The sequence below is a fragment of the Rhizobium sp. LEGMi-198b genome (assembly GCF_054114205.1).
The window spans coordinates 676,850-1,130,236 of record NZ_JBSYVH010000001.1; the positions used below are offsets into that span (position 1 = coordinate 676,850).

The following is a 453,387-nucleotide window of genomic DNA, read 5'->3' on the forward strand; positions in this document are numbered from 1 at the left end:
ATATCGACGACGAGAACGTCAAGCTCGCCCCAGGCGACTTCTCGCAGCATCTGCAGCAGCGCCGACTGTACCATCGGCCCGCGCCAAATCATCGCCGTCTCTTCTTCGACGAGGAAGCCCATGGACATGACCTTGAGGCCGTAATTCTGCATGGGGTTGATGATGCGGCCGTCGATCTGGGTCGGCCGGCCGGAGATTTTCAACAGGCGCGGCATGGAGGGGCCGTAGATGTCGGCATCCAGAATACCGACGCGCAGACCATTGGCGAGCAGACCGAGCGCGAGGTTGACGGCCGTCGTCGACTTGCCGACGCCGCCCTTGCCAGAGGCGACCGCAATGATGGCGCCAATGCCGGGCACGCCGATCTTGCCGGCGCGAGGCGGCTGCTGCGGCGCATGGGCGTGGGAATGGGCATGCGGCTGAGCGGGAGCCGGGCGTGCCGGAGGCGCACCAGCGGCATTGGCCTTCTTGTCCGCCGTCAGCGCGACTAGGGCGCCTTTGACGCCGGGCAATTCCTTGATCACGCGCTCGGCCGCAAGTCGCATCGGTTCCAGCTCCTTGGCGCGCTCTGCCGGAACCGTGATCGAGAAATAGACCTTGTTGTCGGAAATGAAGACATCCGAGACCATGCCGAGCTCAACGATATTGTGCTCCAGGTCGGGGCCGCGAACGGTCCTCAACGTCTCCAGAACCTGTTCCTTGGTGATGTCTGCCATTCCATCCTCACTGCACGATTTCCATCCGGATGGCGGCGCATGGACGCCCACGCAGCAAACGCTCCGGATCTCTTGAGGCTTAAATAGTGGAGTGAGAGAACTTCGCCAAACGAAATTAAAGGGAATATCGACGCAATACTGCCGTTGCGGCCGGCAGGTCCGCCGGGCTTTATAGCCCTACCAGCCGCAACGCTCCCTTGGAGACCAAAATGTCAGCGGCCGCACATAACGCAAAGCTTTGAAAGGAGTAGGGCGAGCGCACGAAAAATCGCTCCTTAAACCCCGTTGATTTTGCGGACGTGCCAAATAAGCAACAGCCGCCACCGATACTGCCGCTGGGAGAAGCAACGACTAAAATATCAGCAGCGGCTGCCCGATCCGCGCGCGTTTATCGGCGCTGTTATCAAAGTCCCCTCTGGACCTCTTCCTATGGAAATGCAGAAAGCGTGCCAGTTTCGCGAAATTAGAAAAATTGTTATTTTTCAGTTCGTTATAGGTTTTCGCAGTCACAGCCTGAAGTCAGTGCGGGATATATCGGCAAATTTTATGTGCAGCGCACAAAATTCACGCAGAAAATTGCCTGGATTTCGCTCGCACTAGCTGCCTGGACTGAACCTCAGCCCGAGGCCGCTGCGGACCGGGATGGTGTCTTATTTTATCAGCCCGACACGCAGCGCCTTGGCGACTGCCTGGGTACGGTTGACGGTATCCAGCTTCTTGGTGGCTCGGTTCAGGTAGTGATTCACCGTATGTTCGGAGAGGCTCAGGATTTCCGCGATTTCGGCGCTGGTCTTGCCGGCCGCCGTCCAGTTCAGGCAATCGATCTCCCGGTCGGTCAGCGCGTCGATGACGCGCACGTCCATATTGCGGATTTCGGCGAGCCTATCGAAGACGTAGATTGCGACATAGCTGAGATCCTTGATCTCTTCCTGGGTAAATGTCTCGCGGTCGCCAGCGAGCGATATCGCGCCACGAAGACCGGATGCGTCATGGGTGGGCAGATAGACGCAGCGCGTCATGCGAAAGCGTTCGAACAGGGCAGCGATGAGTTGCGCCCTGCTATCGTCGCGATTGGTGCCCACCGTTGTCTCGTGAACGAAAGGCAGCGTGGAGCTGCGCAGGCGTCGCAGCACAGGGCTGTTCGCCATCAATCCTTCCTGGTCGTAGGTCGCCAGGAGTTCGGCAGGCCAGTTGTTGATGACCGAATTGCTCTGCAGTTCGAAGGACGTCACCGGCGGCAGGTTCAGAACCATGAAAGCCCGGCAGCGATAGGCTTCAGTCAGCCGCTTCATGAAACGAAAAACATCAAACTGTGTTTTCAGACCGCTAATTTCATTAATGTAATCTTCCCCCCGAGGGGGCTTTCCCGCCTGCACCAATGCTGCCATCATTAGTCTTCTTTACATAAGGGAGGGGCACAACGCGAAAACGCCGCCTCCAGGCCTCCGGGTCACCACATGAACGCCGACAAACCGGCGTTTGATCAATATAATTTTTTAAAATCTCGCCTGCTGCGACACCATCTACTACGGCGCCGGGTGATCGGGCCGCCATTCTCCTCCGGGCATAGCAGCAGGTACCAGGGAGAACGGCAGTTGGTCCGCGATTCTCACAAGCTTCTCAGAATAAACGTGTAAGTTGGCCAAGGTCCAGCGCACGAAAGGCCAAATTGGTGAATTTCACATGACAGCCGAGAAAAACAGGCGCTTTTAGCGTCTTGGACCGAGCCGACTGTGCATGTCCTGCATGATCGCGGCCGCCGCTGCTTTTACCAATGGCGCCCATTCCTGCAATTTTTCCGGCGTAACGCGGTAGGCCGGGCCTGTCACCGAGACGCCGGCCAGCATTTCATTGTCGTCCGAGTGGATCGGCGCGGCGACACAGCATATGCCGCTCTCGTGCTCTTCACGATCAAAAGCACAACCGCACCTCCTGATGGCATCGATATCGGCCCGGAGATCTGCCACGCTGCGATGGGTATGCTCGGTATAGGCGTGAAACGCGAGCCCGGCGACCCGCGCTTCGAAGCTGACATCGTCGAGCGCGGACAAAGCCGCCTTGCCGACGCCGGTGCAATAGGCCGGCGAGGCATTGCCGATCTGCGAATACATCCGCACGGACTGCCGGCCCTCGACCTTGTCGAGATAGATGACTTCGGTGCCGCGCAGGACGCCGAGATGCACCGTTTCCCCGGTCTGCGCCTGCAGCAGACGCAGATGCGGCTCAGCGACGGTCCGAAATTCATTGCGCGCCCAACTGCGTGATGCGAGGCTCAGGAGCCTGATGCCGGGCAGATAGCATCCGTCGCGATCGGTCTCCAGCAGCCCTTCTTCGACGAGGTGAGACAATTGCCTGTGCAGCGTGCCGCGCGGCTGATCGGAGAGAGACAGGATGTCGGTGAAACGCATTGGACGATCGGCCAGCGCCACGAGATCGATGAGCGCCATCAGTTTGCCGAGCGTGCCGGTCTCCCGGCCGCGACGGATTTCCCTCACCTCGCCCTTCTTCGAATTCACGACTGCCTCGCCCGCGTTGATGTACCTCATGTCCTTGACACGACCGCAGGGTAATCGGATAATTCCACATAGTCAAATTGAGTTCCAAATAATGGAACAAACTGTGTTTTTCAATTCCGGGAGGAAAAGAACTTGACCGAGGCACAGGCACAATTTCCCGATCTTAGGGATCGCACCGTTCTCATCACCGGCGGCGGTTCCGGCATCGGCGCTGCACTCGTCGAAGGTTTTGCGCAACAGGGCGCCAAGGTCGCCTTCATCGACATAGCCGAGGAGCCGAGCAAGGCGCTTGCCGACCGGCTTTCGGCGCAATCGGCCCATGCCGTCTCCTTCTATCATGCCGATCTGCGCGACGTCGGCGCCATCAAAAGTGCGGTCGCCGCCGTCGAATCCGATCTCGGCGCCATTCGCGTCCTCGTCAACAACGCTGCCTGGGACGACCGGCACGAGATCGACACCACGACCGAGGAATATTGGGACAACAACCAGGCGATCAACCTCAAGCAGGTTTTCTTCGTCTCGCAGGCGGCAGCGCCGGGCATGCGCGCGGCCGGTGGCGGGGCGATCATCAATTTCTCGTCGATCGTCTTCAAGATGAATCCGCCGCTTCTTTCCGCGTACGCGACCGCAAAGGCAGGTGTCATCGGCCTGACCAAGAGCCTTGCCGGCCGCTTTGGACCGGAAAACATCCGCGTCAACGCCGTTTTGCCGGGCATGGTCGTCACCGAACGGCAGATGGAGCTTTGGCTGACGGAAGAAGGCATCGCCAAAACGGTCGAGCGCCAATGCCTCAAGCATGTTCTGAAGGCTGCCGATCTGGTTGGCCCGACGCTTTTTCTTGCATCCAACTGCTCGGGCAGCATCACCGCGCAGACCATCATTGTAGACGGAGGTATTCTCTAGTGAAAAACCAGGGGTATTTCGATTGAAAAATCAGAGGGATTTTTAAAATGGCGCGGCCCGCATACATAGCAGTCGATTGGGGCACCAGCAGTTTCCGCCTGTGGCTGATCGGCGAAGATGACAGCATTCTCGGCGAGCGCCGCAGCGGCGAAGGCATGACTTCGGCGGCTCAGACGGGCTTTGCCAAGGTGCTGCAGTCGCATCTCGATGCCCTTGCGGCGCCGGAAGACCTTCCGGTCATCGTCTGCGGCATGGCCGGAGCGCGCCAGGGCTGGGTGGAAGCCGGCTATATCGATACGCCGACATCACTCTCCGCCATCCTGACCGGCGCCGTCTCCGTACCCGGTCAATCGCGCGACGTCCGCATTCTGCCGGGCCTTGCGCAACGCGACAGGCAAGCGCCCGACGTCATGCGCGGCGAAGAGACGCAATTGCTCGGCGCGATCGCTGCCGACGTCAAGGGCGAGCAAGTCGTCTGCATGCCCGGCACACATTCGAAATGGGTGCGTGTCGCCGACGGCCAAGTCACCGGTTTTTCGACCTTCATGACCGGCGAGCTCTTCGACGTCATCACCAAACACAGCATCCTGTCCCACGCCGTTGCCGGTGCGGCCGACATGCCCGCGGACAGCGCCGCCTTCGCCTCCGCCATCAAAGCTGCCTTCGACAAGCCGGCCCTCGCCACGAACCTTTTGTTTACCGCCCGCGCCGGCCAGCTTCTGCATGGCCTGACGGCGGCCGGGTCGCAAGCGTTGATCTCGGGCACGCTGATCGGCGCCGAAATCGCCGGCGCTTTGTCGTCTGCTGGGCAAGGGGCCGCGATCACTCTGGTCGCCTCCGGACGCCTGCAGGCGCTTTATGAAGACGCATTCCGCATCCTCTCCCTCACCTATACGACTGTTGATGCCGATGCCGCCGTCCGCCGCGGACTCTCCGCCGCCGCGAAGGCGATCTGGCCGAATGATGAAAGAAAAAGCTGATGACGACCCGCATCCCCTTCCCTGCCATGAAGCGCCCGCTCATCGCCATTCTCCGCGGCATCAAGCCCGAGGAGACGGCTGACATTGTCGGCGCACTGATCGACGCCGGTTTGACGGCGATCGAAATCCCGCTGAACTCGCCGGAACCCTTCCGCTCCATCGAGATCGCCGCCAAGATGGCGCCCGCCGACTGCCTGATCGGCGCCGGCACGGTGCTGACCGTTGAAGATGTCGACCGGCTGGATGCCGCCGGCGGCAAGCTGCTTGTGACGCCGAATGTCGAGCCCGCCGTCATCAGCCGCGCCCGCGACAAGGGCATGGTGACAATGCCGGGCGTGTTCACCGCGACGGAAGCGCTTTCGGCCGCGCGCGCCGGTGCGACGGGGCTTAAATTTTTCCCGGCCGGCGTGCTTGGCGCCTCTGGTATCACCGCCATCCGCGCCGTCTTGCCGCCCGAACTCGTCATCGCGGCGGTCGGCGGCGTTTCGGACAAGAATTTCGCCGATTACATCAAAGCCGGCATCCTGGCTTTCGGTCTCGGCACCAGCCTTTACAAGCCGGGAATGACGACAGCAGAGGTTGCCGAACGCGCCAAGGTGACCATTTACGCCTATGATGCTGCCGTAGGAGCCTGACCATATGACCGACATTCATGATTTCCAGGGCAATATTCTCTGCAACACCGCATCTGTCCTGGGCGAAGGACCGACCTATGATCCCGATACGGATACGGTCTGGTGGTTCAATATCCTCGGCAAGGAGCTGCATGAACTGCATTTGTCGTCGGGCAAGAAGGAAGTTCACCCTCTGCCGATGATGGCGAGCGTGCTCGCCCGCGTCGATGCAGAACGGCAATTGATCGCCACGGAAGAGGGGCTGTTTCTTCGCGATATCAAATCCGGAGAATTGACCTTTTATGCTGCGATCGAGGCGGACAAGCCGGAGAACCGCTCCAATGACGGGCGCACGCATATCTCCGGTTCGTTGTGGATCAGCACGATGGGCAAGCGCGCCGAATTGCAGGCCGGCGCGATCTATCACGTCGCCGGCGGCAAGGTGACGAAGATCTTCGATCAGCTCAGCATTCCGAACTCCATCTGCTTTTCACCCGACGGCACGATCGGCTATTTCACCGATACCCGCCTCAGCCAGTTGATGCGGGTGCTGGTCGATCCGCAGACCGGACTTCCGGTCGGCGAACCGATCGTCATGGTCGACAGCATGGACGACCCAGGCGGTCTCGACGGCTCCGTCTGCGATGCCGACGGCTATATCTGGAACGCCCGCTGGGGCTCCGGTTTCGTCGATCGCTACAGCCCCGACGGCTTGCGCATCGAGCGCTACCGTGTGCCTGCCATGCAGCCCTCTTGCCCGGCCTTCATCGGTCAGAACGGTGATCGCCTCGCCGTGACCACGGCTTGGGAAGGTCTCGACGAAGACGCCCGCTCGATGCAGCCGCAAGCCGGTGCGCTTCTCGAACTCGGTCCCACGGTCAAGGGCGTCTTCGATCCGGTCTACAAGCTTTGATTGTATTTTATTTTCTTCCCGCTCCGAGGGAGATAATGCGGCCGGCAAAACTTTGCCGGCCTGCTTGGGATCACGCCGTCGTCCTGCGTTGAATGCCGCCCGTTCGTCGCTGTAACCGATCTGCAGGATCAATGGCTTCGGTTGCACAAGGCGGCGTCTCCTCCCTTAATTTTTCGCGTTATTTTGGCCCGACCAAAGGCGATTTGCAGCCGTTTCCCGCAACTCTTGCCGGAACTAAACCCTCGTTCGACCATTTTCCTTAACGAACCGGCACGGTGATGGTCAGCCAAAGGAGTGGCGCCGCCCGGGCTGGTGAACATGCCCATCAGAATGGAAGGTAGGTTCACGATGACCGGCAAATTGTTCACTTCCGCTGCTGTTGGCGCAATCTTTGCCACAGCATCGGTTCTTTCGCCGATGGCTTTCGCTCAACAGCAGCCGTCAACCGACAATAATACTGCGCCGATGACGAAGACCGCTCCGGCAACGCCTGACACCACCAAGCCGGCTGTCAAGACGCCGGAAAACGAAGCTAAGGCTCCGGCCCCGGCACCAACGACAAATACGGCTCAGGCCGGATATCTGACCGAGCAGTCGGCCGATCAGATGAGTGCCAAGACCTATATAGGCCAATCGGTCTATAACGGTGAGAATAAAAGCATCGGTAGCATCGACGACCTTATCCTGCAGAAGCAGGGCGGTGTTGTCGCTGCGATCGTTGGCGTGGGCGGTTTCCTTGGCCTCGGCCAGAAGAATGTAGCCGTTCCCTTCGACAAGATCACCGCGACGCAGAACGCCCAGGACGGCAGCATGAAGCTGACGACCACGGAAACGGCTGACTCGCTGAAGGCCGCGCCTGAGTTCAAGACGCTTGCTATGCAGGCTTCTGAGAAGGCCGCAAAGACCCCGGCAACGGCAGCAGTGCCTGGAACGGACACCACGACGACCTCGTCGACGACCAACAAATAACGAAGCTTATCGAGCAACCTTGAAAAAACGGCGGTCTTTACAGGCCGCCGTTTTCGCATCCGTCGCGGCGGTCACGTTCAGACGTGTTCGCGCTCACCGGCAAGTTCATAGTCGTTCTCGTGGAGATATCGCAGCGTCGCGAGACTGTCGGCGGGTTTGCCGTAGTAATAGCCCTGCCCCATGGCGCAACCGAGCGACCGAAGCTTCGCCGCCTCGGCATACTCCTCGATCCCCTCGGCAACCACCTGCAGATCAAGCCCTTCGCACATCGCAAGGATCGCCTTGATGATGTGTTCGGAGGCCCGGTCGGAATTGATGCGCGAGACGAAGGCGCGATCGATCTTCACCTTGTCGAAGATGAAATCGCGCAGGCGGCCGAGGCTGGATTGGCCGGTGCCGAAATCATCCAGCGAGATGCGCACGCCGGCCGCTCTGAGATCGGCGATGATGCGGTTTGCCGTGTCGGCGGAACTCATGACCGCCGTCTCGGTGATTTCCAGTTCCAGGCGATGCGGATCGAAGCCGACGCGGCCGAGAATGGCGAGAATGCTGCTGCTCGTGCCTGGATCCATCAATTGCACGGATGAGAGATTGAAGGAGAGGAAAAGCTCGCGCGGCCACGACAGCGCGGCCTCCGCCGCCTTTCGCAGCAAGGTCTCGGAGAGCGCATCGATGAAACCGCGCTCCTCGGCGAGCGGCACGAAGACCGCGGGCGAGACGAAGCCGAGATCGGCGTCGTTCCAGCGCGCCAACGCTTCGAAACCGACGATCGCATTGCTGGTGAGCGAGACGATCGGCTGGAAATGCACGTCGATGGCATTGGAAATGATGGCATTGCGCAGCGCCTGTTCAAGCTGCGTCGCACGCTTCATCTCCTGGTCGATTTCCTTGGAATAGACGGTGATCTGGCCACGCCCGCGCCGCTTGGAACGATAAAGCGCCGTCTCGGCGCTTTTCAGCAGATCTTCGAATTCCTCGCCGGCGAAGGGATAGATGGCGAAGCCGAAGGAGGCGGAAAGGCGGACGTTGCGGTCGCCGAGATCATAGGGCGCCGACAGCACTTCGCGGATCATCTGCCCGAACTTTTCCGCACCGACGCGCTCAAAGACGAGCGGCAGCACGAAGGCAAATTCGTCACCGTCATGGCGGGTGACGGTGGCGCCGTCGGGGATGCAGGCCTTCAGGCGGTGTGCGACCTGGCAAAGGATCTCGTCGCCGGCTTCGACGCCGAAGAGGTCATTGATTGGCTTGAAGGAATCGAGATTGGCGATACCGATGGTGAAGGGTGCAGGATCGCTCGCGCGCTCGGCGGAAAGCACGCGCGCGCGGTCGCGCATGCGATAGCGGTTCCCCAAGCCGGTCAGCGGATCGGTATAGGCCATCGCCTGCAATTCATTGTGACTGACTGGCGCAAGCGGTATTTCAGCCGATTTCATATTCAGTCCCGACACCTTCCTCCACCCGTGAAAGAGAATGACGGCGAAGTCTTAACAAAGGATGGCGGGACGACAGTCATTCGATGGGAGGAAAATCTATTCATTAGAAGTTATACAAGTATGAAATTTATTTGATTTGAGCTTTGCGGCTGCCGCGCATGTATTTCTGAAACACAGTCTCAAGAATATCCGGGCTGACAGGCTTCATGATGATATCGTCCATACCGGCATCGAAACATTGGTTGCGGTCACGCTCGAAAGCCTGGGTGAGCACGCCGATGATCGGGGTGTGCGATCCGCCCCCTTTCTCCGTGCGGCGGATCAGTCTTGCGGCTTCGAAACCGTTGAGGCCCGGCAGAGAAATATCCATCAGGATCAGTTGCGGGCGGTATTCGCTCCACAGCCGCACCGCCTCGTCGCCGCTGGTGGCGATCATGTAGCGATAACCGAGCCCTTCCAGGATCTGCGAGAAGACGATCTGATTGATATCATTGTCTTCGGCAACAAGGATCTGGAAGCTGCGATCCTCGCCGCCGGTCGCGATCTGCCAATCCTCCGCGCTGCCTTCGAGGGGTTCGCCCGGCTTGCTGAGGATATTGCGGTTGAAGTGCCGTGCGATCAGGAAGGTGAGTTCGGTGGCAAGCTGCGAGCCGTCCAGCGACAGAGCCGGCACATTCTGCCGCTCGGCCAATTCCAGGCCACGGTTTCCAAGCTGGTTGTCGATGATGACAAGATCGATCTTGATGCCCAGTGAGCTTGCGACATCCAGAAATGCCGCCTCCTCGCTTTCATTGTGGACCGAACATGCCTCGAAGCCGTATTTGGCGAGCATCTTCAACGCCGCCGATTCCGCGGCAACATCGCTGGTGACCACGAGAATCTTCCGGCCGGAGAAATTCTCGGGAACGAAGGTCTCCATTGTCGGCGCACGACGCGAGGCGGTCTGAAGTGCTGCCATCGGGACGTAGGCGCGCCGATAGGACCGATTGCTGTTTTCCTTGATCTCCGAGACAAGAGCGAATTCGTCGAAATCCGCGCCGTCTTTCGGCAGGTCCTGGATGGTGGCGACCAGGAAATAGCGGCCGGGCTTACCGATACGCTGTTTCCTGGTGACCACATCGCGCTCTATGCCATCGCGGGCGATCTGCCGCTGGCGCGAGATCGATATTTCGCCGGTTTCAATGACATGCCGGTCGTTCTCCTCGAAGCGGTTGGCAATATCCGTGGGGAAGAGATCGATACCCTTGCGGCCCAGCACTTCATCCGCCGAAGTTTGGTATTTATCGCAGAACGCCTTGTTGACCGCGACGTAAGCCATGTTGCGGTCTTTGACGAAGAGTGGAAACGGCAGGTTATCGAGAATATCCTCGGTGAGTTGCACGCGCTCCATGTCGAGGCGCCATTGCTCCTCCCGCTTCTTCACCTCCGAAATATCCGAGAGGATGCAGACGCCGAGACCCGACGGCAGCCGGCGCTTGACGAAGCGGACCCAACGATCCGCGCCGAAATGTTCCGTCGTCTCAAAACGCTCGCGCCAATGCGAGGCAATCCGCTGCGAGATCCAATCGTCGCGTGTTGATGCCGATTTCGTACGAACATCGTAATGCCGGACGCCACTGTCGAACACAGCGCCGAGAAAATCGCGGAGCCGTGTCGACGGCTGCAGAAATTGCGGCGGAATCGGATAGAAATTCAGGACCTGGCGGCTGGCGAACAGCAGCAGATCGTTCTTGTCATAGATAAGGAAGGCACTGGAGAGCCCATCGCAGACGGCATCGAACAGCGCCGCCTGCAGATTGCCATCAGACGGCACATCTTCGGTCATTGCTGCAAAAGCTGCCTTGTCAATCTCGGCAGTCATTCGTCCGATTCCTACATCTATCCGGTGCTGCGGCACACGGGGCTTGAGAGCGGCGACAGCTCTCGCGGTAAATTTATGGAAATATCATGCTGGCCTGAACACTTGAAACAGGCGGAAGCCGGCTCCTGTACATGACGGCCGCCTGCCTGCCGCCAAAAGCCGAGACGTACGCCGAGCGCGCCACCTGCAATCATTTCAAGTTTTGTGAATGCAACCTGTCATCATTCCCTTAAGCTTTGATTAAATTTCTAAACAAAGTCCTGCTGAATCGGGTGGATGACGAAAGGCAGGCTGCGTTTTCTCTTTCCACCCGGTCACGAATCCACGAAAATGCAGATATGGCCATCAAGCAACTCTCCGAAACCCTGATCAACCAGATCGCCGCCGGCGAAGTCATCGAGCGACCGGCGAGTGCTGCCAAGGAACTGATCGAGAATGCTTTGGACGCCGGCGCGACACGAATTGAGATTGCGACCGCCGGCGGCGGCAAAGCGCTGTTGCGGGTCAGCGACAACGGCGCCGGCATGGAGCAGGCGGATCTGGAGCTGGCAGTCAGGCGGCACTGCACCTCGAAGATATCGGACACGCTGGAGGATATCCGCACGCTCGGTTTCCGCGGCGAGGCCCTGCCCTCTATCGGCTCGGTGGCGAAGTTATCGATCGCCAGCCGGAAGCCCGGCAGCGATGGCGGCGCCGAGATTGCGGTCGCCGGCGGCAGGGTCCTGCACCTGCGTCCGGTAGCGGCCAATCCCGGCACGATCGTCGAGGTGCGCGACCTGTTTTTCGCAACGCCGGCGCGGTTGAAATTCCTGAAGACGGAGAAGGCCGAGGCTGCCGCGATCAGCGAAGTCGTCAAACGTATGGCGATCGCCTTTCCGCAGGTGCGTTTCGTGCTCTCCGGCAGCGACCGCTCGACACTGGAATTTCCGGCCACCGGCGACGATCACCTCGCCCGCATGGCGCAGGTGCTCGGTCACGAGTTCAAGGACAACGCCATCGAGCTCGACGCCCTGCGCGAAGATGTGAGCTTGACCGGCTTTATCGGCGTGCCAACCTTCAATCGCGGCAACTCGGCGCATCAATATGCCTTCGTCAACGGCAGGCCGGTGCAGGACAAGCTGATCCTGTCAGCGATCCGCGGCGCCTATGCCGAGACAATACCTTCCGGGCGCTATCCCGTCGCCGTTCTTTCCATCAGGCTCGACCCGGCTCTGGTCGACGTCAACGTGCATCCGGCGAAATCCGATGTCCGCTTCCGCGATCCGGGCCTGGTGCGCGGCCTGATCGTCGGCGCCATCCGCGAGGCTTTGGCGCGTGAAGGCGATCGGGCCGCAACGACGGGCGCCGACGGCATGCTTCGAGCCTTCAGCCCCGGTCGTTCAGGCTTCCAGCCCGCATGGCGGCCGTCGACACCATCAGCACCATGGACGCCAGAGGCTTCGCCTTCGCGGCCCTATCAGCCCGCGGCAACGAACGGACATGGATTCGGCGAGCGACCTCAGACCGCCTTCGATGGCCTCGCCATGCCGACCGCACGCGCCGAAACCGCCGCACCCATCGAGCCTGCACGGGCGGAGGAGCCGGCTCGGTTCCCCCTCGGTGCGGCCCGGGCGCAATTGCATGAGAACTACATCGTCGCCCAGACCGACGACGGCCTCGTCATTGTCGACCAGCATGCAGCGCATGAGCGGCTGGTGTTCGAGGAAATGCGCAAAGCGCTGCATTCCAAGCGGCTGTCTTCGCAGGTCTTGCTGATCCCGGAGATCGTCGATCTGCCGGAAGAGGATTGCGACCGGCTGATGGTGTTTGCCGACGAGCTTGGCGAACTTGGCCTTGCCATAGAGCGGTTTGGTCCCGGAGCCATTGCGGTGCGTGAGACGCCGGCGATGCTCGGCGAGGTGGATGCTCAAGGGCTGATCCGACAGTTGGCTGATGAGATTGCCGAGTGGGAGACCGCCTCGGGCCTTGCCGCCAAGCTGGAATATGTCGCCGCCACCATGGCCTGCCACGGTTCGGTGCGCTCCGGCCGAAGGCTGAGGCCGGAGGAAATGAACGCGCTGCTCCGTCAAATGGAGGCAACGCCCGGCTCGGGGCAGTGCAATCACGGCCGGCCGACCTATATAGAGTTGAAGCTCTCGGACATCGAACGGTTGTTCGGACGAAGCTGAGAGCAGATACGATCGAAAGAGCTGGAAAAGTCCAGCCTGCCGGGGTATGGCAAACAGATGACAGAGATCGGGGACGGCATCAGATGAATCTTTTTGAGGGACATGGAAACCGCGAGGCGAAGATTCGCTATCTCGACGGCGACTTCCAAATCCTCATGCCCGGCTCCTATGTCGTCTGCGCCATGACCGGCAAGCACATCGCGCTCGATGAGCTGCGCTACTGGAGCGTCGCCCGGCAGGAACCCTATGCCGACGTGATATCTTCGCTGGAAGCCGAAAAGCGCGCTGGCGCGCTTCCGAACCAGAAGCGCTGATCGCTACGATCGCTATTTCAGTTTCCGTCCTTCCCGTAACCGCCGTTCGCGGGCGGCTGCGATCGCGCGGTCGATGATCAAAGCCGGCGCGCGGCGATCGTCGAAGACCATGTCGATCTCGATGACACGGCTCGCCTGTAACAGCTCGTCGGCCCGGCCGTGATGGCCGATCAGGCGGACATAATCCTTGGAGGTGGTGACGATCTCCAGGCCTTCCCGGGCGGCGATATCGAGAATATCGGCTATCTCGTCTTCGCCCAGATGTTCATGATCGCCGAAGGTGCGACTAACGGCGATGCTGCCCCCCAGCGACTCGACCGTGCGGAAAAACTTGGTGGGGTCGGCAATGCCGGCAAAGGCGAGGACATTGCGCCCGCTCAGATCCTCCTGGCCGCGCACCTTGACCGATGCCGCGAAAAACGGCTTTCCAGCCCTCGCCGCCATGCGCACGAGCCGGTCGGCGGCATTGCCTTGGCCGACTTTCAGCAGCGCCGAGGCATAGCGCAACTGTGTCCTCAACGGCGCACGCACCGGCCCACCGGGAACGAGATGGCCATTGCCGATGCCTCTTGTGGCGTCGATGACGACCAGAGCATAGTCGATGGCAAGTTGCGCGCTCTGGAAACCGTCGTCCATGATGATGAGATCGGCGCCTTCGCGCACCAGCCGCTCCGCCCCGTCCGAACGGCGGCGGGAGATCACCGTCAATGCCTCACGGGCAAGCAGCAGCGGCTCGTCGCCGACCGCGGTGGCGTGATGGTGGTCTGGATCGACCACCGTCGTGACATCCAGCGAGCCGCCATAACCACGGCTGAGGAAGCCCGGCTTCAATCCCTTTGCCTTGGCGGCACGGGCTATCGCCAGCGCTGTCGGCGTCTTGCCGGCGCCGCCCACCGTGAAATTGCCAACGCAGATGACGGGTACGGGTACGGAAGCGCGGCGACCATGCGCCATGCGATAGCCGGCGATGCGGCCGTATACAAAGGAAAAGGGCGAAAGCCCCCAAGCGCGCCAATCCGGCTTCCGCCACCAGAACGGCGGTGCTTCCGATACCATAATCTAATCCCGCCTCGCGCCTCTTATGCCCATGCGATATCAGCAAGGCGGCAAGAAAAGGCAGATCGGATGAAAAAGCAAGCCTTCGCCTTGGTTAGACCGGCTGGGCAACGGGCAACAGGCTTTCCAGCTCGGTAATGTCATTGAGGCAATAATCGGAGGCGGCAGCAAGCGATTCACGCGAACCGGTGCCGGTCAACACCCCGATCCTCAAACCCGCACCGGCATTGTGCCCCATGTGCAGATCGTGATTATTGTCGCCGACGACGGCGATTTGCGCGGGGGAAAGCCCCGTCGCCTCGCAGAAACCGAGCACCATGCCGGGCTCTGGCTTGGTTCCGAAACCGCTGTCGTAACCAGCAATATAATCGAGATAATCGAGAAAGCCGAAGCGGCGTGCCGTCTGGCGAATAGAGCGCTCATTGTCGCTGGAGGCAACACCGAGCCTGTAGCCGCGCCCGTGCAGGCGATGGAAGAAACCGGCGAGATCGGTGACCGGCGCGGAGAAGTCGGCGGCGTGCGAAAACAGCGCATCGAGTTTTTCCGTCAGCTCCACCACGTCCATCGCAGAGCCGGCGGCGACAAGGCCTTCCGAAATCTGGCGAGTATTGCCGGCGGCAAGCAGGCTGTCAGGCACGATATGGCCGGTGACCGGGTCCATGCCGCAGGCCAAAAGCAAATGATCGGCAAGTAGGAGGTCACCCTGGGCCGCAATGCTGGCAAGTTCGCGATTAACCGGCAACCAGCTCGCGTCATAGTCGAGCAGCGTGCCGTCCTTGTCAAAGAGAATGCCCTCGATCGCGTCTAGTTTGAGTGACGTCATGTAGTGCCCTTATCCCTGCGCCATCGTCTTCGGCAGCAACCGTGCCTTTACCGTCAGTGGGTTGATGTAGGGTTCCAATCCCTTGATGGTCGCCGCCAGCGCCCCGCGCATCTCGTGCACGGCGGCGTAACCGGCGTCGATCATGCCGCGCCGCGCCGGATCGTTGGTCAGCAGGTAATGCACGCCCCTCGCCAGCATTTCGGTGTCGCGCACCATGCGGGCGCTGCCGCGGCGGGCGAGCAATTGATAGGAGTCGCGGAAATTCTGGACATGACCGCCGGTCAGGATAGCGCAACCCAGCATGGCCGGTTCCAGAGGGTTTTGTCCGCCCTCATTGTACAGCGACTTGCCCATGAAGGCGACTTCGGTCATGCGCAGATAGAGGCCCATTTCGCCGATCGTGTCGCCGAGGAAGACATCGACATCGGGCGACAGCACATCGTTGCGGGTGCGGCGCGCCACTTTCAGTCCCTGCTCGACGAGCATTGCTTCGATCGCGTCGCAACGTTCGGGATGGCGCGGCACTATGATGGTCAATTGGCCGTTATGCTCCTTCAGCGTCTTATGGACGATGGCGGCAGCATTCTCTTCGCCCTCGAAGGTGGAGACGGCAGCCCAGGTCTTGCGCCCGCCGATCTGCTTCATGTAGCGGGCAAGGGTCGGCGCGTCGTAGGGCGGGGCGTCGGTATCCACCTTGAGATTGCCGGACTTGAGCACCTGCCGCGCACCGAGATCGCGATAACGCTCGGCATCAAGATCGGATTGCGCGACGACCAGCGCCAGGTTTTCGAACAGCGCTTCCGAGAGCGACGGATGCTGGCTCCAGCGGGCAAAAGAGCGATCCGACAAGCGGGCATTCACGAGGATCTGCGGGATGCGCCGGCGGCCGAGCTCCATGATGGTCATCGGCCAGATCTCGGATTCGGCGATGATGGTGCAATCAGGCTGCCAATAATCGAGGAAGCGGCTGACGGACGGCTTCAGGTCGAGCGGCACATATTGGTGGATGACCTCGTCGCCAAGGCGCTCCTGGGTCACCTTGGCCGAGGTGATGGTTCCCGTGGTCAGAATAACGTGGATGTCGCGACGGCGAATTTCGCGGATCAGCGGAACGACCGCCGAGGTCTCGCCGACGCTTGCGGCATGAAACCAGACGAGCGGCCCTTGTGGACGATTGGCGCTGGCATAGCCGAAACGCTCCAGCCGACGGGAGCGGTCTTCCTTGCCCTTGGCGGCGCGGACGGTAAGGTAAGTCCCGACAAGGGGATAGACCGCAATCCCGCCAAAGCGGTAGGCACCCAAAGCGAGGCGCGCCCTAGCGCTACTCATCTCGATTGCCTCCGATCCAAGGTGATCGTCATCGATGCCAAATCCCAATTATTTCACGGCCGAATGTTCGGCCGATTCTTCGTTCTGATTGCGTCAAAAATACTACGCCATAGCCGGATTAAAAAACGACGATGCCCGTCCGGACGGGAATATCAAATATTAAATGCGACCTCAGGAGGAAGCCTTGTCCTGCGGATCGAGCAAACGATGCAGATGGACGATGAAATAACGCATGTGAGCGTTGTCGACGGTCTGCTGCGCCTTCGACTTCCAAGCGGTCAGCGCACTCGCATAATCGGGATACATGCCGACAATGTCGAGTTCGTTCAGATTGCGGAATTGTACTTCCTCGAGGTTTTCCAATTCCCCGCCGAAGACGAGGTGCAAGAGCTGCTTTTTGTCGCTGGTATCAGTCATTTTCGTCTCTTTCTGCTGTCGTCCCCCTCCACTCTTCCTGTGCGGGATTTTGACCAAAAGGTCAACCGTTTCGTCTGTGGGAGAGCTGGCGTAGGAATTGCGGCAGCCGTGCCGCCGGAGCGCCGCAGAGTTCGTCATGCGAGACCTCCGCGCGATTGTAGTTGAGCGGATGGCCGAAGAGATCGACCAGCGCCCCGCCTGCCCGCTCCAAAATGAGGTCGGCGGCTGCGAGATCCCAATCATGGGAGTTGCGTTTGACGATCGTCCCTTCCAGCCGGCCGTCGGCCACCATGGCGAGGCGATAGGCGAGCGACGGCACATGCTTTGCCCGTTCGATCGTCTTGCGGAAATCCGGATCGAAGCCGCTCAACATATCCTCACCGGCGGCGAGCCTGTGGATATCGTGTTCCGGCCTGACGGAAACCGCGATCGGTTCGCCGTTCTTCAGCGCCGGGCCATCGGCCGTTGCAACGAACAGCTCCTCCAATGCCGGCGCGTAGAGGACGCCCGCGGTCGGGCGCCCGGCGGTCACCACGGCAACACTGATGCACCAAAGCTCAAGCCCCGACAGAAACCCGCGTGTGCCGTCGATCGGATCGACAACGAAGACGGTCGAATGCGACAGCCGCTCGGCATCGTCGTCGGTCTCTTCCGAAAGCCAGCCATAGTCCGGTCGCGCGGGACGCAGGATGGAGGCAAGCTTCTCGTTGGCCGCGAAATCGGCGGCGCTGACGGGGGAGCGCCCCTCGTTCTTCCACCAGACCTCAGGCGATTGGCGGAAGAAGCTGAGAGCGATATTGCCTGCCTGGCGTGCCGCTTCAACGATCAGATCGAGATCGCTCAATTGGCCGACTGCGTCTCTATCGCTCATTCCGAATTCCAATCTCCGCCTCAGCGCCCAGCCAGCGTCATGCCCTCGATGGCGAGCGTCGGAGCCGCGACGCCGAAATCGCGGTCAATATCGTTTGCCGGCGTCAGGCGCATGAACATGTCCTTGAGGTTGGAGGCGATCGTCACCTCCGACACCGGAAACGTCAATTCGCCATTCTCGATCCAGAAACCGGTAGCGCCCCGGCTGTATTCGCCAGTGATCATATTGACGCCGTGGCCGATCAGTTCGGTGACGTAGAAACCATTGCCGACATTGCGGATCAGCTCTTCCGGCGAAATATCACCAGGCTCCAGCGCCAGATTGGTGGAGGACGGAGAAACGGCCGTGCCGCCACGGGCACCGCGCCCATTCGTTCTGAGACCGCCGATCTCGCGTGCAGCCGACGTGGACAGGAACCAATGCTTCAGCACGCCATCTTCGATCATCACCAGGCGCTTGCCCGAAACGCCTTCGCCATCGAAGGGACGCGAGGCCGGGCCGCGCACGATCAAGGGATCGTCCGTAATCGACAGGCCGGCCTTCAGCACCTGCTCGCCCATCTTGTCGCGCAGGAAACTGGTCTTGCGTGCGACGGATGCGCCGTTGATCGCGCCGGCGATATGACCGACGAAGCCGCGCGCCACGCGCGGATCGAAAACGACCGTCACATCCTTGCCGGTCGGCACCTGGCGCGGATTGATGCGCTTGACCACCCGCTCGCCGGCGCGGCGACCGATATCCTCGGCTGCGTCCAACTCGGCGAAATAAAGGCGGCTGTCGAAATCGTAATCACGCTCCATGCCGGTGCCTTCACCGGCGATGACACTGACGGAGCGGCTGAAGCGCGAACCCATATAATGGCCGGCGAAACCATGGGACGTGGCAAGCACCATGCCGCCCATGCCGGCGGATGCGCCTGCGCCCGAGGAATTGCTCACGCCGGGAACGGCGAGCGCTGCCTCTTCCATCGCAAGGGCTGCCTCGCGCAGTTGAACCGACGAGACCTCGGTCGGATCGAAAAGTTCGAGATCGGGATAGGTCTTGGCAAGATCGGCTTCATCGGCAAGGCAGGCGAACGGATCTTCCGGCGAGACCTTTGCCATGGCGACGGCGCGTTCAGCCAGCGCCTGGAGGTCGAAGCCGGGATTGGCCGAGACGTTGGCGACACGGTTGCCGACAAACACCCTCAGTGAAAAATCGTCGCTTTCGGAGGATTCGGTGCCTTCGACCTTGCCGAGGCGGACGCTGACGGATTGCGCCCGCGAGCGCACGACGACGGCATCGGCCGCATCCGCACCGGCTTTCCGGGCGAGGTCGATCAACTGGCTGGCGCGGGAAAGCAGAGTGGCGGAATCGATTTCTGAAGACATGATTTGGCCTTTCCTTCGCGTTCCATTTATTGTGCACTACATAAAGCATCAAGGGCGGCCACGCCGATTCTTGTCCGAATGTCTTCACGCATGGTTGTTTCTGATGACTATGCGCTGCAACACCGCCTGCCCACAGGAAGAAACAGACGATGTCCGCGCCGAATGCCCTCTTTACCGAAACCCTGATGCTGCTCGGAGGCGCCGTCGTCACGGCGCCGATCTTCAAGAAATTGGGGCTTGGCACCGTACTCGGCTATCTCGCCGCCGGCGTCGTCATCGGGCCAGTGCTGCACGGCATCGGCGATGGCGAATCCGTGTTTGCCGTCGCCGAACTCGGCGTCGTCTTCCTACTGTTCATCATCGGCCTGGAGTTGAAACCATCGCGCCTGTGGCAGATGCGGCGCGACATTTTTGGCCTCGGCACGGCGCAGGTGGTCCTGAGCGGACTGGCGCTGACGCTCGCCGCTTATCTCGCTCACATTGCCGGCTGGCGCGGCAGCATCATCGTCGGCTTCGGCTTGGCGCTCTCCTCCACGGCCTTTGCCATGCAGATCCTCGAGCAGGAAGGCGACGTCAACACCAAATACGGCCAGCGTTCCTTTTCCATGCTGTTGCTGCAGGATCTGGCGATCGTGCCGCTGCTTGCCCTGGTCACGGTTCTTGGCGGGCCGACGCAGGCTTCCAATCCGGTCCTGGACCTTGCTATCGCCGTCGGCGCCGTCGCGGCAATGATCATTGCCGGACGTTACCTGCTGACGCCCCTGTTCCAGGTCATCGCCCGCACCGGCGCGCGCGAGGCGATGATCGCCGCCGCCCTGCTCGTCGTCATGGGATCGGCGACGCTGATGCAGCTTGCCGGCCTCTCCATGGCAATGGGGGCCTTTCTCTCCGGCGTGATGCTCGCCGAATCCTCCTATCGCCATGAGCTGGAGGCCGATATCGAGCCTTTCCGCGGCGTGCTGCTCGCCATCTTCTTCATCGCCGTCGGCCTGTCGCTCAAACTGGATGTCATCGCCGACAATTGGGCGCTGATCGTGCTCGCCGTGCCGGTCGTCATGGTCATCAAGGGCGTGATCATCTATGCGCTCTGCCGTGTGACGGGCTCGTCGCATGACGATGCCATCCGCATCGCCTGCCTGCTTCCCCAGGGGGGTGAATTCGGTTTCGTGCTGTTCAGCGCAGCCAGCGTTGGCGGCGGGCTCTTCTCCGCCAGCACGGCCTCATTGCTGATCGCGATCGTAACGCTCTCCATGGCGTTGACGCCGCTCGGCGCAGCGCTTTCGAAGCGCATGCTGACCGGCGATGGGCATGAGGAGCTGGACGAGGATTTCGATGGTGCCGGCTCCGACGTGCTGATGATCGGCTTCTCGCGTTTCGGCCAAATCGCCGCGCAGATCCTGCTGGCCGGCGGCCGCGATGTCACGGTCATCGACTTTTCCGCCGATCGCATCCGCCAGGCCTCCAACTTCGGCTTCCGCATCTATTTCGGCGACGGCACCCGCAAGGATGTGTTGCGTTCGGCCGGCATCGACCGCGCCAAGCTGGTCGTCGTCAGCACGCATCAGCGCGAAATCACCGACAAGATCGTCGAACTCGTGCAGACGGATTATCCGCATGCCCGCATCTTCGTCCGTTCCTACGACCGTATTCACTCGATTGCGCTGCGCAACAAGGGCGTCGATTTCGAGCTGCGCGAAACGCTGGAATCCGGCCTGCTCTTCGGCCGCCGCACGCTGGAAGCCCTCGGTGTCAGCGAAGCCGACGCCTTCGAGATCGGTGAGGATATCCGCAAGCGTGACGAACAGCGGCTGGTGCTGCAGGTCAGCGAAGGATTGCAAGCCGGGCGCGACATGCTCTATTCACGGCCAGTCAGGCCGGAACCGCTGGTCAAACCAAAACGCAGCGCCGATATTTTCAGCAACGACGACGATCTCTCCGTGCCGGCGGAGGAGCCGGAGCGGGCTTAGTTCTTCGCAGTGATCACCCGGTCGAGGGCGAATTTGAGCTCTTCCTTGACGCTGGCGGACATGGCGAGGATATCGCGGGCCTTCAAAAAATCGAGCACGCCGGTGCGGCCGATTGGCGGGCGCAGGAATATCTGCGGTGAAAGCAGCCGCAGCTTCAGCGCGATATTGGACTGCATCGTCAGTTGTCCAGCACCGAACAGGCTCTCGATACGGTTTGGGATATGGGTGCCGTCGCCATCCGGCCCACCGACAACGTCGATGCCGATGATGATGTCGGCAAGTCCGGCCAGATGCTCGTAGGGAACCGGATTCATAATGCCGCCATCGATCATGACGCGGTCGCCGACCTTGACCGGCATGAAGACGGCGGGGATGGCGGCGGAGGCAGCAAGGACCGGGAAAAGCTCGCCTTTTTCGGTCACCACCTCGGTCTGGTCATAATAGTCCGTCGTCACCACCTTCAGCGGAATATGCAGCTCGGAGAAATCTTCCGGAAAGGTTGAAGGCAAGAATGCGCGCAGGATGCGTTCGAGATTGAACTGGCCGATCCGGAAGCTGCGCATGTTCGGGGGTCGCAGGCTCCACATCTTGTTGAGCACAGCCGGGCGGTTGCCGACCGTGGCGAGCGTATAATCGCGGATTTCCGCGCCGCTCATGCCAGCCGCCATGGCGGCGCCCATGATCGAGCCTATGGAAGCGCCGGCGATCGCGACCGGGCGGATGCCGAGTTCATCTAGCGCCTCGATGATATGGATATGGGCAAGTCCGCGGGCACCGCCGCAGCCGAAGGCGACCGCGACGCTCGGCGTGCTGGATGTCGCGAGCGTATAATCGCTCCCAACAAAATCGGCATAATCGCCCATGATCCTCTCCTTCCGCCACTAGGCCTGTCGAGGCTGATAACGGAAGAAATGCATCTTGCTGTCGCCGAAGGTCCGCTCTTCCAGGAAGAGAAAATCCGGCGCGACGGAAACCGTGACGTCGGCGCGTTCCTCGAGGATTGCCAAGGCTCCCGGCACCAGCCAGCCGCCGGCAGCGGCAGCGGCGAAGGCCTTCTCGCCCAGACCCTTGCCATAGGGCGGATCGGCGAAGAGAAAATCGAAAGGCTCCAGATTGCCGACGCTGCCGAGATCGGTGGCGTCCCGCCGCAGCATGCGCGTGCGGCCGTGCAGGCCAAGCGCGTCGATATTTTCCCAAAGCAGGCCACGGCCTTCGACGCTGCTTTCGACAAAAAGCACATGGCGGCAACCGCGCGAAGCGGCTTCGAGCCCGACCGCGCCGGTGCCGGCAAAGACATCCATCATCCGCGTGCCATCGATGGCCTCGGGATAGGCATGGCTCAAGATATTGAAAAGGCTCTCGCGCGTGCGGTCCGCCGTCGGACGAATGTCGTTCGACTTCGGCACCGCAAGCGACCGACCGCGAAATTCACCGCCGACGATCCGCACCGCGCGTCAACCTCTTCCGCCCTTGGGGCCACCTCTGCCGGGGCCGCCACGACCGGGACCGCCGCGACCCGGGCCGCCAGACGGACGGCCTGCGCCACCGGGTTTACCGCCAAAGCCGCGCGAGCCGCCAGGCTTTCCACCCGGTTTGCCGCCAAAGGACTTGCCGCCGCCCGGCTTCTTGCCGAAGGGCTTGCCGGCCGGCCGGTCCCCGTAGGAACGCTCGCCCTGCGGACGGTCACCCATGGGCCGATCACCGCGCGTGGGCCGATCACCACGCGGCGGGCGATCCCCGAACGGGCGATCGCCGCGAGGACGTTCGGAGCGCTGTTCGCCGCCGAAAGACTTGGCCCGCGGACGCTCGTCTCCCTCAGCACGCGGCCGCCGGTCGCCGCGGGGTTTATCGCCATATGGACGATCGCCACGCGGTTTGTCGCCGAAAGAACGCTCTCCACGGGGCGGACGATCTCCGAAGGAGCGTTCGGAACGGCCTTCTCCCTGGAAGGATTTCGTACGGGGGCGATCACCGCCCTCGGGACGCGAGCCGCGTTCACCGCGCGGACGATCGCTAAACGGGCGCTCGCCGCGAGGACGGTCGCCAAACGAACGATCCCCGCGGGCGGGACGGTCGCCCTGCGGCCGATCACCTCGGGGACGATCACCAAAGGTTCGGTCATCCCGGGAGCGCTTGCGATCAAAGCCCTCGTCGTCGCGCGACTTGCGTGATGCGACCTCGCTCGAACGGATCCACTCGCCATCCCCCTCGTCGACGCGGTTGATCCGAACGCGTGGGCCTTCGTCCGGGCGATCGAAGCCGCTACGCTGCGGGCGTTCCACTTCGCCGCGCTTTGCGGCGGTCCTTGCATTCTTGGCAGCCTTTGCAGCAGCCTTTTCGCCGAGCGGACGGGCACCAGGCGCCATCCAGACATTCGCGCTCCGACGCGGACCCAGCGGCTGGCGCTTCGGCCGGTCGTCGTCCTTGTGGCCGGCTTCGCGGCGCCCCTCATCCCGGCGGTCATCGCGCTTGGTGTCGAGACGGCTCAGGGCGCGCTCGCGCTTATCCTCGGGGCGCTCGCGACGCGGGCGCTCTTCCTTGGCCGCGCGAGCAGGCTTCGCCTCCGGCTCATCCTCGGCGGCAACGGCCGAGCTATTGTAAAGCGGCGCGTCGAAATTCGCCTTGGCGTCTTCCACCAGGCGGGGACCGAGCTGATCGCGCAGCGTGCGCCCACGCACTTCCAACACCCTGCCTTCCGGCAGCTCGCCGAGCTGGAATGGGCCGTAGGAGATACGGATCAGGCGGTTGACCTCGAGGCCGAGCGCGCCGAGCACATTCTTGATTTCGCGGTTCTTGCCTTCGCGCAGGCCCATGGTGATCCAGACGTTGGACCCTTGCGTGCGGTCGAGCGTCGCCTCGATCGAGCCGTAAAGCACGCCGTCGACGGCGATGCCTTCCCGCAGCTTGTCCAGCGCTTCCTGATCGATCTCGCCGTGGGCGCGCACGCGATAGCGACGCAGCCAGCCGGTGGTCGGCAGTTCCAGCACGCGGGCAAGGCCGCCGTCGTTGGTCAGCAGAAGCAGGCCTTCGGTGTTGATGTCGAGGCGGCCGATCGACATGACGCGCGGCAGCTCTTCCGGCAGGTTGTCGAAGACGGTCGGACGTCCTTCCGGATCGGCATTGGTGGTCACGAGGCCCGCCGGCTTGTGATAGAGCCACAGGCGCGTGCGCTCGATGCCGCGGATCGGCACGCCATCCACTTCGATCTTGTCGGCGAGCGTCACGTTGACCACCGGCGTATCCAGCAGCACGCCGTTCAGCTTCACACGGCCGTCCATGATCATGCGCTCGATGTCACGGCGCGACGCCACGCCGGCGCGCGCCATCACCTTGGAAATGCGTTCCGCTTTTCCATCCCCGCCTTCTGCCTCTGCCGCCACTTTGGCGGACACAGCCTTCGTCGGCTTGGCGTCATCGCGCGTCTTCGTCTGCTTGTCGCGGGTAAAGGGTTTGGACCCAGGCCGCTTGGGCTTGTCATTCATTGTCATTTGTTGTTTGCCTGAATTTTTAAGGCGTGTTCCTATCAGGTCACGCCCCCGCGGTTAAGTGGAAAATCTTAAATGGTGAATACAAATCACTTCATGGAGCTGGCGCTCGCCGAAGCGCGAAGCGCCGGCGCGCGCGGTGAAGTGCCTATCGGAGCCGTCCTCGTGGTCGACAATGCCGTTGTCACCAAGGCCGGCAACCGCACCCGAGAGCTCAACGACGTCACCGCGCATGCCGAAATCGCCGTGATCCGCATGGCCTGCGAGGCACTCGGCCAAGAGCGGCTGACGGGTGCAGATCTCTATGTAACGCTGGAGCCGTGTACCATGTGCGCGGCCGCCATCTCGTTTGCCCGCATCCGCCGCCTTTATTACGGCGCGGAAGATCCGAAAGGCGGCGGCGTCGATAACGGCGTGCGCTTCTATCGCCAGCCAACCTGTCATCACGCGCCGGAAGTCTATTCGGGCATGGCCGAGCGGGATGCGGCCGACATTCTCAGGGAATTCTTCCAGCAAAAGCGCCTGGAAGACTAGAAAGCGGCGTTTTGACCGCCGCTTCAGCTAGAAAGGCTTATTGGAAAGGCTTCCACCAACTGCTGTTGCTGGACTGCTGCGCGGCCTCGGCGTCCTTCTTGCGCTGCTTTTCCTTCTTGCTCTCGGGGGTGCCGAGATCGTTGAGAGCAGCCTCGTCGGAGACCTGGCGGTATTGCTGCGGCGGATCGATCAGGTAGCGGCGCTGATCGATATAGGTGCCGTCCTGATCCTGGCGCGCGGCCCGATAGGCGGCGGTCTGCTGCGCTTCGCTCACGCGGTTGCGGCCACTGTCGGCCTGAGCGAGCGGAGAGCGATAGTTAACATTGTTCTTGTTCTGATCGGCTTCCTCCGCCAGGCGCTTGCGCGAATCTTCCGGCGATTCCAGCCAGGCCGGATTATCCTTGCTGGCCAGCGACTGCTGCGGCGAAGTCAGGTTTTCCCTGTCGTTCTGGGCCGGAAGCACCAGGCCCGGGCGGTTCGGATATTTTACGCCCTTGTCCTTCGGCGTGGCCGCCGAAACGGATGCGATGTCGCTGATATCATCGAAGAGCTGTTCGCCGGCGGTCTTGTCCGTGCCGTAGCGCGGGCCGCTCATGCAGCCGGACATCAGACCGCAGCCAATCACGAGTGCCGCCAAGCTGACGCCGACACGAATCCTATGTATCGCTCTCATGAATACCCTTCCCAGCTACGCCGGTGCAACTATCGCAGAACCCCATTTCACGGCAACTGCCGCAAAAATCGGGCCATTTTCAGGCAGCTTTTACCGGATGAATGCCTCAAAGGCAATTCACCCGGTAATTTTCTTCAGTTGACAGCCATCAACTCGCGCAGAGCGGCCGCATCACGCGCAGAGACGTCGGGATATTCCGGATCGGAACCGACATCGGTGGTGATGCGCCAGGAGCGGGCGCACTTGCGGCCTTCGGCCAGCTTCGGCACGACACTTACCTTGGCGGCATCATCCAGGCGGAAGGCATCGGCGGGGCCTTCGCCGCCATTGATGGCGATGTCGGAGGTGATGCAGATTTCCGAGAAGTCCTGTCCTTCCAGCACCTTCAGCAGCTCCGGATCGGCAATATAGACGACGGGCGCGGCTTCCAGCGAGGAGCCGATGCGCTTGTCCTTGCGCTCGATTTCGAGAGCTCCGGTGACGACGCTGCGCACTGCGCGGATCTTTCTCCACTTCTCGGCCAGCGCCTCGTTCTTCCATTCGCCGGGAACGGTGACGAACTGTTCGAGATGCACCGAGACCGCCTGTGGATTACGCGACAGCCACGCTTCTTCCGTCGTGAACGGCAGCATCGGCGCCAGCCAGGTCACCATGCAATCGAAGATCGTGCGGATGACGGCAAGCGCTGCACGGCGGCGCAGACTCGACGGCGCATCGCAATAAAGCGCATCCTTGCGGACATCGAAATAGAAAGCCGAAAGCTCGACATTCGAGAAATCGATGAGGGCGCGGGCGATCCGCTTGAAGTCGAAGGCATCGTAGCTTTCGCGCACGAGCTCATCGAGTTCCGCAAGACGGTGCAGCATGAGCTGCTCGAGCTCCGGCATCTCGGCACGGGCGATCACCTCGCCCTTGTCATGTGCGAGCGTTCCGAGCATCCAGCGGATGGTGTTGCGCAGCTTGCGATAGGCATCAATATTGGTCTGGATGATCGTCTTGCCGACGCGCAGATCCTCGGCATAATCCGACGTCATGACCCATAGGCGCAGGATGTCGGCGCCGGCATCCTTCATCACCTCCTGCGGCGAGGTGACATTGCCCTTGGACTTCGACATCTTCTCGCCCTTCTCGTCCATGGTGAAACCATGGGTGAGAACGGTATCGTAAGGCGCGCGGCCGCGCGTCGCGGCGCTTTCGAGCAGCGACGAATGGAACCAGCCGCGATGCTGGTCCGAGCCTTCCAGATAAAGGTCGGCCGGCCATTTCAGGTCCGGACGGTCTTCCAGCGTGAAGGTATGGGTCGAGCCCGAGTCGAACCAGACGTCGAGGATGTCCATGACCTGCGTCCAGGGCTCGTTGGCCTTTTCGCCGAGGAAGCGCTCGCGCGCGCCTTCGGCGAACCAGGCATCGGCGCCTTCCTTTTCGAAAGCGTCGAGGATGCGGGCATCGACACCCTCATCCTGCAGGATTTGACCCTCGTCATCGACGAAGATGCAGATCGGCACGCCCCAGGCGCGCTGGCGCGACAGAACCCAGTCCGGCCGCTGCTCGATCATGGCGCGCAAGCGGTTCTGGCCGGCGGCGGGCACGAAACGCGTATCGTCGATCGCTTTCAGGGCGCGCGAACGCAGCGTCGTGCCGTCAGCAAGGTCCTTGTCCATATAGACGAACCATTGCGGCGTGTTGCGGAAGATGACCGGCTTCTTCGAGCGCCAGGAATGCGGATAGGAATGCTTCAGCCGTCCGCGCGCAAAGAGCGTGTTCGTCTCGATCAATGCCTTGATGACCAGATCGTTGGCATTGCCCTTCTTGCCGTTGTCGTCCATGACGCGGCCGCCGTCGAAGCCGGGGGCGTCGGCCGTGTAGAAGCCGGCATCATCGACCGGGAACGGGATGCGGGAGGAGATCCCACGCGCTTCAATCTGGCGGGCATGGCTCGTCCAGGCGTCGAAGTCCTCGCGGCCATGGCTTGGGGCGGTGTGCACGAAGCCGGTACCGGCATCGTCGGTCACATGATCGCCATCGAGCAACGGAACCTTGAAGTCGTAGCCGAGCGACGCCAACGGATGGGCGCAGATGCTCGCACCAAGCTCATCAGCGGTCACATCGCGCAGGCGCTTGAACTGCAGCTTCGCCTTGGCGAAGGATTCCTCGGCAAGCTTGTCGGCAAAGATCAGCTTTTCGCCTGGGCGCGGACCGAAATCATTGGCGGCTTCCGTCACCTCGTACAGGCCGTAGGAAACCCGCGACGAATAGGAGATCGCCCGGTTGCCGGGGATCGTCCAGGGCGTCGTGGTCCAGATGACGACGAAGGCATCGGCGAACGCCGCCGGACCTTCGACGACCGGGAACTTCACCCAGATCGTATCGCTCTCGACATCGGCATATTCGACTTCGGCTTCCGCCAGCGCCGTACGCTCGACCACCGACCACATGATCGGCTTGGAGCCGCGATAGAGCTGACCGCTGCGGGCGATCTTCAAGAGCTCGCCGGCGATGCGGGATTCGGCGTGGAAGTTCATCGTCAGATAGGGATTGTCGAAATCACCGACGATACCGAGACGGCGGAATTCCTCGGACTGGATCTTGATCCAGCCTGAGGCGAAGTCACGGCATTCCTGGCGGAATTCGTTGACCGGGACTTCGTCCTTGTTCTTGCCCTTCTCGCGGTATTTTTCCTCGATCTTCCATTCGATCGGCAGACCGTGGCAGTCCCAACCCGGAACATAATTGCTGTCATAGCCGCGCATTTGGAACGAGCGGGTGATAACGTCCTTCAGGATCTTGTTCAGCGCGTGGCCGATATGGATGTTGCCGTTGGCATAGGGCGGGCCGTCATGCAGCACGAATTTTTCGCGGCCGGCGGCGGAAGCGCGCAGCTTCTTGTAGAGGTTCATTTCCTGCCAGCGCTTGACGAGCTCCGGCTCCTTCTGCGGCAGGCCGGCGCGCATCGGGAAGTCGGTCTCAGGCAGGTAAAGGGTTTTCGAATAGTCGATCTTTTCAGCGGTATCGGTCATTGTTCTGACAATTGCCTCGGCGTCTCGGGCGTTTTGCGCCGGAAAGGCGCAGCCATATGGGGATTTTTCGGCGGCGGAAAGCGCCTCGGGAACAGGCGCCCAAAACCCGGACCTTCCGGCCGCTTAAAGCGCGCGGAAGGCCGGGCCAATAATTCGTATCGATGGGCTCAGCCGAAATTGGGTCATGGTTGGCGGTTCATAGGCGTTTTTTGCATGGAAAGAAAGAGGGGTCAGCCGCCGCAGGGCATAGAAACCCGCTGATGCTTCCGCCCGCGGCCAATCGGAGCCCGCCCAATCAGGCCCGTGCCGCGTGACAATCAAGAAAAGGCGATGAACCGGTCGATATCCCCGAGCGGGCGGACGCCGGCGAGCAGCGCCCTCGCCTCCTCTTCATCCTTCCTGATCTGCGCCACCAGCGGGTCGAGGCCGTCGAACTTCAGTTCGGGCCGGAGATAGCCGAAGAAGGAGACCGAACAGATCTGGCCATAGAGATCGCCACTGAAATCGAAAACGAAAGTTTCGAGCAGCGGTGCGCCATTGTCGGTCACCGTCGGGCGCCGGCCATAGCTGGCGACGCCATCGCGAATGACGCCATCGGCGGCGCGAAAGCGCACGGCATAGATACCAGCCTTCAGCTCCGCTTCCGGTGGCAGCCGCATATTGGCGGTTGGGAAGCCCAGCGAGCGGCCGAGTTTTTCGCCGCCAATGACCTCTGCCTCGACCGTATAGCGATAGCCGAGCAGACCCGCAGCCTCCGCGACCTCGCCTTCCACCAGCAATGCCCGAATGCGGCTTGACGAAACCACTTCGGCATTTTCATCGCGAAAGGCGTCGATCAGCGTCACGCCGAAGCCGTTCTTGCTGCCGGCATTCATCAGGAAGGCCGGACCGCCCTGGCGGTCATGGCCGAAATGGAAATCGAAGCCGGTGACCACTTCGGAAGCATGCAGCCAGTCGATCAGAATCGAATGGACGAATTCATCGGCGGAACGCTGCGAAAAGGCCCGATCGAAGGGATATTCGATGACGGCGTTGAAGCCGATCGCCTCGAGGAGCCGCGCCTTCAGCGGCGCCGGCGTCAGGCGGAAAACCGGCTGATCGGGCCTGAAGACGGTCCGCGGATGCGGCTCGAAGGTCAGGACCAGCGCCGGCACGCCGCGCTCCCGGGCGATCTCCAGCGCGCGATCGAGCACGGATTGATGGCCGCGATGCACGCCGTCGAAATTACCGATGGCAATGACGCCGCCTTTCAGATTGTCCGGCAGCGGTTCGCGGGTCTCATTGCGATGGAAGACGGTCATCGGCTACCACTCTCCTCAGACAAGGCGCGGCATCCACCACTTCGGCGACGCCTGTTCGCGCGCCAGGAAGGCGCCAAGCGCTGCCTCGTCGGTGTGACCGTCGACGACATATTCGCGGGCATGGATACCATGGCTTATATAAAGAAGATCGAGGCCGTAATCGAGCGCGCCGCGCACATCGGTCGGCATGCCGTCACCGATGGCGACAACGCGCGACATCGGGAATTCGCCGCGCGCTTCGCGGGCGGCTGCGATCGAGGCATCGTAGATCGGCTGATGCGGCTTGCCGGCAATCCGCGTTTCGCCGCCGAGCCGATCGTAATAAGCGGCCATGGCGCCGGCGCAGGGGATCATGCGGTGGCCACGCTCAACGACGAGATCGGGATTGGCGCAGATCAGCGGCACATTACGGGCCGACCAGGCTTTCAGCATGTCGGTATAATCGTCGGGGGTCTCGGTTTCGTCATCGAAGAAGCCGGTGCAGACGATGCTCTCAGCCTCATCGACCTCGACGCGCTCCACGTCCAGCCCTTCGATGATGGCGATATCGCGCTCAGGACCCAGCAGAAATACCTTCTTCGGACCCTCGGCAATCAGGCGGCGAGTAACGTCGCCGGAGGTAACGATGCGGTCATAGGCGCTGTCGGGAACGCCGATCTGGCGCAATTGCTCGACCACTTTCGGCGCCACGCGGGGAGAATTGGTGATGAGGACGACGGTCAGCCCTTCGCCGCGCGCAGCTTCCAGCGCAACCGGCGCGTCCTCATATACCGACACGCCGTTGTGCAGCACGCCCCAGACATCACAGAGCGCGACATCATAAAGTTTGCCGATCTCGCGGAAGCTTTCGATACGCTTGCCCATGCAGTCCTCGTGGTCAAAGAAATCACGGGCTGACATTGCAAACCGGCCGGCAAATTACAAGAGCGGAGCGCAGGTTTTTGCACCGCACATAGACCGCTTCCGATTCATCCGGCGAAGCGCAGCAGGCAACCGGCCAAGGCAGATATGCCGAGTACGGTTGCCACCCCTGCCCGATGACGGAAGACGAGCACAGTGGCGAGAATGAAAAGCAGCAGCGCGGAAACATCAAGCGTAGTCCAGACCGGCCAGGCAATGCCGGCGATCGGAACGTTGGCATAGTCCCCACCCTGAATCTTGACGCGGTGGCTCAAAAGAACGAGCCGCCCGGTATCGGCGAAGAGCACATGCAGGCCGAACCAAACCGACAGATTGGCCATGACGCCAACGATCGCGGCCGTTATCGCGGCGAGAGCCGCCGACAGACCGGCGTGACCGCGCAGCCGCTCGATGAAAGGGGCGCCGGCGAAAATGAAAAGAAAGCTCGGTGCGAACGTCGCCCACGCCGCGAGGCTGGCGCCGAGGAACCCTGCCGTCAAAGGATCGAAGCCGAAGGGATTGCGGAAGCCGGCCATGAAGCCGACGAAACAGAGGACCAATACTAGCGGTCCTGGCGTCGTCTCCGCCAGCGCCAGACCATCCAGCATCTCGCCCGGCCGCAGCCAGGCGTAATGCTGGACAGCGGTCTGCGCGACATAGGCAAGCACGGCATAGGCGCCGCCAAAGGTAACCACTGCCATGCGGGAGAAGAAGGAGAAGATGGCGCCGAAGACATTTGTGCCGCCACTTAGCGTTTCGGCGACAATATCCTTGGGTCCATTTATGACATGGATCAGCAACAGCGGCGCCTGCCAGATCGCCAGCCAGCATAAGAGCGTGACCGCAGCGGTCCGCAGGCGGCCACTTCGCAGCGCTCCGATGCCGATATCGGTAATGGCAAGCCGAGGCAGTCGCGGCCGCCAGTGATCATCATGATAAGCGCGATAGAGAACCCGACCATAACCCGAGAGGCCGGCCAAAAGCACCACCAGCGGAAATGGCAGATCGAAGACGAAAAGCAGAGTGAAGCTTGCGATCGCAACGGCAATATGAAAGCGGGTTTTCAGCGCCCGGCCGCTCAGCCGGATCAGCGCCTGCAGCACGATCGCCAGCACACCGGCCTTAATGCCAAAAAAGACGGTCGCAAGCAGGGTGGTATCGTGAAACAGGGCGTAGAAGGCCGATAGCGCCAGGATGACGGCGAAGCCCGGCACGATGAACAGAAGCCCCGCGATCAGGCCGCCACGGATGCCATGCAGCAGCCAGCCGATATAGGTGGCGAGCTGCTGCGCCTCCGGTCCCGGCAGCAGCATGCAATAGCTCAGTGCATGCAGAAAGCGCTCTTCATCGATCCAACGCTTCTCATCGACGAGGATGCGATGCATCAACGCGATTTGCCCGGCCGGGCCTCCGAAGCTTAATACGCCAACGCGCGCCCATACACGCGTGGCCTCACTGAGGGATGGGGTCGCGGCGAGATCGTCAACCAAAACGGTTTCACTCACGATTTTTTAGCTCCATGCGATACCCAGTCATGCTTTTCCTGCGTCGCGTCGCGCGCCCAGCGATAAAGCGCGTCATAACACAACATCCCTGCATCCAACTGTTCAATATCGTCAGCATACATGCGCGACAATCCGAGCGAGACGGCAAGCAAGCCGGCCGCCTGCGGTTCGAGGTCGAGCCTGTTGGTATCGGCGCCCCTGACGATGCGGGAAAGATGATGAAGCGCCGGGAGTTCGAGCCGGAATTCCTTTACCATCGTATCGAAAGTGCATTCCTCGTCGCGATGGCTCCAAAATACCCCTTCCACGTCGAAGGGCGTCGCGCCGAAATGTTGGGCGACGCCGTCGACTTCCTGAGGCGTGACAAAGAGAAACGACGCGCCGGGATCGACGAAGCGGCGGATCAGCCAGGGGCAGGCGATGCGATCGATCTTCGGCCGGGCGCGGGTCACCCACACGGTCGCACCCGACGCATTGGCCCCAGGCAGAATCGAAACCGGGATCAGCGGCAATCCCGCCGCCCGCCAGGCATCGAGGCCACCATCGAGGATTTCCGCCGCAGTACCGGCCCGCCGCAGCCAGGCGGCGACACCTTCGCTGAGCTTGCCGCCATGCTGACAGAGGCAGACGACATTGCGGCCGCGAAATTCGTTAGCCCAAGCCTGAACGTTCTCATGATCCCGACGTCGCGAGGCCGGCAGCAGATAAGGATCGGCCTCAAAATCATCGGCGTCTCGAACATCGAGTATTGCGGGCGCTTTCGGCGTACCCAGCAGACGAAGAAGCTTTTCGGGAGTGATGGCGTTGAACGAAGTCATGTTACGTCCCTTCCAAAAGAGATGGACGCGAAACTCCGGCATGACGCCTCGTGGGGTATTCGCAAACCCCATATTGAAGATTTTCCGGCAAAAGCTGCGGCAAGTCAACGAAGAGCTGTCCGAAAAAATTCACGGACACATTCTTGACTCGTTTAGCGCCCAATCCTAAATCACCGTCCGCTAGCACTCGCTGAGGCAGAGTGCTAACAAAGCCCCATACGGATCCCCTGCTGATCCGTGAATGTCATTTGATCGAGGGATTAGACAATGGCAAGCACCAATTTCCGCCCCCTTCATGACCGTGTCGTCGTTCGTCGCGTCGAGTCGGAAGAAAAGACCAAGGGTGGCATCATTATTCCGGACACCGCCAAGGAAAAGCCGCAGGAAGGCGAAATCGTCGCCGTCGGTTCTGGCGCCCGCGATGAATCCGGCAAGGTCGTAGCACTCGACGTCAAGGTTGGCGATCGCGTTCTGTTCGGCAAGTGGTCCGGCACCGAAGTCAAGCTCAACGGCGAAGACCTTCTGATCATGAAGGAAGCCGACATCATGGGCATCATCGGCTAATCCAGCCGGTTTCCCCTTTTCCGATAAAGCTGACGGGCCATAAACCCGGACAACGCGAATTCAGGAGTTTCAAACATGGCAGCTAAAGAAGTAAAATTCGGCCGCAGCGCCCGCGAAAAGATGCTTCGTGGCGTCGACATCCTCGCTGACGCAGTGAAGGTCACGCTCGGCCCGAAGGGTCGTAACGTCGTTATCGACAAGTCCTTCGGCGCTCCGCGCATCACCAAGGACGGCGTCACCGTCGCCAAGGAAATCGAACTCGAAGACAAGTTCGAAAACATGGGCGCACAGATGGTCCGCGAAGTTGCTTCGAAGACCAACGACATCGCCGGCGACGGCACGACGACCGCAACCGTTCTTGCCCAGGCCATCGTTCGCGAAGGCGCCAAGGCCGTTGCAGCCGGCATGAACCCGATGGACCTGAAGCGCGGCATCGACCTCGCCGTTGCCGAAGTCGTCAAGGATCTCCAGGCCAAGGCCAAGAAGATCAACACCTCGGAAGAAGTCGCACAGGTCGGCACGATCTCCGCAAACGGCGAAAAGCAGATCGGTCTCGATATTGCTGAAGCCATGCAGAAGGTCGGCAACGAAGGCGTCATCACGGTTGAAGAAGCCAAGACCGCCGAAACCGAACTCGAAGTCGTCGAAGGCATGCAGTTCGACCGCGGCTACCTCAGCCCCTACTTCGTGACCAACCCGGAAAAGATGATCGCCGACCTCGAAGACGCGTTCATCCTCCTGCACGAGAAGAAGCTTTCGAACCTCCAGGCCATGCTCCCGGTTCTCGAAGCTGTCGTGCAGACCGGCAAGCCGCTCCTCATCATCGCTGAAGACGTCGAAGGCGAAGCTCTTGCTACGCTCGTCGTCAACAAGCTGCGCGGTGGTCTGAAGATCGCTGCCGTCAAGGCTCCGGGCTTCGGCGATCGCCGCAAGGCCATGCTGGAAGACATCGCCATCCTGACGGGCGGCACTGTCATCTCCGAAGACCTCGGCATCAAGCTCGAATCTGTCACCCTCGACATGCTCGGCCGCGCCAAGAAGGTTTCGATCTCCAAGGAAAACACCACGATCGTCGACGGTTCGGGCGCTAAGTCCGACATCGAAGGCCGCGTTGCCCAGATCAAGGCCCAGATCGAAGAAACCACCTCCGACTACGACCGCGAAAAGCTGCAGGAACGTCTTGCCAAGCTCGCTGGCGGCGTTGCCGTCATCCGCGTCGGCGGCTCGACAGAAGTCGAAGTCAAGGAAAAGAAGGACCGCATCGACGACGCTCTGAACGCGACGCGCGCGGCTGTTCAGGAAGGCATCGTACCGGGCGGCGGCACGGCTCTGCTGCGCTCCTCCGTCAAGATCACCGCAAAGGGTGAAAACGACGACCAGGAAGCCGGCATCAACATCATCCGCCGTGCTCTGCAGGCTCCTTGCCGCCAGATCGCTGAAAACGCTGGTGATGAAGCCTCCATCGTTGTCGGCAAGATCCTCGACAAGAACGAAGACAACTGGGGCTACAACGCTCAGACGGGCGTCTATGGCGACATGATCTCCATGGGCATCGTCGACCCGGTCAAGGTCGTTCGCACGGCTCTGCAGGACGCAGCTTCGGTTGCTTCGCTGCTGATCACCACCGAAGCCATGATCGCCGAGCTGCCGAAGAAGGACGCTCCGGCTGGCATGCCAGGCGGCATGGGCGGCATGGGCGGCATGGACATGATGTGATAGGGCGTCAGCCCGATCACAGGAATGTCCATAAAGCTTCGCCCATGCATCTTTGATGCTTCAGGCCGCCAAGCGGCCTGAAGTGGCGGCATGGACATGATGTGATAGGGCGTCAGCCTTATTGCGACTGTTCATTCCGGCATCCGGAATTGACGAAGGGCGGCCCTCGGGTCGCCCTTTTCATTTATGATGAACCCGCTGCCGCGCAAGGTTCGACAGATTTTGTAACTGCGCAAATTTACGCAAATTGCCCCATTGCCGTTTTTATAAAAGCTCCTATAAATCGCAGCGCAATGACGTTCGGGGGGACTGTTGCAGAGCACACAAATTTTACTTGATTTCGGCCCGCCTTATCCGCGAGCAGGCACAGTCATAACCTTTTGGATAGATAGTTCAGGTAGAATCATTACTTGAAGTGACTTGAAGCATTCAATTGACGATCCGGAAGCACGCCCGGGGGGATGGGTTCAGCGAGGATGCCTTCGCGATCCGTAGCTGTGCAATATACGGAGCCACGCTCTGATCAATAAGGCATGGAATTCGATTGAAGCGCGCGCAGGGGAACCCGCGCCTCAAGCTGGGGAATATCTTGTTCAAGATCGCCAAAGCCAATCTTGCTGCACCTTTCGCTCCGGGGTCATTGGAGTTCAGTGGACATGACCCTGATCTTCTGGCGCAGTTCTGTGTCTCCGAGGGATGGACCGGTGATTTATCGAGCGGCATCATCAAGCTCGGTCAATGGGGCACCATGCTGCACGGGTTGACTTCGTCCGAATGCGGCCTGTTGAGCCTGATGCATTGCTACGACGCCCATGACCGTGCCCGCATCCTCGACCTGTTCGAGCAGGCAGCAACCGCCTCGTCCAGCTTCTGCTACTCCACCACCGCACTCGGCGTCGGGGGCCACCGCCAACCGATCTTCTGCGTCGGCGAATCCATCGGCACGGAAGGAAAACACGCCGGCAGCATGGTGGGCGTCTTCCTGTTTCCGCGTTTCAAGCTCGAGCCGGGCAGCCAGTTGGCGAGCCGGCAGTAGATCCTAAACGCAAAAGGCCGATCCTTTCGGACCGGCCTTGCATCTTGCGCGGAAACACTCGCGATCAATCCCGTTTCGGGATGTTCAGCCCGCGTTGGCTCGCCGGGCGAGCGATAGCGCGTTCAAGCCAATCCGTGACCGCCGGGAAACTTGCGAAATCGAGAACTTCCCGGCCGCCGTAAAAGACATCGACGCCCCGGACCCACGGGAAAGTGGCAATGTCGGCGATGGTATATTCGTCGCCCATGATCCACTGGCGGCCCTGCAGGCGGCTTTCCAAGACGCTCAACAGGCGCTTGCTTTCATCACGATATCGCTCGACCGGATAGGCGTTGTTGGCGACCTTGTCGGCGGCGAATTTGAAGAAGTGGCCGAACTGTCCGAACATCGGGCCAATGCCGGCCATCTGGAAGAACACCCACTGCAATGTTTCATAGCGCCCGGCCGCATCCCGGGGCATCAGCTTACCTGTCTTTTCGGCGAGATAGACGAGGATGGCACCCGATTCGAACAGGCCGATCGGCTTACCGTCAGGGCCGTTGGGATCGATGATCGCGGGAATGCGGCCGTTGGGATTGAGCGAGACGAATTCCGGCGACTTCTGGTCGTTGGTGCTAAAGGAAATCAGATGTGGCTCATAGGGAAGCCCAAGTTCTTCGAGCGCAATCGATACTTTGACGCCGTTCGGCGTCGGCAGTGAGTAGAGCTGGATAATATCCGAATTGCTGGCAGGCCAGCGCTTGGTAATTGGAAATGAAGACAGATCGGCCATGGGGCTTCCTTCTGAAAATCATGATTTGGCGAATGAATTCGCGCCAACATAGTCGATATGGAGCATATGGGAAGATGTCGACCGCAGGGAGATTGTTCAACAATTGTGAACTAATCGTGCGCACTTGTTTATCTTTCCAATCGCACTAAAATCGCGAATAACGGGTCTCAGAAATTGTCGCTCGCGGCACTCACCACCTTTACAGGAGACCGTCATGTCCAACACCAATAACATCATCATCCTTGTGGCGCGCATCCTGCTCGCCTTCATGTTTATCTTCGCCGGCTTCGGCAAGCTGGCCGATCCGTCAAGCACCGCAGGCATGATTGCCGGCGCCGGCATGCCTGCCGCCACGCTTCTCACCTATCTCGCTGGTGCCTTCGAATTCGTGACCGGCGTCTGCGTTCTCGTCGGCTTCCAGATCCGCATCGTGGGCTGGCTGCTCGCCCTGTTCTGCGTCTTCACCGGCATTGTCTTCCACCTGCCGACCGTCAACGTTCCGGATTTCCCGGCTGCCGCCAATGGCTGGATCAACGGCCTGAACTTCGTCAACTTCCTGAAGAACGTCACGCTCGCTGGCGCCTACATCATGCTCGCCACCAATGGCCCGGGCGCCTATTCGCTCGATGCACGCCGCGGCGCCTACGCAGCCGCCTGATCGCTCAAGGCCTCCCAAGCATCAAAAACCCGCCGGAACTTCCGGCGGGTTTTTTGTATCGTCAAACAGATCGGGAAATATCAAAGCGCGCCGCGCACGACGGCGATGATGCGCTGAACCAAGGGATCGCTCTCATGGCTTTCCTTGCGCGCCCGGACGAGGCAGGCCTCGGAGCGCAAGATGATCCCATCAGACAGAACCTTCAGATGGTTCGCCCGCAAGGTCGAGCCGGTGGAGGTGATGTCGACGATGATGTCGGCCGAACCGGAAGCGGGTGCTCCTTCGGTGGCGCCGAGGCTTTCGACGATGCGATAGAGCTGGATGCCGTGCTGGCTGGAGAAGAACTGCTGCGTCAGCCGCCAATATTTCGTCGCGACCGTCAGCCTGCGACCATGGCGGGCGCGGAAATCGGCGGCGACGTCGCCGAGATCAGCCATGGTATCGACATCGAGCCAGATATCCGGCACCGCGACGACGACATCGGCATGACCGAAACCAAGCCTTGCGCAGAATTCGACACGGCGATCGGCCTCCGCCATGCCTTCGCGCACGAGATCTTCGCCGGTAATGCCGAAATCGACGCTGCCATTGCCGATCTCGCGCGAGATTTCCGAGGCCGACAGGAAAGCGATCTCGACGCCGTCCCAGCCTTCGACACGGCCGCGATAGGAGCGATCATTGCCGACGGCGACGATGGGCATGCCGGCGCGCTCGAAGACCGCCGAGCAATCGTCCTTCATGCGGCCCTTGGAGGGAAGCGCTATGGTGATGGTCATCAGGCGGCCCTCGCAGTTTCGATGCGGTCGAGCCAGAGCGCGAAGCCGACGGCCGGAATATGATCCTTCGCGCCGAGCAGTGTCAGCAGCCGGTCAAAACGGCCGCCGCCGGCGAGCACTGCCGGCGATCCTTCCACCATCACCTCGAAGACGAGGCCGGTGTAATAGTCGAGCGGACGGCCGAAGGCGGCGCGATACTCGATCTGGGCAGCGTTGACGCCGGCCTTGGCAAGGGCCGCAACGCGGGCATCGAAACGCTCAAGCGCAGTTCCGAGCTTCAGCCCGGCCGCATCGGCAAAGCCGGCCAGCGCGGAAGATGCCTCGGCGAGCGGCAGGCGGAGCGACAGGAATTCCTCCAGGACACCGAAAGCGGCATCATCGAGCCGCGTTTCCGAGAGAACCAGCTTTTCGCGAAGACGGCGGGCGATCTCCTGCGGCGAGCGGCTGGCATTGGTGGAATAGCCGGTCGCCTTCATGGTGCTGTCGATATGCTTGACCAGCCCCTGCTCGTCGCCGCGCGTCAGAAAATCAAACACATGCGGATCAAGGCCAGTGACCGGCTGCGGGCTTGCGAGCCGTGCCAGCAGCGTTTGGAGCTGCGTCATATTGCCGAAGGCATGCACCAGGCGCTTCTGCCAGCCGGAGGGCAGACCGAGCGCCTGCACGACGGCCTCGAAAACGGCTTGATCGCCGAGCGTCACCGATAGCGCCCTGCCCGGCACCAGCCGATTGAGAATGCCGATGGCATCACCGATGAGGCGGGCGTCGGCGCCGGCGATATCGCGGTCGCCAAGATCTTCTATTCCCGCCTGATAGAATTCATTGCCGCCTTCGCGGCGCTGGCGGAAGATCTCGCCAAGATAGGAATAGCGCTTCGGCGTACCGGTCGCGGTCTCGATATGACGCAGGCAGACAGGAATGGTGAATTCGGGACGCAGGCAGAGGCTGGCACCGGTCTCGTTCTCCGTCATGAAGATACGGCGGCGCAGGTCTTCGCCCGCCATGTCGAGAAAGGGCTCGGCCGGCTGGATGATCGGCGTATCCACCCGCTCCGTTCCGCGGGCACCGAACTCGGCTAGGAGATCGCCGGCAAAATCTGGGAGGTTGATCAGGGGCATGGGAGTACCTCCTCCTTCTCCCCGGCGGGGAGAAGGGAATAGACGCATCTTCCATCGCCCTTCAACCTCGTGAAGATCGACAGGGCGCGACACAAGAGGTCGTCCCCTCGCCCCGCTTGCGGGGAGAGGGCTAGGGTGAGGGGCAAGGCCGCACACTCAGACATTGCCGGCCGCCCTCTTGCGGTCTTCCGCCTGCGCCGCCAAAATCTCCTGCACCTTGGTCACCAGATCGGCTTCCGGCGCGGTTTCCTGCGCGACGCGGGCCTCGCGCCAGCTCGCATTGTCCTCGATCTCGCCGGAGAGGCGCTTGCCCTCGATCAGATCCTTGAGTTGCACGACACCTTGCGCGCGCTCGTCGCCGCCCTGAATGATGGCGATCGGGCAGCCGCGGCGATCGGCATATTTGAGCTGATTGCCGAACTTCTTCCAATTGCCCTGGAACATCTCGGCGCGGATACCGGCGGCGCGCAATTGCTGAGTCATCCGCTGATAGCGGCCCATCGCCTCGACATCGCCGTCCATGACGGTGACGAGGACGGGGGCGATCACCTCGTCCTGGCCGAGCTTGCCAAGGTTCTTCAAGGCCGTCATCAGGCGCGAGACGCCGATGGAGAAGCCCGTGGCCGGAACCGGTTGCCCCATGAAACGTGAGACGAGTCCGTCATAACGGCCACCGCCGCCAACCGAGCCGAAGACGACCTTTTCGCCCTTTTCATTGGTAACGTCGAACAGGAGCTCGGCTTCGTAGACCGGGCCGGTATAATATTCGAGGCCGCGCACGACGGACGGATCGATCTTGATGCGATCGGAATGATAGCCGGCGCTGGTGACGAGCGAGCCGATCAGGTTCAGCTCCTCGACGCCTTCGCTGCCGTTGGACGTGCCGGCGACAAGCTCAGCAAGCCGGACGGCACTTTCGGCATAATCCTTGATACCGACGAAGAAGAGCACCTTCTCGATTTGGTCGGCGTTCAGCCCGGCACCCTTGGTGAAATCGCCGGACTCGTCCTTGCGGCCCGGCCCGAGCAGCAGCGCAACACCTTCCGGCCCGAACTTGTCGAGCTTATCGATGGCGCGCAGCACGTTCAGCCGCTGGCCCGCCTTGTCGTCGCCGCCGAGACCGATCGCCTCGAGCACGCCATCCAGAACCTTGCGGTTGTTGACGCGGACGACATAGTCGCCGCGCTTAATGCCAAGCGACTCCAGCGTGTCGGCCATCATCATGCACATTTCGGCATCGGCCTGCACGCCCGGCGCGCCGACCGTATCGGCGTCGAACTGCATGAACTGGCGGAAGCGGCCCGGGCCTGGCTTCTCGTTGCGGAAGACATAGCCGGCACGATAGGTGCGGTAGGGAAGCTGGATTTCGTTGAAATTCTCCGCGACATGACGGGCGAGCGGCGCCGTCAGGTCGTAGCGCAGCGACATCCACTGCTCGTCGTCATCCTGAAGCGAGAATACGCCCTCGTTCGGACGATCGCTATCGGGCAGGAACTTGCCGAGCGCATCGGTATATTCGAACAGCGGCGTTTCGACGGGATCGAAACCATAATGCTCATACACGGCCCGGATCTTGGCGGTCATTTCGTTGACGGCGCGAATATCGCTCGCCGAACGATCGACAAAGCCACGCGGCAAGCGGGCCTTGAGCTTCTGCGGTTTCTTTTGTTTATCGCTCATTTGCAGGATAATCCGGTACGGGAACAGTGGCGGTTAACTAGCGGATAGCGCGGGATGCGGCAAGGATTGTGTATGTTCTCATCTGACAAAACTGACAGTGACAGACGGACCTGAAGCATCTATATTTGGGATACACGCATCCCGACTGTTACAGGGACCAACTTTAATGAGCAAGCAGACAGCTATCCGTTTGCCAGATGAGACCTATGAGCGCCTACAGGCTCTGGCCGAACGCACCGGTCGTACAGCAACCTACTATATCCGGCAGGCGATTGAAGCACATCTGCAGGACCTGGAGGACGTGTATTTGGCTGAGCGGGCCATGGAGCGGATTAAGAAGGGCGAAGACGAGATCGTAAGCTCCGAGGAGTTCTGGCGTGGTCTGGACGATTGAGTACGCCCGATCTGCTCGCAAATTCGTTGAAAAACTCGACCCAAAGACACGCAGGAGAATAAGGGACTTTCTGGAAGAGCGTCTTCCGAGCCTGCACGATCCGCGCCAGGTCGGCGACGCTTTGCAAGGTGCAAAACTCGGAAACTATTGGCGTTATCGGGTTGGCGACTATCGGATCATTTGCGATCTGCAGGATAGCCGGCTGGTCGTGTTAGTCGTCGAAATCGGCAACCGTCGCGACATCTATCGTTGAGCGCCCCTTACTGCGGTGTGCGTGGGAATTTGAGCGGACGACCCGGACGTGGAAACCATGCCCTATGCGATCAGCCTGAAATCCACCAACAATACGGCGTTGCCTGTCCTCGATCTCTGGCGGCAGGCCAGCGCCTTTGAAACCGTGCCGTCGATGCAAGGGCTGAACTATCCTCCGCATCTGACCTTTGCCATCTACGAAGATATCTCGCCAGACCGTCTCTGCGAGGCCGTTCGCAAGGCTTTTCACGAGATTCCGGCAATGTCCGTGGAATTCTCAGGCATCCGGCACTTCAGGCATGACGTGCTGGTACTTTGGGCGCGGCCGGTCGATGATAGCGCCTTGCGACACGCCCACGAGGCTGTTCATCGAGAAATCGATCCTATCCTATGTGATGAGCACTATCGTCCCGACCATTGGCAACCTCATTGCACGATCGCGATGAAAATCCCGACGGCATCGGCCGAAACAGTGCTGACCTGGGCTGCGGAAACGCCGGCAAGATTTACCGTGACATTCGATGTTGCCGATTGCGTGAGATACCCTCCCGTCGAGATCCTGAGCGAGGTCAAACTAACGCCTCGATTTTCCGCCGAGATTCCTTGAGCGCAATCAAGCACGGCAAGTAAGTCAGAGAGTGGAGGCGGCTCTATGCCGCTTCTTTCATTGTTCGAGATGCGTACGGCGGAATACAGTATCCAGCCAATCGGAAACGGCTCGGATGCGAACAAGGTGGCGAAGCTCGGCGTGTATGAGCAGCCATATCCCACGCGTCGGCGGGTTTCTGTCGCCGCTATCGACGCGACAAAGCCCATCGACATTGTCGGCCAGAATTTTCGGCAGGAGCGCGCGCCCTAATCCTGCAACAGCAGCCTGAAGCAGAGCTTCGGCATCGTTGACCGCAAGCGGACTGGAACGGCCGGATTTTTCCGCCTGCACTCAATTCATAATATCAGGCAGGCGTGCCGCCAGGAGGTCTATGACCGCACGCATCTTCAACGAGAGCTGCGGCACCTGCGGCCAAACCGCGTAGACATTGACGGCTCGACTGGAAACATTCTTCAGCGCCGGCGTGAGCGTGCCGGCAGCCACGTAGTCACGCACCAGCCAGCAAGGCAGCCACGCGATCCCCATCCCGGACGCCGCCGCGTCGGCAAGGACCTCCAGATCATCGAAGCGCAGACGCGTTTCGGGAAAATAATCGACGGCCGTGCCGTTCTCCTGCAGGAAGGTCCATTTCTTCGTTCGCCCGATCTCGCATAGACGATGAGGTCATGGCCGGCGAGGTCGTCGATGGCCTGCGGCGCACCTCTTGCGGCAAGATAATCCGGCGACGCGCAGAGCGTCATGCGATGAAGGGCGACCTTGCGGGCGGCAAGGCCGGCTTCATCGCGCAGCACGCCGTTGCGAATGGCCAGATCGAACCCCTCCTCAAAGAGATCGACCACCCGATCACTGAAGGAGAGATCCAGTTCGAGCTTGGGATGCATGCGGGCTAGTTCCAGCAGCAGCGGCGCGGCACAGCGGCGGCCAAAGAGGACGGGCATGGAGATGCGCAGGCGCCCCGTGACCTCGCGCTTTCCCGATTCCAGCATGGCCTCGCCCGACTGTATCTCGTCCAGTGCCCGGCGGCAGCGCTCGTAAAAAGCCTGGCCTTCATCTGTCAGGCTCTGCATGCGCGTGGTGCGATGAAACAGGCGAGTGTTCAGGCGCCTCTCCAGTCTTGCGATCGCCTTGCCGATCGCCGAGCGCGACAGATTCATGCGCGCCGCCGCCGCCGAAAAGCCGCCGGCTTCGACTGCCTCCACGAATTCCGGAATGCCGTTGAGCATGTCATTCATGATGATTGCTTCCTCATAGGAACCAGTTAGCGGAATTTATATCGCCACTGACGATCAAGAGGCAACGATATAGTGGCTCCATTGCTTCCAATTCCTCACAGGAGATCATGATGACGAAGATTATGAAGCGCTGGACCCTCGAGACAATCGCCGTCGGCGCCCCCTTGAACCTCACGGAAACAGCGGTTCCCACGCCTGCCCGCGGCGAAGTCCTCGTGCGGGTCAAGGCGGTTTCGCTGAACTATCGCGACAAGCTCGTTCGCGAGACCGGCATGGGCCTGCCAATCCAATTTCCCTTCGTGCCGGCTTCCGACATGACGGGTGTCGTCGAAGCGGTGGGAGACGATGTCACCAGATTTTCGACCGGCGATCGTGTCATTTCGACCTTCCACCCGGGCTGGATCGACGACAAGCCGCTCGGCGATGCCCGCAATCCTCCTTATAAGACGCTTGGCGGCTTCTATCCCGGCGTTCTCTCCGAATATATCGCCGTGCCGCAGGACTGGCTCGTCTCGGCGCCCAAGAGCCTCGATGACGCCGAGGCAAGCACACTGCCTTGCGCCGGTCTGACGGCATGGTTCGCCTTGGTGGAACGCGGCAAGATCAAGCCTGGCGATCGCGTGCTGGTGCAGGGAACCGGTGGCGTGGCGCTGTTCGGCCTGCAGATCGCCGCCGCCCAGGGAGCCGAGGTGTTCGTGACCTCATCAGGGCCGGAGAAGCTGGCACGGGCAAAGGCGCTCGGTGCCCATCACGGCATCGACCGCAATACCAGCGATTGGGTGGAGGAGGTCTATCGCATTACCGACGATCGCGGCATCGACCATATCATTGAAATCGCCGGCGGACCGAACTTCGCTCAGTCGCTGAAGGCGGTGACGCCTCATGGCCGTATTTCCGTCATAGGTGTTCTGGAGGGCTTCGACATTTCCGGTCCGGCGGCGCCGCTGCTTTTGAAGTCTCCCGTCGTGCAAGGCATCAGCGTCGGCCATCGCCGCTCGCTTGAAGATTTCGTACGTGCGGTGGACAGCATCGGCCTGAAGCCCGTCATCGCCCACCGCTATGCTTTCGGCGAGGTTCCGGAGGCCTTCGATCATCTCGATCGCGGTGCCTTCGGCAAGATCGTCATCGAGCTTTGATAGCAGCCGGGCCGCCGCGAAGGGCGGCACGGCCTTCGCAGGATATCAAGCCTTCGGTTCAAAAGGCTGCGGCCGGCGGGCGGCGCCTTGGCGGGGGATCATCCAGCCGGGATATTCCGCAGCCAGCGCGCTGACCTCGTCCAGCTTGGCGAGATCGTCTGCATCGAGCTTCAGCTTGACCGCTGCCAGATTCTGGTCGAGCTGGTCGAGACGCTTGGCGCCGATGATGATGCTGGTGACGAAGGGTTTCGCCAGGATCCAGGCGAGTGCCACGGTCGCGACGCTAGCGCCGTGTTTTTCGGCCACTTCGCGCATGGCGGCAACACAGGCCCAGGCGCGATCCTTGTCGACGGGCGGGAAGTCGAAGCTGGCGCGGCGTCCTTCGCCGTTGCCGGGTGCACCCGGACCATATTTTCCGGAAAGAAGACCGCCGGCAAGCGGCGACCAGACCATCAGCCCAAGCTTCTCCTCAGCCATCAGCGGCACGATTTCGCGCTCCAGATCGCGGCCGGCGATGGAGTAATAGGCCTGCACCGTTTCGAAGCGGGCAAAGCCGCGACGTTCGGAAATGCCGAGTGCCTTGGCGATGCGCCAGGCCTGCCAGTTGGATACGCCGACATAGCGCACCAGTCCGCGAGAAACGAGATCGTCGAGCGCACGCAGCGTCTCATCGATCGGCGTCACCGAATCCGTGGCATGGATCTGATAGAGATCGATGCGATCGGTCTGCAGCCGCTCCAGGCTGGCTTGGACCGAATCCATGATATGGCCGCGCGACGCGCCGCGATCGTTGGGCTTGTCACCCATGACACCGTAGACCTTGGTGGCGATGATGACGTCCTTGCGCGGCACGCCGACATTCTTCAGGGCCTGGCCGAGCAGCTTTTCCGAATTCCCGACGGAATAGACATCAGCGGTGTCGATGAAGTTGACGCCGGCAGCGAGCGAGCTTTCGACGATCTTATCGGCCGTCGCCTGATCGACATCGGCGATGGCACCCCAGGTGCTGTTAGGATTGGCTTCGCCGAAGGTCATCGTACCCAGGCAAAGTTCTGAGACGAACATGCCGGTATTGCCGAGTTGGTTATAACGCATTTGAAGAAATCCCTTGTGATCCGCCGGAAGGCGGCTTCCGGCCGGTGAATTCTTGTCTCTTGGCTATTGACCTCGGCATGACAGCCGCTCATCCGCGCTGCCTTGGGGAGGTCCGGAGAAGGTCATCGAGGAGCGGTCTTGGCGCCGCCGTCATCAAGACAACATCGACATAATGCACCGGAATCCGATTTCAACGCGATACCCGGCACCGATCACGATGCAGTTACCAGCGCTTCACTCTTGCCTCCGTTTCGACGCGCGATAGACTCTCACATCCATTTAATCGGCAAGAGCAAGAATTTCGATGACGCAACGACCCTTGACCACGATCGGCTTCGATGCCGACGACACGCTCTGGCAAAACGAACAATTCTATCGTCTGACGGAACGGCAGTTCATCGAACTGCTTGCCGACTATGCCGAGAGCGAGAATATTTCCCAAAAACTGCTGGAAGCCGAAAAGCGCAACCTGCACCGTTACGGCTTCGGCATCAAAGGTTTCACGCTGTCGATGATCGAGACGGCGATCGAGATCACCAAGGGCGAAGTGCCGACGGCAGTGATCGCACAAATCCTCGATATCGGCCGCATTCTGCTCGCCCATCCCGTCGAAACGCTTCCCAATGTTCGGGAGACATTGGAAGCCCTGACTGGCAATTACCTGCTGGTGCTGATCACCAAAGGCGATCTTTTTGATCAGGAGCGCAAGCTTGCGCAATCGGGCCTCGGCGATCTCTTCGATGCCATCGAAATTGTCTCCGACAAGAATGCCTCCACCTATCGCCGTATTTTCTCCAAGGTCGGTGACGGGCCGGAGCGGGCGATGATGGTCGGCAATTCGCTGAAGTCAGACATCGTGCCCGCGCTCGCCGCCGGCAGCTACGGCGTCTTCGTGCCGCACGAACTTACCTGGGCCTTCGAACACATCGACGAACCGACCGAGGCGCCGAGATTTCGGAAGATTGGACATCTTGGAGAATTACATGGAGTGATCGAGGGGCTGTCCTAATCATCCTTCACCACCCCTTATTTTGCCTTCGGTGGAAACAACACGGGCGCTTGATCGGCCGGCTTGTTCGTTTGTTGTGTGGCCGGCGGGTTGGGATCGATGAGGATTTCGTAGGGTGCGCCGAGGCCGCGGCGGCGGGTGACGCGGGAGTAATAGGGCTTGATCAACCAGGTCGTGTCCTCGTTGACGGTGACATCGGCGACCATGCCGTCTTCATCGGTGCCGAAGAAGGATTCGTCATCATTCGAGGAGAGATCGAAGATCGCCATATAGGCGTATTTGCTCTTCGAGCTGAAGGTGATGCGGACGTGCTGGCCCTTCTTGAGCGGCAGCGTGTAGACCTTGCCTTTGCCAAACTTCGTCCAGCCCGTCAATTTCTCCACGACGGCAGGGAAACCGAGCTTTTCCACGGTTTCGCCGCGATCGAGTTGCGGAAGCGGTGTCTGCTCAGCGCCCTGGGTGCTGTCATCGTCCTGAGTATCCTGCGCATAAGCGGCTTGACCGCCGAGCAGGGCGAACGCGAGCAAGGAAAAGGCAAGCATCACGCGTTTCATGGCCGTACCAATGCACTGCGCATCGCCTCCACCTCTTTCCGGCAATAGCAGCCTTCGATGTGATCGTTGACAAGGCCCATGGCCTGCATGAAGGCATAGACTGTGGTGGGGCCGACGAAAGTCCAGCCGCGTTTCTTCAGATCCTTCGAGATGCGCACCGACACCGGCGTCGTCGGATTGGCGACGAGGGTCGGATAATCGACGAAGGCCGGCCGCTCTTCGGCTGATGGCTCGTGGCTCCAGAAATATCGGGCGAGCGAGCCGAATTCCTGGCGCAGCTCAATGGCGCGGCGGGCATTGTTGATGGTGGAGACGATCTTGCCGCGATGGCGAATGATGCCGGCATCGCCGAGGCAGCGTTCGATATCGGCCTCACCGAAATCGGCCACCTTCTCGAAATCGAAACCGGCAAATGCGGCGCGGAAATTCTCGCGCTTGCGCAGGATCGTCAGCCAGGACAGGCCGGATTGAAACCCCTCCAGGCAGATCTTTTCGAAAAGCCTGATGTCGTCGATGACCGGCCGGCCCCATTCCTGATCGTGATAGCGCTGATACTCCGGCAGATTGCCGTGCCAGAAGCAGCGGTCCTTGCCATCCTCACCGGTGATGATGCCTGTTCCGGCCATTGTTGCAGTTCGTCCCCTGTTTCAGAACCCGATCCCGAAAACTGGCGGGCAGCTCTCGGATAAGATCATGCCAATCAAATACTTAAGATCGAGAGAACGATTCGAAGGCAAGTCATCCCGATTCACGGTTTACCACTTGCAAACCGTCTTTCCAAACCAAGCGGTAACCCTGACAAAGGTTTATCGGCTTCGCGGCATTTTGATGAATAGATGTTTACCATTCGCTGGCGCGCAAGTGGCACCATGTTCCTGACCGGGCGCAATTACGCCCATCCTCGGCCCGTTTGTAGAGAGTTTGTCCGATGATGAAACAATGCATTTTATTTGCCGCCGGCGCTTTGAGCCTGCTCGCCTCCGGCGCTTTCGCCGACGACCGTTACCAGTCGCGCCCGCCTGTCATCGTCAGCCCCGATCTGACCGCCCCCTGGGTGATGCAGCTCGGCGGCGCCGATGTGCAGCCGGCGGTCTATCCCTCTCGCCGCATGGTGCGCCAGGCCGTCAATCCCATGAACAATCCGGCGGAAGACCAGGCCGTCAATCCGCAGGTACGGCGGGTAATCCAGCCGCGCGGCCTGTTTTCGCATCCCGTCGTGCAGCAAGTCGCGGTCGTGCGGCCGCAATATCCGGCGGTCCGCGGCCAGATCGACCCGCAGTTCCTGCCGCAGATCGTCGACTACCCGACCAAGGAAAGGCCGGGCACCATCGTCATCGACACCAACGATCGCTTCCTCTATCTGGTGATGGACGGCGGCAAGGCGCGGCGCTACGGCGTCGGCGTTGGCAAACCCGGCTTCGAATGGGCCGGTGCCCATACCATCACCCGCAAGCAGGAATGGCCCGATTGGACGCCGCCATCGGAAATGTTGGCGCGCGAAGCCGCAAAGGGCCATTATCTGCCGGCCCATATGGAAGGCGGCGAAGCCAATCCGCTCGGCGCCCGCGCCATGTATCTCGGCTCGACCCTCTATCGCATCCACGGCACCAACGCGCCCTGGACGATCGGCAATGCCGTGTCATCCGGCTGCATCCGTCTGCGCAATGAAGACGTGATCGACCTCTACGATCGTGTAAAAGTCGGGACACGCGTTATAGTGATGTGATTGCTACCAAGATTGCTGCGCACGGCACGATCGGGCGCAGCAACCCTGTTGTAAGCATTGATATAACTCGACAATAGCGCTCTTTCGGATGCTGGAACGGGCAGCCGCTCCATCGGCTCGATCTTTGTCATCCGCGATTTCATCTTGATCCTATCGCAAGTTTCGTTAGTTTCCTGCCGGCTAACTCGAGAGGGGAATGACGGATGAAATCAATACTACCGGTCGTGGCGGCGGCGGGCATGGTTATGTCGTGCCTTATGGCGGCATCGGATGCGGCAGCTTTTAGCGCCTCTGCACCGCATGTCGCACAGGTAACGCGAACCGATGTGGTCCGCGTGGCAATGCAGCCGCAGGGACAGGTCAAGCCGCAATTTCAGCGACGGATCGTGCGGCTTGTGACCAATGAGGCACCGGGCACGATCATCATCGATACCAACAATAAATATCTCTATCTCGTCGAAGGCGACGACCGGGCGCGGCGCTATGGCATCGGTGTCGGTCGCGACGGCTTCGGCTGGTCCGGCGTCGTCAAGATCGGCCGCAAGGCGGAGTGGCCGGGCTGGACTCCGCCGCCGGAGATGATCGTTCGCGAAGCCAAGAAGGGCCATAAGCTGCCCGCCTATCAGGAAGGCGGCGAAGGCAACCCGCTCGGCGCCCGCGCCATGTATCTCTATCGCAACGGCAACGACACCGCCTTCCGCATCCACGGCACCAACCAGCCCTGGAGCATCGGGCTCAACATGTCGTCCGGCTGCATCCGCATGATGAACAAGGATGTGGTGGATCTCTACGACCGCGCTCCCGTCGGCACCAAGGTCATCGTCGTCGGCCCCGGCAACAAGCAGGGCGAGGTCAGCTACGACGATCGCGGCATCGACCTGTTGCGGACGATATTCGGCGGCTGAGCAGCGCGCACTTCCCAATCACGACGTTTCGGCATGGCGGGACGTCTGATCCCCCTCTATCACTATCGTGACATCTCCCCCACCTCGGGGGAGATGGGTGACGTATGTCGCTCCCTTGTGACCGAAGCGTACTCGTCCGACAACACGCACTGTGGCGCAGGTGTAACATCTCCAAACTTATCGCGTCCGGCGCCCGGCAAACTGCCCTTTTGGTTCAGTTTGGTGTCAGCTTTCCCGCCTAAGCCACTCCGATCAGGCGACGTTGCAATAGAACTGTCACATAAGCACGTTTAGATAGCGACACTTTGCCAGTTGGGGATTTTACATGCATCGCGCATTTCGCATCAGACAGCCGGCTGTGGCCGCGCTTGCGATTTCAGCTTTCGTCTTTGCCGCCGGCTCGGCTTCGGCAGAGATGCAGTTTTCGGCTTACGGCGGCTTCCAGGGCGCAACCGGCAACAACGTCAAGACGTCTGACGGGGCTGATTTCGATCCCAACTGGTCCGGCAAATCCTTCAAGATGCCGCCCTATTTCGGTGTCCGCGGCATCTGGTGGCTGGACGAATTCAACCAGTCGAACTGGGGTGTCTCGCTCGACTACACCCATGCCAAGGTCTATGGCGATCTTGGCAATACGCCCGGCTGGTCGCATTTCGAGTTCACCGACGGCCTCAATATGCTGACGCTGAATGCGCTCTATCGCTTCCAGGATCCGAGCCGCAAGTGGACGCCCTATGTCGGCCTCGGCGCCGGCATCAACGTGCCGCATGTCGAAGTGACCCGCGCCTCCGGCCGCACCTTCGATTACGAGTTCGGTGGCGCATCGCTGCAGGCGCAGGCTGGCATCAGCTACCAGCTCAGCCAGCATTGGGCGACCTTCGTCGAATACAAGGGCAACTACAACTTCGTGAACGTCCCGATCGACAGCGGCGCCAACCTGAAGACCGATGTCTTCACCCATGCCATCGATTTCGGTGTGTCATTCAACTTCTAAATAACGTGGCCACTATAGTTGCCGAAACCCCTAAATCTGTTCCGATTTAGGGGTTTTTGTAGTAGACAATAGGGGCATGAGCTTTTCCTATTACCGATGTGACTGGATCCATCCGGAAAGCGCGGAGCCGGTCATTGTCTATTACGAAGTCGACACCGAGGGAGACGTTCCTCGGCTTATCGACGTGTTTGCCGACGGCAGCAGGGAATGTCTCTCCATTGCCGATCTCTCCGGCCGGATGTGCGATAGAGCGGGCGTCAGCAGTCTCGTTGAAGGTTCATTCTATGACGGCGTTGCCGGATTGGTCGACGGTGTCTTTATTGAAGAAGGGCAGGACCGAATAAGCCTGACGCTTATCGGCGCCGACAAATTCGAGATGGAATGGCGAGCATATCGGCCGTCGCCGTCGAGCCGGCTACACTAAGCGCCTCGGCTTTTCACCGATCGATCGGCGGGCCGCTTCCCACTTTTCCTGTTGTTGTCCTAACCGGCCGTCAGCTTGAACCCTTTCAGCTTTGCCGGCATCTCGCCGCCATAGGCCCAATCCAGCAATTCGACCGTGTGCAGGATCGGCATGTCCGTTCCCGTCGCGATCTGCGTGATGCAGCCGATATTGCCGGTGGCGATGATATCAGCCTTTGTCGCCTCGAGGTTCCTGACCTTGCGCGCCTTCAGCTCGCCGGAGATTTCCGGTTGCATGATGTTGTAGGTGCCGGCCGAGCCGCAGCAGAGATGCCCTTCCGCCGGATCGCGCACGGTGAACCCCGCTGCCTTCAGCAGCAGCTTGGGCGCCATGGTGATCCTCTGGCCGTGCTGCATCGAGCAGGCGGAATGATAGGCGACCGTGATGCCGCGCGGCATATGCGAGGGCAGATCGAGGCTTGCGAGATATTCGGTGATGTCCTTTGCGAGCGCGGAGATTTGTGCGGCCTTGTCCGCATAGGCCGGATCGAGCCGCAGCATATGGCCATAGTCCTTGATCGTCGTGCCGCAACCGGACGCTGTGATGATGATCGCATCGAGCCCACCGGCTTCGATCTCGCGCATCCAGACATCGATATTGGCGCGGGCACTGGCGAGCGCCTGTTCTTCCCGGCCCATGTGATGCACCAGCGAACCGCAGCAGACCTCGCCCTCCGGCACCACCACTTCGACACCGAGGCGGGCGAGAAGCCGGATGGTCGCCTCATTGATGGCGGGATCGAGCACCGGCTGGGCGCAACCGGTCAGGATCGCCACCCGCCCACGCCGCTCCGCCTGCGGCTGGTGCCATCCGGGCTTGGCAAGAGGTGACGGCGCCGGGATGGAGCGTGGTGCAAGATCAAGCATGGCAACAAAGGGGTTCAACCCCGGAATACGCTTCATCAACCCCTTGAAGGGTTGACCCATACGAGCAAGCTTGAGCGCCAGGCGGAACCGGCCGGGATACGGCAGGACCGCAGCCAGCACGCTGCGTGTCAACCGGTTCATCACCGGTCGCTTGTAGGTCTTTTCGATATGGATGCGGGCGTGATCGACCAGATGCATATAGTCGACGCCGGAGGGACAGGTGGTCACGCAGGCAAGGCAGGAAAGACAACGGTCGATATGCGTTACGACCTCGGCGTCGGCGGACCTGCCGTTTTCCAGCATGTCCTTGATGAGGTAGATCCGGCCGCGCGGGCTGTCGAGTTCATTGCCAAGCGTCACATAGGTCGGACAGGTGGCGGTGCAGAAGCCGCAATGGACGCATTTGCGCAGGATCGCCTCGGATTCGGCGACATGTGGATCGGCAAGCTGGGCGGGGGTGAAGTTGGTTTGCATCAGGCTCTCCCTACCTTCGCCCCAGCGGGGAGAAGGGGAAACGTGCCTTCCTCCCTCGTTTTTGCCGGCGAGAGAATCGAGGAATCGCTGCAAACAAGGTCATCCCCTCTCCCCCGCGGAGAGAGGGTCAAAGTGAGGCGGTGCCGAGCAAAAGATTCCATCCACATCATCCCATCTTCCCCGGATTGAAAATCCCCGCAGGATCGAACTTCTCCTTCACACGCGCCGACAGCAAGGCCACGGCCTCGGGCTGCGGCTGAAAAGACGGCGTTGTCGCCCGAGCGGCCGGTGTTGCGCGCAGCAGCGTGGCATGGCCGCCGCCGAGCGCATGGATATAGCGACGCACCAATTCACCCTCCGGCTCTGCCTCCATGCGCATCCAGACCAAGCCGCCTTGCCAATCGTAATAGGCGTCGATGCCGGCTTCGAGGCGCAGCGCCGCGACGAGCTGATGGCCGATGCTTGGAGCGACCGAAACGCGCCAGACAGGGCGCATCGTGTCGTCGGCGTAGGGCTTCACATTGCGGATCTCTCGCCACAGACGGTGGCTCTCCGCTTCGGCAAGCCGCGTCACGGGGCCAAGCCGACGCATGGCAGAGGCCAGTTTCTCTGCCCTCACCGAGACGGAGCCAGCCAAACCTTCCACGCGCAATACCGTCGCCGCCCCTTCCGGCAATTGGTTGTCCAGAAACGTCCAGGAGACAGTCAGCGGCAGATGCGCCGCACCGGATACGTCGACCGGCAGCGCCATGGCCGCCGCCATGATGTTTGCGGCCTCGGCATCGTTGAGGCCGGAAACGATGATCGTCTCTTCCGTCTTCGGTCGCGGCGGCACGCGGAAGGTGACTTCCGTCAGCAGGCCAAGCGTGCCGTGCGAGCCGGCCATGAGCTTGACGAGATCGAGGCCGGTGACGTTTTTCATCACCCGCCCGCCGGCCTTGACGATCTCGCCTTTGCCATTGACGAAGCGGACGCCGAGCAGGCTATCGCGTGCGGCTCCGCTTACGAAACGCCGCGGACCTGAGACATTTGCGGCGAAGACGCCGCCGATCGTCGGCTCGCCATCGGTCGCCATCAATGGCCGGTGGTCCATCGGTTCGAAGGCCATCATCTGACCGTTTTGCACCAGCGCTGCCTCGATTTCGGCAACCGGCGTCCCCGCTCGTGCGGTCATCACCATTTCACCCGGATTATAGGCAACTATACCGGTAAGCTCAGACGAACATAGCGTAGCCTCTGCGGCGAAGGCGTTGCCGAAACCGGCACGGGTGTTGCCGCCGACAATGGCCAATGCTGCGCCACGTGCGGCTTGATCGCGGATGATGGCTGCAGCCTCGCCTTCCGTCTTCGGCAGAAATTCTCTCATACGGCGTTGCGCCCATCCAGCGGGAAGACTTTAGAGGGATTGAGGATCCAGCCGGGATCGAACGCGGCGCGCACGGACATCATCTGGGCGAGATCGGCCTCCGCATATTGGTGTCGCATCAGGTCACGCTTCTCGATACCGACGCCATGCTCGCCTGTCAGGCAGCCGCCGGCATCGACGCAGAGCCGGAGAATATCGTTGCCGGCTGCTTCCGCCCTGGCGGCGTCCTCGGGATCATTGGCGTTGAAGAGGATCAGCGGATGCATGTTGCCATCGCCGGCATGGAAGACGTTGGCGACCCGCAGGCCATAGTGATCGATGATTTCAGACGTCTTCTTCAGGACATAAGAGAGCTGGCTGAGCGGCACCGTGCCATCCATGCAGATATAGTCGGCAATGCGGCCGGTGGCGCCGAAGGCGGATTTGCGCCCCTTCCAGATCAGCGCAGCCTCGGTCGCCGACTGGCACTCGCGTACCGTCTTCACCTCATGCGCGCGGGCGATCTCGACGATGCTTTTCAGCATATCGTCCATCTCCGCTTCCGAACCCTCGACCTCGACGATCAGCAGCGCGCCGACATCCAGCGGATAGCCGGCATGGGCGAAAGCTTCGCAGATTTCGATCGCCGGCTTATCCATGAACTCGATGGCGACAGGAATGATGCCGGCAGCAATGACGTCGGCAACGCAGGCGCCCGCCTGCTCCGAGGTGTCGAAACCGAACAGAACCGGCCGCGCGCCTTCCGGCTTGGCAATCAACCGCACCGTGGCTTCGGTGACGATGCCGAGCTGACCTTCCGAGCCGCAGACCAGTCCCAGCAGGTCATAGCCCGCAGCGTCCAGGGCGTTGCCGCCGAGATCGATCACCGTGCCGTCGGTCAATACCAGTTTGACGCCCAATAGATTGTTGGTGGTGACGCCGTATTTCAGGCAGTGGGCCCCACCGGAATTCATTCCGATATTACCGCCGATGGTGCAAGCGAGCTGCGAGCTCGGATCAGGTGCATAGAAGAAACCATCCGCCGAGACGCTTTCGGAAATATGCAAATTGGTAACGCCGGCCTGCACCGTCGCCGTGCGGTTGGCGAGATCCACGTTAAGAATGCGGTTCATCTTGGAAAGGCCGAACACGACGGCATCTTCCTGCGGAATGGCCCCGCCGGAGAGCGATGTGCCGGCACCACGCGGCACCACCGGAATACCATAGCGATGACAATATTTCATCACGGCCGCGACCTCGGCCGTCGAGCGCGGCAGAGCGACGGCGAGCGGCATGCGGCGATAGGAAATGAAAGCGTCCGTTTCGAAGGGCATGAGCTCGCGCGGCTCATGGACCAGACATTCCGGGGGCAGGAGATCAGCGAGGTCTGCGACGATCTCGCGGCGACGGGCAAGGACATCGGCGCGCGGCGCCAGAAATGAAATGGCCTCTGCCATGGCGTTCTCCTCTTGCACCCGAATATGGACGCCCCTCTTTTTAACGCCATATCACGCTTACCACTTACCCGAAATTGGCGTAAATGATAAGCATTTATGCCAAAATAGGAACAAATAGCGCGATGACCAATCTTGGCGATCTTGAAATCTTTGCCAGTGTCGTCACGACCGGCAGCATGTCGCTCGCCGGCCGCGTCCTTGGCTTTTCGCCGGCCGTGATTTCCAAGCGAATCAAACGGCTGGAGGATCGGCTCGGCACACGGCTCTTGCAGCGCACGACGCGGCAGATTTCGCTGACAGAGGCCGGCCAGGGCTTTTACGACCGGGTGCTTGCCATCCTCGCCGGACTGGAGGAAGCCGAGGCCTATATTGCCGGCCGTTCCGCGCAGATGCAGGGCACACTGAAGATTTCCGCCCCCACCTCGTTCGGCCGGCTGCATATCGCTCCGCATCTCAAGGCATTCATGCAGACGCATCCAGATCTCGCGATCAATCTGGTGCTGACCGACGAGTTCACCGATATCGTCGGCGGCGGCTTCGATCTCGCCATCCGCATTGCGGAGCTCACCGATTCCAGTCTCGTGGCACGGCGCCTGGCGCTGGTGCGCCGCGTGCTCTGCGCCTCGCCAGCCTATATCGCTGCCCACGGCATGCCAGAGGATATCGATGATTTGCGGCGCCACACCTGCCTGCCGCCGCACAATAACGATCCCTGGCGGCTGGATGGGCCGAAGGGCGCGCTGACCTTCAGGCCCGAAGGCAAGCTGATCACCAATTCCAGCGAAGTGATCCGCGAAGCCGTCATTGCCGGCCTCGGCATTGCGCTGCGCTCCACCTGGGATGTCGGCCCCGAGCTTAAAGACGGCCGTCTGATACAGGTGCTGCCGGCCTATGAAGGCTCGCACAGCGTCACGCTCTCGGCCGTCTATCCCAGCCGCCAGTTCCTGCCAGCAAAGGTACGCGTCTTTATCGATTTCCTGGCGGAACTTTATGGGCCGGTTCCCTATTGGGAGCGATAGGCAATTACTACCTCATTCTAGGAGAGCGTCATCATGCCCGCTTTTGAAACCATCCGCTCCGATCTTTCCGCGGCTTCGAATACGCGCTTCACCATCATTCTCGGCGACATCACCAAGCTCGACATCGATGCCATCGTCAATGCAGCAAACAGCAGCCTGCTTGGCGGCGGCGGCGTGGATGGCGCGATCCATCGTGCCGCCGGACCGGAATTGCTGGCGGAATGTCGGACGCTGAACGGCTGCAAGACCGGACAGGCAAAGATCACCAGGGGATATCGCCTGCCGGCAAAGCATGTGATCCACACGGTCGGCCCGGTCTGGAACGGCGGCGGGCGCGGCGAAGACGATTTGCTGGCAAGCTGCTATCGCAATAGCCTACGCCTTGCCACCGATCACGGTCTCAAGAGCGTCGCCTTTCCGGCCATCTCGACCGGCGTCTACCGTTTTCCCGCCGAGCCCGCAGCCATGATCGCGACGCGCAGCGCTGTCGCCGAGAGCATGAGCGGCGATTTCGATGAGATTATCTTCTGCTGCTTTGGCGACGAAATGGCTGAGCTCTACGACCGGCTACTGCCTGATGCGCTGGCGAAGACCTAGAGCGGTTCAGCGTTTCATAGAATCGGTTTCCCGCTCTATCCTTTTATTTTACCCATTCCGGACAGGCCCGGCACTCGTCGCGCCAGATCGAGATAGGCCGATGCCACCATGGCGTCGATATCGGTCGGCACGGGAATGACGCAGGCTTCCTTGCCGAGACCGCCCTTTGCCACGCGTTCCAGGCAACGGGCCTGCAGCGCGAAGCCGAGATCCATGGATTCGACTGTATTGCCAAGGGGGCGCGGGCCGGCGAGGTTGGCCATGTGGCCTGCGCCGAGGATGTGGAAGGCGCGCCCGTCCCGCATGCGGACGGTGTCGATATGCTCGGCTTCGTAATGATCGATGCCGGCGACATCGGAACTGGTGCGGAAGGCTTCAACATCGATCTCGTGCGGGAAGTGACCACCGTTCATCAGGATCGCGCCATCCTTGATCAGTGGCAGGTCCGCAGCGGTGACGATGCCGGGATAGCCGGTGACTGTGATGAGGATATCGGCAGAGCGAATGGCTTCGGCGCGCAGGGGCGTGACGAAGCCGTCCAGATGCGCTTCAAGCGTCGTCACCGGATCGATATCGACCACGCTGACGGTGGCATAGGCGTTGCGGAAACAGGCGGCCGTGCCCTTACCGCAGGCGCCATAGCCGAAGACGGTGACACGCTTGCCATTGGTCGAGCGGTTGGTGAAGCGCAGATAGCTTTCAAACAGGCTTTGGCCGACCGCATGCTTGTTTTCGGCGAACTGCTTAATCGGACTATCATTGATGACGAGGATTGGTACGGCCAGCCTGTCGCGCATCGGCAGCAAGCGGGTGCGACCTGACGTCGTCTCCTCCGTTCCGCCCACGAGCTTGGCATAGGGGCGCTCAGCGGCCCGCGCAAAGAGATCGCCGCCATTGTCGAGCAGCAGGTCCGGCTCTTCCGCCAGGATGGCATCAAGGCTGGCGCCGTGCTCGGCGGCATCGGTGGTCTGGGTAGCGAAAACGGTGGTGCCCTGCGCCCGCAGATAATCTACGGTTTCCGGCTGGGTGCTGTTGAGATTGCCGGTGCAGACGAGGCGGGCACCGCCGGCGCGCAGCGTCATCAATAGCGCCACCGTCTTCGGCTCGAGATGGATGCCGGTTCCGATCGTCAGGCTGGCAAAGGGCCTGGTCTCTCGGAATTCCGCCGCCGTCGCTGCAAGCAGGCGGCAGCTTCGGGCAACCCAATCGATACGGGAAAGAGAGGAAGGCTGGTTCATAACGCACTCCTGACGGCGGTCTGTCGTGCCTCGATCTCTCATGGGAAATGGCGGGCTGTCTATGGACATAGGAATGAGCGCTAGGGCAGAAAAAGTGCCATAGGCACGAAGCCTATCTCGCCCCTGCTCCAACCAACCAGTCCGCCAGCCTGACAAAAGCCGTGCCCTTCGCGTCGCTACTGCGGACGCTGAGGCTGTATCCGGCGGGTCTTCGAATGAAGCCATAGGGCGCCACCAGCGTGCGGCGATCGATATCGTCAACAATGGCCGTGCGCGGGGCGATGGCGACACCAACGCCGGAGCGGGCGGCGCCGATCGCCAAAAGCAGATCTTCGAATTCGCGAGTGCGGGCGAAGCGAGCTGGCACATGGCCGCTCTCGGCAAACCAATCGTCCCAAAGGCGGGACGCGGAACGGCTGGTCAGGGCGACGGCTCCGGCGAGAGCTTCCACGCCGACGGCAAGGCCGAGGCGGGCGGCAAGGTCCGGCGTCGCCACCGGGCCGAATTCATCTTCCATGAAGCGGATTGCAGTGATGTCCCGCGCCGGCCGATATTCGCCGCCCATGATCACGGCGTCGAAATCCGGATGGAGCGCCAGCGATTCGACTGTCGCCATGGGGATGATATCGACATCGACGTCGGGAAGAGCGGCTTGCAGGTCGGCAATGCGTGGCATCAACCACCAGACGGCGAAGGCGGAAGGAACGCCGAGGCGAAGGGTCCGGCGCTCACCGGCCGCAAACTCGGCTGACGCTCGCGCCAAAATGCCAAAGGCAATGCCGACGGAGTCGGCAAAGGCCCTGCCCTTCTCCGTCAGCACCAGGCGGCGGCCATCACGCTGGAACAAATCAATACCAAAAAATGTTTGAAGTACGGCAAGTTGCTGGCGTACAGCGCCGCGCGCGACACCGAGTTCGTCAGCGGCCTTCAGAATGCTACCGCGACGAGCAACGGCATCGAAGGCGCGCAGTGCGTTCATCGGCGGGAGACGTTGCGGCGGAGAACGTTCGGACATAACGGAGATTTAGCTTATTTGCCGGTATGATAGGAAGAGTTATAGAGCGATTACGCCATCTGCGGCATGGGAATAGCATTCGATGTCGTTTACAGCATAATCACTGCCGAATATCAGGGACCGATTCCTCATATTTTTATCTATTGAGCACTCAACGAAAGTGTGTGGAAATACCATATAAAGTCATATGGAATGCACAATTTTTCCATGTAATGCTAATATGCAGATGATTCTAAACTCGAACTTTTAAAGGTGACCCGACCCTTGGCCATTCTCGCCCGTATCGCAAATGATGTGCAGCTCATGTTTCGGCGCCCGCCGCGACAGCAATATGCCGCGCTCTGCTATCGAGTGAGAAAAAAGACGGGTGAGTTGGAACTGCTGCTGCTGACCAGCCGCGATACCGGCCGCTGGGTCATTCCCAAGGGCTGGCCGATGCCCGGTAAGCTGTCGCATGAAGTGGCCGCCCGGGAAGCCTTCGAGGAGGCCGGCGTACGCGGCACTGTGGAAACCGAGCCGCTTGGCGCCTTCAGCTATGACAAGGTGCTGAAGGACGGCATCCAGGTGCCCTGCCGGGTTCAGGTCTATGCGCTCGATGTCAGCGATCTCGCCAAGAATTTCAAGGAAAAGGGCGAGCGCACGATCGAGTGGGTTTCCTGCAATGAAGCAGTCAAACGCGTCCGCGAGCCGGAGTTGCGCGACATCATCCTCGCCTTCGAGCGGCGGATGACGGCAAGACTTGTCACAGCAGCGGCCCAATAAGCCGTAACATACTCCCATCACACTATACTGAAATAATTACCAGACATTGCGCGGCCTGCCGGGCAGCGTAAAACTATATATTTCGACTCAGAGAATGGCATGCCCGACCGACCGGCGAAACTGACAAAAAGGACGCTAGACAAGGATCTCGACAAACTCACCTATGTCGAGGATGCGGCCTATCATGTCACGAAACGGCTGGTCGCTCCCGGTATCGGCCTGATCTTCCTCGGTCTCGCCATGATCTTCGCCGGCATTCACGTGCTGAACCAGCCAGGCGCGACGCTGGCCATCGCCGCCGTGGCACTCGCCGGCTACATGGCCATGAATATCGGTGCCAAGGACGTCGCCAACAATGTCGGCGCGGCGGTGGGCGCGCGTGCCATCACCATGACGCAGGCCCTGATCATGGCGGCGATCTTCGAAATTCTCGGCGCCGTCATCGCGGGTGGACCGGTCATCAAGACCATCTCCTCGCATATCATCGATACCGACCGCATCATCACCAGCGGCAAGCTCGCCTGGCTGATGATGGCAGCGCTGCTGGCCGCCGCGCTCTGGATCAACTTCGCCACCTGGCTGAAAGCACCGGTTTCGACCACCCACACGATCGTCGGCGCCGTTGTCGGCGCAGGAGCGGCCGCCGTCGGGCCGGAGATGGTCAATTGGCGCGTGTTGGGAGCCATCTCCGCCGGCTGGGTCGTCACCCCTTTCCTCGGTGGCACGATCGCCGCCGGCATTCTGTTTTTCATCAAGACCTTCATCATCTATCGCGACGACAAGATCGCGGCCGCCAAATACTGGATTCCCATTCTGATCGGCCTGATGGCCGGCGCCTTTACCGCCTATCTGGTGCTGCAGCTCGCGCCTAAAGACACCGTCGCGGGCTTCTCGACCATTACGATCGGCGTCGTGGTCGGTTTGGCGATCTGGTTTGCTGCAAGGCCGCTGGTGGCGGCGCAGTCCGTCGGTTGCGAAAACAAGAATAGCTCGCTGCGCAAACTGTTCCGCCTGCCGCTGATCTGTTCGGCGGCGCTGATGTCCTTTGCGCATGGCGCAAACGATGTCGCCAACGCCATCGGGCCGCTGGCGGCGATCATACGCAGCGTCAGCCTGGGAGGCAGTCTCAGTGTCGTCGGGGGCGCTGCGGGATATACTGCGCCCTATTGGGTCGTGCTGATCGGCGGCTGCGGCATTTCCGTCGGGGTGCTGCTTTACGGTCCGCGTCTGATCCGCCTCGTCGGCGAGCAGATCACCAAGCTCAACCCGATGCGGGCCTATTGCGTCGCGCTGTCGGCGGCTCTCACCGTCATCGTCGCCTCTTGGTTCGGCCTTCCCGTCAGCTCCACCCATATTGCCATCGGCGCGGTCTTCGGCGTCGGCTTCTTTCGCGAATGGTACACCAGCCACTCGAAGCGCCGCCTCGCCTATATGCGAAGGAAGGCGGAAACCTCGGGCATCGCATGGGGCGAGATGGTGGAAGCCGACGAGCATAATCCGGACGAAATCCATCGCCGCCGCCTCGTGCGCCGCTCGCATTTCATGACCATCATCGCCGCCTGGGCCATCACCGTGCCGGTCTCGGCCATGCTTGCAGCCGCGGTATATTGGGCTATGGTCGCGCTCTTCATTTAAGGGATTACCCATGCGCGCCAATTTCCGCATGCAGCGGCTGTACGTGGTTTCGGATATCAAAGCGAATGCCGGCATCGAAGCCGACCGGGATCAATTCAACTATCTCGCCAATGTGCTGCGCATGGAGGACGGCGCCGAGCTGTTGATCTTCAACGGCCGTGACGGCGAATGGAAGGCCGGCGTTTCCTTTCCCTCGCGCAAGCGCATCCTGCTGACGCCGATCGAGGAAACGCGGCCGCAGCCAGCCCCTTCCGACCTCCACTATCTCTTCGCGCCGCTGAAGGTCGGACGGCTCGATTATCTCGTGCAGAAGGCGGTGGAAATGGGCGCCGGCCTGCTGCAGCCGGTGATGACGCAGCATGTGCAGGGCAAGATCACCAATCTCGACAAGCTCAAGGCCAATGTCATCGAGGCGGCCGAGCAATGCGGCATTCTCGGCATTCCCGATGTGGCGGAGCCCGTAAAGCTTGCCGATCTTCTGGCACGCTGGCCCAGGGAGCGCCACATCATCTATTGCGATGAAGGCGATGCCGGGCAGAACCCGCTGCCGCTCCTGGCGGAGATCAAAGAGAAACATCTCGCACTGCTGGTCGGCCCAGAGGGCGGATTTTCGGAAGAGGAGCGCGCGCTGCTGCGCAGCCTCGATTTTGTCACCGCCATTCCCTTGGGCCCGCGGATATTGCGCGCCGATACGGCGGCGGTAGCGGCCATGGCGGTCATTCAGGCGGCGATCGGGGACTGGAACTAGGGCTTCTTCAGGTCCAGATCAGCCTTTCAGCCGACCAGCGCCAGCGCGGTCGTGACGATCAGCGTAGCCGCCAGGAAAATGTTTACGATGCGCGAAATGGTGGGGTTCTGAAGGAACCGCGACAGCGAGGTCCCGACCAGCAGCCAGCACAGATGAATGATGACAATCATCATGCTGAGCAGCGTTATCTTGATCACCACATCGAGGGTGCGCTGGTCCTTAAAAAGGCTGACTCCGGCGAAGACGGCGGCAATCGCCAGATAGGCTTTGGGATTGGCAACCGCCAGCAGAAAGCCGCCGGTGAAAGCGGGCGTGACGGCTTGATCACCGCGGCGTGCGAGCGGCGGAGCCATGGCGATCCTCAAGGCCAAATAGACGATATACAGGGTGGAGACGACGGTTAGCGCCGACGCGCCATACGGCACCGAGAATAGGATTGCGACGACGCCGACCGCGACAGCCAGCAGCACGGCGACCGTGCCGGCAATGAGACCGCTGACGTAACCGATCGACCGGCGGAAACCATAGGCGGCGCCGACTGCCGTGGCGCTGATGGTGGATGGGCCAGGACTGCCCATGATGACCAGGGACGCCAGAAGCAGCGTCAGGATCGGATAAAGGCTGGTCAGCTCGAACATCGGTATGCCCTCAGTCATCAATAGAGGGACAAGACTATTTCCGATGTGGCTAGGCGTCTTGAACGCTTGTGCAAGCGTGTCCGATATCGGCTACCGCTCGAGCTTCACTTCCAGGCCCCAAATCCTATTTTTTTGAACTGCTCTTGAAAGAAATTCACTTGCACCGTACCTCATTCCGCGTCAATCACCCTTCCTATTGGCCTGCGGCTTGCGCAGGCCCCCTTCCGAGATCAAGGTAATACCATGGCGCGCGATACCACCGACCAGACTCCGCTCTCTTCGGTCTCGGACATGACGGCCTATTTGGCGGCCGGCAGCAAGTCGAAGGAGCAATTCCGCATCGGCACGGAACACGAAAAATTCGTGTTCTTCCGTGCCGACAACAGCCCTGTGCCTTATTTCGGCGATGCCAGCATTTCCGCGCTCTTGAAGGGCCTGCAGGAAAAGTCCGGCTGGGACCCGATCATGGATGGCGACAATATTATCGGGCTTGGCGAGCCGACCGGCATGGGTGCGATCTCGATCGAACCCGGCGGCCAGTTCGAACTGTCCGGCGCGCCGCTCGAAACCATCCATCAGACCTGCAAGGAATCGAACCAGCACCTGGCGACATTGCGCGAAATCGCCGAGCCGATGGGCATCCGCTTCCTCGGCATCGGCGGCAGCCCGAAATGGACGTTGGCCGAGACGCCGCGCATGCCGAAATCGCGTTACGACATTATGAGCCGCTACATGCCGAAGGTCGGCACGAAGGGTCTCGACATGATGTACCGCACCTGCACGATCCAGGTGAACCTCGATTTCTCTTCGGAAGAGGACATGCGCCGCAAGATGCGCGTATCGATGAAGCTGCAATCGCTGGCGACAGTGTTGTTTGCCTCCTCGCCCTTCACCGAAGGCAAGCCGAACGGCCTCTCCTCCTGGCGCGGCGACATCTGGCGCGATACCGACAACCGCCGCAGCGGCCTGCTCGACTTCACCTTCCGCGACGATTTCGGCTTTGAAGACTACGTAAAGTGGGCGCTCGACGTTCCTATGTATTTCGTCGTCCGTGACGGACATTATCACGACTGCACCCATGTCACCTTCCGCCAGTTCATGAACGGCGCGCTGAAGGGCGAGATCGCCGCCTGGGAGCCGACGATGGGCGACTGGACCAACCATCTCTCCACCCTTTTCCCCGACGTACGCCTCAAGCGCTTCCTGGAAATGCGCGGCGCGGACGGCGGCCCCTGGCGCCGCATCTGTGCATTGCCGGCCTTCTGGGTCGGCCTGCTCTATGACGATGCAGCCCTTGCCGCCGCCGATGAGCTCACCAAGAACTGGACTTTCGAAGAGGTCAACGCATTGCGCGATGTCGTGCCGGTGCAAGGCCTGAAGGCCGGCATCAAAAGCCAAAGCCTGCTGGATGTGGCACGCGAAGTGGTCGGCATTTCCCGCACCGGCCTGAAGAACCGCGCCCGTGTGAACGGCGATGGCCAGGACGAAACGGTCTTCCTGGCGCCGCTCGACGAGGTGCTCGCCAAGAAGGGCACGCTCGCCGATGATCTTTTGATGCTCTATCACGGCCGCTGGAACGGATCGGTCGAGCCGGTCTTCGAGGAATATCAATACTGACAGCCGGATTCGGCTTGGATTGTTGCGGCGCACACCGGCAGAAACCGGTATGCGCCGTCTTTTTTCCCGCTATACTATCAGGATTGCATGCCTTCTGATTCCGAAGCGGCATGATTGCGAGGAAAGGGACTTCGATGCTGCCACTCTTCGACATGATGATGCAGGCACAGAACGGCGCCGCCACGGAGGCGATGGCCAAGCAGTTCAATCTCGCGCAGGAACAGGCAGCGAAAGCCATGGCGGCGCTGATGCCCGCCTTTTCCTCGGGCTTCAAGCGCAGCGCGACGAACCCCTATAATTTTATGGGTGTGATGCAGGACATCACCTCCGGCAGCTACGCCAAATATTTCGAGGATATGAGCAAGGCCTTCACGCCTGAGGGCGTTGCCGACGGCAACACCGTGCTGGCCCGCCTGTTCGGCTCCAAGGACGTGTCCCGCGCCATCGCCGAGCAGGCTGCGCAGATGACCGGCATCGGCCAGGAAATCTACAAGCGCATGCTCCCCGCCATGGCCGACACGCTGATGGGCGGCCTCTTCAAGGAAACCAGCGGCCAGATGCCTCAGATGGCCAATCCTTTCCTCAATACGGCGATGGGCGATATGATGCAGAACTGGCTGCAGACCATCGGCTTTGCGCCGAAGCAGCAGCCGACGCCGCAGGCGAGCATCTTCGACAACCCGTTCACGCAGGCGATGGAACTGATGTTCGGCGCGCAGCAGGTCGAGCGCGAAAAGCCCGCCGCCGCCAATCCTTTCCTCGACAATCCCTTCGCCAAGGCATTCCAGGATATGATGCGCAACTTCCCGATGCCCGCCGAGCCGCCGAAGGAAGCGCCAAAGGCCAAGCCGGCCAAGCCTGCCACACCCGGCGTCGATATGGCCGCCTATACCGAGATGTTCAACGCCATGTTCGACAGTGGCCTGGAAGTGCAGAAGAGCTATCAGAAGAACATGGAAGCGATCTTCGATCACTATATGCCGGCGGACGATAAGCCCGCGCCGAAACAAGGCTGAAGAGCGAAACCCATTCGTAGGCGATCCGTTCGCCACTGTTCGCAATTCCGCACAACCCGTGCGGATTGCACCCCGTTTTCATACACTCCGAGGGCATCTATTTCTATTTCATCTTGAAAGGAGATAGTCATGTCAAACATCGAACGATCTGGCAGCTTTACCCTCGGCGACCGCCGCGTCAAACGGCTCGGCTATGGCGCCATGCAACTTGCAGGCCCCGGCGTGTTCGGCCCGCCGAAGGATCCCGATACGGCTGTGGCGGTATTGCGGGAAGCGGTTGCTTCCGGCGTCAACCACATCGACACCAGCGACTTCTATGGCCCGCATGTCACCAACCGGCTGATCCGCGAGGCGCTCCATCCTTACCGCGACGATCTCGTTATCGTCACCAAGATCGGTGCCCTGCGCGGCAGCGATGCATCATGGTTTCCGGCCTTTTCCCGCGAAGAAATGACCCAGGCAGTGCACGACAATCTCCGCAATTTGGGGCTGGACGTGCTCGACGTCGTCAACCTTCGCATCATGTTCGATATTCATCACCCAGCCGAAGGATCAATCGAAGCGCCATTGACGATCCTGGCTGACCTGCAGCGGCAGGGCCTGATACGTCATATCGGCCTGAGCCACGTCACGGCCAAACAGGTGGCGGAAGGCCAAGGGATTACCGAGATCGTCTGCGTGCAAAACCAATATAATCTGGCGCATCGGGACGACGACGCCTTCATAGACGAACTTGCCCGCGACGGCATCGCCTATGTACCGTTCTTTCCGCTCGGCGGCTTTACCCCGTTGCAATCCTCCACCCTCTCGGATGTCGCCGCCCGCCTCGGCGCCACACCCATGCAGGTGGCGCTGGCCTGGCTGCTGCAACGCGCGCCAAACATCCTTTTGATCCCCGGCACCTCCTCTCTCGAGCACCTGCGGCAGAACCTTGCCACCGCCGAACTCGTGCTGCCGGATCATGAGATCGCGGAGCTGGACCGGATCGCAAGAGTCGGCGCCGCGTAACGGGCAATTGGAAATGGGAAATGGTTTGGGGACGCCCTCGCTCGTGGCGGAACAAGGGCGTCCCCACGCCAATCCCACTTCCTCATTCTACGACCGAGATCTCCCTCGACAGTCCCGCAGGCAGTTCCAGCCGTCGCGATATCTTAATGCCCTCCAAAAAAACCTCATCGTGACTGACCACAAGAAGCGCGCCGTCATAGGCGCGCAGTCCGGCTTCGACCGCGGCGATCGAATCGATATCGAGATGATTTGTCGGTTCGTCGAGGATCAGCAACGACGGCGGCGCCGGTCCGCCGAGGACGCAGGCAAGCCCGGCGCGTAGCAACTGCCCGCCGCTCAGAGTGGATACGATCTGAAGTGCGGCATCTGCCCTGAACATGAACCGGGCGAGCGCCGCGCGGCAGGCATTTTCATCCGCTTGCGCGTTTATCCGCCGGAAATTGTCGCGGATCGACAACGACGGATCGAGAAGGCTTACCCGCTGGTCGAGCATGAAAACGGAGGTCATGACCCGAATCGTCCCGACCCATGGCTGTAGCTCCCCCGAGATCAGCCCCAGCAATGTCGTCTTGCCCGAACCGTTCTTACCGGTGACGGCGATGCGCTCCGGGCCCGTAATGTCAAAAGAGAGATCGCTGATGATCGGCTGGCCTGGGCGATAGCCGGCGGTCACTCCGTCCATCTTCAGAACGACCTTGTTTGCGGGAAGTCCGGTCGGCGGAAGTCTGACGGACAGAGGTTGGAGGATTTCAATGCGCTCGCGGGCAGCAGCGGCGTCTTCGAGCGCCTGGGTGCGCCGCCGTTCCGCGAGGCGGGCGTTTTCACCACCCGTCATCTCGCTCCGTTCTTTCAGTCCGCCCAGCATGATACGCGGAATGCCACCCTTGGCAGCCTTCCTTTTACCGGCACCGTCCCTTCGCGTCTGCCGTTCCAAGGTTGCCTGCGCGCTGCGGGCAACCTCGGCGACCCGCTTCTCGGCGTCGGCAAGATCATGTTCAGCCGCCGCAAGCTCCAAGGTTTTGCGCTCGTGATATTGGCTCCAGTTGCCGCCATAGCGCGTCGCGCCGAGCGAGGTCAGCTCGACGATGGCATCCACCGTGTCGAGCAATTCCCGATCATGGCTGACGACGATCGCGCCCGCCCGCCAATTTGCGAGCAGCTCGATCACGGCCTTACGGCCGTCGCGATCCAGATTGTTCGTCGGTTCATCCAGAATGAGAAAATCGGGATTGGTGAAGATCAGCGCGGCAAGACCAGCGCGCGTACGCTGGCCGCCTGATAAAGCTTCGAGGCGGGTCTCGGGTGCGGCAGCGAGACCGGCACGATCGAGGGCGGAAGCGATGCGCGTCTCCAGCGTCCAGTCTGCCGCAGCAAGCTCCTCCGCAGTCGCCTCGCCTGCTTCGGCACGGCAAAGAACCGCCAGCGCTTCGGTCGCCCCGAAGAGATCCGCCACCGTTTCGCCGGCCTCGACCTGGACGCTTTGGCGCAGGATGCCGAGACTACCGCTGAAGGATATCGCCCCGGATTGAGGCTGCCATTCCCGGCCAATAAGCTTGAGAAGCGTGGTCTTTCCGACGCCATTGCGGCCGATGAGGCCCGCACGCTCGGCGCCGAAACTCAGATCAAGATTGGAGAAAAGCGGCCGGCCGTCAGGCGTCGACCATGAAAGATTGGACAGAGTGATGGATGCAGGCATGGATAGGATATTCCCCGATGGCAAGGCGAGATGACGTTGCGATCGGGTTGAAATCCATTATGGCACACATCCTGTTGGTATGGCTGACGGGAGATAACCTAAGCAGTAACCGCTTCCGGTTCAAGGTGGAGCGTTAGAGAGCGTCGAGGAAATGAATAACGCGGCTCCATGTAAGGTCGGCCGCCTTGGCATCGTAATCGGGCAGGCTGGCGTCGGTATAAAGGTGGCCTGCGCCGGGATAGGTGAAGACATCGGCCGCGAGTTTTGACCGCGCGGCTGCGGATCGCCACGCGGCAACATCTTCCGCAGGCTCGAAACGATCCGGATCGGCAAGATGGACCTGTATGGGCGAGCCCTCGCGGGCGTTTTCCGGGATTTGGGCGATGCTGTGAAGGAAGAGCACGCCGGCGGTCTGGAGCCGCTTCGGCCAAAGACTTGCCGCAACCGCCGCACCCATGGAGAATCCACCCAGAACCGTTGATGGCGGCAGGCAGGCCATTGCCCATTCTGCCCGCTCGCAGATGGTCGGCCAACCGATCTCATCCTTCAGCTCGAAGCCTTCGTCGATCGAGCTGGCGACCCAGCCGTCATAGAGATCGGGCGCGAACGCTTTGTGCCCTGCCGCCTGTAGGCGCTCGACAGCGTCCAGTTCGAGCGGGCGCAAACCATAAACGGAATGGAAGAGGATCACCGTTGCCATTACCACAGCCTCGCATTTAGCTCGATCGTAACATAAGGCATTTGAAAGACATGGCAATTTCCCCGATCATCTTTCGACGGGGCGAAACAATTCTCCAAAAAGAAAAAACCCGGTGTCGGTTGGGAACCGAACACCGGGTAAGAGGCAGGGCTTATTGGCTATCACCCTGCGGGGAAACGTTTAACCGGCCTCAGCGAGTAAGGCCGAAGAAGCGCGTCCGGCGACGCGCGGAGTTGGTCAGATGGCTGGACGGATCTTCAAAGAAGGTCGACGTGTTGAGCGCCAATGTGACGTCAAGGCGCGTCAAGCCGATGTCCATCAACTGGCTGTCGTTCAGCTCATGCAGATAGTTGATCTCGCGGCGGTTGCGGAGCGCGCGCCAGACGGATGCCATCTTATGGAAAGCAAGCGTCAGGCGTGCCGTCAAAGGCAGCGACGGCCTTGCGTGGCCGAGATGTAATGTCTGATCTGTCGTGCGCATTTCCATGGTCCTTTCGTTCAGGCACACGCTGGCCAAGCCCCTTCCCGGAGACCCGGAGAAGGAGCGAGGTTGGGAGGAATTCGGCAGGAGGTCTGTCGATTGGTATGCTGATTTGCATTAGGAAGATGCCAAACCCCTATTGATCAGTCCAACGAATGTTTCTAATGATAATTATCAAACTCTTTTATAGGTGAGATCATGGCCGCGCCGCTTGATATCGATCAGTTGCAGACCTTCATCGCCATCGTGGATTCCGGCAGCTTCACCAAAGCGGCTGACCGGGTCTTCAAGACGCAGTCGGCGGTCTCCATGCAGATGCGCCGGCTGGAGGAACGCGTCGGCAAGCAGCTTTTCATCAAGGACGGCCGCGGCAACCGGCTAACGGCGGAAGGCGAAAAGCTGCTCAACTATGCGCGCCGCATCATCCGCCTGAACAATGAGGCGATCGCCGCATTCGACGACAACAGGCTCGAAGGCACGCTGCGCATCGGCACGCCGGACGATTATGCCGACCGCTACATGCCCGAGATCATCGGACGCTTCGCCAAGACGCATCCGAATGTCGAGCTCTATATTGTCTGCGAACCTTCGGTCGATCTCGCCGAACGCATGCATCGCGGCGAGCTCGATATTGCGCTGGTGACCCACAATCCGCGCGAGAGAATGTCCGATGTCGTGCGCACCGAGCCGCTCTGCTGGGTCGGCTCGGCCAACCATCCGCTGCGCGACGATGCGCCGATTCCGCTCGCCGTCGGGCGGCGCGACTGTCAATGGCGTCAACTTGCCTGCTCGGCGCTCGATGCCGGCGGCCGCGACTATCAGATCCTGTTCACCAGTTGGTCCTGCACAGTGGTTGCCGCAGCCGTGCTTGCCGGCATGGCGGTCTCGGTCATGCCAGAATCGGCTCTACGCACCGGCATGAAGGTACTGAGCCAGGCGGATGGCTTCCCGCCGCTGCCGCCGGTGCAGATCGGCATCATGAAGCGGCCGGGCCTTTCGGTGTCGCTGATGAACGCCATCACCGCCCACATCTCCGCCTGCCTCGACAACATTACGCCGGCAGCGGTCGATGACGATCTCGAGGGCGACGTGAAGACCTTCACGCGCTACTATCCGCGCCTGCGCGCCGGACATATTCTACCAGGCTGGTGATTTTGGAAGCCGGCCTCGTGCCATGAGCTCAGTCCAGTAAACGGATATCCCGCGCGACCTCGCTCATATCGTCATTGAGCTGGTGATCCCTGCCTTCGAGCGTGCGGACCGTGGCATGGGGAATCGCTTTCGCATAGAGATGAACATGGGCGCTCGGCACGATGTCGTCGTCCGCGCCATGATAGAGATAGACGCGAACGCCGGGCGGGAAGCGTTCTGAAAAGTCCTTGCGATCGTCGATGTCGTCACTCGGCCACCCACCTTCACCGATGAAGGGCGCAGCGATTAGAAACAGCCCGCCGAGCCTGAATCTCGGCGGCTGCTCGGCAAGCACATGGATCAAAATTGTGCCGCCGATCGAGTGGCCCACGAGAATTGCCCCGTCCTCGAGCAAGTCGAACTCGCCTATCAGCGCAGCTCTCCAGGCCGCGTAGTCGGGATCGTCCTCTCCCGGCATTGGGGGGTAGCGGACGGCATAGCTTTCACCGAGTTCGCGCTCAAGACTCGCCACAAGCTTGCCGTCCCAGCAAGCGTGAACGCCTTCGCCGGCTCCTTGAACGAAAAGAATCTGCTTAGCCATGGCGGCATTTTATTCCACGGACGCAGACCGGCGCAACCCGCGCCGTCGCATACCGGAGAACCGCTTGCCTAGTGCCTCTTGCCCATCGGCTCACCACTCGGCTCGGCAAATAGCGTCGCGCGGATCACCTGTTTCCATTCGCTCAGCATGCGGATGGCAAGGCTTCTGTCGCTCATGATCGCGAGGCGAACGGAGGCACCGATCAAGTGGCTGAAGAGTTGGGCGCGAGCCTGCAGGTCGATCTGACTGCCAGCCGGAATGTGGGGTTCGATGCCCTTCAGGAAGATTTCGGCAACGCGGTTGCTGTGCTGAATATTCAGCCTCAAGAGATCCTGGTCCATCTCCGTTCCCAACCACACGCCCATATAGGTCGGATCGCCGCGGAATTCGCGATAGTACCAGTCGATCACGCCGCAGACGAGATCGATGGCGTGATCAAGAGACTTCACGGCGACAAAAACTTCCGCCGTCTTTTGCTGAACGAGATCGGCATGGCGGTCGAACAGCGCGGTGACGATCGCAGCCTTCTCGGGAAAATATTGGTATACGGAACCGATCGGCACGCCGGCGACGGCAGCAAGTTCCGTCATCTTCATGGCGCTCACCCCTTTTTCCGCAATCAGGTGGGCGGCGGCCGACAGGATGACATCTACGCGGTGGATGCTGCGCTCCTGCTGGGGTTCCTTGCGGAATTTGATGCGGTCGGGTTTGTCCGGGCTCATGCATTTCCCATTTTATTGTCATTCGGAACGACGCCGGGTACGTACGCCAGCTTTTATGCCACAGCCATATTCAATGCGCGTAAATGGGAAAAGTTCAATTTTAAGTGTCATGTATTGGTGCGGCCGCGACAGGCGTCAACGGCCGAAGGAATAGCTGCGGCCGCTATCTCGTTCAGTCCTTCGTTACCAGCCGCTAGGCCAGATATTTTTTCAGGAAATCGACCGTCCGGCCCCAGGCAAGATCGGCAGCCTTCTTGTCATAGCGGGCAGCCGAGGTGTCATTGTTGAAGGCGTGGTTGGCACCGTCATAGACGAAGATCTCGAAGGTCTTGCCGCCGGCCTGCAGCTCTTTCCGATAGGCATCGATACCGGCATTGATGCGGTCGTCGAGGCCGGCATAATGCAGCATCAGGGCAGCTTTGATATCGTGTACATCGGCAGCGGCCGGCTGCATGCCGTAATAGGCGACACCGGCCTTCAGTTCCGGCGATTTGGTGGCGAAGCGGTTGATGACGCCACCGCCCCAGCAGAAGCCGATTGCGCCGACCTTGCCGTTGGAGCCGTCGAGCTTGGAGAGGTAGGCCAGGCTCGCTTCGGCATTGGCAACCGTCAGCGCCGCGTCGAGCTTGGCGAACATCTCGCGCGCCTTGTCCTCATCTTCCGGCGTGCCGCCGAGCGGCGACAGGAAGTCCGGCGCCAGGACAATGAAACCTTCCAGCGCCATGCGGCGGGCGACATCGCGGATATGCGGGTTGAGGCCACGATTTTCATGGATGACGATCACGCCACCGAGCTTCTCGCCCTCGCCCTTGGGTCGGGCGAGATAGGCTTTCATGTCACCGCCGCTGCCGGGGTAGGTGACGTCCTTCGTGTCGAGACGGCTGTCATCGGCGGCAATGATCTCGGCGCTCGCCTTGTTGGCGGCAAGCAAGGGCACGATCATGGCGGCAGCCCCGGCCGAGCCTGCGAGCTTCGTCAGCTTTTCCATGAAACCGCGGCGATCGAGCGTCAGATGCGTGTATTCGTCATAGGCATTGATCATCGCCTGCGTCACGACGGGCTTGTCCATGCTCATAATGTGTTCCTCCTTGTCTTTCCCCGGCGGCCAGCATCCCAAGGCAGGGCCGCCCGAGGACAAGATAGGTCAAGCGAGCGCTGAGGGACCGTCAGTCAGGAACACAAATACGTTATCGCAGGTTGCTTTCCGCGAAAATGCAAGTCCCGTTAGGAGAACGTCATCCAGATGGCAAGCCAGACCCACATCCCGGCAAGGGCCACATAGCCGAGCGCGAAAAGCGGGCTGCGGTAGCGCAGGTCGTTGCTGGTGACGTGTACGTAAGCGTGGGCATAGCGCGAGGCGACAAAGATCCACGCCAGAATGACCGCGGCCAGATTGTCTGCCTGGGCGACGAACAGCGCAATGGAGCAAGCATAAAAGAGAATGGGAAGTTCGAACTGATTGGCGAGGCTGTTGCGCACAACCAGGCTTTCCGCCGGCTCATCGGCAGCAAGGTTCTCGCGAAACTGCGATCGTTTGATCTTGCCCGCCTTCACCGCACTTTGGCGGCGCAAGCCTAAAAGCGCGTAGAGAATATAGACAAGCACCGCATGGGCCACCATGGGCCAGAACATTTCATAGCCGGTCACGCCGCCAACTCCTTAGAGCAATTCCAGGAAAAGTGCGAAGCGGTTTTCCGTCCGGAATTGCTTAAAACAAAGGGATAGAGCGGGAAAGCGATTCCGTGAAACGCTGAAACCGCTCTAAGGATTGCTGAACGGCAGAAACGACCGCTCAGGACGGCTTGGAACCGTCCGCAGACAGGTAGCGAAGAATTGCGAAACGGGCCAGTAGAATGATCGTGACGACCAGGGTGAGGAACTTCAGGCGCACCACGACCGGCAGCAGTCCCGAGAGCAGCGTCACGGTCCCGTCCGACGGCGTGGCCGGCGGATAGAGCAACAGGCCGGCGATATTTTCGGCATAGTCCATCACGCCATAGAAGACTGGTAGAGAAAAAATCAGGCTGACCGCACCAGGCGGGATCGGCCGCCCGAAGAAGATGCCGCTCGGCCGAACCAGCCGCAGCAGGCAGAAGAGCAGACCGCCCAGCACCAGCGGAAAGATGAGCTCCGGCCCGAGATACATGGAATGCAGGATCGCGGCCGGATCGGGATGATCCTTGAGATAGCGCAGCATGGCTATGACGTCGTCGCGCTCATAGCCGCCGATGCGGGCGTCCAGCATTTGCTCGCCGGCTGCGGCATCGCTGAATGCTCTGACGAAGCCGGCATAGATCCAGGCAAAAAGTGCCAGGGACAAGGCTGCCAGGATCGCCGTCAGGCCCTGCAAGGACCTGACGTTGCCCTGAACGCGATCTGCCATCGATCAGCCGCCTGCGCCCGGATAGTTCGGGCTTTCGCGGGTGATCGTGACGTCATGGGCGTGGCTTTCGCGCAGGCCGGCGCCGGAGATGCGTACGAAGGTGGCGCGCTCCTGGAACTCCTTGAGGTCGGCGCCGCCGACATAGCCCATGGCCGCCTTGAGGCCGCCGGCGAGCTGGTGCAGCACGCCCGAGACCGAACCCTTGTAGGGCACCTGGCCTTCAATGCCTTCCGGCACGAGCTTCAGCGTGTCGCGTACTTCCGCCTGGAAGTAGCGATCGGCCGAGCCGCGCGCCATGGCGCCGACGGAGCCCATGCCGCGATACGCCTTGAAGGAGCGGCCCTGGTAGAGATAGACCTCGCCCGGGCTTTCATCCGTACCAGCGAGCAGCGAGCCGATCATGGCAGCGGATGCGCCGGCGGCGATCGCCTTGGCGAGATCGCCGGAGAACTTGATGCCGCCATCGGCGATAACAGGGATGTTCTGGTCCTGCGCGGCCTGCACCGCCGACATGATGGCGGCAAGCTGCGGCACGCCGACACCGGCGACGATACGGGTCGTGCAGATGGAACCGGGGCCGATACCGACCTTCACGGCGTCCGCGCCTGCATCGATCAGCGCCCGCGTGCCGTCATAGGTGGCGACATTGCCGGCCATGATGCGAACCGAATTGGAGAGCTTCTTGACCCGGCTGACGGCATCGAGAACGCGCTGCGAATGGCCATGGGCTGTGTCGACGACCAAAAGATCGACGCCTGCATCGATCAGGCGCTCGGCACGCTCGTAGCCATCGTCACCGACACTGATGGCGGCTGCCGCACGCAGGCGGCCCTGCGCATCCTTGGAAGCGTTCGGATTGAGCTGCGACTTCTCGATGTCCTTGACGGTGATCAGGCCGACGAGACGGCTATCGCCATCGACCACCAGGAGCTTTTCGATGCGGTGCTTATGGAGCAGACGCTTGGCTTCCTGCTGCTGAACGCTTTCCGTGACCGTCACGAGATTTTCGCGGGTCATCAGCTCGTAGATCTTCTGCGAGGGGTCGGAAGCGAAGCGTACGTCGCGGTTGGTGAGAATGCCGACGAGGCGGTGCGACTTTTCAACGACCGGAATGCCGGAAATGCCGTGCGCCTTCATGAGGTTGAGTGCTTCGGCGAGCGTTGCGTCGGGGCCGATCGTGACCGGATTGACCACCATGCCGCTTTCGAACTTCTTGACCTGACGGACTTCCTCGGCCTGCTGCACCGGCGTCAGATTGCGGTGGATAACGCCCATGCCACCGGCCTGAGCCATGGCGATGGCGAGACGGCTTTCCGTCACCGTGTCCATGGCGGCGGAGAGGATCGGCAGGTTGAGTTCGATATCCTGGGCGATGCGGGTGGCGATATTCGTCTGGCCCGGCATGACCTCGGAGTGCCCCGGCTGCAGGAGCACATCGTCGAATGTCAGAGCATCCAACCCGGTTGACGTTTCAATGATGCGTGCCATGGCCAATTTCCTTCGTCTGTGAAAAGCAGGATGGCTCCGGAACGAATCGTCCGCCGGGCGATCTTGCAAGTGTTGCTTGGAAGTTGGCGAGGGCTGGTAACACGTCTATGACAGGAAGGGAATAGGGAAAACGCCGACGCCATCCCCTTGCCGCCCGCACGGATGCACAGCCAGCCTCACGGCTCTTCCACGGAGGAGGCAATGACCCCAACCTTCCGCTCGAGCGCTTCGACGATGCGCATCGACAGCGCCGGATCGGAAACAGCGCGCGCCATAGTCACACCGCCGGACAAAAGTGCGAGAAGCGCTATAGCATTTTCTTCTCGCTCCCCGGCCGAATTGCCAGTCAGACCGGAGGCCGCTTCCTCTATGACCCGGCGCAGCTCGATTTCGTAGGCAGACCGCGTATCGGCATCGGCACGCATGACGTCGGGAGACAGACTTGGCAAGGCGCAGCTCTGGCCGAGCGCGCAGGTGCGTTTCGGCCCCAGATAGTAGCTTACGAAGGCCAGGAGCCAACCCTTGCCCTTTTGAGCTTTCAGATTCGATATGCCGAGCCGCAGCTCGTCAAGTCCCGCCTGAACCGCCGCGCGGAACGCTTCGCCCTTTGATTTGAAATGCCCGTAGAAGGCGCCGTTCGTGACGCCTGCAGCCTTGGTCAAGGCATCGATGCCGGAACCGCCATAGCCTTCCTGACGGAAAAGTTCGCCCGCCGCGTAGAGAACGCGCGTGCGAGTTTCGAGCTTGTGTTCTGTACTGTAGCGCATATCAACTTTCTTTAAGAGCGATCACTCTTTATGTTTGCATAGAGAGCGATCGGTGTGTATCAATAGAGAGCGATCAGTATTTATGTAACATCGCCGACCAAGTTTTCAAACGAGAGGAGTTCCCGTTATGCCTATCACACTCACTATACTCGAAGGTTTGCTGTCGAGCGAAGCCGAGGCCCAAACCTTCGCCGAATTGACCGATGTTCTCTTGAAGGTTTCGCAACTCTCGGGCAACGCGTTCATGACCCCGAACGTCGTCGGCACCATCAATGTTCTGCCGCAGGGACGCGTGTTCTCAGGCGGAAAGGCGGCCGCGGCCGCCTTCATAGAGCTGAAACTGCCAGAGATCGCGCTCGCGACGGACGAGGCCAAACGGGCTTTTATCGAGGCGGCCACAACCATAGTCGAACGCGCTTCGAATGGTCGGATATCCCGCGAACATATCTGGACCAACATCGTTTATGCCGCGGAAGGCTCCTGGGGTATCGGCGGCCAAGTCTACGACAATACCCAGCTTGTCAGTGCGATCCAACGAGCGGCCGCGCTGTAAAACGCTTGCCAAGCGATACGGTCAGTTCCCACCCACTCGTAGCCCGTGACCAGAGCGAGTCTCGCTATGCGACTTTCCAATTATCTATTTTTCACGACGCGCTGCGAGCAGGCGCTTAATTTTTACGAGACCTGCGGCCTTGGAAAAATCGTCGAAATCACGCGCTACGGCGTGAATGGAATCCCGACGCCGCCCGGATTTGTCCAGGGCCAGATCATGCACGCGAAGTTCCAAGGTCCCGGCGTCCTTTTCTACGCTTCAGACAATGACGATGCCGAGCCGATGCGCGGATCAGCACATCTGCTTGAGCTCGAAGATACGGAGCGGACAAAAGAGTTATTCGCCCGCTTGGCAAAAGGCGGTACGATCACGACACCGCTCGGCAAACAGCCTTGGAGCAATCTCTACGGGAAGCTCACTGATCAGTTCGGCGTACAGTGGATGCTTAATTGCGTTATCTGAGTCGATTTCGTTTCACTAAATTGATCGAGCCTCCGCCTTACAAATCGAACTGATAGGTTTTCGGCACATAGCGGAACCCCTCGGGCTGCTTTTCGACAAAGCCAACGGCGGGGAACGGCATGTGGAAGCCGAGGAAAGGGATGCGGTCGGTGGCGATCATGTCGAAGACACGGCGGCGAGTCTTGGCGGCCTGCGCCTTATCGGCGTCAAAGCGCACCTCCCAATCCGGGCGCCCGAGAGAGAGGAGATAGTGATTGGCCGTATCGCCGGTCAGGACCAGTTGCTTGCCATCCGATTCGAGATGGAAGACGAGATGACCGGGCGTGTGGCCGGGCGCGAGCATGGCGGTCATGCCGCTGACGATCTGATCGCCCTCCTTGAGGAAGGTCATCTTCTCGGCAAAAGGCGCGACATTGGCGAGCACAGCCTTGTGACCGCCTTCGGCCGGCGTCCCCTCGCGTGACCTGTCGGTCCAGAATGCATACTCGATTTCGCCGGTGACATAGCGGGCGTTCGGAAAGGCCGGAGCGCCATCCTCCATCAACCCATTGATATGGTCGCCGTGCAGATGCGTCAGAGCGACCACGGTCACCTGCTCCGGCGCATAGCCGACAGCCATCAGACCGTCGCGAAAACGGCCCAAGCCGCGGGCGCGGCCGGCGGCGCCGAAGCCGGTGTCGACGACGATCACGTCGGCTCCTGTGTCGATGATAGCGGGCGTATAGCTGTTGAGGAGCTTCTCCGTCGGCAGGAAGTTCTGCGCCAAAAGCTTCCGTACCGTCTCCGGCGACTGGTTCGATCCGAAGGTTTCCCAGGGATTATCCAGAATGCTTGCGCCATCTTTGACGACGGTGACAGTGCAGGACCCCAGCTTGAACCGATGGGTCTCGGGCGACAGAACTGCGACGGTCATAATCTCATTTTCTCCAATGGGTGTCATCGCCCTCGGCAGCGACACAGCGGATATGACCTTTCATGATCGATAATTTCGCCATGACATATCCGTCCAATTCCGCTAATACACCGAGCGACATTTTATGCGTTTAGCATTTCCATGCGTTTAGCACATGTCAAACTTGGTATCCTATGCTGGGCAGCAAGCGGCATCACGAAGACGTGATCCTCGCGAAGCCAAGGGGCGGATTCGGGGATTGGCAGAGGTTGCGCACAGGACTACAGAGCGGGTGCCCGTCTCAGGCGGACCCCCTTCCCCGAAGACACGACCCACCAAGGCATATGCCTATGAACCGCATCGTTCCCCTGATTCTTGCCGTTGCTCTCTTCATGGAGCAGATGGATTCCACCGTGATTGCGACCGCGCTGCCGGCCATCGCGGCGGATCTCCATGTTGGTCCGATCACACTGAAACTGGCGCTGACGTCCTACATGGTGTCGCTTGCGGTCTTCATCCCAATCAGCGGCTGGATGGCGGATCGCTTCGGGGCGAAGAACATCTTCCGGCTTGCCATCTGTGTCTTCGTCATCGGTTCGATCATGTGCGCCGCCTCGGGCGGCCTCTGGGAATTCGTCATTGCCCGTTTCCTGCAAGGTCTCGGCGGCTCGATGATGACGCCCGTCGGCCGCCTTGTGCTGGTGCGCACGACGCAGAAGAGCGATCTGGTCTCGGCCATGGCGCTGCTTACCATTCCGGCCCTCGTCGGCCCGCTTGCCGGACCGCCGCTCGGCGGCTTCATCACCACTTACGCCTCCTGGCACTGGATCTTCCTGATCAACGTGCCCGTCGGTGTTCTCGGCGTCATCCTGTCGACGATCTTTCTGCCGGCGGTCGAAGCAACCAAGCCGCCGAAGCTTGATTTCATCGGCTTCGTGCTGACGTCCGTCGCGGCGGCTGGCGTCGTCTTCGGCATGTCGGTCATCAGCCTGCCGGCCCTGCCGCCGTTCATCGGCATCTCGGCCATCGTCATCGGCTTCATCTGCGGCTTCCTTTATGTCGGCCACGCCCGCCACCATCCGGCGCCCATTCTCGATCTGTCGCTGCTGAAGAATATTACCTTTCGCGCTTCCGTCACCGGCGGCACGCTGTTTCGCATCTGCATCGGCGCCATGCCCTTCCTGACGCCGCTGATGCTGCAGCTCGGCTTCGGCCTCAATCCGTTCCAATCGGGCCTGATCACCTTTGCCGGCGCCATCGGCGCCATTACCACCAAGTTCATCGCCCGCCGCGTCTTCACCGCCATCGGCTTCAAGACGGCACTGCTGTCGGCGGCGGGGGTCACGACGATAACGACGATCTGCACCGGCCTCTTTCAGCCCTGGACGTCGCACCTCATCATCGTCGGCGTGCTCCTGATCGGCGGTTTCTCACGCTCGTTCTTCTTCACCGGCATCAACGCGCTCGCCTATGCCGATATCAGCGACAAGCAGGCGAGCCAGGCCACGTCGATGAGTTCGGTCATGCAGCAGATCAGCCTCGCGCTTGGCGTTGCCGTCGCCGCAATGATCCTGGAAACCTCGACCTACTTCAGCGGTATGGAGCTGCAGGTTCGCGATTTCCATATCGCCTTCTTCTGCATCTCGATACTGACCGTGGTCGCCACCATTCCCTTCATCCGCATGGACCGCAGCGCCGGCGCCATGGTTTCCGGCCATAAGGCCGGCCTGAAGCGCGTGGCCGCGATGCAGCCGCAGGTACCCCAGCATCAGCAGCCGATGGTGAAGTAGGTCGTTCGGGAAACGCCGGAAGGTTTATTCCGGCCGCTCGCAGACGGCGCTGAGTTTGTTGCCGTCGGGATCGCGCACGTAGGCCGCATAGAAATTGGCATGGAAAGAGCGCAGGCCGGGCTTGCCCTCATCCGTGCCGCCATGGGCAAGGGCTGCCGCATGAAAGGCGTCGACATCGGCGCGGCTTTCAGCGTGCAGAGCCACCATGGAGCCATTGCCGATCGTCGCCTTGCGATGATTATAGGGAACCACCACCCAGAAACGGCAGCGCGTGTCGCCATCGGCGGCATAGCCGATTTCCTCATCCGATTCGCGTTGAAGCCGATAGCCGAGGACCGGCAGAACCGCATCATAGAAGCTGCGTGCACGCGGAATATCGTTGGAGCCGAGAGTGACGTAAAGAAGCATGAATGCGCTGCCTGCAATGCCGATGGAACCGTATCATCGGACAAAAGCGACAGCTAAATCAAGCGCTCGTTGCTTCCTCGTCCGTCTTGCGTCCCTTGAAGCCCTTTGCCAGCAGGAACATCTCCACGGATTCTGCCCTGGATGCGCCCGGTTTCACATGAATGACCTGGCGAAAATTCTGCTTCAGCAGCGTCAGCAGGTCGCGCTCCGTGCCACCCTGGAAGGTCTTGGCGAGGAAATGCCCGCCTTCACCCAGGACCTCGACGGCAAAATGTGCGGCAACCTCGCAGAGATGCATGGTTCGCAGATGATCGGTGCGCTGATGGCCGGTCGTCGGCGCGGCCATGTCCGAAATCACCAGATCCGGCGTGCCGCCGACGGCATCGATCAGCCGCTGCGGTGCGTCCGGATCGAGGAAGTCGAGCTGCAGGATGGTGACGCCCGGCAACGGCGCCATTTCCAGGAAGTCGATGGCCGCAACACGGATATCCTCCTCCGTCGATCCTGTCACCTTGGCGGCGATCTGCGACCAGCTTCCCGGCGCGGCGCCGAGATCGATGATGCGGCGAGCGCCCTTGAGGATATGATGCTTCTCGTCGATCTCCAGCAGCTTGAAGGCGGCGCGGGCGCGATAGCCCTCAAGCTGGGCGCGCTGCACATAGGGATCGTTGATGTGCCGTTCCAGCCATTGCCGCGAGGAGGCCTTCAGCTTCTTTTTCTTGACGCGCTGGCCGAGCTTGCGCCCGGTGCGGTTGCCAGCGATCGTTGGCTTGGTCATGCCTGCGGCCCCTTCATATCCTTGGGTCGATGGCCGCGGCGCGAGCGGCCCCGCCGCCATACGCCGTCATCCGCCATCATATCGGTCAGCAGTCCTTCGCGCAGACCGCGATCGGCGACACGCATGCGCGGGCTCGGCCAGCGGCGGCGGATCGCTTCGAGAATGGCGCAGCCCGCCAAAACGAGATCGGCGCGGTCCGGCCCGATGCAGGGATTGGCAGCGCGGCCGGCGAAATCCCAGGAAAGCAGCTTCGATTGCATAGCCGTCACCTCATCGTCGGACAGCCAGACACCATCGACCCGGCGCCGGTCGTAACGCGGCAGATCGAGATGGACGCCGGCAAGCGTCGTCACCGTTCCGGACGTGCCGATCAGATGAAAATCGCCGCTGTCTCGGGCAGCGCCCTGGACCGGCGGGCAATCGAAGCGTTCGAGCATGCCCTCGACCTCGCGCACCATGGTCTCGAACAGTTCCGGCGTGACGTCGCGGCCGCCATGGCGTTCGGAGAGCGTCACGACGCCAACCGGCAGCGAGGTCCAGTGGGTGATATGATTGGCAAGCCGGCTGGAGCGGTTTTCGCCAATGCGGATGACGGCGATTTCCGAGGAGCCACCCCCAATATCGAACAACACGACCGAGCGCGCCTCGGGGCCGACGAGCGACGAGCAGCCGGAGACGGCAAGCCGCGCCTCGGTCTCGCGGTCGATGATTTCGAGCCGCAGGCCGGTTTCTTCGGTAACGCGGGCGAGGAACGCTTCGCCGTTCTCCGCCGCGCGGCACGCCTCGGTGGCGATCAGCCGCATACGCCGGATCTCGCGCGTCTTCAACTTGCCCGCGCAGACGCGCAAAGCCTCGACCGCCCGGTCCATGGCATCGCTCGACAGCCGGCCGCTGGCGCCAAGCCCTTCGCCGAGACGAACGATGCGGGAAAAGGCGTCGACGACGCGGAACTGGCCAGGCCTCGTCGGCTGGGCGATCAGCAGACGGCAATTATTGGTGCCAAGATCGAGCGCCGCGTAGAGATCGACCGGACGGTAATCGCCATCGGCATGATGATGCGGCGCATGGCCGTCACGGCGCTGCGGCGACGCATTCCGGTCGTGATGATCATTGCGGGCAGGCGCGTGTTCGGTGGCGACGGGAGCGGCGGGGGCGACGATCTGCGCCGTCTTTTCGTGCACCAGCGGGCGGCCCTGCAAACCGCGCTTGCTGCGGTGCTTGCGCCTGTTCTTGCCGCTCTTGTGCGACGACGCATGGCCGTGTTCGGCCGCAGCGCGGCGTTCCTGCGCGCCGGAAGCCTGTTGCTGTGTCGGGGAAGTGTGCTGCGCACCATCATGCGCTCCGCCACGGGCACGGCGACGGCGCTTGCGCTTTTTGGCCGGAGAGCCGGCGTCGTTGTCTATTGGGCGTGTCGCCACCGGACTGGACGAGCCGGTCTGGTTGGCCTCCGCAGAATAAGCGTTCGGACGGGCGGGACCGCCACGCTTACGCTTACCACGCCGGGAGGATTTACCCTTCCTGCGCTCTGCTACCGACGCCCCGTTTGCCTGCGGCGCTCTGCCGCTGTCGGGGTCACTCACGTATCTTTTCCACCGCGCCGCGCAAGGCCCCAGGGCATGCTGCAGGCGCTCATTCGATTTTCGTTGGGCGGAGAATATCAGCAGGATGAGTTTTCGCCAAATTCTTTTTGAATCGCGTTATTTGCGGGAGCTAACCCTTCCTGCTCGTTGGAGAAAGCCTCGATCTCAAGCCGCCAAGCTTTGCCGAACACCATCCGCCAGCGCCTTCATCCGGTCGATCGGCGAATGGCCGATCAGCATGAAGGCGTGGGTGGCGTTCGACCAGTAGACGACATTCATGCCGCGGCGGTTTTCCATATCCGGTGCGGAAGCGCCCTTGCTCGAGGGGATGATGCAGAGGGCCATCGGACCGCTTTCGGGATCGAGATAGGCGATCTGCGCCAAAGGCTTGCTGTCATAATTCAAGACTTGGGCGCGCTTGAAATCGACACCCGGCAAGGCAATGGTTTCGGGCGTCAGCGTGAGCCCGAGCTTGGCGCCGACCTCGCTCAATTGCGCGGCCTGTTCCGCCCGATCGCCAGCCGGTGCGCTCAGCGTGTCCGGCGTATAGAGCGACAGATATTCGGCGACGACGGCGCGCCAGTCGCTGCCCTCTTCGGGCTTGGTGAGGCGATGGCTGATGCCGATCGCGGCGCGGTCGATGGCAACGCCCGCGACAAGGCAGGCGGCGATCGCCGACAGGAAGCCACGGCGGCTGACGCCGGAAGCAGCCTTCTTCTGCTCGCTTGTGGAGGGGATGGCAGCGAGCATGGCGTTCAGCCTGGCGCTTGGGGCGGCGGCAAGCACAGGCTCGAATGCCTCACGGAAGGGCAGATCGCTGCGCGACAGGAAATCGAAGCGTTCCGCCACCTGGGCGTCGCTTGCGATCAGTTCTTCTATCCTGTCGCGCTCGGCCGCGCCTAGCTCGCCGTCGATGAAGGCGGTGAGCAGCTCGTCCGAGGGCACTTTGTTGTTGTCCAATTCACTCATTCCCGTTCCCCAGTCGCCCGCCTCCGGAAAGCCGCGCCCCATCCGCCGACCCGGCACCATCGGCAAGCTTCGCACGCGCCGCCGCCAGCCGGCTCATCACCGTTCCGATCGGCACATCCAAAACCTCCGCCACCTCGCGATAGGAAAGTCCTTCGACATAGGCGAGGAACACGGCGGTGCGTTGCGCTTCCGGCAGCGCCTGCACCTGTTTCAGCACCTGACCAGCGAGAATATGCGTCTCCGTCTCGCGCGCACCATCAAAGACCAACGTCTCGTCGGCATCGACAAAACCCTGGCCCATGCGCACCCGGCGCGATCGGATCTCGTTCAGCCAGATCGAATGCAAGATCGAAAACAACCATCGATCGAGCCGCGTACCGGCTGCGAACTGACCCGCCCGCTCCAACGCTCTGACGCAGGTCGCCTGCACCAGGTCATCCGCAACATCGCGTTGGTGCGACAGCACCACTGCATAGCGCCAGAGCCGCGTCAGATGCTGTGACAGACCCGCCCTGATATCGTCTTCGCTGGCTATGGCACCCTCCGCGAGGTTCGCGTTTTTGGGAATCGCCGGTCGTACCGGCGGTTCCGATCTTACCCGACTATAAGCAGAAATTGTGGAATGAGCGACTGACACTCGAATATCCCTTTAAATGCTGACTGCTTATGCCGGCCATCTTAGGTCCGACGCCGAAATCAGAGGCTCGACGGATTCTTGATGGCGTCGTTCAGGTCCTGATATTCCTCGCAGGACGTGTTGCCGCAGAGCGTTTTGATCGTGCTCAACTGGTCCTTGGCGAGGTCGATCTGACCCTTGATGACATAGGCTTCGCCGAGATATTCGCGAACCAACGCGTATTTCGGGTCCATTGCGACCGACTTCAGGTAATAGGAAATGCCCTCATCCGTGCGGCCGAGCTTGCGGGTGGCGTAACCGCGATAATTCAATGCCTCCGCCGTGTTCGGATTCTGCATGGTGTCGAGAACTTCCAGCGCTTCTTCATAGCGGTGGTCCTTCTTGGCGAGCGAATAAGCATAATCGGCGCGATTTTCATCGGTGATATTGGCGCCCTGCTGCTTTACGCACTTCTTCGTCTTCTTGTCGTAGATTTCGCCCTTCTTGCAGGTCGGCGTCGAGCTGCTGTCGTCGCCCATCGCGAAAACCGGAACGGTAAAGGCGCCGAGGGTGAGGCAGGCGCCGAGCGCGACGGAGGCCAGGCGGAAAGCGGTAGTCGTCATGGGATTGCTCCTTGGCAAAAATGAACGTTGCGACGGGAGAACACGCCATCCGTTCATTTTATTCGCGAGCGAGAGATATTTTCTGGCGCTTTGCCCTACGACCGGCCGTCACTCTTTCGTGACCGGCGTCCTGCCGAATAATTCCTGATGCTGGCGTGTTTCTACCTGCGTACCCGCCGAGGGTTACAAGGAGAAACAAGTGTCCGATACCGTCAAGCTTGTCAGTCTGGCCGTCGCCACGCCCGACAACATCATCTATCAATCCGAGGCTGCCGAGACCGCCGGCCGCCTGTTTTCCGATCGCTTCCGCGATTTCAAACATCTCGCCCGCGTGTTCGATAGCGCCGGCATCCGCAAACGCTATGCCGCGCGTCCGCTCTCGTGGTTCGAACAATCGCATGGCTGGCAGGACCGCATGGACGCCTATGCCGAGGTCGCAAGCCAGCTCTTCAGGAAGACTGCTACCGATGCGCTGGAACGCGCCGGTTTGAAGGCAGAAGATGTTGATTGCATCGTTACGGTGTCGTCGACGGGCATTACGACGCCAAGCCTGGAGGCGAGACTTGCGGCTGAGATGGGCTTCCGCTCCGATATTGAGCGCGTGCCTGTCTTCGGTCTTGGTTGCGCGGCCGGTGTTTCCGGCCTTGGCATCGCCGCGCGCATGGCGAAAGCCCGCCCAGGGGCTGTCGTGCTCTTCGTTTCCGTCGAACTCTGCTCGCTGGCCTTCCGGCTGGACGAGCTGACGCGACCGAACATCATCGCGACAGCGCTGTTCGGCGATGGCGCCGCCGCCTGTATCCTGCGCGCCGGCAAGGATGGTCTCGCGGAAATCGAATCGACGGGCGAGCACCTCTTTCCCGATACGCTTGGAATCATGGGCTGGAAGATCGACGATACCGGCTTCGGCATCATCCTGGAGCAATCGCTGCCACCCTTTGCCGAAGCGAATATCAAGCCCGCCGTCGCCGGCATTCTCGAACGCGCCGGCCTGGCCATATCCGATGTCGACCGCTTCATCTGCCATCCCGGCGGCACCAAGGTACTGGTGGCACTGGAGACTGCCTTCGGTCTCGAACCCGGCTCGCTCGATATCGAACGCGAGGTGATCGGCGATTATGGCAATATGTCGTCGCCGACCGTGCTCTTCGTACTGGAGCGAGCGATCAATGCCGGCCTGCCGCGGCGTTCGGCTCTCATCGCCATGGGCCCCGGCTTCGCGGCAAGTTGCGTCACGCTGAAGAGGGCCGCCTGATGCTCTGGCCATCGATCGCACTTCTGACCTTCGTCACCCTGCAGCGGCTGGCCGAACTGCTGCACGCCCGGCGCAACACCGCCGCGCTCCTTGCGCGTGGTGCCCGCGAGATTGCGCCGGAACACTATCCCTATATGGTCGCGATGCACGCGGCCTGGCTCGCCGGTCTGTGGCTTCTCGCCGCCGGCCGGCCGGTCAATCTTCTCTGGCTCGCCATCTTCATGGTGCTGCAGGGCTTGCGCGTCTGGGTGCTGGCGACGCTGAAAGGACGCTGGACAACGCGGATCATCGTGCTGCCGGGTGCAGCCTTGGTGGCAAGCGGACCCTATCGCTTCCTCAGCCATCCGAACTATGCGGTGGTCATCGGCGAGATCGCCGTGCTGCCGCTCGCCTTCGGCCTGCCGCTCTACGCCTTGGTCTTTTCGCTGCTCAATGCCGCCATTCTCACCATACGCATTCGCGCCGAAAATACGGCTTTGAGACAGGCCGTGGCTTGATTGCATTTTTCATTTGCGCCGCAGCATTTTGGCAGGCATTTTCGATGCTTGAGCATGGTTTCCGGACGGGATCGTGCGCAACTAAAAGAAGAATGCGGATAGCAGGGAACATGACAAAAGACGCAATCGTGCTCGGCGCGGGCATCGTCGGCATATCGACGGCCATCCACCTTCAGCGGCGCGGGCGGCAGGTCATCCTCGTCGACCGCAAAGCTCCCGGTAAAGAGACCTCTTTCGGCAATGCCGGGCTGATCCAGCGCGAAGGCGTCGTACCCTACGGCTTTCCGCAGCAGTTCGGCCTGCTACTGCGCTATGCCTTCAACAACCGCATCGACGCGCATTACCATCTGCGCGCCCTGCCAGGCCAGATTGCCTTTCTTGCTCGCTATTGGTGGAATTCCAACACCAAGCGGCATGAGATGATCTCACGCGCCTATGCGCCGCTGATCGAGCATTCGATCAGCGAGCACAACGACCTGATAGAAGCATCGCATGCAGAGGAATTGATCCGCAAGAACGGCTGGATGGAGATTTTCCGCACGAACGAGAAACGCGATGCGGAATTCGCCGAGGCCGAACGTCTCAACCGCGAATTCGGCGTCGCTTACGATGCACTGACCGGCGCCGATATCGCAACATTGGAGCCGCATATCAGAGGCAGCTTCTCCGGCGGCCTGCGCTGGCGCGATCCCTGGTCCGTGCTCGATCCGCATGGTCTGATCGCTGCCTACCGCAACTACTTCGAAAGCATTGGCGGGCGTTTCGCGACCGGCGACGCCCTCTCGCTCGGCCGGTCCGGCGCCCACTGGAAGATGGTGACGTCGGAAGGCTCGATCGAGGCCGAGGATGCCGTCGTCGCCCTCGGCCCCTGGGCCGATCTCGTGACGAAGCGTCTCGGCTATGCTTTTCCTTTGGGCGTCAAGCGCGGCTATCACATGCACTACGCCGCCGAGGGTGACGCCATCCTCAACAACTGGACGCTGGATGCCGAGCGCGGCTATTTTCTGGCGCCGATGAGCCGCGGCATCAGGCTGACGACCGGGGCGGAATTTGCGCTGCGCGATGCGCCGAAAACACCGATCCAGCTCGACCGTGCCGAAGCCGTCGCCCGCACCGTCTTCCCGCTCGGCGAGCGACTCGACCCGGAGCCCTGGATGGGCGCCCGCCCTTGCACGCCGGATATGATGCCGATCATCGGCAAGGCGCCGCGCCACAACGGCCTATGGTTCGCCTTCGGCCACGCCCATCATGGACTGACGCTGGGACCCGTCACCGGGCGCGTGCTTGCCGAGCTGATTACCGGAGAAAAACCGTTCATCGACATCTCGGCTTATGCACCAGACCGGTTCGCGCCCTGATATCCTGGATTTAGCGGATCGCGTCGAGACCCTTGAGTGCAGCTTCGACGATGCCGTCGATCGTGTCGTCGATGCCGACGGTAACGACGCCGGGTTCCCCCGTCGGCACTTCCAGCGTTTGTAGCTGGCTTTCCAGCAGCGACGCGGGCATGAAATGGCCCTTGCGCTCGCCCATGCGCTTGGTTAGCAGCTCCTTCGAGCCGTCGAGATAGACGAGATAGAGGTGCCCGCCAGCGGCGGCGCGCAGACGCTCGCGATAAATACGCTTTAGCGCCGAGCAGGTAACGGCGACCCCCTCGCCTTTCGCAAGGCTCGCCGCAATTTCCTGACCGATCCTTTCCAGCCAGGGCCAACGATCCTCATCCGTCAGGGGAATGCCCTTGCTCATCTTCTCGACATTGGCGGCAGGATGCAGCGCGTCGCCTTCGATGAAACGGATGCCGAGCTTGGCCGCGACACCCTCGCCGATCGAGGATTTGCCGCTGCCGCTGACGCCCATGATAATGACGGCAAGGGGGGATTTCGGTACGTCGCTCATAGTGCTTCCAGCCATCAATCCAGCGGAAAGAAACAGGCGAATTTATGCGTGCCGTCGCCGAGCAATTCCGGCGTCACCTGCCGGCACTTGTCCTGCGCACGCCAGCAACGCGGATTGAAGTGACATCCGGTTGGTGGATTGAGGGGAGACGGCAATTCGCCCTGCAGGCGGATGCGGTTCTTCTCGCGCTCGGGATCGGCGATCGGCGTCGCCGACAGCAGCGCGGCGGTATAGGGATGGCGCGGACGGGTAAAGACTTCCTCCGCCGTGCCGGTCTCGACCGGGCGGCCGAGATACATCACCATCACATCGTCGGCGATATGGCGAACGACCGAAAGACCGTGGGAGATGAAGAGATAGGCGAGACCCATCTCCTTCTGCAGGTCCATCAAAAGGTTCAGCACCTGGGCCTGGATCGACAGGTCGAGCGCGGAGACAGGCTCGTCCAGCACCAGCACCTTCGGCCGCAGCATCAATGCGCGGGCGATGGCGATGCGCTGGCGCTGGCCGCCGGAGAACATGTGCGGATAGCGGTCGTAATGTTCCGGGCGCAGACCGACGCGCGCCATCATCTCCTCGGCCTTGCGGCGGCGCGTGGCGGCATCATCATCGGTGTTGATCTTCAGCGGCTCCTCGAGGATGGAGCCAACCTTCTGGCGCGGATTGAGCGAGCCGTAAGGATTCTGGAAGACGATCTGCACGGCGCTGCGCAGGCTGCTGTCGCCAAGCTTAGCCGGCTTACCATCGATCAGCAATTCGCCCGCCGTCGGGTCTTCGATCATCGTCACCAGGCGGGCGAGCGTCGACTTGCCGCAACCGGATTCACCGACGACGGCGAGCGTGCGGCCGGACTGCAGGCTGAAGCTGACGCCGTTCAACGCCTTGACGGTCGCCTCCGGTTTGAAGGCGCCGCGCCTGACGGTGTAAAAACGGGCGAGATCACGCCCTTCGAGAACAGCACCCGTCATCAACGGCCTCCTGCTGCTTGCGTGGCGGCAACGCCGGGATGGCCTAGCGGCTTGCCGTGTTCCAATGGATAGTTGCAGAGTGCCACGCCGAGCTCCGCGCCCTGCCGCTTTACGCCGCGGTCGCAGGCCGGCGTTGCAAACGAGCAGCGTGGCGCGAAAAGACAGCCGGTGGGGCGGTCATGCTGGCCGGGCACGACGCCGGCAATCGACGGCAGGCGCTCGCCGACCACGGCACGCTCCGGCAGAGCCGAGAGAAGTGCGGCCGTATAGGGATGATGCGGATCGCGGAACAATGCCTTGACCGGCTGCTCCTCGACCTTCTGGCCGGCATATTGCACCTGCACGCGCTCGGCAGTTTCGGCCACCACGCCCATATCGTGGGTGATCAGCACTAGCGCCATGCCCTGTTCTTTCTGCAGGCGCGCGAGAAGATCGAGGATCTGTGCCTGGATGGTCACGTCGAGCGCGGTGGTCGGCTCGTCGGCAATCAGAAGCTTCGGATTGCAGGCGAGCGCCATGGCGATCATGACGCGCTGGCTCATACCACCGGACATCTGGTGCGGGTAGTTCGACAAGCGGTCCGCGGGCGCCGGGATACCGACCAGATTCAAGAGCTCGATCGAGCGCTCACGACGCGCCTTGCGGTCGAGACCCATGTGGATGCGCAGGGTCTCGCCGAGCTGGAAGCCGACCGTGAAGCACGGATTGAGGCTCGACATCGGCTCCTGGAAGATCATCGCCATGTCCTTGCCGATGATCTTCCGGCGCTGGCGGGACGAGATGCCGCGCAGGTCTTTGCCGTCGAATGTCATGCGATCGGCGGTAATCTTCGCCGTCCAAGGCAGAAGCCCCATCATGGCGAGCATGGACACCGACTTGCCGGAGCCGGATTCGCCGACAATCGAGAGGATTTCACCCTTGTCGCAGGTGAGCGATACGCCGTCCACTGCCCGGAACAGGCCCGACGCGGTCTGAAATTCAACGGTGAGATTTTCAATATCGAGAAGCGGCATCACGACCTCTTCAGCTTCGGGTCGAAGGCATCGCGCAGGCCGTCACCCATCAGATTGATGGCGAGAACCGTGATCAGGATGCACAGACCGGGAAAAGTGACGAGCCATGGGTTGCTCTGGAAGAATTCACGCGAATCCGCGAGCATCGTGCCCCATTCTGGTGTCGGCGGCTGCGCGCCCTGGCCGAGAAAGCCGAGGGCGGCGGCATCGAGAATTGCGGCCGAAAAGGCGAGCGTCGCCTGCACGATGAGCGGCCCCAGACAGTTCGGCAGGATGGTCTTGAACATCAGGCGAAGCGGGCCGGCGCCGGAGACGCGCGAGGCGATGACATATTCCTTGTCACGCTCGGCAAGCACCGAGGCACGTGTCAGGCGGACGAAATGCGGCTGGTTGACGATGGAGATCGCGATCATGGCGTTGGTCAGGCCAGGCCCCAGGATCGCCACCAGTACCAAGGCGAGCAGCAGCGAGGGAATGGCAAGGATGATATCCATGATGCGCATGATGATCGTATCGGTGCGGCCACGAACATAGCCGGCAACGAGGCCGATCAGGATGCCGGCGAGCGCCGAAAGCGAGGCAACCACCAGACCGATGAACAGCGAAAACCGCGTGCCGTAGATCAGGCGCGAGAGAAGGTCGCGACCATTGGCATCCGTGCCGAGGAGAAAGCTGCCATTGCCGCCTTCGGCCCAGGCGGGCGGCAGGCGCTGCATGGCGCTGCCATAGGCGGCATCCGGATTATGCGGGGCGACGACGCCGGCGAAGATCGCCAGGAACAGGACGAAGACGAAGATCGCCAGCCCGATGACGGCGCCCTTGTTGCGCGAGAAATAGTACCAGAACTCCGCAAGAGCGGAGGGGCGGTCGGATTTGAGACTTACCGTGCTCATGGGCCGCTCCTAGTGACGAATGCGTGGATTGATGAAGCCGTAGAGCAGGTCGACGGCGAGATTGACGAGCATGACAATGCCCGCGATCAGCAGCAGACCGCCCTGCACCACAGGATAATCGCGCTTGAAGACGGCGTCGATCATCCACTTGCCGATGCCCGGCCAGGAAAAGATGCTTTCCGTCAGGATGGCACCGCCGAGCAGCACGCCGACCTGCAGGCCGATGGTGGTGACGACCGGGATCATGGCGTTGCGCAGGGCATGCACGGAGACGACGCGCAGCGGCGCGAGGCCCTTGGAGCGCGCGGTGCGAACATAATCCTCGCCCAGAACTTCGAGCATGGCCGAGCGCGTTTGCCGCGCGATGACGGCGAGCGGAATGGTGCCGAGCACGATGGTCGGCAGGATCAGCGAATTCAGAGCAGACCAGAAGGCGCCCTTTTGACCGGACAGGAGGCTGTCGATCAGCATGAAGCCGGTGATCGGCTTGAAGAAATAGATGAGCCCGATGCGGCCCGAAACCGGCGTCCAATGCAGATAGCCGTTGAAGACGATGATCAGCAGCAGGCCCCACCAGAAGATCGGCATGGAATAGCCGACAAGGGCGACGCCCATCACGCTCTGATCGAACCACGTGCCGCGCTTGACGGCGGCGAAGACGCCGGCCGGAATGCCAAGACAGATCGCAAGGATCATGGCGCAGATCGACAGTTCCAGCGTTGCCGGGAAGAAGGTCAGGAAGTCGGTCAGCACATCGCGCTTAGTGGTGATCGAAGTGCCGAGATCACCGTGCAAGGCACTCCAGATATAGTGGCCGTATTGCACGACCAGCGGCTGGTCATAGCCGAGATCATGGGAGATCTGGGCGTGACGCTCCGGCGACATGACGCGCTCGCCTGACAACAGCATGACGGGATCGCCGGGAAGCAGGCGGATGAAAGAAAAGGCGACGATCGATACGCCGAGGAATGTCGGGATCAGCACTGCAAGGCGGCTGAAAAGAAATCGCAACATGGCAGATGTCCAAAGTTTTCCGGCGGTCAAGCATGTTGCCTGACCGCCGGTTTCACCCGGCTTTCGACCGGGTATTTCAGAGCGTGTCCGTTATTCGGCGATATCAACGCCATCGAAGCGGTGAACGCCGACCGGATCCTGCACGTAGCCGGAAACCTTGGAGCTCATCGGAATGAACTCTTCGGAATGGTCGATGGTCATCCACGGAGCTTCGCGCTTGAAGACGACCTGCGCCTGTTCGTAGAGCTTGGTGCGCTCCTTGACGTCGGCAGTCTGCTTGGCCTTCTTCACGAGATCGTCGAATTCCTTGTTGCACCACTGGGCACGGTTGTTACCGCCGACTGCATCGCAGCCGAGCAGCGTGTCCAGGAAGTTGTCCGGATCGCCGTTGTCGCCGGTCCAGCCGAGGATGGCCGCGCCATCGCGGTCCTTGGCGGAGGAGAGCTTCAGGTACTGAGCCCAGTCATAGGTGACGATCTCGACCTTGACGCCGATCTTGCCGAGGTCAGCCTGCATCAGCTCGGCAGCGCGGCGAGCATTCAGCATGTAAGGACGCGAAACCGGCATCGCCCAGATCTTCATGCTGAGGTTCTTGACCCCAGCCTTTTCGAGCATCTTCTTGGCTTCTTCTGGGTTGTACGGATCGTCCTTGATGTCCTTGTTGTAGGACCACATGGTCGGCGGGATCGGGTTGGTGGCGACCGAGCCGGAACCCTGGAAGACGGCGTCGACGATCGCCCGCTTGTCGACGGCCATGTTCAGCGCCTTGCGCACTTCGGCCTTATCGAAGGGAGCGACCAGCGTGTTGTAGGCGAGATAGGAGACGTTCAGGCCCGGCTGTTCGAGAACCTTCAGGCTCTTGTCCGTCTGGAGATCCTTGATGTCGGCGGCGTTCGGATAAGGCATGATCTGGCATTCGCCGGACTTCAGCTTCTGCGCGCGAACCGATGCGTCCGGCGTGATCGCGAAGACGAGATCGTCGATCTTTTCCTTGCCCTTGAAGTAGGTTTCATTCGCCTTGTAGCGGATGACGGCGTCGGGCTGATAGGCGACGAAGGTGAACGGACCAGTGCCGAGCGGCTGCTGGTTCATCTGTTCCATCTTCTTGTCGGCCTGCAGCTTGTCGCCGTATTCCTTCGACAGGACCGATGCGAAGTCCATGGCGAGGTCGGCGATGAACGGCGCTTCCGGACGGTTCAGGACGAACTTGACCGTGAGGTCATCAACCTTCTCGATCGACTTGATGAGCTTCGGGAAGCCCATGCCCGCAGCGTATTCATAGGAACCGCCGGCGACGTACTTGGCCCACGGGCTGTCTTCCTTGAGCTGACGCTCGAACGAGAAGACGACGTCGTCGGCATTGAGATCGCGCGTCGGGGTGAAGAAATCGGTGGTCTGGAACTTCACGCCCTTGCGGAGCTTGAAGGTGTATTCCTTACCGTCAGGGGAAACAGTCCAGCTTTCGGCGAGGCCCGGCTCAACCTCGGTGCTGCCGTGCTTGAACTCGACGAGGCGGCTGTAGACCGTACGCGAAGAGGCATCGAAGGTGGTACCGGCGGTATAAATCCCCGGATCGAAACCTTCCGGCGACCCTTCCGAGCAATAGACAAGCGTTTTGGACCAGGCGGACGTCGCCATAACCGAAGTCAGGGCTGTCACTGCCAGCAGGACAGAGATCTTTTTCATGATATCGTTTCCCAGGTTTGTTATTCTTTTGAAGCCGTGGATCCCCATAGGTTCCTATCCGGATCGCGCCGATGGAACGCTATTTAATGTATGAAAGCAACACGCTCCGCCTAAAATTTTTCCAAATTTTGGAGTTTGGAAATTTTAAGCTAAAAATGGTCTGGGATTGGTAATAATCTGACGAAATCGCGCCCCTTTTTGACGCAATCTGGATAATTTTGCGCTTGCCTCTTCGAAAAATATTAAGATTGGCAGCGAATTCCCCGACCCTACAAACGAAAAATCCGCGGACACCTCAAGGTGACCGCGGATTGAAGAATTGCGCAAATTCAGGCGTCAGGCGGCCGGCGCCGCAATCGCCGGCTTCTTGGCGATCGCCCTGTGATCGTTCTCGGTCAGACCGAGCAGGAAATTGATCTGCGGACGAGCCTTGACGAGATCGTCGATCGAATATTCTGTCAGCACGTCAAAGAAGGCGTTGAGCGCCTTGCGCAGCGCCGAATTCAGGCCGCAGCTATCGACCAGCGGGCACTCCACGACACCTTCCTCAAAGCATTCCGCCATCGCGAAACTATCTTCGGTCACCTTGACAACGTCGAACAGGCTGATGTTGGCCGCCAGCTTGCCCAGACGCACGCCGCCATTGCGGCCACGCACGGTCTCGACGAGACCAGCCTTGGTGAGCGGCTGCAAAATCTTGAACAAAAACAGCTCGGAAACACCGTAGGCTTTCGCGATTTCCGGGATGCGGCTCAAGTTGCCTTCATTGGCGGCGCAATACATGAGCATGCGCACTGCGTAGTTGGTCTGCTTGGTCAAGCGCATGCCGATCTCCTAGAATCAAGGCCGTATGGGACGGTTCGACTGGTATATAGTGCCTTTCGTAGTTTTGAACAATTCCAAAATATGAAAATCACATTCACGTTATTCTGATGGGGATATTCGTCGCCAGTCGTCTTACGGCAAACGCGTATCCGTCGCTCCCTGCCCCGCCCGCAGCTCCCTGGCGTAATCGAGGATAGCCTGCTTGCGTTCCGGCGTGCCGGGATGGGTCGACAGCATGCTGGTGCTGGAATGATCGTCGAGTTTGGTCTCCAAAATGTCGAAGAAGCGCGACAACGCTGTCGGGTCCATGCCCGCTTCCTGCATCAGCTCGACCGAACGGCGATCCGCCTGGGCTTCGGCCGAGCGGGAATAGGAAAGCGCCAATAGGCCGCCGCCTTGGGTCAAAATATCCTGCACGCCGGAACCGACATCGCCGGCAATCAGCAAGACCAGACCGGCGACGCCAGCGGCGCGGTAAAGCTGGCGGAGGCTGTGCTTGTATTCGACGTGGCCGATCTCGTGGCCGAGAACGGCGGTAATCATTTCCGTATCGCCGTCCGCAAGGTGCACCAATTCGTCGGTCAGGACCAGATTGCCGTCCGGCAACGCAAAAGCATTCGGGCCGATGACACCGCCGTCGCGAAAATTCAGCTTATATCGCCCGACGCCACCTTCCGCATGGGTAGCGATCTTTTCGAATTGATCGGTGATTTCCTTACGCTTGGCTTCCGGCAGCCTGCTCGCGCTGAGCGTTACCTGATCCAGCGTCTTCAACGTGCCCGCAGACATCATCTCCGGCACAACGGGCGGCGTCACCAGCACGGCGACCTCCACCAGCGCCGGCAAGGCATAGCGATAAATGGTCGATGCCAGCACGATCGTCGCAATGGCGAAGGCGATCATGCGTGGGCGAACGATCTCCAGCCGATGCACGAAACCGCTGCGCCCTTCGCCGCGGCTTTGGAGATAGGCGTCGACGGCATCGTTATCGCGCGTTTCGAACACCGACTCGTTGCCGAAAACGATGCGTCGCGGAATGGAGCCGACACGCGGGCTGATTTCAATATCGGAACGGATGCCCCAGGCGAGGCGCTTGTCCTTCTCGTCATCCTCGTCCGAGAGCACGGTGAGCGAACCGCCGATATCAACCAGCCGGGCGGCAACCGCCCGGCTGGAATGGGGCGGATGCCAGGTGCCCGTGGCAATTGATGCCGGATCAGAAACCAAAGTCGAAACCGTCGACATCGAGATATTCCGCGCTGATGACGCCGCCGGTCGAGCGGATCTGGTCGAAGACGACGCCGATCTCGCCGTCGACATGAATGGCGGTGTGCTCGGCCAGATAGCGTTGCAGGCGCACCGCCGCCCAGGGACGCATCAGGCCGAGGGTTGCAAATGTGACGATCACATTGGATATCGCAATCCACGCATAGCGTCGACGACCGAGATCGCTTTTGAGTTGATGGCGATGATCGACCATTGCGGCCGACCAGATGATGTTGCGCACCGCCGCGCGATAGTAGAGGCCGGCGATTATGTAAATCGGGATAATAAGCACAATCATCCAATGCCACAGGCTGATGCTACCCATTCCCCGACCCATCGAGTTGCCGCCGAAACCGGACGCGACAGCACTAAAAAGCCCCAAGATTACGATGCCCGCGATCACAATCGCGACTACGGTGACGAACGCCTCGTAGAGCGCGCCCAATCGCGGCTCGGTGGAGAACTGTCGATCGCCATAGCGCAGATTGTCGAAGATATATTTGTAGAACCACCGGCTTGCTACCGGAGACAGCAACCCAAGCGAGATTATCGTTACCAGAGCACCTAAAAAGATCGCCTTCAATGCGCCGCCATAGGTCCCGACGAAATCGAAGCGCACGTTGCGATAGCTCGTCACACGCGCATTGAACTTCAGGCCGCGCATGAGAAACCATGGGAATACCACCAGCATCACCGGCCAAATCGCCAGGACCGCCAGCGGTGCTACATGCGAAAGGATATTTAATGCGACGAGAAGGCCGAAGACGATCAGGCGGCCGATAAAGATCTGCTTGCCCTTGGCGTGATATTCGAATGTGTGCCCGAGCAGCGCGGTGTTGCCATAGAAATAACGGTTTCGCCGGACTTTCGCCCAGGCCGAATAGATGCCCAAGGTAATGATCGTCAGCAAAACATTGACGATCCAAATACCGAAATACTCAGCGGCACGGCCGGTGAACGATGCACGCTGGAAAACCCGGCTCTCCCCGATCGGATAGCTCTTTTCAACAACTGCCATGCTGAAATCTCCCTGGCCCATGATTGCCGTATCGTCGGCTGCATCACGAGGCAAAAAATTCGCCTCATAGCTGCATTTGAGAGCAGGAAAATCAGCGGTAGGCAATGAGAAAATAGACGATCAGAACGGACAGCGCCGGCTCGCCGCAACTAGGGCCAGAACTGCGACTTCAATGCCACACCCAACGGCCCGCCTTCAGCTCACCGAAACCCAGACCGCCATCTCGCAGCCGCCAGGCTCGCGGAAGTGAAAGCGCCGGCCGCCGGGGAAGTCGAAGGCGGGCCGGGTGACGACGCCGCCGGCGAGTTCGACGGCGCGCTGTGCCGCTTCCAAATCCGTCGTGCGAACGACAGGGAGCGGCGCGTCGGTGGCCTCTGCCGCGTTGCCCTGAATGCCGGCGTCAATGCCGGCCGCTTCGATGGCGTGATAGGTCGGACCATAGCTGACGAAGCTCCATTCGAAAGCTTCCTCGAAAAAGCGCCGGGTCTTCAGCCCGTCGGTCGATGGAAATTCGAGATAGTCGATCTGATAGGTCACGGACATCGCTCCGTCCTCCGGTTGTTCTCGTTTTGTTCTAAAACAAAACGCACCATCCAGCAAGATGACTCAGCAGAAAATAACCGCAACAAAAAACCGCCGCCCAAATCTGCCTCAAATCGGCAATTGAGCGGCGGTTCGTATCAGGCGAGACCGGAGAAGCTTACTTCATCGTCGGCATGACGAATTCAGCGCCACCCTTGATGCCGGACGGCCAGCGGGCTGTGATCGTCTTAGTGCGGGTCCAGAACTTGATCGAATCCGTGCCGTGCTGGTTGAGGTCGCCGAAGCTGGAAGCCTTCCAGCCGCCGAAGGAGTGATAGGCGAGCGGAACCGGGATCGGCACGTTGATGCCGATCATGCCGATGTTGATGCGCGAGGCGAAATCGCGGGCGGCATCGCCGTCGCGGGTGTAGATCGCGACACCATTGCCATACTCGTGCTTCATCGGCAGATCGAGCGCTTCTTCGTAGTTCTTGGCGCGGACAACGGAGAGGACAGGCCCGAAGATTTCGGTCTTGTAGATATCCATCTCAGGCTTGACGTGGTCGAACAGCGTGCCGCCAACGAAATAGCCATCTTCATAGCCCTGCAGCTTGAAGCCGCGGCCATCGACGACGAGCTTGGCGCCTTCTTCGACACCGCGGTCGATGAGGCCGTTGACGCGGTTATACGCATCCTTAGTAACGAGCGGGCCCATATCGGCCTTGTCATCGGTGTAAGGCCCGATGCGCAGCGACTCAATCTTCGGCACCAGCTTTTCGACCAGGCGGTTGGCGGTCTCCTCGCCCACCGGAACGGCAACGGAGATCGCCATGCAGCGCTCGCCGGCCGAACCGTAACCAGCGCCCATCAGGGCGTTGACGGCCTGATCCATGTCGGCATCGGGCATGATGATCATATGGTTCTTGGCGCCGCCGAAGCATTGCGCGCGCTTGCCGTTCATCGCCGCCGTGCCATAGACGTAGCGGGCGATCGGCGTAGAGCCGACGAAGGAAACGGCAGCAATATCCGGATCGGTCAGGATAGCGTCGACCGCACCCTTGTCGCCATTGACGACGTTGAGGATGCCGGCCGGCAGACCTGCTTCGATCATCAGTTCGGCGAGGCGAAGCGGCACGGACGGATCGCGCTCGGACGGCTTCAGGATGAAGGCGTTGCCGCAGGCGATCGCTGGTGCAAACATCCACATCGGGATCATCGCCGGGAAATTGAACGGCGTGATGCCGGCGCCGATGCCGACCGGCTGGCGGATGGAATACATATCGATTGCCGGGCCGGCGCCTTCGGTGAACTCACTCTTCTGCAGATGCGGAATGCCGCAGACAAATTCGCAAACTTCCAGGCCGCGGAGAACATCGCCCTTGGAGTCCTCGACCGTCTTGCCGTGCTCCTTGGAGAGCAAGGTCGCCAGCTCGTCCATATGCTGGTTCAAAAGTTCGACGAACTTGAAGAAAACGCGGGCGCGGCGCTGCGGATTGGTGGCGGCCCATTTCGGCTGTGCGGCCTTGGCGTTTTCGACGGCGGCGCGCATTTCCTCGACGCTGGCGAGCGCGACCGTCGCCTGAACTTCGCCGGTTGCCGGATTGTAGACATTGCTCGTGCGGCCGCTGGTGCCGGCGACGTGCTTGCCGCCGATGAAATGACCGATCTCTTGCATGGATGTGCCTCCTCGTTTTCTGGAATGATGACAGGATCGCACTTCAATTTGCACAAATCAATGAGCTGTTATAAGCAACCGTTGTGCAGAAATTGAAGTCCTGGATGTGCATATGGATTGGGATGATGTCCGCATGTTCCTCGCGGTTGCTCGCACGGGACAAATCCTTGCGGCCTCGAAAAGGCTTGGGGTCAACCACGCGACGCTATCCCGGCGAGTGACGACACTGGAGGAGCGGCTGAAGACGCGGCTGCTGGTGCGCCGCACCAACGGGTGCGACCTGACCTCCGAGGGCGAAATCTTCCTGCATGCGGCAGAGCGCATGGAAACCGAGATGCTGCGCGCCCAGGCGAGTGTCGGTCATCTCGACAGCGCCATCACCGGCACGGTGCGCATCGGCGCGCCCGACGGTTTCGGCGTCTCCTTCCTCGCACCCCGTCTGGGGCGGCTGATTGCGCGCTATCCGGAACTGCGCATCCAATTGGTGCCGGTGCCCCGCTCCTTTTCGCTGTCGCAGCGCGAGGCGGATATCGCCATCACGCTGGAGCGTCCGGAACAAGGTCGCCTGATCTCGTCCAAGCTGACGGACTATACGCTCGGCCTTTATGCCTCGAAGGCCTATCTCGACCGTGCGGGCCTGCCCGACAGTGTCGAGGCGCTGAAATTGCACCCCCGCATCGGCTATGTCGAAGACCTGATCTTTACCGCATCGCTGAATTTTTCCGGCGAGATCATGCGGAGCTGGGATGCGTCATTCGAGATTTCTACCTCCATCGGCCAGACGGAGGCGGTACGTTCCGGCGCCGGCATCGGCATCCTGCACGACTATATCGCAAAGCAATATCCGGAGCTGACCCGCATCCTTCCCGATGTCTCCATCAAACGCGCCTATTGGACGACCTATCACGAAAGCGCCCGCGATCTGGTGCGGGTACGCACCGTCGCGGACTTTCTGCAGGAGCTGGTGAGCGAGGAAAGGCGTATGTTTTTCTGAAGCCGCGTCGGGCCTCTAAAGCTCGTCGCGATCTTTCAGATTCGCTCCCACGCTTTAGCTCCTTGTTTTTGCATGTCGTTCGCAAAACCGCCGCACACTTTTGCGCGACATGCATTAGGCGTGCTTCGGCGGCTCTTCGTTCTCATCGGGATTGGGAACGGGAAATTCATCCGGCAGCCTATCGGGATCCGGCTCCTCTATCGGCGGCTCCGGTGTCCAGCCGGGACCCGGCATCGGCGGCTTGTCGGGAATCGGCTCGCGTGGCACGGACATGGCCAGTTCCTTCCGTCTTGTTACTGACATGAACAGAACGGCGGCGAGCTGGCACGGTTCCAAAGGAAATCCCGCCACTCATCAGGAAGGACGCGACCGGTCTCTCCGGCTCGGCCTGACTGCCGCTTCATTTGCGCATGGCGCCGGTTCGTGCATAAGTAGAACAGCAGACTTTCGTTTTCATCCAGGCAGAGTCCGAGGGGGCGCTTGATGTTGAAAGCCGGAGTATTCTTCGCGGCGCTTGCCATCGGTCTCAGCGCATGCACGACCATCGATTTTTCTAAGCTCGCTCCGGCAACGCTGACCGGCAGCCTGTTCGTGATGTGGGTCGGAGAGGGAAATTCCAGCGGCGACGGCAAGTTCGTTTTCGTGCCGGATCCCGCCGATCCCCTCACCTTTCGCCGAGCCGACAGCTCCCTGCCGGGCGCCGAGATCCAGCCCGGCCTGATGTATACGGACGGCGGCTCCATCCCGAAGATCGCCCAGGTCTTCAAGGGCTTGTCGCCATGGGGATATGCCCCGGCCTACATGATCCACGACTGGATGTTCACGGCGCACCATTGCATCGTCGATGGCGAGAACGACAAACGGTTCGACCAAGTGCGCAACGTGTCGTTCAAGGATTCCGCGGAGATCCGCGGCGAAGCCATCCAGGGGATGGTGAAAGCGAACAAGGTTCAGCGCAACGATGTGGCCGGCACGGCCATCACCGCGGCGGTCGGCAGCAGCATTGCTGAAAACCTCTGGAAAAAGAAGGGGGCCTGCGCCGCCTCCAAGGTCAGCGCCGAAGATGTTGCGGCAGTCGAAAAAGCCATCCCCGGCGCGGCCCGGCCTGCCGCCAGAAGGACATTCAGGGTTTCCCCCGAAACTCCCGCAATACCACCCCGCGGCCGCGCCACGATCGTATCCCGGATCACGTTCTAGGAACGGGGTGAGGCCGCGCTGGACAAGGGCGAGCCTTGGCCTAGTATTCTTGGAACGTCGAAGGAGCGAAGGTCATGAGCGAGAAGAAGAAGCCGAATCTGACCGAGAAGGAACGCAAGGAACAGGACGATTATCTTGAGGAGGCGCTTGAGGAGACTTTTCCGGCGAGCGATCCGATCTCACCGGGACATGTCGCAAAGAAGCCTCAGGACAAGAAATAGCCTGCGACTAATGCCGGCTTCCTGCTTTCGTCCAATCAATGGGGAGAAATGGTACGGTTGGGGGGTCTCGAACCTCCGACCTCAGGTGCCACAAACCTGCGCTCTAACCAACTGAGCTACAACCGCACATGCTCGCGTCGCCGCGAACGGGGGTGACATACGAGGACTTTGAAATTATTTCAAGTCCTATCTCCCCGCAATATGAAAAAGCTGGGTATGACGTGTTTCCAAAGATCACATCGCATTCGGACGAATGCACCATGATCCTGAAATTAAAACGTCCCGCTTTCAGTGTTTTACCGAAAGCGAGACGTTCTGGTCTTGGGAGGCTTGGAAAGATTAAGCGACCTTGAAGGAGGACATGGCCTTTTCAGCGGCGTCCTTGGCCGGCTTTGCCAGCTTTTCGGCGACCTTCTTGGTGGTTTCCTGAATGGACTTGGCCTGCTCGACGGTTACTTCAGCCTGCTTGCGGATGAAGGAGGTCTGCAGTTCGAAGAGTTCGGCGACCGACTTGACGCGAAGCAGAGCTTCCATGTGCGCCAGCGAGCTTTCGGCATTGGTGCGCAGGACGTCGATGGTCTTGAGGCCGATTTCCACGGAGCCGGCCTGGGCGGTCTGCACAGTGGCTTCGAGGGTCTTACCAGCGTCTTCGGCAGCCGTCTTCATCTTGGCGAAGGCTTCCTTGGACTGGGCAGCGCCTTTTTCCGCGAAGTCGCGGAAGGATTCAGAGAGCTTGGAAGGGTCGAATGCAGCCGTTGAAAAAACGTCGTCTTTCTTTACAGTAGCCATGATAGCGCTCCTATATGGGCCCTCCTCAGAGGCGCCCTTGGTGAATTGATTGAGCCCTATATAATATAAACTATTGTGCAGTGCAACATATTTTTTGCGATGCACAACACGTTAACCCTTCCAGTCAAAAACCTGGGCCTTCGCTGGACCTGAAACCGGGGCGCCGTTATTAATAAAGCGTTAAAGTAAGAGAGGCGATCACGCCCGCAAAACAGGTCGGAACATGCCCGCAATTCAGTACCCATTCATTGACATTGCCGTGCACCCCCGCGTTCGGGAGCGTTTTGCGCGCGGCGAAGCCATGGTGCTGTTTTCGACCGGCATGGATCGCGTGCTCTGGGCCAACGGCGCTGGCGCTAATCTTTTCGGCTACGATATCATCTATGATTTCCTCGACCAGGGACCGAAGGCCGGCGACGTCTCCTTCCGCCAGATCGAGGCGACGGCGCGCGGACTTGGCGCGGTCGGCGACCAGCGCACCTTCCTGATCCGCATGGCCTCCGGCTTCCAGCGCGCGGTCGTTAACGCCGCAGTCGAAATCATCCAGGTTCAGGCGGGCGAAGAGGCGATCCTGTTTTCCTCGCCGGTTTCCTCCAAGCCGCTGGCCGCGGCGGAAAGTGCGAAGCGGATGATCGACGGCTTCGACGACCCCGATACGCATATGGCCGTGATCGGCCGCGACGGGGAAATTATCGCCGCTTCCGCTCGCTTCGATGCGTTGGGCGTGACGCCGCAGACCGCAAGGATGCTGACGACCATGGCGGGCGCCCAGGCGGAACGGCTGATCAAGCGGCCGATCCCGACCGGCCACGGCTATCTACCCGCCGCCGTCGGCAAGCTGTCGGAAATCCCTGCCCTGCATCTGCTCTTCGTCGTCGAGACCGCAGCCGACAATCTCGATCCAACGGCAAGCCTCGTGGCTGACGCATCTGCCGCCTCAGCCACAGGCGGCGCGATCGAGCCGGAAGCGGAAGAGGCGCGGAAGGAACTCGAGACAGCGGCTGACGAAACACCTATTACCGAGGCTGCGCCTGCCGAGCATGTGCCCTCCCCCGATGTCATCGATGCGGTGGCGGATATCGAGGAAGTCGAGCACACGCCGGAAATGTCTGGCGCCGACCATGAAGTGGTGCATGCGCACGCAGATGCCCTCGGTCAGGACATCGACGCGTTGGTGACGATGGACGGCGCGACGCCCGAACAGATCGAGGCGGCTGCGCATGCCGACGAGCTTGTCCCGGAGGCCGATGATGATCTGCTGCGCAGCGCCGGAGAAAGCCAGGCGGAGGACGCGGTGGCAGGCACTGAGCCGGTGGCGGCCGAGGCTGACGTTCCGGAAATCGACCAGTCGGAAGAGTTCACCTTCAAGCGCAGCGGCCGCGCTACGCGTTTCGTCTGGCGGATCGACGCCGAAGGCCGCTTCAGCGAAGTCTCGCGCGAGTTCGCCGAAGCCGTAGGGCCGCATGCCACGAAAGTAACCGGCGTTGCCTTCGCTGACATCGCCAGGCATTTCAATCTCGATCCGGACGGCAAGATCGCCGAGCTTCTGGCGCGGCGCGATACGTGGTCGGGCCGGACGATCTACTGGCCGGTGGAAAATACCAGCCTAGTGGTGCCGGTCGATCTGGCCGCATTGCCGACCTATACGCGCAGCCGCGAATTCGACGGCTTCCGAGGCTTCGGCGTCGTGCGCCTCTCCGATGCCATCGAAGATCCGATGAAGCTCGGCCTGACGCTGGACGGCGACGAAAAGCAGGCAGCGCCGACGCCGGGCTTGGCTGAAGAGCCAGCAGTGAAGACGGCTGCGCCGGCGATTGCCGAGGAAGCGCTGCAGGACGCGATGGAGGAAAATGTTGCCGCAGACGAGGAGACTGCTCGCGAAGCAGGATCCGGGGCAACGGAGGAGTTCTCTCCCCGGGATGAGGAGCCGCCGGCCCTGACGATCGCCGAGACGCCGAACCGCCGGGAATCCGACAAGATCATCCGATTGCACGAGCGCCGCGCACAGACGCCAGGCAGCTTGTCGCTGAGCGAACAGGCGGCCTTCCGCGAAATCGCCCGTCAGCTCGACCCCTTCGGCAAACGTGCCGAGACATCGGGCGGTCAGCCTGAAAGCATGGAACAATCCGAAGAGGTGGTGGACATTTCTCCGCAGCCGAATGCGGCGGATGAGGTTTTGTCCGATGCCGTCGAAGCGCCGGCCGACGACCATGCAGCCGAAAAGCGGCCGCATGCCGAAGATCAGCCGGAAAGCAGTGAAACCGCACAATCCGAAGCGAATATGCCGGCGGCTACGGCCGAGACGAAAGAGGTTACTGGTTCCGACTTGCAGGAATCAAAAGCTGCCGGCGAGCCGAAAGGGGACGTCGATCCGCTGGAAGTCTTGAGCACCGCCATTCCGCCCCGCGTGAAAATGCGCGATGGGCTGTCGGCCGAGATCGTCGATCAACTGCCCCTTGCCATTCTCATCCATGCCGGCGACTGGCTGATCCACGGCACTCCGGAATTCCTGCGGCTGACCGGCTATGAAAGCCTCACGGACCTGGAGCATGTCGGCGGGCTGGATGCGCTGCTGCAGCGCCATGACCTCGAAGGCAAGACCGAACGGCCGGGGACGATGATGGTAGTGCGCGCCGACGACACGCTCGTGCCCGTTACCGCGCGGCTGCAGTCAGTCCGTTGGGAAGACGGCACCGCTTTGATGCTGGCGCTGATGCCGCTCGAAAAGAGCGAAGCCCCGGCGCCCGAGCCCGTGCCGGAAGAAGCGCGGCCGGAACGCATGGTCGAAAAACTCGCAAAGCTGCAGGTCGAAATCGAAGAGCTGCGTTCGACGCTGGAAACGGCAACGGATGGGGTCGTCATCATCGGCCAGGAGGGCGAGATTCGCTCGATGAACCGCTCGGCCAGCGCGCTCTTCAACTATGACGACCAGGAAACCCGCGGCAAACCCTTCGTCATGCTCTTTGCGCATGAGAGCCAGAAGGCTGTGCTGGACTATCTCGGCGGCCTCTCCGGCCATGGCGTGGCAAGCGTGCTGAACGACGGCCGCGAAGTGATCGGCCGCGAGGCATCGGGCGGTTTCGTCCCCTTGTTCATGACCATGGGGCGGCTGAACTCCTCGAACGGTTATTGCGCAGTCATCCGCGACATTACGCAATGGAAGCGCACCGAGGAAGAGTTGCGCAACGCCAAGCGCGCGGCCGAAACCGCCAATGCCCACAAGACCGATTTCCTCGCCCGCGTCAGCCATGAGATCCGCACGCCGCTCAACGCCATCATCGGCTTCTCCGACATGATGGCCGGCGAACGCTTCGGGCCGATCGGTCATTCCCGCTATATCGAATATGCTACCGATATCGGCCGCTCAGGCCGGCATGTGCTCGACATCGTCAACGATCTCCTGGACATCTCCAAGATCGAAGCCGGTGAGATGGACCTGGAATTTTCCGCGGTCGGCCTCAACGAGGCAATTGCCGAAGCCGTATCGCTGGTGCAGCCGCAGGCCAACAGCCAGCGCGTCATCATCCGCACGGCGCTGTCGCAATCCGTACCGAACGTCGTCGCCGACCTGCGCTCGATCAAGCAGATCGCGCTGAATATCCTGTCGAATGCCATCCGCTTCACGCCGTCGGGCGGTCAGATCGTCGTCTCCACGTCTTACGAAGGCAATGGCAGCGTCGTCATGCGCATCCGCGACACCGGCGTCGGCATGACCCGCAGCGAGCTGGAACAGGCGATGAAACCTTTCCGCCAGGTTTCGACCAACGCCCGCAAACGTGGCGACGGCACCGGCCTTGGCCTGCCGCTGACCAAGGCCATGGTCGATGCCAACAGGGCGACCTTCTCGATCAACTCGGCGCCGAATGAGGGCACGCTGGTCGAGATCACCTTCCCATCGCCGAGGGTGCTGGCGAACTGAGAGAGATCGCCCGCCCTCAAAACCAGAGATCGCGCACGCAGCGCCCTTTGGAAGGAAGGTCTTCAAACGTATCGAGCCCATCGAAATGATCGATCGGCAGGTCAGCGACGAGGTCCGGCGGCGCAAGCCGCAGGTTCACGGCGATACGTCGGCGGCCATCCTTTTGCAGCCGTAGGCCACGCCAGCTCAATACGCAGGCGCAGGACGGGCAGAACAATATTTCGAGAGAGGGGTTGTCCCTGCCGGCGCGCGTGTAAGACGAAGTCCGTCCGGTGACGGAAATCCGCTCCCATTCATAGTCATAGGCCCATAGCGCACCATAGCGCCGACAGAGCGTGCAATTGCAGGCCGTGATCGAGCCTGGATCGCCCTTGAGCGTCCAGCCCGCCTCGCCACAGTGACATGAGCCGATCAGCATGTGTACGCCGCTCCATTCCGGTGCCTGTTCGAGGACGGCATTCTGCCTCCAATCAGCTCAACTCGCCAGAGCCAGCCCTCCGTAACGACTGATTTCGCTTTCGATCTCTGCCACAAGGGTATCGAGCGCGGGATTTCTCACCTTGCGTCCGCGGCGCACCACATAGGCCAAGGCAGGGGGTGCCGGCAGGCCGTTGGTGACGATCTCCATGTCGGGCTGCAGATGGCGGCCGTTCAGAAGCGCCACGCCCAAGCCCGAGGTAACGGCCGCAATAATCCCCGCCGCGCTCGCACATTCGAACACGGTTTCGAGAACCACGCCGCCGTCCTGTCCGATGTCGAGCGCCCAGCGGCGATAGAAGCACTCATCGTCGAAGGACAGAAAAGGAACCGGCCCGTCTTGCGGCAGCGATAGATCAGGATGCTTGACCCAATGAAGCTGTTCCCGAAACAGAACGATATCGGTCGGGCGGACTTCATGCGCGAAAACCTGCACGATGGCGGCATCAAGCTCTCCCCGCTCCAGCATTCCCCGCAGGACCAAGCTCATGCGGACCTTGGTGCGAACAGAGACGTTCGGATGCAGGCGGCGAAATCGCCCCAATATGCGCGCGAGATCGGTGCAGGTGGTATCCTCGGTCAAGCCGAGGGCGACGCGGCCGGCGAGCGACGTCTTCGAGAGGCTCAAGAGCGCCTCGTCGTGCAGGCCGAGGATGCGTCCCGCATAGTCCAGCAGATCCTCCCCGGCGGCGGTGAACATCGACGCTCCGGGCTTGCGGCTCAGCAGATCGCAATCGAGGCTCGTCTCGAGCCGCTTGATCTTATGGCTGACGGCGGATTGCGAGAGGCTCAGGGCCTCGGCCGCACGGGTGATGCCCCCGTGATGGCGGATCGCCCACAATGCGCGCAGCGCATCGATTTCCAAACGCCGGCTGGTGAACTCGGTCATGGCAAACTCGGCTTATATGATGATCTTGCAGAGAGAATGCATATTCCGGCGGTATTTGGCAAATATTCATTAGTTTTAAGATTGAGATGTCATGCCATGATCGATATTTGTCATGTGTAATCGGATGGGTCCTGACCTATGGCTGAGGGATAGGTGACATCCAACCGAGAGCCCAATGACCGACCAATCCCTGTCCCGGCCCCTACTGAACAACAGCCGCTTCCTTTGGCCCCTGATGGCTACGCTGCTGATCTTTAGCTGGAGTTCCGGCTTCGTCGGTATCCGCTATGCCAGCCAGGAAGCCAGCGTCATGTTGGTCCTGTTCTGGCGCACGCTTCTGTCGGGATTGGTCCTGCTACCCTTTGCCTTGGCGATCGGGCCGCGCATGCGGCTGCGTGCGATAGCGGAACAGATGCTGTTCGGCGTGATGTCGGTCTTCCTTTATCTGGGCGGCTTTGCACTGGCGATCGAACAGCGGGTGCCGACGGGGCTGGTGGCGCTGATCTCCGACCTCTTGCCGCTGGCGATTGCCGCCCTGTCGCAGCCTGTTTTGGGCGAGCGGCTGAGCGCGCGCCAATGGCTGGGAACGGCGATCGCGGTGGCGGGCGTGCTGATCGTCTCAATAGACAGCCTCAGCTTCGGTGCGGCCCCAATCTGGGCCTATGGATTGACCGTCGGCTCGATGCTGGTCTTTGCCTTCGCATCGGTTCTGCACAAGCGGCGGCGGAGCAGGCACATGCCCGTTCATCAAAGCCTTTGCATTCATACCCTTACGGCCTCGGTGCTCTTCGGCATCTGCGCCATGATGCAAGGCGATCTTGCGCCGCCGCTGACGCGCGGTTTCGCTATCGGCATGATATGGCTGGTGCTGATCGCAACCTTTGCCGCCTATTCAGTCTATTATACCAGCCTGCGCCTCTTCCCGGTCGCGCAGGTCAGCGCAGCCATCTATCTCAGCCCGCCCGTTACCATGTTCTGGGCCTGGGCCCTGTTCTCCGAACCGCTGACGACGGCGATGTTCGTAGGGTTGGCGGTGACGCTGGTGGGAGTCTGGATGACGTCGCGCAGTCCCTTAGCGGAAAAGGTCTGACCTATCATATTGCCGGAGGCAGACATTCTCTGCCTCTGCTCCACGTGCCACTATACTTTAGCAGTAGCAAACTTACTTTTGGTTGCCTTTCGTGGGATAGTTCCTCCGTGGAGATCGGCTATCTTGGTCGGTCGTTGGCGCATGAGGGGGCTCCAATGTCATCGACGGCGGCAGAAGCAGGCACAGGCGAGATTTCGCCCAATCTGATAGTTGATGCGATGTTTGCGTGCCGAAAGACAGCCGCGATCAAGGCCGCCATAGAACTCGATCTTTTTACCTTGATCGGTGACGGCCGCAACGCTGCGTCATTGGCAGCCGCGACGAATGCGGCCGAACGCGGTGTACGCATTCTGTGCGACTATCTCGTTGTAAACGGCTTTCTGACCAAGAAAGGCGATCAATATGTTCTCACGCCATCCAGCCGCGTATTCCTCGACCGGCATTCGCCGGCCTATATGGGCTCAGCCATCGAGTTCATCGCCGCGCCGGAAATCCTCAAGCAGGTGCTGGACGACCCGACCTCCTATGTCCGCAACGGCGGGTCCGTTGGATTGGCAAATATGTCGCCGGACAATCCCGTGTGGGTGAAGTTTGCCCGCGGCATGGGTTCATTCACCGGCAGCAGCGCAGTCAGCCTCGCAGCGGAAATGGCCAACCTGCGGATATCGCCGAAGAAGATTCTGGACATCGCCGCAGGACACGGTCGTTTCGGGATCGAAATGGCGAAGACTTTTCCTTCAGCCCAGATTGTCGCGGTGGATTGGAGCTCGGTTCTGGAGTTGGCTAAATATAATGCGCGACAATTTGGTGTCGCAGAGCGCTACAAGGTCGTTCCCGGCAGCGCATTCGAGGTCGATTGGGGCACGGACTACGATCTGATCCTGCTTCCGAACTTCCTCCATCACTTCGACATAGAAACCTGCGCCGAATTGCTCAGAAAGGTCCGGGCCAGCCTGAGTCGCGACGGCAAGGTGGTCGGGGTGGAATTCGTGCCCAACGACGATCTCGTCTCGCCTCCCTTTCCAGCCGCTTTCTCATGGGAAATGCTCGCCAGCACGCCAAAGGGCGAGGCCTACACGCAGAAGGATCTAGCCGAAATGGCAAGGCGCGCCGGTTTTCAAGACGCCAGGGTCAAACCACTACCGCCATCACCGGCGAGCTTGGTCTTTTCGAGTAACGGCACTCTGAATAGCGATCTCCTCTTGCCGGGAGATGCGGGGATAGCGACAAAGAACCGGTCTGCGACCTAGCTGCACTTTTCCAGAATCTCATCCACGACGCTTTCAATCGGCGCAGTGGCATCGATGACGATACCACCCCTCGGGATATCTTCTTTCGTTGCGTGCAATCGCCTAATAAATTGCCGTTCGGCAGGTCTTCCGCCCCACTCGGTTTCCGGCCTCTCGGCAAGGCGTCGGGTCAGCGTCTCCAGATCGACCTCGAGAATGAAAACCCGGTCGAACAAAGCAATGAAGCTGGAGAAATTCCGAGAGCCGCCGCAGAAGAATGACGCAGCATGGCTTTGATCGGCCACCAGCGCTTTCACCTTATCTACGCTCCAAATATGGTGCTGATGGGCAAGGCCATCCACGGGTTGTCCCGTCTTTGGATCACCCTGATAAGCCAACTCCGTATCACCATTGATGGCATGGAAACCGCGTCGCCGCAGTTCTTGGCAGACGGACGTCTTTCCGGTGCCGGAAACACCTTCGATCAAATAGTTTCTGATGCCCATCCCATTGCTCTTTCGCAGAAAAACCCCTCACCGCGAAGTTGGCGGAACCGTAGGGCAAGTCGGTCGCCTGAGGTGGGACGGCGCGTGCATGGCTGTCGCGGCGACGTACCTTCGGCAGCGACGGGCGCCGCGCTGACCTTGAGCGCGGCGGCGGGATTACTCCCCGCGCGCCTTCGCAGCCTTGCGCTTGGCCCTCGAATTGGGCTTGCCTGCTGCCGGGCCGGCGTCTTTCTTGGCGAAATTCGGCTTGCCCGGCTTCTTAGCCCAGGGCTTCTTGTCCGGACGTTCGGAGACACTGCCCTCGCCGGCCTGTGCCCGTTCCGGCTTGCGGTCGGACTTCCATTTCGGCTTGGCGGCGTCGTTCGGGCGGGCACCCTTGTCCGCGAAGGGCTTCTTCTTGCCGTAGGTTCCTTCCCGCTTGGCCTGCGAAAAATCCGGCACGCCGGCCAGCGGCTTGACGCGGATGCCGCGCTCCAGGGTCTTGTCGGGGCCGATCATCGACAGGAAGCGTTCGGCGCCTTCTTGCGAAAACTCGACGAAGGTTTCTTCCGGCATCATCTTGATCGCGCCGATGTCGCGCTTGGTGAGGCCGCCATTGCGGCAGAGCATCGGGATCAGCCAGCGCGGCTCGGCATTTTGCTTGCGGCCGACCGAAAGCGACACCCAGACGCCGTCGGTGAAGTCGTTGCGTCCCGCAGACGGCCCGTCGTGGTGAGTAACGGGGAAATCGTCGTGGCGTGGCTTTCTGCGCTCGCCTTCGGCAGGCACGTCCTGCAACTCCTCAGGCGCGGAGTGGCCGGTTCGATATTGCCGCAGGAATGCAGCGGCGACCTGCTCGGCGCCATGGCGCTCCAGCAACTGCCGCACGATGGACTGCTCGTCTTCGGCAAGCGGGGCCGTGAATACCGGATCGGCGAGAAGACGTTCATCGTCACGCTGGCTCACTTCGTCAGCCGACGGCGGCTTTGCCCAGGTGGCGCGGATGCGGGCGGCTTCCAGCAGGCGTTCGGTGCGACGGCGGGCGCTCAGCGGCACGATGAGGGCGCTGACGCCCTTGCGGCCGGCGCGGCCGGTGCGACCGCTGCGGTGCAGCAGCGTTTCCGGGTTGGTCGGCAGGTCGGCATGAACCACCAGCTCCAGGCCCGGCAGATCGATGCCACGGGCGGCGACGTCCGTTGCGATGCAGACACGGGCGCGGCCGTCGCGCATGGCCTGCAGCGCATGGGTGCGTTCGCTCTGGCTGAGCTCGCCTGATAGGGCCACAACGGAGAAGCCTCTGTTGTTAAAGCGCGCGGTCAAATGGTTGACGGCCGCACGCGTCGAGCAAAAGACGATAGCGTTCTGCGCCTCATAGTAGCGCAGAACGTTGATGATCGCGTTTTCCCTGTCGCTCGGAACGACGGTCAGGGCGCGATAGTCGATATCGACATGCTGCTTGGCTTCCGAGGCGGTGGCGATGCGCACGGCGTCGCGCTGGTAGTTTTCGGCGAGCTTTGCGATCGAGCGCGGCACGGTTGCCGAAAACATCAATGTCCGCCGCTCGGCCGGCGCCGTTTCCAGGATGAATTCGAGGTCTTCACGAAAGCCGAGATCGAGCATCTCGTCGGCCTCGTCCAGCACCACGGCCTTGAGCTCGGAGATATCAAGCGAATTACGGCGGATATGGTCGCAAAGACGGCCCGGAGTGCCGACGACGATGTGCGCGCCGCGTTCCAGCGCCCGCTTCTCGGTGCGCATATCCATGCCGCCGACGCAGGAGGCAATGGTCGCGCCGGTCAGTTCATACAGCCATTCCAGCTCGCGCTGCACCTGCAGCGCCAGTTCGCGGGTCGGCGCGATCGCCAATGCCAGCGGCGTGTCGGCGGGGCCGAAGCGCTCGGCACCCTCCAGCAGGCTCGGCGCCAGGGCCAGGCCAAAGGCAACCGTCTTGCCGGAGCCCGTCTGGGCCGAAACCAGTGCGTCCTTGCCGGCCAGGCCGGGATCGAGCATGGCCTTCTGTACCGGCGTCAGCGCTTCGTAACCGCGCTTTGCCAAAGCCTGGGCGATCGCAGGAACGATGCCTTCGAATTCAGTCATTATCCGTGTCTTTCGGAATTCTTCGCGCGCCAGCCGGCGCGGATCATCGTGGCCCGCACGTCGCAGGCCTCTTCTTCAGGCGTGCACATACTTGGTCGGCAGGCCATTGTACAGAGCGGGCGCGTATTTGTGCGACGCACAACGAAAAAAAGGCAGCGAATAGCGCTGCCTTGGAAGTTCATGCTGCCTAACGAAGCTCGAGTCGGTCAACTTCATGTTTCGGGAACCTTTCGGCTCCAAGCCGTCCAAAGTTCAAACGAACGGCCCCAAGTTGGATTTTACCTTTGACCAATCTCTCTTAACGCCGAGTTACCGCCGATAGGCCAGCCTTTGCCCCTCAGTTTTAAGAGGGCATCAGTTCTTGAGCTCCTCCAGCCCGGCAAAGAGGTCCAGCGCTTCGGGATTGGCAAGCGCTTCCTTGTTCTTCACCGGCCGGCCATGCACGACGTCGCGGACTGCGAGCTCGACGATTTTGCCGGACTTCGTGCGCGGAATATCGCTGACGGCGATGATCTTGGCCGGTACATGGCGGGGCGAGGCGCCGGTGCGAATGCGGGTCTTCATCGCCTTCATCAGACCTTCCGTCAGTGCCGCGCCGGCCGCGAGGCGAACGAAAAGCACGACGCGCACATCATCATCCCAATCCTGGCCGATGCAGAGCGCTTCGAGAACTTCGGGCATCTGCTCGACCTGATTGTAGATCTCCGCCGTGCCGATGCGGACGCCGCCGGGATTGAGCGTCGCGTCCGAACGGCCATGGATGATCAGGCCACCATGCTCCGTCCACTCGGCAAAATCACCATGGCACCAGACATTGTCGAAACGCTCGAAATAAGCGGCGTGATATTTGACCCGGTCGGGGTCGTTCCAGAACATCACCGGCATCGAGGGAAAGGCTTTGGCACAAACAAGCTCGCCCTTTTCGCCGCGCACGGGCTTGCCCTCCTCGTTCCAGACATCGACGGCAAGGCCGAGCCCGGGTCCCTGGATTTCGCCGCGCCAAACCGGCTGCAAGGGATTGCCGAGCACGAAGCAGGAGACGATATCGGTGCCTCCCGAGATGGAAGCGAGCTGGATGTCGTCCTTGATGCCCTCATAGACGAAGGAGAAGCCTTCCGGCGACAGCGGCGAACCGGTGGAAGTCATCAGCCGCAGGCTGGAGAGATCATGCGAAGTTTTCGGCGTCAGGCCGCTCTTGCGCACGGCGTCGATATATTTGGCCGAGGTGCCGAACAGAGCGAATTTCTCCGCCTGCGCATAGTCGAAAAGGATATTGCCGTCAGGCGCGAAAGGCGAACCGTCGTAGAGGCAGAGAGTGGCGCCGGCGGCAAGCCCCGTCACCAGCCAGTTCCACATCATCCAGCCGCAGGTGGTGAAGTAGAAGACCTTTTCGCCGGGGACCACGCCGCAATGCAGGCGATGCTCCTTCATGAGCTGCAGCAATGCGCCGCCGGTCGAATGGACGATGCATTTCGGCACGCCTGTCGTGCCCGAGGAAAACAGGATGAACAGCGGATGAGAAAACGGCAGCGGCTCGAATTCTACCGCCTTCGCCTCGAAAGGCGCGATGAACGCATCCAAAGTCCTTGCATCCGGCGTTGCCGCCGCGACCGCCTCGGCATCGCCGGCGTAGGGAACGATGACGGCAGGCGCGCCGAGGCGTTGCGCGATGGCGCCGACCTTTGCCGTCACATCCTGCAATTTGCCGCCATACCAATAGCCGCTGCAGGCGATGAAGAGTTTCGGCTCGATCTGGCCGAAGCGATCCAAGACGCCCTGCTCGCCGAAATCCGGGGAGCAGGAGGACCAGATAGCGCCGATCGAGGCGGCCGCCAGCATGCAGGCGATGGTTTCCGGCATGTTCGGCATCATGGCGGCGACACGGTCACCCCGGCCGATGCCGAGAGAGCGATAGGCCTGTTGCAGGCGCGACACCATGGCCGAGAGCCGGTCCCAGGACCAGCGGTCGCGCACCCTGTCTTCGCCCCAGAAGACCAGCGCATCGCCCTCGCCGCTTTTCGACAGCAGGTTCTCGGCGAAATTCAGCTCGGCATCGGGAAAGAAACGCGCCTCCAGCATCTGGTCGCCGTTGATCAGCGCCCTTTCGCCACGTTTTCCCTTGATGTCACAAAAATCCCATACTGCCGTCCAGAAGGTTTCCCGGTCGGCGATTGACCAGGCATGCAGGCTGGCGAAATCGGAAAGCGATAGGCCGAAGCGTCGGTTGCAGTCTTCCATGAAGACAAACATCGGGCTTTGCCGGCGAAATTCATCCGATGGCGTCCAGAGCGGCTGAGTATCTCGCATATTATCTCCTCCGGTTTTCGGCTTATATACCATGCTGCAGCGCATTATAAAGTCACTGAGTTGTCGGCATTCCTGCTGTACAATGTTTGCATCCGCCAATCATTTCCTATATCCGGCAAACGGAGGCATATCAGCGCTATCAGTATGAAAGTCTGAGTTGGATCATGAGAGCGTCGAGGAATAAAAAGTGGTGGTTGACGATGCGATCGGCCTCGCGCTGGCTACCTGCCGTTGCGCGCACCACTGGCATCGTCCTTCTCACCATCATCATCGTCTTCGCCGTTTTCCGGGCAACTGCTCCCTTCCTGATTTCCAGCGGCCTGGTGCGGGCCGGCATCGAGAATGCCCTGTCGGACTGGACGGGATATCGCGCCCAGATCGAGGGCGCGCCGACGCTGGAATTCTGGCCGACGCCGCGCGTGACGCTCAACCAGGTTACCATCCGCGAACCGACGAAAAACGGCAAGGTGCTTGGCCATGTCGACAGCCTTTCGGCGGACTTCTCGCTGTTTGCGGCGCTGCGCGGGCGCGCGCATTTTCATGAATTCCATTTCCTGCGGCCGGTGATCTACATCCGGCGTGACGAGACCGGTCTGATCGACTGGACGAATGAGGGGCTGCTGTCCAAGGCAATCGAGCGGGTGGAGACGTCCTCCAACCAGGGCATGCCGATCAGCAAGGATCAGGATGCCGTCATCGGCATGCTGACGATCGAGGACGGTCGCGTCGAAATGACGGACGATCGCAGCGGCAATCTCTACAAGATGAGCAGCATAAATGCGGACATCTCCTGGCCGCGGCTGTCCGGGGCGATGACTGCCGTCATTCTGGCGCGGCTCAACGGTCAGGACGTCAAGATCGATTTCAATTCTGCCCAGCCTCTGCTGCTCTTTGCCGGCAAGAGCGTCGATGCGAAGACAAGCTTCTCCTCGCCGCTGATCAACTGGACCTATGCAGGCGCCACCAGCATTTCCAATCTCTCCGCGCTCGCCGGAAATCTGGATCTGAGCGTGCCGAATGTGCCGTCTTTCCTGGCCTGGAGCGGAGAACATCTGCCGGCCGCCGATACACTGCGCAACGTCTCTCTCAATGCCGACGTCGCCGCGATCCCGAATGGCCTGCGCTTTAACAATCTGAACTTCAAGGTCAACGAATCCGCGGCGTCCGGCGTCATGGATTTGAGCTATACGACAAGCGGCAAGCCGAAGATTTCCGGAACGCTCGCCTTCGACCAGATGAACCTCAATCCGTTCCTGGCGGCCTTCTCCATGCGGCTGGCCGCGGATACGGCCATCGACGCATTGCTCAACGGCAATCCGCTGCAGCGCCTCGATTTGGATATGCGGCTCTCGTCGAACAAAGCCGTGCTCGGCCCCTTCCAGTTCGATAATATCGGCGCCAGCCTGCTGGTTGCGGGCGGCAAGGCAAAATTCGATATCGGCGACAGCGGCTTCGAGGGTGGAGAGCTCACCTCGCATCTGGAGGTCACGCAAGGCGACTTCGATGGCGGCGGCAAATTGCAGATCTCTATCCACGATGCCGATTTTGGCGGGCTATTCACCCGGCTGAACCTTGCAGGACCTCTACCGCTGACGACCGGTTCTCTGGATCTTTCGCTCAGCACGTCGAAGCCGATCTGGGCTGCCAATCTCAGCGATGTCGCCGGCAAGATGCATTTCACGTCGGCCACCGGCTCCTTCCGGCAATTCAACATCTCAGCCTTCCGTGCGCTTGCGTCCGAAAAGGCCTTTTTCCGGATGAGCGATATCGCCGACACGGCCTTCGATTTCGACAGCCTCAACGTCGATGCTAGCGTTGCCAAGGGATCGGTCGAGGTTCACAGCGCCCAGATCGTCGGGCGCAACGAAACGGTGATGCTGAACGGCGTCGTTCCCTTCCGCAGCAACGCACTGGCGCTGTCGGGCACGATGCAGGCGAGCAATCCGGCCAATGCGACGGAGCTGCCGATGCTGCCGTTCTTCATCGGCGGCACCTGGCCGGACCCGGTGATCTCGCCGGTCACGACGCTGCTGAAGAAGCCTGACCAGCAGACGCAGCAATAACAGGTTCCGTCTGCGGTTGGCTCTGACCTATGCCGCGGCAGCCGCCTGCTCGTCCCTTTGGCGCTGCACTTCGCGGCGCTTGGTGACGACGGAGGCGCAGATGACGCCGATGGTGACGACGCCGATCAGGATGGTGCAGATGGCGTTGATCTCAGGCGTCACGCCGAGCTTCACCTGGCTGTAGATCAGCATCGGCAATGTCTTTGCGCCAGCCCCCGAAGCAAAAGTGGCGATCACCAAGTCGTCTAGCGACAGCGTCAGCGCCAGCACCCAGCCGGAGAACACGGCCGGCGCGATGATCGGCAGCGTGATCTCGAAGAAGGTGCGCACCGGCGGCGCGCCGAGATCGAGCGCCGCCTCCTCGATCGAGCGATCGAAGCTCAGAAGCCTGGACTGCACGACGACGGCGACGAAACACATGGTCAGCGTCGTATGCGCCATGACGATCGTCCAGAAGCCGCGATCGAGGTCGGCGGTGACGAAGAGCAGCAGCAGCGACAGGCCGGTGATGACGTCGGGCATGACCAGCGGCGCATAGATCATGCCGGAAAACAGGATGCGGCCGCGGAAGCGCGTGTAGCGCACGAGCGTGAGCGCCGCCAGCGTGCCAAGGACGGTGGCGATCGTCGCCGAGAGCAAGGCAATGCGCACAGTCAGCCATGCGGCGTTGAGCATGCTGTCGTTGCTGAGCAGATGGCTGTACCACTGGGTCGAGAAGCCGCCCCAGACTGTGACCAGCCGCGAGGCGTTGAAGGAATAAATGACCAGCAGCAGGATCGGCAAATAAAGGAATGCAAGGCCGAGCATTACGGAGACGATGTTGAAGCGGGACCAGCGAATCATGACCTATCTCCCCTTCTCATCGGCTTTTGCCTGTATGTGCTGGAAGAAGACGATGGGTATCACCAGCACAAGCAGCAAGATGGTCGCCACCGCCGATGCCAGCGGCCAGTCTGTATTGCCGTAGAACTCGCTCCACAACACTTTGCCGATCATCAGCGTTTCGGAGCCGCCAAGCAGGTCTGGGATGACGAACTCGCCGACCGCGGGGATGAAAACCAGCATGCAGCCGGCGATCACACCGGGGATCGACAAAGGAAAAGTCACGCGCCAGAAGGCACCGATCGGCGTGCAGCCGAGGTCCTGTGCCGCCTCGATCAGCGTGCCGTCCATCTTTTCCAGCGAGGAATAGAGCGGCAGCACCATGAAGGGCAGATAGGAATAGACCATGCCGATATAGACGGCGGTATTGGTATTCAGGATCACCAGCGGCTCATGGATGATGCCGAGCGTCATCAGCAATTGATTGAGCAAGCCCGTCGTGCTCAGGATCGACATCCAGGAATAGACGCGGATCAGGAAACTCGTCCAAAACGGCAGGATGACCAGCATCAACAGCGTCGGGCGGATGCTGCGCGGCGCCTGCGCCATACCGTAAGCAATGGGATAGGCGATGATCAGAGTCAGGATCGTCGATATGCCGGAAATCTTCAGGCTTTGGAGATAGGCGTTGAAATAGAGGGGATCGCCGGCCAGCCAGGTGTAGTTGTCGAAGGACATGCTCTGCAGCTTGTCCCACCAATCGCTGAAACTGTCCGACCAACTGAAAGCCGGATCATAGGGCGGAACCGAGAGCGCCTTCGTCGACAGCGAAATGCGGAAGACGATCAGGAAGGGCGCGAGAAAGAAAACCAGCAGCCAGGCATAGGGCACGATGATGACGAGGCGCTGGTAGATGGAAGAGCCGAGCGTCCTCATGGTCAATCCTTCAGCAGCACGCCGGCATTTTCATCGAAGGAGACCCAGACGCCCTGATCATAGGAGAAAGGTTCCTCCACGGCGCGCACTGCATTCAGCGACGAAGCCTTGACGACCTGTCCGCTCTTCAGCTTGACGTGGAAGACCGTCATGTCGCCTAGATAGGCAATATCCCAGATCTCGCCCTCGGCGGCATTGACCGAGGCGTTGGCGGGCGGGCGCGGCGTGACACGTAGCTTTTCCGGCCGGATGGCAAAGCCGGCGCGGCTGCCCTCAGTGAGCATTTCGCTAGCTGCCGTGCGCAGGGTGAAGCCATTATCGACGGCAATCTCGACCGTGCCGCCATTTGCGCGCGTGACATTGCCGTCGAGGATGTTCACGTCACCGATGAAGTCTGCGACGAAGCGGGAATTGGGAGCCTCATAGATCTCCGCCGGCGTCGCCACCTGCACGACCCTGCCATGGCTCATCACGGCAATGCGGTCGGCCATGGTCATCGCCTCTTCCTGATCGTGGGTGACGACGACGAAGGTGAGGCCAAGGCTCTGCTGCAGGTCCATGAGCTCGAACTGTGTCTCCTCGCGCAGCTTCTTGTCGAGCGCGCCGAGCGGCTCGTCGAGCAGCAGCACCTTCGGCCGCTTCGCGAGCGATCGGGCGAGCGCCACGCGCTGGCGCTGGCCACCGGAGAGCTGGTTCGGCTTGCGATTGGAAAATTGCTCCAGCTTGACGAGCTTCAGCATCTGCGCAACGCGCTCGGCGATCTCCGCTTTCGGCATGCCATCCTGGCGCAGCCCGAAGGCGATATTCTTTTCCACCGTCATATGCGGGAAGAGCGCGTAGGATTGGAACATCATGTTGACGGGGCGGCGATAGGGCGGCGTGCCGGCAAGATTCTGGCCGTCGAGAACGATCTCGCCCGTCGTCGGCTGTTCAAAGCCCGCCAGCATGCGCAGCAGCGTGGACTTGCCGCAGCCGGACGCGCCGAGCAGAGCGAAGAATTCGCGGTTGTAGATATCCAGCGAAAGATTGTCGACGGCGGTGAAATCGCCGAACTTCTTCGTGACGTTCTTGAAGGAAATATATGGCTTTGCCGAAGGATCCGTCCAAGGAGCAAAGGAACGCCGGATATTACCGAGAGACTTCATCATCTATCCCCGAATTGATTCTGTGTCGCTCCGGCTTTCCCCACCCGGTAGCGCTTCAGAATTCGTATTACCCCGTCCGCGACCGCTCAGCGACCTGGACGCATGGTCTAAGGAAAGGCCCGGACGTTTCCGTCCGGGCCTTTGTCTGACTTATTGACCGGTAACAACCTTGGTCCACAAGCGCGTCGCCAGGCGCTGCGTCTTCGGATCCCACGGCGTCACCGTGAACAGGTGTTTCATGATCTCATCGGTCGGATAGACCGCCGGGTCCTCGAGGACTTCCTTGTTCACGAACTGCTGCGAAGCCTTGTTGCCGTTGGCGTAGGCGACGAAGTTGCTGGCCTTGGCGATGACTTCCGGCTTCATGATGTAATTCAGGAATTCATGCGCCTCGGCCACATGCGGCGCATCGGCCGGGATCGCCATGACGTCGAACCACATCTGCGCCTGCTTCGGCATCGAATAGTCGACATGCACGCCGTTCTTGGCCTCTTCGGCGCGATTGCGCGCCTGCAGCACATCGCCGGAATAGCCGAAAGCGATGCAGATATCGCCGTTGGCCAGCGCATTGATATATTCGGACGAATGGAACTTGCGGACGAAAGGCCGGATCGATGCCAGAAGAGTCTCAGCCTTCTTGAAATCCTCCTGCTTGGTCGAGTTCGGATCGAGGCCGAGATAGGCCAGCACTGTCGGGATGACGTCCTTCGGCGCATCGAGCATATAGATGCCGCAATCCTTGAACTTGGCGGCGACCTTCGGGTCGAAGATCACATCGAGCGTCGGCTTGTCGTCGGTGCCGAGGATCTGCTTCACCTTGTCGACATTGTAGCCGATGCCATTGGTGCCCCACATGTAGTCGATGGCATATTGGTTGCCGGGATCGTAGGTGGAGATGCGCTGCATCACCATGTCCCACATGTTGGAGATGTTCGGCAGCTTCGACTTGTCGAGCTTCTGGAACACACCGGCCTTGATCTGGCGTTGCAGGAAGTCCGCCGTCGGCACGACGATGTCGTAGCCGGTTTTGCCCGCAAGGAGCTTGGTTTCCAGGGTCTCATTGGAATCGAAGGTATCGTAGACAACCTTGATGCCGGTTTCCTTGGTGAAATCGGCCAGGATCGAATCATCGATATAATCCGACCAGTTGTAGATATTGACGACCTTGTCTGCGGCCTGGGCTGCCGTCACCAGCGAAACGGCTGCGAAAGCCGTTGCTGCAAGCCGTGCGAACATGGACTTCATGGTCTCTCCTGTTTTGTTCAAGGGCATCGCGACGATACCCAACCCTCTGTTTTTCCCGTCAGACTAGAAAGGAATTCCGAAGGCCACAAGGGGGAAAAGCAAGGCAGTATGAGCTTTCACGGATTTGCTGAAAATGGATTGGTCCCGCAGCGGAAACCAACGATGGGCGAGCGCACGCGATTGTGAACGCGAGGCCCGCTTCCTGCGTGAATGCCGGGATGGGCTTTGCTAACCTCGCGCCGTATCATCCCACCAATAAACTCCCACCGGTTTTTCACCGCCCTGCCCCAAGGGCAAACGCAACCCGTCTTTCCAAGGGTTTCCACCATGCAGTATAAAAAATTCGGCAATACCGGTCTCAGCGTCTCGCGCCTCTGCCTCGGCACCATGACCTTCGGCCTGCAGATCGAGCAGGAAGACATTGCACATGCCATTCTCGACAAGGCGACCGATGCCGGCGTTAACTTCATCGACACCGCCGACGTCTATCCACTCGGCGGCGGCGAGGAGCTTGCCGGCCGCACCGAGGAAATCGTCGGCCGCTGGCTGAAGGGCAGACGCGACCGCTTCATCGTCGCCACCAAGGCGGTCGGCAAAGTCGGTCCCTCCCCCTGGGATCAGGGCGCGTCGCGCAAGCACCTTCTCGACGCCATCGATGCATCGCTGCGGCGTCTCGGCACCGACTATGTCGACCTTTATCAGCTTCATTCCGACGACCGCGACACACCACTCGACGAGACGCTGGAGGCGCTCGACGTCATCGTGCGCTCGGGCAAGGCGCGCTATGTCGGCGTATCGAATTTCCTCGCTTACCGGCTGGCCCTGGCGCTCGGCCGCGCCGATTTCCTGCGCACCGCCCGCTTCGTCTCCGTGCAGCCGCGCTACAATCTGCTGTTCCGCCAGATCGAGCGCGAACTGCTGCCGCTTGCGGAAGAACAGTGCCTCGCCGTCATTCCCTACAATCCGATCGCCGGCGGCCTTCTGACCGGCAAACACAGGCACGACGTCGCGCCGACCGAAGGCCGCTTCAGCTCGCAACTGCGCAATGCCGGCACGAACTATCTGCAGCGCTACTGGCATGAACGCGAATTCGCGACGATCGAGAAACTGCGCGGTATCGCCGACGAGGCCGGCCATTCGCTTACCAAGCTCGCCGTCGCCTGGGTGGCCGCCAATCCGGTGATCACCTCCGCCATTATCGGCGCCAGCCGTCCGGAGCAACTGACCGACACGCTCGCCGCCATCGATCTCAAGCTCGATCCGGCGCTGAAGGCGAAGCTGGACGACGCGACAGTGGAATATCGCTGGGGCGACGCTGCTCGCTGAACAAGAGATCCAACCGGCAGCCGCTTCGGCCGCCGGTTTTTACGCGTAGGTCGGGCGCTTGCCCGCAAACAGTTCCGCATGGCTTTTCAGCAACTTGGTCATACGATCGATCACGGTGCGGATATCCCGCCGATGACGGTCGGCATCGTTCATGACGATCCACTGTCGATGGCGCAGGGACACGATCTCCTCGCCGACCCGTTCCAGCCTCGGTTCCTGATCGCCGACGAAGCAGGGCAGAACGGCGATACCTGCTCCCGCGAGCACGAGATCGTGAAGCGAGCGCGGGCGGCTGACCGTGAAGGCGATCTCCTCGCGTCTGTTCTGATGCGGCCAGCGCAGATAGGACGATACCGCCTCCTCCTCCGCCACCGCGATCCAACGCTGCTGGCCGGAAAAGCGCATGTTGCGCGCCTGATAGGCGGCATAGGCGACGTCGCCGGTCTTGATGGCGGCGAGATTGATCTCCTCCGGTTCGAAGGCGCGGATGCCGATGTCACTTTGGCGGTGGGCAAGGCTGGCGCGGCGCTCGCCGAGATATAGATCGATGCGGAATCCATCCCGCTCCGAACAGATCGTCGGCATGTTCTGGCTGAGCAGCCAGCCGACCCAGGTTCCGGCGGCAATGCGAACGACGGACATCCCCTGGGCGTCGCGCTGCCAGCTATCCACCTTGCGGGCGGCGGCCTCCATCTCCAGAAGCTGGTCGAAGAGCGCTTGCCCGTCGCCCGTTAGCGCGTAGCCCGTCTGGCTGCGCTGGAAGAGCGTGCGTCCGATCTGGCTCTCCAATTCCAGCATGCGCCGGCCGATCGTTGCCGGGCTCAAACCGCTGGAAGATGCAGCCCCCGTCAACCCGCCGCCGCGGGCGACGTCGAGGAAAAGCTGATAGGAATCCCAGGTCGCATTTTTCATGACTGAAAAACATAGAGCGAAAACGGCTGTTTATAAAGAAGATTTCTCTGCGTAATTGAAGGGATGCTTTTCAATATGGAGACCTCCCATGATCGACTGCATCGCTTTGGCCAGAATTATCGAACTGGAGAACGACGCCCGCCACGCGCTATGGCGTCGCAACGAGGACGCTTTCTACCAAGAATATGGCCGTGACCCCTGGCCGCTGTTTACCTGGCTCGGGAACGCTCTCGATACCGGCTATGCATGGCTCAAAACGAAAAAGGCGGACCGGCCCGATACGGACCGATCCGCCTGTGATAGCGACGATTGCTGTGGTCAGGCGGCATGCGCACGCATATAGCCCGCGCCCTGCCCGCCTTCGATCTTGAACTGCTGGATGAGATAGAGCAACGCATCCGCTTCGGTGGCCAGTTCGCGGCTGGCCGCCGTGGTTTCCTCGACCATGGCCGCATTCTTCTGTGTCATCTGGTCCATCTGGTTGACGGAAGAGTTGACCCCCTGCAGCGCGCTTGCCTGATCGTGGCTGGCGCGCGCGATCATTTCCACATGCTGGCTGATGGTAACGATCTGACCGCTGATCTGGGCGAGCACCGAGCCGGCTTCCTGCACGAACTGCGAGCCGGAATTGACCTCGTGGGTCGATTTGTTGATCAGCCCCTTGATCTCCTGCGCGGCGGCGGCGGAGCGCTGCGCAAGTTCGCGCACCTCCATGGCGACGACCGCAAAGCCCTTGCCAGCCTCGCCGGCGCGGGCAGCTTCGATACCGGCATTCAACGCCAACAGGTTGGTCTGGAAGGCGATCTCGTCGATGACGCCGATGATCTGCTCGATCTGGCGTGAGGCATCTTCGATACGGCCCATCGCATCGATGGCGTTACCTACGACGACGGAGCTGTCGTCGGCGCTGCGCTTGGCTTCGCGCACGATCGCATCCGCCTCCTTGGCGCGCTCGGCGGACGAGCGGACGGTGACGGTGATTTCATCCACGGCGGCGGCGGTTTCTTCCAACGCGGCCGCCTGCTGTTCGGTGCGCTTCGACAAGTCCTCGGCGGAAGCTGCCATCTGGCTGCCGTTGCTCTGGATCATCTCGACATTGTCGCGCACCTGGCTGAGCGTCTGCTGCAGACGCGACAGCGAGCTGTTGAAATCCTGGCGGAGTTGTTCGAGGCGGCCGATGAAAGGCGTCTGGATGCTAGCAGAGATATCGCCTTGAGCCAGGCGCTCGAGGCCGGCGGCAAGTTCGCTGACGGCGAAGTCGATCTGACGGTCTAGCTCGCGCTTTTCGGCATCGTTGCGCTGGCGCTCGTGCTCGGCTGCGGTGCGCTCCTCGTCGCTTTGCTCCTCGATGCGTATCTTCGAAAGCGCGTTTTCCTTGAAGATGCCGAGTGCGCGGGCCATGTCGCCGATTTCGTCGTGGCGCTGCTCGCCGGAGATCGCAGTTTCCAGCATGCCGTCGGCAATGCGGCGCATGGCGGCGGTGATCTGACCGATCGGACGCTGCAGGGTCAGGACCAGGGCGATGCCGCCGGCGACTGAGAGGATGATGCCAAGCGTGGTGGCGAGGATCGAGATGTAGTTCGCCTGGTCGCGCTCCGTGCCGGCGCTCTGCTTCTGGGTTTCGGCAAAGGCGGTGAGCTGACCCCAGACCTGATCGAGCTGCTGGCGGGCGCTGGCATATTCGGCGATGCGCTGGGTGATGGTATCGACCAGCTTGCCGCCGGCTTCATCCATCGACTTGATGGCCGGGCGGATGGCCTTGTCGATATCGCCGGCGAAATCCATGTCCTTGGCACTCTGGTTCAGCGTATTCATGTCGCCACCGAGTTTGGCGATTTCCTGGCGCAGACGGACGAGATTTTCCTTGGTGGTATTGGCGGTGAAGTCGGCAAGCACGAGCTGCAGCGAATAGATCGAACCTTCGAGACGGCGGGTGTCCTGCAGAACGGAATTGGTCTGGACGACACGGGCGTCCAGTTGAACGAAGGTCGTGGTCGCCTGGCGCATCATCTGCGTTGCCGTGAGCTGCGTATAGGTCGACATCTGCCGGAAGCGCGAGAGGAGCCGACCGATGGCGGTGACGGTATCGTCCGTCGGAACATCAGTGCTTTCGGCGAAAGCGCCGAGATCCTTGATGGTGCCGGCCAGCGACTGCACGACGCTTTTCTGGTTTTGCGGCACGGCGAGATCGATCGCCCGTAGCGCCTTGTTGAGATCAGGCAACCGGTCCTTGAGCAGCTTGACCTTATCGGCGGGCGTTGCGGCCTTGTTGAAATCTTCCGCGACGGAGACAAGGGCATCGCCGCCCTTCAGCAGGCGGTCGGCGGCGCGCAGCGTCGCGGTCGCGTCGGCCTGGTCCTTGCGCATCTGATCTTCCAGTTGCTGACCATCGAAATCGACATTGAAGCGAGCGCTGATCAGCGCTCTCTGCGCGTCTTCGATCACCTTGCGAAAGGCGACTTCCTGCTCGTGCAGCGTCCAGAGCTTGGCAACCAGGTTTGCCGTGTCGGCCGTCTTCGTCGTCGCATCCGTCAGATTATCGCGGCCCTCCGCATCCTTACCGAGCTGGTCGAGCGTCGCGTTCAGGACACCCTGCTGCGATTTGATGTCCTGATAGAGCTTGTCGCGCTGCTGTTCGTTGGTGATGCGCAGGAAGTCATCCATCGAAGCGTAGAGGTTCTTGAAGCCCGTCAGCGATTGCAGCACGCTGTTGGAAATTTCCATCCGCCCCTGCAGCAGGCCCGAAGCGTAGAGCCCGGTGAGGCCGACGGCGGAAATGCTGATGACGAAAGGCAGCACGAAGATCAGAACCTTCGTCTTGATCTTGAAACGAGACAGGATCTTGTCAATGAACATGGTGGCTCTGGCCTCTCATACACCGTACTACCCCTGCCGACGCCGCCACGGCGCTGACCGGATGCATAACCATCAAACTTGAGATGTTCGCAGACGGGGTCCCCAACCATGTCGGGAGGCAATCATTGCTTCGGCTCTACGTTGTAGAAGCACGCCCCAGAAAATCTTCGCGGATTGTGAGTCCGATTAATTAATTTTCGGATAAGGCGCCGTGGCAATGACCTACAACGCCATCGATAACTCGGGAAAAGCCTTGAAATGCAGGGAGGTAAGGCCGCGGACGAGAGAATGCCGGGCGTATGCGCACGTGCTGGCCGCCGGCGAACGGCGGCCGAAGCCGATCAGGCCGATGATATCAGAAGCTGCGCACCGCAAGGTAAGCAATGCAGGCCGCCGTGGCGCCGGTTGCCAGCATCAGCAGCCGGATGGCCACCAATTTGGCATTGTCACGGGTTTGAGCAATTGCAATGGCGCGAGCGCGATGTTGTGTTCTATTCATGAGCCTAAATCCCATTTTCGCACTGACACGATAACCGGCAAAAGGTCGTTCCGGCAACTGCCAATGTGGACAATAAAGATGTAGGAAAGGAAAACGCCGGCACCAGAGCCTAGCCACAATTGTCGCACCTGGCGAATATTTATCCAAAAGGCGTAGGACTTTGCGGCTGGCAGTTCCACTTCCATAGCGGCGCGATCAAGGGCTCGGTCGCCATGTGGAAATAAGTGCTTTAAGCCGCTTCGCCGGCGACATGGCCCGAAGCCCAGGCCCATTGAAAATTGTAGCCGCCGAGCCAGCCGGTAACGTCGACGCATTCGCCGATGAAAAAGAGGCCGGGGATGGTTTTCACCTGCATCGTCTTTGAATCGAGGCAGGCGGTATCGACGCCGCCAAGCGTGACTTCCGCCGTGCGGTAACCTTCGGAACCAGACGGCTTGACCGGCCAGGCCTGGACGGCGGCGGCAAGCTGCTGCAGGCGCTTGTCGGCCTGATCGGCCATATTGCCCACTATGCCCTCTCCGTCGGCGAAATGCTGCGCCAGTCGCTTCGGCAATATCTCCGCCAGAGCCGTCTGTGCCGATTGCCGGCCATTGGCTTGCCGGGCCGTCTTGAGCGTGATGAAAATGTCGATATCGGGCTCGATCGCCACCGTGATCTCGTCGCCTTCCCGCCAGTAGGAAGAGATCTGCAGGATCGCCGGGCCGCTCAAGCCGCGATGGGTGAAGAGAAGGGCTTCGCGGAACGCGGTCTTGCCGTGGCGGATTTCGGCAGGCGCGGCGATGCCGGCAAGCGGCGCCAGGCGCTGGAGAAGCTGCGGATCGAGGGTCAGCGGGACGAGGCCGGGACGTGTCTCGACGAGCGGCAGGCCGAATTGTTCGGCGATGCGATAGGCAAAGCCGGTGGCGCCCATTTTCGGGATCGACTTGCCGCCGGTGGCGACGACCAGAGAGGCCGCCTCCAAGGTGCCCTCCGACGTGGCGACCTTGTAGCCACCGCCGGCAACCGGCTCGATGGCGCCGATTTCGGTGCGCAGCCGCAACTCCACGCCGGCTGCCCGCATCTCGTCGGTCAGCATGCGGATGATGTCTTTGGCGCTGTTGTCGCAGAAGAGCTGGCCGAGCGTCTTTTCATGCCAGGCGATGCCATGGCTCTCGACCATGGCGAGGAAATCCTTCGGCGTGAAGCGCGCCAAGGCCGACTTGGCGAAATGCGGATTGGCCGAGAGGAAGTTCTTCGGGCCGGCATGAATATTGGTGAAATTGCAGCGGCCGCCGCCGGAAATCCGGATCTTCTCCCCGGGCGCTGCGGCGTGGTCGAGCACGACGACGGAACGCCCGCGCTGGCCGGCGCGGATAGCGCACATCATGCCTGCGGCGCCTGCGCCGAGGACGATCACATCATATCTGCCGGCCACGTTTCATTCCTTTATCCATTGCTGCGCCGCACTGTCGTTTTTCCATCATATGGCGAAAGTCCGAACGGTTTTCCCCCTCGCCAATTGGCAAACTGCCGTTATGATGAAATCTTCGATCAACGCAAATACGGTGTTTTATGCCCGCGAAAAAGACCCCGCTGAAAGCTTCCATGCCGGTCTCGAAAATCGCAACAGTTCCCCCAAGCTTACGATCAGCGCGCGGCGTGGCAAATTGGAAGGAAGCGGCTCAGTGGCTGCGGGCGCGGGGAATCGAAGACATAGAATGCATCACACCGGACCTTGCGGGTGTGCCACGCGGCAAGATGATGCCCACCTCGAAATTCACCTCCAACACCTCGCTCGCCCTGCCCTCGGCGATCTATCGTCACACGATTTCAGGCGAATATCCGGAGGAGACCGAAAGCTTCCGTTACGAGCCGCGCGACAGCGACCTGAAGCTGGTGCCCGATCTTTCGACGCTCTCGGTCGTGCCCTGGGAGAGCGATCCGACGGCGCAGGTGATTTGTGACATCGTCAATTCCGATGGCGATGCGGTGTCCTACACGCCGCGCAATCTGTTGAAGCGGATCATGGGCCTCTACCGCGAGCGTGGATGGAAGCCGGTGGTCGCGCCGGAGATCGAATTCTATCTCGTCGCCAAGAACGACGATCCGGACTATCCGCTGCATCCGCCGAAGGGCCGTTCGGGCCGCTCGATCCTCGGCGGCCAGGGTTATTCGATTGCCGGCATCAACGAATTCGACGAATTGATCGACGACATCTATCACTTCTCGGAGAAGCAGGGCCTGGAGATCGACACGCTGATCCATGAAGAAGGTCCGGCGCAGCTCGAAATCAACCTGCGCCACGGCGATCCGATCGAGCTTGCCGACCAGGTGTTCATGTTCAAGCGCACCATTCGCGAAGCGGCGATGAAACACGGCATCTATGCTACCTTCATGGCCAAGCCGATCCAGAGCCAGCCGGGCTCGGCGATGCATATCCATCAATCGGTGGTCGATATCGTGACCGGCAAGAATGTTTTCACCAATCCGGACGGAAGTCCTTCGCCGGAGTTCTTCCACTTCATCGGCGGCATGCAGCGTTACGTGCCGAATGCGCTGGCGATGCTGGCGCCCTATGTGAACTCCTATCGCCGCCTGGCGCCGAACATGTCCTGCCCGGTCAACAACGCCTGGGGCTACGACAACCGCACCACGGCGTTCCGCGTGCCGGTCTCCGATCCGCAGGCGCGCCGCGTCGAGAACCGGTTGCCGAGCTCTGACGCCAATCCGTATCTGGCGCTCGCGGCCTCACTCGCTTGCGGCTTGCTCGGGATCATGAAGAAGGTGGAGCCGACCGCACCGACCGAGGATTCGGCCAACGAAGGTTCGATCGATCTGCCGCGCGGGCTTCTCGAAGCCATTGCGCTCCTGGAAGGCGAACCGGCTTTCCAAGAGGTACTAGGCAAGGACTTCATCGACATCTATGTCGGCGTCAAGCGTGGCGAATTCGAAACCTTCATGCAGGTGATCAGCCCCTGGGAGCGGGAATTCCTTCTGCTCAACGTGTGAGGGAGGCCCGCCCATGACATTGCAGGAAGCATGGCAGAGCCCGATAGCGCCGGGCCTTTCCTGGTATCAGGCAACCATCGGCCCTCGCCCCGCCTATCCGAAGCTCGACGGCTCCCGCCGCGCTGACGTTGCCATCATCGGCGGCGGCTACACCGGCCTACAGGCCGCCTACAATCTTGCCAAGGGCGGCGTCGATGTGGTGCTGATCGATGCCAATCGCTTCGGCGACGGCGCCTCCGGTCGCAATGGCGGCCAGCTCGGCACCGGCCAGCGCTCCTGGCCCGAGGAGCTGGAAGAGAAGATTGGCTACGAGCGCTCAAAGGCACTGTTCGATCTTGCCGAGGACGCTAAACACCATCTTCTTGACTTTGCCGCCGAGCAGGGCATCGACATCGACTTCATGCCCGGCCAGATGAATGTCACGCATAAGCGGAGCTACAAGCGCGCCTATATGGAGAATGCCGAAATCGCAGCGACGCGCTACGGCTATCCGCATGTCAGCTTCATGGATCAGGCAGAAACCCAGGAGCGGCTTGGCTCGAAGCTCTATCTCTACGGTGTCCGGGATATGGGCACGGGCCATATCCATCCACTGAAGCTGCTCATCGGCCTAGCGCGGGTAGCGCAGGCCGCCGGTGCTTCGATCTTCGAAATGACACCGGCGAAGGCGATCCGGCAATCCGGCGGCAGGACGCTGATCGAGACCGACAGCGGCACGATCACCGCCGACCGCGTGCTAATTGCCTGCAACGGCCATATCGGCAATCTGGAGCCGGTGACCGCGAGCCATGTCATGCCGATTCGCTCCTTCATCGGCGCCACCGAACCGCTCGACAAGTTTCCGGATGTCCTGCCCGGCGGCGAAGCGGTGGCGGATTCGCGATTCGTGGTGCGTTATTTCCGCAAATCGAAGGACGGGCGCCTACTGTTCGGCGGGCGCGAGGCCTATACCGCCGATAACCCGCGCGACATAACGCAGCACATCCGTCGCCAGATCGCCGAAATCTACCCTGCCCTCGGCAATATCAACATCACCCATGCCTGGGGCGGATCTGTCGGCATCACCATGCCGCGCCAGCCTTTCGTGCGCGAGGTCATGCCCGGCGTCACCTCCATCGGCGGCTATTCCGGCCACGGGGTCATGCTGTCAAACTATTGCGGTAAACTCTATGCGAAAACGGTTCTCGGGAACGCCGACGACCTTGCGCTTTTCAAGGCGTTGAACATCCCGCCCTTTCCCGGCGGTGCCCGCATGCGGGCGCCTCTCCTATTCCTGGCGCTCTCGTGGTTTGCGTTGCGCGACAGGTTCTAGAAACAGAACGGATTTCCTCTTCCGGCAATCCGCTCTAAAAAGCCGAGTCTGATTTTTGCGATGCACACTGGCCTTTTTAAATCGATTAGATTAAAAGGGGCCTTAACCAAGACTGATTGAGAGATAGCTCATGAGCAGCCAAATCATTCCCGTTGAACCATTTGACTATGTCGTTTTCGGCGGCAGCGGCGACCTTGCAGAACGCAAGCTTCTGCCCGCCCTCTATCATCGCCAGGTCGAAGGCCAGTTTTCCGAGCCCACCCGCATCATCGGCGCATCTCGCAGCGCGCTTTCGCATGAAGAATACCGTAAATTCGCCGAAGCCGCGCTGAAAGAGCATCTGAAAAAGGGCGAATTCGACGAAGCGGAAGTGAAGAAGTTCTGCGCGCGCCTGTTCTACGTGCCGGTCGACGCCAAGACCGATACCGGCTGGGATCAGCTCAAGAAAATCCTGGACGAAGGCAAGGACCGCGTGCGCGCCTTCTATCTCGCCGTCGCTCCGGGCATTTTCGGCGACATCTCGCAGAAGATTTCCGATCACAAGCTGATCACCAAGCAGACCCGCATCGTCGTCGAAAAGCCGATCGGCCGCGACCTCGCTTCCGCGCTGCAGCTCAACGACACGATTGGCAAGGTCTTCAAGGAAGAGCAGATCTTCCGCATCGACCACTATCTCGGCAAGGAAACGGTGCAGAACCTGATGGCGCTGCGCTTTGCCAACGCGCTTTATGAGCCGCTGTGGAACGCCAACCACATCGACCATGTACAGATCACGGTTGCGGAATCGGTCGGCCTGGAAGGGCGTGCCGGTTATTACGACACCGCCGGCGCGCTGCGCGACATGGTGCAGAACCACATCCTGCAGCTCCTCTGCTTGACCGCGATGGAAATTCCGTCCTCGATGGACTCGGAAGCCGTTCGCGACGAGAAGCTGAAGGTTCTGCGCGCGCTTAAGCCGATCGATGCTTCCAACGTCGAGCAGGCGACCGTTCGCGGCCAGTATCGCGCCGGTGCTTCGGCAGGCGGCCCGGTCAAGGGTTACCTCGACGAACTGGAAGGTGGCGTCTCCAACACCGAGACCTTCGTCGCCATTAAGGCCGAGATCGGCAACTGGCGCTGGGCCGGCGTTCCCTTCTACATCCGCACCGGCAAGCGTCTTGCCGGCCGGGTGTCGGAAATCGTCATCACCTTCAAGCCGATCCCGCACAACATCTTCGATCAGGCCGCCGGCCGCATCGTTGCCAACCAGTTGATCATCCGCCTGCAGCCGGACGAAGGCGTCAAGCAGTCGCTGATGATCAAGGATCCAGGTCCGGGCGGCATGCGCCTGCGCAACGTCTCGCTCGACATGAGCTTCGCTTCGGCCTTCAACGTCCGCAATCCGGACGCCTACGAACGCCTGCTGATGGACGTGGTCCGTTCCAACCAGACGCTGTTCATGCGCCGCGACGAAGTGGAAGCCGCGTGGGAATGGGTCGATCCGATGCTCAAGGGCTGGGAAGCCACCAGCCAGCCGGTGCAGGGTTATACCGCCGGCACGTGGGGTCCGAGCCAGGCCATCGCGCTCATCGAGCGTGACGGCCGCACATGGCATGACGATATCTAAACTGGGACAACGACGATGACAGCGAACATGCATGCTTTCGCCAATGGCGCCGAACTCGCCGGCAAGCTCGCGGACAAGGTGGTCGAGGTTCTCACGGCCGCCATCGCCACCCGCGGCTCTGCAAGCATTGCGGTCTCCGGCGGTTCGACGCCGAAGATCTTCTTCCAGACGCTGTCATCGCGTTCGCTCGACTGGAGCAAGGTGACGATTACCCTCGTCGACGAACGGTTCGTGCCGGCAGACAATCCGCGCTCGAACCACCTGCTCGTTCAGGAAAACCTATTGAAGGACAAGGCGGCGTCGGCACAGTTCTTTCCGCTCTACCAAGCCGCGGCTTCCGTCGAGGAGGCCGCCGTTATCGCCACGGAAAAGACCAAGTGCATCGGCTTTCCCTTTGACGTTGCCATCCTCGGCATGGGCAATGACGGCCACACGGCCTCGTTCTTTCCGGGCGGGAGCAATCTCGCTGCGGCGCTCGATTCGAACAGCCCGCGCGGCATCATCACGATGGAAGCCGAAGGAGCCGGCGAACCCCGGCTGACCTTCACCTTCTCCAGCCTTCAGGATGCCGGATTGCTGGTGCTCCATATCGAAGGGGCAGGCAAGAAGGACGTTCTCGCCAAAGCGGAAGCGCCAGGCGAAGAGACCGAGATGCCGATCCGCGCCATTCTGCGTCGGGCCGCCTCTCTGGTCGAGATTTACTGGGCTCCCTGACAGGCCGGACGGCCGCCATCGGACCCTGAACGACACAGCAATCACCGCTGCGCCTCACGCCCCGAAAAGGCGTGCCGGCATAGCAATGACATTTGAAGTCTGCGCCTAGCCCTTTCCCAAGACAGATCGACGTTGATCTTTCGGGGTTATGCGCAAAAACAGACGGAGGCAGATCGACCATGGCCGCTGACGCCCGCATTTCGGCAATCACCACACGTATCATCGAGCGCTCGAAGCCGACGCGCGAGCGCTATCTGGACCGCCTGCGCAATGCCGCAACGGTGGGTGCACAGCGCTCCGTGCTCGGCTGCGCCAATCTTGCGCATGGCTTCGCCATCTGTTCGCCCTCCGAGAAAGAGGCATTGGCGGGGGACCGCGTGCCCAATCTCGGGATCATCACTTCCTATAACGACATGCTCTCGGCGCATCAGCCCTTCGAGACCTATCCCGCCATCATCCGCGAGGCGGCGGCAGAGGCAGGCGGCATCGCCCAGGTTGCCGGCGGCGTGCCTGCCATGTGCGACGGCGTCACGCAGGGCCAGCCGGGCATGGAACTCTCGCTCTTCTCGCGCGACCTGATCGCCATGTCCGCCGGTGTCGGCCTGTCGCACAACATGTTCGATGCGGCCGTCTTCCTCGGCGTCTGCGACAAGATCGTACCCGGCCTCGTCATTGCCGCGCTCTCCTTCGGCCATCTGCCGGCCGTCTTCATCCCGGCCGGGCCGATGACCTCTGGCCTGGCGAACGACGAGAAATCGCGCGTGCGCCAGCTCTATGCCGAAGGCAAGGTCGGCCGCGCGGAGCTGCTGGAAGCCGAATCGAAGTCCTATCACGGCCCCGGCACCTGCACCTTCTACGGTACGGCCAATTCCAACCAGATGCTGATGGAGATCATGGGCTTCCACATGCCCGGCGCTTCCTTCGTCAATCCCGGCACGCCGCTGCGCGAAGCGCTGACCCGCGAGGCGACCAAGCGGGCGCTCGCCATTACCGCCATGGGCAACGAATTCACGCCCGCCGGCGAGATGATCGATGAACGCTCGATCGTCAACGGCGTCGTTGGCCTGCATGCGACCGGCGGCTCGACCAATCACACGATGCATCTCGTCGCCATGGCGCGCGCGGCCGGCATCGTGCTGACCTGGCAGGATATTTCCGAGCTTTCGGACATCATCCCGCTGCTCGCCCGCGTCTATCCGAACGGACTTGCAGACGTGAACCATTTCCATGCCGCCGGTGGCATGGGCTTCCTGATCAAGGAGCTCCTCAAGAAGGGGCTGCTGCACGACGATGTGCGCACCGTCGCCGGCCAGGGGCTTTCGGCCTATTCGATCGAAGTGAAAATCGGCGCCGATGGCGGCGTCGTCCGCGAACAGGCGCCGGAAAAGAGCGGTGATCCCAAGGTGCTGGCGGGCATCGATGCACCGTTCCAGACCACTGGCGGCCTGAAAATGCTGCGCGGCAATATCGGCAAGGCGGTGATCAAGATTTCTGCCGTCAAGCCGGAGCGCCATGTCATTGAAGCGCCCGCCGTGATCTTCCACGATCAGCTCGAGATCCAGCAGGCATTCAAGGACGGCAAGCTCAACCGCGATTTCGTCGCCGTCGTCCGCTTCCAGGGCCCCAAGGCGAACGGCATGCCGGAGCTGCACAAGCTGACGCCGGCACTCGGCGTGCTGCAGGATCGCGGCTTCCGCGTGGCGCTGTTGACCGATGGGCGCATGTCCGGCGCGTCCGGCAAGGTACCGGCCGCCATCCACGTCACCCCGGAGGCCGTCGAGGGCGGACCGATTGCCCGCATCAAGGAAGGCGATATCATCCGCATCGACGCGATCGCCGGTACGCTGGAAGTGCTGGTCGACGCTGCCGACATGGCCGAACGCGAACCCGTCGTCGCCGACCTCTCGGCGAACGAATTCGGCATGGGCCGCGAACTCTTCGCCTCGTTCCGCCACGGCGCCGGCCCGGCCGACCAGGGCGCCAGCGTCCTGTTCCATCATTGATGGTTGCGTCGCCGGAATTCGGCAAGACGACGTCGAACATTGATCAGGGAGTGTTCGACGCCGTCTTTTCCGCATTCGCCGGAGCCTTGTCCGTCCACCCCGGCGGGAGGCCGATGCGTGCTCCTATGAAGCCCGTCACGCCCGGCGACTTCCCAAATGCTTTGCAGGCCTCATACTTGGGCGCTCGGCCGACGAGAGCCGCCAAATTCGCTCTGGAAGGGAAAGAGGGCATCGATCCGAAGGGCGTTTTGCCCTTGACCAACAACTTGCTGAAGTCGCCGCCGAATTTGGCGGCGAGACTGTAGGCATCTCCTTCCCTGGCAACCGTTCCTGAATCAAGAAACGCGTTTGCCCCACGTCCCCAGATCATCACAGCTCTCTGCACGCCCTGAGGATTAAGGGCCTCCGCCTCGAGAGAGAGACTGCCCATGCCGATCGGGATGCGGGGGATGGGCACAGGTACATTCGGCAGCAGCACGCTCTTGCCGACAGATGCGACTTTCGAAACGCCGACGGCTGTAGCGTTCGTTGCCTTGACCTGCGTGACGACGGCGCGAACAGTCAGATCCGCCTGATGGGTTAGACCGACAACGACGAATCGTTCACTCAATCCGGAACAAAGCGCCCTGTCGACGGCATTGGTGACGAGGTTGCGCTGCTCGGGCGTGAAGGCGGCGCTTTCAGCCCGCAATGAAAAAGCAGTCGGAATAATCTTCACGGTCTTCGCCGTCAGAACATCGTCCCTGCTCACCCGAAGAAGCGAGTGGGCAACCAGCCCGTCCGATCGGGTCAGGCCGTCATAAGATCGCAAGGATCCCGCGCGATCCAGGGGCGCTGCCGCGCACCCCCCCAAGAAACTTAGCAAAAGAGCCATCGACCAAATATCGGACCGCCGACGCCCAGGGGTTTCGGCGGCATATGAACCGTAAGTCTCGCAATTATCGTGATTTGAGATTGCATTGGCTGGCATGGACGTATCGCTCTCCTGCGTTTGGTTAGGGCATCTCGTATCAACATTAAATATTACACTAGATGTAAAAATTAATGTTGACTACTTTGCGGCAATCCAAAAATGGCGCGCTGGAATTATTTCACCGGGAATTGAGCAGGGTGCGGGACAAGCTGATGGTTTGAGTGGCGCTGCGACTTATGACAGTATGGAGCGATGCATGATCGCCCCTTAAAACCGGAAGGCCTGCGCGAGCAAAAGCGACGCCTGACATTTCAACGCATAGCGGAAGTCGGACTGAAATCCTTTCTAGCGAAGGGTTATCAGGAAACGACGATCGACGAGATTGCGGCCGCGGCTGGTATTTCCCGCCGGACTTTCTTCTATTACTTCAAAAGCAAGGACGACATTCTTCTGGCGCATCAGCGCGGATATATGGACGCTCTCCGGGCAAGCATCACAGAGAACGCATCAGCCGGACGACCGCTCGATGTCATTCATCAGGCAACCCTGAGACTTGTAGCACGCCTTCAGGCTGAGGCTCCTCAGCTTCTTGAGACGGCCCGGCTTCTGCGTCAAAGCGAGTCCCTGCGCGCACGCACGCGCAGCAACTACCTGCAGCTCGAACAGGTTGCCTACGAGACACTGTGCGAACTGTTTCCGACGAGGGACCGCGACGGACTACGGCTGGTTTCAATGATTGCCGTAAGCCCTCTTCGCCTCTCGGTCGACAAGTGGCTGCAGGAAGACGGCAAGCTACCGCTGATTGACTACATGGAGGATGCGCTCAAGAAGTGGGAGGCGGAAATTTGATCCGTCTCTAAATCAAAAAGATAGAGTGGGATGTCGCCCGAAAACCGCGCACAGTCTTCGGCATCCCGCTCTATCCCTTTGTTTTTACGCAATTCCGGACGAAAAACCGCTTCGCACTTTTCCTGGAATTGCTCCAGCGCGTGGATCGTCGCCCAAACCTATTCTTGGCGACGAGATTTAATCAAGCACGGATATCGAGCACGCGGTCGCGATGCGACGGGTGGGTGCTGTAGACGAAAATCTTGTTCATTTCCTTGTCCGACAGCAGGCGGAGGAAACGGACCTCGATGGTGTTGTTGGGGAACACTTTCATCAGGATGCAGCCGACCTTGGTGATGCGGGCATCGGGGATGTCGAGATAGAACTGTTTTGGAAGATTATATTGGGTGAGGATCGCAAGGACTGCGCTGCTCTGCGAGATGCGGATGATATCGCAGCGGCGCGACGCCAGGTTCATGACGCCTTTTTCGGTATATTCGATCCGCGCCGCGTTCATCGTGTCCTCCATTCTGTACCGCACCTCGCGGTCGTACATGAAGGACTCTTCCTTGTTGAGGAAATGCTGGCCTGGGTGAGCGGTGCCGGAAGCTGCCATTATCGTAAATCCCTGAAGTATATTACGAAGCTCAGGCTACCAGCGGGTATTTAACAGAAGGTTTGGAAGCGCTAGACCAAGTTGCATTTTATTGTATTTCTACACCTGGACTAGCGCTCCCGCGCTCTTGGGAGGATGCCTTATTGCTTGCGATAGGTGTGGCCGTCAGCATCGAAAAGATGCAGCTTCTGCCTATCGGCCGCAAAGCGCATCTTCTGCCCGCGCTTAACGTCTGCGATGCCGGGTATCTTGACGATGATCGGCTCACCATCCACCAGGCCCTCGATATAAAGTTGCGTGACCTCGCCGAGGGCTTCCACGATGGAAACCTCGCCTTCGAAGAGGTAGTTCTCGTCCGTCGCGATCCGCAAGTCTTCCGGGCGAACGCCGAAGCTTGCGGTTTTACCTTGCTCGGATGCCGCCGTCGCAATGTCGAGCGTCACCGTCTTGCCGCCTGTCAGAGTCACTGTCGTCATCGCGCCGGTGCCAGTGACCTTCGACGGGATGATGTTCATGGCCGGCGAGCCGATGAACTTCGCCACGAAGAGGTTGGCCGGATGCTCATAAAGCTCTAGCGGCGCACCGACCTGCTCCACACGACCGGCCGACAACACCACGATGCGGTCCGCCAAGGTCATGGCTTCCACCTGGTCGTGGGTGACATAGATCATCGTCGTCTGGGGCATGGAATCGCTGAGCTTGGCGATCTCGATACGTGTCGCCACGCGCAACGCCGCGTCGAGGTTCGATAGCGGTTCGTCGAACAGAAAGACCTTCGGGTTGCGGCAGATGGCACGGCCGATTGCGACACGCTGGCGCTGACCGCCCGAGAGGGCCTTTGGGAGGCGCTCAAGATATTGCGTGAGCTGAAGGCTCGCGGCGGCGGCGCGAACGCGGCGGTCGATCTCCTGCTTGCTTTCCCCGGCGATGCGCATGCCGAAGGCCATGTTGTCGAAGACCGTCATATGCGGATAGAGAGCATAGGACTGGAAGACCATCGCGATGCCGCGCCTTGACGGCGGCACCTCGTTGACTTTCTGTCCCGCGATGAGCATGTCGCCGGAGGTGATGCTCTCGAGCCCGGCAATCATACGCAGCAAGGTGGATTTGCCGCATCCGGACGGGCCGACGAAGACGATGAATTCGCCCTCCTGGATATCCAGATCGATGCCATGCAGAACATGCACATTTCCGTATGATTTTCGGATGTCCTTCAGAACAAGCCCTGTCATCTATGCTCTCCTCCTCCCAAACACTCAGGCGAGACGCGCGAAGTAAGCGCCCCAGGCCGGAATATCGATCTTGTTGCCGTAGTTGTTGCTTGCAAAACCGTGACCGGCAAGAGCCTGCCAACTCCCCTCAGGCAGGGTTGCAGTCGCTTCTGTCGCGCTCATGTTGAACACACAGAGAATAGTCTCGTCGCCGTAGTGACGCGTATAAAGCAGCACGTCCCCCTGCGGTTCAGCAAACGCAATCTCGCCCTTGGCGAAAGCCGGGTGCTGCTTGCGGAAGGCGAGGAAGCGGCGATATTGCTCCAGCACCGAATGCTCGTCTCCTTGCTGCACGCTGACAGCGCGCAGGATATGCTCTACCGGCACCGGAAGCCAGGGTTTCACCGTCGAGAAACCGCCTTGTGCGACCTGGCTGTCCCAGACCATCGGCGTGCGGCAGCCGTCACGGCCCTTGAATTCCGGCCAGAATTGGATGCCATAGGGGTCCTGCAGATCCTGATAGGCGAGATCGGCTTCCGTCAGGCCGAGTTCTTCGCCCTGGTAGAGGCAGACCGAGCCGCGCAAGGTCAGGATCAAGGCCGCATATTGCTTGGCAAGCGCATCACGATCGGCAACCAGGCTACCCCAGCGGCTGACATGGCGCACCACGTCATGGTTTGAAAACGCCCAGCAGGCCCAGCCGTCCGGCGCGGCGGCGGCAAAATCCTTCATGACGTCTTCGACGCGTTCCGGCGACAGCGGGTCCGGCGCCAGGAATTCGAAGGCGTAGCACATATGCATCTTGTCTTCGCCGGACGTATATTCGCCGACGATCTCGAGCCCGCGCTGACTATCGCCGACTTCGCCGACGGCGGCAATCGCCGGATATTCATCCAGCACGGCGCGGAAACGCTGCAGGAACTTCAGATTCTCCGGACGGTTCTTGTCGTAGAGATGCTCCTGGAAATTATAGGGATTGACCGCCGGCGCGGTCGAAGCATTGCGGCGGGACGGCTCCAGCGCGGGATTGTCGCGCAGTTCCCGGTCGTGGAAATAGAAGTTGATGGTATCGAGGCGGAAGCCATCGACGCCACGGTCGAGCCAGAAGCGCACGACGTCCAGCAGCCGGTCCTGAACCTCGGGATTGTGCAGGTTCAGGTCGGGTTGCGAGATCAGGAAGTTGTGCATGTAATATTGCATGCGGGTCGGATCCCAGGCCCAGGCAGAACCGCCGAAGATCGAGAGCCAGTTGTTGGGCGGCGTGCCGTCCGGCTTGGCATCCGCCCAGACATACCAGTCCGCCTTGGGATTATCCTTGCTCGAGCGGCTTTCGACAAACCAGGGATGGCGGTCGGAACTGTGTGACAGCACCAGATCGATCATCACCTTGATGCCGAGACGATGCGCTTCGGTCACCATCACATCGAAGTCGGCAAGCGTACCGAAGATCGGATCGACATCTTCATAGTTGGAGACGTCGTAGCCGAAATCACGCATGGGCGAGGTGAAGAACGGCGAAATCCAGATCGCGTCGACACCGAGGGCTGCAATATGCGGCAGGCGGACGGCGATCCCCTTGAGATCGCCGATGCCGTCGCCGTTCGAGTCCTGATAGGAGCGCGGGTAGATCTGATAGATCACGGCGCCACGCCACCAGTCCTTGTCAACAGCCGAAATCGATTGAGGGGCAATGCTCATGCTAAGTGGGTCCTGTATGAATGGGATAGTCTTGGATCAGCCCCCCTTCACCGACCCGGCGAGCAGACCGCGCACGAGATAGCGCTGCAGACCGAAGAAGACGAGGAGCGGGATAAGGATGGTGACGAAGGCGGAGGCCGTCAGGATTTCCCAATTGCCGCCGCGCGAGCCGAGCAGAGCGTTCAGGGCTGCCGTCAGAACCAGATGATCCTTGTCGGTGCCGAGGAACACCATGGCGATCAGAAGGTCGTTCCAGACCCAGAGGAACTGGAAAATCGCAAAGGAGGCGAGCGCCGGGAAGGACAGCGGCAGGATGATCTTGACGAAGATATCGAAGTCGCTGGCGCCGTCGACGCGGGCGGATTCGATGATTTCCTTTGGCAGGCCGGCAATGTAGTTGCGCAGCAGGTAGATCGCGAGCGGCAGGCCGAAGGCGGTATGCGCCATCCAGATGCCGGGATAGGTCTTCGACGGCACACCGAACACCTGGCCGATTTCGTTATAGATGCGCAACAGCGGGATGAGCGACATCTGCAGCGGCACGACGATGAGGCCGACGACAAGCGCGATCAGGAGCGCGCGGCCTGGGAAATCCATCCAGGCAAGTGCATAGGCCGCGAAAGCCGCGATCAGGATCGGGATGATCGTCGCCGGAATGGTGACCGTCAGCGAGTTGATGAAGGACTGGCCGATGCCTTCGCCCGTCAGAACGGTGTGATAATTCTGCAGGGTGAACTGCGGTGGGGCGGAAATGGTCAGATAAATGCGTTTGCCGCGCGTATCTGCGTCGAAAGCAGCATTTTTCTGATAGCGGTAGCTGCCATCGGCATTGACGGTCAGCGTCTCGCCATTGCCGATATCCGCAGGCGCACCGGCCTTGAAAGCGGCCGGGTCCTGCACACGCAGGCCGAAGGATTCGATCTTGCCGTTACCGCCGTTACCGTCGCCGGAGACATTCCCGGTGATCACGTAATTGGGACCATCCTGCGTCGCCTTATCGTTGCCAGCGAGGCGCACTGCCGTCGTCCGCGTCGAGCCGGCGAAGGCCGTCCACCAGCCGGAGACGACGATCTGATCCTTGTCACGCAGGGCCGTGATGAAGATACCGAGCGTCGGCAGCAGCCAGATGACGACGATGAGCACAACCGCGAAATGAACGAAGAGGCGAGCGGGGCCGATGCGGCCAAGGTTTCCGATCATCTTAGCGACCCTTCATTTCTGCGTTTGCACGACGGATGTTCCAGATCATGATCGGTGTGACGGCGACCATGATGACGAGCGCGATGACCGCGCTTCGGCCGGAATCGCCGCCGCCGCGGAACAGCCAGTTGAACATCAGATTTGCAAGGACCATCGTGTTCCACTGACCGTTGGTCATGGTGAGCACGATATCGAACACCTTGAGGACGAGGATGGTGATGGTCGTCCAGACCGTGGCGATCGTGCCCCAGACCTGCGGCACCATGATTTTCCAGAAGATTTGCCAGCCATTGGCGCCGTCGATAACGGCCGCTTCGATGGTCTCCTCCGGAATACCGCGGAGGGCGGCCGATAGGATGACCATGGCAAAGCCGGTCTGGATCCAGATGAGCATGACCATCAGGAAGAAATTGTTCCAGAAGGGGATGGTGATCCAGACTTCCGGCGTACCGCCGAAGAGCTGCACGACCGCATTCAGCAGACCGATCTGCGTGTCGTTGCCGCCGCGATATTCGTAGATGAACTTCCAGATGACCGATGCGCCGACAAAGGAGATTGCCATCGGCATGAAGATGACCGCCTTGGCGATGTTACCCCACCAGATGCGATCGGTCATGACTGCAATGACGAGACCGAAGAAGGTGCAGGCAGCCGGCACGACGGCAAGCCAAAGGATGTTGTTGAAGATCGACTGGCGGAATTCGGTGTCGTTGAACGCCCAGACATAGTTGGCGCCGCCGACGAATTGATTGCCGTCAGGACCATAGAAGGACAGGATGAGCGTCGCCACCACCGGGTACATCAGGTAGACGGCGAGGAGGAAAAGCGCCGGTCCGAGGAAAAGCCAAGGGCGGATCAGGCTGCGACGACGCAGATTGACGGCGGCCCGGTGAACATCGCCACCTTCTTTCGCCGGAAAAATCAGGTCCAGCAGCTTGTTGGAAAACAGAAAATAGGCGGCGCAAACGGCAACGCCGAATATCATGGCTCCAATCGCCGTCAGTATCTGCGAAATCATCCTTCCCTCCCGAATAATTGCTTGCACGAAGCGACCTGTCCGGCGTCGTCGGCACCTCCCAAGGCGTCGGCTACGACAGGGTAGAGCGGCGGCGCCGGGAGATACCGGCGACACCATTCTGCGATGTTATGATTACTTGATGGAGTCCCAAGCCTTCTGGATTGCGTCGGCGGAGTCCTGAGCGGACTTGCCACCGACGAAGTCCACCATGCCGGTCCAGAATGCACCCGCGCCGATCTTGCCCGGCATCAGGTCGGAACCGTCGAAGCGGAAGGTGGTGGCGGTCGTCAGGATTTCGCCTTCCTTCCTCAGAGTGTCGTTGGCATAGGCCGCCGTGTTGACGCCCTTATACGGGGTCAGGAAGCCGGACTGCGCCATCCAGACTTCTTGGGCGATCGGCGTCTGCAGGAACTCGATGAAGGCGCGAGCGGCCTTCGAGTCCTTGGTGATCGTTGCCAGCGTGCCGGCGCCGAGAACCGGCTTGCCGAGCTCCGGATGCGATGCATAGGGCGGGAAGTAGAAGAAGTCTGCATCCTGGCCGAGCTTCGTGCCCTCAGGGAAGAAGGATGGGATGAAGGATGCCTGCTTGTGCAGATAGCACTTGGGCGGAACCGTAAAGAGGCCCTTCGGGCTATCTCGGAAGTCGGTCGACGCGACCGCAGCGACACCGCCGTTGACGTATTTGGCGTTCTTGGCGAACTTGCCGAATTCATCGATGGCGTTGACGACCTTAGGGTCGTTGAATTTCAGGCTGTTGTCGACCCAGCCGTCATAATCCTTCGGCGAGACGGTGCGCAGCATCAGATCTTCGACCCAGTCGGTTGCCGGCCAGCCGGTGGCGCCGCCCGAACCGAGGCCGATGCACCAGGGGGTGCCGCCATCCTTGACGATCTGGTCGGAGAGCTTGATCAGGTCTTCCATGGTGGTGGGGACCTTATAGCCGGCTTCCTCGAAATTTTCCGGCACGTACCAGACGAGCGACTTCAGGTCAGCCTTGTACGGGAAGGCGTAGAAGGCGTCCTTGCCGTCCTTGCCCTTATAGGTGCCGTAGCCAACCCAGCTATCGCCGGCGCCATAGTTGGTCTTCACCCAGTTTGCCAGATCATCGCCGAGCGGCGTCAGATAGCCCTTGCTGGCAAGGTTGGCGAGAAGGCCCGGCTGCGGCAGGATCGCAACATTCGGAGGCGAACCGGCCTGGGTGTCGATAACAATCTGCTGCTCGTAGTTTTCCGAGGACGAATACTTGGCATTAACGCCGGTCGCTTCGGTGAAATAGTTCAGAACGCTCGTGAACAGCGCCTCGTCTTCGCCGCGCCATGGGCCGAAGATCGTCATCGTCTCGCCTTTCAAGTCCGCATGAGCGGCCTTGAAGTCGTCATAGCTCTTCCAGTTGAACTTGGAATCCTGACCGGGCTGGAACTTCAAATCTGCAGCCAGTGCGCTACCAGCCGCCAAGGCGGCAACGGCAACGGTCATCAAAAGCAATTTCTTCATGTGGTTGTCCTCCCAAATACAAATCCCACGAGCCCGAACACGTTGCGCGTGTTGCGCGCTCATTTCTCAAAGCGCTTTGGCTACTCACTCATTCCATTGCGGGCAGAGCAAAGTCAAGCGAATTTGTGAATTCGGCTAATATACACCCAAATCTCGCATTGCAGCATTGAATGACATCAATATTTCGCAAATTGTCTTGTTTCGCATGCACCGCCTGCTACATAGTCTAAAGCGCTTTGGAAGCCAGTCGCATGGCAGGAGGAAGCCTTTGCGCGACTGGAATGGGCAGATGGAGGAGCGGAGCCACGTGAATCTGAAGCAGCTATCGCAAATGTTAGGCCTGTCGCAGACCACGGTCAGCCGTGCTTTGAACGGATATCCGGAGGTCAATCGCGAAACCCGCGAGCGAGTGCTCAAAGCGGTGCGGGAGACGGGCTATCGTCCGAACAAGGCCGCGCAACGGCTGGCGACCGGCAAAGCCGGCTCGATTGGCCTGGTCATGCCGACGGCGCCCGGCCACCCGTCCGATCTGCATTTCGGCGAATTCCTGACCGGCCTCGGCGAAGAGGCATTGCGGCATGATTTCCATTTCGTCCTGACGCCGGCCGATCCGAACGACGAAGTCGGTGCGCTGAAGCGGCTTGCCGCCAGCGGCAATGTCGACGCCCTGTTCATCACCTATATGCGCGGCCATGATCCACGCCTCGAAATGCTGAAATCATTGTCCATACCCTTCTTGGTGCATGGACGGTCCTTTGGAACGGAGCCGGATTACCCCTATCTCGACATCGACAACGAGGCCGCCTTCTACGACGCCACAAAGCTGCTGCTGCAGCTCGGCCACAAACGTTTTGCGCTGCTGAACGGCCCGATCTATCTCGATTTCGCCATCCGGCGGAAAAAGGGCGTGGTCGCAGCCCTTGCCGAACGCGGCCTGATGCTGGACGAGGCCTATGTTAGCCATACGGCGATGACCGATGAACAGGGCCTCTATGCCATGGAGCGCATCCTGCAGCTCGACGTGCGGCCAACCGCCATCCTCTGTTCCAGCACAGTATTGGCGCTCGGCGCGGTACGCGCCATCAACCAGGCGAAACTGAAGCTCGGCGAGGATATTTCGCTGATCGCCCACGACGATGTGCTGACACTGTTAAAACCGGAGAATTTCACCGTGCCGCTGACGACCACGCGATCGTCGCTGCGCGCCGCGGGCGTGCGCGTCGCCGAGCGGCTGATCGGCGAGATCAAGCAGCTCGAGACATTTCCCGAGCAGGAGCTTTGGAAAACCGAGCTGATCGTGCGTGCCTCGACCGGCGTGGCGCCGGCCGATTGATATGATTTAGGTGGTGTGATCTCAGAATCGCGGCGCTGGCTTGCCGGCAGCACGATGGGCGGCAATCACCGTATTGGCCATCAGCATGGCGATGGTCATCGGCCCGACACCGCCCGGAACCGGAGTGATGGCAGCCGCCACTTCCGCCGCCTCGGCAAAGGCGACATCGCCGACCAGCCGGCTCTTGCCCTCGCCGCGTTCCGGTGCAGCGATGCGGTTGATGCCGACATCGATCACCGTCGCTCCCGGCTTCACCCAATCCGCCTTGACCATTTCCGGCCGGCCGACCGCCGCCACCAGAATATCGGCACTGCGGGCAACCGCCGGCAGGTCCTTGGTGCGGGAATGGGCCGTCGTCACCGTCGCATTGGCATTGAGCAGCAATTGCGCCATCGGCTTGCCGAACAGGTTCGAGCGGCCGATGACGACGGCATTCAGACCCGACAGGTCCTCGCCATGGATGCGGCGCACCAGCAGCATGGCGCCGGCCGGCGTGCAGGAGATCAGCCCGGTGGCAAGATCGCCGGTCGCCAGCTTGCCGGCATTGACCACATGCAGGCCATCGACATCCTTGTCCGGCCGGATCGACTGGATGATCGCGTCGGCATTCAGATGCTTCGGCAGCGGCAGTTGCACCAGGATGCCGTGAATGCCGGCATCCTCGTTGAGGGACTGGACAAGCTTTGCCAGCTCGTCCTGCGTCGTCTCGGCCGGCAGCGTGTGCTGGATGGAGGTAAAGCCGCATTCCTTGGCCATGCGGCCCTTGGCGCCGACATAGGTGTGGCTCGCCGGATCATCACCGACGATGACGACGGCAAGGCCGGTCTTAACACCCGTCTCTTTTTCCAGTGCTGCGGTCGCCGTCTTCACCGCATCAATTACCGAAGCAGCCACCTGCTTGCCATCGATCACAGTCGTCACGAATATCTCCCGACATAATTTCGGCGGCAATCTACAAGCCATCGGCCCGGCGGATTTGCCTGCCAACGCCCTATGGTGTCTGAAAGCGGTAATTGCAAGGAGAAATCGGCGACGGGTTCAGCCGCGCCCCGTCTGCCGGCGTGAAGCATAGGTCTGCACCTTCGTGCGCAACAATGCCAATTCGCGCTGGATCTGCGTCAACTCCTCGGTAACCACTGGACGATCATTGGCGACGGGAATGGTGGCATCGAAGCGCGGTTGCGGCAGCTCGGGCATTGGTCGCCGCAGTGGGCCCGGCTCGGCGACACGGCTGAAAACCGGCTCGGGCGAAACGAAGCGCCCGGCTGTCTGATCCTCCGAAAGCGATCCGCCGCCCATCCATTTCCGCAGGAAGACCAGGCAAAGTGCTGCACCAAGGCCCATGACGAAACCCGCCGCCTGGCTACCCGCAAGATTGTCGTCGAGGGGAGCCTTGGCGGCGACGGCAGGGGCGATGACGGCGATCGGAACCTCGACTTCGGGCGGAGCCGTATCGGCGTTCTGCAGATCGGCGTCGTAGCGGCTCTGGGCGGCCGCGACATCATCCTGAAGCTGACCAAGGCGGGCCATCTCGACATCGATGCTTTTCTGGCTGAGAGCGGTCATCCGCGCGGAAAGCGCCGTCCGGTTCTCAAGGGCAGCCTTCAGGACCGTATCGCTGCTGGCGATCAGTCGCTGCAGTTGATTGCGGATATCGGCGGCCAGCCCATCGACCGTCGCCTGTTGCGCCAGCAGACGGGGATGGCGCGGGCCGAGCTGCGTGGAGAGCTGGGACAGAACGACCTTGGCGGCGCTATAGCGGCTGCGCAGATCGTCGAGCCCGGCAGATGACAGGTCGCCCGACAGCGCGCCACTCGTGACGCTGGCGGGCGTGGCGGATTTGGCGGCGAAGACGCGGGCCTTTGCACTCTGCACGGCAGCCTCGGAGGCCTTCATCTCCTCATCCAACTGACGGCGCTGCCGCTGAAGATCGAGCGCAGCTTCGATCTTGCCGTCGCCATACTGCGCCTTGAAATCGGCGAGCGCGGCCTTCGCTTGATCGAGATCCTTGCGGCTCCGGTCGGCAAGCGAGCTGCTTTTGCCAGGGAGGCCAGCGCCTTGCGCAACGGTGGCGTCATAGATCGTCGCATCGGCCAGACGATTGGCGATCTCGGCCGACTTTGCCGGATCGCTTGTGGTAACGGCAAGATGCAGGGTGCCGCTCGGCGCATCGGTGGTGACGGCGATATCCCCGCGAAGGGCTGCCTGCGCACGCGACGGCGCGTCGGACGCATTGCCGCTGCCGGAGAGCAATTCCATGGCAACGCCGAAAGCGCCGGCCCGATCACCGGTGAATTCCGGATCGCGGTCGAGCTTCAGCCGGGCGACCAGATCGGAAAGCAGGGAGGGCGCGGCGGCGCGTTTGGCGGTGACATCCAGAAGCGCCTGTCGCGCAGCCCCCTGCCCTTTTATCTGCAATACGGTGTGGGAGACATAGCGCGGCGGAGCTGCCAGCATTGTCGGGAGAAAGGCGCCCGCCAGTGCGGCGACAATAACGAAGGCAATGGAGCCGAACCCGAACACCCAGCGCCGCGGCGGCGTAGGCGTCACCGCTGAAACGGCGTGCGGTTCAACCAGAGGCGAAAGCTCGATTTCGACGTCTTCGACACTGGACGAAGCCAATGATTGATCTGCGATCGGTTCCGGCTGCCCATGCATGATCGTTCCGCGGGCGACGGGATGGTCTCGCAGGATGCCGCGGATGCGGTCGGGCAACGGTTGAGCCTCTGCAGCCTCGTCCACATCAGGCTTTTTTCGCCCGGAGACCGGATAGGGATCGCCGTCCAGCATCTTTTGAATGAGGGCCAGCAACTCCGCATCGCCCGGGGTCTGGTGGCCGGCAGGCTGGACATTGGCGGCTATCAGATAGCCGTCTGCCCCGCGATCGAAATGGGCATGCCGACCTACGCCGCGGTAAGCTCCGAAGGCTTCCGCGTCGTCAGGAAGGTATCTCGTCCTGGCCTTGCTTTCGAACATGGCGGGTTGTCTCGCGCGCATGGTCAGTGACCGATGCCGATGGTTAACCCACTCTAAATTTTCATGGCAAAGAAAAGGTTAACGACAACCGCAATCTGGGGGCGCAATCTGGGCGCGCGATCGGGATCAGCCGGCGAGCTTATCGGGCGAAGGAAGCCGCAGCAAAGGCGCGGGCTGCGGTTCGGCGGCGCGCAGAATGCGCTCCTTGCGGCCGAATTGGTGCCGAACGACCTGGTAGAGGAAGAGCGGCACACCGAGAATATAGCGCCGCCACAGCCTGCTCGGCTCCTGAAGCAGGCGGTACATCCATTCAAAGCGCGTGGCGCGCACCAGCGCCGGCGCACGCGGCACCGTGCCGGAGACGAAATCGAACAATGCGCCGACCGTCAGCACCAGCCTTGCGTGCTGCGGTTCGATATGGTCGGCGACCCATTTTTCCTGAAGCGGCGTCCCCATGCCGACAATCAGAACGTCGATCTTCTGACGGCTGACCTCCGCCGTCACCAGATCGCTTTTCTCCTTGTCGAAAAAGCCGTCCGCAATGACGATGAATTCATGCCATGGCGCATGCTTGCGGAAATTTTCCGCGGCCTTTTCAACAACATCGCGGCGGCCACCAATCAGACCGACACGCTTCGGCCGATCCATAAAGGTCAGCAGAGCCGGCACGAAATCGGTACCGTTCAAATTGGCCGGAAAGGAAACGCCATGGGCGACCCGCGAGGCGATATCCAGGCCGACGCCATCGGGCAGGACAAGATTTTGCGCCAGCACATCGCGATACCTGCCGTCACGCAGCATCATCAGCATATTATGGGCGTTGACGAAGGAGATGACCGTCTGGCCGACCGGGAGGGACGCCAGCTCGTTGATGAAGTTCAGCGCGTCTTCCCAATCGAGGTCGCAGACCGGCAAGTCGAAAATCATTCGACGCGACGTGAGCACGGCAAAATTTGCGACTAGATTCACCCTAGACCTCCTGCCGCAGACGCCTTCATACGCGCGTCGCCGGCAAACTTCTCGACGCAAATCCTCCACCGTCAGTCCGTTCGGTGACATCGGACGCATCGCTGAGGATGCTTATAGCAAGGCGATCCCAAGCTTCCGTTAGGAAAATCGATTGGAATTGCGAAAGAAAAACAGGGATTTGTTAACGCTGTTTCGGGCGACAAACGCAGCAGGCCGCTCCATAAGGGGAGCGGCCATCACCGGTCTCAGCAGGTCTAATGTGCCGGCTTCGGCTCCGCGTCGGGCGCTGCATCGCCCTGGACGATCTTTACCGGCTTGACGGTTCTCTTGCCGCCGCCATCGCCATTGTTGATCTCATCCTTGGAGAGATAGTCGAGCTGTTCGACCAGAACGTCGGCGACATAGTCGCCGCCGAGGCGTTCGTTCATGTTCTTCTTGATATCGCTGCGGAAACTGGCGACATCGAAGCTGCCGGTATGGCTGATGTCGATCGTCTTATTGCCCACAAGCAGCGAATAAAGCTCGTCCGTCGTCAATTCCGTCAGCGGCGTCTGGAGCTGGTTCGCCTTGCCCTTCTCCATCATGAAGGAAATGCGGGTGATGAAATAGCCGTTCACCTGACCGTTGGCGATGACGGGCACGTTGATCGATTCGCCCTTGACGAACTCCTGCTGCGCCTTTTTGGCGTCGTCAGGATTGATCGCGGGCGCCGTCGCCATCTGCACCGAAAAATAGACCGAAGCCAGCGTTACGGCGCAGACCCAGAGGCCGGTGAGGACGAGCTTGATCATCCGGCCTCACGGACGCGGAACTGCTCCTGCGAATAAGTGCCGTCCGCATCGGCGTTCTGCACCGCATTCTTCAAGATATCGGCGACGGCACGCACGGCCTCGAGATGAGCTTCGACGCGCCGTGCGTTCAAGATCAGCTTCTTCTTCAGCCCGTGCAACTGCTCGATATGGGAGATGGCAAGCTCGGCCGGATTGGTATCGCGAAACAGCATCGACAATTCGTAGAGGCAACGGCTCTTATGCGCATTCGATACTTTGAGATCGAATTCCGGATCTTTGCCGATGCGGTTGTTCTCGTTATCGATGATCATTTCCAGGCGGCCAAGGACCGACTTTATCCGGTAGTCATTCGAAATTACTTCCATGTCCTGCCCCCGATCATACTTTCCTGGACGTCAGCGTATCTTGATTGGTGACGGTCGTATCGCTGTCACCATTGGTCTCGGCTGCGGCAAGCGTCTTTCGCTGGAAATCGGTGATTGCACTCAGCGCCATCTTCTTGTCGTTCTCATCGGTCGCCGCATTGACGGCGCCGGTGTTGCGCATCTTGGAAACCTGTTCCTTGTACATTTGCTCGGCAATGCCGACGCCGCCATTCTTGGCGAGCGTATTGCCGAGCTGTTCGGCCATCATGCCCTTCCAGATTTCACCGGCGGAGCCCTTGCCGTACAGCGTTTCGCTGTTCGGCAGCATGTTCTTCACGAAGTTCTGCAGCACCATCGCTTCGAACTTATGATAAGTCTGCGGCACCTTTGTCGGCGCCGTATGCGTGTTGGCGTTGCTGAGCCCGGCCTTCGTTGCGGCGCTGTCCAGCGCACTCACGGTCGAGGCGAAACCATTGCCGTTTTCCGCCAGGCTGGTGGCCGCAAAGGCAGCCCTGTTGGCCGCGAGCTTTTCCTGGGCTGCCTGAACGTCGGCCGGATTGGCGGCCTTGACGACATCCAGGACCAAATCACTCGGAGGCGAGATAGCCACGTCACGTTTCCTTTCACTAGAGCATGATCCCGCGACGCGTGAAGCAGCCATCGAGCAAGGTCATGCCGAATCGAGCGGTTAGAGCGTCGTGCATTCATTTGAACGCATGAAGATCGGTCTAATCTTTTGAATCCGGAGCAAGGCGGCGATTCGGGGATATGCCGTCTTGTTCTGAGATCGCGAGGATTATGGTTTTTGAACCTTGCTGGAGGCTGGCGTTGCACCCGCGAAGCGCTGATCGATGATGTCGTAGACGGCATTATCGTCCGCCTCGCGCATTTCCAGTTCGCGGGCGTCCTTCATATGCTCTTCCAACCGCTCCGCCTTGGTGCGCTCTTGCAGCACTTTCGTCTCAATCAGCTTTTGGATGCCGTCAAGCTGCTGATCCTTAAGCGTCAGCCGGCCATAGCGCCCGGCATAGTGCACCGAAAATGCCATATGTATCGGATCGGCCGAGCTGATCGCGTCGATCAGTTTTTCCATCGACTGGCTGACCTCGTTGCGCTGGCGGGTGGTATCCGCAAGCTCGTTTTCCGCTATCCGCTCGAGATGGCGCTGTACGGCGACGAGGCGCTTCAATTTTTCGGACCGGCTTTTTTCCGCCATCGCTTCTGCCCTTAAGCCCGCTAATGCCCGTTGAAGACGCTGAGGAAGGCGCCGGAGAACTGACTGACGATCGCCGCGATACTGAGATAGAGCATGAACAACCCGCCCATCAGCAGATAGGGCGTGGAGATGAAATAGATCGGTATCTGCGGCGCCAGCTTATTGATGAAGCCGATCGACATCTGGAACATCAGACCATAGAGCAGGAAGGGGCTCGCCAGCCGCAGCATGATGAAAAAGGTGGCCTCCAGCGTATCGGCCACCGACACCAGCGAGGCGCGCGCATCGATATGGCCGCCAAAGGGGACGACCGAATAGGAATCGACCAGCGCCTGCAGGACATGGTGGTGAAAATCCATAATGAACAGCATCATCAGTCCGCAGAAGCTGATCAGGCTGGTGAGCGACGTCTCGTTCGATTCTTCGATGATGTCCATGCCGCCGGGCGCATTGAAGCCGATCAACATCGATATGGCTGTGCCGGCGAATTGCAGCCCGAGCGTATAGAGCCGCGCCATCATGCCGTACATCAGGCCGATCACCGTTTCGGTGAAGATCAGGCCGATATAGGTGGCGCCGCCTTTGGACACTTCCGGATAGATCGTGTTCCAAAGCAGCGGCAGGATTGCCATCGACAAGGCAGCCGCAAGCAGGATCCGAACCTGTTGCGGCACGCGGCCCGACGAAAACCCCGGTAGCACCATGATGCAGCCGCCAATGCGGCAGAAGGCGAGAAACAACGCCAGAATGGTGCCCTGGGGGTCTGTTATCATGAAATGGAACCTAGAATCTTGATCTCGATCCCCTTGGCCAATTCCACATGCGACAAGACCGGCAGAGTCGCGAACAGGCGTTCGATGATCATGCGCACATAGGAGCGCGTTTCCGGCGATGTGACAAGCACGAAGGGCAAGCCGCGGTCCATGTATTCACGGATAACTTTGCCTGCCTGCTCGCTGAATTCTTCCAGATTGCGCGGATCGATGTCGAACTCGACGATCTCGCCCTTCTGGTCGCGCTTCAGCGCCTGATGGAAGATAAGATCCCACTTGCTGCCGAGGCGGAGAACACGCAGCACGCCATTGTCGGCAAGGTCGCCGCAGAGCTGCTGCGCCATGCGCACGCGCACATGCTCGACGATCTGCTCCGTCTTGCGCACATGCGGCGCAAGTTCCGCAACGGCTTCAAGAATGAGGTGCAGGTTGCGGATCGAGACACGTTCGGCAAGCAGCAGCTTGAGCACCGCCTGCAGGCCGGAATATGACATATGCGACGAGCAGATCTCGTCGGCGAGCTTCTTGTATTCCGGATCGAGGCGCTCGATCAGGATCTTTACATCCTTGTAGGAAAGAAGCGCCGGCAGGTTGTTGCGAATGACTTCGCTCATATGCGTCAGCACGACGGAGACATTGTCGATCGGCTGGAAGCCTTCGCGCTTCAAATCCTCGGTGAAGGCTTCGAGGACCGAGACAGCAGGCATGCCGAAGGCTGGTTCGCGAATCTCGTCGCCCGGAACGGTCGGCTTGCGGCCGGAACCGGTGACGACGAGCACTTCGCCGACCCGCAGCATGTTGGAGGCGACCGTCGTGCCGTGAATGCGGATCTGATAGGACTTGTCGGCAATGGCGATGTCGTCCGTCACCTTGATTTCCGGCACGACGAACCCGTATTGCGTCGCGAATTTCTTGCGCATTTTGCCGACACGGAAGGCCAGTTCCTGATGCGCGCCGAGCAGGCGGGTGGAGACGATCTTGCCGAGCGCCAATTCGATTTCCGAGGTCGTCAGAACCGACTTGACCGAATCCTTTTCCATTTCCTTCGACTGCATCACCTTCTTTTCTTCCGCATCGCGGCGAAGCTTGTTTTCAGCTTCGGCCTGCCGCGGGATGAACCAGGCGCCGCCTGCCATCAGGCCGCCGAGAATGAGGAAGGGAACGAAGGGCATGCCCGGCATGACGGCCAGGATGCCCATCAGGATCGCGGCAACGGCGAGCGCGCGCGGATAGCCGCTCAACTGATTGATAACGGCCTGGTCGGTGGAGCCGGCGGTGCCGCCGCGCGAAACGAGAAGACCGGCCGCGAGCGAGACGATGAGCGCCGGCATCTGCGACACCAGACCGTCACCGACCGAAAGCTTGACGAAGACGTCGGCCGCCTGGCCGATCTGCATGCCATGGCGGAAATAGCCGATAATGATGCCGCCGAAGATATTGATGCAGGTGATGAGCAGGCCGGCGACGGCATCGCCGCGCACGAATTTCGAAGCACCGTCCATGGCGCCGAAGAAGGAGCTTTCCTCTTCCAGCTCGCGGCGGCGGCGCTGCGCTTCTTTCTCGTCGATCAGGCCGGCCGACAGGTCGGCGTCGATCGCCATTTGCTTGCCGGGGATAGCATCGAGGGTGAAACGCGCGCCGACTTCGGCGATACGCGTCGCGCCCTTGGTGATGACGATGAAGTTGATGGTGATCAGGATCATGAAGACGATCAGACCGATGACGAAGTCGCCGGACATCACCAGGCTGGAGAAACCGGCGATCACGCCGCCGGCCGCATCATGTCCCTCATAGCCGTGCGAAAGAATGACGCGCGTCGTCGCAATGTTCAACGACAAACGCGTCATGGTCGCGATCAGCAGGATGGTCGGGAAGGATGAGAATTCCAGCGGCTTCTTGATCCACAGCGCCACCATCAGAATCAGCACCGAGAGCGCGATCGAGAAGGCCAGGCCCATATCGATGAGGAATGGCGGGATCGGCAGGAAGAGCACGCACAGGATGACCATGATACCGAGGGCGAACCCGATATCACGCATGCTGGGATTGGCTTTGGGAAGTGCTATTGCGGGTGGTTGCGCCATCGACCGGTTCCGTCTCTTCATGAGAGGGGGCAAACGGCTGACCCGTTTGCCCTATTCGGTCAGATCATTAAAAGGCGAAGCTTGCGCGAGAATGGCCTCGGGCCGACGCCACCGTCCTAAAGCGCATCGCAATCTCTGGGATCAGCTCTTTGCGCTTTAGCTCTTAACTTGCACATATCGTGATCGCAAAACCGCTGCGCAGTTTTGCGCGTCATGTTTTAGAATCCCGACTGAATTCGGGAAAAGACGAGGTTGGTGAAGATCGAGATCTGCGAGCCGACGAAGGGGGCCGTGATGCCGACCGTCACCATGACGGCGACGATCTTCGGCACGAAGGTCAACGTGGCCTCCTGCACCTGGGTCAGCGCCTGGATCAAGGCGATGACGAGGCCGACGATCATGGCCGCGAGAACTGCCGGGCCCGCGGAAACGAGCACCGTCCAGATCGCCGCCTGGAAGATATCCAATGCATCGGCTTCATTCATATCTTCATCCCTTAGTTCAGCCGGCTCCTCATGAGCTGCTGGTCGAGTCGGTACTGTCAGACGAATCGGTCGTAGTATCGCTCGTTGACGTCGTCGTATCAATCGTCGTGCCTGCCGGCGCGACTGTGACGCCCGCCTGCAGAAGCACTTTGTCGCCGTCTTCGGTTTCGGCAATAATACCGTCCGAATAGACGGTTACTTCCTTGATCGTGCCGGTGACGGTGCCGTCGGCACTCATGATCTCCTTGCCGATATAGTCCGACGCATTCGAAATCCATTGATTCTGCAGCACTGTTTCCAAGTGCGAGTTCGTCTGGATCTGCTGTTCGACCTGGGAGAAGCTGGCGAGCTGCGAAATCTGCTCGCTGGCATCCATCGGGTCGGTCGGATCCTGTGTCTTCATCTGCGCGATGAGGAGCTGCAGGAAGTCATTGTAGTTCACCGTAGCGCTTGCCGAGGCTGTCGCCGCGTTACTCGAACTGCTGCTGGTCGAAGACGTGGTGCTGGTGACTGCATCTACCGCCACGGCGCGATCTCCCGGCGAATATGCTCGATCGTCGCGGCCGGCATTTCCTGGTTGTGAAGAATGTTGTCTTCGACCGGGTAAAGCCCGCGGATCGCCTTGAGCGCGTCGAAGGCACGGCCGGTGGCCACGAGCCCATCGATCCGCTTTAGCTCGGCCAGCACTTCCTCATTGCGGAAGCAGGAGAGCAGCATGACAATCGACTTGCGGAACATCGCCGTCGATTGTTCCTTGCCTTCCGGATTGATGAGGATCATCTGCGCAATGAAATAAAGCTGGCGCAGCGGTGTCGTCGCATCTTCCGGCTGGAGAACGTGGTTCTCGAGCAGGAAGGTCACATCATTCAGGAATTCCAGGGCGACCTTGCGGTCAACACGCAGCACGGCCCCGTTGATAAAAATTCTTTCCCCGGCTTTAAGCGATATGCGAAGCGTACTTTTCATTTAAGTCCATCCCTGATGATGGTGGTGACATCGATGATGCCTTGATAATTTTCCGACTGGCGCCTACGGATCCGGTCGCATTCCTTCAAAATCCAGATTGCGATGGAGATAAGATTGGCGCGCAGTTCGACGTTAAGCTGGTTCTCCGGACTTTTTAGATCCTCGATAAAGCTGATCCAGACACGTCTTGTGTAGAACAGTGCCTCGATCGCTTCGCGGCCGTACTTCCCCTTGTCACGGGCCGCAGAGAGAAGAGCTACCGACCGGTCCAGAACTTGACGTTCTCGCTCCTTGGCGTCGGCCACTGCATCCTGCATGACTTCCGCATATGAGAACTGATACATTCATGCATCCTTCTTGGTCATTACATGCCTTTGATCATCAAAGGTAATTTACAAGGCTCAGCTGCTGTATCTTGGAGACGATAGTATATGCCGTCTCAAGCTGAGTTTCGAGGCTGTTGACCTTGGTCGAAGCCTCATAAGGGTCGACTCCGGTAAGGTCGCCGATATTAGTGTTAATGATATCCTTCTGTGCGTTCAGCGATGTGTTCGCATCTGAGAGACGCGATTGCGACAGACCGAGCTGGCTCGACTGGTCGTTGATTCCATCGATCGCCTGACGCGTATAGCTGGTTGCCTGGTCGTTGACCGCATTCAACGCGTCCTGGTTCAAGCCCAAACTCGAATCCATCAACGAGTTGACGACGGTGGTTGCGAGCGCCAGGTAGCGCATGCCGGGTTCATTGGCGTTGGTCGAGGAATCGATCACTTCTGAGTTGCTGATGCGGCTCGACATGTTCTGATCCGAAGCGGCCGACCAGCTTGCCCAATTGTCCGGCGCAGAAGCAGAGTCCGACGTGAACATCGGCTCGACCTCAGTGGTGATGAAATCCGTCATCTGGTCGCCGGTCAGATCTTCGACGGTCGTGCCGTTGTCGCTGGCATATTGCGCCAGCGCCGTCTGGATAGAGGTCGTCGCATCGGCGGTGTAGTCGGTCATCGGCTGCACGTCGGTATTGGTGCCGGCGAAGAGATACTCGCCGTTGACCATGGTATTGGCATCGGAAATGAAGCTCGAAAGCGTCGCACTCGCCGTCTGCTGCGTCAGCGATACGCTGCTTCCATCGGTGTTGCCACGCAGCGCCACCAACTGATCCATCAGCTTCTGAGACTGAGACGACATGTCGCTCAGAGCCGTCTGTGACGACGACATGCGCTGATCGGCGATCGAGTTGCTGCTGAGCAGGGAATCGATGCGTGTGACTTCCCGCGTGAGATTGACGCTAAGTGCAGTATTGCTCCCCAGCGCGACGCCGATATCCGCATAGACGCCGGTCGTCGCTTCGGTCGAAGCATCCGTCATCTCATTTTGCGACTGACGGATCGTCTGACGCATAGCGTTCTGAATGGCTGCGCTTGAAATGAAGGAAAGTTTCATGGCTTAGCTCGCAATATCCAGTACCGATTGAAGCATCTCGTTCACGGCGTTCAATATCTTCGTTCCCGCCTTGTAGGATTGCTCGATGTCCATCATCAGCGTCAGCTCTTCGTCGAGATTGACCCCGGTCTCGTTCGAATAGACTTCCGATGAACGCGACAGCGCCGCGGAGGTATTTTCCGCCGCCGTATTTGCCGAGCTGCGCTGGTCTTCCAGCCAGCCGATGGAATCGGACGCATAATCCATGATGCTGGCCGTCGTGTCGGAGCCTGCCTCGGGATCGAAGTCCATCTTCGTGTCCATGCCGGTGACGTAGGAGTCGAGCAGATCGGAATAACCGCTGTCGCCGCTGGAATTGACGACATAGTCGGAACCGTTGATGCCGCCATCGCGCAGAAGGGTCGGATCGCCGCCTTCTGAGGTGATCAGCGCCGGATTGACCGCGATCGTACCGGCCATGCCGGCGACAGCGGTGGTATCGGTCTCCACGGTACCGCCGCTCCAAGTGAAAAGGCCTGGCAACGCATCCTGAGTGGAGTCGGACTGGTTCTTCTCCGAAAACATCGACACGAGGCCGCGTGCGATTTCGTCGAGCTGCTTCTGATAGGTCGGAGCAACGTCGTCACGAACTTGGAGCGCCGCCTGAAGGCTGCCCTGCGCCGTCGTGTCCGCGCCCTCGCCGGGATCGACCGCTACGCCGTCGATGTAAACACTGTTGCCGACGGTGCCATCGGTATAGGAATTCGTTGGCGTGAAGGTGACCTGACGCGGTATCGTCTCGAACAGCGTCGTGCCGCCGCTGGTATAGAGCGCCATGTCGCCGTTCGATCGTGTGACCGTGGTGACGCCGACGATCTGGGAAATCTGTTTCAGGACCGCATCGCGCTGATCCGTCGCATCCGACAGCGCAGAGGACGTCGGACCGGCGGTCGCAGTCGCGGTCTTGACCGCATCGTTCGCCTGCTCGAACTGCGTCAGCAGGCTGTTCAGCGAGTCGACATCCGAGCTGATTTCCTTGTCGGCATCGGTGCGAATTCCGTTGACGGCCGTGGTGGCGTTGTTCAGGGAATTTGCAAGATCCTGGGCAGCGTTGACGGCCGATTGCGCGGCGGTGGTGCTGGCCGGCGAACCGGCATAGGTCTGCATTGCCGTTTGCAGGGCGGCAAGATAGGTGGACGGCGCGATCTCGTTATCGTTACCGCCGATCGTTCCGGACTGGATATCCTCATAACCCTTCAGCAGGCGCTGCTGAGCAGCATCGTCAGACGTGCTGCCCAGGAAAGCCTTTTGCAAGGATGGCTCGTCGGCGCGGGCGATCTTTACGACCTGCGCGCCACTCATGTCCGTCGTCAACATCGCCTGGCGGCGGGTGTAATCCGCGTTGCCGGCATTGGCGATATTGTTCGATACGACACTGCTCTGCGTGCCGGTATTGTTGAATATCGCTTGCGCGTTATTGAGTGCTGTTGTGAGGGACATGGCTGGCTCGCTACCCTATCGTACTTATTAACGTTGCAGGTTGACCAGAACGTCCAGAAGGTCGGAACCGGCTTGGAACACCTTGGAGTTCGCGGTGTAGCTTTTCTGCGCCTCGATCATGTTCGTCAGTTCGGTCGCAAGGTCGACGTTGGATTCTTCCAGCGCGCCGGACTGAATGTAGCCAAAGCCGCCGGTCTGCGGGAAACCGGTCACCGTAACGCCGGACTCACCGTTGGCCGAATAGACGTTGCCGCTCTCGAGCGTCAGATTGTCGGGGCTTGCCACCGTGGCGAGCGGGATACGATAGAGGGCCTTGGTGGAGCTGTCCTTATAGACTGCGTTGACCGTGCCGTCCTTGCTGATCGTGACGCTCGTCACCGGGTTCGGAGCCTGGCCGTTCATGCTACCCGTCGCGTTGAAGTCAGTGGCGACCTGGGTGAAGCCCGTCATATCCATCGCGATGGTTTGCGTCGTCGATCCGCTGGTGAAGCTGAGATCGAACGTTCCGCCTGACGTCAAAGCGCCGGTATCGTCAAAATCAAGCTCCGTGCTGCCAACCGGATCGCTGCTATAAAGAGCACCGCCCGACGTCGGATCAGAAACCAGGTCTGCTTGATTGTAGACCGTGACATCCCACGTGTTGTCGGCGGTCTTGGTATAGTAGACGTCGAAGGTGGTAGCGTTGCCTTGGCTGTCATAACCGGTGATCGAAACCTTGTTCGTGTCGTCGGTTACCGGATACGTATTTTCGGACGGCAGATAGCCGGTGGTGCTGCTGGTCGCGATGTCGGCATTGGAATCGAGGTTGCCTTCCATCTCGCCAGTCGTCGTGGCGACGGCGGTCACGCCATTCTCGCTGACATTGATCGGCTCCAGGCCGCTGAAGCCGTTGACGACCACAGAAGCCGTTCCGGAGGAGCTGTAGGGATAGCCCATCAGCGTAAAGCCGGCGGAATTGACGAGGTTGCCCGAGGAGTCCGCCGAAAAGTCGCCGGAGCGGCTCAGAAACGTCTGTCCGGACGAGCTCTGGACGACGAAGAAGCCGTTGCCCTGGATTGCGAGGTCTGTGCTCGAGGTCGTGTAGGATATGTTGCCCTGCTGCGAGATCGCGCGGTGCACCGACGTCTGGACGCCGCCGGAACTGTAGCTGCCGGCCGAGGAAGGCAGGACGAGGGAGGAAAAGCTCGTCGATGCTTCTTTGTAGCCGGTGGTGCTGGAGTTGGCGATGTTGTCAGAAACAGTACCCAAACGGTTTGCCTGGGCGTTCATCCCTGAAACCGCGGTTTTCATGCTGCCGAAAATGCTCATCTGGAATCCTCGTTTTCCTCGTAAGGCTGAGAGTATGGGGCGGGCCTTGCGTGAAGCTGTCTGAAAAGAGGAAAAGCCGGTCATCATGAAGCAGCTTTTCGGAGATTGCTGCGACGCGTCATTAGGAGCGCTCGACGGTCGCAGTAAAGGTAAGAGTTGGCGCACCTTCGCATTCGAACACCGCGATCGATGTTCGGGGCCCGCGTATAATCCTGGGAATTTGAAAGAAATTTTGGGAGGGAATTACACGCGGGCTAGCGTTGCTACGCCAAGTCCCGGTCGAAGCATCAATTCCAATCGATGCAGTAGCCAAGGAAGCGCTTGGAATCGACGGGATCGAAACCGAGCTTCTTGCGCAACTTCTTGCGCAGCTTGGAAATATGGCTTTCGACGACGTTCTCTTCGACTTCCTCGTCGAAGATGCCGTAGATCGCGTTGAAGATCTGCGTCTTGGTCACGCGGCGGCCACGGTTGGAAATCAAATATTCCAGAATGCGACGTTCGCGCCGCGGCAGGGCGAAGACATCGCCGTTAATCTCCGGGTCACGACCGTCGGCGAAGACGCGAATCGGGCCGATGTCGGTGTAGCTGGTGATCGCCTTCAGCCTCCGGCGGATCGCAGCCGCACGGGCCAGGATTTCGCGCGGATGCACCGGCTTACGGACAACGTCATCGACGCCGCAGTCGAAGAGCGCCAGCGTCGATTCCAACGAGGGCTGATCGCTGACGGCGATGACGGGAGCTACCGACCGGTCGCGAATTGCCCGCGGCAATTCGTGCACATGCTGTCCCTGTCCGATCAGAAACGCCTCGACGGCGGCAATATCGCCGTCCGCAGCGGTCGTGACCCATTCGCCGAATTCCCGGGGATCGAACCCCGTTGACGGGATGCCCTCGCGCCCAAAGAGAGAAGTATAACCATCCTTAACGAGCTCTCGCTCATCAACCACTACGATCATTCGTCCGCCTCCGAATCAGTGTGGTGTTTCGATGGACTATGGGTACGAATCGGGCGAATCACGAACAACTGTCGGAAATGAGTGACGGAAATTAATAATTGATTAAGAATTGGGGGCCGATTTGCACTAGATGTAGTGGGTACCCTTGGTTTTACACCGATAAAAAATTGGTTAGTTAGTATATTACGAATATACGTAGTTCATGGCATCTTCGTGTTGTCAACCGTGCCAAATAGGTTAGCGACCGCCTACGAAGAGCCAAATACAACTTTTGGTTAATTCAGTTCTGACAGAAGGTCGCCGCGTTCGGCGTCCATTTTCCATATCCGGTGGCGACCAGATTGGCGATGACGCGGCAAACATAGACCTTTTGGGCGGGGTCGTTGTTCGGGCCGGCATGGTATCTAGCTACCGCCATCGTCCAGGTCTCATGCCTGTCATGGAGGTCGCGGAGGAACTTGGCAGCGTATTCGACATTGCGATGGGGGTCGAACATATCGGCAACGGAGGCGAAGTTTTCGCCGTGAAAATACTGGTTGATCTGCATGCAGCCGATGTCGATCAGCTTCGCTCCGCTCTGTTTGGCCGCAACGAAGGTCTGCAAGGCGGCGCCTTCGGAAGGCGGGAAGATTGGCTTGCCTTCGACATTGAGGGCGTAGGGATACAGCGAGCCTTTGCGTCCGGTCTCCGTCAAACCGACCGAATAGAGGATGCCTTCCGGTATGCCGAATTTCGCCGCTGCCGACTGGATTTCGCGCTCGCACAGGCCGGCTGCGCCGTTATCGGGCGGCGCGCCGTTCGCGGTGGCAAGGGCGTCAGAGGTAAACGTCGCCAGAGCGTAAACGCTGAGCACTGCCAGCAGTGCCGTCTTCCAAGCCGCGTTCGCCCGTGCTGCGATTACCATCATTGCCATTTGCCTGCTGCCCCGAATAGCCCTGCCCCTTTGGTCGCGCGTCCCCACCCTGCCCCTGATTCAATAGGGATTGCTGGGACTGTCCCTGGGAGCCGGATTGCCTACCGCTGTCCGATTGTTGATCCGCGTTCGAGGCCAGGGTCACAGTGATATTATCGACCTGATATCCTTGGGCGCGCAACGCATCGACCATGTGACTCTGATCGGCATGGAGCTGCCGATAGGCCTCGCTGGTCTGCACCTTGAGATCGACACTCAATTGATCGCCGGAAAGCCGCATGGTGGCGGTGACCTGGCCGAGGTCGTTGGGATGCAGTTGGATCTTGAGCGTATTGACGACCTTGCCGGTGCTCGTCCAGCTCGCCGCGTTGGAGAGCGCCGAACTAGGCTGCATTGCACTCGACCATTCTCCATCTCCAGCGAGAGCGCTGGTGACGAGCGTCGCGTTGGAATTGGCCGCAAGACCGAGGTAGCGGCGGGAATCGAGCACCGTAACGGTCTCCGCATTGCTGCTGCCCGATGATGCCTTGACGTCGACCTGCGCCGCATCGTCGCTGCCGGTTTTGCTGATCGACATATCGAGCGAGCCGCCGCGTCCATCGGCACGTACCAACCTGAAGGTCTGCGCCGTGGTCGTGGCGTCGCTGCTTGTCCCAGAAACTGCCGCTCCGGTATCCGTGGCATTCGCCGACGCATCCTTCAGCGTCACATCAGCAATTTTCGGCAAAGGCTGATCCGGCTCCGTCTGCGCCTTTGTGTCGGCGCCGGCAAACACATTCGACACGCTCTGCGGCGCAGCCGCGACCGCGTTGGCCGCCTGCGGCACGTTCAAGAGCGAGAGCGCATCCGACGCTGCGCCGCTGGTCTGAGTGGTTTGCGTCGTCGAAGACTTACTGTCGTCATCCGCTGACGTCGTCTTACCCGTCTTCCCCGGCGCTTGCGTCTTGCCATCGCCATTGCCATTGCCATTGCCAGCGCCTTGTACCGGCTGATTGCCCGCGATCGCGTCCGCCAGTTGCTGCGCGATGTCGTCGAGCTGATCCGAGGTCTGCGCCTGAGCCTGATCTAGAACCTGGGCCGTATCCGTCTTGCCGGCCGGATCAGTCGCCTGAGCCTGATCGGCAGATGCGCCATCTACCTGGGCCGACTTCTGAAGATCCATCAGCGATTTTGAAAGATTTGCCGCGTCCGCTCCTTGCGGGAACTTGGCACCGCCGGGCTGCTTGGAGCCTTTGGCAAGCTCAGCGAGGGCGGCAATATTGGCGACGGACGGATCGATCATGCCGGCTCCGGCGTTGCTGCCATCATCCATGGCCGCAGCGATCGCCGTCGGATCGCCAGCCGACGTTTTCGCCGGATCCGTATCTGCATTTGCATCGCTATCGATATCGGTCGCCGTATCAGCGGTGTCCGTATCGTCGTTCGCGGCCGTGTCAGATCTTCGCCCGTTGCCGCGCGAACTGGTCAGTGCATCCAGAAACCCTTTGCCGTCGCCATCATCCTGCTTGGCCGAACGCCCGCCTTTGGCAACAGCAACCAGATCGGCCCCGGGCGGGGCACTGGCAATACCGATATCCATCATGATCAATGACTTTCCTGCTTCAACAGGCCGTCGATGGCGTCAAGCTTCGAGCGGCTCGTCGTGACGAATGCTTTAAATGAAGAGTCGGCCTCCTGCCTTCCTTCATCCGGGGCGTGAGCCGCCTTTGCCGGGGCTCCCTCCTCAACACCCGCCGTGCCAGAGGACTGGGCCCCAGGTTGGTTCGTCACAGCAGCATCGTGTTCAGTACTTTCTTGATTAGGCAGATTAGGCGGTGAGACTTGCGTCAGGCTTGTCGGCTCCGGCTCACGCAGAATTTCGTCCGCCACCGCCTTGGCGGCATCGCGCAGAGCGCGATCCTGCGCGTTCAATTCGCCGGCCGGCATCTGGTCTATGTTGCGCACTGCCGCCCCTAAATCGGGTGTCGACACGCCGGCAACACCGCCATAGAAGCCCGCCAGCGCGCCGAACGCATCGCCGCCGTCGTTGGAGATCGCCTGGGCGCGACCGGACGCGAGCGCGGCGAGATCGGCCTTGCCGGCGATCGCGGCGCGGCGCGCCATTCGCAGATAGATTTCCCGCTGCCTCGGCGGGTCCATGAACGCGAGGATATCGATAATATCCTGCTGTTTGACGTCGGTGTCATGATCGACGACGAGCTGCACGAAGAGGTTGGCGAACTGGCTGGCATAGGGCGAGTGCAGGAAGCGCCTCGTATACCGCTGCGCATAATCCAGACCCTCCCGCACCATCCCGGTGTCGGCGCACAGCGCAAGGGAGCGGCGCAGCGCCGATTCCTCGACGATAGTGCCTGGCGACGTCAGGCGCGCCCAGTCATAAAACTTCAGCGCCGCCTTCGGGTTTTTTGCGGACATGACGTTGGCGGCAACGAGCGAAAGATAGGGGCCGATCTTCTTGTCGCGGTATTCCCTGGCAATATCGGCGAGCGTGTTGACCACCAGCAGCCCTTTGCCGTTCAGATATTTCCTCAAGACGTCGGCGACGCGATTGTCGAAATTGCCGTTGAGGTCGCGCGACATCAGATATTCCAGCGTCGCGGGATTGCCGCCGCTCATCGCGTAGATCAGCGCGGCGTCAACATTGCGGCTGTCGTCGAAGGCGGACTTATCGGCGGTACGCAGGCGCTCGTCGATGGTCGAGAGCATGAAACGCTGCATCTCGCCGGCCGAACTATCGCCTGCCACCACGGAGTCCTGAATGAATTCAAGCGAACGCAGCATCTTGTAGGGCGGCAGGCTGTCCGGACCCTCCGCACCAGCGATCCCCGGCATGACCATGCCGAGGGTCAGGGCAAGCGCGACGCGATGACGATGCTGAATGCGCGCCATGGACTATCCCTGTTTGCCTTGGCTCGGCTTGCCCTGGCCCTGTTTACCCTGATTTTGCTTGCCTTGGTTCGGCTTGACCGGAACCGGCTTGACCGGGTCCTGATTGCTGCCGTCGGTCTGGTTCTTGGCGGCCTGGCTTGAAGCGCCCTGGATCAGGATCTCGATGCGGCGGTTGGCGTCGTTGAAGGGATCGTCAGGCAGCTTCAGCCGGCGGTCGGCAAAGCCCGAAACCTGCGCGATCCGCTTCTCGTCCAGCCCGCCGTTGACGAGCATGTAGTAGGCGCTCTGAGCGCGGTCGAGCGACAGGCGCCAATTGTCGTTGTGGCCATCGACCATATAGGGACGCCCGTCGGTATGGCCGCGGATCAGGATAGACCCTTTGCGATCCCCAAGGATCTTGCCGATCTTTGCCATCGCCAGCACCATCTCCTGGCGCGGAACGGCCGAGCCGATGTTGAACATCGGGTCATTGGTCTGGTCGGAAATCGTCACGAGAAGACCACCCTCTGCCGGCATGACCTGAAGACCTTCAGCGAGCTGACCGGCAACGCCGCCGATCTGCTTCTGGATCGCGTCCTGCAGGTCCTTGGCGTCCTGCTGCTGATCTTTCGTCGGCGCGACGTCCTTGTTCTGCGCCGCCGCCGTATTGTCTTCGGATGTCGAAGCTTCGCTTTGCTCGGCGGCAGCGGCGCTTGCGGTCTGCTGGTTCGGCGTCTGCTTTGCAGCCTGCTTGTTCTGCTGGTCCTTGGTCTGCTGATCCGTCGACGCCTGCGGATCGCTCAGGGTCGGCTGGTCCTCCGGATTCTGCGGCTGGGTGGCCGGCTGACCGGTATCGGCGGCGGTCGCCTTGGAAAGGGCAATGACTTCGCCCTTCGGCGATTTGTCGGATTTTGCGTCCTGTTCTTCGTTCGCCTTCTTCGAGGCGCTGGAGACTTGAACCTGCTTGGTCCAGAAATCCGGATCGAAGGGATCGCGATAGGCCTGGCCGCCATCCGCACCGGTGGCGGGACCCGACTGGGCAGCACCCCCCTCACCCTTGGCGCTGACATTGGCCTGCTGACCGACCTGCTGAGCGATCTCGGCAAGGACCGAATAGGGATTTTCAAAGAAATCCGCTTCGGAATAATTCGTTTGATCGCCCGATGTCGAGGTCTGGTCCTCGCCGGTCTTGGCGGACTTGCCGTCGTTCGGATTGTCTTCCTTGTTCTTCGACTTCGCCTGGTTCTTTTGCCCGTCCGCCTTGTCGACGGGTTTCTTCAGCCCCTTCTCGGTTGGCTTTTCGTCGGCGAGCTTGATCGGATTGAAATAGGAGGCGACGGAGGCCTTCGTCTCTTCGTTTGCGGCGTTCACCAGCCACATCACCAGAAAGAAGGCCATCATCGCCGTCATGAAGTCGGCATAGGCGATCTTCCATGCGCCGCCATGGCCGCCTTCATGGTCACCGCCGCCATGCCGCTTGACGATGATGATCTCGTGTTTGCCCTGATTTTGATCGCCGTCGCTCATTTCAGAATCTCTTTCAGGCTAGCGGCCCAGGCAGACATGCGGGTTACGAGCACGCTCTCCCCGATCGTTACGGTGAGATCGACATCGCGAGCCTCGACGTGGCGCAACAAGACGCCGTTTTGGCCGATACTGGCATGCAGGGCCTCGAAGAGATGACGGGGGCCACTGACCGTAATGGGACCTGCCGCGCCATCGAGAATGGCTGCCGTCACCCGTTCGGCGAGATCGGCGACGGCCCTGGCCGTCAGCGCTTCCGTCATGATCGGCGCAAGTGCGACGGCAGCTTCCGCGCTGATCGCCTGTCCGAGCATCGTGGCGACTTTTTTCAATCCGTTGACGATCTTCTCCGCCGCGCGCTCCTCATATCGGGCACGCAAGGCATCCATCTCGCCTCGGTGTGTTTCGGCGATAGTCTCCAGCTCGGCCTGATGCTTTTGCGTCAATTCCTGCGTTGCGGCTTCGTGCCCCTCTGCATAGGCTTCGCGGCGTTCCGCCTCGATATCGATCGGCACCACCACCGGAGTTTCTGGAAAGTCCAAAGTCTCTTCGAACGGCATATCCGGTATGCCGGCGGACGGAGGCGGAGGCGGCTCGGCGCTGAAATCCTTGAGGTAGCGGGATAGCGTCGGGCTCATGCTGACATCCTCCCGTTTTCATCCGCAGAAGACCGCGAGCTGATTTCCCGACAGGTCCCTTGAATTCCCATGCTCAAAACGTCGATCATCACGCTTCCGGTTTCCGTCCTGCGACCACGCTTTCCGGGCGTGACGCCGAACGTCACCGGAAATAGCGCAGCCATGCCATTGCGATGGACCGTAGGGGGTCAAACTTGTGCGAGGATGAATGCGGCAGGAGCAACCCTCCTTGCCGCACGACATGAAATTCACTTTGCCTGCAACAGGATCAACACCTTGCTCGCCATGGTGTTGGCGATGGACAGCGCCTGAATGCCCATCTGCTGCGCCGTCTGCAGCGCGCTTTGGCGCGCCGATGCCTCTTCCATGTTGGTATCGACAAGGTTACCGACGCTGGTCTTGACGGCATCGCTGAGGTTGGAAATGTAATCAGTCTGATCGTCGATACGCGATTTCATCACGCCCAGCGTCGAATCGGCTGAAGTAACCGACTTCAGGATCGAGTTCGTCACATTGATCATGTCAGTGATTTCATCGTCCGTCGTGCTGTCGGAAATGGAAATTTCGGTGCCGTCGTCAGGCGGCGTACCGGAATCCGCAGCCAGGAGATAATAGTTACGCTCCGTCGACGTTCCACTGCTGTCGAACGTGCTGGCATCGATATTCTTCGTCAGCAGTCCGCGGCTGGCATCGGCCGTGTCGATCATCAGGGTCTGCGAACTATCGTAATCGATCGTCACCAGATTGACTTGACCGCTCGTGCCACGCGTAAAATTGCTGATGACGGATTGCTCGGTATCGGGCTGCGCATCGGTGTTGTAGAGCCAGTTCTCACCGGAAAAGGACGCGGATTGCGTGACCGACTGCAGTTGGTTCTTGAGCTGCTCAATATCCGCATTGACCGCGCTCTTGTCGGTGCCTGGCTCCTTGGCCGAAACCAGTTTGGCCTGGATCTGGGTCACGAGATCGACGACCGAATCCATGGCGGTGGAGGCGGTATCGACCTTCGAGGCCCCGAGGCCGAGCGCGTCGGTAATGGTGGAAAGACTGCTCTGGTCCGACTGCATCGTCTTCGACATCGACCAATAGGTCGGATCGTCACCCGCGTTCTCGACGCGCAGGCCGGATGAAACCTGTTGTTGCACGACACCAAGATCTTTGTTGACGCCGCGCAATACCGTCAGCGCGGCCAAAGAGGCGGGGTTCGTCGTTACACTGCTCATCCGGAGATCCGTAATTCTATTGGAAACGGCAGGCCGGACGGGTCCGGCAGCAACGAACGGCCTCATGCCCGCCAGCGGGAATGATCCCAACGCGGCTCGTCGCTAGATCAAGCCCTCAAATCGGTTCCGACGAAATTGATCGAACACCGGGGCTCTGCGCAGATACTGCAAATCAGTTACCCCGGAACGTTAACAAAAGCTTATGCGCGGCGGCAAGAAAGAAATGCCGCCGCGCTTTCCTAACGTAAGCTCCGGTCAAGGCTCACTTGAAGAGCGCCAGAACGTTCTGCGCGCTGTTGTTGGCGATCTGCAGCGACTGGATCGCCAATTGTTGCTGCGTCTGAAGCGCCGAGAGCTTGCTCGATTCCTCTTCCATATTCGCATCGACCAGCTTGCCGACGCCGGAGTCGATCGTGTCGCTCAGCGTTGAAACGAAGCTTGTCTGAAGGTCGATGCGGGTCGACAGCGAGCCGAGCTGCGAAGCGGTGCTCGTCATCGCGTTGAGAGCCGACTGCACTAGGTTCATCGCCTGGCCGATGCCGCCGCTCGTCATGCCGGTAATGTCGAGACTGAAGACGGAATAGGCGGTGCCGTTGATATTCTGCGTGGTGCCAAGGATACCGGAGCTCGTGTCGATCGTACCATCGGCATTGGCGCCGAACATCACGTTGCCCTGCGATCCCGTATCGAAGCTATAGCTGGTGCTGTTGACCTCGACCGTGCCGTCATTGTTGCGGACAAAGGAGGACACGACCGATGCGGAGGCGCCGTTGGCTCCGATCATCCAGTTCTGCCCAGAGAACGAAGCGGACTGCGCAATGCTCTCAAGCTGCTGCTGAAGCTGCGAAACTTCTTCCTGAACATCCGCCTTGTCGACGCTGTTTTCCGTGGCCGCGACAAGCTTGTCCTTGATCTGCTCGACGACATTGATGGAATTGTCCATTGCCGTATAGGCGGTGTCGACCTTGGCGGCACCGAGGCCCAGAGCGTCGGAGACGGCCGAAAGCGCGCTGTTGTCGGAACGCATGGTGGTCGCGATCGACCAATAGGCGGCGTTGTCGGAGGCCTTGGCGACACGATAGCCGGAAGAGACCCGGTTTTGGGTGTCTTCCAAATTATTGTTGATCGAGCGCAAAGTCTGGAGAGCAGACATTGCTGCATCGTTGGTCAAAATGCTGGTCATGGAGAGGTGCCCCTTGTGGCTGAAATTGGAAGGGACATTCCGGTCTTCGGCCGGGAACGGCAATCAGCGTCATGCCTGTTAACTGGCTCTTAAGAGACGTTAACCAACCGTTGCGTTAGCCGCAGATGACACTACCAGGCTTAATAAAAGGTTAACAACAAAACCGGAAAGTTAACAAAATCATATTTCCTGCAGGAGGCCATCGGCGCGTCAGGTCAGCTTCGCGCCACCTTGGGCGGCATAAGATTGTCATGATCGGGCGACTGTCCGGCCGGAAACGGCGTGGTTACAACGTCGGTATATCAGCCCATGCGGGGTCGACATGTTAAGTTTACAAGACGGCGGATCACCGTGGGATGGACCGCGGCAACGGACAAGCCTCGACCCCGACGACTGGCAAAGCCTGCGCAAGCAGGGTCACCAGATGCTGGACGATATGCTCGACCATTTGGAAAGGCTCTCCGAAAAGCCCGTCTGGCAACCAGCACCGTCGCCTGCGCGCGCCCTGTTTGACGCGCCTCTACCGGTCGAACCGACGGATCTGGCGGATGTCCATGCCATGTTCCGCGACAATGTTCTTCCCTATGGCAGCGGCAATATCCATTCAGGATTTATGGGCTGGGTGCAGGGCGGCGGAACAGTCGCCGGCATGTTGGCGGAGATGCTGGCCGGCGGTCTGAACGCCAATCTCGGCGGGCGCGACCACATGCCGATCGAGGTCGAGCGTCAGATCATCCGGTGGACACGGCAAATATTCTCATTTCCGGATACCGCTGGCGGCCTGTTCCTGACCGGCGCCTCGCAGGCCAATTTTGTCGCCCTCCTGCTCGCGCGCAGTAGAAAGCTCGGTGCAAATGCCCGCGCTGAGGGTCTATCGAACGAGCCGCGGCTCGTGGGCTACGCATCGAGCGAAGTGCATGGTTGCGTACCGCGCGCATTCGAGATGTCGGGGGTCGGCAGCGATCAGCTCCGGCGAATCCCGGTCAACACGGCCGGGCAGATCGATATTGCGGCCCTCGAGCGTGCCATCATGCGCGACAAGGAGGCGGGGCATACGCCGTTCCTCATTATTGGAAGCGCAGGGACGGTAAATACCGGAGCGATCGACGACCTCATCGCTTTGCGCGGCATCGCCGACGCCCACGACCTGCATTTTCACGTCGACGGTGCGTTGGGGGCGCTGGGTATCCTTTGCGATGATCTGGCGCATTTGTTCGCCGGCATCGAAACCTGCGATTCGCTGGCCTTCGATTTCCACAAATGGGGCCAGGTGCCATACGACGCAGGCTTCCTCCTCGTGCGCGACAGCACATGGCAGCGCCAGACGTTTGCTTCGGAAGCCGCCTATCTCAGCCGTGCCGCCTCGGGTCTGGCCGGCGGTGACTGGTGGCCTTGCGACTACGGCCCGGACCTGTCACGCGGCTTCCGCGCGCTCAAAACCTGGTTCACCCTCAAGACCTATGGCGTCAAGGCTTTGGGGGATTCGATGGCTGCCAACTGTGTCCTGGCACGCGGTCTCGCACGCCGGATCGAACAGGAACCCGCTCTGCGGCTCTTGGCGCCGGTTGCGCTCAATATCGTTTGCTTTACCTATGTCGGCCCCGACGGTGATGCGCCGCCGCAGGTCAATGCGCGGATCATCGAACATCTCCACGCCGAGGGGCGTGTCGCCCCGTCCCTCACCCACATCAAAGGACAACCGGCAATCCGCGCGGCGATCGTGAACCATCGCACGCGGCAGATGGATATCGACGCGCTGATTGACGGCGTTCTGAAACTCGGTTCTCGACAGGATTTGCTCCAATGCTGATGACATCCGGCCTCGTGGCCGCTCGCGCCTCTGACGAAATCGGAGGCGCCAGGCGAATCCTGGGCATGCAGAGGATCGTGTCGCTCATCTATGCCGGCGCCGATGTGACGCCGCTTTGGAACGAGCTGATGCAGCGGATCGGAGCCAATGGCAAAGACGCGGCGGCGATGTTCGACCTGGGGACGATCCTGCAGACGCTTGGCCGCTCCGAAGAGGCTCATCAGGTCCTGCGGGGCGCGGTGGAGCTCAGCCGCAACTTTTGCGTCGTCCACGGGGATGGACAAGGGCCCCGGCTGTTGGCCTTCGTGACGCCGGGCAACTTCATGGCGAACACGCCGCTGGATTTTCTGCTGGCGGATAGCAACTGTGTTCTTTGGCTGCATTACGTGGACGCGGAAACGACCGCGCTCACGGATTTGCCGGACCACGACGTTGCGTTCATGGCGATCGGCGAATCGACCGAAAACGCCCCCGTGCTTGAACGGATGCGGACGCTGCTGGCCGATTTTGACGGCCCGATCATGAACGACGATCCGGAACTGATCAGCCGGCTGACGCGCGATGGCGTCAGCGGCATGCTGGCCAATGAGCCCTCCATTCTGTCGCCGAGCACGTACCGCGTTCCACGCGAGGACCTTGTCGCAGTCGGTGCGGGCACAAAAGCCCTGGACGAATGCGCGCCGGGCCTCTCATTTCCGCTCGTCGTTCGTCCGATCAGTACCCATGCCGGCAATGGAATGGAACGTATCGCCGATATTTCGGGACTGTCCGCATGGCTGGCCACGCAGTCGGCTCCCGAGCTCTACGTCGCGCCTTTCATCGATTTCCGCGGGCCGGACGGGCTCTACAACAAGCAGCGCATCGTATTTATCGAAGGCAAGGCCTTCGCCAGCCATATGGCGCTTTCCGAGCATTGGATCGTGCATTATCTCAGCGCCGGCATGGCGGAAAGCCCGGCGAAGCGGGCTGTCGAACAGGCTTGGATGGAGAATTTCGATACGGATTTCGCGGTCCGCCACAAGGAGAGTTTCGAAGCTCTCTATCGTCACATAGGGCTTGATTATTTCGGTATCGATTGCGCCGAACTTCCCGACGGACGTCTGCTGGTTTTCGAGCTCGACGTGGCGATGGTCGTCCACAACATGGATAGCGCCACCATCTATCCCTACAAGCAGGTTGCCATGCGCAAGTTGTTTGATGGCTTCATCGATGCTGTGCGCCACCGGAAGACCGGTGGAATCTGAAAGATCGCGACGCGCTTTAAGTGGATACCACCCTGAAAAACAAAACCGCGCCTCTTGGAAAGGCGCGGTGAATTTGTTGTTTCGAAATTTGAGCCGGCGCGCCAGGCGCCGGTTCTTCCTATTAACGGAACAGCGACAGGATGTTCTGCGAGGAGGAGTTGGCAATCGAGAGCGACTGGACGGCCAGCTGCTGCTGCGTCTGCAGAGCAGAGAGCTTGCTCGATTCTTCTTCCATGTCGGCGTCGACCAGCTTGCCAACGCCCGATTCGATCGAGTCGGACAGCGACGAAGCGAAGGTCGTCTGCAGGTCGATGCGGGTCGAGATCGAGCCGAGACGCGAACCCATGCTGGTCATGGAGTTCAGAGCGGTCTGAACCATGTTGAGGGCGGTGGAGATCTGGCCGCCGGTCATGCCGGTGATGTCGAGGCTGAATACCGAAGCGCCAACCGTGGAGTCCTGGGTACCAAGGATACCCGCAGACGTGTCGATCGAGCCGTTAGCCTGCGTGCCGAACAGAACGTTGCCCGTTGCGCCGGTGTTGAAGGCGTAGGACGTCGTGCTGACCGAAACGGTGCCGTTGGTGCCGCGGATGAAGGACGAAACGACCGAGGCGGAATCGTTGTTTGCAGCCATGACCCAGTTTTCGCCGTTGAACGAAGCGGACTGAGCGACGCTCTCGAGCTGCTGCTGGAGCTGGCCGATTTCTTCCTGGACCTGGCCCTTGTCAACCGAGCCTTCCATGGCGGTTACAAGCTTGGACTTGATCTGGCTGACGATGTCGAGGGCGCTGGTGACTGCGGTGGTAGCCGTGTCGACCTTGGCGGCACCGAGGCCGAGGGCGTCGGAGACGGCGCCGATAGCGCTGTCGTCAGACTTCATCGTGGTGGCGATCGACCAATAGGCGGCGTTATCGGAAGCCTTGGAGATGCGCAGGCCCGAGGAAACGGCATTCTGCGTGGACTGCAAGTCGCTGTTGATGCCGCGCAGTGTCTGCAGTGCGCCCATTGCAGCGTTGTTGGTAAGGATGCTCGTCATAATATTTGCCCCTTTGGCAGCGGTTAAATAAGGGACATTCCGGACCTAAAAACCGGTAACGGCACTCAGCATCATGCCTGTTAACCCATTCGGTTAAGGTTAACTCGCCGTTTCAATGGTGTTAGAAAACAGCAATATGGTTAAGAAAACCTGAACCGACCCCGGTCTAAAAATATAAAAAAAACCGCGCCTTAGACAGGCGCGGTTAACTTGGTGTTTAGAAATTTCGGCTGGCGTCGAGCGCCAATCCTTCTTCTTAACGGAACAGCGACAGGATCGACTGCGTGGAGGAGTTGGCGATCGAGAGCGACTGGATAGCCAGTTGCTGCTGCGTCTGCAGAGCAGAGAGCTTGCTCGATTCCTGTTCCATGTCGGCGTCGACCAGCTTGCCAACGCCCGATTCGATCGAGTCGGACAGCGACGAAGCGAAGGTCGTCTGCAGGTCGATACGGCTGGAGATCGAGCCGAGCTTCGAACCCATGCTGGTCATGGAGTTCAGAGCGGTCTGAACCATGTTGAGGGCGCTGGAGATCTGGCCGGAGGTCATGTTGGTGATGTCCAGGCTGAAGACCGAAGCGCCAACCGTGGAGTCCTGGGTACCAAGGATACCCGAAGACGTGTCGATCGAGCCGTTATTCGCACCGAACAGAACGTTGCCCGTTGCGCCGGTGTTGAAGGCGTAGGACGTCGTGCTGACCGAAACGGTGCCGTTGGTGCCGCGGATGAACGAGGAAACGACCGAGGCGGAGTCGCCGTTTGCAGCCATGACCCAGTTTTCGCCGTTGAACGAAGCGGACTGAGCAACGCTCTGGAGCTGTTCCTGAAGCTGGCCGATTTCTTCCTGGACCTGGCCCTTGTCAACCGAACCTTCCATGGCGGTGACGAGCTTGTCCTTGATCTGGCCGACGATGTCGAGGGTGCTGGTGACTGCGGTGGATGCCGTGTCGACCTTGGCGGCACCGAGGCCGAGCGCGTCGGAGACGGCGCCGATAGCGCTGTCGTCGGACTTCATCGTGGTGGCGATCGACCAATAGGCGGCGTTATCGGAAGCCTTGGAGATGCGCAGGCCGGAAGAAACGGCGTCCTGCGTGCTCTGCAGGTTGTTGCTGATGCCGCGCAGAGTCTGCAGAGCGGCCATAGCGGAATTGTTGGTTACGATGCTGGTCATAAGTGTGTCCCCTGGAAACTGAATACGAAAAGGAGGACATACCGGACTTCAAATACCGGCGATGACGGAGCGGCTTCATGCTCCTCGGTCCCATTTCCTAGAGGACCAAACCCGTCATGTCGCAGGTAAACTCGCATGCATTGCTTGCGAATTCCTTAAACGCGGAACCCGCAAAAACATCCGACAACAACGTAGCTAACGATGCGTAAAGGGGTTCAACCATTGCTTCGGTTTCAGGCAAGCTACGCGCGCGATTATCCCCCGAATCCATGATGACGGACTCCGGCCTTTGCCGGAGACCGTCCAAAGTTCGCTCGGAGTTCTCGCTCGTGAATACGAAAAACGCCTATGGGACAGCGTCCAGCTTTTATCAAAAGGGACAATATACGCGCGCGCTCGAAACACTGAACGGGCTGCTCAATGTCGATACATCGCCGAAGACCTATGCCCTGCTGGCAAAGACGCTGCTCAAACTCGGCTTCAGAGCGGACGCGGCGAGATCCTATGAACTGGCGGGCCGGCAGAAGCCTTATCGCGAAGACTATCTGCGGGAAGCCCTGCTGCTGCACTTTGCCTGCGGCAACGAAGATGCAACGCTTTCGATCGGTAGCCTGATTCTCAATCGGGCGCTCAAGGATCCGGATCTTGCCTTTGCCCTTTCCAGCATCTTTCTGAGCCGTCAGCAAAGGGACCTGCTGGCCGGCTTCAGGACCGTGCTCGTCGAAGGGCCGGAGCTCAAGCATCGGCTGATGGCCTCAAAACTGTTGACCGATGATCTTTACGATGACGGCAACAGGCACATCGTCGCCACTCTGTTCAAGAAGCATCCAGACAACATCATCTTTCGCACGCTTCATTTGATCTTCGCCCGCGAACTGTCCGATCTTGCGACAGTGGACAAACATATGGCGCCGATCCTGGCGGCGACGGCTGCCGGAAACCTCGACTATATCAGGCCGGACAATCCCTTCTTCCATCTGCACTGGTGCGGTGACGAAGCGATCAACAAGTTCGCGGTGCACGATACGGTACCGCTGCCGGCCGGGCACGCAGAGGCGCGCCGCAAGGCGCCGCATACATGGGGCGACAAGATTCGCATCGGCTATCTATCATCGGACTTCTGGCCGGGCCATGCGACAATGAAGCTCATGCAGCGGACGTTGGAACTGCACGACAAGGAGCGGTTCGAAATTATCCTCTTCGACCATTCCAAGCCGTCATCTCAGCAAGAGGAAGAATTCGATTATTCGAAATTGGGTACCATGGTCGATATCCGCAGCCTCTCCGACAAGGCAGCGGCAGAGGCGATCCGTGCCCATCAGATCGACATCCTGGTTGATCTGAAAGGACATACCAAGGATAGCCGCGTCCGCATCCTCAACCACAAGGCTGCGCCGATTCAGACGGCATGGCTCGGCTTTCCGGGCTCCGCCGTCAACATCGACCTCGACTACATTATCGGCGATCCCTACGTTCTGCCGGATTATTCCAAGCCGCATTTCCACGAGAAGTTCTGCCGCCTGCCGGAATGCTATCAGCCGAACGATCCGATGTATCGCCCGAAGCCGCGGCCGACGACCCGTGCGCAGCATGGCCTGCCGGAGGATGCTTTCGTCTTCGCCTCGTTCAACGGCAACCGCAAGATCACCTCGCACATGATCGATATCTGGTGCAACATACTGAAGCGCACCAAGAACAGCGTGCTCTGGCTGCTTTGCAACCCGCGCGCCGAGGCCAACCTGTGGACGCGCCTGGAGGCGCGCGGCATCAGCCGCAAGCGCATCATCTTCACCACGCGTATCCGCTATGAGGATCACATCGACCGCCAGCAATTGGCCGATCTCGGTCTCGATACCTTCCCGGTGAATGGCCACACGACGACCTCGGAACAGCTCTGGGGCGGTTTGCCGGTGTTGACGATGAAGGGCACGAACTTCGCCTCGCGCGTCAGCGAAAGCCTGCTCAACGCCATCGGCGTGCCGGAGCTGGTGGCGGCCGATGTCAAAGCCTATGAAGACATGGCCGTCGAGCTCGCCAGGCAGCCGGAGCGCATTGCCGCGCTCAAGGAGACATTGGCGGCCAATCGCTACATCAAGCCGCTCTTCGATGCCGAACGCCTTACCCGTTACGTGGAAACCGCCTACGAAATGATGGTCGCACGCGCCAAGCAGGGCCTTGATCCGGATCATATGGACGTGCCGGCACTGCCGGCGCGAGCCGAACCGTTCCTGGTCGAAAGTCAGGATGCTGCAGCGATCGCCGCAGAATAAGGACCTCTCTTCATCGGAAGCTCCGCTCCCGATGACGGTCCCACCGGCTGCAGGCGATTGGAGCATTCCGGCTCAGGTGACATCACCTGCAAGCGGATAAGATGCTCTAGATTCAAAAGACTACAGCGACCTTTGTGCGCTCATATGAACGCACGGCGCTCTATCCCTTTGCTTTTACGCATTCCGGACGGAAAGCCGCTTCGCACTTTTCCCGGAATTGCTTTAGTGGAAAGAGCGCACAAGGCTGCCGACCAGCAGGTTCCAGCCGTCGATCAGCACGAAGAAAAGGATCTTGAAGGGCAGCGAGATCGATGTCGGCGGCAGCATCATCATGCCCATCGCCATGACGATGGTCGAGACGATCAGGTCGATGACCAGAAACGGCAGAACGACCAGGAAGCCGATTTCAAAACCACGGCGGATTTCCGAGATCATGAAAGCCGGGATCAGCACGCGATAATCGATCTTGTTGTCGACCACGACCGTTTGCCCGCGCTCCTGCGCCAGATCGACGAAGAGCTTAATGTCCTTGTCGCGCGTGTTGTTGGACATGAAGGTGCGGAAAGGTTCGGCGATGCGCTGAACGGCATCGGCCTCCGAAATCTGATTGGCCATCAGCGGCTGCGCGCCATCCTTCCAGGCCTGATCGAAGGTCGGCGACATGACGTAGAAGGTCATGAACAGCGCGAGGCTCAGCAGGATCGTGTTCGACGGCGTGGTGGACAAGCCCATGCCCGAACGCAGGATCGAAAACGCGATGATGAAGCGCGGAAAGCTCGTCACCATGATGAGGATGCCTGGCGCGATCGACAGGATCGTCAACAGCCCGAAGGTGCGAATGATCCAAGCCGCGACCGAGCCGTTCACCGGGACATTGAAGAGATCCGTCGGGAGCTGTTGCGGCAATTGCTGCGCCATCGCCATCTCAGGCGAAAACGCAGCGAAAACCAATATAAGTAAAACAAATAATAATCGAATCATTCGATCACGAAAGTTCTGAACATAACTTTCGATACCCGCCCTTCCGAGCGAAGGTCAACACGTTCCTGAACGTCATCCCGAAGATATTGGAAGCCGCGCGGGCCTTCGACCTGCTGCAGCGAAACGGTGCGAACATAGGCGAGGATATCCTGATGGATGGCCTCCGCAAGCTGCGCGTCCGGCTTGCCCTTGAACATCAGCGCGATTTCGAGCCGGATCCAGTTTTGCGAGGGATAGGCAAGATTGGTCGTGATCGGATCGAGTTGAATGATGCCGTTTGCTTCCGCGGCGGCCGCTGCCTGCTTTTCGCCGGTGGGCGTCTGCTCCGCGGCCTTTGCCACGGCCGTCGCCGTATTGATCTTCGGGGAGACCATAGTGCCGAGGAACCAGCCGCCGCCACCGCCGAGAACCGTCAGGATCACCAGCCCGACAATCATCATGATCAGCGGCGATCCCTTGCCTTTTTCCGATGCGTCTGCCGCTGCTGCCATGTCTCTGTCCGCCTGTTACCAAAATACCGTGTGGCTGCCCGGCCGTCAGAGCGGCGACAGCAGGTCGACCGCCTGCTGGCCGCGCGGCGGCTGCTGAATTTCCGTCAGACGGCCGCGGCCGCCGTAGGAGATACGCGCTTCGGCGATCTTGTCGTAGGAGATCGTGTTTTCCGACGTGACGTCCTGAGGCCGGACGATACCGGCGACGTTCAGGATACGAATCTCCTGGTTCATCCGCACTTCCTGCGAACCGCTGATCATCAGGTTGCCGTTTTCGAGAACGCCGGTGACGACCGCGGCAACAAGCAGAGTGATCTGCTCGGAACGCTGCATCTTGCCCTTGGCGTCAGTGCTGGTGTCGGAGCCGGAGGTTGCGTCAGCATTGGTGCTCGGCTGCCAGCCAAAGATCTTGGCGGTGATATCCCAGTTCATATCGCTCTTGTTCGTGCGACTGCGATTGGTCTCGTTATCCCAGTTCGCCTTGTCGTTGATCGAGATATTGACCGTCAGGATGTCACCGACATTGAGCGCTCGCGAATCCTTGAAAAGGGCAGCCTGCGAATCGTTCCAGAGCGAATACCCCTGCGCCACCTGATGCGGCCGCTTCGGATACTGCAACATTTGCGGCGTCTGCGCATATTGCAGGCCGCTGCCGATCGGGCTCATGGCAGGCGCCCTGCCGATTTCCTTCAGAGCCTGCGACTGACAACCAGCGAGGAAAACGACGACTGCGCACGTGGCCGTAAGACGCATGTTCATGAGGGGTCCTTCGACTTCGATGTATTCGGATCGGACGCGCTGGAGATGATGTTGGTGACAACAGCGGCCTTCTGCGCGTCCATCTCCGCCAGAATGAGGCTCGACTGGCGCGGTGAGAGTTTCATGATGATCGCAGCCGCTACGGTGACCTTGACCTCATTAAGGCTTGCCGCCGCCGCATCGGGCTTCATGTTTTTGTAGATGTCGACCAGGCCGGAATCGGCGGTCTTCAAGAAGTCGTCGCGCCGCTTCAGCCAGTCTTCGTATTCCGCCTTGCGCTTGTCCATCGTGGCGATGCGCTGGTCGACATCGGCCTGCAGTTTCTCAAGCTCCTGCTTCTGCAGCAGATAGCGCTGGTCGCGGGCCGGGTCCGCGATGTTCGTGCAGAACTGTTTGATCTCGTCCTGGCTCGAAGCCGGGTCGACGACCGGCTTCGGCGCTTCCTGCGCCGTTGCGGCCGAGACCGACAGCAGCAACGCCATCGCCACGCAGCCGGCGGTCAGCAATTTCCTGGCGATGGTGATCGATGTCATTGCAGCACGAGCTCCGCTTGCAGGGCGCCGGCCGATTTGATGCCTTGCAGGATGGCGATGATGCCGTCCGGCTTGACACCGATATTGTTCAGCCCGGAGACCAGCGTCTTCAGATCGGGTCCTTCGAGCACGGCGACGCGACCGCCGCTCTTGCTGGCGGTGATATCCGTCTGATCCTGAACGGCCGTCTCACCGTTCGAGAAGGGCTCCGGCTGGACGATCTGCGGGTTTTCACTGACCTGAACCGTCAAGGTGCCGTAGCTGACGGCGACCGGCGAGACGCGGACATCGGCGCCGATGACGATCGTTCCGGTGCGTTCATTGATGACGACCTTGGCAGGCGTGTCGGTCTGGACGTCGAGATTTTCGATATCCGCCATCAGCCGCGTCAGATCAGCCATCTTCGGCTTTTCGATCGCAACCTCTTGAGAATCCTTGGCCTCGGCGATCGGACCGCCGAAATGCGAGGTCGCCCAGGCATTGACCGTATCGGCGATGCGGATTGAGGTGGAGAAATCCGGATTGCGCAACTGCAGGACAAGATTGACCGAATCCTTGAAACGCGACGGCAGTTCGCGTTCGATGATGGCGCCGCCCGGCACGCGGCCGGCGGTGGTGGTGCCTTCGGTGACGCTCGCGGCCGCCCCCTGGGCCTGGAAGCCCGAGACGATGACCGAGCCCTGCGCCACGGCATAAATCTGCCCGTCGGCACCGCTGAGCGAGGTCATGATCAGCGTACCGCCGCGTAGCGACGTCGCATCGCCCAGCGAGCTGACCGTGACATCGATGCGGCTGCCGGGACTGGCGAAGGGCGGCAGATTGGTCGTCACCATGACGGCGGCGGTATTCTTGGCGGCGGACTGGCCGCCCTGCGTCGAAATGCCGAGATTCTGCAGCATCGCGCGCATGGACTGTTCGGTGAAGGGCGAGGAACGCAGGCTGTCGCCGGTTCCCTGGAGACCGACGATCAGGCCGTAGCCGATCAACTGGTTGTCGCGGCCGGCCTGCAGCGAGGCTATGTCCTTGATGCGCGATTGCATCGCCAGCGCCGGATCGGCGACGATCAGGCTCGGCAATGCCAGCAAAACCCCGAGGAAATGGCGAAGGCTTCTCATTTTGCGACCACTCGGATCGTGCCGTTTTCGAGAACAGTACCGTTGACGATGATGCCGGAGTCCAGATTGCGGGCTCGTACGCTATCGCCGACCGCGCCGTCATCCAGCGGCGTTCCAGCCGCGGTGATCGTCATGCTGCCCATGTTCATCACCAGACGGATATTGGAGCCACGTGTCACGGCGAAGGGCTGGCGCAGCGCCGAAATGGAGATGGTTCGGCCAGGCAAAAGCGTGCGTTTCGACACCAAGCCGGTTACATCCCGGATCCGCTTGGCGTAATCGCCGGTCAGATTCGGATTGGTGACGTCGACCTCTTCGAGCTGACCGCTGCTGATGATATCTCCTGGATAAATCGTCTCGGTCGGCACGACGGCGGTCCCCAGGCTGGTGCCATCGGTGCCCGTTGCGCCGGCGGGAGCGGCCGACACGAACATGACGGAGAGGCTCGCCGCGGCGAGCCAGGCCATTGCTAAGCTTTTCATCCGGCGAACCCTCATGTTCGGCCCGTCCTCTCGTTACTTCAGATCTTTGCTGACGATCTGCGCCATGTCGTCGGCGGTGGTGATGACCTTGGAATTCATCTCGTAGGCACGCTGCGCGCTGATCAGATCGGTGATTTCCTTGACCGCATCGACGTTCGACGATTCCAGATAGCCTTGCTTCATGTAGGCGAAGCCGTTGGTATTGGGATCGGAGACGACGGGATCGCCGGAGGCCGGCGTCTGGGTGAAGAGGTTACTGCCCATCGGCTGCAAACCGGCTTCGTTGACGAAGTTGGCGATCTGCAACTGGCCGAGAACGGTCGGCGTCGTCGCGGTGCCGATCGTCGCCGAGACCTGACCGGATTCGTTGATAACGATGTTGCTGGCATTGTTCGGGATCGTGATCCCCGGCTCCAGCACGTTGCCGTCCGCGGTCACCATCTGGCCCGTATCGCTCTTGTTGAACGAACCGGCGCGCGTATAGGCCGTCGTGCCGTCGGGCATCTGAATCTGGAACCATCCGCGGCCGACCAGCGCGACGTCGAGATCGTTCTGCGTCTGCGACAGTTCGCCCTGGATCTGAATGTTGCGCACGGCCGTCGTCTGCACGCCGAGACCGATATTGGCGCCTTCCGGCACCACGGCCTGGTTCGGCCGGTTGGAAATGCCTTTGGCGCGTTCGGTCTGGTACAAAAGGTCCGAGAACTCGGCGCGGGAACGCTTGTAACCCGTCGTATTGATGTTCGCGATGTTGTTCGCGATTACTTCGAGGTTGGTCTGCTGGGCGTCCATGCCCGTCGCGGCAATAGCGAGCGCTCTCATGTCTTCGTCCTTCGAGCTAGAGCGTGATCCCGAAAGCCGCAAAGCGGCTTTGAACAAGATCGCGCCAAATCAAATAATGGGAGCGGGGCCACCCGCCCTAAATCTGCATTTTCGTAATATCGAGAAAGGCGGAGACCATCTTGTCGCGCAGCGCGATCGCCGTCTGCAGCGTCTGATCCGCCTGCATGACCTTGTCGACCACTTCGCGGGTGCTCATCGTGCCCTTGATGCCGGCGAAGGAGGCGTTTTCGGCTTCCTTCAGCGTATTGACCGTGTCTTTCGCCACGTTGGACATGACCGAGGCGAAGCTTGCGCCGGTCGCATTTCCAAGCGTTGTTCCAAGCGTCGGCGCCAGGCTGTTGGACGAAGAGGAGCTTTCGTCGGTGGTAATGTTGCCGAGACCGCGGACTGCGGAAAGGGAGGAGACATTCTTGATAGCGTCAATCATTGTGCATTCTTCAAGAGATCGATGGTGGAATTGATGAGATCGCGCGACTGCTTGATCGTTTGCAGATTGGCCTCATAGGAGCGATTGGCTTCGCGCATATCGGCCATTTCAACGAGGACGTTGACGTTGGGCATCTTCACATAGCCCTTCGGGTCCGCCGCCGGATTGTCTGGGTCGTATTCCTCGACGAACTTGCTGGTGTCCTCGCCCAACTTCTTCACACCCACCGTGGTCAGGTTGTTGGCGCGATCGAGCTCGGCGCCGAACGTCACGGTCTTGCGGCGATAGGGATCGGAACCGGGGGTGTCGCCCGTCGAACGGGCATTGGCGATATTTTCGGAAACAACACGCAGGCGGGTCGATTGGGCCTCCAGGCCGGAGCCCGCAATCTTCAACGCGGCTGATAAAGGGTCCATAACATCTTCACTTCATCTATTGTTTTACGGTCATCAACATCATGCGATGAAAGGAGCTGACCAGCGCGGTGTTCAAACCGTACTGGCGCTGGATGTCGCCGGTTTTGGCGAGCTCGTCTTCCAGGCCGACGGTGTTACCCGACTCCTGGACGCCGATTTCCTGATTGAGCGACGCTTCCTCGACGTTGACGTCGCCGCTCTCACTGAATTCATTGCCCGAAAAATGCGCCGGGTTGGTCTTCGCCATGCCGACATTCTCGTTGTCGAGAACGGCTTGAAACGGCGTGACGTCCTTGGCGTGGTACTTCGGGGTATTGGCATTGGCGATATTGCCGGCAACGACCTCCTGGCGAACCTGGAGCCACTCGGCTTGCCGCGAGGCCAGGTCAAAGAGCTGAATGGGTTGCATGGGCTTCTCTCCGTTCTTACAGCAGGACCCTAGAGGGATAATCTTGCGTGGGACTTGCGGGGGATGCGTTCTTGCGAAAGTCTTTACTAAGCCTGATACGCAGGCGATTGCGGGCTCTCAATTGTGGCCGTAGACGTCACCGGTGGAAGTGACGATGACCCACTTTCCGTCGCGCTGCTCGATCGTCGCCAAGCGGCTGTTATCGGGCAGGATCGAGCCGACACGCACGACATACATGCCGGTGTCATCCTCGATGAGCGCCCGGCCGTTTGCGACGTGCAGCAAATGGAACGGCGACTTGCCGGGAAACGGCTGATCTTCGGCCGGCTGGCCCTTGTCATCCTCGCGTCCAACATTGCTGACCGTTGCCGTCGTCAGCGGATCGGGAGCGAAATCTTTCGGCCCATCGGGATTTTTGTTGACCATGGCAAGCGGCGAAACGTTGACGATCTCGCGTCCCGGCCAATTCGGCAGATCGCGGGTGCGCTCGCCCTCGGCAACGTGAATGCCGAACTTGTCGGGGTTCAGGAACACATACCAGGGGAAGAAAGCCGAAATACCGGCGAGCAACAGACCGGTGCCAGCCAGGGCCTTATCGGTAAAGGTTCGCCTTTTTGCCGGCTTCAGCGGAGCGACCGGTTCGTCTGCATCGGATTCTCTCACGTCTGGCCTCTCCCTCGGCATGGCCCGAAATGCGTGAAGCGGTTTCGGACGGGATGATGCGAAATCAAATGGTTGGAGCGAACGACATTTCGTGGAAACCTCATTTCGCTCTCGGCTGGATGTTTGCGGCCGAGCCGTTTTTCAACGCGGTCGCAAGGTCGGTGAAGGCGTCGGCCGAAGGCCGTTCGCCGGGGGTCTGTTTCAGAATGTCGTAGATGATCGGCACCTGGCGGACGGCCATGTCGAGATCCGGGTCGCTGCCCTGGCGGTATCCGCCGATCAGGCGCAGGTCGCGGGTTTCTTCATAGCGGTGCACAAGTGCCTTCAGGCGCGAAACCAGCTTTTCCTGATCCGGTGTCCAGGCCTTGCGCGCCAAGCGCGACACTGAGGCCAACGGATCGATCGGCGGATAACGCCCCTCTTCCGCCAGGCTGCGCTGCAGGACGATATGGCCATCGAGAATGCCGCGGGTGGAATCGGCGATCGGGTCGTTGTGATTGTCGCCGTCGACGAGGATGGAGATGATCGCGGTGATCGTGCCGGTCCCTTCCGGACCTGGTCCTGCACGCTCCAGAAGGCGCGGCAGTTCGGTGAAAACCGAGGCCGGATAACCACGCGCGATCGGCGGCTCGCCGGAGGCCGTCGCCACTTCGCGAATGGCATGGGCGAAGCGGGTGACGCTGTCGACGATCAACAGCACATTGTCGCCCTGGTCGCGGAAATGCTCGGCGATGGTGATGGCAGACAATGGCGCCATCTTGCGCAGCATCGGGCTCTCATCGCTGGTCGCGACGATGGCGATCGACTTCTGCATGTGCGAACCCAGCGTGTCCTCGATGAATTCACGCACTTCACGGCCACGTTCGCCGACAAGCGCGATTACCACCTTGTCGAAAGCATTGGCCCGGGCGAGCATCGACAGCAGCGTCGACTTGCCGACGCCGGAACCGGCGAAGATGCCGAGACGTTGACCGAGGCAGAGCGGTGAGAAGATGTCGATGGCGCGCACGCCGGTCTTGAAACCCGTCTCGACGCGCTTGCGCGTCATCGAAGGCGGCGCGGTATTGGAGATCGAGCGCGAATCCAGACCTGCCGCCAGCGGCCCCAGGCCATCGATCGGTTCGCACAGCGAGTTGATCGTGCGGCCGCACCAGCTATCCGTAGGCGCGATACGGAAGGCGCCCTTGCGGATGATGACGTCGTGGATGCCGATCGGCTCACCCGGCTCGATCGGGCAGACATAGGTCAGCTCCGGCTCGACGCGGACAACTTCACCGAGATGGATGCCGGTCGGGGAACGGTGGGCGACGAACTCGCCGAGGCGCACATGCCTGGAAAGGCCGGCGACGGTGTAGTGCCCGGCCGCGATGGTACGTACATGGCCGCCATCGGCAACCGTGTTTTCCGCCATCAAATATTGATCCGCCAAAGCGGCCATCCGCGAGAATCTCGGCGACATCGCGCCCTCGGGCATCCCATCCTCGAACATCATCCGACCCTCTTACTGGCTGCCGCCGAGGGTCTTGATGGCGTCCGTGAGCGTGCTTTCGCTGCTGCTGGTAAGCGTCGAGATATTGTCGAAGGCGCGGCTGACTTCGATAAGCTGGGTCATTTCCCGCATGCCGTTGACGTTGGAATTTTCGAGATAGCCCTGGGCGATACCGATATGGGAGTGGTCGACGACGGACTGCGGCGGATCGGTCGGCAACACGCCGCTATTGTCATAGCGCAGGAAGCCCTTGCTGATATCGGAGCTATAGAGCCCGATCTTGCCGACCTGCTTGCCGTTTTGAGCGATCGTGCCATCCGAGGAGACGCTCGGCGCGCCGCCGCCGGGGTCGAGCTGAATCGGTGCACCGCCGGGATCAAGCACCGGATAGCCTCGGGTGGAGACCAGGGCGCCGCTCTCGGTCATGGTAAAGCGGCCGTCGCGCGTCAGAACCATGCCGGCCGGTGTGTTGAGACCGAACCACGCATCGCCCTTGACCGCAAAATCGAAGAGATTGCCGGTGTTTTCCAGTTCGCCGTTGTCGGTGGAGAGATAGTCGTTGCCCTGCGAGACGAAGGCGACTTTGGCGTTGAGCTTGTTTTCGGTATTGCTGAGGACTTGATTGAACTTGACCTCGGTGCCACGAAAACCTGTGGTATTCACATTGGCCATGTTATCGGCGATCGTCGTCAGACGCCGCTCGAGCGCCATCTGCGATGATAGCGCCACATAAATACCAGACTGCATTTTTCAAGCCCTCCGGACATTGGAGAATAACGGGAAAGGAAACGCCAGATATCGCGGCGCTCCGACATGTCGTTAGCCGGGCATGAATGCCCTTACCCGATACTCTGCCAGCACTGGCTTGTGCGAAGCTGACACGGCGAAAGGCTGCTTCGAAGCGCGCCGAACAGCCTCACGCAAGGCAGGTCTCCTACTTCAACGGAGGAAGCAACGTTCAGGTGTGGACTGGCGATGAATATTATTATCGGATTTGTAGTGACCTGCGGCTGCATCATTGGCAGCTTCATGGCGATGGGCGGGCATGTGGACGCGCTGTTCCAGCCCTTCGAATTTGTCATCATCGCGGGCGCCGGCATCGGCGGCTTCATCATGGCCAATCCGATGAAGGTCGTGAAGGATTCCGGCAAGGCGCTGGGCGAGGCCTTCAAGCATTCGGTTCCGAAGGAGCGCAATTATCTCGATACGCTCGGCGTGCTCTACGCGCTGATGCGCGATCTGCGCACCAAGTCACGCAACGAAATCGAAGCCCATATCGACAACCCGGACGAATCCGTAATCTTCCAAGCCGCCCCGACGGTGCTGAAGAACAAGGAACTGACGGCCTTCATCTGCGACTATGTCCGCCTCATCATCATCGGCAACGCCCGCTCCCACGAGATCGAGGCGCTGATGGACGAGGAAATCAACACCATCCTGCACGACAAGATGAAGCCCTATCATGCCATCACGATCATGGGCGATTCCTTCCCGGCCATCGGTATCGTCGCCGCCGTTCTCGGCGTCATCAAGGCCATGAGCCACATCAACGATTCGCCGGAAGTGCTCGGTCACCTCATCGGCTCGGCGCTGGTCGGCACCTTCCTCGGCATTCTCCTTTCCTATTCCGTCTGCGCGCCCCTCGTGTCGCAGATCAAGATCGTACGCAGCAAGCAGCATCGCCTCTACGTGATCGTCAAGCAGACGCTGCTGGCCTACATGAACGGCTCCGTGCCGCAGGTGGCACTCGAATACGGCCGCAAGACCATCTCCTCCTACGAACGGCCGTCGATCGATGCCGTCGAGCAGGAAATGATGAATCCCGGCGGTGAGAGCAAGGCGGCCTGACGACCATGAGCCAGCAATCATCCGCCAAGGCGCATACCATGGACCGCGCCCTCTTCGCCAAGCTGACCGGCGGCCTCGGAGACCAGGCAACCGTCGGAAAGCTCGCCGCCGCCTTCGGCCAGGTCTACGGCGAATTCCTACCCGACTTCATCAAGAGCGAAACGGGCCTCGACGTGTCCGTCGCCTATGCCGGCTGCCAGTCGGGACTGATGAACGATCTCATCGCCGGCCTCGGCGGCAACTGCGCGCTTGTGAACGGTTCGCTACGCAACTGGGCATCGAAATTCGTTCTCGGCTGCGGCACCGGCTTCATAATGACCCTGATGGAGCACATGCTGGGCGCGCTGCCCGAGACCATCGAGGCACCCCTTCCGCGGCCGCTTTCGATCATCGAGCTCGACCTTGCCGTCATGGTGTTCGACAAGATCGCCAACGTGCTGCGCTCGGCGGTCAATGCGGCTGGCGGTTTCGAACCCAATCTCGATCCGCCGTATAATATCGAGAATCGCCCGAAGCCGGCTGCCGACCAGGTCGATGAATTCGCCGCTGCCATCACCATGATGATTTCGCTCGGCAAGACCGTCTCGGAAATCGTCGTCATCATACCGCAGCAGGTTCTGCTGCGGACCGTCGTCAGCCCACCGCGAGCCAAGAACCCGTCCGCAGCGTCGGAAGCATGGACGGAGCAGCTCAGCGAACAGGTGCGTCGCTCGCAGGTGACGCTCGAAGCCCGCATCCAGCTGGAATCGCTGACGCTGAACACAATTTCGAGACTCGCCGTCGGCGATGTCATTCCCTTCATGGACGCAGGCGATGTCCGCGTCGAGGTCAGCGCCAACAGCAAGGACCTCTACATCTGCGAATTCGGCCGTTCGGGCGAAAATTACACGGTGCGCGTCAAGGACAATGTGAATTCCGACGACGAGCTTCTTCGACACCTGATGAATTGACCGGCTGGCGGGTGACTGGGGCACCCACGGCAGCTTGAGGCAAGTTTCAACTGGAATAGTGATTTCATGGCTAGGAAGACGACACAGAAAAGCGGCGAGGAATCGCTGGAAGTTGAAAACAGCGACGCCGCATTGGATGAGGCCATCGACGGCCTGCGCGGCGTGCTGAAGAAAGACACCGACGGTGGCATGCCGGATTTCGGCGCCGATGCATTCGGGGCCGAACCGGGCACGGATCTTTCGGCCTTCGGCGGCGATTTCGGGGACGACAATGCAGGCTCGGCTTTCGGCGCCAGCGATTTCGGCGGTTCCTCCTTCGCCGAACCGTCAGCTCCGGGTAGCGCGCTGACCGCCAATCTCGACCTGATCATGGACATCCCGATCGACGTTCAGATCGTGCTCGGCAGCAGCCGCATGCAGGTCTCCGGCCTGATGAACCTGACCGAAGGCGCAATCATCGCGCTCGACAAGAAAATCGGCGAGCCCGTCGAGATCACCGTGAACGGCCGCAGAATCGGCCGGGGCGAAATTACCGTGCTGGAACATGATGACACCAGGTTCGGTATCAAGCTCATCGAAGTATCGAATACGAAGAAAAACTGAACTCTGTTCAGAATAAGCCCACTCCCTGTTCGGGACGGAGACGAAGACCATGATGGACTTTGACGATTTCAGCGGCGGCGCCCTCGCCGAGCAACCGTTATCTCAGGCTGAGAAGGCTGCTGCTGTTCTCCTTGCCATGGGTAAACAGGTTGCGGGACGGCTGCTGAAATATTTCACGCAGCATGAATTGCAGCTCATCATCGCGTCTGCGCAGTCGCTGAGGGTTATTCCGCCGGACGAGCTGGCGCAGCTCGTCGCGGAATTCGAGGATCTCTTCACCGAAGGCGCGGGTCTGATGGACAACGCCAAGGCAATCGAAAGCATTCTCGAGGAAGGCTTGACACCCGACGAGGTCGACAGCCTTCTCGGCCGGCGCACCGCCTTCCAGGCTTACGAAACTTCGATCTGGGATCGCCTCGGCGAGGCGGATCCGATTTTCGTCGCCAAGTTCTTCCTGCGCGAACATCCGCAGACCATCGCCTATGTGCTGTCGATGATGCCGTCCTCCTTCGGCGCCAAGGTTCTGCTGCAACTGCCCGAGGCGCAACGCGCCGACATCATGAACCGCACCGTCAATCTCAAGGATGTCAGCCCGAAAGCGGCGCAGATCATCGAAAACCGCGTGCTGGGGCTGATGGCGGAAATCGATGCCGAACGCAATGCTTCCGGCTCGACGAAGGTGGCGGAGCTGATGAACGAGCTGGACAAGCCGCAGGTCGATACGCTGCTCACATCGCTGGAAACGCTCAACAAGGAATCGGTCGACAAGGTGCGTCCGAAGATCTTTCTCTTCGACGACCTCACGCTCATGCCGCAGCCGAGCCGCGTCATGCTGCTCAACGACATCGCGGCGGACATTCTCACCATGGCGCTGCGTGGTTCCTCGTCCGAGATTCGCGAGATCGTGCTCAGTTCGATCAGCCCGCGCCAGCGCCGCATGATCGAATCCGACCTGCAGATCACCACCGGCATCAACCCGCGCGAAATCGCCATCGCGCGGCGCGCCATCGCCCAGGAAGCCATCCGGCTTTCCAATTCCGGCCAGATCGAACTCAAGGCAAAAGACAAGACGCCTGTGGAAGAAGCCGCGTGATCTCAGCGCGACTCACCTAAATCGTCTTAGACTGTTCAGAACAAGGCCGTGCATGATGCACGGCCTCTTTCCGTTTCATGAAGGACGGCTTCTTTGGCTGACGAAGACAAGGACAGTAAAACAGAAAAACCGACGGAGAAAAAACTCCGCGACACGATGGAGAAAGGCAATGTGCCTCACTCCAAGGAAGCGACGCTCTTTGCGTCGATGCTCGCGACCGTCATCTACGTCACCTTCTTCCTGCCGGAGCGCGTCGGGCGCATGGGCGAGGTGCTGCGCGACCTCTTCGAAAAACCCGATCAGTGGCAGCTCGAGACGGGGTCTGACGTCATTTCCTTGTTCATCCGCATCGGCTGGGAAGTCGGCAATCTGCTGCTGCCCGCGGTCGTGCTGTTCTTCGCCTTCGGCATCGGGTCCTCGATGTTCCAGAACCTGCCGACACCCGTTCTCGACCGCATCGCGCCACAGTTTTCCCGCATTTCGCCGGTGGCGGGCTGGGGCCGCATCTTCAGCACGTCGGGTCTGGTGGAATTCGGCAAGTCGCTTGCCAAGATCGTCTTGGTCGGTGTCATCATGTTCTTTGTGCTGCGCGGGCAGTTCTTCCATGCGATCGATTCGCTGGTTTCCGATCCGCAGACGATCTTCGTGCGGCTGACGACCATCATCCAGAAAATTCTGACCATCGTGCTGCTGGCAACCGCCGTCGTCGGCATCGGCGACGTGCTCTGGACCCGCTACCACTGGGTTGATCAGTTGAAAATGACGAAGCAGGAGGTCAAGGAAGAGCACAAGCAATCCCAGGGCGACCCGATCGTCAAATCGAGGCAGCGCTCGATTGCCCGCGACCGTGCCCGCCGGCGCATGATGAAGCAGGTGCCGCGTGCCACGCTGGTCATCGCCAATCCGACCCATTTTGCCGTGGCGCTGCGTTATGTCCGGGAGGAAAACGACGCACCCATCGTCGTCGCCAAGGGGCAGGACCTCATCGCCCTCAAAATCAGGGAGATCGCCGAGGCAAATGGCATCCCCGTCTTCGAAGATCCGCCACTCGCGCGCTCCATGTTTGCGCAAGTCTCGGTAGATAGTGTCATCCCGTCAGTGTTTTACAAGGCCGTCGCAGAGCTGATCCATAGGATCTATGCCACGCAGTCGAACAGAAAACGGGTACGATAAATCGAATGAAAAAATCCCCCTACTCTGCCCAACGTGAACAAATTCTCGCGGAAGCCATCAGCCCGGTCGCCAGCGAATTGCGGCTCCTCGACGCGGCCGATCTGATTTCGCTGCTGCGCTTCGAGCGCTATGGCAATCTTGCCGACCTCGTGGCGTCGGCGGCCGAGCTTTATTTCCATCCGGGCACCGTCAATTTCGGCCTTGGGGGCGACTACAAGCTTGAATGGGGCGGACCGGCGGAAGTCACCATCGACCTCGAAATCAAACCCCGCGGCGTCACCGTCTATGCCAAGCTCGCGCTGGCCGAACATCATGCCGGCATCGAAATCAACCATATCGCCTTCGACAAAGCCTCGGCCGATCCGGACGAGAACACCGCGCTTCTCGCCCGCAGCCTGCGGGACGCCCGCTACGCGATCGGCGGAACGACGCGCGCAGCCTGAACAAGGCTCAAACCATCCCCACTTTCATGATGAAGGTCCGCTGAGGCATCTCGGCATTCGTGTGCGCTTCGGCTTTCAGCCAGGCGCGGAACCGCTCGCCTTTTGCTTTCTACAATTTCTGGAAGATCTTATCCGCTGGGAATAGCCGATAGCGGATAAGATGCTCTGGACCCCAAAAGACCCTAGCCGACTTTTGTGCGTTGCTATGAACGCATGGCGCCTTAGCTGATGTAACCGAAACGGATCGCTTTTGCGATTGCCTGGATACGGTTGACGCTGTCGAGCTTGATCGTCGCTGAACCGAGATAGGCGTTGACGGTGTGCACCGACAGCCCCAGCTTTTCGGCTATTTCCTCGCTGATCCGGCCATCACCTGCAAGCTGCAGGCAGGCGATCTCGCGTTCGCTCAGCGCTTCGGCGGCCGGCGACCGCCGCTCGTCGAGCGACAGGAGATCCATCATGATCTGGCAGCTACGGCCATGCAGCTCGACGATCATATCGCTCGTCAGATCCATGAATTTTGCGGCGAACACGACATAGCCGTTGCCGACCGATCCCAGGCGCACCGGAAAGGCGACGCCGGCAAAAGGCAGGAGATGCGGTTTCAGGCGCTGGGTGAACGAGGCAAAATCAGGCGTCTCGGCGGTGCTGTCGCTATCACGGCCGTTCCACATCAGCGGCAGCAGCGACTTTTCGATATGCTCGATCATCGCCTCGCCATAGGCTTCGACAAAGGCCTTGTTGAGGACGGTATTGGTCGAACCCCAATTTTCCAGCTCGCAGACCAGGCGCTGCTTGCTCGGCAGGCCGGAGCCGCTGAGGCGATATACTGCAAAATTCTGCGCGTCGATCAGCTTCTGCATCGACACAAGCTTCGGGAAGAGATCAGAACGGCTGGATATCCGATGCGAACGGCCGAGCCTTCCTTCGCTTGGCGTGTCCGTCGTCCTAACCGGCTGATATCGCATTCATCGGGCTTTCAAACGAGGTTGTTTCTGACGGCAAAGGCGATCGCTTCCGATCGCGTCTTGGTCGCGGTCTTCCGCATGACGCTGGTGATATAGTTGTTGATGGTGTTGCGCGAGATGCCGAGGATCATGGCGATCTCGTCGCTTGTCTTGCCTTCGGCAATCCAGAACAAGCATTCCAGCTCACGCTCGGTGAGATCGAAATCGCGCTCGGACTTGCCTTCCACGCAGCGCGTGAAGCTCGCGAAGTAACCCGACAGCAATCCGGCGTCACGCAGCCGCTCCGGCGACAGCAACAGACCATCATGGGCAAGCAGCATCAGCGAGAAGCGCGTGCGGCCAACATTGAACGTCAGCGAGCAATATTGGCGGCTGACGCCTTCCGGCAGCTCGACATCATCCGGCAGGAACGCAAAATTCGGCTGGAACAGCGACATGCATTTCTCAAGCTCGCCCGTGCGGCCGTAGCCGCTCGTGAGCTCGGAAGCAAGACGGTGGACAAGATCGAAGGGCCAATCGGAGGACACGACGAAGTCGAGACCGCTTTCCTGGATCAGGTCGCAGCGGGCCAGAAGATAGTGGGAGGCGCCGACATAGTCCGTCAACACGCGCAGGCCGGATTGGAGATAGGCAGGGCCGGCAATGGCGCTCAACTGCTGAACAAGTTGATCGCGCGACATGGCATTGGCGGACGCGGCCAATCGCACATCCTTGTCGCCCTTGCTCCCCTGCAATATCTGCACGTCCATTTTTGCATTTCCTGCCGCTGTTAGGCGCTCGAACGCCAACGAGAGCATTGCTCGGTCTGGACCCGGCGCATAACCATCGAAGACGGCATCGATCTTCGCAAAAGTGTCTGCACCAACTCAACTTATTGCTCCGCCCCATACGACTCCATACGGACGTATGACGCGATAAGCGCGCTAATATATAAATTCGATTTCGGCAAGCGCATGCGAATCGCCCAAATCGCAATCAACCAACTATAGACTGATTTCTCCGCGTGCTGGCATCTCCAAATTCGCTGAATTCACCAAACACGGATCTCATGCTCTGATTCGCGCCGCTTCGACGCAACTCCGAATAGGTATGATGATTGTAAGTCGATTCTTTCTACCCAGCAATGAAATTTCCGGCGGGAAATGTCTTGCCAACAGGTTCGGTCACTCGATTTCGGTACGCATACGTGAAGCAAATATTTGCGAAAACCCAGAGTTGGCATGATCAAGCGGCGTTCTTTCCGATGACATGAAAAGACCGGGAATATCTCCCGGTCTTTTTATCAGGCAGCGTTGTCGACGGCCCATTTTCTGAGGATCTTCGCGGCGCGTTCCTCGCTGATTTCCACCATGCGCGAGAGGCGGCGTTCCGGCCCTTCCTTGACACGGCGGTTGAAAGTGCCGCCGTCTTCGCCCATCGTCAGCAGATCGTCGGTGCTGTCGAAGCCGAAGTCCGAGCCGAAGCCGTCCATCAGCGCGGCACCTGGGCCGCCGACGGCAGGAGCGAAATCCGGCAGTTCCAGACCCGCCGCTTCCGGCAGAGCCGCGCCACCGGCCACACCGCCGCCGAGCGAGCGGATCAGCGGACGGAAGCCCATCCAGACGATGAGGAAGGCAACCGCGACGAAGGCAGCCGAGTTGATGATGCCAGCCATGTTACGGCTCAGCATATCCATGATGTTGAAGCTGGAAGAGGTGTCCTCGAGCAGTTGATTGTCGAGGAAGTCCATCGCGTTGACAGTCACCACGTCGCCGCGGGTGGTGTCGACGCCGGCAGCGGTCGCGACAATCTTCTGCATCTCGGCGATATAGGCGTCGACCTTCGCCTGATCGGCCGGCTGACCGACCATCTGGGCGATGCGGCCCTTGTTGACCACCACGGCCACCGAGAGCTTCTCGACCCTGTAGCTGTTGCGGGTCGTCGCGGTCGTCTTGCTGTTGATTTCGTAGTTGGTCTGTTCTTCGCGCTTGTCCGACTGGTCGTTCGATGTCGGTCCGCTGCCACCGGACTGCGGGGCAGCCTGCGGAATGTTCTGCTCAACAGTCGCTGCCGTATCCGACTGGCGCTGCTGCGATTTCTGCGCTTCCTTGGTAGTGCGTACCGAGCGCTCGACCTTCGAATCCGGATCGTAGGTGGTTTCCTGCACCTGCTGGCTATCGGTATTGAGCTGCGCCGTCACGCTGGAGCGGAAATTATCCATGCCGAGAAAGGGAGCGAGCGCCTTGTTGATGTTCGATTCGACCTCGTCCTGAACATTCTGCACGATGCCGAGATTGCGGTTCAGCGCGCCATTGCCGGGATCGTCACCCGAGGCGAGCAATTGGCCGGTGGAATCGAGGATCGTAACATCGTCGACTTCCAGGCCGGGAACGGCAGAGGCAACGAGATGGCGGATGGCCTGGGCCGCTTTGCGCCCCGCTTCGGCGTTCGCCCGGATCATGACCGAGGCCGTCGGCTTCTGGTCCGCTTTGCGGAAGTTGCCGACATCCTGCATGACGATGTGGACGCGTGCCGCGCTAATGCCGGTGATCGAGGTGATCGTGCGGGAGATTTCGCCTTCCAGCGCACGCACGCGGGTCACTTCCTGCATGAAGGAGGTCAGACCGAGAGAGCCGACATTGTCGAAGAGTTCATAGCCAGCGGTGGTGCTGTTCGGCAGGCCGCGCTCGGCGAGAAGCAGGCGCGCCTTGCCGGTCATGCCGGCCGGCACGGTCAGGCTGGTGCCGTCCGTACCCACCTGGAAACCGATGTTGGCTTCGGCAAGCGCAATGCTGATCTGGTTCAGATCGGTCGCATCCAGGCCCACATAGAGCGTTTCCTGGGCAGGCTTATTGACGTAGAGGGCTGCAAACAGAATCAGCGCCATGGAAACGACGCCGACGCCCGCCATGATCAGCAGGCGTGTCCTCCCCAGGTTCTGCAGATTCCTGAACAAGGGAACTAATTGATTTAACAGATTCATTCTGTTCTCGCACGATTCGTCAAAGACCTGATGGCTTTGTGCCCTGCAGCGAAGATAGAAATCGAAACTTGTGCGAGCGTTTCGTCCCGGGCAGGAAAAATGAAGAACTCGAAAAATTTATCCGAGATAATATAAGAAAAACAATATCAGGCGCCGGCGCTCCGATCAGAAGAAATCGAAGTCGCCGGCGGCCTTGGCCAAGGGTTGGGAATGTCCATGGCGACCGCCGCCGCCGAGAGCTTTCTGCATTTCGGCGAGCTTCACCAGGCTCAGGGCCGTCGCAACATCGACCATCCAGCCATCCGGTATGTCGCCGGTGATGGTGTCGATGAACTCGGCAATGCCCCGCGTCTTCTGCACGGCGAGATCGATGCCCTGCATGACCTTCATAGAGTCGGGCGATTCCAGCACGTTGACGCCGCTGAGATCGAGCAGTTGCGGTTCGATGCGCTCGATCAGGTAGGCGACGTCGTGCAATTCCGAGACTATGCGCATGAGGATGGCTGGGAGAGCTTCCTGCATGGCGATTGGTTCGGGACGCGGAATGGTGGTCATGAGGTAGTCCTCGTTGATCAGAAAAATTCGATCGTGTTGTCGACCGGCTTCGGGGCGGCAACGGGGCGCTGTTCCAGAGCCACGGTCTTCTGCGTTTCGGCGCCGGTCAACGGGTATTGCCGGGCGCGGCCGGAGATCGGCCAATATTCGATCTTGCGTCCATGCTCGCCGCCGGTGCTGGAGCCGACGACCGGAATGCCTTCATCCCGCAGGAACTGCATGGCGAAGGCAGCGTTCTGTTCGCCGACATTGGAGAAGGTGGCAATCGTCTTCGCACCGCCAAAGATCTTCGCCTCCAGCCGGTCACGACGCGCGCCCTGCTTCAGGAGGCCGTTGATCAGAAGCTCCATCAGGTGCACGCCGTAACGCGTCGCATCACCACCACTCGTCGGCGAAGCAGCCGTTCCCGGCAGCAGAAAATGATTCATGCCGCCGACGCCCGCAATCGGATCACGCAAGCATGCCGCCACGCACGAGCCGAGAATGGTCGACAGCACCACGTCCGGGTCGTTGATGACCTTGTACTCGCCCTGAATGATGTGCACGCGACGGGCAGCACCCTCGACGATCATTTCAATGCTCCGAACACGGCCTCGATCGCCGCTTTCATCTTTTCAATGGTGAAGGGCTTGGCGAGAACGTTGTTGGCGCCGAGCTGGGCGGCCTTCTGCACCAACGCACGGTCGCCCTGCGCCGTGAGGATGATGAAGGCCGCTTTCTTCGTCGTCGGATTGGTGCGCACGGCCTGCAACAGGCCGAGACCATCCATCTTCGGCATGTTGAAGTCGGAGATCACCAGATGATGTGGTTGCTGCTCCATGATCTTCATGCCCTGCTCGCCGTCACCGGCGGCAGTGATCTGCTTGAAACCCAGTTGCGTCAGCGCGTCGCTCAACAACAGACGACTGGTGACCTGATCGTCGACGATCAGAACTTTGATTTTCTCCGCTAGAGACATTATTCGCTCCCTTCCTTGCGGGCGGCTGTTACTTTCAAAATTTCCTCGCCAATGGCGTTCAGCGGAAACTGCTGCTCGACTGCACCCAACTCGAACGCAACCCTCGGCATTCCGTAGACCACGCAGGTCTTTTCGTTCTGACCGATGGTGCGTGCGCCGGCATGGCGCATCTTCAGAAGGCCGGCGGCGCCGTCGCGCCCCATGCCGGTCAGGATCACGCCGACCGCGTTGCGGCCGGCGAGCTCGGCGACCGAATCGAAGAGCACATCGACGGATGGACGATGGCCGTTGACGGGTCCGCGGTCGACCAGGCGGCAATGGGGTGCCGATGTATTGGCGACCTGCAAATGCCGATCGCCGCCGGGTGCCAGGTAGATTTTGCCGATTTCCAGCCGCGCGCCATCGGTCGCCTCCTGCACCACGGGAGCGCAGAGGCGGTTGAGCCGTTCGGCAAAGCTGCGGGTAAAGCTTGGCGGCATGTGTTGGGTGATGACGGTCGGCGGGCAATTGGCCGGGAATTTCTGCAGGACCGCGATCAATGCCTCGACGCCGCCGGTGGACGAACCGATCGCGACGATCTTGCGGCCGACGCGGAAATCCGCGGTCGCGGGCGGCTGTGCATTGTTGGCGGCAGGCTTGCTATATTGCCGCTGCGAACGGGCGGCCGCCTTCACCTTTTCCGCCAGATCGCCGAAAGGACGCGGCTCGCCCGGAGCAGGTTTACCGACGCAATCAAACGCGCCGATTTCAAGGGCCGTCAGGGTCGCCTCTGCGCCGCGATGCGTCATGGTCGATACCATGATGACCGGCATGGGCCTCAGCGTCATGATCTTTTCGAGAAAATCGAGGCCATTCATGTTCGGCATCTCGATATCGAGCGTCACGACGTCCGGATTGAGTGCCTTGATCGCTGCACGCGCTTCCATCGCGTCGCCGGCCTGACCGATGACGTCGACCTCCGGATCGGAGCTCAGAACGGCGGTAATCAGGCCGCGCATGGTTGCGGAGTCGTCGACAACAAGAACACGGGCGGGAGCGCTCATGCTTTCCTCCCGGTGGAATTGGCAATGCGGCGATAGGTGGTAATGCCAATATTGTCGAAGACGTGCTTGGCCTCGCCGGAGACGCGCTCGGAATGGCCGATATAGAGATGGCCGTTCTCCGGCAGCAGGCCGGCGAAGCGCGACCAGATCTTCGTCTGCGTCGGCTCGTCGAAATAGATGACGACGTTGCGGCAGAAGATGACGTCGAACAGGCCCTTGAACGGCCATTGCGCCATCAGGTTCAGCTCGTTGAAGGTGATCAGCCGCTTGACGCGATCGTCGATCTGGAACTTGCGGCGTCCCTGGACCTCGACTTCCTGGAACCATTGCTTGCGCATAGCGGGCGAAACCGTCTCGAGCGACGTCTCATCATAGGCACCCGCGCGAGCAAGGCCGAGGATCTTCGGATCAATGTCCGTTGCCAGAATCTTGAAATCGAGCTCGGCAACGTTCGGCAGCAGTGACAGAACCGTGAGCGCGATGGAATAGGGCTCCTGCCCGTCGGAACAGGCGGCCGACCAGATGCGAACGCGACCGCCGCTCTTGGCACGCGCCAGAAGGCCGGGGAGAACCTCGTCGCGCAGATGATCGAAATGATGGTTCTCGCGGAAGAAGCGGGTGAAATTCGTCGTCAGATGCGACAGCATCTCGCGCCGCGCCGCCGCGCCCGCCGGCGAGGAGACCAGTTGGCAATAATCGCGAAAGCCCGGCAAACCCAGCGCGCGGATATGCTTCGACAGCCGCGAATAGACCAGCGAGGCTTTGGTCTCGTTGAGAGAAATCCCGGCGTCCGAGTAGATCATGGCGGCAATTTCAGAAAGATCGCGCCGCGTCAGCGGATATTCGCCGCTGGCCAGCACCTCGTCCGGGGATGCCCTGAAATCTGTCGCTCCCATAATGCTCATGCAGCTTCGCTTTCGCTGTCCGGGAACAGGGTTTCGAGTTCGATAAGGCAGATCATGCGGCGGTCGATCGCCAGGATGCCGCGTGCAAACTGCCGCTCATAATCGGAAGAGATTTCCGGTGTCGGCTGAATATTGTCGTCGGTGACCGTCAGAATATCGGACACGGCGTCGACCAGCAGGCCGACGACCTTACGCTTGACCTGCGCCACGATGATCACATGACGCGCGGTCGGCTCGGCGCGCTTCATGCCGAGACGGGCCGAGAGATCGACGATCGGCAAGACGGCGCCGCGCAGGTTGATAATGCCAAGGACATGGGCCGGCGCATGCGGCATGGCCGTCGCCGGCGTCCAGCCGCGGATTTCACGGACCGACATGATATCGACGCAGAATTCCTGATCGCCGATGCGGAAGGCGATCAGCTCACGGGCACCCTGGGTCAGGTTCTTGACGGCATATGACATAGGCTCAACCCGCCGCTGCGTACGATATTTCGGCCTTCAGCGACTGCCCGCGGGAGGCGCCGACCACGGCATCAACGTCGAGGATGAGAGCAACGCGCCCATCGCCAAGGATCGTTGCCGCGGCAATCCCGGGCACATGCGTGTAGTTCGCTTCAAGGCTCTTGATGACCACCTGGCGCTGGCCCTGGATGGCATCGACCATCAGAGCACGCTGTCCGCCGCCTTCCGATTCCACCAGCAGCGCAACACCATCGACCGGATTGGCCTGCGTGGCGCGGAAGTTCAGGATGCGGCCGACATCGACCAGCGGGCAGAAGCTGTTGCGGATCGAGATCAGGCGGTGGTTGGCGCCGAAGGAGTGGATGGCGGAAGCCTCGGGCTGCAAGGTTTCGACGATCGCCGTCAGCGGCACGACCAGGGTCTGGCCGGCGACCGTCACCACCATGCCGTCGAGGACGGCCAGCGTCAGCGGCAGGCTCATGGTGAAGACCGAGCCGTGTCCGGGCTTGGAGCTGATATTGATGCGGCCGCCGAGCGCCTGGATCGAGCGCTTGACCACGTCCATGCCGACGCCGCGGCCGGAAATGTCGGAGATTTTATCGGCCGTCGAAAAGCCCGGCAAGAAGATCAGGTTGTCGATCTCTTCGTCCGAAAGGTTGGCATCGGCGGGGATGAGATCGTTGTCGATCGCCTTCTGACGCACCTTTTCACGGTTGATGCCGGCGCCGTCGTCGGCGAGTTCGATCAGGATGCGGCCAGAGCGATGCTTTGCCGTCAGGCGAACCGTGCCTTCCGGGTTCTTGCCGAGCGCCGTGCGCTTTTCCGGTGTTTCAACGCCGTGGTCGACGGCATTGCGGATCATGTGGGTCAGCGGCTCGGCCAGCTTGTCGATGACCGTCTTGTCGACTTCAGTGTTTTCGCCCTCGGTGATCAGGCGGATCGACTTGCCGGTCATGTCGGCGATTTCACGGACGATACGCGACATGCGCTGGAAGACCGGCTTCACCGGCTGGGCGCGGATCGCCATGACGCTGTCCTGGATCTCGCGTGTGAGCTGCTGCAGCTCCTCGAGGCCCATGTTGATCGAGGATGCGCCATTGTTGTCATTCTCGATGACGCTCTGCGACAGCATCGCCTGGTTGATGACAAGCTCGCCGACGAGGTTGATCAGCCGGTCGACGCGGTCGAGATCGACGCGGATGGTCTGACCGGCGCCGGCGGCGGCATTGTTCTGCGCGGCGGCGTTGGCAGCGGCAGCGGCGGCGGCTGCCGCTGCTTCCTTCTTTTCGACACGAGCGGCGGCAGCGGCAAGCTGCGTGACATTGCTGGCCGTTTCGGCAGCGGCAACGGCGGCGGCGGCATCGCTTTTTGGTTTCGGCGCTTCGGCAGTTTCCACAGCCGGCTCGTCGCCGTCCAGAGCGGAGAGATCGAAGGGCACGGGGATCATCGGCAGCTCTTCATCCCCGCCGACAGGCGAGGCAGCATCTTCGATCAGCCGGATATCCAGCTCGCAATCCCATTCGGCAAATTCGAAGACCGTGCGGATGGCGTCTTCGCCCTTGTCCGTCTTGACCGAGATCGTCCACTTGAAATAGGCGCCTTCGGGGTCGAGCTGATCGAGGCCCGGCAGGGCGTCCATGTTGCAATGGATGCTCATTTCGCCGACGCGCGAGAGATCGCGCAGCAGCAGCGTGGCATCGTTGCCCTTGGCGTAGAGGTCGGAGCGCGGCTTGAAGCTCACTTCGTATTCCGGCATGCCCGAAGACGCTTCGTCGCCACCGAAATCATCGTCGAAGCTAAAGGGGATCGGCTGAAAACCGCTGTCATCCGTGGGAGCGGGTGCGGCTTTGACAGGAGCAGGCGCCGGTGCGGGCGCTGCCGCCTTCACGGGCTTCGGCGCAGCTTCAGCGGCTGACGATGCCGAGGGCAATTCGCCATGGGCCAACGCTTCCAGTTCCTTGACCAGGCCCCTGCTACGGGCCTGATCGACACTGCCGCCGTCACGGGCGGCGTTGGTCAGGTCCGCCAGAACATCGGCGGCCTTAAGCATGACCTTCAGGACATCCTGGGTCGGCTCCAGCTTGTTGGATCGAACGCAATCGAGCGTGGTCTCGAAGACATGGGCAAAGGCGACAAGGTCATCCAGACCAAAGGCCCCTGCCCCACCCTTGATGGAATGAACGGCACGGAAGACAGCGTTGACGGTTTCCGGATCCCGGTCGCCATCATTCATTTTCAGGAGACCGGATTCCAGTTCGGCGAGCTGCTCCTCGCACTCCTGGAAGAAAATCTCTTTGATTTCGTTCATATCCATAGGAACAGATCCTGTTTAAGCGGTTACACGCTCGATGGCATCGATCAGCTTGGCGGGATCGAAGGGCTTGACGATCCAGCCCGTCGCCCCGGCCTGACGGGCACGGTTCTTCTTTTCGGCGTCGCTTTCGGTCGTCAGCACCAGGATCGGGATGGCCCGGTACCGGTCGTTGCGACGGACGCCCTCAATGAAGCCGAAACCGTCGAGGCGCGGCATGTTGATGTCCGTGACGATGACGTCGGGATTGGCTTCTTCCAAAACCTCGAGACCCTCGACGCCGTCTTCGGCCTGAATGGTCTCAAAGCCGGCGTTGTTGAGGGTGACGAGAAGCATGTTTCGAATGGTCCGTGAATCATCCACGGTCAGTACTTTTTTCTTCATTGCCGGATCTCCTTGGCAAGCAGGTGATCGATGTCGACGCCGATCAACTGCATCGTTTTTTGAAATGCATCCGACACCTTCGAAAAGGTGAAGGACAGCTTGTCTTCATCCCAAGTCTTGGCGGCTGCCATGATGACCTGGACGCACAAGGCGCCGATCCTCTCGACGCCGGATGCGTCGATCACGACATTGCTGCCGCGCAGCCCCACCAACTTGCCGCGAAGCGTCGAGGCTTCATTGAGGTCCAGCACCGCAGCCAGACTGATTGTCTTTTCGCCCTTCCTGCTCGGCATCGCTTTATTCCTTGTTGCCTAAAATCGGGTCCCACAGCCCGCATGCGCATAAAATAGAGATGTCAGTAAACATTCCGTTCGCCCCCAAGCCCGGCCCTGCGAAGCGGAAATTCGAATTCGGCAGCACTGCCCTCGTCACGCCCGGCAGCCCCTTCGTCGCGCCAGGCGATCGGCAAGCGTTGCGCTGCGGTCACCGGCCGGGGCACAGCCGCGTGGCGGCGCTCGCGCTCGAGGCGGAACTCGCGGATCGTCTGGCCAAGTTCGAGGATGACGGTATGAAGATGATCGGCGCCTTCGTTCGAGCGACGGGCGAGACTTTCGGTAACAGCGGCGCGTTCGCCGAAGCCACCGATATCCGTCGTCACCGTACGCAGACCGGCTGCCTGTTCATCGGTGGCGGCTGCGATGCCGGAGATAGCGTCGTTAATATCGGTCACCTGGCGGACGATGCCGCCGATCGCTTCCTGCGTGCGGCCGACCATCTGCACGCCGGCATCGACCTGCGCCTTGGTGCCTGTCACCAGCACCTTGATCTCCCGGGCCGCATCGGCGGAGCGTTGGGCGAGCGCGCGGACTTCCTGGGCGACGACGGCAAAGCCGCGGCCGCTATCGCCGGCGCGCGCGGCTTCGATACCGGCGTTGAGCGCCAAAAGATTGGTCTGGAAGGCGATCTCGTCGATGACACCGATGATCTGGCCGATCTTTTCCGCCGACGTTTCGATATCGGCCATGGCGGAAATCGCCTGGCCGACGACCCGACCACTGTCTTCGGCTGCAACACGGGTGGAGGCGGCGGCGCGCTCTGCTGACCGGGTGCTTGCGGCATTGCTGCGAACCTGATCGGCCAGTTCGGCAAGCTGCCTTGCCGAGGCGGCAAGCCCCTGGGATTGCTCCATGGAATTCTCGGCGAGAGAACGGGAATCGCGTGCGATGGCATCCGCCGCCGCATCGGCCGCCTGCACTCTGCCGGACAATGCCGCAAATTGCTGGTGGATATCGTCCAGAGCGGCATTCAGCGTCTGCGCCAGTTTGGCATAGGCTTCCGGACCATCGGCAGGCAAGCGGGCGGTCAGATCGCGCTCCGCGAGGCTGCTGATAACATCGGCGAAGAGGCCGGCGGCTTCGGCATGATCGGCGCTGCGCTGTTCGGCAAGCGCCCGCTGATGGTTGAGCCGCAGCTCGTTGAAGCGCAGCGATACGGCGATTTCGACATCGACCATGACGAGGCGGACGGCGGCGGTGATAAGCTCGCTCAGCTCGCGGGCTCGGCGCTTGGCGCTTGGCAGGATGGCGCGGCCGCCCATCTCACCGACGATACCGGCAAGGACATGCTCCAGAACCACGCCATGACCGGCGACGTGCCAGCGCGGGTCAAGCCCCATCTTGCTTTCGCTGTCGGAGAGAACCTTGACGCGCTCGGCATAGAGGCTGTCGAAACGAGCGTCCGTCAGCACACCCCAATGCGAGGACTGCAGGTCTTGCAGCCGTTCGAGCTGGCTTTCGCTCGTAAAATTGCGGGCGGCGTCCGGAAAAGTCTGGAGACGGTGGAAGAGATCGCGCAGGCCGGCTTTCAGATGCGCGTCCAGCATCGGCCGGTTGCGGCGCACGATTTCGCACTGCTCGGCATCGAGACCAGCAAAACGCAAGCGGTCGCGAAGGCTGCCCGCCTGCGCCCGTCCTGCCTGATCTGATGGCGAATCCTGCGCCAAAATCGTCCCCACCGAACTGCCGGGCGTAGACAACGCCGGCGAAACCACTGAATGATCCGGTTCAGATGCTACGAGGAGACGAGGAAAGGCGCACGCCGCCGCCGGTCCGCTATTGACCGGGACGCTGAAGCTCGCTCGTTCATCACAGCCTGTTCGGACCGTTTGATGACATGGATACCGGATCTGACCCGGTACGACGGGGCGGCTTCATGCCTGGTGAGAACGAGTGACAGTTTTCCCATTCCGACGTGCTAGTTCAATGTTTATGGTTAATTCCTTGCTTGAAGGTTAATAAGCCCCGTCCGCTATCCCGTTTTGATTTAAACTATTTCGGGTTCGAATTCTGTCGGCGGCCGTTTTGAGTAAAAAGCGAAGTAGCCGCAAGTCACAGGCAAGCTTCATGCTCTAATGCGGTAAGTAGAGACACCTTCGATGTCGATACGGAGAGAGCAATGATTGTTCTTGGTTTGACTGCTTCGCTGACGGCCGGCATGACGCTCGCTGCCTTCGTGTTCCTGGGCCTCATCGACGAGACCCGCAGCAAAATCGCTCCGCGCGTACTCTGAGCATCCCACCTCAGCCGTCTGCAGACGACCAAATATCTTGTGAAGATACTTGAACGCGCGGTATCGGCCGCGCTTTTACCGTCCTTCTCTCTGCGAGAACTAGCGTCGGGCTCGATACTTCCGTATGAAGCCTGACGACCCGGCACCGAGATCGACCTGTTGATGTCCGACACCACCTATACCGAAACGAGCCACAAGACACTTTCACTGCGGCTTGGTCTTACAATCATCTTCGGCGTCACGCTTTGGCGTGTGGTGATGCTGTTCTTCAATAGAACGGACCTTTTCGTCGACGAGGCTCAATATTGGTTCTGGGGCCAGAACCTCGACTTCGGCTATTATTCGAAGCCGCCGGTCATCGCCTGGGTCATTCGCTTCTTCAATGCGATATCGGGATCGGACTCGACTTTCTGGATCCGCGTTTCGGCGCCTCTCTTCCATCTCGCCACCGCCCTGATGCTGATGCGCACGACGCGGCGGCTGATCGAGGGGGATGCCGAGCGGGAGATCGAGCCCTGGGTCGGCGCCATCTTCGTCACCCTGCCGGCGGCCTCGCTTTCGGCCGTGCTGATGTCGACGGACACGATCCAGATCCTGTTCGTCACCATTGCCATCTGGGCCTTTCTCGGGCTCACCAAGCGCTCCTCGATCACCGAGGCGCTGATCCTCGGCGTGAGCCTCGGGATCGCCTTCCTGACGAAATATTCGGTACTGTTTCTGCTGCCGGGCGTCGGCATCGCCATGCTGACACTGCGTTCGGCACGCATTGCCTGGCGGGACGTGCTCATCGCCGCCATCGCCGGCGCGATCGTCGTTTCCCCGAATCTCTGGTGGAATTTCGCCCATGATGCGGCGACGGTGCGCCATACCGAAAGCATTGCCCATTGGAATGGCGATGGAAAAGGCGGCGGATTGGTGAAGCATCTGCTTGGCGCGCTCGGATTCCTCGGCGCGCAATTCGGTGTCGTCGGCCCCGTCATGTTCTATGGCATGCTCTGGGCCGGCTGGCGGGTGATCCGCGGGCAAAGCGACGACAGGGAGAAGCTGCTCGTCTGGCTGTCGGTTCCGGTCGTGGCGTTGATCACGCTGCAGGCGCTGTTTGCCAAGGCCTATGCCAATTGGGCGGTTACCGCCTATGCCGCCGGCACGATCCTCGCCGTCTGGCTCCTCCACCGCCTGACGAAGAAGGGTCTCGTCGTTTCGCTGGTCATCGGCTCGGTCGTTGCCTTCCTGTTGCCGGTCCTGACCGTGTTTGCCTATGACATCAAGCTGCCGAACGGCGATCTGGTTATGAAACGATATGTCGGCCGCAGCGCCATCAGCCTGGAGATCGCTGATATCGCCGCGCAGGCGAATACCTCAACCATCGTCGCCGATAACCGCGATATTCTTGCCGATCTGTTCTATACGCTGAAGGGTAAGCCCTATCATATCTACGCCCGCAATTCCGGCGGTTTCCCGAAGAGCTATTACGAGCAGAATTTTTCGCTGCCACCCACCGTGACAGACGAGGTGCTTTATATCGACGACGAACCGTTCGATTGCACCGCGGGGCGCTCGGAACTCATCAAGAATTGGTCGCCGGATTTCGGCAATATGAAAGGCAGGGCGCTCTACGCCTACCGTCTCTCGCCAAGCTGCCTGGCGCCCAAGCCTTAGAGCAATTCCAGGAAAAGTGCGCAGCGGTTTTCCGTCTGGAATGCGTAAAAACAAAGGGATAGAGCGGGAAAGCGATTCCGTGAAACGCGAAACCGCTCTAACCGCGGTCGGAAGCCGGGCGGAGGCAGACGCCCCAACCAAGTTCCGGCATTTCCACGAAGACGACCCCGCCATCTTCGAAGGCCAGACGCAGTTGCGCCTCGGTCGCCCGGTGAATGTCGTGGCGCCCGCCCTCGTAATCGCGGATCGTACTCCGTGACACGCCGGCTCTCTCGGCTATATCCAACTGTGTCCAGTCGAGTAACCCGCGTGCCGCGCGGCAGAGCGCGGGTGTAAGAATCATCGGGTAGCGGCCTTGATTCACGATCAAAAGTCACCCATATTGGTCAACATAAGCCAAATATGTCATAAACCGCACGGGATTTCCAGTATCGAAGGAGACAGCGATGCCGCATGACACGCCTTTGATTTCGACCATCGTCATGGGCCTTGTGCTGGCATTCATCTTCGGCGCCATTGCCAATCGATTCAAGCTGCCGCCGCTCGTCGGCTATCTCATCGCGGGCGTGCTTGCAGGTCCGCATACGCCGGGCTTCGTGGCCGACCAAAGCCTTGCGCCGGAACTCGCCGAAATTGGCGTCATCCTGTTGATGTTCGGCGTCGGCCTGCATTTTTCGCTGAAGGACCTGCTGTCGGTGCGCGGCATCGCCGTTCCCGGCGCGATCGTCCAGATCGCCTTCGCCACCCTGCTCGGCTGGGGGCTTGGCGCCTTGATGGGTTGGCCGCTGGGTGGCAGCCTGGTCTTCGGCCTCGCGCTCTCCGTCGCCTCGACGGTCGTCCTTCTGAAAGCCTTGCAGGAGCGGCGGCTGGTCGAAAGCGAGCGCGGCAAGATCGCGGTCGGCTGGCTGATCGTCGAGGACCTGGCCATGGTGCTGGCGCTCGTCCTCATCCCGGCTGCAGCCAGCATCTCGGCCGACGGTCATGGCACGGCCGAGCCGCTATCGGCCGGCCTCAGCCGCTTGCTTGGCCTCGATCTCGGCATCACCGGCATTATCGGCATGACGTTGCTGAAGGTCGCCGCCTTCGTCGGGTTGATGCTGGTCGTCGGCCGGCGGATCATTCCCTGGATCCTGCACCGCATCGCCCATACCGGCTCGCGTGAACTCTTCCGCCTCGGTGTCCTCGCGATTGCGCTCGGCGTCGCCTTCGGGGCCGCGAAACTCTTCGGCGTGTCGCTGGCACTCGGCGCCTTCTTCGCCGGCATGATCCTGTCGGAAAGCGAGCTCAGCCACCGAGCCGCGCAGGAAAGCCTGCCGCTGCGCGATGCCTTTGCCGTGCTGTTCTTCGTCTCGGTCGGCATGCTGTTCGATCCGAACATCCTGATCGACAATCCGCTGCCGCTGCTGGCGACCGTGTTCATCATCGTGATCGGCAAGTCGGTTGCCGCCTTCTTCATCGTGCTCGCCTTCCGCAAGCCGATGAGCACGGCGCTGACCATCTCCGCCAGCCTGGCGCAGATCGGCGAATTCTCCTTCATCCTCGCCGCGCTCGGCTTCGATCTCGGCCTGCTGCCTGGCGAAGGCCGCGATCTGATCCTTGGCGGCGCGATCATCTCGATCATTCTCAACCCGCTTGTCTTCATAGCCTGCGACTGGCTGCGCAAGACGCAGGAAACCAGGCCGCAAAGCGAGATGCCGGAAAGCACGGAGCCGGCGGTGCAAGCAGAACGGTCGACAGCGGGCGAAGTCTCGCCTGCCTCCGCGGATCAGCCAATGGCCCACGAGGTCGGTGAGGAGCTGCACGCCGTTACACTGACGGGCCATGCGGTGCTGATCGGCTATGGCCGCGTCGGCAGCATCGTCGGGGAGAGCCTTAAATCGTCCGGTACGCCCTTTGTGGTCATCGAAGATTCCGACAAGCGGATCGGCGACCTCACCCGGCAGGGAATCGAGGCGATCTACGGCAATGCGGCCTCCGCGGAGGTTCTGGCATATGCCAATATTTCCGGCGCCAGCAGCCTGGTCATTGCCATTCCGAATACCTTTGAAGCTTGCAGTGCCGCCGAGCAGGCACGCGCGGCCAATCCATCGATCCTGATCGTCGCCCGCGCTCATTCCGACGCCGAGGTTGATGTGCTCAAGCAATATGGAGCCGATACGGTGATCATGGGAGAGCGGGAAATTGCGCTGGGCATGGTTGACCGGCTTGCGCAAGTGCATCATGACAGGCCGTACTATGAAGACGCGCAGCGTCCTGATATCATCACCGAACCGTCGGAATCCGCTCCGGCAAAGGAATGAAGGCCTTTTGAACCGTTGAACCCGTTCGAATTCGGCGCTGCCGACAGCGAAGAGAACGATAGCAGGATGACGCGACGCGCCGGAGCGCGTGTGATCGCCTCGCTGTTTGTCGCTTTTTTCGCCTACCTCGGACTGGCGCTCGGCGGCGGCATCAATCTTGCCGCGCGGGCGGATGCGGAGGCCTTCTCCTCCGGCAAGGACAACCAACCGCTTTATGTCGCCCTGCGCGATCCGGTGCGCGGCATAGTCGTCGCCGACCGCACGGTCACGCCGAAAGCCACCTGGCACGATATCGGATCGGCAACGCTTGCGACCCTTCCCTCGCTCGGACTTCTGAGCAATCCGCGGCAGCCGCGCGAACGCGGCACAGCCGCACGGCACGAATCGCTTCCTTTCCGCGCCTATCTCGCCCGCGCGCCACCGGCTGCATTCGTCTGACCGGTTCCCGCGCTTAACGGCGCATCTCCGACATGACCCCAAGTTCACCAGCGGCAAGCACCGCTGGCATTAGCGTATTCAAGGATAATATTCATGCGCACCTCACGATGGCTGGTGCTCACCTATACGGTGATCATCGTGCTTGGCTTTCTCATCGCCCTGCCGAACGTGCTGCCGCAGTCGGTCTTAAGCAAAATGCCGTCCTGGCTTCCGCACAGCCAGGTTTCCCTCGGCCTCGACCTTCGTGGCGGTTCCTATCTCGTTCTCGAAGTCGACGAGAAGGACCTGACCAATGGCCGGCTGCAATCGCTGCTGCAAGACTCGCGCCGTGTCCTGCGCGACAAGAACATCCTGACCCGTTCGATCGTTCGCAATGGTGATCAGATCGTCGTCACTCTGACTGATCCGTCGCAGAGCGGCGATGCGGTGACTCAGTTGCGGACCCTCGCCAATACGATCGCGTCCGGCCTTTCCGCCGGCCAGTCCGATCTGACGATTACGCCGAATGGCAGCGCGATTGCCATGTCCTTCTCGCCGGCCGGCATCGCCGCCAACGTCGATTCCGCCGTCCAGCAGAGCCTGGAAGTCATCCGCAAGCGCGTCGACCAGGTGGGCGTCGCCGAACCGACCATCCAGCGCGTCGGTCCCAACCGCGTCCTCGTGCAGCTTCCGGGCGCACAGGATCCGTCGCGTCTGCGCGAACTGCTCGGCTCGACCGCGAAGATGTCCTTCCATCTGCTTGCCGACAATGTCGATCCGAACAATCCCGGCCCCGGTGTTTCCATCCTGAAGGATGACAAGGGCAACAGCTATCCGGTTCTCGATCGCATCGAGCTTGCCGGCGACCGCCTCACCGACGCCCGCGTCAGCTTCGATCCGAATACGCACGAGCCACTCGTCACCTTCCGCTTCGACAGCGCCGGCGCCAACCGCTTTGCGGAAATCACCCGCGAAAACGTCGGCAAGCCTTTCGCTATCGTGCTCGACAACAAAGTGCTGAGCGCGCCGAACATTCGTGAGCCGATCACCGGCGGTTCGGGCCAGATCTCCGGCAATTTCACCGCCGATAGCGCGACGACGCTCGCAGCCCTGCTGCGCGCCGGCGCCCTGCCGGCCAAGCTCACCGTCATCGAAGAACGCACTGTTGGCGCCGACCTCGGCAGCGACGCGATCCAGAAGGGCATCTATAGCGGCCTGATCGGCTTCGTCTTGGTTGCCGCCTTCATCTTCGTGCTCTACGGCGCCTGGGGGATTCTTGCGAATGTTGCCCTGCTCATCCACACGGTCCTGACCTTCTCGGCCCTGACGCTGGTCGGCGCCACGCTGACGCTGCCCGGCATCGCCGGCGTCGTCCTTGGTATCGGCCTTGCGGTGGATGCCAACGTTCTCATCAACGAGCGCATCCGCGAAGAAACCCGCAAGGGCCGCGGCGCCTTCGCCGCCATCGATAACGGCTTTAAGAAGGCTTATTCGACGATTATCGACGGCAACATGACGGCCCTGATCGCCGCCGCCATCCTGTTCTACTTCGGCTCCGGCCCGGTTCGCGGCTTTGCCGTGACCATGGGTCTCGGCCTCATTATCTCGATGTTCACCTCCGTCGCCTTCGTGCGCGTCGTGATGATCGCCATCACCCGTCGCCGCAAGCTGAAGGTGCTCAACATCAGGCCGCTGATCCCCTTCAGCCCCTATGACAAGCACATCCAGTTCATGAAGGCCCGCTTCTTTGGCGTCACCGTCTCGGCAATCCTGTCGATCGCCTCGGTGGTCCTGTTCATCCATCCGGGCCTCAATTACGGCGTCGATTTCCGCGGCGGCATCCAGATGTCGGTCAAGACCAAGGACGCGGCCGATCTGGCGACGTTCCGCGAGGGCTTGAACACGCTCGGCCTCGGTGAAATCGCACTACAGTCCTTCGGCGACAACAGCAGCCTCCTTGTCCGCGCCCAACGCCAGGACGGCGGCGAAGAGGCACAGACAGCCGCGGTCACCAAGCTCAAGGCAGAAATCGTCAAGATCGACCCAACCGCGACCATCGAAGGCACGGATGTCATCGGTCCGAAGGTTTCGGGCGAACTTGCCTGGGCCGGCATCCTGTCGGTCGTGATCGCCAGCCTGGCGATGCTGTTTTACATCTGGTTTCGTTTCGAGTGGCCGTTCGCGGTCGGAGCCATCGTCACGCTGGTACTCGACGTCACCAAGGCGATCGGCTTCTTCGCGATCACCGGCCTCGATTTCAACCTGACGGCTATCGCCGCGATCCTGACGCTCGTCGGATATTCGGTGAACGACAAGGTCGTGGTCTATGACCGTATGCGTGAAAACATGCGTCTCTATAAGTCGATGCCGCTGCGCGACATCATCGACAAGTCGATCAACGAGACCCTGGCGCGAAGCCTCTATACCAACGCCACCGCCTTCCTGGCGCTGGTGCCGATGGCGATCTGGGGCGGCAGCGCCGTCTCCAGCTTCGCGATCCCGATGGTGTTCGGCATACTCGTCGCTGGCGCCTCGTCGGTCTTCATCGCCGCTCCGATCCTGCTGTTCCTCGGCGATTGGCGCCGCCGCCATGCCAAGGCGGTCGCCAACGACGCCGAGTCGGACGACAAGTCCGGCAAGGACAACAAGTCCGGCAAGGACAACAAGCAGATTCCTGCTGCCGAATAAGCGCGAACGGATATGAACGAGGGCATGCCCAGCTTCCGGGCATGCCCATTCTGCCTCCGGATCAGATGGACGGCATATGCAGCGGCAGCCCTGGGCGCGGCGCCACTATTCTCTCCAAAACACCGTTTTCCTGCTCTGTGATGAGCGCATATTTACCATCGAGGGTGAAAGCGATGTTGCCCGGCCGCGTGCCATTGGTGCGGATACGGCCGGCGATCTTTCCGGCGGGATCGACCATGCAAATCTCGCCTTGCCCATAAATCGTGCAATAGAGCGTGCCGTTGCGATCAAAGGCCATGCCTGCCGGTCCACATAGCGCCTTCACAGCAGGCGCCGGCATCACCTGCGCAAATAGTTCCTGCCGCCCGCCGACGATCTGGCGATAGATTTTCCCGGTCAATGTCTCGCTATAATAGAGCAATCCGTCCGGCCCGAAGGCTATGCCGTTGGCATAGAGCAGACCGGTCGCCAGCACGCGCTGCACCCGGCCTTCCGCCGGATCGATCTGATAGACACGGCCGTTATAGGGCGCCTGGAAGAAACCGGGATTGATATCGGCGCCTTCGAGCAGATCGGAGATACGGACGCCTGAATCGGTCATGTAGAGCAGGCCGTCAGGGCCAAAGGCCAGATCGTTCGGGTAGAGAAACGCGCCGTCATTGCCGCCTTCTATCACCTGCAAGGTGCGGCCTTCCGGAGACAGCCGGACAAGGGAGTTTTCCGGGCCGCCCGCCACCCAGAAACAATTGTCGCCATCGACGGCGAGCCCGGTCGGCCGGCCGCCGGTACGGCAGATTTCACGGCGGATGCCGCCCACAATCATCGTCAGGCAACGACGACTGTCGTCAGTCTCCACAAGCGCGATGCGACCATCGGTCAGGGCAACAGGCCCCTCCGGCAGACGCAATCCGGTGGCCATCGTCTCGTTCATATTCGGGAACCCTACCCAGCGCACCGAAACCCCAAAAATCGTGTGTCACAGATGGTAAATAAGTACCCCAAAAGCTTTTTCGAGCCGGGTATTCGTTAAATCTGAACCAAATTCATGACGGGAGGGTCACATCTTTGTGCAGATCCGCCCGATCTTGACAGTTTTAGCCAATTCAGAACATTCATCGAACATTCGGATATTATTGCGAACATGATTCGTCGCCGATTCCGTGTTCGTGCGCCCGCCGTCCGAAGCCTTCAGGAGAGCCCATGACCACCGCCTATCTGGAAAAGCTGAACCCGGAGCAGCGGCAGGCGGTGGAGCACGGCACGACGGTCGAAGGCAGCCATATTGCCGGGCCGCTGCTGGTGATCGCAGGCGCGGGCTCCGGCAAGACGAATACGCTGGCCCACCGCGTCGCGCATCTCATCGTCAAAGGCGCCGATCCCCGCCGCATCCTGCTGATGACCTTCTCCCGCCGTGCGGCGGCCGAAATGGGCCGCCGCGTCGAACGCATCTGCCGGGAAGTGCTTGGCGCCAATGCCGGCATCATGGCCGATGCGCTTGCCTGGACCGGCACATTCCACGGCATCGGCGCGCGGCTCCTGCGCGATTACGCCGAACAGATCGGCCTCGACCCGGCCTTCACGATCCATGACCGCGAAGACAGCGCCGACCTGATGAACCTCATTCGCCACGAACTCGGCTTCTCCAAGCTGGAAAACCGCTTTCCGACCAAGGCAACCTGCCTCGCGATCTATTCCCGCGCCGTCAATTCGGAAGCGCCGCTCGAAGAGGTGCTGCGCGATTTCTTCCCCTGGTGCGCCGCCTGGGACAAGCAATTGCGCGACCTCTTCGCTGCCTATGTCGAGGCCAAGCAGGCGCAAAACGTGCTCGATTACGACGATCTGCTGCTCTACTGGGCGCATATGCTGCACGAGCCGCTGATCGCCGAGGATATAGGCGGCCGCTTCGACCATGTGCTGGTCGACGAATATCAGGATACCAACCGGCTGCAGTCATCGATCCTGCTGGCGCTGAAACCTGACGGCCACGGGCTGACCGTTGTCGGCGACGATGCGCAGTCGATCTATTCCTTTCGCGCCGCGACCGTGCGCAACATTCTCGACTTTCCGACCTCTTTTACGCCCGCCGCCAATATCGTCACGCTCGACCGCAACTACCGCTCGACGCAACCCATTCTCGCCGCCGCCAATGCGGTGATCGATCTTGCCTCCGAGCGTTTTACGAAGAATCTGCGCACAGAACGCCAAAGTGCTGAGCGTCCGCGGCTAGTCACGGTGCGCGACGAAAGCGATCAGGCGCGTTATATCGCCGATCAGGTGCTGGAAAATCGGGAGAGCGGCGCCAAGCTCAAGCAGCAGGCCGTGCTCTTCCGTACCTCAAGCCATAGCGGACCGCTGGAAGTCGAGCTCACCCGCCGCAATATTCCCTTCGTCAAATTCGGCGGGCTGAAGTTTCTCGACAGCGCCCATGTGAAGGACATGCTCGCTGCCCTCCGCTTTGCCCAGAACCCACGCGACCGTGTCGCCGGCTTCCGGCTGATGCAGCTTTTGCCGGGCATCGGCCCTTCGACTGCCCAGCGCGTGCTCGATCATATCGGCGAACAGGCCAGTCCAATGGCGGCCCTGGCCGATTTTCCGGCGCCGCCGCGCTCGGGAGAAGACTGGACGGCCTTCGTTGCGACCATGCAGGAGTTGAAGGCCGGCAAGGCGGGATGGCCGGCGGAAATCGGCCTCGTACGGCAATGGTACGAACCGCATCTGGAGCGGGCGCACGAGGACGCAGCGACGCGCCAGGCGGACCTGATCCAGCTCGAACAGATCGCCAGCGGCTATGGCTCGCGCGAGCGCTTCCTCACCGAACTGACGCTCGATCCGCCCGATGCCACCAGCGACCAGGCCGGCACGCCGCTGCTTGACGAGGATTATCTCATCCTCTCGACCATCCATTCCGCCAAGGGTCAGGAATGGACGAAGGTGTTTGTCCTCAATGCCGTCGATGGCTGCATTCCGGCAGATCTCGCGGTCGGCTCCTCCTCCGAGATCGAAGAGGAGCGGCGGTTGCTCTATGTTGCCATGACACGTGCCAAAGACAGCCTCGATCTCGTCATCCCGCAGCGCTTCTTCATCCATGGCCAGCATGCGCAGGGCGACCGCCATGTCTTTGCCTCGCGCACGCGCTTCATTCCGGCGACATTGCTGCAGTTTTTCGAGGTTTGCAGCTGGCCACAGGCCCGCGCCGAAAGCGCCGCCGCCATCAGGGCGCGGCAGGTAAGAGTCGATGTGGGTGCGCGCATGCGCGGCATGTGGCGGTGAATTGGGGCCTATTTGTCGAGGCCGCTTTTCCGGCGTCGGAGCTTCAACTCACTCGATCATCACGTGTAATATTCAGTCCGCCTCCCGAAACATCTCAATAATGGCCGAAAAATCGCGGCCGCCATTGCCGAGCTTTTCAAAGAGTGCGTAGAGCTGCGCCGCTTCGGCACCCAGCGGCGTGGATGCGCCAGTTGACAGTGCTGCCTCCTGTGCCAGCCGCAGATCCTTCAGCATCAGTGCTGCCATGAAGCCTGGTTTGTAGTCGTTATTGGCCGGCGAAGTCGGCACAGGTCCGGGCACCGGGCAATAGGTATTGATCGACCAGCATTGCCCCGAAGAGGTCGAGGCGACGTCGAAGAGCGCCTGGTGCGAGAGGCCGAGCTTTTCGCCGAGCACGAAGGCCTCGCAGACGCCGATCATGGAAATGCCGAGGATCATGTTGTTGCAGATCTTCGCCGCCTGCCCGGCGCCGGCGTCGCCGCAATGGACGATCTTCCGGCCCATCACTTCCAGCAGCGGTTTGGCGCCTGCAAAACTTTCCGCCGAACCGCCAGCCATGAAGGTGAGCGTTCCGGCTGCCGCACCGCCGGTGCCGCCGGAGACCGGCGCGTCGAGCGACAGGCAGCCGGCATCGCCTGCCATGGCATGGGCCTTGCGAGCGCTGTCGACATCGATGGTCGAGCTGTCGATCAGCAGAGTGCCCTTCGGTACGGAGCGCAGAATATCGGTCCAGACCGTCAGCACATGCTGCCCCTTCGGCAACATGGTGATGACGGCTTCGGCATCCGCAAGCGCTTCGCTCAGCACGTTTGCGGCCTTGACGCCCGTCGCCTCGGCGGCCTTCAGCATATCATGCGAGAGATCAAAGCCGACGACCTCATGGCCGACCTTGACCAGATTGGCGGCCATGGGACCGCCCATATTGCCGAGCCCGATGAATGCGATCCGTGTCATGATGCTCTCCTCCCATGATCATTTACGTCTCGAAAAGCGGCGGTCGCGCCGGCACGAAGAAGCGGTCGATATCGCTTGCCGCGACCTCGGCAAGGCTTGCCGGCGACCATTTCGGATTGCGGTCCTTATCGATGACGGCGGCGCGGACGCCTTCATAGAAGTCGGGATTATACAAGATCCGCATGCAGGCGCCGAGTTCGCGGTTCAAGCATTCGGCGAGGCTTGTACTGCTGCGTCCGGCGCGCAGCAGCCGCAACGTCAGTTTCAGGCTGGTCGGCGAGCGCGTGCTGATTATCTGCCGCGTTTCTGCGGCGAAATCGCCTGCCTCTTGCGCTAGCGCCTCCTGAATCTCCCCGACGGTATCATATGCCAGCGCCCGATCGATCGTATCGCGGTTAGCGACCAGGCGGCTTTCGCCGGCAGCAACCGCCATGCCCGCGATTACCGTATGCACATCGGCCGGCGATGCAGCAACCGGCAGCGCGCCGATCGCTTCGATCAGCGCCGATAGATCGGAAGAAGCAACACAATGATCGGCCAGCCGCGCGTGAATCGCATCGGCGGCGTTGATGGCAAGGCCGGTCAAGCCCATCCAGGTGCCAGCTTCGCCGGGCGCGCGCGGCAAAAGCCAGGTGGCACCGACATCGGGAAAATAACCGATGCCGGTTTCCGGCATGGCGAAGCGGGTGCGTTCGGTGACGACGCGATGGCTGCCATGGGAAGAGAGCCCGACGCCGCCGCCCATGGTGATGCCGTCCATCAGCGCCACATAGGGTTTGGGATAATCGGCAATGGCGTGGTTGAGGCGGAATTCCTCGCGCCAAAAGGTCTCGGCGTCTGAAGAACCCTGTTTGCCGCTCTCATGCAACAGGCGGATGTCGCCGCCGGCGCAGAAGGCCCGGTCACCCTCCCCCCTGACGATGACGCTGGCGATCGATGGATCGGCGGCGAATTCACGAAGAGCCGCTGCAATCGCCCGGATCATCGGCAGCGTTAGGCTGTTCAGCGCCTGCGGCCGGTTGAGGCGGATGAGACCCGCCGATCCCTGACGCCCGATGATGACCTCGTCTATGCTCTGCATTCGAAAACTCCCTATGCCCGCCTTCCTCAATCAATAGGCGCTCAGCGGTTGTCGGCAAGGATCATCTCGGCGGCTTTCTCGGCAATCATGATGGTCGGCGAATTGGTATTACCCGAGGTGATCGACGGCATGACGGAGGCGTCGGCGATCCGAAGCCTTGCCAGCGCCCGAAACCGCAGGCGCGGATCGACCACGCTTTGCGGATCGCCGCCCATGCGGCAGGTGCCGACCGGGTGAAAGATCGTCGTGCCGATATCGCCGGCGGCGCGCTCGAGGTCGGCATCGGTCTGATAGGACGGGCCTGGCTTGAATTCTTCCGGCTTGAACTTGGCGAAAGACGGCTGCTCAACAATCCGCCGGGTCAGCCGGATGGAGCGCACGGCAATCTCTCGGTCGCGCGGTGCCGAAAGATAGTTTGGGCTGATCGCCGGCTGCATGGCAAAATCAGGGCTCTGGATGTGCACCGAACCGCGACTTTCCGGCCTCAGATTGCAGACGCTTGCCGTGATCGCCGGAAAGGGATGGACGGGATCGCCGAACTTGTCGAGCGAGACCGGCTGCACATGATATTGCAGATCCGGCGTTTCCTTGTCGGGGCCGGAGCGGGTGAAAATGCCGAGCTGGCTCGGCGCCATCGCCATCGGTCCGGAGCGGCGCACGAGATATTCCAGCCCGATCGCCGCTTTGCCGAAGAACTTCGTCGCCTTCTCGTTCAGCGTCGGCACGCCGGTTACTTTGTAGGCCATGCGCAGTTGCAAGTGATCCTGCAGGTTTTCGCCGATCGCCTTGACCTCCCGCACCACTTCAATGCCGGCCTGGCTCAACACCTCGCCGCGACCGATGCCGGAGAGTTCGAGAATCTGCGGCGAGCCGATCGCGCCGGCGGAAAGCACAGTCTCCTTGTCGGCATAAGCGCGTTTGGTCACGCCGTCATGCTGGAACTCGACGCCGGTGACGGCATCGTCCTGGATGAGCAAGCGACGAACCTGTGCCTTGGTAAGCACTGTGAGATTGCCCTGCTTCAGCGCCGGTCGCAGGAAGGCCTTCGCGGTGTTCCAGCGGATGCCCGAGCGCTGGTTGACATCGAAATAGCCGGAACCTTCATTGTTGCCGCGATTGAAATCCGCAGTCTCCGGAATGCCGGCTTCGCGGGCGGCCGCCTGGAAGGCGTCGAGCACGGCCCAGCGCACGCGGGCTTTCTCGACTCGCCATTCGCCGCCCGCGCCGTGCATTTCGTCCTTGCCCCTATAATGGTCCTCGGACTTCACGAAATAGGGCAGCACGTCGTCCCAGCCCCAGCCGGCACAGCCGAGTTGCCGCCAGAGATCGTAATCCCGTGCCTGACCGCGCATATAGATCATGCCGTTGATCGAAGAGCTGCCGCCGAGCACCTTGCCGCGCGGATAGTTCAGCGAGCGGCCGTTCAGCCCCGCTTCCGGCGCTGTGGTGAAGCACCAGTCGGTGCGGGGATTGTTGATGCAATAGAGATAGCCGACCGGGATGTGGATCCAGTGGTAATTGTCGCTGCCACCTGCCTCCAACAGCAGCACCCTGTTGTTGCGATCCGCCGACAGCCGGTTGGCAAGCACACAGCCGGCACTGCCGGCACCGATGATGATGTAGTCGAAGCGATCCATTCCAGAGACTCTATCGTCCCCTCTCCGCGCCTGCGGGGAGAGGGTTAGGGTGAGGGGCTCGAAGGTTCGGCAAATTCCGTATTCGCTGGAAGTCCGTGCAGCCCCTCATCCGCCCTTCGGGCACCTTCTCCCCGCCCCTTCGACAAGCTCAGGACGGGGAGAAGGAAAGTCAAGCAGTCAGCGCCGATACTCGAACCCCAGCTTCCGCCCCAGCCGCGAAGCATAGAATTCGCCGATAATACCGCGACGGAAGAGCAGGACGCAGACCATGAAGACGATGCCGGTGATGATCGTCACTGGGAATTCCGAGGTTGCGAGATAGTTTTCCAGCGTTGCCACGAAGCCGGCGCCGAAAAGCGGGCCGACCAAGGTGCCGATGCCACCAAGCAAGGTCATCAGGATCACCTCGCCCGACATCTGCCAGGCGACATCGGTGAGCGTTGCGAACTGGAAGACCAGCGCCTTGACCGCACCCGCAAGCCCGGCAAGCGCCGCCGACATGACGAAAGCACCGAGCTTGTAATGGGCCACGGAATAGCCGAGCGAAATCGCCCGCTGCTCGTTTTCCCGGATCGACTTCAGGATCATGCCGAAGGGCGAATTGATGAAACGCCAGATGATCAGCACGCCGATGATGAACACCGCCAGCACGAAATAGTACATGTTAAAGGAGTTGCTGAGATCGATGACGCCGAAGAGGTAACCTCGCGGCACCGACTGAATGCCGTCTTCGCCCTGGGTGAACTTCGCCTGCAGGCAGAAGAAATAGAACATGTAGGACAGCGCCAGGGTGATCATGGCGAAATAGATGCCCTGCCGGCGAATGGCGACGAAGCCCATGATCAGGCCGAGCAAGGCTGCACCCCCAACGCCGATCAGGATGCCGAGTTCCGGCGGCACGCCCCATACCTTTACCGCATGCGCGGTGAAATAGGCCGCGCCGCCGAAGAAGGTGGCATGGCCGAAGGACAGAAGACCGGTATAGCCAAGCAGCAGGTTGAAGGCGCAGGCGAACAGCGCGAAGCAGAGCACCTTCATGACAAAGATGGGGTAGATGAAAAACGGTGCCCAGATCAGCAGCACCAGGCCGACGACCAGGAAGCCCTTCTGAACTGATGATGACGGGCGGCGGCTTTCGGACTTCAGCGTTTCGGTCATATCAGCCATGTCACGCATCCCGGCCAAAGAGGCCCGCGGGCCTGAGAAGCAGTACGATCGCCATGATCACGAAGATGACGATATTGGATGCTTCCGGATAGAACACCTTCGTCAAGCCTTCCGCCACGCCAAGCACATAGCCGGTGATGATCGCACCCATGATCGAGCCCATGCCGCCGACGACCACCACGGCAAAGACGATGATGATCATGTTCGATCCCATCAACGGCGAGACCTGATAGATCGGCGCGGCCAGCACGCCGGCAAGGGCGGCAAGCGCGACGCCGAAAGCATAGGTCAGCGTCAGAAGTACCGGCACGTTGACGCCGAAAACCTGCACGAGCACCGAATTTTCCGTTGCGGCACGCAGATAGGCGCCGAGCTTGGTCTTCTCGATCAGCAGCCAGGTGCCAATACAGACAATGAGCGACACGACGATCACCCAGCCGCGATAGATCGGCAGGAACATGAAGCCGAGATTGACACCGCCCACCAGCGCCGTCGGCACGGCGTAGGGCTGACCGGACGAACCATAGAGATAGCGGAACGTGCCTTCGATGGTCAGCGCCATGCCGAAGGTAAAGAGCAAACCATAAAGCGGATCGACCTTGTAGAGCCGGCGCAAGCATAAGCGTTCCACGAACGCGCCGAACAGGCCGACAATCAACGGCGCGAGCACCAATGATGGCCAATAGCCGATGCCGGCATAGGCAAGCAGCAAATAGGCGGTAAAGGCGCCGAGCATGTAGAGCGCGCCATGGGCGAAATTGATCACCCGCAGCATGCCGAAGATGATCGCGAGCCCGAGGCTCAGAAGCGCATAGAAGGAGCCGTTGATCAGCCCGATCAGCAATTGTCCGAGAAGCGCCTGCAGCGGGATGCCGAATATCATGGTCATGGCGTCAGACCCCCAGAACCTTGTGCAGCATGCCCATCCGCTCCGGCAATTCGCCGACCGGAAATTCCGAGACCATCTGGCCATGATCCATCAGATAGAAACGATCGGCAATACGGCTGGCGAAGCGGAAATTCTGCTCAACCAACAGAATGGTCATGCCGCGCTCCTTCAGCTTCTTCAGCACCTCGCCGATACGCTGGACGATGACGGGTGCCAGTCCCTCGGTCGGCTCGTCGAGCAGCAGCATTCGCACGCCGGTGCGCAGAATGCGGGCCATGGCGAGCATTTGCTGCTCACCGCCGGAGAGTTTCGTGCCCGGGCTGTTGCGGCGCTCGTATAGGTTCGGAAACAGTTCGAAAATCTCGTCGACCGTCATCCCGCCCTGCGCGACCACCGGCGGCAGCATCAGGTTTTCATGAACGTTGAGCGTCGAGAAGATGCCGCGCTCCTCCGGCACGAAACCGATGCCCCTGTGCGCCGTCTTGTGCAGCGGCACCTGCATCATGTCGGCGCCGGCAAAGGCGATCCTGCCCTTGCGCGCCCGGACGATGCCGACGATGGTGCGCAGCGTCGTCGTCTTGCCGACGCCGTTGCGGCCGAGAATGGTGATGGTCTCGCCCTCGCCAACGTTCATGTCGACGCCATGCAATATGTGGCTTTCGCCATACCAGGCATTGAGACCCTGAACCTCCAGTAGCGCCGCCATCCTATGCCTCCTCCGTGCCCATATAGGCCTCGCGGACGCGTGGATCGCGGCTGACCGTCGCATAGTCGCCTTCGGCGAGGATTTCGCCGCGCTGGAGGACGGTGACGTGGTGGCAAATATCTGCGACGACGGAGAGATTGTGTTCCACCATCAGCACCGCCCGGTCGCGCGCCACGTCGCGAATGATGGCGGAGACGGTGTTGACATCCTCGAGCCCCATGCCGGCCATTGGCTCGTCGAGCAGCAGCACCTTGGGATCAAGCGCCAAGGTCGTCGCAATCTCCAGCACCCGCTTGCGGCCGTAGGAAAGATCGGCAGCGATGGCATTGCGCTCCTTCGTCAGACCGACGGCTGCCAGCAATTGTTCGGCACGATCGTCCAGGCTCGCCAGCGCCGAGATCGGCCGCCAGAATTGATGCGCCAGATTGTTCGGCCGCTGCAGGGCGACACGGACATTGTCCAGCACGGAGAGATGCGGAAAGACCGCCGAAATCTGGAAAGAGCGCACCAGCCCCATGCGCGCGACCTTGTCCGGCCTCGTCCTGGTGATATCGGTGCCGAGAAGCGTGATCGTACCATGCGTCGGCTGCAGGAACTTGGTCAGAAGATTGAACACGGTCGTCTTGCCGGCGCCGTTCGGGCCGATCAGCGCATGCACGCGCGCATGATGCACATCGAGATCGACATTCTTGACGGCCGTGAAGCCGCCAAAATCGCGCCGGAGGCCGCGGGCGGATAACACCCCCCGTGGCTCTTCTTGTTTCTCTGCCGCAGAGATCGCCATCGGCTGATCGCAACCTTACTGCTTGACGAGATCGCAGCCGCTCTTGGCCGGATCGATATAGGCTTCCTTGCCGGGAATCGTTGCCAGCACGTTATAATAATCCCACGGCCCCTTGCTCTCCTCCGGCTTCTTGACCTGGAGCAAGTACATGTCGTGGATCATGCGGCCGTTGGGGCCGACAGTGCCGCCGCGGCCAAAAACGTCGTCGACCGGCATTTCATGCAGTTCCTTGGCGACCGCTTCGGTATCGTCGGTGCCGGCCTTCTGCACGGCCTTCAGATATTGCAGCACGGCGGAATAGGTACCGGTGTGGATCATGTTCGGCATCTTGCCGGTGCGATCGAAGAAGCGTTTGCCGAATTTGCGGCTTTCGTCGTCGCGGTTCCAATAGTAGCCTTCGGTCAGCGTCAGACCCTGGGCCGCCTGCAGGCCGAGGCCATGAACTTCGGCGAGCGTGAAGAGCAGCGCCGCCAGATGCTGGCCGCCCTGGGTGATACCGAATTCCGACGCTTGCTTAATGGCGTTGGAAGTATCGAGGCCGGCATTGGCAAGGCCGATGACCTTGGCACCGGACGATTGCGCCTGCAGCAGGAAGGACGAGAAGTCGTTGGTCGACAGCGGATGGCGGACGGAACCGAGAACCTTGCCGCCGTTTGCCTTGACGAAATCAGATGTCTGCTGCTCCAGCGAATAGCCGAAGGCATAATCGGCGGTCAGGAAGAACCAGGTATCGCCGCCCTGCTTGACCAGTGCGCCGCCGGTGCCGACGGCCAGCGCATGCGTGTCATAGGCCCAATGGAAGCCGTAGGGCGAGCATTGCTTGCCGGTGAGATCGGTCGTTGCCGCGCCGGTGACGATATCGATCTTCTTCTTTTCCTTGGCGATCGCCTGCACGGCCAGCGCCACCGACGAGGTCGTCAGCTCCATGATGGCGTCGACCTTATCGGTGTCATACCATTGGCGAGCGATATTAGAGGCGATATCGGGTTTATTCTGATGGTCGGCATCTACGATCTCGATCGGCACGCCCAGCACCTTGCCGCCAAAATCCTCGACAGCCATCTTCGCCGCCTCCACCGAGGACTTGCCACCAAAGTCGGCATAGACGCCCGACTGGTCATTCAGGATGCCGATCTTCACCACACCGTCGGACGCGCCAGCGGCGAATGCTGCGGTGCTGCTTGCAAGCAGAAGTGCCAGGGACGCAATGAGACTCTTTCGCATATCCTCTCCTCCCAGAGATTTGGCAAAAATGAATCTGTTCAAAATTGGCCAGTCGTTATCCTCAAAACGACTTTGCTATCCCTCAAGATCATTGAAATCGCGCATTGACGCAAGTGAAGTTTGCAACTAATTCCAAACAGTGTCTGTTCATTTTTGAACAGAAAGGGAGGCATGAAGACCGCGCCGCACTTCACCTGGGACGACCTGCAGTTCTTCCTGGCGGTGGCCCGGACCGGGCAGCTTTCAACCGCTGCGCGGCAATTGCGCACCAGCCACGCCACCGTCTCGCGCCGTATCGACCGGCTGGAGTTTTCGCTTCAGGTCAAGCTCTTCGAGCGCAATCCGCGGGGCTATATGCTGACCGGCATGGGCCAGCGCTTCATCGACACAGCCGAGCGAATGGAGCAGGAAACCGAGCGGCTGCGGTCAGACCTGAGGGTCGGCTCGGCGGCACAACGCGGCGTGGTGCGCATCAGTGCACCGGAGGGCTTTTCCAATTTCTTCTTCACCACCATGCTTTCGGAGTTCACCGCGCGGTATCCGAACATTTCGCTGGAATTGGTGACGATCCAGCAGATCATGTCGCTGTCGCGCAAGGAGGCCGATATCGTCATCGTGCTCGACCCGCCGAAGGCCGGCCCCTATTTCACCGAGAAACTGACCGACTACCACCTGCAGGTCTATGGATCGCGGGATTACCTCGCCAGCCACCCGACGGTAGAGAGCCGCGACGATCTGCCGGAGCATGCGTTCGTCGGCTACATCGAGGACATGATCTTTGCACCCGGCCTCGATTATCTCGGCGACATCCATCCGCGCATCAAGCCGCAATTCCAGAGTTCCAGCATCTTTGCGCAGTTGACGGCGACCAAAAGCGGGCTGGGGCTCTGCGTGCTGCCGTTCTTCATCGCATGCCGGCATCCGGACCTGCAGATGGTGCTGCCCGACGAAGTCGACCTGAAACGCCACTACTGGATCACCTGCCACCGCGACCTCAGGCAATCGCCGCGCGTGCGCACCGTCATCGACTTTCTGGTAGAGGCCGTGCATCGTAACGCACCGGCCTTTCTGGGGCATGCATCGGTTTAGGCGCTTGCCACGCGCCCCGCCGCGATGCCGCTCTCGCTCGCCTCGGCAAAGGCGATCGCATCATGCAGACGCAATGGCCTGGAAAAATGATAGCCCTGCGCCAACCGCACGCCGAAAGCATGCAGCGCCTCGGCAATTGCAGCACTTTCGACGCCTTCGGCGACCGATGTGATGCCGAGATTGCGGCAGAGACTGGCGACGGACCGGGTGATATTCATGCAGCGGACATCGCGATCGAACCGCATGACGAAGCTCTTGTCGATCTTGATCTTGTCGAATTCCAGCCGGTGGATATGGCTGAGGCTGGAAAAGCCGGTACCGAAATCGTCGAGCGCGATGGTAATGCCGGCGCCGCGCAGCAGGCCGATGACTTCATAGGCGGTGTTGAAATCCGACAACAATGCCGTCTCGGTGATCTCAAATTCGATGCGGCGCGGATCGATCCTGGCGGCATGGATCATGGCAAGAAGAGCCATCGACGTTTCATGGTCGCAGATATCGCGGGCCGAGAGGTTGAAGGACATGCGCAGCGGAGGCGGCATGATCGACAGCGCCTGCAGCGCCTCCGCGAAGAGGATGCGGGTCATCTTGCCGATCATCGCGGTGCGTTCGGCGGCGGGGATGAAGGCATCGGGGCTGACGCGGCCGAGGCGGGCGCTGTTCCAGCGCGCCAAAGCTTCGAAGCCGACGACATGTCCGTCATCGAGATCGATAATCGGCTGATATTCCAGCGACAATTCCCGGGCGAAATTATCGCCCTGCAATTCCAGCTCGATCAGGTGCCGTTGCTGGAGGATTTCTTCGAGATCGTGGGAGAAGAACTCGACATTGCCGCTGCGGCGGCTCTTGACCTGATAGAGGGCGAAGTCCGCCTTTTCATAGAGCTGCTCGGCGGTGTGGCCGCCGCCCTCCGGAACGACGATACCGCAGGAGCCGGAAATGCGGATGGAGCCGCCGGGCACATCATAGGGTTCGCGCAGCGCCGCACAGAAAGCTTGCCCCATCTCGGAGACACAATCACGGCTGAGATCGCTTGGAAAAATCACACCGAATTCGTCGCCGCCAAGGCGCGCAATTGTGCCCTTGCCGCCCGTCAAAGCCACAAAACGTTCGGCAGTCTGCTTCAACACGAAATCGCCGGCGGCATGGCCAAAGACGTCGTTGACCGGCTTGAAGCCGTCGAGATCGACAAGGCCGATGATAGGCGGCGTCTCCGGCCGTTGCTGCAAGAGATCCTGCAATTCGCGAAAGAAGCTGCGGCGATTGGCGAGACCGGTCAGTTGATCCTGCAGCGCGTTGCGGCTGTTGACCAGGTTCAACCGTTCGGCTTCCGCCTGCTTGTCGCCGAGTTCTTCCGTCAGCCGCACCAGCCCGGCAAAATTCCGGAAATAGCTATTGATTACACGAACGAAGGGAAACGACAGGAAGATGACGCTGGTCGCGGTCGCCACGAACACGGAATTGCCCGAGAACATGAAGGTGACGACCATGAAGGAAAAGGTAATGGCCGTCGTCAGAAGGGCTGCGGCCGGCAGATGCATCAGACAGAAGACGCAGGAAATGCCCGTCACCACAAGGAAATAGGAAATTTGCCCCTGCTGATAGGCATTGCCGTATTGATAAAGTGCGACTGCCCAGATGCCGAAAGCAAGGGTCAGCACGCCGGCGAGCACGACCGTTCGGCGCATCACACTATAGGCTCGATCCGCATCGACGGGATCCTGCCCATGCAACTGCCACCAGACGATACGGAAAACGCAGAGGATGCTCAGGCTGACCGGCACATAAACCGCCAGCCACATCGGCGCGGTGTGGATATGGGTGATCACCACGGCCAGGGCGTTGATGATCAAAAGAATATAAAGGACCGGTATCTGTGACGCCAGCGCCTTGTATTGCGCCACCAGAAACGTCGGGTTCTCTTTCTGCAGGCGCAAGCCTGAAAGCAAGTTCCTCATGGCTTCCTTCCCCCACCCACACAAAACCACAAAAAACTTGATTTTCAGTTATTTTTATTGGGAAATATTACCGATGATTGCTGTATACTTTGAATTTCACCCAAATATCGAAATATATTCATGCATTCCAGCATCAGAAGCTGGGTGCTGCGAACACCTTATGCAGGCCACTGACATCGAAACCGGATCTGTGCGCGAGGTAGTTTTCCCACTCCAGTGACGAGCGCACGATCGTCTCCATGCAATTATATTTCGGCGTCCAGCCCAGTTCGCGATGGGCGAGCGTGGCATCGGCGACGACGCTGGCGGCATCGCCGGGCCGGCGCGGCGCCATGTGAATGCGAAACGCTTGGCCGTAGACGCGCATGACCATGTTCAGGACATCGAGCACGGAATAACCCATGCCATAACCGCAATTGGCAACCAGCGGGCGGCCGCCGCGTCTCAGATGCTGCAGCGCCATCATATGGGCTTCGACGAGATCGGAAACATGGATGTAGTCGCGCACGCCGGTACCGTCGTGTGTCGGATAGTCCGTGCCGTAGATATCCACCTGGCGGCGCCGGCCGAGGGCGGCCTCGCAGGCGACCTTGATAAGGTGCGTGGCGCCGTCGGTCGATTGGCCGGTCCTGCCGTTCGGATCGGCGCCGGCGACGTTGAAATAACGCAGCGCCACATAGCTGAAATCGTAAGCGGCGGCGGCATCGCGCAGCATCAACTCCGACATTAGCTTGGATTGCCCATAGGGTGTTTCCGGCCGCAGCGGCGCGTTTTCCCGCACCAGTTCGTCGGAGGGCTGCGGGCCGTAGACGGCGGCGGTGGAGGAAAAGACGAAGTGGCGAATACCGGCCTTGATCGCCGCGCTCATCAGGATGCGGGTTTTGCCGGCGTTGTTGTCGTAATAGGCTAGCGGATCTTCGATCGACGCCGGCACGACGGCGGAGCCGGCGAAGTGAATGACGGCATCAATATCATTTTCCGCGAAGATCTTCTGCAGCAACACTTCATCGGCGACATCGCCGAGATAGAAGCGTGCAGCCGGCGCGACTGCCCAGCGAAAACCGGTGGAAAGACGGTCGATGACAACCACATCCTCGCCGGCGTCCAGCAATTTCCAGACCATATGGCTGCCGATATATCCCGCGCCGCCTGTCACCAACACTGTCATTCTTCGCGCCTCTGCAAAGTAATATGAGAAGCATATGAAGCCCGCTTTCTTACGGATTTGATTAAAAGCAGGGGTTGAGCGGGGTACCGCGCAGGGAAGATTGTTCCTATGGTTAGGCGGAGTTTTCAGGGATTGCTCGAATTTTATCGATCCTAGTCTCACGGACGAAAAACCCGGCACAGAGGCCGGGTTCAGTCAATATATCAGCAAGGAGTCCTGCCCTTACAAACTCAGGATATAGCGGCTTAGGCGTTCAGCGGCATCCGCTACCTGCGCGGGATCACGCAGGAAACAGGCCCGCATGAAGAGTTCGCCGCCCTTGCCGAAGGCCGTTCCGGGTGCCAGGCCAACACCGGTCTTGTCGACGATATCGAGGGCGGCCTTGCGGCTGTCGGTGACGCCGTCGATCTTCAGGAAGGCATAGAGTGCGCCATCCGGCTTCAGCGTGTGGACGCGATTGGTCGCGATCAGCGCGTCGCAAAGGATATCGCGCGAACGGGCCGCCTTGGCGATGTTGGAGCGGACGAAATCATCGCCTTCATTCAAAGCGGCAACGGCGCCCTTTTGCATGAACTGCGCCACACCGGAGGTCGAGTACTGCACGAGATTTTCGATGACCTGGCCAAGCTCGGCGGGCGCCACGATCCAGCCGACGCGCCAGCCGGTCATCGACCAATTCTTCGAGAAGGAGTTGACGAACATGATCCTGTCGTCGGCTTGCCGGACGTCAAGGAAGGAGGGCGCCCGGCCGCCGGCATAATAATAGAGCGCATAGATCTCGTCGGCCATGATCCAGAGGCCGTGCTCCCTGGCTAGTGCCAGGATATCGCGGAGGTCCTGATGCGTCGCCGTCCAGCCGGTCGGGTTCGACGGCGTGTTGATGAAGAGGCCTTTGGTTTTCGGCGTGATCGCCGCTTTCAAAAGCTCAAGATCGAGCGTCCACTTGCCGTTTTCGAACTGCAGCGGCACGGCGACCGAGCGGGCGCCGGCGATCTCAAGCGCGGCCGCAATATTCGGCCAGGCCGGCGAGAGATAGATCATCTCATCGCCGGGCGAGGTGATCGCCTGCACCGAGAGCTGGATCGCCTGCATGCCCGAACCGGTGACGTAAAAATGCTCCATCGGCAGAGAGACGCCGAAATGTCGCCCATAATAGTCGGAAAGTGCCTGGCGCAACTCCGGTATGCCGCGCTGCCACGTATAGAAGGTTTCGCCGGCATTGAGCGAGGCCATGGTCGCGCGGTTGATGAAATCCGGCGTCGGCAGGTCGCCCTCGCCGACCCAGAGCGGCAGCAGGCCATCACGGCCACGGGCATAGTTCACCACTTCCACAATCCCGCTTTCGGGCGCGGCCAGCGCACGCGGGCTGAGGCTATCCAATATCGACATGCAAAGTCTCCGGTTTTTGCTTTCTTAGAGCAATTCGGCGGGCAAATCCCATGACTTTGACTGAGCGACCAATCGATTTTCGTGATGAATGACCCCCGACCGTTGGTAGGCCGGGGGCAGAAAACAAGGGCGGAAAACGGACCTCAGACGGCGGGACGCCTGGCCAGGAGATCGCGGATTTCAGTGAGCAATTGCACGTCGGCCGGCGGCGGTGCTGCTTCCTCGATCTTCTGTTCCTTGCGCTCGACCTGCTTACGCAGCGTGTTCACGCCCTTGACCATCAGGAAGATGATCCAGGCGAGGATGAGGAAATTGATGAGGACGGTGATGAAATTGCCATAGGCGAAAACCGCGCCTTGGGCGCGAGCGGCAGCGAGTGTCGGCGCATTGACTGCCGAGGAAAGGCCGACGAAGTAGTTCGAGAAGTCGAAGCCGCCGAAAATGGCGCCGACGATCGGCATGATGATATCGTCAACCAGCGACTTGACGATACCGCCAAAGGCGCCACCGATGATCACGCCGACCGCGAGATCCATGACGTTGCCACGGGCGATAAATGCCTTGAATTCATTCAGCATCGAATGTCCCCTTTGCGTTGCCGTTGAATCTATTCAGCAACCATTAGCATCATCTTTAGCTCTGTTCTTCAATAGCGAAATGGCGCGATAGAGACATCGATGCCGCATATCCCAAGGGAATCAGTGGCCGCAGCATTTTCCAAGTGTGATCGCCGGCTTACTTGTTGTCCGGTTGCGGCGTAACGCGGCCTAAACCTGCGGAAGAAACAAGCCCGTCGAGACATCGTCAGGCGTTGGACGCATCGGGCGTTATTTCCGCAGTTTTGCGACTTGCCGCATCTTGTGGCATGACCCGCGAGATCAGGCCATGAATATAGTCGCTGCTCGGCACCTGATCGAAGAGAATGCGGTACATGATCGGTGAGATGACGAAGTCCATCACTTCGGTGAGCGTCGGAAAGGCCTCGCCCTGCTCTTCAGCCCGGGCGACGATCATACGCACTTGCTGCTGCGTATAGCCCGAGCACTTCTCCGCATTCGCCGTGCCGGACACCGCCAGGATATCGCGGATCATCTGCCGGCCGGCGCCGGAGGACATTTCGTCAGCATATTGCTCGGCCCAGGCCTGCAGGTCCATCCTGGCGCTACCGATTTTGAGCGGCTCCGTTTCCGGCTGCAGCCGCGAAGCGGCGACATCTGCCAGCAATTCCTGCAAGTCGCCCCAGCGGCGATAGATCGTCGATGGCGTCACATTGGCGCGCTGCGCAATAAGCGGGATCGTCACATCGGCGCGGTCCATCCCGGCCAACATCTCACGAACCGCCTGATGCACAGCGGCCTGCACCCTTGCGCTGCGCCCGCCGGGGCGCGGGTTTTCCTTTGAATTCATTACCTTATGCCAATCTTCCCTTTATTGCGTCTCTCGCATCACCGGTAGTAGCGCGCCACTAACGCAAATTATTTGCTTTTAGCGATACGGCGCACTACATGTGCTTAACGCAATTTTTTTGCTTTAAGCCAGGATATAGTCGATGACCGCGATCGAATCTACCGACAATTCACTGCTGCCACGTGGCCGCCGCTTGGCGCCACTTTTCCATGCCGCCACCAGCGCCACTTTCTTTGCCGCCTCGTCTGCGCCGACGCCGCTCTATCGAATCTATCAGCAAGTCTTCGCCTTCTCGCCGGTGCTGATCACGGTGATCTTCGCCGTCTATGCCTTCGCGCTCCTCATTTCGCTTCTGATCGTCGGTTCGATCTCCGATCATCTGGGACGACGGCCGGTGATCTTTGCCTCGCTTATCCTCAATATGGTGGCGATGGCGCTGTTTTTAACGGCCGACGGCCCGAATTGGTTGATTGCCGCGCGCATCGTGCAAGGCTTCGCGACGGGTGCCGCGGCAGCCTCGATCGGCGCCGCACTCGTCGATCTCGATCCGGCCAGGGGTTCGGTGACCAACAGCATCGCGCCGCTTATCGGCATGGCGATCGGCGCGTTCGGAACCAGCGCCCTTGTGCAATATGCGCCGGCGCCGACACTTCTCGTCTATGCAATCGTGCTTGCTCTTCTCGTCATACAGGCCGTGCTGATTTGGATAACGCCTGAAACCACCCGGCGTAGACCGGGCCTTATCGCCTCGCTCAGGCCCGAGGTGGCCATACCGCCGCAGGCACGCCGGACATTGCTGGCGCTGACTCCGATCAATGTCGCGGTCTGGGCGCTTGGCGGCTTCTATCTTTCGCTGGTCCCGTCATTGGTCAGCGCCACGACGGGCAGCACCTTGCCCCTCGTCGGCGGTTCGGTCGTCGGCACATTGACTATCAGTGGAGCTGCCTCCGTGTTTTTGCTGCGCAAAAGACCTGCGGCAACCGCGCTGGCCTTCGGCATATCCACCATGACGCTCGGCCTTCTCGCCGTGGTCGCCGGCGTGCATTTGGCGGAGGTGCCGCTCCTCATCGCCGGCACGATGATCGCGGGCACCGGCTTCGGCGCCAATTTCCTCGGGGCCGTGCGCAGCATCATGCCATTGGCCAAGGCCGACGAACGCGCCGGCCTGCTTTCGGCATTCTACATCCAGAGCTATCTGGCCTTCAGCCTGCCCGCCATTTTGGCTGGGTTCCTGTCGAAGGCGGTTGGGTTCACCGCAACGACGGATATCTATGCTGCCTCCATTCTGGTTCTGGTCGTCAGCGGCGTGCTGGCATTGAGGACCGGCCGGGAGAAGGTCACGGTGTCGGCGTGCACCTGAGACTACGGCTTTAACCTAAGCTCCGCCAACCCACTGCCGTCCATGGCGAAGGGGACCGATGCGTGATCGTGAGCGATCTTCCAGACACCGGCTTCCTTTCTGAGGCCGAGCGTCTCGCGGAACCAGAGGTCGACCTTGGTGCCGTCGGTCTTGGTGCCCAGCATGTGCGTCAGGCCGCTCCAGAAAGCGACATCCCCGCCGATCGTCAGCTTCTGGTCTTCGACATCGCCTTCGATCGGCCCCTGCCAGGTATCGAACCAGCTCTGCAGGCCAGGCTGATCCTTGCCCTTGTATTGCAGCGGCGGCGCAAGGGTGAATTCCACGATGTCGTCGGTCAAATGCGACAGGACGCCGGCGACGTTCTTTTCTCCGATCGCCGTCGCCCAAGCGACAAGCATGGCAAAGATGGCGTCGGCTTCTTCGCGGTTTCCGATAATTTCAGCCATCGTTCGTCTCCTCTGTTTGATGGACTGAGCAGAGGACGAATGGAAAGGGCCGCTCCCGACATGAGCGGCCCATTATTTCGCAGAATTGTCCGGCGGACTATCTCATAGAACAGCTCTCTTATGCCGCCGCCTTTACGCGATACGGATCAAACCGTCCATAAAACGTCTCGCCCTTCGCCGCCATATCCTTCAGCAGCGCCGTGGGTTTAAATTGCGGACCGTAAGCTGTTGCTAACGATTCACAAACATCCACGAAGGTTTTGACGCCCATGCCGTCAATGTAGGACAGCGCGCCGCCTGTATAGGGGGCGAAGCCGAAGCCAAGGATGGAGCCGACATCGGCTTCGCGCGGGTCGATGACGATGCCCTCTTCCATGGTGCGGGTGGCCTCCAGCGCGATGGTGACGAGGAAGCGTTGCTTCAGGACGTTAACGTCGATCTCCTCGGCCTTCTTCTGCGGGTACATTTCCTTCAAGCCCGGCCAAAGCGACTTCTTGGCCGGTTTTGGCGGATAGTCGTAAAAGCCCTTGGAATTCTTGCGACCGAAGCGGCCCTCCCCTTCCACCAAACGCGTGACCAACTGCATGTGCCCGGCATTGACAGCCTTGTCGCCAAGATCGGCCACAGCAGCCTTGAGGATCTTCAGCGACAGGTCCAGGGCGACCTCGTCGTTGAGCGCCAGAGGCCCGACCGGCATGCCGGCCATCTTGGCGGCATTCTCGATCATGGCCGGCGGCACGCCTTCGATCAGCATGTCATAGGCTTCCGACATGTAGCGCAGCACGCAGCGATTAACGAAGAAGCCGCGGGTGTCGTTGACGACGATCGGCGTCTTCTTGATGGCGGCGACGTAATCGAGCGCGACGGCAAGAGCGTGGTCGCCCGTTTCCTTGCCGAGGATGACTTCGGTCAGCATCATCTTCTCGACCGGTGAGAAGAAATGGATGCCGATGAAATCGGCGGGTCGTTTGGAATCCTTCGCAAGCCCTGATATAGGCAGGGTCGAGGTATTGGAGGCGAAGACGGCGCCCGCCGGCAGCACGGCTTCAACGGTCTCGATGACGGCTTTCTTGACGTCACGATCCTCGAATACCGCCTCGATGACGAGATCGGCATCCTTCAGATCGGCGTAATCGGCTGACGGCGTAACACGGGCGAGGAGTGCCGCCGCTTCGTCTTGAGTAAGCCTCCCCTTACCGATGGATTCTTTAACCAGGCCTTCCGAAACCGCCTTGCCCTTGCCGGCCGCTTCCATGTCGCGATCGACGAGGGTGACGGCAATGCCGGCGGCTGCCGTGACATAGGCGATCGAGGCGCCCATGAAGCCGGCGCCGACGACGCCGACCTTCTTCAGCTCCGTCTTCGGCTGGCCTGCCGGACGCCGGGCGCCCTTGCCGAGCTCCTGCATGGAGATGAACAGCGAGCGGATCATCGCATAGGCTTCGGTCGTCTGCAGCACCTGCGTGAAATAGCGCTGCTCGATCTTGAGGCCGGTATCGAAAGGCACCTGCAGGCCTTCGTAGACGCATTTGAGGATGGCGAGTGCGGCCGGATAGTTGCCCGATGTCTCGCGGCGAAGGATTGCCGGGGCTGCCGGCCAGAGCTGCGCGGCAGCCGGCGTCCAGATGCCGCCTCCGGGCACCTTGAAGCCCTTTTCATCCCAGGGCGCGATAGGCTTCAGACCGTCCTTGATCATCTGCTTGGCGGCAGCGATCAATTGATCCGGCTCGACCACCTGATGGAGCAGGTTCATCGCCTTGGCCCGTGCCGCCGTCAGCGACTGGCCCGTCGTCATCATCTGCAGGGCGGACTGCGCGTCCGTCAGGCGCGCGATGCGCTGCGTGCCGCCGGCGCCGGGGAAGATGCCAACCTTAACCTCTGGCAACGCCAGCTTGACGCTTTTGGCATTGGAGGCGACGCGGCCATGGCAGGCGAGCGACATCTCCAGCGCACCGCCCATGCAGGTGCCGTTGATGGCGGAGACCCAAGGTTTGCCACAGGTTTCGAGCTTACGGAACAGGCCGGTCATCCGGCCGACGAGATCGAACAGCTTTTGCGCCGCCGTCGCCGGATCCCTCGCCTTCTCATCCTGATAGACGGAGAAGAGCGATTTGATCATCGAGAGATCAGCGCCCCCGGAGAAGGAGGATTTTCCCGAGGTAATGACCACGCCCTTGGTCGCCTTGTCGGCAACGGTCGCATCGATGATGGCGTTCAGTTCCTCCATCACCTCAGCGGTGAAGACGTTCATGGACTTGCCGGGCATGTCCCAGGTGACGAGTGCGATGCCGTCCGCGTCGGTCTCGACGGTGAAATTCGTGTAAGCCATTGGTTTCCTCCCCCTCAGACGCGTTCGACGATCGTGGCAGTGCCCATGCCGGCGCCGATGCAGAGTGTCACCAGCGCCGTGTTGAGATCGCGGCGTTCCAGCTCGTCCAGCACCGTGCCCAGGATCATCGCGCCGGTGGCCCCAAGCGGATGGCCCATGGCGATCGCGCCGCCGTTGACGTTGATCTTGTCATGCTCGATATCGAAAGCCTGCATGTAGCGCAGCACGACGGCGGCAAACGCCTCGTTCAGCTCGAAAAGATCGATATCGGCGAGCGACATGCCGGTTCGCTTCAACAGCTTTTCAGTGACATCGACGGGGCCGGTTAGCATCAGCGCCGGATCGGAGCCGATATTGGCGAAAGCCTTGATGCGGCCGCGCGGCTTCAGCCCCATGCTCTCGCCGCCGGCCTTGGAACCGAGCAGCACGGCGGCGGCGCCATCGACGATGCCGGAGGAATTGCCGGCATGGTGCACATAGTTGATGCGCTCGATTTCCGGATGCGCTTGAATGGCGACGGCTTCGAAACCGCCCATTTCGCCGGGCATCTGGAAGGATGGATTGAGTGAAGCCAGCGCCTGCATATCGGTGCCGGGACGCATATGCTCGTCCCTGTCGAGGATCGTCAGGCCGTTGATATCCTTTACCGGCACGACGGAATTCTTGAAGTAGCCCTTCTCCCAGGCATTGGCCGCGCGCTTCTGGCTTTCGACGGCATAGGCATCGACATCGTCGCGGGAGAAACCGTATTTGGTGGCGATCAGATCGGCCGAGACGCCCTGCGGCATGAAGTAGGCCGGGAAGTTCACCGAGGGGTCCATGAACCAGGCGCCGCCGGACATGCCGAGGCCGACGCGCGACATGCTCTCGACGCCGCCGGCAATGACGATATCGTCAGCCCCTTGCGCGATCTTGGCCGCGCCGAAATTCACGGCATCGAGGCCGGAGGCGCAGAAGCGGGAGATCTGCATGCCGGGCGCCGTGGTCGAATAACCCGCTTCGAAGGCGGCCGCCTTCGGAATGACAGCGCCAGCATCCATCACCGGATCGACGCAGCCCATGATGATATCGTCGACCGTCTTCGTATCGAGACCGTTGCGGTCGCGGATCGCCTCCAACGTCTTGGCGGCAAGGCGGACGGACGGCACTTCATGCAGCGCCCCATCCTTCTTGCCGCGTCCACGCGGCGTGCGCACATGGTCGTAAATGAAAACCTCGGTCATGTCTCATCTCCCTGCGGCGGCAAGCCGCCCTTTTATTCATACCCACCTTCTCCCCGTCGGGGGGAAGGTAAGTCTTGTCAAAATGCTTCCGCCGCCAGTTCCATCATCGTGTCGGCGCCGGTTTCGATGCGGGCCTTGCGCAGCGCCGTTTCCGGCATGATGCGCTCCATGTAGAACCGCGCCGTGACAAGTTTGTTCTTCAAATAGTCCTCGCGCGCACTCTCGCCGCCCGAAAGACCGGCTTGCGCCGCCTTCGCCATCTTCGCCCACATGTAACCGAGGACGACGAGGCCGAAGAGGTGCATGTAATCCGTGGAGCCGGCGCCGGCATTGTCGGGCTTCGCCATGGCGTTCTGCATGAACCACATGGTCGCGGCCTGGACGTCGTTCAAGCCCTTCTTCAGATGCTTGGTGAAGAAGGCCATCTGCTCGTCGTTGCGGTTCTCCTCGCAGAAATCGCCGATCTCCTTGAACAGCGCCATGACGGCACGACCGCCGTTCAGAGCCAATTTACGCCCGACGAGATCGAGCGCCTGGATGCCGTTGGCGCCTTCGTAGATCATGGTGATGCGGGCATCGCGGACATACTGGCTCATGCCATGCTCTTCGATATAGCCGTGACCGCCGAAGATCTGCTGCGCCATGACGGCGTGCTCGAAGCCCTTGTCGGTCATGACACCCTTGAGGATCGGCGTCGCCAGACCAAGGATATCATCGGCCGCCTGGCGTTCCTTCTCGTCCGGGGAGCGATGAGCGATATCGGATTTCAGTGCCGTCCACAGCAGGAAGGCGCGGCCGGCCTCGTTGAAGGCGCGGATCGTCATCAGCGAGCGGCGGATGTCGGGATGGACGATGATCGGGTCGGCCTTTTTGTCCGGCGCCTTCGGACCGGAAAGCGAGCGGCCCTGGATGCGCTCACGGGCATAAGCGACGGCATTCTGGTAGGCGATTTCGGCAATCGACAGCCCCTGCAGGCCGACGCCGAGGCGCGCCTCGTTCATCATCACGAACATGGCGTTGAGGCCCTTGTTCTCGGCGCCGATCAAGAAGCCGGTGGCCTCGTCATAGTTCATGACGCAGGTGGCGTTGCCGTGAATGCCCATCTTGTGCTCGATCGCCCCGCAGGAGACCGCGTTGCGCGAGCCCAGCGAACCATCCGACCCGACCATGAATTTCGGCACGATGAACAGCGAGATGCCCTTGGTGCCCTCCGGCGCGCCCTCGATACGGGCGAGCACCATATGCACGATATTGTCCGTCATGTCGTGTTCGCCGGCGGAGATGAAGATTTTCTGGCCGGAAATTTTATAGCTGCCGTCAGCCTGAGGAACCGCCTTGGTGCGCAGCAGGCCGAGATCGGTGCCGCAATGCGGTTCGGTGAGGTTCATGGTGCCGGACCAGGTGCCCGCGACCATCTTCGGCAGATAGGTCTGCTTCTGCTCCTCGGAGCCATGCACGAGAATGGCGGCGATCGCGCCCTGCGTCAGGCCCGGATACATCATCAGCGACATATTGGCGGCGGAGGTATATTCGCCGACAGCGCAATGCAGCGTGTAGGGTAGCCCCTGCCCTCCGAATTCCTCCGGCACCGCCAGGCCCAGCCAACCGCCTTCGTAGTAGGCGCGGTAGGCCTCCTTGAAGCCTTGCGGGGTCGATACCGTGCCGTCGCCGTGACGCACGCAGCCTTCCTGATCGCCGGAATAATTCAGCGGAAAAAGCACTTCTTCCGCCATCTTGGCCGCCTCGCCGACGATCGCCTCGATCATGTCGGGACTGGCCTCGGCGAAACCCGGCAGATTGTTATAGCGTTCCAGCCCGAGCACATCGTTCAGGACGAAAAGCGTATCGTTCACCGGGGCCTTATAGACTGGCATCTTTCGAATTCCTCCAATTCGCCGCCGGACTCGCATTCCGGCCTCTGATCTAGCCTTACAAAATATTGACGTTTGCGTAAACGTCAAATTTGCGCGACAAGGCGAATTTTTAGGTAGGGTAACGGACTAAGCCGGCGATCAGGCGAGAGTTTGTTTAAGAGCCCGGCGGCTGAACATGGCATTCAGCGTTGTGCGCAGAGGGCGTTCGATGAGGTAGTAGCTTGCCACACCGCAGGCGATACCCATCATGAGCAGAGAAACGGAAGGGAGCAGATGCAAGCCCGTCAGCTTGAAAAAAGGCTCCTGCCACAGGTAGATCGAGAAGGAGCATTGCCCGAAAAAGCGGAGCACATCGCCCTCAAAACTCCTGCGGAACCATGGCGCGGAATATTCGATCCCGATAACCGCCATCGCCAACAGGATCGTCTTGACGCCGAAAAAGACCGTAGCATCCAGACCAAATATCCGCGCCAAGATCGCGCTCGCCAAAGCGCATGGCGCGATCCATGTCCAACTATCCCGATGCAGTCTCGGTCTGAGAATAAGGTAGAAGGCTGCGGAGATGAAAATCCCTGCCATGGAAACATCGGTACGCAACATCACCAGACCCGGGTCTCCCTCCGTCGTATGGAGCCGAACCACACCGTTGACCAAGGCCATTAATCCGGCCGCGAGAATGAGGCCCGAGGTGATGGATTTGCTCCGCGAGCGAGTGGCGAAAGCGATCAGGCCCAGGAGGATGTAGCTGTGCTCCTCGACGCACAGGGACCAGATATGATCCAGCAGGGAAAGGGGGAGCCCATAAATGGTGGCATAGTTCAAGGTGAAGGTCAGCGCAAAAGCGGCGACTTTCAGGCCAAATTCACCGATGGTACCGTGAAACGCCAGGCCGGTGATCAATACGAAAACAACCAATGTCGGATAAACGCGCGCAAACCGTCTGGCGAAGAACATCGGAAGCGGCATCTGTTTGACAAACAGAATGTCCGCCATCAATCGCCCCGACAGCACGAAGAACAGATCGACGCCGAAAGTGCTGAAGCCGGGCATATATACGTCGGCTCCGAAATGGCCCATCAACACCATGATGACCGCCAGCCCGCGCCATCCATCCAGGGCCGGGATGTAATGTGCCGGATCCGATTCACGGGCAATGGATGGCGGCACGCGTTCGGCTCCCAGGGAAATTCAAGTCATTCCACGGTCTCACAACTCAATTGAGAAAAGTATAACACCCCTCAATTTTAAGGATTTGCGCCGCGGCCACCGAGCCACGACAACGCCAAGGAATGATTGACGCTCAATGCGCCCATCTCGCTCGCGACAGCGTTGTCTAGTTCATAAGAACATGAGCATATTCAATAACAAGACCAAAATAAAAGGTTAAGATTTCGGCAAAACTTAACGGGTTGTTTACTACGTTTCGTGAATTGTGCGGGATGAGCAGCGATGCTTCGCGTTTCTTTCATCTTTTGCTTGATGGAGCGCCGTTTCGCGGTTCAGCCTGAGGAAAGCCTAATAAACTATTTCTTTCCGAACGGTGGGATGCGGTCTGCGCGCGAACCCGCGAAGCTGCCTTTCCACAAGCAAGATGGCCTTTGAGTGGTCCATATGTCGAAGCGAGCAAGAAGATGAGCGGATCGCGATCAAATCCTACCGGCACGGGCGACTGGACGTCGCTGGATGCGTTGAGCCGCACCATCGAGGGGCTGGAAGCGCGCATCGAAGGCCTGATGGGCACGGCTGCAGCCCGGGACACGCACCAGCGTGTGGCAAACGGTTATGCCGCGGCACCTGAGCGGGCGCCAATGCCGGAACGCGCTTCCCTTTCGGACCGCACACCACGCACTGAGCGCGAAGCCTATGCCCCGCGCCCGTATGAACGTCCGCTTCGCACCGAACGTGCGGAAACCGATCTACGGTCCGACCCGCTTGCCGAAATCCGCCAGCGCCAACGTGCGCTCGAGGCAAGCCGCGAGCGCCTGCACACACGCCGCGAGGAAGCTCCAATTGCCGAACGGCCGCTGCTTGGCGCGCGTGTTGGCGAAAATCCGGCTTCACGGCAACCTCTGCCTTCGGCGCTGCGCTCCTCCCCCGAAAGCTCCGTCGATATCGCCCAGGCGCTGGTCAATCTGCGGCAGGACCTCAAGCGGGATATTGCCGAGAGCGTTACTCGCGAAGTCAGCGCATTGCGCGCTGAAATCCGTGATATCCGCAACAATGCCGAGGACAAGCATTTCGCCGCCGATGTGCGCGAGGACATGGCGCGGCTTGCCGACAGCATCAGCCAGCTCGCCGGTCATCCCGGCCAGCCGGAAACGGCCGGCCTGAAGGCAGAGTTCGAAGAACTGCGCTCGCTGATGGACGGGCTCGCCCGCGAGGATTCGCTGCACCACGTCGAACGCCAGGTCCAGGCGATCGACACGACCGGTCTTCAGGACGAGCTAGTATCGCTCGCCTACCGCCTGGACGATATCAAGCAGCATCTGGGCAGCATGAGCGACAGCCCCGCCGTACACGCGTTGGAAAACAAGCTGCTGTCGATCGCCACCGCCGTTGAAAGCTTTGGCGGCATGATACAGCCGCAGGATCAAGCGATGCAGCGGCTCGAAGGCCGCATCAGCGGCCTCGCCGATCAGCTCGACATGATGAGCCGCGACGCCGCGCGGCGCCAACCGACGGACGATCTTTCCGGACGCCTCGAGGCGTTGGCGATGCGCATCGATGAATTTGGCAATGCCAAGGCGGCCGCCCGGCTGGAAGAGCGCCTGGATCAGCTCTCCTACCTCATGGAGCGCTCGCAGAAGTCGGCGCCGCAACCGGAACTGATCAACCACCTCGCCGATATCTCCCGCAAGATCGATGGGCTGGAACAAGGCTCGGTCGACCATGCACTGGCCGAACGGCTGGATTATTTGGCCCGGCGCATCGACGAAATCGACTTCCATCCGCCGCATCCGGCCGCAAACCTCGACGATGGTGCCGTCCGCCGGCTGGAAGGCCGTCTCTCCGATATCGCCATGCGGCTGGAGGCGAGCACGGCGGCACCGCCGACCGATACGCAGGCGCTGCGCAATCTCGAAGAGCAGATCGCCCATCTGTCGACGCTGCTGACGAACGAGCCGCGGGCCGTCGCCGACCATATCCCCGCCGATCTCGACCGCCGCATGAGCGCGATCGAAGATTATATGGCGACCAATGACGAGTACATCATCGAGGCTGCCCGCCATGCGGCGGAAGCCGTCGTTGAGGCCTACTCGCGTGAAGGCATGCTGGGCCATGGCGTACCGTCCGCCGACATGTCGGCGATGACCGCGCTTGCCGAAGACCTTCGCCATCTCGAAGACCTTAGCCGCAGCAGCGACGAGCGCACCCACCGCACCTTCGAGGCGCTGCACGACACGTTGCTGCAGATCGCCGACCGGCTGGACCATATGGAACATCGCCAGCCGGCGTCTGCCATGCCCGCCGCAAATTTCGAGAGCGACGTTTTTGCCCCTTCCGAGACGTCGGCCGTGAAGCCACCTTTGGCAGCACCGCAGAAGGCCGGGCCGGTCATCCGTACCGTCGCGCCTGCCGAAACCGCAGCATCGCCGGAAGCCGTCGTCGCGCAGGCGGTCGATGCCGTCACCAAGGCGGAGATCAAGGCCGCGGCGAAGAAGGATGCGGGAAAAACCAGCCTGCTCGCCAGCCTCGGCAGACGTTTCTTCATGCCCGAGAAGGCCGAACCCATCTTCCTGCCCGACCGGCCCGTCATCGAGCAGGCGCCGTCGATCGATCCGGTCGACATGATGCCCGCCGAGGAGGAGAATGAACTGCTCGAACCGGGCTCGGGCGCGCCCGATATCAAGAAGATCCTGGAGCGCGTGCGTGCGAGCCAGAATGCCGCGCGCAATGGCACTGTCAAACAGCCGAGCGAAAACGAGCGCGCCGACTATATCGCCGCCGCTCGCCGCGCCGCGCAAGCGGCCGCGATGGAAGTGGACCAGACGCAGCGCTCGGCTCCCACCCCCAAGAGCGGCGAGAAGAAACGCGGCGCGTTCTCGCGCTTCCGCCGGCCGATCCTGCTCGCGGTCGGTGCGGCCCTGCTCGCCATTATGGCCTTCCCGCTCGTCAACACGCTGACGCGCGGCCAGAAGGCGCCACCACCGGCCGAAGTCTCGGTACTGACCTCGGCTGCCGAAAGTGCGACGACAAGCGGCGCTTCCGCCAATGCAGCTCAGATGCCGACACCGGCGGCTCAGGCGGCAACGAACACGCCCCCGACCCAGGTACTGGCGACACAGGCTTCGGTCGCCGATGCCGGAGGAGCCGCGCAATCCTCCGCAACGCCGGCAAATCCGGTCGTCGCGCCGACGAACGATCATCTGACGGCCGCAGCACCGCTCGACGGCAACTCCACCAGCGAAACCCTGACGCCGGCCAGCAGCGCCGCACCGGCTCAGCAAACCGCAGCCTTCGTTCCCGCCAACACCACGGCAATCCCGGCACCTACCGCGACTGAGGCGTCCGCACCGGCCACCGCGATCACCGTGCCTGACGGCATCCAGCCGCCGACCCTCGTTTCCGCCGCCAAATCCGGCGACCCCGTCGCTCTGTTCGAAATCGGCGCGCGCTACACGGATGGCCGCGGCGTGGCAACCGACCTCAAGCAGGCGGCAAGCTGGTATCAGCTTTCCGCCGACAAGGGTTTCGCGCCGGCGCAATACCGGCTCGCCAGCATGTACGAGAAGGGCAATGGCCTCGAGCGCGATCTCGCCAAAGCCAAGCAATATTACGAGCAGGCCGCCGATCAGGGTAATGCCAGCGCTATGCACAACCTTGCCGTCCTCTACGCCTCGGGTGCGGCCGGTCCACAGGATTATCCGACGGCGGCGAACTGGTTCATCAAGGCGGCCAATCTCGGCGTATCCGACAGCCAGTTCAACCTCGCCATCCTCTATGCGCGCGGCAATGGCGTGAAGCAGGACCTGCAGGAATCCTACAAATGGTTCGCAATCGCCGCCAAGGGTGGCGACAAGGACGCAGCGCAGAAGCGCGACGAAGTGGCGAACGCCATGAAGCAGGACGAGCTTGAAAGCGCCCGCGCCAAGGTCGATCTCTGGAAGGCGCAACCGCTCGACGCCAAGGCGAACGGCACGACCATCCCCGAGGAATGGACGACCGGCAAAGGTGTCAACACCGCCTCGATCGACATGAAGAAGGCGATCCGCAACATCCAGGCGATCCTCAACAACAACGGCTTCGATGCCGGCACGCCGGATGGCAATATGGGCGGCAAGACCGTCGCCGCGCTGAAGAGCTTCCAGAAATCGGTCGGCCTGCCGCAGGACGGCCGGGTGACAGATCAGGTCGTCAAGGAACTTCTGGCCCGCAACAAATAAGAAGGCTTCATTTCCGATCGAGATTGAGCCTTCGAACACGCTGACGCCGCGATGCGCGATCTCGAGCCACGTCTTTCAGGCGAAGGCCCGTTTTGCCTTGATGCTGTTCCCCTTGCGGCTGCCGATTGCGTGATCAAGTCATCGGCACATTTGCGAAATTCGGTAGCAAAATGCCACCGACCCACAAGGGCCGATCGCTTGGCGCCAGTAGCGGCTTTGCCCCGATCTAATACTGTCGTCGCCCTCCTTCGACATCGTGCAGCAACGCTGGCGGACGGTTCGCTGCAGGTCAGCGTCCAAGGCTGCCAGCGGCGGCGATGATCTCCGCCGCGGTCGGGAAGATGGAGAGGCTGTTCGGTCCGTCGAGCGCTTCGATTTGTGCCCAGCCGATGGTGCCGTTCGCATCAACCAGGAAGTGCCCGACGAGCTGGGTAGCGTGGCTCTCGAATATTGCATTATCGGCTTCATCAAGCTCGAAGCGGTCCTTGGCGTTGAGTACCGTGTTGGCTTCCATCGGGTGTAGCGGTTCTGGCAGCTCGCCTGTTGAGTTGATGCGTGCCGCTTGGAATTGTGCCATCGTTACGCGATATGGCCATTCGGGCTGCTCGCTGCTCCCATCGGGCAAGAACTCGGCATGCGGCACGCCGTAGGCGCGATGTGAGCGGCAGTCCGGGTCGCATAGAAGCATTACCGGCGTCGGCCGGTGGCGGAAATATAGCCGGGCGCGTTCCACCGGCGTGTTGATAACGGCCACGGTCTCCACCCCGGCGGCGCGCAGGGTTGGCTGCACGCTGGCGAGCTGTTCTACCTGACGCCGGCAGAACGGGCAGTGCAGCCCGCGAAAGAAGCCGATCAAGAACGGGCGACCGCGCAAGTCGGCGAGAGAGACCGTTCCCTCGAAGTTGGCCGAAGCTAGCGCGAACGCGGGCGCGGAATCTCCAGGCTGCAGCAGGCGCTTCTGGTCTCCCATGGAATAATTCCTTTTTCGTATTGTCCAGGTGAACGACCGAAATTCAACTGTATCACTTGTCGCAAGAAGGCCAAGCGCTCGATGTTTGAGACTACTGAGAGAGCGGTTCGACATGCCTTTCGCCGCTCCGACCGATGTTAAAGCTGCCCCCTGCTTCTTGCCTTCCTGGCCGGTAGAAAGTCCAACACTCCGCAAGAGGCAAAATCGAATGCGCCCGTGAGCGGTTATCAAATATTCCTGCCGACCTCATCGAAGGTTAAGCGAGCCTTATCAACATCGTCTTGATGCCCGAGCATCCACTCATAGAGTGCGTGGAACGGGGGCTGCAGCGATCGGCCAAGCGGCGTTATGTCGTACTCCACCGCGACCGGGGATACCGGAATGACCTTGCGCGTAATCAGGCCGTTGCGCTCAAGTCTGCGCAGGCTTTGCGTGAGGGCCTTTTGTGACACACCCTCGATTTGCCTCTTAAGCGCATTGAAGCGCATGGGGTTCGCTTCCAAGAGGCTCAGCACCATCATCGACCACTTGTCCGCAATCTCATCGAACAACTGACGAGCGCGGCAGTCGGCGTGAAAAATCTGGCATCGGGCCATCGGCAGTTTCCTTCAGTATACCTAGGAGAAACAAGGTGCGTTCTTGACGCTAGGTCTACAATATATACCTAGAGGCAGCAATGGCGCGGCACCGGCCGTCCATCGTCGGATTATTAAAACCGAGAAAGAGAGAGACATGCCAAACGTATTCATCCTCAACGGCCACCAAAAATATCCCTTCTCGGAGGGGGCGCTTAACAATGCTCTCACAGAGCGCGCTGAAAGCTTTTTCAAGCGTCAAGGGTTCGAGGTGAGAAAGACCATCACGGAAAATCCATACGACGTCCCGCGGGAAATCGAAAAGTTCAAGTGGGCCGACTATGTTTTCGTCCAAACCCCCTTGAACTGGATGGGTGTGCCTTGGTCCTTCAAGCGCTACATCGACGATGTCTGGACACTCGGCATGATGGGAGAGCTCTCCGACCACGATGGCCGTTCGAGCGCGGAACCGAAAAAGAACTACGGTCTCGGGGGCAAGATGAACGGCCACTACATGCTGTCTTTCACCGCAAACGCACCGAAGGAAGCGTTTAACAATCCGGAAGAAAAATTTCTCGACGGGCTCAGCGAAGACGACCTGCTGCTCCCGATGCATCTAAACTTTAAATGGAATGGCTATAAGCCGCTCCCGACCTTCATGGCCTACGACGTGATGAAAAACCCAGATGTCGAAAACGACTTCCTGCGGTTCGACGAACACCTGTCGACGCACTTCGGCTAGTGCTTACTCTCGGCGGAAAGGTCGACGCATTGGGATCCTCTGCGGATGGGAATTGGTTCGGGCCCGTACGTTTGATCGCCCCCACCAACGGCAAGCGCCGGCTTTGCCTAGCTGTGAAAATCGTCACACAATCGCGGAAAATGCCGCGTTAGAGTGAAATGAACAATGCGATAGCTGAATGACGCCATGGTTTTTCCTAAGGCTCTGGCAATCATTTCAGATTAGAATCGTCTGTTTAAAGGGGAAATTGTTCACAGCTATCCGGTCCTTTGTGCTCGGATAGCTGCAACTGGGATCAGACCGTGACGATCTATCTGCCGATCGCAGAACTGTCGGTGAATATCTTTATTATTCTCGGCATGGGCGCCGCCGTTGGGTTTCTCTCCGGCATGTTTGGTGTCGGCGGCGGCTTTCTGATCACGCCGCTTCTGATCTTCTACAACATTCCGCCCGTCGTCGCCGTCGCCACCGGCGCCAACCAGGTCGTCGCCTCGTCGATCTCGGGCGCCATCACGCATTTTCGCCGCGGCTCGCTGGATATGAAGCTCGGCACGGTGCTGTTGATCGGCGGCCTTACCGGCGCCACTGTCGGCATCTGGATCTTTTCGCTGCTCCGGCGCATCGGCCAGCTCGATCTCTTCATCTCGTTGCTTTACGTCGTCTTTCTCGGCACGATCGGCGGGTTGATGCTGTGGGAGAGCCTGAACGCGATGCGTCGTGCCGCCCGCAACGAGCCTGCGATGCCCCGCAGGCCCGGCCATCATAGCTGGGTGCACCGCCTGCCGCTGAAGATGCGCTTCAAGAAGTCGAAGATCTATCTGAGCGTCATCCCCGTGATCGGCCTCGGTTTCGGCATCGGCATCCTGACCTCGGTCATGGGCGTCGGCGGCGGCTTCATCATGGTGCCGGCGATGATCTATCTGCTGCGCATCCCGACCAATGTCGTGGTCGGCACCTCACTGTTCCAGATCATCTTCGTCACCGCCTACACGACCGTCGTGCAGGCCGCGACCAATTATTCCGTCGATATCGTGCTGGCCTTCCTGCTGATGGTGGCGGGCGTCGTCGGTGCGCAATACGGCGTGCGCGTCGGCCAGAAGCTGCGCGGCGAACAATTGCGCGCCTTGCTCGGCCTCCTCGTGCTTGCCGTCGGCCTTCGCCTGGCGATTGCTCTGGTGGTCACGCCGGCCGATATCTATTCCGTCGTGCTCGAAGGAGCGGGCCGATGAGACGTTTCGGCCCGATGTTCGCAGCCGCTCTCCTGCTTGCGCCATTGAGTGCAAAGGCGCAGGTGCTGCTGGACCAGCCGACGACCTCCACGACCGCGCGCGAGACGATGGAGATCGGCACTTCGACCAGCGAAATCGCCATCACCTCCGATTTCACCGGTGCCGACCTGACGATCTTCGGCGCGCTTTCCAACACCGACCAATTGCTGCTGGCGATCGGCCAATACGACATTGTCGTCGTGCTGGAGGGACCGCGCGAAAACGCCACGGTGCGCAAGAAGGAACGTGTCTTCGGCATCTGGGTCAATACCCGGTCGATGACCTTCGAGCATGTGCCGCAGGCCTATTCGCTGTCGAGCACGCGCGCCGTCGACAACATCACCGCGCCGCTCGAACTGAACGACCGCGGCATCGGCGTGGATCATATTCAGCTAACTCCAGTCGGTTTCGTCGGCAGCGGCGCGGATGTGCCGGAATTCCGCCAGGCCTTCCGGCGGCTGCAGGAGATCGGCGGCCTCTACGAAAGCGACCCGGCCGGCGTGCGCTTCGTCAGCTCCAGCCTGTTCAGGGCAACGCTGAGGTTGCCCGCGGACGTGCCGAACGGCGTGCATACCGTGCGCGCCTATCTCTTCAAGAGCGGCAAATTCCTGACCGATAAATCCCTGCCGCTGCGCGTTATCAAGACCGGCATCGAGCAAACAATCACCGATGCCGCCCATGAACGCCCCATCGCCTATGGCGCGTTTTCGGTGCTGCTGGCGCTGATTACGGGATGGACAGCGAGCTTCGTGTTCCGGAAGAGCTGATCAGGCGCTCCTCTTCCGCTCCACCACCTCCAGATAGGCTTCCGTCAGCCGGCCGAGCACCGACGGCGTTCCCGGCGGCAACACCTTGCCCAGGTGCTTTGCCCGCAGCTCGTCCATGAAATCCTCCCAGAGCTTCGGCCCGCCATCTTCCAGCAGTTCCGCGCGGATCGACAGTTCTTCCGAGACTGGCAGATGCTTGCGGCCCCAAGCCCCCATGTGGGCAAAGAGCGGCACGAGGTCGATCGCCATTTCGGTGAGGCTGTAGACGGCCTTCTGCTTGTGGGTCGGATCGTCGTCTCGGGTCAAAAGCCCACGCTCGACCAGCCGCTTCAATCGGTCCGCGAGGATGTTGGAGGCAATCCCCTCCTCCGAGTTCTGCAGCAGCTCGCGGAAATGCCGGCGATTGCCGAACATGATGTCCCTGATGATAATCAGACTCCAGCGATCACCCAGGATTTCCAGGGTGAGATTGATCGGGCAGCCGGAGCGATTGAGCGCGTCCATAAGGTTCTCCAAAAACTGCTTGCACTTTGCCACCAGTCGCGCTAATTTTCAACCGCTTGCTTTTAGCAACCAGTTTTGATTATGATACGGTTATCACCAAGGAGGAGACCGATGAGAAAGCTTGTTGTCTGGAATCTCATGACGCTTGACGGTTATTTCGAGGGAACGAAACCCTGGGACCTCGACTTCCATATGCTCGCCTGGGGCGACGAGTTGGAAAACTACGCGAAAGAGCTTGGCCAGGAAGGCGATCTGCTGATCTTCGGCCGCAAAACCTATGAAGGCATGGCCGCCTATTGGACGAGTGCGACGGAGACACCCGATATCGCCGCCTATATGAATGGCATCGCCAAGATCGCCGCCTCGCGGACGATGGACACGGCGGAGTGGAACAATACCCGCGTCGTTCGCGACATCGTCGCTGAAGTCAGGAAACTGAAGGAAGAGCCGGGCAAAACGATGTTCGTCTTCGGCAGCGCCGAAGTGACGGATACGCTTCTGAAAGCAGGACTGGTGAACGAAATCCGCATCTGCCTCGTCCCCGTTGTTCTCGGCCGCGGCAACCCGCATTTCAAGCCGGCGGCGGAACAGATTCCGATGAAGCTGCTCGAATCCACGCCGCTGAAGACCGGCGCGGTGATCCTGCGCTACGAGCCCGCGAAAGTGGCTTAGGCAGAGAGATTGCCGAAGCGTACCGAATAGATGCGGTCGCGGCCGAGCACATGGGCAATGAGGCTTTCCCGGTCAAACAGTCCGGTCATGGCCTTATGGCGCAGGTCCAGGCCTCCGGTCATGATGCCGAAGGCAGGCATCAGCAGGCGGGCGCCGTCGGTGGCGAAACACGGGCGGCGAACGGATCTGTCGCGACGGCGGACGGTAGCGGACGGATGCAGATGGCCGGCGATCTCGCCGGCCTGCTGGCCGCCCCTCGGTTCATGGCGGAAGGTCAATCCACCATAATGCATCTCATCGACGGAGCTACCGGGCAGATCGACCGTGCCATCCGGATCGTGATTGCCGTTGATCCATATCCATTCGCGGCCACGCGCCATATTGATGATCAGGCTGCGGAATTCTTCCGGCAGGTGTGCCGAGCCGACGCGGTCATGGAAATTGTCGCCGAGCGAGACGACGAGCTTTGGATCGTAGCGGGAAATGACGGCGGCAAGCACGGTCAGCGTCGCCAGCGTATCGTAAGGCGGCAACAGCATGCCGCGCCGCGCGAAGGCTGCTCCCTTTTCCAGATGCAGATCGGAAACAACGAGGATGCCGGCATCCGGCAGATAAAGAGCCCCGAGCGGATCGCAGACGGCGGCAACACCATGAACGGCGGTCTCGACGCCCGAGGCAGGCGTCAATCCGTTCCTGACTTGGCCGTTCATCTCTCGCGCAAGCGCCAGGCGGTTCATCAACTTGGTCTGCCTTCGTTGTTTGGCATGTTTTATTCCATGGCCTCGCGGATCAGATCGTCAGCCGCTTCCGCCAACACCACATCATGCGCCTCGCCCGGCACCGGCACCTTGCCGATTTCCAGCATCACCGGCACGGCGAGCGGCGAGATATGGTCCAGCGCCCGATGGGTGATGTGGCCCTTGATTCGCTTCAGCATATCCCCAAGACGGCCAATTTCCAAAAGTCCCGTGGCAGCGTCCTGCCTTGTCGCCTGCATCAGAATATGATCGGGCTCGTGGCTGCGCAGCACGTCATAGATCAGATCGGCCGATACCGTCATCTGCCGGCCGGTCTTTTCCTTGCCGGGGTGGCGGCGCTCGATCAAGCCGGCGATGATGGCGCAATTGCGGAAGGTGCGTTTCAGCAGGAAGGATTCATCGAGCCAGGCTTCTAGATCGTCGCCGAGCATGTCTTCATCGAAGAGATCGGAAAGGCTGAGATGGCCATTGGCGATCATCAGCCCCATGTCCTCCAGCGCCCAAATGCCGAGCGAATAATCCGTGGCGATGAAGCCCATCGGCTTTGCGCCGGCCCGCTCCAGCCGCCGCGTCAACAACATGCCGAGCGTCTGGTGCGCCAGCCGCCCTTCGAAGGGATAGGCGACCATGTAGGCGCGGCTGCCGCGCGGAAAGGTCTCGATCAGAAACTCGTCGCGCTTCGGCAGCAGCGACCTGTCCTTCTGCAGCTCCAGCCAGTCGCGCACCTGATCCGGCAAACGATGCCGGCGATCGGGATCGTCGAGCATCATGCGCACCTGATCGGCAAGGTAGGTCGACAGCGGAAACTTGCCGCCGGCATAGGATGGGATTTTCGGGTCCATGGAGAAGGTTTGCGAGGCCAGGCATTCATTCTCGCGGATACCCTCGAAACGCAGCACCTTGCCGGAGAAGAGGAAGGTATCGCCGGGCGAAAGCTGTTCGAGAAAATACTCCTCGACCTTGCCCAGCGGCGCGCCGCCGCGGCCGAGCGACCCCAGCGCATTGCGCTTCACCAGCCGAATGTTCAGCATTGCCTCTTCTACGATGGTGCCGAGGTTCAGACGATATTGCTGTGCCACCTGCGGATTGGAGACACGCCAGCGGCCCTCCGGTGTCTTGCGGATGCGGGCGTAGCGTTCGTAGGTTCGGAGCGCATAACCGCCGGTGGCGACGAAATCGACGATACGCTCGAACGTCTCCCAGGATAGGTCTGCATAGGGCGAAGCGCTGCGGATCTCGTCATAGAGCTCCAGCATGTCGAAGGGTTCGGCGCAGGCCATTCCGAGGATATGCTGAGCAAGGACGTCGAGCGCGCCGGCGCCGACCGGCGGCGTATCCTGCGCGCCGACATAATTGGCGTCGAGCGCCGCCTGGCATTCCATCACCTCGAAACGATTGGCCGGCACGAGGATCGCCTTCGACGGTTCGTCCATGCGGTGGTTGGCACGGCCGATGCGCTGGGCAAGGCGGGAAGCGCCTTTTGGCGCGCCGACATGGATGACGAGATCGACATCGCCCCAGTCGATGCCGAGATCGAGCGTTGAGGTGGCGACGACCGCGCGCAGCTTGTTGGCCGCCATGGCGGCTTCGACCCTCCGGCGCTGTCCGACATCGAGCGAACCATGATGCAGCGCGATCGGCAGATTGTCGTCATTGGCCGACCATAGCTCCTGAAACAGCATTTCCGCTTGCGAACGCGTGTTGACGAAGAGAAGCGTCGTCCGATGCTCTTTCAGCTCGCGATAGATATCGGGAATGGCGTATTTGGCGGAATGGCCGGACCACGGGATATGTTCATCGGTCTTAAGGATCGAAATGTCGGGCTTGGCGCCGCCGTCGACCATCACCAGGCCGGCGTGCCGTTCCATCCCCTCCTCTTGCGCCACCAGCCATTTTTGCAGGTCCATCGGCTCGGCAACCGTCGCTGACAAGCCGATGGTTTGCAGATCGGGCGCAAGCTTGCGGAGGCGCGCAAGACCGAGCGAGAGCATATGGCCGCGCTTCGACGTCACAAGGGAATGCAATTCGTCGAGGACGATGTATTTCAAATCCTTGAAGAAGCGTTCGGCTTCATGATTGGCGAGGAGCAACGCCATTTGCTCCGGCGTCGTCAGCAGAATGTCCGGCGGGTTGAGCTTCTGACGTTGCCGCTTGCCGCTGGGCGTATCGCCAGTGCGGTTTTCGACGGAAACCGGCAGGCCCATTTCCGTGACCGGTTTCATCAGATTGCGCTCGATATCGACAGCCAGCGCCTTCAGCGGCGAGATGTAGAGGGTGTGGATGCCGGTGAAGGCGGAGCCGGGCGGGATCTTGCCGCGCCTAGTCAGATCGGTGAGCGAAGGAAGAAACCCCGCCAACGTCTTGCCGGCTCCGGTCGGCGCGATCAGCAACGTGCTCTCCCCGGCTTCGGCGCGGGCCAACAATTCAAGCTGATGGGCACGCGGCTGCCATCCCTTTTCCGTAAACCAGCGGATGAAGGGGGCAGGAAGGGCAAGGCGGCGCTCGGAATCGATCTGGTCCACGGGGCAAATGTAGTCGAATTGCGGAGGATAGGAAGCAGGGGGGTGGTTGGGGGCGCTTTGTGTCATGGGTCTAACCCACACTCCGTCATTTTCACCTCCTCCCTTGACTCTTCACATAATCACGGATAAAAAATATCCATGATATAAAAAGGACGTACCGATGAAACTCGGCGAAGGCGTTGAGCAGGCCATACACAGCGTCGCGATGCTGGCGGGACTGTCTGAGGGCAGCGTGCTCTCGGCGGCGGCGATTGCCGAGTTTCATGGGGTGTCGGTGAGTTATCTCTTGAAGCATCTGCAGGCGCTCTCCGGCGCCGGCATTCTTGACACCGTGCCCGGGCCCAAGGGTGGCTATCGGCTGGCGCGTTTGCCGGCCAAAATCACCCTGCTCGATATCGTACTCGCCGTCGAAGGGCCGGCGCCTGCCTTTCGCTGTGCCGAAATCCGCCAGCGCGGGCCTAACCCGCTGTCTGGAAAATACTTCGCAAAGCCGTGCGGCATCAGCGCGGCGATGCTGGCAGCCGAGCGGGTGTACCGCGCCGAGCTCGCCAAGACCACCATTGCCGATATCCTCGCCGATGTCGCGGAGACCGACGATGGTGCCATCGCGGCAAGGGGCTGCGCCTTCCTTGCCGTCAATGAACGCAGAACCATCCGATAGATCCAGAACCCAAGGAGAAAACCATGCAACCGCGTTTCAACTTCGGCAAAGCCTCGCCCGAATCCTACAAAGCTGTCGTTGCGCTGGAAAATTTCGTCCAGACCTGCGGCCTCGAGCGCCGCTTCATCCACCTGATCAAGCTCCGCGCCTCGCAGATCAACGGCTGCGCCTATTGCGTCGACATGCATGTGAAGGAAGCCCGGCACGACGGCCTCAGCGAACAGTGGATCAACCTGATGTGCGTCTGGTGGGAATCGCCCGTTTACGACGACCGCGAACGCGCCCTGCTGCGCTGGGTCGATTCCGTCACCAAGATTGCTCAGACCGGCATACCGGATGCCGACTTCGAGCCGCTGAAGCAGCATTTCAGCGAAGAGGAGATCGTCAAGATCACCGTGGCGATCGGCACGATCAACATCTGGAACCGCCTTGCCGTCGGCTTCCGCTCGCAGCATCCGATCGATAAGGACGCGAAGGCGGCCTGACCACGACTCCAGAAACGAAAAAAGCGCGGGACCGAAATCCCGCGCTTTTTTGTTTTCCTCAGTCTCGGCGAACCGAGACCGATAACGATCAAGCAGCTTCGGAAGCGAAGCCAGCCGTCGGAACTTCCGAGATGGTCTTCAGAACCTGGGAAGCGATCTGGTAGGGGCACCCCTGAGAGTTCGGACGACGATCTTCGAGGTAGCCCTTGTAGTCGTTCTTGATGAAGGAGTGCGGAACGCGGATCGAAGCACCGCGGTCGGCAACGCCGTAGCTGAACTTGTTCCACGGAGCAGTTTCATGCTTGCCGGTCAGGCGCATGTGGTTGTCCGGGCCGTAGACCGCAATGTGGTCATGCAGGTTCTTGTCGAACTGAGCCATGAGCGCTTCGAAATAGGCCTTGCCGCCGACTTCGCGCATGAACTTGGTCGAGAAGTTGCAGTGCATGCCCGAACCGTTCCAGTCGGTGTCGCCGAGCGGCTTGCAATGGAACTCGATATCAATGCCGTACTTTTCGCAAAGACGCAGCAGCAGGTAGCGTGCCATCCAGATCTGGTCGGCGGCCTTCTTGGAGCCCTTGCCGAAAATCTGGAATTCCCACTGGCCCTTGGCCACTTCGGCGTTGATGCCTTCATGGTTGATGCCTGCTTCGAGGCAAAGGTCGAGGTGCTCTTCAACGATTTCGCGGGCGACATCGCCGACGTTCTTGTAGCCGACGCCGGTGTAGTAGGGCCCCTGCGGAGCCGGGTAGCCGGATTCCGGGAAGCCGAGCGGACGGCCGTCCTGGTAGAAGAAGTATTCCTGCTCGAAGCCGAACCAGGCGTCTTCGTCGTCGAGGATGGTGGCGCGGCTGTTGGACGGATGCGGCGTTACGCCGTCCGGCATCATGACTTCGCACATGACGAGGGCGCCGTTCGTACGGGCCGGATCCGGATAGATCGCTACGGGCTTCAGCACGCAATCGGAGCTGCGGCCTTCGGCCTGCATCGTCGACGAACCGTCGAAGCCCCAAAGCGGAAGCTCTTCAAGCTTCGGAAAATCAGCAAATTCCTTGATCTGCGTTTTACCGCGCAGGTTCGGTACCGGGGTGTACCCGTCGAGCCAGATATACTCGAGCTTAAACTTCGTCATTACGCACCTCATAAGGGTTTAACTACCCGAAGCAGAGAAAATTCGAAGGCGCCCGCCCGGAAATCTTCGCCACCTACGGCCGCCATGTGACATGCATTTGACATGCCAATTTGAGCGAGATGCGCTGCCGTTCGAAGAAAAATGCACAAATCGGAGTCAATTTTTGCCGATTTTCCATCGCCCCAGCTCGGATTCTCTCAAAATCGTGAGCAACTTGGCCGAAAGGTGCTGCCAACTTGTCGCAGTGCGGCAGATTCGAAGCAGCGCAACAATTAGGCGCCCGAAAACCACATTCCAACGCCACAAAACCTCAAAATTGCCTATAAATTCAACCTTTTGCATTTTTTTTGGGCACATCTCTCAAAAATGGCCTCCGACTCTGCTATATATAAGCTGTCTCTTGAAGCGCGCCCGCTGAACACCAAAAAGGGAGAGACATTGCAATGGCAACCAGCCCTCAACACGAAACGGCAAAGATTTTTCAGTTTCCCATCAAGACCCGAACCGTCCCGGCTGCCGGCCAACGCGATCAGGTGAACCTTGATCCCGATATCGGCCCGCGCATCGCGACGGCTGCTTTCGATAGCTGGTATCACGAAGCCGCCATTACGGAGTCCGACCAGACCCGCAAGCAATAGACGTTACCGCTCACCTATAGCGCGATATAGCGATCCGGCCATGGGCCGGTCAGGCGGATTTCTGGGTAACGAACAAAATGCCTTGCACCGGTTTTCCGGCATCCATGCGAATGATGCTGCGCGCGAGACTGAGGACAACAAAGCCACGAGCGGCCAATATCGTCCTGACATAGGCTTCCGAATGGGCGAAACGCAGGGAGTCGCGCAGAAGATAACCTTCCTCCTCTCCCGCATCCTCGACGGAAAAAGCAAACACGGCCCCGGAGACGGCTAGTTCCCCGACGATTGTCATGACGCTTTGAAGATTGCCGAGGTACATCAGCACGTCGGCGGCGGTAATCAAGTCGGCACGGGCCGGCGCGAGCCCGCCGTCGAAAACGCCGGACTGGGGCGGGGGCAGCGACAGATCGGCTTGTCCCAGGTGATCATAAATCCCCTTCTCCGCTGCCTTGGCGAGCATGCCTTTCGACAGATCGAACCCTTCCAGCCGATCGACCCGCGCGCGGATTTCCGGACCGAATAGGCCCGTGCCGCAGCCGAGATCGACGGCAAGACGGAAATGGCCGGGAATGCCGGCCGTATCGGCGACCAGAGCCGCGAGCTTCTGCGGGACGCTGTAGTCAAGTTTTTCGACCAGCGATGTCTCGAAGCGGTCGGCATAGTCGTCGAAGAGACGCTCGACATAGCGGCTCGGCGGCTGATCGGGCAGATCGGCCGCTCCCAGAACTGAAAGCTTCAGCCGGGCGCCGAAGACATCGCCGGCATCGAGGGCCAGAACCTTTGTCAGCGCCTCGATGGCACCCTCTGTATTTCCCGCTTTTTCGCGATAGGTCGCCAGGGTGAACCAGCCTGCGGCCCAGCCAGGCGTCAGTTCCAGCGCCTGCTCCATCAATTCGGCAGCGCTTGCCGGCTCACCGCTTTCGGCGAGCATCTTCGCATAGTCTGCGCGACGGTCGGCAATGACGTCGCCGGAGGAAAGCTCAGTCGGCAGCATGATCTCGGTCCTGTTTGATACCCGCCTTTGGACGCGGCCACAAAAAAACTCAAGTCCTATTTCAGGCAGACACATGTTTCAGGTAAGCACTGTTTCGGTGCGCACTGTTTCGGTACGCATCGGGCAAAAGCGCTTGCGAGTCGCAAGCCGCAGCCTTATCTCAAAACCGCTCGACAGGCATTATGGAGACAGCCGCATGTCCGATCAGGTGAACAGGTTCCTCGGCGACTCGCCCGGCCGTACACTCGTGAAGCTTATCATCGTGTCGCTGATCGTCGGTTTCGTGATGAAATTCTTCGGCTGGCGGCCGCTCGATTTCCTCTATGGTCTCCGGCGCTTCCTCCTCGATCTCTGGCATAGCGGCTTTGCTGCGCTCGGCGAGTTTGGCGATTACATGCTGCTCGGCGCCACCATTGTCATTCCGCTCTTCATCATCCTCCGCCTTTTCAATTACCGTCGCTGATATGATCCTCAAAATTCCGCTTTCTACGCGGCGCCCCGCGCTGTGTCTCACCGGCCTCGCGCTCGCTGCCGTCCTCGCGAGCTGCGCCACGCAGCCCACCCATGTTTCCAACACGCCGGCCAAAGACGAGACCGCTTCCGCGCTGCCGCTCGTCAACTCCCTGCGCGCCAAGAACGGGCTACCGCCACTGAAGATCGATCCAGCGGCCAGCACGGCGGCGATCTACCAGGCCAAACGGATGGCCGACGCCGGCAGGATGGAACATCTGATGGGTATCGGCGACAACTTCGGCACGCGCGTCAAGGCGAGCGGCGTCAAGTTGCCGGCGGCCGAAAACATTGCCGAGGGTCAGCGCGACGTGAACGCCGCGGTGACGGCCTGGATCAATTCGCCGAAGCATTTGCACAACATGCTCGGCAAATATAACGGTCTCGGCGTCGCCCTCGCCTACACCCCCTCTTCCAATGACAAGCCCTACTGGTCCATGGTGCTCTCTTCGAATTGAAGAGGGGCTGATTGGACATGGATCATCGAGAGCATAGCGCAAGGGTTCTGCCTTTCGACGTGACGCACCGGCTGGTGCTGTCCATCGCCGTTCCGATGACGCTCGGCTTCATGACGACACCGTTGCTGGGTCTTGCAGATACCGCCGTCGTCGGGCATCTCGGCCAACCGGATGCGCTGGCGGGGCTGGCGATCGGCGCGGTGCTCTTCGATCTCATCTTCGCAAGCTTCAACTTCCTGCGCTCTTCGACCACCGGCCTGACGGCGCAAGCCTATGGCCGTCACGACCGGCATGAGCAGCAGGCGGTGTTTTGGAGGGCGCTGCTCTCCGCGCTCGGATGCGGTCTGCTGCTCCTCCTAATGTCGCCCCTATTGCTCTGGCTCGGCATCAAGCTGATGGGGCCTGAAGGCGGTATCGCCGACGCGACACGCACCTATTTCTCGATCCGCATGCTGTCCGGCCCGGCCGCACTTGCGAACTACGCCATCCTCGGCTTCGTGCTCGGGCGGGGTCAGGGCCGCATCGGGCTTTTGCTGCAGACCTTGATTAACGGCGTCAACATCATCCTTGCCATCCTGCTCGGCCTATGGCTTGGCTGGGGTGTCGCGGGTGTCGCCTGGGGCACTTTGATTGGCGAGGCGGTCGGCGCGCTCACGGGCCTTGCCATCGTGCTGCGCAGCTTTGCCGGTAAAGCGCGGCCCGCCCGGGCCGAGCTTCTATCACGCGCCAAACTCACGCAGCTTTTTGCGCTCAACCGCGACATCCTCATCCGCACCTTCGTACTGATAGGCGCTTTCACGCTGATGACTCGTATCGGCAACACGTTTGGCGCGGTGACGCTTGCCGCAAACGCCGTGCTGATGAACTTCTTCCTGCTCTCCGGCTATTACCTCGACGGGCTGGCGAATGCCGCCGAGCAGATCACCGGCCGCTCGATCGGCGCCAACTATCGTCCGGCCTTCGAGCGCGGGCTGAAGTTGACCGGGCTTTGGTCCTTCGGGCTGGCACTTGCCGCCGCCGTGTTCTTCTTCGCCGTCGGCCCGGCGCTGATCCGCATGCTGACGACCTCGCAGGAAGTTCGGGCCGCTGCTGAAACCTACCTGCCCTGGGCCGCCGTCACCGGGCTCACCGGCGCGCTCGCTTTTCTGATGGACGGCGTCTTCATCGGCGCCACTTGGTCACGCGACATGCGTAACCGCATGCTGATGTCGTTTGCCGGCTACCTTTTGGCACTTGCGGTCTTCGTGCCGACGCTCGGCAATCACGGCCTATGGCTGGCCATGAACGCCTTCCTGCTGTTCCGCGGCATTTTCCTCGTCATGGGGCTGAAAAAGCGTGCCGATCAGACGTTTCGGCTGGCCCAATGATCGAGCCTGCTGTCGCGCAGCTCGCGGATTGAGCCGGCGCGCTCGCGGTCGAGCAGCTTCGACAGGCCGGTCACGATACGGCCCGGCAGGCCGGGGCCTTCATAGACCATGCAGGAATAGAGCTGCACGAGATCGGCACCGGCCTTGATCTTCTCCAATGCCGTCTCCGCCGATGAGACGCCGCCGACGCCGATGATCGGCAGGGCTGCACTGACGCGGCGACGCATCTTTGCGAGCACGACCGTCGATTTTTCGAAGAGCGGCCTGCCGGAGAGGCCGCCGGCTTCCTTTGCCTGGACCTGATCCCTCAAGCCGTCGCGCGAAAGCGTGGTGTTGGAGACGATCAGCCCGTCCAGCGCATGCGCCAAAACTTCGGCGGCGATGTCGTCCATTCCCTCTTCCGTCAGATCGGGTGCGATCTTCAGAAAGACCGGGATCTTTTTGCCTGCCTTTGCCGCCTCTTCGTCGCGGGCCGCAAGAACAGCCGACAGGAGCGCGGACAGGCTTTCGCGCGCCTGCAGGTCGCGCAGGCCCGGCGTGTTCGGCGACGAGATGTTGGCGGTGAAATAGCGCGCCACGGAATAAAAGCGGCGGATACCGGCGACGTAATCAGCGATGCGGTCGACGCTATCCTTGTTGGCGCCGATGTTGACGCCGATGATGCCCTTGCCGCGGATCGGCTGCAGGCGCCGGAACGCCGCCTCGTGGCCTTCATTGTTGAAGCCGAGGCGGTTGATGACACCTTCATCCTCGACCAGGCGGAAGATGCGTGGACGCGGATTGCCGGATTGCGGTTTCGGAGTCACCGTGCCGATCTCGGTAAAACCGAAGCCGAGCTTCAACAGAGCCTCCGGCACTTCGGCGTTTTTGTCATAGCCGGCAGCCATGCCGAGCGGATTGGCAAAATCCAGTCCGGCCACGGTCTGGCGCAGGCGCGGGTCGCTACCGGTCCGGCAGGCCGGAACAAGCCCGGATCTCAGCGCGGCGATCGACATTCCATGCGCTGTCTCCGGATCGAACATGAACAGACCGCGCCGGCCGAGATCACGGAAGGCGCCGATCATTCCGGCATCTCCGGAAAGACATGCGCGCCGTCGGGGCCGAGCAATAGAGGCTTTTCCCAGAGCACGGTCGAAAGCTGGAGCGGCGCGTAGAGATGCGGGAAAAGATCGCCGCCGCGCGAGGGCTCGAATACCAGCTTGTCACCGAGCGCGTCGCCGTCGATCGCCACCAGCAGCAGGCCCTCCTGGCCGGCAAAATACCGCGCAGCCGTTTCCTTTGCCTGCGTCGCCGTCGACAAATGGATGAAATTGTCGGTCAGATCGATCGACGCGCCATTAAAAACGCCGGTTTGTCTGGCTTGCTGCCAGAGCGTATCCGGCACGATCTTGTAAACCACTGGCATCGCGGTCATCATCCTTACATGACTTTTGTCCTTGATAGGGCTTTGCACGAAAACCGTTGCCGATGTCCACGGGGAAAAGTGCAGATGGATGCACAGTAAAGCAGAAAATCCGGAGGATGACATGACGAAGGAAACGATATCGGGCCTTGCGGCCCTCATCCTGCCTGCCGCTCTTCTTCTCGCGACGCCCGGCCATGCCGCGGAGCCGGACCCGGCGCGCTTCCAGCTCGAGCGCAGCGGCGATCATTTCGTCCGTCTGGACAAGCAGACGGGCGCCATGTCGATCTGCGATGATCAGAACGGCAATCTGGTCTGCCGCATGGCTGCCGATGAGCGCGCAGCCTATGAAAACGAACTCGACCGCCTCTCGGATCGCGTCTCGAAGCTGGAAAAGACAGTGGCCGCAAGCAGTGGATCGAACCTGCCGAGTGACGCCGAGATCGATCGAACCCTCGGCATCATGCAGAAATTCATGCGCGGCTTCATGGGGATGGCGAAAGAATTCCAGAAGGAGGCGCCCGACACCCAGGCGCAACCGCAAAAGACCTGAAGCCACTGGAATCAAAAGCGAAAGCAGGGGGATAAAGGACCTTATTCCTACGCTCCGCTTTACTCGTAAAAAAGCCTCGGTTAACCTTTCTTTTAGGGCCAAACGCCGGACAATCCGGCTTCCGAGTGCTGAACGGCGATGCTGTCACATGAGCAGATATGGAGTGCAATCGACAGGCTTGCCGAACGGCATGCCCTCACGGCATCAGGTCTTGCCCGGCGCGCTGGCCTCGACCCCACTTCGTTTAACAAGTCAAAGCGGTTGAGCCAGGATGGGCGCCTGCGCTGGCCGTCGACGGAATCGATCGCCAAGGTTCTGGACGCAACCGGGGCCAGCATCGAGCAGTTTCTCGGCTTCATGCGGCCGGCGGATGGCGCCAGCGGCACATTTGATCGCTCCTTCCCAATGCCGGCAAGCTCCATACCGCTACTCGGCTTCGCCCAAGCCGGTTCCGGCGGCTTTTTCGATGACGGCGGCTTTCCGGTTGGCCAGGGATGGGACATGGTGGAATTTCCGGTGCCGCCCGGGCAAAAGGGAGGCGTCTACGCGCTGGAAGTGCAGGGCGAGAGCATGCTGCCGCTCTATCGCGATGGCGACATACTGATCGTTGAGCCGGGCGCGCAGATCAGGCGCAATGATCGCGTCGTGGTCAAGACCCGCGAGGGCGAAGTCATGGCCAAGGTGCTACTGCGACAAACCGCGCGGTCGATCGAACTGCTGTCGCTCAACCCGGAACATCCGAATCGAAGCTTCGATCTTGCGGATGTCGAATGGATTGCACGGATCATTTGGGCCAGCCAATAGGAAAGTTTTCTTGTGATGCGTCGTGATATTTGGCTTGCAAGCGTCGTAGGCGTGGTCCTCGGTTCGTGGCTGACGCTGATTGCCGTGCAAGTCGAGGAGCATGGTTCTGGTTTATCGACCAAAGCCAAAGCGGAAAGCACACCTGCCGTGAGCACGCTCGCTCCGACGGAAATGGCAAAGGCCGCCGTCCCGGCAACAACCGCTTCGGCCCAGCAACCTGCCGATACGAGTGCCGTACAATCTGCCGCCATTGCCGCGGCGGCGGACAACAGCCATCAACCGCCTATAACTCCGACGTCGACACTGGAAGAGACGGCGAAAGCTCTTGTCGCCGACAGCGCGGCTCAAATTGACAAAGGCAGCTCCACCGCAGCCGTGCAGCCGGCAATTTTGCCGGAAAGCAGCGCGTCCACCGAGTTGGCGCAGCGAAAGACGACGCCGGCAAATTCGAACGAGACGCAACTGGCGCAGGCAACTCCGGCGGCCTCCGACCAGACCGATATAGGCCAGACACCGGCAAACCAGATGCCGGCCGATCAGGTGGACAGGGAGCGGGAGGCCGCGGCCCACCGGACCGTGCCCGCAGAACCGCCATCTCAGCAAGCGTCGCCCGACGGTGATCAAAAGCCCAGCGAGCAGGCAAAGCCGGTGGAACTGGTGCGGCCGTTTTCAGACCGCGCCGGCATACTGACCATTGGCGGCAAGAGCGTGCAGCTTCCCGGGATTATTCCCACCGATGTCGACCGGATGTGCACCGGGCCGAGCGGCAAGAACTGGCCCTGCGGGGCGGCGGCGCGCACCGCCTTCCGCATGTATCTGCGTGGCCGCACCGTCGACTGCGACCTACCGAGCCCAACCTGGCAGGGTACGGTGATCGGCGCTTGCCGATATGTTCGCGTCGATCTCAGCGAATGGCTGGTGCGGTTCGGCTGGGCCGAGCCGGAGGCCGGATCGCCGCTGGTCGCCCTTGCCGAACAGGCAAAGCAGCAGAAGCGCGGCATCTACGGCGACGATCCGCGCGTCGGCGGAAAATCAACGCTCGGGCCGGCGCCTGCCAAGGAAAACCCGCTTAATCCAATCTGACATCACAATCTGACGCCGCGCTTCCGACACGAGCCCTTGTCATGAGAGGCGCGACTTTCTAGTCTGCTGGCAAATTGAAGGATTTTGATCTGCCATGAACAAGCCGCTCTCCGCCCACGAAGCCCTGATATACGTCATGGTGATAGCATCCGCCGTCGATCGGACGATGAACGACAAGGAATTGGGGCGGATCGGCGAGCTGATCCACGCGCTCCCGGTTTTTGACGGTTTCGATGACGAGCGGCTGATCTCCGTGTCGCGCGATTGCGCCAAGCTTCTCGCAGGCAGCGAAGGGCTCGATATCGTGCTGGAGACGGTGCGCGACACCCTGCCGGCGCGGCTCTACGACACTGCCTACGCGCTTGCCGTAGAGGTCGCTTCCGCCGATTTCTCGGTCAAGGCGGAGGAGCTGCGCCTGCTCAGCTTGCTGCGCGACCGTCTTGGTCTCGACAAGCTCACCTGCGCCGCCATTGAGCGCAGCGCCATTGCCCGCTACCGCAAGGGCTGAGAAGCGTCCTCAATAGAGGCCGTAGGGAAAATAGCGCAGGTAGATTTCCTGGAGCCGGCCATCGCGTGACAATGTTGCCAGCGCATGGTTGATCGCGGCCGTTATATCGGCGTCCTGCTGGCGCAACATGATGGTCATGCCCTCGCCAAGGAATTGCTGCGAGAGATAGGGTCCGTCGAACAGCGCGCAGCATTTTTCGGCCGATGACGACGATACCCAGAAGGATAGTTGCAACCCATCGGCAAAGGCGGCGTCCACCTTGCCGTCCTTCACTGCCGCCAGGAGCGCGTCCTTGTCGTCGAAGGGCACCTGCTTGATGGCGGGGAAAAAGGCGGCGAGCATCGCCTCATGCGCCGTGCCCTTGACCACACCTACCGGATGACCGGTAAGGGCGGCGGCCGTCGTGCCGTCGATCGACGCTTTGAGATTGCGCACGAAACGGGCAGGCAACATCAGAAAGGGACGCGAAAAGGCAAAGCTCTTGCGCAGCTCGGACGTCACCGCGACGCCGGCGATCACCGCATCCCCTTGCGAGGCAGCAAGCGCACTCTGCAATTCATCGAAGGGCAGCGCCTGGATCTGACATTTGTCCGATATGCCGAGCTCGTCGCAGATCTCGCGGGCAAGATCGACATGAAAGCCGGCGAGCTTTCCATTCTGATCGGCGAAATTGAAGGGCGGGAAGTCGACGGAGGTCAGGAAACGCAGCCTGACCAGCGACGAAAGGTCCGGCTTCGGCAGCCGCTCGCGCGAATCGAATAAGATCGGCAGGCCGGACGGCGGCGCCTCTTGGGCCGCCAGAGGCATGGTGCAGGACGCGGGGATCAGCGCCGCGCATACCAAAAGCCTTGCCAAGGATCCCAACGCCGAAGGGCAAACACGCATGATGATGATCCAGCCTCCGGTCGGTTCGCGGTTTCCGATTTCGAAACCGGTGTAACAGAGTCGTGCCGAAGGGAGAATATCCCGCCCTGTCCGTCGGTCGCGACGATCCCTTCAGGCAAAGCCGCCGACGCAATCGCATCGCAGTATTGCGATGCTTGGAAAAGCGTGGATACACCGCAGAATCCAGCCTTGAAGATATCTGCGTTAGCGGTCGATTAAGCTCTATCGATTCTATTTGGCACCGACGACGTCGGCTCCGGAAGCCGATTGCATGACGCAGGTCGTCCGAACCTTGCTTGCCAAGGTATCTCATAAAATTCGGCTTCACTTGCGTGCACCAGGCAGCAAGCGCGATGTCCTTCGTTTCTCCAGGGAAAGCGGATCATTGCGCGCTACCCTCCGGTGCGGCGCGATATCCCTCGGACGGATCGTCATGTTCAGGAACCTGAAAATCAAAACCAAGATGCTCGCCGTGATCCTGTTTTTCGGGATCATCTCCTTCGCCGGCCTGCTCTTCATCGTCAGCGAATTCCGCAAGGCGGATCAGGTCTACAGCGCCTTCCTCGACAACGAGGCGGTTGCGGCGACCCAAGGCACGCGCTCCAGCACTTCCGTTCTGGCCTCCGTGCTGCAGGCAAGCATGATGCTGAATTTCGACCCCGACAGCGACGCCTTCAAGACGGTTGCCGCCAGCAAAAGCCGCTTTGGCGAGGCCAAGGACCGATTGAAGCAGGCCGAAAGTCAGGTTCCTGCCCAAAAAGCACAGATGGATCAGATCCTCGCCGGCATAGACGAGCTGGAAGCGCTGACGAACAAGGTGATCGACCAGCGCAAGAGCGGCGACGTCAAGGGCGCGAATGCGAATATGGCCGCCATCAGCGACAAGCTGACCGCGCTCGTCGCCAAGATGCAGGCCAATAACAATGAGTTGACCGACCGGATGAATGATGGCGGCGATGCCGTGTCCGCCCACGTCAATACCACGATCAACTACACGCTCGGCATTCTCGGCACTCTGACGCTTCTGGCCATGATCCTCGGCGTCTATGTCGCTCAGACTGGCATTGCGACGCCACTGACGCGCCTGCATCGCCGCATGGTGACGCTTGCCAGCGGTGATACGGCAAGCGAGATCGAAGGTCTCGACCGTCGCGACGAAATCGGTCAAATGGCCTCGGCAGTTTCCGTTTTCCGCGACAACGCCATCGAACGCGCCCGGCTGGAAGCGCAAGCCGAAGTCGACCGTAATCTCAGCGACAGCGAGCACGCCGAACGTGAAGCGCGGCAGGCGACCGAAGCCGCGCATCTGCAGCAGGCAGTGCAGGCGCTCGGCGACGGTCTGAAGCGCTTAGCGCAAGGTGATCTCGTCACCCACATCAACACGCAGTTCGTCGCCCATCTCGATCAGCTACGGCAGGATTTCAACCATTCGCTCATCAAGCTGAACGAGGCCATGCAGGCGGTGGGTGCCAATGCACGCGCCATCAACGCCGGCGCCAATGAAATCCGCGGCTCCGCCGACGAGCTTTCCAAGCGCACGGAACAACAGGCCGCCGCCGTCGAAGAAACGGCGGCCGCCCTCGAGCAGATCACCACTACCGTCAAGGACGCCGCCAAGCGGGCGGAGGAAGCAAGCCAGCTTGTCGCCCACACCCGCTCCGGCGCCGAACGGTCCGGCGAGATCGTCCGCAACGCCGTCAGCGCCATGCAGCAGATCGAGAAATCCTCGTCTGAGATCGGCAACATCATCGGCGTGATCGACGACATTGCCTTCCAGACCAATCTTCTCGCTCTGAACGCCGGCGTCGAAGCCGCTCGCGCCGGTGAAGCCGGCAAGGGCTTTGCGGTCGTCGCCCAGGAAGTGCGCGAACTGGCGCAGCGCTCGGCCAATGCCGCCAAGGAGATCAAATCGCTGATCACCGCATCCAGCACGCATGTGCAGACCGGCGTCAATCTCGTCGACGAGACCGGCAAGGCGCTCGACGTCATCGTCTCGGAAGTGCAGGAGATCAACCGGCATGTGCACGCGATCGCAGAGGCCTCGCGCGAACAATCGGCCGGCCTGCAGGAGATCAACACCGCCGTCAACGCCATGGATCACGGCACGCAGCAGAACGCCGCCATGGTTGAGGAAAGCACCGCCGCCAGCCATAGCCTGGCAACAGAAGCCGCCTCGCTGACGGCCCTGCTCGGCCAGTTCCGCATGACCGGAACCGAAGGCAACTATGTTGCTGCCGCGGCCCCCTCGAACCACGCGCCGCGCGCCGTCACCCGCCCCGCACCGCGGCCGGCGGTTGCTCCGGTTCGCGCCGTCGAGGGGACGAAGGCACGCCCGGCACCCTCCCCTGCCCGCGCGCTCGGCCAAAAACTGATGAGCGCCTTCGGCGGCAGCAGCCAGACAGTGGCGGCTCCCACGAAGGACGCGGATTGGACGGAGTTCTGAGCCCGCAACGCTGCTTGACGCAATAACGCGACACGAAAACAGGCGGGATGCTTCATCGCATCCCGCCTGTTTGTTTGAGGGAGCCTATCGGTCCGCTTTTCTTTTGGAGAGAGAAAACCGTTCGAAATCCGCGTGTCTGACGCTGTCGGCTTCGCCCCGGCGCCTGATCAGCTTCGCGGGAGCGCCGACATAGACGCCATAGGGTATGGTTCTGCCCTTGACGACGGAATTGGCGCCGATGACGCAACCTTTGGATATATAAGAACCGCCGAGAATTTTCGCCCCGGCGCCGATCCAGACATCGTCTTCGATGACGACGGGCTTCTTGGTGACGCCCTGCATGCGAATGGGCTGTGTGGGATCATCGAAATTGTGGTCGAACGACACCACCATGGCGTGGGCGGCGATCCGCACGTCGTTGCCGATCGTGATGCCGCCGCGTCCCAGCAGAATTGTATAGTCGTTGAGGGAGACATTCCGGCCGATATCGATGCTGCCGCGTTGGGCATCGATAACGATCCCCCTGCGCAGAAAGGCCTTTGGCCCGATGCTGACGCTGCCATCCTTCCAGATGATCGTCGCGCTGCGCGGCACTTTCGTGCGGCGGGAAATCCTCAATGCACCGCGCGCGAAGATCGCCCTCAATCTGTAAAGCAGCGCAACATTGAGCATCGGCATCCCTTCCAGTCGAGGGATGTTTTTTGGCAGGAATATCTGGCATTAACCTGAATGAAGATGGGTATTGTTGTGGCGATGACGCCGGCGCCAGCCGTCGTCGAAAATCAGGCTTGTGCGCCCATCGCGTTCGGACCGGACAGGCAAGTGCGTAGGCGCTCGGTAAGGCCGTCTATAAATAGCTGTTTATGAAGGAAGAACTGGAGCGGGTGAAGGGAATCGAACCCTCGTATTCAGCTTGGGAAGCTGCTGCTCTACCATTGAGCTACACCCGCCTGACATTCAGAGATGTCCAACAGTTGGCGGCCTCTGTCAAGGCCGCCAAATAGGCGATCACAGCCGGAAGTGCTTCGACAGCTTGAGGCCCTGCGCCTGATAGTTGGAACCGAGGCCGGAGCCGTAGAGGCTGGAGGGCTGTTCCAGCATGTGCTCGTAGACCAGACGGCCGACGATCTGGCTGTCTTCGAGGATGAAGGGGACTTCGTGGCTGCGCACTTCCAGCACGGCGCGGCTGCCGCGACCGCCAGCGGGGGCGTGGCCGAAGCCGGGGTCGAAAAAGCCAGCGTAATGAACGCGGAATTCGCCGACCAAGGGATCGAAGGGCGTCATTTCGGCGGCATAATGCGGTGGCACATGGACCGCCTCACGCGAGACGAGGATATAGAACTCGTCCGGATCGAGGATCAGTTCGGTGCGGCCGCGGCTATAGAGCGGCTCCCAGAAATCGAAAATATCGTGCTGCGCCTTCTTGTCGACATCGACGACCGCGGTGTGGTGCTTGCCGCGATAACCGATCAGGCCTTCCTTGTCGCCGGCCAGATCGATCGAGAGCGCTATGCCGCCGCCGGTGACGTTCGGCTTCTTGCTGGCGACCAGCGTCTCGCTCTCGTGCAGCGCCAGCAATTCCGGCTCGGAGAGCATGGCCTGGCCGACGCGGAAGCGGATCTGCGACAGGCGCGAGCCGCGACGAACGACGATCGGGAAGGTGCGCGGGCTGATTTCGAGATAAAGAGGGCCGGAATAGCCGGCCGGGATCTTGTCGAACTCCTGCGCGCGGTCGGTGATGACGCGGGTGAAGATGTCGAGACGGCCGGTCGAGCTTTTCGGATTGGCGGAGGCGGACATGTCGGCCGGCAGGTCGAGCCGCTCCATCAGCGGCACGATGTAGACACAGCCGGTTTCCAATACCGCGCCTTCCGAGAGATCGACGACATGCAGCTTCAGCCGGTCGAGCTTGTCGGCGACAAGATGCGACGGGCCAGGCATGAAGCTGGCGCGGACACGGAAAGCATGGGCACTGAGCCTCAGGTCAAGGCTCGCCGGCTGGATCTGATCGACATCCAGTTCCTTTTCGCTCGTCAGCCGCCCCGCTTCGAAGAGCGCCGCAATTGCGCGATCGGCCAAAATTCCAGTAGTGCGAGCCATCATGCCTCTTCCATAATTTGCCGCAGACAAAACCAAACTCAGGGAATTGACGCAAGCGGTCAACGGCAGTATTGCAACTTATCCCGTGGTGATTTGGCCGGTCGGCTTGCAGCCACGTTAAACAAGTGGCTAAAAGGACCGGGGTTAAACCGGTCTGCTTTCGCGACCGGTTTTTTTGTTTTGAAAGTGGTGATGGCATGAGCAAGACTTGGCGCCCCGCAACCCAGCTCGTTCACGGCGGAACGCTCCGTTCGCAATTCGGCGAGACCTCCGAAGCAATCTATCTGACCCAGGGCTTCGTCTACGACACCTCGGAAGCCGCGGAAGCCCGCTTCAAGGGCGAGACGGATGGCTTCATCTACGCCCGCTACGGCAGCCCCACCAACGACATGTTCGAGAAGCGCATGTGCGCTCTCGAAGGCGCTGAAGATGCCCGCGCCACCGCTTCCGGCATGGCCGCCGTTTCTGCCGCCATTCTCTGCCAGTTGAAGGCCGGCGATCATATCGTCGCAGCCCGTGCCCTCTTCGGCTCCTGCCGCTGGGTGGTCGAGACGCTGGCGCCGAAATATGGCATCGAATGCACGCTGGTCGATGGCCGCTTCATCGAGAACTGGGAAAAGGCCATCCGACCGAATACCAAGGTGTTCTTCCTGGAAAGCCCGACCAACCCGACGCTGGAAGTCGTGGATATCGCCGCCGTCGCCAAGCTCGCCAACCAGATCGACGCCAAGGTCGTGGTCGACAACGTCTTCGCAACGCCGCTGTTCCAGAAGCCTCTGGAGCTCGGTGCGCACATCGTCGTCTATTCCGCGACCAAACACATCGACGGCCAGGGCCGCTCGCTCGGCGGCGTCATCCTCTCCGACAAGCAGTGGATCGACGAAAACCTGCACGATTATTTCCGCCACACCGGTCCGGCCATGTCACCGTTCACTGCCTGGACGCTGCTGAAGGGCATCGAAACGCTGCCGCTGCGCGTCAAGCAGCAGACGCAGAATGCCGCCAAGGTCGCAGATTTCCTCGCGGAACAGAGCAAGGTCGGCAAGGTGATCTATCCCGGCCGCAAGGACCATCCGCAGGCAGACATCATCGCCAAGCAGATGACCGGCGGCTCGACGCTGGTGGCCTTCGAGCTGAAGGGCGGCAAGGAAGCGGCCTTCAAGCTGCAGAACGCGCTGGAGATCGTCAAGATTTCCAACAATCTCGGCGACTCCAAGAGCCTGATCACCCATCCCGCCACCACCACGCACAAGAACCTCACCGACGAGGCCCGTGCCGAACTCGGTATTTCGCCGGGAACGGTGCGCTTTTCCGCGGGGATCGAGGACAGCGAAGATCTGGTCGAGGATTTCGCCCGCGCGCTGGCACAAGTTTCCGCCTGACTATATCTACCCAAACCCGCCCGAATATTGTTCGGGCGGGCTTACACATCTCGAAAACGAACCGTGCGCCTATACTTTCGACCGCCGACAATTAACCTTTAGAGTTATTCCTAACATCTGAAAATCCGAATGGTTTAATCCGTCAAAGGCGTTTTCACCAATCCATTCCTTGACGGAACAGGTCGCTTTATAGGATACCCCTAAGTATCCCGCTTTCCGTGGGATCATAGAAAGCGGATAAGGTGCCCTAGACTTAAATGCTGGAGCGTCCTTTGTGCGTTCGTTTGAGCGCGCGACGTTTCGGAGTAGTGACCAAGGTGTCAGGCATGTATCGCGCACTAACACACGACATCGAAGTTGTTGTCGAACCCTTTTATCTGGAGGAGCAATCCGATCCGGAAGACGATCGTTACGTCTGGGGTTACCGTATCATCATTTCCAACCACTCGACCGTCACCGTGCGGCTGGTGACGCGCTATTGGCACATCACCGATCAGAACGGCATGGTGGATGAGGTGACCGGGCCGGGCGTCGTGGGCGAGCAGCCCAGGCTGCGGCCCGGCGATACCTATGAATATTCCTCAGGCTGCCCGCTCGACACGCCATCGGGCATGATGTTCGGCCACTATCAGATGGAGACGGATGACGGGAAGCTGTTTCACGTCAAGATCCCCGCCTTCTCGCTGGATACGCCCAACCTGCTGCGGACGCTGAACTGAAGCTCGCTGGAGCGGTCGGCCTTTCACGGCATCGCCTCACCGCTCCATTTTTGCTCTTCGCACTTTCCTGAGATTGCTCAGGCGGCCGTCACCTCGGACACCTCGAAGCGATAGGTCGTCGAGCAGAACTCGCAGGTGACGGCGATTTCGCCGTTCTCCTGGCTCGCTTCGACCTCCTCGGCGGAGAACCCCCGCAACACACCCTTCAGCTTATCGCGCGAACAGGTGCAGCGGTCAAAAACCGCCTTGGGCTCATAAACGCGCACGCCGCGCTCATGGAAGAGGCGGAATAGCAAACGCTCGGTACCGACCTGCGGATCGGTCAATTCGTCGGCGTCGATCGTCTCGACCAGTGAGCGGGCTTCCGCCCAGGCGTCATCCTCGACGTGTACGCGCAGGCTGGTGTCACCGTCGCCGCCATGGAAGTCCGGCTGGCGCATGCGCTCCGGAGCTTCCGGCAGAAACTGCGCTACAAGGCCGCCCGCCCGCCAGCGATGGCGCGGCTTGCCGGCCTCATCGCGATCGAACAATTCGGCGGCCCCGAGGCGGACACGCGTCGGGATCTGTTCCGACTGGCGGAAATAGGTGCCGGCGATCTCCTCGAGCGACGCGCCGTCAAGCGCGACGATCCCCTGATAGGGCTGGCTGAAGCGACCCTGATCGATGGTGAAGGCGAGGACGCCCTTGCCGAGCAATTGTTCCGGTTCGGTCTTGCCGGCAGCCACGGCCTTGGCCAGCGCCTCGTCATCGAAACGGGCATAGGCGCGGACGTTCTCCGGCGTCGAGAAATCGGCGACCAGAAGGTCGACCGGCCCGTCGCTCTTCGTCTGCACGGTGAACTTGCCCTCGAACTTCAGCGAAGTGCCGAGCAACACGGTCAGCACCACCGCCTCGGCCAGCAGCCGGGCAACCGGGGCCGGATAGCTGTGCCGGGCGAGAATTGCGTCCAACAGCGGCCCAAGCTGCACGGCGCGGCCACGGACATCAAGACCCTCTACCTGGAAGGGAACGACATGATCGTCGCCGGCAAAATCGAATTGACCCAGCGAGGCTGCACTTTCCGCCATTGCTCTACTCCTACTGCGCCCGCGACATCAAACGCGGTTCTATATCTTCAGATCGCGCCCAGGCACCAAGCAAGAATCGACTTTTGCGCATGAAGGCGGTTTTCCGCCTCATCGAAAACAACGGATTGCGGACCGTCGATCACCTCGTCCGTCACTTCCTCCCCGCGATGGGCGGGCAGGCAATGCATGAACAACGCGTCCTTGCCGGCCTGTGCCATCAAAGCCGCGTTGACCTGATAGGGCTGGAAGACATTGTGACCGCGGGCCCGGTGCTCCTGATTCATGGAAACCCAGGTATCGGTTACCACACAATCGGCGCCGGCGACCGCACGGTCGGCATCATGCGAGAGCATGATTTCGGCGCCCTCGTTGCGGGCCCAGTTCAGATAGTGATCCTTCGGCTCGGAACCAAGGGGTACGGCCATGTTCATGCGATAGCCGAAACGGGCAGCCCCTTCGACCAGCGAATGCAGCACGTTGTTGCCGTCGCCGGTCCAGGCGATGGTCTTGCCCTTGATCGGACCGCGATGCTCCTCGAAGGTCATGATGTCGGCCATGATCTGGCAGGGATGCGTGTCGTCGGTGAGAGCGTTGATGACCGGCACGGTCGCGTGCTGGGCGAGTTCCAACAGGCGCGAATGTTCGGTCGTGCGGATCATGATGGCGTCGACATAGCGCGACAGCACCTTTGCCGTATCGCCGATCGTCTCGGCGCGGCCAAGCTGCATTTCCGTGCCGGACAGGAACAGCGTCTCGCCGCCGAGCTGGCGCATGCCGACATCGAAGGAGACGCGGGTGCGGGTGGATGGCTTCTCGAAGATCATCGCCAGCATCTTGCCGGCGAGCGGCTTGTCGGCCGCACCTGCCTTCAGCGCCTGCTTTCGCACGATGGCATCGTCGATGATGCTGCGCAGATCGGCAGCCGCGACGGCCGAGAGATCGAGAAAGTGTTTCGGTGAAGCCATGTCCCTACCTGTACTCCAAAAATGATAACGCCCGCCGTGGGGCAACAACGCCCCCGATCAGCGGGCGCTGAACTCAAGCCGACTTCTTGACGCGGGCGGCACGCAGGCTTTCGGCGGCACGTTCGATGCGGGCAATGCCTTCGCGCGCCTCCTCGGCCGTGACCACCAGCGGCGGCAGCAGACGGATGACGTTGTCGCCGGCCGGCACACCCAGCAGATGTTCGGCGCGGATCGCCTGCAGCAGGTCCGCCTGGGGAATGGCCGCCTTGATGCCGAGCAACAACCCTTCGCCGCGAACATCCTCGATAATATCCGGAAAACGATCCTTGAGCGAGGCCAAGCCCTGGCGGAACACCAACGCAACATCGCGCACATGCTGCAGGAAACCGTCTGATAGCACGACATCGAGCACGGCGTTGCCGACCGCCATGGCGAGCGGATTGCCGCCATAGGTCGAGCCATGCGTGCCCGCCTTCATGCCTGCGGCCGCTTCCGCGGTCGCAAGGCAGGCACCGAGCGGAAAGCCACCGCCGATGCCCTTGGCGACGGCCATGATGTCAGGCGTGATGCCGGCCCATTCATGGGCAAAGAGCTTGCCGGTGCGTCCGACGCCGGTCTGAACCTCGTCGAGGACCAGAAGCAGGCCATTCTCATCGCAAATCTGACGCAGGCCGCGCAGGAACTCGTTGGTCGCCGGGCGGATACCGCCCTCGCCCTGCACGGGCTCGATCAGGATCGCGGCTGTCGCATCGGTGATGGCGGCACGCACCGCGTCGAGATCGCCGAAAGGCACCTGGTCGAAGCCGGGCGCCTTCGGGCCGAAACCTTCGAGGTACTTTTCCTGGCCTCCGGCGGCGATCGTCGCGATCGTGCGGCCATGGAAGGCGCCTTCGAAGGTGATGATATGGAATTTCTCGGGATGACCCTTGTAGAACTGGTAGCGACGCGCCGTCTTGATGGCGCATTCCAGCGCCTCCGCACCGGAATTGGTGAAGAATACCTTATCGGCGAAGGTCGCCTCCGTCAGGCGCTTCGACAATTTCTCCTGACCCGGCACCTCATAGAGGTTGGACAGGTGCCAGACCTTATCGGCCTGCGACTTCAGCTCTGCAACCAGATGTGGATGGGCGTGGCCAAGCGAATTCACCGCGACGCCCGCGGCGAAATCGAGATAACGCTCGCCGGTCTCCGTGATCAGCCACACGCCCTCGCCTCGCTCGAACCGCAGCGGAGCACGCATATAGGTGTCATAAAGCGGCGCGGTTTCAGCCATGGCGCATTCTCCTCGATCACAACCTTTAGGGCCAATCGTTTCCTTCGAATGAAACGGGCCCGGAAAAATCAAAAATGCCGCCTTGCGGCGGCATGGGCACTATTGATGTTTTGCACTGCGATGTCAACAAAACTGGCGATTTAGCAGGTGCGGCAGAGCGCCTCTCGATGGATGGCATGTCTTCGACAACTTATATTGCATAAATGCCACTCACGTATAGCAAGTTGGGGAAAACCTCGAAATCGATTCCTCAAGATTCCCGCGACTCTTGTCACGGAGTCAGCCTCACACTAGGTTAAAAACCAATTACTAGACTGCATGCGGCGGAACTAGTCACCACAATTTTAAAGCGTTTCACGCCTCGACCCAATTCGAGGCAATGGTGAGGGATTCTGCCATCAGAAACGCGATAGCGGAGACAGGGCATGAATTGGACAGACGAACGCGTCGAGAAGCTGAAAAAGCTGTGGTCCGAAGGTTTGAGCGCCAGCCAGATCGCGGCACAGCTCGGTGGTGTCAGCCGTAATGCCGTCATCGGCAAAGTGCATCGCTTGAGCCTGCCGGGCCGAGCGAAGGCCGGTGGTGCGGCAACCACAGCTCGAGCGCCGAAGCGCAATACCTCGGCCCCACGCGCGCCGAATTACGCCTCGCGCGTTGCAACCCGCACGGTTACCCGCCAGCAGGGTGCGACGATGCTCAAGGAAGAGGTCGAGATCGATACGGTCAGCGAAGTCGAATATCGTCCGGCCGCCAATGTGGTCGTTCCGATCTCGCGCCGCCTCGGCCTGACGGAGCTCACGGAGCGCACATGCAAGTGGCCGGTCGGCGACCCGCTGAAGGAAGATTTTCACTTCTGCGGCAATGATAGCCCGGACTCTTCGCCCTACTGCACCTACCATCAGCGGCTGGCCTATCAGCCGGTGCATGACCGGCGCCGGGCCGCGCACTGAACCACACCAGCCAAATGAAAAACGGGCCGAAAGGCCCGTTTTCTGTTTCCGCCGCTATGTTGGATGGCCAATCGGGTTGCCCCGATCAGGCCTCCCCCATCAGGCCTCCATGGAATAACCCGCGCCGCGAACGGTGCGGATGACGTCCTGCATGTTGGAGAAATTCAGCGCCTTGCGCAGGCGGCCGACATGCACGTCGACGGTGCGTTCGTCGACATAGATATCATGCCCCCACACGCCGTCGAGCAACTGAGACCGAGAGAAGACGCGGCCGGGGGACGACATCAGGAATTCCAGAAGGCGGAATTCCGTCGGCCCCAACCGCACTTCACGGCTCTTTCGGTGGACGCGATGGGTTTCGCGGTCCAGTTCGATATCGCCGCAGCGCAGTACCGTGGACAGGACCTCCGGGCGGGCTCGGCGCAACATCGCCTTGACGCGGGCCATCAGTTCCGGCGTCGAGAACGGCTTGACGACATAGTCGTCCGCGCCGGTGGAAAGGCCGCGCACGCGCTCGCTTTCCTCGCCGCGAGCGGTGAGCATGATGATCGGCAGGCGCTCCGTCTCCGGCCGCATGCGCAGCCGACGGCAGAGCTCGATGCCGGACACGCCGGGGAGCATCCAATCGAGGATCAGAAGATCGGGGATGCGCTCCTGGAGGCGCAGCTCAGCTTCGTCGCCTCTCAGGATAGTGTCGACCTCGAAGCCCTCGGCCTCGAGATTATAGCGCAGCAGAACGCTTAGCGCTTCCTCGTCTTCTACAACAGCAACTCTCGGAACCATGCGCCTCTGGTCTCCTTCTCTTGGTGTCTACTTTATTCCGTTACCGAACCGACGGTGTTGGCGGTATCGTCCTTCGGGCGCTCGCCTTCGGGCTGGGCACCGGTCGCCATGTAATAGATCGTCTCGGCGATGTTCGTGGCATGGTCGCCGATGCGCTCGATGTTCTTGGCGCAGAAAAGAAGATGCGTGCAGGTGGTGATGTTGCGCGGATCTTCCATCATGTAGGTCAGCATCTCGCGGAAGAGCGAGGTGTACATGGCGTCGATTTCCTCGTCGCGTTCGCGGATCGACACGGCCTTGTCAGGTAAACGGGTCGAGTAGACGTCGAGCACTTCCTTGAGCTGGACGAGCGCCAGTTCGGAGAGGTGTTCGATGCCGCGGGCGAGACGACGCGGAACGCCGGTGCCCTGCACGGCGATGACGCGCTTTGCGGTGTTCTTGCCGAGATCGCCGACGCGCTCCAGATCGGCGGCGATGCGGATGGAGCCCATGATTTCACGCAGGTCCGCAGCCATCGGCTGACGGCGGGCGATGGTGACGATCGCCTTGTCGCCGACTTCGCGCTCGGCGTGGTCGAGAATGACGTCATCGGAGATGACCTTCTGCGCAAGGCTGGCATCGCCGTTTACCAGGGCGCGGACGCTGTCGCTGACCATCTGCTCCGCCAGGCCGCCCATTTCGGAAATGCGGCGCGTCAGGAACTTCAGGTCTTCGTCGTAAGCGGAGAGAATGTGTGTTGAGACCATTTTTTTATCCTCTAGGTGAAAGATGTGAAAGGAACCGCGCGGGGAGCATCATCAGCCAAAACGGCCCATGATGTAATCCTGCGTGCGGTAATCATCGGGATTGGTGAACATCTTATCGGTATCGTTCTCCTCGACCAGATGGCCGAGATGAAACATTGCGGTACGTTGCGAAACGCGGGCTGCCTGCTGCATGGAATGCGTCACGATGACGATCGTGAAGTTTTCCCGCAGCTCATGAATGAGTTCCTCGACTTTGGCGGTGGCGATCGGATCGAGCGCGGAGCACGGCTCGTCCATGAGAATGACCTCGGGACTGACGGCGACGGCGCGGGCGATGCAGAGGCGTTGCTGCTGACCGCCTGAGAGGCTAGTGCCGGCATCATAGAGCCGGTCCTTCACCTCGCCCCACAGCCCGGCCTTCTGCAGACTGGTTTCGACGATATGGTCGAGATCGCTCTTGGACCGATGCAGCCCATGGATACGCGGACCATAGGCCACATTCTCGTAGATCGACTTCGGAAACGGATTGGGCTTCTGAAACACCATGCCGACGCGGGCACGCAGCTCGACGACATCGATTGAGTTGTCGTAGATATCCTGATCGTCGAGCGTGATTTTGCCGGTGACGCGGCAGGTGTCTATCGTATCGTTCATGCGGTTGAGGCAACGCAGGAAGGTGGACTTGCCGCAGCCGGAAGGACCGATCAGCGCGGTGACAGTGTTGGCGCGGATGTTCAGATCCACGTCGAACAGCGCGCGCTTCTCGCCATAATGGACCGAGACGGCCTGACCGATCATCTTGTAGGGGATCGTCATCATCTTCTTGGCCAGTGCTTTTTCGCTCGCGGCTTCCGTCATCATGTTCATTCCATCGCCTCCCGTCACCAGCGCCGCTCAAAGCGACGGCGCAGCAGGATGGCCCCGATGTTCATCGCAACAAGGAAGAAGAGCAGGACGATAATGGCTCCGGAGGTTCTCTCGACAAAGGCGCGCTCAGCTTCGCTCGCCCACATGTAGATTTGCACCGGCAGGGCCGTCGAAGGATCGAGCGGCCCTCTCGGATAGTTGGCGACGAAGGCGACCATGCCGATCAGAAGCAGCGGCGCCGTCTCGCCGAGCGCATGGGCAAGGCCGAGGATCGTACCCGTCAGGATACCCGGCATGGCGAGCGGCAAGACGTGATGGAAAACCATCTGCATGCGCGATGCGCCAAGCCCGAGCGCGGCACTGCGGATCGACGGCGGCACGGCGCGCAATGCCGAGCGCGTGGCGATGATGATCATCGGCAGCGTCATCAGGCTCAGCACCAGCCCGCCGACCAGCGAGGCGGAACGCGGCAGGCCCATGAAGTTGATGAAGACCGAGAGGCCGAGCAGGCCGTAGACGATCGACGGCACCGCGGCGAGATTGTTGATGTTGACCTCGATCAGATCCGTCAACCGGTTCTTCGGCGCGAATTCCTCAAGGTAGATCGAGGCGGCGACGCCGACCGGCAGCGCCAAGACCAGCACGGTCAACATGAGATAGAGCGAGCCGATTAGCGCGACGCCGAGACCCGCGGCCTCCGGGCGACTGGAATTGCCGGACAGGAACAGACCGGTATTAAACGCCTCGTGCAGGGCGCCGGCGGCGGCGAGCTGCCTCATCCAGGCGAGTTGCTGGTCGGAGACCTTGCGGTCCTTTTCGTCCGCCGTCAGGTCGATCTGTCCCTTGTAGGCAGAGTCGATATTGGCACTGGCGAGGAAAGTGACCTTCACCGTCTTTCCGATGACAGAGGGATCGGCCACGACCTTGTCGCGCAATGCAATGCGTGCGCCGTCCGATACCATTTCCATCGCCTGGCGCACGAGCGCCCGATTGGAAGGATCGATGCCCAGCGCCTTCACCACGGCGTCGCGTACCAGCGCCGTATAGTTGGCTGATATCAGGACCTTCGGATCACTGGCCCCCTTGCCTATGGGATCGATGACCTTCTCGGTGAACTCGATCGGCAGGGCGATGGAGGTCTGCACGAAGGCAGTGTAGCCGTTGCGGACAACGGTCGAGACGAGAATAATCAGGAAAACCAGTCCGAAAATGACGGCGGCCATCCCATAGGCACGAAAACGCCGCTCGGCCGCATAACGTCGCTTGATGCCGATATCCCGCCGCGCCGGAGCGCCTGGCGTCAATCCGCGCGACATATTCGGTGCCTGGGAGGATACGACATCGCTCATTCGTATTGCTCCCGGTAGCGGCGGACGACGTAAAGCGCGTAGACATTCAGGCAAAGGGTCAGACAGAACAGCGTTATGCCGAGTGCGAAGGCAACCAGTGTCTGCGGCGATGTGAATTCCGGATCGCCGGTCAACTGACTGACAATCTTCACCGTGACCGTCGTCATCGGCTCAAAAGGATCGAGCTGCATGCGGGCGGCAACGCCGGCGGCCAATACCACGATCATGGTCTCGCCGATCGCCCGTGACGCCGTCATCAGCAGCGCGCCGACGATGCCCGGAAGGGCCGCCGGCAGGAGAACGCGCTTGACCGTTTCCGAGCGCGTGGCGCCAAGGCCGAGCGAGCCGTCCCGCAGCGACCGCGGCACGGCCATGATGATGTCGTCGGACAGAGAGGAGACATAGGGAATGAGCATGACGCCCATGACGAGGCCGGCGGTCAGCACGCTCTGCGCCTCGATGAAATTGGCATAATTGCCGGTCAGCAGGCCATTGAGATCAGCCGAGATATCTCTCAGGAAAGGCCCTACCGTGACGAGCGCAAAGAAGCCATAGACGATGGTCGGAATGCCGGCCAATACTTCGAGCATCGGTTTGGCGACGGAGCGCACGCGCGCCGAGGCATATTCGGCCATGTAGATCGCGGCAAACAACCCGACGGGAACGGCGACCAGCATGGCGACGAAGCCGATATAGAGCGTGCCGGCCAGCAACGGAATGAGGCCGAACGTGCCAGACGTTTGTGAGCCGGCGCCGGTGAAGCGCGGGTCCCAGACGGTACCGAAGAAGAACTCGGCAGCCGGGACCATGTTGAAGAAGCGGGCGGCCTCCGACAGCATCGAAGCGACGATGCCGACCGTCGTCAGCACGGCGATGGAGGAGGCAATGATCAGGCCGCCGAGAATGACCTGTTCCACCCGGTTGCGGGCGCGAAAACGCGGCGCGATGGCACGCAAGCCGTGGATGGCACCGAACACCGAAAGAATGATGGCCGCCACGGACATGACGACATGGCTCACATGCCGCATGCCGTTATATTTATTGGCGGCGTCTATCATATAGCCGGTCGGCCGGATGGCGAGCGGGATGCCTTTCTGCGCTAGGACCAATTGCAGATCAGCCGAGCCGTTGGCGACGTTGGCAAGGTCCCGGTCATCGAGCTGGCGCATGCCATGGGCGATGCTCCGCACTATGCCGTAGGTGAGTTTGAGTTCGGCGGCCGAGAGGGTTTTCACCTCCTCCGGAAAGGATTCGACCACGAAACGGTCGATAACCTGCGGGCTGACCACCAGCCAGGCGCCGATCAACGCCAACGCCGGCAATACCGCCCAGATGGCCGCATAGGCGCCGTGGTATCCAAGCCGCGAATGCATGGCCGAGGATCTGTTGCCCGACAGCGCAGCCGCTCTCGTCCGCCCCAGCACGAAAGCAAAGGCGCCGATGATCGACAGACACAACAGCAGCAGTGACAAACTCATTCCCATTCCCCGGCGAACGCCGGCACGGCGGCAAGCCGCGCCGACGGGCAGTCCTTATGCAATCACATGATCTTCCCGTCCGCGAAATCCTTGCGAATCTGGTCACGCTCGGAATCCGGCGCCGGCACCAGGCCGTATTCGGCAAGCGGGCTGTCCGGTCCGATCATCTGATCGCTCGTGAAGAAGTCGACATATTCCTTCAGGCCCGGAATGACGCCGAGATGCGCCTTCTTGACGTAGAAGAATAGCGGCCGCGACACTGGATAAGTGCCGTCGGCGATGGTTTCGCCCGAGGGCACGATGCCGCTCACCGGCGCGACCTTCAGCTTGTCGGCATTGTTCTGATAGAAGTAGAGGCCGAAGACGCCGATGCCATGCTTGTTGGCATCGATGCGGGCGAGCGTCTCGGGATAATCGCCGTCGATATCGACCGCCGCGCCGTCCTTGCGCACCGCAATGCATTTCTTGGTCTGCTGATCGGGATCGGAGACCGTCGCCTTGATGACATCGAGCGCACCGGAGCCCTTGCAGCCGGCGGCGAGCACCTTCTCTTCGAAGACCTCGCGCGTGCCATGCTTCTCACCCGGAATATAGGCTTCAATCTCAAAGGCCGGCAGGGCCGGATTGATCTCCGACCACTTCTTATAAGGATTGGGAACCAGCTTGCCGTTCACCACGACTTCGGCCGCCAGCGCCTTATAGAGATCGGCCGGCACGAATTTCATGTCGGGATTGCTTTTGTCGAAAGCGAAGACGATGCCGTCGTAGCCGATCTTGACCTGCTGGATATCGGCAACGCCGGCAGCCTTGCAGGCCTCGACCTCGCTAGCCTTGATGGGGCGCGACGAATTGGCGATATCGATGGAATCGGGGCCGACGCCCTTGCAGAATTCCTTGAGACCGGCACCGGAGCCGCCGGATTCAACGACCGGCGTTTTGAAATTCGTGAAGGTCTCACCAAAACTCTCGGCAACGATCTTGGCATAGGGGAATACGGTGGAGGAACCTGAAATCTGAATCTGATCACGGGCCGCGGCGGCGCCAGCGAAAGCGGCGGATGCAACCAACGCTATGACAGACAGTTTCAACGTGTCCATGGTGAACCCTCCCTGACGGGCTTTGAAGAGCGCGACGGCGAACGGAGCATCCGCCTGTTCAACATCTCTTTTTTAGCGGTCAAAGCACCGCCCTTTTATGTCAGGCGAGTGAAACAATTATGACAAATCAACCCCTTGAAATTTATCAATGAAGTTGCGCCGAAAAGGGGTGATTTACGAAGGCGTTCAGAAGCGGACCGTAAAGTCCGTTCCTTTCCCGACTTCCGACTTGACGATAAGCCGTGCGCGGTGACGGGTGAGAATGTGCTTGACGATGGCGAGCCCGAGGCCGGTGCCTTTTTTCGAGCGGCTGTCTTCTACATTGACGCGATAGAAGCGCTCCGTCAGGCGCGGCACGTGTTCCGCCGGGATGCCCGGCCCTCTGTCCGAGATGATGACCTCGACGGCCTGGCCCAGTTCGTTCAAGACGGAAACCTCGACCACCTTCCCTTCCTGACCATATTTGCAAGCATTCTCGATCAGGTTTTCGAAGACCTGCACCAGTTCGTCGCGATCACCCAGCACTTCCACCTTCCCCGGCGGCAGATGCAGATTGATGGTGACGTCGAGATCGTCGGCAAGCGGCAGCAGCGCGTCGCGGACATGGCCGAGCAACGGCACGAGATCGACCTTCTGATCCGGCGCGATGTGCGATTTCAGCTCCAGCCGCGACAGCGACAGGAGATCGTCGACCAGGCGACTCATGCGCGTCGTCTGGTCGAACATGATGCCGAGGAAGCGCTGCTGCGCCTTCGGATCCGCCTTGGCCGGCCCCTGGATGGTTTCGATGAAACCGCGGAGCGAGGCGAGCGGCGTGCGCAGCTCATGGCTGGCGTTGGCGACGAAATCGGATCGCATGCGGTCGATATGGCGGAGTTCGGAGATATCGCGGAAAGACAGCGCAAAGAAGGTGCCGGGCTCGATGTCGGTTTCCGGCAGATCGACCGGGGCGATGCGGACGACATAGACGCGCTCGGACGGCAGGCGCTCGGAATGTTCGATCTGGTTCGGCGTATTGGTGGTGATCGTCTCGCGCACCATGTCGAGAACGCCGGGGGAGCGCAGCTTGGCGGAGATATGAGCATTGAGCGGAAACGCGCCGAACGCTTTCTCGGCGGCGGCATTCTGCATCAGAACGGACGCCTCGCGGTCGATGATCAGCACCGGCACGTCGAGCGCGGCAAGGCCGGAGAACACCGTGCGAAGCACGGTTTGCGGATCGGTAGGAACCATCTCGACGGGTGCCGGCGGCGCGGCCTTCTCAATGAGCGGCCGGCGAATCAGCGCGACGATCGCAACGACCACCCAGAGCCAGAAAACGATGCCGGTATTGATACCCTCGATAAGCGCCAAAACGGCGATCAGCGTCGCCAGAACTAGCATGGCGATCTCCTGCCGCAGCCGTGCAGCCAGCTTTCTGAGGAATGACCATTCGTCTTCCAAGTGTACCCGTCCCTTTGCCTGTCATAGCGGAATCCAAGACTCCGGGTCTTAGCGGGGATTCATGACAGAAGTTTTCGGCTCTATCCACACAAGCCCGCAACTGACAACAATAAATGTAGCCGGCGAATGAGGATGTCCGCAAAAGGCTTGAAAATACTGGATAAATGACCCAACTTGCCCGTGAGGCTTTTTTTGCCGCACGGGCAGATATCGTTAAGATGGCGTAAATTGCGGAGGAGCAGAGCACATGGCAGAGGACGTGAAAAGCCGTGCGGTGGAGCTGGATATGCATGGCAAGACGCGCATATTCGATGTCGATGACCCTGTGCTGCCAGACTGGATCGACGACGAGGCGCTTGCTTCCGGAGGCTATCCCTACAAGAAGAAGCTAAAGGAAGAAGAGTATCTGGAAGAGCTGGAAAAGCTGCAGATCGAGCTCATCAAAGTGCAGTTCTGGCTGCAGGCGACCGGTAAGCGGGTGATGGCGCTCTTCGAAGGTCGCGACGCCGCCGGCAAGGGTGGTGCGATCGCGGCAACGTCGGCACATATGAACCCCCGCCTCGCGCGCGCCGTGGCGCTGACCAAACCGACCGACCGGGAAGCCGGGCAATGGTATTTCCAGCGCTATGTCGCCCAGTTCCCGACGGCAGGCGAATTCGTGCTGTTCGATCGTTCCTGGTATAACCGCGCCGGTGTCGAGCCGGTCATGGGCTTCTGCACGCAGGAGCAATACGAGCAATTCCTGAAGCAGACCCCGCATATGGAAAAGCTCATCGTCCAGGACGGCATTTTCTTCTTCAAATTCTATCTCGATATCGGCAGGGAAATGCAGCTCAAGCGCTTTCACGACCGACGCCACGATCCGCGCGCCGTGTGGAAGCTCTCCTCCATGGATATCGCGGCCCTGACCAAATGGAAGGACTATAGCGAAAAGCGCGACCGGATGCTGAAGGAGACGCATATGGACTATGCGCCATGGACGGTGATCCACGCCAACGACAAACGTCGTGCGCGCCTCAACCTCATCCGTCACATTCTGCTAGCGCTTGATTATGACGGCAGGGACGAGAAGGCGATCGGCGAGATCGACGACAAAATCCTTGGCATGGGATTGCATGTTCTCAAATAGGCAGGATGCACCCTAGCCTTACTGCCCCGGCAGGACGCGGATTGCGTAGATGTTGATACCGCGCGCCTTGCCGTCGACATCGCTGTTGATGATCAGGCGACCCGGTGTCGTGGGCGCAAGCGAACGATCGTAGCGGACCTGGAACAGCGCATCCGTCTTCTGGCGGGTCACGTCGAAACGATGACGGCCGCAAGAGCCGAGCGAGCCGAAATCGCACTCGACGGTGATTTGCGTCGGTGTATCCGAGGTGGACTGGAGCGTAAGCGCGACGGTCGACGATTTTCCGGCCAATTGCTGCAGCACGTTTGCCGGCACTTCGACGGATGCGTTGCCATCGGCACCGCTGGTCTCAGAGGTTAGCCGCACTGCGGGGCCTTCGTTTTCCGAGACATTCTCGGCCTTGGCCTGCGGGCCGCTGGCGACCTTGGCCAAGTCGGTCGGCTTGAAGATCTCGATCCACTCTTCCGAGAAGCTGTTCTGCGGATCGATCGTCGCCAGCCCCGGATTGGCGGGGGGGCCACTGTTATCGTCGTCATCGGACGTATCGTCGGCATTGTTGTTGCCGTTGAAATCCTGGGAATCGACATGCGCGGGCGGATTGGGAACGCTGGTGTCGCGCTGGGCCGCCGTCATGAACACGCCTGAGGTTTTGATCCACCAGGCACCGACACCGAGGAAGGCGAGGAGGATGCAGAAGACCAGCAGGCGGGAGAAGAACTTGCGCGGCTTGCGGCGGACGGCGGCACGCTCGGGCTTGAAATTCATCGACCGCGTTGCGGCCGGCGCGGCGACGGCCTGGCGTTCATCGCTATCGGCGCCGAGATGATCGGCGGGGCCGGCTCGCATGTCGCCAAAATCGCTTTCCGGTGCGGCGGGTTCGACGGGAACGGAGGCTTGGCCGGTAACGGGGTGGTCGCGCGTCTCGCCGCGAACGCTCATGACAGGCTCCTGCTCCTGTCGCTGCTGCATCGGTCGCGGGGCCTGCTGTTGCGGCGGCGCGGGCGGCACGTAAGGCGCCTCCACCTCGGGTGCAGCAGGCGGCTCCGGCGGGCGGGCACGCTCCTCGCCTTCGATCGCCCGGATGGTCGCCTCCAGGCGTTGGCGCTGAGCCGAAATAATGCCGATATCGGTAATGTCCTGCTTGCGAAGCCCTGCTTCGAGCGCCTGTCGCGCCGATTGATAGATACGAGCCCGGATTTCCGGATTGGCGCGCTCGGATCGCTCCAACGCGCTTCTGATAGCCGTTTCTAATCCGCTCACATCAGGTCCTTTACTCTCACTCGCGATGCGCCCGCATACTCTACCGCAAAACGACCATTTCTTTACTATTCGCTAACCGAATTCGGTAACGCCCCGACCGGCAATGTGCAAGTCTCTCGAAAAGAGGCGCGAACACTCGGGCGGGGATAAATGGCAAAGACGACACAAATGGGGTGGCGGCGGGCACCAGGCAGTAGGCAGTAGGCAGTAGGCAGTAGGGGAAGGCGTCAATCGCGGATGCCGTCAATCACTATTGCCCACTGCCTATTGCCTACTTCCCCCATCTTCCCCTCCCGACGCACATCTGCTATCCCTTTGACGTTTTCGTAAACGTCAAATACGGATGATGTTCATGGCCCTTCCCTCCGTCCTGACCGAGCGCCTGCGGCTGCCGGTCGTGGCCTCTCCCCTCTTCATCATCTCGCATCCGGCTTTGACGCTGGCCCAATGCAAGGCCGGTGTCGTCGGTGCGTTTCCGGCGCTGAACGCCCGGCCGGAGAGCCAGTTGGACGAATGGCTGGCGATGATCACGGAAGATCTCGCTGCGCACGACGCCGCGCATCCCGAACGCCCGTCGGCTCCCTTCGCCGTCAATCAGATCGTCCATGCCTCGAACAAGCGGCTGGAACATGATCTGATGCTCTGCGTCAAATATAAGGTGCCGATCGTCATTTCCTCGCTCGGCGCGGTGCCGGAGGTCAATGCGGCCGTGCATTCCTATGGCGGCATCGTGCTGCACGATATCATCAACAACCGTCATGCCAATTCGGCCATTCGCAAAGGAGCCGACGGGCTGATTGCGGTGGCGGCAGGCGCAGGCGGCCATGCCGGCCAGCTTTCGCCCTTCGCGCTCGTTCAGGAAATCCGCGAATGGTTCGACGGGCCGTTGCTACTTGCCGGCGCGATCGCCAATGGCGGCGCGATCCTGGCGGCCCAGGCGATGGGCGCGGACATGGCCTATATCGGCTCGCCCTTCATCGCCACCGAGGAGGCGCGCGCGGCGGAAGCCTACAAGCAGGCGATCGTCGACGGCGCGGCCGCCGATATCGTTTATTCCAACTTCTTCACCGGCGTCCACGGCAACTACCTCAAACCCTCGATCCGCGCCGCCGGCATGGACCCGGACAACCTGCCTGAAGCCGATCCTTCCAAGATGGATTTCGAAACGGCCACGACCGGCGCCAAGGCCTGGAAGGATATTTGGGGCTCCGGCCAGGGAATCGGCGCTGTCAAAGCAATCGAACCGGTGGCCGCGCTTGTCGACCGGCTGGAGGCGCAGTATCGTCAGGCGCGCGCCCGGCTGGCGCTCTGAGAACGCTCGAAAGCGCGCCTGCTTTTTCACAGGCCCCTCGCTTTTTTGCCAATCGGCAATTTGAGCGCTTGAAATCTCGGCGCATTGACTGTATCAGCGCCATGCAAATCGCAGGGCCATACCGATCGGCCCGAAATGCCGCTTTAGCTCAGTCGGTAGAGCACATCATTCGTAATGATGGGGTCACGTGTTCGAGTCACGTAAGCGGCACCACTCCCCTTTGCAAATTCTCTAGTATTTCCAATCAGATATTCGAACACTACCCGCGCTCGGCAAGCTCGCTAGCTCTACCGATTGAGCTAAAGCGACACGGAAGTAATGAGGATAGAATGAGATGGGCCTGTTTCTAGGTTCACCCGCGTATCCCACGAATTGCATGGCGTTGGTCAGCAGCTATCCATTGACAAAAAGAAATCCTCCCCTGTGCTTTTGGCTTTGACGGGGACAGAGGGGGACAGCTCCCCAGGGGTGTATAGTGTATGGCACCCTGAAATTTTCTCAGAGAAATTCCGTTAATTTCGCTTTGCCGTTGTTCACAAGATAATCATTCGAAACGCCCTCGACTCTTTGAGTTGAATCTGTCTGAATCTCTGTACAACTCAAGATTCGGGAAGAAAGGGCGAATCATGGCTCAGTACAAACATGGTCAGTACCTGCATCAGAATAATCACGCTGAATTTGATAAAGAACATACCCCGGGGACGGTGGTAGCTAACTCCGGTATCTATCGTTGTAAGAACTGCGGTGACGAGATCGCGGCGAACAAGAATCAGCCCCTTCCACCTCAGAATCACCATCAGCACCCAAACGGGCTCCCAATCAGGTGGCAGCTCTTGGTCTTTGCTCAGACGCAGGGATAAGCACATGGGATTCCCCTTTGTCGTCAATATGGACAAGACAGGTGAGGCTCTCGTCAATCGTGTCTCTGATGCCGTAGGTGGGATTTTCAAACCTTGGCAGACCACGAGAACAGCTAAGGCCGAAGCAGAAGCGAAGAAGATTCTAGCTGTAGCTGACCTAGAGATTACTGAAATCCGGGAACGGGCCACGAGACGGATGCTTCTTGAGGAGGAGAAGAACCAAGAGAACATCGAATCTGTAACAGCGAAGGCCATTCCCCATCTCTCGGAAGAGGCAAAGCCGGAAGAGCTGGACGAAGATTTTGTCAGGTATCTTTTCGAAAAGGCACGGCTGGTTTCGAATGAGGAGATGCAATCTGTCTGGGCAAAGATACTAGCAGGAGAAGCCAATAGGGCAGGCTCGTTTTCCCGAAGGACGGTGGAAGTCGTCGCTCAGATGGACAAGGAAGATGCTGAGCTATTCACAAGGTTCTGTCGAAGCATATGGATCATAGGTGGTTTGGTCCCAATTGTTCTCCGAACCGATGGCGGGCGTTCGAATGACAAATTTTCCTTGTCTTTCTCAGAATTGCAGCATCTCGATGATATTGGCTTAATTGTCTTTGAGAACATCTCCGGGTTTAGGAAACTGAAAATCCCACAAACATTCCGCGCTGATTATTATGGATGCCCTGTTGACCTACATTTTGTGGGTAAGGAGAATAACCGCCTAGAGGTGGGCGTTGCGATAATGACGACTACCGGCATTGAATTGGCCATGATTGCCGGTCCGGTTTCTTCGCTGGAAGCGTTTGAGACAGGGGTACACTATTTTATGGGTCAAAACGTAGGCGTTTCCATACCCATCGATGCAAAGGATAAATATCTGGACCTATGATAACAGCGGGAACCCAAGGGTTCACTTCGTTCACGGGTGCGAGGAAGAAAATGGATACCCCGCGCTGCTGGCTTCCAATCACTCAAGTGACCAATATGCCGCCACAGAGGCTGGCTTCACGCATCCGAGGCCCTGGAGGCTGGTTCGAGATTTTTAGGGGCTTGTGCTCCGGTCGCAGACGACAGCGGCACCTATCCCCCGAGTAAGGCAGACACGGCCACGAAAAAAACCGCGATAGCCTTTGAACATTCTCTCTCCACGATAAAAAAGCGGCGCCAAAGTTGGTAGTTGACTCATAATAATATGAGCTTACTGATCTCTCATCTGATTGGATTTGACCCCTGATCGGATCGTGCAAGCAGCTCGACCGCCGGTTCGGTCGGGCTGCTTGTTGTGGAAGCCGGAAACAGCGGTTCAGGCGGTGGATGGTTTCGGCGGCTATGCCCTGATGAACAGGGCGCCCACCAAGCCAAAAACCACGATCGACTGCAAAATGAACATTGGCCATTCGGCTGACATTGGCTTTCCTCCTGTTTTTATGAACATAGGGAAGCACTAATGTTTGTCGATTGTCATGTAATCACTTTGATTGCGAGAGGCAGACACCACTTCTTACGCCGCTGTTATTGTGCGTCGAGGATGAAGTTCATCGATGCATTAAGAACATGCGAAGGTGGGCGGCTTACAAAGCCGCCCTACACCCTTCTATCCTATCTCGGCGCTGCCACCGCCGAAGCATCTTCTTACACGACTATGACTTTTCGCCATGCGCTGAAATCACGGCGCGTTTTGCCTGCTCGCCTGCTGATTTGCCCAGAGCGCCTCGTCCGTCAGACGTTGCCGAATCTCCTGCTTTTGCTCGGCAATCATCGCGGAAATGAGGAAAGCATCGACGATCCACCAGATGCCCAGCGCAGCTAGGAGGGCGATGCCGATGACAATGAATGTCGTAAGCCAACCGAGTACGAACAGAAGCAACTGCACTACCCCGCTGCCGGTTCTACCGAGGTAAAACCGGTGAGCGCCCAAAGTGCCAAGAAAGAACCAAAGCAAGTAGGCTGCGCCCACCGATTTTGCTTCATTGGTCACACGTTGTTCGACCAATATTTGCTCTTGCGTGGAAAGCCCCATTTTCCCTCTCAAGTGATTTCCGGCGCAAGCCCCCTCACGCCATAATAGATCGGCGCATTAAAACTCACGCCTAGATAGAGAATTGCAACTCCATCGAAGTGAAGTCAAGCATTCGATCGTCGTCTATTTGTGATATTCGTCGAAACCGGCGCGCAATGTGCGCCATCCATCCTTTTGCGTCACCATCATCCGATCCATTCAGAGGAACCATCATGATCCACGTTCTCGCCATCCTCACCGCGCAGCCCGGCAAGCGTGCCGCCGTGCTCGAAGCCTTCCAGGCGAATGTCCCGGCCGTGCATGCCGAAGACGGCTGCATCGAATATACCGCGGTCGTGGATGTCGAAGGCGCGGACCCGGCGTTTGGTCCCGATACATTCGTGGTGGTCGAAAAATGGGAAAGCATGGCGGCGCTTAAGGCACATGCCGCTTCGGCGCATATGGCCGCTTATGGGGAGAAGGTGAAGGACCTTATGGCCGCGCGCGCCGTGCATGTGCTGAGCCCGGTCTAAGTCGCACATTACGACAACGCTCCAACGGCGCCCTTTTGGCGCCGTTTATTATAACCCGCTTGCCTGGGTTAGCTGGTTGCCTGCTCAGTACCAGGGATCGTAGTAGCGGTCACGCCAGTAAGGGCGATAGTACCCATGGCGGTAGCCCCAATAATCCCCACCGCGCCAGTAGCGGTCGCGATAGTAGTAGCGATGGTAGCCGTAGCTTGGGCCGACATAGAAGCCGAAGCCCGGCGAGATCACGACGCTGGGACCGTAGTGCCGATGATGGTGGTAATAGTACCGACGATGAGCATCAGCATTGGTTACTGGCAAAGCGAGGATACCCAGCGCTACTAACGCCGTTGCGATGATCCTCATTTCTCTTCTCCTTACACGCATCCGTAAGGCCGGCGATACCTATGCCGGCCCGGATCACATCATTCCCGCACAAGCGGGGTATGGAGTTAAACGCTCAAGGGGAATGCATGTTCCGGAAGCTAAAGCTATGAGGTATGGGAGAAATACGGCCTGTACGCGCGGGCCTGGCGATTAAGCTCCGTTCCGTATGGACGTCAGGATGCGTCCCGTCAGTCCAAAATCTCCTAAGATGCTGGGCGACTTCGAGCAGCTTCCGTTGCGCCCACCAGCTCGCGCACCGCCTCCTGGATCAGCCGGCAGGCATCGACGGAAGCACGGCGGCCATTGTGGGCGAGGTGATAGGAAAGCGGCAAAATCTGATCCGGATTGACGATCCGCACCTTGTCGGCAATCGGCGCGGCGCTGACGCGGCCGAGAAACGAAACATAGCCATGATTGGCGACAAGGTCGACGATGACGGGAAGCGAGTCGGCCGAAGTGATGTCGCGGCCGCGAAACCGGCGACGGTCGCCGCTGTCGTAGCCGAAGGCCGTGGCCGCATTGCCGATGCCGGTGCGCGAGCTCGGCACGCAGAGCGGATGGTTTTCGACCAGCGCCGTCACCGTCTGTTCCGTGCTGCCAGGCGGCGCGATCGCTACCATGTCGGTTGCCACCAGCTCCATATGCTCGAAGGCATCGAGACCGAAGACGGAATCGACGATGGCGACGTCAATGCGACCGGATCTCAGCGCCTCACGCAAATCGTCGGCGGTCATCAGCATCAAGGACAGCGTGTTGCGGTTGCCGCTGATGTTCCAGCGCGCCACAAGGCTGGCAAGCGAGCGGGCCACCCAGCTCTCCGAGCCGGTCGGGATGATCGACCCGATGCGCACGGCCCGCGCCGCCCGCTGAAATCGCTCGTCCGCCGCCGCCTTCATCTCGTCCCAGGCCTCCGCGATACCGGCAAGGATGGCATAGACCTCGCGACCGACGTCGGTCAGCACCGAACCCTGCGCCTGTCGTTCAAACAGGCGGCAACCGAACAATTCTTCCAGATTGGCGATCTGCAGCGAAAGCTGCGGCTGACCGAGACGCAGGCGGCGGGCGGCGCGATTGATGCTGCCCTGATCGGCGACCTCCAGGAAACGTTCAATGGTGGCGATCCTCAACGGTAGCCGCGCAGCCCATTGGGGATAGTCCTGTGGTGCGGGAGGTTCTTTCGTCAGCACCGAGAGTTGCCGCATGGCGGAGAGGATCGGCTGCAGGCCCTTCTGCACCTTCGAGCTGGCAAGCAGGGTGGCGAGCTCGCCCGATGCTCGCTCGACGAGCTTTATCGCCAGTTCCGTCTCCAGTCGCCGAAGCGCGCTCGACACGGTCGAGGCCGAAAAAGAGAGCCTGCGGGCCGTCTCCCTGACGGAGCCGATCGAGAAAACCGTGTCGGCGATGAACAATGCCCCGAGATACAAACCGGCCATCCTTTCGAGCCTGCCACATACCCTGCCTCGCATGCAGCCGAACCACTATGCCGGCACGATATGATGTGTTCTCAAAAAAAGATATCCCAAACCAAAAGAGCGAGGACTATCGTTCGATGACCGCCTAACTGACCCAACAAAACCCAAGAGATCGGAACGGCGGCGAAACAGGTAGGGGGAACAAAAACAAACGCACTTACCCCCGAAAAAAGAAATCTATTTTCGCGCTTATGCCGGTCACCCTCGTCATAATCGCGCGGCGACTGCAGGTGGCGGACTGGCGTGTCATCGATTTTTCGGTGGCGAGCGCTATCTCCCAGACGCAGACAGGACTTCGCATGCGGGTTCTTCGGCCCGCAGTCATATGTGGCGTGTCCGGGGACCGGATTTGAACCGAACGGATACGCCAGACTAACGGTTCAACGGGGTACAAAGGGAAACATCATGTTCAAGAAGTTCGCACTCGCCGCCGCGCTAACGGCTTTCGTCGCCAGTGGTGCCAGCGCTGCCGACGTCGTGGTCTCCTCAAAGATCGACACGGAAGGCACGCTGCTCGGCAATATCATCTTCGCCGCGCTCAATGCCAACGGCATCAAGGCGAAGGACCGCATCGCGCTCGGCACGACGCCCGTTTTGCGCAAGGCGATCACGGCCGGCGAAATTGACATTTACGCCGAATATACCGGCAATGCCGGCTTCTTCTTCAACAAATCAGACGATCCGGCCTGGAAGAACCTGCAGCAGGGTTATGATCTGGCGAAGAAGCTCGATTACGATGCCAATAAGATCGTCTGGCTGACGCCCTCGCCCGCCAACAACACCTGGGCGATCGGCGTTCGCAACGACGTCGCCGGCCCGGCCAAACTCAAGACCATGTCCGATTTCGGCAAGTGGGTTGCCGGCGGCGGGCCGGTCAAGCTTGCGGCGTCTTCCGAGTTCGTCAACTCGCCGGCGGCTCTGCCGGCCTTCCAGACGACCTACAACTTCCAGATCAAGCCAGAGCAGGAAGTCGTGCTCTCCGGCGGCGACACGGCAGCGACGATCAAGGCTGCGGCCGACCAGACCAACGGCGTCAACACCGCCATGGTCTACGGCACTGACGGCGCCATCGAAGCGGCTGAACTGACGGTTCTCGAAGACGACAAGAGCGTGCAGCCGGTCTATGCGCCGACGCCGATCATCCGCGAAGCCGTATTGAAGGCCAATCCGAAGATCGAGGAAGTTCTGGCCCCGATCTTCAAGGGCCTGACTGCCGACGTGCTGCGCAAGCTGAACGGCCGCATCCAGGTGGACGGCGAGCCGGCCAAGTCGGTTGCCGAATCCTACCTCAAGGAAAACGGCTTCCTGAAGTAAGACTTTACCTATCACCCCTGCGGCTCCGCTTTGATAAGGTGGGGCCGCATGGATATTTGATGAGGCATGATCTTATCCAAAAACCGCCTCGCCGGTTTTGGCATCCGCTGACGGAGCTTGCTTGATGGAAGATGCGCTAGCGGTCCGCAGGGTGGACCGTCTCGGAGTGGTGCTGGTGGCCGGTGGCTGCCTCGCGGCGGCGTCGATGCCGTTCATCATCGTCAAGGCAAACCGCATCGCCGCCGGCAAGCCGCAATTGCTGACGCAGCTCCTTGCCCAGCCCGTCGCGCTGGCACTTCTCCTCCTTCTCGTCGCCACCGCCCTTGCCGCCCTTTTCCTGCGCAACCAGCTCGTCCGCCTCGCCATCGCCACGCTCGCCATTGCCCTTCTGATCGTCACGCTCGGCTTCGTCTCGACTGCGGCCACGCCTGCCGGCAGCACCGTGGCGCGCATTACGCCGGGCGGTGCCTTCTGGGTGCTGCTCGCCGTCATTGGCCTGGTGATCTCGGATGCGCTGGTGAAGCTGCGGCTTACGCCATGGCTTCGGGTCGCCTCGCTCGCGCTCTATGGTGCGATCCTCGGCATCATTCTCAGGTCCGGTCTACTCGACAACCTGTCGATCATGAAGGAATACGCCAACAATGCCGATAAATTCTGGAACGAGGCGCTTGGCCATGTGTTCCTCTCGCTCGGCTCGGTCGCCATCGCCATCGTGCTCGCCCTGCCGCTCGGCATCTTCTGCTACTGGCAGCCGAGGCTTCGCGCCGTCGTGCTGCGCGGCCTGAGCTTGGTGCAGACCATTCCTAGCCTCGCTCTGTTCGGCATCCTGATGCTGCCGCTCGGCTATATCGCGGCCCATGTCCCTTTCGCGGCCGTGATCGGCGTTCAAGGCATCGGCACTGCGCCGGCGCTGGTGGCGCTGGTGATCTATTCGCTGCTGCCGATCGTCGCCAACACCGTCGTCGGGCTTGCCGGCGTCGACCCGTCCGTGCGCGATGCCGCTGCCGGCATGGGGCTGACACGCCGGCAGATCCTGACCGGCATCGACCTACCGCTCGCCTTTCCTGTCATCCTGACAGGCATCCGCATCGTGCTGGTGCAGGCGATCGGCCTCGTCACTGTCGCGGCGCTGATCGGCGGCGGCGGTTTCGGTCTCTTCATTTTCCAGGGCATCGGCCAGACGGCCAATGATCTGGTGCTGCTCGGCGCCGTGCCGACGGTCTTTCTCGCATTCTCATCGGCCGTCATCCTCGATGCGGTCATCGACAGCATCCGAGGGCAACACGCATGACCACCATGATCGAGCTGAAGGACGTAACCAAGCGCTATGGCAACGCCACCGTGGTCGACAATGTCAACATGAGCATGGAAAAGGGCACGATCACCGTCATTGTCGGCACCTCTGGCTCCGGCAAGTCGACGCTGGTGCGGATGATCAACCGGCTGGTGCCGATCTCCCTCGGCCAGATTTTGGTCGACGGCCGGGATGTCATGAGCGTGCCGGCGACCGAGCTTCGCCGCCGCATCGGCTATGCCATCCAGGGACATGGCCTGTTTCCGCATCGCACGGTGGCGCAGAACATCGCGACCGTGCCGCAACTGCTCGGTTGGGACAAGGCGCGCATCGACCGGCGCGTCGAGGAGCTGCTCAATCTCTTCCATCTCGATCCCGGCACATTCGCGGCCAAATATCCGAGCCAGCTTTCCGGGGGGCAGCAACAGCGCGTCGGTGTTGCTCGTGCGCTTGCGGCCGAACCGGAAGTCCTGCTGATGGACGAGCCCTTCGGCGCACTCGATCCCGTCATCCGCGGCAAGGCCCAGGACGACCTTCTGGCCATCCAGAAACAGTTCGGCACGACCATCGTGCTCGTCACCCACGATATGGACGAAGCCTTCCATCTCGGCGACCAGATCGCGGTGATGAGCGAAGGCAAGCTGCTGCAATGTTCGGAACCGGGGAAGATCCTCACTGAGCCCGCCGATCCCTTCGTGCAGCAACTGACCGGCACCTCCGACCGGGCGCTGAAGCTGATGTCGCTGCTGCCACTCAAGGAAAGCATGCAGCCGCTGCGACCGGGCCTCGGCTACAGCCTGCCGCAGACGCTCAATCTGCGCGATGCGCTGGCAGAGATGATCTGGCAGGGTGCTGACGAGGCTGCCGTGGAGGACGACAGCAAGGTGCCGGTCGGCTCGATCTCCATGCGGCATTTGATCGAGCTGGGCCGCAAAGCATGAAGTTTCTGACCGCCAACATCTTCCGGTTTCTGGCGCTGGCGTTGCTGCTGGTGCTGCTATTCCGGCCGGAGTGGCTGATGCCGATCCTGGCGCCGCTCACCAAATTCGGAGCATCGCCGATCTATACGCAGAACAGCCTGGTCGGTCTCGCGATCAGCCATATGGAGCTGATCCTCGTCTCGATCGCCGCCAGCGGCATTCTCGCCGTGCTCGGTGGCATCTTCGTCACCCGCAAGAGCGGCGCCGATTTCCTGCCGCTATCGCGGGCGATCGCCAATGCCGGCCAGACCTTTCCTCCGGTCGCGGTGCTGGCGCTCGCCATCTCCACCACCGGTTTCGGCGCGGTGCCGACGCTGATCGCGCTTTTCCTCTATGCGCTGCTGCCGATCTTCGAAAATACTGTCGCCGGCCTGCAGCAGGTTCCCGCCTCCGTGCTCGACGCCGCCGACGGCATGGGCATGAATGGCTGGCAGCGGCTGTTTCGGGTCGAGCTGCCGCTCGCTCTGCCGCTGATCATCGAAGGGCTGAAGATCGCCACCGTCATCAATATCGGCACGGCGACGATCGGCTCGACCGTTGCGGCGAAGGGGCTTGGAGAAGTCATCATCGCCGGCCTGATCAACGACAACACCGCCTTCATCCTGCAGGGCGGCTTGATCGTCGGCTTGATGGCGGTGCTGATCTATGACGGCATGGAATTGATCGAAACCGCCGTCACGCGCAAAATCGGCTTGCAGCCGCACTGATTTAGCCTTGGCGGCTCCGGAGCATGATCTTGGCCCCGCCTTTAACGACAGGGAGGCGCACATGGCGAAAATGATCCATTCGATGATCCGAGTGCTCGATGAAGCGCGCGCGGTCGATTTCTACGGCAAGGCTTTCGGGCTCGCGGTGGCCGACCGCGTCACCTTTCCGACCTTTACACTGATCTATCTCAGCAATGCCGAGACCGGTTTCGAATTGGAATTGACCATTAACCAGGGCCGTAGCGAACCCTATGCGCTCGGCGAAGGCTATGGCCACCTTGCCGTTTCAGTCGATGAACTCCGGGACGAGCACGCGCGCTTCACCGAGCTTGGCCTCAATCCCGGCAAGATCGTTGAGCTCAATCGCGATGGAAGACTTTTCGCCCTCTTCTTCTTCGTCAGCGATCCCGATGGCTACAGGATCGAAGTCATGCAGAGAAACGGGCGGTTTCAGTAAAAGCCGCATAAACCAAAGCCCCGTGAAAACGGGGCCAGTTTCTGGCTTTCCTTTATGTGTGCCTACATCCAGTAGGGTGGCACGCCGAAATAGTCATGGCTCTTATGGCCATTATCCTTGTGGGCGACGATGTCGTCCTTGCTGGCGAAACGGCGGGCTTTTTCGATGTCATTCTTGGTCATATTGATACGATAGCCATCGATGCGAGCATCATAGCGTAGCTTTTCCCACGGCAGCCGGTAGTGATCCTGGCCGATGCCGAAAAAGCCGCCGAAGCTCAGAATGATGAAAGCGATACGTCCATCGCTTTTTTCCAGCATCAGGCGCTCGATATGACCGATCTGCTTGCCATCGGACCCGAAGACCTTGGACCCCTCGACCCGGTCGCATGCGACCAGCATCGACATGTCCTTGACATAGAGTTCGCGGCTAATCGTCTCGGCACTCTCTTTATGCATGTGCGCACCTCCTCTTGGATACGCTTCACATAAAACTCTTGAGCATCCGATCCGCCCCGGAGTACCGTGCGGGCAGCACGATGCGTTCGGTGAGGCCCTCGCTCACCGCGCATTAACGCGCTGTTGTCACAAAAGTTCCAGTACTTTTTTCAAACTTATTAAAAAATAGTTAACGCTCAGGTATTATTGACGTTTACGTCAAAGTCAGTATAGCTTTCATAGTCGCCCTACGTCTTTAGGTGAGGGCAAAAGCGGCAGCGGTGCGAAAAGCGGGAGACTTTTCCACCAAGCAGTGCCACGCTACAAAGCCGCGGCTCGCCGAAGGCGGGGCGTGATGATGCGTCAAGGAGGAAGTACGCATGAATTCAGTTTCCGCTCCTTCGGATAAACCGCTGGTCAAAAAGATTTGGCTCGCATCTTACCCGGATATCGTGCCGGCCGAACTGCCGCCGTTGGAGCATGCATCGCTCGTTGAATTGCTGGAGGAAAGCTGCGCGCGCTATGGCGACAAGCTCGCCTTCACCAGCATGGGCAAATCGATCACCTATCGCGATCTCGATACGCAAACGCGCAAGATCGCCGCATGGCTGCAAAGCCTCGGCCTTCAGAAGGGCGACCGCGTCGCCGTCATGATGCCGAACGTGCTGCAAAACCCGATCACCGTTTACGGCATACTTCGTGCCGGTCTTGTCGTCGTCAACGTCAATCCGCTTTACACGCCGCGCGAACTGGAATACCAGCTTCGCGATTGCGGCGCCAGGGCGATCTTCGTGCTTGAAAACTTCGCCCATACGGTGGAGCAGGTCCTGGCGCATACGGATGTGCGCCATGTCGTGGTCACCGCACTTGGCGACATGCTCGGCATCAAGGGCCACATCGTCAACTTCATCGTTCGCAAGGTGAAGAAGCTGGTACCGGCATGGTCCATTCCCGGCCATCGCAGCTTCAAGGGCGTGCTCTCCGAAGGGGCGCGGCTGCCGTTAAAGCCATCCGAGGTCACCAGAAGCGACATCGCCTTCCTGCAATATACCGGTGGCACGACCGGCGTTGCCAAGGGCGCGATCCTGACGCATTCCAACCTGCTCGCCAACCAGCAGCAATTGCTGCTCTGGCTGCAATCCGCCTACATCAACAAGCCGCGTCCCGAGCAGCTCACCTTCGTGTGCGCCTTGCCGCTCTATCACATCTTCGCACTCACGGTGAATTCGCTGATGGGCATGTCGCTCGGTGGGCATAATGTGCTGATCGCCAATCCGCGCGACATACCCGCTTTCATCAAGGAGCTGGGTAAGTACAAGTTCGACATGTTCCCAGGCCTGAACACGCTGTTCAATGCGCTAATGAACAATCCGGAATTTGCCAAGCTCGATCTCTCTAACACAGCGACTCTCGCCGGCGGCATGGCGGTGCAGCGGCCGGTCGCCGAGCGCTGGCAGAAGATGACGGGGGCCTGGATCACCGAGGGCTACGGTCTTTCCGAGACCTCGCCGGTCGCAAGCGCCAATCGTTTCGACAGCCCGGAATTCACCGGCACGATCGGCCTGCCGATAACAGGAACCGATTTCGACATTCGCGACGAGAACGGCAAATCGCTGCCGCTCGGTGAGGTCGGCGAGATCTGCATCCGCGGGCCGCAGGTCATGGCGGGCTATTGGAAACAGCCGGCCGAAACCGCGCGCGTGATGACATCGGACGGCTTCTTCCGCAGCGGCGACATGGGCTTCATGAACGAGCACGGCTACACCAAGATCGTCGACCGCAAGAAGGACATGATCCTGGTTTCGGGCTTCAACGTCTATCCGAACGAGATCGAAGAAGTCGCCGCCATGCATCCCGGCATTCTCGAAGCCGCCGCCATTGGCGTGCCGGACGAACATTCGGGCGAAGCCGTCAAGCTTTTCATCGTCAAGAAGGACCAGGCGTTGACCGAAGCGGACGTCAAGGCGCATTGCACCGCAAACCTCACCAATTACAAGCGGCCGCGCTTCATCGAATTCCGCAGCGAACTGCCGAAATCGAATGTCGGCAAAATCTTGCGCAAGGAATTGCGCAACTGACATAATTCGATGTCATTATTCCCTGCCATTCGGGAAGCCGCCCGCCTTCATCCGCGGGCGGCTTTTTTCGCTTTTACCTGCGCGCGAACTTGATTTACCCCTCACAAAGCGAATAGTTTCCGCGACTAACTCAGAGTGCCCCCGCCCTCGCCAGACGGCCAGCGGCGCGAACCGCAAGGAGCCCCTCCATGAACGCCCTCGTCGAACAACTGAAGAGCACCGCAGCGGCCACCAAGGCCACCGATATCCGCGCCGCCTTCGCCGCCGACGCCCAACGTTTCTCCCGCTTCAGCACCTCGCTTGACGACCTGCTGATGGACTATTCCAAGACCGCGGTGAACGACGAGATCTTCGCGCTTCTCGAGAAGCTCGCAACCGAAGGCGGCATCGCAGCCAAGCGCGACGAAATGTTCTCGGGCGTTGCCATCAACTTCACCGAAAACCGAGCTGTTCTGCACACCGCGCTGCGCAATCGCTCCAACACGCCTGTTCTCGTCGACGGCAAGGATGTGATGCCCGACGTCAACGGCGTCTTGGCGGCCATGGGCAAATTTGCCGACGGCATCCGCTCTGGCACGCTAAAGGGCGCGACCGGCAAGGCGATCACCGACGTCATCAATATCGGCATCGGCGGCTCCGACCTCGGTCCGGTCATGGCGACCTTGGCGCTAGCTCCCTTCCATGACGGCCCGCGCGCGCATTTCGTCTCCAACATCGACGGCGCCCATATCGCCGACATCCTGAAGCTCGTTTCGCCGGAAACGACGCTGTTCATCATCGCGTCCAAGACCTTCACCACCATCGAGACGATGACGAACGCCCAGACGGCGCGCAATTTCATCGCCAAGGCGCTTGGCGAAGCAGCCGTTCAGCATCACTTCGCCGCCGTTTCGACCGCGCTCGACAAGGTTGCCGCCTTCGGCATCGACAGCGGACGCGTCTTCGGCTTTTGGGATTGGGTCGGCGGTCGCTACTCGATCTGGTCAGCCATCGGCCTGCCGCTGATGATCGCCGTCGGTCCGGAGAATTTCGGCAAGTTCCTCGACGGCGCGCATGCGATGGACAACCATTTCCGCAAGGCGCCGTTCAAGGAAAACCTGCCGATGCTGCTCGGCCTGATCGGCTTCTACCATCGCAACGTGCTGGGTTACACGACCCGCGCTATCCTGCCCTATGACCAGCGCCTGTCGCGCTTCCCGGCCTATCTGCAGCAGCTCGACATGGAATCGAACGGCAAGGGCGTCACCATCGACGGCACACCAGTCGAGGGCAATTCCGGCCCCGTCGTCTGGGGCGAGCCCGGCACCAACGGCCAGCATGCCTTCTACCAGCTCATCCACCAGGGCACGAGCATCATCCCGGCCGAATTCATGATCGCCGCCAATGCCTTCGAACCGGATCTGCGTCACCAGCACCAGTTGCTGATGGCAAACTGCGTGGCACAGTCGGAAGCCCTGATGAAAGGCCGCACCTTCGCGGAAGCCAAGGCCCAGCTCACCGCCAAGGGCATGGACGACAAGAAGGCCGATTTCATCGCGCCGCATCGCGTCTTCACCGGCAACCGCCCGTCGATCACCTTTGTCTACGACAAGCTGACGCCTTATGCGCTCGGCCGCCTGATCGCTCTCTATGAACACCGCGTTTTTGTCGAAGGCGTGCTGTTCCGCATCAACTCCTTCGACCAGTGGGGCGTCGAGCTCGGCAAGGAGCTGGCAACCGGCCTGCTGCCGGTCATCGAAGGCAAGGAAAGCGCTGCCGGCCATGATTCGTCGACACAGGGCCTGGTGGCTGCGCTGGCAAGCCGAGCGAAGTAACTCTCTTCGACCAAAAATAAGATGGCCCCGTCTGCTGCGTCAGGCGGGGCTTTTTTGTTGGTGATAGACTTACGCGGCAATCGCGATGGTTATCCCGCCCGCCAGGGGCGGGATAGGACCCCTTACAGCCCAATCTCACTCGCCCAAGGCGGATTTGCCCCTGCCCTGGAAACTGTAACAGCAGCCGCCTTGGCACCAAGCGCCAGCGCGTCCCGCAGCGCCTTCTCATCCAGCGAAGCGACCTGCGCTTTGGTCAGCAGATCATTCATCTTCAGCGATGCCAGGATGCCGGCGTCGAACGTATCGCCGGCCCCCACGGTATCGACCACGGTGACGCGTTCGCTCGGGACCGTAACCTTCAACGACTTCGTGTACCCCGTCGCGCCCTCGGCACCCTTGGTGACGACGATCAGCTTAGCGCCCTGGTTCAGCCAGTGAGCAGCAAGCTCGTCATGGTTTCCCGGGATGCCGAACCATTCCAGGTCCTCGTCCGAGAATTTCAGGATATCGGACATGGCGGCCATGCGGCTGATACGGCCCATATGCGCGGCCTTGTCCTTGATGAAACCGGGCCGGATGTTCGGATCGAGCGAAATGACGCGGCTTTGGTGCTCGCGCTTCATCAGCGCTTCATAGGTCGCGCCGCAAGGGTTGGGGATTAGGCTGATGGCGCCGAAATGCAGGGCTTCGCAGTCGTCCCCCAAGGTCGGGAGATCGGCCTCGGTGATCATGCGGCCGGCGGAACCTTCGTCGTAGAAGGCATAGGTCGCCTGACCATTGACGAGCTTGACGAAAGCGATCGTGCTCGGACGGGGAGCGATGGCGCAATAGCTGTAATCCACCTTGGCCGCCGAGAGCGTCTCGCGCAGGATATCGCCCATCATGTCGTCGGCAATGCCGGTGAAGAAACCGGTCGGCACGCCCAGGCGGCCAAGCGCAATCGCAGTGTTGAAGATCGCACCGCCGGCATAGGGCGCAAAGGCCTTTTCACCCAGCGTCGTATCTCGCGGCAGCATGTCGATCAAAGCTTCGCCACAGCACAATATCATTCCGGCCTCCTCGAGCGCACGTCTGTCGTCTAGTTCCGTAAATCGATTAGATAACTTTGCGGCAAAAGCAAAGCGTCACTTTGTTGCCAGTTCCGATACACCGCCGTTGCGGCCGGACCAGGCGAGTGGAGCGTCGAGAAAAGCTTCAACTTCTTCGAGCGTTTTGTCGTCGAACAGCTTTTGCGCCTTGGCGACGGCAAGCGCGTCACGCCAGGTGGCGATATGGTGAAGCCGAACCTTGCGATTGGCAAACCGCTCCTCGGCTTCCGGGAAAATGCCGTAGTAAAACAGCGCCATGCCGTGGTCGACGATGCCGCCGGCGGCGCGGATGGCGTCGATGAACGTGAACATGCTGCCGCCCGCCGTCGTCAGATCCTCGATGACCAGCACGCGCGCCCCCTCAGGCATATGGCCCTCGATCTGCGCATTGCGGCCATGGCCCTTCGGCTGCTTGCGGACATAGATCATTGGCAAGTCGAGGCGTTCGGCGAGGAAGGCGGCGAAGGGAATGCCCGCTGTTTCACCGCCGGCGACGCAATCGAACTGCTCGAAACCGGCATCGCGCATGACGATGCTGGCGGCGAAATCCATCACGGTGGAGCGGATGCGCGGGTAGGAAATCAGCTTGCGGCAATCGATATAGACTGGACTCGCCATGCCCGAAGCGAGCTTATATGGTTTGTCGGCGCTGAAATGCACCGCCTTGATCTCCCAAAGCATCTTCGCCACCAATTCGGCCATAACGGCGCGATCGGAAAATGTCATCTGGGTGGTCATGCGGGCCTCCTTCGCTATTTAAGACATTCCTGCGGCAATAGCAGCAAGTGGCCGAGGTTTCCAGACGGATCGCGGGTTTTATGCCCCCCTCCCGAGGCTGCTATTTCATCGAGTTCGGTCTCTCCGAAACGGCGCCGATATCGGCGGGCAGCATTGCCTTGAACAGGGCGATCGCCCTATCGCCCTCCTCTTTCCCGATCGAAATCGCGTAGCGCACGGCGGCTGCAACCAGTTGCATGGTCAGTCGAGCGACCCGAGCCAGCTCCGCGGAATCGCGCGCAGGCCAGAGACGATGGAGAACAGCCAGAAAAGCCTGGGAATGCCACTCCATATCCTCGGCATCGATCTCCTGCAGAAGCTTGTCGGCCTGCGTCGCATGCCAGATATCCCGCATCACCGGCTCATCGCGGAACATCGCATAGTAACCGTCGACGATGCTGCCAAGAGCGCCTTGAAGATCGGCGGTGCTTTTCACGCGAGCCAGTTCGCTTTCCACACATTGCCGCCCCTGTTCATTGAAGCGTTCGGCTAGGACGCGGATGATGGCGGTCTTGTCGGGAAAATATTGATAGAGCGAACCGAAGGATACGCCGGCCTTTTCGACGATCTCGCCCATACGCAACGCGTCGCTGCCGTTCTTTTCGATCAGCTCCATGGCAACGGACAATATCCGCTCGACACGCTCGCGGCCGCGCTGCTGGCTGGGGATTCGGCGCGGCGTCCCCGCCTCCTCCTTGCTGCGCCTGCGCTTAACAACCGGTTCCTGCTTCATGTCACGACTCGTCCAACATTCTTGACAGACGATATAAGAGAGTTTATCACATTTCGCAAATGAGAGAATTTATCACATTTCGAGTGGGAAAAGGCCCGATAGGGATTTTCCGATTATGCCCGTGAAACCGCCGCACCCGGCATCTGGAGTGTCCCGTCATGACCTATCCGATCACGAATATCGCTCTCATTACTGCCGCGCTCGGCAGCGGTCTTCTCGCCGGCGTCTACTTTGCCTTCTCGACGTTCATTATGCAGGCCTTTGCCCGTCTTACCGTCGATCAGGGCGTCGCCGCCATGCAATCGATCAATACGACGATTGTGCGTTCACCCTTTATCGTACTGTTCCTGTTGACGGCGGCGCTCTCGGTGTTCATAGCGGTCCTGGCCATCGTGTATTGGCGGGGCGGCGTCAGCATCCTGATGATTGCTGGCGCGGCGCTCTACCTCGTCGCCAGCCTTCTTTCGACCATGGTATTCAACGTTCCTTTGAATGACGCTTTGGATAAGCTCGATGGCCGTACGGCGGAAGCAGCTCAGCTATGGAGCACCTATCTCACCGATTGGACGAGATGGAACCATGTGCGCACCGTGGCGTCGCTGCTTGCTTCCTGCGCCTTCGTCCGGGCGCTCTTTTAGCCGATCATCACGACGCGGTGCGGGAAACGTCCGGCGAGACGGCGTGCAGATAGGCCGTAACCTCGACGCGGTTGCGGCCATTACGCTTGGCGGCATAAAGCGCCTTGTCGGCGGTACTGAGGACACTGTCGAAACCCATGCCCTCGGGGGTGCCGAGCGCAATGCCGGCGCTGACCGTGCAGGCGAAAGACTTGCCGTCCACGGTGAACTCGCGGGCCGCAAAAGCATCGCGCACCCGTTCGGCGATCTGCTCGGCCCGGCCCGGCAAGGCATTGTCGAGGACAAGCGCGAATTCTTCGCCGCCAAGACGGGCCACCGTGTCGGAGGCCCGCAGTCCGGCCGACAATTCCTTGGCAAAAAGCTTGAGAACTATGTCGCCGGTGGCATGGCCGTACTGATCGTTGACGGACTTGAAGCGATCGATGTCGAAGACGATCACCGCCATGGAAGGGCCGAAAGAGCGGTGGCCATAGAGATCGAACAGAGCCCGCCGGTTGAGCAGGCCGGTCAGCGGATCGGTGATGGCCTGCTGACGATGATGCGCCGCCTGACGCCATTGGTGTAGCGCCAGCGACAGGGCGCCGATGCCGGTCATGCCGGCAATGCAGATGGCAAGGCTGACATCTTCGGCCCAATTGTCCGGCGCATGGCCGAGCACGAGTTTGCCGTCCCAGATCAGGACTCCCGCACACAGCGCGAAGGAAATAGCAGTCAATGTGTAAAGCGCGGTGATGCCGTAGAGCGGCGTCGGCGCCTCCTGACGGCTTAGCCAATATTCGCGCGCCGTCAGCAGGAGGAGCACCGCGACGACGATATTGTCGCCCATGAAAGCGAGGCCATCATAACCGGCGAGCATGGCCGGCACGGAAGCGGCAATACCGGTCAGGCTTCCCAATAGAGCGCGGGCCTTGGAAAACCGGCGTGTGCGGAACTGATATCCCGCCGCCAAGATGACCGAAAAGCCGATGAAAAACAGCACGAAGGTAATAATAGCGAGCGTCGGTCGCGGCTGGTCGACATAAGCACCATAGGTGAAAATCCCGACGACGATTGGTACAAGACCGGCGGAACAGGTCAGCAGGAATGTCTCCGGCCGACGGGAAAACCAGCTTCCACCCAGCGTCACCGCAAGACAGGAGGCGGAAACGCCAAGGGCCAGCAGAAGAGAATTATAATCAAGCTCCATGCTCTTCCTTCGACGGTTTCATTCCACACCGTTAGGGATCGGCATAACGCTACCCCTCAAGGGGTATCAAATTGGTTACGGGATCCGATAAAGATCATGTATTTCAATGAAATATGCCTTTGATATTACGAAAGCAGTTTTCGAACAAAATATTTTCATCGGCGCGCAGAGTTATTTTCTCAGCCCTCGACATCCCAGTGCAAGGGGAACATCGGATCGAAGACGGTAATGGGGCCGGCTCCAGTTTCGATCCTGTCGGGAAAGGCCACCGATTCCGCGCGGCGGATCAGGGTAATGCGATCCTCGTTCGCCGCGAGCCCATACCAGGCGGGACCGTTCAGCGAAGCGAAGGCCTCGAGCTTGTCGAGCGCGCCTTCTTGTTCGAAGACATGCGCCAGGCAGCTCATGGTGTTGAGCGACGTATAGATGCCGGCGCAGCCACAGGCGCATTCCTTCAGCGGATCGACATGCGGGGCGGAATCGGTGCCGAGGAAGAATTTAGCGTCGCCGCTCGTGGCGGCCGCGCGCAGCGCCAGGCGGTGGCTTTCGCGCTTGGCGACCGGCAGGCAGTAATAATGCGGCCGGATGCCGCCGACGAGGATGGCGTTGCGGTTGATGATCAGGTGATGCGTGGTGATCGAGCCGGCGAGATTGGTCTTTGCCGACTTGATGTAGTCGATGCCATCAGATGTCGTCACATGCTCCATGGTGACTTTCAGTTCCGGCAGGCGCTGACGCAAGGGATCGAGCACGGTTTCGATGAAAACCGTCTCGCGGTCGAAAATATCCACATCCGGCGACGTCACCTCGCCATGCACGCAGAGCGGCAGGCCGATCTTGGCCATGCGCTCCAGCACCGGCATGGCCTTTTCCATATTCCGCACGCCACCATGGGAGTTGGTCGTCGCACCGGCGGGATAAAGTTTGACGGCGGTAATGAGGCCGCTTTTCTTGCCTTCCTCGACATCGTCGGGATCGGTGTGCTCAGTGAGATAAAGCGTCATCAGCGGCTGAAAGCGGTCGCCTGCCGGCAATGCCTTCAGAATGCGCTCACGATAGGCAGCCGCATCCGCCGTGGTGACAACCGGCGGCACAAGGTTTGGCATGATGATGGCGCGGGCGAAATGCCTCGAGGTATCGCCGATCACGCCTTCCAGCACGGCGCCATCCCGCAGATGCAGATGCCAATCGTCGGGGCGGCGGATGGTGAGCTTTTGCATGGCGCGAACCTCTGAATGGTCTCAGTTTGTCGCGCTTTCGATAGCACCATAAGCCACCGCAAAACAATCAGCGATGACGTGTAAATGACAGCGGAGTTCAGCCCTGCACGATATCGATGGTAAAATCGGCCGGACGGCGGTTCTCGAGGATTAGCCGGCCGTTCGGCAGGTCGTTGCCGTAGACCTTGGCACCGGCGGCCTCGTCGTCGAGGTCATAGCCCCTCCAACGCTCCCAGAGCCGCTGCTCCAAGACCTCGATCGGCGGCGCCAGCATGATCGAATAATCGAACATACCTTCCAGCTCCGCCCATTTACCCTGGCTGAAGAGCAGGTAGTTACCCTCGATGACGATGAAACGGTGATCGGGGGAGACGATGCGGGCCGACGCGATGGCGATCTCGCGCGAGCGATCAAAGACCGGCACCAGCACCTCCTGATCGGCCGCGCGCACCGCCTTGACGATATCGAGAAAGGCGCGGACGTCGAAGCTTTCGGGCACGCCCTTGCGCTTCAGCAGACCCTTTTCGATCAGGACGGCATTGTCCATGTGGAAGCCGTCCATCGGCAGGACCTCGGCGCTCTCACCCTTGGCTTTGAGCGCCTTGGCCACATTGTCCGCCAGCGTCGATTTGCCAGCGCCGGGCGGGCCGGCAATCGCGACGAGAAACCGTTTTGCGCCAGCGGCGCGCCCGATGATCTCGTCGGCGATTCCCTCAAGCACGGAACTCATGCGGCGACTGTCTCTGCCGGCGGCGCCTTGGCGCCGGTCATGAAGGCAACGGCATCCGACATGGAATATTCCTTGGGGTTGATCACGGTCAGACGACGCCCGAGGCGATGAATATGGATGCGATCCGCCACCTCGAAGACATGCGGCATATTGTGCGAGATCAACACGATCGGCAAGCCGCGGGCACGCACGTCCAGAATAAGCTCCAGCACCTTGCGGCTTTCCTTGACGCCAAGGGCGGCCGTCGGTTCGTCCATGATGACGACCTTGGAACCGAAGGCGGCGGCGCGTGCCACCGCCACACCCTGGCGCTGGCCGCCCGAGAGCGTTTCCACCGCCTGGTTGATGTTCTGGATCGTCATCAGGCCGAGCTCGGTGAGCTTGTCGCGGGCGCGCTTTTCCATCGCCGGCCGGTCCAGCATGCGGAACCAGGAGCCAAGGATACCGGGCTTCCGGATCTCGCGGCCGAGGAACATATTGTCCGCGATCGAGAGCGCCGGCGACAGCGCCAGGTTCTGGTACACCGTCTCGATGCCGGCCTCGCGCGCTTCCATCGGCGATCGGAAGTGGACGGGTTTCCCCTCCAGCCTGATCTCGCCTTCATCGGGCGTGGTCGCGCCGGAAATCGCCTTGATCAGCGAGGATTTGCCGGCGCCGTTATCGCCGATAACTGCAAGGATTTCGCCGGGATAGAGGTCGAAATCGGCATTGTCGAGGGCGGTCACGCGTCCATAACGCTTGATGAGGCCGCGGGCTGTGAGAAGGGGTTCGCCAGTCGTGGTCATGCCGACACCTTTCTGATCCATTGATCGATCGCGACGGCGCCGATGATCAGCACGCCAGTCAGAAGAACCTTCCACTGCGGGTCAGCTCCGAGCATGTTGAGGCCCATGGACACCACGCCGACGATCATCGCGCCGAACAGCGTGCCGAGGATCGAACCGCGGCCGCCGAAGAGCGAGATGCCGCCGATCACGGTTGCGGTAATTGCCTGAAGATTGAAATCCGTCACGGCCGAGGATGGCGAGATCGAACCGTTGCGGCCGATCGAGACCCAGGCGGCAAACGCTGCGATCAGTCCCGAAACACCATAGACGGCAAGCAGCACCTTCTTGGTCTGGATACCGGACAATTTTGCCGCTTCCGGATCGTCGCCGACGGCATAGACATGCCGGCCCCAAGCCGTGTGATTGAGCACATACCATAGGCCCACTACCAGGAGCACCATGGCGATGACGCCGAGCGTCAGCACCGCGCCGCCAAGGCGGAAGCTGATGGCGAAGAAATGCAGGAGCGGCGCTTGTTCGTCGACATCGGTGTCGCGAATGGTCTCATTGGCGGAATAGATGAAATTCGTCGCCATGACGATGTTCCAAGTGCCGAGCGTCACGATGAACGGCGGCAGCTTCATGGTGGCGACAAGGAAACCGTTGAGCAACCCGCACACGCCGCCCGCGAGCATGCCGGCAAGAACGGCAATCGGCGTCGGCATGCCATAGGTTATGGCGCAGTTGCCCATGATGACAGCGGAAATGACCATGATCACGCCGATCGACAGATCGATGCCGGCGGTCAGGATGACCAGCGTCTGCGCCGCGCCGAGAATACCGACGATAGCGATCTGCTGCAGGACGAGAGTCAGCGTGTAGGCGGAGAAGAAGCGCCCGCCGATGGCAATGCCGAAGACGATGATTGCCACCACCAATACGATCAATGGCACCGCGGCCGGCGTCGAATGCAAGAAATGCTGTGTGCGTTTGAGAAGAGTGACATCCTGGTGCTCGAACGAGGCAACGTTCTTGTCGCTGCCGTCGAGAACACGCTCGAATTCCTGTGCTCCGGTCATTGTTTTCCTCCGCAACCGCGCCGAACTACGCGGAAACCGCCGGGTGTTGAAACCGGCCGAAGCTCAAGCCCGGCCGGCGTTGGTATGACGAAGGCATAGCCCCAATCCGAAGAGCCGCATCAGTGGATGTGAATACGGCCTTCGGACAGGATCATGCCAAACCCAGGACGGGGTTTAGCCCCAGCACTTCGCGGTGCCTTCCTTGGTGTCGATGGATTTCAGGCCGGTAACCGGCTTGTCCGTCACCAGCGAAACGCCGGTGTCGAAGAAGGACTTGCCTGGGGTCGGCTTCGGCTTCTCGCCGGTGTCGGCGAACTTCTTGATCGCTTCGACGCCGAGGGCGGCCATCATCAGCGGATACTGCTGCGAAGTCGCACCGATCACGCCATCCTTGACCGACTTGACGCCCGGGCAACCGCCGTCAACCGAGACGATCAGGACCTGCTTTTCCAGGCCAACGGCCTTCAGCGCCTGATAGGCACCGATAGCGGCCGGCTCGTTGATCGTGTGGATGACGTTGATGCTGGAGTCCTTCTGCAGAAGGTTTTCCATGGCCTTGCGGCCGCCTTCTTCGTTGCCGTTGGTGACGTCATGACCGACGATACGCGGATCATTCTCGTCGCCGATCTTGTTCGGGTCCTTCGGGTCGATGCCGAAGCCGATCATGAAGCCCTGGTCGCGCAGGACGTCGACGGTCGGCTGCGACGGCGTCAGGTCGAGGAAGCCGATCTTGGCGTCCTTGGCCTTAGCGCCGAGGGTCTTGTTGGCCCACTCGCCAATCAGCTTGCCGGCGAGAAGATTGTCGGTGGCGAAAGTCGCGTCGGCAGCGTCAGCCGGATCCAGCGGCGTGTCGAGCGCGATGACCAGGAGGCCCGCGTCACGCGCCTTCTTGACCGTCGGGACGATGCCCTTGGTATCGGAAGCGGCAATCAGAATGCCCTTGGCGCCTTCGGCGATGCAGCTTTCGACCGCAGCGACCTGGCTTTCGCTGTCACCATCGATCTTGCCGGCATAGGACTTCAGCGTCACGCCGAGTTCCTTGGCCTTGGCGGTAGCACCTTCCTTCATCTTAACGAAGAAGGGGTTCGTGTCCGTCTTGGTGATGAGGCAGGCGGAAACGTTGGCAGCGTTGGCCGGCGCGGCAAAGACGACACCGATCGCCAGAGCGGCGAATGCTGCGGAAACAACTGATTTCTTCATTCAATCCTCCCAAAATTTGAATAGACCGGAACTTTTCCGGTTGCCCCGGCTCGCTCGGAGTCCGGATAAAGACGCACCATGCCTGCTTAGATTTCTTCCAGATTGGCCGCCTCCAAGGCCATGGCACGTCCTCCAACGCCCACATCTGAACCTAAAGATTTCGTCCTGTCAATAAATAAATCGGATTGAATTATTAATTGGATGTGGCATGTTGCTGAAAAATGCGGCATGGCCATGATGGAAGGAGCGGGCCAATGTCTCCCCTGCAAGACCCGGCGGATACACCGACATCACCCTCGATTCTCGACCCCAGCGGGGGCGCGAACCAGGTGCGCGTGCGCGCGCATAACGAACGGCTGGTGTTGTCGCTGGTGCGCCGTCACGGCGCGCTGTCGAAGGCGGAGATTGCGCGGCGCAGCGGGCTGTCGGCGCAGACGGTCTCCGTCATTATGCGGGCGCTGGAGAAAGACGGGCTGCTGTCGCGCGGTGATCCCGTGCGCGGGCGCGTGGGGCAACCTTCCATTCCGATGCGGCTCAATCCGGATGCAGTGCTCTCCTTCGGCGTCAAGATCGGCAGGCGCAGCGCCGATCTCGTGCTGATGGATTTCGTCGGCCACATACGAATGCAGCTTCACCAAATCTACCCTTACCCGCTGCCGCAGGACATTATGTCCTTCGTCACGTCAGGCATTGCGGAACTTGAAGCGCGCCTCAGCAGCGAGGAGCGTCGCCGGCTTGCCGGTGTCGGCATCGCTGCCCCCTTCGAACTCTGGAACTGGGCGGAAGAAGTCGGTGCACCCGATGGAGCTATGGAGGCCTGGCGCGGGTTCGACCTGCAGGCGGAGGTCGCCGCCCGCGTGCCCTATCTCGTCTATCTGCAGAACGACGCCACCAGCGCCTGCGGCGCCGAACTCGTCTTCGGCGTCGGCCCGCGCTATCCGGATTTCGTCTATCTTTTCATCGGTTCCTTCCTCGGCGGCGGCATCGTTCTGAACTCCTCGATTTTCGTGGGGCGGACCGGAACGGCGGGTGCGCTCGGCCCCCTGCCTGTGCGAGGGCGCAATGGCGAAACTCGGCAGTTGCTCGACATCGCCTCGATCTTCGTGCTCGAAAACCTGCTGAGGGATCGCGGCTTCGATCCGAGGCCGCTCTGGTATTCGGCGGACAACTGGATCGACTTCGGCGAGCCGCTGGAGACCTGGATCCAGGACACCGCCAAGGCGCTGGCGCAGGCGATCGTCGCCGCCGCATCCATTATCGATTTCAGCGCTGCCATCATCGACGGCGGCTTTCCCGACTGGGTGCGCGAACGGGTCGTGCGCGCCACCATCAAAGCGGCCTCGGACCTCGACCTGCAAGGCGTCGTCATGCCGGAAATTATCGAAGGCGCAGTGGGGCCGCAGGCGCGTGCCATCGGCGGCGCCAGCCTGCCGATTTTCGCGCGCTATCTCATCGACCAAAACATACTTTTCAAGGAGATAGACCATGTTGAAGGGCATTGACCCACTATTGAGCCCCGACCTCCTGGCGACGCTGCGCGCCATGGGACACGGCGATGAAATCGCCCTCGTCGACGGCAATTATCCGGGTCTCGAACATGCCCGCCGCCTGATCCGCCTCGATGGCCACGGCGTCGTCCGGGTGCTCGATGCCGTGCTGAGCGTGCTGCCGATCGACGATTTCGTACCGCAGGCGATTTTCCGCGCGACGGTCAAGCAGGACCGCGATGCCCTCGATCCCGTGCATGTGGAAATGGTCGACGTTTGCGCGCGGCATGTTCCCGACATCAAGGTGGTGTCGCTGCTGCCGGCTGAATTCTACGAGCGGGTGAAGCAGGCGCATGCGCTGGTGCAGACCAGCGAGCCGCGGCTTTATGGAAATATCATTCTGCGCAAGGGTGTGATCTATCCCCGCTAAACTCGGCTATAGTCATGATTCCCAAAATGGAAACTACTCTTGTTTCCATTTTGGGAACACTCTATAGATGAACAATGCGAGTCATTGCCAAATCCGCACTGATCAAATTTTGCGCGCGGCTTCCGAAAGGGCAGCAAGCGACCGCAGAGGCGGCAATGGCAGATTGGCATACGACGACATCGGACGCCGACTGGAACAACTTCTCCGAGTTGAAGGCGACATTCAATTCCGCCGACTATGTGACGAATGGCAAAATCGTCTTCGATGTGGGCGGCAATAAGTATCGGATCGTTGGTCTTGTCGGATTTCGCACAAAGCGCGTGTTTATCCTGTTCGTTGGAACACATGCTGAATATGACGCCATGGACGTGGCAAAATTGTAAGGGAGGCCGCTATGATGGATCTCGGTGCCCTTCGCACCTTGCAGACTGAAGAGGAATATGAAGCCGCGCTGAAGGCGGTACGGCCATATTTCGAAAATGAACCTGAAGCCGATACTCCTGAAGCCGCACATTTCGATGCGCTCGTGCTGTTTATCGAAGAATACGAGGCAAAGCATTATCCAATCCCACGCGCCTCGCCGGTCGATGTGATCAAATCCGTAATGATGACAAACAACTACACCCGCGCGGATCTCGTCGAAATCATTGGCTCAAAGGCCAGGGTTGCCGACCTCCTGAACGGCCGTCGGGAAATCAACCTCGATCAGATCAAGAAGATTAGCCGTGCCTGGCATATTCCAGTGGGCGCGCTTGTGGGCGATCTGGTCGCGTGAGGTGATCCAAAGCGGATCGCTTCGGATCACCGGATATCCAGATATATTATCCCTTGATATCCCCCGCCGACGGTCCCCAGACATCCGTCATGGCAAAACCGTTCGCCATCGGATCGAAGGGATCGAGTGCCACCTGGCTGAGACCGAAGGTGAAGCCGCGGCCGGTGATGGTGGGGATGATGGCAGGTTTGCCGGCAACTTCCGTGACCGCTTGCAAGCCGACCTCGAATTCCGAGCCGATGATCGAGCGGGATTTGAAGATATCGCCGACCTTGGCCTTGCCGCGGGCATGCAGCGTGGCGAGGTTGGCGGAACTGCCCGTGCCGCAGGGCGAACGGTCGGCGCGGCCGGGCCACATGGTCGTGCAGGTGCGGACCGCGCCATCGGCATCGACATCCCGGAACATGACATAGGCGACGCCGGAGATCGCTGGAATTTCCGGATGCACCACTGGGATTGCGCGATTGATCAGGTCCTTCAGGATCATGCCGGCCTGCACGAGCGATGCGGCGTTGGCCTTCTCGATCGTCAGATTGACCTGACCGACATCGACCAGCGCGTAAAAAATGCCGCCATAGCAGAGGTCGAGCTTGATCCTGCCCCAATGCGGCGTGTCGATCTGCACGTCCAGCTCATGCACAAAGGACGGAACCATGGTAAGCCGCACCTTCTCGCAGCGGCCGTCGCGGCAGGTGGCGGTCGCCCGCACCAGGCCGGCGGCGGTGTCGAGCGTGACCACGGTTTCCGGCTCTTTCATCTCGACGATACCGGATTCGAGCAGCGCCGTCGTCACGCAGATGGAGTTGGAGCCGGAGCTCGCATGCGCCTGATCCGGCTGCAGGATGATGAAGCCGGCATCAGCATCGGGATGCTTGGCTGGCAGCAGAAGATTGACGGAGCCGATCGGTGCGCCGCGGGGCTCAAGCACCAAGAAGCGGCGCAATTCCTCGCCCTTCGGATCGGTGTTCAACCATTGTAGCTGCTCGGCGATCGTATTGCCGGGGATCTTCGGCACGCCACCGATCGCGACCTTGCCGATTTCACCTTCGCAATGAACGTCTAGCAACTGGATCGTGCGCTTCCATCTCATGTCGGTAACTCCAATCAGACGTGACGGGTGATGCCGCCATCGACGCGGATATTCTGGCCGGTGATATAGCCGGCGCCGTCGGAAAGCAGGAAGGCCGCGGTCTTGGCGATCTCGCTCATCAGGCCGATACGCTTCATCGGCACCTTGTCGGCGGTTTCCGGCTTGTGATTCAGGCTGTCGATGTAGCCGGGCAGGATGCAGTTCATGCGGATATTATCGGCCGCATACCGATCCGAATAAAGCTTGGTGAAGGCGCCGGCCGCGGCGCGGTAGGTGCAGGAGACCGGGAAAATCAAAGAGGGTTCGTAGGCCGCGAACGTGGTAATGTTGACGAAAGCGCCCTTGCCCTGCTTCAGCATGACCGGCGTGACCAGCCTCGCCATGCGCACCAGCGACAGGATCATCATATCGGAACCAAGCGTCCAGCTCTCGTCCGAGATATCGAGCAGATCGCCCTTCGGCGGGTGGCCGGTATGGTTGACCACGGCGTCGATGCGGCCGTAGCTCTTCATCGTCAGGTCGAAGATCGCCTGGATATCCTCGGCTTTTTCGGCGACGCCGCGCGAGGCGACACCGCCGAGTTCAGAGGCCAGCTTCTCGCAGCTTTCCGAGGGCGACATCAACGCCAGACGATAGCCGCTCGCCGAGAGTTCGCGAGCGATCGCCTCTCCCATGCCGCGGCCGCCGCCGGTGATCAGCGCAACGGGCTTTTCGGTTTCGGACATCTGTTTCCTCCTAATAGCGATTGATACGGAACGGGGTCATGTCGACCTCGGGTGTCACGCCTGTCATCATATCGGCCATCAACCTTGCTGTCGTTGCCGAAAAGGTCAGTCCCAGATGGCCGTGGCCGGTGGCATACCAGACGCCGGGAATGCGCGAGGACGGCGAGATGATCGGGATCGTGTCGGGCAGCGCCGGGCGATGGCCCATCCAGTCCTTGGCATCCTCCACCTGCAGCCCCGGCAGCGCCCGCTGGGCGTGACGGACGAGGATGCGCGGGCGGCGAAAATCCGGGGGCGCGTCAAGGCCCGCCAATTCGACATTGCCGCCGACGCGAATGCCGCCGGCCGTTGGGGTCACCATGAAGGCGCGATGCGGCCAGATGATCGAATAGCGCATGGCAATGCCAGGCTTCATAATCTGCGTGTGATAGCCGCGTTCTGTCTCGAGCGGGATCGGCTCGCCAAGCACCGACGCGATAAAGCGCGTATGGACGCCAGCGGCGAGCACAACATCATTGGCCTCCAGCCGACGCCCGCCTTCGAGAAGCACCGAGACGGCGCCATTTGCCTGGCGCTCGACGGTCTGAACCGCTCCGGAGGTGAAGGTGACGCCGAGCGCCTTTGCGGCGTCCACCAGCTTGAGGACGAGCTGATAGGGATCACGGATCGATTTGTTGTCGGGCAGCAGCACCGCCTTGGCGATCTTCAGCGACAGCGCCGGTTCATAGTCGCGGATTTCCGTGCCGGAGAGAACCTTGTGCTCGAAACCATGACGCCGCATCAGCTCGATATGGCCGCGGTCGCCGGCAAACTCCGACTCGGTCTCGTAGATGGCCAGGCAGCCTTCTTCCGTCATCAGGTCCAGGGCACCGATGGCATCGAGCATGGTCCTGAAATCGCCGAGTGCGTGGCGGGACAGGCTCATGCCGGCATCTTCGATCTCCCTCAACCGAGAGGGCCGACCGGCGGCGACGAAGCGCAGGAACCAGGGCAGCATCTTCAGCGCATAGGACGGCCTCAGCCAAACCGGACCTTCCGGGTCCAGCAGCCAGCCCGGAATTTTCGCCCAAGTGGACGGGCCGGAACTGGCAGCGAAATCGAGGGCGATGCTCGCCATATTGCCGAAGGAGGCGCCCTCACCTGGCTCGCCCTTGTCCACGAGCGTCACCTGCCGGCCGCGCCGCTGCAATTCGAAGGCGATCGCCACGCCAATAATGCCGGCGCCGACAACGACGACCGCCCGCCTGTTTTCGTCCATTCCTCAAATCCACCCGCAGAGCGTCAGCTCGATTTGACGCGATTCCCTGATATATCAGATCAGGAGGTGTGGCTATGAGGTTTTTGCTGGAGAACGACCGGCCACGCGCAAATCCATGGCCGGTGGATACACGAGAATAACTATTGGCCGATCACCGTGCCGACGCTGCTGCCGGTCGTCTCAACGCTGTCGCCGACAGAGCCGACGGTATTGCCGGCGGATGCGCCAAGGCGGCGGATCTGCTCGCCGTAATTCTGGCGGGTGCGCGGATCGAAGATGGCGATCGGCGCACTGACGGCGACGCTGGCCGCGCTACCGACCGTCTGCGCCGCACCGATGGCAACCGCGCCGACCGCTTCGCCGATGCCGACATCGGAATCGGTGATGGTCTGTCCCTCGATCAGCCGGTCGCCGATCAGCTTGACCACTTCCGGGCTCTCGGCGAATTTGCCGTGGTTCAGACTGTCGCCGGTCTTGAGCTTGGTGAGATCGAGCACGGTGATGCCCTCTTTTTCCAGAGCGCTGCGATAGGGCTCGGCGCTCGGGTCGATCTGGCCAAGGCGGTCGACATTGCCGGAGATGCGGCGCGACAGCGAGAGTGCCCGGTCATCGCGCGAGACGAATAGGGTAAAATGCGGCCTGTCCTTGCCGAGCGCCCTAAATTGCTGGCCGAAGACATCAACGTCGAGGTCGGGAGACGCGAGGATGACATTCTTGATCTTCGGCGCGACACGGCCGTCGCGGATCGCCATCTGCCTCAAGGCCTCGACAGCGAGCCAGGTGCCCATGGAGTGGGCCATGACGGTGATATCGCCGACAGAGGGATTGGAGGAGGCGCGACGCAGCAGTTCTTCCAGCGCGTCGCGGGAATAATTGGCGCTTTCCTTGTCGTAGGCATAGTCGAAAATGCTGGCCCGCGACGGCCAGGTGAAAACGACCGGCGCGACATCGGCATGAGAGTCATGGACGATCTGAGCGAAGCGATAGACCGAATCCTCATAGCGGTTGTTGAATCCGTGCACGAAAATCAGCACGCGCTTGTTCTTCGGCAGATGCGTGCGCAGCCAGGCCTGATTGTCGGCCACACTCATCAGCGGCTGGACGGAGGTAGTGACGAAATTCTTTAGGGGATTGCCGGGCAGACGGCTCGGCCATTGTACCTGACCGACCTTGCGATTGGCCTCCGGCGGGATAGAGACGCTGACCGCATCCACTTTCAAGCCAGGGCCGCGCTCTCCCGAAAACAAGATCGCCGGATCCTTATCCGGCAGGCGTGTGGTAGCGACTAGCAGATCGATCTTTGAGGTGCCCGGAATATTGTCGGCGACCGGCTGCATGACGCCGATCGGACGGCCGCCGCAGGCGGTCAGAGACAGCGCCGCAATGACGGCGATCGCCCGGAAGAGGGCCTTCCCCCATTGGCCAGCATCTTCCATGCGCTGCATCGCGCCAACCCTCTTCATCGCAGCTCCAATATCGCCGTTAACATACCTATGGAAGGTAACGGTGCAAGCGGCGTTCGCTCTCTCGACAACGTGACGACGCGCTAATTCACAACAGCGAGGCAAAGGCGCAACGGTGGGTTGGAAAGATTGCGGCCTTCAAGACGTCGGCGGGAACCCGAGAAACCCGGAAAATAAAAAGAGCCCGATGCGGGAGGAGGATGCATCGGGCTCTTGATCCTGATTGGCAACTGGGAGGAGGAGGAGTGTTGCCAATCGATGAAGGAGCGCTGGGAGGAGGAGGTGCGCTGCCTTCGAGGTAGTAGATATAACCGTCAGGCAGGCATTAACAGACCGGCTTTCGCAATGCAGCAATGCGCCGAACGCAAAGCTTTTATCCAGAAGGCCCGGAAATGCCGCATACCATGTGCAATTTCGCATTTCTCCGCCTATTTTGCAGTCGTAAAATGGGAACGCATGACATTCACATCGTCGTGATTCGTCATCTTACGGCACGCGCTGCCGAATCTGGTGGCATCGTCGCCGCTGAAATAGCGCGGGCGATCGCTCTCATCCGTCACTGATTCGCGGCGATGGAGCGGCGAGTTTCTACGTCGGGTCGATATGATCAAAAAAGAGCGGCCGCTTCGTCAGCGGCCGCTCTTTCATTCAGTCCAGGCAGCCATCAAGCAGCGGCAAATGCCTTCTTGCCTTCGGCATCCAGCGCCGAAAACTCTTCATCCGACAGCGTGATATTTACCGCCGCCGTGTTCTCTTCTAGATGTTTGACCTTGCCGGTGCCGGGGATAGGCAGCATGACCGGGCTGCGCTTCAGGACCCAGGCGAGCGCGATCTGGCTCGGAGCAGCGCCATGCTTCTTTGCGATGATGTCGAGCAGCGAGCCTTCCTTGGCGAGGTCGCCAGCGGCAAGCGGGAACCAGGGGATGAAGCCGATATTGTGCCTTGTGCAATAATCGAGCACGTCTTCGCTGGTGCGGTCGACGAGATTGTAGCGGTTCTGGACCGTCGCCACCTTGAAACGCTTCGAAGCGGCTTCGATGTCGGCGACCGACACTTCGCTGAGGCCCGCATGACGGATGATCTTGGCATCGAGCAGCGACTTCACGGCGTCGAACTGTTCGGCGGCAGGCACCTTGGGGTCGATGCGGTGAAGCTGCCAGAGATCGATCTGTTCGACACCGAGATTGCGCAGGCTCTTATGCGCCTGCTGAATCAGATATTCCGGGCGGCCCAGAGGAATCCACACGTCGGGGCCGGTGCGGGTCAGCCCTCCCTTGGTGGCGATGACTACCTTGTCGCCATAGGGGTGGAGCGCTTCCTTGATCAGACGTTCGGAGACGTCAGGGCCATAGGAATCAGCCGTATCGATGAAGTCTATGCCGAGTTCCGGTAGGCGCTTCAGGGTGCGTATGGATTCATCGTGGTCCGCCGGCTCGCCCCATATGCCGGAACCGGTGATGCGCATAGCGCCGAAACCGAGGCGATTGACTGTGAGGTCGCCGCCGATCTTGAATTGACCGGACTTGGCTGCGTTTAAATCTGTCATGATTTTCGTCCCTATAGTCTGGTTGACGTTATTCGAAATCCGTGGAAGCCGAGACCTGTTCCCAGGCGTCGAACTCGGTCTTGAGCAGGCCGAGCTTTTCGCGAACGAGACTGATGGCGTCGCGACCTAACAGAAGATGGGTCGGTGGGTTTTCCGATGCAATGAGCTGCAGCATAACTTGTGCCGCCTTCTTCGGGTCGCCAGGCTGCTTGCCGCTGCGTTCGAGGCGGCGCTGGCGCAGCGGTTCGAAGATTTCGTCGTAATCGGGGATCGAGCGTTCGGCACGCACCATCGAGCGGCCGGCCCAATCGGTGCGGAAGCCACCCGGCTCGATGGCGGTCACATGGATGCCGAAACTTTTGACCTCCTTGCCGAGGCTTTCGGAAATTCCTTCCAAAGCGAATTTGCTGCCATGATAGAAGGAAATGCCGGGCAGCGTGATGAGGCCGCCCATCGAGGTTATGTTGAGGATACGGCCGGCGCGGCGCTTGCGCATATAGGGCAGCACCGCCTGGATGACGGCGACAGGACCGAAGACGTTGACCTCGAACTGACGGCGCAGTTCGTCGATGGTCGATTCCTCGACCAGACCCTCGTGCCCATAGCCGCCATTGTTGACGAGAACGTCGATTGCGCCGATCTCCTTCTCGACCTCGGCCATGACGGGCGCAATGGCGGCGGTGTCGGTGACGTCGAGCAGTTTGCCGAAGGCGAAGCCCGGCTTCAGCGCTTCGAATGCGGCGCGGTCGGCTTCCTTGCGCAGCGTGCCGACGACCTTGTGGTCGGCAGCAAGGGCGGCTTCGGCGAGCGCCCGGCCGAAGCCGGAGGAAACGCCGGTGATGAAAATTATCTTGGTATCGGACTTTATGTCGGACATGGCGATATCTCCCTGCTGAGTGCGATCAAGATAGGCCGAGACGACATTTTCGATAATCTCATCAATCGAAGATGACCCTTTTAGAAAAACTGATTAATCTCAGACAAAAATGGAGAGTCGTTCGGAGAGCGCAGATGCGTCAGGACGTGTTGGACGGGCTGGTGACCTTCGTCATCGTCGCGGAGGAAAGGAGCTTTTCGGCAGCCGCCGTTCGGCTCGGCGTGTCGCCCTCGGCGGTCAGCCAGTCGATCAGCAAACTGGAAGGCCGAATGCGGCTTGCACTTTTCAATCGCACCACCCGCAGCGTTAGCCTGACCGAGGCAGGCCAGCGCTATCTCGAACGCGTCGTCCCCGCCGTGCACGATCTGACGGCGGCCGCCCAGGAGCTTGGCGAGTCGGTCGACAGGCCCGCCGGACTGCTGCGCATCAATATGGCGCGCGCCGGCTATATGATCGCGCTTCAACCGATCCTGAGGGATTTCCTCGATGCCTATCCGGAAATCGAGCTGGAGGTGCGCATCGAGGGTTCCTTGGTCGATATCGTCGGCCAGGGCTTCGACGCCGGCATCCGCTTCGGCGATCTGGTGCAGCGCGACATGGTAGCCGTGAAGATCGGGCCGGCGATATCAGCCCATATCATTGCCGCGCCCAGCTATCTCGGACGATACGGAATTCCGAAACATCCGCACGATCTGCTCAACCACAATTGCATCGGCTTTCGCCATTCCTCCAGCGGGCAGGTCGAGCGCTGGGAATTCGAGAAGAATGGCGAGAAGATCGAACTTGCGGTCAACGGCCGGCTGATCCTCAACGATTCCGCCGCGCTGACGCAGGCAGCATTGGACGGTATCGGCATCGCTTATATGATCAACGGCTATATCGACCGCTTTCTGGACGACGGGCGGCTGGTGCGCATCTTGTCCGATTGGAGCCCGGCGCTTGCCGGCTTGACGCTATACTACGCCGACCGCCGCCGCGTACCGGCAAAGCTTCGGGCGCTGATCGATTTCCTGCGCCAACGGCGGCAAGTCGAACCACCGCAGACGGCGGGCGCTCTGACCTGAAATCAGCGATCGGGATTGCGTTGCCGCAACAGCGTGCCGAACTCGGCAAGCGCGGTCCAGAGCTCTTCGAACACGCGATGGGCGTAATCATGCAGTGACAGCTCCTGCGGCCGCTCATTCCAGCGCTCCCCGCCGACGCGCAACGTGCTGACCACGATCGCCGACAGCAGGCGCAGACGGAACTGCTCCTCCTCATCGCCGCCGAAGCGGGCACAAAGCGCATCCGTCAGCTTTTGTTCAAGCTTGGCATATTTCAACTGGTCGCGGGCACAAAGCGCCGGCGTCTCGCGGATCAAGGCGGCTATGGCGAAGTTCTGCTGATCCGACGAGGCGGCAAGCACTGCCGAGGTTAAAGCGCCTTCAATGACCTCGACGATCGACGCGTTCTTAGGCTGTGCGGCGATGGCATCGGCCAGTTCATCCGAGAAGCTGTCTTGCCAGGCGAAGACCACCTCTTCCTTGCTCGGGAAATAATCGAAGAAGCTGCGCTTGGAGACATCGGCCGCCTCTGTGATGTCCTCGATCGTCGTGCCGTCGAAGCCGCGCTGGAGGAACAGCGACAACGCCGCCGCCTCGATGCGCTCGCGCGTCTGGCGGCGCTTGCGTTCGCGCCGGCCTTCCTTCACTTCGCCGTCGATCCCGTTCGCGTCCGCCATGAACTACCCCGCTATGCACCCGCTTCCGGCCGTCCCAGATCGGCCGCGCCGGTTTCGGCAGCATAGGCTGCAACTCCGGCATTACCGCTCTGATATTTGGAGCGGTCGATCGAGATCTCCAACGGTTTTCTACGTGAAATCCGGTAGACGCCCGCCGGCGGAATGTTACGCACCGTGCTGCCGATGCGCACCGCTTTCAGGCCGAGACGATCGAGGATCGACCGCGACACCGGGCAACGCGGGCCGTAGGTGAATTGATAGAAAGCGCCGCCGGACCTCATGGTGGCAAAGGCGCCGCCGACGATCGCGGCGATCTTGTCGGGAGACATGGAGAGTAACGGCAGGCCGCTGATGACGGCGCCGAAGGGCGCGTCGGCAAACAGGCCACATTGGTCAAGCTGCGCCGCATCCATTTGCACCACGCGCGTCTCGGGAAAGCGGCCGCGCAATCGAGCGGCAAATTCTTCGCCGAACTCAATCAGCGTCAAGTCACTCTCGGAAAGGCCGCGGGCGAGCAGCGCGCGCGTAAAGACGCCGGTGCCGGGGCCGAGCTCGAGGATCGGTCCGTCGAGCGGTTCGATCTCCTGCGTCATCAGCCGGGCCAACCGTTCGCCGGACGGCGCAATCGCTGCGACGCGCATGGGATCGCTTACCCAGGACCGGAAGAACTGCACGAAATCGGCGCATGTCGTCTTTGTCGTCATCCCAGGAATCCAATCTAAAGCAAAGAAATCGAATATGCCGCGATTCAGGTCCGAGCAGCGCGGCAATTCGAAGGCACAGCCAGCAATTGCGCGGCCAATATTGCCGATACGCAAACCACAATTGCGATCCCAGGGCAATGCATTTTTTTAATTATTGTATTTTTGCGTTTAATGCAAATTTATCTGGCGGCGCCTTTAAGAAGTGAAAAAGCTCGAAAGGACTCGACCGCTTGCGCAAGTAGAAAGCGTGGGTTATGTATATAGATAGGAAGCCTATCTATCTTTTGGATCGTCATGCGCGACAGCGGACATCTTCAGGAACTTGAAGAGGCAATGGCGCTTGCCGAAGCGCTGCGGCCTGCCCTTCATCGCCTTTATCGACAATTACGACGCGAAAACGACGAGCCCGGCATCTCGCCGCTGCAGGCGCTTCTTCTCGTCGCCATCCTCCAGCAGCCGGGCATTGGCGTCGCGGAGCTGGCGCGGCTGGAGAAGCTGCGCGGGCCGACGATATCGGGACATATCAAGGCAATGGAACGTGAAGGCCTCGTCACCCGCTCCGCGCCCGATCCGGAAGACCGGCGGCGCAGCGGTCTAATCGCCACGGACAAAGGGCGGGCGCTGATTCAAGGCATAAAGCAGCGGCGGACCGATTGGCTCGCCTTCGAACTTGCCAAATTATCACCTGAGGCGCGCGCTGCCATCCGTGCCGCCATCGGCCCGCTCGGAGACATCGGACAATGACCCAACACGTTCAACAGGTCGCGCCGCGGGCGGCAGCCACCGAAGGCGATACGCCTGACCGCCGTGAAATCCGTGCTGTCATCCTTGGCCTGATGATCGTGCTTGGCCTCGGCGCCATCGATCAGAGCATCGTCGCCACCGCCCTGCCGCGCATCGTCAGCGATCTCGGTGGCGTCACGCATCTCTCCTGGGTGGTCAGCGCCTATGTGCTGGCCTCAACCAGTACCATGCCGCTCTACGGCAAGCTCAGCGACCAATATGGCCGCAAGCCGATGATCTACGCGGCAATCCTTATCTTCCTTCTCGGCTCGGTGTTGAGCGGCATGGCGCAAACGCTGCTGCAGCTCATCATCTTCCGGGCCATTCAGGGCCTTGGCGCCGGCGGGCTGCTGCCCCTGGCACAAATCATCATCGGCGACCTCGTGCCGCCGGCCAGGCGCGGCCGCAATCAAGGCTCCATCGCCGCCGTCTTCGCCGTCTGCAGCGTGATCGGCCCGATCCTTGGCGGTATCATCACCGACCTCCTCTCCTGGCATTGGATCTTCTACGTCAACCTGCCGATCGGCGCAGTGGCGCTCGTCATGATCGGCCGCGCCTTGAAGCGGCGGCATCAAACCCGCAGCCGCCGCATCGACTATCTTGGCGCCGTGCTGCTGACCGCCTGCACCACCAGCTTCCTGCTGGCGCTCGCGCTCGGCGGCAATGAATGGCCGTGGGATTCGCCGCAAATTCTCGGTCTTTGCGCCGCGGCCCTTATCCTCGGAATTCTCTTCGTCCTCCACATCAGGCATGAGCCGGAGCCGGTGCTGCCACCCGATCTCTTCCGCAACCGACTGTTTGTCATCGCCTGCCTCGTACTGGCCCTGACCTTCATGGGCATGCTCGGCGCGACCCTGTTCTTCCCGTTGTTCTTCCAGTTGGTGATGGGCGTCACCCCCTCGCATTCCGGCTTCCTGACGGGACCGCTGATGATCGGCTTCGTCATCTCCTCCATGCTCAACGGCCGCGTGCTGCTGCAGCGTTCCGGTCGCTACAAGCCGGCCCAGCTTTGCGGCCTCGGCCTTGCGACGGCGGCCTTCGCCACGCTCGCTTGGGCCATTGCGACCAGCAAGGGGTTCGCGATCATTGAGCCGCCGATCTTCGCACTCGGCCTGGGGCTCGGGCTGGTGATGCCGACCATGACGGTGGCGGTGCAGAATGCGCTGCCCCTTGCCCATCGCGGCGTCGGCACAGCAACGCTCGCCTTCTTCCGTTCGCTCGGCGGCCTCATTGGCGTCACCGGCTCCGGTGCGATCCTCGCCTATCGCGTGCGGCAGGCGACGGGCTCGTCCGATGGTCTCGACCTATCGTCACTGACCGAAGGCGGCCTCAAGCAGCTCGCCACCGCATCGCCGGAAGCCCACACCGCGACCATAGCGCTTTACCGCCACGCCATCGCCATGACCTTCGCCACCGGAGCCGCCATCGTGGCGCTGGCCTTAATCGCGCTGCTGTTCCTGCCGGAATTGCCGCTGAAGGCGCATCACGGCGATGGCGCCCAGCCGCCGCGCTGAAACCGACGCACAAGCCCCGGGTAAGTCCTTCGTCCTACAGTCGGCGGCATCTCTGATGCGCCGCCGGTCCGGCGTGCGTTCACCGACCGTCAAAGGCAGCTTCCGGCGCGATGGCCGCCGGGCCAGCCATATTGGGAAGGAACGACTATGGTCTCCGCATTGACCACGACCCGATTACTCTCATCGCAAATGGCGCTGCAATTGCTGCAGACACCAGACGCTTCGCAGGATTCGAGCGACGATCCCCTGCTGGACGATAGCAACAGCAGCAGTGATCTCTCCAGCCTGCCGTCGCAATCACAGGCATCGCTTACGAGCATGCTCAACGGCCTGTCGGCAAATCAAACCGACAGTTCCGCTGCATCGCAATCCGATCCGGACATGACCAGCAGCTCGTTCATGGATCTTTTGAAACAAAACCTGCAGGACGCAGTCAAAAGCGAGGGCAAGGGAGGCCAGGCTCAGGCCATGCTCGACGCCCTCGACAACGGCACGCTGACGGTTTCCGATCCGACGAAAGGCGTTTCGATCCAGGCGTGGGATGTCGATGCCGATAGCGAGCAGGGCACGACCAGCAAGACTGCCGACACGATCCCCACCACCGATTGGAACGACTTCCTGAAGGCTCATCTTGAGCGCGGCTCCGACGCAACCTTCGTGAAGAACGCCGACGGCAGTTTCGTCGACAAGACCACCGGCAACGAGGCCTATTTCGGCCAGGTCGGATCGCAGTACTACTACATCACCTGGCCGTCGGCATCAGCCGCTTCGGACACGAGTGCGTCGAACTCGGAAGTATCCGCGTCCGAAGAGACGAGCGCCTAAGCGTCCTTGAGGCAGGGGCGGCGTGATCCAAGGCGCATGGGGTGACCATGCCGCCGGCCATCAGCGGCGGGGGCACCGAGGACCGGGTAAGGACAAGCCTACCTTCGCCACGCCACAGAACTATTCCCCTCCCCGATCATCCGCCTGATATTCTTTAGAAAAATCGAAATGATTGTGTCAGCGCATGGCCTACACCCGATTGGGAATGAGGTGATCCAATCGAAGGATATCCGTCGCCTATTGGACTAGATGACAAAAATGTGAAGGACAATCACAGTTTTGTGAGATTTCCGAGACCTCTGTCATCCCGAAGGATTCCGATCATGCCTACAGCCGTCGTGACGAAGCCCGCTTCCCTCGATACCCGCAATATCGAGGTGAAACCGAACGCTTTCAGAGATGATTTCAATAAAAGGTCATTTCAATTCAGCCACAACTTGGTCGGTCATCGGTTGTTCTCGCTTCCGCGCCTTGCTGAACTTGCGAAATCGTTGCTTGCGGACACGAGCACGAGAAGTGTGCGCTGGCAGGCGGGCGGAGCACCGGTGGACGCCGGCTGGGCCGTGCCGCTGCACGATAAAGTGGAGAGCGTCAACGAAGCGATCTCGAATCTGGCGGAATCAGGATCGTGGGTGCTACTCTACAGCGTTCAGCGCGATCCCGAATATCGGGCGTTGCTTGATCAGCTCATGACGGAAATCCTCGCCGACACGGGTTGCTCGCGGGAGGAAGTCACCTGGGAAGACGCCTACATCTTCCTGGCCTCGCCTGAGGCTGTAACACCCTATCACATCGACCATGAAGCAACGTTTCTGTTCCAGATTCACGGCAACCGAACCGCCAACATATGGGACGCAAACGATCGTTCCGTCTTGCCCGACAACGAAATCGAAAAATACTACATCGGCGATCTCAACGCCGCCAAATATACCATCGAAAAGCAAAGCAAGGCGACGGTCTATGCCTTGAACCAGGGCACCGGCGTCCACCACCCGTCGAAAGCGCCGCATGCTTTCAAGAACGGCGACATCTATTCGATCGCTCTCGGCATTCATTTCTGCGTGCGCGATTGCGACCGGCAGGCAGCCGTCTACCAGATGAACTATCTCCTACGGCGCTGCGGCCTGAAGCCGACATCGCCCGGCAAGTCCCAATGGCGCGACAAATTGAAGACCTCGATCATCGGAATGTTTTCCGACAAGAAACCTAAGACCAAGCACGACATGCTGCGCTCCGGCTTCAAGAAGCTGACCGCGCCGCTGCGCATCGTTCTGAAGTAAAGGTGGAGGGGCTGGAGAGCGCCGAAGAGTTTTCGGCGCTTCCCAGCCATTCATTTCCGATGGGGTATGACGAAGGGGAATTGAATGCGGGATGAGGGCGTCGCCGCCGACCTCATCCGTTCATGGTTAAGCGGGCACAATCGCAGTATGATGAAGCGCATCTTTATTCCTCAACGGCTTTGTGAGGTGCCCCATGAGCGAAGATACGGCCCGTTTCGTCGGCGATATTCCGCAGCACTACGACACCGGCCTCGGGCCGGTTATCTTTGCCGACTATGCGGCCGATACCGCGCGACGCACCGCCGCCTGCAATCCCCAGCGGGTTCTTGAGATCGCCGCAGGCACCGGGATCGTCACACGCTGCCTGCGCGATGCCTTGCCCGCCGGCTCGTCCCTGACCGCGACTGATTTCAATGCACCGATGCTGGACATCGCCCGCACCAAATTCGGCACTGCCGACCAGGTAGACTTCCAGACTGCCGACGCCACGCAGCTCCGCTTTGCAGACGGCAGCTTTGACGCGATCGTATGCCAATTCGGCCTGATGTTTTTTCCGGATAAGGACAAGGCCCACCGCGAAGCGCATCGTGTTCTGTCCTCCGGCGGCACCTATCTGCTCAGCGTCTGGGACCGAATGGACTATAATCCCTACTCCGTCATCGCCCACGGGATCCTCGGGCGCTTTTTCCCCGCCGATCCGCCACAGTTCTACACCGTGCCGTTTTCCTGCGCGCAAATCGACCCGATCAAGGAATCGCTCATCAACGCCGGTTTCTCCGACATCACGATTTCCGTCATAAGAGTGGAAAAGGAAATCGCCGATACCGCTGCCTTCGCCCGCGGCCTCGTCTATGGCAATCCCGCTGCCGAACAGATCCGCTCGCGCCAGGGCGCCGAACCCGAACAGGTCTTCGAGGCGATCCTGCAGGAACTTCGCCGCAGCTTCGGCAATAGCCAGCGGCGCATGCCTATGCAGTCCATTATGTTTTCGGCGAGGAAATTGTGATTTGGGCTGCGTTGCGGCTCGCATTCTCCCGTAAACCTTTGCCGGAGTTATCCGATGTCGCTTGTTTACAGACCTGCTCGGGCGGAGGATTTGCCAGCGACCGATGCTCTGGTGGTTGCCAGCATCAATGATCTTACCGTTCGGCACGGCTTCGGCCCGATGGCAGCGGCAAGTCCTCCCAGCTTTCAGATATTTTCGCTCAAGGATGACCCTGATGGCCTGTGGGTCGCAGAAGATGGCGGGGAAATTCTCGGCTTTGCCTGGAGTTGGGTTTGCGGCAATGTTTGGTTCCTCGCCCAACTGTTCGTCGATCCCGCCCGACAGGGCCAGGGCATCGGAAATGAACTATTGGAACGAACCATGGAGCACGCCCGGAAATCGGGCGCGGCTCACAAGGCGCTGATTACTTTCACCTTCAATCGTGTCTCGCAGGGCCTCTACATGCGGCATGGCCTCTTTCCCAAGATGCCGATTTACTTTTTCAGCGTGGCGCGTGAACGGGTGAGGCAGACGTTGCCGGAACCGCCATTGCGTGCGATTGCGATAGACAACAGCACCGCGACCATGGAAGATCTTGTCGAGATCGATTCCCATGCCATAGGCGTCTCGCGGGAGAAACACCACCGTTACTTGCTCAACGACCCGGCGACTACGGGGGTTTTGCTCTACGCCGGCAGCGATCCTGTCGGCTACAGCTATATTGCCTCCAATGGGCACATAGGGCCGCTCGCGGTCACGCGGCCCGACTTTCTTCATGATGCCTTTGCGACTGCGTTGAAGCTGGCGGCAGATGGTTCCGCTGAGAATATATCGGCGTTCCTTCCAGGCACATGCGACAGCGCCTTGAGCCTTGCGGTCAAGCAAGGCATGCGGATCACCTTTCCGATGCTGTTGATGGCTTCGCCCGGCTATGGAGACTGGACGCAGTATATGCCGCGAAATCCGGGCTTTATGTGATCCGACATCTGCCGACAGCGCAACGGATTCGATTGCTGGCGGGCAGCTCGCCACCATCATCGTGGCTCGCCGCACGTAGCCCACACCTCGGCCGCGAAGAGCGCGTCAGCTCTGCAGCTTACGCTGAGCTTCCGCTTTGCCGTCCTCGGGCAAGTCCATGTTGTGCATGACAGCAATTGACCAGACGTCTTGTTCGCGCACGATCACCATGTTGATCAGCCCGTGGCGCTCTGGCCATTCATTCCCTCTCGGATCACGCGCGCCCGTCATGCTCCAGTGAATGTCGAGCGCGACAACATCGGGCCGGATAGGACGAATTTGCGTTTCGGTTGCTTCGAGCTGACTATCCTTGAACATCGTCTCGAATATGGGCCTGTGAAACTGCTCGATCGATGACCGGCCTCTTGCCTTCATTCCAAATACGTTCGTGAAATCAGCATCTTGCGCAAATATCGCGGAAAAGGCCCTGGCATCGTGGCTATTCCATGCGGCGACGAACGCATCAACGATCTGTTGCGCGGCTTGTCCAACGTCAGGATACAGTGACATCTCAAGTCCCCTATCTTAATATGGCTTCCATACTATATGGCAACCGGAATTAATTGGAAATATGGTAACGCCTTACACGCAGTCACTTCTGCTCTATGCCTATCAGGCCTCCGCACACGCGCTCACCGAGACGCTGCACAAGCGCGGCCATCCAGCCATTCGGCCGAAGCATGGCGCAATCTTTGCCAATATTGATGAAGAAGGAACCCGAGCCAGTCTGCTTGCCGAGAGGGCAGGTATGGGCAAGGCCGCGATGGGCGAACTGATTGATGATCTGGAACGCCTTGGCTATGTCGAGCGGGCGCCCGACCCTAAGGACAGGCGCGCTAAGCTCGTCACCGCCGGTCCGAAGGCGCGACAGGTGATGCAGATCGTTCACGAATTTAACGACGGGATCGAACGACGATATCGTGAGCTTTTGGGGGAGCAAGCCTATCAGATATTGCGCACCGCCCTGCGGACCATCGCGGCAAAGAATGACATGCAGCCGAGGATGCGTTGAGGCAAAGCAGCAAGGGATGACGAAAAGTGTGGGCGGTTTTCGGCGGAGTCCCGCTCTAACTACGTGATCGAGATCAGGCTGATTTTGGGCCGATCGGGCTTAAAATCATCTCGATCGAGATTGATGCCCGGCTGTTCCGGAATGATGGAGAAAATGGCGCACCCGAAGAGATTCGAACTCCTGACCCCCAGATTCGTAGTCTGGTGCTCTATCCAGCTGAGCTACGGGTGCGTGGCCGAAACGGAAGGAACCGTTGGCGTGGGCGGTTCTCTAAAGCGTCCTTCGGGGGAATGCAAGTGGATTTGTGAAAAAGATTGCGATTTTCGCAACGAGTATTGCGAAGAGGCTGAAAACGCTCAGTTTTCGTGAAAGCTGCGGCTGCGGTAGTCGTCGAGCGAGACCGGGCGGTCGGGAATTTCGATGCGGAATTGGGTGCCGGCGGCGGGTTTTTCCACCAGCGCGATGGTACCGCCATGGGCAAGCACCAGTTCGCGGGCGATCGCCAGCCCCAAGCCGGTGCCGCCGGAGCGGGCGGAGCCGCGGAAGGCAGTGAAGAGGTTTTCCCGCGCCTTCTGCGGCATGCCCGGGCCGGTATCGTCGACGGTGATGCTGACGACGCTGCCGATGCGACGCGCAGACACCGTGATTCGTCGGATGCTGTCGGGCGCGGTCTCGGCAAAGGCGACCAGGGCCTGGTGAGCATTGCGGCAGAGATTGTGGATGATGCGGAACAGTTGCTCGCTGTCGGCGTCGACTTCCAGATCCGGGCTCATCTGCACGACGAATTCGATGCCGCTATCAGGGTCGATCGCCAGGATATCGCGCACCTCGTCGATGAGTTCGAGCAGATGCACGCGGCGGCGGCGCGGGGCGGATTCGGAGGTCTGGCCGAAGGACAGCACCTCGGTCGTATAGCCGACGGCGCGGTCGATGGTGCGCAGAAGCTTTGGCGCAAAGCGCTTGACCATCGGGTCGTCGACATCGACCAAGCGGTCGGACATCAGTTGCGCGGCCGACAGAATGTTGCGCATGTCGTGGTTGATCTTCGACACGGCGAGACCGAGAGCGGCAAGGTTCTTCTGCTGCTTCAGCGTCTTCTGCAACTGCGACTGCATGGAAGCGAGATGGCGGCCGGCCACGGCCAGCTCGTCTCGGCCACCGTCCGGCACCAACACGCGGGCGGGGTCTTCCGGATCATCCGAATAGGTTTGCATGCTGTCGGTCAGGCGCCGGATCGGGCGGATCATCATGCGATTGATGGCAAAGAAGATCAGGGTCGCGGTGAACAGCGAAATCAGGATCGAGACGAAAAGGACACTGCCGGAATAGGCAAGCATGGCGCTGCGCAGCCTTGTGTCCTTCAGCACCACTTCGATGCCGGTGCCGGTGTCGCCGCCAACCGGACCGAAGACGCGGATGATGCGGTTACCGCCGAACAGCAGCGTGTCCAGCGCATCGCGCATCGCTGTCGGCAGCGAGACGTCGCTCAAATCATATTGCTCGTCGACGGAAGCCGGCATCTCGGCGGTCGCCAACAGCCGCGAGGTGCCGTCCTTACGCAACACGATGGCACGCGTACCTGTCGCCATCAGCGTTTCCTTCTGAAGCGCGCGGGGCAGTTCGACCGGTTGCAAGCCATCGATGACAATGGCGGCGGCGGCGGCCGTGTTCAGCCGGTCCTCCAGCCAGCGCAAGCGCATGTTGGCGACGGAGGGAACAAAGATCAGCACTTCGGCAAGCAGGATGAAAACGACCGTGAGCATCAGGAGCTTGCCGGAAAGGCCGCCGAAAATGCCGGTGGGGCGGTAGAAACGCGAGTGACCCCGAGCCTCGGCCTTGCTGCCTTCGCCGACGTTTCTGTCTTGCTCACTATCCATTTCGGCTGTCCCGCTTTGTTTCAAAGCGATCTGATGACGACATATCGAAGCAGATAATAGGAGATTGTGACAGTTTTTCCAATCGCCTCTATGGCAGCACGGCGGATCGGTCATGTCAAAAGACAGGAAAGGCGCGTCGCCGCGCCCTTCCGTCAGAACCCGGGCCGGATCAGAATTCCTCCCAGCCCTGCGCTGCCGGTGCTGCTGCCGTAGCGGCACCGCCCGCAAAGGCGCCAGCGACCTTGCCGAGCATTCGGCGTGCCGGCGATGCGACGGGACGATGCGTTTCGGTGCGCGCAGCCACCGGAGCGGAGGTAGCGCCCGTGTCGACCTTGAAGCGGGCAACGAGGCTGACGAGACCATCGGCCTCGGCCGAGAGGCGATGGGTAGCTGCGGAGGTTTCCTCGACCATGGCAGCGTTGCGCTGCGTCACTTCGTCCATCTGATTGACGGCTTTATTCACTTCCGTCAGGCCAGTCGATTGTTCGCGGGCGGCCGTTGCGATCGAATGGATATGATCGTTGATCTTCAAGACCCGCGCCTCAATCGCCGCCAGCGCCTCGCCCGTTGCCTGCACCAGCTTGACGCCCACTTGCACCTGATCGCCCGACTTGCTGATCAGCGCCTTGATATCCTTGGCGGCGGTGGCGGAGCGCTGCGCCAATTCCCGCACTTCCTGGGCGACGACGGCGAAGCCCTTACCGGCTTCACCGGCACGGGCAGCCTCAACGCCGGCATTCAACGCCAGCAGATTGGTCTGGAAGGCGATCTCGTCGATGACGCCGATGATCTGGCTGATCTCGCCGGATGCTTGTTCGATGCGGCCCATGGCCTCGACGGCGTTGCGAACCACCATGCCGGAATGAGCGGCGTTCTCCTTGGCTTCCGTCACCATGACGCTCGCCTCCTGTGCCCGCTCGGTCGAGCTTTGCACAACGGCGGTGATCTGGTCGAGCGCCGCCGAGGTCTCTTCCAGGGCAGCGGCCTGCTGTTCGGTGCGCTTGGAGAGATCGTCGCTGGCGCTGCGCAGTTCGTTGGTATTGGTGTTGATGGAGCCGGTCGTCTCGCGCACTTCGCGCATGGTGCTCTTAAGGGTCGCAAAGGTACTGTTGACGTTCTGCTGCAGCTCGGCGAAGGCACCGTGGAACTCGCCTCGCATCGTCTGGGTCAGATCGCCTTCGGCAAGGCTCGCAAGGACGCGGCGGACCTCGCCGACACCGGTGTCGACACTCGTCAGAAGTTCGTTGATGTTGCCGGCAAAACGATTGAGGTTGACGTCGCCATAATCCTTTTCGATGCGGCGGCTGAAATCGCCGGCCGCGGCAGCGGAAACGACGAGCGACATGCTGGACTGCAGGTCGTCGCTCTTGGCGCGCATCGCGGTCTCCTCGGCATTCATGCGGCGCACGGCATTGCCGTTCTGCTTGAATACGTCGACGGCGGCGGCCATCTCGCCGATTTCGTCGGCGCGTCCGGCAAAAGGAACCTCGATATCGAAATTGCCGTCAGCCACTTGCTTGATGGTCTCGGTCACCTTGCGGATCGGCCGGCTGAGATGCGCGGTGCCAATGTACATGCCGAGGCCGGCGCCGGCGCCGATCCCTGCCACCATCATACAAAGCACGGCCCACATGACCGTCTGGCGGAAAGCCGTGACCTCGTCATCGACAACGTCAAGCGCTGCCTTGTCGGCCTGAACGACCGCATCGATCTCAGCCTGGAATGCCTTGCGATTGGCGCGGTTGGCGTCGTTGTTGCCCTGTTTGTTGGCGGCTTCCGGACTTTCCGCTACACCGAGCCGAGCGGTCTCGGTTCTAAATGTGCGGAATTCCTTCGCGCGATCCTGCAATTTGGTGAATTCGGCTTTCTGCTCTTCGGGGACCAACGGCGACCAGGCGGCAATCACCTTGTCGATCTCGTCAAGATCTTTCATCAATCCATCGGCGAAGTTCTTGGCATCCTTGGTGGTATTGGAAGCATAGATGCCGCGCGATTCCATCACGACCGCGGTGACGTAGCGGTTCAGGCGCTCGCCCATATAGGCGCGGCTTGACGCAAGCTCATAGGCATCGAGCTGCCCGTCATATTGATCGACCGCATAAAGAGCGGTTGCGCCAATCAAAAGCGCGGCACCAGCCATCACGGATACGAGCAGATTGATTTTACCACGAATCTTCAACGATATGCTCCCTAGAAGCGGAAGACCCCCAAAAAGCCAGGGCTTTTCCCGACATATCTCTAGATATCGACTAAAATCATTAATGTTGTCTTGCGATATCTTTAATATAAATTTCGAAACACTTTCAATGAGCTAGCAAACTCCTAGCAACAGCCACGTTTAATATTGGAAACTTATTAGTTAATCCGGTTGCCTGCGACTTTCATCGCGCTCACGCACTGGTTGAGCAAAGTATCTTTTGACGAGAGAAGCCGGATTCTGAGAATCTGCGCCGGTATAATTGACTTCCGGGGCCTTGATCCTTATAAGCCCGCGCACGTCCGGTCATGGAGCCTGCCTTTGCAGGCCAAGCCCGTTCGCCATAATCAACAACGCTCCTTGCTTTTAAAGCAAAGCTCAAGAAGGGCCGCACTCCGCGGTGTTTAAATAAATGAAGCGTACCTATCAACCATCCAAGCTTGTCCGCAAGCGTCGTCACGGTTTCCGTGCGCGCATGGCTACCAAGGGCGGCCGCGCGGTTCTCTCCGCTCGCCGTAACCGCGGTCGCAAGCGTCTTTCGGCCTAAGGGCCGGAATGCCCGATAAGATGGCGGGCGAATTGACGAATGAACGACCCAAAAAGACTGTCGGGCGGCTGAAAAGCCGGCCGCAGTTTCTTGCAGTCCGTGAAGGCGAAAAACGCAGGGGAAGCCTCTTCCTCATTGAAGTGCTGGACCGCAAGCTCACCGACGCCGAACCTCGCGTTGGTTTTACAGTCACCAAAAAACATGGCAACGCGGTCGAACGCAACCGCATGCGGCGCAGGCTGAAAGAAGCCGTGCGGCTTCATGCGGGGTTTGCAATGCAGCCCGGACACGACTATGTGGTTGTCGCGCGGCGCGATGTGCTGACCGCACCTTTCGAGAAACTGGCGAGCGAACTCGTCAGCCGCATCGAAACCAGGCCGAAACACCGGCGGCCGGAAACGGACCGCTCCAGGAAAGTATGATGGAAAACAACCGCAATTACTTCATAGCAATTGCCCTGTCTGTGCTGATTGTTCTCGCCTGGCAGTTTTTCTACATGAACCCGCGTCTCGACACGCAGCGCCAGGCCGAACAGGCCGCCAAGCTGCAGCAGCAGACGCAGCAGGCTCAGACGACTCAGACGCAGGCCCCGGCCGCGGGCACCCCCGTGAACGGCTCGTTGCCCGCGAACGACCAGACCGCACCGACGACCCTCAACCGCGATCAATCGGTTGCCAAAACGTCGTCCTCGCGGGTCGCCATCGACACCGCCGCGCTTGCCGGTACCATCAATCTGGAAGGTGCACGCCTCGACGATCTGCAGCTCAAGACCTATCACGAGACGGTCGACAAGAGCAGCCCGATCATCACGCTGTTCAGCCCGGCCGACACCAAGGACGGCTATTTCACCGAGCTCGGCTATATCGGCAGCGACGCGACCGGCGCCGTTCCAGGCCCCTCGACGATCTGGACCCTTTCCGGCGGCGACAAGCTGACCGAGAAGACGCCGGTGACGCTCTCCTACACCAACGACAAGGGCATCACCTTTACCCGCACCATTTCGGTCGACGATCATTACATGTTCACGATCACCGACAAGGTCGCCAATGCCGGTCAGGCGCCGGTTTCGCTGTCGAGCTATGGCCGCGTGACCCGCTACAACAAGCCGACCACGCCGACCGCCTATGTCCTGCATGAAGGCTTCATCGGCGTCATCGGCGACGACGGCCTGATTGAGACCAAGTATACCGCCGCTGAAAAGGAAGCCGTCAATCCTGCGAAGGCGACCGGCGGCTGGCTCGGCATCACGGACAAGTACTGGGCCGCAACGATCGTGCCGCCGCAGTCGACCGCCTACGATGCTCACTTCTCGCATTTCACCGACGGTCAGCCGCGCTACCAGGCCGACTATAAGCAGGATGCCATCACCATCGCTCCTGGCCAGTCGCAGGAACTGAAGAGCCTGGTCTTCGCCGGCGCCAAGGAAGTGCCCGTCATCGACCGCTACGAGACGAGCTATTCGATCCCGCGTTTCGACCGCCTGATCGACTGGGGCTGGTTCTATTTCATCACCAAGCCGATGTTCAAGTTGATGGATTTCTTCTTCCACTTCTTCGGCAATTTCGGTGTCGCGATCCTCTGCACGACCATCGTCGTCAAGGCGCTGTTCTTCCCGCTCGCCAGCAAGCAATACGCCTCGATGGCGAACATGAAGCGCATGCAGCCGAAGATGGAAGAGCTGAAGGCCAAGTTCGGCGACGACCGCATGGGGCTGCAGCAGGCAACGATGCAGCTCTATAAGGAAGAGAAGATCAACCCGATCGCGGGCTGCTGGCCCGTGCTCTTGCAGATCCCGATCTTCTTCTCGCTGTACAAGGTGATCTACATCACCATCGAGATGCGCCACGCACCGTTCTTCGGCTGGATCCAGGATCTTTCCGCTCCCGATCCGACCTCGATCGTCAACCTGTTCGGCCTGCTACCGTTCGCGGCTCCGACCATCCTGCATCTCGGCGTCTGGCCGCTGATCATGGGCGTCACCATGTTCCTGCAGATGCGCATGAACCCGACGCCGCCCGACCCGACGCAGGCGATGATCTTCAACTGGATGCCGCTGGTATTCATGTTCATGCTGTCGAGCTTCCCGGCCGGCCTCGTAATCTACTGGGCCTGGAACAACACGCTCTCGGTCATCCAGCAGTCGATCATCATGAAGCGCCATGGCGTGAAGGTGGAACTCTTCGACAATCTGAAGGGCCTGTTCAAACGAAAACCGGCGCCATCGAAATGACGATACAAGCCCCGCTTCGGCGGGGCTTTTTCGTTATTGGGTGGCAAGTGCCGTCAACTGCGATCGCCGAGAGGGCGAAAGCGTACGAGAAAGCGCCGCGCTGGGACAGTTTATGCAGTAAAAAGCCTATGCACGTCATACAACATGGTGCTCTTCTCGTCCGCCATCCCGGCGGACGTCACATCCCGCCGAGAAGTTTGAAAGCGATCAGCCACATGACGCAGGCAATGATTGCCTCGAGAATGCGCCATGATGCCGGCCGTGAAAAGATAGGTTTAAGTCGGGTCGCGCCGTATCCCAGTGAAAAAAAGAACAGGAACGACCCTGTCGTGGCCCCCGCGGCAAATTCCGCCTGATGACCTGGAAAGCGCGTCGCGATCGTTCCGAGAAGCACAACGGTATCGAGGTAGACGTGAGGATTGAGCCAAGTCAGTGCAAGGCACATGGCCATGGTCTTACCGAAGCTCGCCGAATTGCTCTTCGCCACCGACAGAGCGCCGGTGGATCGCAGCGCGGATAACAAGCTTTTCGCCCCATACCAGACCAAGAACGCGGTCCCGCCGTAGCGCATGAGGGGATCGAGCCAGGGCAGCACGTCGACGACCTGCTTTAAACTCGTGACCCCGATCACGATGAGGACAGCGTCCGACAGCGCGCAGGCAAGGCAGACCGCGAAGACGTACTCGTGGCGCAAACCTTGGCGAAGGATGAACGCATTCTGCGCGCCAATGGCGACGATGAGACTTAGCCCCATCGTCATTCCGGTAAAATATGTCGAGAAATCCATGCCGATTTTGCCCGCCTCAAAAGCCTCGCGGCTCCATAGACCCGATCGCCGATTTAGGATACTTAAACCTCCTTACACAGATTAAGCGCAGCTTATCCATGATAGACTACCCGGCTCTTCGCGTTCTCTTCGCCGTTGTTCAAACCGGCAGCTTCGAAAAAGCGGCAGCGGCACTGAACGTTTCTCCGTCGGCCATTTCCCAGCGGATCAAACAACTTGAAGAACGGGTCGGCACCGCACTCGTCATCAGGGGGACGCCTTGTATCGCTACGGAACAGGGCGACTGGCTTTGCCGGCACATGGAAAACGTCGGCATTCTGGAAAGCGAATTGCTCGAACATCTCCCCTCTCTCAGCGAGCGTGGAAAGCCTCAGCAGCGGGTCACGCTTCAGGTCGCGACGAACGCCGATAGCCTTGGAACTTGGTTTCTGGAGGCGGCGGCGCAGTTCGCCAAAACCTCCGACTATCTTCTCAATGTCTCGGTTGACGATCAGGATTACACGGCGGACTGGCTTCAGCGCGGAAGGGTCATTGCTGCCGTCACCAGCATGGAACAACCGATTTCGGGGTGCCGCCGCTATTCCTTGGGGGCGATGCGCTACCATGCCACAGCAAGCCCCGACTTTATTCGGCGGTATTTTCCCAATGGCGTGACACCGGAGGCCTTAGCCGTCGCGCCATCATTGATCTTCAGTCAGAAGGATCGCCTCCAAATCGATTGGCTCCAACGTGTGTTCGGAGTCCACAGTAACGTGCCAACACACTGGCTGCCCTCTACACAAGGCTTCGTCGAAGCCAGCCTGCTGGAGATGGGATGGGGAATGAACCCGGTTCATCTCATTCAAGACCATGTTCAGGCTGGGCGGCTGGTCGAACTGGTGCCGGACACGCCTCTGGATGTGACCCTCTACTGGCAGATTAGCCGCCTCGCCGCAGATCGGCTTGCCCTGCTTACCCAAACCGTCATTGACGTTGCAAAAAGATCGCTGATTCCGTCCTAACGACTGCTTTGGAACGCCAGCCGCCAACGAAGAGCTGACGATCAAAACTTGACTTTCCCAGCCAAAACCCCGAAGCCAGTCAGCCAGTTGAACCGGAAGACCGCGAGCGCATGGCAGATCAGACGATAAAAGACGACAAGCCGCTTTTCGGGCGCCCATGGATCTTCATCCGCGGCGTGCCGGCGATGAAATTCCTGCCGCCCGAGGGGCCGCTGGAAGTGGCTTTCGCCGGGCGCTCGAATGTCGGCAAGTCGTCGCTGATCAATGCGCTGGTCGGCCAGAAGGGTCTGGCACGCACCTCGAATACGCCGGGCCGCACGCAGGAACTCAACTATTTCGTTCCCGACGGTTTTTCCGGCGAAGGAACCGACCTGCCGCCGATGGCCTTGGTGGACATGCCCGGCTACGGCTATGCCGAAGCGCCGAAGGAGCAGGTGGATGCCTGGACGAAACTGGTTTTCGACTATCTGCGCGGAAGGTCGACGCTGAAGCGCGTTTATGTGCTGATCGACAGCCGCCACGGCATCAAGAAAAATGACGAAGAGGTTCTGTCGCTGCTCGACAAGGCCGCGGTTTCCTATCAGATCGTCTTGACCAAAACCGACAAGATCAAGGCTGCGGGCCTGCCGAAGCTGATCGCCGATACGGCCGAAAAGATCCGCAAGCGCCCCGCCGCCTATCCCGGCATCCTCGCCACCTCCTCGGAGAAGGCCGAGGGCCTGCAGGAGTTGCGTCAGGCGATCGGCCTGACAGTCGGCATCGCCGTCTGACAAAAGAGGCCGCCACCCTCGACGTTAGAAAAGTGGCGGCCATGCTGCCGATGGTCGTTACATTTTCGGCAATAACACCTTGTCGACCACGTGGATCACGCCGTTCGACTGCTTAACGTCGGCAATGGTGATGTGAGCGGTGCCGCCGGCCTCGTCGGTCAGCGTCAGCTTGCCGCCCATTTCCGTGGCCTTGATCGTGCAGCCGCCGACCGTTTTCAGATCATACTCGCCGCCATTGCCCATCGACATTTTCCTGATGGCGGCGGCCATGTCATCGCCGGCGACGACATGGCAGGTCAGGATCTTCGTCAGCATCGCCTTGTTCTCCGGCTTCAGCAGCGTCTCGACCGTGCCGGGCGGCAGCTTCTTGAAGGCTTCATTGGTGGGCGCAAAGACGGTGAAGGGGCCTTTGCCCTCCAGCGTATCGACAAGGCCGGCGGCCTTGACGGCGGCGACCAGCGTCGTGTGGTCCTTCGAGTTGACGGCATTTTCGATGATGTTCTTGCTGGCGAACATCGGCGCGCCACCGACGGTCGGGTTCTTCGCATAGGCGAGGCCGGTCGCGGCCGAAAGCGTTACGGCCACTGCGGCGATGCGGATTGCGGTCTTCATCATGGCTTGTCCTCTTCCTCTTTTGCCCCGATCACATGGGGTCAGAGCAAGGTACGGAGGCGCCGAAGGAAGAGTTTCAGCCGCGATTCTTTTTTCGGAAGAAAGATGCCTTCAGGGCAGATGGATCGTGCCGGAGGCGATGACATCGCCCGTGGGCTTGCCCGTTGGCGAACCACCAAAGGGCTCGACGCTGACGGCGATGATCGCGCCTTCCGTCAGCTTACCGTGGATCTCCTGCGGCAGGACGATCTCGCCCTCGCCGGTCTGCGGCAGGACGCCGAGCGCCTCGGCCGGCTCGCTGCCCCGGATCAGCCAGAGTTCCAATGATTTTTCCTGAGGCTGGCCGGCAGCGACCGGCGTCACCTTCAGTCGTCCGCTTGTGACGTCATAATCCGCCAGCAAATTGATGGGGCTGTTCTGTCCGGTAAGAGATGCGGTGAGCTGCCTGCCCGGCTGCGGCTTCGAGACGTTGTTCGTGACGGTGAAAACCAGAACGCCGGCTGCGAGAAACAAGGAACCGAAGGCGACGGACCGCCAGAGCAACAAAGAATTCCAGAGATTGGCGCCGAAAGCGGCTTCTCCAAAAATGCGCCTTTCGATCTTGGGAAAGACGGAGGCGGCCGGCGGGACCATGTCGTAATCGTCGTTGAATCCCGAAAGATTCTGCTCCCAGCGGCTGACGATGGCGGCGAACTGCCGATCGCTGCGCATGCGCCGCTCTACCTTCTGCCGATCCTCCAATGACAACACGCCGAGCACATATTCTCCGGCCAGGACTTCATCTCGGGAGCGACCTCCCTTGCTTTGATCGGGCGTACTCATCTGTCCATGCACTCTCTCAGTCTAATCAGGCTTCGGCGCAGCCAGGTGCGCATGGTATTCAAAGGCACCGCATATTGCTCGGCAAGTTCCTGGTAGCTCAGGCCATCCACATAGGCGCTGCGAACAGCCCGCGCCCGATCAGCTTCCAACTCTTCCATGCACCTGTCAATCCGCCTTCCCTCTCCCTTCACTATTGCCTGCTCTTCGGGTCCAGGTTCGGTATCAGCAAGATCATAGGCCGTATCAATTTCATCTGCGACAGGTTTTCGGGCACGGATAGCATCGATCGATTGATTGCGCGCAATCGTGGTCAGCCACGGGATCGCAGGCCCTTCCGAGGCGCTAAAGCGCTCCGCCCGCTGCCAGATTTTCACGTAAACTTCCTGCAAAATCTCCTCGGCGTCCGTTCTATTGCCGAGGATACGCAGACACACGGCATAGAGTTTCGGACTCGTCTTCTTATAGAGCGCGGCAAAGGCTTTCTGGTCGCGCATCGCGACCCGGCCGATGAGCGCCTCTATCTCCTCACTCGCCATCCGATCCCCCGATCGCGGCTTATTCAAGATATCTTAGGGGAAAAGCATCGGGCGGCAAGCTCACTCAAAGGATGATAATGGGCGGGGCGCGATATGACGCAGGAAAAACTAATCCTGTCATCATTATTCCCTCTGTCAAAAACTTGAGATAAAAGGCCGCGATCAATTTTACGGGGTGCCCCATGTCCGAATCCCAAAGCGAACTCCAAGCCAGCCTGCTCGCTCAGGCCCTGCCCTACATGCAGCGTTATGAAAACAAGACCATCGTGGTCAAGTACGGTGGCCATGCCATGGGCAATGCCGAGCTCGGCAAGGCGTTTGCGGCCGATATCGCGCTTCTGAAACAGTCGGGCGTCAACCCGATCGTCGTCCATGGCGGCGGTCCGCAGATCGGCTCCATGCTGACGAAGATGGGCATCGAATCGAAATTCGAAGGTGGCCTGCGCGTGACCGACGCCAAGACCGTCGAGATCGTCGAAATGGTGCTGGCCGGCTCGATCAACAAGGAAATCGTCGCGCTGATCAACCAGACCGGCGAATGGGCGATCGGCCTTTGCGGCAAGGACGGCAACATGGTCTTCGCCGAGAAGGCGCATAAGACCATCAAGGATCCGGATTCCAACATCGAGCGCGTGCTTGATCTCGGCTTCGTCGGCGAAGTGGTCGAAGTCGACCGCACGCTGCTCGACCTCTTGGCAAAGTCGGAAATGATCCCGGTCATCGCGCCGGTCGCTCCCGGCCGCGACGGCGCCACCTACAACATCAATGCCGACACCTTCGCCGGCGCCATCGCCGGCGCGCTCAGCGCCACCCGCCTGCTCTTCTTGACCGACGTTCCGGGCGTGCTCGACAAGCAAGGCCAATTGATCAAGGAACTCTCCGTCGCCCAGGCGCATGCGCTGATTGCCGACGGCACGATTTCCGGCGGCATGATCCCGAAGGTCGAGACCTGCATCGACGCGATCAAGGCAGGCGTCCAGGGCGTCGTCATCCTCAACGGCAAGACTGCCCATTCCGTGCTGCTCGAGATCTTCACCGAACGCGGCGCCGGCACGCTGATTGTCCCTTAAGGAAAAACACGCCCTCCCCAAGTTGGGAAGGGCGTGGTTCTCTCATTGTCGGCAACTGCGCGTTCAACCGAAATCAGTGGAGCGCGTGTTTGCGCAGAAAAAGCCAGGATGATCAGGTCTGCTGATAGAGCGCCTCGGCCTCGCTCTTCAGCATTCCCATCACGGCCCTATAGGGCGCGGGGCCGTAGCTGATGCGGCTGACGCCGAGCCTGCCCATGGTGATGTTATCGGGCGTTGTCGGACGCACCATGATGTTGACCGGCAGAGGTGAGCGATCGCAGACGGCTTCGATGAATTCCGCGTCGACGAGCCCCGGCGTGAAAAAGCCGCTGGCGCCGGCCTCGGCAAAAGCGTCGGCGCGGCGGTAAGCTTCCTCCAGCAGAATCTGGTGATGGGCCGTATCGCTTTCCTGCAGGAAAAGATCGGTGCGGGCGTTGATGAACAGCGGCATTTCCCGCCGGTCGGCCATCTCCCGGATGGCGCGGATGCGGGCCACCTGCATCTCAATCGGATGAACGCCGCGGCCGCCGACCACTTGATCCTCGAAATTGATGCCGATTGCGCCATGATCCATGATCTTTTCGACATTCGCGGCGACGGCATCCGGCTCTATGGCATAACCGCCTTCGAAATCGACGGAGACCGGCAGGGGGCTCGTGACCGAAATCAGGCGGGTAATGACTGCCAGCAGCGACAGCGGTATTGCCTCGCCATCGCCGAAACCATTGGCCGCGGCGACCGACCAACTTCCCGTTGCCAGCGCTTTGGCGCCTGCTTCGGTGACTACCTTGGCCGAGCCGGCATCCCAGATATTGAAGAGGATCAGCGGATCGCCCTTCCGATGCAGCCTGGCGAACTCTGCCGCCTTTTCCACCTGACTCATACTATCCCCCTCCTGAAAAACCTCACCGGGCGCATTTGTCCTTGGTAACCGAAGAGGCACAGACTCCCCTCTAGCCGGCAAATAGCGCAGAACCCTAAAAATCAATCGGCAAAACCATAGCCTGCATTAGGATAGCCGACAATGTCTGCGATGTTTCTCATATACGCGGCATATTTTCCTTTTCCTCAGGCAATAGCGCATGCCATAAGGCCGCCATGACCCAAACAAGAACGCTGCCTCAACCCGCCGATTTCTCGGATATCCGCGACTGGGTATTCGATCTCGACAACACGCTCTATCCGCATCATGTCGATCTCTTCTCGCAGATCGACAAGAACATGACGGCCTATGTTTCCGCACTGCTGCAGATGGAGCGGGACGAGGCGCGGAAGCTGCAGAAGCAATACTACCTCGAGCATGGCACGACATTGCAGGGGCTGATGATCCATCATCGCATCGACCCCAATGATTTCCTGGAGAAGGCGCATGCGATCGATTATTCGGCGCTGATGCCCCAGCCGGAGCTCGCTGCCGCCATCAAGGCGCTGCCGGGCCGCAAATTCATTTTCACCAACGGCAGCGTCAAGCATGCGCAGGCGACCGCCGGTGCGCTCGGCATCCTCGACAACTTCGACGATATTTTCGACATCGTCGCGGCCGACTACGTGCCGAAGCCGGCAGGCAGCACCTACGACAAGTTCATGAGCCTCAATCGGGTGGATACGAAGCGCGCTGCCATGTTCGAGGACCTGCCGCGCAATCTTACCGTGCCGAAAGCGCTCGGCATGAAGACCGTGCTGCTCGTGCCGCAGAATCTCGAAGGCACAGTGGTCGAATGGTGGGAGAAGACGAGCGGCGAGGACGATCATATCGACTATGTGACCGACGATCTGACCGCTTTTCTCAAGACCCTCGTTTAATGGTTTTTTAGGATCGGGTTACGAAAGTTTCATCCGCCTTACCGATGTTTAATTGGTCGTTTTTTGCCTTCAGCCGTATCGTTTGACCATTCTTCAGTACGAAAGGAAAAACGATGAACGGGAAAAAACTTCTTCTGGCAGGACTTTCCGCAACTCTTCTGGTCGGCGCCGCCGTCCAGGCAAGTTTTGCCGCTCCGCAGGCCCATGACGGCATGGGCGGCCCCGGCGGTCGCTGGCATCGCCTGGGCTTTTCGCCGGAAGTCGTCTATGTGCGCATGCTCAAGCAGTTCGATACCAACGGCGACATGAAGATTTCCAAGGACGAGGTCAAGGCCGGCGTCGACAAGATCTTTGACCAGATCGACACGAACAAGGACGGCGAGATCACCCCCGGCGAACTGCGCGCCTATCGCAAGGAGCGCATCAAGGAGTGGAAGGCCGAACACGCCAAGGGCGCCGAGGATCAAGCTCAAGCCGATCAGGCCAAGGGGGATCAAGGCAAGGGCGACCAAGCTCAAGCGGGTCAGGCCCCGAGCGGCGACAACCAGGATTCGGGCAAGCATCACGGTCACCACCCGCGCGGCCGCTTCATGCACGAAGCTGCTCTAATGCGCACGACCCTGTTGTTCCAACGCGTCGATACGGATGAAAACGGCCAGATCAGCAAGCAGGAGGCCGAAGACGCCGCCAACAAGCTCTTCGACCACATGGACCGCAACCATGACGGCGTGATCTCACTGGACGACATGCCGAACCGTCCCCTGCTCTGAATGTTCGGTTGGGCACGATCCTATCCGAAAACCACTTCATAGTTTTCGGGATCATTCCAGGCCATCCCCCCATGCTGAAAAGGCCCGCCTCGCAGATGCGACGGCGGGCCTTTCGTTTCAGTGGCCGTTATCGTGCTCGTAGAAGTCCGCGACGATCTTCCAGGCCTCGTCGGCGGTGTCGACGAAGCTGATCAGCTTGACGTCGTCAGGCGCGATGGTGCCGAATTCGGCGAGCGCATCGAAATTGATGATTTCGCGCCAGAACTTTTCACCGAACAGGATCAGCGGCAGGCGTTCCATGCGGCCGGTCTGGATGAGTGTCAGGCATTCGAAGAGCTCGTCCAGCGTGCCGAAACCGCCCGGGAATACCGCGATCGCCTTGGCGCGCACCATGAAATGCATCTTGCGGATCGCGAAATAGTGGAAATTGAAGCTGAGTTCCGGCGTCACGTAGACATTCGGCGCCTGCTCGTGCGGCAGCACGATGTTGAGGCCGATGGAGGGCGCACCCTCTTCCGATGCACCGCGATTGCCAGCCTCCATGACGCCGGGGCCGCCGCCGGTGACCACGACATACTCATGGAAGTCGAAGCCGGCGGAGTAGCGCGCGCAAAGCCGGGCGAATTTGCGGGCTTCCTCGTAGTAAACGGATGCCGCCTCGAGATTGGCGCGCTGCACATCATTGCGCGCCGCCCAGGCGCTGGTGCCGGGGGCTGGAATACGCGCGCCACCGAACATAACCACTGTTGAGTTGATGCCGCGTTCGGTAAGATACATCTCGGTCTTCAACAGTTCGAGCTGCAGCCGGATCGGCCGCAATTCCTCGCGGCAGAGGAAATCCTCGTCGGCATAGGCGAGCCGATAGGACGGCGACATGGATTGCGGCGTCTTCGGCACGGATTCGGCGCGCTTCTTGTCGGCCGAGCTCGACTTCAGAGGGTCCCATACCCCATCCTTGCGTCTCAGCCTGCCGTTCTTCCCCTTGCTCATCTACTGATGCCTTTCAAATCGATCATGACTGGCCGTTCCAACCACAGACAGGAAGACCAAGCTCTTGCATATGCCCTACAATGCCTTGAATCCAAGCTCAATCGGCGCGGAAAAGACATTCCATTTTCGAGACCCATGCTATAGGACCAGTCAACTGCTTCCGGACCATTTCCGGAAATTACGATAGGCACCGACGTTTTAAGGAATTCCCATGAGCGCTACCGATCTCGTTTCTCTCGAAAAGACCCTCGAAGCTGCCTTCGAAAATCGCGATAACGTGAACGCGTCGACGCGCGGCGAAGTTCGCGACGCCGTCGAGACGGCGCTCAATCTACTCGATAGCGGCAAGGTCCGCGTCGCCGAACGTGGCTCCGACGGCAATTGGACGGTCAATCAGTGGCTCAAGAAAGCGGTGCTGCTCTCCTTCCGCCTGAATGACATGCAGATCGTCGACGGTGGCCCCGGCGGCTCGACCTGGTGGGACAAGGTGCCGTCGAAGTTCGAAGGCTGGGGTGAGAACCGCTTCCGCGAGGCTGGTTTCCGCGCCGTGCCGAACGCCGTCGTCCGCCGCTCGGCCTATATCGCCCCGAACGCCATCCTGATGCCTTCCTTCGTCAACCTCGGCGCCTATGTCGGCGAAGGTACCATGGTCGACACCTGGGCGACCGTCGGCTCCTGCGCCCAGATCGGTAAGCATGTGCATCTCTCGGGCGGCGTCGGCATCGGCGGCGTGCTGGAGCCGATGCAGGCCGGCCCGACGATCATCGAGGACAATTGCTTCATCGGCGCCCGCTCGGAAGTCGTCGAAGGCTGCATCGTCCGCGAAGGTTCGGTGCTCGGCATGGGCGTCTTCATCGGCAAGTCCACGAAGATCGTCGATCGCGCCACCGGCGAGATCACCTATGGCGAAGTGCCGCCCTACTCCGTCGTCGTCGCCGGCGCGCTGCCGAGCGGCAACACGATGGCGAACGGCCAGCCCGCTCCCAGCCTCTACTGCGCCGTCATCGTCAAGCGCGTCGATGAAAAGACCCGCTCGAAGACTGGCATCAACGAGCTGCTGCGCGACTGACCTTAAATTTTTTGGAAGCGCGGTTGCCATATCGCGCTTCCCTTATGCTTGCCGGGTGAGCATGCCTGTGCGATTGCTGCAATCGTGGCAAAGATTTTCGACTCATCGCCGATCCTTTGCCATCGCTTTGCCATTTCTCGCCGGATAAGTTGCCTCCGATGACCGTTACCAATCCCGTCACCAATCTGCAGACCCTCATTCGCTGTGCGTCTGTCACACCCGCCGAAGGCGGCGCACTGACCGCGCTTGCCGACATGCTGCTGCCGCTGGGCTTCAAAGTCGAGCGCATGACGGCGAGCGAGCCGGGAACGCCCGATATCGAAAATCTCTATGCCCGCCTCGGCACAGAAGGTCCGCATCTGATGTTTGCCGGCCATACGGATGTCGTGCCAGTCGGCGATGCCGCATCCTGGAGCCATCCGCCCTTTGCTGCCGAAATCGCTGGTGATGAGCTTTTCGGCCGCGGCGCCGTCGATATGAAGGGTGGCATTGCCTGTTTCGCCGCCGCAGTCGCCCGCCATATCGAGAAACATGGTGCCCCTACCGGCTCCATTTCCTTCCTGATCACCGGTGACGAAGAAGGCCCGGCCATCAACGGTACGGTCAAGCTGTTGCAATGGGCCGCCGAGCGGGGCGAGCAATGGGACGCCTCGCTGGTCGGCGAGCCGACCAATCCCGACCAGCTCGGCGACATGATCAAGATCGGCCGCCGCGGTTCGATATCCGGTTTCATCACGGTTCATGGCGTGCAGGGCCATGCCGCTTATCCGCACCTGGCCGACAATCCGGTGCGCAGCATCGTCAAACTGACCGAAGCGCTGCTCCATCCGCCCTTCGACGCCGGCACCGACAATTTCCAGCCGTCGAACCTCGAAGTGACGACGATCGACGTCGGCAACGCCGCAACCAACGTCATCCCCGCCAAGGCGACGGCTGTTTTCAATATCCGTTTCAACGACACATGGAGCGTCGAGACGCTGAAGGCGGAAATCCTTGCCCGCCTCGATGCCGCCGCAGCAGACCAAACGCTGCGGCCAGGTCGTGAGCCGACTAAATATGACATTGTCTGGTCCGAACGTCCAAGCCAGGTTTTCCTGACGCGCAACAATGCCCTGATCGCTTCGCTATCGTCGGCAATTGAAAATGTCACCGGACGCACACCGAAGCTTTCCACCACCGGCGGCACCTCGGATGCACGCTACATCAAGGATTATTGCCCTGTCGTGGAATTCGGTCTTGTCGGCCAGACCATGCATATGGTCGATGAGCGGGTGGCGCTATCGGATCTCGAAACCCTGACCGAGATCTACGAGACCTTCATCCAGCGCTGGTTTGCGAATGCCGACCTTTAGGGAAGTCCAATACTATCTGGCGGGCCTGTGGCTTTTGATTCGGATGGACGCCCGCGGTTTCCAATATCTCGACATATCAGACCGCGGCATGCTGCGGTCCTTCTGGGCGATCCTCTGGAGCCTGCCGCCGATCGGCATTTCATGGCTCTGGTGGCAGCAGGCCTATCTCACCGCCATGCCGCCGGAAACCTCGACCGGCATGGCCTTCTTCTTTCGCCTGGCGCTGGTCGAGGCAGCAAGCTGGCTGGCGCCGCTAATACTCGCCGGCGTGCTGCTGATGATCTTTCGTTTCGGCGACAAATTCGCGCCCATCGTCGTGGTGGTCAACTGGCTCGGCTTGCCGACTTCCTATCTCAATTCCCTGCTGATCGCGCTGCTCGCCTTCGTACCCGGTTCCAATGGGCTGGCGGCCATCCTGTGGCTGGCGTTGATGATGGCGATCGTCTTCTCGCTGGCGCGTATCCTCCGAATGATCTGCGGTGCGCATCCGCTTTTCGTCGGCGCACTGACGCTGATACTGCTGATCCCGACCATGCTGCTGACGGATTTTCTCCAGCGCTTCCTCGGCATCTATCCGCCGGGTTGAGTGGTTAGACACCTCTGACAAAGTGGCGGACGAAAGCCGTCATACGTCGTCACGTGCCATCACTGCCGGGCGATGTAGTCGCGGCAATATATTCACGGGTCATGTCTCGATATTTTCAGTTGCGCTGAATACATTCAATATAAACCATATATTAACCGCAATCTTAATGTATCCCCATAGTAGATGGTCATTGACGCATTCCGGTTTATTATAGCTCGTCTGCATGATGCAGCGATAAATTAGAGAGCTATGATATGCTTGATCTGCCAAAGATGATGCAATTACTATTATTTGCAGCTTTGATTATTTTATTTTTCCGCTGGGTGGTTGAGGACATGAACAGGTGACGCTCTGTTGCACCTGAGGATCTCAGTGCCGCGATAACCTGCTCCCCCCACAGTCTGCTACTCAAGTCGAGTCCCTCCCAAATATTGGCATGGCGCTTGGCCAGACCGCGATGTGTGCGGCCACACTTGATGTGGGCGCAATTCGTGACAATGGCGCGCTCATGTTCAATTTCGGTGGCGCAGCTCAGACGCTGAGTGTGTCAATTGACGGAGGCGGCCGCCGCCCGATGGGCTGGATGCCGCTCTCGGGGCTGAGGAGAGGGTGGAATCGACGCAGAAATACTGTCGAAGGATAGTGTCGTCGCTGACAGGCATCCCGAGCCATCCAACGGAGGCTAGGAATCGTCCTGTTCGTCATCGGCGTCCACCGGCCCAACGCCGTCGCGATAATCCACCTGCATGAAATAGAGCCCATCCGGCGGAGCGACGGGGCCGCATGCCTTGCGGTCTCGCGCATCCAGCGCAGCGCGCACGTCGTCCACAGTCCACTTTCCCTCGCCTGCAAGCTTCAGCGTGCCGGCGAACGAGCGGATCTGATTGTGCAGGAAACTCTGCGCCGTGGCGCGGATTTCGATGAGCTCGCCATTGCGGGTCACATCCAGCCGGTCGAGCGTGCGCACCGGACTATTGGCCTGGCAATGGGCCGAACGGAAGGTGGTGAAATCATGCCGGCCGACCAGCGTCTGGGCCGCCGCATGCATGACCTCATGATCCATATCCTTCGGCACCCACCAGGCACGCCCGGCTTCCAATGCCAAGGGCGCACGGCGGGTGATGATGCGATAGAGATAGTGGCGGCGGATGGCCGAAAAGCGTGCGTCGAAGTGCGCATCAACCTCGGCGATATCGAGAATGGCGACCCGCTCCTTGGCAAGCCTCAGATGCGCATTGAGCGCATTGCGGAGCGTGTAGGTCTTCCATTCCTTAGAGAGGTCGGCATGCATGACCTGGCCCATCGCGTGCACGCCGGAATCGGTGCGTCCCGCGCCGCGAATGGAGACCTTTTCGCCAGTCAGAGACAAGATGGCGCCCTCGATCGCGCCCTGCACGGAAGGACCGTTGTCCTGGCGCTGCCAGCCGACATAAGGGATGCCGTCATATTCGACGGTCATGCGGTAACGAGGCATCAGGCTGGTCCCGCCGCCAACATCGTGCCCGGCACAATCGGCGTGCCGCGCAGGAAATCGGCCGCAGCCAGCGGCTTGCCGCCCGCCTTCTGCAATTTCGTCAGCCGGACGGCGCCGGAACCGCAGGCGATGACCAGACCGTCGGTCAGCACTTCGCCGGCCGCGCCCTCGCCTTCGGCAAGTTCGGAGCCGAGAACCTTGATCCGTTCTGGCCGGCTGGCGATCTCGGCCTCGAACCAGGCGCCGGGAAAGGGCGAGAGGCCGCGAATATGGTTGTGAACATCCGCAGCCGGCTTGCTGAAATCGATGCGTGTCTCGCTTTTATCGATCTTGGCGGCGTAGAGGACGCCCTCGGCAGCCTGCGCGGTCAGCGGCAGTTCATCATGCTCCAGCTTGTTCATCGCCTCGACCATCGCCTTGGCGCCAACCATCATCAGCTTGTCGTGCAACTCGCCCGCCGTCATCGTGTCGCCGATCTCCACTTCCCGCGTGAGTGCGACCGGACCGGTATCGAGGCCCTTGTCCATCTTCATCACCATCATGCCGGTCTTCTTGTCGCCGGCCATGATCGCCCGCTGGATGGGCGCAGCACCTCGCCAGCGCGGCAGCAGCGAAGCATGGCCGTTATAGCAGCCGAACTGCGTACCCGAGAGGATTGCCTCCGGCAGCAGCAGGCCATAGGCGACCACCACGGCGACATGGGCATCGAGCTCGCGAAAACGCTGGCGCTCTTCGGGCTCCTTGAAATTGACGGGCGTGAAAACCGGCAGGCCGAGCAGCTCCGCCGCCTGGTGCACCGGCGACTTCTGGAGATCGAGCCCACGCCGCCCGCCGGGCCTTGGCGGCTGCGTATAAACAGCGCAAATCCGGTGTCCCGCATCGACCAGCAACCGCAAAGTCGGCACGGAAAATTCGGGCGTTCCCATAAAGATGATGCTGAGCGACATGCGATCCGTCCGGCTGAATTCTCTCGTTTGGCATGATCTTGGCCAAAGATCGCTTTGCGATTTTTTGGAGATCAGGCCCTAACCGCCTTCAAACGGGTTTACGAGCTTAAGATCAAGCCCCTCGAAGTCTTTTGTGTTCCGCGTCGCCAGCGTCGCGCCTTGTGCTAGGCAGATGGCAGCGATCATGGCGTCCTGGACGGAGATCTGATAGCCGGTCCTTTCACGCCCCGCTCGAATGCGACCGGTTTCGATGGCCGATTGATGATCGAAACGCAGGATCCTGCCGCGAAAAGAAACGAGTTGCTCGTTGAACATTTGAATGTAGCGGTACGATCCCGTTCGAAGTAAGAAGCGTTCCGCCCCATAAGACAGCTCCATCACCACAATATCACAGAGATAGAGATTCATGATGGGTTGCATCTGAAACCATGCTTCGACATTGCGGTCGGTCACAGGCTTCGTCAATTCGGAGAGGATATTCGTATCGAGCAGGATCACTCGAAATCCTCAACTGGTCGGCCGAAATCCTTTTTCCGTTCCGCTTCGATCTCTTTCATGATGCGCCCATATTCTTCGGCAGCAGCAGCATCTTCGGTATAGAAAATGGGACGCAAAACATCCCACGCAGACAATCCGCTGCGACCGGCGTTAGCATCCTCCGCCACTAACGCCGCCCGCAAAAGCTCCTTTGCCTCGTCGGAGAGACTGCGGCCAGTCTGTTTTGCCCGCTCTGCGAGATCATGCTTCATGGCATCCGGAATATCGCGAATCAAAAGGTCGCTCATTCAGCACCTCCATTTGATATCACTGATATCATAGGCCTGCCCGGATGGTTTTTCAACCTTCCCTTCAGAGCGCCTTTGCCTTCGCCGCCTTGGTGAACTTCTTGATCACCATGTCACGCTTCAGGCGCGAGATGTAGTCGATGAATAGCACGCCGTTCAGGTGGTCGATCTCGTGCTGAAGACAGGTGGCGAGCAGGCCGTCGGCCTCGACGATCTGTTCCTTGCCGTCGCGGTCGAGATGCTTGACGGTAACGCGGGCCGGACGCTCGACTTCGGCATAATAATCCGGAATGGAGAGGCAGCCTTCCTCATAAACCGAGCGCTCATCCGAAGAGGCGACGATTTCGGGATTGATGAAGACCAGCGGTTGCTTGTCCTCGCCTTCGCGCGACACGTCGATCACCAGCATGCGGCGGGCAACGCCGATCTGGATGGCCGCAAGGCCGATGCCTGGCGCATCGTACATGGTCGCCAGCATATCGTCGGCAAGGCGTTGGACTTCGGTATCGACGCGCTCGATAGGCGCGGAGGCCTGGCGGAGCAACGGATCGGGCAAAATGATGAGTGGCTTGATCGTCATGAAGTTTCCCATAACGCATCTTGCAGTGCGATGGAATTATTTAGATGGCGGTTGGAGGGTGTTTTTTCAACGCTTGCGACTTCAGGTCGATCATAACTCCCTAAAATTTTGTTCACGTTTTGATCTGGATATTCTCCAAAGTTTTGTTATGGTGCAGGCACGAGTTCCACGAGTATCCGATATCATGTCCTTTATGCTCTTCGGCCAAGAGATTCCGGCAGTTCCGGTTCTGACCGGCCTTGTCATCCTGCTGCTGATCGCCGTTATCGTCCTTGTCCTCAACAACAATGGGCGGCGGGGTGAGGAGGATATGCTGCGGGCCGAGGATGCCGAGCACAATATGGCGGCGCTTCTCAGGGCGCAGGCGGAAATGCAGGGGCGGCTCGCCACCATGGCCGAAGTGTTCGGCTCGCGGCAAGCGGAGTTCAACCACGCCATCAATCAACGGCTCGACGGCATGTCGCAGCGGGTGACGGCGACGATCGGCGAGCAGACACGCTCGACGCACGAGAACCTACGCCGCCTGCAGGAGCGGCTCGCCGTCATCGACGCTGCGCAGAACAATATTCAGTCGCTGGCAAAGGATGTCGTCGGCCTGCAGGCAATCCTTTCCAACAAGCAGACACGCGGCGCCTTCGGCCAGGCACGCATGGAGACGATCATCGCCGACGGATTGCCGATGGGCGCCTATGCCTTCCAGCCGACGCTCTCCAACGGATCGCGGCCGGACTGCACCGTGCGCATGCCGAACGGCTCGCCGCCGCTGGTCATCGACGCCAAATTTCCGCTGGAGGCCTGGAACGCCATCCGCAACGCGGCAGCGACAGGCCCCGAGCAGGGCAAGATCGCCGCGCAGCAATTCCGCCGGGACCTCGAAGTGCATATTCGCGATATCGCCGAAAAATACCTCATTCAGGGAGAGACGCAGGATACGGCCTTCCTCTTCGTCCCCTCCGAATCGATCTTTGCGGAAATCCACGAGAATTTCGAAGCGATCGTGCAGAAGGCGCAGCGTTCGCGCATTGTCATCGTCTCGCCGTCGCTGCTGATGCTGTCGATCCAGGTCATCCAGGCGGTGTTGAAGGACCAGCGCATGCGCGAGCAGGCACATATGATCCAGGGCGAAGTGGCGCATCTGATGAACGATCTTTCCCGCCTCGACGAGCGGGTACGCAAGCTGCAGGGGCATTTCGCCATGGCGCAGAAGGATGTCGACATGATCGTCACCTCCGCCGACAAGCTGGCACGCCGCGGCGAGAGGATAGAAGCGCTGGAATTCGAGGCCGCCGGCGAGCCGACGAAGGCGACCACCGACGACCGGCCGAAACCGATCGACAACCGCACCGGCCAACTCAAGCTCAGGGTGGTTGACGAGGACTGATCGCTTCGGGCAGTGTCGCGCCAAATCAATGCATGATCCTCAAACCTATAAATCGGTTCTGAATGGATCATGCGACATCAACAAGCAGGGCGGAACATCCCATGATCACCATTTTCGGCTCCATCAATATGGACCTCATCGCCACCACCGACCGTCTGCCGAAGCCGGGCGAGACCGTGGCGGGCAACGGCTTTTCCACCGCTGCCGGCGGCAAGGGCGCCAATCAGGCCTTGGCAGCGCGGCGTGCCGGCTCGACGGTGCGTTTGACCGGCGCTGTCGGCAATGATGGTTTCGCCGAGCCTGCGCTTGCCCTGCTTAACGCCGCCGGCACCGATCTTTCCACCGTCAACCACGTTTCCGAGCCGACCGGCACTGCCCTGATCCTCGTTGGCGGCGATGGCGAGAACATGATCGCCGTCGTGCCCGGCGCCAACGGCACGATAACAGCCGAACAGGCGACCGCAGTGGTCGATACGCTGAGCCCGAGCGATACGCTGATGCTGCAATTCGAAATCCCGGTCGCCGCCGTTGAGACCGCGCTCGCGGCGGCAAAGGCCAAGGGCATCCGCACCGTTCTCAATCTCGCCCCCCTCATTCCCGATGCGGCACGGCTCGGACGTCTTGCCGACATCGTCATCGCCAACGAGACGGAATTCGAAAGGCTGGCAGGCCAGGACAATATGTCGGCCAGCGATCGCGAGGCGGCACTAATCCGTCTGCATGGCGAAACGGGTCAGACGCTGATCGTCACGCTCGGCGGCGACGGCGTCATTGCCATCCGCGATGGCGAACTCTCGCGTGCCAAGGGTCTCGTCATCGAGCCGGTCGATACCGTCGGCGCCGGCGACACCTTCTGCGGCTATTTTGCCGCCAGCCTCGACCAGGGCCTGGATTTTCATGCGGCTCTGCGCCGGGCCGCGGTCGCCGGTTCGCTCGCCTGCCTGAAGCCGGGCGCGCAGCCATCGATTCCGGTTGCAGGCGACGTCGCCGCGCGTCTTTGAGACCCACCATTCCTAGCCGCACAAATTAATTAAATTTTTGCGCTTCACAATCATTCTCCTCCTGCCTGCCTTGGGTTTGCTCCCCCGCGGCGGGCGCTCACGGCGGCCCCATGATAGGGCCACCCTGCGCCGACCTTGCTCCGGATAATGTGCATCCGGCGCATCGTTCTCTCGAGGAAATGATGTCCATCTTTCATATGAAGTCGCTCGCGGCCAAGCTCATCCTGGTCACTGGGGTAGCGATTGCGCTTGTCCTGTTCGTCTCCAACTTCCTGCTGATTTCCCAGACGCGCGATCGCGTGGAAATGCTCACCATGGATCAGGCCAATAGCGAGGCCAAATCCATCTCCAATGAAATTGCCGCCAATGTCGGCGAACTCGCCAGCGCCGCCCGCTCCATGGCCGCCATCATCGGCCGCGGCCACGAGGGCCACACCTTCGATCGCAAGGGCATTATCAATATCCTCAAGGCCAATGTCGAGCAGAACGCCTTCGCCTTCGGCAGTTGGTTCTGCGAAAAGCTCGGCACATTCGACGGCAAGACAACTGAACTCGCCAACAACAAGGACGAAGGCGTCAACGACAAGGGCGTGTTCACACCCTATTGGTCGAAGACGAAGGACGGCGGCATCCAGTTCTCCACCTTCGACAACGACTACACCGCCGCATGGTGGAAGCTCGCCGCCGACAGCGGCAAGGGCGCCATCACTCCGCCATACTTGGCTGAAGGCACCGAAGTTCCGACGACCATGAGCTCGATCGCCTATCCGGTGATGTCCGGCGGCAAGATGATCGGCGTCTCGGGCGTCGATATCTCGCTCGCTTCACTTTCCGTCAAACTGCAGAACCTCCATCCCTTCGGTTCCGGCCGCGTCCTCCTGCTCTCCCAGGACAACAAGTGGCTGGTGGCGCCGAACAAGGACCTCCTGATGAAGGACTATAGCGGCGAGGGCGCCGATGCCATCAAGGCGGCATTGACCTCGTCGGCGACGGGCTTGGTGAAAAACCTTAGCGATAACGGCGGAGAAGAATTCGACCGTGTGGTCTATCCGTTCGCCGTGCCCGGCCTCAATGCCACCTGGGTCGTCCTCGTCGATGTGCCGCACAGTGCGATTGCCGCGCCCGTGCGCGACCAGACCTATATGATGATCATCGGCGGCGTCCTCGTGCTGGTTGCTGTCATGCTGGCGCTCTACGCCGCCGTGCGCGCCTTCGTACAGAAGCCGCTCGGCGGACTGGTCGCCAGCGTCAACGATCTCAGCGCCGGCAACTATGCCGAACCCGTCGAGGGCCAGAACCGTGCCGACGAGATCGGCTCGGTCGCCAAGGCGCTCGAAGGCTTCCGCTTCGCCCTTGCCGATACCAAGCGGCTGGAGGCCGAGGCCAACGACCAGCGCCGTGCCGCCGAAGGCGAACGTTATCGCTCGGAAGCGGAGCGAAGCGAAACCGTGGCGCTGCAGCGGCGCATCGTCACCATTCTCGGCCAGAGCCTGGCCGAGCTTTCCAAGGGCAATCTCGGCCACCGCATCGCCGAGGAATTCCCCGGCGAATACGCCCAGTTGAAGCAGGACTTCAATGCCGCACTCGCCAGCCTGGAAGAGACGGTGCACACGATGAACCTCAGCGTCGGTAATATCGGCAGCGGCACGGGCGAGATCAGTAACAGCGCCTCGGACCTTGCCCGCCGCACCGAGCAGCAGGCGGCAAGCCTGGAAGAAACCGCTGCAGCGCTCAACCAGCTTACGGCTCAGGTCAATTCCAGCGCCGAAAATGCCCGCACGGCTGCCAGCAGCGTCAACGCGGCATCCGAGGATGCCGGACGCTCCGGCGAGATCGTGCAGAAGGCGATCTCCTCCATGCATGGCATCGAGCAGTCCTCGCAGGAAGTTTCGCGCATCATCGGCGTGATCGACGAGATCGCGTTCCAGACCAACCTTCTCGCTCTGAATGCCGGTGTCGAAGCAGCACGCGCCGGCGAAGCCGGCAAGGGCTTTGCGGTCGTGGCGCAGGAAGTGCGCGAACTGGCGCAGCGTTCGGCCAATGCCGCCAAGGAGATCAAGACCCTGATCAACACCTCGGCCGGCCAGGTCAAGGAAGGCGTCGATCTCGTCGGCCGCACGGGCAATGCGCTACACAAGATCGCCGAGCAAGTGATGGAGATCAACGGCCTCATCCGCCAGATCTCGGCTTCTGCCAGCGAACAGGCGATCGGGCTGAAGGAAATCAACTCGGCCATGAACCAGATGGACCAGGTGACGCAGCAGAATGCCGCGATGGTGGAAGAAACCACCGCCGCCAGCGTTACGCTAAACGACGAGGCCCAGACGTTGAAAACGCTTGTCGCCCGTTTCCGCGTATCGCATGGCAGCCAGGATAATGCCTCCGCGCTGCGCGCTGCCGCTCAGCAGATGCGCACGCCGGCCCCAGCCCCTACCCGCAATGCTACCCCGGCCGCCGCTCCAGCGCGCAAGGCGCGTCCGCAGACCCAGGGTGCAAATGCGCTGGCGCAGGGTGAATGGGAAGAATTCTAAGCCGACTAATGAAAAAGCATGAAAAGGCCGCCGGAGCGATCCGGCGGCCTTTTTTATATTCCTGCGGCAGCAAAGTCAGATGCGTGCAAAGCGCTCGGTCAGCAGCGCAAAGAAGCCGTCTGCATCGACATGGCGCATGACCTTGGCGTTGCGCTTACGGTCAGTGACATGCCACCAGTCGACAACGGTCATACCGACGGTCAGCTCCGATGTAACCTCGATCTCGACATTGCAATCGCGGCCTTTGAAAAGCTCCGGCTTCAGCAGATAAGCGATGACGGTGGGGTCGTGCAGCGGACCGCCGTCTGAGCCATATTTTTCGATATCGAAACGCTCGAAGAATTCCAGCATCTCGACCATGGCCTTGGCCGGAGCAGTGCCAACGGCGGCGATAGCAGCCACACGATCCTTGCGGGTCAGAAGCTGGTGGGTCACGTCGAGCGGCATCATGACGACAGGTACGCCGGAGCGGAAGACGACATCGGCCGCTTCCGGGTCGACGTAGATATTGAATTCGGCCGCAGGCGTGATGTTGCCGCCTTCGAAGAAGCCGCCGCCCATCATCACCAGCTCGTGGACGCGGGCGATGATGTCGGGCGCCTTCTGGAAGGCGAGCGCGATATTGGTGAGCGGGCCGAGCGTGCAGAGCGTGACCGCGCCGGCCGGCTCGTTGCGCAGGGTCTCGATGATGAAGTCGACGGCATGGCCGGGCTGAAGCTCCATAGTCGGCTCCGGCAGGTCAGGGCCGTCGAGGCCGGTCTTGCCGTGGACATGTTCGGCGGTGACCAGCTTGCGCTTGAGCGGCGCGTCGGCGCCGGCAAAAACCTTAACGTCGCGACGGTTGCAGAGCTCGCAGACGATACGGGCGTTGCGGCTCGTCAGCCGCAGCGGCACATTGCCGGCGACCGTGGTGATGCCGAGCACGTCGATTTCCTCACGACTTCCGAAGGCGAGCAAAATCGCGGCGGCGTCGTCCTGGCCGGGATCGGTATCGATGATAATTTTTCTGGGCTCGGTCATCTCTGTGGCTTTCCTCCGGTGCGGCTTGGCAGTCTTGATGCGAGCCCGTTTAAGCTTTGTCAAGCAGCCGGATGCCGGCGTGGCCATTGGCATTGCGATACCGGAAGTAATCTCGCAAATGCGAAGGCCGCGCCTCCTTGCACTCCCCCGCCCCTGCTCCCATATTACACGTAACCGGGTGCTGAAAGATCAGGTCCGGAAAGGTCGCTTGACACCAAGGACTTGAGACATGAGCCGGACCACTCCCTTTGCCAGCCCTCTGCTTCTGGGCTTCGACACCATGGAAAAGACGCTGGAGCGGATTTCCAAGGTCAGCGATGGTTATCCCCCTTACAATATCGAACGCATGCGGGCCGACCGCCTCTCGGGCGAGCCTGAGCGCCTGCGCATTACGCTTGCGGTTGCCGGCTTCTCGGAAGACGAGCTCGATATCACCACGGAAGAAAACCAGCTTTTGATCCGTGGGCGGCAGGTGGAGCATGAGGAGCGCGATTATCTCTATCGCGGCATTGCGGCCCGTCAGTTCCAGCGCGTCTTCGTTTTGGCAGACGGCATGCAGGTGCTCGGCGCCGTCTTGAAGAACGGCCTGCTTTCCGTCGATCTCATTCGGCCGGAACCGGACCGGATGGTAAAGAAAATTAACATTTCGGTATCACAGTAAGACAACGGCAGATTGCCGCTGGTCCCTCATGCTGGAGGTACGAACATGCTTTTGAGAGAAGCCACTGCGCGCCTGACTCAATCCGAACTCGCCAATATTGGTGCGGGTGAGGTTGCCTATGTCAGAAAGATCCATTCGGACGAAGTGTCCCGTTGCTTTCCCGAGGCGCCGGACATCGATCCGAACGTCGACCTCTGGGCGCTTTTCGGCGCCGATGGCACCCCGATCCTTTTGACCGACAACCGATCCAGCACGTTTTACAAAGCGGCTGAGGACGAGCTGAAGACGGTCAGCCTTCATTGAGGCCGCCTGCCATTAATTGATCGAGGTTCTGCAGCTGCGACCGCGATTGCGTCAGAGCATTCCATCCCAGTGCAATGCCCCTCAACCGGCGCTGACGCGCGTCCTTCTCCCGCGGAGGAGAAGCTGTAACTCCACCTTCCAAGCTGGCTTTGCACATGGCAATAGCTCCTTCACCCTAACGGGTAGAAGGGAGGATTTGAGCGATTTCGTGCCACGAAATTGCGAGAGGCGGGATTGCCGCTTAAACTCTCTTGAACGTCAGATAGGCGGAAGACCGTCCCTCGCGCCGGGCTTTTGCCTCATAGCGCGTGCTGGGCCAGCCTTCATAAGGCGTCAGCCAGTCGCTGGCATTGTTTGCCGTCCATTCAAAGCCGCCATGGGCGGCGCAGTGCTGCAGCGTCCAGTTGACATAGGTGTCGATGTCGGAGGCGAAGCAGAAGAGGGCGCCGGGCTTCAGGACCCGGTGAAAGCGATCGAGATTGACCTGCGAGACGAAGCGGCGCTTCCAGTGTTTTTTCTTCGGCCAGGGATCGGGATAGAGCAGATCGATCTGGTCGAGGCAGCCCTCCGGCAGCCAATCCAGCAGTTGCGTGGCGTCGTCATTATAGACGCGGATGTTGCGCGCGCCGGTCTCGTCGACGCGGGCAAGCAGCTTCTGCATGGAATTGACGAAGGGCTCGACGCCGATAAAGCCGGTCGCCGGAGATTCCAGCGCCCGGTGGATCAGGTGTTCGCCGCCGCCGAAGCCGATTTCCAGGCGCAGACGCTCGGTCTGCACCGGGAACAGATCATTCAGCGGCTGCGGCGCCGGTGCAGAGAGATCGACGATATATTGCGGCAGCAGCGCTTCCAGCCTTTCGGCCTGCTGGCCGCGCAAAGGCTTTCCCTTGCGCCGGCCGAAGAATGCTTCCGTCGCCCGCGACCGGCGCTCGGTACCGATCATGCAGCTTCCCGGGTCTTCACAGCTTCCTTCAGGGCCTTGACGAGGTCCGTGCGCTCCCAGGAGAACGAGCCGTCGCGGCCTGCCTTGCGACCGAAATGGCCGTAAGCCGAGGTCTTCGCGTAAATCGGCTTGTTGAGGTCGAGATGGCGGCGGATGCCGGTCGGCGAAAGGTCCATGTTCTTGCGGATCGCCGCTTCGATCTGGTCTTCGCTGACGCCCTTGCCGGTGCCGTGCAGGTCGACATAGATCGACAGCGGCTGAGCAACGCCGATGGCGTAGGAGAGCTGGATCGTGCAGCGGTCGGCAAGAGCGGCGGCTACGACGTTCTTTGCGAGGTAGCGCGCAGCGTAGGCAGCGGAACGGTCCACCTTGGTCGTGTCCTTGCCGGAGAAGGCGCCGCCGCCGTGCGGTGCAGCACCGCCGTAGGTGTCGACGATGATCTTGCGGCCTGTCAGGCCGGCATCACCATCCGGACCGCCGATGACGAACTTGCCGGTGGGATTGATGTACCAGTTGCAGTCGGCCGCGATCTTCAGCTCGCCGAGAGCTTCGCGGATATAGGGTTCGACGACGGCGCGAACCTTCGCCGAATCCCAGCTATCATCGAGATGCTGGGTGGAAAGAACGATCGAGGTCACTTCGGTCGGCTTGCCGTCGACGTAGCGAACGGTCACCTGGCTCTTGGCGTCCGGGCCGAGTTTGGCGACTTCGCCGTCGCCCTTCTTGCGGGCGGCAGCGAGGAGCTGCAGGATCTTGTGCGAATAGTAGATCGGCGCCGGCATGAGGTCCGGCGTTTCGCGGCAGGCGTAGCCGAACATGATGCCCTGGTCGCCGGCACCTTCATCGCCCTGCTGGTCGGCGGCGTTGTCGACGCCCTGGGCGATGTCGGCGGACTGCGAATGCAGGAGAACGTCGATGCGCGCCTTCTTCCAGTGGAAGCCGTCCTGTTCGTAGCCGATATCCTTGATGGCGCGACGGGCAGCGGCCTTGAACTTCGAGGGATTGATGACGTCGTTGCCGTCCTTGTCCTTCTTCATCAGGCTCGGCGGCAGACGAACTTCGCCGGCGATGACGACGCGGTTGGTGGTGGCAAGGGTCTCGCAGGCAATGCGCACGCCCCAGGGGTTGACGCCGGTCTTTGCCGCTTCGCGGTAGACCAGATCGACGATTTCGTCGGAGATGCGGTCACAGACTTTATCCGGGTGACCTTCGGCAACAGACTCGCTGGTAAACAGATAATTCGCGCGCATATGGGATTCCCCTCAAAGAACAAATCTCCGCTTTTGATATTCGTCTCGAGCGCGAAAAACAAGCCACAGAAGGACATAAATATATCTTTATATCCCGGCGAAAGTGATAAAATTTTGCCATAAACATGGAAAAGGCGGCCAAAATGACCGCCTTGTGACTTTGCCACTGCAGCGCTGCTTAAAAACGCTTATTCGGCGTCGGCCTCGGCTGCGAGGGCCTTGACGAGCTCGACCACCTTGCGGCGGACCTTGCCATCGGAAATTTTCACGAAGGCGCGGTTGAGCTGCAGCCCTTCCGAGGAAGAGAGAAAATCGACCACATAATTGGAACTGGAAGCCTCGGCCATGCCGCCGGCGGTTGCCGCATGCTCACCCGGCGCGTCCTCGAAGAAGAAGGAAACCGGAACGTTAAGAATGCTGGAAATATTCTGAAGACGGCTGGCGCCAACGCGGTTGGTGCCTTTCTCATACTTCTGAATTTGCTGGAAAGTGATTCCGAGGCTCTCGCCGAGCTTCTCCTGGCTCATGCCCAGCATGGTACGGCGGAGGCGGATGCGGCTACCGACATGGATGTCGATGGGGTTCGGCTTCTTTTTGTTCTCAATCATCATAATTGCCCTAACATAGGTTGAATTCAGGTCCTGCCATCCGGTGCCCTTAACCACCCCTATAACGCTACGTTGCAGCCGACGCCCCACCCGGCTTCTAGTTTACGTTCAAAAGGCAGACAACAACCACTATGCAATTTTAGGGTTTTTTGGTCAATTCGCCCTTGAAATAAAACCCATGCGTGAAATCACAGCGATTATACCGACTACCCCGATTGCCAACCAGAAGTATGCATTTCGTATCCTATCGTCGATAGGCGACACGGTTGCGCTACTCAAAGTGGCGTCGACAAATCCTTGCTCATTAAAGTCGATTCCGGAAATCAAACGTCCGTGAGCGTCGACATAGGCCGAAACACCCGTATTGGCGCTGCGAATCAGCGGCAAACCCTGTTCGACAGCCCTTACCCGCGCCTGCAGGAAATGCTGATAGGGGCCTGGCGTGTCGCCGAACCAGGCATCATTCGTAACGTTCAGAATGGCGTTGGCTTGCTGGATTTCCGGTGTCATTTCGTTCGGGAAAATGATCTCGTAACAGATCAGCGGATAAAGTTTGACGCCGCTTGGCAGCGTCAGCAACTGCCGGCTGGCGGCCGCTGAAAACCCGCCCGGCAACTCGATGACATTCTGAATTCCGAGATAACCGAGGATGTTTTCGAAGGGCACGTACTCGCCGAACGGCACAAGATGGGTCTTGTCGGAGGCACCGATAATCTGGCCGCGGCCGTCGATCACATAGATGGAGTTGTAATAGCGCGGCTCGAGACCGGGACCCATGTCCTCGACGCGAACGGCGCCGGTGATCAGGATCTGGTCATCGTCGAGCTGATCGGCAATGCGGGTCAGCGCGTCCTGATTATCCGTCAAAATAAAGGGGACAGCGGTCTCCGGCCAGACGATGATGTCGGGCCGTTTGCCGCCATTGATGGGCGGCTGCACCGAGAGCGACAGATGCTTGTCGAAGATCGCGGCGCGATCGGCATCAGTGTCCATCTTGGCTTCCTGGTCGATCGCGGGCTGGACGATGCGCACCACCGGGGCCGTCTTGCCGCCGCTCGCCGGCGGTGCCGGCAGACTGAGCGCATAATAGCCGTAACCGAAATGCGCGGCGGCGATGAGCACGGCGAGCCCGATCCCCGGCACCCGCCCCTGGCGCGTTCCAAGCAGTGCCGGGGACGCGAAAACGAAGACCGCAAGCACGGTGACGCCAAGCACGCCGATCACATGCGCCGATTGCATCATCAGCGGGATGGGCATGGCGCCATAGCCAATGGCATTCCAGGGGAAGCCGGTGAAAAGGAAGCTGCGCAGCCATTCCAGCAGGCCAAAGGCGAAGGCGAGCGCGGCAATGCGCCCCATGCCGTCCGACCAGAGCAGCCGGGCCAGCGCCGCCGCCACGCCATAGAAAATCGCGAGAAACGCCGGCAGACCGAGGATCGCCAGCGGCAGCGCCCAGGCGAACGCATCGGCATCGATCAGAAGCGCATGGCCGAGCCACCAGAGACCGGCGACGAAATAACCGAAGCCGAACAGCCAGCCGATGGCAAAAGCCGGCCAGAGGCGCCCAAGGAAGCCGCTATCGGGACCGGCGGCAGCGCCATCCAGCAGCCAGACAAGCAGCGTGAAAGAGACGAACATCGCCGCGAAGAAGCCGAAGGGCGGCAAGGCGAGGACGCCGATGGCTCCGGCAACGATGGCGAGAAATGCGCGCTTGAAACCCCAGACGAGGATAACCTTGCCCGAAAGCCGTTCCATGCGCGCGCTCCGTCCAAACTGCGAATCATTGGCCGCAGTCTTTCAAAAAAGCAGCGGTTTGTCCTGCTGAAGCGCCATTTATTGGCTGGCCGTGTTCCGTTCTGCCGAAGGTTCGTCCGGAAGCGTATCCGGCGACGGCAAATCGCGCTCGAGTACGCCACCTTCCCCCTCGGCCTTGGCCGGACGGCGGCGCACGGCATGACGCTTACGCGTGATGCGCACCCGTTTGATGCGGCGCGGATCGGCATCGAGGATATGGAATTCGAAGCCTGGCAGCGCCTGGACGAGCTCGCCGCGCACCGGGATCCGGCCGAGCGCCGAGAAGATCAGACCGCCGAGCGTATCCACCTCGTCCACCTGCTCGCTGATGTCGAAATCGGTGCCGATGGCGGCCGCAATCTCTTCCAGCTCGACGCGAGCATCGGCGACGAAAACGTCTTCAGAGACGCGCTTGAACATGACTTCCTCGTCGTCATGTTCGTCATCGATATCGCCGACGACCATTTCGACGATGTCCTCATGTGAGGCGAGGCCGTCGGTGCCGCCATATTCATCGATGACGAGGGCCATCTGCGTGCGGTTGACCTGCATGCGGCGGAGAAGATCCGACGCCAGCATGGAGGGCGGCACGAACAGGATTTTTCGGATGATGCCGGCTTCGGCGAGCGTCTTCTGCAGGTCAACGCGCGAAAGGTCGAAATTCGGCTTGGCCGAGCGCGGCGGCTTCTCAGCAGGGCTCGCAGTCGACGCTGCGGCTGCTGCTGCCTTGCCATTGCTGCCGCGGCGCTTGTTGCGCGCCTGCTTGGCGACATAAGACAGGAGGTCGCGGATATGCACCATGCCGCGCGGATCATCGAGCGTTTCGGCATAGACCGGCATGCGCGAGCGACCACTCTCCTCGAACAGGATCATCAGCTCGCCGATGGTGATATTCTGGTCAACCGCCTCGATATCGGCGCGCGGCACCATGACGTCCTCGACACGCACCTCGCGGAAACGGAGGATGTTGTGCAGCATTGCCCGCTCGTCCGGCGAGAAAGCGTCGTCATCGGTGGCGTTGGTCATCAGCGCGTCGGCGAGATCCTCGCGCAGACGTGCAGAGCCTTGAGCTGGGCGCAAAATGCGCGCAGCGCGGGCCCAGAAGGAGGAGTGAGATCGTTTGCCGCTACTACTGCCCGCCTCATCGGAGGAGGCTGTTTCGGCTCCGTCTTTGGCCTCGGGGGCCGGTCTTGTCGTAAAGTCGCTCATTGTTCCTGATCAGACAGGGTTCAGTCAAATGGGGTCCTGCCCCGCATAGGGATCAGATAGGCCAAGCTCCGCCAAAATGCGAGTCTCCAGCCCCTCCATTATTTCGGCTTCGCTATTATTCATATGGTCGTAGCCGAAGAGATGCAAGAAACCATGCACCATCAAATGGGTCAGATGGTCATCAAAACTCTTTTCCAGCTCGACCGCCTCGCGCTCCACCGTCTCTTTGGCGATGATGATATCGCCGAGCATCGGGCCGGGTCTGCCGCCAGGCGCCAGCGGAAAAGCGGGGAACGACAGGACATTGGTCGCCTTGTCCTGCTCGCGCCATTCCGCATTGATCTCCCGGATCGAGGCATCGTCGGTGAAGACCAGCGACAATTCCGGCGCCATTTTCGGAAAAGGCTGCTTCTCGTATTTTTCGAGATAGGCCGCAGCCGCGCCCAACACGCGCTCGGCCAGGGCCTGCAATGCCTCTTCCGAGGGCCAGCCGCCCTCTTCGACGCTGATCTGTATGTCGAGATCGGCCATCAGATCTGCGGATCGGCCTCACCACCAGCGACGGGGGCGAGGTAGTTCGAGTCGTAAGCCCTGACGATGCGCGCCACCAAGGGATGACGGACGACGTCTGTGTCCTTGAAGCGCACGATGGTTATACCTTCGACGTCGTTCAGGAGCTGCAAGGCTTCCACCAGGCCGGATTTGACACCGCGCGGCAGGTCGATCTGGCTGGGGTCGCCGGTGATGATCATGCGCGAATTCTCACCGAGACGCGTCAGGAACATCTTCATCTGCATCGAGGTGGTATTCTGCGCCTCGTCGAGGATGACGGCGGCGTTGGCAAGCGTGCGACCACGCATGAAGGCGAGCGGAGCGATTTCGATGACGCCAGCGGTGATGGCGCGTTCGACCTTGTCGCCCGGCATCATGTCGTAGAGCGCATCATAGAGCGGGCGGAGATAGGGGTCGACCTTCTCCTTCATATCGCCGGGCAGGAAGCCAAGACGCTCGCCGGCTTCGACGGCCGGGCGCGACAGGATGATCTTCTCGACCGCGCCGCGCTCCAAAAGCTGAGCGGCGTGGGCAACGGCGAGATAGGTCTTGCCCGTACCGGCCGGACCGACGCCGAAAACCATCTCGGAACGGTCCATCGCCCTGATATAGGCGTCCTGCGTCGGCGTGCGCGCGATGATCGTCTTCTTGCGCGTCGAAATCTGCGCCATCGTCAGCTTGGCTTTTTTCTCCATCGTCGGCAGCGTCAGTTGGTCATCGGCGGCAACCGCCATGCGGATTGCTCCTTCCACGTCGGAGCGCTCCACATTCCCACCTTTCTGCAGCTTGTCATAGAGATAATCGAGCGTGCGGCGCGCCTGGTTGGTGGCCAGCACATCACCCGTGATAATGACGGAATTGCCGCGTGCGCGTGCGTCGATGCCCAGACGCTCTTCGAGCAGCTTCAAATTCTGATCGAACTGTCCGAAAAGTTCGCTGGCGAACCGATTGTTCTCGAACGTCAGGATGAAGTGATTGGCGTCGCTCGCGGTGCGTGGCTGGCGCGATGAAGAAGAAACCAATTCCTGTCCGTTCAAGCGGTCCGGCTCCTTTGCCTGGTCCGGAACCTAAAGCAACTCAGCAAAAAGGCTGTTCGTGCTGGTTCCGATGATTCGTACATTGATAATGTCACCGATTTGCGATGCTTTTGCATCAACATTCACAGATTGCAGCCAAGGAGATCGGCCGATCAACTGACCCGGCATGCGGCCCGGCTTTTCCAGCAGAATATCGACCACCTTGCCGACGCAGGCATCAGCGAAAGCGTGCTGCTGCTTCAAAAGCAGCGCCTGCAATCGTTCCAGTCGTTCCGCCTTGATCTCTTCCGGCACTTGGCCCTTCAATTCCGCACCCGGCGTTCCAGGGCGCGTCGAATATTTAAACGAGAAGGCTTGCGCATAGTTCACCTCCTCCACAAGACGAAGTGTATCCGCAAAATCCTGCTCTGTCTCCCCCGGGAAACCGACAATGAAATCACCCGAAAGGGCGATATCCGGCCGTGCCGCACGGATTTTTTCGATCAAAGCGAGATATTCCGCCGCCGTGTGCCGCCGATTCATCGCTTTGAGGATGCGGTCGGAACCGGATTGAACCGGCAGATGGAGATAGGGCATCAAGGTGCGCAAATCGCGATGGGCCGCAATCAACCGGTCGTCCATGTCGCGCGGATGGCTGGTGGTATAGCGCAGCCGGGCAAGGCCCGGGATTTCAGCCAGCCGGTAAAGCAGATCGCCAAGGCTCCAGGCTTCACCCTTCGGCCCGGTTCCGTGCCAGGCATTGACATTCTGGCCAAGCAGCGTGATTTCGCGCACTCCGCCATCCACAAGTTTTTGCGCTTCCTCGACGATCTGAGCGACCGGACGGGAGACTTCGGAGCCGCGCGTATAGGGAACGACGCAGAAGGTGCAGAACTTATCGCAGCCCTCCTGCACGGTCAGAAAGGCGGTGACACCTCGGGCGCGAATTTTGGTGCTCTCGGCGATCGGCAGATGTTCGAACTTGTCTTCGATCGCATATTCCGTATCGACCACGCGCTCGCCTTCCTTGGCGCGGCGCAGCGCGTCCGGCAGGCGATGATAGGTCTGCGGGCCGATGACGACGTCGACAGCGGGCGCGCGGCGGAGGATTTCCTCGCCCTCGGCCTGGGCGACGCAGCCGGTGACGCCGATCATCATGTCGCGGCCATCGGCGGCCTTGCGCTTCTTCATCTCGCGCAGGCGCCCGAGTGCCGAATAAACCTTTTCAGCTGCCTTCTCGCGGATGTGGCAAGTGTTCAGCAGGACGAGATCGGCTTCTTCCATGTCCTCGGTCGGCTCATAGCCATCACGGGCGAGCGCATCGCTCATCCGTGTCGAGTCGTAGACATTCATCTGGCAGCCGTAGGTCTTGATGAAAACCTTACGGCTGTTGGAGCCATCGCGCATCCCAATCTCTAAAACATTGGGCTGCGGGGCGTCGAGAAGTGCACTGTCCTTGGTCATGGCCGCTATGTAGTGGCTTTTGCTTCCTGAGAAAATGAAAAAGTTAAAATCGCCGGAATATCAGGCGATCTCGCGGCCGAGCAGCCGGCTCGCCAGCATGGTGCGGATGCGCCGCGCCACGGTGGCGCTGACCTCCTTCCGGTTGGTATCGGCACGATAATCCACCGCCTCGCCAAAGCAGACATCGACATCGATGGCCCCGCAGGCAAAGATGCCCTTCAGATGCGGCACCAGCTCGATATCACCGGGCCAAGCCGCGATAGGGCGATAATAACGGCCCATGGCGACGCCGTGGACACGGGTGTAGGCGACCGCGACCGGCTGGACGTGAACGACGGCATCCGGCGTCTTCGGCAAAGCGGCGGCGGCGGCGCCGAACAAGGAGGATTTGACCTCAAGCAGACGGTTGCCGTCCGAGGTCGTGCCTTCCGGAAACAGCACCATGATCTCGCCATCGGCCATGCGCTCGGCGATCTCGCTCACTTGGTCGCCGGTCTTGCGCTTCTGCTCGCGTTCGATGAACACGCTCTTCTGCCATTGGGCGAAGAGTCCGAAGATCGGCCAGTCCCGCACTTCCGATTTTGCGATGAAGGCGACGTCGGCAACTGCGGAAAGCACCAGAATATCGAGCCAGGAAGCGTGGTTCGCAGCCAGCATCAGCGGCCGGCGACGCTCAAGCTCTCCGACAATGTGGATGCGGACGCCAAGGCAATGGCAAATGATGCGATGCCAGTAGCGCGGCAGATAGCGTCTGAGCTTCCAGTCGAAGCGCAGGCAAAGAATCTGCAGCGGCAGCAGGACGAGGCTGACAACGCAGATGACGAAGACGGCACAGCCGACGCGCAGCCAGGTTATCAAATCATCCGCTCCCGCACGACCGCCGCCACTTCAGCGTTCGTCCTTGTTCAGCGGAATACCGTAGAGCTCCAGCCGATGGTCGACGAGCTTGAAACCGTGTTCGCGGGCAATGCGCTCCTGCAGTGCCTCGATCTCCGGCGAGTGGAATTCGATCACTTCGCCGCTCTTCAGGTCGATCAGGTGATCGTGATGCTCTTCCGGCACGGTCTCGTAACGCGAACGCCCGTCACGGAAGTCATGGCGCTCGATGATGCCAGCATCCTCGAAAAGCTTTACGGTGCGATAAACCGTCGAAATCGAGATCTTCGCATCCACCTTCACGGAGCGGCGGTGCAGCTCTTCGACATCGGGATGATCTTCCGAACTCTCGATGATGCGCGCAATGACCCGCCGTTGCTCCGTCATGCGCATGCCGCGCTCGGCGCAAAGCTCCTCAAGGGATTTTACGGGATCGGTCATTGAATACGGTCTTCGGTCTATTCGTCTAGGACAACGGACTAGCGAAGAACACGGCGCATGACAAGCGCCGTCGATTTCGCGCCGTTTTCGTCGACATAATAGGCCTTGCGTTCGCCGACCGTTTCGAAACCGAGCTTGCGGTAGAGACCGAGCGCCGGCTGATTGCCGCCATCGACCTCCAGGAACATGGTTTCGCCGCCGCGGTTGCGCGCCTCGCGCAACGCCGCCTGCATCAGCCGCCAGCCGAGGCCGGAGCGGCCAAGTTTGGCGTTGACGGCAACTGTCAGGATTTCCGCTTCACCCGCCGCCTGCCGCGCCAGAACGAAGCCGGGAAGCGGCTTTTTCAGGATGGCGTTGGTCTGGCGCGCGACAAAGCCGAAGGTCGTGTCCTGCGACAGGAGATTTTGAAACTCGCTATCGTCCCAAACCCGCGAAAAACGTTCGCCGTGCAGCGCCGCCACCTCGGCACAATCCTGCAACTGCATCGGAACGATCTCGTATTCGGCTTTCAGGGTGAGATAGGATTCCAGCATGATTATACCCTGGCGACTGCGTACCCTGCCTGCGGTCTGGCGTCGGGTCCGCGAAGATAAAGCGGCTTCGGCTTTTCGCTGACAGGTTTGGCAGCGCCCAGCCGGGCGACGGTGGCAATCGGAAAAGCATCCGGCCGCGCCGCCGGCGGAGAGTCGCTGAGCCGGGCAACAGCCGAGCCGGTGACGACACCGTCGAAAGCATCTGATATCGCACGCGCTTCATCGATCGTCACGGCGCGCGCCTCATCCAGCGGATGGCCATCGGCATCGAAGGACTGGAGATAGATCTCCTCGCGCTTGGCGTCGATTGCGGCCAGAACCGATTTACCCGGATTCGTTTCCCGAGCGGCGGCGGCCATGACCTCGAGGGTCGTGACGCCAACGGCGGGAATGTTCAGGGAAAGCGCGAAACCGCGGGCGGCTGCAACGCCAATGCGGATGCCGGTGAACGAGCCGGGACCGACGGTCACGACCACACGCTCCACTGCCGCGAGCGCTATATCGGCTTCAGCCAGCGCCCGGTCGACAACATCCATCAAATGTTCGGCATGCCCTCGCCCGATCGTTTCCGTGACCTCCCCAATCACAGAATCACTGCCGCTATCATACACAGCGGCAGCGCAATCCACACCTGCCGTGTCGAGCGCCAGTACGATCATCACAATTTTTCCGAAAAGGCCAAACTTGAAGTGCAGTGAATCAGCTTCAAACCGTCACTGCACTCCAAAATCTGTTTTTGCACAATCTTATCCACAAACCGCTGCGCATGTTTGGGGACCATGCTTAGACGGCTTCGACTTCCTGCACTTCCGGGACGAAATGGCGCAGCAGATTCTGTATGCCATGCTTCAACGTCGCGGTAGACGACGGGCAACCGGAGCAGGATCCCTTCATGTTGAGGTAGACCTTGCCGTCACGAAAGCCGCGGAAGGTAATATCGCCGCCATCCTGGGCAACAGCCGGACGAACGCGGGTCTCGAGCAATTCCTTGATGGTCAGCACGATCGACTCGTCGCCTTCGTCGAAGAACTCACCGCCGGCGTCCTGTGCTTCGGAAAGAACCGAGCTTTCGCCCATGACCGGCTTGCCGGACATGAAATGCTCCATGATCGAACCGAGGATCGCGGGCTTCAGATGCTGCCATTCCTGGTTCTCCTTGGAGACGGAGATGAAGTCGTAGCCGAAATAGACGCCGCTAACGCCGGGTACATCGAAGATGCGAGCAGCGAGCGGCGAGGCTTCCGCTTCTTCGGCGTTGCGGAATTCGGCCGTGCCGCTTTCCATCACCACCTTGCCCGGCAGGAACTTCAGAGTTGCGGGGTTCGGCGTCGCTTCGGTCTGAATGAACATCTTGATCTCCATGCGGCGAGACCGAAGCCCCGTACCACGTCTGTCGTGTCCGACTTTAGAATATTTCAAAAGAAAATAGGCTTTTTGGCCGCGCTATTCAAGAGACTGATTCTCAAGAATTAGGCCCAAAAACTTAGCTCAGCGCGTCGATTTCCTCGTTCGTCAGCGTATCGGGCAGCACCGTCACGGGGATCGGAAAGGCCGCGGCACGCCCGGCGATCGAAGACACCAGCGGTCCCGGCCCTTCCTTGGCCGAACCAGCGGCGAGAACGAGCAACGCGATGTCCCGGTCTTCCTCGATCACCGCATTGATCTGCTCGGCGGCCGCCCCTTCGCGAATGACGATCTCCGGATCGATGCCGATATTTTCACGCACGATCTGCGCCGCCTTGGCCGTTGCCGCCTCGGCCTCCTCGCGCGCTTCGGCCCGCATGATCTCCTCGACGCCCAGCCACTGCTGGAAATCGCCTTCGGGGATCACAAAGAGGAGCACAAGGCCGCCGTTGGAATTCTTGGCGCGCCGGCCGGCGTAATGGACGGCACGCTGGCATTCAGGGGTGCCGTCGATGACCGCCATGAACTTGCGGCGGTGACCTTCGAGCCGTGAGAGACGTTTTGATACCATGGGCCAAGTCTGACATCGAAATCCGTGCCATGGCAAGCCCCGTTTTGAACCCGGTGACGGTTGCCGCTTAGCTGGCTTTTGGGTCCATAAGCCTCGCCTCACCTGATACTCGGATGGAGCTTCCAACTGCGGCCGGGATATCGGCACGCAGGCGAGAACGCATTCCCATATCCTCACCCTGGATGATGTCGATGGCCCCGCCATGCGGCCAGGCAATGTCGCGCAGATATCCAGCGAGGGCTGCGGTTGCAGCGCCGGTCGCAGGGTCTTCATAGACCCCGCCCGACGCGAAGGCATTGCGGGTATGGAAGAGTTGCGGCGTTTCGGCGTAGGCGAGCAGGATCGTGATCCAACCTTCGCGGATCATCAAAGCGCGCCCCGCATCGAGATCGTAGGTCATTGCGGCAAGCGCCCCGCGGGATTTCAGGGCCAGCATGAAGTGATCGGCACCACCATGAATAAGCGCGGGTGGAATGGCCGGGTTCAGATCGTCAGTCGAATATCCGAACAGCGCCAGCACCTCCGACAGCAATTCAGGCGTCGGCGCCTTGCTTCGCGTGGGCGGCGATTGCAGGGCCGCCGTGAGGACGCCACCATTTCGGTGCCCCTCGACAGTGATATTGGCCTGATTGAGCGCGAGCGCAAAAATCCCGTCGCCCTCCCGCAACGCAAGGGCCGCTCCAAGGGCGATCGTCGCGTGACCGCAGAATGGAACTTCCGATTCTGGAGAGAAATAACGCACCCTCCAGCCCTGCCCTTCCGGGCAGGCGAAAGCGGTCTCAGAGAAACCGACGTCGGCTGCGATGCGCTGCATCTCAGCGGCATCGGGCAGGACATCGGCAATCAAGACGCCGGCGGGATTGCCGCCGGCTCCGTCTTCCGAAAAGGAGGCAATCCGCAAGATAGTCAAGGCCGGCCCATCCGTTCGCTAATCTTGGCGCGCCGCAGCGGCCGCGCGCCAACCGATAAGAGACCAAAAGCCTCAGTAGATAAAGCCGATGACGTCGCGGACCTGCTTCATCGTCACTTCGGCGCGGGCTCTCGCACGGTTGCCGCCGTCGCGCAGGATAGCATCGATATGGCCGGGATCGGCCATCAGGCGGCGCATTTCGCTGGTGATCGGCGAGAGCACATGTACGGCAAGATCGACCAGCGCCGGCTTGAAGACGGAGAACTGCTGGCCGCCGAATTCCGACAGAATGTCCGCCTTCGACCTGTCAGCAAGGGCTGCATAGATGCCGACGAGATTGTCGGCTTCCGGGCGGCCCGCGAGGCCTGCAATTTCGCTCGGCAAGCCATCCGGATCAGTCTTGGCCTTGCGGATCTTCTTCGAGATATTTTCTTCGTCGTCGAGAAGATTGATGCGCGACAGGTCGGACGCATCCGATTTCGACATCTTCTTGGTGCCGTCGCGCAGCGACATGACGCGCGGCGCCGGGCCATCGATCAGCGGCTCGACCATCGGGAAATAGGCATGCACCGGTTCGTCACCGACAGTGATGTCAATGCCGTAGCCTGAGCGGCGGATATGCTCCATGTAGTCCAGATTGAACTTCATGGCGATGTCGCGGGTCAGTTCCAGATGCTGCTTCTGGTCGTCGCCGACCGGCACGTGCGTCGCGCGGTAGACGAGAATGTCGGCCGCCATCAGGCTCGGATAGGCATAGAGGCCGAGGGAGGCCTGCTCGCGGTCCTTGCCGGCCTTGTCCTTGAACTGCGTCATGCGGTTCATCCAGCCGATGCGGGCGACGCAGTTGAAGATCCAGGCAAGCTCGGCATGCTGCGGCACGGCGGACTGGTTGAAGACGATATGCTTTTCCGGGTCGATGCCGGCGGCAAGGAAGGCGGCGGTGATCGAACGGATCTGGCCCGGCATGTCCTCATGCACGAGTTGGGCCGTCAACGCATGCATGTCGACGACGCAGTAGATGCAGTCGTTGTTGGCCTGCAGGGCCACGAACTTGCGGATTGCGCCGAGATAGTTGCCGAGATGGAGATTGCCGGTCGGCTGGACGCCGGAGAATACGAGCGGCTTGAATTCGGTCATGTCGTCCTCAAAAGGCTTGTGGAGGGCCCGGGCGAGCGGCGCTCGACCCTTGGTTTCGAGCGGCTTATGCACGGCAGAAAGGCGGGGATCAAGAGGATATCTGGCAGAGTCTCAGGAAGAATGCTGGATCAGATCCCAGGTGTTGCCATAGGGATCGGCAAAGACCGCCACCGTGCCATAGACCTCGCGGCGCGGCTCCTCCAGAAAGCGCACGCCCTTTTCCTTCATCGCGTCATAATCGCGCGCGAAGTCGTCCGTCTTCAAGAAGAAGCCGACGCGGCCGCCGGTCTGGTTGCCGACTGCGGCACGCTGCGTTTCGTCGGCGGCCTGGGCCAGTAGCAGTGCGGCGCCCTCTCCGCCTTTTGGCTTGACGACGACCCAGCGCTTGCCCTCCGGCTGCACCTCGTCCTGCAGGCAATCGAAGCCGAGCGCATCGCAATAGAAAGCCTTGGCGCGATCGTAGTCGTCGATGACGAGGGTGACGAGAAAGAGGGATTGGGGCATGAGAAAGCTCCGCATCTGGCAAAATCGTCCCCTCGCCCCGCTTGCGGGAAGGGGTCGGGGTAAAGGAGTTTGATACTCCCCGTTCACGACCTCCGCGTCCGAAACGGCTCCGCCGGCTTGCGCTTCAAATTGCGGCGCACCATGCCCAAATCCACGCCGCCGATCAGGAAGGCGACAACGAAATACACCACCATCGCAATCAATATGAGCAAGCCCAGGACGCCGATCTTGGTGAGCAGCGTCGAGCTGGACCCCAGAAGCGGCTCCCAGCGATGAGACAAATATACGATGACGCCACCCATGACGGCGGAAGAGACGAGCAGCATGACGGTGCGGCGCGCCAGCGACCATTCCCAGGCGAGATGTCCGCGACGATAGAGCGTGACGAAGAGCTGCACAGCGTTCAGCCATCCGGCAACCGCCTCGGCGAGTGCAATGCCGCGTTCGGCCAGCACCGGGAAAAGCAGGATGGACAGCGCCGAATTGACGAAGACGGCGACCGCCGTGTAGCGCATCGGCGATTTCGTATCTTCGCGGGCGTAAAAGCCCGGCTGCAGCGCCTTGATCAGCACGAAAGCCGGCAGGCCCAGGCCGAAGATGGCGAGGATGGAGCCGACCAGCGTCGTATTGTTCGGGTTAAAGGCGCCGCGCTCGTAAAGCACGCGGATGATATCGTCGGAGAGAAGCCAGAGGGCGACAGCGGCCGGCAGGGTCAGGAACAGCACGAATTCGATCGAGCGGTTCTGGATATTGGCGGCTTCCTTAAGGTGGCCTGACTTCAGCGAACGGGCCAGTTCCGGCAGAAGCACGATTCCGACGGCAACGCCGACGACGCCGAGCGGCAGCTGGTAGATGCGGTCTGCATATTGCAGGGCGGCGATCGCGCCTTCCTTGCCCGAGGCGATCGCCTGCCCGATCACCAGGTTGATCTGGGTGACGCCGCCGGTGATGGCCGCCGGGATGGCAAGAAGCAGGAGCCGCTTGACATTGGGCGTGAAGCGCGGAAAGCGCAGGCCGATATTGATGCCGGCATGGCGCACGCCGATATAGACGACACCCAGCTGCAGCACGCCTGCCACCAGCACCGACCAGGACAGGTACCAGGCGGTAGCCAGCGGATCGGCGCCGAAATAGATCGAGTAGAACAGCGCGCTGATCATCACCAGGTTGAGGAAGATCGGAGCCACGGCGGCGGCGAAGAAACGATGCAGCGAATTCAGCATGCCGCTCATCATCGCCGTCAGCGACATCGACATGAGATAGGGAAACATCACGGCGGCCAAGCGGACCGTCAGGTCGAATTTCTCGGCATCGTCGGCGAAACCAGGCGCGATGACCCAACGCACCAGGAGCGGCATGGACAGTTCCATGACGATGGTGATCAGCAGCAGCACCGAAAACAGGACGCCGAAGACTTCCTCGGAAAAACGCTTGGCGCCCTCGATGCCGTTCGCCTCGATCTCCTTGGCGAAGAGCGGCACGAAGGCAGCGTTGAAGGCGCCTTCCGCAAAAAGGCGGCGGAACAGGTTCGGAAAGCGAAAAGCGGCATAAAACACGTCAGCCATCGGCCCCGTGCCGAGAGCGGCCGCCATCAGCGTTTCGCGGGCGAAGCCGAAGATGCGGCTGCCAAGCGTCGCGCCGCCGACGGTGATGAATTTCTTGACGAGGCTCATGCGGCTGAACCGGCTTTCTTTTCAGGATCGAGCTTTTCAACAGCGGACGAACGCGTGGCAGCGGGCGCGATAATACCGGACGGCATGCGCTCGCGTACCTCATCCTCTTCGCCAGCCATCACCGCCTTCAGACGCGCGGTGATGTTGGCTCGCTTGTTTTCGTTAGAGATTTTCTGTCCGACGAGGTCGGTCACGTAGAAGGTATCGATGACCTTTTCGCCGAAGGTGGTGATGCGCGCCGACTGGATGTCGAGCGACAGGTCTGAGAGAACCGCAGTGATTTCCGACAGGAGACCGGTGCGGTCGAGGCATTCCACTTCGATGACGGTGAACTTGTTCGACAGGCTGTTGGAGATCGTCACCGATGGCGGGATGACGAAAGCCTTGTTCTTTCGGCGGTTCTTGGTGCGGGTGGCGATGACTTCCGGCAGGCGCTTCCGGCCGGCGAGCACGTCCTCGATCATCTTGCCGATGGTACCGGCGCGCCGTAGCTCGTCCGCGTCGTCGGGGAATTCGCGGCTGACATGGATGGTGTCGAGCGCACGACCATCAGACGTCGTGAAAATCTGCGCATCGGCGATATTGGCGCCCGCGGCGGCGCAGGCGCCGGCGATCACCGTCAGAAGGCGCGGATGGTCCGGCGAGAGCACGGTGATTTCGGTGATGGCATGGAAACTGTCGGTGCGCACCATGGTCGCCAGGACCTGGCCGGATTTGTCGGTCTGGCGAATGAACTGCGTATGGCGGATCTGATCTTCCAGCGGCACGGAGAGAAGGTAGGGCTGGTAGTGCAGTTTGACGTAGGCCTTGCGGTCCTTCTGGCTCCAGTCCTCCAGCGCCTTTTCGAGCGCTTTGGCGGCGTCTTCCGCCCGCTCCTTTCGCGATACTTCCGAGAAACCGCCGGCGAGCAGCAGTTCGGTCTCGTAGTAGAGCGTACGCAGAAGCTGGCCCTTCCAGCCGTTCCATACGCCGGGACCAACGGCGCGGATGTCGCACACGGTCAAGATCAGCAGCATCTTCAGCCGGTCGAGCGACTGCACCCGGTCGGCAAAATCGATGATGGTCTTGCGGTCGGTCAGGTCGCGAGTCTGGGCGACCATCGACATGGTCAGGTGCTCGGCGATCAGCCACACCACCAGCTCCGTCTGCTTCGGCGTCAGGCCGAAACGCGGGCAAAGCTTGCGCGCCACCTTGGCGCCGGCCTCGGAGTGGTCTTCCTCGCGGCCCTTGGCAATGTCGTGCAGGAGAACGGCGACATAAAGCGCATCGCGGTCCTCGATGGTGCGTATCAGCTTGTTGGTCAGCGGATGGATATCTTCCGCATTGCCCTTGTCGATCTCAGACAGCACCTCGACGGCGCGGATCAGATGCTCGTCCACCGTATAGTGGTGATACATGTTGAACTGCATCATCGAGACGATCTTGCCGAATTCCGGGATGAAGCGGCCGAGCACGCCGGCCTCGTTCATGCGGCGCAGAATCAGCGCCGGATCGCGCTTGGAGGTCAGGATCGCCAGGAACAGGCGATTGGCCTCTTCGTTTTCGCGCAGGTCGTTGTCGATCAGGCCCAGCGAACGGGTGACGCGCTTCAGCGCGTCAGGATGAAACTCCAGTCCATGGATATCGGCAACGAAGAACAGCCGGATCAGGCTCACCGGATCGCGCTTGAAAACATCGGGATTGGCCAGCGCGATGCGGCCGCGATCCTCGACGAACTCGAGCGAACCGGGGATCTTGCGCGAGCGATGGGCAAAGCGGCTGATGACGCCGGTCAGGCCCGGCGTCGCCTTGGCCTGCTGCTCCTCCAGCGCTGCGCAGAGGATGCGAGTGAGATCGCCGACATCCTTGGCGACGAGGAAGTAGTGCTTCATGAAGCGTTCGACTGCGGAAAGACCGGGACGGGCATGATAGCCAAGCGCTTCGGCAATCTCGCGCTGGATGTCGAAGGAGAGCCGCTCCTCCGCCTTGCCGGTCAGGAAGTGCATATGGCAGCGCACGGCCCAGAGGAAATCCTCAGCCTTCTGGAAAAGGCGGTATTCCTGCTTCGAGAGCACGGCAAGCTTCACAAGATCGGCCGGATCGCGGACGTGATAGTAATATTTCGAAATCCAGAACAGCGTATGCAGGTCGCGGAGACCGCCCTTGCCTTCCTTGACGTTGGGCTCGACCAGATAGCGGGTATCACCGGCCTTGCGATGACGCTCATCGCGCTCGGCAAGCTTGGCAGCAATGAATTCAGGCCCGGTGTTGGTGACGATTTCCTTGTCGAAACGCGTTTCCAGTTCGCGCGCCAGGGGTTCGCTGCCGCAGATATAGCGCGTTTCGAGAATGGCGGTGCGCACCGTCATGTCGGATTTTGCCTGGCGCATGCATTCTTCGACGGTGCGGGTGGCGTGGCCGACCTTAAAGCCCATGTCCCATAGCATATAGAGAATGAACTCGACCGCCTTGTGCGTCTCGTCCTCGGGCTTCGGCTGGAAGAGGAAGAGAAGGTCTATGTCCGAGCCGGGTGCGAGCGTGTCGCGGCCGTAGCCGCCGACAGCCGTGATCGCGAAGCTGCCTTTCTGCTTCGGATGGACGTGGCTGACCGTGAAATCATAGAGAACGGTGATGATCTGATCCTGCAGCCAGGAAATGCGGTGGGCGCAATTGAGCCCGCTACCGTCCTCCGAAAGCAGGAGGCGCACCTTTTCGCGGCCTTCCAGGCTGGCCTTTTTCAACAGGGCGAGAAGGGCGGAGCGCTCGTCCTTCTTGTCCTCATGGCGCTTGGCGAGGGTCTCGCATTCCGCCCTCAGCGCGGAGACGTCGAGAATGACGGGAAAATCGATGTCATGCATTACCATGCTCGGCCGACCGGGATCCTGTTCGTTGACCGCGGCCCATTGGCGGCGCGCCTGTCTTTTCGTCTGCATGCGCTATAGCCTCTTTGCCCGGCGATTGACACAGGCATTCTACGCCCGAATCCTCATATTCAGCCTAGACCAAATTTCCCGAGTGAGCGGCTTCGGGAGTTCTATCGGGCCAAAGTTGACGAAGAGTGACGGCTGTCGATGCAGAAATCGGCGGTTTTAGGGCTGCGGCATCTCAAGCGATCGTCTGAGTTCGTTGATGCTATATAATATATTTCGCGATTGGGCGCCGATCTGCGTCAACATTTCCCGTTCGCACTCCCAATAGCCCGCCTTGGCGATCCTTGAGCTGATGTCGGAAATCCGGCTGCAGGACAGGGCTATGTTGAGAAGCCCGCGGTCGGATTCGCAGTCCGGCGCGTCGCCCTCGCCGCAGATCTTGCCGCGGGCGGCGATCGGAGAAAAACGCTCGGCCAGAATACGGACCTCGGCGAGAAGATGTTCGATATGCATCGGGTTATCCTTTGAAATCGCCTCAGCCGGCCTTGTTCAGGGTCTTTTTCAGTTCGTAAAGCGCGTCGAGCGCGGCGCGCGGCGTCAGATCGTCAAGATCGAGCGCCTTCAGCGCTTCTTCTACCTTGGACGGTCCTCGCCGGCCAGCCACTTCCTCGCGGCGGACGGCGACCTGGAAGAGTGGCAGGTCGTCGATCAACTGGCTCGCAGGGTTCTTACGGTCGGCATCTTCCAGGCGCGTCAGAACGTCGCGGGCGCGCGCCACCACCGAAGCCGGCAGGCCGGCGAGCCGCGCCACTTGAATGCCATAGGAGCGATCGGCGGCGCCCGGCCCGACCTCGTGCAGGAAAATCACGTCGCCATCCCACTCCTTGACGCGCATCGTGGCATTCGACAATCGGCCGAGCTTTTCCGACAACACCGTCAGCTCGTGAAAATGGGTGGCGAAGAGACCGCGGCATCTGTTCGCTTCGTGCAGGTGCTCGACCGCCGCCCAGGCGATGGAGAGACCGTCGAACGTCGCGGTGCCGCGGCCGATTTCATCGAGGATGACGAGCGACCGGGCGGTCGCCTGGTTGAGGATCGCGGCCGTTTCGACCATCTCGACCATGAAGGTGGAGCGGCCACGCGCCAGATCGTCCGAAGCGCCGACGCGCGAGAACAGCCGGTCGACAATGCCGATATGGGCGGAGGCGGCGGGCACAAACGACCCCATCTGCGCAAGGACGGCAATCAGCGCGTTCTGGCGAAGAAAAGTCGATTTACCGCCCATGTTCGGGCCGGTCAGCAGCCAGATCGCGCCATCCTTACCATCCGCCGTCGGCGACAGGTCGCAATTATTGGCGACGAAGGGGCCACTCGCCTGGCGGCGCAATGCCTGTTCGACCACGGGATGGCGGCCGCCGCCAATCGCAAACATCCGGCTGTCGTCGACCACCGGCCGGCAATAGCCCTGTTCCTCGGCAAGCAATGCCAGCCCGGTCGCGACATCGATTACCGATAGCGCGCGGGCACCGGCTTTGATCGCCTCCGCCTCGGCGACGACGGCTGCGACCATGCGGTCGAAGGCCGCCAGCTCGATCGCAAGCGCCTTGTCGGCGGCATTGGCGATGCGGCTTTCGAGATCGGCAAGCTCGGTCGTAGTGAAGCGCATGGCGTTGGCCATGGTCTGGCGATGGATGAAGCGCGCCTTGGCCTCAGCAGTATCCGTCATCGGCCCGGCATTGCCGGCCGTGACCTCGATGAAGTATCCGAGCACGTTGTTATGCTTGATCTTCAGCGATTTGATGCCGGTTTCCTCGGCATATTGCAGTTGCAATCCGGCAATGACCCGGCGCGACTGGTCGCGCAGCGCGCGGACTTCGTCCAGCTCGGCATTCGCCCCTTCCCGCAGGAACCCGCCGTCGCGCTTCAAGAGCGGCAATTCATCGGCGAGCATGCCGGCAAGTAGCACTTCGAGATCGGCGGGCAAGGCGCGGAGCCCGGCAAGTGCTGTTCCCAGCTCCTCGGGAAGCAACGCAGCCCCTAGCAGATCGGCAACGCCGGCCGCCGCAGCGAGGCCCTGGCGTATCGCCCAGAGATCGCGCGGGCCGCCGCGGTCGAGCGCCAGGCGCGACAATGCGCGCGGCATGTCCGGCACGTGTTTCAGCGCTATCCTGAGATCGCTGCAGAGCGAAGGCTCTTCAGAAAGGAAGCCGATCGAATCCAGCCGTTCGTTGATGCGCGCCGGATCGGTCAGCGGCGACATCAGCCGCTCGGCAAGCAGACGCGCACCGCCACCGGTCACGGTCCGGTCGATCGCCCGCAAAAGCGAGCCGTTGCGGTCGCCGGAAAGCGTACGCACCAGTTCGAGATTGGCGCGGGTGGCGGGATCGATGAACAATGTCGACGCGCCGCTTTCGCGTTCCGGCAGTCCCAGCGGCGGCCGCTCGGAGATCTGCGTCTTCTCGACATAGGCAATGGCGGCGGCAGCAGCGGCAAGTTCGGCGCGCGTAAAGGAGCCGAAACCGTCCAGCGTCGAAACACCGAAATATCTGGTAATGCGGCCCTCGGCGCTGGCGCTGTCGAAAAGGACGGCCGGTTGCGGCACAGCCGTGCGGCCGAGCACATCGAAGGCCGGCTTCAGCTCGGGATCGTGGAATATCGTATCCGGCAGGATCAGTTCGCGCGGATCGATGCGCAGGATATCGGCGAGCAGCCGCGAGGCCTCCGTCTCTGCCAGACGGAAAACGCCGGTCGAAATATCGATCCAGGCGAGCGCCAGTTGCGGCTCCGAGCCGCCGCGAATGCGGGCGAGCGCCATCAGATAGTTGGATTCCGAGGGCGACAGCAGCTTTTCTTCTGTGATGGTGCCTGGCGTCACAAGGCGAACGACATCGCGCCGGACAACCGACTTGCCGCCGCGCTTCTTCGCCTCCGCCGGATCCTCCACCTGTTCGCAGACGGCAACGCGGAAACCCAGCGAAATCAGCTTCTGCAGATAGTCGTCGGCGGCATGCACCGGCACGCCGCACATCGGAATATCCTGGCCCATATGCTGGCCGCGCTTGGTGAGCGTGATGCCGAGCGCGCGCGACGCATCGACAGCGTCTTCGAAAAACAGCTCGTAGAAATCGCCCATGCGATAGAACAAAAGCGAACCGGGATTGTTCGCCTTGATCTCGATATATTGCTCCATCATCGGCGTCGCCGAAGCGCGGCTTTCCTCCGAGGCAAGCTCGGCGGTCGAGAAAGCGTCGATGCTGGCAATTATTCGTTCGTTCACGGAGGTGCAGTTTTTCCCAAAAAATGAGGTGCCACCCTATCCGCGCGCCGCTATAGAAGACAACAGCTATCGGGCAAGAGGGACCGGTCGCCCACAGGAGGTTTGGAGGATACATGCCTGACACCAACAGCACGTCGCGTTCGGGAACGGGGATCACCGATCAGGAAGCGCTCGACTTCCACAAGCAGGGCCGCCCCGGCAAGCTCGAAATCAACCCGACCAAGCCGATGGCGACGCAGCGCGATCTTTCGCTCGCCTATTCGCCCGGCGTCGCCGTTCCGGTAAAGGCAATCGCCGCCGATCCCGGCACGGCCTACGACTATACGTCTCGCGGCAATATGGTGGCGGTCATCTCCAACGGCACGGCCATTCTCGGCCTCGGCAATCTCGGAGCGCTGGCCTCCAAGCCGGTGATGGAAGGCAAGTCCGTTCTCTTCAAACGCTTTGCCGATGTCGATTCGATCGATCTCGAAATCGACACCGAAAATGTCGACGAGTTCATCAACTGCGTCCGCTACCTCGGCCCCTCCTTCGGCGGCATCAACCTCGAGGATATCAAGGCGCCCGACTGTTTCATCATCGAGCAGCGCTTGCGCGAGCTGATGGACATTCCCGTCTTCCACGACGACCAGCACGGCACCGCCATCATCGCCGCCGCCGGCCTGATTAATGCGCTGGAATTGACCGGCCGCGACCTCAAGACCACCAAGCTCGTCTGCAACGGCGCCGGTGCGGCGGCCATCGCCTGCGTCGAGCTGATCAAGGCGATGGGCTTCAATCCGGACAACATCGTGCTCTGCGACACGAAGGGCGTGATCTACCAGGGCCGCAGCGAGGGCATGAACCAGTGGAAATCGGCACATGCGGTAAAGACCGACAGCCGCACGCTGGAAGATGCTATGAAGGGCGCCGATGTGGTTTTCGGCCTGTCGCAGAAGGGTGCCTTTTCTGCCGAGATGATCCGTTCCATGGCCGACAAGCCGATCATCTTCGCCATGGCCAATCCCGATCCGGAAATCACGCCGGAGGAAGTCGCCCGCATCCGCGACGACGCCATCATGGCGACCGGACGCTCCGACTATCCCAACCAGGTCAACAACGTTCTCGGCTTCCCCTATATCTTCCGCGGCGCGCTCGATGTGCGGGCTTCGACGATCAACGATGAAATGAAGATCGCCGCCGTCAGGGCGCTCGCCAGCCTGGCGCGCGAAGACGTGCCGGACGATGTCGTCGCCGCCTATCAGGGCGCGCGGCCGCGCTTCGGGGCGCAATACATCATCCCTGTGCCTTTCGATCCGCGCCTGATCTCGGCGATCCCGGTTGCCGTCGCGCAAGCCGCGATCGAAAGCGGCGTCGCCCGCCGCGCGATGCCGGATATGGCCGCCTATGCCCGCGAACTTTCGGCCCGGCGCGACCCGATCGCCTCGACGCTCGCACAGCTCTACGAGCGCGTACGCCGGCATCCAAAGCGGATCGTCTTCGCCGAAGCTGAGGAAGAGCAGGTCATGCGCGCCGCCTTGTCCTATGCCAACCAGGGGCTCGGCACCGCCATCCTGCTCGGCCGCGAGGACCTTCTCCACGCAACCGCCGACCGCGCCGGGATCGACCTCAACCGGCCCGGCCTGGAGATCGTCAACGCCCGCATTTCGAAGCGTGTTGAGGCCTATATCGACTATCTCTATGCCCGGCTGCAGCGCAAAGGCTACCTGCACCGCGATGTGACGCGCCTGATCCACAATGATCGCAACCACTTCGCCGCCTGCATGGTGGCGCTCGGCGATGCCGATGGCATGGTGACGGGGGTGACGCGCAATTATTCGACCGCGCTCGACGATGTGCGCCGCTGCATCGATGCCAAGCCTGGGCACAGGGTCATCGGCGCATCGCTGGTGCTTGCCCGCGGCCGCACCGTCATCGTCGCCGACACCGCCGTGCATGACATGCCGACTGCGGAGGAACTCGCCGATATCGCCGAGGAAGCCGCCGGCTTCGCCCGGCGCATGGGTTATGAACCGCGCGTCGCGATGCTCGCCTACTCCACCTTCGGCCATCCCTCGGGCGAACGCTCCGAACGGGTGCGCGAGGCGGTGAACATTCTTGACAAGCGCTATGTCAATTTTGAATTCGACGGCGAAATGGCCGCCGATGTGGCGCTGAACCGCAAGATCATCGAGACCCAGTATCCTTTCTCGCGTCTCTCCGGTCCCGCCAACGTGCTTGTCATGCCCGCCTTCCACTCGGCCTCGATCTCGACGAAGATGCTGCAGGAACTCGGCGGTTCCACCGTCATCGGCCCGCTGCTCGTCGGCCTCGACAAGCCGGTGCAGATCACCTCGATGGGGGCAAAGGATTCCGACATCGTCAACATGGCGGCGATTGCCGCTTATGGGGCAGGATCGTAATCAACTACGCTGAATAGTGGAGCCGGCGGTCGGAGAAAGGCAATGGCCGCCGGGTCAATTCGGTGTAAAATAGGGAAATGAGTGAAGCCCAGTCCCTTTTCGAAGTGCTGCGCCATTCAGCGCGGCCAGATATTGTCGACGCTATTGAGCAGCTCGTCCGTGACGCGCCCGATCGCAAGCTCAACCGGGTGAACGCGCTTGCCTTCGCAGCCGAGCACGGCTTCGATGAAGAGCAGACCATCAACGCCTTCCTGCATGCGTCTCGCCTCGGCCTCTTCGAGATCTCCTGGAATGTTCTTTGCCCCGGCTGCGGCGGAGTGCTGGATGCCAATACCTCGCTGAAAACCGTTCAGAGCGACACCTATAGCTGCGCGCTGTGCGCTGCCGGCTATGAGCCGACCCTCGACGAGATGGTCGAAGTCACCTTCACCGTCAGCCCGCGCGTGCGCCATATCGAGGCTCACAATCCGCACGAATTGCCGCCCTTCGAATATTTTCGGCAGATTTATTGGGGTTCCGGCGTCGATCTTCCCGACGAGGGTTACGAGGCGAAAGTAGATCAATTCGTCCTGGAGGCGCTGGAACTGCCTGCCGGAGAAAAAGCCGTCGTATCGCTTCAGTTGCCGGCGGAGTACGTCATCATCTTCGAGCCGGTTACGCATGCGGCTCAATTCGTCGATGTGAAAGGCGAACCATCGAAGGAGCGGCAGACCCTCACGCTCGTATTCGATCGCATGCACCGGCACAGCGAACCTATTACCTTACGACCCGGTCCTCTGCGCATTCTGATGGAAAACCACACGGAGGTCCGCACACTGCCATCAATCTGCGTGGCCAATGACGTGCTTCACAGCCTGCTGGGTCAGCGGCGTCCATTCCTCACCGCCAAGCGATTGCTCTCGAACCAAACTTTCCGCGACATCCACCGTACGGACACGATTGACGTGGACCAGCGGCTGAAGATCACCAGCCTCACTTTTCTGTTCACCGATTTGCGCGGCTCGACGGCGCTGTATGAAAGGGTCGGCGACCTTGCCGCTTTCGATCTGGTGAGGACCCATTTCAGCATTCTGCATGAGATCGTTGGTGCAGAGGCAGGTGCGGTGGTCAAAACCATCGGCGATGCGGTCATGGCGACGTTTCCAACCCCGGACCGAGCGCTGGCGGCGGCAATGCGGATGCGCGAAGCAATGCTCAGCCTTAACAAGGAGCGCGGCAACGACGATCTTCTTCTAAAGATCGGCATTCACGAGGGACCGTGCATCGCCGTCAGCCTGAACGAGCGTCAGGACTATTTCGGGCAGACAGTCAACATCGCTTCCCGCGTCCAGCATCTCGCCAATTCGCACGAAATATTCGCCACAGGGTCCGTACTCGACAACCCCCGCGCCAGCGAATTGCTGACGACCCATGGTTTGCAGCCGCAGTCCCACCATGTCTCGCTCCGCGGCATTACGGATGAGATTGATATTTTTGCGATTCCCTGAGGATGGCCGTTACCCGCCCAGCCCGGCTTGCGCCGATCAGCTCGCGAAGCGACCGGCGTCGGCGCCGTAATAGTTGACGTAGCGGTCCGAAATGCTGGCGATCGGCAAGACGATCAACACGTCCGTCGTGTTGAAGGCATGATCGACGACGGCGGTGGAACCGACCATGGCACCGAGACGCAGGTAACCCTTGATCAGCGGCGGCAGCGCCATCAGCGCCTTCTTGGAATTGACCGCTTCGACCGGCATCAGGTCCATGGTGCGGGCAAGCGACGGCAGCGCGCTGACGGCCCATTCATCCTTGGCAATGACATTGTGGTAGAGGAAAGAGAGAGCCAGCGCATGCTGCTCCGGACGGATGCCGGGGAAGGAGGCGCAGCCGAACATGGCGTTCATGCCGTGTTTCAGAGAATAGGCCCAATTGCCCTGCCACAGCAGTTCGACCGTGCGCTTGGTGCGATATTCCGGCAGTACACAGGAACGGCCGAGTTCCATGAAGCGCTTTTCTGGATGGCGAGCGAGCAGAGCGTCGATATCGAATTCGGAGGAAGAATAGAAACCACCATTCGCCATCGCCACGTCCTGGCGCAGCAAACGATAGGTGCCGACGATCTGGTCTTCCGAATCGCCTTCCAGCGAGCGGTCGAGAACCAGCAGATGGTCGCAGATCGAATCCCAGCTATCGATATCGCGCTGCCGACGCATGGCATCGGCCGGGAGTTGCGCATTCATCTCCTCAACGAAGACGCGATAGCGCACCGCCTGAGCAGCATCAATTTCCCGCGCCGTGCGAGCAAGGCGCGTTTCTAGATTTCCGATGCGTCCGAGCACATCGCTGGCAACCGGCGCAACCGTTGCCTTTGAAGACTGAACCATTTCGCCCTGAGCTTCGCGATTCAAAATTTCGATGGACATGGCGACTCCCCCTCTACGGGTTAATATAGGCGCCATAAAGCAAATTCGTGCGACAGGAAAGTGACATGGTGCGTTGCGAAAAGCAAGAACCGTGCCTGTTTCCACCACCGAATTTGGACAAAGCCCTTGTATCCCAGGGGATACTCTTAAAAGATGCGAAGCGGCTTTTGGCTCAGTTCGTCATCACGTGGCCGGATAGGGCCGAATCGCGATTCGGGGACATGTTTTCAATCTAGCCGCGTCCGAAAGCCTGCTTGGACAGGCCTTGCACCTCGGCGATCAGGCGATCGGGATCGACCGGCTTGACGATGACGGCATCGGCCCCGGAAAGCAGGGCCTGGCGACGGATGGCGTCGCGGCTGTCGGCGGTCAGCACGATCACAGGCAGCGGCGAAAGGCCGTATCGGCGCTCCAACGCCCTCAGTTGCGCGAGCATCGCCGCGCCCTCGCCGCCTGGCATGGTGAGGTCGGTGACGACGACGTCAGGGCGGTTCTCGCTGTTTTCGGCGCGGGCGAGCAAATTATCGAAATCCTCGACGAGACGAACCCTGTGGCCGGCTTTAGCGAGCATGGCGCGCACCAGCATGGCATTGACGGGATCGTCTTCGCCCAAAAGAACGTTGAGGGCGGCATCTGCCGCCTCCGGTGTCACGAGACTGATCTCGGGCGGGCTGTTCAGCACATCGCGCTTTTCCATGCCGCGCATGCGGCCGCTCAGCACATCGATCAGCGATTGTTCGCGCAGCGGCCGAATGAGCCAGGCATCGAAGAGATCGAGCGGATGCGTATTGCGCTCTTCCGGATTGACCAGAAAGATCTTTCTGAGGCCGGACGCGGCAAGCTCGGTCCCTTCGCGGAAATACCAGGGCGCCATGCGATGATCGACGATGAGATCCGTGAGCGGCATGCCTGCGTCGTGAGGCGCAGACTGCGCCAGGTTTTTCACATCATCGGGACCGATCACCCGGCAGTGGCCGCCGAGCGTGCGGATGGTGTCGGCAATCGCAGTGCTTGCCGCCCCTTCCGGCGCCAGCAGCAGGACACGGGAACCTTTGAGCAGTTCGCTGCGCCCAGCCGGCTCGTTCTCCGCGGCGACGACGGAAATCGGAAAACGGACGGTGAATTCACTGCCCTCGCCCCGCGCACTGGAAACGCTCAAGGTGCCGCCGAACTCGCGCAGGATGCGGGCGGAGATTGCCAGCCCCAGGCCTGTGCCGGCGCTTCTGTCCAACACATTGCCCGCCTGTTCGAACTCGCCGAAGATGCGTGCCTGCTCCTCCTCGGTCATTCCCGGGCCGCTATCCCTGACCGATATCACCAGGTCATCGCCATCAAGGCCGGCGCGGATCAGCACGCCACCGGTCTGCGTGAACTTCACGGCGTTGCCGATGACATTGAACAACACCTGACGCAGCCGGGCAGGATCGAATTCCATGGTTTCGGGAACATCCGCCGCGACGGTCGCGGCGATCTCGATGCCTTTTTCATGGGCGCGATGGGCGAGCATCTCGACAACGCCTTCCAGCAGCGGCCGCAGATGTTCGGTGCGCGGCCGGAGCTGGAAGCGGCCGACTTCGATCGTCGAGAAATCCAGCAGGTCTTCGACGAGCTGCACCAGGGCGTTGCCGGACTGGCGGATACCGGTCAGGTAATTGGCCTGCTCCAGCGTCAGCGGCGTCTGGGCAAGCAGATGGTTCATGCCGAGAATTCCCGACAGGGGCGTGCGGATCTCGTGGCTGACGGTGGCGAGCAGCCGTGATTTGGCGGCACTGTTGTATTCCGCCTTCAGCCTTGCCTCCTCGCGAAGGCGCGCTGCCTGCCGTTCCTCGGTGACGTCGCGGGCGACGCTCTGGATTCTCAATTGTCCGGTGGCGGGATCGCGGAACATGACATCGTGCCATGCGAAGATGCGCGGGCCTTCCGGCGTGGAAATCTCCGCATCCTGACGCTGGGAATCCGTCGCAACCCGGAAGACGAGTCCCGCCGCCTCCAGCGTCAAACCCTCCGGGTTCGACTTGCCGGTCAGGTTACGGAAGGTGGCGTTGGCATGGACGATGCGGCGTTCGATGTCGCGTGTCACCGTGATATCGCCAAGCGCATCGTGGATAGTGGCGAGCAGGCTGGTGCTTTCGTTGCTCTCCCAGAGACGGTCATGCTCGTGTTCGCTGAGTGCCAGCATATCCGCTATGACCTTGCGGGCAGCAAGTCGCCTGCGCAAGACACCGGCGCCGACGATCGCCAGCGCTATCAGTCCCAGCAAACCGGCAAGCGCCAGCGGGCCACCGGCATAGCCGACCGACATGAGCGCCACGCCGGCGATCAAACCGCCACCGTTCAACCAATGGCGGTGCAGCCATAGGGAAAAATCGGACGGCGACGTATCCGGTCTGTTAGCCGGCGAAATCTCGATGGGATCGGTGGCCATGAGCGGCGTGCCGCCCACCGGCCGTTCGCGCGGCGCGTCGTGGTCGTCGGTGGTGGTGGCGACAAGCTTTTCCTGCAGATTTGCCAGAGTGCTCATGTGGCCTTACTAACATGAGCACTGTTCCCGATGCCTTCAGGGATTCGCTAGAATTTTAAGCTTTTGCCTTTTTCGGCAGAAGCAGCTCGTCCAGAATGACGCAACCGGCCCCGACAGTGATGAAACTGTCGGCGAGATTGAAGACGGCAAACGACCATGTTTCCGTATGGAAGAGAATATAGTCGATCACATGACCATAGAGGAACCGGTCGATCAGGTTGCCGAGCGCACCGGCTATGATCAACGCGAAGCCGAGATGGGCAAGCCAGCGATGATTGGGCGTCCGTCGCCAGAGCCAGAGCACGAAAACGACGATGACGAGGCGCATGCCGACGATGAACCAGCCGTCCATGCCCGATAGCATCGAGAAGGCGACCCCAAGATTATAGGTGCGATAGAGCGCCAGCATCGGAATGACCGGCACCATCTCCTGCAAAGGCAGCCAGTTGTCGACCATGAGCTTGACGGCCTGGTCGAGGATGACAGCGGCCACAATGAAAATCAGGATCGGCATGGGCCGGGAAAACAGTGCGGGTTTTACGGGCGCCTGTTCGTTTATCTCGCTGTCAGTCATCGCGTCTCGCTGAGGGTCAGAAGATGGCGGCGGGCTTCGAACAGCATCACCGCCGTCGCCACTGCCAGGTTGAGGCTATCGGCACGGCCGGCCTGCGGGATGCGGGCAAGCGCATCGGCCTCCTTCGCCAAGGCATCCGGCAAGCCGGACTGTTCGTTGCCCATCAGCAGCACGACGGGCTTCTTCTTGTAGTCGATCGTGCGGTAGTCGACGGCGCCGGCCAGATGGGTGGCGACGACGGAAACACCCGCCGTCTTCTTCCAGGCCAGAAACTCCTCCGGCGTCGCCTTGACGACGGGAACGGCGAAGACCGAGCCCATGGTTGCCCTGACCGTTTCCAGCGAAAACGGGTCCGTCGTCTCGCCAACGAGGATGACGCCAGAGGCGCCGGCTGCATCCGAGGTTCGGATGATGGTGCCGAGATTGCCGGGGTCACGCACGCGATCGAGCGCCACCCAGGTATCGCCGGCTTTCGGCTTGACGTCACGAAGCTGCCGCCAGCGCTGATCGAATATGCCGACCACCATCTGCGGATTGTCACGGCGGGTGATGGAGGCGATAACCTTTTCGCTGACTTCGAGCACCAGCCCGCCGGCCGCGACGGTCTTGGCGGCCACCTGCTCGACCAGCGGCTTGCCCTTGGCGGCCTTGGCATAGACCAGCGTGCGAATGGTCCAGCTGAGCTCCAGGGCATCAATGACCAGCTTCAAGCCTTCCGCCAGGAAAGCGCCGCTCTCCTCGCGGGACTTCTTATTGGTCAGCGCCTTGATATCCTTGATGATCGGATTGGCAAGGGAGGTGACTTCCTTGACATGTCCGACCTTGCGAGGGCCGTCACTACGGAAATCCTGGTTCATTTCGGCACCCAGCGGCTGAAGAGAGATGTGGAGAGTGCCCGGCCCGGCGTCTTGCCGTCGAGGCCAGCCTCGCGGATTACCAGTTCGCCGGATTCGACGACGCCACCGGCGCCCCGCATGGTTTCGCGCATCAGCTCATGGATCGAATAGAAGCTGGCGCGGATGGAATAGGCAGTCAGCACCAGGCCAAGAGCCTTAGGCGACAGGATCTCACGGCAAATGTCGAGCATCGACGGCAGGTGTTCGAAGAGATGCCAGACCTCGCCATTCGGGCCGCGGCCGAATTTCGGCGGGTCCGTCAGGATGATGTCGTATTTATTTCCGCGCCGTTCCTCGCGCAAGATGAATTTCATGGCGTCTTCGCAGATCCAGCGGATCGGCAGCTTTTCCATGCGGCCGAGCGCCTGGTTTTCCCGCGCCCAGCCGATCGCCTTCTTCGAGGCGTCGACATGGGTGACTTCCGCGCCGGCAGCGACGGCGACCAGGGAGGCGACACCGGTATAGCCGAAGAGGTTCAGCACCTTCAGCGGTCGCTTTGCGGCTTCGATCTGCTCCTTCATCCAGGCCCAGTGCACAATCTGCTCCGGGAAGACGCCGACATGGCGAAAGGCGGTGAAGCGGCCGAGAAAATCGATGCCGAGCAATTGCAGCGGCCAGGTCTCGCCGAGCGCTTCGCGCGGAAACCGCCAGCGACCCATGCCGTCCTCATCAGTGTCGCCAGTGAAGATCGCATCGGCATTGTCCCAGAGATGGGCGGCAAGCGACGGCTGCCACAGTGCCTGCGCCTCCGGCCGGACGATGCGATAGGGACCGTATTGCTCGAGCTTCAGCCCGTTGCCGCTGTCGATCAGGTGGAAATCCCCGGCGCCCAGCGATTCAAGGATAACGGGCACGCGCTCCACGGGACGCTCACCGTTTCGCACGATCAACGGGCGTTCGGACGCGACCGCGACAGGCGCCGCGCCGCGGGATTCCGACACTCGCTCACCGCTGTCGCGCGCGGCCGGAGCAGACCGCGGGCCGTTATCGCGTGCGGGCTTTGCCGGTGGCTTGCCGGTCTTGAGGGGCGCGTCGCGCCTGGCATCCCTTTGGGGCTTTGCGCCGGGGCCGCCCGCGGCTTTCGAACCGGGCCGGCGTTCCTTCTGTTTCACCATGCTTGTCTCAAAATTGATATGTGCGTGCAAATAGCATCTGGCCGCCACTTGGCAAAGCGCTTTCCGATCTGCGATTATCCCCGGATGAAATGCCAGATCGGGAGGGTTGCGCATGGATATGACCGGTGAAGAACGGATTGCCGCGCCGCGGGACGTCGTGTGGGCCGCGCTGAACGACCCCGATATTCTCAAGCAATGCATTCCCGGCTGCCAAAGCCTGGAGAAGATTTCGCCGACAGAACTGACGGCAACGGTGAAATTGAAGATCGGCCCGGTCTCCGCCACATTCAACGGTGAAGTGACGCTCTCCAACATCAATGCACCGGAGAGCTATACGATCTTCGGCGAAGGAAAGGGCGGCATTGCCGGCTTTGCCAAGGGTGGGGCCGATGTCACTCTGAAAGAGGAAAGCGGCGAGACGATCCTGCATTATGAGGCCAAGGCCCAGGTCGGCGGCAAGATCGCCCAGCTCGGCTCGCGGCTGGTCGATTCCAGTGCGAAGAAACTGGCGCAGCAATTCTTCGCCGATTTCACGGCGGCCCTCAACGGCCAGGCCAGCGCCTGATTGCGATCGTCATCCGACCCGCCATAGACTGCTCATGACGTCAAAATCAGATCTTTGGACCATCCGGCCGGCACGCGAGCGGGATACGGACATTCTCGCCGATATCTATCTGCGCGTCCGTCGCATGACGTTTCTCTGGGTCGACCCCGGCAAATTCCATAGCGAAGATTTCGCCATTCACACGAAAGGTGAGCGCGTCTTCGTCTGCGAGGATCGGAACGGCAGCATCGCCGGCTTCATGGCGCTATGGGAACCGGATGATTTCATCCATATGCTCTACATCCTGCCTGCATTCCAGGGCCGGGGCGCCGGCAAGGCGCTACTTGCCGCCCTGCCGGAATGGCCGAAGCGGCACTACCGGCTGAAATGCCTGGTGAAAAACACGCGCGCCATCGCCTTTTATCGCGGCCTTGGTTTTGCGATCATTGGCGACGGCTCATCGCCGGAGGGTGATTACAAGGATATGCAGTTCGGTGGCGACCAGTCACTTTGACGGAAGTTGGCCGGCGATCTGTTCGGCGCGGTTGCGGTGCTTGTCGGCTTCCGCCTGCCAGCGCACGGCTTCGCGCGACTGACTCCGGGCAAGCTTGCGGTGTTTGCCCTGATTGAACCAGGTGACAGCCGCGCCGACCAACATGCCGATAATCAGGGCCACAAACAGCAGCACGAACAGCGGCGCGCTCAGCGACAGCACCTGATCCTCAGGCCTGAACGGATTGAGCGCAAGCGTGACGGACTGCCGGTTGGCGACGCAGAAGATGATGAGGATGATGCCGAGCGGCAGCAATATCAGCAGGTTCATGATCTTCTTGGCCATTGCGAACGCTCCTTTGTCCAGGCGCATCCGTGCCATGCACTCCTATCGCCTATAGCCGCAGAATAAGAAAGACCGGGCCGAGTTCAAGTGCCACCCGGTCACGGCACAATCATGTCCACCAGGAACATTCGCGAAGAGTATTGGTCAAAACGACGATTAATTGTCGTCTTCTTCATCACCGGCGCCAGGATTCAGGCGCTCCCGTAGCTCCTTGCCCGTCTTGAAAAAGGGAACCCATTTTTCCTCGACGAACACCGTATCGCCCGTGCGCGGGTTACGACCGGAGCGCGAGGGCCGGTTCTTGACGGAGAAAGCGCCGAAGCCGCGAAGCTCAACGCGGTTTCCCGCAGCGAGCGCATCGGTGATCTCGTCGAGGACAGCATTGACGATATTTTCGACGTCCCGGTGGTAAAGATGTGGGTTACGTGCCGCAACAATCTGCACCAATTCCGACTTGATCACGGTTGGCCCCCTTAAATCATTGATTTATCAATTGGCTGCACCCTGCCAAACAGAAAGCAGGCCGTCAAGAAACAACTTCTCTGTCATAATTTTCTGGAGATCCTCTCCCTTCACAAAATCATCATAACCGAGACGATTTAGCAACCAGGAAGCGGCGCTCGGCCAAAAGAAGGATGAGGTTTTGTCCTGTGCCTTCCAATCGATGATCGGCAAGTCCTTTTTGACCTTGCGCGTGTCGAGATAGGCGCGGATTTCGTCCTCGCCGCCGAGGGTGTCGACCAGCTTGTTCTGCAATGCCTGCCGGCCGGTGAAGATGCTGCCGTCCGCAAGCTTCAACACGTCCTCGCGCGGCAATTTTCGGCGGTCGGCGACGAGATCGACGAACCAGCCATAGCTGTCCATGACCATGCTGCGGATCATAGCCTTGGCCTCTTCGCTCGCCGGATGGAATGGCGACGGCTCGGCCTTCAGCGGCGCCGACTTGATCTCGTCCAGCGAGAGGCCGAGCTTGTCGAGCAGGTCTTTCGCCTGCGGATACTGAAAGATGACGCCGATCGAACCGGTGATCGAGGTGTCGCCGGCGACAATATCATCACCCGCCGTGGCGATCATATAGCCTGCAGACGCCGCAACGGTGCGGATATCGGAAACCACAGGCTTCTTCGCGGCAACGGCACGAATGGCCTTGAAGATGCGTTCGCCGCCATAGGTCGTGCCGCCGGTCGAAGAAATCGAGACGATCAGCGCCTTGACCTGATCACTGTCCTGGATCTTCTTCAGCCGCTCCAAAAGCTCGGTGTCATCCTGGATAAGCCCGGAAATCTTGACCCGGGCGATCTGCGGCCCGCGTATGGCGGGCAAATCGCCCGCAGCGAAACTATAAAGCGCAAAGCCGAGCGCCACCAGGAGAAGGACGGCGACGACGCGCCAGAAGCCGAGCTTGCGGCGCAATTGCCGCCGATCTGCGATTGCAGAACTGTCCATGACGCCTTATCTCTCCCCTTGTCATAAATTGGATACACAACGAACCGGATAGACCAACACCATGAAACGGGCATAATCCTTCGCGAAAATCCATCTCGATTTTCGAGATTGTGCTCCAGGCTTTCCATGCGGCGTTTCGTCAGATAGGGCGATGACCGATCGGACGAAACCGCTGCGTATTATATTTTTTTGCTAAAATTGCTTGTTGCAGAAAAAAATCCATATTGGCAAGCCAATGCAATAATGCGAAACGATCTGCCAGGCTTGTTGGCACAGTCTGTGCATGACTCGAACGTGTTTTTCCGGATCAGAGAAGACGGACCTGTTGCATGCTCAATACTATCGAGACCTCCGGCCAGGCGATCGGCTCCGAGCTAGAAAGAAACGCGTATAAGGACGCGATCTTTCATTCCGCGCGCGTGAGAAGACTGAAAATCCTGCTTCCCTTGGCTGCGTTCATCGTCTCGCTGATCTTCATCGCGGTTTCGGTCGTGCGCGCATATCTGCCGGAGAGTATTCAGATCGAAGGCGCGAGGATCGAGGACGGCAAGGTCGTGATGGAGCGCCCTGCCATTGCCGGCCGCAACAAGGACGGTATCAACTACTCCATGCTCGCCGAGAAGGCGCTGCAGGACATTAAGAATCCCAATATGATCACCCTCAAGACCATCAAGGCCTCCATGCCGGTCAACAACCAGGTGATCGCGCATGTGACGGCTCAAAGCGCGGATTTCGACCGCCAGGCCGACACGCTGCAGCTCACCGCACCCTTTACCATTCTGATGGACAACGGTTTGCGCGCCGAATTCAAAACAGCTTTCCTTGACGTGAAGAAGGGTGACCTCTCCAGCCAGGACCAGGTTGCAATCTACAGAGGAGGCATGTCGGTTGTTGCACAGTCGCTCAAGATGACGGATAAGGGGAGCGTAATCGTATTCGACGGGCAGGTTCAGATGCATATCGAACCAGCCACACTCCATAATTCAGCTAGCGACCAACAGCCGGGCGGTTCATGACAAACGATTGGCGTCATTCTCTTTTCAACTCTGGCCTGCGCAAGGCCGGCCTCTTCTGCGCCTTCAGCGCACTTGCGATTTTTGCGGCGACGGAAGTCGGCGCCCAGGCAACGACAAGCAACATGCCCGGCCTGAAGCTTTCCAAGGATCAGCCGATCCAGATCGAAAGCGACAAGCTGGAAATCCACGACGCGGAAAGCCAGGCAGTGTTCACCGGCAACGTCAAGGTCGTCCAGGGCACCACGACGATGCAGGCCGGCAAGATGACGGTCTTCTACAAGAAGAAGCAGCCTGCCGACGCCAATGCCAAGCCGGCAACGGAAAATCCGGTCGCAAACGCCGCCAAGCAGCAAAACCAGTCGCTGGTCTCGGGTGACGCCGACATCGACCACATTCTGGTCACCGACAAGGTCTATCTCGTGTCCGGCACACAGACGGCGACGGCGGATGACGGCTCTTTCGACATGGCCAACCAGCTTGCCATTCTCAAAGGCCAGAAGGTCGTACTGACCGACGGGCCGAACGTGTTCACCGGCTGTCAACTCACCGTGCATATGGCCACGGGTGAAGCGCAACTGGATGCCTGCGGGGGCCGCGTCCAGATTCAGCTCGATCCGAAATCGCAGCAAGTGCAGCAGCAACAGCAAAAAAAGAACTGATCCCGGTCTTCTCGTGACGATATCGACCACACCCACCTTGCCCGGCGCGTCCGGATCGAGCACTGCGGCATCCAGCACGGCGGCCGGAGACAAAGCGCGTTATCAGGGCACCCTGATCGCGCGCGGCCTCACCAAGACCTACCGCACGCGGCGCGTCGTCAACGGCGTTTCGCTGGTCGTGCGGCGCGGCGAGGCCGTCGGCCTGCTTGGACCGAACGGTGCCGGCAAGACGACATGCTTCTACATGATCACCGGGCTGGTGCCGGTCGATGAAGGCACGATCGAGATCGACGGCAACAACGTCACCTCGATGCCGATGTATCGCCGCGCTCGCCTTGGCGTCGGCTATCTGCCGCAGGAAGCCTCGATCTTCCGTGGCCTGACGGTGGAAGAAAACATCCGCGCCGTTCTCGAAGTTCATGAGAAGGACAAGAAGAAGCGGGAGCGCAAGATCGACGAGTTGCTGGAGGAATTCCACATCCGCAATCTGCGCACGGTGCCGGCGATCGCCCTCTCCGGCGGTGAGCGGCGGCGCCTGGAAATTGCCCGCGCACTGGCAACCGACCCGACCTTCATGCTGCTCGACGAGCCCTTTGCCGGCGTCGACCCGATCTCGGTCGCCGACATTCAGAATCTCGTGCACCACCTGACGGCGCGCGGCATCGGCGTGCTGATCACCGACCACAACGTCCGTGAGACGCTCGGCCTGATCGATCGCGCCTATATCATCCATGCCGGCGAAGTGCTGACCCATGGCAGGGCCAATGACATCGTCAGCAATCCGGAAGTGCGCAAACTCTATCTCGGCGACAATTTCAGCCTTTAAACAGCTTAGGTTGAACCGGGGCGCTTCTATGCCTTACCACAGGGCGTAGCGCTCCGGAAATTCACCATCCCATCACGGTTCCGCTTGACCAAACCCAATAAAAAAGCAATTTTTGGGCCAGTTGGAATTTTGCGGATTTTTTTGAGCGAAGAACGCAGATTCCCGAAGAGATCAAGGGGAGTCTCGCGTCCGCCATGGCATTATCGGCCAATCTTTTTCTGCGCCAAAGCCAAAGCCTGGTGATGACACCGCAACTGATGCAATCCATCCAGTTGCTGCAGATGACGCATTTTGAACTCACCCAATTCATCGCCCAGGAAGTCGAGAAGAATCCGCTGCTCGAATTTACGTCAAATGACGAGGATATAGGCAGCAGCGGTGATCGCGAGGCGAAGGACGATAGGTTCGACGCGGCGGAGGAAAGCCAGGGCGATGACGGTTTCGACCGCAACAGCGGCGATCTTGCCAGCGACTGGTACGAGAGCGAAAATACCGGCCATGCCGACCGGCTGAGCGACGAGCTCGATACCAATTTCAGCAACGTCTTTCCCGACGACGGCAGCCCGCAGCGCGCGGATGCGCCGGAACTGCTCAGCCAGTGGAAGTCGATGCCCGGCGGCGAAGCCGGTGAAAGCTACGATCTCGACGATTTCGTCGCCGGCCAAGTTTCCCTGCGCGACCACCTGAACGAACAGATCCCCTTTTCCCTGCCCAGCATGGCCGACCGGCTGATCGCGCAGTACCTCGTCGATCAGCTCGACGATGCCGGCTATCTGCAGGCCGATTTGAGCGAAGCCGCGGAGCGCCTCGGCGCCACCGTTCCGGACGTCGAGCGCGTGCTCGGCACATTGCAGTTGCTCGACCCTCCCGGCGTCTTTGCCCGTTCTCTCAGCGAATGCCTGGCGATCCAGCTTCGCCAGAAGGATCGTTTCGATCCGGCCATGGAACGGCTGATCCAGAACCTCGAGCTTCTCGCCCGGCGCGATTTCGCGACGTTGAAACGGCTCTGCGGCGTCGATGAAGAAGATCTGCTCGACATGATGGCGGAGATTCGCCAGTTGAACCCGAAACCGGGCAGCGGCTTCGAGACTGGCATATCCGAGGCCATCATGCCCGATATCGTGGTGCGCCCGGCCTCCGACGGAAGCTGGCTGGTGGAGCTCAATCCCGATACGCTGCCGCGCGTCCTGGTCAGCCAGTCCTATTTCGCCTCCGTCTCCAAGACGAGCCAGGATCACGCCTTCCTTTCGGAATGCCTGCAGAATGCCAATTGGCTGACGCGCAGCCTCGATCAGCGTGCCAAGACGATCATGAAGGTCGCGAGCGAGATCGTCCGGCAGCAGGATGCCTTCCTCGTGCACGGCGTCGACCATTTGCGACCGCTCAATCTGAAGACCGTGGCGGATGCCATCAAGATGCATGAATCGACCGTCAGCCGCGTGACCTCGAACAAATACATGCTGACGCCGCGCGGCCTGTTCGAGCTAAAATATTTCTTCACCGTCTCGATCAGTGCCGTCGAGGGTGGCGACAGCCATTCGGCCGAGGCGGTGCGTCACAAGATCCGTGTGCTGATCTCGCATGAGAGCCCGGACGCGGTGCTCTCCGATGACGATATCGTCGATACGCTAAAGAAGGGCGGCATCGAGCTTGCTCGCCGTACGGTTGCAAAATACCGCGAGGCGATGAACATCCCCTCCTCGGTACAGCGCCGCCGGGAGAAGCGTGCACTGGCAAAAGTCGCCAGCTTCTAGCAATTGCCCAGGCTCAACCGCAGACTGCGAATCCGCTAACGGATCCTTAAGATTCAGTTGACTTTCCGATGTGGCGGAGCTAGAAGCCCGCCGCAATCGTTGCAGGACATCACTGCCATGAACTTATCCCCACCATCCCCAGGGCGCCTGACAAACGCAATTTGTCTTTGACTGCGTGAAGTGCTTGGATGAGCTTGAGGCTTGGCGTAAACTGGCGCGCCCAATAACCGCTACAAGAAGGGAAACTCCATGAGTGTGCGTGTCTCCGGGAAACATATGGAAATTGGTGACTCCTTCCGCCAACGGATTGAAGACCAGATCGGTATGGCCGTTACGAAATACTTCGACGGGGGGTATTCGGGCCAAGTGACGGTACAGAAATCCAGTTCCCGCTTCGCAGCCGATTGCAAGCTTCATCTCGACAGTGGCGTCGTCCTGCACGCCGCCGGAGAGGCGATGGACCCGCAATTGGCCTTCGACGCGGCGTCCGAGCGCATCGAAAAGCGCCTGCGCCGCTACAAACGCAAGCTCAAGGATCACCAGGCCGGCAACCACACGAATGGCCTCGCCGAAGTCGCCTATACCGTTATGGACGGTGTTCCGGACGACGAGGATGAAATCCCTGCCGATTTCGCGCCGGCGATCGTCGCCGAAAGCACGAAACAACTGAAGACCATGTCCGTCGCGACCGCCGTGATGGCGCTCGACATGACCGACGAGCCGTTGCTGCTTTTCCGCAGCCCCGGCAAGGAACATCTGAATATCGTTTACCGTCGTCAGGACGGCAACATTGGCTGGATCGACGCAGCCAATATCAAGGGCTGAGAAAAGAAGATGAGCGACGGCCCCGCGCAGTGTCTGCCGGCCGCCGCTCCTCCGTCATCGGATCTCTGCCACACGAAGGATAAAGAGAATGGCATTGGCAGATTTGCTGCACCAAGATGCGATCATCCCCGCCTTGAGGGCAAATTCCAAAAAACAACTGCTTCAGGAGCTGGCAGCCAAAGCCTCCAAAATAACCGGACTGCCCGAGCGCGAGATTTTCGACGTCGTGCTGCAGCGGGAGCGTCTGGGCTCCACCGGCGTCGGCAACGGCATCGCCATTCCGCACGGCAAGCTCACCAGCATCAAATCCATCATCGGTATTTTTGCGCGCCTGGAAGCCCCCGTCGATTTTGAGGCGCTGGACGACCAGCCCGTCGACTTGGTCTTCCTACTGCTTGCCCCCGAGGGTGCCGGCGCCGACCATCTGAAAGCGCTGTCGCGCATTGCCCGCGTGCTGCGCGACCAGGATCTCGTCGCCAAGCTGCGCGCCACCGAATCCGCCTCGGCGATCTACGCCTTCCTCAACGAGGAGCAGGCGTCCAACGCTGCCTGAGGACCGACTCGAATTTAAACGCGGATAAAAGAAGAGCCGGATGACCTCGTCATCCGGCTCTTCTTTTTTACAGACGACTTAAAGATCAGGCGTCTTTTTCATCGAACGGGCTGTTGGCGCCCGGCTCGGAAATTTCGGCAACCTTCGGGCCGCCCTTGGCGACGCCGACCATAGCTGGGCGCAGAACGCGCTCGCCGATGACGAAGCCGGCCTGCACCACCTGCACGACCGTATTGTTCGGCACTTCGGTGTTCGGCACCTCGAACATCGCCTGATGGAAGTTCGGATCGAACTTCTGGCCGACCGGCTCGATCTGGCGGACACCGTGGCGCTCCAAAGCCGACAGCATGGAGCGCTCGGTCATCTCCACGCCTTCGATCAGCGTCTTCAGGCCGGCATCGGCTTCGGCGAGGGCTTCCGCCGGAATGGCTTCCAGCGTGCGGCGCAGATTATCCGACACGGCAAGCATGTCGCGGGCGAAGCTGGCAACGGAATAGGACTTGGCGTCCTTGACGTCACGCTCGGTGCGACGGCGCAAATTGTCCATCTCGGCGGCAAGGCGCAGATAGCGGTCGCGCAGATCGCTATTTTCGGCCCTAAGCAGCTCGACCGGATCCGGCTGCGAAGGCTGGGCCGCATCCGCAGTTTCCGCAGCCTCCTGCGCAAAGCCCGCGGGATTATCAGTCGCCGTGGCGTCAGGTCCGGTTTTCGTTGTTTCGTCGGTCATGACGGTCTCCGAATTGCTTTGTCTTTTTGATGTGCCCGATATCGAGGTTTGGCCGGAAAAAATCAAGGCTTTGTCGTGAAGAACAGGCATTTCCCGGCAATCCGGTCATATTTGCCCGGATACCAATCGGGTGAGAGAGCCTCCCCCGTTGGGGCTTCTACTATCGAAGACCCTTTCCCGGTATAGTCTGGGCCGTTTCAACACGACATGAGGTATCGTCCATGTCCAGCAGCAAGTCCCATTCGGGTAAATGTTTCTGCGGCGCAGTGGAAATCACGGTCAGTGGTGAGCCGGCGGCAATGGGTTATTGCCATTGCGACTCCTGCCGGGAGTGGTCGGCGGGGCCGGTCAACGCCTTTTCGCTCTGGCCGCCGGAAGCCGTGCATGTCACCAAGGGCGCCGACCACATCGGCAGCTACCAGCGAAGCGAAAAGAGCGTGCGCAAATGGTGCAAGATTTGTGGCGGGCATCTGTTGACCGAACATCCTTTATGGGGCGTGACCGATGTCTACGCCGCCATCATTCCAACCCTCGATTTTCAGCCGATGCTTCATGTCAACTATGAAAACACCGTGCTGCACCTAAGGGACGGCCTGCCGAAGCAGAAGGACATGCCGGCGGAGATGGGCGGATCAGGAACCCTGCTACCGGATTAAACGCTCTTTGCGCGTTCGAATGGGCGCCCGCTCTCCAGAGGCTTTCGTCAGATTCCTGGCCGCGACAGCCTGGAAATCAATTGGGCGGTATAGTCCACCATCGGCACGATGCGGGCATAGTTCAGCCGTGTCGGGCCGATGACGCCGACGGCGCCGACGATGCGGTCGTCGTCATCGCGATAGGGCGCGACGATCAGCGAGGAGCCGGAGAGCGAGAAGAGCTTGTTTTCCGAGCCGATGAAGATGCGTACGCCCGGCCCGCTTTCGGCGAGATTCAGAATCTCGATCAGGCTGTCCTTCTTTTCGAGATCGTCGAACAGCAGGCGTAGCCGGTCCAGATCTTCAGCCCCGCCCACTTCGGCCAGCAGATTGGCGCGGCCGCGCACGATGAGCTGCGTCGGCTTGCCGTCATCCCCGTCGCCGGACCAGACGGCGATCCCGCGTTCGACGAGCTCGTGCGACAGAATATCGAGCTCCTGGCGCACACTCTCCTTCAACGTCTGCAATTGACGGCGCAGCTCCGGCAAAGTCTGGCCGGTCATGTGAGCGTTGAGGAAATTCGCCGCTTCCGTGAGCTGCGAGGACGTAACGCCGGCCGGCAATTCGATGATGCGGTTCTCCACCTGATCGTGGTCGCCGACGAGCACGGCGAGCGCCTTGGTCGGCTCCAGGCGGATGAATTCGACATGCTTCAGCACCGGATCGCTCTTCGAGGTGATCACCAAGCCGGCGCCGCGCGAAATACCAGAAAGCATGCGGCTCGCCTCGGTCATGACCGATTCCATCGGCTGATCGCGATTGCTGCCGCGCACTTGGCGTTCGATGGTAGCGCGGTCTTCCGCGGAGAGATCGCCGACCTGCATGAAGGCATCGACGAAGAAGCGCAGGCCGAGCTGCGTCGGCAGGCGACCGGCGCTGATATGCGGCGAATAGATCAGCCCCAGCTCTTCCAGATCGCTCATGACATTGCGCACGGAGGCCGGCGACAGGGACATGGGCAGCAAGCGCGAAAGATTGCGCGAGCCGAGCGGTTCGCCATTCTCAAGATAACCTTCGACGATACGGCGGAAGATTTCCTTCGAGCGTTCGTCCAGCGCTGCAATGGCATCCGAAACCGACGATGTCGTGAACCCCATTTCGCTGTCAAACCCGTTCTGTTGAGCCTTAGTCAAAATATAATCATTCAGTTAGCAATGGCAAAAGGGAAAAATGTCAAGGCCATCACAACAAGGCCCTTGCGCCTGCTTTTCCTTTGCAAAAGCCGCCTGTGGATCGTAGAAGCGGTCAATAACGTTCAGGAGAGTAGAATGCGGCCTTCAGGCAGAAAAACCGACCAGATGCGCAAGGTGTCGTTCGAGCGCAATTTTTCCAAGCATGCGGAAGGCTCGTGCCTGGTCAAATTCGGCGACACGCATGTGCTCTGCACGGCGAGCCTGGAAGAAAAGACGCCGCCATGGCTGCGCAACAGCGGCAAGGGCTGGATCACGGCCGAATACGGCATGCTGCCGCGCGCCACGGGCGAACGCATGAAGCGCGAAGCCGCTGCCGGCAAGCAGGGCGGCCGCACGCAGGAGATCCAGCGTCTGATCGGCCGGTCGCTGCGCGCCATCGTCGACCTGCAGGCGCTTGGCGAGCGCCAGATCACGATCGACTGCGACGTCATCCAGGCCGATGGCGGCACCCGCACGGCCTCGATCACCGGTGCCTGGATCGCGCTCTACGATTGCCTGAAGTGGATGGAAAGCCGCAATATGATCAAGACCGACCGTGTCCTGAAGGATCATATCGCTGCGGTTTCCTGCGGCATCTTTGCCGGCCAGCCGGTGATCGACCTCGACTACCTCGAGGATTCATCCGCCGAGACCGATGCCAATTTCGTCATGACTGGCGCCGGCGGCATCGTCGAGATCCAGGGTACGGCCGAAGGCACGCCCTTCAGCGAAGAAGAATTCACATCCCTGATGCATCTCGCCAAGAACGGCATCGCCGAACTGGTGGAGCTGCAGAAGCAGGCGATAGCCTGACCGAAGAGGCGGTCAACCGATGAACCCGTTGATGGAAGGCGTTCTGGAAACCGCTCTTTATGCGGACGATCTCGATGCAGCCGAGGCCTTCTATGGCGGCGTTCTCGGACTGCAGAAGATTTCGCGCGGCGGCAACCGTCATGTCTTTTATCGCTGCGGGCCGGGCGTGCTGCTCATCTTCAACAGTCATGAGACAGTGAAGCCGCCGGAATCGAGTTCCTTGCCGGTGCCGCCGCACGGCACGAAGGGCCACGGCCACGCCTGCTTCCGGGTCGGCGGCAACGATATCGAAGCGATGGCGCAGAAACTGAAGGCTGCCGGCGTCGCCATCGAAGCCGATTTTAACTGGCCGAATGGCGGCCGCTCGATCTATTTCCGCGATCCGGCCGGCAACAGCCTGGAATGCGCCGAACCCCGCATCTGGGGGCTATGACAGGACAGGATATGCGCAAGCTCGATACCAAGACTATCGTCGTCGCCAGCCACAATGCCGGCAAGATCCGTGAAATCCAGGATTTGATCGGCCCGTTCGGCTTTACAGCCAAGTCGGCCGCCGATCTCAATTTCATCGAGCCGGACGAGACGGGCACGACCTTCGAGGAAAACGCGACGATCAAGGCGCTGGCCTCGGCGCAAGCTTCCGGTCTGCCGGCGCTATCGGACGATTCCGGCCTGGTCATCGATGCGCTTGACGGCAATCCCGGCGTCTATACCGCCAACTGGGCGGAAACACCGGATGGTACTCGCGATTTCGCCATGGCGATGCGGAAGGTCGAGAGCGCGCTCGAAGAGGCCGGTGCCGCTTCGCCGGAGAGCCGTACGGCGCGCTTCGTAAGCGTGCTTTGCCTCGCCTGGCCGGACGGGCACACCGAGCTCTTTCGCGGCGAAGTCGAAGGCCGCGTCGTCTGGCCGCCGCGCGGCACGCAGGGCTTCGGCTATGATCCGGTGTTCCAGCCCGAGAATTACGACGCGACCTTCGGCGAGATGAGCGCCGAGCAGAAGCATGGCTGGAAGCCAGGTGAACCCCAAGCCCTTTCGCATCGGGCCCGTGCCTTCAAAATCTTCGTTGAAACCTGCCTGGAGGCATAAGCTCAAGCCCGTGGACACTCTGGAATCGCAAAATATGACGCGTGAGGCGCCGTTGCTGCCCGATACCGGTGAACCCGGTTTCGGCGTTTATGTGCATTGGCCCTTCTGCGCCGCCAAATGCCCCTATTGCGATTTCAACAGCCATGTCCGCCACCAGCCGGTCGACCAGGAGCGTTTCGCCGCCGCCTTCTTGAAGGAGATGGCGTCGATGCGGGCGATCAGTGGCCCGAAGACGGTGACCAGTGTCTTCCTTGGCGGCGGCACGCCTTCGCTGATGAAGCCGGAGACGGTTGCCACGATTCTCGATGGCATTTCCAGATATTGGCACATGCCTGCCGGGATCGAGATCACCATGGAGGCCAATCCGTCCAGTGTCGAAGCCGAGCGTTTCCGCGGCTATCGCGCCGCCGGCGTCAACCGCGTGTCGATGGGCGTGCAGGCGCTGAACGATCGCGATCTGAAATTCTTAGGGCGACTGCATGACGTCGCCGATGCGTTGAAGGCGATCAAGCTGGCACGTGAGATCTTCCCGCGCATGTCCTTCGATCTCATTTATGCCCGCCCGAACCAGACCGTCGAGGAATGGGAGCGCGAGCTGAAGGAGGCGATCTCCTATGCCGTCGATCACCTCTCGCTCTATCAATTGACCATCGAGGAAGGCACGCCCTTTTTTGGGCTGCACAAGGCGGGCAAATTGATCGTGCCGGATGGCGACCAATCGGCGATGCTCTACGAGGCGACGCAGGAGATCACCGAGCGCGAGGGCATGCCGGCCTATGAGGTCTCCAACCACGCCCGCCCCGGCGCGGAGAGCCGCCACAACCTCACCTACTGGCGTTATGGCGACTATGCTGGCATCGGCCCCGGCGCCCACGGCCGGCTGTCCCACGGCCCCAAGAAATTGGCAACGTCCACCGAGCGGAAGCCGGAAAGCTGGCTGGAGCTGGTCGAGCGCGACGGCCACGGCATGGTCGAACAGGAAATGCTCGGCTTCGACGAACAGGCCGACGAGTTGCTGCTGATGGGCCTGCGCCTGAAAGAAGGTATCGACCTCGTGCGCTGGCAACAGCTCTCCGGCAGGGAGCCCGACGCGAAACGCGAGCAGCTCTTGCTGGAGCACGGCTTCATCGAACGCCTCGGCAATTCCCGCCTGCGCTGCACGCCGGCGGGCATGCTGATCCTCGATTCCGTGGTTGCGGATCTGGCGTGCTGAGACGGTAATCGTCTTTCCTACTCCGCCGCCACGTTTTTCCTCGTGAAAGCGAATAACCGTCCATCGATCGCCGCAAGGCCGGCGGCGATCATCGCCATGCCGATAAAGTGCTTCGGCTGCAATTGCTCGCCGAGGATCAGCGCACCGAGCAGGATGGCGCTGACGGGAATGAGGAAGGTGACCAGCATCAGGTTGGTGGCGCCTGCCGTCGCCAGGATGCGGAAGAACAAGACATAGGCGATCGCGGTCGAGAGGATCGCGAGGCCGGCCAGCGCCATCCAGGTTTCCGCCGAAGGCATGCCGAGCGCCCACGGGTGATCGACGAAAAGGGCAAACGGCAGCAGCAGGATCGTGGAGGCCGTCACCTGTCCGGCCGCGGGGATGATAGGAGCAAGCCCCATGCGGCGGAAGCGGCGGCCGTAAATGCCGGCGAGAGAATAGGAGAAGGCGGCGCCCAGCACGGAGAGCTGCGCCAGCACGTTCGAACCGAGGCTGCTCAGCACCGACGGGCCGACCATCAGCGCCACGCCGGCAAAACCGACGACAACGCCGATCAGGCGATTGCCGGTCATCTTCTCATCCGTCGTCAGAAAATGCGCCACGATGACGGCGAAAAGCGGGGTCGTCGCATTGAGGATGGAGGCCAGACCGCTGGCAATATGCGTCTGGCCCCAGACGATCAGCAGGAAAGGAATGGCATTGTTGAGGACACCCATGCCGAAGAAGGCGGCCCAGGCCTGCCGGTCGCGCGGCATCACCTGCCCGGTCATCCGGACGATGACATGCAAGGCGATCGCCGCCAGGGCGACGCGCGCTGCGACGATGGTAAAGAGCGGCAGTTCGTGTACCAGGATGCCGTTGAACAGAAACGAGCCGCCCCAGAGGATCGACAATCCGAACAGCATGGCCCATTCCGCCGCGCCCATTGATTTCTGCGCCATGGCGATATCTCCTGTTTTCCAGTCTATTAGTTTGGCTCGATGGCGGCGGGGATGCACTTTCTTGTCAACCATCGATATTGATGGAATAATCTCGCGATTATAGGGCTCTTGCAAACGAGTCTTTTTCGCAAAATTGTTTAGCTGAACTCAATCGTCATGGATCAATTGCCTTCCCTTTCGGCGCTGCGCGCCTTCGAAGCCTCGGCGCGGCATCTGAGCATGACGATTGCAGCCAGGGAGCTGCATGTGACCCCCGGTGCGGTCAGCCTGCAGGTACGCGATCTCGAAACCGCGCTCGGTGTGCGGCTTTTCGACCGCCGTGCGCGGGGCCTCACCTTGACGGCTGACGGTGCGGATTATTTCGCGACGCTGCGCACCGCCTTCCGCCTGGTGCGAGAAGCGACGGCGGCGCTGACAATGCGGGCGCGGGACACGGTGCTGACCGTCACCTGCACTGCCGGCTTTGCCACACACTGGCTGGTGCCGCGGCTGATGCGCTTCGAGCAGGCGCATCCCGAGATCGATCTACGGATCAGCGCCTCACATAGGATGATGGATTTCCAGCGCGACGGCATCGACATCGCCATCCGCCATGGGCTCGGCGGCTATGAAGGGCTGGCGAGCGAGCGGCTGCTCGATGACGAATATGTGCCGGTCTGCACGCCCGAGATCGCTGCCTCCCTCGGCCCCTCACCCACGGCCGACGCGCTGGCCGCCCTGACCCTGATCCATGATGTCTATCGGCGCGATTGGCAGCTCTGGCTGCAGGCGGCGGGCGCAACCAAGGTTGACGCTATGCGGGGGCCGATCTTCACCGACGGCACCGGCGCCTACCATGCCATGAAGGCGGGGCTCGGCGTCGCGCTGATGCGGCGCTCTTTCATCGAAAGGGAATTGGCTGAGGGCTCTGTTGTCGCGCCCTTCCCGATGGGGCTTGCCAGCACGCTAGCCTACCATCTGGTCTATCCGCCAACCGCGCTGGAGCGGCCGGCCGTCGCCGCCTTTCGTGCTTGGCTGCTTACCGAGGTCCCGCACACGACGGCGCCGGCATAGGCGCGCGCATCATCCGTGATGGGTGATGCCACCCTTGAACAGGCGGCCGGTCCTCGTTTCCAGGAAAGTGTCGAGCGGAATATGCTCCTGATGCAGGAAGCCTGTCGAAGGCAGGCGGCCGGCGCGCACCAGCTCGATAACGGCGACGACGGAGGCCGACGTGGTCCAGGAAATGGCGGTGCGGCTCTCCCCGGCGACTTCGATCGGATAATAGGCGCGCACGAATTCCCGCCGGCGCAGATTGCCGTTGATCGTTCCTTCGGCCGAGACATGGACATAGACGACGTCGTCATCGACCGGCGGCTTGGCCTCGGTCAGGATCTCGCCGGCAAGCTGGCGGCGGTCGCGCATCAGAAGCTCGTGGAAGAAGAAATTCATCAGCTCCATATGGCCGGGATATCGCATGGTTTTATAATCGAGATTTTCCACCCGACCGAGCATGGTGCTGCACATGGTCCCGAGGCCACCCGAGGTGGTGAAGGCCTCGAGCTTGACGCCGTTGACATAGAGCGTCTCGTGCCATTCCATCGGCGAGACCAGCTTGCGCACCCCGCCCTCGATGACTTCGCAATCATTCAGATATTCGTTGACCACACCTTCCGGCGACCAGTTGAAGGCATAACCCAACAGTCCGGTCGGATTCTGCGGCAAGGCACCGACACGCATGCGGATCGAGCGGCAGCGATCGAAGACGTCGGCAAGGCTTGCACCGACGATGCCGACGAAACCGGGCGCCAGGCCGCATTGCGGCGCCATCAGGCCACGCGCGCTCTCCGCAAGCGCAATGATGCCGTTCGTGGTCGGCACATCCTCGGTCAGGTCAAAGTAATGAATGCCGGCGCCATGGGCGAGGCGCGCCAGTTCGGCGTTCAGGTGAAACGGCAGGCAGGAAAGCACGGCATCGACGCGGGAAAAGAGATTGCCGATCAAGGCCGGATCGGAGACATTGGCCGCCTCGCAGGCGAAAGGCAGTGCCTCGGCGGGCAAACGCGCGTCGATACCGGTGACTGCAAAACCGCTTTCATGCAGCAATGTGGCGGCGAGCCGCCCGACCTTTCCGAGGCCGAGAACGGCAATCCTGTCAAAACTCATAGGCATCCTCCCAGTCGGCCCCGGCCTCCTCCGGCCGGGTATCCGATTCCGTATTTCAGACATCTATAGAATAAAAGCCGCATAAATGAAAACGGCCGGCAATGAAGCCGGCCGTGGATAAATGCGAATAATATCGCCGATTATTCGTTGATCAGACGCTTCAACAGCTCGATTTCATGCGACAGCTTGCTGTCACCGGAAATCAGCTCCTCGATCTTGCGCACCGCATGCAGCACGGTCGTATGGTCACGACCACCAAAGCGGCGGCCGATTTCCGGGAAGGAGCGCGGCGTCAGCGTCTTCGACAGATACATGGCAATCTGGCGCGGTTTGACGATGACGCGGGTGCGGCGATTGGACACCAGCTCCTGGCGAGAGACATTGTAGTGACGCGCCACGATACGCTGGATGTCCTCGATGCGCACCCGGCGCGGCTCGCCGGAGCCGACCAGATGGGCCAACAGCTCGTCGACGCGCTCGACCGTCAAATTCGGCTCGAAAGAACGGCGGAAGATCAGTTGGTTGAATGCACCTTCCAGCTCACGGCCGCTTGCCGTCACATTGCGGGCGACATGCGAGAGAAGTTCGGCCGGAATTTCCAGCGACGGATCGTCCTGACGGGCGGCATCCAGACGGCGCTTGAGGATTTCGAGACGCATCTCGTAATCCGGCGCCTCGACCTCGATGGCGACACCGCCCTGCAGACGCGAACGCACGCGCGGATCGAGCGATTCCAGCTCCCAAGGCGCGCGGTCGGCGGCAACGACGACCTGCTTGGCGCTGTCGAGCAGCATATTGAGCAGATGGCAGAACTCGTGCTGGATCATCTTGCCCTGCAGGAACTGCATGTCGTCGATGATCAGGAGATCGATGTTGCGCAGCGAGTCCTTCAAGGTCAGCGCATCATTATCGCGGATGGCGGTGGCGAAGCGCCACATGAAATATTCCGCCGTCAAATAGACGACACGCAGCCCGCGCGGGTTCTGCACGGCGGCATTGGCGATCGCCTGCAAAAGGTGGGTCTTGCCGAGGCCGACCGTCGCGTGGACGAAGAGCGGATTGAACCGCACGGCGCCGGAGCCGGCTTCGGCAATCGTCTTGGCGGCGGCAAGGCCGACGCGGTTCGAGCTGCCCTCGACAAAGGTATCGAAGGTAAAGCGGGAATCGAGCGGCGAGCCGAACAGCGGCGCGCCCACGGTCGCCGGGCGGGCTGCGGCTGCCGCACTAACCGTCTGGGCAACGACCTGGCCGGCAGGCTGGGCAACCGGGCGGCGGATCGGCGCCACCGAAGCCGCCTCTGGAGCCGCGACATGTTCGTCCGCACAGGGCTTCGCACCATGACGGGTCGCCGTGCGCACAAGAATCTCAACCTTCAGGATTTCAGCATCTTCTGCCTGGAACAGGTTGGTGATCAGATCGAGATAACGATTGTTGATCCAGGACTTCAGAAACGTCGTCGGAACAGTCAGCCGTACGACGCTCTTCGATACCGAGTGCAGCTTCAGCCGTGCAAACCAGCTAGCATAAACATCCGGACCGACCTGAGCCTTCAAGCGTGCACTGACACGCTCGAACAATACGTTATGCTTCATGTCTCCTTTTTCCCCCGCCGCTTCAAGGCAAACCGCACTGAACGCCTGCTGTGCATTGTCCCCATTCTCCAACGCACCCGTCGTTCTCGTAATCATTTGCATAATGCCGCCTTCCACAGTCTCTTTTTATAGGGCGGAAATTGGATGATACCGCCGCCCTTAGGTCTACGCCATGGCATAGCGGTCGCGCTCGTTGTCGGAGCTTCGCCGCATACCGGTTCATCAGCCGGGTCCAGCCAAACGGACCTTACGCAAAACACCCTGGCGAAAACTGCTCCCCGAGCGGCCTTCGTCTTGGTATCTGCATCTGGAGCAGTCGCTCGGTCCTCGTACTCCGACCGACTGCGCCAAACGGCTGTCAATTTTTCTCCCCTCCCCACAGCCACGCTTGGGACTTAGGCTGCAAAGAGCAGACAAGTGTCCTCGTTCCGCAGGCGTTACCGCTTACGGCCTTAACTCGTCAACTGTTTGAAAAAACGGAACTGAACCGCTCCGTCACAAGGAACAAAAACCACCCCCGCTGCCATGACTGGCAGTGTTCGCCGAAGCCGTTTCAGATGATGTTCCGCGCCCCTTGTTGAAAGCCATTTAGGCAGGATCGTAGACGGAGATCAACGATGAATTTTACACAAAATTAAGAGGCGGTCCTTGACTCTGGAGGCCGTTTTTGAGTGTCACAACCCCGTCAAAAAAGAATCGCTTTTGAATCAAGGAGATTCGCGTTCAGCGCGATTCCCACAGCTTTCAAAACAAAAAAAATAAAAAAATCCTTGACTCACTCGGGAGCCCGCAGGCCGTCATGCAGATCACCCAACGTCAAGACATCCTGCTATAACCGCTTGTTTTTAAACGGTTTTTTCTGTCACCTCAGTGACATGGTCAGCCGGCTACATTTTAACGATACGAGCCAATTTTGGCTGAATCCAAAAAGCCCGGCACAAGGGCCGGGCTCAAGTCTAACGATTAAATCGTTAAGGAAAAATTACGCGGTCGGAGCCGAAAGTGCCTTCACGCGCTTGGCAAGACGCGAGACCTTGCGGGAAGCGGTGTTGGCATGCAGGACGCCCTTGGTGGCAGCGCGAGCCAGTTCCGGCTGCGCTACGAGGAAGGCTTCCTTCGCACGATCCGCATCACCAGATGCGATGGCTTCTTCGACCTGGCGGACGAAAGTGCGAACGCGCGAGCGACGAGCCTTGTTGACTTCGGTGCGGCGGGCGATCTTGCGGGTCGCTTTTTTCGCCGAGCTGGTATTGGCCATGTATGCCTCTCTTAGAATTCGAACATAACTCCGTCAGTGCAGCGCGGGCCCTGCGGCCACTTCATCCAGCAATGCGGGAGCAATTGCGGAAAACCAGATCGGCTTTCCAAACTGTGGCGGGCATATAACCGGAATGAGCGGCGGCGTCAACGCGGATTCTCACGGAACCCGCGCAATTCCGGAATCTCGTTCTCACCTGTTCTTGAAGACAGGTTTGCGCTTCTCGATGAAGGCCGCCATGCCTTCCTTCTGATCCTCCGTGGCAAACAGGCTATGGAAAAGCCGGCGCTCGAAGCGCAGGCCCTCTTCCAGCGTCGTCTCCAGCGCCCGGTTGACCGCCTCCTTGGCCATCAGCTCCGAGGGGCGCGACAGCGAGGCGATCTTGGCGGCGGCGGCAAGCGCCTCATCGAGGAGCTTGTCGGCCGGCACGACGCGGGACACCAGACCCGAACGCTCCGCTTCGGCCGCATCCATCATCCGGCCGGTCAGGATCATATCCATCGCCTTCGCCTTGCCGACGGCGCGCGTCAGGCGCTGCGAGCCGCCCATGCCGGGGATGATGCCGAGCGTGATCTCCGGCTGGCCGAACTTTGCCGTATCGGCGGCAATGATGAAGTCGCACATCATGGCGAGCTCGCAGCCGCCGCCGAGCGCAAAGCCGCCGACGGCAGCGATGACGGGCTTGCGCGCCTTGGCGATCTCGTCCCAACCGCTGATGAAATCGCCCTTATAGACATCGGCGAATTCGAGCGGCTGCATTTCCTTGATATCGGCGCCGGCGGCAAAAGCCTTTTCCGAGCCCGTCAGCACGATTGCGCCGATCGTCTCATCGGCGTGAAAAGCGCCGTAGGCCTGCTTCAGTTCGGCGAGCACCGTCGAATTCAGCGCATTCAGCGCCTGCGGCCGATTGAGCCTGATGAGACCGACAGGCCCGTGCGTTTCGATGATCAAGGTTTCATAGGCCATGTGTCTCTCCTTCACATTAGCTCTGGCAGGAGGCGCAATAGAAAGAAGAGCGCCCCGCCTGGACGATGCGGGCGACCGTACCGCCGCAACCGGGCGTGCTGCAAGGCTCAGCCTCGCGGTCGTAGACGGAAAAAGAATGCTGGAAATAACCGAGCGAACCATCCGTCTGGATATGATCACGCAATGACGAGCCGCCGGCGGCTATGGCATCGGCGATGACCTCGCGGATCGCGACGACCAGCCGAAGCAATTCCTCTTTCGGCATGCCGGCTTCGCTCACCAATGTCCCAGCGGCCCGCAGCGGCGACAGATGCGAACGCCACAATGCCTCGCACACATATATATTGCCGAGTCCGGCGATATTCTTCTGGTCGAGCAGCGCGCTCTTCAGCGGCTGCGCCTTGCCCGAGAAGCGTTCGGCCAGATAATCGGCGCTCAATTCATTGCCGGTCGGCTCCGGGCCAAGATCGCGGAAGGAGGGATGGCTGGCGAGATCTGCACGCCGGACGATGTCCATGAAGCCGAAGCGGCGGGGATCATTGTAGATGACGCGCGCGCTGCCGTTGGCGCCCTTCAGATGGAAGACGACGTGATCATGCTTCTCGTCCTTGGAGCGCGGATGGTGAAATGTGCCGGGCGCCTCGGCGGCGGCATCGCTTTCGACCCGAAAGGAACCGGACATGCCGAGATGCGATACGATCGTCATGCCGTCGTCGAGATCAATCAGCAGATATTTCGCGCGCCGCGACAGCGACGTGATGCCGCGGCCGGAGGCAAGGCGTGAAAACTCGGCCGGAAAGGGAAAGCGCAGATCGTTGCGGCGCAACTCCAGTTCAGCGAGCAGCGCGCCTTCCATGGAGGGAGCAAGCCCGCGCCTGACGGTTTCGACCTCTGGTAATTCCGGCATCGCTATCCATCTTTATGTTTCAACCGCTTATGATCTGAGCTATAGCCCAAGGCATTGCGGCTGGTGGCCTGGTTGATGAGATAGCGTGGCAAACGCGATTTCGCTATGGTCCGTCGCTGATTACTGCATAATTCCTTAGGTCGGAATCGATTTAAGGATAAAATTATGCAGCAGATTTAAAGTGCTACAGCGACCCTTGCGCGTCACATGCGACGCGCGGTGCTGTAGTGTAACGGAGTTGAGCTGATGGCAGAAAGCCGCACCTCCGCCGATGGCGGCATGGAAACATCCTATGGCTTCCGCGAAGTGGCCGATGGCGAGAAGCAGGGCCTCGTCAACGAGGTGTTCCACAAGGTCGCCAAGCGCTACGACATCATGAACGACGTCATGTCCATGGGCCTGCACCGGGCCTGGAAGGATGCGATGATCGCCGCGCTCAATCCGCGCAAGGACGCTGGCTATAAGGTCCTCGACGTCGCCGGCGGTACGGGCGACATCGCCTTCCGCATCGTCGAGGCCTCGAACCGGCTGGCGCACGCGACCGTGCTCGACATCAACGGCTCGATGCTGGGTGTCGGCGCGGAACGCGCTGCGAAGAAGAAGCTCACCGATAATCTCACCTTTGTCGAGGCCAATGCCGAGGAACTGCCATTCGAGGCCAATTCCTTCGACGCCTATACGATCGCCTTCGGCATCCGCAACGTGCCGCGTATCGATGTGGCGCTGAAGGAAGCCTATCGCGTGCTGAAGCGGGGCGGCCGGCTGCTGGTGCTGGAATTTTCCGAAGTCGACCTGCCGCTGCTCGACCGTGTCTACGATGCTTGGTCCTTCAACGCCATTCCGCAGTTCGGCAAGGCGATCACCGGCGATGCCGAACCCTATCAGTATCTGGTGGAATCGATCCGCAAATTTCCGAACCAGCAGGATTTCGCGACGATGATCCGCGAGGCCGGCTTTTCGCGCGTGAGCTTTACCAATTATACCGGCGGCATCGCCGCCCTGCACTCCGGCTGGAAGCTCTGACGCATGGTTCCGAAAAATGTGACGCGGGTTTCGGCCGGCATCAAGCGAGACCTTGAGACCCGATGAGTGCTTTCAACGCATATTTCGGCCTTATCAGGGTCGGCTGGGTGATGGTGCGTGAAGGCGTGGTCATCGCGCTTCCGTCCGAGGGATTGCCGCCCTCCGTCAGCCTCGCGAAATCCTTCGTCAGCATTTTTGCCCGCAAACGCGCCAAGACCCAGGCGCGCAGCGACCGCCTCGCCAAGGCCGTCGAGCGTCTCGGACCTTCCTATGTAAAGATCGGCCAGTTCCTGGCGACGCGCCCCGATGTCGTCGGCGTCGACATGGCCAACGACCTGTCGCAGTTGCAGGACCGCATGGCCTTCTTCCCGAATGCGGCGGCAAGGGCCGCGATCGAGGGTTCACTCGGCCGTCCGATCGATGATCTCTATGTAAGGTTTGACGAACCGATTGCCGCCGCGTCGATTGCCCAGGTGCATCCAGCGGAAGTGCAGACGGCGGAAGGCCGCAAGCGCGTTGCCGTCAAGGTGGTCCGGCCCGGCGTACGCCAGCGTTTCGTCAATGATATCAAGGCGATGTATCTTGTCGCCGGTCTGCAAGAACGCTTTATGCCGTCGAGTCGCCGCTTGAGGCCCGTCGAAGTGACGCGAACGCTGGAGCAGACAACCAAGGTCGAGATGGATCTGCGGCTCGAGGCGGCAGCACTTTCCGAGATCGCCGAAAACACCGAGAAGGATCCAGGCTTCCGCGTCCCCAAGGTCGATTGGGAACGCACCGGCCGCGACGTCATCACCATGGAGTGGATCGACGGCGTCAAGATGTCCGATGTCGAGGGGCTGAAGGCCGCCGGCCACAACCTCAATCTGCTCGCCGACACGCTGATCCAATCCTTCCTGCGGCATACGCTGCGCGACGGCTTCTTCCATGCCGACATGCATCCCGGCAATCTCTTCGTCGACGCCCAGGGGCAGATCGTTGCCGTCGACATGGGCATCGTCGGACGGCTCGGCAAAAAGGAACGCCGTTTCCTTGCCGAAATCCTCTATGGCTTCATCACGCGCGATTATATCCGCGTCGCCGAGGTGCATTTCGAGGCCGGTTACGTGCCGGGGCATCACAATACCGAAAGTTTTGCGCAGGCAATCCGCGCCATCGGCGAGCCGATCCACGGCCAGCCGGCCGAAACGATCTCCATGGGCAAACTGCTGACGCTGCTCTTCGAAGTGACTGAACTTTTCGATATGGAGACGCGGCCGGAACTGGTCATGCTGCAGAAGACCATGGTCGTGGTCGAGGGCGTGTCGCGCATGCTCAATCCGCGCTTCAACATGTGGAAGGCTTCGGAACCGGTTGTCGGTGACTGGATTCGTACCAATCTCGGACCCAAGCGTATCGTAACCGACCTGAAGGACGGTTTGAAAGCGGCCGTGAAACTCGCCGAAGCGGCCCCCGAAATCGCCGCCAAGACCGAGAAATTCCACCATGAACTCCTCGCCATGAGCGAAAACGGTCTGCGCTTCGACCCGCAGACGGCGGAGGCGATCGGCAAGGCCGAGGCGAAGCACAGCCGTTACGGGCGCTTGGCGCTCTGGATCATCGCGCTCACGCTGCTTTACATTGCATGGCATTTGAGCTGACCTATTTCTAAGGCCACGCCGTTTCATAGAAATGGATGCCTCCCCCTTTCGGCCGTGATGGGTCATTGAAGGTGCTGCGGCAGGTCTTGCGCGGGCTTTTGTATGCACGGCGCAACAGGTGTTCGCCATTTGGGATATCCCATTATCGATGATGCTCGCATAGCCTTGCAGGAAAGGAGAACAGCAGAGATGGAGCGTCAGAAAGCCAGCATCGAACTCACCGGACAGCCCTTGGGCTTCAGCGATCTGGTGCGGATCGGCGCAGGCGTCGTGATGCCCACGGCATCGGAAAGCGGCCTGGTGCGCGTGCGCGCGGCGCGCGAAGTCCTCGAAAGCACGATCGAGTCCGGCATGCCCGTTTATGGCTCGACCACCGGCGTCGGAGCGATGAAGGATGTGGAGTGGTCTCCGGAAGACCTCGACACCTTCAATCTCGGCCTGGTGCGCGCCCATCATTTCGGCACCGGCGCGCCTTTTTCCATGTCCGTCGTGCGCAATGCCATGGCGATCCGGGTCAATACTGCGCTGACCGGCCGGGTTGGCTGCTCGCCGGAACTGATCGACGCCTATCTCCAGCTTCTGAACGCGGATGTCATTCCCGTCGTGCGGCGCACCGGCTCGATCGGCTGCGCCGATATTGGCCTCATGGGCCAGATTGGCGCGGTGCTGACCGGGGTCGGCGAAGCCGTCTATCACGGCCGGCGCATGCAGGCAGCCGACGCCTTTGCCGCGGCCGGCATCAGGCCGGTGAGAATGCTGCCGCGCGACAGCCTGGCCTCGCTCAGCGTCAACGCCGTCAGTTTCGCGGCGGCGGCCGAGACGACCCGCAATGCCGCCTCCTCGATCCGCGTGCTGCTCGCAACCGGCATGATGGCCGCCGGCGCGCTTGGTGCCTCGCGTGATCCCTGGCATTCGGTGCGCCATGTCGGCACGGCGCGCGAAGCGCTGATCGGCTCCTGGCTCTGCAACGCCTCCGAAGAATGGCCTTGGCCCGTCGCAACGCATGTGCAGGACCCCTTGAGCCTCCGCATGATCGGTCAGGTCTTCGGCGCGGTGATCGAAAACCTCCTGTCCGCCGGTCACAAGATCCTAGCCGCGACCGGCCGCTCTGACGACAATCCCGTCATTGTCGACGGTCGCGTCATGACGTCGGGTGGTTCCTTGCCCCTTGATGTAACGATCCTGCTCGAGGCAGCAGTCATCTGCATGGCGCATGCGGCGCGCAATGCCTTCAACCGCTGCGTCCTGCTCGGCAACGGCCAGCGGCGTGGCCTGCCGGTCAATCTGGTGCCGGAAGGCAAAATCGCTACCGGCTTTGGCCCGATCATCAAGCTTGCCGGCGAGATCTTTTCGCGGGTGCTCTCCATGTCCAATCCGGTATCGGCGCAGTCGCTGGTGGTCGCCGCTGGCATGGAGGATGAAGCCGCTTTCCTGCCGCTGGTCATCGAACGTTTTGAGCGGCAGATGCGGGCGTTGAAGCGCCTTGCAGCACTGGAAGCCCTGCTCTCGGCGCAGGCGATCGACATTCTCGGCGACAAGCCGGAAGGCGTGGCCCGCATGCTTTACGACGTCGTACGCAAACATGCCGACTTCTATGTCGTCGACCGGCCGCTGTCGGCTGAAGTGGAAGCGATCGAAGAGGAATTGGGTTCAGAGGCCTTCGTGTCCGAAATGATCGCCCAGGCGCCGATCCTCGCCTATGATGACTTCTTTGCCCTTGGCTCGCTGGAGCGGGTCGAAGAGAGGCTTTATCGCGACACCGTCGTGATCTGAACAAACCGGTGAACGGGGAGACTGGATATGGCTGACTTCGATCTCGTTCTGCAAGGCACCGTGGTTCTGCCCGAGCGTATCGTGGAAGAGGGTTATGTCGCCGTGCGCGACGGCAAGATCGCTGAGATCGGCATAGGCGTCCCACCCGCGGCGCGTGAAAGGCATCTGCTCGGAAAAGCACTGATCCTGCCCGGCGCGATCGACGCGCAGGTGCATTCGCTCTCCCAGAAGGATCAGGAGGATTTCATCTGGTCGACGCGCTCGGCCGCGGCTGGCGGCGTCACCACCATCGTCGACATGCCCTATGATGAAGGCAATCTGGTCTGTTCGGCGACGGCGGTGAAGAAGAAGATCGACCATGCCTCTCCGCAGGCCCGCGTCGACTTCGCGCTTTACGGCACGGTCGACCCGGAGGAAGGTGCCGCACGCATCCGCGAAATGGTGGAGGCCGGTGTCGCCGCCTTCAAATTCTCGACATTCGGCACGGACCCCAAGCGCTTCCCGCGCATTCCACCCGCCCTGCTCGACGCCTGCTTTGCAGCGATTGCACCGACGGGAGTGACGGCCGGCGTGCATAACGAGGACGATGAAGCGGTTCGGACCTATATGGAGCAGATCAAGGCAAGCGGCATCACCGATTACCGCGCCCACGGCCTGTCACGGCCGCCGATCACCGAATTGCTCGCCATGCATACGATCTTCGAGACAGGCGCCCACACCGGCTGCCCGGCGCATGTGGTGCATTGCTCGCTCGGCCGCGGCTACGATATTGCCCGCGCTTACCGCCGCGACGGCTTCGAGGCGACGGTAGAATGTTGCATCCACTATCTGACGCTGGACGAGGAAAACGACGTGAAGCGCCTTGGCGGCAAGGCGAAGATCAATCCGCCGATCCGCCCACGCGCCGAGGTGGAAACCTTGTGGCGCAAGGTGGCAGAAGGCAATGTCTGGCTCGTCTCGACGGACCATGTGAGCTGGTCGGAGAACCGCAAGACCAATCCGGATATGCTGGCGAATGCGTCAGGCGTTCCAGGCCTTGAAGTCATGGTGCCGCTTTTCGTCAAGGGCGCGTTGGAGCGTGGCGTGCCACTCACTTGGGCGGCGAAGCTGATGGCGGAGAATCCCGCCAGGCATTTTCGTCTCGATCATATCAAGGGCGCGCTGACGCCTGGCAAGGATGCCGACATCGTCGTGCTGGAACCGCGCGAAACCGTCTACGACGCCGCTTCGAGCGGCAACAATGTCGTCGACTGGAGCCCCTATAACGGCATCCGTCTGCCTTGGACGGTATCCGCCACCTATCTCAGAGGCAAGCAAATTGCCGATGGAAACAAAGTGCTGGCTGAGCCCGGCAGCGGCAGATTTGTCCGCCCGCTTCCTCGCCAGATTATCGCCGGAGAGACTGCCTGATGAACCAACCGAAACGCCACAATCTGCCCGTCAACGCCGACCGCATCGCCGAAGATATCGATGCGCTGGCAGGGATCACCGAACCCGATCACCCTTGGACGCGCCGCGCCTTCTCGCCGCTGTTTCTGGAAGGTCGTGCTTACATTGAGGCGCGGATGAAGGCGGCGGGACTCACGACGCGTATCGATGCCGCCGGCAATCTGATCGGCCGGCGCGCCGGCGCAAAACCCGGCCTCGGCACGATCCTTGTCGGCTCGCATTCCGATACCGTTCCCGATGGTGGCCGTTTCGACGGCATCGCGGGTACGATTGCCGCGCTCGAGGTCGCGCGCTCCTTGAGAGATCGCGATATCGAGCTCGATCATGATCTGGAGATTGTCGATTTTCTGGCTGAGGAAGTCAGCATCTTCGGCGTATCCTGCATCGGCAGCCGCGGCATGACCGGGCAGATCCCCGAGGCGTGGCTCACACGCACCAGCGGTAACCGCACGCTTTCCCAGGGGATTGCTGAAGTCGGTGGCGACCCCTCCGTGCTGCTCGCACAGAAGCGCCCGGATCTCGCCGGTTTCCTGGAGCTGCATATCGAGCAGGGTCCCGTGCTGGAGGCCGAGAACAAGGATATCGGCATCGTCACCGCGATCGCCGGAATCACCCGCATCGAGATCACTGTCGAAGGCCGCGCCGACCATGCCGGCACGACGCCGATGGACCGCCGCGCGGATGCGCTGGTGGCCGCCTCGCAGCTCGTGCTCGACATCCGCCAGCGCGCTGCTGAACAGGCGAAGACGCCGGGTCATTTCGCCGCGACCGTGGGCGAATTCCGGATCGAGCCGAATGCCGCCAATGTGGTGCCTTCGAAGGTGGTGCTGCTGATCGACGGCCGCGCCGAAATTCGCAGCGACATGGAAGAGTTCCTCGCCTGGATCGACGGTGCCGTTCAAGAGATAGCTACGGCTTACGGAGTGACGATCAAGCAACCCGTCCGCGTCTCCGACAATTTTCCAACGCCGGGCGCTCCCGCTCTGCTTGAAACGCTCGAGCGCGCCTGCGACACAGTCGGCGCAAAGCATCGCCGCATGGCGTCTGGCGCCGGCCACGACACGGCCTGGATCGCCAAGGTCGCCCCAGCCGCCATGATCTTCGTGCCCTGCAAGGAAGGCCGCAGCCATTGCGCCGAGGAATGGGCCGAGAATGACGATATCGCCATGGGCGCCGCCGTTCTTTTCGAAGCGGTGCGCGACATGGACAAGAACCTCAAACAGAACCGGGAGTAGCCGATGGGACGCGTACTCGTTGCCAAGGATGTGGAAGCGGCCGTCAAGGGCGGTTCGGTTTATGCAGCCGGCGGCGGCGGCTGGGCCGATCACGGTCGCATGCTCGGCTATGCGGCCGTCAATGTCGGCAAGCCCGAGCTGGTCTCGATCGACGAACTTGATGACGACGACTGGATCGCCACAGCCGCCGCCATCGGCGCGCCGGCCTCCACGACCCCCTGGGAAATGCAGGGTATCGATTACGTCAAGGCCGTGCAGCTCCTGCAGGACGAGCTTGGCGAGAAGCTTTCCGGCCTGATCATCGGCCAAAACGGCAAATCCTCGACGCTGAACGGCTGGCTGCCCTCGGCCATTCTCGGAACGAAGGTCGTGGACGCGGTCGGCGACATCCGCGCCCATCCGACCGGCGACATGGGCTCGATCGGCATGGCGGGTTCGCCCGAGCAGATGATCCAGACAGCCGTCGGCGGCAATCGCGCCGAGAACCGCTATATCGAGCTGGTGGTGAAGGGCGCGACGGCGAAGATCTCGCCGATCCTGCGCGCGGCGTCCGACCAGTCCGGCGGCTTCATCGCCTCCTGCCGCAATCCGCTGCGGGCCTCCTATGTCCGCACGCATGCGGCCCTTGGCGGCATCTCCATGGCGCTCTCGCTCGGCGAGGCGATCATCGAGGCAGAAAAGAAGGGCGGCAGCGCCGTCATCGATGCCATTTGCAAGACCACCGGCGGACATATCCTGGCCGAAGGCACGATCACCAAGAAGGATGTCGTCTATACGAAGGAAGCCTTCGACATCGGCACGGTCACGGTCGGTAGCGGCGACAAGGCCGTCATCATGCATGTGATGAACGAATACATGGCCGTCGAGGATGCCAATGGTAAGCGCCTAGCGACCTTCCCCTCCGTCATCACGACGCTATCGCCGGAAGGCGAACCCTTGAGCGTCGGCCAGTTACACGAGGGCATGAAGGTTTTTATCCTGCATGTGCCAATGGATATCATTCCGCTGTCTGCCAGCGTGCTCGATCCGACCGTCTATCCCCCTGTCGAAAAGGCCATGGGGATCGAGATCGCGAAATACGCTCTGGCTGGCAAGAAGGATTGAAAGGCGCAGGAGGCGCAGATGGCGCGTGACGCCGGTCTTGAAGAATTGCTGAGAGAAGAGCTCGGGCAAAGGTCCGGGCTCAGCGAAAAAGGGATGTTCGGCGGCTGGGCCTTCCTGCTCAACGGTCACCTGCTTTGCGGCGCCCGTGAAGACGGGATGCTGATCCGCCTCGGCAAGGGCAACGATGCCTGGGCGCTGGAGCAGCCTGATATCAAACCCATGCTGTCAGGCAGCCGCGAAATGCAGGGATGGGTGCGCGCCGGGCCGGAGGCCTATGGCAACGACATGCTGCGCAAGCGGCTGCTTCTAGCCGCGCTGAATTTCGTCGAAGGCCTGCCGCCGAAATAGCCGGGCCGCCGAAACAACAACGAAAATAGGGAAGGGAAATCCATGCCAAAAGCCAATCCACGTCACCCGAAATTCCCTATACCGGGCGGCCCGGAGCTGCGTGCCAAAGGCTGGCGGCAGGAGGCCCTGCTGCGTTTGCTGGAAAACGTGCTCTCGGTCGGCGAAGATCCGGATAATCTCGTCGTCTACGCCGCACTCGGCAAGGCAGCCCGCAATTGGGCGGCGCACAAGGGCATCGTGAAGGCGCTGACCGAAATGGATGAGAACCAGACCCTGCTCATTCAGTCCGGCAAGCCGATCGGCCTCATCCGCACGCATGACAAGGCGCCGCTCGTCATCATGGCGAACTGCAATATCGTCGGGCAATGGGCGAAGGCCGAGGTGTTCTATGAGCTGCAGCGCAAGGGCTTGATCTGCTGGGGAGGTCTGACAGCCGGCGCCTGGCAATATATCGGCAGCCAGGGCGTCATCCAGGGCACCTATGAAATCTTCATGCGCATCGCCGAGCGCCGGTTCGGCGGCGACCTCTTCGGCCGCTTCGTCTTGACCGCCGGCCTCGGCGGCATGGGCGGCGCGCAGCCGCTCGCCGGCCGCATGGCGGGTGCCGCGATCCTCTGCGTCGATATCGATGCGGAGCGTGCCAGGAAGCGCCAGGACATCGGTTATCTGCAGGAAATCGCGCCCGATCTCGATTCCGCGCTGGCGATGATCGACGCCGCCGTCAAGGAGAAGCGTGCGCTTTCCGTCGGCCTTGTTGGCAATGCGGCCGAGATTTATCCCGAGATTGCCCGGCGCGGCATCGTGCCCGACATCGTCACCGACCAGACCTCGGCTCACGATCTCGTCTATGGCTATGTGCCGAAGGGCATGACCCTGAGCCAAGTCAAGGACCTGCGCGACGACGGCCAGGGCCAGCTCATGGCAGCGAGCCGCGCTTCGATCGTCGAGCATGTGAAGGCCATGCTGGACTTCCAGAGACAAGGCTCCGAAGTCTTCGACAACGGCAACCTGATCCGGACTCAGGCGAAGGAAGGCGGCGTCGCCAATGCCTTCGATATCCCGATCTTCACCGAAGCCTATCTGCGGCCGCTCTTCTGCCGCGCCATCGGCCCGTTCCGCTGGATGGCGCTTTCCGGCGAGGAAAGCGATATCGCCCGCATCGACGATCTGCTGCTGGAGATGTTCCCGGACAACAAGATCATCACCAACTGGATCCGCCTCGCCCGCCAGCATGTGCCCTTCGAAGGGCTGCCGGCGCGTATCGCATGGCTCGGGCATGGCGAGCGCACAGCGCTTGCCCGCCGCGTCAACGAGCTTGTGGCAAGCGGCGAGCTTAAGGGGCCGATCGCGTTTTCGCGCGACCACCTCGATGCCGGCGCCATGGCGCATCCGAACATCATGACCGAGCGCATGAAGGACGGCTCCGACGCCATTGCCGACTGGCCGCTGATCGACGCCATGATGCTCTGCTCGTCGATGGCTGATCTCGTCGTCGTCCATTCCGGCGGCGGCGGCTATGCCGGTTATATGACGAGCTGCGGCGTCACCGTGGTTGCCGACGGCACGCCTGCCGCCGACGAACGGCTCGACCACGCGCTGACCAACGACACCGCACTTGGCGTCATGCGCTATGCCGATGCCGGCTATGAGGAAGCGCTGGACGAAGTTGCGAAAAAGGATGTGCCCTATATCCGTCTCGGATAAGCACATCTGTTCTTACCAGCTTTGAACGACTATGGTCCCGGGCAATTCGAAACGACCTATTTTACACGCAATTCCGGGCGGAAAGCCGCTACGCATTTTTCCTGGAATTGCTTTGGAGAGTTGCCCGTGATCCCCTGGACCTTGCTCGACACTGCGAAAATCCCCGGTGGCGGCGAGCTGCGCTTGAAGCAGCGCGGCCAGGAATTTTCCATCATGCTCGGCACCAACGAGCTGATGAACAGCCGCTTGAGCGGCTCGGAGCGTGCGCTCGCCACGCTTTCCTGCGAGAAGATCAAGGGCCGGAAGGCGCCGCACATACTGATCGGCGGGCTCGGCATGGGCTTTACCTTGCGCGCAGCGCTCGGCGAACTCGGTGCGGACGGCAAGGTCACGGTTGCGGAACTGGTTCCGGCTGTCGTGACCTGGGCCCGCGGGCCGATGACAACGGTCTTTGACGGCTGCCTCGACGACCCGCGCGTCGCCATTCACGAGGGCGATGTGCGTCCGCTCATCCGAGCCAGCAAGGCAACTTATGACGCCATCCTGCTCGACGTCGACAATGGTCCTGATGGTATCACGTCCGAAGCCAATGACGGTCTCTATGATTATAGAGGCCTAAAGGCGGCGCGCGACGCATTGCGCCCGGGCGGCGTACTGGCGGTCTGGTCATCGGGACCAGACCGGGATTTCACGAGACGGCTCAACGACAGCGGTTTCGCTGCCGAGGTGGTCAATACGCGCGCCAATGGCAAGACAGGCGCACGTCATGTCATCTGGCTGGCGACGAAGACGGGATCGTAACGCTTCGAATTGAAATCGCGCTCCAATTGCTATATATCAATGTCATATCTCAAAGGAGCTATGGCATGGACACCGCAAAAATCTTCTGGTCCGGCCGCTCGCAGGCCATACGCCTGCCAAAGGAATTTCGTCTCGACGGCGAAGAAGTGCGCATCCGGCGGCAGGGAAAGGCAATCATTCTGGAGCCGATCGCCGAAGATTGGGATTGGCTGGAATCCGTTACAGGGCCGGTCGACCACGATTTTGAAGAGGCGGCGACCGAACAGCCTGCCGAGCAGCAGCGCCCCGAACTGGATATCTTCAAGTGAAGTATTTGCTCGATAGCAATGCTGTCATCGCTCTGATGAAAGGGCATACCGGCTTCGTGAGCGAGCTTCGCAGACACAAGCCGCAGGATTTCGCCATCTCGGCCATCGTCGCGCACGAATTGTTTTATGGTGCCTATAAGGGGCAGCGTGTTGCAGACAATCTTGTGCGTGTCGATGCTTTGCAATTCGAGACACTGGATTTCGATAGGGAAGATGCCCGCGTGGCGGGCGAAATTCGTGCCAACTTGGCTTCGCTCGGCACGCCAATCGGTGCCTATGACGTTTTGATCGCGGGTCAGGCAGTCGCCCGCGATCTGATCCTGATAACGCATAACGTCAGGGAATTTGAGCGCGTCCACAAGCTACGTTTCGAAGACTGGGAGTCCTTGCCGAGTAGCTAAAGATAGCGCGTTTCCTCCGGCGCGCGATTGAAGCGATCGTCGCGGCCGTCGAAATAGCCGACGGGAAGCGAGGCGAGTTCCGCGTCGGTGGTATCGTCCAGGCAGCTTATGTTGATGGCATAGAACTTACCGCCGAGTGCCGGGTTTTCACCCCAGTTGAAAGAGCTGATGCCGCAAGTCTTGCAGAACAGGTGATGCAGGATGCGTGGGCCAAACTGGTATTCGCCGATACTGTCTTCGCCGGAGGTCAGGCGGAAATCGGCGGGCGTGGCAACTGCCAGCCAATTGCGCTTCTTCTTGCAGATCGAGCAGTTGCATTTGAACGTGCCGCCCTGCAAGTCGAGATCCGCTTCGTAGCTGACGGCGCCGCAATGGCAGCTTCCATGGTAGGTCTTCTTCATCACTCTCATCCTTCCCCTGAGGTGGCTTCTGCATAGGCGACATATTTGTCGAGCGCCTGTTCCCAGCCGCCGGTCTGCAGCTTCAGTTCGGTGTCGTCAGGCAGCTCGGCCTTGCGGAAAACGAGACGCGTCTTCTCGCCAAGCTCATGGAATTCCACGCTAACCTGCATCGGATGGCCGGGCTTGCCGTCCTGATTTTCCCAGGCGAAGGTGAAGACGAGACGCTCGGGCGGGACAATCTCCAGATAGCGCCCATGGCTCCAATATTCCCTGCCCTCCGGCGTCAGAATGCAGTGCCGCCAGGCGCCTCCTTCCCTTAGATCGACGGAAACGGATGGCGCCGTCATGTTCTGCGGCCCCCACCAGCGCATCAAATGTTCCGGCTCCGTCCAGAGGCGAAACAGCAAGGTTCGTGGCGCGGCAATGTCGCGGGTCAGCACGATCTCGCGCAGCGGGCGTCCGCTGCCGCCGTCATTGGCTGGGGTCATCCACGCCTCCCCTTTGCAACAGCGCCGCGTAGGCTTCCAGACGATCGAGATTATCGTTCCAGAACTGCCTGTAACTCTCCAGCCAGTCATCCACCTGCCGGAGCGGCTTGGGTTCCAGCTTGCAAGGGCGCCACTGCGCCTCCCTGCCCTTCGAGATCAGACCGGCTTTCTCCAGCACCTTCAGGTGCTTGGACACGGCGACCAGCGACATATCGAAAGGTTCAGCCAGCTCCGAGACGGACGCCTCGCCAGTTGCCAGCCGCGCCAGGATCGCCCGGCGGGTCGGATCAGCAAGGGCTGATAGGGTCATGCTCAAGGTATCCATATGGAATATTAAACCAGAAAGTTAATTAACTTATCGGTTTATTATAGGTCGACGATCTGGAAGTCAAGCGGCTGCATTTGGAGACAGCCTGGAGAGGGGGATCCGTCAGCCGACGATCTCAAAAGAGCGTGTTGGACACTTCGATCAGGTTGCCGTCCGGATCGCGGAAATAGATCGAGAGAATCGGGCCCGTCGCGCCGGTCCTGCGGACGGGGCCTTCCTCGATCGCGACACCCTCGGCTCCCAGATGAGCGATGATGTCCTCCAGCGGCGTCTTGCTGATGAAGCAAAGATCGGCCGAGCCCGGTGTCGGCCGATCGGCCTTCGGCTCGAATTCATGCCCGGCGCGATGCAGGTTGATCTTCTGATTACCGAAGGTCAGTGCTTTGCGGCCCTCCCCGAAGGTTTCGATGCCCATACCGAGGACACGGGCGTAGAACGCACAGCTTTCCTCGATGCTCGCGACCGTCAGCACCAGATGATCGAGATGGTCGATGCAGATCATCGCAAGCCTCCAATCCTATTGCTCAGCGGTGCGCCAGCCTAGCCACTCCGAACGCGGCCACGAGGCAGATGGCCAGCATGGCGAGGATGAAGGCAACCACAGCGGACCAGCCGTCAGCATGCCAGAAATAACCGCCGACGGAACCGGCGATGCTGGAGCCGAGATAATAGGCCAGCAGATAGAGCGACGAGGCATGGCCCTTGGCTCCGCGGGCCAAGCGCCCGACCAGTGCGCTCGCGACAGAATGGGTGACGAAGAACCCGATCGTCACCAAGACGATGCCGAGAATGACCAAAGGCAACGGCGTAGCGAGCGTAGTCGCCGCGCCAAGGGCGGCAACCAACACGCCGGCGGGCAGCACGACGAAATGACCGATGCGGTCGCCAAGGAGACCCGCCACCCAGGAGGCGACGATACCAAAGAGATAGGCGGTGAAGATCAGGCCAAGTTCGGTCTGGCTGAGATCATAGGGATCGGCCACCAGCCGGAATCCGGCATAGTTATAGACCGTGACGAAGGAGCCCATGACCAGGAAACCAATGGCAAAGAGCAGTGGCAACGCCGGATTGCGGAAATGCCCCGCCCAGGCCCTGACATGGAAAGCGATGTCAAATCCCTTGCGCGGCGTGAAATTGCGCGACGGCGGCAGCAAAAGCAGGAAACCGGTGGCGGCGATCAGCCCGAGCACGCCGACGGCGGCAAGCGCCGGACGCCAGGTGAAGAATTCGGCGATCGTGCCCGTCACGACACGGCCGGCCATGCCGCCGAAGGCGTTGCCGGCGATATAGAGTCCCATGGCGCCGCCAAGGCCGCGCGGATCGATCTCTTCCGCCAGATAGGTCATAGCGACCGCAGGCACGCCGCCGAGCAGGAAACCTTCCAGTGCGCGAAAGATCAACAGCATCTGCCAGTTCGGCGCAATTGCGCAGGCGATCGTGCACAGGGCGGCACCCAGCAGCGAAAAGAACATCAGGCTGCGTCGGCCGAGATTTTCGGAAACGGCGGCGGCGCAGAAGATCGCGAAGGCGAGAAAGCCGGTCGAGAGAGACAGCGACAGCGAACTTGCAGCCGGCGTCACGCCAAAATCCTCGGAAAAGATCGGCATCAGCGGCTGCACGCAATAAAGCAGCGAAAAGGTCGCAAAACCGGAGAGGAACAGCCCAATGGTCGCTCGCTTGAACGCGGGCGTACCCCGCGTCAGGAATTGGCGAATCTCGAGCTTCGGCTCGGTTTCGACAAGCGTCAATTCGGGGCGAGAGGAGGCTTCTAAGACGGTGAGTTCTTGCTGTTGCACGGCGCGGGACATGAGGCACACAACCTTTCTTGCCCGCAAATCTAGTCAGGTGCGCCTCATTAGTCCAATATATGGAACAGACGATCTCAATATGTTTTGGAGATAGCGATGGAGCTACGTCATATCCGCTATTTTCTGGCGCTGGCGGAGGAAGGGAATTTCACCCGCGCAGCCGCCAAACTCGGTATCGGCCAGCCGCCGCTCAGCCAGCAGATCCGCGATCTCGAAAACGAGGTGGGCGCAGCGCTCTTCCATCGTGTTCCACACGGGGCGGAACTGACGGCAGCAGGCGAGGCCTTCCTTGCCGAAGCGAAGGCCGCCGTGGATGCAGCGGAAAAGGCAAAGCTCGCCGCCCAGCGCGCCAATCGCGGCGAGATCGGCCGCCTGTCGCTCGGCTTCACCGCATCCTCGGCCTTCAACACGATCGTCAGCGCCACTATTCGCGAATTCCGCAACCGCTGGCCGGCGGTGCGCCTGTCGCTGACCGAGATGAATACCAATGCGCTGATGGAACGGCTGATGCGCGGCGAAATCGACGCCGCCTTCATTCGACCCGGCCTGGAAGATCCGCACGACGTCCGGCTCAAGCGCTTCGCCGACGAGCCGATGGTGATCGCGCTGCCTGCCCATCATCCTCTTGCAGGCAAGGACCGCGTGCAGGTCGCCGCGCTGGCAAACGAGCCCTTCATCCTCTTCCCGCGCATGGTGGGACTGAGCCTCTATGACGATATCGTCGCCGCCTGCCGCGATGCCGGTTTCGAACTGGTGGTGACGCAGGAAGCGCCGCAGATCCCTTCCGTCGTCAATCTCGTCGCCGCCAATCTCGGGGTCTCCATCGTTCCGGCCTCGATCGCGCAGATCAAGCTCGACGGCGTCGCCTATCGCCCGATCGACGGGCCGCCACTGGTGGCGCGGCTTGGTCTCGCCATCCTCAAGGCGCAGCGCTCGCCGGTTGCGGCCAATCTGATGAGCCTGATCGGCTGACTATCCAATAGGATCCCAATAGGGCGGATTGCCGAATGTCTTCTTCAGATGATCGGCGATGGCGCGCAGCTTTGCCGAGGGATTGCGCCCCTCCGGATGTGCCATGAAGATGAATTCGCCCTCCGGCCTGTAGCCAACATCGATTTCGACGAGCAGCCCCTCATTGATCGCCGGGCCGGCGATGAAGGTCGGCAGCAGCGCGACACCGAGGCCGGCGATGGCCGCATCGCGGGATACGTCGCCATTGTTGATGCCAAGCGCCAGCTTGCCCCTGATGACCACTGGACCCTCCGGCCCCTGGAAGCGCCAATCGGCCACACCGCGGTTGGTGTAGAAAATCCCCCGGTGATCGCCGAGGTCCGCCAGCGAAGTCGGTGAGCCATTGCGGGCGAGATAGTCCGGCGATGCCACGAGAAGCCGGCGGCTGGGGGCGAGTTTCCAGGCAACGAGGCGTGAATCGGCAATCGGCCCGTGACGGATGATGGCGTCATAACCGTCCGAAGAGGCATCGACACGACGATCATCGAGATCGAGTGTCAGTTCGATTTCGGGGTGATCGGCCAGGAAAGGATAGAGCGCCGGACCGAGATGCATGCGGCCGAAGGTGACGGGGGCGGCGATGCGCAAGGGGCCTGCCAATGTGCCACGCCGTTCGGCGAGATCGGCCGCTGCCTCCCGCACCTCATGCACAATCCGCGAGGCGCGCTCCAGGAAGGCGGTACCGTCTTCCGTCAACGTCAGCTTGCGGGTCGTGCGATGCAGCAGCGTGGCGCCGAGCGTCTTCTCCATCTCCGCCAACCGCTCGCTCACGACGGATTTCGACAGGCGCAAACGGCGCGCCGCTTCGCTGATCGATCCCGCTTCGGCTATGGCCACAAAAGCAGCGATTCCTTCAATCTTGAGCATCGTTCGGCAATCCCGAATTCGAATTCCATGATTTAAAGACTAATCCGAACGATCGAAAAACACCATTCTCTTTGCATCGGACGGAACAACAGACACGTCCTCACACAGGAGATGGAACAATGAACCGCTTGAATGGAAAAGTCGCAATCGTCACCGGCGCAAGCTCGGGCATCGGGCGCGCTACAGCGAAACTCTTTGCTGCCGAAGGCGCCAAGGTTATTGTCGGCGCCCGCAGAGGGGCCGAACTGGAAAGCCTTGTCGCGGAAATCAAGGCCGCGGGCGGCGAAGCTGCGGCACTTGCCGGCGATGTGCGCTCGGAAGATTATCACAAGGCGCTGGTCGCCCTCGCCGTCGAGCGCTATGGCAAACTCGACATCGCCTTCAACAATGCCGGCACGCTGGGCGAAGCCGGCCCGAGCACCGAGGTTTCGGAGGCAGGCTTTGCCGACACATTGGCAATCAACCTCACCGCTTCGTTCCTTGCGGCAAAGCACCAGATCGGCGAAATGGTCAAGCATGGCGGTGGTTCAGTGATCTTCACGTCGACCTTTGTGGGCTACAGCTTTGCCTTCCCCGGCGTTGCCGCCTATGCCGCCAGCAAGTCCGGCCTGATCGGCCTGACCCAGGCACTCGCTGCCGAATTCGGCTCGCGGAATGTGCGCGTCAATGCCGTGCTGCCGGGCGCGGTCGATACGGACATGTATCGCGAGATGAACGATACCCCCGACAAGCAGGGCTTCGTCACCAATCTGCATGCGCTGAAGCGTGTCGCTGGCCCCGACGAGCTTGCCCGCTCGGTCCTCTACCTCGCCTCCGACGATGCGAGCTTCGTCACCGGTACTGCATCGCTGGTCGATGGCGGCGCCTCGATCACGCGCACGTAATCGACGGCGGAACGAGCAATCGCCGAGGTCCGAACCCCGGGTGACTGAAGCGAGGCTGCGGAGCTTCTCCGCGGCCCTTCCGCATTCGAAAGACTTTGACTGAAATGTGCCGCCCCTCCATGATTGCTGACGGAAAATCATGGATGGAACGATGTTCGACGGACGATTGCTGAATGGCGTCAGCGTGCTGGCAGCCGTAGTGGAAGGCGGCAGCTTCGTGCGGGCGGCGGAAGCACTTGGCCTCACGCCCTCCGGGGTCAGCCGGGCAGTTTCGCGGCTGGAGGCGCGCATCGGCGTGCGCCTGCTGGACCGCGCGACGCGAGCGCTGCGGCTGACGGATGATGGGGCTCGTTTCTACGAGCAGGTGGTGCCGCTGCTCGGCGGCATCGAGGAGGCCGCCACGACGGTAGCCGGCGTCGCTCAATCCGTGCGTGGCCGCCTGCGTATCAATGTCGATCCCTATTTCTCTCGCCTCATCTTGGCGCCGCGCCTCGGCGCCTTCCTCGATCGCTATCCCGAGCTGCAGATCGAAATCCTGACCCGCAACGCGATCGGCGATCTCGTAGCCGACGGCATAGATGTCGCCCTGCGCTTCGGCGAGCCGCCGCAGACCTCGCTTATTGCCCGGTTGCTTCTGGAAACCCGCGTGATCACGGTCGCAGCACCCGCCTATATCGAGCGCTATGGCAGGCCGAAAACGCCGGCCGACGTCGCGAACCATCTCTGTATCCATTATCAGGATCCGCGCACCGGGCGCGCATTCGAATGGGAATTCCGGCGCGGGCGCAAGGTCATCCCCGTCGAGACGCGCGGCCGCATCCTGGTCAATGACGCCGGGACGACGTTGGGAACCTGTCTTGCGGGCCTCGGCATCGCCCAAGTCTTCACGCTTGGCATTGCGGATTTTCTGGAGCGCGGAGAGCTTGTCGACCTTTTCCCCGACTGGAAGGACGAGCTTTATCCGCTTTATGCCTTCTACCCGTCCCGTCATCACGTGCCGGCAAAGGTGCGTGCCTTCATCGACTTCTGCGTCGACATTCTCGGCTGACCATCAGAGCCGATTGCCTATTGTGCGCCAAAGGCTTAGGTTCATGAGCATAAAAACAGGCGACGGGTTCGGGCCATGGTTCTCGCGGGAAAACGCATCCTTCTCATCATTTCCGGGGGCATCGCGGCCTATAAGAGCCTCGACCTGATCCGGCGGCTGCGCGAACGCGGCGCCACAGTCCGCCCGATCATGACATCGGGGGCACAGGAATTCATCACGCCGCTTGCCGTCGGCGCACTGGCGGCAGACCATGTCTTCACCGACCTGTTTTCCCGACAGGACGAGCAGGATGTCGGCCATATCAGGCTGGCGCGCGACTGCGATCTGGTGCTCATTGCGCCGGCAACGGCCGATCTCTTGGCCAAGATGGCCAATGGCTTGGCGGACGACCTTGCGTCGACCGTGCTGCTCGCGACCGATCGGCCGGTGCTCGCAGCGCCTGCCATGAATCCGAAGATGTGGGCGCATCCGGCGACGAAGCGCAACATCGAGATCTTGAGGGGCGACGGCATCCGTTTCGTCGGGCCGATGTCCGGGGAAATGGCTGAGGGCAAGGAGGCCGGCACCGGCCGCATGGCCGAGCCACTGGAGATCGTCGCTGCCGCCGAAATGCGACTGGACGACGGTGCAAGGCCACTCGCCGGCAGAAAGGCCGTCGTCACGTCGGGTCCGACGCATGAGCCGATCGACCCCGTACGCTATATCGCCAACCGGTCCTCCGGCCGGCAAGGCCATGCCATTGCCTCGGCGCTTGCCGCCCTCGGGGCCGACGTCACGCTCGTTTCCGGGCCTGTCTCGATCCCCGATCCGATGGGCATGCATGTTGTTCATGTCGAGCGGGCGGAGGAAATGCGCGATGCCGTGCTTTCAGCCCTTCCGGCCGATATTGCCGTAATGGTCGCGGCTGTCGCCGACTGGCGCGTCGCCTCTGCCGCCGATCAGAAGATCAAGAAACATCCGGGCGAATCCATTCCGACGCTGGCGCTCACGGAAAATCCCGACATCCTGAAAACCGTCGGCCATCACACGCAGCGGCCGAAACTCGTCATCGGCTTTGCGGCCGAAACGCAGGATGTGGAGGCGAATGCCAGGGCGAAGCTGGAACGTAAGGGTGCCGATATGATCGTCGCCAACGATGTCTCGCCGGCAACCGGTATCATGGGCGGCACGCGCAACAGCGTGAAACTCATCCGCCATGACGGCGTGGAGCAATGGCCCGATCTCGATAAGGACGAAGTGGCGGCGCGTCTGGCGGCTTTGATTGCCGAACAGTTCAAGCAGGGATAGTGACGGGCGTCTGCGGTCCGGTGGAGGATGCGCGCGTTTCCGGCTGGAAGGGCGTGATGTGAACGCCCATATCGTCGATCAAGACGGCGCTGCCATCCGGAATTTCCGTCCAGGCATCGATATCGTCGTTCAGCGGCTCGGAGACGAGGCAATAGCCGATGCCGACAGGCGAGGCGTAAAGCGTCGGCGCCTTGCGATCGGTGGCGTAGCGCACCGCATGCAGCGACTTGCCATCGGAAAAAGCGGCCGTGAAGCGCACCAGCGCCGAGCCGGTCAGATGAACCGACAGGCCCTCGACAAAACCAATGGTTTCCGCGATCGCGGCGAACGGATTGGTTGCAAGACCGAATTGCAGCGCCAGCAGGAACATGAGTTCGGAATCCGTCGTGCCGCCGCGGGCGTGGAAAAGCTGATCATCGAGCATCGTTTCCATCGGCCGGCGCAAACGGTCGAAATTGGAAATCTGCCCGTTGTGCTGGAAGGACCAGTTCTCGTAGACGAACGGGTGGCAATTGTCGCGCCGCGTACCGCCGCCGGTTGCGGCGCGGACGTGGGCGAGAAAGAGCGATGAACGGATCTGCCGTGCCAAGCTCTTCAGATTGCAATCGGACCAAGCCGGAAGGATGTCACGATAACGGCCCGGCTCCGGCCGGTCGCCATACCAGGCAATGCCGAATCCGTCGCCGTTAGTCGCCGTCTTGGCGCGCGTTGCGCAATGGGATTGTTCGATGAGGGAGTGGGCAGGCGAAGACACCAGCTCCTCCAGATAGAGGGGGTCTCCACGATAGGCTGCCCAGCGACACATGCGTCTTTCGCTCCAATTCCCGCTTGCTTCCTGTCCCGCGGGAGAATGTCAAAATCAAGGACGATTGTTTGTGCGGAATAGGTAATAAACTCTTAATTTACCAAGGATTGATGGTTGAAGGTGACAGATTCTTGACACGCCGTCCGATCACATTTCGGCGTCGCAGCATTATTCTTTTGTGACCATGCCTGCTTCGAATCGGCTTTTTCGGCCTCTCGCTGCCTAGCTTGATGAAAATGTCGGCTTGGCCTATATTCTTGGAGTGAGGGGCAGGTTGCAGCCCACCCCTCTCTATTTCGCTGTTAGAAAGCTACCCGGACTTCAAGCTGCCAGCTAGTCCGGGTTTTTCTTATGCGAAACGTGATGCTAAGTGGAAACCACATAGCTCACCTCCTTGTTGACGGCGAGGCCGATCGCCACGGTCGAGGTTGCCCATCTTCCCCGATCCTGCCCGCTGGCACGGACAGGCGCTGCTTTCACTGCCAACTGCCGCAATCAATATCACGCAAAAGTTGAACGAAGCCTTGGGTTTCAATGCGACACGAAGAGTGAAGCGTCTCGCCCTCTGCACTCTTGAATTCAGCAAAATTTGAGTTACGTTAGGCATATCGTCAACGTAGCGAAAGGAAGGTGATCCAATGTCTAGTGAGATTTCGGTCCGCGTATCAGGCATGGAAATGGTTGTGAGCGTTGCGAGGCAGCCCTCGCTCTGATCGAGCCTTCCGGAAGCGTCTTCGCTTCAGGCCAGTTACGGGCCAAAACTCATGGAAGGGTCGCTTCGCGCGGCCCTTTTTTGCATCTATCGGTTGCCGATATCGCGGCGCTTCGGGCTCTCTTTCCCGGAATAAACGTTTTCGTGTAGTCGTTTTTCTCTTGCCGAACGGAAAGCGCGCCATAGCTAAGCTTCCATGACTTACAAGGAACAGCCCGAACAGGGTGAAGCCGAACCCGCGCCGCCGAATGAGCCGGCGCTCACCGCACTCTCATTGTATCCTCACGAATGGGCGCTGTTCCTCGACATAGACGGAACATTGCTCGACCTCGCCGAGACCCCGGAAGCAATCGTGGTGCCTCCATCCCTGCCCTTTGTGCTTCAGACGCTCTCCCGCCAGCTCGGCGGTGCGCTGGCGCTGGTGACCGGGCGCGGGGTTGGCTTTGTGGATCCTCTGTTTACTCCCTTCCACTTCTCCGTCGCCGGCCTGCACGGCGCCGAACGGCGCGATGCGGCAGGACGCTTGCGGCGCGCGCTGATCCCGCCTGCCTTCCAGGAGATGAAGCGCATGATCACGCGGGAGGTCGAGGCCTGGCCTGGCGTTCTTGTCGAAGATAAGGGGGCGGCGGTCGCCGTTCACTACCGCCTGGCACCCGCGCGCCAAGCCGACGTCGCCGAAGCGATGCAGCGCTATCTGCAGGAAGCCGGCCCGGACTGGATCCTGCAGCACGGCAAGCTCGTGGTCGAAATTTGCCCCGCGCATGCGAGCAAAGGGCATGCTGTCGAAGCCTTTCTCAACGAGCCTCCCTTCAACGGGCGGCGGCCGCTCGCGATCGGTGACGACGTCACCGACGAGACCATGTTCGCGGTCGCCAACCGCCTCGGCGGTCAATCCGTGCGCGTCGGCTCGCCCAGCGGCAAGACGCTGGCACGCGCATCCATTCCCTCGCCCGCGCGTTTAAGAGAGATACTCGCAGCGCTAGCCAAATAATCATTTTTTGGTCATTTCGGCCTACCGCCGCGGCCCTCTCGAAAGGAGCATTCCGTGAGTCGTCTCATCATTGTTTCCAACCGCGTTTCCGTCCCTGACAACCAAGGTGCGGCGGCGGCCGGCGGGCTTGCCGTGGCGCTGCAAGCTGCCCTTGCCGAACGCGGCGGCGTGTGGATGGGCTGGTCGGGCAAATCGAGCGGCGATGTCGAGCCCGAACCGCTGGTGCTGACTGAAGACGGCAATATCACCTACGCGCTGACCGATCTCACCCAGACCGATGTCGAGGAATATTACCAAGGCTTCGCAAATCGCGTGCTCTGGCCGATCTGCCACTACCGGCTGGACCTGGCCGAATATGGCCGCAAGGAAATGGCCAGCTATTTCCGCGTCAATCGTTTCTTCGCCCATCGGCTGGCGCCGCTGGTTGAGCCCGACGATATCATCTGGGTGCATGACTACCACCTCATTCCGCTGGCGGCGGAGCTGAGGCAAATGGGGTTCAAGAACCGCATCGGTTTCTTCCTGCACATTCCCTGGCCGCCGGCCGACGTGCTTTTCACAATGCCGGTGCACGAAGAAATCATGCGAGGCCTCTCCTCCTATGACCTCCTCGGCTTCCAGACCAAATACGATCTGGAAAATTTCGCCGGCTGCCTGAAGCGCGAGGGCATGGGGGTCGAAAACAGTCCGGGCCATTTCAGTGCCCACGGCCACAACTTCCGCGGCGGTGCCTATTCGATCGGCATCGAGACCGCTGCCTTCGCCGCCTTCGCCCGCAAGGCCGCAGCCCACAGCATGGTGCGCAAGGCGCAGCAAAGCATCGAAGGCCGCGACCTGATCATCGGCGTCGACCGGCTCGATTACTCCAAAGGGATCACGCAGCGCATCGACGCATTCGAGCGTTTCATCGTTAACAATCCAGCCCATCAGCGCCGCGTCACCTATCTGCAGATCACGCCGAAATCGCGCTCGGAAGTACCCGAATACGAGGCGATGCAGCATGCCGTCGCCGAGCAGGCCGGCCGGGTCAACGGCGCGATCGGCACCGTCGACTGGGTGCCGATCCGCTATATCAACCGCTCGATTAGCCGACCGGTGCTGGCCGGCCTCTACCGGCTGGCGAAAGTCGGCCTGGTGACGCCGCTGCGCGACGGCATGAACCTCGTCGCCAAGGAATATGTGGCGGCGCAGGATCCCGACGATCCCGGCGTGCTGGTGCTCTCGCGTTTCGCCGGATCGGCGCGCGAACTGAAAGGCGCCTTGCTGGTCAACCCCTATGATGTCGACGGCACGGCAAATGCCTTGGCGCGGGGCATCAATATGCCGCTGGAAGAACGGCGTGAACGCTGGCGCGGCATGATGGACCATCTGCTGGAAAACGATGTTTCGCGCTGGTGCGATACTTTCCTCGCAGATCTGCGGGCAGAGTGACGGGCACCGGCTACATAGCCGCGGCTTCCCTGACGAGCCATTCCGTCAACTGTTCCGCATGCATGCTCTGCGACTTCGGCGGCAGAAGCCAATAGCCGCGGTTCGATCCGTCCAGCACCGGACCGGCGGTCACCAGCATGCGCCCGGCCAGCAGCGAATCCACCAGTCCCATCCAGCCGAGCGCCAATCCCTGCTCACCGATCGCCGCCTGAACGACCAGTGAATAGGTGTTGAACCGCAGATCGCCATGGCCGGCATAGCTGTCGCGGCTGATGCCAAGTTCGGCGAAATAGCTCTTCCAATCGAACCAGGGCGACGGTGTTTCCGTGTCCAGATGCACAAGCGTCGCTTGCGCCAGGCGGCTTGGATCGCTGAAAGGACCGTATTTGTCGACGAAGCCCTGCGCACAGATCGGCGCCACCCTCTCAGGCAACAACAATAAGGCTTCCGGCCCGAACTCCTCCCGTGCGCCAAAGACGACGGCGACGTCGTCGCTTTCCGCATGGCCACGCTCCTGTCGCTGCGTCGCGACGATCTGAATATCCAGCTCCGGATGAAGGAGACGAAACCGATGCATACGGGGGATCAGCCATAGCGCCGAGAAGGCATAATCGGTCCGAAGCCGCACTGTCGGCCGCTGCACCTCGGCGCGAAAGCTGCGCACCAGTGAATCGACGCCGCCAACCGCCTTCTCCACGACCTCGAATAGGCGGCGACCTTCCGGGGACAGTTCAACACCGCGATGCTGGCGATGAAAGAGCGTCACGCCCATCTGCTCCTCGATCCGCCGGATCTGATAGCTGACCGCCGGCTGGGTCAGCCCGAGGCTTGCCGCCGCGGACGATAGGCTGCCCGAGCGCCCTACCTCGACAAAAATCCGCAGCCATCCGAGGTCCACGGGCCGCTCAGCCATAGAAATTCCTTTTACCATCCATCGAAAAAAGCCCGCTTCACAGGCCGAATGCTAGTGATGTTCAATAAAATGAGCAAATATAAAGGGAACTGTCATCATGCGAATTTCTACTATCGGCCGGCTTGCTGTCGGCGCGCTCCTTTCCGCATTTTCGTTCGCCGGCATCGCCAGGGCCGATGGCGATGCCTGCCGCACCATCCATCTGTCCGATCCCGGTTGGACCGACATCACCTCGACCAACGGCGTCACGGGCGTGCTGCTCGGCGCGCTCGGCTATGAGCCGGACATCAAGACGCTTTCCGTGCCGATCGGCTATCAATCGATGAAGACCGGCGAAACCGACGTCTTCCTCGGCAATTGGATGCCGGCGCAGAAGGCCTTCGTCGACGACCTCAACAAAGCCAAAGCCATCGAAGTGCTGAACCGCAATCTTCAGGGCGCGAAATTCACCCTCGCCGTTCCGACCTATGTCGCGGACAAGGGCATCAAGAATTTTGCCGACCTGCAGAAGCATGCCGACGAATTCGACCACAAGATCTACGGCATCGAACCCGGCGCGCCGGCCAATGCCAATATCCAGAAGATGATCGATGCCAACGATTTCGGCTTGAAGGGCTGGGAATTGGTGGAATCGAGCGAGCAGGCGATGCTGTCGCAGGTCGAGCGCGCCGGCAAGGACAAGCAGGCGATCGTTTTCCTCGCCTGGGCGCCGCATCCGATGAATGAGCGTTTCCAGATTGCCTATCTCGCAGGCGGCGACGCCTATTTCGGTCCGGACTACGGCGGCGCACAGGTCTATACGCTGGCACGCACGGGCTGGGCGGCCGCCTGCCCGAACGCAGCGAAATTGTTCCACAATCTAACCTTCGACATCGGCATGGAAAATTCGCTGATGGGTTCGATCCTCGGCGGCGAGGATGCAAAGACCGCGGCAACCGCTTGGCTGAAGGCGCATCCGGAGGCTATGACACCCTGGCTCGCCGGCGTGACGACGATCGACGGCAAGCCCGGTCTCGATGCCGTCAAGGTCGCAGTCGGCCTCTGATCCAGTAAAGGACATCCAACATGGCGCGCCCGAACATCCTTATCCTCATGGTCGATCAGTTGAACGGAACATTGTTTCCCGATGGCCCGGCCGATTTTCTCCATGCACCCGTGCTGAAGGCACTGGCGAAACGCTCCGTGCGCTTCGCCAACAGCTATACGGCAAGCCCGCTCTGCGCGCCGGCGCGGGCCTCCTTCACGTCGGGGCAATTGCCGAGCCGCACGCGCGTCTATGACAACGCTGCCGAGTTTGCCTCCGATATCCCGACCTTCGCGCATCATTTGCGGGCGGCGGGCTACCAGACGGCGCTTTCCGGCAAGATGCATTTCGTCGGGCCGGACCAGATGCACGGCTTCGAGGAGCGGCTGACCACCGATATCTATCCCGCCGATTTCGGCTGGACGCCCGACTATACGAAACCGGGCGAGCGCATCGACTGGTGGTACCACAATCTCGGTTCGGTGACCGGGGCCGGCGTCGCCGAAATCACCAACCAGATGGAATATGACGACGAGGTCGCCTATCACGCGACGCGCAAACTGCTCGACCTGTCGCGCGGGCACGACGAGCGGCCCTGGTGCCTGACGGTCAGCTTCACCCATCCGCACGACCCCTATGTCGCCCGCCGCCGTTTCTGGGATCTTTATGAAGACTGCCCGGCGCTTGACCCCGATGTCGCCGAAATCCCCTTTGACAAGCAGGACCCGCATTCGCAACGGCTGATGAAGGCGAGCGATCATACCGCCTTCGACATCACGCCCGAACAAATCCGCCGGGCGCGCCGCGGCTATTTCGCCAATATTTCCTATGTCGATGAGAAGATCGGCGAAATCCTCGACGCGCTGGAGCGCGGCCGCATGGCCGACAACACCATCGTGCTCTTCGTTTCCGATCACGGCGATATGCTCGGCGAACGCGGACTGTGGTTCAAGATGAATTTCTTCGAAGGCTCGGCGCGTGTGCCGTTGATGATCGCCGCGCCCGGCTGGAATGCCCGGCGCGTCGACCAGCCGGTGTCGACGCTCGACGTGACACCGACGCTTGCCGGCCTTGCCGGGCTCGATATCGCCTCGCTGCGGCAATGGACGGATGGGGAGGACCTCGCTCCCCTCGTTCATGGCACCGGAAGCCGTGGCCCGGTGCCAATGGAATATGCGGCAGAAGGATCGGAAGCGCCGCTCGTCTGCTTGCGCGACGGCCGCTACAAGTTGGCGCTCTGCGACAAGGACCCGCCCCTGCTTTTCGATCTCGACGCCGACCCCAAAGAACTGATCAATCTTGCCGACGATCCGGCGCATGCCGAAATCCTGGCGCGGCTGACGGCACAAGCGAAACAGCGCTGGAATCTTTTCACCTTCGACACCGCCGTGCGCGAAAGCCAGGCGCGGCGATGGGTGGTCTATGCGGCCCTGCGCAACGGTGCCTATTATCCCTGGGACTACCAGCCGCTGCAGAAGGCATCCGAGCGCTATATGCGCAACCATATGGATCTGAACGTCTTGGAGGAGAACCAGCGTTTTCCACGGGGCGAATAAGTCATAGTGGCTGTCGGCTGACACCCAAGGTGAGCATGATCTTGTCCGAAAACCCGCTTCACACTTTTCGGGATCATGCTTCACGCCTTCTGACAATAATGCGCCGTCTCGCCGTCGCCGGTCTGGAAATCGCCAGATTGCGGCGGCGCGATCGGTTTGAACAGGCTCCGATCCGGTTTAAGGTCGAGCAGCGGCGTCCCATCCAGGCAATCGAGACCGCGCACAAGCAGGACGGCACCCTCCACAGCCTCGAGCTTGACGATGGAGGTGCCGATCGGGTTTGGTCGCACCGGCGAGCGCAGCGAGAAAGTGCGTGCACCTTGCCATTGCTGGCCGGGCTCTGCAGCACGAGATCGCGCCGCGAGCGGTCCAGCCAATAGAGGATTTCCAGCCGCTCGAAAGTCTCCACGCCCTTCAGCGCCGGCACCCAGGGCTCGAAAATCTCGATGCGGCAGAGTGGCCCGTCATGCCGCCCCTGACGCGGCGTCTCCATCCGGGAGGTCCACGGTGTCGAAATGCGGCCGATGAAGACAAGACCGGCATCTGTCGCTGCCGGCGGCTCAATCGCCACTTCGTTTTCCCGAATTTCGTTTTCGCGGACCATATTTCCCTCCGAAGCGTTGCGGCGCGATCATCCGCAAAATTCACCCGATAGAATAGCTCGTAAAGCCGTACCATGGCATGACGTTATATTCGATGGAATATCGCGAAAGTGCGATTTCCCTGATCGCTGCGCCGCGTCCTGTAATCGGCAATATTAGCCGGCTTTTTGGCCTCTACGGCAGTTGTATTGACGATGGATAAACTGTCACAAAAATTGTAGGATCATGTGTCTCTAATGCAGAATGCCATCACACCAATCGTGATGAAATGCCGTCTGATGCAATCATTTCGCTCTCGGCGCATGCTTTCGAAAGCCACATCCAAACAACTCTGAAACTGGTGGGCGGACCCATGGATATCCTCTTCAAAAGCAGCAGCAATTTTGCCTCTCTTTCCCTCAAGGACCTGGTAGAGGCGCGCGATCTCTTCCACTACCATTTGATGAACAAGAAGAACGTGGTGGCGACCGCGCTGGGTCTTTATAGAATTCGCAAGAGCGATCCCTGGCCCTCCAAGCACGAGGACGCAACGCGCAAGCGTTCTCCGGAGAGCGAGCGACGAACGCTTTTCAACTCGGAAGTACGCCCCTATTCCTGGCCCTGTGTCTATGTCTTCGTGTCCAGTTGGGAATATGAGAAGGACCTGGCGAAGACGAATCCTTCCGATGTCGTCCCCAAGACGCTCTATCTGCCGGACGGGCGAACCGTGCCGGTCTGTGTCATCGAAGCGCGCAAACAGCAGCTATCCAAGGACCTGAAGATCAAGCTCGACGGCCGGACGCCGCGCAATCTGCTCGCGCCAGGCTCGGCCATCATCAACGAGGATGGTCAGGGCATGACCCGTCTGGCGACCGCGGGCTGCGTCGTGCGCGATAGCGAACGCTATTTCGTGATGACCAATCGGCATGTCGTCGGCGAACCGGGGACCGAGATCAGCGCCTTGCAGACCCATCGCCGCCCCAAGATCGGTGTCAGCGCGAAAAAGGGCCTGGGCCGGCAGGACTTTCGAACGATCTATCCGAATTTCGCCTCGACGAACCAGCGCCTGCTGATGGACGTGGGATTGGTGGAACTTGATAACATCCTGCAATGGAAAACCGAGTTTCCGGGCATCGCGCCCATCGGCCCGGTGCTGGACCTTTACGACAACAGCTTCAGCCTCAAGCTGATCACCATGAAAGTGATTGGCCAGTCCGCGGTCACCGGCACTATCAGAGGCGAAATCCACGGCCTGTTCTATCGTTACAAGGCGATGGGCGGATCGGAATATATCAGCGATTTCCTGATCGGCCCGGAGACCTATGGCATCGACAAGGAACGCCTGAAGACTGAGGAGGATGCGGAAGCGCGCAATCCGGCGGAGAATATCAGTCTCGGCGTTCATCATGGCGATTCCGGCACAGTTCTCTTCATCGAGCATGTTGAAAAGACCGACAGCGAGGATACAAAGGTCGTTAAAAAGATCAGCTATTATCCGTTCGCGCTGTTGTGGGGGAAGGAAGAATTCTTCGAAGACGGTGAGAGCCTGTCCCAGCCCTATGCGCTCGCCACATCCCTCAGCACGGCGCTCGATCACCTGGATCTTGATTTCGTACGCGACATCAATCTGGATCAGGATTTCATCTGGGGATGGGTCGGACACTACATTATCGGCCGCTCCCTGCCCTTGTCCGCAGATCTCGTGACATCACAGGAGCTGCAAGGGTTCCTCGACAATAATCTCGATCTCTTGGCGCTCACGCCGGACGCTGCGCTCGGCAACGATCCGCGCGTTCTCGAAAAGGACGATGACGAGGTTCATTTCGTGCCGCTGGCCGACGTTCCCGACAATGTCTGGAAAAGCAATGTCAATTTCATCATGGTGGAAGGACCCGACGGCAAGAAGCAGCGCAAGGTTGGACCCGGCAGTCGCGGCCAGAACGACAATCCGAACCATTTTGCCGATCTGGATCTCCCCTATGAGAATGGCGAGACGTTTCTCGCTCTCAATCAATCCGCGCCGGACACCTACCTCAATCCTAAAGCCTGGATCGACTATTTTGCCGAGATAAAGCCCCAATATGACGCCTGGGCGCAATTGCTCGATCCCAATGCCGACCTGCGCAACAAACATTGGGGAGCTTTGCCCTTCAGAGTTCACCAGCTATTCGACATCATGGTGAAGGCGGCGAGGGATGGCGATGCAGCGATGTTTCTCTGCGCCGGCGGCGTTCTCATCCACTATATGGGCGATGCCTGCCAGCCGCTGCACACTTCCTATCTCTCGCAGGGCGATCCGGCCAAGGTTGTCCCGCGCCCGCGATCCAGCAAAATGAAGCTGGAAGCCGATGGCGTGCATGTGGGCTACGAAGACGACATGATCGCCTATGGTTATCAGCAGAAGAACCTCGGCACGGAACTCAAGCAGCGCATCGCGGATCTTGCAACCGAGCCGATGCCGCCCATCACCGATGGCTATGAGGCCAGCAAGGCGGTCATAGCTCTCATCAGCGCGACGCAAAGAGATATAGCGCCGCGGGATATTGTCGACAAATGGGTTGAGCTCATCGGCAAACCAGCCAAGGAGAAGGCAGCGACGATGTGGGACGGCTTCGGTGACCGCACCATCACCTGCATGGCGCGCGGCACCCGCTATCTGGCGAAGATCTGGCAGGCCGCCTGGGAGCAAGGCAATGGCGACGCCAATATCCAGGCAGCCGCCGCCATCACCGAGGCGACCATTATGGCGCTCTACAACGATCCAGATAAGATGCCATCTGTGGCGCTCGACCGATATCCGGACGATCGGAATTCCGATTGGTCAAAGATAACACGGAAAGTGCAGGCATAGAGCACTGCCGTCGTGCCGGCAAAGAACCGATATCACGCCGCCTTGACGGCGTGATATTCCTTGATGGCGACCATCTTGATAGCCGGGTAACGTTCGGATTCGTAACGCAGCGAAAAGCCGTCCTGGGCGAGGAAGACCGGATCGCCGTCGAGGTCGCGGGCGATATCGCCGCGGCGGGCGGTGACAAACTTGTCGAGATCGCCGGTCTGATCGGCGGAAATCCAGCGGCAGACGGAGAAGCGCGACATTTCGAAGGAGACCGGCAGGCCGTATTCGGCCATCAGCCGCTCTTTCAAGACGTCGAGCTGCAGTGCGCCGACGACGCCGACGATAGCGGGCGAGCCATCTTCCGGCGAGAAGAGCTGCACGACGCCCTCTTCGGCCATCTGCTGCAGCGCTTCTTTCAGCTTCTTTGCCTTCATCGCGTCTTCAAGACGAACGCGGCGCAAGATTTCCGGCGAGAAATTCGGTACGCCTTGGAAGACGAGGGATTCGCCTTCCGTCAGCGTATCGCCAATGCGCAGCGTACCATGATTGGGAATGCCGACGACGTCGCCGGCATAGGCGGTATCGGCGAGCTGACGCTGCGAGGCGAAGAAGAATTGCGGTGCGGTCAAACCAAGCTGCTTGCCGGTGCGCGACAGCCGGGCCTTCATGCCACGCTCCAGCTTGCCGGAGCAGATGCGCGCAAACGCGATACGGTCGCGATGGTTCGGGTCCATGTTCGCCTGGATCTTGAAGACAAAGGCCGTCATCTTGTCGTCAGTCGCCTGCACGGTCCTGATATCGGCGACCTGATCGCGCGGCGGCGGCGCGAAAGCGCCGAGCGCGTTGATGAGATCGCGCACACCGAAATTGCGAAGAGCCGAGCCGAAGAACACCGGCGTCATGTGACCTTCCAGGAAGGATTCCCGGTCGAAGGGACGGCAGGCTTCGATAGCAAGCTCGGTCTCGTCGATGAAGGCTTGCCGCTCATTTTCCGGCAACCGGTCGGCGACGGCCTGCGGGCCGTTGACCCGGGCGGCCTCCACTTCGGTATCGGAGCCACGGACGGTATTATCAGCCAGATGATAGGAGCCGCAGAAGGTCTTCGACCGGCCGATTGGCCAGGTGACCGGCGCGGTGTCCAGCGCCAGCTTCTCTTCCACTTCATCGAGAATTTCGAAGGGGTCGCGGCTTTCGCGGTCCATCTTGTTGATGAAGGTAATGATCGGGATGTCGCGCATGCGGCAGACTTCGAACAGCTTCAGCGTCCGCGGCTCGATGCCCTTGGCAGCATCGATGACCATGACGGCGGCGTCGACCGCGGTCAGCGTGCGATAGGTATCGTCAGCGAAGTCTTCGTGACCGGGCGTATCCAGAATGTTGAAGACGTTGCCGTCATACTCGAAGGTCATGACCGAGGTCACGACCGAGATGCCGCGCTCGCGCTCGATCTTCATCCAGTCGGACCGCGTCTGCATGCGATCCTTCTTTGCCTTGACCTCACCGGCAAGCTGAATGGCGCCGCCGAACAGCAGCAGCTTTTCGGTGAGCGTCGTCTTGCCCGCGTCCGGGTGGGCGATAATAGCGAATGTGCGGCGGCGGGAGACCGCCTCGGCGAGACTTTCGGCCATGCTTGTGAAATCCTGTGAATTGCGGCTGTATCTAGCGATTCAAAGACGGGATTGCAATTGACCTCAGCGATTCCAGCACAAACTAATGCCGCATGACCATTCACACCGATACGCGCCCGACGCTGAACCTCATCCGCTTGGCCCATGGCCAGGGCCTCGATCTGCCGGCCTACGAGACCAAAGGCGCGGCCGGCATGGACCTGCGCGCGGCCGTCGAGGAAGGCGCAACGCTGACGATCGCGCCCGGCAAACGGGCGCTGGTGCCGACCGGTTTCATCTTCGAGATTCCCGATGGTTTCGAAGCCCAGATCCGCCCCCGCTCCGGCCTCGCCTTCAAGCACGGCATCACCTGCCTGAACACGCCCGGCACGATCGACAGCGACTACCGCGGCGAAGTGAAGGTGCTGCTGATCAATCTTGGCGACGAGCCGTTCGACATCACCCGCGGCATGCGCATCGCGCAGATGGTGATCGCGCCGGTAACGCAGGCGCGTGTCGCGGAAATCGCCCACGTCAGCGAAACGACGCGCGGCGCCGGCGGCTTCGGCTCTACCGGCGTGTGACGGCGGAATTTTAGCGGGAGAGCGGCGGCAGGCGCCGTTTGACCGGGGTCGCCTTGATCATCGACGTGTTCGTCTCGGCGCGCTCGGCGATCTTGTCCAGGATGCCGTCCAGTTCGCCCATCGAGCGCACCACAAGGCGGCCGATGAAGCAGTCGTCGCCGGTGACCTTGTCGCATTCGATGAATTCCGGTGTCTCCTGGATGATACGCTCGACCACATGCAATTGACCGGGCAGCGGCCGGATGCGCACGATCGCCTGCAGGGGATAGCCGATCACCTCCGGCGCGATATCCACGGTGAAGGCCGCGATGACACCGCGCTCCTCCAGCCGGCGCAGCCGCTCGGCAGCGCTTGGCGAGGATAATCCAGCGACTTCAGCCAGCTCCTTCAGCGAAATCCGGGCATTGCGGGCCAGGGCCTCCAGCATACGCTGGTCGATCGCGTCGAGCTCTATGGTCGCATTAGGCGCACCCATATTTCCACCTCATATAATTAGGCGCTCTATCCACTACTGTTTATTCAGATTATATCATCCGCTTCCTTCCCGCAATATTATCAGGCTCCGGAAAACGGGGAGCCCGACAATGAACGAGATAAGACGCGGAACAGCGGAAATGACAGCAGCAATGCTGATTTCAGGGACGATCGGCTGGTTCGTGCTGATGTCGGGGCAGCCTGTTACTGGCGTCGTCTTCTGGCGCTGCCTGTTTGGAGCGCTGACACTTCTTGTCATCTGCGGCGCCATGGGTCTGTTGCGCCCCGGCATTCTCAGCCTCAGGACCTTTGCGATCGCCGTCGCCAGCGGTATCGCTATCGTCCTCAATTGGCTGCTGCTTTTCGCTGCCTATTCGCATGCCTCCATCTCGATCGCGACAACGGTCTACAATACGCAACCATTCATGCTGCTCGGCCTCGGCGCGCTGTTTCTCGGCGAAAAGATCACGCTCACCAAGCTTTTCTGGCTGGGTCTCGCCTTTGCCGGCATGGCTGTCATCGTCGAAGGCAAACCCGCGGAGACGGCGGGCATCGGCAGCTATGCCATCGGCATCCTGCTTTCGCTCGGCGCCGCTTTCTTCTATGCGTTGGCCGCTCTGGCCGCCAAATGGCTGAAGGGCACGCCGCCGCATTTGATCGCCCTGATCCAGGTTTCGACCGGCATTCTGATGCTTGCGCCCTTCGCCGATTTCTCGGCTCTGCCGCGGGACGCAGGCGGATGGTCCATTCTGATGACGATGGGCATCGTCCACACCGGCTTGATGTATGTGCTGCTCTACGGCGCGATCCAGAAGCTGCCGACGCATCTGACCGGCGCGCTGTCCTTCATTTATCCGATCGCCGCCATCGTCGTCGATCGCTTCGCCTTCGGCCATGTGCTCGGCATGGCGCAGATCATCGGCGCTGTGATCATTTTGGCCGCGGCGGCCGGCATGAACCTCGGCTGGACGATCGCCTTGCCGCGTCCTAAAAGCGGTCGTCTTTCAAAGGAAGCCACCGAATGATCACCTGCTATATTCGCTATACGATCGATCCTTACAAGCTTGCGGAATTCGAACATTACGCGAAACTCTGGATCCCGCTGGTCAACCGGCTCGGTGGCACGCATCACGGCTATTTCCTGCCGCACGAGGGCGCCAACAATATCGCACTGGCGCTCTTCAGCTTCCCGAGCCTTGCTGCCTACGAGGGCTACCGGCAGGCGATGGCCGAGGATGCCGAATGCCGCGCCGCCTTTGCCTATGCGGAGGAGACGCGTTGCATTGTCAGCTATGAACGCAGCTTCATGCGGCCCGTGTTCTGATCAGCGCTGCGCCTCGAAGGCCATGCGCATGGCGAGCCCGGCCAAGACCGTGCCCATCAGCCAGCGCTGCACCAGCATGAAGGACGGACGGCTTGAGAAGAACAGCGCGACGGAGCCGGCCGTCAGCGCGATGATGGAGTTGAGCGTCACGCTGACGGCAATGTGGGTAAAGCCGAAAATGACGGACTGGTTGAAGACGCTGCCGATCGTGGGATCGATAAACTGCGGCAACAGCGAGAGATAAAGGACCGCGACCTTCGGGTTCAGCAGGCTGGTCACAAGGCCCATGCCGAAGAGTTTGCGCGGTCCGTCCTTTGGGAGATCGCGGACCTGGAAGGCCGAACGGCCGCCCGGCCGCAGTGCATTCCAGGCGAGCCATGCAAGATAGGCGGCGCCGGCAAGACGCAGCGCGTCATAGGCAAAGGGCACGGCGAACAAGAAGGCCGTGATGCCGAGCGCGGCCGAAAGCATGTAGAAGACGAAACCGAGCGCCACACCGCCGAGCGAGATCAGCCCGGCCCCCGGCCCCTGCGAGATCGATCGCGACACCAGATAAATCATGTTCGGCCCGGGCGTCAGCACCATTCCGGCAGCGATCAGGGCAAAGGTGATGATACTGGCGAGATGCGGCATGGAGGTCTCCGGCGGGGGGGAATTCAGAAGGCGATTTGGGCGGTCGGGATAAGCTTGATCTCATGCGGGCCGGCATCGAAGCCGTCCAGCAGCATATTATGATGAGCGATGATCGCCTCGAATGTCAGCTTGCCCATATCGGCGGTGGTATGACCGTCCGAGAGCAGCGTCACATCGAAGCCGAGCGAAACCGCGCGTCGTGCAGTCGTGTCGACGCAGAATTGCGTCATACAGCCGCCGATGACGAGATGGGTGATCCCCTTTGCGCGCAAGCGCGCCTCGAGATCGGTCTCGAAGAAGGAATCGCAGCTCGTCTTGTGGGTGACGACATCGCCGGCCTCCGGCGCGATTTCGCGGCGCAACTGCCAGCCTTCGCCGCGCTTCGCCAGACGATGCGTTCCCTGGCCATCATGCTGAACGATGAAGGAAGGAATTCCGGCGGCGCGGGCCTGGTGTTTCAATGCAGCAAGCCTTGCCACGACACCTTCCAGGGCGGCGTCGATCGCTGGTTGGCGCTCTGGCGTGCCGAGGCCGCTCAAAACGGCATTCTGAAGGTCGATCAGGAGCAATGCGGACGACATGGGAGCCTTATGCAACACGGTTTCGACGGGCCGTTACCCTTGGTAGTATGTTCGCGCCGTTTGCGCAATCGCTTGAAAACGCAAGAGTGCTGCGATACAGCAATTGCCTATTCCTGGAGGATCGCACCATGACGCTTGCAGCCCTGCTCGCCTATAGCGGCGCGCTTTTCATCGCCGCCGCGATTCCCGGGCCGGGCATCACCGCGATTGTTGCCCGCGCTCTCGGCTCCGGCTTCCGGGAGACCTTTTTCATGGGTCTCGGGCTCGTGCTCGGCGATATGATCTACCTGACAGCGGTCATTCTCGGCCTCGCCTTCGTGGCGCAGACCTTTACGGAGATCTTCATCGTCATCAAGATTGCCGGTGCGCTTTATCTTGGCTACATCGCCTGGAAGCTCTGGACCGCTGGGCTGCTCTCCACCGATGTCGCAGCGAAAAAATCGATGAGCGCCGGCATGTCCTTCCTCTCCGGTCTTCTCGTGACGCTTGGCAACCCGAAGGTCATGTTATTTTACGTGGCGCTCGTGCCGACCCTGATCGATATCGGCAGCATCGGGCTTCGCGAATATGCCACGCTGATTGCGGCGACCTTCATTGTGCTGTTGGTGGTGCTGATCCCCTATATGCTGCTCGCTTCCCGGGCCTGCACCCTCCTTAAGAGGCCAAAAGCGCTGCAGATTTTGAACCGGGTTGCCGCCAGCATTCTCGCCGGCACGGCTGCCTTCATCGCCGCCCGCGCGGCCTGAAAAAACCTTTCTCGGCACAACGACGCGGGAGATTCTTTTCCCACGACATAGGGTCGGCGGAGTGATCCCAGACTGGTTTCCGCCGGCGTTTAATCCTATTGTGCCTGTACAATTCCAATGGAGGGAGAGCTACCCATGTCCGACACCCGCAAACCAGGCCGCGGCCGCGTCTATGCCTCGATCACCGACACCATCGGTGACACGCCGATCGTGCGTCTCGACAAGCTGGCCAAGGAGAAGGGCGTCAAGGCCAATTTGCTGGCGAAGCTCGAGTTCTTCAACCCGATCGCTTCCGTCAAGGACCGTATCGGCGTTGCCATGATCGAGAGCCTTGAAGCACAGGGCAAGATCACCCCCGGCAAAAGCGTGCTGATCGAGCCGACCTCCGGCAATACAGGCATAGCACTCGCTTTCGCCGCCGCCGCCAAGGGCTACCGGCTGATCCTCACCATGCCGGAGACGATGTCGATCGAGCGCCGCAAGATGCTACTGCTGCTCGGTGCCGAGCTGGTGCTGACCGAGGGTCCGAAGGGCATGAAGGGCGCGATCGCTAAGGCCGAGGAACTGGCATCGACACTGCCCGACGCGATCATCCCGCAGCAGTTCGAAAACCCGGCCAACCCGGAAATCCACCGCAAGACGACGGCAGAGGAAATCTGGAACGATACGGACGGCCAAGTCGATATCCTCGTGTCCGGCATCGGTACCGGTGGCACGATCACCGGCGTCGGCCAGGTGCTGAAAGCCCGCAATTCGAATATCAAGGTCATCGCCGTCGAGCCGGCTGACTCGCCTATCCTCTCCGGTGGCAATCCCGGCCCGCACAAGATCCAAGGCATCGGCGCCGGCTTCGCCCCGAAGATTCTCGACACGCACATCTATGACGAAGTCGTCACCGTCACCAACGACGAAGCTTTCCAGCATGCACGCCACATCGCCAAGCTCGAAGGCGTGCCAGTCGGCATCTCCTCCGGTGCGGCCATCGCGGCTGCGATCAAGATCGGCCAACGGCCGGAAAACGAAGGCAAGAATATCGTCATCATCATCCCCTCCTTCGCCGAGCGCTATCTCTCGACGGCGCTGTTCGAGGGCCTGGGCGGCTGATAGGCCTGCTTCGATCGCCAGGGATTCAA

General features: G+C 60.6%; 436 protein-coding genes, 4 tRNA genes, 2 pseudogenes and 1 riboswitch (1 of these 443 running past the window's edge). Of the genes and pseudogenes, 171 read left to right on the forward strand and 271 right to left on the reverse strand.

What is annotated here, in order from left to right; genetic code table 11:
* The 3 genes from ACXHXG_RS03310 to ACXHXG_RS03320 all read right to left on the reverse strand — a co-directional run.
* Positions 1-716, reverse strand: the 5' portion of a protein-coding gene (locus tag ACXHXG_RS03310; protein WP_457898482.1) for an Mrp/NBP35 family ATP-binding protein. The gene continues 436 nt to the left of window position 1, outside the view; the window shows 716 of its 1,152 coding nt (coding positions 1-716); it begins with the start codon at positions 714-716; its stop codon lies beyond the left edge, outside the window.
* Positions 717-1,366: 650 nt separating this feature from the next.
* Complete coding sequence (locus tag ACXHXG_RS03315; protein WP_445944977.1) at positions 1,367-2,107, reverse strand: helix-turn-helix transcriptional regulator; 741 nt, start codon at positions 2,105-2,107, stop codon at positions 1,367-1,369.
* Between the two features lie 318 nt (positions 2,108-2,425).
* Complete coding sequence (locus tag ACXHXG_RS03320; protein ID WP_283051454.1) at positions 2,426-3,163, reverse strand: IclR family transcriptional regulator; 738 nt, start codon at positions 3,161-3,163, stop codon at positions 2,426-2,428.
* Positions 3,164-3,364: 201 nt separating this feature from the next.
* Between ACXHXG_RS03320 and ACXHXG_RS03325 the strand changes: the two genes are divergently transcribed.
* From ACXHXG_RS03325 to ACXHXG_RS03345, 5 genes are all read left to right on the forward strand, one after another.
* Complete coding sequence (locus ACXHXG_RS03325; protein WP_457898483.1) at positions 3,365-4,135, forward strand: SDR family NAD(P)-dependent oxidoreductase; 771 nt, start codon at positions 3,365-3,367, stop codon at positions 4,133-4,135.
* 47 nt (positions 4,136-4,182) lie between these two features.
* Positions 4,183-5,115, forward strand: coding sequence for a 2-dehydro-3-deoxygalactonokinase (locus ACXHXG_RS03330; RefSeq protein WP_457898484.1), 933 nt, complete (start codon positions 4,183-4,185; stop codon positions 5,113-5,115).
* Positions 5,115-5,750, forward strand: a complete 636-nt coding sequence (locus tag ACXHXG_RS03335; RefSeq protein WP_457898485.1) for a 2-dehydro-3-deoxy-6-phosphogalactonate aldolase — start codon at positions 5,115-5,117, stop codon at positions 5,748-5,750. The genes ACXHXG_RS03330 and ACXHXG_RS03335 overlap by 1 nt, the downstream gene beginning before the upstream one ends.
* A 4-nt stretch (positions 5,751-5,754) precedes the next feature.
* The gene (locus ACXHXG_RS03340) at positions 5,755-6,642 is read left to right on the forward strand and encodes an SMP-30/gluconolactonase/LRE family protein (RefSeq protein ID WP_457898486.1); all 888 of its coding nucleotides are present in this window, start codon (positions 5,755-5,757) and stop codon (positions 6,640-6,642) included.
* A 348-nt stretch (positions 6,643-6,990) separates the two neighbouring features.
* Positions 6,991-7,611, forward strand: a complete 621-nt coding sequence (locus ACXHXG_RS03345; protein WP_104822145.1) for a PRC-barrel domain-containing protein — start codon at positions 6,991-6,993, stop codon at positions 7,609-7,611.
* 77 nt (positions 7,612-7,688) lie between these two features.
* Here the strand turns inward: ACXHXG_RS03345 and ACXHXG_RS03350 are convergent, their stop codons facing one another.
* Together ACXHXG_RS03350 and ACXHXG_RS03355 are read right to left on the reverse strand one after the other, a co-directional pair.
* A complete protein-coding gene (locus tag ACXHXG_RS03350; RefSeq protein WP_104822144.1) occupies positions 7,689-9,047 on the reverse strand; it encodes a putative bifunctional diguanylate cyclase/phosphodiesterase in 1,359 nt (452 codons plus the stop codon).
* A gap of 127 nt (positions 9,048-9,174) precedes the next feature.
* Positions 9,175-10,908: a response regulator gene (locus ACXHXG_RS03355; protein WP_457898487.1), complete on the reverse strand. Its 1,734-nt coding sequence runs from the start codon at positions 10,906-10,908 to the stop codon at positions 9,175-9,177.
* Between the two features lie 338 nt (positions 10,909-11,246).
* Between ACXHXG_RS03355 and mutL the strand changes: the two genes are divergently transcribed.
* Both mutL and ACXHXG_RS03365 read left to right on the forward strand, forming a co-directional pair.
* Entirely contained in the window at positions 11,247-13,076 is a 1,830-nt protein-coding gene (gene mutL, locus ACXHXG_RS03360) for a DNA mismatch repair endonuclease MutL (protein ID WP_104822142.1), read from the forward strand.
* Positions 13,077-13,159: 83 nt separating this feature from the next.
* Complete coding sequence (locus ACXHXG_RS03365) at positions 13,160-13,390, forward strand: DUF2093 domain-containing protein (protein ID WP_104822141.1); 231 nt, start codon at positions 13,160-13,162, stop codon at positions 13,388-13,390.
* 12 nt (positions 13,391-13,402) lie between these two features.
* Here the strand turns inward: ACXHXG_RS03365 and lpxK are convergent, their stop codons facing one another.
* The 6 genes from lpxK to ACXHXG_RS03395 all read right to left on the reverse strand — a co-directional run bounded on the left by lpxK (position 13,403) and on the right by ACXHXG_RS03395 (position 19,256).
* Positions 13,403-14,446, reverse strand: a complete 1,044-nt coding sequence (gene lpxK / locus ACXHXG_RS03370) for a tetraacyldisaccharide 4'-kinase (protein ID WP_104822140.1) — start codon at positions 14,444-14,446, stop codon at positions 13,403-13,405.
* Between the two features lie 94 nt (positions 14,447-14,540).
* A complete protein-coding gene (locus ACXHXG_RS03375) occupies positions 14,541-15,269 on the reverse strand; it encodes an HAD family hydrolase (RefSeq protein WP_104822139.1) in 729 nt (242 codons plus the stop codon).
* Between the two features lie 9 nt (positions 15,270-15,278).
* A complete protein-coding gene (gene waaA, locus ACXHXG_RS03380; RefSeq protein ID WP_104824996.1) occupies positions 15,279-16,598 on the reverse strand; it encodes a lipid IV(A) 3-deoxy-D-manno-octulosonic acid transferase in 1,320 nt (439 codons plus the stop codon).
* 171 nt (positions 16,599-16,769) lie between these two features.
* Positions 16,770-17,015: a DUF4170 domain-containing protein gene (locus tag ACXHXG_RS03385; protein ID WP_104822138.1), complete on the reverse strand. Its 246-nt coding sequence runs from the start codon at positions 17,013-17,015 to the stop codon at positions 16,770-16,772.
* Between the two features lie 61 nt (positions 17,016-17,076).
* Positions 17,077-17,886 (reverse strand): 3'(2'),5'-bisphosphate nucleotidase CysQ, encoded by an 810-nt coding sequence (locus ACXHXG_RS03390; protein WP_104822137.1) that lies wholly within the window; start codon positions 17,884-17,886, stop codon positions 17,077-17,079.
* A 20-nt stretch (positions 17,887-17,906) separates the two neighbouring features.
* Positions 17,907-19,256: a TldD/PmbA family protein gene (locus tag ACXHXG_RS03395; protein WP_104822136.1), complete on the reverse strand. Its 1,350-nt coding sequence runs from the start codon at positions 19,254-19,256 to the stop codon at positions 17,907-17,909.
* A gap of 149 nt (positions 19,257-19,405) precedes the next feature.
* Here ACXHXG_RS03395 and ACXHXG_RS03400 point away from each other — a divergent pair, with 149 nt between their 5' ends.
* On the forward strand, positions 19,406-21,223 hold the full coding sequence (locus ACXHXG_RS03400; RefSeq protein WP_457898488.1) for a monovalent cation:proton antiporter-2 (CPA2) family protein: 1,818 nt from the start codon (positions 19,406-19,408) through the stop codon (positions 21,221-21,223).
* On the opposite strand, the gene ACXHXG_RS03405 is transcribed toward ACXHXG_RS03400, so the two are convergent.
* The 3 genes from ACXHXG_RS03405 to ACXHXG_RS03415 are packed head-to-tail and all read right to left on the reverse strand — an operon-like array spanning position 21,220 to position 24,711.
* Positions 21,220-22,086, reverse strand: a complete 867-nt coding sequence (locus ACXHXG_RS03405; RefSeq protein ID WP_104822134.1) for a patatin-like phospholipase family protein — start codon at positions 22,084-22,086, stop codon at positions 21,220-21,222. The genes ACXHXG_RS03400 and ACXHXG_RS03405 overlap by 4 nt on opposite strands.
* An 18-nt stretch (positions 22,087-22,104) precedes the next feature.
* A complete protein-coding gene (gene rsmD / locus ACXHXG_RS03410) occupies positions 22,105-22,671 on the reverse strand; it encodes a 16S rRNA (guanine(966)-N(2))-methyltransferase RsmD (RefSeq protein WP_104822133.1) in 567 nt (188 codons plus the stop codon).
* Between the two features lie 6 nt (positions 22,672-22,677).
* Positions 22,678-24,711 carry a pseudouridine synthase gene (locus tag ACXHXG_RS03415; RefSeq protein ID WP_457898489.1) on the reverse strand — a complete coding sequence of 678 codons (2,034 nt, stop codon included), beginning with the start codon at positions 24,709-24,711 and terminating at the stop codon, positions 22,678-22,680.
* Between the two features lie 72 nt (positions 24,712-24,783).
* Here ACXHXG_RS03415 and ACXHXG_RS03420 point away from each other — a divergent pair, with 72 nt between their 5' ends.
* Positions 24,784-25,242, forward strand: a complete 459-nt coding sequence (locus ACXHXG_RS03420) for a nucleoside deaminase (protein WP_457898490.1) — start codon at positions 24,784-24,786, stop codon at positions 25,240-25,242.
* Positions 25,243-25,279: 37 nt separating this feature from the next.
* On the opposite strand, the gene ACXHXG_RS03425 is transcribed toward ACXHXG_RS03420, so the two are convergent.
* From ACXHXG_RS03425 to ACXHXG_RS03450, 6 genes are all read right to left on the reverse strand, one after another.
* A complete protein-coding gene (locus tag ACXHXG_RS03425) occupies positions 25,280-25,915 on the reverse strand; it encodes a hypothetical protein (protein ID WP_104822130.1) in 636 nt (211 codons plus the stop codon).
* 134 nt (positions 25,916-26,049) lie between these two features.
* Entirely contained in the window at positions 26,050-28,932 is a 2,883-nt protein-coding gene (gene ileS / locus ACXHXG_RS03430) for an isoleucine--tRNA ligase (protein ID WP_457898491.1), read from the reverse strand.
* Between the two features lie 317 nt (positions 28,933-29,249).
* Entirely contained in the window at positions 29,250-30,233 is a 984-nt protein-coding gene (locus ACXHXG_RS03435) for a bifunctional riboflavin kinase/FAD synthetase (protein ID WP_283049336.1), read from the reverse strand.
* A gap of 15 nt (positions 30,234-30,248) precedes the next feature.
* Positions 30,249-31,097 carry a TIGR01459 family HAD-type hydrolase gene (locus ACXHXG_RS03440; protein ID WP_457898492.1) on the reverse strand — a complete coding sequence of 283 codons (849 nt, stop codon included), beginning with the start codon at positions 31,095-31,097 and terminating at the stop codon, positions 30,249-30,251.
* A gap of 104 nt (positions 31,098-31,201) precedes the next feature.
* A complete protein-coding gene (gene chrA / locus ACXHXG_RS03445) occupies positions 31,202-32,638 on the reverse strand; it encodes a chromate efflux transporter (RefSeq protein WP_457898493.1) in 1,437 nt (478 codons plus the stop codon).
* Positions 32,635-33,456 (reverse strand): chromate resistance protein ChrB domain-containing protein, encoded by an 822-nt coding sequence (locus ACXHXG_RS03450; RefSeq protein ID WP_457898494.1) that lies wholly within the window; start codon positions 33,454-33,456, stop codon positions 32,635-32,637. Before ACXHXG_RS03450 ends, chrA begins: the two co-directional genes overlap by 4 nt.
* Positions 33,457-33,723: 267 nt before the next feature.
* On the opposite strand from ACXHXG_RS03450, the gene groES reads away from it, so the two are divergent.
* The 3 genes from groES (at position 33,724) to ACXHXG_RS03465 (ending at position 36,772) form a co-directional block, all read left to right on the forward strand.
* Positions 33,724-34,020: a co-chaperone GroES gene (gene groES, locus ACXHXG_RS03455; protein ID WP_004109735.1), complete on the forward strand. Its 297-nt coding sequence runs from the start codon at positions 33,724-33,726 to the stop codon at positions 34,018-34,020.
* A gap of 75 nt (positions 34,021-34,095) precedes the next feature.
* Entirely contained in the window at positions 34,096-35,736 is a 1,641-nt protein-coding gene (groL, locus tag ACXHXG_RS03460) for a chaperonin GroEL (RefSeq protein ID WP_104822124.1), read from the forward strand.
* Between the two features lie 589 nt (positions 35,737-36,325).
* Positions 36,326-36,772 (forward strand): hypothetical protein, encoded by a 447-nt coding sequence (locus tag ACXHXG_RS03465; RefSeq protein WP_199773562.1) that lies wholly within the window; start codon positions 36,326-36,328, stop codon positions 36,770-36,772.
* Positions 36,773-36,836: 64 nt separating this feature from the next.
* Here ACXHXG_RS03465 and ACXHXG_RS03470 read toward each other — a convergent pair whose 3' ends face one another.
* The gene (locus tag ACXHXG_RS03470) at positions 36,837-37,544 is read right to left on the reverse strand and encodes a glutathione binding-like protein (protein ID WP_104822122.1); all 708 of its coding nucleotides are present in this window, start codon (positions 37,542-37,544) and stop codon (positions 36,837-36,839) included.
* A gap of 214 nt (positions 37,545-37,758) precedes the next feature.
* Between ACXHXG_RS03470 and ACXHXG_RS03475 the strand changes: the two genes are divergently transcribed.
* Positions 37,759-38,202 carry a DoxX family protein gene (locus ACXHXG_RS03475; RefSeq protein WP_104822121.1) on the forward strand — a complete coding sequence of 148 codons (444 nt, stop codon included), beginning with the start codon at positions 37,759-37,761 and terminating at the stop codon, positions 38,200-38,202.
* An 80-nt stretch (positions 38,203-38,282) separates the two neighbouring features.
* On the opposite strand, the gene hisG is transcribed toward ACXHXG_RS03475, so the two are convergent.
* The 3 genes from hisG to hisS all read right to left on the reverse strand — a co-directional run bounded on the left by hisG (position 38,283) and on the right by hisS (position 41,776).
* On the reverse strand, positions 38,283-38,978 hold the full coding sequence (hisG, locus tag ACXHXG_RS03480) for an ATP phosphoribosyltransferase (protein WP_457898495.1): 696 nt from the start codon (positions 38,976-38,978) through the stop codon (positions 38,283-38,285).
* Positions 38,978-40,096 carry an ATP phosphoribosyltransferase regulatory subunit gene (locus tag ACXHXG_RS03485; RefSeq protein WP_104822119.1) on the reverse strand — a complete coding sequence of 373 codons (1,119 nt, stop codon included), beginning with the start codon at positions 40,094-40,096 and terminating at the stop codon, positions 38,978-38,980. Before ACXHXG_RS03485 ends, hisG begins: the two co-directional genes overlap by 1 nt.
* Positions 40,097-40,252: 156 nt before the next feature.
* Positions 40,253-41,776: a histidine--tRNA ligase gene (hisS, locus tag ACXHXG_RS03490; protein ID WP_104822118.1), complete on the reverse strand. Its 1,524-nt coding sequence runs from the start codon at positions 41,774-41,776 to the stop codon at positions 40,253-40,255.
* 166 nt (positions 41,777-41,942) lie between these two features.
* On the opposite strand from hisS, the gene relB reads away from it, so the two are divergent.
* From relB to ACXHXG_RS03505, 3 genes are read left to right on the forward strand one after another with little or no spacing between them, the layout of a single operon-like run.
* On the forward strand, positions 41,943-42,170 hold the full coding sequence (gene relB, locus ACXHXG_RS03495) for a type II toxin-antitoxin system RelB family antitoxin (protein ID WP_104822117.1): 228 nt from the start codon (positions 41,943-41,945) through the stop codon (positions 42,168-42,170).
* On the forward strand, positions 42,154-42,423 hold the full coding sequence (locus ACXHXG_RS03500) for a type II toxin-antitoxin system RelE family toxin (RefSeq protein WP_104822116.1): 270 nt from the start codon (positions 42,154-42,156) through the stop codon (positions 42,421-42,423). The genes relB and ACXHXG_RS03500 overlap by 17 nt, the downstream gene beginning before the upstream one ends.
* Before the next feature lie 57 nt (positions 42,424-42,480).
* The gene (locus ACXHXG_RS03505) at positions 42,481-43,029 is read left to right on the forward strand and encodes a 2'-5' RNA ligase family protein (protein WP_457898496.1); all 549 of its coding nucleotides are present in this window, start codon (positions 42,481-42,483) and stop codon (positions 43,027-43,029) included.
* 57 nt (positions 43,030-43,086) lie between these two features.
* Here ACXHXG_RS03505 and ACXHXG_RS03510 read toward each other — a convergent pair whose 3' ends face one another.
* Both ACXHXG_RS03510 and ACXHXG_RS03515 read right to left on the reverse strand, forming a co-directional pair.
* A complete protein-coding gene (locus tag ACXHXG_RS03510) occupies positions 43,087-43,362 on the reverse strand; it encodes a LysR substrate-binding domain-containing protein (protein WP_104822114.1) in 276 nt (91 codons plus the stop codon).
* A pseudogene (locus tag ACXHXG_RS03515) lies at positions 43,363-44,264 on the reverse strand (LysR family transcriptional regulator).
* A gap of 110 nt (positions 44,265-44,374) precedes the next feature.
* Here ACXHXG_RS03515 and ACXHXG_RS03520 point away from each other — a divergent pair.
* Positions 44,375-45,400, forward strand: coding sequence for a zinc-dependent alcohol dehydrogenase family protein (locus ACXHXG_RS03520; RefSeq protein ID WP_283051451.1), 1,026 nt, complete (start codon positions 44,375-44,377; stop codon positions 45,398-45,400).
* Between the two features lie 45 nt (positions 45,401-45,445).
* Here ACXHXG_RS03520 and ACXHXG_RS03525 read toward each other — a convergent pair whose 3' ends face one another.
* Positions 45,446-46,495 carry an aldo/keto reductase gene (locus ACXHXG_RS03525; protein ID WP_457898497.1) on the reverse strand — a complete coding sequence of 350 codons (1,050 nt, stop codon included), beginning with the start codon at positions 46,493-46,495 and terminating at the stop codon, positions 45,446-45,448.
* A 304-nt stretch (positions 46,496-46,799) separates the two neighbouring features.
* On the opposite strand from ACXHXG_RS03525, the gene ACXHXG_RS03530 reads away from it, so the two are divergent.
* A complete protein-coding gene (locus ACXHXG_RS03530) occupies positions 46,800-47,504 on the forward strand; it encodes an HAD family hydrolase (RefSeq protein ID WP_104822110.1) in 705 nt (234 codons plus the stop codon).
* A 17-nt stretch (positions 47,505-47,521) separates the two neighbouring features.
* Here ACXHXG_RS03530 and ACXHXG_RS03535 read toward each other — a convergent pair whose 3' ends face one another.
* Positions 47,522-48,046, reverse strand: coding sequence for a hypothetical protein (locus tag ACXHXG_RS03535; protein WP_457898498.1), 525 nt, complete (start codon positions 48,044-48,046; stop codon positions 47,522-47,524).
* Between the two features lie 8 nt (positions 48,047-48,054).
* Complete coding sequence (locus ACXHXG_RS03540) at positions 48,055-48,684, reverse strand: DNA-3-methyladenine glycosylase I (RefSeq protein WP_104822108.1); 630 nt, start codon at positions 48,682-48,684, stop codon at positions 48,055-48,057.
* 302 nt (positions 48,685-48,986) lie between these two features.
* Between ACXHXG_RS03540 and ACXHXG_RS03545 the strand changes: the two genes are divergently transcribed.
* The 4 genes from ACXHXG_RS03545 (at position 48,987) to ACXHXG_RS03560 (ending at position 52,107) form a co-directional block, all read left to right on the forward strand.
* Positions 48,987-49,784: a L,D-transpeptidase gene (locus ACXHXG_RS03545; protein ID WP_457898499.1), complete on the forward strand. Its 798-nt coding sequence runs from the start codon at positions 48,987-48,989 to the stop codon at positions 49,782-49,784.
* Between the two features lie 203 nt (positions 49,785-49,987).
* On the forward strand, positions 49,988-50,689 hold the full coding sequence (locus tag ACXHXG_RS03550) for a L,D-transpeptidase (protein ID WP_285169625.1): 702 nt from the start codon (positions 49,988-49,990) through the stop codon (positions 50,687-50,689).
* A 325-nt stretch (positions 50,690-51,014) separates the two neighbouring features.
* Entirely contained in the window at positions 51,015-51,683 is a 669-nt protein-coding gene (locus tag ACXHXG_RS03555) for an outer membrane protein (RefSeq protein ID WP_104822105.1), read from the forward strand.
* A 76-nt stretch (positions 51,684-51,759) separates the two neighbouring features.
* Positions 51,760-52,107 (forward strand): DUF6881 domain-containing protein, encoded by a 348-nt coding sequence (locus ACXHXG_RS03560; RefSeq protein ID WP_457898500.1) that lies wholly within the window; start codon positions 51,760-51,762, stop codon positions 52,105-52,107.
* 59 nt (positions 52,108-52,166) lie between these two features.
* Here ACXHXG_RS03560 and glcF read toward each other — a convergent pair whose 3' ends face one another.
* From glcF to ACXHXG_RS03575, 3 genes are all read right to left on the reverse strand, one after another.
* Complete coding sequence (gene glcF, locus ACXHXG_RS03565; RefSeq protein WP_457898501.1) at positions 52,167-53,486, reverse strand: glycolate oxidase subunit GlcF; 1,320 nt, start codon at positions 53,484-53,486, stop codon at positions 52,167-52,169.
* A gap of 166 nt (positions 53,487-53,652) precedes the next feature.
* On the reverse strand, positions 53,653-54,852 hold the full coding sequence (locus ACXHXG_RS03570) for an FAD-binding protein (protein ID WP_457898502.1): 1,200 nt from the start codon (positions 54,850-54,852) through the stop codon (positions 53,653-53,655).
* A complete protein-coding gene (locus ACXHXG_RS03575; protein ID WP_457898503.1) occupies positions 54,849-56,288 on the reverse strand; it encodes an FAD-linked oxidase C-terminal domain-containing protein in 1,440 nt (479 codons plus the stop codon). Before ACXHXG_RS03575 ends, ACXHXG_RS03570 begins: the two co-directional genes overlap by 4 nt.
* A 122-nt stretch (positions 56,289-56,410) precedes the next feature.
* Here ACXHXG_RS03575 and ACXHXG_RS03580 point away from each other — a divergent pair, with 122 nt between their 5' ends.
* Together ACXHXG_RS03580 and ACXHXG_RS03585 are read left to right on the forward strand one after the other, a co-directional pair.
* Positions 56,411-57,307 (forward strand): LysR family transcriptional regulator, encoded by an 897-nt coding sequence (locus ACXHXG_RS03580; protein WP_457898504.1) that lies wholly within the window; start codon positions 56,411-56,413, stop codon positions 57,305-57,307.
* 33 nt (positions 57,308-57,340) lie between these two features.
* Positions 57,341-57,904: an O-acetyl-ADP-ribose deacetylase gene (locus ACXHXG_RS03585; protein ID WP_457898505.1), complete on the forward strand. Its 564-nt coding sequence runs from the start codon at positions 57,341-57,343 to the stop codon at positions 57,902-57,904.
* 35 nt (positions 57,905-57,939) lie between these two features.
* On the opposite strand, the gene ACXHXG_RS03590 is transcribed toward ACXHXG_RS03585, so the two are convergent.
* Together ACXHXG_RS03590 and ACXHXG_RS03595 are read right to left on the reverse strand one after the other, a co-directional pair.
* Positions 57,940-59,142 carry an adenosylhomocysteinase gene (locus ACXHXG_RS03590; protein ID WP_457898506.1) on the reverse strand — a complete coding sequence of 401 codons (1,203 nt, stop codon included), beginning with the start codon at positions 59,140-59,142 and terminating at the stop codon, positions 57,940-57,942.
* 112 nt (positions 59,143-59,254) lie between these two features.
* Positions 59,255-60,157 carry a LysR substrate-binding domain-containing protein gene (locus ACXHXG_RS03595; protein ID WP_457898507.1) on the reverse strand — a complete coding sequence of 301 codons (903 nt, stop codon included), beginning with the start codon at positions 60,155-60,157 and terminating at the stop codon, positions 59,255-59,257.
* 264 nt (positions 60,158-60,421) lie between these two features.
* On the opposite strand from ACXHXG_RS03595, the gene ACXHXG_RS03600 reads away from it, so the two are divergent.
* The 3 genes from ACXHXG_RS03600 (at position 60,422) to ACXHXG_RS03610 (ending at position 63,302) form a co-directional block, all read left to right on the forward strand.
* The gene (locus tag ACXHXG_RS03600; RefSeq protein ID WP_457898817.1) at positions 60,422-60,919 is read left to right on the forward strand and encodes an NUDIX hydrolase; all 498 of its coding nucleotides are present in this window, start codon (positions 60,422-60,424) and stop codon (positions 60,917-60,919) included.
* A gap of 99 nt (positions 60,920-61,018) precedes the next feature.
* Positions 61,019-62,554, forward strand: a complete 1,536-nt coding sequence (locus ACXHXG_RS03605; RefSeq protein ID WP_457898508.1) for an inorganic phosphate transporter — start codon at positions 61,019-61,021, stop codon at positions 62,552-62,554.
* Positions 62,555-62,564: 10 nt separating this feature from the next.
* Positions 62,565-63,302 (forward strand): 16S rRNA (uracil(1498)-N(3))-methyltransferase, encoded by a 738-nt coding sequence (locus ACXHXG_RS03610; RefSeq protein WP_457898509.1) that lies wholly within the window; start codon positions 62,565-62,567, stop codon positions 63,300-63,302.
* 26 nt (positions 63,303-63,328) lie between these two features.
* Here ACXHXG_RS03610 and ACXHXG_RS03615 read toward each other — a convergent pair whose 3' ends face one another.
* On the reverse strand, positions 63,329-63,940 hold the full coding sequence (locus ACXHXG_RS03615) for a LysE family translocator (protein ID WP_457898510.1): 612 nt from the start codon (positions 63,938-63,940) through the stop codon (positions 63,329-63,331).
* Positions 63,941-64,183: 243 nt separating this feature from the next.
* Between ACXHXG_RS03615 and ACXHXG_RS03620 the strand changes: the two genes are divergently transcribed.
* The 3 genes from ACXHXG_RS03620 (at position 64,184) to ACXHXG_RS03630 (ending at position 67,581) form a co-directional block, all read left to right on the forward strand.
* Positions 64,184-65,557, forward strand: a complete 1,374-nt coding sequence (locus ACXHXG_RS03620) for a glutamate--cysteine ligase (RefSeq protein ID WP_457898511.1) — start codon at positions 64,184-64,186, stop codon at positions 65,555-65,557.
* Positions 65,558-65,691: 134 nt separating this feature from the next.
* Positions 65,692-66,573: a DUF937 domain-containing protein gene (locus ACXHXG_RS03625; protein ID WP_457898512.1), complete on the forward strand. Its 882-nt coding sequence runs from the start codon at positions 65,692-65,694 to the stop codon at positions 66,571-66,573.
* A 129-nt stretch (positions 66,574-66,702) separates the two neighbouring features.
* Positions 66,703-67,581, forward strand: coding sequence for an aldo/keto reductase family oxidoreductase (locus ACXHXG_RS03630; protein ID WP_457898513.1), 879 nt, complete (start codon positions 66,703-66,705; stop codon positions 67,579-67,581).
* A gap of 82 nt (positions 67,582-67,663) precedes the next feature.
* On the opposite strand, the gene ACXHXG_RS03635 is transcribed toward ACXHXG_RS03630, so the two are convergent.
* From ACXHXG_RS03635 to ACXHXG_RS03645, 3 genes are all read right to left on the reverse strand, one after another.
* Positions 67,664-69,277, reverse strand: a complete 1,614-nt coding sequence (locus ACXHXG_RS03635) for an ABC-F family ATP-binding cassette domain-containing protein (RefSeq protein ID WP_457898514.1) — start codon at positions 69,275-69,277, stop codon at positions 67,664-67,666.
* Between the two features lie 133 nt (positions 69,278-69,410).
* Positions 69,411-69,977, reverse strand: a complete 567-nt coding sequence (locus ACXHXG_RS03640) for a dienelactone hydrolase family protein (protein WP_457898515.1) — start codon at positions 69,975-69,977, stop codon at positions 69,411-69,413.
* Positions 69,978-70,167: 190 nt separating this feature from the next.
* Positions 70,168-70,458 carry a YjiS-like domain-containing protein gene (locus tag ACXHXG_RS03645; protein ID WP_457898516.1) on the reverse strand — a complete coding sequence of 97 codons (291 nt, stop codon included), beginning with the start codon at positions 70,456-70,458 and terminating at the stop codon, positions 70,168-70,170.
* A gap of 198 nt (positions 70,459-70,656) precedes the next feature.
* Between ACXHXG_RS03645 and ACXHXG_RS03650 the strand changes: the two genes are divergently transcribed.
* Positions 70,657-71,610, forward strand: a complete 954-nt coding sequence (locus ACXHXG_RS03650; protein WP_104822090.1) for a LysR substrate-binding domain-containing protein — start codon at positions 70,657-70,659, stop codon at positions 71,608-71,610.
* A 28-nt stretch (positions 71,611-71,638) separates the two neighbouring features.
* On the opposite strand, the gene ACXHXG_RS03655 is transcribed toward ACXHXG_RS03650, so the two are convergent.
* From ACXHXG_RS03655 to ACXHXG_RS03685, 7 genes are all read right to left on the reverse strand, one after another.
* Entirely contained in the window at positions 71,639-72,190 is a 552-nt protein-coding gene (locus ACXHXG_RS03655) for an alpha/beta fold hydrolase (protein ID WP_457898517.1), read from the reverse strand.
* A gap of 68 nt (positions 72,191-72,258) precedes the next feature.
* Positions 72,259-72,912, reverse strand: a complete 654-nt coding sequence (locus tag ACXHXG_RS03660; protein ID WP_457898518.1) for a TetR/AcrR family transcriptional regulator — start codon at positions 72,910-72,912, stop codon at positions 72,259-72,261.
* 193 nt (positions 72,913-73,105) lie between these two features.
* Entirely contained in the window at positions 73,106-73,981 is an 876-nt protein-coding gene (locus tag ACXHXG_RS03665; protein WP_457898818.1) for a dienelactone hydrolase family protein, read from the reverse strand.
* A 155-nt stretch (positions 73,982-74,136) separates the two neighbouring features.
* Entirely contained in the window at positions 74,137-74,559 is a 423-nt protein-coding gene (locus ACXHXG_RS03670; protein ID WP_104822087.1) for an MAPEG family protein, read from the reverse strand.
* A 145-nt stretch (positions 74,560-74,704) separates the two neighbouring features.
* Positions 74,705-75,295 (reverse strand): hypothetical protein, encoded by a 591-nt coding sequence (locus ACXHXG_RS03675; protein WP_457898519.1) that lies wholly within the window; start codon positions 75,293-75,295, stop codon positions 74,705-74,707.
* A 3-nt stretch (positions 75,296-75,298) separates the two neighbouring features.
* Entirely contained in the window at positions 75,299-76,783 is a 1,485-nt protein-coding gene (guaB, locus tag ACXHXG_RS03680) for an IMP dehydrogenase (protein WP_104822085.1), read from the reverse strand.
* Positions 76,784-76,959: 176 nt separating this feature from the next.
* Positions 76,960-77,550, reverse strand: a complete 591-nt coding sequence (locus ACXHXG_RS03685; RefSeq protein ID WP_457898520.1) for a TetR/AcrR family transcriptional regulator — start codon at positions 77,548-77,550, stop codon at positions 76,960-76,962.
* A 127-nt stretch (positions 77,551-77,677) separates the two neighbouring features.
* Here ACXHXG_RS03685 and ACXHXG_RS03690 point away from each other — a divergent pair, with 127 nt between their 5' ends.
* Both ACXHXG_RS03690 and ACXHXG_RS03695 read left to right on the forward strand, forming a co-directional pair.
* Positions 77,678-78,103 (forward strand): tautomerase family protein, encoded by a 426-nt coding sequence (locus ACXHXG_RS03690; protein WP_457898521.1) that lies wholly within the window; start codon positions 77,678-77,680, stop codon positions 78,101-78,103.
* Positions 78,104-78,169: 66 nt separating this feature from the next.
* Positions 78,170-78,565, forward strand: a complete 396-nt coding sequence (locus tag ACXHXG_RS03695) for a VOC family protein (RefSeq protein ID WP_457898522.1) — start codon at positions 78,170-78,172, stop codon at positions 78,563-78,565.
* Positions 78,566-78,602: 37 nt separating this feature from the next.
* Here the strand turns inward: ACXHXG_RS03695 and ACXHXG_RS03700 are convergent, their stop codons facing one another.
* On the reverse strand, positions 78,603-79,478 hold the full coding sequence (locus tag ACXHXG_RS03700; RefSeq protein WP_457898523.1) for an MBL fold metallo-hydrolase: 876 nt from the start codon (positions 79,476-79,478) through the stop codon (positions 78,603-78,605).
* A gap of 329 nt (positions 79,479-79,807) precedes the next feature.
* Here ACXHXG_RS03700 and ACXHXG_RS03705 point away from each other — a divergent pair, with 329 nt between their 5' ends.
* Entirely contained in the window at positions 79,808-81,247 is a 1,440-nt protein-coding gene (locus ACXHXG_RS03705; protein ID WP_457898524.1) for an MFS transporter, read from the forward strand.
* Positions 81,248-81,271: 24 nt separating this feature from the next.
* Here the strand turns inward: ACXHXG_RS03705 and ACXHXG_RS03710 are convergent, their stop codons facing one another.
* The 6 genes from ACXHXG_RS03710 to ACXHXG_RS03735 form a co-directional block, all read right to left on the reverse strand.
* Positions 81,272-81,655: a VOC family protein gene (locus ACXHXG_RS03710; RefSeq protein ID WP_104822079.1), complete on the reverse strand. Its 384-nt coding sequence runs from the start codon at positions 81,653-81,655 to the stop codon at positions 81,272-81,274.
* Between the two features lie 58 nt (positions 81,656-81,713).
* Positions 81,714-82,433, reverse strand: coding sequence for an RlmE family RNA methyltransferase (locus ACXHXG_RS03715; protein ID WP_283049239.1), 720 nt, complete (start codon positions 82,431-82,433; stop codon positions 81,714-81,716).
* Positions 82,430-84,013: a Ppx/GppA phosphatase family protein gene (locus tag ACXHXG_RS03720; protein WP_457898525.1), complete on the reverse strand. Its 1,584-nt coding sequence runs from the start codon at positions 84,011-84,013 to the stop codon at positions 82,430-82,432. Before ACXHXG_RS03720 ends, ACXHXG_RS03715 begins: the two co-directional genes overlap by 4 nt.
* A 165-nt stretch (positions 84,014-84,178) precedes the next feature.
* Complete coding sequence (locus ACXHXG_RS03725) at positions 84,179-84,982, reverse strand: anti-sigma factor family protein (RefSeq protein WP_457898526.1); 804 nt, start codon at positions 84,980-84,982, stop codon at positions 84,179-84,181.
* Positions 84,975-85,619 (reverse strand): RNA polymerase sigma factor, encoded by a 645-nt coding sequence (locus ACXHXG_RS03730; RefSeq protein ID WP_104822076.1) that lies wholly within the window; start codon positions 85,617-85,619, stop codon positions 84,975-84,977. Before ACXHXG_RS03730 ends, ACXHXG_RS03725 begins: the two co-directional genes overlap by 8 nt.
* Positions 85,620-85,678: 59 nt before the next feature.
* Positions 85,679-86,221 carry a tetratricopeptide repeat protein gene (locus ACXHXG_RS03735; RefSeq protein WP_104822075.1) on the reverse strand — a complete coding sequence of 181 codons (543 nt, stop codon included), beginning with the start codon at positions 86,219-86,221 and terminating at the stop codon, positions 85,679-85,681.
* Between the two features lie 199 nt (positions 86,222-86,420).
* On the opposite strand from ACXHXG_RS03735, the gene ACXHXG_RS03740 reads away from it, so the two are divergent.
* From ACXHXG_RS03740 to ACXHXG_RS03750, 3 genes are all read left to right on the forward strand, one after another.
* A complete protein-coding gene (locus ACXHXG_RS03740; RefSeq protein WP_104822074.1) occupies positions 86,421-87,473 on the forward strand; it encodes a type III polyketide synthase in 1,053 nt (350 codons plus the stop codon).
* Positions 87,473-87,970: an isoprenylcysteine carboxyl methyltransferase family protein gene (locus tag ACXHXG_RS03745; RefSeq protein ID WP_104822073.1), complete on the forward strand. Its 498-nt coding sequence runs from the start codon at positions 87,473-87,475 to the stop codon at positions 87,968-87,970. Before ACXHXG_RS03740 ends, ACXHXG_RS03745 begins: the two co-directional genes overlap by 1 nt.
* Before the next feature lie 110 nt (positions 87,971-88,080).
* Positions 88,081-89,328, forward strand: a complete 1,248-nt coding sequence (locus tag ACXHXG_RS03750; protein ID WP_104822072.1) for an NAD(P)/FAD-dependent oxidoreductase — start codon at positions 88,081-88,083, stop codon at positions 89,326-89,328.
* Positions 89,329-89,338: 10 nt separating this feature from the next.
* Here ACXHXG_RS03750 and ACXHXG_RS03755 read toward each other — a convergent pair whose 3' ends face one another.
* The 11 genes from ACXHXG_RS03755 to ACXHXG_RS03805 form a co-directional block, all read right to left on the reverse strand.
* Entirely contained in the window at positions 89,339-89,866 is a 528-nt protein-coding gene (locus tag ACXHXG_RS03755; protein WP_104822071.1) for a gluconokinase, read from the reverse strand.
* A gap of 14 nt (positions 89,867-89,880) precedes the next feature.
* Positions 89,881-90,834 carry a peptide ABC transporter ATP-binding protein gene (locus ACXHXG_RS03760; protein ID WP_104822070.1) on the reverse strand — a complete coding sequence of 318 codons (954 nt, stop codon included), beginning with the start codon at positions 90,832-90,834 and terminating at the stop codon, positions 89,881-89,883.
* A complete protein-coding gene (locus ACXHXG_RS03765) occupies positions 90,834-91,847 on the reverse strand; it encodes an ABC transporter ATP-binding protein (protein ID WP_104822069.1) in 1,014 nt (337 codons plus the stop codon). Before ACXHXG_RS03765 ends, ACXHXG_RS03760 begins: the two co-directional genes overlap by 1 nt.
* Entirely contained in the window at positions 91,847-92,740 is an 894-nt protein-coding gene (locus ACXHXG_RS03770; RefSeq protein WP_104822068.1) for an ABC transporter permease subunit, read from the reverse strand. Before ACXHXG_RS03770 ends, ACXHXG_RS03765 begins: the two co-directional genes overlap by 1 nt.
* A 9-nt stretch (positions 92,741-92,749) precedes the next feature.
* Positions 92,750-93,754, reverse strand: a complete 1,005-nt coding sequence (locus tag ACXHXG_RS03775) for an ABC transporter permease subunit (protein WP_283049220.1) — start codon at positions 93,752-93,754, stop codon at positions 92,750-92,752.
* 90 nt (positions 93,755-93,844) lie between these two features.
* Positions 93,845-95,440, reverse strand: a complete 1,596-nt coding sequence (locus ACXHXG_RS03780) for an ABC transporter substrate-binding protein (RefSeq protein WP_104824990.1) — start codon at positions 95,438-95,440, stop codon at positions 93,845-93,847.
* A 336-nt stretch (positions 95,441-95,776) separates the two neighbouring features.
* The gene (gene rirA / locus ACXHXG_RS03785; protein ID WP_457898527.1) at positions 95,777-96,265 is read right to left on the reverse strand and encodes an iron-responsive transcriptional regulator RirA; all 489 of its coding nucleotides are present in this window, start codon (positions 96,263-96,265) and stop codon (positions 95,777-95,779) included.
* A 132-nt stretch (positions 96,266-96,397) separates the two neighbouring features.
* Complete coding sequence (locus tag ACXHXG_RS03790; protein WP_457898528.1) at positions 96,398-97,510, reverse strand: M48 family metallopeptidase; 1,113 nt, start codon at positions 97,508-97,510, stop codon at positions 96,398-96,400.
* Complete coding sequence (locus ACXHXG_RS03795; RefSeq protein ID WP_457898529.1) at positions 97,482-98,549, reverse strand: YjgN family protein; 1,068 nt, start codon at positions 98,547-98,549, stop codon at positions 97,482-97,484. Before ACXHXG_RS03795 ends, ACXHXG_RS03790 begins: the two co-directional genes overlap by 29 nt.
* Positions 98,550-98,744: 195 nt before the next feature.
* Positions 98,745-99,092 carry a VOC family protein gene (locus ACXHXG_RS03800; protein ID WP_104822063.1) on the reverse strand — a complete coding sequence of 116 codons (348 nt, stop codon included), beginning with the start codon at positions 99,090-99,092 and terminating at the stop codon, positions 98,745-98,747.
* 157 nt (positions 99,093-99,249) lie between these two features.
* Positions 99,250-100,746, reverse strand: coding sequence for a CoA-acylating methylmalonate-semialdehyde dehydrogenase (locus ACXHXG_RS03805; protein WP_457898530.1), 1,497 nt, complete (start codon positions 100,744-100,746; stop codon positions 99,250-99,252).
* A 112-nt stretch (positions 100,747-100,858) separates the two neighbouring features.
* Here ACXHXG_RS03805 and ACXHXG_RS03810 point away from each other — a divergent pair, with 112 nt between their 5' ends.
* Positions 100,859-101,740 (forward strand): LysR family transcriptional regulator, encoded by an 882-nt coding sequence (locus tag ACXHXG_RS03810; RefSeq protein ID WP_283049209.1) that lies wholly within the window; start codon positions 100,859-100,861, stop codon positions 101,738-101,740.
* Between the two features lie 114 nt (positions 101,741-101,854).
* Here ACXHXG_RS03810 and ACXHXG_RS03815 read toward each other — a convergent pair whose 3' ends face one another.
* A complete protein-coding gene (locus ACXHXG_RS03815; RefSeq protein WP_199773519.1) occupies positions 101,855-102,013 on the reverse strand; it encodes a hypothetical protein in 159 nt (52 codons plus the stop codon).
* Positions 102,014-102,223: 210 nt separating this feature from the next.
* On the opposite strand from ACXHXG_RS03815, the gene ACXHXG_RS03820 reads away from it, so the two are divergent.
* Together ACXHXG_RS03820 and ACXHXG_RS03825 are read left to right on the forward strand one after the other, a co-directional pair.
* The gene (locus ACXHXG_RS03820) at positions 102,224-102,937 is read left to right on the forward strand and encodes a hypothetical protein (protein WP_457898531.1); all 714 of its coding nucleotides are present in this window, start codon (positions 102,224-102,226) and stop codon (positions 102,935-102,937) included.
* 74 nt (positions 102,938-103,011) lie between these two features.
* Complete coding sequence (locus ACXHXG_RS03825) at positions 103,012-103,158, forward strand: hypothetical protein (protein ID WP_199773518.1); 147 nt, start codon at positions 103,012-103,014, stop codon at positions 103,156-103,158.
* Positions 103,159-103,207: 49 nt separating this feature from the next.
* Here the strand turns inward: ACXHXG_RS03825 and ACXHXG_RS03830 are convergent.
* Positions 103,208-103,284: transfer RNA gene (locus ACXHXG_RS03830), tRNA-His, on the reverse strand.
* Positions 103,285-103,497: 213 nt separating this feature from the next.
* Positions 103,498-103,947: a phasin gene (locus tag ACXHXG_RS03835; protein ID WP_283049204.1), complete on the reverse strand. Its 450-nt coding sequence runs from the start codon at positions 103,945-103,947 to the stop codon at positions 103,498-103,500.
* A gap of 223 nt (positions 103,948-104,170) precedes the next feature.
* Between ACXHXG_RS03835 and ACXHXG_RS03840 the strand changes: the two genes are divergently transcribed.
* Complete coding sequence (locus ACXHXG_RS03840) at positions 104,171-107,866, forward strand: ATP-binding protein (protein ID WP_457898532.1); 3,696 nt, start codon at positions 104,171-104,173, stop codon at positions 107,864-107,866.
* Positions 107,867-107,882: 16 nt separating this feature from the next.
* On the opposite strand, the gene ACXHXG_RS03845 is transcribed toward ACXHXG_RS03840, so the two are convergent.
* Together ACXHXG_RS03845 and ACXHXG_RS03850 are read right to left on the reverse strand one after the other, a co-directional pair.
* Complete coding sequence (locus ACXHXG_RS03845; RefSeq protein ID WP_457898533.1) at positions 107,883-108,284, reverse strand: GFA family protein; 402 nt, start codon at positions 108,282-108,284, stop codon at positions 107,883-107,885.
* Between the two features lie 57 nt (positions 108,285-108,341).
* The gene (locus ACXHXG_RS03850) at positions 108,342-109,232 is read right to left on the reverse strand and encodes a LysR family transcriptional regulator (protein ID WP_104822056.1); all 891 of its coding nucleotides are present in this window, start codon (positions 109,230-109,232) and stop codon (positions 108,342-108,344) included.
* A 175-nt stretch (positions 109,233-109,407) separates the two neighbouring features.
* Here ACXHXG_RS03850 and ACXHXG_RS03855 point away from each other — a divergent pair, with 175 nt between their 5' ends.
* On the forward strand, positions 109,408-110,322 hold the full coding sequence (locus ACXHXG_RS03855) for a DMT family transporter (RefSeq protein ID WP_457898534.1): 915 nt from the start codon (positions 109,408-109,410) through the stop codon (positions 110,320-110,322).
* A gap of 155 nt (positions 110,323-110,477) precedes the next feature.
* Positions 110,478-111,572, forward strand: coding sequence for an SAM-dependent methyltransferase (locus ACXHXG_RS03860; protein WP_457898535.1), 1,095 nt, complete (start codon positions 110,478-110,480; stop codon positions 111,570-111,572).
* Here ACXHXG_RS03860 and ACXHXG_RS03865 read toward each other — a convergent pair.
* The 3 genes from ACXHXG_RS03865 to ACXHXG_RS03875 form a co-directional block, all read right to left on the reverse strand.
* Complete coding sequence (locus ACXHXG_RS03865; protein ID WP_457898536.1) at positions 111,569-112,057, reverse strand: AAA family ATPase; 489 nt, start codon at positions 112,055-112,057, stop codon at positions 111,569-111,571. The genes ACXHXG_RS03860 and ACXHXG_RS03865 overlap by 4 nt on opposite strands.
* A gap of 156 nt (positions 112,058-112,213) precedes the next feature.
* Entirely contained in the window at positions 112,214-114,133 is a 1,920-nt protein-coding gene (locus tag ACXHXG_RS03870) for a DEAD/DEAH box helicase (protein ID WP_457898537.1), read from the reverse strand.
* 354 nt (positions 114,134-114,487) lie between these two features.
* The gene (locus tag ACXHXG_RS03875; RefSeq protein ID WP_457898538.1) at positions 114,488-116,440 is read right to left on the reverse strand and encodes an acetoacetate--CoA ligase; all 1,953 of its coding nucleotides are present in this window, start codon (positions 116,438-116,440) and stop codon (positions 114,488-114,490) included.
* 164 nt (positions 116,441-116,604) lie between these two features.
* Here ACXHXG_RS03875 and ACXHXG_RS03880 point away from each other — a divergent pair, with 164 nt between their 5' ends.
* Positions 116,605-118,503 carry an AsmA family protein gene (locus ACXHXG_RS03880; protein ID WP_457898539.1) on the forward strand — a complete coding sequence of 633 codons (1,899 nt, stop codon included), beginning with the start codon at positions 116,605-116,607 and terminating at the stop codon, positions 118,501-118,503.
* 27 nt (positions 118,504-118,530) lie between these two features.
* Here ACXHXG_RS03880 and ACXHXG_RS03885 read toward each other — a convergent pair whose 3' ends face one another.
* From ACXHXG_RS03885 to ACXHXG_RS03900, 4 genes are all read right to left on the reverse strand, one after another.
* Complete coding sequence (locus ACXHXG_RS03885; protein ID WP_457898540.1) at positions 118,531-119,346, reverse strand: ABC transporter permease subunit; 816 nt, start codon at positions 119,344-119,346, stop codon at positions 118,531-118,533.
* 3 nt (positions 119,347-119,349) lie between these two features.
* Positions 119,350-120,261 carry an ABC transporter permease subunit gene (locus ACXHXG_RS03890; RefSeq protein ID WP_283049185.1) on the reverse strand — a complete coding sequence of 304 codons (912 nt, stop codon included), beginning with the start codon at positions 120,259-120,261 and terminating at the stop codon, positions 119,350-119,352.
* Positions 120,262-120,263: 2 nt separating this feature from the next.
* Complete coding sequence (locus tag ACXHXG_RS03895) at positions 120,264-121,406, reverse strand: ABC transporter ATP-binding protein (RefSeq protein WP_283051443.1); 1,143 nt, start codon at positions 121,404-121,406, stop codon at positions 120,264-120,266.
* Between the two features lie 150 nt (positions 121,407-121,556).
* Complete coding sequence (locus ACXHXG_RS03900) at positions 121,557-122,642, reverse strand: polyamine ABC transporter substrate-binding protein (protein WP_457898819.1); 1,086 nt, start codon at positions 122,640-122,642, stop codon at positions 121,557-121,559.
* 336 nt (positions 122,643-122,978) lie between these two features.
* Between ACXHXG_RS03900 and ACXHXG_RS03905 the strand changes: the two genes are divergently transcribed.
* Positions 122,979-123,977 (forward strand): aldo/keto reductase, encoded by a 999-nt coding sequence (locus tag ACXHXG_RS03905; protein ID WP_457898541.1) that lies wholly within the window; start codon positions 122,979-122,981, stop codon positions 123,975-123,977.
* 39 nt (positions 123,978-124,016) lie between these two features.
* Here the strand turns inward: ACXHXG_RS03905 and ACXHXG_RS03910 are convergent, their stop codons facing one another.
* Positions 124,017-124,889, reverse strand: coding sequence for a LysR family transcriptional regulator (locus ACXHXG_RS03910; RefSeq protein ID WP_457898542.1), 873 nt, complete (start codon positions 124,887-124,889; stop codon positions 124,017-124,019).
* Positions 124,890-124,977: 88 nt separating this feature from the next.
* Between ACXHXG_RS03910 and ACXHXG_RS03915 the strand changes: the two genes are divergently transcribed.
* Positions 124,978-125,232: a hypothetical protein gene (locus ACXHXG_RS03915; RefSeq protein WP_457898543.1), complete on the forward strand. Its 255-nt coding sequence runs from the start codon at positions 124,978-124,980 to the stop codon at positions 125,230-125,232.
* On the opposite strand, the gene ACXHXG_RS03920 is transcribed toward ACXHXG_RS03915, so the two are convergent.
* From ACXHXG_RS03920 to ACXHXG_RS03935, 4 genes are all read right to left on the reverse strand, one after another.
* A complete protein-coding gene (locus ACXHXG_RS03920; protein WP_457898544.1) occupies positions 125,208-127,745 on the reverse strand; it encodes a methyl-accepting chemotaxis protein in 2,538 nt (845 codons plus the stop codon). The genes ACXHXG_RS03915 and ACXHXG_RS03920 overlap by 25 nt on opposite strands.
* A 355-nt stretch (positions 127,746-128,100) precedes the next feature.
* Complete coding sequence (locus ACXHXG_RS03925) at positions 128,101-128,244, reverse strand: hypothetical protein (RefSeq protein ID WP_199773517.1); 144 nt, start codon at positions 128,242-128,244, stop codon at positions 128,101-128,103.
* A gap of 229 nt (positions 128,245-128,473) precedes the next feature.
* Positions 128,474-129,658 carry a BaiN/RdsA family NAD(P)/FAD-dependent oxidoreductase gene (locus ACXHXG_RS03930; protein WP_457898545.1) on the reverse strand — a complete coding sequence of 395 codons (1,185 nt, stop codon included), beginning with the start codon at positions 129,656-129,658 and terminating at the stop codon, positions 128,474-128,476.
* Positions 129,642-129,830: a hypothetical protein gene (locus tag ACXHXG_RS03935; RefSeq protein WP_199773591.1), complete on the reverse strand. Its 189-nt coding sequence runs from the start codon at positions 129,828-129,830 to the stop codon at positions 129,642-129,644. The genes ACXHXG_RS03930 and ACXHXG_RS03935 overlap by 17 nt, the downstream gene beginning before the upstream one ends.
* Here ACXHXG_RS03935 and ACXHXG_RS03940 point away from each other — a divergent pair.
* From ACXHXG_RS03940 to edd, 5 genes are all read left to right on the forward strand, one after another.
* Positions 129,796-131,232: a glutamine synthetase family protein gene (locus ACXHXG_RS03940; RefSeq protein WP_104822043.1), complete on the forward strand. Its 1,437-nt coding sequence runs from the start codon at positions 129,796-129,798 to the stop codon at positions 131,230-131,232. The two genes, ACXHXG_RS03935 and ACXHXG_RS03940, sit on opposite strands and share 35 nt — an antisense overlap.
* A 13-nt stretch (positions 131,233-131,245) precedes the next feature.
* Positions 131,246-132,544: an NAD(P)/FAD-dependent oxidoreductase gene (locus ACXHXG_RS03945; RefSeq protein ID WP_457898546.1), complete on the forward strand. Its 1,299-nt coding sequence runs from the start codon at positions 131,246-131,248 to the stop codon at positions 132,542-132,544.
* 130 nt (positions 132,545-132,674) lie between these two features.
* Positions 132,675-134,150 (forward strand): glucose-6-phosphate dehydrogenase, encoded by a 1,476-nt coding sequence (zwf, locus tag ACXHXG_RS03950; RefSeq protein ID WP_104822041.1) that lies wholly within the window; start codon positions 132,675-132,677, stop codon positions 134,148-134,150.
* 15 nt (positions 134,151-134,165) lie between these two features.
* A complete protein-coding gene (gene pgl / locus ACXHXG_RS03955; RefSeq protein ID WP_104822040.1) occupies positions 134,166-134,864 on the forward strand; it encodes a 6-phosphogluconolactonase in 699 nt (232 codons plus the stop codon).
* A 179-nt stretch (positions 134,865-135,043) separates the two neighbouring features.
* Positions 135,044-136,867 carry a phosphogluconate dehydratase gene (gene edd, locus ACXHXG_RS03960; RefSeq protein WP_283049167.1) on the forward strand — a complete coding sequence of 608 codons (1,824 nt, stop codon included), beginning with the start codon at positions 135,044-135,046 and terminating at the stop codon, positions 136,865-136,867.
* Between the two features lie 43 nt (positions 136,868-136,910).
* Here edd and ACXHXG_RS03965 read toward each other — a convergent pair whose 3' ends face one another.
* A complete protein-coding gene (locus ACXHXG_RS03965; protein ID WP_445944975.1) occupies positions 136,911-137,741 on the reverse strand; it encodes a DUF3313 domain-containing protein in 831 nt (276 codons plus the stop codon).
* Between the two features lie 85 nt (positions 137,742-137,826).
* Here ACXHXG_RS03965 and ACXHXG_RS03970 point away from each other — a divergent pair, with 85 nt between their 5' ends.
* Complete coding sequence (locus ACXHXG_RS03970) at positions 137,827-138,051, forward strand: hypothetical protein (protein WP_457898547.1); 225 nt, start codon at positions 137,827-137,829, stop codon at positions 138,049-138,051.
* Positions 138,033-138,629: a TetR/AcrR family transcriptional regulator gene (locus ACXHXG_RS03975; protein ID WP_457898548.1), complete on the forward strand. Its 597-nt coding sequence runs from the start codon at positions 138,033-138,035 to the stop codon at positions 138,627-138,629. The genes ACXHXG_RS03970 and ACXHXG_RS03975 overlap by 19 nt, the downstream gene beginning before the upstream one ends.
* A 181-nt stretch (positions 138,630-138,810) precedes the next feature.
* Here ACXHXG_RS03975 and ACXHXG_RS03980 read toward each other — a convergent pair whose 3' ends face one another.
* The 6 genes from ACXHXG_RS03980 to ACXHXG_RS04005 all read right to left on the reverse strand — a co-directional run bounded on the left by ACXHXG_RS03980 (position 138,811) and on the right by ACXHXG_RS04005 (position 145,845).
* The gene (locus ACXHXG_RS03980) at positions 138,811-139,224 is read right to left on the reverse strand and encodes a hypothetical protein (RefSeq protein WP_457898549.1); all 414 of its coding nucleotides are present in this window, start codon (positions 139,222-139,224) and stop codon (positions 138,811-138,813) included.
* A gap of 140 nt (positions 139,225-139,364) precedes the next feature.
* Positions 139,365-140,456: an ABC transporter ATP-binding protein gene (locus ACXHXG_RS03985; protein WP_104822036.1), complete on the reverse strand. Its 1,092-nt coding sequence runs from the start codon at positions 140,454-140,456 to the stop codon at positions 139,365-139,367.
* 24 nt (positions 140,457-140,480) lie between these two features.
* Positions 140,481-142,133: a beta-galactosidase BglA gene (bglA, locus tag ACXHXG_RS03990; protein ID WP_457898550.1), complete on the reverse strand. Its 1,653-nt coding sequence runs from the start codon at positions 142,131-142,133 to the stop codon at positions 140,481-140,483.
* Between the two features lie 36 nt (positions 142,134-142,169).
* Positions 142,170-143,333 carry a carbohydrate ABC transporter permease gene (locus ACXHXG_RS03995; protein WP_283049158.1) on the reverse strand — a complete coding sequence of 388 codons (1,164 nt, stop codon included), beginning with the start codon at positions 143,331-143,333 and terminating at the stop codon, positions 142,170-142,172.
* Position 143,334: 1 nt separating this feature from the next.
* On the reverse strand, positions 143,335-144,351 hold the full coding sequence (locus tag ACXHXG_RS04000; RefSeq protein ID WP_104822033.1) for a carbohydrate ABC transporter permease: 1,017 nt from the start codon (positions 144,349-144,351) through the stop codon (positions 143,335-143,337).
* 132 nt (positions 144,352-144,483) lie between these two features.
* A complete protein-coding gene (locus tag ACXHXG_RS04005; protein WP_104822032.1) occupies positions 144,484-145,845 on the reverse strand; it encodes an ABC transporter substrate-binding protein in 1,362 nt (453 codons plus the stop codon).
* A gap of 307 nt (positions 145,846-146,152) precedes the next feature.
* On the opposite strand from ACXHXG_RS04005, the gene ACXHXG_RS04010 reads away from it, so the two are divergent.
* Positions 146,153-147,178 carry a LacI family DNA-binding transcriptional regulator gene (locus ACXHXG_RS04010; protein ID WP_283051441.1) on the forward strand — a complete coding sequence of 342 codons (1,026 nt, stop codon included), beginning with the start codon at positions 146,153-146,155 and terminating at the stop codon, positions 147,176-147,178.
* 21 nt (positions 147,179-147,199) lie between these two features.
* Here ACXHXG_RS04010 and folD read toward each other — a convergent pair whose 3' ends face one another.
* From folD to ACXHXG_RS04130, 24 genes are all read right to left on the reverse strand, one after another.
* On the reverse strand, positions 147,200-148,099 hold the full coding sequence (gene folD / locus ACXHXG_RS04015; RefSeq protein ID WP_457898551.1) for a bifunctional methylenetetrahydrofolate dehydrogenase/methenyltetrahydrofolate cyclohydrolase FolD: 900 nt from the start codon (positions 148,097-148,099) through the stop codon (positions 147,200-147,202).
* 117 nt (positions 148,100-148,216) lie between these two features.
* Positions 148,217-150,154 carry a GumC domain-containing protein gene (locus ACXHXG_RS04020; RefSeq protein WP_457898552.1) on the reverse strand — a complete coding sequence of 646 codons (1,938 nt, stop codon included), beginning with the start codon at positions 150,152-150,154 and terminating at the stop codon, positions 148,217-148,219.
* 126 nt (positions 150,155-150,280) lie between these two features.
* Entirely contained in the window at positions 150,281-151,123 is an 843-nt protein-coding gene (locus ACXHXG_RS04025) for a WecB/TagA/CpsF family glycosyltransferase (protein ID WP_283049150.1), read from the reverse strand.
* A gap of 254 nt (positions 151,124-151,377) precedes the next feature.
* Positions 151,378-151,914 carry a hypothetical protein gene (locus ACXHXG_RS04030; RefSeq protein ID WP_104822028.1) on the reverse strand — a complete coding sequence of 179 codons (537 nt, stop codon included), beginning with the start codon at positions 151,912-151,914 and terminating at the stop codon, positions 151,378-151,380.
* Entirely contained in the window at positions 151,911-152,279 is a 369-nt protein-coding gene (locus tag ACXHXG_RS04035) for a hypothetical protein (protein ID WP_104822027.1), read from the reverse strand. The genes ACXHXG_RS04030 and ACXHXG_RS04035 overlap by 4 nt, the downstream gene beginning before the upstream one ends.
* Positions 152,280-152,292: 13 nt before the next feature.
* Complete coding sequence (locus ACXHXG_RS04040; protein ID WP_457898553.1) at positions 152,293-152,889, reverse strand: rod-binding protein; 597 nt, start codon at positions 152,887-152,889, stop codon at positions 152,293-152,295.
* Between the two features lie 186 nt (positions 152,890-153,075).
* A complete protein-coding gene (locus tag ACXHXG_RS04045; protein ID WP_283049144.1) occupies positions 153,076-153,495 on the reverse strand; it encodes a hypothetical protein in 420 nt (139 codons plus the stop codon).
* Positions 153,496-153,515: 20 nt separating this feature from the next.
* Positions 153,516-154,268 carry a flagellar biosynthetic protein FliR gene (gene fliR / locus ACXHXG_RS04050; RefSeq protein ID WP_104822024.1) on the reverse strand — a complete coding sequence of 251 codons (753 nt, stop codon included), beginning with the start codon at positions 154,266-154,268 and terminating at the stop codon, positions 153,516-153,518.
* On the reverse strand, positions 154,265-156,352 hold the full coding sequence (gene flhA, locus ACXHXG_RS04055; RefSeq protein WP_104822023.1) for a flagellar biosynthesis protein FlhA: 2,088 nt from the start codon (positions 156,350-156,352) through the stop codon (positions 154,265-154,267). The genes fliR and flhA overlap by 4 nt, the downstream gene beginning before the upstream one ends.
* A gap of 218 nt (positions 156,353-156,570) precedes the next feature.
* Positions 156,571-156,837, reverse strand: a complete 267-nt coding sequence (gene fliQ / locus ACXHXG_RS04060; protein WP_104822022.1) for a flagellar biosynthesis protein FliQ — start codon at positions 156,835-156,837, stop codon at positions 156,571-156,573.
* Between the two features lie 28 nt (positions 156,838-156,865).
* Positions 156,866-157,363, reverse strand: a complete 498-nt coding sequence (gene flgD / locus ACXHXG_RS04065) for a flagellar hook assembly protein FlgD (RefSeq protein WP_104822021.1) — start codon at positions 157,361-157,363, stop codon at positions 156,866-156,868.
* Complete coding sequence (gene flbT / locus ACXHXG_RS04070) at positions 157,354-157,803, reverse strand: flagellar biosynthesis repressor FlbT (RefSeq protein ID WP_104822020.1); 450 nt, start codon at positions 157,801-157,803, stop codon at positions 157,354-157,356. The genes flgD and flbT overlap by 10 nt, the downstream gene beginning before the upstream one ends.
* Positions 157,800-158,147: a flagellar biosynthesis regulator FlaF gene (flaF, locus tag ACXHXG_RS04075; RefSeq protein WP_104822019.1), complete on the reverse strand. Its 348-nt coding sequence runs from the start codon at positions 158,145-158,147 to the stop codon at positions 157,800-157,802. Before flaF ends, flbT begins: the two co-directional genes overlap by 4 nt.
* Positions 158,148-158,184: 37 nt before the next feature.
* Positions 158,185-159,243, reverse strand: a complete 1,059-nt coding sequence (locus ACXHXG_RS04080; protein ID WP_104822018.1) for a flagellar hook-associated family protein — start codon at positions 159,241-159,243, stop codon at positions 158,185-158,187.
* A gap of 3 nt (positions 159,244-159,246) precedes the next feature.
* Positions 159,247-160,722, reverse strand: coding sequence for a flagellar hook-associated protein FlgK (gene flgK / locus ACXHXG_RS04085; protein ID WP_104822017.1), 1,476 nt, complete (start codon positions 160,720-160,722; stop codon positions 159,247-159,249).
* A 27-nt stretch (positions 160,723-160,749) separates the two neighbouring features.
* Entirely contained in the window at positions 160,750-162,030 is a 1,281-nt protein-coding gene (locus ACXHXG_RS04090; protein WP_104822016.1) for a flagellar hook protein FlgE, read from the reverse strand.
* 287 nt (positions 162,031-162,317) lie between these two features.
* A complete protein-coding gene (gene rem / locus ACXHXG_RS04095; protein ID WP_104822015.1) occupies positions 162,318-162,989 on the reverse strand; it encodes a transcriptional activator Rem in 672 nt (223 codons plus the stop codon).
* 280 nt (positions 162,990-163,269) lie between these two features.
* A complete protein-coding gene (locus ACXHXG_RS04100; protein WP_245463924.1) occupies positions 163,270-163,896 on the reverse strand; it encodes a transglycosylase SLT domain-containing protein in 627 nt (208 codons plus the stop codon).
* Entirely contained in the window at positions 163,805-165,484 is a 1,680-nt protein-coding gene (locus ACXHXG_RS04105; RefSeq protein ID WP_457898554.1) for a flagellar hook-length control protein FliK, read from the reverse strand. The genes ACXHXG_RS04100 and ACXHXG_RS04105 overlap by 92 nt, the downstream gene beginning before the upstream one ends.
* A gap of 2 nt (positions 165,485-165,486) precedes the next feature.
* Positions 165,487-166,791: a chemotaxis protein MotC gene (gene motC / locus ACXHXG_RS04110; protein ID WP_457898555.1), complete on the reverse strand. Its 1,305-nt coding sequence runs from the start codon at positions 166,789-166,791 to the stop codon at positions 165,487-165,489.
* 3 nt (positions 166,792-166,794) lie between these two features.
* Complete coding sequence (locus ACXHXG_RS04115; RefSeq protein ID WP_457898556.1) at positions 166,795-168,297, reverse strand: MotB family protein; 1,503 nt, start codon at positions 168,295-168,297, stop codon at positions 166,795-166,797.
* Positions 168,294-168,932 carry a hypothetical protein gene (locus tag ACXHXG_RS04120; protein ID WP_104822011.1) on the reverse strand — a complete coding sequence of 213 codons (639 nt, stop codon included), beginning with the start codon at positions 168,930-168,932 and terminating at the stop codon, positions 168,294-168,296. Before ACXHXG_RS04120 ends, ACXHXG_RS04115 begins: the two co-directional genes overlap by 4 nt.
* Positions 168,933-169,180: 248 nt before the next feature.
* Entirely contained in the window at positions 169,181-170,155 is a 975-nt protein-coding gene (locus ACXHXG_RS04125; RefSeq protein ID WP_104822010.1) for a flagellin N-terminal helical domain-containing protein, read from the reverse strand.
* Positions 170,156-170,417: 262 nt separating this feature from the next.
* Positions 170,418-171,338, reverse strand: coding sequence for a flagellin N-terminal helical domain-containing protein (locus tag ACXHXG_RS04130; RefSeq protein ID WP_104822009.1), 921 nt, complete (start codon positions 171,336-171,338; stop codon positions 170,418-170,420).
* Between the two features lie 322 nt (positions 171,339-171,660).
* On the opposite strand from ACXHXG_RS04130, the gene ACXHXG_RS04135 reads away from it, so the two are divergent.
* Positions 171,661-173,148: a pyridoxal phosphate-dependent decarboxylase family protein gene (locus tag ACXHXG_RS04135; RefSeq protein ID WP_457898557.1), complete on the forward strand. Its 1,488-nt coding sequence runs from the start codon at positions 171,661-171,663 to the stop codon at positions 173,146-173,148.
* Positions 173,142-174,392, forward strand: a complete 1,251-nt coding sequence (locus tag ACXHXG_RS04140; RefSeq protein WP_283049123.1) for an ATP-grasp domain-containing protein — start codon at positions 173,142-173,144, stop codon at positions 174,390-174,392. The genes ACXHXG_RS04135 and ACXHXG_RS04140 overlap by 7 nt, the downstream gene beginning before the upstream one ends.
* Positions 174,393-174,513: 121 nt before the next feature.
* On the opposite strand, the gene ACXHXG_RS04145 is transcribed toward ACXHXG_RS04140, so the two are convergent.
* A complete protein-coding gene (locus ACXHXG_RS04145; protein WP_104822006.1) occupies positions 174,514-175,428 on the reverse strand; it encodes a flagellin N-terminal helical domain-containing protein in 915 nt (304 codons plus the stop codon).
* Positions 175,429-175,684: 256 nt separating this feature from the next.
* On the reverse strand, positions 175,685-176,596 hold the full coding sequence (locus ACXHXG_RS04150) for a flagellin N-terminal helical domain-containing protein (RefSeq protein WP_104822005.1): 912 nt from the start codon (positions 176,594-176,596) through the stop codon (positions 175,685-175,687).
* A 329-nt stretch (positions 176,597-176,925) separates the two neighbouring features.
* Between ACXHXG_RS04150 and ACXHXG_RS04155 the strand changes: the two genes are divergently transcribed.
* Positions 176,926-178,866, forward strand: coding sequence for an O-linked N-acetylglucosamine transferase, SPINDLY family protein (locus tag ACXHXG_RS04155; RefSeq protein WP_457898558.1), 1,941 nt, complete (start codon positions 176,926-176,928; stop codon positions 178,864-178,866).
* Between the two features lie 222 nt (positions 178,867-179,088).
* Here the strand turns inward: ACXHXG_RS04155 and fliP are convergent, their stop codons facing one another.
* The 13 genes from fliP to flgF form a co-directional block, all read right to left on the reverse strand.
* Positions 179,089-179,847: a flagellar type III secretion system pore protein FliP gene (fliP, locus tag ACXHXG_RS04160; protein ID WP_104822004.1), complete on the reverse strand. Its 759-nt coding sequence runs from the start codon at positions 179,845-179,847 to the stop codon at positions 179,089-179,091.
* A complete protein-coding gene (locus ACXHXG_RS04165) occupies positions 179,844-180,338 on the reverse strand; it encodes a flagellar basal body-associated FliL family protein (protein ID WP_457898559.1) in 495 nt (164 codons plus the stop codon). The genes fliP and ACXHXG_RS04165 overlap by 4 nt, the downstream gene beginning before the upstream one ends.
* A gap of 45 nt (positions 180,339-180,383) precedes the next feature.
* Positions 180,384-181,097, reverse strand: a complete 714-nt coding sequence (gene flgH / locus ACXHXG_RS04170) for a flagellar basal body L-ring protein FlgH (RefSeq protein ID WP_104822002.1) — start codon at positions 181,095-181,097, stop codon at positions 180,384-180,386.
* On the reverse strand, positions 181,094-181,630 hold the full coding sequence (locus tag ACXHXG_RS04175; RefSeq protein WP_457898560.1) for a MotE family protein: 537 nt from the start codon (positions 181,628-181,630) through the stop codon (positions 181,094-181,096). The genes flgH and ACXHXG_RS04175 overlap by 4 nt, the downstream gene beginning before the upstream one ends.
* Complete coding sequence (locus ACXHXG_RS04180) at positions 181,627-182,745, reverse strand: flagellar basal body P-ring protein FlgI (RefSeq protein ID WP_104822000.1); 1,119 nt, start codon at positions 182,743-182,745, stop codon at positions 181,627-181,629. The genes ACXHXG_RS04175 and ACXHXG_RS04180 overlap by 4 nt, the downstream gene beginning before the upstream one ends.
* Complete coding sequence (flgA, locus tag ACXHXG_RS04185; protein ID WP_283049112.1) at positions 182,742-183,227, reverse strand: flagellar basal body P-ring formation chaperone FlgA; 486 nt, start codon at positions 183,225-183,227, stop codon at positions 182,742-182,744. The genes ACXHXG_RS04180 and flgA overlap by 4 nt, the downstream gene beginning before the upstream one ends.
* A gap of 33 nt (positions 183,228-183,260) precedes the next feature.
* Entirely contained in the window at positions 183,261-184,049 is a 789-nt protein-coding gene (flgG, locus tag ACXHXG_RS04190; protein WP_104821998.1) for a flagellar basal-body rod protein FlgG, read from the reverse strand.
* A 97-nt stretch (positions 184,050-184,146) separates the two neighbouring features.
* The gene (gene fliE, locus ACXHXG_RS04195) at positions 184,147-184,497 is read right to left on the reverse strand and encodes a flagellar hook-basal body complex protein FliE (RefSeq protein ID WP_104821997.1); all 351 of its coding nucleotides are present in this window, start codon (positions 184,495-184,497) and stop codon (positions 184,147-184,149) included.
* Positions 184,494-184,913 (reverse strand): flagellar basal body rod protein FlgC, encoded by a 420-nt coding sequence (gene flgC / locus ACXHXG_RS04200; protein ID WP_104821996.1) that lies wholly within the window; start codon positions 184,911-184,913, stop codon positions 184,494-184,496. Before flgC ends, fliE begins: the two co-directional genes overlap by 4 nt.
* A 16-nt stretch (positions 184,914-184,929) precedes the next feature.
* Positions 184,930-185,322 (reverse strand): flagellar basal body rod protein FlgB, encoded by a 393-nt coding sequence (gene flgB, locus ACXHXG_RS04205; RefSeq protein WP_104821995.1) that lies wholly within the window; start codon positions 185,320-185,322, stop codon positions 184,930-184,932.
* A gap of 117 nt (positions 185,323-185,439) precedes the next feature.
* Positions 185,440-185,985 carry a flagellar protein gene (locus tag ACXHXG_RS04210; RefSeq protein WP_104821994.1) on the reverse strand — a complete coding sequence of 182 codons (546 nt, stop codon included), beginning with the start codon at positions 185,983-185,985 and terminating at the stop codon, positions 185,440-185,442.
* A gap of 100 nt (positions 185,986-186,085) precedes the next feature.
* The gene (fliI, locus tag ACXHXG_RS04215; RefSeq protein WP_283051440.1) at positions 186,086-187,474 is read right to left on the reverse strand and encodes a flagellar protein export ATPase FliI; all 1,389 of its coding nucleotides are present in this window, start codon (positions 187,472-187,474) and stop codon (positions 186,086-186,088) included.
* A gap of 12 nt (positions 187,475-187,486) precedes the next feature.
* A complete protein-coding gene (flgF, locus tag ACXHXG_RS04220) occupies positions 187,487-188,221 on the reverse strand; it encodes a flagellar basal-body rod protein FlgF (protein ID WP_457898561.1) in 735 nt (244 codons plus the stop codon).
* A gap of 228 nt (positions 188,222-188,449) precedes the next feature.
* On the opposite strand from flgF, the gene motA reads away from it, so the two are divergent.
* The 6 genes from motA to ACXHXG_RS04250 all read left to right on the forward strand — a co-directional run bounded on the left by motA (position 188,450) and on the right by ACXHXG_RS04250 (position 193,584).
* Positions 188,450-189,322 (forward strand): flagellar motor stator protein MotA, encoded by an 873-nt coding sequence (motA, locus tag ACXHXG_RS04225; RefSeq protein ID WP_104821992.1) that lies wholly within the window; start codon positions 188,450-188,452, stop codon positions 189,320-189,322.
* Positions 189,323-189,327: 5 nt separating this feature from the next.
* Positions 189,328-190,272 carry a FliM/FliN family flagellar motor switch protein gene (locus tag ACXHXG_RS04230; RefSeq protein ID WP_283049106.1) on the forward strand — a complete coding sequence of 315 codons (945 nt, stop codon included), beginning with the start codon at positions 189,328-189,330 and terminating at the stop codon, positions 190,270-190,272.
* 66 nt (positions 190,273-190,338) lie between these two features.
* On the forward strand, positions 190,339-190,875 hold the full coding sequence (gene fliN / locus ACXHXG_RS04235; RefSeq protein WP_104821990.1) for a flagellar motor switch protein FliN: 537 nt from the start codon (positions 190,339-190,341) through the stop codon (positions 190,873-190,875).
* Between the two features lie 49 nt (positions 190,876-190,924).
* Positions 190,925-191,968 (forward strand): flagellar motor switch protein FliG, encoded by a 1,044-nt coding sequence (gene fliG / locus ACXHXG_RS04240; protein ID WP_104821989.1) that lies wholly within the window; start codon positions 190,925-190,927, stop codon positions 191,966-191,968.
* A 93-nt stretch (positions 191,969-192,061) separates the two neighbouring features.
* Positions 192,062-193,141, forward strand: coding sequence for a flagellar biosynthesis protein FlhB (flhB, locus tag ACXHXG_RS04245; protein ID WP_104821988.1), 1,080 nt, complete (start codon positions 192,062-192,064; stop codon positions 193,139-193,141).
* Between the two features lie 5 nt (positions 193,142-193,146).
* Entirely contained in the window at positions 193,147-193,584 is a 438-nt protein-coding gene (locus ACXHXG_RS04250; RefSeq protein WP_104821987.1) for a hypothetical protein, read from the forward strand.
* A gap of 221 nt (positions 193,585-193,805) precedes the next feature.
* Here ACXHXG_RS04250 and visR read toward each other — a convergent pair whose 3' ends face one another.
* The 13 genes from visR to ACXHXG_RS04315 all read right to left on the reverse strand — a co-directional run bounded on the left by visR (position 193,806) and on the right by ACXHXG_RS04315 (position 206,136).
* Positions 193,806-194,552: a transcriptional regulator VisR gene (gene visR / locus ACXHXG_RS04255; protein WP_104821986.1), complete on the reverse strand. Its 747-nt coding sequence runs from the start codon at positions 194,550-194,552 to the stop codon at positions 193,806-193,808.
* 11 nt (positions 194,553-194,563) lie between these two features.
* Positions 194,564-195,301: a transcriptional regulator VisN gene (visN, locus tag ACXHXG_RS04260; RefSeq protein WP_457898562.1), complete on the reverse strand. Its 738-nt coding sequence runs from the start codon at positions 195,299-195,301 to the stop codon at positions 194,564-194,566.
* Between the two features lie 533 nt (positions 195,302-195,834).
* Positions 195,835-197,514, reverse strand: coding sequence for a flagellar basal-body MS-ring/collar protein FliF (gene fliF, locus ACXHXG_RS04265; RefSeq protein WP_104821983.1), 1,680 nt, complete (start codon positions 197,512-197,514; stop codon positions 195,835-195,837).
* A 165-nt stretch (positions 197,515-197,679) separates the two neighbouring features.
* The gene (gene cheT / locus ACXHXG_RS04270; RefSeq protein ID WP_104821982.1) at positions 197,680-198,069 is read right to left on the reverse strand and encodes a chemotaxis protein CheT; all 390 of its coding nucleotides are present in this window, start codon (positions 198,067-198,069) and stop codon (positions 197,680-197,682) included.
* Between the two features lie 17 nt (positions 198,070-198,086).
* On the reverse strand, positions 198,087-198,641 hold the full coding sequence (gene cheD, locus ACXHXG_RS04275; protein WP_104821981.1) for a chemoreceptor glutamine deamidase CheD: 555 nt from the start codon (positions 198,639-198,641) through the stop codon (positions 198,087-198,089).
* The gene (locus ACXHXG_RS04280; RefSeq protein ID WP_004128537.1) at positions 198,638-199,027 is read right to left on the reverse strand and encodes a response regulator; all 390 of its coding nucleotides are present in this window, start codon (positions 199,025-199,027) and stop codon (positions 198,638-198,640) included. Before ACXHXG_RS04280 ends, cheD begins: the two co-directional genes overlap by 4 nt.
* On the reverse strand, positions 199,027-200,070 hold the full coding sequence (gene cheB, locus ACXHXG_RS04285; RefSeq protein ID WP_457898563.1) for a protein-glutamate O-methylesterase CheB: 1,044 nt from the start codon (positions 200,068-200,070) through the stop codon (positions 199,027-199,029). The genes ACXHXG_RS04280 and cheB overlap by 1 nt, the downstream gene beginning before the upstream one ends.
* Positions 200,067-200,975, reverse strand: coding sequence for a protein-glutamate O-methyltransferase CheR (cheR, locus tag ACXHXG_RS04290; protein WP_104821979.1), 909 nt, complete (start codon positions 200,973-200,975; stop codon positions 200,067-200,069). Before cheR ends, cheB begins: the two co-directional genes overlap by 4 nt.
* The gene (locus tag ACXHXG_RS04295) at positions 200,972-201,439 is read right to left on the reverse strand and encodes a chemotaxis protein CheW (RefSeq protein ID WP_104821978.1); all 468 of its coding nucleotides are present in this window, start codon (positions 201,437-201,439) and stop codon (positions 200,972-200,974) included. Before ACXHXG_RS04295 ends, cheR begins: the two co-directional genes overlap by 4 nt.
* Positions 201,440-201,443: 4 nt before the next feature.
* A complete protein-coding gene (locus ACXHXG_RS04300; protein ID WP_283049090.1) occupies positions 201,444-203,753 on the reverse strand; it encodes a chemotaxis protein CheA in 2,310 nt (769 codons plus the stop codon).
* A gap of 15 nt (positions 203,754-203,768) precedes the next feature.
* Positions 203,769-204,134: a chemotaxis response regulator CheY1 gene (gene cheY1 / locus ACXHXG_RS04305; RefSeq protein ID WP_104821976.1), complete on the reverse strand. Its 366-nt coding sequence runs from the start codon at positions 204,132-204,134 to the stop codon at positions 203,769-203,771.
* Complete coding sequence (locus ACXHXG_RS04310; RefSeq protein ID WP_028751176.1) at positions 204,131-204,427, reverse strand: STAS domain-containing protein; 297 nt, start codon at positions 204,425-204,427, stop codon at positions 204,131-204,133. The genes cheY1 and ACXHXG_RS04310 overlap by 4 nt, the downstream gene beginning before the upstream one ends.
* 62 nt (positions 204,428-204,489) lie before the next feature.
* The gene (locus ACXHXG_RS04315) at positions 204,490-206,136 is read right to left on the reverse strand and encodes a globin-coupled sensor protein (RefSeq protein ID WP_457898564.1); all 1,647 of its coding nucleotides are present in this window, start codon (positions 206,134-206,136) and stop codon (positions 204,490-204,492) included.
* 728 nt (positions 206,137-206,864) lie between these two features.
* On the opposite strand from ACXHXG_RS04315, the gene ACXHXG_RS04320 reads away from it, so the two are divergent.
* On the forward strand, positions 206,865-208,361 hold the full coding sequence (locus ACXHXG_RS04320; RefSeq protein ID WP_457898565.1) for an ArnT family glycosyltransferase: 1,497 nt from the start codon (positions 206,865-206,867) through the stop codon (positions 208,359-208,361).
* Between the two features lie 97 nt (positions 208,362-208,458).
* Here ACXHXG_RS04320 and ACXHXG_RS04325 read toward each other — a convergent pair whose 3' ends face one another.
* Positions 208,459-208,704 carry a helix-turn-helix domain-containing protein gene (locus tag ACXHXG_RS04325; protein WP_104824980.1) on the reverse strand — a complete coding sequence of 82 codons (246 nt, stop codon included), beginning with the start codon at positions 208,702-208,704 and terminating at the stop codon, positions 208,459-208,461.
* Between the two features lie 103 nt (positions 208,705-208,807).
* Here ACXHXG_RS04325 and ACXHXG_RS04330 point away from each other — a divergent pair, with 103 nt between their 5' ends.
* The 3 genes from ACXHXG_RS04330 (at position 208,808) to secD (ending at position 213,766) form a co-directional block, all read left to right on the forward strand.
* The gene (locus ACXHXG_RS04330) at positions 208,808-210,661 is read left to right on the forward strand and encodes a cation:proton antiporter domain-containing protein (protein WP_104821974.1); all 1,854 of its coding nucleotides are present in this window, start codon (positions 208,808-208,810) and stop codon (positions 210,659-210,661) included.
* A gap of 66 nt (positions 210,662-210,727) precedes the next feature.
* A complete protein-coding gene (locus ACXHXG_RS04335; protein ID WP_260303344.1) occupies positions 210,728-211,099 on the forward strand; it encodes a hypothetical protein in 372 nt (123 codons plus the stop codon).
* Between the two features lie 93 nt (positions 211,100-211,192).
* The gene (gene secD / locus ACXHXG_RS04340; RefSeq protein WP_457898566.1) at positions 211,193-213,766 is read left to right on the forward strand and encodes a protein translocase subunit SecD; all 2,574 of its coding nucleotides are present in this window, start codon (positions 211,193-211,195) and stop codon (positions 213,764-213,766) included.
* Between the two features lie 61 nt (positions 213,767-213,827).
* Here the strand turns inward: secD and ACXHXG_RS04345 are convergent, their stop codons facing one another.
* Positions 213,828-214,697 carry an SMP-30/gluconolactonase/LRE family protein gene (locus ACXHXG_RS04345; protein WP_283049077.1) on the reverse strand — a complete coding sequence of 290 codons (870 nt, stop codon included), beginning with the start codon at positions 214,695-214,697 and terminating at the stop codon, positions 213,828-213,830.
* Between the two features lie 269 nt (positions 214,698-214,966).
* Between ACXHXG_RS04345 and ACXHXG_RS04350 the strand changes: the two genes are divergently transcribed.
* Positions 214,967-217,036 carry an ATP-dependent helicase gene (locus ACXHXG_RS04350; protein WP_457898567.1) on the forward strand — a complete coding sequence of 690 codons (2,070 nt, stop codon included), beginning with the start codon at positions 214,967-214,969 and terminating at the stop codon, positions 217,034-217,036.
* A 72-nt stretch (positions 217,037-217,108) separates the two neighbouring features.
* Here the strand turns inward: ACXHXG_RS04350 and mmsB are convergent, their stop codons facing one another.
* The 8 genes from mmsB to ACXHXG_RS04390 form a co-directional block, all read right to left on the reverse strand.
* On the reverse strand, positions 217,109-217,990 hold the full coding sequence (mmsB, locus tag ACXHXG_RS04355; RefSeq protein WP_457898568.1) for a 3-hydroxyisobutyrate dehydrogenase: 882 nt from the start codon (positions 217,988-217,990) through the stop codon (positions 217,109-217,111).
* Between the two features lie 22 nt (positions 217,991-218,012).
* Positions 218,013-219,071, reverse strand: coding sequence for an enoyl-CoA hydratase/isomerase family protein (locus ACXHXG_RS04360; protein ID WP_457898569.1), 1,059 nt, complete (start codon positions 219,069-219,071; stop codon positions 218,013-218,015).
* Between the two features lie 41 nt (positions 219,072-219,112).
* Entirely contained in the window at positions 219,113-220,708 is a 1,596-nt protein-coding gene (locus tag ACXHXG_RS04365; protein ID WP_457898570.1) for a GMC family oxidoreductase, read from the reverse strand.
* Positions 220,709-220,885: 177 nt separating this feature from the next.
* Positions 220,886-221,875 (reverse strand): branched-chain amino acid ABC transporter permease, encoded by a 990-nt coding sequence (locus tag ACXHXG_RS04370; RefSeq protein WP_457898571.1) that lies wholly within the window; start codon positions 221,873-221,875, stop codon positions 220,886-220,888.
* 1 nt (position 221,876) lies between these two features.
* Positions 221,877-222,764 (reverse strand): branched-chain amino acid ABC transporter permease, encoded by an 888-nt coding sequence (locus tag ACXHXG_RS04375; protein WP_457898572.1) that lies wholly within the window; start codon positions 222,762-222,764, stop codon positions 221,877-221,879.
* A gap of 4 nt (positions 222,765-222,768) precedes the next feature.
* Entirely contained in the window at positions 222,769-223,470 is a 702-nt protein-coding gene (locus ACXHXG_RS04380; RefSeq protein ID WP_283049067.1) for an ABC transporter ATP-binding protein, read from the reverse strand.
* A gap of 1 nt (position 223,471) precedes the next feature.
* On the reverse strand, positions 223,472-224,254 hold the full coding sequence (locus tag ACXHXG_RS04385; protein WP_457898573.1) for an ABC transporter ATP-binding protein: 783 nt from the start codon (positions 224,252-224,254) through the stop codon (positions 223,472-223,474).
* 15 nt (positions 224,255-224,269) lie between these two features.
* Positions 224,270-225,478, reverse strand: a complete 1,209-nt coding sequence (locus tag ACXHXG_RS04390) for an ABC transporter substrate-binding protein (RefSeq protein WP_283049062.1) — start codon at positions 225,476-225,478, stop codon at positions 224,270-224,272.
* Between the two features lie 171 nt (positions 225,479-225,649).
* Here ACXHXG_RS04390 and ACXHXG_RS04395 point away from each other — a divergent pair, with 171 nt between their 5' ends.
* Positions 225,650-226,567, forward strand: a complete 918-nt coding sequence (locus ACXHXG_RS04395; RefSeq protein WP_457898574.1) for a LysR family transcriptional regulator — start codon at positions 225,650-225,652, stop codon at positions 226,565-226,567.
* On the opposite strand, the gene ACXHXG_RS04400 is transcribed toward ACXHXG_RS04395, so the two are convergent.
* The 5 genes from ACXHXG_RS04400 to ACXHXG_RS04420 form a co-directional block, all read right to left on the reverse strand.
* The gene (locus tag ACXHXG_RS04400; protein ID WP_457898575.1) at positions 226,564-228,525 is read right to left on the reverse strand and encodes a putative bifunctional diguanylate cyclase/phosphodiesterase; all 1,962 of its coding nucleotides are present in this window, start codon (positions 228,523-228,525) and stop codon (positions 226,564-226,566) included. The genes ACXHXG_RS04395 and ACXHXG_RS04400 overlap by 4 nt on opposite strands.
* 133 nt (positions 228,526-228,658) lie before the next feature.
* Positions 228,659-229,693 (reverse strand): UDP-glucose 4-epimerase GalE, encoded by a 1,035-nt coding sequence (galE, locus tag ACXHXG_RS04405; RefSeq protein ID WP_457898576.1) that lies wholly within the window; start codon positions 229,691-229,693, stop codon positions 228,659-228,661.
* A gap of 222 nt (positions 229,694-229,915) precedes the next feature.
* Positions 229,916-231,082, reverse strand: a complete 1,167-nt coding sequence (locus ACXHXG_RS04410) for a pyridoxal phosphate-dependent aminotransferase (protein ID WP_457898577.1) — start codon at positions 231,080-231,082, stop codon at positions 229,916-229,918.
* A 143-nt stretch (positions 231,083-231,225) separates the two neighbouring features.
* Positions 231,226-231,660, reverse strand: coding sequence for a large conductance mechanosensitive channel protein MscL (gene mscL / locus ACXHXG_RS04415; RefSeq protein ID WP_457898578.1), 435 nt, complete (start codon positions 231,658-231,660; stop codon positions 231,226-231,228).
* Between the two features lie 226 nt (positions 231,661-231,886).
* On the reverse strand, positions 231,887-232,489 hold the full coding sequence (locus ACXHXG_RS04420) for a TetR/AcrR family transcriptional regulator (RefSeq protein ID WP_457898579.1): 603 nt from the start codon (positions 232,487-232,489) through the stop codon (positions 231,887-231,889).
* A 142-nt stretch (positions 232,490-232,631) separates the two neighbouring features.
* On the opposite strand from ACXHXG_RS04420, the gene ACXHXG_RS04425 reads away from it, so the two are divergent.
* Positions 232,632-233,849 (forward strand): MFS transporter, encoded by a 1,218-nt coding sequence (locus ACXHXG_RS04425; RefSeq protein WP_457898580.1) that lies wholly within the window; start codon positions 232,632-232,634, stop codon positions 233,847-233,849.
* Between the two features lie 2 nt (positions 233,850-233,851).
* Here ACXHXG_RS04425 and ACXHXG_RS04430 read toward each other — a convergent pair whose 3' ends face one another.
* The 5 genes from ACXHXG_RS04430 to ACXHXG_RS04450 all read right to left on the reverse strand — a co-directional run bounded on the left by ACXHXG_RS04430 (position 233,852) and on the right by ACXHXG_RS04450 (position 240,888).
* The gene (locus tag ACXHXG_RS04430) at positions 233,852-234,295 is read right to left on the reverse strand and encodes a YybH family protein (protein WP_285168936.1); all 444 of its coding nucleotides are present in this window, start codon (positions 234,293-234,295) and stop codon (positions 233,852-233,854) included.
* A 118-nt stretch (positions 234,296-234,413) separates the two neighbouring features.
* Positions 234,414-236,624 carry an FAD-dependent oxidoreductase gene (locus tag ACXHXG_RS04435; protein WP_457898581.1) on the reverse strand — a complete coding sequence of 737 codons (2,211 nt, stop codon included), beginning with the start codon at positions 236,622-236,624 and terminating at the stop codon, positions 234,414-234,416.
* 14 nt (positions 236,625-236,638) lie between these two features.
* A complete protein-coding gene (locus ACXHXG_RS04440; RefSeq protein ID WP_283049040.1) occupies positions 236,639-237,847 on the reverse strand; it encodes an acetyl-CoA C-acetyltransferase in 1,209 nt (402 codons plus the stop codon).
* A gap of 77 nt (positions 237,848-237,924) precedes the next feature.
* Entirely contained in the window at positions 237,925-239,721 is a 1,797-nt protein-coding gene (locus ACXHXG_RS04445; protein ID WP_457898582.1) for an acyl-CoA dehydrogenase C-terminal domain-containing protein, read from the reverse strand.
* Between the two features lie 138 nt (positions 239,722-239,859).
* Positions 239,860-240,888 (reverse strand): acyltransferase family protein, encoded by a 1,029-nt coding sequence (locus tag ACXHXG_RS04450; RefSeq protein WP_457898583.1) that lies wholly within the window; start codon positions 240,886-240,888, stop codon positions 239,860-239,862.
* Between the two features lie 464 nt (positions 240,889-241,352).
* Here ACXHXG_RS04450 and ACXHXG_RS04455 point away from each other — a divergent pair, with 464 nt between their 5' ends.
* Entirely contained in the window at positions 241,353-245,105 is a 3,753-nt protein-coding gene (locus tag ACXHXG_RS04455; protein WP_457898584.1) for a peptidoglycan-binding protein, read from the forward strand.
* 289 nt (positions 245,106-245,394) lie between these two features.
* Here ACXHXG_RS04455 and ACXHXG_RS04460 read toward each other — a convergent pair whose 3' ends face one another.
* Entirely contained in the window at positions 245,395-246,075 is a 681-nt protein-coding gene (locus ACXHXG_RS04460) for a redoxin domain-containing protein (RefSeq protein WP_104821950.1), read from the reverse strand.
* Between the two features lie 227 nt (positions 246,076-246,302).
* On the reverse strand, positions 246,303-246,671 hold the full coding sequence (locus ACXHXG_RS04465; protein ID WP_285168940.1) for a winged helix-turn-helix transcriptional regulator: 369 nt from the start codon (positions 246,669-246,671) through the stop codon (positions 246,303-246,305).
* Between the two features lie 136 nt (positions 246,672-246,807).
* On the opposite strand from ACXHXG_RS04465, the gene ACXHXG_RS04470 reads away from it, so the two are divergent.
* The 3 genes from ACXHXG_RS04470 (at position 246,808) to ACXHXG_RS04480 (ending at position 249,427) form a co-directional block, all read left to right on the forward strand.
* The gene (locus tag ACXHXG_RS04470; protein ID WP_457898585.1) at positions 246,808-247,392 is read left to right on the forward strand and encodes an NAD(P)H-dependent oxidoreductase; all 585 of its coding nucleotides are present in this window, start codon (positions 246,808-246,810) and stop codon (positions 247,390-247,392) included.
* A 302-nt stretch (positions 247,393-247,694) separates the two neighbouring features.
* The gene (locus ACXHXG_RS04475; protein WP_104824977.1) at positions 247,695-248,621 is read left to right on the forward strand and encodes a sulfite exporter TauE/SafE family protein; all 927 of its coding nucleotides are present in this window, start codon (positions 247,695-247,697) and stop codon (positions 248,619-248,621) included.
* A complete protein-coding gene (locus ACXHXG_RS04480) occupies positions 248,618-249,427 on the forward strand; it encodes a TIGR02186 family protein (protein WP_457898586.1) in 810 nt (269 codons plus the stop codon). Before ACXHXG_RS04475 ends, ACXHXG_RS04480 begins: the two co-directional genes overlap by 4 nt.
* Here the strand turns inward: ACXHXG_RS04480 and ACXHXG_RS04485 are convergent, their stop codons facing one another.
* The gene (locus ACXHXG_RS04485) at positions 249,428-249,931 is read right to left on the reverse strand and encodes a winged helix-turn-helix transcriptional regulator (protein ID WP_283057046.1); all 504 of its coding nucleotides are present in this window, start codon (positions 249,929-249,931) and stop codon (positions 249,428-249,430) included.
* Between the two features lie 111 nt (positions 249,932-250,042).
* On the opposite strand from ACXHXG_RS04485, the gene ACXHXG_RS04490 reads away from it, so the two are divergent.
* Positions 250,043-250,603 carry a dihydrofolate reductase family protein gene (locus ACXHXG_RS04490; RefSeq protein ID WP_104821947.1) on the forward strand — a complete coding sequence of 187 codons (561 nt, stop codon included), beginning with the start codon at positions 250,043-250,045 and terminating at the stop codon, positions 250,601-250,603.
* Here ACXHXG_RS04490 and pdeM read toward each other — a convergent pair.
* Both pdeM and ACXHXG_RS04500 read right to left on the reverse strand, forming a co-directional pair.
* Positions 250,600-251,340 carry a ligase-associated DNA damage response endonuclease PdeM gene (gene pdeM / locus ACXHXG_RS04495; RefSeq protein ID WP_104821946.1) on the reverse strand — a complete coding sequence of 247 codons (741 nt, stop codon included), beginning with the start codon at positions 251,338-251,340 and terminating at the stop codon, positions 250,600-250,602. The genes ACXHXG_RS04490 and pdeM overlap by 4 nt on opposite strands.
* Before the next feature lie 32 nt (positions 251,341-251,372).
* On the reverse strand, positions 251,373-253,883 hold the full coding sequence (locus tag ACXHXG_RS04500; RefSeq protein WP_457898820.1) for a ligase-associated DNA damage response DEXH box helicase: 2,511 nt from the start codon (positions 253,881-253,883) through the stop codon (positions 251,373-251,375).
* A 160-nt stretch (positions 253,884-254,043) separates the two neighbouring features.
* Here ACXHXG_RS04500 and ACXHXG_RS04505 point away from each other — a divergent pair, with 160 nt between their 5' ends.
* Together ACXHXG_RS04505 and ACXHXG_RS04510 are read left to right on the forward strand one after the other, a co-directional pair.
* A complete protein-coding gene (locus ACXHXG_RS04505; RefSeq protein WP_457898587.1) occupies positions 254,044-254,544 on the forward strand; it encodes an RrF2 family transcriptional regulator in 501 nt (166 codons plus the stop codon).
* Positions 254,545-254,567: 23 nt separating this feature from the next.
* Complete coding sequence (locus ACXHXG_RS04510) at positions 254,568-255,029, forward strand: carboxymuconolactone decarboxylase family protein (protein WP_104821944.1); 462 nt, start codon at positions 254,568-254,570, stop codon at positions 255,027-255,029.
* Between the two features lie 88 nt (positions 255,030-255,117).
* Here the strand turns inward: ACXHXG_RS04510 and ACXHXG_RS04515 are convergent, their stop codons facing one another.
* Positions 255,118-256,158, reverse strand: a complete 1,041-nt coding sequence (locus ACXHXG_RS04515) for a glutamine synthetase beta-grasp domain-containing protein (RefSeq protein ID WP_104821943.1) — start codon at positions 256,156-256,158, stop codon at positions 255,118-255,120.
* A gap of 443 nt (positions 256,159-256,601) precedes the next feature.
* On the opposite strand from ACXHXG_RS04515, the gene ACXHXG_RS04520 reads away from it, so the two are divergent.
* A complete protein-coding gene (locus tag ACXHXG_RS04520) occupies positions 256,602-256,796 on the forward strand; it encodes a DUF2735 domain-containing protein (protein ID WP_104821941.1) in 195 nt (64 codons plus the stop codon).
* 49 nt (positions 256,797-256,845) lie between these two features.
* Here ACXHXG_RS04520 and ACXHXG_RS04525 read toward each other — a convergent pair whose 3' ends face one another.
* Positions 256,846-257,790, reverse strand: coding sequence for a class I SAM-dependent methyltransferase (locus ACXHXG_RS04525; protein WP_457898588.1), 945 nt, complete (start codon positions 257,788-257,790; stop codon positions 256,846-256,848).
* A 196-nt stretch (positions 257,791-257,986) separates the two neighbouring features.
* Here ACXHXG_RS04525 and ACXHXG_RS04530 point away from each other — a divergent pair, with 196 nt between their 5' ends.
* Genes ACXHXG_RS04530 through ACXHXG_RS04540 form a run of 3 tightly spaced genes read left to right on the forward strand, consistent with a single transcriptional unit; the run spans position 257,987 to position 260,125 of the window.
* Positions 257,987-258,253: a DUF6460 domain-containing protein gene (locus tag ACXHXG_RS04530; RefSeq protein ID WP_285168943.1), complete on the forward strand. Its 267-nt coding sequence runs from the start codon at positions 257,987-257,989 to the stop codon at positions 258,251-258,253.
* Positions 258,254-258,257: 4 nt separating this feature from the next.
* Positions 258,258-258,758: a CAP domain-containing protein gene (locus tag ACXHXG_RS04535; protein ID WP_457898821.1), complete on the forward strand. Its 501-nt coding sequence runs from the start codon at positions 258,258-258,260 to the stop codon at positions 258,756-258,758.
* 17 nt (positions 258,759-258,775) lie between these two features.
* A complete protein-coding gene (locus ACXHXG_RS04540; protein WP_285168944.1) occupies positions 258,776-260,125 on the forward strand; it encodes an MATE family efflux transporter in 1,350 nt (449 codons plus the stop codon).
* On the opposite strand, the gene ACXHXG_RS04545 is transcribed toward ACXHXG_RS04540, so the two are convergent.
* Both ACXHXG_RS04545 and ACXHXG_RS04550 read right to left on the reverse strand, forming a co-directional pair.
* Positions 260,101-261,189 (reverse strand): quinone-dependent dihydroorotate dehydrogenase, encoded by a 1,089-nt coding sequence (locus ACXHXG_RS04545; protein ID WP_457898589.1) that lies wholly within the window; start codon positions 261,187-261,189, stop codon positions 260,101-260,103. The two genes, ACXHXG_RS04540 and ACXHXG_RS04545, sit on opposite strands and share 25 nt — an antisense overlap.
* Positions 261,186-261,542 carry a DUF952 domain-containing protein gene (locus tag ACXHXG_RS04550; protein WP_104821935.1) on the reverse strand — a complete coding sequence of 119 codons (357 nt, stop codon included), beginning with the start codon at positions 261,540-261,542 and terminating at the stop codon, positions 261,186-261,188. Before ACXHXG_RS04550 ends, ACXHXG_RS04545 begins: the two co-directional genes overlap by 4 nt.
* Before the next feature lie 109 nt (positions 261,543-261,651).
* Between ACXHXG_RS04550 and ACXHXG_RS04555 the strand changes: the two genes are divergently transcribed.
* The 4 genes from ACXHXG_RS04555 (at position 261,652) to ACXHXG_RS04570 (ending at position 264,475) form a co-directional block, all read left to right on the forward strand.
* A complete protein-coding gene (locus ACXHXG_RS04555; RefSeq protein WP_104824975.1) occupies positions 261,652-262,080 on the forward strand; it encodes a hypothetical protein in 429 nt (142 codons plus the stop codon).
* Between the two features lie 138 nt (positions 262,081-262,218).
* Entirely contained in the window at positions 262,219-262,884 is a 666-nt protein-coding gene (locus ACXHXG_RS04560; protein ID WP_285168947.1) for a S24 family peptidase, read from the forward strand.
* 15 nt (positions 262,885-262,899) lie between these two features.
* A complete protein-coding gene (locus ACXHXG_RS04565; RefSeq protein ID WP_457898590.1) occupies positions 262,900-263,967 on the forward strand; it encodes a thermonuclease family protein in 1,068 nt (355 codons plus the stop codon).
* Between the two features lie 94 nt (positions 263,968-264,061).
* The gene (locus tag ACXHXG_RS04570) at positions 264,062-264,475 is read left to right on the forward strand and encodes a tellurite resistance TerB family protein (protein WP_104821932.1); all 414 of its coding nucleotides are present in this window, start codon (positions 264,062-264,064) and stop codon (positions 264,473-264,475) included.
* Between the two features lie 9 nt (positions 264,476-264,484).
* Here the strand turns inward: ACXHXG_RS04570 and ACXHXG_RS04575 are convergent, their stop codons facing one another.
* Positions 264,485-265,282, reverse strand: coding sequence for a transporter substrate-binding domain-containing protein (locus ACXHXG_RS04575; protein WP_457898822.1), 798 nt, complete (start codon positions 265,280-265,282; stop codon positions 264,485-264,487).
* A 511-nt stretch (positions 265,283-265,793) separates the two neighbouring features.
* Between ACXHXG_RS04575 and ACXHXG_RS04580 the strand changes: the two genes are divergently transcribed.
* A complete protein-coding gene (locus ACXHXG_RS04580; RefSeq protein ID WP_457898591.1) occupies positions 265,794-267,803 on the forward strand; it encodes a methyl-accepting chemotaxis protein in 2,010 nt (669 codons plus the stop codon).
* A gap of 84 nt (positions 267,804-267,887) precedes the next feature.
* On the opposite strand, the gene ACXHXG_RS04585 is transcribed toward ACXHXG_RS04580, so the two are convergent.
* From ACXHXG_RS04585 to ACXHXG_RS04595, 3 genes are all read right to left on the reverse strand, one after another.
* Positions 267,888-268,475, reverse strand: coding sequence for an acyltransferase (locus ACXHXG_RS04585; RefSeq protein WP_283049013.1), 588 nt, complete (start codon positions 268,473-268,475; stop codon positions 267,888-267,890).
* A 204-nt stretch (positions 268,476-268,679) separates the two neighbouring features.
* Positions 268,680-268,753: transfer RNA gene (locus ACXHXG_RS04590), tRNA-Gly, on the reverse strand.
* Positions 268,754-268,811: 58 nt separating this feature from the next.
* Positions 268,812-269,906 (reverse strand): 2'-deoxycytidine 5'-triphosphate deaminase, encoded by a 1,095-nt coding sequence (locus tag ACXHXG_RS04595; RefSeq protein ID WP_199773514.1) that lies wholly within the window; start codon positions 269,904-269,906, stop codon positions 268,812-268,814.
* 72 nt (positions 269,907-269,978) lie between these two features.
* Positions 269,979-270,057, forward strand: a riboswitch (SAM riboswitch).
* Between the two features lie 43 nt (positions 270,058-270,100).
* Between ACXHXG_RS04595 and ACXHXG_RS04600 the strand changes: the two genes are divergently transcribed.
* Both ACXHXG_RS04600 and apaG read left to right on the forward strand, forming a co-directional pair.
* A complete protein-coding gene (locus ACXHXG_RS04600; RefSeq protein ID WP_104821930.1) occupies positions 270,101-271,285 on the forward strand; it encodes an O-succinylhomoserine sulfhydrylase in 1,185 nt (394 codons plus the stop codon).
* 326 nt (positions 271,286-271,611) lie between these two features.
* A complete protein-coding gene (gene apaG, locus ACXHXG_RS04605) occupies positions 271,612-272,004 on the forward strand; it encodes a Co2+/Mg2+ efflux protein ApaG (protein WP_104821929.1) in 393 nt (130 codons plus the stop codon).
* A gap of 77 nt (positions 272,005-272,081) precedes the next feature.
* Here apaG and ACXHXG_RS04610 read toward each other — a convergent pair whose 3' ends face one another.
* From ACXHXG_RS04610 to ACXHXG_RS04620, 3 genes are all read right to left on the reverse strand, one after another.
* Positions 272,082-273,071, reverse strand: a complete 990-nt coding sequence (locus tag ACXHXG_RS04610; RefSeq protein ID WP_457898592.1) for an Hsp33 family molecular chaperone — start codon at positions 273,069-273,071, stop codon at positions 272,082-272,084.
* Between the two features lie 47 nt (positions 273,072-273,118).
* Positions 273,119-274,036, reverse strand: a complete 918-nt coding sequence (argF, locus tag ACXHXG_RS04615) for an ornithine carbamoyltransferase (RefSeq protein WP_104821927.1) — start codon at positions 274,034-274,036, stop codon at positions 273,119-273,121.
* A gap of 73 nt (positions 274,037-274,109) precedes the next feature.
* Positions 274,110-275,309 carry an aspartate aminotransferase family protein gene (locus ACXHXG_RS04620; RefSeq protein WP_104821926.1) on the reverse strand — a complete coding sequence of 400 codons (1,200 nt, stop codon included), beginning with the start codon at positions 275,307-275,309 and terminating at the stop codon, positions 274,110-274,112.
* Positions 275,310-275,734: 425 nt separating this feature from the next.
* Here ACXHXG_RS04620 and ACXHXG_RS04625 point away from each other — a divergent pair, with 425 nt between their 5' ends.
* Complete coding sequence (locus tag ACXHXG_RS04625) at positions 275,735-276,259, forward strand: GcrA family cell cycle regulator (RefSeq protein ID WP_104821925.1); 525 nt, start codon at positions 275,735-275,737, stop codon at positions 276,257-276,259.
* 99 nt (positions 276,260-276,358) lie between these two features.
* Here ACXHXG_RS04625 and phoB read toward each other — a convergent pair whose 3' ends face one another.
* From phoB to phoR, 7 genes are all read right to left on the reverse strand, one after another.
* Complete coding sequence (phoB, locus tag ACXHXG_RS04630; RefSeq protein ID WP_004128368.1) at positions 276,359-277,042, reverse strand: phosphate regulon transcriptional regulator PhoB; 684 nt, start codon at positions 277,040-277,042, stop codon at positions 276,359-276,361.
* Positions 277,043-277,074: 32 nt separating this feature from the next.
* Positions 277,075-277,788 carry a phosphate signaling complex protein PhoU gene (gene phoU / locus ACXHXG_RS04635; protein ID WP_104821924.1) on the reverse strand — a complete coding sequence of 238 codons (714 nt, stop codon included), beginning with the start codon at positions 277,786-277,788 and terminating at the stop codon, positions 277,075-277,077.
* A gap of 51 nt (positions 277,789-277,839) precedes the next feature.
* The gene (gene pstB, locus ACXHXG_RS04640; protein WP_283049001.1) at positions 277,840-278,655 is read right to left on the reverse strand and encodes a phosphate ABC transporter ATP-binding protein PstB; all 816 of its coding nucleotides are present in this window, start codon (positions 278,653-278,655) and stop codon (positions 277,840-277,842) included.
* Positions 278,656-278,669: 14 nt separating this feature from the next.
* On the reverse strand, positions 278,670-280,004 hold the full coding sequence (gene pstA, locus ACXHXG_RS04645; protein WP_104821922.1) for a phosphate ABC transporter permease PstA: 1,335 nt from the start codon (positions 280,002-280,004) through the stop codon (positions 278,670-278,672).
* Positions 280,001-281,482 carry a phosphate ABC transporter permease subunit PstC gene (gene pstC / locus ACXHXG_RS04650; protein ID WP_457898593.1) on the reverse strand — a complete coding sequence of 494 codons (1,482 nt, stop codon included), beginning with the start codon at positions 281,480-281,482 and terminating at the stop codon, positions 280,001-280,003. Before pstC ends, pstA begins: the two co-directional genes overlap by 4 nt.
* Positions 281,483-281,544: 62 nt before the next feature.
* Positions 281,545-282,579, reverse strand: coding sequence for a substrate-binding domain-containing protein (locus ACXHXG_RS04655; RefSeq protein ID WP_457898594.1), 1,035 nt, complete (start codon positions 282,577-282,579; stop codon positions 281,545-281,547).
* A gap of 186 nt (positions 282,580-282,765) precedes the next feature.
* On the reverse strand, positions 282,766-283,962 hold the full coding sequence (gene phoR, locus ACXHXG_RS04660; protein ID WP_104821919.1) for a phosphate regulon sensor histidine kinase PhoR: 1,197 nt from the start codon (positions 283,960-283,962) through the stop codon (positions 282,766-282,768).
* A 307-nt stretch (positions 283,963-284,269) separates the two neighbouring features.
* Between phoR and ppk2 the strand changes: the two genes are divergently transcribed.
* On the forward strand, positions 284,270-285,151 hold the full coding sequence (gene ppk2 / locus ACXHXG_RS04665; protein WP_104821918.1) for a polyphosphate kinase 2: 882 nt from the start codon (positions 284,270-284,272) through the stop codon (positions 285,149-285,151).
* Between the two features lie 18 nt (positions 285,152-285,169).
* Here the strand turns inward: ppk2 and ACXHXG_RS04670 are convergent, their stop codons facing one another.
* The gene (locus ACXHXG_RS04670) at positions 285,170-286,411 is read right to left on the reverse strand and encodes a hypothetical protein (RefSeq protein WP_457898595.1); all 1,242 of its coding nucleotides are present in this window, start codon (positions 286,409-286,411) and stop codon (positions 285,170-285,172) included.
* A gap of 352 nt (positions 286,412-286,763) precedes the next feature.
* On the opposite strand from ACXHXG_RS04670, the gene ACXHXG_RS04675 reads away from it, so the two are divergent.
* Both ACXHXG_RS04675 and ACXHXG_RS04680 read left to right on the forward strand, forming a co-directional pair.
* A complete protein-coding gene (locus tag ACXHXG_RS04675) occupies positions 286,764-287,723 on the forward strand; it encodes an NAD(P)H-dependent flavin oxidoreductase (RefSeq protein ID WP_457898596.1) in 960 nt (319 codons plus the stop codon).
* A 137-nt stretch (positions 287,724-287,860) separates the two neighbouring features.
* Positions 287,861-287,936 (forward strand) — tRNA-Thr (locus tag ACXHXG_RS04680).
* 386 nt (positions 287,937-288,322) lie between these two features.
* On the opposite strand, the gene ACXHXG_RS04685 is transcribed toward ACXHXG_RS04680, so the two are convergent.
* Complete coding sequence (locus tag ACXHXG_RS04685) at positions 288,323-288,589, reverse strand: hypothetical protein (RefSeq protein WP_457898597.1); 267 nt, start codon at positions 288,587-288,589, stop codon at positions 288,323-288,325.
* Between ACXHXG_RS04685 and ACXHXG_RS04690 the strand changes: the two genes are divergently transcribed.
* On the forward strand, positions 288,588-289,460 hold the full coding sequence (locus ACXHXG_RS04690; RefSeq protein WP_457898598.1) for a DUF2806 domain-containing protein: 873 nt from the start codon (positions 288,588-288,590) through the stop codon (positions 289,458-289,460). The two genes, ACXHXG_RS04685 and ACXHXG_RS04690, sit on opposite strands and share 2 nt — an antisense overlap.
* A 777-nt stretch (positions 289,461-290,237) precedes the next feature.
* Here ACXHXG_RS04690 and ACXHXG_RS04695 read toward each other — a convergent pair.
* Positions 290,238-290,591, reverse strand: coding sequence for a TM2 domain-containing protein (locus ACXHXG_RS04695; protein WP_104821913.1), 354 nt, complete (start codon positions 290,589-290,591; stop codon positions 290,238-290,240).
* Between the two features lie 212 nt (positions 290,592-290,803).
* Between ACXHXG_RS04695 and ACXHXG_RS04700 the strand changes: the two genes are divergently transcribed.
* The gene (locus ACXHXG_RS04700; protein WP_104821912.1) at positions 290,804-291,103 is read left to right on the forward strand and encodes a putative quinol monooxygenase; all 300 of its coding nucleotides are present in this window, start codon (positions 290,804-290,806) and stop codon (positions 291,101-291,103) included.
* A gap of 84 nt (positions 291,104-291,187) precedes the next feature.
* Here ACXHXG_RS04700 and ACXHXG_RS04705 read toward each other — a convergent pair whose 3' ends face one another.
* Complete coding sequence (locus ACXHXG_RS04705; protein WP_158704415.1) at positions 291,188-291,418, reverse strand: hypothetical protein; 231 nt, start codon at positions 291,416-291,418, stop codon at positions 291,188-291,190.
* Positions 291,419-291,687: 269 nt separating this feature from the next.
* Complete coding sequence (locus ACXHXG_RS04710) at positions 291,688-292,908, reverse strand: LysR family transcriptional regulator (protein WP_104824971.1); 1,221 nt, start codon at positions 292,906-292,908, stop codon at positions 291,688-291,690.
* A gap of 453 nt (positions 292,909-293,361) precedes the next feature.
* Between ACXHXG_RS04710 and osmF the strand changes: the two genes are divergently transcribed.
* From osmF to ACXHXG_RS04735, 5 genes are all read left to right on the forward strand, one after another.
* Positions 293,362-294,270, forward strand: a complete 909-nt coding sequence (gene osmF / locus ACXHXG_RS04715; protein ID WP_104821910.1) for a glycine betaine ABC transporter substrate-binding protein OsmF — start codon at positions 293,362-293,364, stop codon at positions 294,268-294,270.
* 124 nt (positions 294,271-294,394) lie between these two features.
* Positions 294,395-295,561: an ABC transporter permease gene (locus ACXHXG_RS04720; RefSeq protein WP_457898599.1), complete on the forward strand. Its 1,167-nt coding sequence runs from the start codon at positions 294,395-294,397 to the stop codon at positions 295,559-295,561.
* The gene (locus ACXHXG_RS04725) at positions 295,558-296,505 is read left to right on the forward strand and encodes an ABC transporter ATP-binding protein (RefSeq protein ID WP_457898600.1); all 948 of its coding nucleotides are present in this window, start codon (positions 295,558-295,560) and stop codon (positions 296,503-296,505) included. The genes ACXHXG_RS04720 and ACXHXG_RS04725 overlap by 4 nt, the downstream gene beginning before the upstream one ends.
* Entirely contained in the window at positions 296,502-297,251 is a 750-nt protein-coding gene (locus ACXHXG_RS04730; RefSeq protein WP_104821907.1) for an ABC transporter permease, read from the forward strand. The genes ACXHXG_RS04725 and ACXHXG_RS04730 overlap by 4 nt, the downstream gene beginning before the upstream one ends.
* 61 nt (positions 297,252-297,312) lie before the next feature.
* Positions 297,313-297,708, forward strand: a complete 396-nt coding sequence (locus ACXHXG_RS04735; protein ID WP_457898601.1) for a VOC family protein — start codon at positions 297,313-297,315, stop codon at positions 297,706-297,708.
* Between the two features lie 62 nt (positions 297,709-297,770).
* Here the strand turns inward: ACXHXG_RS04735 and ACXHXG_RS04740 are convergent, their stop codons facing one another.
* A complete protein-coding gene (locus ACXHXG_RS04740) occupies positions 297,771-298,166 on the reverse strand; it encodes a PRC-barrel domain-containing protein (protein ID WP_104821905.1) in 396 nt (131 codons plus the stop codon).
* Positions 298,167-298,525: 359 nt separating this feature from the next.
* Between ACXHXG_RS04740 and ACXHXG_RS04745 the strand changes: the two genes are divergently transcribed.
* Complete coding sequence (locus tag ACXHXG_RS04745; protein WP_457898602.1) at positions 298,526-300,223, forward strand: long-chain fatty acid--CoA ligase; 1,698 nt, start codon at positions 298,526-298,528, stop codon at positions 300,221-300,223.
* Positions 300,224-300,411: 188 nt separating this feature from the next.
* Complete coding sequence (pgi, locus tag ACXHXG_RS04750) at positions 300,412-302,037, forward strand: glucose-6-phosphate isomerase (RefSeq protein ID WP_457898603.1); 1,626 nt, start codon at positions 300,412-300,414, stop codon at positions 302,035-302,037.
* Positions 302,038-302,159: 122 nt separating this feature from the next.
* Here the strand turns inward: pgi and ACXHXG_RS04755 are convergent, their stop codons facing one another.
* From ACXHXG_RS04755 to ACXHXG_RS04765, 3 genes are all read right to left on the reverse strand, one after another.
* Complete coding sequence (locus ACXHXG_RS04755) at positions 302,160-303,086, reverse strand: carbohydrate kinase family protein (RefSeq protein ID WP_104821902.1); 927 nt, start codon at positions 303,084-303,086, stop codon at positions 302,160-302,162.
* Positions 303,087-303,161: 75 nt separating this feature from the next.
* Positions 303,162-303,863 carry an orotate phosphoribosyltransferase gene (locus tag ACXHXG_RS04760; RefSeq protein ID WP_104821901.1) on the reverse strand — a complete coding sequence of 234 codons (702 nt, stop codon included), beginning with the start codon at positions 303,861-303,863 and terminating at the stop codon, positions 303,162-303,164.
* A 100-nt stretch (positions 303,864-303,963) separates the two neighbouring features.
* On the reverse strand, positions 303,964-304,635 hold the full coding sequence (locus ACXHXG_RS04765; protein WP_104821900.1) for a TetR/AcrR family transcriptional regulator: 672 nt from the start codon (positions 304,633-304,635) through the stop codon (positions 303,964-303,966).
* Between the two features lie 158 nt (positions 304,636-304,793).
* Here ACXHXG_RS04765 and ACXHXG_RS04770 point away from each other — a divergent pair, with 158 nt between their 5' ends.
* Complete coding sequence (locus tag ACXHXG_RS04770) at positions 304,794-305,273, forward strand: anthrone oxygenase family protein (RefSeq protein ID WP_104821899.1); 480 nt, start codon at positions 304,794-304,796, stop codon at positions 305,271-305,273.
* Between the two features lie 7 nt (positions 305,274-305,280).
* On the opposite strand, the gene ACXHXG_RS04775 is transcribed toward ACXHXG_RS04770, so the two are convergent.
* The 6 genes from ACXHXG_RS04775 to ACXHXG_RS04800 form a co-directional block, all read right to left on the reverse strand.
* A complete protein-coding gene (locus ACXHXG_RS04775) occupies positions 305,281-306,459 on the reverse strand; it encodes a GGDEF domain-containing protein (RefSeq protein WP_457898604.1) in 1,179 nt (392 codons plus the stop codon).
* Positions 306,460-306,638: 179 nt separating this feature from the next.
* The gene (pyrC, locus tag ACXHXG_RS04780) at positions 306,639-307,679 is read right to left on the reverse strand and encodes a dihydroorotase (protein ID WP_457898605.1); all 1,041 of its coding nucleotides are present in this window, start codon (positions 307,677-307,679) and stop codon (positions 306,639-306,641) included.
* A 97-nt stretch (positions 307,680-307,776) separates the two neighbouring features.
* Positions 307,777-308,409: a nucleoside triphosphate hydrolase gene (locus tag ACXHXG_RS04785; RefSeq protein WP_104821896.1), complete on the reverse strand. Its 633-nt coding sequence runs from the start codon at positions 308,407-308,409 to the stop codon at positions 307,777-307,779.
* Positions 308,406-309,215: an ATP-binding cassette domain-containing protein gene (locus tag ACXHXG_RS04790; RefSeq protein WP_199773513.1), complete on the reverse strand. Its 810-nt coding sequence runs from the start codon at positions 309,213-309,215 to the stop codon at positions 308,406-308,408. Before ACXHXG_RS04790 ends, ACXHXG_RS04785 begins: the two co-directional genes overlap by 4 nt.
* A complete protein-coding gene (locus tag ACXHXG_RS04795; protein WP_283048955.1) occupies positions 309,191-310,255 on the reverse strand; it encodes an ABC transporter permease in 1,065 nt (354 codons plus the stop codon). The genes ACXHXG_RS04790 and ACXHXG_RS04795 overlap by 25 nt, the downstream gene beginning before the upstream one ends.
* A gap of 174 nt (positions 310,256-310,429) precedes the next feature.
* Positions 310,430-311,455, reverse strand: coding sequence for a sugar ABC transporter substrate-binding protein (locus ACXHXG_RS04800; protein ID WP_104821894.1), 1,026 nt, complete (start codon positions 311,453-311,455; stop codon positions 310,430-310,432).
* 254 nt (positions 311,456-311,709) lie between these two features.
* Here ACXHXG_RS04800 and ACXHXG_RS04805 point away from each other — a divergent pair, with 254 nt between their 5' ends.
* The 4 genes from ACXHXG_RS04805 to ACXHXG_RS04820 all read left to right on the forward strand — a co-directional run bounded on the left by ACXHXG_RS04805 (position 311,710) and on the right by ACXHXG_RS04820 (position 314,147).
* Positions 311,710-312,957, forward strand: a complete 1,248-nt coding sequence (locus ACXHXG_RS04805) for an ROK family transcriptional regulator (RefSeq protein WP_104821893.1) — start codon at positions 311,710-311,712, stop codon at positions 312,955-312,957.
* Positions 312,941-313,372, forward strand: a complete 432-nt coding sequence (locus tag ACXHXG_RS04810; protein WP_457898606.1) for an RbsD/FucU family protein — start codon at positions 312,941-312,943, stop codon at positions 313,370-313,372. The genes ACXHXG_RS04805 and ACXHXG_RS04810 overlap by 17 nt, the downstream gene beginning before the upstream one ends.
* A 155-nt stretch (positions 313,373-313,527) precedes the next feature.
* Positions 313,528-313,755 carry a type II toxin-antitoxin system HigB family toxin gene (locus ACXHXG_RS04815; RefSeq protein WP_283048950.1) on the forward strand — a complete coding sequence of 76 codons (228 nt, stop codon included), beginning with the start codon at positions 313,528-313,530 and terminating at the stop codon, positions 313,753-313,755.
* Between the two features lie 11 nt (positions 313,756-313,766).
* Complete coding sequence (locus ACXHXG_RS04820; RefSeq protein ID WP_104821890.1) at positions 313,767-314,147, forward strand: helix-turn-helix domain-containing protein; 381 nt, start codon at positions 313,767-313,769, stop codon at positions 314,145-314,147.
* A gap of 46 nt (positions 314,148-314,193) precedes the next feature.
* On the opposite strand, the gene ACXHXG_RS04825 is transcribed toward ACXHXG_RS04820, so the two are convergent.
* The 6 genes from ACXHXG_RS04825 to ACXHXG_RS04850 all read right to left on the reverse strand — a co-directional run bounded on the left by ACXHXG_RS04825 (position 314,194) and on the right by ACXHXG_RS04850 (position 321,106).
* Entirely contained in the window at positions 314,194-315,237 is a 1,044-nt protein-coding gene (locus tag ACXHXG_RS04825; RefSeq protein ID WP_457898607.1) for a 4-hydroxyproline epimerase, read from the reverse strand.
* Between the two features lie 14 nt (positions 315,238-315,251).
* Complete coding sequence (locus ACXHXG_RS04830; RefSeq protein WP_104821888.1) at positions 315,252-315,962, reverse strand: SDR family oxidoreductase; 711 nt, start codon at positions 315,960-315,962, stop codon at positions 315,252-315,254.
* A gap of 10 nt (positions 315,963-315,972) precedes the next feature.
* Positions 315,973-317,220: an NAD(P)/FAD-dependent oxidoreductase gene (locus ACXHXG_RS04835; RefSeq protein WP_457898608.1), complete on the reverse strand. Its 1,248-nt coding sequence runs from the start codon at positions 317,218-317,220 to the stop codon at positions 315,973-315,975.
* A gap of 140 nt (positions 317,221-317,360) precedes the next feature.
* A complete protein-coding gene (locus ACXHXG_RS04840; RefSeq protein WP_457898823.1) occupies positions 317,361-318,665 on the reverse strand; it encodes an alpha/beta hydrolase in 1,305 nt (434 codons plus the stop codon).
* 682 nt (positions 318,666-319,347) lie between these two features.
* Positions 319,348-320,229, reverse strand: a complete 882-nt coding sequence (locus tag ACXHXG_RS04845) for an aldo/keto reductase (protein WP_283048943.1) — start codon at positions 320,227-320,229, stop codon at positions 319,348-319,350.
* A gap of 28 nt (positions 320,230-320,257) precedes the next feature.
* Positions 320,258-321,106 (reverse strand): oxidoreductase, encoded by an 849-nt coding sequence (locus tag ACXHXG_RS04850; RefSeq protein ID WP_457898609.1) that lies wholly within the window; start codon positions 321,104-321,106, stop codon positions 320,258-320,260.
* A gap of 134 nt (positions 321,107-321,240) precedes the next feature.
* Here ACXHXG_RS04850 and ACXHXG_RS04855 point away from each other — a divergent pair, with 134 nt between their 5' ends.
* Positions 321,241-322,170 (forward strand): LysR family transcriptional regulator, encoded by a 930-nt coding sequence (locus ACXHXG_RS04855; protein WP_283048939.1) that lies wholly within the window; start codon positions 321,241-321,243, stop codon positions 322,168-322,170.
* Positions 322,171-322,172: 2 nt separating this feature from the next.
* Here ACXHXG_RS04855 and ACXHXG_RS04860 read toward each other — a convergent pair whose 3' ends face one another.
* Both ACXHXG_RS04860 and ACXHXG_RS04865 read right to left on the reverse strand, forming a co-directional pair.
* Positions 322,173-322,826, reverse strand: coding sequence for a TetR family transcriptional regulator (locus tag ACXHXG_RS04860; RefSeq protein ID WP_283048937.1), 654 nt, complete (start codon positions 322,824-322,826; stop codon positions 322,173-322,175).
* 11 nt (positions 322,827-322,837) lie between these two features.
* Positions 322,838-323,530 carry a class I SAM-dependent methyltransferase gene (locus ACXHXG_RS04865; protein WP_457898610.1) on the reverse strand — a complete coding sequence of 231 codons (693 nt, stop codon included), beginning with the start codon at positions 323,528-323,530 and terminating at the stop codon, positions 322,838-322,840.
* Positions 323,531-323,824: 294 nt separating this feature from the next.
* Between ACXHXG_RS04865 and ACXHXG_RS04870 the strand changes: the two genes are divergently transcribed.
* From ACXHXG_RS04870 to ACXHXG_RS04895, 6 genes are all read left to right on the forward strand, one after another.
* The gene (locus ACXHXG_RS04870; protein WP_104821881.1) at positions 323,825-324,274 is read left to right on the forward strand and encodes a MarR family winged helix-turn-helix transcriptional regulator; all 450 of its coding nucleotides are present in this window, start codon (positions 323,825-323,827) and stop codon (positions 324,272-324,274) included.
* Entirely contained in the window at positions 324,271-325,827 is a 1,557-nt protein-coding gene (locus tag ACXHXG_RS04875; protein ID WP_457898611.1) for an MDR family MFS transporter, read from the forward strand. The genes ACXHXG_RS04870 and ACXHXG_RS04875 overlap by 4 nt, the downstream gene beginning before the upstream one ends.
* 147 nt (positions 325,828-325,974) lie before the next feature.
* On the forward strand, positions 325,975-326,652 hold the full coding sequence (locus tag ACXHXG_RS04880; RefSeq protein WP_457898612.1) for a hypothetical protein: 678 nt from the start codon (positions 325,975-325,977) through the stop codon (positions 326,650-326,652).
* 323 nt (positions 326,653-326,975) lie between these two features.
* The gene (locus ACXHXG_RS04885; protein WP_457898613.1) at positions 326,976-327,932 is read left to right on the forward strand and encodes a hypothetical protein; all 957 of its coding nucleotides are present in this window, start codon (positions 326,976-326,978) and stop codon (positions 327,930-327,932) included.
* A gap of 193 nt (positions 327,933-328,125) precedes the next feature.
* Entirely contained in the window at positions 328,126-328,938 is an 813-nt protein-coding gene (locus tag ACXHXG_RS04890) for a class I SAM-dependent methyltransferase (protein WP_457898614.1), read from the forward strand.
* A gap of 54 nt (positions 328,939-328,992) precedes the next feature.
* Positions 328,993-329,895, forward strand: a complete 903-nt coding sequence (locus tag ACXHXG_RS04895) for a GNAT family N-acetyltransferase (RefSeq protein WP_457898615.1) — start codon at positions 328,993-328,995, stop codon at positions 329,893-329,895.
* 105 nt (positions 329,896-330,000) lie between these two features.
* Here ACXHXG_RS04895 and ACXHXG_RS04900 read toward each other — a convergent pair whose 3' ends face one another.
* Positions 330,001-330,444: an SgcJ/EcaC family oxidoreductase gene (locus ACXHXG_RS04900; protein WP_457898616.1), complete on the reverse strand. Its 444-nt coding sequence runs from the start codon at positions 330,442-330,444 to the stop codon at positions 330,001-330,003.
* A gap of 61 nt (positions 330,445-330,505) precedes the next feature.
* Here ACXHXG_RS04900 and ACXHXG_RS04905 point away from each other — a divergent pair, with 61 nt between their 5' ends.
* Positions 330,506-330,946 (forward strand): MarR family winged helix-turn-helix transcriptional regulator, encoded by a 441-nt coding sequence (locus ACXHXG_RS04905; RefSeq protein ID WP_457898617.1) that lies wholly within the window; start codon positions 330,506-330,508, stop codon positions 330,944-330,946.
* A 154-nt stretch (positions 330,947-331,100) separates the two neighbouring features.
* Here the strand turns inward: ACXHXG_RS04905 and ACXHXG_RS04910 are convergent.
* The 3 genes from ACXHXG_RS04910 to ACXHXG_RS04920 form a co-directional block, all read right to left on the reverse strand.
* Positions 331,101-331,177 (reverse strand) — tRNA-Arg (locus ACXHXG_RS04910).
* A gap of 125 nt (positions 331,178-331,302) precedes the next feature.
* Positions 331,303-332,823 (reverse strand): ATP-binding protein, encoded by a 1,521-nt coding sequence (locus ACXHXG_RS04915; protein WP_457898618.1) that lies wholly within the window; start codon positions 332,821-332,823, stop codon positions 331,303-331,305.
* 169 nt (positions 332,824-332,992) lie between these two features.
* A complete protein-coding gene (locus ACXHXG_RS04920; protein ID WP_457898619.1) occupies positions 332,993-335,002 on the reverse strand; it encodes a HAMP domain-containing methyl-accepting chemotaxis protein in 2,010 nt (669 codons plus the stop codon).
* A gap of 430 nt (positions 335,003-335,432) precedes the next feature.
* Between ACXHXG_RS04920 and rpmH the strand changes: the two genes are divergently transcribed.
* The 3 genes from rpmH to yidC are packed head-to-tail and all read left to right on the forward strand — an operon-like array spanning position 335,433 to position 337,797.
* Positions 335,433-335,567, forward strand: a complete 135-nt coding sequence (gene rpmH / locus ACXHXG_RS04925; RefSeq protein WP_041677194.1) for a 50S ribosomal protein L34 — start codon at positions 335,433-335,435, stop codon at positions 335,565-335,567.
* Positions 335,568-335,587: 20 nt separating this feature from the next.
* Positions 335,588-335,989 (forward strand): ribonuclease P protein component, encoded by a 402-nt coding sequence (gene rnpA / locus ACXHXG_RS04930; RefSeq protein WP_457898824.1) that lies wholly within the window; start codon positions 335,588-335,590, stop codon positions 335,987-335,989.
* Positions 335,989-337,797, forward strand: coding sequence for a membrane protein insertase YidC (gene yidC / locus ACXHXG_RS04935; RefSeq protein WP_457898620.1), 1,809 nt, complete (start codon positions 335,989-335,991; stop codon positions 337,795-337,797). The genes rnpA and yidC overlap by 1 nt, the downstream gene beginning before the upstream one ends.
* A 178-nt stretch (positions 337,798-337,975) precedes the next feature.
* Here yidC and ACXHXG_RS04940 read toward each other — a convergent pair whose 3' ends face one another.
* The gene (locus tag ACXHXG_RS04940; protein ID WP_104821869.1) at positions 337,976-338,584 is read right to left on the reverse strand and encodes a LysE/ArgO family amino acid transporter; all 609 of its coding nucleotides are present in this window, start codon (positions 338,582-338,584) and stop codon (positions 337,976-337,978) included.
* A 98-nt stretch (positions 338,585-338,682) separates the two neighbouring features.
* Here ACXHXG_RS04940 and ACXHXG_RS04945 point away from each other — a divergent pair, with 98 nt between their 5' ends.
* Positions 338,683-339,585, forward strand: coding sequence for a LysR family transcriptional regulator ArgP (locus ACXHXG_RS04945; RefSeq protein WP_457898621.1), 903 nt, complete (start codon positions 338,683-338,685; stop codon positions 339,583-339,585).
* Between the two features lie 110 nt (positions 339,586-339,695).
* A complete protein-coding gene (yihA, locus tag ACXHXG_RS04950; protein WP_457898622.1) occupies positions 339,696-340,355 on the forward strand; it encodes a ribosome biogenesis GTP-binding protein YihA/YsxC in 660 nt (219 codons plus the stop codon).
* A gap of 57 nt (positions 340,356-340,412) precedes the next feature.
* On the opposite strand, the gene ACXHXG_RS04955 is transcribed toward yihA, so the two are convergent.
* From ACXHXG_RS04955 to ACXHXG_RS04965, 3 genes are all read right to left on the reverse strand, one after another.
* Positions 340,413-340,970: a fasciclin domain-containing protein gene (locus tag ACXHXG_RS04955; protein WP_104821866.1), complete on the reverse strand. Its 558-nt coding sequence runs from the start codon at positions 340,968-340,970 to the stop codon at positions 340,413-340,415.
* Between the two features lie 108 nt (positions 340,971-341,078).
* Positions 341,079-341,789: an anti-sigma factor gene (locus tag ACXHXG_RS04960; protein WP_104821865.1), complete on the reverse strand. Its 711-nt coding sequence runs from the start codon at positions 341,787-341,789 to the stop codon at positions 341,079-341,081.
* Positions 341,786-342,325, reverse strand: a complete 540-nt coding sequence (locus ACXHXG_RS04965) for a sigma-70 family RNA polymerase sigma factor (protein WP_457898623.1) — start codon at positions 342,323-342,325, stop codon at positions 341,786-341,788. Before ACXHXG_RS04965 ends, ACXHXG_RS04960 begins: the two co-directional genes overlap by 4 nt.
* 182 nt (positions 342,326-342,507) lie before the next feature.
* Between ACXHXG_RS04965 and argB the strand changes: the two genes are divergently transcribed.
* On the forward strand, positions 342,508-343,395 hold the full coding sequence (gene argB, locus ACXHXG_RS04970; protein WP_104821863.1) for an acetylglutamate kinase: 888 nt from the start codon (positions 342,508-342,510) through the stop codon (positions 343,393-343,395).
* 112 nt (positions 343,396-343,507) lie between these two features.
* Here the strand turns inward: argB and ACXHXG_RS04975 are convergent, their stop codons facing one another.
* Entirely contained in the window at positions 343,508-344,278 is a 771-nt protein-coding gene (locus tag ACXHXG_RS04975; protein WP_285168964.1) for an isocitrate lyase/PEP mutase family protein, read from the reverse strand.
* A 215-nt stretch (positions 344,279-344,493) separates the two neighbouring features.
* Here ACXHXG_RS04975 and ACXHXG_RS04980 point away from each other — a divergent pair, with 215 nt between their 5' ends.
* Together ACXHXG_RS04980 and ACXHXG_RS04985 are read left to right on the forward strand one after the other, a co-directional pair.
* Complete coding sequence (locus ACXHXG_RS04980) at positions 344,494-345,198, forward strand: pyrimidine 5'-nucleotidase (RefSeq protein ID WP_260303322.1); 705 nt, start codon at positions 344,494-344,496, stop codon at positions 345,196-345,198.
* A gap of 113 nt (positions 345,199-345,311) precedes the next feature.
* Positions 345,312-345,968, forward strand: a complete 657-nt coding sequence (locus ACXHXG_RS04985) for an EF-hand domain-containing protein (protein WP_283048874.1) — start codon at positions 345,312-345,314, stop codon at positions 345,966-345,968.
* A gap of 117 nt (positions 345,969-346,085) precedes the next feature.
* Here ACXHXG_RS04985 and ACXHXG_RS04990 read toward each other — a convergent pair whose 3' ends face one another.
* The gene (locus ACXHXG_RS04990; RefSeq protein ID WP_104821859.1) at positions 346,086-346,958 is read right to left on the reverse strand and encodes an LOG family protein; all 873 of its coding nucleotides are present in this window, start codon (positions 346,956-346,958) and stop codon (positions 346,086-346,088) included.
* A gap of 211 nt (positions 346,959-347,169) precedes the next feature.
* Between ACXHXG_RS04990 and dapD the strand changes: the two genes are divergently transcribed.
* The 3 genes from dapD (at position 347,170) to ACXHXG_RS05005 (ending at position 349,965) form a co-directional block, all read left to right on the forward strand.
* A complete protein-coding gene (gene dapD / locus ACXHXG_RS04995; RefSeq protein WP_104821858.1) occupies positions 347,170-348,027 on the forward strand; it encodes a 2,3,4,5-tetrahydropyridine-2,6-dicarboxylate N-succinyltransferase in 858 nt (285 codons plus the stop codon).
* Positions 348,028-348,185: 158 nt separating this feature from the next.
* The gene (gene dapE, locus ACXHXG_RS05000) at positions 348,186-349,379 is read left to right on the forward strand and encodes a succinyl-diaminopimelate desuccinylase (protein WP_104821857.1); all 1,194 of its coding nucleotides are present in this window, start codon (positions 348,186-348,188) and stop codon (positions 349,377-349,379) included.
* A complete protein-coding gene (locus ACXHXG_RS05005) occupies positions 349,366-349,965 on the forward strand; it encodes a hypothetical protein (RefSeq protein ID WP_104821856.1) in 600 nt (199 codons plus the stop codon). Before dapE ends, ACXHXG_RS05005 begins: the two co-directional genes overlap by 14 nt.
* 682 nt (positions 349,966-350,647) lie before the next feature.
* Here ACXHXG_RS05005 and truA read toward each other — a convergent pair.
* The 5 genes from truA to def form a co-directional block, all read right to left on the reverse strand.
* The gene (truA, locus tag ACXHXG_RS05010) at positions 350,648-351,439 is read right to left on the reverse strand and encodes a tRNA pseudouridine(38-40) synthase TruA (protein ID WP_104821855.1); all 792 of its coding nucleotides are present in this window, start codon (positions 351,437-351,439) and stop codon (positions 350,648-350,650) included.
* Positions 351,439-352,386 carry a methionyl-tRNA formyltransferase gene (gene fmt / locus ACXHXG_RS05015; protein WP_104821854.1) on the reverse strand — a complete coding sequence of 316 codons (948 nt, stop codon included), beginning with the start codon at positions 352,384-352,386 and terminating at the stop codon, positions 351,439-351,441. The genes truA and fmt overlap by 1 nt, the downstream gene beginning before the upstream one ends.
* A 78-nt stretch (positions 352,387-352,464) precedes the next feature.
* A complete protein-coding gene (locus ACXHXG_RS05020; protein ID WP_457898624.1) occupies positions 352,465-352,884 on the reverse strand; it encodes a type II toxin-antitoxin system VapC family toxin in 420 nt (139 codons plus the stop codon).
* The gene (locus ACXHXG_RS05025; RefSeq protein WP_260303320.1) at positions 352,881-353,159 is read right to left on the reverse strand and encodes a FitA-like ribbon-helix-helix domain-containing protein; all 279 of its coding nucleotides are present in this window, start codon (positions 353,157-353,159) and stop codon (positions 352,881-352,883) included. Before ACXHXG_RS05025 ends, ACXHXG_RS05020 begins: the two co-directional genes overlap by 4 nt.
* A 76-nt stretch (positions 353,160-353,235) precedes the next feature.
* Positions 353,236-353,751 (reverse strand): peptide deformylase, encoded by a 516-nt coding sequence (def, locus tag ACXHXG_RS05030; protein WP_104821851.1) that lies wholly within the window; start codon positions 353,749-353,751, stop codon positions 353,236-353,238.
* Positions 353,752-353,935: 184 nt separating this feature from the next.
* On the opposite strand from def, the gene ACXHXG_RS05035 reads away from it, so the two are divergent.
* The 3 genes from ACXHXG_RS05035 to ACXHXG_RS05045 all read left to right on the forward strand — a co-directional run bounded on the left by ACXHXG_RS05035 (position 353,936) and on the right by ACXHXG_RS05045 (position 358,664).
* Complete coding sequence (locus tag ACXHXG_RS05035) at positions 353,936-355,132, forward strand: DNA recombination protein RmuC (protein ID WP_457898625.1); 1,197 nt, start codon at positions 353,936-353,938, stop codon at positions 355,130-355,132.
* Positions 355,133-355,233: 101 nt separating this feature from the next.
* A complete protein-coding gene (locus ACXHXG_RS05040) occupies positions 355,234-356,133 on the forward strand; it encodes a ribokinase (RefSeq protein WP_104821849.1) in 900 nt (299 codons plus the stop codon).
* 182 nt (positions 356,134-356,315) lie between these two features.
* Entirely contained in the window at positions 356,316-358,664 is a 2,349-nt protein-coding gene (locus ACXHXG_RS05045; RefSeq protein WP_457898626.1) for a methyl-accepting chemotaxis protein, read from the forward strand.
* A gap of 75 nt (positions 358,665-358,739) precedes the next feature.
* On the opposite strand, the gene ACXHXG_RS05050 is transcribed toward ACXHXG_RS05045, so the two are convergent.
* The gene (locus tag ACXHXG_RS05050; protein WP_457898627.1) at positions 358,740-359,684 is read right to left on the reverse strand and encodes a nucleoside hydrolase; all 945 of its coding nucleotides are present in this window, start codon (positions 359,682-359,684) and stop codon (positions 358,740-358,742) included.
* 229 nt (positions 359,685-359,913) lie between these two features.
* Here ACXHXG_RS05050 and ACXHXG_RS05055 point away from each other — a divergent pair, with 229 nt between their 5' ends.
* Both ACXHXG_RS05055 and ACXHXG_RS05060 read left to right on the forward strand, forming a co-directional pair.
* Positions 359,914-360,345 carry an Hsp20 family protein gene (locus ACXHXG_RS05055; RefSeq protein ID WP_104821846.1) on the forward strand — a complete coding sequence of 144 codons (432 nt, stop codon included), beginning with the start codon at positions 359,914-359,916 and terminating at the stop codon, positions 360,343-360,345.
* Between the two features lie 45 nt (positions 360,346-360,390).
* Positions 360,391-360,648 (forward strand): BQ00720 family protein, encoded by a 258-nt coding sequence (locus tag ACXHXG_RS05060; RefSeq protein WP_104821845.1) that lies wholly within the window; start codon positions 360,391-360,393, stop codon positions 360,646-360,648.
* 241 nt (positions 360,649-360,889) lie between these two features.
* Here ACXHXG_RS05060 and trmB read toward each other — a convergent pair whose 3' ends face one another.
* From trmB to mutS, 21 genes are all read right to left on the reverse strand, one after another.
* Complete coding sequence (trmB, locus tag ACXHXG_RS05065; protein WP_457898628.1) at positions 360,890-361,591, reverse strand: tRNA (guanine(46)-N(7))-methyltransferase TrmB; 702 nt, start codon at positions 361,589-361,591, stop codon at positions 360,890-360,892.
* Positions 361,588-362,841 carry a methionine adenosyltransferase gene (metK, locus tag ACXHXG_RS05070; RefSeq protein WP_104821843.1) on the reverse strand — a complete coding sequence of 418 codons (1,254 nt, stop codon included), beginning with the start codon at positions 362,839-362,841 and terminating at the stop codon, positions 361,588-361,590. Before metK ends, trmB begins: the two co-directional genes overlap by 4 nt.
* Before the next feature lie 188 nt (positions 362,842-363,029).
* On the reverse strand, positions 363,030-363,449 hold the full coding sequence (locus tag ACXHXG_RS05075; RefSeq protein WP_104821842.1) for a helix-turn-helix domain-containing protein: 420 nt from the start codon (positions 363,447-363,449) through the stop codon (positions 363,030-363,032).
* Positions 363,450-363,602: 153 nt separating this feature from the next.
* Complete coding sequence (gene lnt, locus ACXHXG_RS05080) at positions 363,603-365,204, reverse strand: apolipoprotein N-acyltransferase (protein WP_457898629.1); 1,602 nt, start codon at positions 365,202-365,204, stop codon at positions 363,603-363,605.
* A 78-nt stretch (positions 365,205-365,282) separates the two neighbouring features.
* Positions 365,283-366,452 (reverse strand): hemolysin family protein, encoded by a 1,170-nt coding sequence (locus tag ACXHXG_RS05085; RefSeq protein WP_457898630.1) that lies wholly within the window; start codon positions 366,450-366,452, stop codon positions 365,283-365,285.
* Between the two features lie 24 nt (positions 366,453-366,476).
* Positions 366,477-366,983, reverse strand: coding sequence for an rRNA maturation RNase YbeY (gene ybeY / locus ACXHXG_RS05090; RefSeq protein WP_457898631.1), 507 nt, complete (start codon positions 366,981-366,983; stop codon positions 366,477-366,479).
* Complete coding sequence (locus ACXHXG_RS05095) at positions 366,983-368,041, reverse strand: PhoH family protein (protein ID WP_104821838.1); 1,059 nt, start codon at positions 368,039-368,041, stop codon at positions 366,983-366,985. Before ACXHXG_RS05095 ends, ybeY begins: the two co-directional genes overlap by 1 nt.
* A gap of 30 nt (positions 368,042-368,071) precedes the next feature.
* Positions 368,072-369,484, reverse strand: coding sequence for a tRNA (N6-isopentenyl adenosine(37)-C2)-methylthiotransferase MiaB (gene miaB / locus ACXHXG_RS05100; RefSeq protein WP_457898632.1), 1,413 nt, complete (start codon positions 369,482-369,484; stop codon positions 368,072-368,074).
* Between the two features lie 60 nt (positions 369,485-369,544).
* Complete coding sequence (gene olsA, locus ACXHXG_RS05105) at positions 369,545-370,342, reverse strand: lyso-ornithine lipid O-acyltransferase (protein ID WP_283048846.1); 798 nt, start codon at positions 370,340-370,342, stop codon at positions 369,545-369,547.
* A gap of 30 nt (positions 370,343-370,372) precedes the next feature.
* Entirely contained in the window at positions 370,373-370,801 is a 429-nt protein-coding gene (locus ACXHXG_RS05110; protein WP_104821835.1) for a Fur family transcriptional regulator, read from the reverse strand.
* A gap of 38 nt (positions 370,802-370,839) precedes the next feature.
* Entirely contained in the window at positions 370,840-371,334 is a 495-nt protein-coding gene (locus tag ACXHXG_RS05115; RefSeq protein ID WP_283048844.1) for a GNAT family N-acetyltransferase, read from the reverse strand.
* Positions 371,335-371,336: 2 nt separating this feature from the next.
* Positions 371,337-371,993 carry a tRNA (adenosine(37)-N6)-threonylcarbamoyltransferase complex dimerization subunit type 1 TsaB gene (gene tsaB / locus ACXHXG_RS05120; protein WP_283048842.1) on the reverse strand — a complete coding sequence of 219 codons (657 nt, stop codon included), beginning with the start codon at positions 371,991-371,993 and terminating at the stop codon, positions 371,337-371,339.
* Positions 371,994-372,117: 124 nt separating this feature from the next.
* Complete coding sequence (locus ACXHXG_RS05125) at positions 372,118-372,684, reverse strand: NifU family protein (RefSeq protein ID WP_283048840.1); 567 nt, start codon at positions 372,682-372,684, stop codon at positions 372,118-372,120.
* Positions 372,685-372,817: 133 nt separating this feature from the next.
* The gene (locus ACXHXG_RS05130; protein WP_104821831.1) at positions 372,818-373,309 is read right to left on the reverse strand and encodes a universal stress protein; all 492 of its coding nucleotides are present in this window, start codon (positions 373,307-373,309) and stop codon (positions 372,818-372,820) included.
* Positions 373,310-373,376: 67 nt separating this feature from the next.
* A complete protein-coding gene (locus tag ACXHXG_RS05135) occupies positions 373,377-374,219 on the reverse strand; it encodes a PhzF family phenazine biosynthesis protein (RefSeq protein ID WP_457898633.1) in 843 nt (280 codons plus the stop codon).
* Positions 374,220-374,291: 72 nt separating this feature from the next.
* Positions 374,292-375,356 (reverse strand): tryptophan--tRNA ligase, encoded by a 1,065-nt coding sequence (gene trpS, locus ACXHXG_RS05140; RefSeq protein ID WP_457898634.1) that lies wholly within the window; start codon positions 375,354-375,356, stop codon positions 374,292-374,294.
* A gap of 111 nt (positions 375,357-375,467) precedes the next feature.
* Positions 375,468-375,860: a VOC family protein gene (locus ACXHXG_RS05145; protein WP_457898635.1), complete on the reverse strand. Its 393-nt coding sequence runs from the start codon at positions 375,858-375,860 to the stop codon at positions 375,468-375,470.
* An 83-nt stretch (positions 375,861-375,943) separates the two neighbouring features.
* Complete coding sequence (gene murJ, locus ACXHXG_RS05150; protein WP_104821827.1) at positions 375,944-377,533, reverse strand: murein biosynthesis integral membrane protein MurJ; 1,590 nt, start codon at positions 377,531-377,533, stop codon at positions 375,944-375,946.
* A complete protein-coding gene (locus tag ACXHXG_RS05155) occupies positions 377,530-380,445 on the reverse strand; it encodes a [protein-PII] uridylyltransferase (RefSeq protein WP_457898636.1) in 2,916 nt (971 codons plus the stop codon). The genes murJ and ACXHXG_RS05155 overlap by 4 nt, the downstream gene beginning before the upstream one ends.
* 156 nt (positions 380,446-380,601) lie before the next feature.
* Positions 380,602-380,895 (reverse strand): hypothetical protein, encoded by a 294-nt coding sequence (locus tag ACXHXG_RS05160; protein WP_104821825.1) that lies wholly within the window; start codon positions 380,893-380,895, stop codon positions 380,602-380,604.
* Positions 380,896-380,917: 22 nt separating this feature from the next.
* On the reverse strand, positions 380,918-383,575 hold the full coding sequence (mutS, locus tag ACXHXG_RS05165; protein ID WP_283058924.1) for a DNA mismatch repair protein MutS: 2,658 nt from the start codon (positions 383,573-383,575) through the stop codon (positions 380,918-380,920).
* Between the two features lie 197 nt (positions 383,576-383,772).
* Here mutS and ACXHXG_RS05170 point away from each other — a divergent pair, with 197 nt between their 5' ends.
* Together ACXHXG_RS05170 and ACXHXG_RS05175 are read left to right on the forward strand one after the other, a co-directional pair.
* Positions 383,773-386,061 carry an NADP-dependent malic enzyme gene (locus ACXHXG_RS05170; RefSeq protein ID WP_104821823.1) on the forward strand — a complete coding sequence of 763 codons (2,289 nt, stop codon included), beginning with the start codon at positions 383,773-383,775 and terminating at the stop codon, positions 386,059-386,061.
* 77 nt (positions 386,062-386,138) lie between these two features.
* A complete protein-coding gene (locus tag ACXHXG_RS05175) occupies positions 386,139-387,548 on the forward strand; it encodes an adenylate/guanylate cyclase domain-containing protein (RefSeq protein ID WP_457898637.1) in 1,410 nt (469 codons plus the stop codon).
* A 36-nt stretch (positions 387,549-387,584) separates the two neighbouring features.
* Here ACXHXG_RS05175 and olsB read toward each other — a convergent pair whose 3' ends face one another.
* The 5 genes from olsB to ACXHXG_RS05200 all read right to left on the reverse strand — a co-directional run bounded on the left by olsB (position 387,585) and on the right by ACXHXG_RS05200 (position 393,566).
* A complete protein-coding gene (olsB, locus tag ACXHXG_RS05180; RefSeq protein WP_104821821.1) occupies positions 387,585-388,463 on the reverse strand; it encodes a l-ornithine N(alpha)-acyltransferase in 879 nt (292 codons plus the stop codon).
* A gap of 232 nt (positions 388,464-388,695) precedes the next feature.
* On the reverse strand, positions 388,696-390,984 hold the full coding sequence (locus ACXHXG_RS05185) for a hybrid sensor histidine kinase/response regulator (RefSeq protein ID WP_457898638.1): 2,289 nt from the start codon (positions 390,982-390,984) through the stop codon (positions 388,696-388,698).
* A gap of 55 nt (positions 390,985-391,039) precedes the next feature.
* Positions 391,040-391,558: a signal peptidase II gene (lspA, locus tag ACXHXG_RS05190; RefSeq protein WP_104821819.1), complete on the reverse strand. Its 519-nt coding sequence runs from the start codon at positions 391,556-391,558 to the stop codon at positions 391,040-391,042.
* Positions 391,555-392,415, reverse strand: a complete 861-nt coding sequence (locus tag ACXHXG_RS05195) for a TrmH family RNA methyltransferase (RefSeq protein WP_457898639.1) — start codon at positions 392,413-392,415, stop codon at positions 391,555-391,557. The genes lspA and ACXHXG_RS05195 overlap by 4 nt, the downstream gene beginning before the upstream one ends.
* Positions 392,412-393,566, reverse strand: a complete 1,155-nt coding sequence (locus ACXHXG_RS05200; protein ID WP_457898825.1) for a class I SAM-dependent methyltransferase — start codon at positions 393,564-393,566, stop codon at positions 392,412-392,414. The genes ACXHXG_RS05195 and ACXHXG_RS05200 overlap by 4 nt, the downstream gene beginning before the upstream one ends.
* 115 nt (positions 393,567-393,681) lie before the next feature.
* Between ACXHXG_RS05200 and ACXHXG_RS05205 the strand changes: the two genes are divergently transcribed.
* Together ACXHXG_RS05205 and ACXHXG_RS05210 are read left to right on the forward strand one after the other, a co-directional pair.
* Complete coding sequence (locus ACXHXG_RS05205; RefSeq protein ID WP_104821816.1) at positions 393,682-394,134, forward strand: SRPBCC family protein; 453 nt, start codon at positions 393,682-393,684, stop codon at positions 394,132-394,134.
* A 34-nt stretch (positions 394,135-394,168) separates the two neighbouring features.
* Entirely contained in the window at positions 394,169-394,627 is a 459-nt protein-coding gene (locus ACXHXG_RS05210; protein ID WP_457898640.1) for a GNAT family N-acetyltransferase, read from the forward strand.
* Here the strand turns inward: ACXHXG_RS05210 and ACXHXG_RS05215 are convergent.
* The 3 genes from ACXHXG_RS05215 to sppA all read right to left on the reverse strand — a co-directional run bounded on the left by ACXHXG_RS05215 (position 394,619) and on the right by sppA (position 396,397).
* On the reverse strand, positions 394,619-394,951 hold the full coding sequence (locus ACXHXG_RS05215; RefSeq protein ID WP_457898641.1) for a LapA family protein: 333 nt from the start codon (positions 394,949-394,951) through the stop codon (positions 394,619-394,621). The genes ACXHXG_RS05210 and ACXHXG_RS05215 overlap by 9 nt on opposite strands.
* 156 nt (positions 394,952-395,107) lie before the next feature.
* A complete protein-coding gene (locus ACXHXG_RS05220) occupies positions 395,108-395,413 on the reverse strand; it encodes an integration host factor subunit beta (protein ID WP_004120746.1) in 306 nt (101 codons plus the stop codon).
* Positions 395,414-395,440: 27 nt separating this feature from the next.
* The gene (gene sppA, locus ACXHXG_RS05225) at positions 395,441-396,397 is read right to left on the reverse strand and encodes a signal peptide peptidase SppA (protein WP_104821814.1); all 957 of its coding nucleotides are present in this window, start codon (positions 396,395-396,397) and stop codon (positions 395,441-395,443) included.
* A gap of 329 nt (positions 396,398-396,726) precedes the next feature.
* Here sppA and lptC point away from each other — a divergent pair, with 329 nt between their 5' ends.
* The 6 genes from lptC to ptsN all read left to right on the forward strand — a co-directional run bounded on the left by lptC (position 396,727) and on the right by ptsN (position 402,030).
* Positions 396,727-397,413, forward strand: a complete 687-nt coding sequence (gene lptC / locus ACXHXG_RS05230; protein ID WP_260303316.1) for an LPS export ABC transporter periplasmic protein LptC — start codon at positions 396,727-396,729, stop codon at positions 397,411-397,413.
* A complete protein-coding gene (locus ACXHXG_RS05235; protein WP_104821812.1) occupies positions 397,410-398,072 on the forward strand; it encodes an LptA/OstA family protein in 663 nt (220 codons plus the stop codon). Before lptC ends, ACXHXG_RS05235 begins: the two co-directional genes overlap by 4 nt.
* Positions 398,073-398,109: 37 nt before the next feature.
* Positions 398,110-398,898, forward strand: coding sequence for an LPS export ABC transporter ATP-binding protein (gene lptB, locus ACXHXG_RS05240; protein WP_104821811.1), 789 nt, complete (start codon positions 398,110-398,112; stop codon positions 398,896-398,898).
* Between the two features lie 194 nt (positions 398,899-399,092).
* Positions 399,093-400,652 carry an RNA polymerase factor sigma-54 gene (gene rpoN / locus ACXHXG_RS05245; RefSeq protein ID WP_457898642.1) on the forward strand — a complete coding sequence of 520 codons (1,560 nt, stop codon included), beginning with the start codon at positions 399,093-399,095 and terminating at the stop codon, positions 400,650-400,652.
* Positions 400,653-400,901: 249 nt separating this feature from the next.
* Positions 400,902-401,477, forward strand: coding sequence for a ribosome hibernation-promoting factor, HPF/YfiA family (gene hpf, locus ACXHXG_RS05250; protein WP_104821809.1), 576 nt, complete (start codon positions 400,902-400,904; stop codon positions 401,475-401,477).
* Between the two features lie 88 nt (positions 401,478-401,565).
* The gene (gene ptsN, locus ACXHXG_RS05255) at positions 401,566-402,030 is read left to right on the forward strand and encodes a PTS IIA-like nitrogen regulatory protein PtsN (protein WP_457898643.1); all 465 of its coding nucleotides are present in this window, start codon (positions 401,566-401,568) and stop codon (positions 402,028-402,030) included.
* Positions 402,031-402,115: 85 nt separating this feature from the next.
* Here the strand turns inward: ptsN and grpE are convergent, their stop codons facing one another.
* Complete coding sequence (grpE, locus tag ACXHXG_RS05260) at positions 402,116-402,757, reverse strand: nucleotide exchange factor GrpE (protein ID WP_283048803.1); 642 nt, start codon at positions 402,755-402,757, stop codon at positions 402,116-402,118.
* A 221-nt stretch (positions 402,758-402,978) separates the two neighbouring features.
* Here grpE and ACXHXG_RS05265 point away from each other — a divergent pair, with 221 nt between their 5' ends.
* Entirely contained in the window at positions 402,979-403,413 is a 435-nt protein-coding gene (locus ACXHXG_RS05265; RefSeq protein WP_104821807.1) for a GFA family protein, read from the forward strand.
* 47 nt (positions 403,414-403,460) lie between these two features.
* Here the strand turns inward: ACXHXG_RS05265 and hrcA are convergent, their stop codons facing one another.
* On the reverse strand, positions 403,461-404,549 hold the full coding sequence (gene hrcA / locus ACXHXG_RS05270; RefSeq protein ID WP_104821806.1) for a heat-inducible transcriptional repressor HrcA: 1,089 nt from the start codon (positions 404,547-404,549) through the stop codon (positions 403,461-403,463).
* A gap of 171 nt (positions 404,550-404,720) precedes the next feature.
* Here hrcA and rph point away from each other — a divergent pair, with 171 nt between their 5' ends.
* From rph to hemW, 4 genes are read left to right on the forward strand one after another with little or no spacing between them, the layout of a single operon-like run.
* Complete coding sequence (rph, locus tag ACXHXG_RS05275; RefSeq protein WP_104821805.1) at positions 404,721-405,437, forward strand: ribonuclease PH; 717 nt, start codon at positions 404,721-404,723, stop codon at positions 405,435-405,437.
* 19 nt (positions 405,438-405,456) lie between these two features.
* Positions 405,457-405,870 (forward strand): VOC family protein, encoded by a 414-nt coding sequence (locus ACXHXG_RS05280; RefSeq protein ID WP_457898644.1) that lies wholly within the window; start codon positions 405,457-405,459, stop codon positions 405,868-405,870.
* An 11-nt stretch (positions 405,871-405,881) separates the two neighbouring features.
* Positions 405,882-406,526: an RdgB/HAM1 family non-canonical purine NTP pyrophosphatase gene (gene rdgB, locus ACXHXG_RS05285; RefSeq protein ID WP_457898645.1), complete on the forward strand. Its 645-nt coding sequence runs from the start codon at positions 405,882-405,884 to the stop codon at positions 406,524-406,526.
* A gap of 34 nt (positions 406,527-406,560) precedes the next feature.
* Positions 406,561-407,739, forward strand: a complete 1,179-nt coding sequence (hemW, locus tag ACXHXG_RS05290) for a radical SAM family heme chaperone HemW (protein WP_457898646.1) — start codon at positions 406,561-406,563, stop codon at positions 407,737-407,739.
* Between the two features lie 17 nt (positions 407,740-407,756).
* Here hemW and ACXHXG_RS05295 read toward each other — a convergent pair whose 3' ends face one another.
* A complete protein-coding gene (locus tag ACXHXG_RS05295; protein WP_457898647.1) occupies positions 407,757-408,680 on the reverse strand; it encodes a DMT family transporter in 924 nt (307 codons plus the stop codon).
* A gap of 156 nt (positions 408,681-408,836) precedes the next feature.
* Here ACXHXG_RS05295 and gcvA point away from each other — a divergent pair, with 156 nt between their 5' ends.
* Positions 408,837-409,733 (forward strand): transcriptional regulator GcvA, encoded by an 897-nt coding sequence (gene gcvA / locus ACXHXG_RS05300; protein WP_104821801.1) that lies wholly within the window; start codon positions 408,837-408,839, stop codon positions 409,731-409,733.
* A 9-nt stretch (positions 409,734-409,742) separates the two neighbouring features.
* Here the strand turns inward: gcvA and ACXHXG_RS05305 are convergent, their stop codons facing one another.
* From ACXHXG_RS05305 to mutM, 5 genes are all read right to left on the reverse strand, one after another.
* Positions 409,743-410,825: a saccharopine dehydrogenase family protein gene (locus ACXHXG_RS05305; protein WP_457898648.1), complete on the reverse strand. Its 1,083-nt coding sequence runs from the start codon at positions 410,823-410,825 to the stop codon at positions 409,743-409,745.
* A 140-nt stretch (positions 410,826-410,965) separates the two neighbouring features.
* Positions 410,966-412,519: a chromosomal replication initiator protein DnaA gene (gene dnaA / locus ACXHXG_RS05310; RefSeq protein ID WP_104821799.1), complete on the reverse strand. Its 1,554-nt coding sequence runs from the start codon at positions 412,517-412,519 to the stop codon at positions 410,966-410,968.
* Positions 412,520-413,399: 880 nt separating this feature from the next.
* Positions 413,400-413,675 carry a 30S ribosomal protein S20 gene (gene rpsT, locus ACXHXG_RS05315; RefSeq protein ID WP_028750996.1) on the reverse strand — a complete coding sequence of 92 codons (276 nt, stop codon included), beginning with the start codon at positions 413,673-413,675 and terminating at the stop codon, positions 413,400-413,402.
* Positions 413,676-413,867: 192 nt separating this feature from the next.
* Complete coding sequence (locus ACXHXG_RS05320; RefSeq protein ID WP_457898649.1) at positions 413,868-414,641, reverse strand: enoyl-CoA hydratase; 774 nt, start codon at positions 414,639-414,641, stop codon at positions 413,868-413,870.
* Between the two features lie 16 nt (positions 414,642-414,657).
* On the reverse strand, positions 414,658-415,548 hold the full coding sequence (gene mutM, locus ACXHXG_RS05325) for a bifunctional DNA-formamidopyrimidine glycosylase/DNA-(apurinic or apyrimidinic site) lyase (RefSeq protein ID WP_457898650.1): 891 nt from the start codon (positions 415,546-415,548) through the stop codon (positions 414,658-414,660).
* Positions 415,549-415,794: 246 nt separating this feature from the next.
* Between mutM and ubiE the strand changes: the two genes are divergently transcribed.
* The 11 genes from ubiE to ACXHXG_RS05380 all read left to right on the forward strand — a co-directional run bounded on the left by ubiE (position 415,795) and on the right by ACXHXG_RS05380 (position 427,331).
* Positions 415,795-416,571, forward strand: a complete 777-nt coding sequence (ubiE, locus tag ACXHXG_RS05330) for a bifunctional demethylmenaquinone methyltransferase/2-methoxy-6-polyprenyl-1,4-benzoquinol methylase UbiE (RefSeq protein WP_457898651.1) — start codon at positions 415,795-415,797, stop codon at positions 416,569-416,571.
* A 62-nt stretch (positions 416,572-416,633) separates the two neighbouring features.
* Complete coding sequence (ubiB, locus tag ACXHXG_RS05335; RefSeq protein WP_457898652.1) at positions 416,634-418,208, forward strand: 2-polyprenylphenol 6-hydroxylase; 1,575 nt, start codon at positions 416,634-416,636, stop codon at positions 418,206-418,208.
* 189 nt (positions 418,209-418,397) lie between these two features.
* Positions 418,398-419,981, forward strand: coding sequence for an aromatic amino acid lyase (locus ACXHXG_RS05340; RefSeq protein WP_104821794.1), 1,584 nt, complete (start codon positions 418,398-418,400; stop codon positions 419,979-419,981).
* A 27-nt stretch (positions 419,982-420,008) separates the two neighbouring features.
* Positions 420,009-421,391 carry a hydantoin-5-propionate amidohydrolase gene (locus tag ACXHXG_RS05345; RefSeq protein ID WP_457898653.1) on the forward strand — a complete coding sequence of 461 codons (1,383 nt, stop codon included), beginning with the start codon at positions 420,009-420,011 and terminating at the stop codon, positions 421,389-421,391.
* Entirely contained in the window at positions 421,391-422,665 is a 1,275-nt protein-coding gene (locus tag ACXHXG_RS05350) for a Zn-dependent hydrolase (RefSeq protein WP_457898654.1), read from the forward strand. The genes ACXHXG_RS05345 and ACXHXG_RS05350 overlap by 1 nt, the downstream gene beginning before the upstream one ends.
* 3 nt (positions 422,666-422,668) lie before the next feature.
* Complete coding sequence (ertC, locus tag ACXHXG_RS05355; protein WP_283048785.1) at positions 422,669-423,769, forward strand: thiohydantoin desulfurase; 1,101 nt, start codon at positions 422,669-422,671, stop codon at positions 423,767-423,769.
* 18 nt (positions 423,770-423,787) lie between these two features.
* Entirely contained in the window at positions 423,788-424,117 is a 330-nt protein-coding gene (locus ACXHXG_RS05360; RefSeq protein WP_283048784.1) for a TfoX/Sxy family protein, read from the forward strand.
* Between the two features lie 42 nt (positions 424,118-424,159).
* Positions 424,160-425,821 (forward strand): thiourocanate hydratase, encoded by a 1,662-nt coding sequence (gene ertB, locus ACXHXG_RS05365; RefSeq protein WP_457898655.1) that lies wholly within the window; start codon positions 424,160-424,162, stop codon positions 425,819-425,821.
* Positions 425,822-425,947: 126 nt separating this feature from the next.
* Positions 425,948-426,622, forward strand: a complete 675-nt coding sequence (locus tag ACXHXG_RS05370; RefSeq protein WP_457898656.1) for a spermidine synthase — start codon at positions 425,948-425,950, stop codon at positions 426,620-426,622.
* A gap of 65 nt (positions 426,623-426,687) precedes the next feature.
* Entirely contained in the window at positions 426,688-426,930 is a 243-nt protein-coding gene (locus tag ACXHXG_RS05375) for an antitoxin (RefSeq protein WP_104821787.1), read from the forward strand.
* On the forward strand, positions 426,927-427,331 hold the full coding sequence (locus ACXHXG_RS05380) for a type II toxin-antitoxin system VapC family toxin (RefSeq protein WP_457898657.1): 405 nt from the start codon (positions 426,927-426,929) through the stop codon (positions 427,329-427,331). Before ACXHXG_RS05375 ends, ACXHXG_RS05380 begins: the two co-directional genes overlap by 4 nt.
* Here the strand turns inward: ACXHXG_RS05380 and ACXHXG_RS05385 are convergent.
* From ACXHXG_RS05385 to ACXHXG_RS05405, 5 genes are all read right to left on the reverse strand, one after another.
* On the reverse strand, positions 427,328-427,732 hold the full coding sequence (locus ACXHXG_RS05385; protein ID WP_457898658.1) for a GFA family protein: 405 nt from the start codon (positions 427,730-427,732) through the stop codon (positions 427,328-427,330). The genes ACXHXG_RS05380 and ACXHXG_RS05385 overlap by 4 nt on opposite strands.
* 5 nt (positions 427,733-427,737) lie before the next feature.
* Positions 427,738-428,220, reverse strand: a complete 483-nt coding sequence (locus tag ACXHXG_RS05390; RefSeq protein ID WP_104821784.1) for an SRPBCC family protein — start codon at positions 428,218-428,220, stop codon at positions 427,738-427,740.
* Complete coding sequence (locus ACXHXG_RS05395) at positions 428,204-428,545, reverse strand: ArsR/SmtB family transcription factor (RefSeq protein WP_283048775.1); 342 nt, start codon at positions 428,543-428,545, stop codon at positions 428,204-428,206. The genes ACXHXG_RS05390 and ACXHXG_RS05395 overlap by 17 nt, the downstream gene beginning before the upstream one ends.
* 118 nt (positions 428,546-428,663) lie before the next feature.
* On the reverse strand, positions 428,664-429,050 hold the full coding sequence (locus ACXHXG_RS05400; RefSeq protein ID WP_457898659.1) for a VOC family protein: 387 nt from the start codon (positions 429,048-429,050) through the stop codon (positions 428,664-428,666).
* 22 nt (positions 429,051-429,072) lie between these two features.
* Positions 429,073-430,356, reverse strand: a complete 1,284-nt coding sequence (locus tag ACXHXG_RS05405; RefSeq protein ID WP_457898660.1) for an MFS transporter — start codon at positions 430,354-430,356, stop codon at positions 429,073-429,075.
* A 96-nt stretch (positions 430,357-430,452) separates the two neighbouring features.
* On the opposite strand from ACXHXG_RS05405, the gene ACXHXG_RS05410 reads away from it, so the two are divergent.
* Positions 430,453-431,328: a LysR family transcriptional regulator gene (locus ACXHXG_RS05410; protein WP_104821780.1), complete on the forward strand. Its 876-nt coding sequence runs from the start codon at positions 430,453-430,455 to the stop codon at positions 431,326-431,328.
* On the opposite strand, the gene ACXHXG_RS05415 is transcribed toward ACXHXG_RS05410, so the two are convergent.
* Entirely contained in the window at positions 431,329-432,234 is a 906-nt protein-coding gene (locus ACXHXG_RS05415) for a LysR family transcriptional regulator (RefSeq protein WP_457898661.1), read from the reverse strand.
* A 119-nt stretch (positions 432,235-432,353) separates the two neighbouring features.
* Between ACXHXG_RS05415 and ACXHXG_RS05420 the strand changes: the two genes are divergently transcribed.
* The 3 genes from ACXHXG_RS05420 (at position 432,354) to coaBC (ending at position 435,453) form a co-directional block, all read left to right on the forward strand.
* The gene (locus ACXHXG_RS05420) at positions 432,354-433,118 is read left to right on the forward strand and encodes an SDR family oxidoreductase (protein ID WP_457898662.1); all 765 of its coding nucleotides are present in this window, start codon (positions 432,354-432,356) and stop codon (positions 433,116-433,118) included.
* 151 nt (positions 433,119-433,269) lie between these two features.
* Positions 433,270-434,166, forward strand: coding sequence for a LysR family transcriptional regulator (locus ACXHXG_RS05425; RefSeq protein WP_457898663.1), 897 nt, complete (start codon positions 433,270-433,272; stop codon positions 434,164-434,166).
* Positions 434,167-434,241: 75 nt separating this feature from the next.
* Positions 434,242-435,453: a bifunctional phosphopantothenoylcysteine decarboxylase/phosphopantothenate--cysteine ligase CoaBC gene (coaBC, locus tag ACXHXG_RS05430; protein WP_457898664.1), complete on the forward strand. Its 1,212-nt coding sequence runs from the start codon at positions 434,242-434,244 to the stop codon at positions 435,451-435,453.
* On the opposite strand, the gene ACXHXG_RS05435 is transcribed toward coaBC, so the two are convergent.
* The gene (locus ACXHXG_RS05435) at positions 435,440-436,258 is read right to left on the reverse strand and encodes a class II glutamine amidotransferase (RefSeq protein ID WP_457898665.1); all 819 of its coding nucleotides are present in this window, start codon (positions 436,256-436,258) and stop codon (positions 435,440-435,442) included. The genes coaBC and ACXHXG_RS05435 overlap by 14 nt on opposite strands.
* Positions 436,259-437,166: 908 nt before the next feature.
* Here ACXHXG_RS05435 and otsB point away from each other — a divergent pair.
* Both otsB and otsA read left to right on the forward strand, forming a co-directional pair.
* A complete protein-coding gene (otsB, locus tag ACXHXG_RS05440; protein ID WP_457898666.1) occupies positions 437,167-437,961 on the forward strand; it encodes a trehalose-phosphatase in 795 nt (264 codons plus the stop codon).
* 54 nt (positions 437,962-438,015) lie between these two features.
* On the forward strand, positions 438,016-439,392 hold the full coding sequence (otsA, locus tag ACXHXG_RS05445) for an alpha,alpha-trehalose-phosphate synthase (UDP-forming) (protein ID WP_285168997.1): 1,377 nt from the start codon (positions 438,016-438,018) through the stop codon (positions 439,390-439,392).
* A 10-nt stretch (positions 439,393-439,402) separates the two neighbouring features.
* On the opposite strand, the gene ACXHXG_RS05450 is transcribed toward otsA, so the two are convergent.
* The gene (locus tag ACXHXG_RS05450) at positions 439,403-440,305 is read right to left on the reverse strand and encodes a choline sulfate utilization transcriptional regulator (protein ID WP_457898667.1); all 903 of its coding nucleotides are present in this window, start codon (positions 440,303-440,305) and stop codon (positions 439,403-439,405) included.
* Positions 440,306-440,402: 97 nt separating this feature from the next.
* Here ACXHXG_RS05450 and ACXHXG_RS05455 point away from each other — a divergent pair, with 97 nt between their 5' ends.
* Together ACXHXG_RS05455 and betC are read left to right on the forward strand one after the other, a co-directional pair.
* Positions 440,403-441,350, forward strand: coding sequence for a choline ABC transporter substrate-binding protein (locus ACXHXG_RS05455; protein ID WP_457898668.1), 948 nt, complete (start codon positions 440,403-440,405; stop codon positions 441,348-441,350).
* A 20-nt stretch (positions 441,351-441,370) separates the two neighbouring features.
* Complete coding sequence (betC, locus tag ACXHXG_RS05460; protein WP_457898669.1) at positions 441,371-442,885, forward strand: choline-sulfatase; 1,515 nt, start codon at positions 441,371-441,373, stop codon at positions 442,883-442,885.
* A gap of 80 nt (positions 442,886-442,965) precedes the next feature.
* On the opposite strand, the pseudogene tsaA reads toward betC, so the two are convergent.
* A pseudogene (gene tsaA, locus ACXHXG_RS05465) lies at positions 442,966-443,489 on the reverse strand (tRNA (N6-threonylcarbamoyladenosine(37)-N6)-methyltransferase TrmO).
* Between the two features lie 350 nt (positions 443,490-443,839).
* Here tsaA and ACXHXG_RS05470 point away from each other — a divergent pair.
* Positions 443,840-446,317, forward strand: a complete 2,478-nt coding sequence (locus tag ACXHXG_RS05470) for a phospholipase C/P1 nuclease family protein (protein WP_457898670.1) — start codon at positions 443,840-443,842, stop codon at positions 446,315-446,317.
* 32 nt (positions 446,318-446,349) lie between these two features.
* Here ACXHXG_RS05470 and ACXHXG_RS05475 read toward each other — a convergent pair whose 3' ends face one another.
* Entirely contained in the window at positions 446,350-447,933 is a 1,584-nt protein-coding gene (locus ACXHXG_RS05475) for a peptide chain release factor 3 (protein ID WP_104821766.1), read from the reverse strand.
* A gap of 92 nt (positions 447,934-448,025) precedes the next feature.
* Between ACXHXG_RS05475 and dut the strand changes: the two genes are divergently transcribed.
* On the forward strand, positions 448,026-448,496 hold the full coding sequence (gene dut, locus ACXHXG_RS05480; protein ID WP_457898671.1) for a dUTP diphosphatase: 471 nt from the start codon (positions 448,026-448,028) through the stop codon (positions 448,494-448,496).
* Between the two features lie 10 nt (positions 448,497-448,506).
* Here the strand turns inward: dut and ACXHXG_RS05485 are convergent, their stop codons facing one another.
* Positions 448,507-448,971: an Lrp/AsnC family transcriptional regulator gene (locus ACXHXG_RS05485; protein ID WP_457898672.1), complete on the reverse strand. Its 465-nt coding sequence runs from the start codon at positions 448,969-448,971 to the stop codon at positions 448,507-448,509.
* A gap of 109 nt (positions 448,972-449,080) precedes the next feature.
* Here ACXHXG_RS05485 and ACXHXG_RS05490 point away from each other — a divergent pair, with 109 nt between their 5' ends.
* Together ACXHXG_RS05490 and ACXHXG_RS05495 are read left to right on the forward strand one after the other, a co-directional pair.
* A complete protein-coding gene (locus tag ACXHXG_RS05490; RefSeq protein ID WP_457898673.1) occupies positions 449,081-449,995 on the forward strand; it encodes a DMT family transporter in 915 nt (304 codons plus the stop codon).
* The gene (locus ACXHXG_RS05495; RefSeq protein WP_285169005.1) at positions 449,992-450,294 is read left to right on the forward strand and encodes an NIPSNAP family protein; all 303 of its coding nucleotides are present in this window, start codon (positions 449,992-449,994) and stop codon (positions 450,292-450,294) included. The genes ACXHXG_RS05490 and ACXHXG_RS05495 overlap by 4 nt, the downstream gene beginning before the upstream one ends.
* Here the strand turns inward: ACXHXG_RS05495 and ACXHXG_RS05500 are convergent, their stop codons facing one another.
* Both ACXHXG_RS05500 and ACXHXG_RS05505 read right to left on the reverse strand, forming a co-directional pair.
* Positions 450,295-450,927, reverse strand: coding sequence for a LysE family translocator (locus tag ACXHXG_RS05500; RefSeq protein ID WP_104821761.1), 633 nt, complete (start codon positions 450,925-450,927; stop codon positions 450,295-450,297).
* Between the two features lie 23 nt (positions 450,928-450,950).
* On the reverse strand, positions 450,951-451,508 hold the full coding sequence (locus ACXHXG_RS05505) for a cysteine hydrolase family protein (RefSeq protein WP_457898674.1): 558 nt from the start codon (positions 451,506-451,508) through the stop codon (positions 450,951-450,953).
* A gap of 128 nt (positions 451,509-451,636) precedes the next feature.
* On the opposite strand from ACXHXG_RS05505, the gene ACXHXG_RS05510 reads away from it, so the two are divergent.
* Both ACXHXG_RS05510 and cysK read left to right on the forward strand, forming a co-directional pair.
* On the forward strand, positions 451,637-452,254 hold the full coding sequence (locus ACXHXG_RS05510; RefSeq protein ID WP_457898675.1) for a LysE family translocator: 618 nt from the start codon (positions 451,637-451,639) through the stop codon (positions 452,252-452,254).
* Between the two features lie 135 nt (positions 452,255-452,389).
* Entirely contained in the window at positions 452,390-453,358 is a 969-nt protein-coding gene (gene cysK, locus ACXHXG_RS05515; protein ID WP_283048745.1) for a cysteine synthase A, read from the forward strand.
* The last annotated feature ends 29 nt before the right edge of the window (positions 453,359-453,387 follow it).

Coding starts and splice junctions, on each gene's coding strand:
- ACXHXG_RS03580 (WP_457898504.1), top strand. CDS start 56,411: ATGACCAATCTTGGCGATCTTGAAATCTTTGCCAGTGTCGTCACGACC.
- ACXHXG_RS04610 (WP_457898592.1), bottom strand. CDS start 273,071: ATGGCGGAAAGTGCAGCCTCGCTGGGTCAATTCGATTTTGCCGGCGAC.
- ACXHXG_RS04140 (WP_283049123.1), top strand. CDS start 173,142: ATGCTGATGACATCCGGCCTCGTGGCCGCTCGCGCCTCTGACGAAATC.
- ACXHXG_RS05060 (WP_104821845.1), top strand. CDS start 360,391: ATGCTTTTGAGAGAAGCCACTGCGCGCCTGACTCAATCCGAACTCGCC.
- phoU (WP_104821924.1), bottom strand. CDS start 277,788: ATGGTCTCAACACACATTCTCTCCGCTTACGACGAAGACCTGAAGTTC.
- ACXHXG_RS03335 (WP_457898485.1), top strand. CDS start 5,115: ATGACGACCCGCATCCCCTTCCCTGCCATGAAGCGCCCGCTCATCGCC.
- ACXHXG_RS03505 (WP_457898496.1), top strand. CDS start 42,481: ATGCCCTATGCGATCAGCCTGAAATCCACCAACAATACGGCGTTGCCT.
- cysK (WP_283048745.1), top strand. CDS start 452,390: ATGTCCGACACCCGCAAACCAGGCCGCGGCCGCGTCTATGCCTCGATC.
- ileS (WP_457898491.1), bottom strand. CDS start 28,932: ATGACCGATACCGCTGAAAAGATCGACTATTCGAAAACCCTTTACCTG.
- ACXHXG_RS04180 (WP_104822000.1), bottom strand. CDS start 182,745: ATGAGAAGCCTTCGCCATTTCCTCGGGGTTTTGCTGGCATTGCCGAGC.
- ACXHXG_RS04890 (WP_457898614.1), top strand. CDS start 328,126: ATGAGCGAAGATACGGCCCGTTTCGTCGGCGATATTCCGCAGCACTAC.
- ACXHXG_RS04115 (WP_457898556.1), bottom strand. CDS start 168,297: ATGAGCGACGGCGATCAAAATCAGGGCAAACACGAGATCATCATCGTC.
- ACXHXG_RS04520 (WP_104821941.1), top strand. CDS start 256,602: ATGGCAACCAGCCCTCAACACGAAACGGCAAAGATTTTTCAGTTTCCC.
- ACXHXG_RS04345 (WP_283049077.1), bottom strand. CDS start 214,697: ATGAACGAGACGATGGCCACCGGATTGCGTCTGCCGGAGGGGCCTGTT.
- flgC (WP_104821996.1), bottom strand. CDS start 184,913: ATGGACCCTTTATCAGCCGCGTTGAAGATTGCGGGCTCCGGCCTGGAG.
- ACXHXG_RS04700 (WP_104821912.1), top strand. CDS start 290,804: ATGATCCACGTTCTCGCCATCCTCACCGCGCAGCCCGGCAAGCGTGCC.
- groES (WP_004109735.1), top strand. CDS start 33,724: ATGGCAAGCACCAATTTCCGCCCCCTTCATGACCGTGTCGTCGTTCGT.
- ACXHXG_RS03975 (WP_457898548.1), top strand. CDS start 138,033: ATGCATGATCGCCCCTTAAAACCGGAAGGCCTGCGCGAGCAAAAGCGA.
- ACXHXG_RS04865 (WP_457898610.1), bottom strand. CDS start 323,530: ATGACGACAAAGACGACATGCGCCGATTTCGTGCAGTTCTTCCGGTCC.
- ACXHXG_RS04445 (WP_457898582.1), bottom strand. CDS start 239,721: ATGCCAGTCTATAAGGCCCCGGTGAACGATACGCTTTTCGTCCTGAAC.
- ACXHXG_RS04905 (WP_457898617.1), top strand. CDS start 330,506: ATGGTAACGCCTTACACGCAGTCACTTCTGCTCTATGCCTATCAGGCC.
- fliN (WP_104821990.1), top strand. CDS start 190,339: ATGGCTAGGAAGACGACACAGAAAAGCGGCGAGGAATCGCTGGAAGTT.
- ACXHXG_RS05110 (WP_104821835.1), bottom strand. CDS start 370,801: ATGACCGATCCCGTAAAATCCCTTGAGGAGCTTTGCGCCGAGCGCGGC.
- ACXHXG_RS05130 (WP_104821831.1), bottom strand. CDS start 373,309: ATGGTATCAAAACGTCTCTCACGGCTCGAAGGTCACCGCCGCAAGTTC.
- rpmH (WP_041677194.1), top strand. CDS start 335,433: ATGAAGCGTACCTATCAACCATCCAAGCTTGTCCGCAAGCGTCGTCAC.
- hrcA (WP_104821806.1), bottom strand. CDS start 404,549: ATGGGGTTCACGACATCGTCGGTTTCGGATGCCATTGCAGCGCTGGAC.
- ACXHXG_RS03935 (WP_199773591.1), bottom strand. CDS start 129,830: ATGGAAGCTTTCAGCGGGGTCTTTTTCGCGGGCATAAAACACCGTATT.
- ybeY (WP_457898631.1), bottom strand. CDS start 366,983: ATGGCCGATCTCGACATACAGATCAGCGTCGAAGAGGGCGGCTGGCCC.
- ACXHXG_RS05435 (WP_457898665.1), bottom strand. CDS start 436,258: ATGTGTCGCTGGGCAGCCTATCGTGGAGACCCCCTCTATCTGGAGGAG.
- mscL (WP_457898578.1), bottom strand. CDS start 231,660: ATGCTGAATGAATTCAAGGCATTTATCGCCCGTGGCAACGTCATGGAT.
- ACXHXG_RS03340 (WP_457898486.1), top strand. CDS start 5,755: ATGACCGACATTCATGATTTCCAGGGCAATATTCTCTGCAACACCGCA.
- ACXHXG_RS03415 (WP_457898489.1), bottom strand. CDS start 24,711: ATGACAATGAATGACAAGCCCAAGCGGCCTGGGTCCAAACCCTTTACC.
- secD (WP_457898566.1), top strand. CDS start 211,193: ATGCGCACCTCACGATGGCTGGTGCTCACCTATACGGTGATCATCGTG.
- ACXHXG_RS03835 (WP_283049204.1), bottom strand. CDS start 103,947: ATGGCTACTGTAAAGAAAGACGACGTTTTTTCAACGGCTGCATTCGAC.
- ACXHXG_RS04380 (WP_283049067.1), bottom strand. CDS start 223,470: ATGGCGGCGCTACTGGAGGTTCAGGGTCTCAATGCCTGGTATGGCGAA.
- ACXHXG_RS05510 (WP_457898675.1), top strand. CDS start 451,637: ATGACGCTTGCAGCCCTGCTCGCCTATAGCGGCGCGCTTTTCATCGCC.
- grpE (WP_283048803.1), bottom strand. CDS start 402,757: ATGACCGACGAAACAACGAAAACCGGACCTGACGCCACGGCGACTGAT.
- ACXHXG_RS03675 (WP_457898519.1), bottom strand. CDS start 75,295: ATGGCAGATCGCGTTCAGGGCAACGTCAGGTCCTTGCAGGGCCTGACG.
- ACXHXG_RS03485 (WP_104822119.1), bottom strand. CDS start 40,096: ATGCCCCTGATCAACCTCCCAGATTTTGCCGGCGATCTCCTAGCCGAG.
- ACXHXG_RS04430 (WP_285168936.1), bottom strand. CDS start 234,295: ATGGCTGAAATTATCGGAAACCGCGAAGAAGCCGACGCCATCTTTGCC.
- ppk2 (WP_104821918.1), top strand. CDS start 284,270: ATGGCAGAGGACGTGAAAAGCCGTGCGGTGGAGCTGGATATGCATGGC.
- ACXHXG_RS04150 (WP_104822005.1), bottom strand. CDS start 176,596: ATGACCAGCATCGTAACCAACAATTCCGCTATGGCCGCTCTGCAGACT.
- relB (WP_104822117.1), top strand. CDS start 41,943: ATGAGCAAGCAGACAGCTATCCGTTTGCCAGATGAGACCTATGAGCGC.
- ACXHXG_RS05215 (WP_457898641.1), bottom strand. CDS start 394,951: ATGGCCAAGAAGATCATGAACCTGCTGATATTGCTGCCGCTCGGCATC.
- ACXHXG_RS03630 (WP_457898513.1), top strand. CDS start 66,703: ATGTCAAACATCGAACGATCTGGCAGCTTTACCCTCGGCGACCGCCGC.
- ACXHXG_RS03535 (WP_457898498.1), bottom strand. CDS start 48,046: ATGCTTGCCTTTTCCTTGCTCGCGTTCGCCCTGCTCGGCGGTCAAGCC.
- ACXHXG_RS05350 (WP_457898654.1), top strand. CDS start 421,391: ATGAACCAACCGAAACGCCACAATCTGCCCGTCAACGCCGACCGCATC.
- sppA (WP_104821814.1), bottom strand. CDS start 396,397: ATGGACAGTTCTGCAATCGCAGATCGGCGGCAATTGCGCCGCAAGCTC.
- ACXHXG_RS04230 (WP_283049106.1), top strand. CDS start 189,328: ATGAGCCAGCAATCATCCGCCAAGGCGCATACCATGGACCGCGCCCTC.
- osmF (WP_104821910.1), top strand. CDS start 293,362: ATGTTCAAGAAGTTCGCACTCGCCGCCGCGCTAACGGCTTTCGTCGCC.
- ACXHXG_RS03375 (WP_104822139.1), bottom strand. CDS start 15,269: ATGACGTCACTCAAACTAGACGCGATCGAGGGCATTCTCTTTGACAAG.
- ACXHXG_RS04820 (WP_104821890.1), top strand. CDS start 313,767: ATGATGGATCTCGGTGCCCTTCGCACCTTGCAGACTGAAGAGGAATAT.
- lpxK (WP_104822140.1), bottom strand. CDS start 14,446: ATGGTATCGGAAGCACCGCCGTTCTGGTGGCGGAAGCCGGATTGGCGC.
- cheT (WP_104821982.1), bottom strand. CDS start 198,069: ATGACCACCATTCCGCGTCCCGAACCAATCGCCATGCAGGAAGCTCTC.
- ACXHXG_RS04325 (WP_104824980.1), bottom strand. CDS start 208,704: ATGATTCTTACACCCGCGCTCTGCCGCGCGGCACGCGGGTTACTCGAC.
- pgl (WP_104822040.1), top strand. CDS start 134,166: ATGACAGCGAACATGCATGCTTTCGCCAATGGCGCCGAACTCGCCGGC.
- ACXHXG_RS03880 (WP_457898539.1), top strand. CDS start 116,605: ATGAGAGCGTCGAGGAATAAAAAGTGGTGGTTGACGATGCGATCGGCC.
- ACXHXG_RS03925 (WP_199773517.1), bottom strand. CDS start 128,244: ATGAATAGAACACAACATCGCGCTCGCGCCATTGCAATTGCTCAAACC.
- ACXHXG_RS03365 (WP_104822141.1), top strand. CDS start 13,160: ATGAATCTTTTTGAGGGACATGGAAACCGCGAGGCGAAGATTCGCTAT.
- pstC (WP_457898593.1), bottom strand. CDS start 281,482: ATGAGTTTGTCACTGCTGCTGTTGTGTCTGTCGATCATCGGCGCCTTT.
- argB (WP_104821863.1), top strand. CDS start 342,508: ATGTCCGAATCCCAAAGCGAACTCCAAGCCAGCCTGCTCGCTCAGGCC.
- ACXHXG_RS03640 (WP_457898515.1), bottom strand. CDS start 69,977: ATGGCAACGGTGATCCTCTTCCATTCCGTTTATGGTTTGCGCCCGCTC.
- ACXHXG_RS04730 (WP_104821907.1), top strand. CDS start 296,502: ATGAAGTTTCTGACCGCCAACATCTTCCGGTTTCTGGCGCTGGCGTTG.
- cheR (WP_104821979.1), bottom strand. CDS start 200,975: ATGAGCATTATGGGAGCGACAGATTTCAGGGCATCCCCGGACGAGGTG.
- ACXHXG_RS04470 (WP_457898585.1), top strand. CDS start 246,808: ATGCCAAACGTATTCATCCTCAACGGCCACCAAAAATATCCCTTCTCG.
- ACXHXG_RS04675 (WP_457898596.1), top strand. CDS start 286,764: ATGGCCCTTCCCTCCGTCCTGACCGAGCGCCTGCGGCTGCCGGTCGTG.
- ACXHXG_RS04695 (WP_104821913.1), bottom strand. CDS start 290,591: ATGGGGCTTTCCACGCAAGAGCAAATATTGGTCGAACAACGTGTGACC.
- ACXHXG_RS04915 (WP_457898618.1), bottom strand. CDS start 332,823: ATGGATAGTGAGCAAGACAGAAACGTCGGCGAAGGCAGCAAGGCCGAG.
- flgB (WP_104821995.1), bottom strand. CDS start 185,322: ATGCAACCCATTCAGCTCTTTGACCTGGCCTCGCGGCAAGCCGAGTGG.
- ACXHXG_RS05410 (WP_104821780.1), top strand. CDS start 430,453: ATGGAGCTACGTCATATCCGCTATTTTCTGGCGCTGGCGGAGGAAGGG.
- ACXHXG_RS03910 (WP_457898542.1), bottom strand. CDS start 124,889: ATGAAAAATGCGACCTGGGATTCCTATCAGCTTTTCCTCGACGTCGCC.
- ACXHXG_RS03645 (WP_457898516.1), bottom strand. CDS start 70,458: ATGCGCACGACAGATCAGACATTACATCTCGGCCACGCAAGGCCGTCG.
- coaBC (WP_457898664.1), top strand. CDS start 434,242: ATGGTTCTCGCGGGAAAACGCATCCTTCTCATCATTTCCGGGGGCATC.
- apaG (WP_104821929.1), top strand. CDS start 271,612: ATGTATCGCGCACTAACACACGACATCGAAGTTGTTGTCGAACCCTTT.
- ACXHXG_RS03825 (WP_199773518.1), top strand. CDS start 103,012: ATGAGCGAGAAGAAGAAGCCGAATCTGACCGAGAAGGAACGCAAGGAA.
- ACXHXG_RS04720 (WP_457898599.1), top strand. CDS start 294,395: ATGGAAGATGCGCTAGCGGTCCGCAGGGTGGACCGTCTCGGAGTGGTG.
- ACXHXG_RS03915 (WP_457898543.1), top strand. CDS start 124,978: ATGATCGACTGCATCGCTTTGGCCAGAATTATCGAACTGGAGAACGAC.
- ACXHXG_RS04045 (WP_283049144.1), bottom strand. CDS start 153,495: ATGGCGGAAAAAAGCCGGTCCGAAAAATTGAAGCGCCTCGTCGCCGTA.
- ACXHXG_RS03475 (WP_104822121.1), top strand. CDS start 37,759: ATGTCCAACACCAATAACATCATCATCCTTGTGGCGCGCATCCTGCTC.
- ACXHXG_RS04005 (WP_104822032.1), bottom strand. CDS start 145,845: ATGAAGAAATTGCTTTTGATGACCGTTGCCGTTGCCGCCTTGGCGGCT.
- argF (WP_104821927.1), bottom strand. CDS start 274,036: ATGGCTTCACCGAAACACTTTCTCGATCTCTCGGCCGTCGCGGCTGCC.
- guaB (WP_104822085.1), bottom strand. CDS start 76,783: ATGGCACGCATCATTGAAACGTCAACCGGGTTGGATGCTCTGACATTC.
- visN (WP_457898562.1), bottom strand. CDS start 195,301: ATGGACGTGCAGATATTGCAGGGGAGCAAGGGCGACAAGGATGTGCGA.
- ACXHXG_RS04435 (WP_457898581.1), bottom strand. CDS start 236,624: ATGGCTTACACGAATTTCACCGTCGAGACCGACGCGGACGGCATCGCA.
- dnaA (WP_104821799.1), bottom strand. CDS start 412,519: ATGCAAATGATTACGAGAACGACGGGTGCGTTGGAGAATGGGGACAAT.
- ACXHXG_RS03320 (WP_283051454.1), bottom strand. CDS start 3,163: ATGGCGCTCATCGATCTCGTGGCGCTGGCCGATCGTCCAATGCGTTTC.
- ACXHXG_RS03965 (WP_445944975.1), bottom strand. CDS start 137,741: ATGGCTCTTTTGCTAAGTTTCTTGGGGGGGTGCGCGGCAGCGCCCCTG.
- ACXHXG_RS03815 (WP_199773519.1), bottom strand. CDS start 102,013: ATGTCCGTGCCACGCGAGCCGATTCCCGACAAGCCGCCGATGCCGGGT.
- ACXHXG_RS03800 (WP_104822063.1), bottom strand. CDS start 99,092: ATGTCCGTGACCTATCAGATCGACTATCTCGAATTTCCATCGACCGAC.
- flaF (WP_104822019.1), bottom strand. CDS start 158,147: ATGTATCAGTTCTCATATGCGGAAGTCATGCAGGATGCAGTGGCCGAC.
- waaA (WP_104824996.1), bottom strand. CDS start 16,598: ATGAGTAGCGCTAGGGCGCGCCTCGCTTTGGGTGCCTACCGCTTTGGC.
- ACXHXG_RS03355 (WP_457898487.1), bottom strand. CDS start 10,908: ATGACTGCCGAGATTGACAAGGCAGCTTTTGCAGCAATGACCGAAGAT.
- ACXHXG_RS04815 (WP_283048950.1), top strand. CDS start 313,528: ATGGCAGATTGGCATACGACGACATCGGACGCCGACTGGAACAACTTC.
- ACXHXG_RS04390 (WP_283049062.1), bottom strand. CDS start 225,478: ATGCGAAAGAGTCTCATTGCGTCCCTGGCACTTCTGCTTGCAAGCAGC.
- ACXHXG_RS04870 (WP_104821881.1), top strand. CDS start 323,825: ATGCGCGACAGCGGACATCTTCAGGAACTTGAAGAGGCAATGGCGCTT.
- ACXHXG_RS05235 (WP_104821812.1), top strand. CDS start 397,410: ATGACAAACGATTGGCGTCATTCTCTTTTCAACTCTGGCCTGCGCAAG.
- ACXHXG_RS04100 (WP_245463924.1), bottom strand. CDS start 163,896: ATGATGGTAATCGCAGCACGGGCGAACGCGGCTTGGAAGACGGCACTG.
- cheB (WP_457898563.1), bottom strand. CDS start 200,070: ATGAGCGCTCCCGCCCGTGTTCTTGTTGTCGACGACTCCGCAACCATG.
- ACXHXG_RS03710 (WP_104822079.1), bottom strand. CDS start 81,655: ATGCTTCTTTACGTCACTCTCGGCTCCAACGATATTCCGCGTGCACGC.
- rpsT (WP_028750996.1), bottom strand. CDS start 413,675: ATGGCCAATACCAGCTCGGCGAAAAAAGCGACCCGCAAGATCGCCCGC.
- ACXHXG_RS03760 (WP_104822070.1), bottom strand. CDS start 90,834: ATGACGGGTGCTGTTCTCGAAGGGCGTGATCTCGCCCGTTTTTACACC.
- fliP (WP_104822004.1), bottom strand. CDS start 179,847: ATGATTCGATTATTATTTGTTTTACTTATATTGGTTTTCGCTGCGTTT.
- pgi (WP_457898603.1), top strand. CDS start 300,412: ATGAACGCCCTCGTCGAACAACTGAAGAGCACCGCAGCGGCCACCAAG.
- ACXHXG_RS03620 (WP_457898511.1), top strand. CDS start 64,184: ATGGCGCGCGATACCACCGACCAGACTCCGCTCTCTTCGGTCTCGGAC.
- ACXHXG_RS04030 (WP_104822028.1), bottom strand. CDS start 151,914: ATGATCAAGCTCGTCCTCACCGGCCTCTGGGTCTGCGCCGTAACGCTG.
- ACXHXG_RS05400 (WP_457898659.1), bottom strand. CDS start 429,050: ATGATCTGCATCGACCATCTCGATCATCTGGTGCTGACGGTCGCGAGC.
- ACXHXG_RS03450 (WP_457898494.1), bottom strand. CDS start 33,456: ATGACTTCGTTCAACGCCATCACTCCCGAAAAGCTTCTTCGTCTGCTG.
- ACXHXG_RS04760 (WP_104821901.1), bottom strand. CDS start 303,863: ATGACCACCCAGATGACATTTTCCGATCGCGCCGTTATGGCCGAATTG.
- fliI (WP_283051440.1), bottom strand. CDS start 187,474: ATGTTCGAGGATGGGATGCCCGAGGGCGCGATGTCGCCGAGATTCTCG.
- ACXHXG_RS03520 (WP_283051451.1), top strand. CDS start 44,375: ATGACGAAGATTATGAAGCGCTGGACCCTCGAGACAATCGCCGTCGGC.
- rem (WP_104822015.1), bottom strand. CDS start 162,989: ATGATCGTAGTGGTTGATGAGCGAGAGCTCGTTAAGGATGGTTATACT.
- lptC (WP_260303316.1), top strand. CDS start 396,727: ATGCTCAATACTATCGAGACCTCCGGCCAGGCGATCGGCTCCGAGCTA.
- ACXHXG_RS04575 (WP_457898822.1), bottom strand. CDS start 265,282: ATGCCTCTGGCGGCCCAAGAGGCGCCGCCGTCCGGCCTGCCGATCTTA.
- flgH (WP_104822002.1), bottom strand. CDS start 181,097: ATGAACATGCGTCTTACGGCCACGTGCGCAGTCGTCGTTTTCCTCGCT.
- metK (WP_104821843.1), bottom strand. CDS start 362,841: ATGCGCGCGAATTATCTGTTTACCAGCGAGTCTGTTGCCGAAGGTCAC.
- ACXHXG_RS05470 (WP_457898670.1), top strand. CDS start 443,840: ATGGATATCCTCTTCAAAAGCAGCAGCAATTTTGCCTCTCTTTCCCTC.
- ACXHXG_RS03575 (WP_457898503.1), bottom strand. CDS start 56,288: ATGGCAGAGGCCATTTCATTTCTGGCGCCGCGCGCCGATGTCCTTGCC.
- ACXHXG_RS04850 (WP_457898609.1), bottom strand. CDS start 321,106: ATGTCCGACATAAAGTCCGATACCAAGATAATTTTCATCACCGGCGTT.
- hemW (WP_457898646.1), top strand. CDS start 406,561: ATGACGCGTGAGGCGCCGTTGCTGCCCGATACCGGTGAACCCGGTTTC.
- ACXHXG_RS05115 (WP_283048844.1), bottom strand. CDS start 371,334: ATGCTGGAATCCTATCTCACCCTGAAAGCCGAATACGAGATCGTTCCG.
- ACXHXG_RS04735 (WP_457898601.1), top strand. CDS start 297,313: ATGGCGAAAATGATCCATTCGATGATCCGAGTGCTCGATGAAGCGCGC.
- ACXHXG_RS03865 (WP_457898536.1), bottom strand. CDS start 112,057: ATGGGCATCAGAAACTATTTGATCGAAGGTGTTTCCGGCACCGGAAAG.
- ACXHXG_RS05415 (WP_457898661.1), bottom strand. CDS start 432,234: ATGCTCAAGATTGAAGGAATCGCTGCTTTTGTGGCCATAGCCGAAGCG.
- ACXHXG_RS04550 (WP_104821935.1), bottom strand. CDS start 261,542: ATGATGACCGCGATGCCAGTGGTTTACAAGATCGTGCCGGATACGCTC.
- ACXHXG_RS03660 (WP_457898518.1), bottom strand. CDS start 72,912: ATGAGCCCGGACAAACCCGACCGCATCAAATTCCGCAAGGAACCCCAG.
- ACXHXG_RS03885 (WP_457898540.1), bottom strand. CDS start 119,346: ATGATTCGCTGGTCCCGCTTCAACATCGTCTCCGTAATGCTCGGCCTT.
- miaB (WP_457898632.1), bottom strand. CDS start 369,484: ATGACCAAGGACAGTGCACTTCTCGACGCCCCGCAGCCCAATGTTTTA.
- ACXHXG_RS03635 (WP_457898514.1), bottom strand. CDS start 69,277: ATGCCTGCATCCATCACTCTGTCCAATCTTTCATGGTCGACGCCTGAC.
- ACXHXG_RS03400 (WP_457898488.1), top strand. CDS start 19,406: ATGTCCGCGCCGAATGCCCTCTTTACCGAAACCCTGATGCTGCTCGGA.
- betC (WP_457898669.1), top strand. CDS start 441,371: ATGGCGCGCCCGAACATCCTTATCCTCATGGTCGATCAGTTGAACGGA.
- ACXHXG_RS04805 (WP_104821893.1), top strand. CDS start 311,710: ATGTCTCCCCTGCAAGACCCGGCGGATACACCGACATCACCCTCGATT.
- ACXHXG_RS05040 (WP_104821849.1), top strand. CDS start 355,234: ATGATCACCATTTTCGGCTCCATCAATATGGACCTCATCGCCACCACC.
- flgG (WP_104821998.1), bottom strand. CDS start 184,049: ATGAGAGCGCTCGCTATTGCCGCGACGGGCATGGACGCCCAGCAGACC.
- ACXHXG_RS05485 (WP_457898672.1), bottom strand. CDS start 448,971: ATGGGTGCGCCTAATGCGACCATAGAGCTCGACGCGATCGACCAGCGT.
- lspA (WP_104821819.1), bottom strand. CDS start 391,558: ATGACTGACAGCGAGATAAACGAACAGGCGCCCGTAAAACCCGCACTG.
- ACXHXG_RS04490 (WP_104821947.1), top strand. CDS start 250,043: ATGAGAAAGCTTGTTGTCTGGAATCTCATGACGCTTGACGGTTATTTC.
- ACXHXG_RS05505 (WP_457898674.1), bottom strand. CDS start 451,508: ATGTCGTCCGCATTGCTCCTGATCGACCTTCAGAATGCCGTTTTGAGC.
- ACXHXG_RS04465 (WP_285168940.1), bottom strand. CDS start 246,671: ATGGCCCGATGCCAGATTTTTCACGCCGACTGCCGCGCTCGTCAGTTG.
- ACXHXG_RS04420 (WP_457898579.1), bottom strand. CDS start 232,489: ATGAATTCAAAGGAAAACCCGCGCCCCGGCGGGCGCAGCGCAAGGGTG.
- ACXHXG_RS03805 (WP_457898530.1), bottom strand. CDS start 100,746: ATGCAAGAGATCGGTCATTTCATCGGCGGCAAGCACGTCGCCGGCACC.
- phoR (WP_104821919.1), bottom strand. CDS start 283,962: ATGCTAGTTCTGGCGACGCTGATCGCCGTTTTGGCGCTTATCGAGGGT.
- ACXHXG_RS04105 (WP_457898554.1), bottom strand. CDS start 165,484: ATGATGGATATCGGTATTGCCAGTGCCCCGCCCGGGGCCGATCTGGTT.
- ACXHXG_RS03425 (WP_104822130.1), bottom strand. CDS start 25,915: ATGAGAGCGATACATAGGATTCGTGTCGGCGTCAGCTTGGCGGCACTC.
- ACXHXG_RS03985 (WP_104822036.1), bottom strand. CDS start 140,456: ATGACAGGGCTTGTTCTGAAGGACATCCGAAAATCATACGGAAATGTG.
- ACXHXG_RS03385 (WP_104822138.1), bottom strand. CDS start 17,015: ATGACTGATACCAGCGACAAAAAGCAGCTCTTGCACCTCGTCTTCGGC.
- mutS (WP_283058924.1), bottom strand. CDS start 383,575: ATGATGGAGCAATATATCGAGATCAAGGCGAACAATCCCGGTTCGCTT.
- ACXHXG_RS03705 (WP_457898524.1), top strand. CDS start 79,808: ATGAACCGCATCGTTCCCCTGATTCTTGCCGTTGCTCTCTTCATGGAG.
- ACXHXG_RS03615 (WP_457898510.1), bottom strand. CDS start 63,940: ATGTTCGAGCTGACCAGCCTTTATCCGATCCTGACGCTGCTTCTGGCG.
- fliG (WP_104821989.1), top strand. CDS start 190,925: ATGATGGACTTTGACGATTTCAGCGGCGGCGCCCTCGCCGAGCAACCG.
- ACXHXG_RS03995 (WP_283049158.1), bottom strand. CDS start 143,333: ATGATCGGAAACCTTGGCCGCATCGGCCCCGCTCGCCTCTTCGTTCAT.
- ertC (WP_283048785.1), top strand. CDS start 422,669: ATGGGACGCGTACTCGTTGCCAAGGATGTGGAAGCGGCCGTCAAGGGC.
- ptsN (WP_457898643.1), top strand. CDS start 401,566: ATGGCATTGGCAGATTTGCTGCACCAAGATGCGATCATCCCCGCCTTG.
- yihA (WP_457898622.1), top strand. CDS start 339,696: ATGGCAGATCAGACGATAAAAGACGACAAGCCGCTTTTCGGGCGCCCA.
- ACXHXG_RS03440 (WP_457898492.1), bottom strand. CDS start 31,097: ATGGGCAAGCGTATCGAAAGCTTCCGCGAGATCGGCAAACTTTATGAT.
- ACXHXG_RS04320 (WP_457898565.1), top strand. CDS start 206,865: ATGTCCGACACCACCTATACCGAAACGAGCCACAAGACACTTTCACTG.
- ACXHXG_RS04980 (WP_260303322.1), top strand. CDS start 344,494: ATGACCCAAACAAGAACGCTGCCTCAACCCGCCGATTTCTCGGATATC.
- pyrC (WP_457898605.1), bottom strand. CDS start 307,679: ATGCAAAAGCTCACCATCCGCCGCCCCGACGATTGGCATCTGCATCTG.
- cheY1 (WP_104821976.1), bottom strand. CDS start 204,134: ATGAAGAAAAAAGTACTGACCGTGGATGATTCACGGACCATTCGAAAC.
- rpoN (WP_457898642.1), top strand. CDS start 399,093: ATGGCATTATCGGCCAATCTTTTTCTGCGCCAAAGCCAAAGCCTGGTG.
- ACXHXG_RS03845 (WP_457898533.1), bottom strand. CDS start 108,284: ATGCTGATCGGCTCATGTCACTGTGGCGAGGCGGGCTGGACGCTCAAG.
- ACXHXG_RS04460 (WP_104821950.1), bottom strand. CDS start 246,075: ATGGGAGACCAGAAGCGCCTGCTGCAGCCTGGAGATTCCGCGCCCGCG.
- rirA (WP_457898527.1), bottom strand. CDS start 96,265: ATGCGCTTGACCAAGCAGACCAACTACGCAGTGCGCATGCTCATGTAT.
- ACXHXG_RS04530 (WP_285168943.1), top strand. CDS start 257,987: ATGTCCGATCAGGTGAACAGGTTCCTCGGCGACTCGCCCGGCCGTACA.
- ACXHXG_RS03560 (WP_457898500.1), top strand. CDS start 51,760: ATGAGCTTTTCCTATTACCGATGTGACTGGATCCATCCGGAAAGCGCG.
- ACXHXG_RS04725 (WP_457898600.1), top strand. CDS start 295,558: ATGACCACCATGATCGAGCTGAAGGACGTAACCAAGCGCTATGGCAAC.
- cheD (WP_104821981.1), bottom strand. CDS start 198,641: ATGATCGTCGAGGGTGCTGCCCGTCGCGTGCACATCATTCAGGGCGAG.
- ACXHXG_RS04785 (WP_104821896.1), bottom strand. CDS start 308,409: ATGAGTTCCGTGCTTGAGGGAATCGCCGACGAGATCATCGGGCGCGCC.
- ACXHXG_RS04400 (WP_457898575.1), bottom strand. CDS start 228,525: ATGAGGAACTTGCTTTCAGGCTTGCGCCTGCAGAAAGAGAACCCGACG.
- ACXHXG_RS04310 (WP_028751176.1), bottom strand. CDS start 204,427: ATGCCGAGCAGGAAGGGCGAAAAGACAATCAGTCTGGCTGCGGTGCTG.
- ACXHXG_RS03725 (WP_457898526.1), bottom strand. CDS start 84,982: ATGAGTGAATTGGACAACAACAAAGTGCCCTCGGACGAGCTGCTCACC.
- ACXHXG_RS05420 (WP_457898662.1), top strand. CDS start 432,354: ATGAACCGCTTGAATGGAAAAGTCGCAATCGTCACCGGCGCAAGCTCG.
- ACXHXG_RS04830 (WP_104821888.1), bottom strand. CDS start 315,962: ATGTCCGAAACCGAAAAGCCCGTTGCGCTGATCACCGGCGGCGGCCGC.
- ACXHXG_RS04765 (WP_104821900.1), bottom strand. CDS start 304,635: ATGAAGCAGGAACCGGTTGTTAAGCGCAGGCGCAGCAAGGAGGAGGCG.
- ertB (WP_457898655.1), top strand. CDS start 424,160: ATGCCAAAAGCCAATCCACGTCACCCGAAATTCCCTATACCGGGCGGC.
- mutM (WP_457898650.1), bottom strand. CDS start 415,548: ATGCCGGAATTACCAGAGGTCGAAACCGTCAGGCGCGGGCTTGCTCCC.
- ACXHXG_RS03545 (WP_457898499.1), top strand. CDS start 48,987: ATGATGAAACAATGCATTTTATTTGCCGCCGGCGCTTTGAGCCTGCTC.
- ACXHXG_RS05125 (WP_283048840.1), bottom strand. CDS start 372,684: ATGTTCATTCAGACCGAAGCGACGCCGAACCCCGCAACTCTGAAGTTC.
- flgF (WP_457898561.1), bottom strand. CDS start 188,221: ATGCAGTCTGGTATTTATGTGGCGCTATCATCGCAGATGGCGCTCGAG.
- mmsB (WP_457898568.1), bottom strand. CDS start 217,990: ATGACACGGATCGCATTCATCGGGCTCGGCAATATGGGCGGTCCCATG.
- ACXHXG_RS05305 (WP_457898648.1), bottom strand. CDS start 410,825: ATGAGTTTTGACAGGATTGCCGTTCTCGGCCTCGGAAAGGTCGGGCGG.
- ACXHXG_RS05210 (WP_457898640.1), top strand. CDS start 394,169: ATGACGTCAAAATCAGATCTTTGGACCATCCGGCCGGCACGCGAGCGG.
- pstB (WP_283049001.1), bottom strand. CDS start 278,655: ATGAACATGATGACGGAAGCCGCGAGCGAAAAAGCACTGGCCAAGAAG.
- ACXHXG_RS05280 (WP_457898644.1), top strand. CDS start 405,457: ATGAACCCGTTGATGGAAGGCGTTCTGGAAACCGCTCTTTATGCGGAC.
- ACXHXG_RS05195 (WP_457898639.1), bottom strand. CDS start 392,415: ATGAACCAGGATTTCCGTAGTGACGGCCCTCGCAAGGTCGGACATGTC.
- ACXHXG_RS04595 (WP_199773514.1), bottom strand. CDS start 269,906: ATGATGGCTCGCACTACTGGAATTTTGGCCGATCGCGCAATTGCGGCG.
- mutL (WP_104822142.1), top strand. CDS start 11,247: ATGGCCATCAAGCAACTCTCCGAAACCCTGATCAACCAGATCGCCGCC.
- def (WP_104821851.1), bottom strand. CDS start 353,751: ATGACGATCAAGCCACTCATCATTTTGCCCGATCCGTTGCTCCGCCAG.
- ACXHXG_RS04885 (WP_457898613.1), top strand. CDS start 326,976: ATGCCTACAGCCGTCGTGACGAAGCCCGCTTCCCTCGATACCCGCAAT.
- ACXHXG_RS04655 (WP_457898594.1), bottom strand. CDS start 282,579: ATGGACACGTTGAAACTGTCTGTCATAGCGTTGGTTGCATCCGCCGCT.
- ACXHXG_RS03860 (WP_457898535.1), top strand. CDS start 110,478: ATGTCATCGACGGCGGCAGAAGCAGGCACAGGCGAGATTTCGCCCAAT.
- ACXHXG_RS03470 (WP_104822122.1), bottom strand. CDS start 37,544: ATGGCCGATCTGTCTTCATTTCCAATTACCAAGCGCTGGCCTGCCAGC.
- ACXHXG_RS04555 (WP_104824975.1), top strand. CDS start 261,652: ATGACGAAGGAAACGATATCGGGCCTTGCGGCCCTCATCCTGCCTGCC.
- ACXHXG_RS03790 (WP_457898528.1), bottom strand. CDS start 97,510: ATGTCGACGGTTTCGACTTTGGTTTCTGATCCGGCATCAATTGCCACG.
- ACXHXG_RS04955 (WP_104821866.1), bottom strand. CDS start 340,970: ATGATGAAGACCGCAATCCGCATCGCCGCAGTGGCCGTAACGCTTTCG.
- dut (WP_457898671.1), top strand. CDS start 448,026: ATGACCATTCACACCGATACGCGCCCGACGCTGAACCTCATCCGCTTG.
- ACXHXG_RS03345 (WP_104822145.1), top strand. CDS start 6,991: ATGACCGGCAAATTGTTCACTTCCGCTGCTGTTGGCGCAATCTTTGCC.
- ACXHXG_RS04145 (WP_104822006.1), bottom strand. CDS start 175,428: ATGACGAGCATCCTTACCAACAACGCTGCAATGGGCGCACTGCAGACA.
- ACXHXG_RS03395 (WP_104822136.1), bottom strand. CDS start 19,256: ATGTCTTCAGAAATCGATTCCGCCACTCTGCTTTCCCGCGCCAGCCAG.
- tsaB (WP_283048842.1), bottom strand. CDS start 371,993: ATGATCGTACTGGCGCTCGACACGGCAGGTGTGGATTGCGCTGCCGCT.
- hpf (WP_104821809.1), top strand. CDS start 400,902: ATGAGTGTGCGTGTCTCCGGGAAACATATGGAAATTGGTGACTCCTTC.
- ACXHXG_RS03420 (WP_457898490.1), top strand. CDS start 24,784: ATGGTGAATACAAATCACTTCATGGAGCTGGCGCTCGCCGAAGCGCGA.
- ACXHXG_RS03315 (WP_445944977.1), bottom strand. CDS start 2,107: ATGATGGCAGCATTGGTGCAGGCGGGAAAGCCCCCTCGGGGGGAAGAT.
- ACXHXG_RS04330 (WP_104821974.1), top strand. CDS start 208,808: ATGCCGCATGACACGCCTTTGATTTCGACCATCGTCATGGGCCTTGTG.
- ubiE (WP_457898651.1), top strand. CDS start 415,795: ATGGCAGAAAGCCGCACCTCCGCCGATGGCGGCATGGAAACATCCTAT.
- ACXHXG_RS04755 (WP_104821902.1), bottom strand. CDS start 303,086: ATGATATTGTGCTGTGGCGAAGCTTTGATCGACATGCTGCCGCGAGAT.
- ACXHXG_RS05160 (WP_104821825.1), bottom strand. CDS start 380,895: ATGCATATCGAACATCTTCTCGCCGAGGTCCGTATTCTGGCCGAGCGT.
- ACXHXG_RS04505 (WP_457898587.1), top strand. CDS start 254,044: ATGAAACTCGGCGAAGGCGTTGAGCAGGCCATACACAGCGTCGCGATG.
- ACXHXG_RS04835 (WP_457898608.1), bottom strand. CDS start 317,220: ATGGACGAAAACAGGCGGGCGGTCGTCGTTGTCGGCGCCGGCATTATT.
- ACXHXG_RS03980 (WP_457898549.1), bottom strand. CDS start 139,224: ATGGCAGCTTCCGGCACCGCTCACCCAGGCCAGCATTTCCTCAACAAG.
- ACXHXG_RS05045 (WP_457898626.1), top strand. CDS start 356,316: ATGTCCATCTTTCATATGAAGTCGCTCGCGGCCAAGCTCATCCTGGTC.
- ACXHXG_RS03650 (WP_104822090.1), top strand. CDS start 70,657: ATGGCCGCGCCGCTTGATATCGATCAGTTGCAGACCTTCATCGCCATC.
- ACXHXG_RS04360 (WP_457898569.1), bottom strand. CDS start 219,071: ATGCAGAGCATAGACGAGGTCATCATCGGGCGTCAGGGATCGGCGGGT.
- ACXHXG_RS04800 (WP_104821894.1), bottom strand. CDS start 311,455: ATGAAGAAATCAGTTGTTTCCGCAGCATTCGCCGCTCTGGCGATCGGT.
- motC (WP_457898555.1), bottom strand. CDS start 166,791: ATGGCGCGCATTCAGCATCGTCATCGCGTCGCGCTTGCCCTGACCCTC.
- fliQ (WP_104822022.1), bottom strand. CDS start 156,837: ATGAATGAAGCCGATGCATTGGATATCTTCCAGGCGGCGATCTGGACG.
- ACXHXG_RS04810 (WP_457898606.1), top strand. CDS start 312,941: ATGTTGAAGGGCATTGACCCACTATTGAGCCCCGACCTCCTGGCGACG.
- ACXHXG_RS03735 (WP_104822075.1), bottom strand. CDS start 86,221: ATGACGACTACCGCTTTCCGCCTGGCCTCCGTCGCGCTCGGCGCCTGC.
- ACXHXG_RS03715 (WP_283049239.1), bottom strand. CDS start 82,433: ATGACCAAGCCAACGATCGCTGGCAACCGCACCGGGCGCAAGCTCGGC.
- ACXHXG_RS03820 (WP_457898531.1), top strand. CDS start 102,224: ATGTTGAAAGCCGGAGTATTCTTCGCGGCGCTTGCCATCGGTCTCAGC.
- ACXHXG_RS04000 (WP_104822033.1), bottom strand. CDS start 144,351: ATGATTTCGCAGATACTGACGGCGATTGGAGCCATGATATTCGGCGTT.
- ACXHXG_RS05295 (WP_457898647.1), bottom strand. CDS start 408,680: ATGGCGCAGAAATCAATGGGCGCGGCGGAATGGGCCATGCTGTTCGGA.
- ACXHXG_RS04365 (WP_457898570.1), bottom strand. CDS start 220,708: ATGGATCGCTTCGACTACATCATCATCGGTGCCGGCAGTGCCGGCTGT.
- ACXHXG_RS03750 (WP_104822072.1), top strand. CDS start 88,081: ATGACAAAAGACGCAATCGTGCTCGGCGCGGGCATCGTCGGCATATCG.
- ACXHXG_RS04295 (WP_104821978.1), bottom strand. CDS start 201,439: ATGTCATATGCCGTCAAGAACCTGACCCAGGGTGCCCGTGAGCTGATC.
- truA (WP_104821855.1), bottom strand. CDS start 351,439: ATGCCTCGTTACCGCATGACCGTCGAATATGACGGCATCCCTTATGTC.
- trmB (WP_457898628.1), bottom strand. CDS start 361,591: ATGATCGGTACCGAGCGCCGGTCGCGGGCGACGGAAGCATTCTTCGGC.
- ACXHXG_RS03390 (WP_104822137.1), bottom strand. CDS start 17,886: ATGAGCGATAGAGACGCAGTCGGCCAATTGAGCGATCTCGATCTGATC.
- ACXHXG_RS03585 (WP_457898505.1), top strand. CDS start 57,341: ATGCCCGCTTTTGAAACCATCCGCTCCGATCTTTCCGCGGCTTCGAAT.
- ACXHXG_RS04945 (WP_457898621.1), top strand. CDS start 338,683: ATGATAGACTACCCGGCTCTTCGCGTTCTCTTCGCCGTTGTTCAAACC.
- ACXHXG_RS05395 (WP_283048775.1), bottom strand. CDS start 428,545: ATGGATACCTTGAGCATGACCCTATCAGCCCTTGCTGATCCGACCCGC.
- hisG (WP_457898495.1), bottom strand. CDS start 38,978: ATGACCATCACCATAGCGCTTCCCTCCAAGGGCCGCATGAAGGACGAT.
- ACXHXG_RS04880 (WP_457898612.1), top strand. CDS start 325,975: ATGGTCTCCGCATTGACCACGACCCGATTACTCTCATCGCAAATGGCG.
- ACXHXG_RS03850 (WP_104822056.1), bottom strand. CDS start 109,232: ATGACCGAGTTCACCAGCCGGCGTTTGGAAATCGATGCGCTGCGCGCA.
- ACXHXG_RS04840 (WP_457898823.1), bottom strand. CDS start 318,665: ATGCAGCGCATGGAAGATGCTGGCCAATGGGGGAAGGCCCTCTTCCGG.
- fliE (WP_104821997.1), bottom strand. CDS start 184,497: ATGATTGACGCTATCAAGAATGTCTCCTCCCTTTCCGCAGTCCGCGGT.
- ACXHXG_RS03690 (WP_457898521.1), top strand. CDS start 77,678: ATGCCTATCACACTCACTATACTCGAAGGTTTGCTGTCGAGCGAAGCC.
- rnpA (WP_457898824.1), top strand. CDS start 335,588: ATGGCGGGCGAATTGACGAATGAACGACCCAAAAAGACTGTCGGGCGG.
- ACXHXG_RS03695 (WP_457898522.1), top strand. CDS start 78,170: ATGCGACTTTCCAATTATCTATTTTTCACGACGCGCTGCGAGCAGGCG.
- fmt (WP_104821854.1), bottom strand. CDS start 352,386: ATGTCGCTCAGCATCATCTTTATGGGAACGCCCGAATTTTCCGTGCCG.
- ACXHXG_RS04020 (WP_457898552.1), bottom strand. CDS start 150,154: ATGTTCGAAAGCAAGGCCAGGACGAGATACCTTCCTGACGACGCGGAA.
- ACXHXG_RS03555 (WP_104822105.1), top strand. CDS start 51,015: ATGCATCGCGCATTTCGCATCAGACAGCCGGCTGTGGCCGCGCTTGCG.
- ACXHXG_RS05085 (WP_457898630.1), bottom strand. CDS start 366,452: ATGAGCGACTTTACGACAAGACCGGCCCCCGAGGCCAAAGACGGAGCC.
- pdeM (WP_104821946.1), bottom strand. CDS start 251,340: ATGAACCGCCTGGCGCTTGCGCGAGAGATGAACGGCCAAGTCAGGAAC.
- ACXHXG_RS04300 (WP_283049090.1), bottom strand. CDS start 203,753: ATGGATATGAACGAAATCAAAGAGATTTTCTTCCAGGAGTGCGAGGAG.
- ACXHXG_RS03775 (WP_283049220.1), bottom strand. CDS start 93,754: ATGTTGCGATTTCTTTTCAGCCGCCTTGCAGTGCTGATCCCGACATTC.
- ACXHXG_RS03700 (WP_457898523.1), bottom strand. CDS start 79,478: ATGACCGTCGCAGTTCTGTCGCCCGAGACCCATCGGTTCAAGCTGGGG.
- ACXHXG_RS05475 (WP_104821766.1), bottom strand. CDS start 447,933: ATGGCCGAAAGTCTCGCCGAGGCGGTCTCCCGCCGCCGCACATTCGCT.
- ACXHXG_RS04335 (WP_260303344.1), top strand. CDS start 210,728: ATGACGCGACGCGCCGGAGCGCGTGTGATCGCCTCGCTGTTTGTCGCT.
- ACXHXG_RS03330 (WP_457898484.1), top strand. CDS start 4,183: ATGGCGCGGCCCGCATACATAGCAGTCGATTGGGGCACCAGCAGTTTC.
- ACXHXG_RS03940 (WP_104822043.1), top strand. CDS start 129,796: ATGCCCGCGAAAAAGACCCCGCTGAAAGCTTCCATGCCGGTCTCGAAA.
- ACXHXG_RS04395 (WP_457898574.1), top strand. CDS start 225,650: ATGAAGACCGCGCCGCACTTCACCTGGGACGACCTGCAGTTCTTCCTG.
- ACXHXG_RS04485 (WP_283057046.1), bottom strand. CDS start 249,931: ATGGACGCGCTCAATCGCTCCGGCTGCCCGATCAATCTCACCCTGGAA.
- ACXHXG_RS05320 (WP_457898649.1), bottom strand. CDS start 414,641: ATGGCCTATGAAACCTTGATCATCGAAACGCACGGGCCTGTCGGTCTC.
- ACXHXG_RS05170 (WP_104821823.1), top strand. CDS start 383,773: ATGCCTGACACCAACAGCACGTCGCGTTCGGGAACGGGGATCACCGAT.
- ACXHXG_RS04600 (WP_104821930.1), top strand. CDS start 270,101: ATGAGCAAGACTTGGCGCCCCGCAACCCAGCTCGTTCACGGCGGAACG.
- ACXHXG_RS03905 (WP_457898541.1), top strand. CDS start 122,979: ATGCAGTATAAAAAATTCGGCAATACCGGTCTCAGCGTCTCGCGCCTC.
- otsB (WP_457898666.1), top strand. CDS start 437,167: ATGACTTACAAGGAACAGCCCGAACAGGGTGAAGCCGAACCCGCGCCG.
- ACXHXG_RS04825 (WP_457898607.1), bottom strand. CDS start 315,237: ATGAGATGGAAGCGCACGATCCAGTTGCTAGACGTTCATTGCGAAGGT.
- ACXHXG_RS05490 (WP_457898673.1), top strand. CDS start 449,081: ATGAACGAGATAAGACGCGGAACAGCGGAAATGACAGCAGCAATGCTG.
- ACXHXG_RS03435 (WP_283049336.1), bottom strand. CDS start 30,233: ATGACCGTCTTCCATCGCAATGAGACCCGCGAACCGCTGCCGGACAAT.
- ACXHXG_RS04350 (WP_457898567.1), top strand. CDS start 214,967: ATGACCACCGCCTATCTGGAAAAGCTGAACCCGGAGCAGCGGCAGGCG.
- ACXHXG_RS04790 (WP_199773513.1), bottom strand. CDS start 309,215: ATGGATCAGAAAGGTGTCGGCATGACCACGACTGGCGAACCCCTTCTC.
- ACXHXG_RS04570 (WP_104821932.1), top strand. CDS start 264,062: ATGAACAAGCCGCTCTCCGCCCACGAAGCCCTGATATACGTCATGGTG.
- ACXHXG_RS03540 (WP_104822108.1), bottom strand. CDS start 48,684: ATGGCCGGAACAGGCATCATCACCGGTGAGGATGGCAAGGACCGCTGC.
- ACXHXG_RS04770 (WP_104821899.1), top strand. CDS start 304,794: ATGACCTATCCGATCACGAATATCGCTCTCATTACTGCCGCGCTCGGC.
- ACXHXG_RS05035 (WP_457898625.1), top strand. CDS start 353,936: ATGTCCTTTATGCTCTTCGGCCAAGAGATTCCGGCAGTTCCGGTTCTG.
- ACXHXG_RS03685 (WP_457898520.1), bottom strand. CDS start 77,550: ATGCGCTACAGTACAGAACACAAGCTCGAAACTCGCACGCGCGTTCTC.
- ACXHXG_RS04960 (WP_104821865.1), bottom strand. CDS start 341,789: ATGAGTACGCCCGATCAAAGCAAGGGAGGTCGCTCCCGAGATGAAGTC.
- ACXHXG_RS05345 (WP_457898653.1), top strand. CDS start 420,009: ATGGCTGACTTCGATCTCGTTCTGCAAGGCACCGTGGTTCTGCCCGAG.
- gcvA (WP_104821801.1), top strand. CDS start 408,837: ATGGATCAATTGCCTTCCCTTTCGGCGCTGCGCGCCTTCGAAGCCTCG.
- ACXHXG_RS05205 (WP_104821816.1), top strand. CDS start 393,682: ATGGATATGACCGGTGAAGAACGGATTGCCGCGCCGCGGGACGTCGTG.
- ACXHXG_RS03920 (WP_457898544.1), bottom strand. CDS start 127,745: ATGTTCATTGACAAGATCCTGTCTCGTTTCAAGATCAAGACGAAGGTT.
- ACXHXG_RS03855 (WP_457898534.1), top strand. CDS start 109,408: ATGACCGACCAATCCCTGTCCCGGCCCCTACTGAACAACAGCCGCTTC.
- ACXHXG_RS03350 (WP_104822144.1), bottom strand. CDS start 9,047: ATGAAATCGGCTGAAATACCGCTTGCGCCAGTCAGTCACAATGAATTG.
- ACXHXG_RS04135 (WP_457898557.1), top strand. CDS start 171,661: ATGTTAAGTTTACAAGACGGCGGATCACCGTGGGATGGACCGCGGCAA.
- zwf (WP_104822041.1), top strand. CDS start 132,675: ATGAGCAGCCAAATCATTCCCGTTGAACCATTTGACTATGTCGTTTTC.
- ACXHXG_RS04685 (WP_457898597.1), bottom strand. CDS start 288,589: ATGTGCTTATCCCTGCGTCTGAGCAAAGACCAAGAGCTGCCACCTGAT.
- ACXHXG_RS04775 (WP_457898604.1), bottom strand. CDS start 306,459: ATGGAGCTTGATTATAATTCTCTTCTGCTGGCCCTTGGCGTTTCCGCC.
- ACXHXG_RS05375 (WP_104821787.1), top strand. CDS start 426,688: ATGGACACCGCAAAAATCTTCTGGTCCGGCCGCTCGCAGGCCATACGC.
- ACXHXG_RS04370 (WP_457898571.1), bottom strand. CDS start 221,875: ATGGCTGATATGACCGAAACGCTGAAGTCCGAAAGCCGCCGCCCGTCA.
- ACXHXG_RS04120 (WP_104822011.1), bottom strand. CDS start 168,932: ATGAGCCCGACGCTATCCCGCTACCTCAAGGATTTCAGCGCCGAGCCG.
- ACXHXG_RS03745 (WP_104822073.1), top strand. CDS start 87,473: ATGCTCTGGCCATCGATCGCACTTCTGACCTTCGTCACCCTGCAGCGG.
- ACXHXG_RS04740 (WP_104821905.1), bottom strand. CDS start 298,166: ATGCATAAAGAGAGTGCCGAGACGATTAGCCGCGAACTCTATGTCAAG.
- visR (WP_104821986.1), bottom strand. CDS start 194,552: ATGCGATATCAGCCGGTTAGGACGACGGACACGCCAAGCGAAGGAAGG.
- ACXHXG_RS04385 (WP_457898573.1), bottom strand. CDS start 224,254: ATGGCGATCTCTGCGGCAGAGAAACAAGAAGAGCCACGGGGGGTGTTA.
- ACXHXG_RS05050 (WP_457898627.1), bottom strand. CDS start 359,684: ATGACCGAGCCCAGAAAAATTATCATCGATACCGATCCCGGCCAGGAC.
- galE (WP_457898576.1), bottom strand. CDS start 229,693: ATGACAGTGTTGGTGACAGGCGGCGCGGGATATATCGGCAGCCATATG.
- ACXHXG_RS03610 (WP_457898509.1), top strand. CDS start 62,565: ATGCGCGCCAATTTCCGCATGCAGCGGCTGTACGTGGTTTCGGATATC.
- ACXHXG_RS05450 (WP_457898667.1), bottom strand. CDS start 440,305: ATGGCTGAGCGGCCCGTGGACCTCGGATGGCTGCGGATTTTTGTCGAG.
- ACXHXG_RS04525 (WP_457898588.1), bottom strand. CDS start 257,790: ATGCTGCCGACTGAGCTTTCCTCCGGCGACGTCATTGCCGACCGTCGC.
- ACXHXG_RS05185 (WP_457898638.1), bottom strand. CDS start 390,984: ATGAGCACTCTGGCAAATCTGCAGGAAAAGCTTGTCGCCACCACCACC.
- ACXHXG_RS03605 (WP_457898508.1), top strand. CDS start 61,019: ATGCCCGACCGACCGGCGAAACTGACAAAAAGGACGCTAGACAAGGAT.
- ACXHXG_RS04480 (WP_457898586.1), top strand. CDS start 248,618: ATGAGACGTTTCGGCCCGATGTTCGCAGCCGCTCTCCTGCTTGCGCCA.
- hisS (WP_104822118.1), bottom strand. CDS start 41,776: ATGAGCGATAAACAAAAGAAACCGCAGAAGCTCAAGGCCCGCTTGCCG.
- flbT (WP_104822020.1), bottom strand. CDS start 157,803: ATGAAAAGTACGCTTCGCATATCGCTTAAAGCCGGGGAAAGAATTTTT.
- groL (WP_104822124.1), top strand. CDS start 34,096: ATGGCAGCTAAAGAAGTAAAATTCGGCCGCAGCGCCCGCGAAAAGATG.
- ACXHXG_RS03625 (WP_457898512.1), top strand. CDS start 65,692: ATGCTGCCACTCTTCGACATGATGATGCAGGCACAGAACGGCGCCGCC.
- ACXHXG_RS04545 (WP_457898589.1), bottom strand. CDS start 261,189: ATGATCGGCGCCTTCCGTGATCTCGGCCGGCGCGGTCTGTTCATGTTC.
- ACXHXG_RS04280 (WP_004128537.1), bottom strand. CDS start 199,027: ATGTCTCTAGCGGAGAAAATCAAAGTTCTGATCGTCGACGATCAGGTC.
- ACXHXG_RS04985 (WP_283048874.1), top strand. CDS start 345,312: ATGAACGGGAAAAAACTTCTTCTGGCAGGACTTTCCGCAACTCTTCTG.
- dapE (WP_104821857.1), top strand. CDS start 348,186: ATGACCGTTACCAATCCCGTCACCAATCTGCAGACCCTCATTCGCTGT.
- murJ (WP_104821827.1), bottom strand. CDS start 377,533: ATGAGCCTCGTCAAGAAATTCATCACCGTCGGCGGCGCGACGCTTGGC.
- rph (WP_104821805.1), top strand. CDS start 404,721: ATGCGGCCTTCAGGCAGAAAAACCGACCAGATGCGCAAGGTGTCGTTC.
- ACXHXG_RS04580 (WP_457898591.1), top strand. CDS start 265,794: ATGTTCAGGAACCTGAAAATCAAAACCAAGATGCTCGCCGTGATCCTG.
- flhA (WP_104822023.1), bottom strand. CDS start 156,352: ATGGCGCAACCACCCGCAATAGCACTTCCCAAAGCCAATCCCAGCATG.
- ACXHXG_RS04165 (WP_457898559.1), bottom strand. CDS start 180,338: ATGGCAGCAGCGGCAGACGCATCGGAAAAAGGCAAGGGATCGCCGCTG.
- yidC (WP_457898620.1), top strand. CDS start 335,989: ATGGAAAACAACCGCAATTACTTCATAGCAATTGCCCTGTCTGTGCTG.
- ACXHXG_RS04620 (WP_104821926.1), bottom strand. CDS start 275,309: ATGGCTGAAACCGCGCCGCTTTATGACACCTATATGCGTGCTCCGCTG.
- olsB (WP_104821821.1), bottom strand. CDS start 388,463: ATGTCCATCGAAATTTTGAATCGCGAAGCTCAGGGCGAAATGGTTCAG.
- ACXHXG_RS04875 (WP_457898611.1), top strand. CDS start 324,271: ATGACCCAACACGTTCAACAGGTCGCGCCGCGGGCGGCAGCCACCGAA.
- ACXHXG_RS05175 (WP_457898637.1), top strand. CDS start 386,139: ATGAGTGAAGCCCAGTCCCTTTTCGAAGTGCTGCGCCATTCAGCGCGG.
- ACXHXG_RS03870 (WP_457898537.1), bottom strand. CDS start 114,133: ATGACTGAATTCGAAGGCATCGTTCCTGCGATCGCCCAGGCTTTGGCA.
- ACXHXG_RS05385 (WP_457898658.1), bottom strand. CDS start 427,732: ATGAAGAAGACCTACCATGGAAGCTGCCATTGCGGCGCCGTCAGCTAC.
- ACXHXG_RS03765 (WP_104822069.1), bottom strand. CDS start 91,847: ATGCCGCTTCTCGATATTGAAAATCTCACCGTTGAATTTCAGACCGCG.
- ubiB (WP_457898652.1), top strand. CDS start 416,634: ATGAGTGCTTTCAACGCATATTTCGGCCTTATCAGGGTCGGCTGGGTG.
- ACXHXG_RS04895 (WP_457898615.1), top strand. CDS start 328,993: ATGTCGCTTGTTTACAGACCTGCTCGGGCGGAGGATTTGCCAGCGACC.
- ACXHXG_RS05075 (WP_104821842.1), bottom strand. CDS start 363,449: ATGATTGAGAACAAAAAGAAGCCGAACCCCATCGACATCCATGTCGGT.
- ACXHXG_RS03895 (WP_283051443.1), bottom strand. CDS start 121,406: ATGAAGTCTCTCGGTAATATCCGGCGTTCCTTTGCTCCTTGGACGGAT.
- ACXHXG_RS03405 (WP_104822134.1), bottom strand. CDS start 22,086: ATGGGCGATTATGCCGATTTTGTTGGGAGCGATTATACGCTCGCGACA.
- ACXHXG_RS04455 (WP_457898584.1), top strand. CDS start 241,353: ATGAGCGGATCGCGATCAAATCCTACCGGCACGGGCGACTGGACGTCG.
- flgA (WP_283049112.1), bottom strand. CDS start 183,227: ATGAAAAGCTTAGCAATGGCCTGGCTCGCCGCGGCGAGCCTCTCCGTC.
- ACXHXG_RS04440 (WP_283049040.1), bottom strand. CDS start 237,847: ATGACCGAGGTTTTCATTTACGACCATGTGCGCACGCCGCGTGGACGC.
- ACXHXG_RS04990 (WP_104821859.1), bottom strand. CDS start 346,958: ATGAGCAAGGGGAAGAACGGCAGGCTGAGACGCAAGGATGGGGTATGG.
- lnt (WP_457898629.1), bottom strand. CDS start 365,204: ATGGAACGGCTTTCGGGCAAGGTTATCCTCGTCTGGGGTTTCAAGCGC.
- ACXHXG_RS04540 (WP_285168944.1), top strand. CDS start 258,776: ATGGATCATCGAGAGCATAGCGCAAGGGTTCTGCCTTTCGACGTGACG.
- ACXHXG_RS04845 (WP_283048943.1), bottom strand. CDS start 320,229: ATGACAGATTTAAACGCAGCCAAGTCCGGTCAATTCAAGATCGGCGGC.
- ACXHXG_RS05265 (WP_104821807.1), top strand. CDS start 402,979: ATGTCCAGCAGCAAGTCCCATTCGGGTAAATGTTTCTGCGGCGCAGTG.
- ACXHXG_RS03810 (WP_283049209.1), top strand. CDS start 100,859: ATGGATTGGGATGATGTCCGCATGTTCCTCGCGGTTGCTCGCACGGGA.
- ACXHXG_RS05425 (WP_457898663.1), top strand. CDS start 433,270: ATGTTCGACGGACGATTGCTGAATGGCGTCAGCGTGCTGGCAGCCGTA.
- ACXHXG_RS05340 (WP_104821794.1), top strand. CDS start 418,398: ATGGAGCGTCAGAAAGCCAGCATCGAACTCACCGGACAGCCCTTGGGC.
- flgK (WP_104822017.1), bottom strand. CDS start 160,722: ATGTCCCTCACAACAGCACTCAATAACGCGCAAGCGATATTCAACAAT.
- ACXHXG_RS03875 (WP_457898538.1), bottom strand. CDS start 116,440: ATGCGAGATACTCAGCCGCTCTGGACGCCATCGGATGAATTTCGCCGG.
- ACXHXG_RS04690 (WP_457898598.1), top strand. CDS start 288,588: ATGGGATTCCCCTTTGTCGTCAATATGGACAAGACAGGTGAGGCTCTC.
- ACXHXG_RS05005 (WP_104821856.1), top strand. CDS start 349,366: ATGCCGACCTTTAGGGAAGTCCAATACTATCTGGCGGGCCTGTGGCTT.
- ACXHXG_RS03840 (WP_457898532.1), top strand. CDS start 104,171: ATGCCCGCAATTCAGTACCCATTCATTGACATTGCCGTGCACCCCCGC.
- ACXHXG_RS04900 (WP_457898616.1), bottom strand. CDS start 330,444: ATGTCACTGTATCCTGACGTTGGACAAGCCGCGCAACAGATCGTTGAT.
- ACXHXG_RS03590 (WP_457898506.1), bottom strand. CDS start 59,142: ATGAACCAGCCTTCCTCTCTTTCCCGTATCGATTGGGTTGCCCGAAGC.
- ACXHXG_RS04855 (WP_283048939.1), top strand. CDS start 321,241: ATGCGTCAGGACGTGTTGGACGGGCTGGTGACCTTCGTCATCGTCGCG.
- ACXHXG_RS04585 (WP_283049013.1), bottom strand. CDS start 268,475: ATGCTCAATGTTGCGCTGCTTTACAGATTGAGGGCGATCTTCGCGCGC.
- ACXHXG_RS04425 (WP_457898580.1), top strand. CDS start 232,632: ATGACCGCGATCGAATCTACCGACAATTCACTGCTGCCACGTGGCCGC.
- ACXHXG_RS05055 (WP_104821846.1), top strand. CDS start 359,914: ATGAGCCGGACCACTCCCTTTGCCAGCCCTCTGCTTCTGGGCTTCGAC.
- ACXHXG_RS03665 (WP_457898818.1), bottom strand. CDS start 73,981: ATGGACAAGCCCGTCGTGACGCAGGCGATGATCAATGCCTATGACGAA.
- ACXHXG_RS04565 (WP_457898590.1), top strand. CDS start 262,900: ATGCGTCGTGATATTTGGCTTGCAAGCGTCGTAGGCGTGGTCCTCGGT.
- ACXHXG_RS05155 (WP_457898636.1), bottom strand. CDS start 380,445: ATGCAGACGAAAAGACAGGCGCGCCGCCAATGGGCCGCGGTCAACGAA.
- phoB (WP_004128368.1), bottom strand. CDS start 277,042: ATGGTTCCGAGAGTTGCTGTTGTAGAAGACGAGGAAGCGCTAAGCGTT.
- ACXHXG_RS04745 (WP_457898602.1), top strand. CDS start 298,526: ATGAATTCAGTTTCCGCTCCTTCGGATAAACCGCTGGTCAAAAAGATT.
- ACXHXG_RS03550 (WP_285169625.1), top strand. CDS start 49,988: ATGAAATCAATACTACCGGTCGTGGCGGCGGCGGGCATGGTTATGTCG.
- ACXHXG_RS04250 (WP_104821987.1), top strand. CDS start 193,147: ATGAAAAAATCCCCCTACTCTGCCCAACGTGAACAAATTCTCGCGGAA.
- ACXHXG_RS03530 (WP_104822110.1), top strand. CDS start 46,800: ATGACGCAACGACCCTTGACCACGATCGGCTTCGATGCCGACGACACG.
- ACXHXG_RS05495 (WP_285169005.1), top strand. CDS start 449,992: ATGATCACCTGCTATATTCGCTATACGATCGATCCTTACAAGCTTGCG.
- ACXHXG_RS03755 (WP_104822071.1), bottom strand. CDS start 89,866: ATGAGCGACGTACCGAAATCCCCCCTTGCCGTCATTATCATGGGCGTC.
- ACXHXG_RS04860 (WP_283048937.1), bottom strand. CDS start 322,826: ATGGCGGACGCGAACGGGATCGACGGCGAAGTGAAGGAAGGCCGGCGC.
- ACXHXG_RS04080 (WP_104822018.1), bottom strand. CDS start 159,243: ATGAAACTTTCCTTCATTTCAAGCGCAGCCATTCAGAACGCTATGCGT.
- ACXHXG_RS04940 (WP_104821869.1), bottom strand. CDS start 338,584: ATGGATTTCTCGACATATTTTACCGGAATGACGATGGGGCTAAGTCTC.
- ACXHXG_RS04625 (WP_104821925.1), top strand. CDS start 275,735: ATGAATTGGACAGACGAACGCGTCGAGAAGCTGAAAAAGCTGTGGTCC.
- ACXHXG_RS03945 (WP_457898546.1), top strand. CDS start 131,246: ATGACATTGCAGGAAGCATGGCAGAGCCCGATAGCGCCGGGCCTTTCC.
- fliR (WP_104822024.1), bottom strand. CDS start 154,268: ATGATAACAGACCCCCAGGGCACCATTCTGGCGTTGTTTCTCGCCTTC.
- bglA (WP_457898550.1), bottom strand. CDS start 142,133: ATGAGCATTGCCCCTCAATCGATTTCGGCTGTTGACAAGGACTGGTGG.
- ACXHXG_RS03900 (WP_457898819.1), bottom strand. CDS start 122,642: ATGTTCGCACGGCTTGCAGCAACGGCTTTCGCAGCCGTTTCGCTGGTG.
- ACXHXG_RS04130 (WP_104822009.1), bottom strand. CDS start 171,338: ATGACCAGCATTTTGACCAACGATGCAGCAATGTCTGCTCTCCAGACT.
- ACXHXG_RS03795 (WP_457898529.1), bottom strand. CDS start 98,549: ATGGCAGTTGTTGAAAAGAGCTATCCGATCGGGGAGAGCCGGGTTTTC.
- ACXHXG_RS04515 (WP_104821943.1), bottom strand. CDS start 256,158: ATGACGAAGTTTAAGCTCGAGTATATCTGGCTCGACGGGTACACCCCG.
- ACXHXG_RS04965 (WP_457898623.1), bottom strand. CDS start 342,325: ATGGCGAGTGAGGAGATAGAGGCGCTCATCGGCCGGGTCGCGATGCGC.
- rdgB (WP_457898645.1), top strand. CDS start 405,882: ATGCGCAAGCTCGATACCAAGACTATCGTCGTCGCCAGCCACAATGCC.
- ACXHXG_RS05455 (WP_457898668.1), top strand. CDS start 440,403: ATGCGAATTTCTACTATCGGCCGGCTTGCTGTCGGCGCGCTCCTTTCC.
- ACXHXG_RS05405 (WP_457898660.1), bottom strand. CDS start 430,356: ATGTCCCGCGCCGTGCAACAGCAAGAACTCACCGTCTTAGAAGCCTCC.
- ACXHXG_RS03595 (WP_457898507.1), bottom strand. CDS start 60,157: ATGTCCGAACGTTCTCCGCCGCAACGTCTCCCGCCGATGAACGCACTG.
- ACXHXG_RS05145 (WP_457898635.1), bottom strand. CDS start 375,860: ATGCCCCAATCCCTCTTTCTCGTCACCCTCGTCATCGACGACTACGAT.
- fliF (WP_104821983.1), bottom strand. CDS start 197,514: ATGAATCTGTTAAATCAATTAGTTCCCTTGTTCAGGAATCTGCAGAAC.
- ACXHXG_RS05360 (WP_283048784.1), top strand. CDS start 423,788: ATGGCGCGTGACGCCGGTCTTGAAGAATTGCTGAGAGAAGAGCTCGGG.
- edd (WP_283049167.1), top strand. CDS start 135,044: ATGGCCGCTGACGCCCGCATTTCGGCAATCACCACACGTATCATCGAG.
- ACXHXG_RS03525 (WP_457898497.1), bottom strand. CDS start 46,495: ATGCGTTATAACCAACTCGGCAATACCGGCATGTTCGTCTCAGAACTT.
- ACXHXG_RS04975 (WP_285168964.1), bottom strand. CDS start 344,278: ATGAGTCAGGTGGAAAAGGCGGCAGAGTTCGCCAGGCTGCATCGGAAG.
- ACXHXG_RS04125 (WP_104822010.1), bottom strand. CDS start 170,155: ATGAGCAGTGTAACGACGAACCCCGCCTCTTTGGCCGCGCTGACGGTA.
- trpS (WP_457898634.1), bottom strand. CDS start 375,356: ATGACCGAATTCAAGCCGCTCGTATTCTCCGGCGTCCAGCCGACCGGC.
- ACXHXG_RS04375 (WP_457898572.1), bottom strand. CDS start 222,764: ATGACCATGATATTCGGCATCCCGCTGCAGGCGCTTCTCGGACAATTG.
- ACXHXG_RS03770 (WP_104822068.1), bottom strand. CDS start 92,740: ATGAGCACGGTAAGTCTCAAATCCGACCGCCCCTCCGCTCTTGCGGAG.
- ACXHXG_RS03780 (WP_104824990.1), bottom strand. CDS start 95,440: ATGAAAAAGATCTCTGTCCTGCTGGCAGTGACAGCCCTGACTTCGGTT.
- motA (WP_104821992.1), top strand. CDS start 188,450: ATGAATATTATTATCGGATTTGTAGTGACCTGCGGCTGCATCATTGGC.
- ACXHXG_RS04035 (WP_104822027.1), bottom strand. CDS start 152,279: ATGGAAGTAATTTCGAATGACTACCGGATAAAGTCGGTCCTTGGCCGC.
- ACXHXG_RS03655 (WP_457898517.1), bottom strand. CDS start 72,190: ATGGCTAAGCAGATTCTTTTCGTTCAAGGAGCCGGCGAAGGCGTTCAC.
- ACXHXG_RS03570 (WP_457898502.1), bottom strand. CDS start 54,852: ATGAGAGAATTTCTGCCGAAGACGGAAGGCGAGGCTGCAGCCATCATC.
- pstA (WP_104821922.1), bottom strand. CDS start 280,004: ATGAGCGATGTCGTATCCTCCCAGGCACCGAATATGTCGCGCGGATTG.
- ACXHXG_RS04090 (WP_104822016.1), bottom strand. CDS start 162,030: ATGAGCATTTTCGGCAGCATGAAAACCGCGGTTTCAGGGATGAACGCC.
- ACXHXG_RS04410 (WP_457898577.1), bottom strand. CDS start 231,082: ATGTCGATATTGGATAGCCTCAGCCCGCGTGCGCTGGCCGCGCCCGAA.
- glcF (WP_457898501.1), bottom strand. CDS start 53,486: ATGCAAACCAACTTCACCCCCGCCCAGCTTGCCGATCCACATGTCGCC.
- ACXHXG_RS04795 (WP_283048955.1), bottom strand. CDS start 310,255: ATGACCGGAGCACAGGAATTCGAGCGTGTTCTCGACGGCAGCGACAAG.
- ACXHXG_RS05390 (WP_104821784.1), bottom strand. CDS start 428,220: ATGACCCCAGCCAATGACGGCGGCAGCGGACGCCCGCTGCGCGAGATC.
- ACXHXG_RS04175 (WP_457898560.1), bottom strand. CDS start 181,630: ATGACATCGATCACCATCGCCAGGAAATTGCTGACCGCCGGCTGCGTG.
- ACXHXG_RS04560 (WP_285168947.1), top strand. CDS start 262,219: ATGCTGTCACATGAGCAGATATGGAGTGCAATCGACAGGCTTGCCGAA.
- dapD (WP_104821858.1), top strand. CDS start 347,170: ATGAGCGCTACCGATCTCGTTTCTCTCGAAAAGACCCTCGAAGCTGCC.
- ACXHXG_RS03890 (WP_283049185.1), bottom strand. CDS start 120,261: ATGAGGACGCTCGGCTCTTCCATCTACCAGCGCCTCGTCATCATCGTG.
- ACXHXG_RS04510 (WP_104821944.1), top strand. CDS start 254,568: ATGCAACCGCGTTTCAACTTCGGCAAAGCCTCGCCCGAATCCTACAAA.
- ACXHXG_RS05500 (WP_104821761.1), bottom strand. CDS start 450,927: ATGCCGCATCTCGCCAGTATCATCACCTTTGCCCTGATCGCTGCCGGA.